Annotated in this window: 396 protein-coding genes, 6 tRNA genes, 9 pseudogenes and 1 CRISPR repeat array (2 of these 412 cut by a window edge); of the genes and pseudogenes, 205 read left to right on the plus strand and 206 right to left on the minus strand. The window is 64.6% G+C overall.

Annotated elements, in window-relative coordinates; translation table 11 throughout:
• The 5 genes from thyA to H4W01_RS03140 form a co-directional block, all read right to left on the minus strand.
• Positions 1 to 757, minus strand: the 5' portion of a protein-coding gene (thyA, locus tag H4W01_RS03120; RefSeq protein WP_209613225.1) for a thymidylate synthase. 140 nt of this gene lie to the left of the window's left edge; only the first 757 of its 897 coding nucleotides appear in the window; the start codon lies at positions 755 to 757; the stop codon falls past the left edge of the window.
• Between the two features lie 163 nt (positions 758 to 920).
• Positions 921 to 1,646: a class I SAM-dependent methyltransferase gene (locus H4W01_RS03125; protein WP_010407378.1), complete on the minus strand. Its 726-nt coding sequence runs from the start codon at positions 1,644 to 1,646 to the stop codon at positions 921 to 923.
• A complete protein-coding gene (gene prfB, locus H4W01_RS03130) occupies positions 1,646 to 2,773 on the minus strand; it encodes a peptide chain release factor 2 (protein ID WP_029622979.1) in 1,128 nt (375 codons plus the stop codon). Before prfB ends, H4W01_RS03125 begins: the two co-directional genes overlap by 1 nt.
• An 88-nt stretch (positions 2,774 to 2,861) precedes the next feature.
• On the minus strand, positions 2,862 to 5,390 hold the full coding sequence (locus H4W01_RS03135; protein ID WP_209609861.1) for a penicillin-binding protein 1A: 2,529 nt from the start codon (positions 5,388 to 5,390) through the stop codon (positions 2,862 to 2,864).
• Positions 5,391 to 5,466: 76 nt separating this feature from the next.
• Positions 5,467 to 6,672: an N-acetylmuramoyl-L-alanine amidase gene (locus tag H4W01_RS03140; RefSeq protein ID WP_209609862.1), complete on the minus strand. Its 1,206-nt coding sequence runs from the start codon at positions 6,670 to 6,672 to the stop codon at positions 5,467 to 5,469.
• A 543-nt stretch (positions 6,673 to 7,215) separates the two neighbouring features.
• Here H4W01_RS03140 and H4W01_RS03145 point away from each other — a divergent pair.
• The 6 genes from H4W01_RS03145 to H4W01_RS03170 all read left to right on the plus strand — a co-directional run bounded on the left by H4W01_RS03145 (position 7,216) and on the right by H4W01_RS03170 (position 15,291).
• Positions 7,216 to 10,014, plus strand: coding sequence for an Rne/Rng family ribonuclease (locus tag H4W01_RS03145; RefSeq protein ID WP_334685130.1), 2,799 nt, complete (start codon positions 7,216 to 7,218; stop codon positions 10,012 to 10,014).
• Between the two features lie 118 nt (positions 10,015 to 10,132).
• Complete coding sequence (locus H4W01_RS03150) at positions 10,133 to 11,488, plus strand: M48 family metalloprotease (protein WP_209609863.1); 1,356 nt, start codon at positions 10,133 to 10,135, stop codon at positions 11,486 to 11,488.
• Positions 11,488 to 12,213: a DsbA family protein gene (locus H4W01_RS03155; protein WP_209609864.1), complete on the plus strand. Its 726-nt coding sequence runs from the start codon at positions 11,488 to 11,490 to the stop codon at positions 12,211 to 12,213. Before H4W01_RS03150 ends, H4W01_RS03155 begins: the two co-directional genes overlap by 1 nt.
• A gap of 61 nt (positions 12,214 to 12,274) precedes the next feature.
• Positions 12,275 to 13,201 carry an ABC transporter ATP-binding protein gene (locus H4W01_RS03160; RefSeq protein ID WP_209609865.1) on the plus strand — a complete coding sequence of 309 codons (927 nt, stop codon included), beginning with the start codon at positions 12,275 to 12,277 and terminating at the stop codon, positions 13,199 to 13,201.
• Between the two features lie 166 nt (positions 13,202 to 13,367).
• Positions 13,368 to 14,129 carry an ABC transporter permease gene (locus H4W01_RS03165; RefSeq protein ID WP_029622981.1) on the plus strand — a complete coding sequence of 254 codons (762 nt, stop codon included), beginning with the start codon at positions 13,368 to 13,370 and terminating at the stop codon, positions 14,127 to 14,129.
• 100 nt (positions 14,130 to 14,229) lie between these two features.
• Positions 14,230 to 15,291: an SDR family oxidoreductase gene (locus H4W01_RS03170; protein WP_209609866.1), complete on the plus strand. Its 1,062-nt coding sequence runs from the start codon at positions 14,230 to 14,232 to the stop codon at positions 15,289 to 15,291.
• Between the two features lie 24 nt (positions 15,292 to 15,315).
• Here the strand turns inward: H4W01_RS03170 and H4W01_RS03175 are convergent.
• Together H4W01_RS03175 and H4W01_RS03180 are read right to left on the minus strand one after the other, a co-directional pair.
• A pseudogene (locus H4W01_RS03175) lies at positions 15,316 to 15,531 on the minus strand (NaeI family type II restriction endonuclease); the annotation flags it as partial.
• Positions 15,532 to 15,564: 33 nt separating this feature from the next.
• Complete coding sequence (locus tag H4W01_RS03180; protein WP_334685410.1) at positions 15,565 to 16,209, minus strand: HNH endonuclease; 645 nt, start codon at positions 16,207 to 16,209, stop codon at positions 15,565 to 15,567.
• Positions 16,210 to 16,212: 3 nt separating this feature from the next.
• Between H4W01_RS03180 and H4W01_RS22770 the strand changes: the two genes are divergently transcribed.
• Positions 16,213 to 16,383, plus strand: a complete 171-nt coding sequence (locus H4W01_RS22770) for a hypothetical protein (RefSeq protein ID WP_334685445.1) — start codon at positions 16,213 to 16,215, stop codon at positions 16,381 to 16,383.
• Between the two features lie 127 nt (positions 16,384 to 16,510).
• Here H4W01_RS22770 and H4W01_RS03185 read toward each other — a convergent pair whose 3' ends face one another.
• From H4W01_RS03185 to H4W01_RS03200, 4 genes are all read right to left on the minus strand, one after another.
• Positions 16,511 to 16,783, minus strand: a complete 273-nt coding sequence (locus H4W01_RS03185) for a hypothetical protein (protein WP_209609869.1) — start codon at positions 16,781 to 16,783, stop codon at positions 16,511 to 16,513.
• A gap of 109 nt (positions 16,784 to 16,892) precedes the next feature.
• Complete coding sequence (locus H4W01_RS03190) at positions 16,893 to 17,120, minus strand: hypothetical protein (protein WP_209609870.1); 228 nt, start codon at positions 17,118 to 17,120, stop codon at positions 16,893 to 16,895.
• A 170-nt stretch (positions 17,121 to 17,290) separates the two neighbouring features.
• Positions 17,291 to 18,355, minus strand: a complete 1,065-nt coding sequence (locus H4W01_RS03195; RefSeq protein WP_209609871.1) for a ribonucleotide-diphosphate reductase subunit beta — start codon at positions 18,353 to 18,355, stop codon at positions 17,291 to 17,293.
• 63 nt (positions 18,356 to 18,418) lie between these two features.
• Positions 18,419 to 18,619 (minus strand): hypothetical protein, encoded by a 201-nt coding sequence (locus tag H4W01_RS03200; protein ID WP_029622983.1) that lies wholly within the window; start codon positions 18,617 to 18,619, stop codon positions 18,419 to 18,421.
• Positions 18,620 to 18,743: 124 nt separating this feature from the next.
• Between H4W01_RS03200 and H4W01_RS03205 the strand changes: the two genes are divergently transcribed.
• Positions 18,744 to 19,004: a DUF2171 domain-containing protein gene (locus H4W01_RS03205; protein ID WP_209609872.1), complete on the plus strand. Its 261-nt coding sequence runs from the start codon at positions 18,744 to 18,746 to the stop codon at positions 19,002 to 19,004.
• A gap of 133 nt (positions 19,005 to 19,137) precedes the next feature.
• Here H4W01_RS03205 and H4W01_RS03210 read toward each other — a convergent pair whose 3' ends face one another.
• The 4 genes from H4W01_RS03210 to H4W01_RS03225 all read right to left on the minus strand — a co-directional run bounded on the left by H4W01_RS03210 (position 19,138) and on the right by H4W01_RS03225 (position 24,185).
• The gene (locus H4W01_RS03210) at positions 19,138 to 19,536 is read right to left on the minus strand and encodes an endonuclease domain-containing protein (protein ID WP_209609873.1); all 399 of its coding nucleotides are present in this window, start codon (positions 19,534 to 19,536) and stop codon (positions 19,138 to 19,140) included.
• A gap of 142 nt (positions 19,537 to 19,678) precedes the next feature.
• On the minus strand, positions 19,679 to 21,610 hold the full coding sequence (locus H4W01_RS03215; RefSeq protein WP_209609874.1) for a ribonucleoside-diphosphate reductase subunit alpha: 1,932 nt from the start codon (positions 21,608 to 21,610) through the stop codon (positions 19,679 to 19,681).
• A gap of 402 nt (positions 21,611 to 22,012) precedes the next feature.
• Positions 22,013 to 23,386: a sensor histidine kinase gene (locus tag H4W01_RS03220; RefSeq protein WP_209613227.1), complete on the minus strand. Its 1,374-nt coding sequence runs from the start codon at positions 23,384 to 23,386 to the stop codon at positions 22,013 to 22,015.
• 139 nt (positions 23,387 to 23,525) lie between these two features.
• Positions 23,526 to 24,185, minus strand: coding sequence for a response regulator (locus tag H4W01_RS03225; RefSeq protein ID WP_209609875.1), 660 nt, complete (start codon positions 24,183 to 24,185; stop codon positions 23,526 to 23,528).
• A gap of 125 nt (positions 24,186 to 24,310) precedes the next feature.
• Between H4W01_RS03225 and H4W01_RS03230 the strand changes: the two genes are divergently transcribed.
• Complete coding sequence (locus H4W01_RS03230) at positions 24,311 to 24,901, plus strand: hypothetical protein (RefSeq protein WP_209609876.1); 591 nt, start codon at positions 24,311 to 24,313, stop codon at positions 24,899 to 24,901.
• Positions 24,902 to 24,939: 38 nt separating this feature from the next.
• On the opposite strand, the gene H4W01_RS03235 is transcribed toward H4W01_RS03230, so the two are convergent.
• A complete protein-coding gene (locus tag H4W01_RS03235) occupies positions 24,940 to 27,060 on the minus strand; it encodes an EAL domain-containing protein (protein ID WP_209609877.1) in 2,121 nt (706 codons plus the stop codon).
• A 156-nt stretch (positions 27,061 to 27,216) separates the two neighbouring features.
• Between H4W01_RS03235 and H4W01_RS03240 the strand changes: the two genes are divergently transcribed.
• From H4W01_RS03240 to H4W01_RS03265, 6 genes are all read left to right on the plus strand, one after another.
• Positions 27,217 to 28,740 carry a fumarate hydratase gene (locus tag H4W01_RS03240; RefSeq protein WP_209609878.1) on the plus strand — a complete coding sequence of 508 codons (1,524 nt, stop codon included), beginning with the start codon at positions 27,217 to 27,219 and terminating at the stop codon, positions 28,738 to 28,740.
• A gap of 60 nt (positions 28,741 to 28,800) precedes the next feature.
• Positions 28,801 to 29,073 (plus strand): CopG family ribbon-helix-helix protein, encoded by a 273-nt coding sequence (locus H4W01_RS03245; RefSeq protein ID WP_209609879.1) that lies wholly within the window; start codon positions 28,801 to 28,803, stop codon positions 29,071 to 29,073.
• Positions 29,061 to 29,354: a type II toxin-antitoxin system RelE/ParE family toxin gene (locus tag H4W01_RS03250; RefSeq protein ID WP_209609880.1), complete on the plus strand. Its 294-nt coding sequence runs from the start codon at positions 29,061 to 29,063 to the stop codon at positions 29,352 to 29,354. The genes H4W01_RS03245 and H4W01_RS03250 overlap by 13 nt, the downstream gene beginning before the upstream one ends.
• Positions 29,351 to 30,520, plus strand: a complete 1,170-nt coding sequence (locus H4W01_RS03255; RefSeq protein ID WP_209609881.1) for an MBL fold metallo-hydrolase — start codon at positions 29,351 to 29,353, stop codon at positions 30,518 to 30,520. The genes H4W01_RS03250 and H4W01_RS03255 overlap by 4 nt, the downstream gene beginning before the upstream one ends.
• A gap of 101 nt (positions 30,521 to 30,621) precedes the next feature.
• The gene (locus tag H4W01_RS03260) at positions 30,622 to 31,077 is read left to right on the plus strand and encodes a hypothetical protein (RefSeq protein ID WP_209609882.1); all 456 of its coding nucleotides are present in this window, start codon (positions 30,622 to 30,624) and stop codon (positions 31,075 to 31,077) included.
• Positions 31,078 to 31,120: 43 nt separating this feature from the next.
• Positions 31,121 to 31,531, plus strand: a complete 411-nt coding sequence (locus H4W01_RS03265) for a hypothetical protein (protein WP_209609883.1) — start codon at positions 31,121 to 31,123, stop codon at positions 31,529 to 31,531.
• A 57-nt stretch (positions 31,532 to 31,588) separates the two neighbouring features.
• Here the strand turns inward: H4W01_RS03265 and H4W01_RS03270 are convergent, their stop codons facing one another.
• On the minus strand, positions 31,589 to 32,143 hold the full coding sequence (locus H4W01_RS03270; protein ID WP_209609884.1) for a DUF3617 domain-containing protein: 555 nt from the start codon (positions 32,141 to 32,143) through the stop codon (positions 31,589 to 31,591).
• Between the two features lie 82 nt (positions 32,144 to 32,225).
• Here H4W01_RS03270 and uvrB point away from each other — a divergent pair, with 82 nt between their 5' ends.
• The 3 genes from uvrB to H4W01_RS03285 all read left to right on the plus strand — a co-directional run bounded on the left by uvrB (position 32,226) and on the right by H4W01_RS03285 (position 35,143).
• Entirely contained in the window at positions 32,226 to 34,433 is a 2,208-nt protein-coding gene (gene uvrB / locus H4W01_RS03275; RefSeq protein WP_209609885.1) for an excinuclease ABC subunit UvrB, read from the plus strand.
• Between the two features lie 79 nt (positions 34,434 to 34,512).
• A complete protein-coding gene (locus H4W01_RS03280) occupies positions 34,513 to 34,878 on the plus strand; it encodes a type II toxin-antitoxin system RelE/ParE family toxin (protein WP_334685131.1) in 366 nt (121 codons plus the stop codon).
• Entirely contained in the window at positions 34,853 to 35,143 is a 291-nt protein-coding gene (locus H4W01_RS03285) for an addiction module antidote protein (protein WP_033965485.1), read from the plus strand. Before H4W01_RS03280 ends, H4W01_RS03285 begins: the two co-directional genes overlap by 26 nt.
• On the opposite strand, the gene H4W01_RS03290 is transcribed toward H4W01_RS03285, so the two are convergent.
• Positions 35,140 to 35,508, minus strand: a complete 369-nt coding sequence (locus H4W01_RS03290) for a PRC-barrel domain-containing protein (RefSeq protein ID WP_209609886.1) — start codon at positions 35,506 to 35,508, stop codon at positions 35,140 to 35,142. The two genes, H4W01_RS03285 and H4W01_RS03290, sit on opposite strands and share 4 nt — an antisense overlap.
• A gap of 52 nt (positions 35,509 to 35,560) precedes the next feature.
• Complete coding sequence (locus tag H4W01_RS03295; protein WP_209609887.1) at positions 35,561 to 36,835, minus strand: MFS transporter; 1,275 nt, start codon at positions 36,833 to 36,835, stop codon at positions 35,561 to 35,563.
• 93 nt (positions 36,836 to 36,928) lie between these two features.
• Here H4W01_RS03295 and H4W01_RS03300 point away from each other — a divergent pair, with 93 nt between their 5' ends.
• The 3 genes from H4W01_RS03300 (at position 36,929) to H4W01_RS03310 (ending at position 39,867) form a co-directional block, all read left to right on the plus strand.
• Positions 36,929 to 37,459, plus strand: coding sequence for a hypothetical protein (locus H4W01_RS03300; RefSeq protein WP_209609888.1), 531 nt, complete (start codon positions 36,929 to 36,931; stop codon positions 37,457 to 37,459).
• A 533-nt stretch (positions 37,460 to 37,992) separates the two neighbouring features.
• Positions 37,993 to 38,199 carry a hypothetical protein gene (locus H4W01_RS03305; RefSeq protein WP_209609889.1) on the plus strand — a complete coding sequence of 69 codons (207 nt, stop codon included), beginning with the start codon at positions 37,993 to 37,995 and terminating at the stop codon, positions 38,197 to 38,199.
• 72 nt (positions 38,200 to 38,271) lie between these two features.
• Positions 38,272 to 39,867, plus strand: a complete 1,596-nt coding sequence (locus H4W01_RS03310) for an amidase (RefSeq protein WP_209609890.1) — start codon at positions 38,272 to 38,274, stop codon at positions 39,865 to 39,867.
• A gap of 3 nt (positions 39,868 to 39,870) precedes the next feature.
• Here the strand turns inward: H4W01_RS03310 and H4W01_RS03315 are convergent, their stop codons facing one another.
• On the minus strand, positions 39,871 to 40,323 hold the full coding sequence (locus H4W01_RS03315; RefSeq protein ID WP_010407447.1) for a DUF2721 domain-containing protein: 453 nt from the start codon (positions 40,321 to 40,323) through the stop codon (positions 39,871 to 39,873).
• A gap of 84 nt (positions 40,324 to 40,407) precedes the next feature.
• On the opposite strand from H4W01_RS03315, the gene H4W01_RS03320 reads away from it, so the two are divergent.
• The 3 genes from H4W01_RS03320 (at position 40,408) to H4W01_RS03330 (ending at position 44,550) form a co-directional block, all read left to right on the plus strand.
• Positions 40,408 to 41,484 (plus strand): GNAT family N-acetyltransferase, encoded by a 1,077-nt coding sequence (locus H4W01_RS03320; RefSeq protein WP_334685132.1) that lies wholly within the window; start codon positions 40,408 to 40,410, stop codon positions 41,482 to 41,484.
• Between the two features lie 35 nt (positions 41,485 to 41,519).
• Positions 41,520 to 41,792, plus strand: coding sequence for a UvrB/UvrC motif-containing protein (locus H4W01_RS03325; protein WP_010407449.1), 273 nt, complete (start codon positions 41,520 to 41,522; stop codon positions 41,790 to 41,792).
• Positions 41,793 to 42,126: 334 nt separating this feature from the next.
• The gene (locus H4W01_RS03330; protein WP_209609892.1) at positions 42,127 to 44,550 is read left to right on the plus strand and encodes a PAS domain S-box protein; all 2,424 of its coding nucleotides are present in this window, start codon (positions 42,127 to 42,129) and stop codon (positions 44,548 to 44,550) included.
• Here H4W01_RS03330 and trmB read toward each other — a convergent pair.
• On the minus strand, positions 44,547 to 45,227 hold the full coding sequence (trmB, locus tag H4W01_RS03335) for a tRNA (guanine(46)-N(7))-methyltransferase TrmB (RefSeq protein WP_209609893.1): 681 nt from the start codon (positions 45,225 to 45,227) through the stop codon (positions 44,547 to 44,549). The two genes, H4W01_RS03330 and trmB, sit on opposite strands and share 4 nt — an antisense overlap.
• A gap of 68 nt (positions 45,228 to 45,295) precedes the next feature.
• Complete coding sequence (locus H4W01_RS03340; RefSeq protein WP_334685133.1) at positions 45,296 to 46,048, minus strand: EAL domain-containing protein; 753 nt, start codon at positions 46,046 to 46,048, stop codon at positions 45,296 to 45,298.
• 218 nt (positions 46,049 to 46,266) lie between these two features.
• Between H4W01_RS03340 and H4W01_RS03345 the strand changes: the two genes are divergently transcribed.
• Positions 46,267 to 46,905 (plus strand): hypothetical protein, encoded by a 639-nt coding sequence (locus tag H4W01_RS03345; protein WP_209609894.1) that lies wholly within the window; start codon positions 46,267 to 46,269, stop codon positions 46,903 to 46,905.
• A gap of 46 nt (positions 46,906 to 46,951) precedes the next feature.
• Here H4W01_RS03345 and metK read toward each other — a convergent pair whose 3' ends face one another.
• Complete coding sequence (gene metK / locus H4W01_RS03350; protein WP_209609895.1) at positions 46,952 to 48,178, minus strand: methionine adenosyltransferase; 1,227 nt, start codon at positions 48,176 to 48,178, stop codon at positions 46,952 to 46,954.
• Between the two features lie 76 nt (positions 48,179 to 48,254).
• Positions 48,255 to 49,784 (minus strand): apolipoprotein N-acyltransferase, encoded by a 1,530-nt coding sequence (lnt, locus tag H4W01_RS03355; RefSeq protein ID WP_209609896.1) that lies wholly within the window; start codon positions 49,782 to 49,784, stop codon positions 48,255 to 48,257.
• A gap of 197 nt (positions 49,785 to 49,981) precedes the next feature.
• On the opposite strand from lnt, the gene H4W01_RS03360 reads away from it, so the two are divergent.
• On the plus strand, positions 49,982 to 50,398 hold the full coding sequence (locus tag H4W01_RS03360; RefSeq protein WP_209609897.1) for a VOC family protein: 417 nt from the start codon (positions 49,982 to 49,984) through the stop codon (positions 50,396 to 50,398).
• A gap of 10 nt (positions 50,399 to 50,408) precedes the next feature.
• The gene (locus H4W01_RS03365; RefSeq protein ID WP_209609898.1) at positions 50,409 to 50,711 is read left to right on the plus strand and encodes a polyhydroxyalkanoic acid system family protein; all 303 of its coding nucleotides are present in this window, start codon (positions 50,409 to 50,411) and stop codon (positions 50,709 to 50,711) included.
• Positions 50,712 to 50,820: 109 nt separating this feature from the next.
• On the opposite strand, the gene H4W01_RS03370 is transcribed toward H4W01_RS03365, so the two are convergent.
• The 3 genes from H4W01_RS03370 to H4W01_RS03380 form a co-directional block, all read right to left on the minus strand.
• The gene (locus H4W01_RS03370) at positions 50,821 to 52,146 is read right to left on the minus strand and encodes a PQQ-dependent sugar dehydrogenase (protein WP_209609899.1); all 1,326 of its coding nucleotides are present in this window, start codon (positions 52,144 to 52,146) and stop codon (positions 50,821 to 50,823) included.
• A gap of 115 nt (positions 52,147 to 52,261) precedes the next feature.
• The gene (gene katG / locus H4W01_RS03375) at positions 52,262 to 54,463 is read right to left on the minus strand and encodes a catalase/peroxidase HPI (RefSeq protein WP_209609900.1); all 2,202 of its coding nucleotides are present in this window, start codon (positions 54,461 to 54,463) and stop codon (positions 52,262 to 52,264) included.
• Between the two features lie 124 nt (positions 54,464 to 54,587).
• A complete protein-coding gene (locus tag H4W01_RS03380) occupies positions 54,588 to 55,622 on the minus strand; it encodes a bile acid:sodium symporter family protein (RefSeq protein WP_209609901.1) in 1,035 nt (344 codons plus the stop codon).
• A gap of 91 nt (positions 55,623 to 55,713) precedes the next feature.
• Between H4W01_RS03380 and H4W01_RS03385 the strand changes: the two genes are divergently transcribed.
• Positions 55,714 to 56,574: a LysR substrate-binding domain-containing protein gene (locus tag H4W01_RS03385; protein WP_209609902.1), complete on the plus strand. Its 861-nt coding sequence runs from the start codon at positions 55,714 to 55,716 to the stop codon at positions 56,572 to 56,574.
• A gap of 108 nt (positions 56,575 to 56,682) precedes the next feature.
• Here the strand turns inward: H4W01_RS03385 and H4W01_RS03390 are convergent, their stop codons facing one another.
• The 16 genes from H4W01_RS03390 to H4W01_RS03465 all read right to left on the minus strand — a co-directional run bounded on the left by H4W01_RS03390 (position 56,683) and on the right by H4W01_RS03465 (position 66,391).
• The gene (locus H4W01_RS03390) at positions 56,683 to 56,982 is read right to left on the minus strand and encodes a type II toxin-antitoxin system RelE/ParE family toxin (RefSeq protein WP_209609903.1); all 300 of its coding nucleotides are present in this window, start codon (positions 56,980 to 56,982) and stop codon (positions 56,683 to 56,685) included.
• Positions 56,979 to 57,245 carry a CopG family ribbon-helix-helix protein gene (locus H4W01_RS03395; protein WP_209609904.1) on the minus strand — a complete coding sequence of 89 codons (267 nt, stop codon included), beginning with the start codon at positions 57,243 to 57,245 and terminating at the stop codon, positions 56,979 to 56,981. The genes H4W01_RS03390 and H4W01_RS03395 overlap by 4 nt, the downstream gene beginning before the upstream one ends.
• Positions 57,246 to 57,323: 78 nt before the next feature.
• Complete coding sequence (locus tag H4W01_RS03400) at positions 57,324 to 58,247, minus strand: hemolysin family protein (protein ID WP_209609905.1); 924 nt, start codon at positions 58,245 to 58,247, stop codon at positions 57,324 to 57,326.
• 9 nt (positions 58,248 to 58,256) lie between these two features.
• Positions 58,257 to 58,781 carry an rRNA maturation RNase YbeY gene (gene ybeY / locus H4W01_RS03405; protein ID WP_010407475.1) on the minus strand — a complete coding sequence of 175 codons (525 nt, stop codon included), beginning with the start codon at positions 58,779 to 58,781 and terminating at the stop codon, positions 58,257 to 58,259.
• Positions 58,781 to 59,179 (minus strand): type II toxin-antitoxin system VapC family toxin, encoded by a 399-nt coding sequence (locus tag H4W01_RS03410; protein WP_209609906.1) that lies wholly within the window; start codon positions 59,177 to 59,179, stop codon positions 58,781 to 58,783. The genes ybeY and H4W01_RS03410 overlap by 1 nt, the downstream gene beginning before the upstream one ends.
• A complete protein-coding gene (locus tag H4W01_RS03415) occupies positions 59,176 to 59,430 on the minus strand; it encodes a type II toxin-antitoxin system VapB family antitoxin (RefSeq protein WP_010407478.1) in 255 nt (84 codons plus the stop codon). Before H4W01_RS03415 ends, H4W01_RS03410 begins: the two co-directional genes overlap by 4 nt.
• A 51-nt stretch (positions 59,431 to 59,481) precedes the next feature.
• A complete protein-coding gene (locus tag H4W01_RS03420) occupies positions 59,482 to 60,483 on the minus strand; it encodes a PhoH family protein (protein WP_010407481.1) in 1,002 nt (333 codons plus the stop codon).
• Positions 60,484 to 60,571: 88 nt separating this feature from the next.
• The gene (locus H4W01_RS03425) at positions 60,572 to 60,718 is read right to left on the minus strand and encodes a hypothetical protein (RefSeq protein ID WP_154651352.1); all 147 of its coding nucleotides are present in this window, start codon (positions 60,716 to 60,718) and stop codon (positions 60,572 to 60,574) included.
• 157 nt (positions 60,719 to 60,875) lie between these two features.
• On the minus strand, positions 60,876 to 62,183 hold the full coding sequence (miaB, locus tag H4W01_RS03430) for a tRNA (N6-isopentenyl adenosine(37)-C2)-methylthiotransferase MiaB (protein ID WP_209609907.1): 1,308 nt from the start codon (positions 62,181 to 62,183) through the stop codon (positions 60,876 to 60,878).
• A gap of 39 nt (positions 62,184 to 62,222) precedes the next feature.
• Positions 62,223 to 63,053 (minus strand): lysophospholipid acyltransferase family protein, encoded by an 831-nt coding sequence (locus tag H4W01_RS03435; protein ID WP_209609908.1) that lies wholly within the window; start codon positions 63,051 to 63,053, stop codon positions 62,223 to 62,225.
• A 4-nt stretch (positions 63,054 to 63,057) separates the two neighbouring features.
• A complete protein-coding gene (locus tag H4W01_RS03440) occupies positions 63,058 to 63,480 on the minus strand; it encodes a Fur family transcriptional regulator (RefSeq protein ID WP_010407487.1) in 423 nt (140 codons plus the stop codon).
• Positions 63,481 to 63,579: 99 nt separating this feature from the next.
• The gene (locus tag H4W01_RS03445; protein ID WP_405131486.1) at positions 63,580 to 63,990 is read right to left on the minus strand and encodes a MucR family transcriptional regulator; all 411 of its coding nucleotides are present in this window, start codon (positions 63,988 to 63,990) and stop codon (positions 63,580 to 63,582) included.
• Positions 63,991 to 64,121: 131 nt separating this feature from the next.
• Complete coding sequence (locus H4W01_RS03450) at positions 64,122 to 64,595, minus strand: GNAT family N-acetyltransferase (protein ID WP_010407489.1); 474 nt, start codon at positions 64,593 to 64,595, stop codon at positions 64,122 to 64,124.
• Positions 64,592 to 65,221, minus strand: coding sequence for a tRNA (adenosine(37)-N6)-threonylcarbamoyltransferase complex dimerization subunit type 1 TsaB (gene tsaB / locus H4W01_RS03455; protein WP_209609909.1), 630 nt, complete (start codon positions 65,219 to 65,221; stop codon positions 64,592 to 64,594). The genes H4W01_RS03450 and tsaB overlap by 4 nt, the downstream gene beginning before the upstream one ends.
• A gap of 7 nt (positions 65,222 to 65,228) precedes the next feature.
• Entirely contained in the window at positions 65,229 to 65,822 is a 594-nt protein-coding gene (locus H4W01_RS03460) for a malonic semialdehyde reductase (protein ID WP_010407491.1), read from the minus strand.
• Positions 65,819 to 66,391, minus strand: coding sequence for a NifU family protein (locus tag H4W01_RS03465; RefSeq protein WP_209613230.1), 573 nt, complete (start codon positions 66,389 to 66,391; stop codon positions 65,819 to 65,821). The genes H4W01_RS03460 and H4W01_RS03465 overlap by 4 nt, the downstream gene beginning before the upstream one ends.
• A 43-nt stretch (positions 66,392 to 66,434) precedes the next feature.
• On the opposite strand from H4W01_RS03465, the gene H4W01_RS03470 reads away from it, so the two are divergent.
• The gene (locus H4W01_RS03470) at positions 66,435 to 69,458 is read left to right on the plus strand and encodes a M16 family metallopeptidase (protein WP_209609910.1); all 3,024 of its coding nucleotides are present in this window, start codon (positions 66,435 to 66,437) and stop codon (positions 69,456 to 69,458) included.
• 1 nt (position 69,459) lies between these two features.
• Here H4W01_RS03470 and H4W01_RS03475 read toward each other — a convergent pair whose 3' ends face one another.
• The 3 genes from H4W01_RS03475 to H4W01_RS03485 form a co-directional block, all read right to left on the minus strand.
• A complete protein-coding gene (locus tag H4W01_RS03475; protein WP_209609911.1) occupies positions 69,460 to 71,244 on the minus strand; it encodes an AMP-dependent synthetase/ligase in 1,785 nt (594 codons plus the stop codon).
• A 49-nt stretch (positions 71,245 to 71,293) separates the two neighbouring features.
• Complete coding sequence (gene ggt / locus H4W01_RS03480) at positions 71,294 to 73,042, minus strand: gamma-glutamyltransferase (RefSeq protein ID WP_209609912.1); 1,749 nt, start codon at positions 73,040 to 73,042, stop codon at positions 71,294 to 71,296.
• Positions 73,043 to 73,187: 145 nt separating this feature from the next.
• Positions 73,188 to 74,252, minus strand: coding sequence for a quinone-dependent dihydroorotate dehydrogenase (locus H4W01_RS03485; RefSeq protein WP_209609913.1), 1,065 nt, complete (start codon positions 74,250 to 74,252; stop codon positions 73,188 to 73,190).
• Between the two features lie 250 nt (positions 74,253 to 74,502).
• Between H4W01_RS03485 and H4W01_RS03490 the strand changes: the two genes are divergently transcribed.
• The 8 genes from H4W01_RS03490 (at position 74,503) to H4W01_RS03525 (ending at position 81,694) form a co-directional block, all read left to right on the plus strand.
• On the plus strand, positions 74,503 to 75,360 hold the full coding sequence (locus H4W01_RS03490) for an AraC family transcriptional regulator (protein ID WP_334685134.1): 858 nt from the start codon (positions 74,503 to 74,505) through the stop codon (positions 75,358 to 75,360).
• Between the two features lie 102 nt (positions 75,361 to 75,462).
• Positions 75,463 to 75,876 (plus strand): SUF system Fe-S cluster assembly regulator, encoded by a 414-nt coding sequence (locus tag H4W01_RS03495; RefSeq protein WP_209609915.1) that lies wholly within the window; start codon positions 75,463 to 75,465, stop codon positions 75,874 to 75,876.
• Between the two features lie 157 nt (positions 75,877 to 76,033).
• On the plus strand, positions 76,034 to 77,518 hold the full coding sequence (sufB, locus tag H4W01_RS03500; RefSeq protein WP_010407505.1) for a Fe-S cluster assembly protein SufB: 1,485 nt from the start codon (positions 76,034 to 76,036) through the stop codon (positions 77,516 to 77,518).
• Positions 77,519 to 77,728: 210 nt separating this feature from the next.
• Positions 77,729 to 78,571 (plus strand): Fe-S cluster assembly ATPase SufC, encoded by an 843-nt coding sequence (sufC, locus tag H4W01_RS03505; RefSeq protein WP_209609916.1) that lies wholly within the window; start codon positions 77,729 to 77,731, stop codon positions 78,569 to 78,571.
• 124 nt (positions 78,572 to 78,695) lie between these two features.
• Complete coding sequence (locus tag H4W01_RS03510) at positions 78,696 to 79,496, plus strand: SufD family Fe-S cluster assembly protein (RefSeq protein WP_209609917.1); 801 nt, start codon at positions 78,696 to 78,698, stop codon at positions 79,494 to 79,496.
• Complete coding sequence (locus tag H4W01_RS03515; RefSeq protein ID WP_334685135.1) at positions 79,489 to 80,748, plus strand: cysteine desulfurase; 1,260 nt, start codon at positions 79,489 to 79,491, stop codon at positions 80,746 to 80,748. The genes H4W01_RS03510 and H4W01_RS03515 overlap by 8 nt, the downstream gene beginning before the upstream one ends.
• On the plus strand, positions 80,745 to 81,215 hold the full coding sequence (locus H4W01_RS03520) for an SUF system Fe-S cluster assembly protein (protein WP_209609918.1): 471 nt from the start codon (positions 80,745 to 80,747) through the stop codon (positions 81,213 to 81,215). Before H4W01_RS03515 ends, H4W01_RS03520 begins: the two co-directional genes overlap by 4 nt.
• A gap of 125 nt (positions 81,216 to 81,340) precedes the next feature.
• A complete protein-coding gene (locus H4W01_RS03525; RefSeq protein ID WP_209609919.1) occupies positions 81,341 to 81,694 on the plus strand; it encodes a HesB/IscA family protein in 354 nt (117 codons plus the stop codon).
• Here the strand turns inward: H4W01_RS03525 and H4W01_RS03530 are convergent.
• Complete coding sequence (locus tag H4W01_RS03530) at positions 81,691 to 82,143, minus strand: MaoC family dehydratase (RefSeq protein WP_209609920.1); 453 nt, start codon at positions 82,141 to 82,143, stop codon at positions 81,691 to 81,693. The genes H4W01_RS03525 and H4W01_RS03530 overlap by 4 nt on opposite strands.
• Positions 82,144 to 82,337: 194 nt before the next feature.
• Between H4W01_RS03530 and H4W01_RS03535 the strand changes: the two genes are divergently transcribed.
• From H4W01_RS03535 to H4W01_RS03555, 5 genes are all read left to right on the plus strand, one after another.
• Positions 82,338 to 82,595: a hypothetical protein gene (locus tag H4W01_RS03535; RefSeq protein ID WP_209609921.1), complete on the plus strand. Its 258-nt coding sequence runs from the start codon at positions 82,338 to 82,340 to the stop codon at positions 82,593 to 82,595.
• 260 nt (positions 82,596 to 82,855) lie between these two features.
• Positions 82,856 to 83,422: an RNA polymerase sigma factor gene (locus H4W01_RS03540; RefSeq protein ID WP_209609922.1), complete on the plus strand. Its 567-nt coding sequence runs from the start codon at positions 82,856 to 82,858 to the stop codon at positions 83,420 to 83,422.
• A 176-nt stretch (positions 83,423 to 83,598) separates the two neighbouring features.
• Positions 83,599 to 84,501: a FecR family protein gene (locus H4W01_RS03545; protein WP_010407516.1), complete on the plus strand. Its 903-nt coding sequence runs from the start codon at positions 83,599 to 83,601 to the stop codon at positions 84,499 to 84,501.
• A gap of 175 nt (positions 84,502 to 84,676) precedes the next feature.
• Positions 84,677 to 87,088, plus strand: a complete 2,412-nt coding sequence (locus tag H4W01_RS03550; RefSeq protein ID WP_334685136.1) for a TonB-dependent receptor — start codon at positions 84,677 to 84,679, stop codon at positions 87,086 to 87,088.
• A 78-nt stretch (positions 87,089 to 87,166) separates the two neighbouring features.
• The gene (locus H4W01_RS03555; RefSeq protein ID WP_209609924.1) at positions 87,167 to 88,741 is read left to right on the plus strand and encodes an alkaline phosphatase D family protein; all 1,575 of its coding nucleotides are present in this window, start codon (positions 87,167 to 87,169) and stop codon (positions 88,739 to 88,741) included.
• Between the two features lie 33 nt (positions 88,742 to 88,774).
• Here the strand turns inward: H4W01_RS03555 and H4W01_RS03560 are convergent, their stop codons facing one another.
• Positions 88,775 to 89,917, minus strand: a complete 1,143-nt coding sequence (locus tag H4W01_RS03560; protein ID WP_334685137.1) for a YdcF family protein — start codon at positions 89,915 to 89,917, stop codon at positions 88,775 to 88,777.
• Complete coding sequence (locus H4W01_RS03565) at positions 89,911 to 92,427, minus strand: TonB-dependent receptor (protein WP_209609925.1); 2,517 nt, start codon at positions 92,425 to 92,427, stop codon at positions 89,911 to 89,913. The genes H4W01_RS03560 and H4W01_RS03565 overlap by 7 nt, the downstream gene beginning before the upstream one ends.
• Positions 92,428 to 92,631: 204 nt before the next feature.
• Between H4W01_RS03565 and H4W01_RS03570 the strand changes: the two genes are divergently transcribed.
• Positions 92,632 to 93,705 carry an ROK family protein gene (locus H4W01_RS03570; protein WP_245535587.1) on the plus strand — a complete coding sequence of 358 codons (1,074 nt, stop codon included), beginning with the start codon at positions 92,632 to 92,634 and terminating at the stop codon, positions 93,703 to 93,705.
• A gap of 59 nt (positions 93,706 to 93,764) precedes the next feature.
• Positions 93,765 to 95,159, plus strand: a complete 1,395-nt coding sequence (locus H4W01_RS03575) for an MFS transporter (RefSeq protein WP_209609926.1) — start codon at positions 93,765 to 93,767, stop codon at positions 95,157 to 95,159.
• A gap of 499 nt (positions 95,160 to 95,658) precedes the next feature.
• On the opposite strand, the gene H4W01_RS03580 is transcribed toward H4W01_RS03575, so the two are convergent.
• The 4 genes from H4W01_RS03580 to ptsP are packed head-to-tail and all read right to left on the minus strand — an operon-like array spanning position 95,659 to position 102,244.
• A complete protein-coding gene (locus H4W01_RS03580) occupies positions 95,659 to 97,029 on the minus strand; it encodes a carbohydrate porin (protein ID WP_209609927.1) in 1,371 nt (456 codons plus the stop codon).
• Positions 97,030 to 97,075: 46 nt separating this feature from the next.
• Positions 97,076 to 98,767 (minus strand): PTS fructose transporter subunit IIC, encoded by a 1,692-nt coding sequence (locus H4W01_RS03585; protein ID WP_209609928.1) that lies wholly within the window; start codon positions 98,765 to 98,767, stop codon positions 97,076 to 97,078.
• 19 nt (positions 98,768 to 98,786) lie between these two features.
• The gene (gene pfkB, locus H4W01_RS03590) at positions 98,787 to 99,728 is read right to left on the minus strand and encodes a 1-phosphofructokinase (RefSeq protein WP_209609929.1); all 942 of its coding nucleotides are present in this window, start codon (positions 99,726 to 99,728) and stop codon (positions 98,787 to 98,789) included.
• Positions 99,728 to 102,244 carry a phosphoenolpyruvate--protein phosphotransferase gene (gene ptsP / locus H4W01_RS03595; protein ID WP_209609930.1) on the minus strand — a complete coding sequence of 839 codons (2,517 nt, stop codon included), beginning with the start codon at positions 102,242 to 102,244 and terminating at the stop codon, positions 99,728 to 99,730. Before ptsP ends, pfkB begins: the two co-directional genes overlap by 1 nt.
• A gap of 144 nt (positions 102,245 to 102,388) precedes the next feature.
• Here ptsP and H4W01_RS03600 point away from each other — a divergent pair, with 144 nt between their 5' ends.
• From H4W01_RS03600 to H4W01_RS03610, 3 genes are read left to right on the plus strand one after another with little or no spacing between them, the layout of a single operon-like run.
• Entirely contained in the window at positions 102,389 to 103,372 is a 984-nt protein-coding gene (locus H4W01_RS03600) for a LacI family DNA-binding transcriptional regulator (protein ID WP_209609931.1), read from the plus strand.
• Positions 103,369 to 104,268 (plus strand): shikimate 5-dehydrogenase, encoded by a 900-nt coding sequence (locus tag H4W01_RS03605; protein ID WP_209609932.1) that lies wholly within the window; start codon positions 103,369 to 103,371, stop codon positions 104,266 to 104,268. Before H4W01_RS03600 ends, H4W01_RS03605 begins: the two co-directional genes overlap by 4 nt.
• 36 nt (positions 104,269 to 104,304) lie before the next feature.
• Positions 104,305 to 105,306 carry a class 1 fructose-bisphosphatase gene (locus H4W01_RS03610; protein ID WP_209609933.1) on the plus strand — a complete coding sequence of 334 codons (1,002 nt, stop codon included), beginning with the start codon at positions 104,305 to 104,307 and terminating at the stop codon, positions 105,304 to 105,306.
• Positions 105,307 to 105,377: 71 nt separating this feature from the next.
• On the opposite strand, the pseudogene H4W01_RS03615 reads toward H4W01_RS03610, so the two are convergent.
• A pseudogene (locus H4W01_RS03615) lies at positions 105,378 to 106,416 on the minus strand (IS3 family transposase).
• Positions 106,417 to 106,476: 60 nt separating this feature from the next.
• Between H4W01_RS03615 and H4W01_RS03620 the strand changes: the two are divergent.
• The 6 genes and pseudogenes from H4W01_RS03620 to H4W01_RS03645 all read left to right on the plus strand — a co-directional run.
• Positions 106,477 to 106,851: pseudogene (locus H4W01_RS03620) on the plus strand (integrase core domain-containing protein); the annotation flags it as partial.
• Positions 106,852 to 107,015: 164 nt separating this feature from the next.
• Complete coding sequence (locus H4W01_RS03625) at positions 107,016 to 109,175, plus strand: type I secretion system permease/ATPase (protein ID WP_209609934.1); 2,160 nt, start codon at positions 107,016 to 107,018, stop codon at positions 109,173 to 109,175.
• Positions 109,172 to 110,563: an HlyD family type I secretion periplasmic adaptor subunit gene (locus tag H4W01_RS03630; RefSeq protein ID WP_209609935.1), complete on the plus strand. Its 1,392-nt coding sequence runs from the start codon at positions 109,172 to 109,174 to the stop codon at positions 110,561 to 110,563. The genes H4W01_RS03625 and H4W01_RS03630 overlap by 4 nt, the downstream gene beginning before the upstream one ends.
• A gap of 64 nt (positions 110,564 to 110,627) precedes the next feature.
• Positions 110,628 to 111,302, plus strand: coding sequence for a hypothetical protein (locus H4W01_RS03635; protein ID WP_209609936.1), 675 nt, complete (start codon positions 110,628 to 110,630; stop codon positions 111,300 to 111,302).
• Entirely contained in the window at positions 111,299 to 116,659 is a 5,361-nt protein-coding gene (locus H4W01_RS03640) for a putative Ig domain-containing protein (protein ID WP_209609937.1), read from the plus strand. The genes H4W01_RS03635 and H4W01_RS03640 overlap by 4 nt, the downstream gene beginning before the upstream one ends.
• Positions 116,660 to 116,756: 97 nt before the next feature.
• Positions 116,757 to 117,884 carry a glycosyltransferase gene (locus H4W01_RS03645; protein ID WP_209609938.1) on the plus strand — a complete coding sequence of 376 codons (1,128 nt, stop codon included), beginning with the start codon at positions 116,757 to 116,759 and terminating at the stop codon, positions 117,882 to 117,884.
• Positions 117,885 to 118,137: 253 nt separating this feature from the next.
• Here H4W01_RS03645 and H4W01_RS03650 read toward each other — a convergent pair whose 3' ends face one another.
• The gene (locus H4W01_RS03650) at positions 118,138 to 118,344 is read right to left on the minus strand and encodes a helix-turn-helix transcriptional regulator (RefSeq protein ID WP_102672955.1); all 207 of its coding nucleotides are present in this window, start codon (positions 118,342 to 118,344) and stop codon (positions 118,138 to 118,140) included.
• Positions 118,345 to 118,876: 532 nt separating this feature from the next.
• Between H4W01_RS03650 and H4W01_RS03655 the strand changes: the two genes are divergently transcribed.
• Positions 118,877 to 120,646 carry a ParB/RepB/Spo0J family partition protein gene (locus H4W01_RS03655; protein ID WP_209609939.1) on the plus strand — a complete coding sequence of 590 codons (1,770 nt, stop codon included), beginning with the start codon at positions 118,877 to 118,879 and terminating at the stop codon, positions 120,644 to 120,646.
• 63 nt (positions 120,647 to 120,709) lie between these two features.
• Here the strand turns inward: H4W01_RS03655 and H4W01_RS03660 are convergent, their stop codons facing one another.
• Positions 120,710 to 120,913 (minus strand): helix-turn-helix domain-containing protein, encoded by a 204-nt coding sequence (locus tag H4W01_RS03660; RefSeq protein ID WP_209609940.1) that lies wholly within the window; start codon positions 120,911 to 120,913, stop codon positions 120,710 to 120,712.
• A gap of 170 nt (positions 120,914 to 121,083) precedes the next feature.
• Here H4W01_RS03660 and H4W01_RS03665 point away from each other — a divergent pair, with 170 nt between their 5' ends.
• From H4W01_RS03665 to cas2, 9 genes are all read left to right on the plus strand, one after another.
• Complete coding sequence (locus tag H4W01_RS03665; protein ID WP_209609941.1) at positions 121,084 to 121,494, plus strand: RNA polymerase sigma factor; 411 nt, start codon at positions 121,084 to 121,086, stop codon at positions 121,492 to 121,494.
• A 36-nt stretch (positions 121,495 to 121,530) separates the two neighbouring features.
• Positions 121,531 to 122,067: a hypothetical protein gene (locus H4W01_RS03670; RefSeq protein WP_209609942.1), complete on the plus strand. Its 537-nt coding sequence runs from the start codon at positions 121,531 to 121,533 to the stop codon at positions 122,065 to 122,067.
• A 101-nt stretch (positions 122,068 to 122,168) separates the two neighbouring features.
• Positions 122,169 to 124,535, plus strand: a complete 2,367-nt coding sequence (locus H4W01_RS03675) for a CRISPR-associated endonuclease Cas3'' (protein ID WP_334685138.1) — start codon at positions 122,169 to 122,171, stop codon at positions 124,533 to 124,535.
• A 58-nt stretch (positions 124,536 to 124,593) separates the two neighbouring features.
• Complete coding sequence (gene cas5c / locus H4W01_RS03680; RefSeq protein ID WP_209609944.1) at positions 124,594 to 125,259, plus strand: type I-C CRISPR-associated protein Cas5c; 666 nt, start codon at positions 124,594 to 124,596, stop codon at positions 125,257 to 125,259.
• Entirely contained in the window at positions 125,256 to 127,049 is a 1,794-nt protein-coding gene (cas8c, locus tag H4W01_RS03685) for a type I-C CRISPR-associated protein Cas8c/Csd1 (RefSeq protein ID WP_209609945.1), read from the plus strand. The genes cas5c and cas8c overlap by 4 nt, the downstream gene beginning before the upstream one ends.
• Positions 127,039 to 127,989 carry a type I-C CRISPR-associated protein Cas7/Csd2 gene (gene cas7c / locus H4W01_RS03690; protein WP_209609946.1) on the plus strand — a complete coding sequence of 317 codons (951 nt, stop codon included), beginning with the start codon at positions 127,039 to 127,041 and terminating at the stop codon, positions 127,987 to 127,989. Before cas8c ends, cas7c begins: the two co-directional genes overlap by 11 nt.
• Positions 127,990 to 127,997: 8 nt before the next feature.
• Entirely contained in the window at positions 127,998 to 128,654 is a 657-nt protein-coding gene (cas4, locus tag H4W01_RS03695; RefSeq protein WP_209609947.1) for a CRISPR-associated protein Cas4, read from the plus strand.
• A gap of 3 nt (positions 128,655 to 128,657) precedes the next feature.
• Positions 128,658 to 129,698, plus strand: coding sequence for a type I-C CRISPR-associated endonuclease Cas1c (gene cas1c / locus H4W01_RS03700; protein ID WP_209609948.1), 1,041 nt, complete (start codon positions 128,658 to 128,660; stop codon positions 129,696 to 129,698).
• 4 nt (positions 129,699 to 129,702) lie between these two features.
• A complete protein-coding gene (gene cas2 / locus H4W01_RS03705; RefSeq protein WP_209609949.1) occupies positions 129,703 to 129,993 on the plus strand; it encodes a CRISPR-associated endonuclease Cas2 in 291 nt (96 codons plus the stop codon).
• A 199-nt stretch (positions 129,994 to 130,192) separates the two neighbouring features.
• A CRISPR array of direct repeats spans positions 130,193 to 136,703; the repeat unit is 32 nt; unit sequence GTCGCTCCCCGTGCGGGGGCGTGGATCGAAAC.
• Positions 136,704 to 137,004: 301 nt separating this feature from the next.
• Here the strand turns inward: cas2 and H4W01_RS03710 are convergent.
• Together H4W01_RS03710 and H4W01_RS03715 are read right to left on the minus strand one after the other, a co-directional pair.
• The gene (locus H4W01_RS03710) at positions 137,005 to 138,225 is read right to left on the minus strand and encodes a tyrosine-type recombinase/integrase (protein ID WP_209609950.1); all 1,221 of its coding nucleotides are present in this window, start codon (positions 138,223 to 138,225) and stop codon (positions 137,005 to 137,007) included.
• Positions 138,226 to 138,387: 162 nt separating this feature from the next.
• Positions 138,388 to 138,462 (minus strand) — tRNA-Glu (locus H4W01_RS03715).
• A gap of 141 nt (positions 138,463 to 138,603) precedes the next feature.
• Here H4W01_RS03715 and H4W01_RS03720 point away from each other — a divergent pair.
• The gene (locus tag H4W01_RS03720; RefSeq protein ID WP_010407531.1) at positions 138,604 to 138,750 is read left to right on the plus strand and encodes a lmo0937 family membrane protein; all 147 of its coding nucleotides are present in this window, start codon (positions 138,604 to 138,606) and stop codon (positions 138,748 to 138,750) included.
• A 34-nt stretch (positions 138,751 to 138,784) separates the two neighbouring features.
• Here the strand turns inward: H4W01_RS03720 and H4W01_RS03725 are convergent, their stop codons facing one another.
• From H4W01_RS03725 to cysS, 5 genes are all read right to left on the minus strand, one after another.
• Positions 138,785 to 140,371, minus strand: a complete 1,587-nt coding sequence (locus H4W01_RS03725) for a class II 3-deoxy-7-phosphoheptulonate synthase (RefSeq protein ID WP_209609951.1) — start codon at positions 140,369 to 140,371, stop codon at positions 138,785 to 138,787.
• Between the two features lie 112 nt (positions 140,372 to 140,483).
• A complete protein-coding gene (locus H4W01_RS03730; protein ID WP_209609952.1) occupies positions 140,484 to 140,972 on the minus strand; it encodes a GNAT family N-acetyltransferase in 489 nt (162 codons plus the stop codon).
• Between the two features lie 71 nt (positions 140,973 to 141,043).
• On the minus strand, positions 141,044 to 141,979 hold the full coding sequence (locus tag H4W01_RS03735; RefSeq protein ID WP_209609953.1) for a D-2-hydroxyacid dehydrogenase: 936 nt from the start codon (positions 141,977 to 141,979) through the stop codon (positions 141,044 to 141,046).
• 35 nt (positions 141,980 to 142,014) lie between these two features.
• Positions 142,015 to 142,461 (minus strand): TM2 domain-containing protein, encoded by a 447-nt coding sequence (locus H4W01_RS03740; RefSeq protein ID WP_209609954.1) that lies wholly within the window; start codon positions 142,459 to 142,461, stop codon positions 142,015 to 142,017.
• A gap of 68 nt (positions 142,462 to 142,529) precedes the next feature.
• Positions 142,530 to 143,957, minus strand: a complete 1,428-nt coding sequence (gene cysS / locus H4W01_RS03745) for a cysteine--tRNA ligase (RefSeq protein WP_209609955.1) — start codon at positions 143,955 to 143,957, stop codon at positions 142,530 to 142,532.
• 153 nt (positions 143,958 to 144,110) lie between these two features.
• On the opposite strand from cysS, the gene rpsU reads away from it, so the two are divergent.
• The 4 genes from rpsU (at position 144,111) to galU (ending at position 146,519) form a co-directional block, all read left to right on the plus strand.
• A complete protein-coding gene (rpsU, locus tag H4W01_RS03750) occupies positions 144,111 to 144,317 on the plus strand; it encodes a 30S ribosomal protein S21 (RefSeq protein WP_010162663.1) in 207 nt (68 codons plus the stop codon).
• 83 nt (positions 144,318 to 144,400) lie between these two features.
• Complete coding sequence (locus H4W01_RS03755; RefSeq protein WP_209609956.1) at positions 144,401 to 144,982, plus strand: FKBP-type peptidyl-prolyl cis-trans isomerase; 582 nt, start codon at positions 144,401 to 144,403, stop codon at positions 144,980 to 144,982.
• A gap of 1 nt (position 144,983) precedes the next feature.
• Positions 144,984 to 145,538 carry an FKBP-type peptidyl-prolyl cis-trans isomerase gene (locus tag H4W01_RS03760; RefSeq protein ID WP_209609957.1) on the plus strand — a complete coding sequence of 185 codons (555 nt, stop codon included), beginning with the start codon at positions 144,984 to 144,986 and terminating at the stop codon, positions 145,536 to 145,538.
• A 111-nt stretch (positions 145,539 to 145,649) separates the two neighbouring features.
• Complete coding sequence (galU, locus tag H4W01_RS03765; protein ID WP_010407547.1) at positions 145,650 to 146,519, plus strand: UTP--glucose-1-phosphate uridylyltransferase GalU; 870 nt, start codon at positions 145,650 to 145,652, stop codon at positions 146,517 to 146,519.
• Positions 146,520 to 146,549: 30 nt separating this feature from the next.
• Here the strand turns inward: galU and H4W01_RS03770 are convergent, their stop codons facing one another.
• The 10 genes and pseudogenes from H4W01_RS03770 to H4W01_RS03815 all read right to left on the minus strand — a co-directional run bounded on the left by H4W01_RS03770 (position 146,550) and on the right by H4W01_RS03815 (position 156,480).
• Positions 146,550 to 147,560 (minus strand): NAD-dependent epimerase/dehydratase family protein, encoded by a 1,011-nt coding sequence (locus tag H4W01_RS03770; RefSeq protein WP_010407548.1) that lies wholly within the window; start codon positions 147,558 to 147,560, stop codon positions 146,550 to 146,552.
• An 18-nt stretch (positions 147,561 to 147,578) separates the two neighbouring features.
• A complete protein-coding gene (gene wecC, locus H4W01_RS03775) occupies positions 147,579 to 148,877 on the minus strand; it encodes a UDP-N-acetyl-D-mannosamine dehydrogenase (protein WP_010407550.1) in 1,299 nt (432 codons plus the stop codon).
• On the minus strand, positions 148,861 to 149,991 hold the full coding sequence (gene wecB, locus H4W01_RS03780) for a non-hydrolyzing UDP-N-acetylglucosamine 2-epimerase (protein ID WP_209609958.1): 1,131 nt from the start codon (positions 149,989 to 149,991) through the stop codon (positions 148,861 to 148,863). Before wecB ends, wecC begins: the two co-directional genes overlap by 17 nt.
• Before the next feature lie 35 nt (positions 149,992 to 150,026).
• Positions 150,027 to 150,776 carry a HesA/MoeB/ThiF family protein gene (locus tag H4W01_RS03785; protein WP_209609959.1) on the minus strand — a complete coding sequence of 250 codons (750 nt, stop codon included), beginning with the start codon at positions 150,774 to 150,776 and terminating at the stop codon, positions 150,027 to 150,029.
• 133 nt (positions 150,777 to 150,909) lie between these two features.
• Positions 150,910 to 151,287: a hypothetical protein gene (locus tag H4W01_RS03790; protein WP_010407555.1), complete on the minus strand. Its 378-nt coding sequence runs from the start codon at positions 151,285 to 151,287 to the stop codon at positions 150,910 to 150,912.
• Positions 151,284 to 151,730, minus strand: coding sequence for a dUTP diphosphatase (gene dut, locus H4W01_RS03795; RefSeq protein ID WP_209613233.1), 447 nt, complete (start codon positions 151,728 to 151,730; stop codon positions 151,284 to 151,286). Before dut ends, H4W01_RS03790 begins: the two co-directional genes overlap by 4 nt.
• A 54-nt stretch (positions 151,731 to 151,784) precedes the next feature.
• Positions 151,785 to 152,944 (minus strand): annotated as a pseudogene (coaBC, locus tag H4W01_RS03800) (bifunctional phosphopantothenoylcysteine decarboxylase/phosphopantothenate--cysteine ligase CoaBC); the annotation flags it as partial.
• Positions 152,941 to 154,074, minus strand: coding sequence for a hypothetical protein (locus H4W01_RS03805; protein ID WP_209609960.1), 1,134 nt, complete (start codon positions 154,072 to 154,074; stop codon positions 152,941 to 152,943). The pseudogene coaBC and the gene H4W01_RS03805, both read right to left, overlap by 4 nt.
• Entirely contained in the window at positions 154,056 to 155,591 is a 1,536-nt protein-coding gene (gene ubiB, locus H4W01_RS03810; protein ID WP_209609961.1) for a 2-polyprenylphenol 6-hydroxylase, read from the minus strand. The genes H4W01_RS03805 and ubiB overlap by 19 nt, the downstream gene beginning before the upstream one ends.
• A gap of 127 nt (positions 155,592 to 155,718) precedes the next feature.
• A complete protein-coding gene (locus tag H4W01_RS03815) occupies positions 155,719 to 156,480 on the minus strand; it encodes a class I SAM-dependent methyltransferase (protein ID WP_010407559.1) in 762 nt (253 codons plus the stop codon).
• A gap of 213 nt (positions 156,481 to 156,693) precedes the next feature.
• Here H4W01_RS03815 and mutM point away from each other — a divergent pair, with 213 nt between their 5' ends.
• The 3 genes from mutM (at position 156,694) to dnaA (ending at position 159,745) form a co-directional block, all read left to right on the plus strand.
• Positions 156,694 to 157,503: a bifunctional DNA-formamidopyrimidine glycosylase/DNA-(apurinic or apyrimidinic site) lyase gene (gene mutM / locus H4W01_RS03820; protein WP_209609962.1), complete on the plus strand. Its 810-nt coding sequence runs from the start codon at positions 156,694 to 156,696 to the stop codon at positions 157,501 to 157,503.
• Between the two features lie 92 nt (positions 157,504 to 157,595).
• A complete protein-coding gene (gene rpsT / locus H4W01_RS03825; protein WP_010407564.1) occupies positions 157,596 to 157,859 on the plus strand; it encodes a 30S ribosomal protein S20 in 264 nt (87 codons plus the stop codon).
• A 515-nt stretch (positions 157,860 to 158,374) separates the two neighbouring features.
• A complete protein-coding gene (gene dnaA, locus H4W01_RS03830; protein ID WP_209609963.1) occupies positions 158,375 to 159,745 on the plus strand; it encodes a chromosomal replication initiator protein DnaA in 1,371 nt (456 codons plus the stop codon).
• Between the two features lie 841 nt (positions 159,746 to 160,586).
• Here dnaA and trpS read toward each other — a convergent pair.
• The 3 genes from trpS to secB form a co-directional block, all read right to left on the minus strand.
• Positions 160,587 to 161,588: a tryptophan--tRNA ligase gene (gene trpS, locus H4W01_RS03835; RefSeq protein WP_209609964.1), complete on the minus strand. Its 1,002-nt coding sequence runs from the start codon at positions 161,586 to 161,588 to the stop codon at positions 160,587 to 160,589.
• A 4-nt stretch (positions 161,589 to 161,592) separates the two neighbouring features.
• Complete coding sequence (gene murJ, locus H4W01_RS03840) at positions 161,593 to 163,191, minus strand: murein biosynthesis integral membrane protein MurJ (RefSeq protein ID WP_209609965.1); 1,599 nt, start codon at positions 163,189 to 163,191, stop codon at positions 161,593 to 161,595.
• A 63-nt stretch (positions 163,192 to 163,254) separates the two neighbouring features.
• A complete protein-coding gene (gene secB / locus H4W01_RS03845) occupies positions 163,255 to 163,776 on the minus strand; it encodes a protein-export chaperone SecB (protein ID WP_209609966.1) in 522 nt (173 codons plus the stop codon).
• A 179-nt stretch (positions 163,777 to 163,955) separates the two neighbouring features.
• Here secB and H4W01_RS03850 point away from each other — a divergent pair, with 179 nt between their 5' ends.
• From H4W01_RS03850 to H4W01_RS03870, 5 genes are all read left to right on the plus strand, one after another.
• Positions 163,956 to 164,600, plus strand: a complete 645-nt coding sequence (locus tag H4W01_RS03850) for a Tim44/TimA family putative adaptor protein (protein ID WP_209609967.1) — start codon at positions 163,956 to 163,958, stop codon at positions 164,598 to 164,600.
• A gap of 5 nt (positions 164,601 to 164,605) precedes the next feature.
• Positions 164,606 to 165,877, plus strand: coding sequence for a murein transglycosylase A (mltA, locus tag H4W01_RS03855; RefSeq protein WP_209609968.1), 1,272 nt, complete (start codon positions 164,606 to 164,608; stop codon positions 165,875 to 165,877).
• The gene (locus H4W01_RS03860) at positions 165,852 to 166,451 is read left to right on the plus strand and encodes a Smr/MutS family protein (RefSeq protein WP_209609969.1); all 600 of its coding nucleotides are present in this window, start codon (positions 165,852 to 165,854) and stop codon (positions 166,449 to 166,451) included. Before mltA ends, H4W01_RS03860 begins: the two co-directional genes overlap by 26 nt.
• A gap of 71 nt (positions 166,452 to 166,522) precedes the next feature.
• Positions 166,523 to 168,196, plus strand: coding sequence for a putative bifunctional diguanylate cyclase/phosphodiesterase (locus H4W01_RS03865; protein ID WP_209609970.1), 1,674 nt, complete (start codon positions 166,523 to 166,525; stop codon positions 168,194 to 168,196).
• Positions 168,197 to 168,296: 100 nt separating this feature from the next.
• Positions 168,297 to 168,902 (plus strand): hypothetical protein, encoded by a 606-nt coding sequence (locus tag H4W01_RS03870; RefSeq protein ID WP_209609971.1) that lies wholly within the window; start codon positions 168,297 to 168,299, stop codon positions 168,900 to 168,902.
• A gap of 39 nt (positions 168,903 to 168,941) precedes the next feature.
• Here H4W01_RS03870 and H4W01_RS03875 read toward each other — a convergent pair.
• Positions 168,942 to 169,019 (minus strand): annotated as a pseudogene (locus tag H4W01_RS03875) (hypothetical protein); the annotation flags it as partial.
• Positions 169,020 to 169,397: 378 nt separating this feature from the next.
• Here H4W01_RS03875 and H4W01_RS03880 point away from each other — a divergent pair.
• Both H4W01_RS03880 and H4W01_RS03885 read left to right on the plus strand, forming a co-directional pair.
• The gene (locus tag H4W01_RS03880) at positions 169,398 to 172,145 is read left to right on the plus strand and encodes a TonB-dependent receptor (protein ID WP_209609973.1); all 2,748 of its coding nucleotides are present in this window, start codon (positions 169,398 to 169,400) and stop codon (positions 172,143 to 172,145) included.
• A 104-nt stretch (positions 172,146 to 172,249) separates the two neighbouring features.
• A complete protein-coding gene (locus tag H4W01_RS03885) occupies positions 172,250 to 173,224 on the plus strand; it encodes an ROK family protein (protein ID WP_209609974.1) in 975 nt (324 codons plus the stop codon).
• Here the strand turns inward: H4W01_RS03885 and H4W01_RS03890 are convergent.
• Entirely contained in the window at positions 173,171 to 174,451 is a 1,281-nt protein-coding gene (locus H4W01_RS03890; RefSeq protein ID WP_209609975.1) for an ROK family transcriptional regulator, read from the minus strand. The two genes, H4W01_RS03885 and H4W01_RS03890, sit on opposite strands and share 54 nt — an antisense overlap.
• Entirely contained in the window at positions 174,441 to 175,568 is a 1,128-nt protein-coding gene (locus H4W01_RS03895; protein ID WP_209609976.1) for an ROK family protein, read from the minus strand. Before H4W01_RS03895 ends, H4W01_RS03890 begins: the two co-directional genes overlap by 11 nt.
• 183 nt (positions 175,569 to 175,751) lie before the next feature.
• On the opposite strand from H4W01_RS03895, the gene H4W01_RS03900 reads away from it, so the two are divergent.
• From H4W01_RS03900 to H4W01_RS03950, 11 genes are all read left to right on the plus strand, one after another.
• Complete coding sequence (locus H4W01_RS03900; RefSeq protein WP_209609977.1) at positions 175,752 to 177,050, plus strand: sugar porter family MFS transporter; 1,299 nt, start codon at positions 175,752 to 175,754, stop codon at positions 177,048 to 177,050.
• Between the two features lie 11 nt (positions 177,051 to 177,061).
• Entirely contained in the window at positions 177,062 to 178,252 is a 1,191-nt protein-coding gene (locus H4W01_RS03905) for a glycoside hydrolase family 130 protein (protein WP_209609978.1), read from the plus strand.
• 625 nt (positions 178,253 to 178,877) lie between these two features.
• Positions 178,878 to 180,515, plus strand: coding sequence for a ferritin-like domain-containing protein (locus tag H4W01_RS03910; protein ID WP_209609979.1), 1,638 nt, complete (start codon positions 178,878 to 178,880; stop codon positions 180,513 to 180,515).
• Between the two features lie 22 nt (positions 180,516 to 180,537).
• Complete coding sequence (locus H4W01_RS03915) at positions 180,538 to 181,200, plus strand: hypothetical protein (protein ID WP_209609980.1); 663 nt, start codon at positions 180,538 to 180,540, stop codon at positions 181,198 to 181,200.
• Positions 181,201 to 181,207: 7 nt separating this feature from the next.
• On the plus strand, positions 181,208 to 182,134 hold the full coding sequence (gene bufB, locus H4W01_RS03920) for an MNIO family bufferin maturase (protein WP_435803951.1): 927 nt from the start codon (positions 181,208 to 181,210) through the stop codon (positions 182,132 to 182,134).
• Complete coding sequence (locus H4W01_RS03925) at positions 182,131 to 182,940, plus strand: HvfC/BufC family peptide modification chaperone (RefSeq protein WP_209609982.1); 810 nt, start codon at positions 182,131 to 182,133, stop codon at positions 182,938 to 182,940. Before bufB ends, H4W01_RS03925 begins: the two co-directional genes overlap by 4 nt.
• Before the next feature lie 129 nt (positions 182,941 to 183,069).
• Positions 183,070 to 183,390, plus strand: a complete 321-nt coding sequence (locus H4W01_RS22775) for a hypothetical protein (protein ID WP_334685139.1) — start codon at positions 183,070 to 183,072, stop codon at positions 183,388 to 183,390.
• Between the two features lie 297 nt (positions 183,391 to 183,687).
• Positions 183,688 to 184,698 (plus strand): hypothetical protein, encoded by a 1,011-nt coding sequence (locus H4W01_RS03935; protein ID WP_209609984.1) that lies wholly within the window; start codon positions 183,688 to 183,690, stop codon positions 184,696 to 184,698.
• A gap of 319 nt (positions 184,699 to 185,017) precedes the next feature.
• Entirely contained in the window at positions 185,018 to 185,446 is a 429-nt protein-coding gene (locus tag H4W01_RS03940; protein WP_209609985.1) for a DUF6884 domain-containing protein, read from the plus strand.
• Positions 185,446 to 187,071, plus strand: coding sequence for an SIR2 family NAD-dependent protein deacylase (locus H4W01_RS03945; protein ID WP_209609986.1), 1,626 nt, complete (start codon positions 185,446 to 185,448; stop codon positions 187,069 to 187,071). The genes H4W01_RS03940 and H4W01_RS03945 overlap by 1 nt, the downstream gene beginning before the upstream one ends.
• A complete protein-coding gene (locus H4W01_RS03950) occupies positions 187,068 to 187,508 on the plus strand; it encodes a nucleoside 2-deoxyribosyltransferase (protein WP_209609987.1) in 441 nt (146 codons plus the stop codon). Before H4W01_RS03945 ends, H4W01_RS03950 begins: the two co-directional genes overlap by 4 nt.
• A gap of 128 nt (positions 187,509 to 187,636) precedes the next feature.
• Here the strand turns inward: H4W01_RS03950 and H4W01_RS03955 are convergent, their stop codons facing one another.
• Both H4W01_RS03955 and lepA read right to left on the minus strand, forming a co-directional pair.
• Complete coding sequence (locus H4W01_RS03955; RefSeq protein ID WP_209609988.1) at positions 187,637 to 187,801, minus strand: hypothetical protein; 165 nt, start codon at positions 187,799 to 187,801, stop codon at positions 187,637 to 187,639.
• On the minus strand, positions 187,791 to 189,641 hold the full coding sequence (gene lepA / locus H4W01_RS03960; RefSeq protein WP_050810931.1) for a translation elongation factor 4: 1,851 nt from the start codon (positions 189,639 to 189,641) through the stop codon (positions 187,791 to 187,793). The genes H4W01_RS03955 and lepA overlap by 11 nt, the downstream gene beginning before the upstream one ends.
• A 110-nt stretch (positions 189,642 to 189,751) precedes the next feature.
• Between lepA and H4W01_RS03965 the strand changes: the two genes are divergently transcribed.
• Positions 189,752 to 190,720, plus strand: coding sequence for a CsgG/HfaB family protein (locus H4W01_RS03965; RefSeq protein WP_010407613.1), 969 nt, complete (start codon positions 189,752 to 189,754; stop codon positions 190,718 to 190,720).
• Positions 190,721 to 190,785: 65 nt separating this feature from the next.
• Complete coding sequence (locus H4W01_RS03970) at positions 190,786 to 191,325, plus strand: redoxin domain-containing protein (RefSeq protein WP_209609989.1); 540 nt, start codon at positions 190,786 to 190,788, stop codon at positions 191,323 to 191,325.
• 130 nt (positions 191,326 to 191,455) lie between these two features.
• Here H4W01_RS03970 and H4W01_RS03975 read toward each other — a convergent pair whose 3' ends face one another.
• The 5 genes from H4W01_RS03975 to H4W01_RS03995 all read right to left on the minus strand — a co-directional run bounded on the left by H4W01_RS03975 (position 191,456) and on the right by H4W01_RS03995 (position 197,801).
• Complete coding sequence (locus tag H4W01_RS03975) at positions 191,456 to 192,007, minus strand: AAA family ATPase (protein ID WP_209609990.1); 552 nt, start codon at positions 192,005 to 192,007, stop codon at positions 191,456 to 191,458.
• Entirely contained in the window at positions 192,004 to 192,573 is a 570-nt protein-coding gene (gene pnuC / locus H4W01_RS03980; protein ID WP_209609991.1) for a nicotinamide riboside transporter PnuC, read from the minus strand. The genes H4W01_RS03975 and pnuC overlap by 4 nt, the downstream gene beginning before the upstream one ends.
• 102 nt (positions 192,574 to 192,675) lie before the next feature.
• Positions 192,676 to 196,053 (minus strand): autotransporter domain-containing protein, encoded by a 3,378-nt coding sequence (locus H4W01_RS03985; protein ID WP_334685140.1) that lies wholly within the window; start codon positions 196,051 to 196,053, stop codon positions 192,676 to 192,678.
• A 285-nt stretch (positions 196,054 to 196,338) separates the two neighbouring features.
• Positions 196,339 to 196,415, minus strand: a tRNA-Pro gene (locus H4W01_RS03990).
• 90 nt (positions 196,416 to 196,505) lie between these two features.
• On the minus strand, positions 196,506 to 197,801 hold the full coding sequence (locus H4W01_RS03995) for an FAD-dependent oxidoreductase (RefSeq protein WP_209609992.1): 1,296 nt from the start codon (positions 197,799 to 197,801) through the stop codon (positions 196,506 to 196,508).
• Between the two features lie 185 nt (positions 197,802 to 197,986).
• On the opposite strand from H4W01_RS03995, the gene H4W01_RS04000 reads away from it, so the two are divergent.
• The 4 genes from H4W01_RS04000 to H4W01_RS04015 are packed head-to-tail and all read left to right on the plus strand — an operon-like array spanning position 197,987 to position 203,475.
• Positions 197,987 to 201,367: a polysaccharide deacetylase family protein gene (locus H4W01_RS04000; protein ID WP_209609993.1), complete on the plus strand. Its 3,381-nt coding sequence runs from the start codon at positions 197,987 to 197,989 to the stop codon at positions 201,365 to 201,367.
• Between the two features lie 59 nt (positions 201,368 to 201,426).
• The gene (gene modA, locus H4W01_RS04005) at positions 201,427 to 202,185 is read left to right on the plus strand and encodes a molybdate ABC transporter substrate-binding protein (RefSeq protein WP_209609994.1); all 759 of its coding nucleotides are present in this window, start codon (positions 201,427 to 201,429) and stop codon (positions 202,183 to 202,185) included.
• Entirely contained in the window at positions 202,185 to 202,874 is a 690-nt protein-coding gene (modB, locus tag H4W01_RS04010) for a molybdate ABC transporter permease subunit (protein WP_209609995.1), read from the plus strand. Before modA ends, modB begins: the two co-directional genes overlap by 1 nt.
• Positions 202,864 to 203,475, plus strand: coding sequence for an ATP-binding cassette domain-containing protein (locus H4W01_RS04015; RefSeq protein WP_209609996.1), 612 nt, complete (start codon positions 202,864 to 202,866; stop codon positions 203,473 to 203,475). Before modB ends, H4W01_RS04015 begins: the two co-directional genes overlap by 11 nt.
• Before the next feature lie 102 nt (positions 203,476 to 203,577).
• Here the strand turns inward: H4W01_RS04015 and H4W01_RS04020 are convergent, their stop codons facing one another.
• The 4 genes from H4W01_RS04020 to H4W01_RS04035 form a co-directional block, all read right to left on the minus strand.
• Complete coding sequence (locus H4W01_RS04020) at positions 203,578 to 206,355, minus strand: TonB-dependent receptor (RefSeq protein ID WP_209609997.1); 2,778 nt, start codon at positions 206,353 to 206,355, stop codon at positions 203,578 to 203,580.
• Between the two features lie 502 nt (positions 206,356 to 206,857).
• Positions 206,858 to 211,150, minus strand: a complete 4,293-nt coding sequence (rpoC, locus tag H4W01_RS04025; RefSeq protein ID WP_209609998.1) for a DNA-directed RNA polymerase subunit beta' — start codon at positions 211,148 to 211,150, stop codon at positions 206,858 to 206,860.
• A gap of 123 nt (positions 211,151 to 211,273) precedes the next feature.
• The gene (gene rpoB, locus H4W01_RS04030; RefSeq protein ID WP_209609999.1) at positions 211,274 to 215,455 is read right to left on the minus strand and encodes a DNA-directed RNA polymerase subunit beta; all 4,182 of its coding nucleotides are present in this window, start codon (positions 215,453 to 215,455) and stop codon (positions 211,274 to 211,276) included.
• A 578-nt stretch (positions 215,456 to 216,033) separates the two neighbouring features.
• Positions 216,034 to 216,345 (minus strand): hypothetical protein, encoded by a 312-nt coding sequence (locus H4W01_RS04035; protein WP_209610000.1) that lies wholly within the window; start codon positions 216,343 to 216,345, stop codon positions 216,034 to 216,036.
• A gap of 329 nt (positions 216,346 to 216,674) precedes the next feature.
• On the opposite strand from H4W01_RS04035, the gene H4W01_RS22780 reads away from it, so the two are divergent.
• Genes H4W01_RS22780 through H4W01_RS04055 form a run of 4 tightly spaced genes read left to right on the plus strand, consistent with a single transcriptional unit; the run spans position 216,675 to position 219,404 of the window.
• The gene (locus tag H4W01_RS22780) at positions 216,675 to 217,850 is read left to right on the plus strand and encodes a hypothetical protein (protein ID WP_334685141.1); all 1,176 of its coding nucleotides are present in this window, start codon (positions 216,675 to 216,677) and stop codon (positions 217,848 to 217,850) included.
• Between the two features lie 53 nt (positions 217,851 to 217,903).
• Positions 217,904 to 218,428, plus strand: a complete 525-nt coding sequence (locus H4W01_RS04045) for a DUF2975 domain-containing protein (RefSeq protein ID WP_209610001.1) — start codon at positions 217,904 to 217,906, stop codon at positions 218,426 to 218,428.
• Positions 218,428 to 218,640 carry a helix-turn-helix domain-containing protein gene (locus tag H4W01_RS04050; RefSeq protein WP_102690378.1) on the plus strand — a complete coding sequence of 71 codons (213 nt, stop codon included), beginning with the start codon at positions 218,428 to 218,430 and terminating at the stop codon, positions 218,638 to 218,640. Before H4W01_RS04045 ends, H4W01_RS04050 begins: the two co-directional genes overlap by 1 nt.
• A complete protein-coding gene (locus H4W01_RS04055; RefSeq protein ID WP_209610002.1) occupies positions 218,637 to 219,404 on the plus strand; it encodes a hypothetical protein in 768 nt (255 codons plus the stop codon). The genes H4W01_RS04050 and H4W01_RS04055 overlap by 4 nt, the downstream gene beginning before the upstream one ends.
• Before the next feature lie 299 nt (positions 219,405 to 219,703).
• On the opposite strand, the gene rplL is transcribed toward H4W01_RS04055, so the two are convergent.
• Both rplL and rplJ read right to left on the minus strand, forming a co-directional pair.
• Complete coding sequence (gene rplL / locus H4W01_RS04060) at positions 219,704 to 220,081, minus strand: 50S ribosomal protein L7/L12 (RefSeq protein ID WP_010407636.1); 378 nt, start codon at positions 220,079 to 220,081, stop codon at positions 219,704 to 219,706.
• A 50-nt stretch (positions 220,082 to 220,131) separates the two neighbouring features.
• Positions 220,132 to 220,653 (minus strand): 50S ribosomal protein L10, encoded by a 522-nt coding sequence (rplJ, locus tag H4W01_RS04065; protein ID WP_010407637.1) that lies wholly within the window; start codon positions 220,651 to 220,653, stop codon positions 220,132 to 220,134.
• A 497-nt stretch (positions 220,654 to 221,150) separates the two neighbouring features.
• Here rplJ and H4W01_RS04070 point away from each other — a divergent pair, with 497 nt between their 5' ends.
• Positions 221,151 to 222,320, plus strand: a complete 1,170-nt coding sequence (locus tag H4W01_RS04070) for a pyridoxal phosphate-dependent aminotransferase (RefSeq protein WP_209610003.1) — start codon at positions 221,151 to 221,153, stop codon at positions 222,318 to 222,320.
• Positions 222,321 to 222,455: 135 nt separating this feature from the next.
• Here H4W01_RS04070 and hemW read toward each other — a convergent pair whose 3' ends face one another.
• Complete coding sequence (hemW, locus tag H4W01_RS04075; RefSeq protein WP_209610004.1) at positions 222,456 to 223,622, minus strand: radical SAM family heme chaperone HemW; 1,167 nt, start codon at positions 223,620 to 223,622, stop codon at positions 222,456 to 222,458.
• A 39-nt stretch (positions 223,623 to 223,661) separates the two neighbouring features.
• Here hemW and H4W01_RS04080 point away from each other — a divergent pair, with 39 nt between their 5' ends.
• Positions 223,662 to 224,231: a CAP domain-containing protein gene (locus H4W01_RS04080; RefSeq protein ID WP_209610005.1), complete on the plus strand. Its 570-nt coding sequence runs from the start codon at positions 223,662 to 223,664 to the stop codon at positions 224,229 to 224,231.
• A gap of 129 nt (positions 224,232 to 224,360) precedes the next feature.
• On the opposite strand, the gene rdgB is transcribed toward H4W01_RS04080, so the two are convergent.
• Together rdgB and rph are read right to left on the minus strand one after the other, a co-directional pair.
• Positions 224,361 to 224,993 carry an RdgB/HAM1 family non-canonical purine NTP pyrophosphatase gene (rdgB, locus tag H4W01_RS04085; RefSeq protein WP_209610006.1) on the minus strand — a complete coding sequence of 211 codons (633 nt, stop codon included), beginning with the start codon at positions 224,991 to 224,993 and terminating at the stop codon, positions 224,361 to 224,363.
• Complete coding sequence (gene rph / locus H4W01_RS04090) at positions 224,990 to 225,706, minus strand: ribonuclease PH (protein ID WP_010407647.1); 717 nt, start codon at positions 225,704 to 225,706, stop codon at positions 224,990 to 224,992. Before rph ends, rdgB begins: the two co-directional genes overlap by 4 nt.
• Before the next feature lie 98 nt (positions 225,707 to 225,804).
• Here rph and H4W01_RS04095 point away from each other — a divergent pair, with 98 nt between their 5' ends.
• The gene (locus tag H4W01_RS04095) at positions 225,805 to 226,545 is read left to right on the plus strand and encodes an energy transducer TonB (protein WP_209610007.1); all 741 of its coding nucleotides are present in this window, start codon (positions 225,805 to 225,807) and stop codon (positions 226,543 to 226,545) included.
• Positions 226,546 to 226,554: 9 nt separating this feature from the next.
• Here H4W01_RS04095 and H4W01_RS04100 read toward each other — a convergent pair whose 3' ends face one another.
• The 3 genes from H4W01_RS04100 to H4W01_RS04110 are packed head-to-tail and all read right to left on the minus strand — an operon-like array spanning position 226,555 to position 229,158.
• A complete protein-coding gene (locus H4W01_RS04100; RefSeq protein WP_209610008.1) occupies positions 226,555 to 227,337 on the minus strand; it encodes an SDR family NAD(P)-dependent oxidoreductase in 783 nt (260 codons plus the stop codon).
• 55 nt (positions 227,338 to 227,392) lie between these two features.
• The gene (locus tag H4W01_RS04105; protein ID WP_209610009.1) at positions 227,393 to 228,577 is read right to left on the minus strand and encodes a zinc-dependent alcohol dehydrogenase; all 1,185 of its coding nucleotides are present in this window, start codon (positions 228,575 to 228,577) and stop codon (positions 227,393 to 227,395) included.
• Positions 228,577 to 229,158, minus strand: a complete 582-nt coding sequence (locus tag H4W01_RS04110; protein WP_209610010.1) for an SRPBCC family protein — start codon at positions 229,156 to 229,158, stop codon at positions 228,577 to 228,579. Before H4W01_RS04110 ends, H4W01_RS04105 begins: the two co-directional genes overlap by 1 nt.
• Positions 229,159 to 229,302: 144 nt before the next feature.
• On the opposite strand from H4W01_RS04110, the gene hrcA reads away from it, so the two are divergent.
• From hrcA to H4W01_RS04135, 5 genes are all read left to right on the plus strand, one after another.
• A complete protein-coding gene (gene hrcA / locus H4W01_RS04115; protein ID WP_010407654.1) occupies positions 229,303 to 230,346 on the plus strand; it encodes a heat-inducible transcriptional repressor HrcA in 1,044 nt (347 codons plus the stop codon).
• Positions 230,347 to 230,363: 17 nt separating this feature from the next.
• Complete coding sequence (gene grpE, locus H4W01_RS04120; RefSeq protein ID WP_209610011.1) at positions 230,364 to 230,909, plus strand: nucleotide exchange factor GrpE; 546 nt, start codon at positions 230,364 to 230,366, stop codon at positions 230,907 to 230,909.
• Positions 230,910 to 231,004: 95 nt separating this feature from the next.
• On the plus strand, positions 231,005 to 231,172 hold the full coding sequence (locus H4W01_RS04125; RefSeq protein WP_245535590.1) for a hypothetical protein: 168 nt from the start codon (positions 231,005 to 231,007) through the stop codon (positions 231,170 to 231,172).
• Positions 231,169 to 231,393 carry a hypothetical protein gene (locus H4W01_RS04130; RefSeq protein ID WP_209610012.1) on the plus strand — a complete coding sequence of 75 codons (225 nt, stop codon included), beginning with the start codon at positions 231,169 to 231,171 and terminating at the stop codon, positions 231,391 to 231,393. Before H4W01_RS04125 ends, H4W01_RS04130 begins: the two co-directional genes overlap by 4 nt.
• Positions 231,390 to 232,622 (plus strand): threonine synthase, encoded by a 1,233-nt coding sequence (locus tag H4W01_RS04135; protein ID WP_209610013.1) that lies wholly within the window; start codon positions 231,390 to 231,392, stop codon positions 232,620 to 232,622. Before H4W01_RS04130 ends, H4W01_RS04135 begins: the two co-directional genes overlap by 4 nt.
• A gap of 16 nt (positions 232,623 to 232,638) precedes the next feature.
• On the opposite strand, the gene H4W01_RS04140 is transcribed toward H4W01_RS04135, so the two are convergent.
• Positions 232,639 to 233,805 carry an indoleamine 2,3-dioxygenase gene (locus H4W01_RS04140; RefSeq protein WP_209610014.1) on the minus strand — a complete coding sequence of 389 codons (1,167 nt, stop codon included), beginning with the start codon at positions 233,803 to 233,805 and terminating at the stop codon, positions 232,639 to 232,641.
• Positions 233,806 to 233,977: 172 nt separating this feature from the next.
• Here H4W01_RS04140 and H4W01_RS04145 point away from each other — a divergent pair, with 172 nt between their 5' ends.
• Positions 233,978 to 236,932: a PAS domain-containing protein gene (locus H4W01_RS04145; RefSeq protein WP_209610015.1), complete on the plus strand. Its 2,955-nt coding sequence runs from the start codon at positions 233,978 to 233,980 to the stop codon at positions 236,930 to 236,932.
• On the opposite strand, the gene H4W01_RS04150 is transcribed toward H4W01_RS04145, so the two are convergent.
• A complete protein-coding gene (locus tag H4W01_RS04150) occupies positions 236,929 to 238,074 on the minus strand; it encodes an SET domain-containing protein (RefSeq protein ID WP_209610016.1) in 1,146 nt (381 codons plus the stop codon). The two genes, H4W01_RS04145 and H4W01_RS04150, sit on opposite strands and share 4 nt — an antisense overlap.
• Positions 238,075 to 238,184: 110 nt before the next feature.
• Positions 238,185 to 239,318 (minus strand): succinyl-diaminopimelate desuccinylase, encoded by a 1,134-nt coding sequence (gene dapE, locus H4W01_RS04155; protein WP_209610017.1) that lies wholly within the window; start codon positions 239,316 to 239,318, stop codon positions 238,185 to 238,187.
• A gap of 11 nt (positions 239,319 to 239,329) precedes the next feature.
• Here dapE and H4W01_RS04160 point away from each other — a divergent pair, with 11 nt between their 5' ends.
• Positions 239,330 to 239,794: a cupin domain-containing protein gene (locus tag H4W01_RS04160; RefSeq protein WP_209610018.1), complete on the plus strand. Its 465-nt coding sequence runs from the start codon at positions 239,330 to 239,332 to the stop codon at positions 239,792 to 239,794.
• Positions 239,795 to 239,798: 4 nt separating this feature from the next.
• Here H4W01_RS04160 and H4W01_RS04165 read toward each other — a convergent pair whose 3' ends face one another.
• Positions 239,799 to 240,467, minus strand: a complete 669-nt coding sequence (locus tag H4W01_RS04165) for a glutathione S-transferase family protein (protein ID WP_209610019.1) — start codon at positions 240,465 to 240,467, stop codon at positions 239,799 to 239,801.
• Positions 240,468 to 240,584: 117 nt separating this feature from the next.
• Here H4W01_RS04165 and H4W01_RS04170 point away from each other — a divergent pair, with 117 nt between their 5' ends.
• From H4W01_RS04170 to H4W01_RS04180, 3 genes are read left to right on the plus strand one after another with little or no spacing between them, the layout of a single operon-like run.
• Complete coding sequence (locus H4W01_RS04170) at positions 240,585 to 240,953, plus strand: hypothetical protein (RefSeq protein ID WP_209610020.1); 369 nt, start codon at positions 240,585 to 240,587, stop codon at positions 240,951 to 240,953.
• On the plus strand, positions 240,954 to 242,093 hold the full coding sequence (locus H4W01_RS04175) for a glutathionylspermidine synthase family protein (protein WP_209610021.1): 1,140 nt from the start codon (positions 240,954 to 240,956) through the stop codon (positions 242,091 to 242,093).
• Between the two features lies 1 nt (position 242,094).
• Complete coding sequence (locus tag H4W01_RS04180; RefSeq protein ID WP_209610022.1) at positions 242,095 to 242,562, plus strand: OsmC family protein; 468 nt, start codon at positions 242,095 to 242,097, stop codon at positions 242,560 to 242,562.
• A 46-nt stretch (positions 242,563 to 242,608) separates the two neighbouring features.
• Here H4W01_RS04180 and H4W01_RS04185 read toward each other — a convergent pair whose 3' ends face one another.
• From H4W01_RS04185 to H4W01_RS04225, 9 genes and pseudogenes are all read right to left on the minus strand, one after another.
• Positions 242,609 to 243,013 (minus strand): hypothetical protein, encoded by a 405-nt coding sequence (locus tag H4W01_RS04185; RefSeq protein ID WP_209610023.1) that lies wholly within the window; start codon positions 243,011 to 243,013, stop codon positions 242,609 to 242,611.
• Positions 243,013 to 243,327 (minus strand): hypothetical protein, encoded by a 315-nt coding sequence (locus H4W01_RS04190; RefSeq protein WP_209610024.1) that lies wholly within the window; start codon positions 243,325 to 243,327, stop codon positions 243,013 to 243,015. The genes H4W01_RS04185 and H4W01_RS04190 overlap by 1 nt, the downstream gene beginning before the upstream one ends.
• 216 nt (positions 243,328 to 243,543) lie before the next feature.
• Positions 243,544 to 243,930 carry a hypothetical protein gene (locus H4W01_RS04195; protein ID WP_334685142.1) on the minus strand — a complete coding sequence of 129 codons (387 nt, stop codon included), beginning with the start codon at positions 243,928 to 243,930 and terminating at the stop codon, positions 243,544 to 243,546.
• 53 nt (positions 243,931 to 243,983) lie between these two features.
• The gene (gene yihA, locus H4W01_RS04200) at positions 243,984 to 244,622 is read right to left on the minus strand and encodes a ribosome biogenesis GTP-binding protein YihA/YsxC (protein WP_209610025.1); all 639 of its coding nucleotides are present in this window, start codon (positions 244,620 to 244,622) and stop codon (positions 243,984 to 243,986) included.
• Positions 244,619 to 246,376: a membrane protein insertase YidC gene (gene yidC / locus H4W01_RS04205; protein ID WP_209610026.1), complete on the minus strand. Its 1,758-nt coding sequence runs from the start codon at positions 246,374 to 246,376 to the stop codon at positions 244,619 to 244,621. Before yidC ends, yihA begins: the two co-directional genes overlap by 4 nt.
• Before the next feature lie 19 nt (positions 246,377 to 246,395).
• Positions 246,396 to 246,608: a membrane protein insertion efficiency factor YidD gene (yidD, locus tag H4W01_RS04210; protein ID WP_010407690.1), complete on the minus strand. Its 213-nt coding sequence runs from the start codon at positions 246,606 to 246,608 to the stop codon at positions 246,396 to 246,398.
• 121 nt (positions 246,609 to 246,729) lie between these two features.
• Positions 246,730 to 247,041: pseudogene (gene rnpA / locus H4W01_RS04215) on the minus strand (ribonuclease P protein component); the annotation flags it as partial.
• A gap of 38 nt (positions 247,042 to 247,079) precedes the next feature.
• Complete coding sequence (gene rpmH, locus H4W01_RS04220; RefSeq protein WP_010162954.1) at positions 247,080 to 247,214, minus strand: 50S ribosomal protein L34; 135 nt, start codon at positions 247,212 to 247,214, stop codon at positions 247,080 to 247,082.
• A 101-nt stretch (positions 247,215 to 247,315) separates the two neighbouring features.
• Complete coding sequence (locus H4W01_RS04225; RefSeq protein WP_209610027.1) at positions 247,316 to 247,666, minus strand: hypothetical protein; 351 nt, start codon at positions 247,664 to 247,666, stop codon at positions 247,316 to 247,318.
• Positions 247,667 to 247,774: 108 nt separating this feature from the next.
• Here H4W01_RS04225 and H4W01_RS04230 point away from each other — a divergent pair, with 108 nt between their 5' ends.
• Positions 247,775 to 249,280 carry a YifB family Mg chelatase-like AAA ATPase gene (locus H4W01_RS04230; RefSeq protein WP_209610028.1) on the plus strand — a complete coding sequence of 502 codons (1,506 nt, stop codon included), beginning with the start codon at positions 247,775 to 247,777 and terminating at the stop codon, positions 249,278 to 249,280.
• Between the two features lie 8 nt (positions 249,281 to 249,288).
• Here the strand turns inward: H4W01_RS04230 and H4W01_RS04235 are convergent, their stop codons facing one another.
• Positions 249,289 to 249,912, minus strand: a complete 624-nt coding sequence (locus H4W01_RS04235; RefSeq protein ID WP_169313344.1) for a hypothetical protein — start codon at positions 249,910 to 249,912, stop codon at positions 249,289 to 249,291.
• A 3-nt stretch (positions 249,913 to 249,915) separates the two neighbouring features.
• On the opposite strand from H4W01_RS04235, the gene H4W01_RS04240 reads away from it, so the two are divergent.
• Together H4W01_RS04240 and H4W01_RS04245 are read left to right on the plus strand one after the other, a co-directional pair.
• Positions 249,916 to 250,845, plus strand: a complete 930-nt coding sequence (locus H4W01_RS04240; protein WP_209610029.1) for a helix-turn-helix domain-containing protein — start codon at positions 249,916 to 249,918, stop codon at positions 250,843 to 250,845.
• Positions 250,846 to 250,883: 38 nt separating this feature from the next.
• Positions 250,884 to 250,968: transfer RNA gene (locus H4W01_RS04245), tRNA-Leu, on the plus strand.
• Between the two features lie 6 nt (positions 250,969 to 250,974).
• On the opposite strand, the gene H4W01_RS04250 is transcribed toward H4W01_RS04245, so the two are convergent.
• On the minus strand, positions 250,975 to 252,834 hold the full coding sequence (locus H4W01_RS04250; protein ID WP_209610030.1) for an ABC-F family ATP-binding cassette domain-containing protein: 1,860 nt from the start codon (positions 252,832 to 252,834) through the stop codon (positions 250,975 to 250,977).
• 78 nt (positions 252,835 to 252,912) lie between these two features.
• On the opposite strand from H4W01_RS04250, the gene H4W01_RS04255 reads away from it, so the two are divergent.
• On the plus strand, positions 252,913 to 253,365 hold the full coding sequence (locus tag H4W01_RS04255; protein WP_209610031.1) for a GreA/GreB family elongation factor: 453 nt from the start codon (positions 252,913 to 252,915) through the stop codon (positions 253,363 to 253,365).
• A gap of 99 nt (positions 253,366 to 253,464) precedes the next feature.
• Positions 253,465 to 253,782 (plus strand): hypothetical protein, encoded by a 318-nt coding sequence (locus H4W01_RS04260; RefSeq protein ID WP_209610032.1) that lies wholly within the window; start codon positions 253,465 to 253,467, stop codon positions 253,780 to 253,782.
• Here H4W01_RS04260 and H4W01_RS04265 read toward each other — a convergent pair.
• The 6 genes from H4W01_RS04265 to H4W01_RS04290 form a co-directional block, all read right to left on the minus strand.
• Complete coding sequence (locus tag H4W01_RS04265) at positions 253,779 to 255,089, minus strand: sensor histidine kinase (protein WP_209613237.1); 1,311 nt, start codon at positions 255,087 to 255,089, stop codon at positions 253,779 to 253,781. The genes H4W01_RS04260 and H4W01_RS04265 overlap by 4 nt on opposite strands.
• A gap of 46 nt (positions 255,090 to 255,135) precedes the next feature.
• A complete protein-coding gene (locus H4W01_RS04270; protein ID WP_029623019.1) occupies positions 255,136 to 255,855 on the minus strand; it encodes a response regulator in 720 nt (239 codons plus the stop codon).
• An 89-nt stretch (positions 255,856 to 255,944) separates the two neighbouring features.
• On the minus strand, positions 255,945 to 256,391 hold the full coding sequence (locus tag H4W01_RS04275; protein ID WP_209610033.1) for an EF-hand domain-containing protein: 447 nt from the start codon (positions 256,389 to 256,391) through the stop codon (positions 255,945 to 255,947).
• Between the two features lie 135 nt (positions 256,392 to 256,526).
• Positions 256,527 to 257,303, minus strand: coding sequence for a thioesterase family protein (locus H4W01_RS04280; protein WP_209610034.1), 777 nt, complete (start codon positions 257,301 to 257,303; stop codon positions 256,527 to 256,529).
• Positions 257,300 to 258,826, minus strand: a complete 1,527-nt coding sequence (locus tag H4W01_RS04285) for a class I adenylate-forming enzyme family protein (RefSeq protein WP_209610035.1) — start codon at positions 258,824 to 258,826, stop codon at positions 257,300 to 257,302. Before H4W01_RS04285 ends, H4W01_RS04280 begins: the two co-directional genes overlap by 4 nt.
• 110 nt (positions 258,827 to 258,936) lie before the next feature.
• Positions 258,937 to 259,632 (minus strand): glutathione binding-like protein, encoded by a 696-nt coding sequence (locus tag H4W01_RS04290; protein ID WP_209610036.1) that lies wholly within the window; start codon positions 259,630 to 259,632, stop codon positions 258,937 to 258,939.
• 230 nt (positions 259,633 to 259,862) lie between these two features.
• Here H4W01_RS04290 and H4W01_RS04295 point away from each other — a divergent pair, with 230 nt between their 5' ends.
• From H4W01_RS04295 to H4W01_RS04320, 6 genes are all read left to right on the plus strand, one after another.
• Complete coding sequence (locus tag H4W01_RS04295; protein ID WP_209610037.1) at positions 259,863 to 261,080, plus strand: acyl-CoA dehydrogenase family protein; 1,218 nt, start codon at positions 259,863 to 259,865, stop codon at positions 261,078 to 261,080.
• Between the two features lie 106 nt (positions 261,081 to 261,186).
• Entirely contained in the window at positions 261,187 to 262,254 is a 1,068-nt protein-coding gene (locus H4W01_RS04300) for an acyl-CoA dehydrogenase family protein (protein WP_209610038.1), read from the plus strand.
• 220 nt (positions 262,255 to 262,474) lie between these two features.
• Positions 262,475 to 265,294 carry a TonB-dependent receptor gene (locus tag H4W01_RS04305; RefSeq protein WP_209610039.1) on the plus strand — a complete coding sequence of 940 codons (2,820 nt, stop codon included), beginning with the start codon at positions 262,475 to 262,477 and terminating at the stop codon, positions 265,292 to 265,294.
• 83 nt (positions 265,295 to 265,377) lie between these two features.
• Entirely contained in the window at positions 265,378 to 267,738 is a 2,361-nt protein-coding gene (locus H4W01_RS04310; protein WP_209610040.1) for a ribonuclease R family protein, read from the plus strand.
• Positions 267,739 to 267,833: 95 nt separating this feature from the next.
• Entirely contained in the window at positions 267,834 to 268,772 is a 939-nt protein-coding gene (locus tag H4W01_RS22785; protein WP_334685143.1) for a hypothetical protein, read from the plus strand.
• A gap of 116 nt (positions 268,773 to 268,888) precedes the next feature.
• Complete coding sequence (locus H4W01_RS04320; RefSeq protein WP_209610041.1) at positions 268,889 to 269,701, plus strand: MerR family transcriptional regulator; 813 nt, start codon at positions 268,889 to 268,891, stop codon at positions 269,699 to 269,701.
• Between the two features lie 116 nt (positions 269,702 to 269,817).
• On the opposite strand, the pseudogene H4W01_RS04325 reads toward H4W01_RS04320, so the two are convergent.
• Positions 269,818 to 270,969, minus strand: a pseudogene (locus H4W01_RS04325) (saccharopine dehydrogenase family protein); the annotation flags it as partial.
• A gap of 256 nt (positions 270,970 to 271,225) precedes the next feature.
• A complete protein-coding gene (locus H4W01_RS04330; protein WP_209610042.1) occupies positions 271,226 to 273,013 on the minus strand; it encodes an ABC transporter transmembrane domain-containing protein in 1,788 nt (595 codons plus the stop codon).
• 148 nt (positions 273,014 to 273,161) lie between these two features.
• Here H4W01_RS04330 and H4W01_RS04335 point away from each other — a divergent pair, with 148 nt between their 5' ends.
• Both H4W01_RS04335 and H4W01_RS04340 read left to right on the plus strand, forming a co-directional pair.
• Entirely contained in the window at positions 273,162 to 274,394 is a 1,233-nt protein-coding gene (locus H4W01_RS04335) for a polyhydroxyalkanoate depolymerase (RefSeq protein WP_209610043.1), read from the plus strand.
• Positions 274,395 to 274,413: 19 nt separating this feature from the next.
• Positions 274,414 to 275,106 carry a hypothetical protein gene (locus H4W01_RS04340; protein WP_209610044.1) on the plus strand — a complete coding sequence of 231 codons (693 nt, stop codon included), beginning with the start codon at positions 274,414 to 274,416 and terminating at the stop codon, positions 275,104 to 275,106.
• A gap of 151 nt (positions 275,107 to 275,257) precedes the next feature.
• Here H4W01_RS04340 and H4W01_RS04345 read toward each other — a convergent pair whose 3' ends face one another.
• Both H4W01_RS04345 and H4W01_RS04350 read right to left on the minus strand, forming a co-directional pair.
• On the minus strand, positions 275,258 to 276,436 hold the full coding sequence (locus H4W01_RS04345; RefSeq protein WP_209610045.1) for an acetyl-CoA C-acyltransferase: 1,179 nt from the start codon (positions 276,434 to 276,436) through the stop codon (positions 275,258 to 275,260).
• Between the two features lie 121 nt (positions 276,437 to 276,557).
• The gene (locus H4W01_RS04350) at positions 276,558 to 276,992 is read right to left on the minus strand and encodes a MaoC family dehydratase (protein ID WP_209613239.1); all 435 of its coding nucleotides are present in this window, start codon (positions 276,990 to 276,992) and stop codon (positions 276,558 to 276,560) included.
• A gap of 122 nt (positions 276,993 to 277,114) precedes the next feature.
• Between H4W01_RS04350 and putA the strand changes: the two genes are divergently transcribed.
• Entirely contained in the window at positions 277,115 to 280,108 is a 2,994-nt protein-coding gene (putA, locus tag H4W01_RS04355) for a bifunctional proline dehydrogenase/L-glutamate gamma-semialdehyde dehydrogenase PutA (RefSeq protein ID WP_209610046.1), read from the plus strand.
• Positions 280,109 to 280,372: 264 nt separating this feature from the next.
• Positions 280,373 to 281,314 (plus strand): DUF2167 domain-containing protein, encoded by a 942-nt coding sequence (locus tag H4W01_RS04360; protein WP_209610047.1) that lies wholly within the window; start codon positions 280,373 to 280,375, stop codon positions 281,312 to 281,314.
• 4 nt (positions 281,315 to 281,318) lie between these two features.
• Here the strand turns inward: H4W01_RS04360 and H4W01_RS04365 are convergent, their stop codons facing one another.
• Both H4W01_RS04365 and H4W01_RS04370 read right to left on the minus strand, forming a co-directional pair.
• Complete coding sequence (locus tag H4W01_RS04365; protein WP_209610048.1) at positions 281,319 to 282,578, minus strand: mechanosensitive ion channel family protein; 1,260 nt, start codon at positions 282,576 to 282,578, stop codon at positions 281,319 to 281,321.
• An 8-nt stretch (positions 282,579 to 282,586) separates the two neighbouring features.
• A complete protein-coding gene (locus tag H4W01_RS04370; RefSeq protein ID WP_209610049.1) occupies positions 282,587 to 283,606 on the minus strand; it encodes a DNA topoisomerase IB in 1,020 nt (339 codons plus the stop codon).
• Between the two features lie 92 nt (positions 283,607 to 283,698).
• On the opposite strand from H4W01_RS04370, the gene H4W01_RS04375 reads away from it, so the two are divergent.
• Positions 283,699 to 284,250 (plus strand): type 1 glutamine amidotransferase domain-containing protein, encoded by a 552-nt coding sequence (locus H4W01_RS04375; RefSeq protein WP_209610050.1) that lies wholly within the window; start codon positions 283,699 to 283,701, stop codon positions 284,248 to 284,250.
• On the opposite strand, the gene H4W01_RS04380 is transcribed toward H4W01_RS04375, so the two are convergent.
• Genes H4W01_RS04380 through H4W01_RS22790 form a run of 3 tightly spaced genes read right to left on the minus strand, consistent with a single transcriptional unit; the run spans position 284,226 to position 286,796 of the window.
• Positions 284,226 to 285,323, minus strand: coding sequence for an acyltransferase family protein (locus tag H4W01_RS04380; protein ID WP_209610051.1), 1,098 nt, complete (start codon positions 285,321 to 285,323; stop codon positions 284,226 to 284,228). The two genes, H4W01_RS04375 and H4W01_RS04380, sit on opposite strands and share 25 nt — an antisense overlap.
• On the minus strand, positions 285,320 to 286,675 hold the full coding sequence (locus H4W01_RS04385) for a putative O-glycosylation ligase, exosortase A system-associated (protein WP_209610052.1): 1,356 nt from the start codon (positions 286,673 to 286,675) through the stop codon (positions 285,320 to 285,322). The genes H4W01_RS04380 and H4W01_RS04385 overlap by 4 nt, the downstream gene beginning before the upstream one ends.
• Positions 286,668 to 286,796, minus strand: a complete 129-nt coding sequence (locus H4W01_RS22790) for a hypothetical protein (RefSeq protein WP_010407754.1) — start codon at positions 286,794 to 286,796, stop codon at positions 286,668 to 286,670. Before H4W01_RS22790 ends, H4W01_RS04385 begins: the two co-directional genes overlap by 8 nt.
• A gap of 82 nt (positions 286,797 to 286,878) precedes the next feature.
• Here H4W01_RS22790 and H4W01_RS04390 point away from each other — a divergent pair, with 82 nt between their 5' ends.
• From H4W01_RS04390 to H4W01_RS04400, 3 genes are all read left to right on the plus strand, one after another.
• Positions 286,879 to 288,120 carry a TIGR04063 family PEP-CTERM/XrtA system glycosyltransferase gene (locus H4W01_RS04390; protein WP_209610053.1) on the plus strand — a complete coding sequence of 414 codons (1,242 nt, stop codon included), beginning with the start codon at positions 286,879 to 286,881 and terminating at the stop codon, positions 288,118 to 288,120.
• Entirely contained in the window at positions 288,090 to 288,935 is an 846-nt protein-coding gene (locus H4W01_RS04395; RefSeq protein ID WP_209610054.1) for a hypothetical protein, read from the plus strand. The genes H4W01_RS04390 and H4W01_RS04395 overlap by 31 nt, the downstream gene beginning before the upstream one ends.
• Positions 288,936 to 289,002: 67 nt before the next feature.
• Complete coding sequence (locus tag H4W01_RS04400; protein ID WP_010407760.1) at positions 289,003 to 290,502, plus strand: replicative DNA helicase; 1,500 nt, start codon at positions 289,003 to 289,005, stop codon at positions 290,500 to 290,502.
• 108 nt (positions 290,503 to 290,610) lie between these two features.
• On the opposite strand, the gene H4W01_RS04405 is transcribed toward H4W01_RS04400, so the two are convergent.
• The 3 genes from H4W01_RS04405 to rplU all read right to left on the minus strand — a co-directional run bounded on the left by H4W01_RS04405 (position 290,611) and on the right by rplU (position 291,968).
• Positions 290,611 to 291,150 carry a GNAT family N-acetyltransferase gene (locus H4W01_RS04405; protein ID WP_334685144.1) on the minus strand — a complete coding sequence of 180 codons (540 nt, stop codon included), beginning with the start codon at positions 291,148 to 291,150 and terminating at the stop codon, positions 290,611 to 290,613.
• A gap of 166 nt (positions 291,151 to 291,316) precedes the next feature.
• Positions 291,317 to 291,586, minus strand: a complete 270-nt coding sequence (rpmA, locus tag H4W01_RS04410) for a 50S ribosomal protein L27 (RefSeq protein ID WP_010407762.1) — start codon at positions 291,584 to 291,586, stop codon at positions 291,317 to 291,319.
• Positions 291,587 to 291,599: 13 nt separating this feature from the next.
• Complete coding sequence (gene rplU, locus H4W01_RS04415; RefSeq protein WP_010407763.1) at positions 291,600 to 291,968, minus strand: 50S ribosomal protein L21; 369 nt, start codon at positions 291,966 to 291,968, stop codon at positions 291,600 to 291,602.
• 520 nt (positions 291,969 to 292,488) lie between these two features.
• Here rplU and H4W01_RS04420 point away from each other — a divergent pair.
• Positions 292,489 to 295,050, plus strand: a complete 2,562-nt coding sequence (locus tag H4W01_RS04420) for a TonB-dependent receptor plug domain-containing protein (RefSeq protein ID WP_209610055.1) — start codon at positions 292,489 to 292,491, stop codon at positions 295,048 to 295,050.
• A 73-nt stretch (positions 295,051 to 295,123) separates the two neighbouring features.
• On the opposite strand, the gene hspQ is transcribed toward H4W01_RS04420, so the two are convergent.
• Complete coding sequence (gene hspQ / locus H4W01_RS04425) at positions 295,124 to 295,504, minus strand: heat shock protein HspQ (protein ID WP_209610056.1); 381 nt, start codon at positions 295,502 to 295,504, stop codon at positions 295,124 to 295,126.
• Positions 295,505 to 295,663: 159 nt separating this feature from the next.
• On the opposite strand from hspQ, the gene H4W01_RS04430 reads away from it, so the two are divergent.
• Together H4W01_RS04430 and H4W01_RS04435 are read left to right on the plus strand one after the other, a co-directional pair.
• A tRNA-Ser gene (locus H4W01_RS04430) sits at positions 295,664 to 295,753 on the plus strand.
• Between the two features lie 35 nt (positions 295,754 to 295,788).
• The gene (locus tag H4W01_RS04435; protein ID WP_209610057.1) at positions 295,789 to 296,121 is read left to right on the plus strand and encodes a DUF6481 family protein; all 333 of its coding nucleotides are present in this window, start codon (positions 295,789 to 295,791) and stop codon (positions 296,119 to 296,121) included.
• A gap of 218 nt (positions 296,122 to 296,339) precedes the next feature.
• On the opposite strand, the gene H4W01_RS04440 is transcribed toward H4W01_RS04435, so the two are convergent.
• Entirely contained in the window at positions 296,340 to 298,397 is a 2,058-nt protein-coding gene (locus H4W01_RS04440) for an NAD(+) synthase (RefSeq protein ID WP_209613241.1), read from the minus strand.
• A 70-nt stretch (positions 298,398 to 298,467) separates the two neighbouring features.
• Between H4W01_RS04440 and H4W01_RS04445 the strand changes: the two genes are divergently transcribed.
• Positions 298,468 to 298,851: a winged helix-turn-helix domain-containing protein gene (locus H4W01_RS04445; RefSeq protein ID WP_209610058.1), complete on the plus strand. Its 384-nt coding sequence runs from the start codon at positions 298,468 to 298,470 to the stop codon at positions 298,849 to 298,851.
• Here H4W01_RS04445 and H4W01_RS04450 read toward each other — a convergent pair.
• From H4W01_RS04450 to hpnI, 7 genes are all read right to left on the minus strand, one after another.
• Entirely contained in the window at positions 298,835 to 299,335 is a 501-nt protein-coding gene (locus tag H4W01_RS04450) for a hypothetical protein (protein ID WP_334685145.1), read from the minus strand. The two genes, H4W01_RS04445 and H4W01_RS04450, sit on opposite strands and share 17 nt — an antisense overlap.
• Before the next feature lie 87 nt (positions 299,336 to 299,422).
• Positions 299,423 to 300,451: a lysylphosphatidylglycerol synthase domain-containing protein gene (locus H4W01_RS04455; RefSeq protein WP_334685146.1), complete on the minus strand. Its 1,029-nt coding sequence runs from the start codon at positions 300,449 to 300,451 to the stop codon at positions 299,423 to 299,425.
• A 160-nt stretch (positions 300,452 to 300,611) separates the two neighbouring features.
• Positions 300,612 to 301,511 carry a ferritin-like domain-containing protein gene (locus H4W01_RS04460; RefSeq protein WP_209610059.1) on the minus strand — a complete coding sequence of 300 codons (900 nt, stop codon included), beginning with the start codon at positions 301,509 to 301,511 and terminating at the stop codon, positions 300,612 to 300,614.
• 15 nt (positions 301,512 to 301,526) lie between these two features.
• On the minus strand, positions 301,527 to 302,351 hold the full coding sequence (gene hpnK, locus H4W01_RS04465; protein ID WP_209610060.1) for a hopanoid biosynthesis-associated protein HpnK: 825 nt from the start codon (positions 302,349 to 302,351) through the stop codon (positions 301,527 to 301,529).
• Positions 302,348 to 302,545: a hypothetical protein gene (locus H4W01_RS04470; RefSeq protein WP_010407788.1), complete on the minus strand. Its 198-nt coding sequence runs from the start codon at positions 302,543 to 302,545 to the stop codon at positions 302,348 to 302,350. Before H4W01_RS04470 ends, hpnK begins: the two co-directional genes overlap by 4 nt.
• A 9-nt stretch (positions 302,546 to 302,554) precedes the next feature.
• Complete coding sequence (gene hpnJ / locus H4W01_RS04475; RefSeq protein ID WP_010407791.1) at positions 302,555 to 304,000, minus strand: hopanoid biosynthesis associated radical SAM protein HpnJ; 1,446 nt, start codon at positions 303,998 to 304,000, stop codon at positions 302,555 to 302,557.
• The gene (gene hpnI / locus H4W01_RS04480; RefSeq protein ID WP_209610061.1) at positions 303,997 to 305,163 is read right to left on the minus strand and encodes a bacteriohopanetetrol glucosamine biosynthesis glycosyltransferase HpnI; all 1,167 of its coding nucleotides are present in this window, start codon (positions 305,161 to 305,163) and stop codon (positions 303,997 to 303,999) included. Before hpnI ends, hpnJ begins: the two co-directional genes overlap by 4 nt.
• 159 nt (positions 305,164 to 305,322) lie before the next feature.
• Here hpnI and hpnA point away from each other — a divergent pair, with 159 nt between their 5' ends.
• The 7 genes from hpnA to H4W01_RS04515 are packed head-to-tail and all read left to right on the plus strand — an operon-like array spanning position 305,323 to position 313,174.
• Positions 305,323 to 306,321 carry a hopanoid-associated sugar epimerase gene (gene hpnA / locus H4W01_RS04485; RefSeq protein ID WP_209610062.1) on the plus strand — a complete coding sequence of 333 codons (999 nt, stop codon included), beginning with the start codon at positions 305,323 to 305,325 and terminating at the stop codon, positions 306,319 to 306,321.
• The gene (locus tag H4W01_RS04490) at positions 306,318 to 307,547 is read left to right on the plus strand and encodes a glycosyltransferase (RefSeq protein ID WP_334685147.1); all 1,230 of its coding nucleotides are present in this window, start codon (positions 306,318 to 306,320) and stop codon (positions 307,545 to 307,547) included. Before hpnA ends, H4W01_RS04490 begins: the two co-directional genes overlap by 4 nt.
• Complete coding sequence (gene hpnC, locus H4W01_RS04495) at positions 307,544 to 308,395, plus strand: squalene synthase HpnC (RefSeq protein WP_209610064.1); 852 nt, start codon at positions 307,544 to 307,546, stop codon at positions 308,393 to 308,395. The genes H4W01_RS04490 and hpnC overlap by 4 nt, the downstream gene beginning before the upstream one ends.
• Positions 308,392 to 309,231 carry a presqualene diphosphate synthase HpnD gene (gene hpnD / locus H4W01_RS04500; RefSeq protein ID WP_209610065.1) on the plus strand — a complete coding sequence of 280 codons (840 nt, stop codon included), beginning with the start codon at positions 308,392 to 308,394 and terminating at the stop codon, positions 309,229 to 309,231. The genes hpnC and hpnD overlap by 4 nt, the downstream gene beginning before the upstream one ends.
• A gap of 44 nt (positions 309,232 to 309,275) precedes the next feature.
• Positions 309,276 to 310,496, plus strand: coding sequence for a hydroxysqualene dehydroxylase HpnE (gene hpnE, locus H4W01_RS04505; RefSeq protein WP_435804137.1), 1,221 nt, complete (start codon positions 309,276 to 309,278; stop codon positions 310,494 to 310,496).
• A 9-nt stretch (positions 310,497 to 310,505) separates the two neighbouring features.
• Positions 310,506 to 312,455 (plus strand): squalene--hopene cyclase, encoded by a 1,950-nt coding sequence (shc, locus tag H4W01_RS04510; protein ID WP_209610066.1) that lies wholly within the window; start codon positions 310,506 to 310,508, stop codon positions 312,453 to 312,455.
• Positions 312,452 to 313,174: a phosphorylase family protein gene (locus H4W01_RS04515; protein ID WP_209610067.1), complete on the plus strand. Its 723-nt coding sequence runs from the start codon at positions 312,452 to 312,454 to the stop codon at positions 313,172 to 313,174. The genes shc and H4W01_RS04515 overlap by 4 nt, the downstream gene beginning before the upstream one ends.
• On the opposite strand, the gene H4W01_RS04520 is transcribed toward H4W01_RS04515, so the two are convergent.
• From H4W01_RS04520 to ispH, 4 genes are read right to left on the minus strand one after another with little or no spacing between them, the layout of a single operon-like run.
• Entirely contained in the window at positions 313,149 to 313,427 is a 279-nt protein-coding gene (locus tag H4W01_RS04520) for a DUF6883 domain-containing protein (RefSeq protein ID WP_334685148.1), read from the minus strand. The two genes, H4W01_RS04515 and H4W01_RS04520, sit on opposite strands and share 26 nt — an antisense overlap.
• A 49-nt stretch (positions 313,428 to 313,476) precedes the next feature.
• Complete coding sequence (locus tag H4W01_RS04525; protein ID WP_209610069.1) at positions 313,477 to 313,716, minus strand: DUF4926 domain-containing protein; 240 nt, start codon at positions 313,714 to 313,716, stop codon at positions 313,477 to 313,479.
• A 10-nt stretch (positions 313,717 to 313,726) separates the two neighbouring features.
• Complete coding sequence (hpnH, locus tag H4W01_RS04530) at positions 313,727 to 314,872, minus strand: adenosyl-hopene transferase HpnH (RefSeq protein ID WP_209610070.1); 1,146 nt, start codon at positions 314,870 to 314,872, stop codon at positions 313,727 to 313,729.
• A gap of 8 nt (positions 314,873 to 314,880) precedes the next feature.
• Positions 314,881 to 315,840, minus strand: a complete 960-nt coding sequence (gene ispH, locus H4W01_RS04535) for a 4-hydroxy-3-methylbut-2-enyl diphosphate reductase (RefSeq protein ID WP_209610071.1) — start codon at positions 315,838 to 315,840, stop codon at positions 314,881 to 314,883.
• Positions 315,841 to 316,120: 280 nt separating this feature from the next.
• Here ispH and H4W01_RS04540 point away from each other — a divergent pair, with 280 nt between their 5' ends.
• Together H4W01_RS04540 and H4W01_RS04545 are read left to right on the plus strand one after the other, a co-directional pair.
• Complete coding sequence (locus H4W01_RS04540; protein ID WP_209610072.1) at positions 316,121 to 316,726, plus strand: ABC transporter substrate-binding protein; 606 nt, start codon at positions 316,121 to 316,123, stop codon at positions 316,724 to 316,726.
• 5 nt (positions 316,727 to 316,731) lie between these two features.
• Positions 316,732 to 317,718 (plus strand): MlaA family lipoprotein, encoded by a 987-nt coding sequence (locus tag H4W01_RS04545; RefSeq protein WP_209610073.1) that lies wholly within the window; start codon positions 316,732 to 316,734, stop codon positions 317,716 to 317,718.
• Here H4W01_RS04545 and H4W01_RS04550 read toward each other — a convergent pair.
• The 3 genes from H4W01_RS04550 to H4W01_RS04560 form a co-directional block, all read right to left on the minus strand.
• A complete protein-coding gene (locus H4W01_RS04550; protein ID WP_209610074.1) occupies positions 317,715 to 320,309 on the minus strand; it encodes an MMPL family transporter in 2,595 nt (864 codons plus the stop codon). The genes H4W01_RS04545 and H4W01_RS04550 overlap by 4 nt on opposite strands.
• A complete protein-coding gene (locus tag H4W01_RS04555) occupies positions 320,306 to 320,779 on the minus strand; it encodes a DUF2141 domain-containing protein (RefSeq protein WP_209610075.1) in 474 nt (157 codons plus the stop codon). The genes H4W01_RS04550 and H4W01_RS04555 overlap by 4 nt, the downstream gene beginning before the upstream one ends.
• A 93-nt stretch (positions 320,780 to 320,872) precedes the next feature.
• Positions 320,873 to 321,673: a hypothetical protein gene (locus H4W01_RS04560; RefSeq protein WP_334685149.1), complete on the minus strand. Its 801-nt coding sequence runs from the start codon at positions 321,671 to 321,673 to the stop codon at positions 320,873 to 320,875.
• A gap of 134 nt (positions 321,674 to 321,807) precedes the next feature.
• Between H4W01_RS04560 and H4W01_RS04565 the strand changes: the two genes are divergently transcribed.
• The 7 genes from H4W01_RS04565 to H4W01_RS04595 all read left to right on the plus strand — a co-directional run bounded on the left by H4W01_RS04565 (position 321,808) and on the right by H4W01_RS04595 (position 329,580).
• Positions 321,808 to 322,521 carry a DUF4129 domain-containing protein gene (locus H4W01_RS04565; protein ID WP_209610076.1) on the plus strand — a complete coding sequence of 238 codons (714 nt, stop codon included), beginning with the start codon at positions 321,808 to 321,810 and terminating at the stop codon, positions 322,519 to 322,521.
• Entirely contained in the window at positions 322,518 to 323,732 is a 1,215-nt protein-coding gene (locus H4W01_RS04570) for a hypothetical protein (protein ID WP_209610077.1), read from the plus strand. The genes H4W01_RS04565 and H4W01_RS04570 overlap by 4 nt, the downstream gene beginning before the upstream one ends.
• A complete protein-coding gene (locus H4W01_RS04575; RefSeq protein ID WP_209613246.1) occupies positions 323,714 to 324,700 on the plus strand; it encodes an AAA family ATPase in 987 nt (328 codons plus the stop codon). The genes H4W01_RS04570 and H4W01_RS04575 overlap by 19 nt, the downstream gene beginning before the upstream one ends.
• Positions 324,697 to 326,007, plus strand: coding sequence for a DUF58 domain-containing protein (locus tag H4W01_RS04580; protein WP_209610078.1), 1,311 nt, complete (start codon positions 324,697 to 324,699; stop codon positions 326,005 to 326,007). Before H4W01_RS04575 ends, H4W01_RS04580 begins: the two co-directional genes overlap by 4 nt.
• Entirely contained in the window at positions 326,004 to 327,050 is a 1,047-nt protein-coding gene (locus H4W01_RS04585) for a stage II sporulation protein M (RefSeq protein WP_209610079.1), read from the plus strand. The genes H4W01_RS04580 and H4W01_RS04585 overlap by 4 nt, the downstream gene beginning before the upstream one ends.
• Positions 327,031 to 327,897 carry an RDD family protein gene (locus tag H4W01_RS04590; protein WP_209610080.1) on the plus strand — a complete coding sequence of 289 codons (867 nt, stop codon included), beginning with the start codon at positions 327,031 to 327,033 and terminating at the stop codon, positions 327,895 to 327,897. Before H4W01_RS04585 ends, H4W01_RS04590 begins: the two co-directional genes overlap by 20 nt.
• An 84-nt stretch (positions 327,898 to 327,981) precedes the next feature.
• Positions 327,982 to 329,580, plus strand: a complete 1,599-nt coding sequence (locus H4W01_RS04595; protein WP_209610081.1) for an FAD-binding protein — start codon at positions 327,982 to 327,984, stop codon at positions 329,578 to 329,580.
• On the opposite strand, the gene H4W01_RS04600 is transcribed toward H4W01_RS04595, so the two are convergent.
• Positions 329,508 to 331,313, minus strand: a complete 1,806-nt coding sequence (locus H4W01_RS04600) for a hypothetical protein (protein WP_209610082.1) — start codon at positions 331,311 to 331,313, stop codon at positions 329,508 to 329,510. The genes H4W01_RS04595 and H4W01_RS04600 overlap by 73 nt on opposite strands.
• 137 nt (positions 331,314 to 331,450) lie before the next feature.
• On the opposite strand from H4W01_RS04600, the gene H4W01_RS04605 reads away from it, so the two are divergent.
• The 3 genes from H4W01_RS04605 to H4W01_RS04615 all read left to right on the plus strand — a co-directional run bounded on the left by H4W01_RS04605 (position 331,451) and on the right by H4W01_RS04615 (position 335,922).
• Positions 331,451 to 332,803 carry a patatin-like phospholipase family protein gene (locus tag H4W01_RS04605; RefSeq protein ID WP_209610083.1) on the plus strand — a complete coding sequence of 451 codons (1,353 nt, stop codon included), beginning with the start codon at positions 331,451 to 331,453 and terminating at the stop codon, positions 332,801 to 332,803.
• Between the two features lie 117 nt (positions 332,804 to 332,920).
• Positions 332,921 to 335,227, plus strand: coding sequence for a TonB-dependent receptor (locus H4W01_RS04610; RefSeq protein ID WP_209610084.1), 2,307 nt, complete (start codon positions 332,921 to 332,923; stop codon positions 335,225 to 335,227).
• Positions 335,227 to 335,922, plus strand: a complete 696-nt coding sequence (locus tag H4W01_RS04615; protein ID WP_209610085.1) for a phosphatase PAP2 family protein — start codon at positions 335,227 to 335,229, stop codon at positions 335,920 to 335,922. Before H4W01_RS04610 ends, H4W01_RS04615 begins: the two co-directional genes overlap by 1 nt.
• Here the strand turns inward: H4W01_RS04615 and H4W01_RS04620 are convergent.
• Both H4W01_RS04620 and H4W01_RS04625 read right to left on the minus strand, forming a co-directional pair.
• Entirely contained in the window at positions 335,919 to 337,253 is a 1,335-nt protein-coding gene (locus H4W01_RS04620; RefSeq protein WP_209610086.1) for a sensor histidine kinase, read from the minus strand. The two genes, H4W01_RS04615 and H4W01_RS04620, sit on opposite strands and share 4 nt — an antisense overlap.
• Complete coding sequence (locus H4W01_RS04625) at positions 337,246 to 337,923, minus strand: response regulator transcription factor (RefSeq protein ID WP_209610087.1); 678 nt, start codon at positions 337,921 to 337,923, stop codon at positions 337,246 to 337,248. The genes H4W01_RS04620 and H4W01_RS04625 overlap by 8 nt, the downstream gene beginning before the upstream one ends.
• Before the next feature lie 304 nt (positions 337,924 to 338,227).
• Here H4W01_RS04625 and H4W01_RS04630 point away from each other — a divergent pair, with 304 nt between their 5' ends.
• Positions 338,228 to 341,032 carry a TonB-dependent receptor gene (locus H4W01_RS04630; protein WP_209610088.1) on the plus strand — a complete coding sequence of 935 codons (2,805 nt, stop codon included), beginning with the start codon at positions 338,228 to 338,230 and terminating at the stop codon, positions 341,030 to 341,032.
• A 51-nt stretch (positions 341,033 to 341,083) separates the two neighbouring features.
• Here the strand turns inward: H4W01_RS04630 and bamA are convergent, their stop codons facing one another.
• Positions 341,084 to 343,666: an outer membrane protein assembly factor BamA gene (gene bamA / locus H4W01_RS04635; RefSeq protein ID WP_209610089.1), complete on the minus strand. Its 2,583-nt coding sequence runs from the start codon at positions 343,664 to 343,666 to the stop codon at positions 341,084 to 341,086.
• Between the two features lie 244 nt (positions 343,667 to 343,910).
• On the opposite strand from bamA, the gene H4W01_RS04640 reads away from it, so the two are divergent.
• A complete protein-coding gene (locus tag H4W01_RS04640; RefSeq protein ID WP_010407883.1) occupies positions 343,911 to 344,234 on the plus strand; it encodes a hypothetical protein in 324 nt (107 codons plus the stop codon).
• 79 nt (positions 344,235 to 344,313) lie between these two features.
• Here the strand turns inward: H4W01_RS04640 and H4W01_RS04645 are convergent, their stop codons facing one another.
• On the minus strand, positions 344,314 to 345,663 hold the full coding sequence (locus tag H4W01_RS04645; protein ID WP_209610090.1) for an ATP-binding protein: 1,350 nt from the start codon (positions 345,661 to 345,663) through the stop codon (positions 344,314 to 344,316).
• Complete coding sequence (locus tag H4W01_RS04650; protein WP_209610091.1) at positions 345,660 to 346,379, minus strand: response regulator; 720 nt, start codon at positions 346,377 to 346,379, stop codon at positions 345,660 to 345,662. The genes H4W01_RS04645 and H4W01_RS04650 overlap by 4 nt, the downstream gene beginning before the upstream one ends.
• 186 nt (positions 346,380 to 346,565) lie before the next feature.
• Here H4W01_RS04650 and H4W01_RS04655 point away from each other — a divergent pair, with 186 nt between their 5' ends.
• The gene (locus H4W01_RS04655) at positions 346,566 to 347,345 is read left to right on the plus strand and encodes a response regulator (RefSeq protein WP_209610092.1); all 780 of its coding nucleotides are present in this window, start codon (positions 346,566 to 346,568) and stop codon (positions 347,343 to 347,345) included.
• A gap of 52 nt (positions 347,346 to 347,397) precedes the next feature.
• On the opposite strand, the gene H4W01_RS04660 is transcribed toward H4W01_RS04655, so the two are convergent.
• Entirely contained in the window at positions 347,398 to 349,956 is a 2,559-nt protein-coding gene (locus H4W01_RS04660; protein WP_334685150.1) for a TonB-dependent receptor, read from the minus strand.
• A 346-nt stretch (positions 349,957 to 350,302) separates the two neighbouring features.
• On the opposite strand from H4W01_RS04660, the gene H4W01_RS04665 reads away from it, so the two are divergent.
• The gene (locus tag H4W01_RS04665; RefSeq protein WP_209610093.1) at positions 350,303 to 351,106 is read left to right on the plus strand and encodes a MerR family transcriptional regulator; all 804 of its coding nucleotides are present in this window, start codon (positions 350,303 to 350,305) and stop codon (positions 351,104 to 351,106) included.
• A gap of 122 nt (positions 351,107 to 351,228) precedes the next feature.
• Positions 351,229 to 351,690, plus strand: coding sequence for a hypothetical protein (locus tag H4W01_RS04670; protein ID WP_209610094.1), 462 nt, complete (start codon positions 351,229 to 351,231; stop codon positions 351,688 to 351,690).
• 51 nt (positions 351,691 to 351,741) lie between these two features.
• On the opposite strand, the gene H4W01_RS04675 is transcribed toward H4W01_RS04670, so the two are convergent.
• On the minus strand, positions 351,742 to 354,567 hold the full coding sequence (locus H4W01_RS04675; protein ID WP_334685151.1) for a TonB-dependent receptor: 2,826 nt from the start codon (positions 354,565 to 354,567) through the stop codon (positions 351,742 to 351,744).
• Positions 354,568 to 354,650: 83 nt separating this feature from the next.
• Positions 354,651 to 354,727, minus strand: a tRNA-Arg gene (locus H4W01_RS04680).
• Positions 354,728 to 354,809: 82 nt separating this feature from the next.
• On the opposite strand from H4W01_RS04680, the gene H4W01_RS04685 reads away from it, so the two are divergent.
• Together H4W01_RS04685 and H4W01_RS04690 are read left to right on the plus strand one after the other, a co-directional pair.
• Positions 354,810 to 355,538, plus strand: coding sequence for a queuosine precursor transporter (locus H4W01_RS04685; RefSeq protein WP_209610095.1), 729 nt, complete (start codon positions 354,810 to 354,812; stop codon positions 355,536 to 355,538).
• A 273-nt stretch (positions 355,539 to 355,811) separates the two neighbouring features.
• Positions 355,812 to 356,771, plus strand: coding sequence for an IS110 family transposase (locus H4W01_RS04690; RefSeq protein ID WP_209610096.1), 960 nt, complete (start codon positions 355,812 to 355,814; stop codon positions 356,769 to 356,771).
• Between the two features lie 61 nt (positions 356,772 to 356,832).
• On the opposite strand, the gene purQ is transcribed toward H4W01_RS04690, so the two are convergent.
• The 6 genes and pseudogenes from purQ to H4W01_RS22975 all read right to left on the minus strand — a co-directional run bounded on the left by purQ (position 356,833) and on the right by H4W01_RS22975 (position 362,454).
• The gene (gene purQ / locus H4W01_RS04695) at positions 356,833 to 357,504 is read right to left on the minus strand and encodes a phosphoribosylformylglycinamidine synthase subunit PurQ (RefSeq protein WP_209610097.1); all 672 of its coding nucleotides are present in this window, start codon (positions 357,502 to 357,504) and stop codon (positions 356,833 to 356,835) included.
• Entirely contained in the window at positions 357,501 to 357,731 is a 231-nt protein-coding gene (gene purS / locus H4W01_RS04700) for a phosphoribosylformylglycinamidine synthase subunit PurS (RefSeq protein ID WP_209610098.1), read from the minus strand. The genes purQ and purS overlap by 4 nt, the downstream gene beginning before the upstream one ends.
• An 82-nt stretch (positions 357,732 to 357,813) precedes the next feature.
• The gene (locus tag H4W01_RS04705) at positions 357,814 to 359,391 is read right to left on the minus strand and encodes a hypothetical protein (protein WP_209610099.1); all 1,578 of its coding nucleotides are present in this window, start codon (positions 359,389 to 359,391) and stop codon (positions 357,814 to 357,816) included.
• Positions 359,392 to 359,395: 4 nt separating this feature from the next.
• Positions 359,396 to 360,175, minus strand: coding sequence for a phosphoribosylaminoimidazolesuccinocarboxamide synthase (gene purC / locus H4W01_RS04710; RefSeq protein WP_209610100.1), 780 nt, complete (start codon positions 360,173 to 360,175; stop codon positions 359,396 to 359,398).
• A 163-nt stretch (positions 360,176 to 360,338) separates the two neighbouring features.
• Positions 360,339 to 361,553: a kynureninase gene (gene kynU / locus H4W01_RS04715; RefSeq protein WP_209610101.1), complete on the minus strand. Its 1,215-nt coding sequence runs from the start codon at positions 361,551 to 361,553 to the stop codon at positions 360,339 to 360,341.
• Positions 361,550 to 362,454, minus strand: a pseudogene (locus tag H4W01_RS22975) (alpha/beta hydrolase). Before H4W01_RS22975 ends, kynU begins: the two are co-directional and overlap by 4 nt.
• 64 nt (positions 362,455 to 362,518) lie before the next feature.
• Between H4W01_RS22975 and parC the strand changes: the two are divergent.
• On the plus strand, positions 362,519 to 364,765 hold the full coding sequence (gene parC / locus H4W01_RS04725; protein ID WP_209610102.1) for a DNA topoisomerase IV subunit A: 2,247 nt from the start codon (positions 362,519 to 362,521) through the stop codon (positions 364,763 to 364,765).
• Between the two features lie 93 nt (positions 364,766 to 364,858).
• Entirely contained in the window at positions 364,859 to 366,574 is a 1,716-nt protein-coding gene (locus H4W01_RS04730) for a putative bifunctional diguanylate cyclase/phosphodiesterase (RefSeq protein WP_209610103.1), read from the plus strand.
• Here H4W01_RS04730 and H4W01_RS04735 read toward each other — a convergent pair.
• From H4W01_RS04735 to H4W01_RS04750, 4 genes are read right to left on the minus strand one after another with little or no spacing between them, the layout of a single operon-like run.
• Positions 366,544 to 367,767 carry a CCA tRNA nucleotidyltransferase gene (locus H4W01_RS04735; RefSeq protein ID WP_209610104.1) on the minus strand — a complete coding sequence of 408 codons (1,224 nt, stop codon included), beginning with the start codon at positions 367,765 to 367,767 and terminating at the stop codon, positions 366,544 to 366,546. The genes H4W01_RS04730 and H4W01_RS04735 overlap by 31 nt on opposite strands.
• The gene (locus H4W01_RS04740) at positions 367,755 to 368,351 is read right to left on the minus strand and encodes a CoA pyrophosphatase (RefSeq protein ID WP_010407937.1); all 597 of its coding nucleotides are present in this window, start codon (positions 368,349 to 368,351) and stop codon (positions 367,755 to 367,757) included. Before H4W01_RS04740 ends, H4W01_RS04735 begins: the two co-directional genes overlap by 13 nt.
• Positions 368,348 to 368,914 (minus strand): DUF1285 domain-containing protein, encoded by a 567-nt coding sequence (locus tag H4W01_RS04745; protein ID WP_209610105.1) that lies wholly within the window; start codon positions 368,912 to 368,914, stop codon positions 368,348 to 368,350. Before H4W01_RS04745 ends, H4W01_RS04740 begins: the two co-directional genes overlap by 4 nt.
• Before the next feature lie 42 nt (positions 368,915 to 368,956).
• On the minus strand, positions 368,957 to 369,469 hold the full coding sequence (locus tag H4W01_RS04750; RefSeq protein WP_209610106.1) for a GNAT family N-acetyltransferase: 513 nt from the start codon (positions 369,467 to 369,469) through the stop codon (positions 368,957 to 368,959).
• 110 nt (positions 369,470 to 369,579) lie between these two features.
• On the opposite strand from H4W01_RS04750, the gene H4W01_RS04755 reads away from it, so the two are divergent.
• The 3 genes from H4W01_RS04755 to H4W01_RS04765 all read left to right on the plus strand — a co-directional run bounded on the left by H4W01_RS04755 (position 369,580) and on the right by H4W01_RS04765 (position 370,980).
• Positions 369,580 to 370,212: a glutathione S-transferase family protein gene (locus H4W01_RS04755; RefSeq protein WP_209610107.1), complete on the plus strand. Its 633-nt coding sequence runs from the start codon at positions 369,580 to 369,582 to the stop codon at positions 370,210 to 370,212.
• Between the two features lie 61 nt (positions 370,213 to 370,273).
• Positions 370,274 to 370,645, plus strand: coding sequence for a dihydroneopterin aldolase (locus H4W01_RS04760; RefSeq protein WP_010407946.1), 372 nt, complete (start codon positions 370,274 to 370,276; stop codon positions 370,643 to 370,645).
• Positions 370,642 to 370,980, plus strand: a complete 339-nt coding sequence (locus H4W01_RS04765) for a Rossmann fold domain-containing protein (RefSeq protein WP_209610108.1) — start codon at positions 370,642 to 370,644, stop codon at positions 370,978 to 370,980. The genes H4W01_RS04760 and H4W01_RS04765 overlap by 4 nt, the downstream gene beginning before the upstream one ends.
• Here H4W01_RS04765 and H4W01_RS04770 read toward each other — a convergent pair.
• The gene (locus tag H4W01_RS04770) at positions 370,977 to 371,828 is read right to left on the minus strand and encodes a hypothetical protein (RefSeq protein ID WP_209610109.1); all 852 of its coding nucleotides are present in this window, start codon (positions 371,826 to 371,828) and stop codon (positions 370,977 to 370,979) included. The two genes, H4W01_RS04765 and H4W01_RS04770, sit on opposite strands and share 4 nt — an antisense overlap.
• Before the next feature lie 222 nt (positions 371,829 to 372,050).
• Here H4W01_RS04770 and H4W01_RS04775 point away from each other — a divergent pair, with 222 nt between their 5' ends.
• The 5 genes from H4W01_RS04775 (at position 372,051) to H4W01_RS04795 (ending at position 375,820) form a co-directional block, all read left to right on the plus strand.
• The gene (locus H4W01_RS04775) at positions 372,051 to 372,719 is read left to right on the plus strand and encodes an energy transducer TonB (protein ID WP_010407952.1); all 669 of its coding nucleotides are present in this window, start codon (positions 372,051 to 372,053) and stop codon (positions 372,717 to 372,719) included.
• A 65-nt stretch (positions 372,720 to 372,784) separates the two neighbouring features.
• Complete coding sequence (locus tag H4W01_RS04780; RefSeq protein WP_010407954.1) at positions 372,785 to 373,570, plus strand: MotA/TolQ/ExbB proton channel family protein; 786 nt, start codon at positions 372,785 to 372,787, stop codon at positions 373,568 to 373,570.
• Between the two features lie 95 nt (positions 373,571 to 373,665).
• Entirely contained in the window at positions 373,666 to 374,148 is a 483-nt protein-coding gene (locus tag H4W01_RS04785) for an ExbD/TolR family protein (protein ID WP_010407956.1), read from the plus strand.
• 30 nt (positions 374,149 to 374,178) lie between these two features.
• Positions 374,179 to 374,607 carry an ExbD/TolR family protein gene (locus H4W01_RS04790; RefSeq protein WP_010407958.1) on the plus strand — a complete coding sequence of 143 codons (429 nt, stop codon included), beginning with the start codon at positions 374,179 to 374,181 and terminating at the stop codon, positions 374,605 to 374,607.
• Between the two features lie 142 nt (positions 374,608 to 374,749).
• Entirely contained in the window at positions 374,750 to 375,820 is a 1,071-nt protein-coding gene (locus H4W01_RS04795; protein WP_010407961.1) for an MBL fold metallo-hydrolase, read from the plus strand.
• Between the two features lie 19 nt (positions 375,821 to 375,839).
• Here H4W01_RS04795 and dcd read toward each other — a convergent pair whose 3' ends face one another.
• The 6 genes from dcd to H4W01_RS04825 all read right to left on the minus strand — a co-directional run bounded on the left by dcd (position 375,840) and on the right by H4W01_RS04825 (position 378,677).
• A complete protein-coding gene (gene dcd, locus H4W01_RS04800) occupies positions 375,840 to 376,394 on the minus strand; it encodes a dCTP deaminase (RefSeq protein WP_010407963.1) in 555 nt (184 codons plus the stop codon).
• 97 nt (positions 376,395 to 376,491) lie between these two features.
• On the minus strand, positions 376,492 to 376,956 hold the full coding sequence (locus tag H4W01_RS04805; protein WP_209610110.1) for a cytidine deaminase: 465 nt from the start codon (positions 376,954 to 376,956) through the stop codon (positions 376,492 to 376,494).
• Positions 376,953 to 377,636 carry a GH25 family lysozyme gene (locus H4W01_RS04810; RefSeq protein ID WP_010407966.1) on the minus strand — a complete coding sequence of 228 codons (684 nt, stop codon included), beginning with the start codon at positions 377,634 to 377,636 and terminating at the stop codon, positions 376,953 to 376,955. Before H4W01_RS04810 ends, H4W01_RS04805 begins: the two co-directional genes overlap by 4 nt.
• A gap of 10 nt (positions 377,637 to 377,646) precedes the next feature.
• Positions 377,647 to 378,129 (minus strand): UPF0262 family protein, encoded by a 483-nt coding sequence (locus H4W01_RS04815; protein WP_209610111.1) that lies wholly within the window; start codon positions 378,127 to 378,129, stop codon positions 377,647 to 377,649.
• A 57-nt stretch (positions 378,130 to 378,186) separates the two neighbouring features.
• Complete coding sequence (locus tag H4W01_RS04820; RefSeq protein ID WP_209610112.1) at positions 378,187 to 378,498, minus strand: hypothetical protein; 312 nt, start codon at positions 378,496 to 378,498, stop codon at positions 378,187 to 378,189.
• Positions 378,495 to 378,677, minus strand: coding sequence for a hypothetical protein (locus tag H4W01_RS04825; protein WP_029623047.1), 183 nt, complete (start codon positions 378,675 to 378,677; stop codon positions 378,495 to 378,497). Before H4W01_RS04825 ends, H4W01_RS04820 begins: the two co-directional genes overlap by 4 nt.
• A gap of 71 nt (positions 378,678 to 378,748) precedes the next feature.
• Here H4W01_RS04825 and H4W01_RS04830 point away from each other — a divergent pair, with 71 nt between their 5' ends.
• The gene (locus tag H4W01_RS04830; RefSeq protein WP_334685155.1) at positions 378,749 to 379,384 is read left to right on the plus strand and encodes a S24 family peptidase; all 636 of its coding nucleotides are present in this window, start codon (positions 378,749 to 378,751) and stop codon (positions 379,382 to 379,384) included.
• A gap of 3 nt (positions 379,385 to 379,387) precedes the next feature.
• On the opposite strand, the gene H4W01_RS04835 is transcribed toward H4W01_RS04830, so the two are convergent.
• A complete protein-coding gene (locus H4W01_RS04835; protein ID WP_010407976.1) occupies positions 379,388 to 379,570 on the minus strand; it encodes a hypothetical protein in 183 nt (60 codons plus the stop codon).
• 186 nt (positions 379,571 to 379,756) lie between these two features.
• On the opposite strand from H4W01_RS04835, the gene H4W01_RS04840 reads away from it, so the two are divergent.
• From H4W01_RS04840 to H4W01_RS04855, 4 genes are all read left to right on the plus strand, one after another.
• Complete coding sequence (locus H4W01_RS04840; protein WP_209610113.1) at positions 379,757 to 379,969, plus strand: hypothetical protein; 213 nt, start codon at positions 379,757 to 379,759, stop codon at positions 379,967 to 379,969.
• Positions 379,970 to 380,031: 62 nt separating this feature from the next.
• Positions 380,032 to 381,993, plus strand: coding sequence for an autotransporter assembly complex protein TamA (locus tag H4W01_RS04845; protein WP_209610114.1), 1,962 nt, complete (start codon positions 380,032 to 380,034; stop codon positions 381,991 to 381,993).
• Positions 381,990 to 386,165: a translocation/assembly module TamB domain-containing protein gene (locus H4W01_RS04850; RefSeq protein WP_209610115.1), complete on the plus strand. Its 4,176-nt coding sequence runs from the start codon at positions 381,990 to 381,992 to the stop codon at positions 386,163 to 386,165. Before H4W01_RS04845 ends, H4W01_RS04850 begins: the two co-directional genes overlap by 4 nt.
• A gap of 15 nt (positions 386,166 to 386,180) precedes the next feature.
• Complete coding sequence (locus H4W01_RS04855) at positions 386,181 to 386,858, plus strand: hypothetical protein (RefSeq protein WP_209610116.1); 678 nt, start codon at positions 386,181 to 386,183, stop codon at positions 386,856 to 386,858.
• 96 nt (positions 386,859 to 386,954) lie between these two features.
• Here the strand turns inward: H4W01_RS04855 and H4W01_RS04860 are convergent, their stop codons facing one another.
• Entirely contained in the window at positions 386,955 to 388,379 is a 1,425-nt protein-coding gene (locus tag H4W01_RS04860; RefSeq protein ID WP_209610117.1) for an aldehyde dehydrogenase family protein, read from the minus strand.
• Positions 388,380 to 388,496: 117 nt separating this feature from the next.
• Between H4W01_RS04860 and H4W01_RS04865 the strand changes: the two genes are divergently transcribed.
• Together H4W01_RS04865 and H4W01_RS04870 are read left to right on the plus strand one after the other, a co-directional pair.
• Positions 388,497 to 389,471, plus strand: a complete 975-nt coding sequence (locus tag H4W01_RS04865; RefSeq protein ID WP_209610118.1) for a quinone oxidoreductase family protein — start codon at positions 388,497 to 388,499, stop codon at positions 389,469 to 389,471.
• Positions 389,472 to 389,548: 77 nt separating this feature from the next.
• Complete coding sequence (locus H4W01_RS04870; protein ID WP_010407992.1) at positions 389,549 to 389,989, plus strand: DUF983 domain-containing protein; 441 nt, start codon at positions 389,549 to 389,551, stop codon at positions 389,987 to 389,989.
• A gap of 18 nt (positions 389,990 to 390,007) precedes the next feature.
• Here H4W01_RS04870 and H4W01_RS04875 read toward each other — a convergent pair whose 3' ends face one another.
• The 4 genes from H4W01_RS04875 to H4W01_RS04890 form a co-directional block, all read right to left on the minus strand.
• Positions 390,008 to 390,724 carry an alpha/beta hydrolase gene (locus tag H4W01_RS04875; RefSeq protein ID WP_334685156.1) on the minus strand — a complete coding sequence of 239 codons (717 nt, stop codon included), beginning with the start codon at positions 390,722 to 390,724 and terminating at the stop codon, positions 390,008 to 390,010.
• A 433-nt stretch (positions 390,725 to 391,157) separates the two neighbouring features.
• Positions 391,158 to 391,850, minus strand: a complete 693-nt coding sequence (locus H4W01_RS04880) for a DUF4336 domain-containing protein (RefSeq protein WP_209610120.1) — start codon at positions 391,848 to 391,850, stop codon at positions 391,158 to 391,160.
• A gap of 302 nt (positions 391,851 to 392,152) precedes the next feature.
• Positions 392,153 to 393,577 (minus strand): type I glutamate--ammonia ligase, encoded by a 1,425-nt coding sequence (glnA, locus tag H4W01_RS04885; protein ID WP_209610121.1) that lies wholly within the window; start codon positions 393,575 to 393,577, stop codon positions 392,153 to 392,155.
• 96 nt (positions 393,578 to 393,673) lie between these two features.
• Positions 393,674 to 394,012: a P-II family nitrogen regulator gene (locus H4W01_RS04890; protein ID WP_010407999.1), complete on the minus strand. Its 339-nt coding sequence runs from the start codon at positions 394,010 to 394,012 to the stop codon at positions 393,674 to 393,676.
• A 464-nt stretch (positions 394,013 to 394,476) separates the two neighbouring features.
• On the opposite strand from H4W01_RS04890, the gene H4W01_RS04895 reads away from it, so the two are divergent.
• Entirely contained in the window at positions 394,477 to 394,872 is a 396-nt protein-coding gene (locus H4W01_RS04895; RefSeq protein WP_209610122.1) for a DUF1842 domain-containing protein, read from the plus strand.
• A gap of 83 nt (positions 394,873 to 394,955) precedes the next feature.
• Here the strand turns inward: H4W01_RS04895 and map are convergent, their stop codons facing one another.
• Positions 394,956 to 395,780: a type I methionyl aminopeptidase gene (map, locus tag H4W01_RS04900; protein ID WP_209610123.1), complete on the minus strand. Its 825-nt coding sequence runs from the start codon at positions 395,778 to 395,780 to the stop codon at positions 394,956 to 394,958.
• Positions 395,781 to 395,843: 63 nt separating this feature from the next.
• Between map and H4W01_RS04905 the strand changes: the two genes are divergently transcribed.
• From H4W01_RS04905 to H4W01_RS04925, 5 genes are all read left to right on the plus strand, one after another.
• Positions 395,844 to 396,599 carry a competence/damage-inducible protein A gene (locus H4W01_RS04905; RefSeq protein ID WP_209610124.1) on the plus strand — a complete coding sequence of 252 codons (756 nt, stop codon included), beginning with the start codon at positions 395,844 to 395,846 and terminating at the stop codon, positions 396,597 to 396,599.
• 17 nt (positions 396,600 to 396,616) lie between these two features.
• Positions 396,617 to 396,955 carry a hypothetical protein gene (locus tag H4W01_RS04910; protein ID WP_334685157.1) on the plus strand — a complete coding sequence of 113 codons (339 nt, stop codon included), beginning with the start codon at positions 396,617 to 396,619 and terminating at the stop codon, positions 396,953 to 396,955.
• An 85-nt stretch (positions 396,956 to 397,040) separates the two neighbouring features.
• The gene (locus H4W01_RS04915; RefSeq protein WP_209613251.1) at positions 397,041 to 399,029 is read left to right on the plus strand and encodes a TonB-dependent receptor; all 1,989 of its coding nucleotides are present in this window, start codon (positions 397,041 to 397,043) and stop codon (positions 399,027 to 399,029) included.
• A gap of 151 nt (positions 399,030 to 399,180) precedes the next feature.
• Positions 399,181 to 401,736, plus strand: a complete 2,556-nt coding sequence (locus tag H4W01_RS04920) for a cation-translocating P-type ATPase (RefSeq protein ID WP_209610125.1) — start codon at positions 399,181 to 399,183, stop codon at positions 401,734 to 401,736.
• Positions 401,733 to 402,818 (plus strand): AI-2E family transporter, encoded by a 1,086-nt coding sequence (locus H4W01_RS04925; RefSeq protein WP_209610126.1) that lies wholly within the window; start codon positions 401,733 to 401,735, stop codon positions 402,816 to 402,818. The genes H4W01_RS04920 and H4W01_RS04925 overlap by 4 nt, the downstream gene beginning before the upstream one ends.
• Here the strand turns inward: H4W01_RS04925 and mgtA are convergent.
• Together mgtA and H4W01_RS04935 are read right to left on the minus strand one after the other, a co-directional pair.
• Positions 402,794 to 405,358 (minus strand): magnesium-translocating P-type ATPase, encoded by a 2,565-nt coding sequence (gene mgtA, locus H4W01_RS04930; protein ID WP_209610127.1) that lies wholly within the window; start codon positions 405,356 to 405,358, stop codon positions 402,794 to 402,796. The two genes, H4W01_RS04925 and mgtA, sit on opposite strands and share 25 nt — an antisense overlap.
• A 78-nt stretch (positions 405,359 to 405,436) precedes the next feature.
• Positions 405,437 to 406,987, minus strand: a complete 1,551-nt coding sequence (locus H4W01_RS04935; RefSeq protein WP_209610128.1) for a polysaccharide lyase family 1 protein — start codon at positions 406,985 to 406,987, stop codon at positions 405,437 to 405,439.
• A gap of 323 nt (positions 406,988 to 407,310) precedes the next feature.
• On the opposite strand from H4W01_RS04935, the gene H4W01_RS04940 reads away from it, so the two are divergent.
• A complete protein-coding gene (locus H4W01_RS04940) occupies positions 407,311 to 408,261 on the plus strand; it encodes a cation diffusion facilitator family transporter (protein ID WP_209610129.1) in 951 nt (316 codons plus the stop codon).
• Here H4W01_RS04940 and H4W01_RS04945 read toward each other — a convergent pair.
• The 3 genes from H4W01_RS04945 to H4W01_RS04955 all read right to left on the minus strand — a co-directional run bounded on the left by H4W01_RS04945 (position 408,258) and on the right by H4W01_RS04955 (position 410,987).
• Entirely contained in the window at positions 408,258 to 408,941 is a 684-nt protein-coding gene (locus tag H4W01_RS04945) for a DUF4893 domain-containing protein (protein WP_010408023.1), read from the minus strand. The genes H4W01_RS04940 and H4W01_RS04945 overlap by 4 nt on opposite strands.
• Before the next feature lie 76 nt (positions 408,942 to 409,017).
• Positions 409,018 to 409,803, minus strand: a complete 786-nt coding sequence (locus H4W01_RS04950) for a 3-hydroxybutyrate dehydrogenase (protein ID WP_209610130.1) — start codon at positions 409,801 to 409,803, stop codon at positions 409,018 to 409,020.
• 20 nt (positions 409,804 to 409,823) lie between these two features.
• On the minus strand, positions 409,824 to 410,987 hold the full coding sequence (locus tag H4W01_RS04955; RefSeq protein ID WP_010408030.1) for a patatin-like phospholipase family protein: 1,164 nt from the start codon (positions 410,985 to 410,987) through the stop codon (positions 409,824 to 409,826).
• Between the two features lie 142 nt (positions 410,988 to 411,129).
• On the opposite strand from H4W01_RS04955, the gene ypfJ reads away from it, so the two are divergent.
• Positions 411,130 to 412,044, plus strand: coding sequence for a KPN_02809 family neutral zinc metallopeptidase (gene ypfJ, locus H4W01_RS04960; protein WP_209610131.1), 915 nt, complete (start codon positions 411,130 to 411,132; stop codon positions 412,042 to 412,044).
• A 45-nt stretch (positions 412,045 to 412,089) separates the two neighbouring features.
• On the opposite strand, the gene H4W01_RS04965 is transcribed toward ypfJ, so the two are convergent.
• Complete coding sequence (locus H4W01_RS04965; RefSeq protein WP_029623058.1) at positions 412,090 to 413,091, minus strand: NADP-dependent oxidoreductase; 1,002 nt, start codon at positions 413,089 to 413,091, stop codon at positions 412,090 to 412,092.
• Positions 413,092 to 413,246: 155 nt separating this feature from the next.
• On the opposite strand from H4W01_RS04965, the gene H4W01_RS04970 reads away from it, so the two are divergent.
• Positions 413,247 to 413,322: transfer RNA gene (locus H4W01_RS04970), tRNA-Ala, on the plus strand.
• Between the two features lie 24 nt (positions 413,323 to 413,346).
• On the opposite strand, the gene H4W01_RS04975 is transcribed toward H4W01_RS04970, so the two are convergent.
• Both H4W01_RS04975 and H4W01_RS04980 read right to left on the minus strand, forming a co-directional pair.
• Positions 413,347 to 416,154: a bifunctional YncE family protein/alkaline phosphatase family protein gene (locus H4W01_RS04975; RefSeq protein ID WP_209610132.1), complete on the minus strand. Its 2,808-nt coding sequence runs from the start codon at positions 416,152 to 416,154 to the stop codon at positions 413,347 to 413,349.
• A 64-nt stretch (positions 416,155 to 416,218) separates the two neighbouring features.
• On the minus strand, positions 416,219 to 418,021 hold the full coding sequence (locus tag H4W01_RS04980) for a CocE/NonD family hydrolase (RefSeq protein ID WP_334685412.1): 1,803 nt from the start codon (positions 418,019 to 418,021) through the stop codon (positions 416,219 to 416,221).
• Positions 418,022 to 418,239: 218 nt separating this feature from the next.
• On the opposite strand from H4W01_RS04980, the gene H4W01_RS04985 reads away from it, so the two are divergent.
• The 4 genes from H4W01_RS04985 (at position 418,240) to H4W01_RS05000 (ending at position 421,858) form a co-directional block, all read left to right on the plus strand.
• Positions 418,240 to 419,088, plus strand: coding sequence for an oxygenase MpaB family protein (locus H4W01_RS04985; RefSeq protein WP_209610134.1), 849 nt, complete (start codon positions 418,240 to 418,242; stop codon positions 419,086 to 419,088).
• On the plus strand, positions 419,085 to 419,828 hold the full coding sequence (locus tag H4W01_RS04990) for an NUDIX hydrolase (RefSeq protein WP_209610135.1): 744 nt from the start codon (positions 419,085 to 419,087) through the stop codon (positions 419,826 to 419,828). The genes H4W01_RS04985 and H4W01_RS04990 overlap by 4 nt, the downstream gene beginning before the upstream one ends.
• 66 nt (positions 419,829 to 419,894) lie before the next feature.
• The gene (gene der, locus H4W01_RS04995) at positions 419,895 to 421,292 is read left to right on the plus strand and encodes a ribosome biogenesis GTPase Der (RefSeq protein ID WP_209610136.1); all 1,398 of its coding nucleotides are present in this window, start codon (positions 419,895 to 419,897) and stop codon (positions 421,290 to 421,292) included.
• A 152-nt stretch (positions 421,293 to 421,444) separates the two neighbouring features.
• A complete protein-coding gene (locus H4W01_RS05000) occupies positions 421,445 to 421,858 on the plus strand; it encodes an Hpt domain-containing protein (RefSeq protein WP_010408067.1) in 414 nt (137 codons plus the stop codon).
• 28 nt (positions 421,859 to 421,886) lie between these two features.
• On the opposite strand, the gene H4W01_RS05005 is transcribed toward H4W01_RS05000, so the two are convergent.
• Positions 421,887 to 424,196, minus strand: a complete 2,310-nt coding sequence (locus H4W01_RS05005) for a hypothetical protein (protein WP_209610137.1) — start codon at positions 424,194 to 424,196, stop codon at positions 421,887 to 421,889.
• Between the two features lie 82 nt (positions 424,197 to 424,278).
• On the opposite strand from H4W01_RS05005, the gene H4W01_RS05010 reads away from it, so the two are divergent.
• The 5 genes from H4W01_RS05010 (at position 424,279) to H4W01_RS05030 (ending at position 429,968) form a co-directional block, all read left to right on the plus strand.
• Positions 424,279 to 424,572 (plus strand): hypothetical protein, encoded by a 294-nt coding sequence (locus H4W01_RS05010; RefSeq protein ID WP_010408074.1) that lies wholly within the window; start codon positions 424,279 to 424,281, stop codon positions 424,570 to 424,572.
• A gap of 50 nt (positions 424,573 to 424,622) precedes the next feature.
• On the plus strand, positions 424,623 to 425,783 hold the full coding sequence (locus H4W01_RS05015) for a hypothetical protein (RefSeq protein WP_209610138.1): 1,161 nt from the start codon (positions 424,623 to 424,625) through the stop codon (positions 425,781 to 425,783).
• 35 nt (positions 425,784 to 425,818) lie between these two features.
• Positions 425,819 to 426,934, plus strand: coding sequence for a DUF2336 domain-containing protein (locus H4W01_RS05020; protein WP_209610139.1), 1,116 nt, complete (start codon positions 425,819 to 425,821; stop codon positions 426,932 to 426,934).
• A complete protein-coding gene (locus H4W01_RS05025; protein ID WP_209610140.1) occupies positions 426,931 to 428,328 on the plus strand; it encodes a sensor histidine kinase in 1,398 nt (465 codons plus the stop codon). Before H4W01_RS05020 ends, H4W01_RS05025 begins: the two co-directional genes overlap by 4 nt.
• 140 nt (positions 428,329 to 428,468) lie before the next feature.
• Positions 428,469 to 429,968: a protoglobin domain-containing protein gene (locus H4W01_RS05030; protein ID WP_209610141.1), complete on the plus strand. Its 1,500-nt coding sequence runs from the start codon at positions 428,469 to 428,471 to the stop codon at positions 429,966 to 429,968.
• 31 nt (positions 429,969 to 429,999) lie between these two features.
• Here the strand turns inward: H4W01_RS05030 and H4W01_RS05035 are convergent, their stop codons facing one another.
• From H4W01_RS05035 to gltX, 3 genes are read right to left on the minus strand one after another with little or no spacing between them, the layout of a single operon-like run.
• Complete coding sequence (locus tag H4W01_RS05035) at positions 430,000 to 430,194, minus strand: hypothetical protein (protein ID WP_209610142.1); 195 nt, start codon at positions 430,192 to 430,194, stop codon at positions 430,000 to 430,002.
• Entirely contained in the window at positions 430,191 to 431,477 is a 1,287-nt protein-coding gene (locus H4W01_RS05040; protein ID WP_209610143.1) for a citrate synthase, read from the minus strand. Before H4W01_RS05040 ends, H4W01_RS05035 begins: the two co-directional genes overlap by 4 nt.
• Before the next feature lie 20 nt (positions 431,478 to 431,497).
• Entirely contained in the window at positions 431,498 to 432,970 is a 1,473-nt protein-coding gene (gltX, locus tag H4W01_RS05045; RefSeq protein WP_435804113.1) for a glutamate--tRNA ligase, read from the minus strand.
• A gap of 43 nt (positions 432,971 to 433,013) precedes the next feature.
• Here gltX and H4W01_RS05050 point away from each other — a divergent pair, with 43 nt between their 5' ends.
• The gene (locus tag H4W01_RS05050) at positions 433,014 to 435,224 is read left to right on the plus strand and encodes a ComEC/Rec2 family competence protein (protein ID WP_334685158.1); all 2,211 of its coding nucleotides are present in this window, start codon (positions 433,014 to 433,016) and stop codon (positions 435,222 to 435,224) included.
• Between the two features lie 37 nt (positions 435,225 to 435,261).
• Here H4W01_RS05050 and H4W01_RS05055 read toward each other — a convergent pair whose 3' ends face one another.
• The 4 genes from H4W01_RS05055 to H4W01_RS05070 form a co-directional block, all read right to left on the minus strand.
• A complete protein-coding gene (locus tag H4W01_RS05055) occupies positions 435,262 to 436,092 on the minus strand; it encodes a hypothetical protein (protein WP_010408095.1) in 831 nt (276 codons plus the stop codon).
• 173 nt (positions 436,093 to 436,265) lie between these two features.
• Positions 436,266 to 436,937, minus strand: coding sequence for a transcriptional repressor LexA (gene lexA, locus H4W01_RS05060; protein ID WP_010408099.1), 672 nt, complete (start codon positions 436,935 to 436,937; stop codon positions 436,266 to 436,268).
• 71 nt (positions 436,938 to 437,008) lie between these two features.
• Positions 437,009 to 438,193 (minus strand): molybdopterin molybdotransferase MoeA, encoded by a 1,185-nt coding sequence (locus tag H4W01_RS05065; RefSeq protein WP_209610144.1) that lies wholly within the window; start codon positions 438,191 to 438,193, stop codon positions 437,009 to 437,011.
• A gap of 31 nt (positions 438,194 to 438,224) precedes the next feature.
• Positions 438,225 to 439,280, minus strand: a complete 1,056-nt coding sequence (locus H4W01_RS05070) for a sensor histidine kinase (RefSeq protein WP_010408105.1) — start codon at positions 439,278 to 439,280, stop codon at positions 438,225 to 438,227.
• 333 nt (positions 439,281 to 439,613) lie between these two features.
• Here H4W01_RS05070 and H4W01_RS05075 point away from each other — a divergent pair, with 333 nt between their 5' ends.
• Positions 439,614 to 441,956 carry a TonB-dependent receptor gene (locus H4W01_RS05075; RefSeq protein ID WP_435804115.1) on the plus strand — a complete coding sequence of 781 codons (2,343 nt, stop codon included), beginning with the start codon at positions 439,614 to 439,616 and terminating at the stop codon, positions 441,954 to 441,956.
• A gap of 646 nt (positions 441,957 to 442,602) precedes the next feature.
• Here H4W01_RS05075 and moaC read toward each other — a convergent pair.
• The 4 genes and pseudogenes from moaC to H4W01_RS05095 all read right to left on the minus strand — a co-directional run.
• Positions 442,603 to 443,076 carry a cyclic pyranopterin monophosphate synthase MoaC gene (gene moaC / locus H4W01_RS05080; RefSeq protein WP_209610146.1) on the minus strand — a complete coding sequence of 158 codons (474 nt, stop codon included), beginning with the start codon at positions 443,074 to 443,076 and terminating at the stop codon, positions 442,603 to 442,605.
• A gap of 139 nt (positions 443,077 to 443,215) precedes the next feature.
• Positions 443,216 to 444,001: an indole-3-glycerol phosphate synthase TrpC gene (trpC, locus tag H4W01_RS05085; RefSeq protein WP_209610147.1), complete on the minus strand. Its 786-nt coding sequence runs from the start codon at positions 443,999 to 444,001 to the stop codon at positions 443,216 to 443,218.
• The gene (trpD, locus tag H4W01_RS05090) at positions 443,998 to 444,984 is read right to left on the minus strand and encodes an anthranilate phosphoribosyltransferase (RefSeq protein ID WP_209610148.1); all 987 of its coding nucleotides are present in this window, start codon (positions 444,982 to 444,984) and stop codon (positions 443,998 to 444,000) included. The genes trpC and trpD overlap by 4 nt, the downstream gene beginning before the upstream one ends.
• A 158-nt stretch (positions 444,985 to 445,142) precedes the next feature.
• Positions 445,143 to 445,709 (minus strand): annotated as a pseudogene (locus H4W01_RS05095) (anthranilate synthase component II); the annotation flags it as partial.
• Between the two features lie 113 nt (positions 445,710 to 445,822).
• On the opposite strand from H4W01_RS05095, the gene H4W01_RS05100 reads away from it, so the two are divergent.
• Entirely contained in the window at positions 445,823 to 446,269 is a 447-nt protein-coding gene (locus H4W01_RS05100) for a hypothetical protein (protein WP_209610149.1), read from the plus strand.
• Positions 446,270 to 446,385: 116 nt separating this feature from the next.
• Here the strand turns inward: H4W01_RS05100 and trpE are convergent, their stop codons facing one another.
• Positions 446,386 to 447,900: an anthranilate synthase component I gene (trpE, locus tag H4W01_RS05105; RefSeq protein ID WP_209610150.1), complete on the minus strand. Its 1,515-nt coding sequence runs from the start codon at positions 447,898 to 447,900 to the stop codon at positions 446,386 to 446,388.
• The gene (locus H4W01_RS05110) at positions 447,881 to 449,830 is read right to left on the minus strand and encodes a peptidylprolyl isomerase (protein WP_209610151.1); all 1,950 of its coding nucleotides are present in this window, start codon (positions 449,828 to 449,830) and stop codon (positions 447,881 to 447,883) included. The genes trpE and H4W01_RS05110 overlap by 20 nt, the downstream gene beginning before the upstream one ends.
• A gap of 142 nt (positions 449,831 to 449,972) precedes the next feature.
• Here H4W01_RS05110 and tpiA point away from each other — a divergent pair, with 142 nt between their 5' ends.
• The 3 genes from tpiA (at position 449,973) to H4W01_RS05125 (ending at position 452,253) form a co-directional block, all read left to right on the plus strand.
• Positions 449,973 to 450,713 carry a triose-phosphate isomerase gene (gene tpiA / locus H4W01_RS05115; protein ID WP_209610152.1) on the plus strand — a complete coding sequence of 247 codons (741 nt, stop codon included), beginning with the start codon at positions 449,973 to 449,975 and terminating at the stop codon, positions 450,711 to 450,713.
• A gap of 250 nt (positions 450,714 to 450,963) precedes the next feature.
• Entirely contained in the window at positions 450,964 to 451,923 is a 960-nt protein-coding gene (locus H4W01_RS05120; RefSeq protein WP_209610153.1) for an IS110 family transposase, read from the plus strand.
• A 117-nt stretch (positions 451,924 to 452,040) separates the two neighbouring features.
• Entirely contained in the window at positions 452,041 to 452,253 is a 213-nt protein-coding gene (locus H4W01_RS05125) for a hypothetical protein (protein WP_209610154.1), read from the plus strand.
• A gap of 373 nt (positions 452,254 to 452,626) precedes the next feature.
• Here the strand turns inward: H4W01_RS05125 and H4W01_RS05130 are convergent, their stop codons facing one another.
• From H4W01_RS05130 to rimO, 4 genes are all read right to left on the minus strand, one after another.
• Positions 452,627 to 453,262, minus strand: a complete 636-nt coding sequence (locus H4W01_RS05130) for a hypothetical protein (protein WP_209610155.1) — start codon at positions 453,260 to 453,262, stop codon at positions 452,627 to 452,629.
• A gap of 166 nt (positions 453,263 to 453,428) precedes the next feature.
• A complete protein-coding gene (locus H4W01_RS05135) occupies positions 453,429 to 454,508 on the minus strand; it encodes a sialidase family protein (protein ID WP_334685159.1) in 1,080 nt (359 codons plus the stop codon).
• Positions 454,509 to 454,652: 144 nt separating this feature from the next.
• Positions 454,653 to 456,044: a leucyl aminopeptidase family protein gene (locus H4W01_RS05140; protein WP_209610157.1), complete on the minus strand. Its 1,392-nt coding sequence runs from the start codon at positions 456,042 to 456,044 to the stop codon at positions 454,653 to 454,655.
• 48 nt (positions 456,045 to 456,092) lie between these two features.
• A complete protein-coding gene (gene rimO / locus H4W01_RS05145) occupies positions 456,093 to 457,421 on the minus strand; it encodes a 30S ribosomal protein S12 methylthiotransferase RimO (protein WP_209610158.1) in 1,329 nt (442 codons plus the stop codon).
• 177 nt (positions 457,422 to 457,598) lie between these two features.
• Here rimO and H4W01_RS05150 point away from each other — a divergent pair, with 177 nt between their 5' ends.
• The 3 genes in view from H4W01_RS05150 to H4W01_RS05160 are tightly spaced (each overlapping or abutting the next) and all read left to right on the plus strand, a layout consistent with a single transcriptional unit that may run on beyond the window.
• Positions 457,599 to 458,093, plus strand: coding sequence for a hypothetical protein (locus H4W01_RS05150; protein WP_209610159.1), 495 nt, complete (start codon positions 457,599 to 457,601; stop codon positions 458,091 to 458,093).
• Entirely contained in the window at positions 458,066 to 458,722 is a 657-nt protein-coding gene (locus H4W01_RS05155; protein ID WP_334685160.1) for a DOMON-like domain-containing protein, read from the plus strand. Before H4W01_RS05150 ends, H4W01_RS05155 begins: the two co-directional genes overlap by 28 nt.
• Positions 458,719 to 459,159, plus strand: partial view of an exo-beta-N-acetylmuramidase NamZ family protein gene (locus H4W01_RS05160; protein WP_209610160.1) — the start only. 756 nt of this gene lie beyond the right edge of the window; 441 of the gene's 1,197 nt are visible here — the first part of the coding sequence; it begins with the start codon at positions 458,719 to 458,721; its stop codon lies beyond the right edge, outside the window. Before H4W01_RS05155 ends, H4W01_RS05160 begins: the two co-directional genes overlap by 4 nt.

Here is a 459,159-nt window from a genome sequence, read left to right on the forward strand (position 1 = left end):
GTTCGCGTGCTTGATCGAGATGGTTGAGATACAGATGGACGTCGCCCCCCATCCAGACCAGTTCGCCCGGGCGGAGATCGGCCTGTTGAGCAAGCATGAGCTGCAACGCGGCGGCCCCCGTGAAATTGAAGGCGGCCCCTAGCAGCAAGTCGCATGACCGTTGGTACAGGCCGCAATTGAGTCGTCCGTCGGAGGTCACGTGGAATTGATAGACCATGTGGCACGGCGGCAACGCCATCTGATCGAGCTCCGCCACGTTCCAGGCATGAAACAGCATTCTCCGGCTGGCGGGATTGTGCTTCAGCGTTTCGACCAGCCCGGCAATCTGGTCATGCACGCGCCCGTCCGCGCCTTGCCAGCGGCGCCATTGCTTCCCGTAAATCGGGCCGAGGTCTCCCCATTGCGCGGCAAAGGCATCGTCGGTCAGCACACGCTGCTCGAACGCGTCCTGGGAGATGTCCTGTCCGGTGGCGCGCCGATATTGCGCAAGCGGCCAATCGGTCCAGATCTTCACATTCTCGCGCAGGAGCGACTGGAGGCTGGTGTCCCCGGTCAGGAACCACAGCATCTCCTTCACCGCCGTCTTCCAATAGACGCGTTTGGTGGTGAGGATCGGCACGCTTCCGTCGGAAAGATCGAAGCGGATCATCGCGCCGAACAGCGACCGTGTCCCGACGCCGGTCCGGTCCACGCGCTGGTCACCATGATCGAGAATGCGCTGAAGCAAGTCGAGATATTGGTGTTCGGGGTGCCGCATGCTCATGCCTTCATACCCGCAATTTGGTTCATCATTTGGTTCGCTGACGGGTGGTTCGCTGACGGGGCGGCTTGTCGGTCCGGTCGAGCGGGTGTTGCATCAGGCCAGTGTAGCGCGCTGCCGGGTGATGCGGTAGCGCGAAGTCGCCTGGCATGAAGGCGGATCAGGTCATTCGGCAGGGTTTGATCGCCGCTGGCTCGGGGCGAGGCCCCTCTGCCCGGAACGCGGCGAGATAACCGCCCGCCGAGGGCATGTCATACCGCGCGACCTGGGTGTAGCCGACCGCTGCGAATTCACATTTGAGCAAGGCGGGCGGCGTGCCGTGGTTTTGCGTCAGGCGATTGGCATCGACCACGATGACCAGGCCATCGCGCCTGAGCGACGGGCGCATCCGCCACAGGAACTCATACGGTTGCGCGATCTCATGATACATATGCACCATCAGCACACGATCGAAACTCGCGTCGGGCAAGCGCGGATCGTCGGGCGCGCCGAGCCGTACGCTGACATTTTCGAGCCGCTCGCGCGACACGCGCAGCGCCAGCGTATCGCGCACCTCGGCGACGATGTCCTCGGCCAACACGCGCCCGGTCTTGCCGACGCGGTTGGCGGCGCGGATCGTGTAATAGCCCTCGCCCGCGCCGATATCGGCGACGGTCATGCCGGGCTTGATCCCGGCCTTGGTCATCACGTCGCCGGCTTCGTTCAGCCGGTCGCGATCCTCTTCGGTCGACCAGCGCGGCGAGCTGATCTTGGCGACCGGGCGGTCGGCGGCGGGGAAGGGGCCCGCCTCCTGCGTATGATCGGGCACGCGCGGCTTGCCGCCGTCGCACGCGGCGAGCAGCAGGACGGTGGCCAGGGTCAGCGCGCGGGCACCGGGGAAGTGCACTAGTCCACGTCCTCCACCTCGACCGTCTCACCCGTTACGCGCTGCGAGAGTGCGGCGGCCATGAACGCGTCGAGATCGCCATCGAGCACGTCGGACGGGCTCGATGAGGTCACGCCGGTGCGCAGGTCCTTCACCATCTGGTATGGCTGCAGCACGTACGAACGGATCTGGTGGCCCCAGCCGATATCGGTCTTGCCGGCATTCTCGGCATTGGCCGCGGCCTCGCGGATCGCGAGTTCGCGCTCGTACAGGCGCGCGCGGAGCTGGTTGTACGCTTCGGCCTTGTTCTTGTGCTGGCTGCGCTGGTTCTGACACTGCACGACGATGCCGGTCGGGATGTGCGTGATGCGCACCGCCGAATCGGTGGTGTTGATGTGCTGCCCGCCCGCGCCGCTTGCGCGGTAGGTGTCGATGCGCAGGTCGCTTTCGTTATACTCGACCTCGATATTGTCATCGACCACCGGATAGACCCACACGCTGGCGAAGGAGGTGTGGCGGCGCGCGGCGCTGTCATAGGGGCTGATGCGGACCAGGCGGTGGACGCCGCTTTCGGTCTTGGCATAGCCGTAGGCGTTCTCGCCTTTCAGCAGCAGCGTCGCCGACTTGATCCCGGCCTGTTCGCCCGAATGCTGGTCGATCAGTTCGACCTTCAGGCCGTGGCGTTCGCCCCAGCGCGAATACATGCGGCTGAGCATGCCGGCCCAATCCTGGCTTTCGGTGCCGCCCGCACCGGCATTGACTTCGATATAGGTGTCGTTGCCATCGGCTTCGCCCGCCAGCAGCGCCTTGATCTTGTCGCTTTCGGCGCGGCGCGCGAGATCGGCGAGCGCGGCGAGGCCGTCGGTCTCCATCTCGGTGTCGCCCTCGGCCTCGGCCATTTCGATCAACTCCGCCGTATCGTCGAGCTCGCTCTGGATCGCGCGCGTTGCGGTGATCGCCTCATCTAAACGGCGCCGCTCGCGCATAACCGCCTGCGCCGCCTTGGGATCGTTCCACAAAGTTTGATCCTCGACGCGCGCGTTGAGTTCATCGAGCCGACGCAGCGCGCGGTCCCAGTCGAGGAAACGGCGGAGCAGCGCGAGCGCGTCCTTGATCGAGTCGATATGAGCCTGCGCTTCAGCGCGCATGGGAGAACCTTCCAGAAAAATATCGTGCCGTGTCTCCCATGTGCGGGAGAACGATAGTGTGCCTGCCGTATATGAGGTTGGCGCGCCGCTAGTAAATACCGCCCTGTCGTTGCAGGAAATCGCTGTCGCGGCGCGTGTCCTTCGGGGCTTGCGCGTCGGCACGCGCCTTGGCCGCCGCCGCAGCTGCCGCCGGGTCGGGCACGATCACGTCGCGGTGGACGACGCGGCGCGGCTCGCTTTCGGGTTTGAAGGCTTCCCAGATGACCGACGCCTTGGGGTCATCGCTTGGCCAGGTGCCAAAGACGGGCTTGCCGCTCGCGCGGTCGATGCGGACCATGCGGATGCCGGCGGGCGCTCGGAACGGGATCTTGGGCAGCCCCTCATACGCCTTGACCGCGAACGCCTTGAAGATCGGTGCCGCGAGCGTGCCGCCCTGCGCCGCGCCGCCGAGCGAATGCGGCTGGTCATAGCCGATATACAGCCCGCCGATCATCTGCGGGGTGCCGCCAATGAACCACACGTCGGTCGGCCCGGTATTGGTGCCGGTCTTGCCGAACATCGGCCGGTCGAGATCGCGCAGCACGGTGGCGGTGCCGCGCTGGATCACGCCCTCGGCAATGTGGACCATTTGATACGCGCTCATCGCATCGACGATCTGCTTGCCGCGTGACACCGGGCGCGGCATCGGCTTGCCGTTCCAGTCGGGCGCGTTGCAGCGATCGCACGCGTGCCAGTTGTCGGGCCAGATCACCTTGCCGTGGCGGTCCTGCACGAAATCGATCAGCGTGGCCGGATGCGACCGGCCCTGATTGGCGAGGATCGCATAAGCGTTGACCATGCGCGACACCGTCGTCACGCCCGCGCCCAGCGAATAGGACAGATACGGTTCGTATTTGCCGACGCCGATCCGGTCCATCAGCGACACGATGCGCGGCATGCCGGTGGTGGCGGCGGCGCGCACGGTCATCAGGTTGCGCGACTGTTCGACACCCCAGCGCATGGTATGCGCGCCAGAGCCCCCGACATTGCCGAAATTCTTGAAGCATTTCTGCCCCAGCCGCGCGCCCTGATAGACGCAGAACGGGCCGTCGACGATGATCGAGGCGGGGGTCATCCCGCCCTCCAGCGCCGCTGCATAGACGATCGGCTTGATCGTCGATCCCGGTTGGCGCAGCGCCTGCGTGGCGCGGTTGAATTGCTGGGCGCGGAAGTCGAACCCGCCCTGCATCGCCAGCACGCGGCCGGTCTGCGGTTCCTCGACCACGAAGGCACCCGAAATCTTGGGCACCGAGCGCAAGGCATAGCTGCCGCCTTCGGGCGCGACCGCGATGATGTCGCCGACCTTGAGCGCGGCGAACGCCGTGCCGCCTTCGCCGCGCACGGGCATTTGTGCGGCGGCGCGCGGCAGAATCGCGGTGGTGCCATCGGAAAAGCCGAGGCCGGCATCGGTCTGCGCCACTGCGGTGACGATCGCGGCGCGCCAATTGTCGTAATCGAGCCCGATATTGGTGTTGAGCAAGGCCGGCAGCCATGCATCGCCGACAATGTCCTTATGGTCGATCGGCCCGGACCAGCCGCGGCCATGGTCGAAGCGCAGCAGCCCTTCGCGCAGCGCGGTCTGCGCATAATCCTGCAGCCGGTTGTCGAGCGAGGTGCGCACCCACAGGCCACCGGCATAGATGCTGTACGGCCCGTCCCTTGCGTCCTCGCCGAACTTGTCCTTCAACTGGCGGCGAACTTCCTCGACGAAATAGCCGCTGCCTGCGGTTTCGGTCTTGGGCGTCTGGCGCGGCACGGTGCCGAGCGGTTCGGCCATCGCTTCGTCATGCTGCGCCTGGGTGATGAAACCGTTCTTGAGCATTTCTCGCAGCACATAAGCGCGACGGCCCAGTGCGCGGTCGGCATGGCGGACCGGGTCGTAATTGGACGGTCCCTTGGGCAGGATCGCCAGATACGCCATTTGCGCAAGATCGAGCTGATTCAGATCCTTGCCGAAATAGGCGTAGCTCGCGGCCTCGACGCCAAAGGCGTTGCGACCGAGCGCGATCTGATTGAGATACAGTTCCAGGATCTGCTTCTTGGTCAGCGTATCCTCGATCCGGTACGCGAGGATCGCTTCCTTGATCTTGCGGCTGTAGCTGGTCTCGTTGCCGATCAGCAGGTTCTTGGCGACTTGCTGCGTGATAGTCGACGCGCCAGCCGGGCGCTTGTGGCTGCTCAGATTGTTGACCGCCGCGCTCGCGATGCCGAGATAGTCGACGCCGTGATGCTCGAAAAAGGTCTTGTCTTCGGCGGCCAGAAACGCGCGCACCAATAGCGGCGGATATTCGTCATAACTCAGCTCGACGCGGCGTTCGCGCGCATAGCTGTGGATCGGCGTGCCATCGACGCCGCGCACATTGGTCGGCAGTGGCGGCTCATAGGTGCGCAATTTGTCGACCGAGGGCAGATCGGCGGCGAACAGGAAGTAAAACACCGTATAGCCGATGACGAACAGCACGCCCATTGCGGCGAGCGCCTTGACCCACCACCGGCCCCAGGCATTTCGAAGGTATCCCCGGAAGCCGCCAATGTCGCGGCGGATGCGGAAATTCACGGTGGAATCAGAAGCGGCCATATGGGTGTCAGGCTCTAGCAACTTTCCCGCGCGTTGCCAGCCGCCTTAACTGCGCGGGGTGCGGGGCCGGGAAAGGTCAGTTCGACGCCATCCGCCGCGCAAAGTGCACCTCGACCGCCCGTTCGATGCTCTGCGCGATCTTGCGGCGGCCTTCCGCGCTGTCGATAAAGTCGGCATCGCGCGGATTGGAGATATAGCCGGTCTCGAACAGGATCGAGGGCATGTCGGGCGCTTTCAACACCATCAGCGAGGCCATGCGGTGGAAGTTGGGCTTTACCGGGATCAGCGGCTGCGCCTCGCGGCCGAGCAACCGCGCGAAATTGGCCGAGGAGTTCATCGTCTCGCGCTGCGTGAGGTCGATCAGGATCGACGAGATGTCGGCCGAGGTGGCGGCGAGATTGACGCCGGCGATGACGTCGGCCTTGTTCTCGCGCGCCGCCAGCTTGGCCGATTCCTTGTCGGAGGCGACTTCGGACAGGGTGTAGACCGACGCCCCGCTCGCGCTGCCCGAGCCGACACTGTCGCAATGGATCGAGATGAACAGGTCGCCGCGCAATTTGCGTGCAATGCCGTAGCGTTCCTGCAGCACGAGGAAGCGGTCGTCTTCCCGGGTCAGCGCGACGCGGACTCGGCCCGATTTGACCAGTTCGTCGCGGATCGCCTTGGCGATTTTCAGCGTCACGTCCTTTTCGCGGCGACCGTCGATTGGCGAAATCGCGCCGGGATCGACTCCGCCGTGCCCCGCGTCGATCACCACCAGCGGACGGCTGTCATCGTCGCCATAGATGCGCGGCAATCCGGGCGTGCGCGGTGCAGGCGGGATCGGCACCGACACGGCATAGGTGGCGGGGGCTTGGACGATCCCCATGTTGAACGGCGGCAGGAAGTGCAGTCGGCGTTCGCCCGCCGCGCGCGCAAAGGTGGCGTCATCGACGGTCTGCAACTCGAGCGTCAGTTCCCGCCCGTCGCGACCGAATACGCCTTCGGTGACGAGGGCCGGGCGCGCAAGATCGAACACGACGCGCGTGCCGTTGGGGCCGTGCGCCCCCTGCCGCACGCTCGAGACCGGCCCGCCTGCTGCGATCTTGCCACCGGGGGACGCGCCTTGCAGGTCGAGCGCGATCCGCTGCGGCGAGGCGAGCACGAAGCTCGACGCATCGGCGATCGGCTGGTCGAAGCGCAAGACGATCCGGTCATGCTGAACCTCGACACGCTCCACCGACGCCGCCCAACCGGGAGCGCCGAGGAACCAGCAGGCCAGCAAGGCGAAAACGAACGACACGCGTGCGTAATGCCGTCGCGACCGCGGCGCGGTAAAGCGAAAAGGGGCTGCCAAAGGGCGGGAGGTCGCGCTCATTCGTCTGGACTAGGCCGGAGACGACAAAACAGCCTTTCCGGGTGCGGTTAATGGGCTCGTAGGCATAGAATTGCCGGTCGGGCGGCAAAAACGTGCCGGTTGCTGCGCGCGAGCGGGGGTGCTAGGCATGAAACAGTTCCGGATCGCGGCCTAGTATCGACCGCGGCGAGGGCCATCTGGCCGCCCCTCATGTTCCTTGGGCGCGGCTCATCCAGGTTGACGTTCGCATGATGTATGTATTCCGCCCCTCGCACCGCCCGGTTTCCACCGGCGGGATCGCGAGCGCGCGGAATGCCCAAGGCCGGAAGGCGGGGCGTGCAGGGCGAACAGAGGCAGTTTTCGTAAACCACCATGTGTGCGAGCCAGGCGATCTTTTCGCCGGATCGGGCACTTTCATTGATCGCGCGCGGCCAGCGCCACGGCGCCCAGCGCCCTTTGGCTCTGTGCCGCGCGACCGGAGAATAATACATGACCACGCGTATGCTGATCGACGCACGGCACCGGGAGGAAACCCGCGTTGCTGTCGTCAAGGGAAACCGAATCGAAGAGTTTGATTTCGAATCCGCCGAGCGCAAGCAGCTCAAAGGCAATATCTATCTGGCCAAGGTGACGCGCGTCGAGCCGTCGCTGCAGGCCGCGTTCATCGATTACGGTGGCAATCGTCACGGGTTCCTCGCGTTCAGCGAAATCCACCCGGATTACTACCAGATCCCCAAGGAAGACCGCGACGCGCTGTTGCGCGAAGAGGCCGAGCATGCGGCGGAAGAAGCCGCGTTGCGCGCGCAGCAGGACGCCGAGGATGATCTGCACGATGACGAGCATGAAGATGACGGATTCGAACGCGATTCGGATGCCGATGACGCGTCGATCGAGCGTTTCGACGATGATGGCGGCGCGGAACCCGACGTAGAAGTCGTCGCCGAGGGCGAAAGCCGCGGTGGCGAAGGGCGCGGTCGTCGCCGCAAGCGCACCGCATCGGACGATGCCGCCGATGATCTGCGCGAGCGTCGCACCAATTTGCGCCATCGCTACAAGATCCAGGACGTCATCCGCCGTCGCCAGGTGCTGCTTGTTCAGGTGGTGAAGGAAGAGCGCGGCAATAAGGGTGCGGCGCTGACGACCTATCTGTCGCTCGCTGGCCGGTATTGCGTGTTGATGCCCAACACCTCGCATGGCGGCGGCATCAGCCGCAAGATTTCGAATGCTGGCGACCGCAAGCGGCTGAAGTCGATCATGGCCGACATGAAGCTGCCCCCCTCGATGGGCTGCATCGTGCGCACCGCCGGGCTGCAGCGCACCCGCGTCGAGATCAAGCGCGACTTCGATTATCTGGCGCGGCTGTGGGACGGGATCCGCGAGACGACCTTGTCCTCCTCGGCCCCTGCTCTCGTCTATGGCGACAGCGACCTGATGAAGCGCGCGATCCGCGACATCTACAATCGCGACATCGACGAAGTGATCGTCGAGGGCGAGGACGGCTATCGCCACGCCAAGGACTTCATGAAGCTCCTGATGCCGAGCCATGCGCGCAAGGTGAAGCATTACAGCGACCCCGTGCCGCTGTTCCAGCGCGCGGGCGTCGAGGAGCAATTGTCGGCAATGTACCACCCGGTGGTGCAGCTCAAGTCGGGCGGCTACCTGGTGATCAACCCGACCGAGGCGCTGGTGTCGATCGACATCAACTCCGGCCGTTCGACGCGCGAGCATTCGATCGAGCAGACAGCGACCGCGACCAACCTTGAAGCTGCGGCGGAAATCGCACGCCAGTTGCGCTTGCGCGACATGGCCGGGCTGGTCGTCATCGACTTTATCGACATGGACAACAACTCCAACGTCCGCAAAGTCGAGAAGGCGATGAAGGAAGCGCTGAAGAACGATCGCGCGCGCATCCAGATCGGCCGCATTTCGTCCTTCGGTTTGATGGAAATGAGCCGCCAGCGCTTGCGCACCGGCGTGTTGGAAGCCTCCACCCGGCCGTGCCCGCATTGCGAGGGCAGCGGCTTCGTGCGCACCGCCTCTTCGTCGGGGCTGTCGGCACTGCGTCTGCTGGAAGACGAAGCCGCGCAGGGGCGCGGGTCGCAGCTGCTGCTGCGCGCCAGCCAGGAAGCGGCCTTCTATCTGCTCAACCGCAAGCGCGCGGAACTGGCCGAGATCGAGGAACGCTATGGCGTGATGATCGAAGTCGCGCCCGACGGCGAGCAGGAAGGCGCGCGCATGTCGGTCGAGGTCTCCGGCCCGCCGCCCGCTTATACGCCGCGTTTTGAGGCTCCGATCCAGGAAATCGAGGAAGAGTTCGTCGAGGACGAGATCGAAGACGAAATCGAGGATGAGGTCGAGGAAGAGGAGCAGCCGCGCGCTGCCCGCGAACCGCGCGAACGCGGCGAACGGCCCGAGCGAGCAGCAGCGGGCGAGGATGAGGGCGGTTCGCGCCGTCGTCGTCGCCGTCGCGGTCGTCGCGGTCGCAACCGGCCTGAGGGTGAGGGTGCCGCCGAGGGCGAAACCGTCGTTGACGGCGCTGGTGACGAGGAAGCGTCGGAGCAGGATGCCGATCGCGAAGACGCCGAGGCCCCGGCCGCAGTGTCGTCCGAAGAGGGGGAAGGCAGCGAAGGCGGTCGTCGCCGTCGTGGCCGTCGCGGTCGCCGTGGCGGTCGTCGCAGCGAGGGCGAGCAGGCGGTCGTGGACGCCACGGATGGCGAGGCTCCGGTAGCCGAGGCAGCGGTGGTCGAAGCCGAGCCGGTCGCGGTCGAAGCGGACGCCGAGCCCGAGGTCGAGGCACCCAAGAAGGGCCGTCGTCGTCCGCGCGCCCGCGATGCCGCGCCAAAGGCCGCTCCGGTCGCGGAAGCCGTGGTTGACGCCGAGCCGGTTGCCGAACCCGCAAGCGAGGCCGAACCTGCCGCGAAGCCGAAGCGCGCCCGTCGCGCCAAGGCCAAGGCGGTTGAGGCAGCCGATTCGGCGGTGGAAGCGGCTCCGGTCGTGGACGCGCCGGTCGAGGACGCACCCAAGCCCAAGGCAAAGCGGACGCGCAAGCCCAAGGCGGCGGCCGTGGAAACTCCAGTGGTGGAAACGCCGCCGGTGGAAGCAGCTCCGGTGGAAGCGGCACCGGTAGCGCCGGTGGCCGCGCCTGAAGCCACCGCATCCGCTGCAACGCAGGACGGCGCTTCCGACGAAGCACCCGCAAGCGAGACAGCACGCGGCGCGATCGATCCCGATCCGGGCGAAGCCGGCAGCCCGCGCCGCGGCTGGTGGCAGCGCACCTTCGGGGCGTGAGAAAACGACCGGCTCCTCGCACAGGTGCGAGGAGCCGGTCGCTTACCTTACCGCTCCGCCGCTTCACCGCACCGCAAGCGCGGTTGCCCCGACCCAAAAACTCGGCGATAGATCAGGCATGAAGCGGCTCTTCGCGGGACTCGCGGCCTCCCTCCTGATTTGGGCGCAACCGGCTGCGGCGCAGTCGATCCTGCGCGATGCCGAAACCGAAGCGATGTTCAACGATATGTCGCGGCCGCTGATCCTGGCGGCGGGCCTGTCGCCCAACAACGTGCGGGTGGTGTTGATCAACGACGATTCGATCAACGCCTTCACCGCCGGCGGCCAGACGATTTATGTCAATTCGGGGCTGATCCAGGCGGCCGACAATGCCAACCAGGTGCAGGGCGTGATCGCGCATGAACTCGGCCATGTCGCCGACGGCCATGTCGTGTTGATCGGTGCGGGTGCCCGTCCGGCCATGGGTATCTCGATCCTCAGCATGGTGCTCGGCCTTGCAGCGATCGCGGCGGGCGCACCCGAGGCGGGGGCGGGCATTCTGTCGGCGGGTACGACGGCGGCGGAAGGAAAATTCCTGGCCTTCTCGCGCGTGCAGGAATCGACTGCGGACGCGACCGGGGCCAAGTTCCTGCGCGAATCCGGCCTCAGCGGCAAAGGCATGCTGAGCTTCTTCAAGAAGCTGGCCAATGAAGAATATGCCTATGGGTTGAAGAATATCGATCCGTTCGCGCAGAGCCATCCCTTGTCGGGCGAGCGCATCGCCAATTTGACCGCGGATGTGACGGCTTCGCCCTTTTACAACGCCAAGCCCGACCTTGCGCTGGACGATCGTTTCAAGCGCGTGAAGGCGAAGTTGCTCGGCTATGTCGCCGATCCCAAGACCACGCTCAATGTCTATCCCGAGGAAGACCAGAGCGTGTACGCGCATTATGCGCGCGCTTATGCCTGGCATAAGTCCGGCTATCCCGAAAAAGCCGATGCCGAGGCGGCGGCGCTGCTTAAAGCCGCCCCGCACGACCCGTATTTCCTCGAAATTCAGGGGCAGATTCTGCTCGAAGCGGGCAAGCCCCGGCAAGCGCTGACCCCGTTGCGCGAGGCGACCGAGCTGTCGCGCAACGCGCCGCTGATCGCGACCACCTTCGGCCATGCGCTGATCGCCACCGAGGACAAGGCCAATTATCCCGAGGCGATCAAGGTGCTGCGCCAGGCGGTGGCGCGTGACGACGACAATCCCTTCGCCTGGTATCAATTGGGCACCGCCTATGAAGCCTCGGGCGACCAGCCGCGCGCCTTGCTCGCCACGGCCGAGCAAGCGAGCCTGACCGGCGATCACCGGACCGCCGCCTATAGCGCGCGCGGCGCGATGCAGGGGTTGCCGCCCAATAGCGTCGACTGGATCCGCGCGCAGGACATTGCCCTCTCGGCGCAGAACGAGATGGACGACAACCCCAAGAAATATAAGAAGCGACGCTGATGCGCCTGAGCTGGACTGTTTTTGCGACCGCGCTGATCGCGGCGCTCCTTGGCGCGGCGGCGTTTGCCGGGATCGAACGGGTGGTCCCCGCTGCGGCCGGGGAGCGCGCGCGCGTCGAAGGCGTGGTGCATGACTATGTGCTGGCGCATCCCGAGATCATCCCGGAAGCGCTCGACCGGCTGCGCGACCGCGCCCATGCCGACACCATCGCCAGCAACCGCGACGCGATCCTCAAACCGTTCGGCAGCGCCTGGGCCGGCAATCCGGCGGGCGATGTCACCCTGGTCGAATATTTCGATTATAATTGCGGTTATTGCCGGGCGAGCCTGCCCGCGATTGCGACGTTGCTGAAGAGCGACCCCAAGATCCGCATCGTTTACCGCGAATTCCCGATCCTCGCGCAAAGCAGCGTCGATGCCGCGCGGATGAGCCTGGCGGCCGCCGACCAGGGCAAGTTCCAGCAATTCCACGATGCGCTCTATGCCGGCGGCCAAGTGTCGCCACAGAGCATCGCGGCAGCGGCAAAGGCTGCGGGTGTGGATCAGGCGCGCGCGGCGGCCTTTGCCCCCAAGGCGGACGCCGAAATCGCGCAAAATCAAACGATCGCGCGTGCGCTCGGGCTGACCGGCACGCCAAGCTGGGTGATCGGCAGCAAGGTCGTCTCGTCCGCCTTGCCGCTGGACGAGTTGCAGAAGGCCGTCGCCGAGGCGCGCGCGGGGAAATAACCGCCGACCGCTTGTTGCAGCGCAGCGGGCCCCTTACCTAGCGCGCAGGAACGGGGGCTTCATGGACGTTGTTTTATCGGTTGCCGGGGTCTCGAAGGTCTATGCCTCGGGCCAGCGCGCGCTCGAGCCAGTCAATCTCGATATTCGGCGTGGTGAAATCTTCGCGCTGCTCGGGCCCAACGGTGCGGGCAAGACGACGCTGATCTCGATCATCTGCGGCATCGTCACGCCCTCCACCGGCACTGTCACCGTGCTGGGGCATGACGCGCAGAAGGATTTCCGCAGCGCACGCCGCGCGATCGGGCTGGTGCCGCAGGAATTGTCGGTCGACATGTTCGAGACGGTGCTCGCCACCGTCAAGTTCAGTCGCCGCCTGTTCGGCCGCGCGCCCGACAATGCCTATGTCGAGCAAGTGCTGCGCGACCTGTCGCTGTGGGACAAGCGCGACGCCAAGATCCGCGAACTGTCGGGCGGCATGAAGCGGCGCGTGCTGATCGCCAAGGCGCTGAGCCACGAACCCGACATCCTGTTCCTCGACGAACCCACCGCCGGGGTCGACGTCGCGCTGCGCCGCGATATGTGGAAACTCGTCCACCGCCTGCGCGCCAAGGGCACCACCATCATCCTGACCACGCATTATATCGAAGAGGCCGAGGAAATGGCCGACCGCGTCGGCGTGATCGACAAGGGCCGCATCATCCTGGTCGAGGATAAGGCCGCGCTGATGAAGAAGCTCGGCAAGCGCCGCATGGCGATCACCTTGCAGACCCCGATGGCCGCTGTGCCGTCGGCGTTGGAGGGCTGGTCGATCGCGCTTGATGATGAGGGCAAGACGCTGGTCTACACCTTCGATTCCGAAAACGAGCATATCCCGATCCTGCTCGCCAAGCTGGGGGAACTCGGCATCGGCTATAGCGATCTCGAAACGCATAAGAGCTCGCTCGAGGACATTTTCGTTGACCTCGTCGAGCGGAAGGACGCGGCATGAGCGACCCAGTAGACGTGTTTTCCGTTCGTGCTGAGCCTGTCGAAGCACCGCTCGCCACCAGCGCGACGGTCGTTGCGGGGAATGCTTCGACAAGCTCAGCACGAACGGTTGTGGGGAGGGTAGGCGCGTGAGCAATTTGAGCGCCGCCGCAAGCAAGGCTCCCGCGATCAACCTCCACGGCATCTGGGCGATCTACCGCTTTGAGATGGCGCGCGCGCTGCGGACCTTGTGGCAGAGCCTGGTCACCCCGGTCATCACCACCTCGCTCTATTTCGTCGTGTTCGGCGGCGCGATCGGCTCCAAGATCAGCACGGTCGGCGGCGTTGGCTATGGCAGCTTCATCGTGCCCGGCCTCATCATGCTGTCGCTGCTGACGCAGAGCATCTCCAATGCCTCGATCGGCATCTATTTCCCCAAATTCACCGGCACGGTGTTCGAGTTGCTGTCGGCCCCGGTGTCGGCGATGGAGATGGTGGTCGGCTATGTCGGCGCGGCGGCGACCAAGTCGATCGTGCTCGGCCTCATCATCCTGGCGACGGCGGCCTTGTTCGTGCCGCTGCAGATCGTCCACCCCTTTGCGATGCTCGCCTTTCTGGTGCTGACCAGCGTGGCATTCAGCCTGTTCGGCTTCATCATCGGGGTGTGGGCCAAGGGGTTCGAACAGCTATCGTTCGTGCCCGCTTTGCTCATCACCCCGCTCACCTTCCTCGGCGGGGCGTTCTACTCGATCGACATGCTGCCGCAGCCGTGGCGCACCGTCAGCCTGTTCAACCCGGTCGTGTATCTGGTCAGCGGCTTTCGCTGGGCGTTCTTCGACAAGGGCGATGTGTCGGTGGGCGTGAGCCTCGGCGTGACGGCGGTGTTCCTGCTCGCCTGTCTCGGCGTGATCTCGTGGATCTTCAAGACCGGCTGGCGGATGAAGAACTGACCGCGCGAATGATCCCGGACGGAACAATGCGGCGCGCGCTGCGCTAACCCCGCACCGGGCGCGCTCGCCGTGCCTGTTTCCAAATCTTTCGGAGACAATGATGACCAAGACGGCATTGGTAGTGGGCGCGAGCGGGATTGTCGGCAGCGCGACGGCGACCTTGCTGGTCGATCATGGCTGGCGCGTATACGGCCTCGCGCGGCGTCCAACACAGCAGGACGGTGTGCTCCCGGTCGCGGCGGACTTGCAAGATGCGGCCGCGACGCAGGCGGCACTGGCCGATCTGCGCCCCGATGCGGTGTTCATCACCACCTGGCTGCGGCAGGATAGCGAGGCCGAGAACATCCGCGTCAACGCCGCGATGGTGCGCCATCTGCTGGATGCGCTGCGTGGTGCCACCGGGCCGCGCCACGTCGCCTTGGTCACCGGGCTCAAACATTATCTCGGGCCGTTCGAGGCCTATGGCAAAGGCGCGCTGCCGCAGACGCCGTTCCGCGAGGAGCAGGGGCGGCTCGACGTCGACAATTTCTATTATGCACAGGAAGACGAAGTGTTCGCCGCCGCCGCGCGCGACGGCTTCACCTGGAGCGTGCATCGCCCGCATACGGTGATCGGCAAGGCCGTCGGCAATGCCATGAACATGGGCACGACGCTGGCGGTCTATGCGACGCTGTGCCGTGAACTCGGGCGACCGTTCCGCTTTCCGGGCTCCGCTGTGCAATGGAACTCGCTGACCGACATGACCGACGCCCGCCAGCTCGCGCGGCAATTGCTGTGGGCGGCGGAGACCCCGGCGGCGGCCAATCAGGACTTCAACATCGTCAATGGCGACGTCTTCCGCTGGAGCTGGATGTGGGCGCGGATCGCGGACTGGTTCGGTCTCGAACCCGCACCGTTCGACGGCACGGTGCTGCCGCTGGAACAGCAAATGGCGGACGATGCGGCGGTATGGCGCAGCATTGCGGAGCGCGATGGGCTGGCCGAACCCGATTTGGCGCGGCTGGCCTCGCCCTGGCATACCGATGCCGATCTCGGGCGGCCGATCGAAGTCGTCACCGACATGTCGAAGAGCCGGCGAATGGGGTTTCTGGTTTATCAGCCGACCGACGACGCGTTCTTCGACCTGTTCCGCGAGTTGCGCGCGGAGCGGTTGATTCCGTGAGGGTTGGGGCGGGCAGCGCGCAAGCTAATCGATATGTCCCGCAGCTTTCAGGATGCGATGGTGGTCGTCGGATTTCGAATGAACGGACAGAAATTCTCGAAATCCGAACCGCAAGCCCAGTTGGTGCATCAGCGCGCGATCGGTCTCCGAATATAAAATTGCGATTCCTTTAGGGGCGAGCAGGTCGCGTGCACCACCATTTCGGCGGATACGCTTCATAAAGTCATCTTGCTGGGCAACTGCGGCAAAACTCGCAAGCGCACCATATGAAAGCTAATGTTTATATATATTGTCTCTATGCCATTTTAGGAAATTAGGGTGTGGCCTATGAGCTGCGACTCTCGGAGCGGTTGCACGCTGGCTTGCCTGAAGGAAGCTTCGGACGCCCTCTAGGTCATTTACGTGACGAGAGATCGTTATGGTAAGATCATCATTTAACGAGATCAAGCCGCGGTCGAACATCCAATGCGCAGTTCCTGATAATGCCAAACCATTTGCTATGGCGTCGGGGCCGCCGTGTTCGACAGGCCTGATATGAGCGGCTTCTACTTCGGCTCGGCCCCCGCCGTTAATTAGTTTAAGGCCTGAGAAAGCGCACCTGGAGTCATACGCATCAAGAACATTTCTACGAAAGGCGCGGTCGCGTATCGCGCGCGAGGTGACTATATCAATTCTTGATCGTTCTACTTCATAGATGAATGGGGTTCTATTATCTAGAACTCGGTTTGAGGTTTCGTCGATTGAAACGTCGCCAGTTCGCGGAAGTAAGCCAGTCCCATCTGATAGCCCGCGTTCGATAATACGATTGAAATCTTGATCGGAAATTGGGCGCACCGATGACTGCTTGCCACCGGATTGGGTGCCGTCAGGTTTCAACAATGCTCGTTCGAGTGGGCCTGTGCCGTCACTGAAGGGCACGTGGTGATCGAACTCAAGGAAACTTCCCGGTTCAATCAGAGCGACATGTCTGGCTGGATCGTCTGGGTCGGCGATCAACCCTTGAATCTTGGCGGCAGCAAAATAGCCTCTTTTGCCGCCACGTCGCGATTCAAGGAAAATAACCCAATCACCTACCAACTCTCTGGCTCGTGATAGGTATAGCTTCGACGGAAACTGATAACGCGACGTTGGATCGTCCGCATAGTCAGAATCGGAACGATATATGAAAACTCCTTTCGTCATATCACTTTCATATTGTAGTTCAGTATCTTATAATAAATCATGCATCTTGCGGTAAAACGCGGATGAAAATGGACTGAACGTCAATCATTGGTCCTTCTTTGTCATCTCGGGTTTCTTCTTTGAACATTCCACAGGCATTGTCCAAAATTGTCTGAGCGTTTAGTCCTCTTCCTCTTGCAAGGTGCAGCAAGTTCACGATCAGATCTGATATCGCATCGCGCGCTGTGTCGACACCCGTCTTGGCGACGAAATCGGTTACGGCAGCCAAGGCAAGCTCGGCTCGGTCTGCATTGGATATCTCATTCATCATCGCGGAGGCTCACTTTCTGCGAAAGTATTTGCCAGGAGGCGGATATTCGAAAGGTTACGGGCCAGTACCTCATGCAGAACCGACCACCTTCAACCCGGCATATCCTCGCTTAAGCGGCGTGCTTGCGGGATTTAAGCGGTATTACCAGCCGCGCGTTCTTGAACCATTCGTCGCTTAGTTCAGGTGCAGCGTCGGGATTGCCCGAGATCTGAGCGGCGATGTCCGCGTCAGTCAACGAGTCGAGTTGAGCCAAATTCTCCGGCGTCGCCCACGCTTTGGCGGCGGCGAGCGCTTCCTCATGCGATACCCGAACGGTATTTTCGGACTTCCCGGTCATTGGCTTTCCTGACGTTGATGTTTCGTCGAACAGGATAATTCAGTCAGAATGCTATTACTGGCGCTATGGCACGGGCAAAGCCCGTGCCGTCGGTCGGCGCTGTAGCGCCGCCGGCCGGTCGCGCCTCAAGGCGGGGATTAGCTTGGCGCTAATCCCACGCCCGGCGCGACTTACTCCGCCGCCACCCCAGCGCGCGAGAACATATCCCCACCCTCGCCCGCATCCTCATTCGCCACGGCAGCGCCCGCCCCGGCCTTCGCCTTCTGGCGCTTGTCGAAGCCGTCCCACACTTCGTTCCAGTTGCCGCGCGTTGCGGCCTTGGAATATTCGGTGGCGCGCTGTTCGAAGAAGTTGGCGTGCTCCACGCCGTTGAGCATCGGCGCGAGCCAGGGGAGGGGGTGTTCGTCGATCATGTAGATCGGCTTCATGCCCAATTGCCCCAGCCGCCAATCGGCGATGTAGCGGATGTACTTCTTGATCTCCTTGGGCGTCATGCCGTTGACCGGCCCCATTTCAAAGGCGAGGTCGATGAAGCTGTCCTCCAGCCGCACGGTGTGCTGGCACATGTCCATAATGTCGCTGCGCACCGATTTGGTGAGGCAGTCGCGTTCCTTGGTGAAGGTGTGGAACAGCTTGATGATGCCCTCGCAATGCAGCGATTCATCGCGGATCGACCAGGTGACGATTTGCCCCATGCCCTTCATCTTGTTGAAGCGCGGGAAGTTCATCAGCATGGCGAAGCTGGCGAAGAGCTGCAGCCCCTCGGTAAAGCCGCCGAACATGGCGAGCGTCTTGGCGATGTCCTCGTCCGAATCGACGCCGAAGGTCTGCAGATAATCGTGCTTGTCCTTCATCTCGCTATATTCGAGGAAGGCGCCATATTCGCTCTCGGGCATGCCGATCGTGTCGAGCAAATGGCTGTAGGCGGCGATGTGCACCGTCTCCATGTTGCTGAACGCCGCCAGCATCATCTTGATTTCGGTGGGCTTGAAGATGCGGCCATATTTCTCGTGATAGCAATCCTGCACCTCGACATCGGCCTGGGTGAAGAAGCGGAAGATCTGCGTCAGCAGGTTGCGCTCATGGTCGCTGAGCTTCTGCGCCCAGTCGCGGCAATCCTCGCCCAACGGCACTTCCTCGGGCATCCAGTGGATTTGCTGCTGGCGCTTCCAGAAATCGAACGCCCAGGGGTATTCGAACGGCTTGTACTGCTTGCGGGCTTCGGTGAGGGACATGGGGTACTCCGGTACGTTCGATTTTGAGGGGTTACAGCTTTGAAATTTTAGAAAGGGATGAGGTCACGCCGCCAGACTCCAGCGCCACATCGCGGTCGCCGACATGGCGAGCGCGGCGCCGAGCGCGAGGCCCATCGTGCCGATCATGCGGAAGGCATAGACGCGGCCCTCGCTCCCTGGACGCAGAAGCGCGAGCAGCAGCGCAAGGCCGATCGCGGTGAACAGCGCCGAGACGGCATACATGATGGCGATCGACGCGGTCACCGGCGAATCCGCCGCTCGACATAGACTGTGCGTGTGCGGGATGATCGGATCATACAATCCTCCTTGCATCCAAAGCGCTAGGCGTGCGTTGGAGACTCGCAACCGTAACGAAGGAGCTACCCAAATGGTCGACGCATCGCAAATCAAGGAACATGCCGAAGTCATCGGCGCCGATGGCGTCCATGTCGGCACGGTCGACCACGTCCAGGGCGGCCGCATCAAGCTGACCAAGAAGGATTCGGGCGCGCTGATCAACGAAGGGCACGGGAGCCATGAAGGGCATCACCACTTCATCTCGCTCGGCCTGGTCGCCGATGTCGAGAACGGCGTGGTCCGCCTGAGCGCGAACGCCGACGTCGCCGTGACGTTCGAAGAAGAGAAGTAAGTCAGACTCCCTCTCCCCTTGTGGGAGAGGAGTTTCGGGTCGGTCATGCCCCCGGCATGACCTGAACAGCGCGGGGCGCTGTTCCCCCGAAACTGGGCCCGCGCCGCAGGCGTGGGTAGGGTGAGGGGGCTGCTCAGGCATGAGTGGCCCCTTTCAGCGTGTGGGGCAGGTGATCCGCGATCGCCGCGATGACGCCGTCGATATTGGTCATGACGTCATTGTTCCAGAAACGCAGCACGCGGTAGCCCTCGGCTTCGATAAAGCGCGTGCGCGCCTCGTCCGAGGTCACGCTGTGCGCATGGGTGGCACCGTCAATCTCGATCACCAGCCGTGCCGCGTGCGAACAGAAATCGGCATGATACGGACCAAGCGGCACCTGGAAGCGGAACTTCGCCTCCGGGAAAGCAGAGCGAAGCGCGCGGCGCATGTGCTTTTCGGGCTCGGTTGCGTTGCGGCGAAGGTCGCGCGAACGGAACGGCGTGAGCGCGGGCAATAGCTGGCGCTTGGTCAGGCCGTCCGCATTCCCCCTCACCCTTCCCACCCGCCTTGCGGGCGGGCCCCTTCCCTCTCCCACAAGGGGAGAGGGAGTTGGACTCTCATTTCCCTCTCCCCTTGTGGGAGAGGGAGGGAGGCCCGCAGGGCCGGAAGGGTGAGGGGGATTTACGCGAGACACCTCACTGGCACGCCAGGCATTCATCGTAATCGGTCGTCGCAAATTCATATTGCGGCTTTTCGATCGTGTTGTCCGCCTCGACGCCGCCCGCGAAACCGGCGCGCTGCACCGATTTGGAGCGGAGATAGTAAAGCGACTTGATGCCCAATTCCCAAGCGCGGAAGTGCAGCATCAGCAGATCCCACTTCTCGACATCGGCCGGGATGAACAGGTTGAGGCTGGTCGACTGGTCGATGAACGGCGTGCGATCGGCCTGGAGCTCGATCAGCCAGCGCTGGTCGATCTCGAAGCTGGTCTTGAAACAGTCCTTCTCCTCCTGGTCGAGGAAGTCGAGATGCTGCACCGATCCGCCTTGCTCGAGAATCGAATTCCACACCGCATCGCTGTTCTTCGATTTCTCGTTGAGCAGCTTTTCGAGATAGGGGTTCTTGATCGAGAAGGAGCCCGACAGCGTCTTGTGGGTGTAGATATTGGCCGGGATCGGCTCGATGCACGCCGACGTACCGCCGCAAATGATGCTGATCGACGCGGTCGGCGCGATCGCCATCTTGCAGCTGAAGCGCTCCATCACGCCCATGTCGGCGGCGTCGGGGCAGGGCCCGCGCTCGGTCGCCAGATGCATTGAGGCTTCGTCGACCTGAGCCTTGATGTGCTTGAACATGCGCAGGTTCCACGATTTGGCCATCGCGCCTTCGAACGGCAGCCCGCGCGCCTGCAGGAAGGAGTGGAAGCCCATCACGCCGAGGCCGACCGAACGCTCGCGCATCGCCGAATAGGCCGCGCGCTCCATGCCCGGCTCGGCACGGTCGATGAAATCCTGCAGGACGTTGTCGAGGAAGCGCATCACGTCCTCGATAAAGCCCTTTTCGTCCTTCCACTGGTCCCAGGTTTCCAGGTTGAGCGACGACAGGCAGCACACTGCGGTGCGTTCGTGACCGAGATGATCCTTGCCCGTCGGCAGCGTGATTTCGCTGCACAGGTTCGAGGTCGAGACCTTGAGCCCGAGGTCGCGGTGATGCTTGGGCATGCCCTTGTTCACATGGTCAGCAAAGACGATGTACGGCTCGCCGGTGGCAAGCCGCGTTTCGACCAGCTTCTGGAACAGGCTGCGCGCATCGACGGTGGCGCGCGCCGAGCCATCCTTGGGGCTGGTCAGCGTCCATTCGCTGCCGCTGCGCACCGCTTCCATGAACGCGTCGGTGATCAGCACGCCGTGGTGCAGGTTGAGCGCCTTGCGGTTGAAATCGCCCGAGGGTTTGCGGATTTCGAGGAATTCCTCAATCTCGGGGTGCGACACGTCGAGATAGCAGGCCGCCGAGCCACGGCGCAGCGAGCCTTGGCTGATGGCGAGCGTCAGCGAATCCATCACGCGCACGAACGGAATGATGCCGCTGGTCTTGCCGTTGAGGCCGACCGGCTCGCCAATGCCGCGGACATTGCCCCAATAGGTACCGATGCCGCCGCCGCGCGACGCCAGCCAGACATTCTCGTTCCAGGTATCGACGATGCCGCCCAGGCTGTCGGGCACCGAATTGAGAAAGCACGAGATCGGCAGACCGCGCCCGGTGCCGCCATTGGACAGAACCGGCGTCGCCGGCATGAACCACAGCCGCGAGATATAGCCGTAGAGGCGCTGCGCATGGGCGGCGTCATCGGCATAAGCCGAGGCCACGCGCACGAACAGATCCTGGAAATTCTCGCCGGGCAGCAGATAGCGGTCGCGCAGCGTTTCCTTGCCGAAATCGGTCAGCAGCGCATCGCGCGAATGGTCGACCTCGACCGGATAGAGCTGCGCCTTCACTTCCTTGGAATCGCCGCGCGCGGAGAGCTTGCGCTGAGCCCCGCTGGTGTCTTCGACTGGAGCGCTTGCCAGTGCCTCGATTGCGTCCGTAGCCATGTCCGTACTCGCTTCCCCGGTATTCCGAAAATCCATCTGCCGCGTCCCTGCCAACTCGTTCAAAACTCTGCGATCAGGGTCAGCCGCGTTCCCGATCCGTTCGAATCGGCGGGCGAACCCCAATACTACCATGTCGCGGGCGACCTGCGAGAACAAAAGTAGACCTGTCCCATGCGTGCAACACGGGTCGGGCCGTCTCCGCAATATGGGGTTGCGGCTTGTGTTCTACCAGCTCTTGGGTTCGCCCCCGAACTCAACCCCTACAGATTGTGCCGGATCACGCGAGCACGCAATACCGTAAATGACGAATTAAAGACTCCGTTCGTCGCTATTTTGAGTCGGTTCGCAGCAGGGCCGTTCCGGTCCTACCGCGCGACGCGCGGTCAAAGCTGGCCTTGCCGAAAGGCAAGAGACCGAAGCGGGAACGTGACAATTTTTTCAGACGTTGGCGGATGGTGCCGTCGGCAGCGTAACGATCGCGGCGAGACCACCGAGCGATGCCGATTCGAGCGTCAGCGTTCCGCCATAGAGCATGGCCAGTTCGCTCGCGATCGACAGGCCAAAGCCGTGGCCGTCGCCGCGTTCGTCGAGGCGTTGGCCCGCCGCGAGCGCGGCGGCGCGGGCTTCGGGCGGGATGCCCGCGCCATCATCCTCCACGCTCAGCCGCACGAATCGACCATCGGCGGTGCGCGCGGCGGTGACGGCGATGCGGCTGGCCGCCCAGCGCCAGCCATTGTCGAGCAAATTGCCGAGCAACTCGTCCAGATCCTGCCGGTCGACCGCGACGGTCAAGGCCGGGTCGATGGCCACTCTCGCCGTGACCGGCCGATCGGCATGAATGCGCGCCAGCGCGTCGGCCAGATCGGCCAGCACCGGAGCGAGTGGGGTCGCCACCCGCATCGCCCCGCCGGGGGTCGCAGCGCGCGCGCGACCGAGATGGTGGCGGACCGCGCGATCGATGCGGGCGACTTGCGCGCTGAGTGCGCCATCGGGGTCATGCGGCGGCAGCGCGAGCGCGAGCGTGGCGAGCGGCGTTTTCAGCCCGTGCGCGAGATTGGCGACATGGCCGCGCGCATTGGCGAGCGCGGCGGCATTTTCGGCGAGCAGCGCGTTGATCTCATGGGCAAGCGGGGCGAGCTCGGTCGGCTGCGTGTCGGGCAGCGCGGTTGCGGCACCGCTGCGGATCGCGGCCAGGCTCTCGCGCATCTTGGCGAGCGGGCGCAGGCCGATGCGGAGCTGAACCAGCGTGGCGACCGCGAGCGCGCCACCGAGCAGCAGCAGCGACCCGAGCAACGGCACCATCGCCGCACGCAAGGGACGATCGACGATCGCGCGCGGGGCAGAGGCGGTGATGCGCACCGGTCCACCGGGCGTGGCCAGCGTAAGACTGCGCGCGTGGCGCGGACCGTGGCGATCGCGCCAGTCGAGCGCACGGATGTGGGCATCGCGCCACTCGGCCAAGGCGGGCGGGTCAAAGCGTGGCCCGGGGGGCGGGTGCATCGCGTCGAGATCGGGCGGAGCGGGGGAGGCGATGGTCTTGCCTTGCGCATCGATCCGCCAGCCCCAGCCGCCGTGCGGGTCGTCATAGGGCGCGGCCAGCACCAGGCGGCCACGCTCGACCGAGCCGTCCGGCCGTATCGCCTGCGCCAGCACCGCGATTTGCGCGTCGAGGCGTTGGTCAAGCCCGTGCATCACGAAGCGGTCAAGCACGGCCCCGATGGCAAAGGCGGCAAAGGCCAGCGCGGCAAGCGTGGCGAGCAGGGCGGTGACCAGCAAGCGGCCGTAGAGCGAGCGGGGGAGGAGGGTTCGCATCATGCGTCGCAGGTCCACCCCGGCGCATGCCGGGGCCCAGTCGCGAGCGGCGTTTGGCTAATGCGCCGTGTGATGCCGTGGGTCCCCACGACTGGGCCCCGGCGTTCGCCGGGGTGGAGCAAGAGGATTGATGGCAGCCTCATCCCTCCACCACCCGATATCCCCGCCCGCGCACGGTTTCGATCAGCGCGGCCCCGATCTTCTTGCGCAAGCGGCCGACGATCACTTCGAGCGAGTTGGAATCGGGATCGGCATCGCCTTCATAGACATGGTCGAGCAAGTCGAGCCGGTCGACCACCACGCCCTTGCGCAGCATCAATGTCGACAGCACGCGCCATTCGAGCGCGGTCAATCGCAAGGGCAGGCCGTCCAGCTCGACCTGTCCGGTCTGCGCATCGAAGGTGACGGGTCCGCACACGATCCGCGCGGCGGCGTGACCGGTCGCGCGGCGTACCAGCGCGCGCAGCCGCATGACGAGTTCCTCGACGCGGAACGGCTTGGTCAGATAATCATCGGCCCCGGCGCGAAAGCCGGCCACCTTTTCCGACCAGCCATCGCGCGCGGTGAGGATCAGCACGGGCAGCGCGCGTCCGGCGGCACGCCATTCCTCCAGCACGGTGATGCCCGATTTGATCGGCAAGCCGAGATCGAGCACCGCCACGTCATAGCTGCCGGTGTCGCCAAGATGCGCGCCATCCTCGCCATTGGCGGCGATGTCGACCGCGAAATGCTCCGCGCGCAGCGCCTTGGCGATGCCCTCGGCCAGTGCGGTGTCGTCTTCGACCAGCAAGATGCGCATGCCCATATCCTTCTGCCCGGCGGCTAGGCCCGGTCGCTAAACCCAGGCTGAACCGGCGGGTTCAGCGCGGTGGTGGGACGCAGCGCTAGAAAGCGCAACACCAACCCAAGCAGGAGTATCCGGAAATGACCGACCAAATCGAAGGCCCCGCCCCGCAACCTGATTTCAGCGCGCTGGAGCCGCGAGCCCCACGCCGCAAACTGCCGCTGCGCACGGCGGTGATCGCCGCCGCTTTTCTTGCCGTCGGCCTCGGCGGCGGCGCGACGGTTGCGTGCATGAATGGCCCGACGGTCGAACTCGCGCCGGTCAAGCCGGTGGCGATCAAGACGCTGAGCGACGATGGCGGTGTGATCAGCGTACGCGGCACCGTTGCCGAAATCTTCGGCCCGATGGCGGTGCTCGCCGATGGGAGCGGGCGTGCCTTGGTCGAGATCGGGCGCGAGGGCGATGGCACTGGCTTGCTCGCCCCAGGCCAGACGGTGACGGTGCAGGGCCATTATCGCCACGGCATGATCCGCGCGTCCTTCCTCGTCGGTGCCGATGGCAAGGTGACGGCGCTGCGGCCGCTGGGGCCGCCGCGTGGCGGGCCGGGCGGGCCCGAGGGCTTCCGCCACGGGCCGCGTGGCCCCGAGGGTCGCGCGCCGGGCGGTGACGATGCCCCGCCACCCCCGCCGCCCGCAGCGGCTCCGGCTGCTACGGGAAACAGCGTCGGCTGAACCGAAGCGCGCCATTCCGGCCGCGCCAGGGCAGGCGATCAGCCCGCCTTGCGCGCCGGAAGGGCGGGTGTCGCGTCGGCGAGTCGGTCAAGGTTGAAGGTTTGGGAAAATTCGAGGCCGGCCTTGCCGTTCGCCGCCCAGCGCAAGCGCGCCGGGAGCATCTGGCCTTCCAGCAACTCGATCTGGACGTCGATTTCGCCCGCGCCTTCCTCGACATCGATTCCTTCGATCATCGCGCCGCTGGCGGAAATGTTGCGGATGCGCACGTCGCCGACCACGTCGCCCGATCGAATGCGCGCCTTGCGCAGCAGCGAGGTTCGGGGCGAACGGCTGTTGCGGAAGCCGCTGGCGGTGGCGGTGTCGCCCGCCAGCGCCAGATGCGCCCGCACATCGGCGGCGCAGGCGGGCTTGCCGTAGACATAGCCTTGGATGTGGCTGCAGCCTAGGTCGACGATCAGCGCGATCTCGTCCTGCGTTTCCACGCCCTCGGCGGTGGTCTCCATGCCCAGCGTGTCGGCCAGCGTGACGATCGCCTTGATGATCGCGGCGTTGCGATTGCCCGCGATTGCCGCCCCGCGCACGAAGCTCTGGTCGATCTTGATCTTGTCGAACGGGGCCTTGCGCAAATAGCCGAGCGACGAATAGCCGGTGCCGAAATCGTCGAGCGCCAACCGCACGCCGCATCCCTTCAACGCCTTGAACATCTGCTCGGTCGCGGCGCTTTCATCGACGAACACGCCTTCGGTGATTTCGAGTTCGAGCCGGTCGGGCTTGATCCCCGATTTCGCGAGGGCCGAGGTGACGATGGTGGATAAAGCCGGATTGGCGAACTGGATCGGCGAAACGTTAACCGCGACGCGGATGCTGTCCGGCCATTCCGCCGCTTCCATACAGGCGGTGCGCAACACCCATTCCCCGATCGTTTCGATCAACCCGCATTCTTCGGCGACCGGGATGAAGTCGCTTGGGCTCACCAGCCCGCGCGTGGGGTGCTGCCAGCGCAACAGCGCCTCGAAGCCGACAATGCGCTGCGTCCTGGTGCTGACGACGGGTTGATAGGCGACGAAGAACTGGTCGGCCGCGAGCGCTTCGCGCAGATCGTCCTCAAGCTGTTTGCGGCTTTGCGCGCCGATCAGCAACTCGCTGCGGAAGAAGCGGTGGACGCCGCGCCCCTCGCCCTTGGCGGCATAGAGCGCGAGATCGGCGTTGCGCACGAGTGTTTCGGCGTCACTGCCGTCACTTGGGGCGATCGCCACGCCGATCGAGCAGCCGATGCTGATCGCTGACCCGTTGATGCTATAGGGTTGCGAGAGATCGCTGATCACGCGCCGGGCGAGGTCCGCCAGCGCCTCGCGTTCGGGCGCGAAGGGGATGATGACCTTGAATTCATCGCCGCCCAGCCGCCCGACCAGGCCGGTTTCGCCAATCGTGTGTTGCAGCCGCACGGCGACTTTCTTGAGCAACGCGTCCCCGGTCTGGTGGCCCAGCGTATCGTTGACGCTTTTGAATCGGTCGAGATCGAGCAGGAACAGTGCGGTCTGGCGCGGCACGGAGCCTGGTTGATTGAGCGTCTGTTCCAGCGAGAGCCGCAAACGCTGGCGGTTGGCCAGGCCGGTCAAGCCGTCGAACAAGGCAAGGCGGGTGATTTCCGCGTCGATGCGGCGCCGTTCGGTCAAATCACTGCCGCTCCCGACAAAACCGAGGAAACGCCCCTTATCGTCGCTGACCGGTCGCCCGGAAATCGACCACCAGCGGTCAATTGTGGCCTCGCTCGCCGGGCGGACCGAGTAATTGGAAAAGGCCGTGCGGGACGCGAGATGGAAGGCCAGCGTCCGTTCGGTCTCGGGCGACGCGCTATCCATGCGGAACAGCTTGTTCAGCACTTGCCCGATTGCAGGTGCGTCCGGCCGGTCAAGGTCGCGTGCCACTTTGTCCGACAGATAGGTCACCTGTCCCTCGGCGTCGGTTTGCCAGAACCACCCGTTGGTATGCGCTTCGAATTCCTCGACCAGCAGGTGCGCCCGCTGATTTCCCGAATCCGGAACAGCTGCGAGAAGGCCGCGACGCTGACGTTGGACAAAGGCATAAGCAGCTGCAGCGAGCCCGATCGCCATGAAGCACGCACACGCAATCAGGGTAAGGATAGTCCCGAGGTTCATGCCATTGTGGTTAGCGGGCGCTTCCTTTCCGAAACCCTTGCACCCAGCTCCTTTCAATCAAAATGAGTAGGGTCCGCAGCAGGGTCATCGGGGGCACCCTGCGCTTGGCGCGCGCGCAACATCGGCTTAAGGCGCGGCGCAAGACAGGAGCCCAACATGACCACCATCATCCGTGAAGCCGATCTGATCGAGAGCGTGGCCGACGCGCTGCAGTTCATCTCTTTCTATCACCCGATGGATTACATCCGCGCGCTGGGCGAAGCCTATGAGGCCGAGCAGGGCCCCGCCGCCAAGGATGCGATCGCGCAGATCCTGACCAACAGCCGGATGTGCGCCGAGGGGCACCGCCCGATCTGCCAGGACACCGGCATCGTCAACGTGTTCATCAAATGGGGCATGGACTGCCGCCTCGACGACACCAGCCGATCGCTGCAGGAGGTCGTCGACCAGGGCGTGCGGCTCGCGTACCTGAACCCCGACAACAAATTGCGTGCCTCGGTGCTGACCGACCCGGCTTTCACGCGCCGCAACACCAAGGACAATACGCCGTGCGTGCTGCACGTCGACATGGTGCCGGGTAGCCGCGTTTCGGTCGATGTCGCGGCCAAGGGCGGCGGCAGCGAGAATAAGTCCAAGTTCAAGATGATGAACCCGTCCGACTCGATCGTCGATTGGGTGATCGAGATGCTGCCGCAAATGGGGGCGGGCTGGTGCCCGCCGGGCATGCTCGGCATCGGCATCGGCGGCACTGCCGAACATTGCGTATTGCTCGCCAAGCAAGCGCTGATGGAGCCGATCGATATGGGGCCGCTCAAGGCGCGTGGGGCCAAGACCGATATCGAACGCTTGCGCATCGAGATTTTCGACAAGGTCAACGCGCTCGGCATCGGCGCGCAGGGGCTGGGTGGCTTGTCGACCATCCTCGACGTCAAGATTCTCGACGCGCCGTGCCATGCGGCGGGCAAGCCGGTCGCGATGATCCCCAATTGCGCCGCGACGCGCCACGCGCATTTCGTGCTCGACGGATCGGGCCCGGCCTTCCTCGAAGCGCCCAAGCTCGACGAATGGCCCAAGGTCGACTGGAAGCCCGACAGCGCCGCGATCCGCGTCGATCTCGACACGCTGACGCCGGAGCAAGTGCAGGGCTGGAAGCAGGGCGACCGGCTGCTGCTCAACGGCAAGATGCTCACCGGCCGCGATGCCGCGCACAAGCGGATCAAGGACATGCTCGACGCGGGTGAGGAGCTGCCGGTCGAATTCAAGGGCCGCGTGATCTATTATGTCGGCCCGGTCGATCCGGTCGGCGAGGAAGTGGTCGGCCCGGCTGGTCCCACCACCGCGACGCGGATGGACAAGTTCACGCGCATGATGCTGGACCAAGGCCTGTTGGCGATGGTTGGCAAGGCCGAGCGCGGCCCCGATGCGACCAAGGCTATCGCCGAGGGGAAGAGCGCCTATCTGATGGCGGTCGGCGGGGCGGCCTATCTCGTCGCACGCGCGATCAAGGGCTCGAAGGTCGTCGGCTTTGCCGATCTCGGCATGGAAGCGATTTACGAATTCGACGTGGTTGATTTCCCGGTGACGGTGGCGGTCGATTCGACCGGCGCCAACGTCCACCAGCTCGCGCCCTTGGTGTGGAAGGAAAAGATCGCGCGCGAGGGGTTGCTGGTCGGGGCCTGATTGTTTGCGGCGTCGTTCGAGGGTATATCGCCAGGTAGTACCTTTGGGTTTGGTGGTGCCATGGCGACGTCGCTCAAGATCGATGACGAAATGAAGGGGCGGATCCAGGCGCTGGCGCAGCAACGCGATCGCTCGCCGCACTGGATCATGCGCGAGGCGATCCGCCAATATGTCGATCGCGAGGAAGCGCGCGAGGGCTTCCGTCGCGAGGCGCTCGACGCGTGGACTGCCTATTGCGAGACCGGCCGCCACCTGACCGCCGATGAAACGGTTGCATGGCTTGAAGGCTGGGGGGGCGAAGCGCCGCCGGGTCGACCCGAGTGCCACGACTGATCGTAACCGAAGGGGCGGTTGTCGGGCTCGAGCGGTGCCGCGACTTTCTGGCAGAGAAGAGCCCCGAGGCGGCGCAGCGCGCGGGGCGCGCGATCGCGCGGCAGTTCCGTTTGCTGGAAGCCAATCCGGCGATCGGTCGCCCGTTCGGGATCGATCGCGATGTGCGCGAGTTGGTGATTTCCTTCGGTACGGCGGGTTATGTCGCGCTGTATCGCTATAATGCGACCGAGGATGCCGTCTATATCCTCGCTTTTCGCCACCAGAGAGAGGCAGGCTATTGAGCTTCCGACGATTTGTGAAAGGCCTGGGCATCACGATCCTGTGGCTCGTCATCGGCCTGTGCCTTGCGATCACGATCATCCCGCGCTTTCTGGATGCGCGCTATTATGCGGGCCTGCCCACGGCGCACTATACCGGCGAGCGCTTCTTCAATCCTGATGGGGCCGAGGACGACATCGCCCCGCCCAACGGCGGGCGCGGGAATTTCCTGTGGCGCTATCTCACCAATAGCGATGGGCGGCCCGCCTGGCCCGATCATGTCGCCGTCCACCCGATAGCGCCGCCCGCGCGGGTCGAGGGCGAACGGATGGTGGCGACCTGGGTCGGCCATGCCACCGTCTTGGTGCAGACGCAGGGGCTCAACATCCTGACCGATCCGGTGTGGAGCCGCACCGCCGGGCCGCTCGGCATCGGCCCCGCGCGCGTCGCAGCGCCGGGGATCGCGTTCGATGCGCTGCCCAGGATCGACGTCGTGCTGGTCAGCCATGACCATTACGACCATATGGACCTGACCACGCTCAAGCGGCTGTGGGAGCGCGATCGTCCGCTGATCGTCACCAGCCTCGGCAATGACAGCGTGATCGGCCAGGTGGGCGTGCCCTCCAAGGCGCTCGACTGGGGCGGAAAGATCGCGGTGAAGCCGGGCGTCGCGGTGGTCGTTACGCGCAACCACCATTGGGGCAGCCGCTGGTTCGCCGATCGTAACCGCGCTTTGTGGTCGAGCTTCGTCGTGCGCTTGCCCGGCGGAAACCTGTTCTTCGCAGGCGACACTGGTCCGGGGGATCTGAATTGGGCGCATCAGGCGGCGGCGTATGGTCCGGTGCGGCTCGCGCTGATCCCGATCGGCGCGTTTCGCTTCGCGCCGGGGCAAATGGTCGCGGGCAGCCATATCGGGCCGATCGATGCGGTCGAGGCGTATCGCCGCCTTGGCGCATCAAGCGGGATCGGAATCCATTGGGGCACCTTCCGTCTGTCCTTTGAAGGCTATGACACGCCGGCCCGTCTGCTTGCGGCGGTGGCAGAGGTTGCGGGCGTACACGGTTTCGGCACGGCGGCGTTGGGGCGGCCGACCGAGGTCGCGCCCTATCGCGCGCCCGCGCCCGTCGCGCCGATCGAACGCGGGGCGATGGAGCGCCTGCTCCCCAAGGCGGCCTCGGCGCTGCCATAAGGGCAAAAAGGCGCGGTTGCGCGTGCCCGGCCCCTGTTGGAATGGCGGCTTGGGAGGTCTCGCACACGATGCTAAGACCCCGCCCCGGGGAGAATCGGGACGTGGCGTCGAAGGGGAGTGTGTACCGCTACGAAGCGACGCTGGACCGTGCCGGGCTGGCGCTGGCCGCCGGCGGGCTGGTCGGTGGTGTCTTCGCAACCGTGCTGGTGGTGATCGGCAGCGGTGCCGCACCGCTTGATCTGCTGGCAGGATTTGTCGTCGGTGCGGTGATTACGGCGATGGCGGCGGTGGCGATCGGCGGCCCGGTCTGGCTGCTATGCCACGCCTTTGGCCAACGCGGACCGTGGATGGCGATTCTGGTCGGCGCGCTGGCCGGGTTCGCGCTGTTCCTCGGCGGGCAGACCTATGGCTTCGGCCTGTTCGCGATGCCGGTCACCGACACGCAGACCCTGCTGTTCCGCTGGATCAGCGCGGTGGCCACGAGCCTCATTCTGGCGCTGGTGGCAGCACTGATCGGCTGGACGATGTGGCGCGTGGCATATCGGCGGGTGGCGTGAGGGCCGCTTAACAACATTCGCGAATCGCAAAAGGGCCGATAGGATGGCGGAGAAATTCGAAAAGCTTGGTCCGATTTTCGAACACATCGGCCACGAATTGGGCCGGATTGTCGGTGGCGACCCAGATAAAACCTATCTCTACGCCGAGCTGCAGGAGGGTGTCGTAGGTGCCGGGGTCTTTAAGGACGAGGGAAGCCAGGTCCGCTATTTCGACCCAAGTCGCGCGTTGATCGATTTGCTCGTCGAGGCGTGGGAAACGGAAGAGCCGAGCAAGCGCTGTGAAGTGATCGAGTATGAGGTGCTCGGCAAAAAATTCAACGTGGTGTTCAAGTTCCCGGACGAGCTGAACCCTGATGACTATGAAGACGAGCGTCGAGACGTGGCTCTCCACGCTCGCTATGGCGACAAGCCAGTGATCTATCCGCCGATCCCATATCCCACTCGCCCGCTTTAAGGGGCGAGAAGACGCACCGGATCGCGTCGCGCCCGGGTCCGGTGCGTCCCTTCGCGTTTACGGCTTGGCCGGTGCCACTGGGGCCGGGCCGGTCGCGGAGGGCTCGGGCGGGGTGACGTCGGTCGGCTTGCATTCGCCGTTGCGCGTCGATTTGACGTGCATTTCCATCGTGCCTTCCTGCGTCCCATTGGCGGCGAAGCCTTGGGTCTTCATTGTCATGTCCTGTGCCGTCGCCGAGTTGGTGCCGGTCATCGTCATCTTTACGGTGCCGCCATTGGGCTGCTTGCAGGTCGCGTCGATCGCGATGCTGGCCCCGGTCACGTCCTTTTTGGCGAAGGTGCAATTCTGGCCGCGCGCGGACATCTGTTCCATCGCCTTGCCCATGTCTTCCTTCGCGGCCGCGCCCGGCGTCAGGCACACCGACATCGTGCTCATCGCATCGAACATCTTCTGCATCTGCGTCTTGGTTTCGGGCGTGGCACCCTTGCCTTCGAACTTCACGATCTCGATCTTCTGCGACCAGCTGCCCGGCTGGCGCTTGACCGGCGCGTCGGGGGAACAGGCGCTCGCGGCGAGCGGCAGCGCGAGCAGCGCCATGATACGGAAAGTCATGTGGAAAGAGTCCCCCGGGGATGTGCGCTGCGGCACCGGTGTGTGATTGTCTGTGGCGCATTCCTTCCCATATTGATGGGCTATGGCAATCCAGATTCGCACCACGCTCGACGAACCTGAAACCGGCGTCAGCTTCGTCCCGCATCGCCCGGCGCGCCCGCCCAAGGCGGAAGGGGGCAAGCCGTTCAAGCTCGTCTCCGACTATCAGGCAGCGGGCGACCAGCCGACCGCGATCGCTGAGTTGGTGGCGCAGACGGAAGCGGGCGAGCGCGACCAGGTGCTGCTCGGCGTCACCGGCTCGGGCAAGACCTTCACCATGGCCAAGGTGATCGAGGCGGTGCAGCGCCCCGCTTTGATCCTCGCCCCCAACAAGATCCTGGCGGCGCAGCTTTATGGCGAGATGAAGTCGTTCTTCCCGGAGAACGCCGTCGAATATTTCGTCAGCTATTACGATTATTATCAGCCCGAGGCTTATGTCGCGCGCTCGGACACCTACATCGAGAAGGAAAGCTCGACCAACGAGGCGATCGACCGGATGCGCCACGCTGCCACCCGCTCGCTGCTCGAACGCGACGACGTCATCATCGTCGCCTCGGTGTCGTGCCTGTACGGCATCGGCTCGGTCGAAACCTATTCGGCGATGATCTTCGACCTCAAAAAGGGCCAGACCGTCGACCAGCGCGAGATCGTGCGCAAGCTCGTCGCGCTGCAGTATAAGCGCAACGATGCGGCGTTCCAGCGCGGCAATTTCCGCGTGCGCGGCGATGCGCTGGAGGTGTTCCCGTCGCATTATGACGACACCGCCTGGCGCGTGTCGTTCTTCGGCGATGAGATCGAGGATATCGTCGAGTTCGATCCGCTGACCGGCAAGAAGGTGGCGAGCCTCGACACGATCCGCATCTACGCCAATTCGCATTATGTGACGCCGGGGCCGACGCTCAAGCAAGCGATGGAGGCGATCAAGTTCGAGCTGCAGGAGCGGCTCAAGGAACTGGTCCCCGAGGGCAAATTGTTAGAGGCGCAGCGGCTGGAGCAGCGCACCAATTTCGACCTGGAGATGATCGCCGCGACCGGCAGTTGTGCCGGCATCGAGAATTACTCGCGCTTCCTCACCGGCCGCATGCCGGGCGAGCCGCCGCCCACTTTGTTCGAATATCTGCCTGAAAATGCATTGCTGTTCGTCGATGAGAGCCACCAGACAATCGGCCAGATCAACGGCATGTCACGCGGCGATCACCGCCGCAAGCTGACGCTCGCCGAATATGGCTTCCGCTTGCCCAGCGCGATCGACAACCGCCCGCTGCGCTTCAACGAATGGGACGCGATGCGCCCGCAGACGACCTATGTCTCGGCGACGCCGGGTGCCTGGGAGATGGAGCGAACTGGCGGCGTGTTCGCCGAACAGGTGATCCGTCCGACTGGCCTGATCGACCCGCCGATCGAGATCAAGCCGGTCGAGGAGCAAGTCCAGGATCTGATCGTCGAAGCGAAGAAGACCGCCGAGGCGGGCTATCGCACGCTGGTGACGACGCTGACCAAGCGCATGGCCGAGGATCTGACCGAGTTCATGCACGAGGCGGGGGTCCGCGTCCGCTATATGCACAGCGATGTCGAGACGCTGGAGCGCATCGAGCTGATCCGCGATTTGCGGCTCGGCGTGTATGACGTGCTGATCGGCATCAACCTGCTGCGCGAGGGATTGGACATTCCCGAATGCGGGCTGGTCGCGATCCTCGATGCCGACAAGGAAGGCTTCCTCCGCTCGGAAACCTCGCTGATCCAGACGATCGGCCGCGCCGCGCGCAACGTCGACGGGCGCGTGATCCTCTATGCCGACCGCATCACGGGCTCGATGGAGCGCGCGATGAACGAAACCAACCGCCGCCGCGAAAAGCAGCGCGCCTATAACGAGGCGCACGGCATCACCCCGACGACGATCAAGCGCAACATCGGCGACATCATCCAGGATGTGTCACAACGCGACCAGGTGACGGTGGAGATCGACGAGGACCGCCCGCACATGGTCGGCCACAATCTGCGCGCGTATATTGAGGACCTCGAAAAGAAGATGCGCGCAGCAGCCGCGGATCTGGAATTCGAAACCGCCGGGCGCCTTCGCGACGAGATCCGCCAATTGGAGCAGGAAGAACTGGGGCTGCCGGTCGACCAGCAGAAAGCCCCGGTGATGGGGCGTTCCAACGAGGGCAAGCCGGGCACGCGCAAGACGCGCTACGGCAAGAGCCAGAAGATGCGCGCGGGAATGGCGGGGAGTTCGCGGCGGGGGCGGTGAGTCTATTCGAACGCACCCCTACTTCTTCAATGGATGTGTCAACCTTCCGGCTATGGTTGAAGAGGCGGAGGTCGCGGGCATGAACGACGATTTTGACAAACATGTATCTGTCCTATATAAAGGACAGATACATGAGGTTCGGCAAACGGTTGAATTCCACGATTGGCTGGCCTCTCTGCGGGATCTTCGAGGTCGAGCGCGCATTTTCGATCGACTGCTGCGCGTCGCCGACGGCAATTTCGGCGATGCCAAGTCGGTCGGCGAGGGCGTCGAGGAGTTGCGGATGCATTTTGGCCCAGGGTATCGGGTCTATTTCAAGCGGCAGGGTAGCGCGATCGTGCTACTGTTGGCAGGCGGTGACAAAAGCGGACAACGGCGTGACCTTGCCAAGGCTATCGAACTGGTGAAGCGAGAAGAGTATGGCGCTGAAAACGACGATCTTTGATCCGGCCGAATATCTCGATACCGAGGAGGAGGTCATTGCCTTTCTCGACGCTTCGATGGACGGTGGCGACGCCCAGCATATTGCACGCGCCCTTGGCATCGTTGCCCGTTCCAAAGGGATGACCGAAATCGCACGGAAGACAGGCGTTGGACGGCAGGCGCTGTATGCGGCGCTCTCCGAAAACGGAAATCCGACGCTGGAAACGCTGACCGCCGTGTTGGGTGCCATGGGCTTGCGATTGAGCGTTGCGCGCGACGCCGCTTAACCCAGCGACAGATCCTCGCCCGCCACATCATAATATTTCGACACCCGATCGGCATAGGCCTGGTCGAATTCGGGCGGGTTGGCGGCCCAGCTCGGGCCGCCTTCCAGCACGCGGCGGTCGATCGTCACGATATAGGTGTCGTTGACCGGGTCGAACTGCAGCAGCGAAAAGGGCAGCGGGTAATAAGCGCGCCCCATGCCGAGGAAGCCACCGATCGTCAGCACCGCATACAGGGTATGCCCGGTGCGCTTGTTGACCATCATCGCATGCACGCTGCCGATCTTGTCGCCATCGCGGCTGCGCACCTGCATCGTGTCGGTCTTGTTCGATTGCAGCAGCAATTGCGTGGGTTCGGTCTGGGACATGGTGGTTCCTTTGATGCGCAACCGAAACGGCGCAAAGGCCCCGAGAGTTCCCTCAATCCTCCACGATCAGGCTCGCCGCCCGCGTTTCGGGCAGCAGCCAGAAACACAGGCTGGTCAGCGCCAGCATCCCGCTGACATACCAATAGAAGGCACTCTCGATATGCCAGCCCTTCAGGCTCAGCGCGACATATTCGGCAGTGCCGCCAAACGCCGCATTGCCGATCGCATAAGGAAAGGCGACGCCGAGCGCGCGGATGTGCGCGGGGAACAACTCGGCCTTCACCAGCGCGCTGATCGAGGTATAGGCGGCGAGCAGCAACAGCGGCACCAGCACGATCGCAAACGCCGCGCCCGGCGTGCGCACGCTTTCCAGCGCGCTGAACACCGGCACCGATACGATTGCCCCGCCAATGCCGAACAGCAGCAGCATCGGCTTGCGCCCGACGCGATCGGCCAGCGCACCGAACAGCGGTTGGACCAGCATGAACACCACCAAGGCGGCGGTCATGATCGCGGTCGCGGTCTGCACAGAAAAGCCAACCGTGTTGGCGAGGAACTTCTGCATGTAGGTGGTGTAGGCATAGAAAGCCAAGCTGCCGCCGGCGGTGATCGCGCCGACCAGCAGGAACTCGCGCGGATGCGAACGCCACAAGGCCGCCATGCCCGAGGGCGGGCGATCCGCCGCTAGTGCCTGGAAGGACGCGGTTTCCGCCAGCCCACGCCGCAGCAAATAGACGCCCAGCGCCAGTGCCGCGCCCAGCACAAAGGCGATGCGCCAGCCGAAATTGTCCATCTGCGCCGTGGTGAAGACGGCCTGCAGCAGCAGCGTCACCGCCAGCGCGCTCAGCATCCCGCCGATCAGCGTGACATATTGGAAGCTCGACCAGAAACCGCGGTGCCGCCGCGTCGCCATTTCGGAAAGATAGGTCGCGCTCGCGCCATATTCGCCGCCGACCGACAGGCCTTGCAACAGTCGCGCGACCAGCAGCAGGATCGGTGCGGCCAGGCCGATCGTCGCATAAGTCGGCGTAAAGGCGATCATCAGCGAGCCCGCACACATCAACGCGACCGACACCGCCAACCCGGCCTTGCGCCCATGCCGATCGGCATAGCGGCCCATCACATAGGCACCGATCGGTCGCATGAAAAAGCCGACCGCGAACACTGCCGAGGTGTTCAGCAATTGCGCGGTGGCATCGCCCTTGGGGAAGAAAGAGGCCGAGAAATACAGCGACAGCGCGGAATACGCATACCAGTCATACCATTCGACCAGATTGCCGGCCGATCCGCCGATGATGGCGCGCAGTCGCTTCGCTTCAAGTGCCATGCGTCTCTCCCTGCCGGGCACCAGAGGCGAAATCACGACGGGGTGCAAGACCGGCGGTTGAGCGCAGCGGTGGCTTCGCGCATACAGCGCGGCATGCGCAAATTTTTCGTTCGCTCTGCTGTTCTTGCTATCGCGCTGGTGGTGAGTGGCTGCGTCAGCCCGCCCGCGTCGCCGCCGCCACAGCCGGTGGTGGCACCGCGCCCGGTGCCTTTGCCGCCGTCCCCGGTCGTGCCGCAATCGCTCGACTGGCGCGATTGGGCGGTGACGCCCGGCGATTGGAGCTATCGCACCGATGCCACCGGATCGGTGGCGGCCTTTGGGCGATCCGGGGGGAGTGCGTTGCTGACGCTGCGCTGTGATCGCGGGGCCAATATCGTGTCGCTGTCGCGCCCGGGCGCAAGCGCCGCACCGCTGCTGGTGCGGACCACCAGCCTTGCACGGACGCTGACCGCGCGCGCTGCCGATGCCGCGCAGGCGACGGTCGCGCTGGAACCCCGCGACCCGCTGCTCGACGCGATGGCGTTCAGCCGCGGTCGTTTCCTCGTCGAGCAAGCCGGTGCGACGACGTTGGTGGTGCCCGCCTGGGCTGAAATTGGCCGCGTCGTCGAGGATTGCCGCCGCTGAGCAGCGGTTTCGATCGCCGTTGAACGCGCATTTGGCGCGCTTCAGGCAGGCGAAAGAGAATCGTCGAAATCGCGGAACATTACAAGACTTGTTTCGCAAATTTATATGATTCAAACACGAGTCGTGACCAGTCCTGGTCACGCTGTTTTAACTAGCGAAAGGAGGTGATCCGATGTCTCATGGTTCAGCAATGGGGTCGGTTCAGTTCGTTCGGGGGACGCACCGCTAAGCTTTTCGGGGAAACCCGTTGACGGCAGGGGCGGGGGGTATTTTCCCCCAGACAACGCCATCCCCCGTCGAAGCTGATGCGGTCCGCATGGTCTCCCAAGCTGGAGCTTCCGGCCGCTGACCATGTCAGGAGGTTGCCGGGGTGCCGTGAGGCCCCCGGCAGCCTCTTTTCATTTTGGGCAATGCCGAGGGGCGTGTGTCCCGTAATGGTCTATACCACGGTCAATCTTTACGAGACCGAAACCATAATTTTCGCTAAATGCTGCGCTGCGACGTGTTGCGTGTGAGTCGGTAAAGGCGTGAATATGGCTATCGTTGTTGGTATAATCGCCTGTGTAATTGCGTTTGCGGTTTGGGAGGTGCTGCAGCTGCTCAAGCAGCGTCGCGCCGCCGTCCGGCGGGGTAAGCGCAGGCAGCGTAATCTCGCGTATCAGCAAGCCTGGGACGCCGTGTTCGGTCGTGGTGGCCAGCGCCGCCTGCCGCACCATCCCGCCGAGGCCGATAAAGAGTGAGCGCTTGCCGCATCGCCTGAACGGCGGCATGATCCAGGCGCGTTCGGTGTGATCGCGACCCTGGAGGAACTGATGCGGATCTCTATCGCTTCGTTGATGCTGTGTGCGGTGGCGGCTGTACCGGCGACCGCCCAAGTCGCGGGGCCAGCGATGCCGGCGATTGAAGAGGCGTCGATCGAACAGTTGCAGGCGATGATGGCGCACGGCACGAGCAGTGCGGCGATCACGCAGGCGTATCTGGCGCGGATTGCGGCGATGGATCGCACGGGGCCGAGCCTTCGCGCGGTGATCGCGACCAATCCCGATGCACTGGCGCAAGCGCGCGCGAGCGATGCGCGGCGTCAGGCGGGCAAGCCGCTCGGCCCGCTCGATGGCGTGCCCGTGCTGATCAAGGACAATATCGAGACCAAGGATCCGATCGCAACGACGGCGGGCAGCCTGGCGCTGAAGGACAATGTCACCCGCCGCGATGCGCCTTTGGTGGCGCGGCTGCGGGCGCAGGGCGCGGTCATCCTGGGCAAAACCAATCTCAGCGAATGGGCCAATATCCGCTCGACCCATGCGATCAGCGGCTGGAGCGCGGTGGGCGGGCTCGTGCGCAACCCCTATGCGCTCGATCGGACGGCGTGCGGGTCTTCGAGCGGATCGGGCGCGGCGGTGGCGGCGAGCTTTGCAGCTGCGGCGGTTGGCACGGAGACCGATGGATCGGTGGTGTGCCCGTCCTCGATGAATGGTCTTGTCGGGCTGAAGCCAACCCTAGGCCTGGTCAGCCGCACGCATGTCGTGCCGATCAGCCACAGCCAGGATACGCCGGGGCCGATGGCGCGCAGCGTGCGCGATGTGGCGCTCCTGCTCGACGCAATGGTCGGCTACGATCCCGCTGACGCGGCGAGCCTGAATATCGCCTATGCGATCGCGCACAGTTATGCAGGCGACCTCGCGCGCGCGTCGCTGAAGGGCGTGCGGGTGGCGGTGCTCCATCCCGAGATGCCCGATCTTCTCAAGAGCAACTATGCGGCGGCGCTTGCGGTGCTGAAGGCGCAGGGAGCGGTGCTGGTCGACGTCGATGCCCCCACGCTAAACGGAATCGGCGAAGCGGAATCCTTGGTCCTGCACACCGAGTTGAAGGCCGATCTCAACGCCTATCTCGCGACCACGCCGGCTGCGGTGAAGACGCGCACGCTCGCCGATGTGATCGCCTTCAACGCTGCCAACGCCGCGACCGAAATGCCGTTCTTCGCGCAGGAGACCTTCGAAGCGGCGGAGAAGACGCGCGGCCTCGCCGACCCCGAATATCTGGGCGCGCGCGCGAAATCGCGGCGGCTGGCGGGCAAGGAGGGGATCGACGCGATGCTCGCCAAGGCGCAGGCGACGATCCTGGTCGAACCGACCTATGGCATGCCGTGGCTGTCGGACACGGTTTATGGCGACCAGTTCAGCGGACCGAGCGCGAGCGAACTCCCCGCCATTTCGGGCTATCCGCATTTGACGGTGCCGATGGGGTTGGTGCGCGGCGTGCCGGTCGGCCTGTCGTTCATCGCGACGGCGATGGGGGATTCGACGGTGCTGCAAGCGGGCTATGTCTATGAGCAGGCGGCCAAGGCACGCGCCTTGCCGACCTATGCGGCAACCAACGATGCCGGGCCGGGGCTGGAGGGCGCGCGCTAGCGCTTAGCGCTCGAGCAGTTCCGGGCGGATGTGGATCGCGATCAGCGACATCCGCACCTCGATCAGGAACGACACCAGCGCGGAGATCAGCAACCCCATCGCCAGAATGAACGACAGCGCGACGATCGTGCCGATGTGGAGCTTGATCAGCACGGCCACGAACAGCAAGGCCACCACCAGGCACGTCATCACCGCGCTTGACACCGCCATCACCAACGCGGCGTTGATCACCGACATGCGCCGGTCGAGCAGGCGCAATTCCCAGACGTGGCGGTCATGTTCGGGCCCGACCGAGCGCGGGTGAAGGTCCTCCACCGCGCGGGCGCGATCGACGACGCGGGAGAGCCGCCCGGCCAGCACATTGAGCAAGGCCCCGATGCCGGCCAGCATGAAGACCGGCGACAGCGAAAGCTGGATCGTCTGCGCAATGGTGTTGACGGCGGGGATCGAGAACATCGCCCGACATTGGGGGGTGTCGCCGCGCGACGCAAGCGGCGCTCTGCACAGAATGGTAACCCAGTCATGCTAACGCCGTGCGCCATGACCAAGCCGATGCTGCTCGCGGAGTTCACGCGCCTGCCGTCGCCGACGCGGGCGAGCGTGCTCGATGGCCTGTCGGGCGCGATCGATACGGTGGCGGAGGCCGCCCCTGTCCCGCAGTGTTTCCTGCGCTATCAATGGTATGCAGCGGCGCTGGAGGCCTATGGCGGCGCGGCGCGCACGATTGTGGTGGAAGACGATGACGAAGCGGTGATCGCTTTGCCGTTTGTCGGTGTTGGGCCAGCGCTGGCGCGCGTGGCGATGGTGCCGGGCTGTTATTGGCCGTTCCGCAGTTTTCCAATGCACGCGCGGGTAGCTCCGCGTGCGGTCGATGCATTGCTCGACACGCTGGGGCGCTCGGTCAATGCGCTGCGGATCGGGCCGGTCTGCGACGGCGATCCATCGCTGGCGGGGGTGCTCGAGCGTGCCCGTGCGAAGGGCTGGGCGGTGCTCGATCGATTTGTCGCCGATAGCTTCGTGCTGGATGTGACGCAGGAGGACTGGCCGCGCGGATCGACGCTGCGCAAAAACCGCTTTCATGAAAAGCATTTAGCCGACCATGGTGCGCTCGACTGGCGCTTTGTCGGTGCGGGGGACTGGGACGCTGCGTTCGACGCTTTCGCGCTGGTCGAGGGGCGGAGCTGGATCGGGGCGAAGACCGATGGGCGTGATGCCAAATTCACGCGCACCGGCCACGGCGCGTTCTGGCGGGCCGCAGCGCGCGATCCGGCGCTGGCGGGGATGATGTCGGCGGCGCTGCTGACGATCAAGGGGGTGCCGAGCGCCTTCTCCTTCGATCTGGATTGCGGCGCGACGCGCTATGCCATCGCCAACAGCTACGATCCTGCCGTGGCACGGCATTCGCCCGGCAAGCTGCTGGCGTATCGCAATCTGGTGCGGGCAAAGGCGGCAGGTATTCGAACGGTGGATTGGGGCGCGGGCGACAGCGGCTACAAGCAGACGCTCGGAGCGGTGCAAGGCCCGGCGCTGCGCGATTGGCTGCTGGTGCGACCGGGCATTCCGGCGGCAGTGGCGCGGCTGTTAAAAGGGCGGTGGTCCGCCAGCGGGCAGGGGTGAGGGATCCCACGCGCCCTGCGCTGCGTTGAGGCGCGATGAACGAACTGGCCGATCTTCAGGCACGGATGGAAGCGGCGGCGGCGGCGCTTGATTTCGAGGAAGCGCGGCGGCTGCGCGATCGTATCAGCTTGCTGCGCGGCGGTGCCGATGCGGAGGCGGCACAAGCGGCCGATACCGCAGGGCTGACGCGACAACAGCCAGGCGCGATGGGGCTTGGCTCCAGCCAGCAGCGCCTTACCCCGCCGCCTGGCTGGACGCCGCCGCCCAAGCCCGATCCAATGACGCAAGGACGGTCGCGCAAGCGCTGAGGCTGCACGACTCGGCATCCTTAAAGCTGCTGCGTCCGAAAGAAGCCCGACATCCGAGCACGCCCTGAAGGGCATGGCCGTCGGCGAGTAAACTTGGCCACCCTTGCCGGGTATTTCATGAAAATGTGCTGATTTTTCCGTAGAAATTCAGCAGTATAGTTAAAAAATACTGGATACGTGTCGCTTACAAGATAAGTCGGTGGAACGGAATGGGCGTGTCGTTCAGTCTTGTGTTTATCCTGTGGACTTGTGCAGTATAAGTGATGTAGTATTTAGGTTAATATTGTGCGGTCGCAAATTTGTCGGTCCAGTGTGGCGTTGGTCAGGACTAAACATGGCATCCGCAATTTCCAGGTCTAGCTTCTCAGCGGCGGTGCCGGGTTTGTGCGTTTTTTTAGGCGTGCTCTGCGGCAGTCTGTTATGGCAAATCTGGGGCCAGGTTTCGGGCACATCTCCACCTTTATCGTTTTCGCTGGGTATTGCTGTCGCAGGGCTGATCCTCGTCGGCTTGCGATATTGGCCGATCGTGGCGATCGCCGCGATTGGGACAACGGTGCTCGCGGAACCCGCGCACCCCGTTCTGCAAAATGTTGTGCATGGTTCGGGCCTCACGCTGGGCGCTTTTACCTCGGCGTTCATCATCGAGCGGTGCCGGATCCGGCCGAGTGATCTGCTCGACCCCAAGTCGGTGTGGGGCACCTTGGCTGCGGTCGTGGCCGGGACCTTCGCGGGTGCCGTTTCGGCGACTGCGGCGGTCATGCTAGTGGGCGGGCCGACGAGCTTCGTGGCGGGGGTTGAAGACCGTGCCGCGCGGTTCGGACTGGGCTTGATCCTTGCCACACCGCTGGTTCTGGCGTGGGCGGCGCGCCCGGCCGAGCGCTGGACGCGGATCGAGTGGTGCGGCTTCGTTGCGTTGATGGCGCTTTGCGCCGCCGTGGCCGCCGCGGTCAATTTCGGGTCGGGCGCGACTTCGTTCGCCTGGGTGATGTTCCCGCTTATCATCGTTGCCTTGCGCTTCCATTTGCGTGGTGCCGCCACCTCCATGGTGATTGTCGCAGTCATCACGCTATGGGCTGCGGGGCAAAATGCGCCTCCCGCAATCGGGGAGCTCGCCAGCGGCCAAATGCGCCTGGCGCAATTTCTGGTCGCCGCAACCGCCGCGACGATGTTCGTGCTCGCCGCGACCGCCGACAAACGCCGCGAACAGGAGCGCGCGCGCGATGCCGAGCAGCGCTATCGCGCCATTTTCGAACAGGCCGGCGTCGGCGTGGCCGTGCTGTCGGCCGATGGCGAGTATCTCGCCGCGAACGAACGCTACCTCGAGATCGCGGGATATGGCCGGGAAGAGCTGTTGGGAAGCCATTATACCGCGATCCTGGACGATGCCGATGTGAGCGCCAGCCGTAACGTGCTGGCGCAACTCGCGCGCGATGACGCGCCGATCATCTCGCGCGATCTCCATATCCGGACCAGGGACGGCGATCAGCGGTGGATCCGCGCGACGTCGAGCAGGATTGTCGGGGCCGCAGGGGAGGTCGACCAAGTTGTCACCGTGGTTGAGGATATCTCCGAGCGGGTGAAGGCGGAGGTTGCGCTTGCCGAGAGTGAAAAGCGCTTCCGCCTGGCCCAGCAATATGCGGGCGTCGGCGTGTTCGACATCGACCTGACCGAAGAAAGCGCGCTGCACTCGCCCGAAAGCGCAGCGCTGTTCGGGGTGCCCTGGCATCCCGGTGCCTATCGTCTTCCCGACTTTGTCGACCGCGTCGGGCAATCGCAATTGCGCGAGATGCGCACAAAATTGTTCCGCTCCGCGGTCGACGAAGCGCCGTTCGAAATGACGCTGCGCGTTTGCATGCCCGATCGCCGGATCCGCTGGATCCGCTTGCATGGCCGGTATGATCCGTATGAGGAGCGGCCGCGGCTGCTCGGCCTGGTCCTCGATATTACGCGCGACGTTGAGGCCAAGGCGCAATTGCGCGACGCCAACGAGAAATTCCTGCGCGTTACCCGCCTGAGCGCGATGGGCGCGATGGCCTCAACGCTGGCACATGAATTGAACCAGCCCTTATCGGCCATTACCAACTATGTCGAAGCGGGACGCTACAAACTCTGTGAGGCCGACGCGGTCGATGCGACGCTGCTGTCGATCCTCGATTCCGCCCGCGATCAGGCGCTGCGCGCGGGCGACATCATCCGCAAGATGCGGGCCTTTGCGGTCAGCGGCGAAGTCGTGTTCGAGCGGGTGTCACTGGGGCCGGTGCTCGCCGCCGCGTGCGCGGGCGTGCAGCAACTCAAAATGGCGCACGATGTGACGCTGCTTTACCATCCCGTGCGACCCGACCTGCTCGTGGTCGGCGATCCGGTGCAGCTCGAGCAAGTGATGTCGAACCTGATCCGCAACGCCGTCGAGGCAACCGAGGGGTTGGCCCGCCGGGAAATCGTGGTGGCAACGCATATTCGTCAGCGCGACGTGCTGATCACGGTGTCCGACAGCGGGTGCGGGCTTTCGCAGGGCATGCTCGAAAACCTGTTCGCGCCGTTCAGGACCAGCAAGGCGAACGGCACCGGTTTGGGGCTGGGTCTGCCGATCTGCCGCACCATTGTCGAAGCGCATGGCGGGAAATTGTGGGCGGAAAACAACCCGCAAGGTGGGGCAGTGTTCAGCCTCGTGCTGCTCCTGGAGGAGGGCTGGGCGCATCTCGGCAAAGGCGAGATCGCGTCCGAGCGCTATGGGCAACGCGACGATCGGGCCGCCTAGAGCCGCAGATAGCGGAAGTACCACACCTCACGCCCCTGGCGGCGCGCCTTGCGTTCGTAGCGGGTTTCGGGCCAGTCCTCGGGGCGGGTCAGGAAGTCGGCGGCGGTGCGGGCGGTCCACGCGAAATCGCGCCGCTGGCCCATCACCATCATCGCCCAGCGGCAATAGGTCGGGTCGTCAGTGCCCAGGCGAAACTCCATGCCGGGCTTCAGCTTTGCCGCGATCAGGTCGAGCGGGCCGTGATTGATCATGCGGCGCTTGGCATGGCGCGCCTTGCGCCACGGGTCGGGGTGCAACAGATAGACGCGCGATAGCGACGCATCGGGCAGCCGTTCGAGCACGTCGAGTGCATCGCCCATATGCAGGCGGACATTGTCGAGCGCTTCGTCGCGGACATGCCCCAATGCCCCGACCACGCCATTGAGAAAGGGTTCGCAGCCGATAAAGCCGGTGTCGCGCCGCGCCATCGCCTGGCCCGCGAGATGCTCGCCCGCACCGAAGCCGATTTCGACTTCCAGCGGGCGGTCGCCGCCGAACAGGCGGGTCGCATCGAGCGGGCCATCGGCGGGCACGCTGATCTGCGGGAGCAGCGTCTCCACCAAATCGGCTTGCCCCAGGCGCAATTTATGGCCCTGGCGGCGGCCATAGAGGCGGCGGGTGGTCATCGGATCGGTCATCGGCGCAGGCTCTAGCGAGCGCGCAGGCGGCTGCAAAGCGCCGTTTCTTCCGGAGGGTGTGGGCACGGTCAGGCGGCGTGCGCGAGTTCGGGGCGAACGAGCCGCCCGACCTGTGGTCGCGCGAAATAATAGCCCTGCATGTAGCGCACACCGATGCCGCGCAATTTGTCATATTCAGCGCGCGTCTCGACGCCCTCGGCAATCACCTTCACGCCCAGTCGCGAGACCAGATGAAAGGTTTCCTCGACCACCAGCCGCCGTGCCCAGCTGCTGCACAAACCGCGGATCAAATCGGGCTGGAGCTTGACGGCATCGGGCAGGAAGCGGCTCATCAGCGTCAGCCCCCAATCGCCTGATCCGAAGTCGTCGATGATCGTGGTCATGCCCATCTTGCGATAGGCGCGCGCGACGCGCTCCAGATGCGCATCGTCGAGTCGCTTGCACTCGCTGAATTCGAAGGTCAGCCGTTCCGGCGGGAACCCCGTTTCTCGCGCGGCGCGCAAGGTGCGCTCGCTATCGGCGACGGGATCCTCAATCGCCTCGGGCAGGAAGTTGATCGACAGCAACGCCCCGGAGGCGATGATTCCCGCATCGACGGCCTGGCGAATCGCGGCCACGCGGCATTGCTGGTCAAAGGCGTAGCGCGTTTCGGGCGTCACCCGCGCCAGCATTTCCGGGGCTCCTTCGCCATTGGGTCCGCGCACCAGCGCCTCATAGGCGCAGGTGCGATTGGCCACGACGTCCATGATGGGCTGGAACGCCATGACGAGGTGAAAGTCATGCTCCTGCGCATCGGTTGGGCGTGCGTGTTGACCGGACAAGAGACGCTTCCTCTGTTGACCCTTGTCTATTGATAGACGCTACGCGGCCGTAACGGGTGCGCTGCGCGATGGTTATTTTACCGCTAAGCCAGTGTGTGGCGGTGACAGGCGGGGCGGAGCAAACTCGATATGGTTAAAGCCAACTTCATTGGGAAAGCTAAGTATTGGTAGTATAAGAGAAGTATAAGATCATCGATATTGGCAACGGGGGCGTATCGATGAAATTCACCTATCTCGGCGGGATGGTCCTCGCGTCGTGCGTCCCTGTGATGGCCGAGGCGCAATATACCGTGCAGTGGGCGGCTCCGGCTGCGGTCACCTCCACCACGGCGTATTTACCGATGGGAACGCCGCTGCAATTGACCACGCGCACCGAGCTTAACACCAAGGACAATCATGCGGGCGACCGCTTCTATCTCGAAGTGGCCGAACCGCTTGTCTATCGCGGGCAAGTGGTGGTGCCGGTCGGGTCGATCGCGGTGGGCGAAGTGATGCGCGCCGAACGCAACGGCCATTTCGGCAAGCGCGGCCAGCTCGATATCCGGCTCGATTATGTGCAGACGCCAAACGGACCGATCCGCTTGTCGGGTCGCACCGCGCGGCAAGGGACCGGGCAGGGCGCGCTGGCAATTGGCGGCGCGCTGTTCATTTCGTGGCCGATGCTGTTCATTCACGGCACCAGCGGCAGGATGCCCGCCGATACGGTGGTGACAGCCTACCTCGCCGACGATCTGCGTTTCAACGTGCAGGCAGCCTCGACGCAAGCGGTGGCAGCCATGCCGGATAGCGAGCAACAGGCGCGCCGAGCGCCGCCCGCGCGGTTTGATCCGTCGGTTTTTTCGTCAAACCGACCGTAGGGGAGCTGACCGAGCGCGGCCTAATGATGGCCGCGCTCGGTTCATATCATACGGCTAAAGCGGCCTTCAGGGCGTCGACCAGATCGGTCTTTTCCCAGGTGAAGCCATCCGCATCGGGCTCACGACCGAAATGGCCGTATGCGGCGGTGCGCTTGTAGATCGGGGCGTTGAGCTGCAGATGCTCGCGAATGCCCTTCGGCGTCAGGCGGACGAGCTGCGGCAGCACTTGCTCGATCTTGGCTTCGGTAATGCCCTCGGCACCGGTGCCATGCAGGTCGACATAGAGCGACAGCGGCTCGGCAATGCCGATCGCATAGCTGAGCTGGATCGTGCAGCGCCGCGCAAGACCGGCCGCGACGACGTTCTTCGCCATGTAGCGCGAGACGTATGCTGCCGAGCGATCGACCTTGGTCGGATCCTTGCCCGAGAAGGCGCCGCCGCCATGCGGGGCAGCACCGCCGTAGGTGTCGACGATGATCTTGCGGCCGGTGACGCCCGCATCGCCGTCCGGCCCGCCGATTTCGAAGGCACCGGTCGGGTTGATGTAGATCTTGGTCGCGTCGGTAACGAAGCCCTCGGGCAGCGTCTCGGTCAGCACGCGCGAAACATAAGCGTGCAGTTCTTCGTACAGCGCCGGATCGGCATTGTCGCCCTGCAGGCAATAGCCCGCCTTATGCTGGGTCGAGACGACCAAAGCGGTCGCACGCACCGGCACTTCATTCTCATATTCCAGCGTGACTTGGCTCTTGGCGTCGGGCTCCAGGAACGGGGCTGCGCCCGAATGGCGGTCGGCGGCCATGCGCTCGAGGATCTTGTGGCTGTAATAGAGCGTCGCGGGCATCAGGCCCGGCGTCTCGTCGGTGGCGTAACCGAACATGATGCCCTGGTCGCCAGCGCCTTCGTCCTTGTTCGCGCCTTCGTCCACGCCCATCGCGATTTCCGCCGACTGGCCGTGCAGATTGTTGTGGAAGGCGAAGGTTTCCCAGTGGAAGCCCGACTGTTCGTAGCCGATTTCCTTGACCGTGTTACGCACGGCAGCCTCGATCTCGGCCAGCGCGCCCTCGGCCCATTCGCCATTTTCATACACGCCTTTGCAGCGGATTTCGCCGGCAAGCACGACCAGGTTGGTCGTCGTCAGCGTTTCGCACGCGATGCGCGCATAGGGGTCCTTGCTCAGGAACAGGTCGACCACGGTGTCGCTGATCTGGTCGGCGACCTTGTCGGGATGGCCTTCCGAGACCGACTCGGAGGTGAAGAGAAAACTGGAACGCATGTGGTGAGATCCTCAATGGTTGAGGAGAGCTTTGGCCGTTGCCATGCCTGATATAAAGCTTTCCTTATATGACGCCCTATCGTGCGAAACGGCGCAATGCAATTGCCGACAGGAGGAATGCGGCACCAACAATTAGTGCTATCAGGTTGCCCAACCGCGCGAACAGGGTGGGCGGAGCCACAGGCGGGATCGGCCGTTCGATCGCGCCCGGCGTGTCCGCGGGGATCGACGCGAGCACGCGGCCCTGTGCATCGATGATCGCCGAGATGCCGGTCGGCGTGGCGCGGATGACCGGCAGGCCCTCCTCGATCGCGCGCATCCGCGCTTGCGCCAGATGCTCGGCCTGGCCCCAATAGCCGAACCAGCTGTCGTTGGACGGCTGGAACAAAAAGGCCGGGCGGTGGCCGGGTTCGACCACCGCGCCCGAAAAAATGATCTCGTAGCAGATCTGGAACCCAACCCGGCCGAAAGCGGGCAGATCAAGCCCGCCAACGCCTCTGCCCGCCGAAAAATCGAAGTCGCCCGGCACGAGGCGCGCCAGTCCGATCGCCGAGAGTAGCGGGCGCGCGGGCAAATATTCGCCAAATGGCACCAGATGCCCCTTATCGTACCGCCCGAGGATGCGCGCGTGCGAATCGAGCGCGAAGATCGCGTTGGTCGCGCTGGAAAGCGTGCCTGCCGTATCGAACATCAGCGCATTGCCACCGGTCAGCACCACATCCGTCGGGCCCAGCAGCGCGGCGATGCGGTGGCGCGTCTCATAGGGCGTCGCTTCCCAATAATATTGGCGGGGATAGCCATCCTCGGGCAGGAAACGCAGCGCGCCCTCGGGCCAGACGATCAGGCGCGGGGCAGGGCCGGGCTTGCCGCTCAGGCGCGCGAGCTGGCGCAAATTGGCCTCGGCATAATCATCGCGCGGGCGCTGTTCCTGGTCGAGATCGGGCTGGACGACGCGCACGCGCGGGGCGTTGGCGGCGATGCGGGTGGGGGCGGGTTGCTCCAACGCTGTTACGCCGAGGAGTATCGGCAGCGCGAGCATGGCGGCGCTCGTCCGCCATTGTCGGGTAACGGCGAGCAAAACCGCCCCTGCCGCGAGGACAGCGACCCCCGACAGGGCGTAGGTGCCGAAAGACCGGGCGCTCGCCGCGACGGGGGTCGGCAACCAAATCTCCGACAGCGGATTCCACGGATAGCCGGTGAACAGCGACCCCCGTAGATATTCGGTGGCGATCCATGCGGCGGCGAAGCTCAGGACATAGGGCGCATCCGGCCGCGCCCCGCGAAAACGCCACGCCACCCCGGCGGCGGCCATCGGGAAGACGCCGAGATACAGCGCCATCACGCCCGGCGCGATCCAGCCGAGCGCGTGCGGCATCGCATCCTGATAGGTGAAGGCCTTGGCGATCCAGTTATTGCCGATCAGGAAATGCGCAAAACCAAACAGCCACCCGCGCCACAATGCCGCGCGGATGCCGGGTGCTTCGTGCACGATCCACAGCCACGCCGCCACGCAGCCAAGCGTCACCGGCCATAGCTCCAGCGGCGCAAAGCCGACGGCGGCAATCCCGCCAAGCAGGAAGGAGAAGAGCGCGGGGCGTTCGGTCATGCCCGCGCTATCGCGTGATCGCGACGGCGACGCAACCAATCCTCCCCGGAACGGGGAGGGGGACCCTGAGCATTCAGCGAAGGGTGGAGGGGGCGTGCCACGAGCGCAGCGCCTGTTGAGAGCCCCCTCCACCCCCAGCCTGAAGAAGGCTGGCGGTCCCCCTCCCCGTGCCGGGGAGGACTTGCTACACCACCCCCATGACCCGCCCCTTCCACCTCGCCTTCCCGGTCCACGATCTCGCCGCCGCGCGTGCCTTTTACGGCGGCACGCTCGGCTGCAGCGAAGGCCGCAGCTCGGACGCATGGATCGATTTCGATCTCTACGGCCACCAGATCGTCGCGCATCTCGATCCCGCCGCGACGCCCGTCACCGTCTCCAATCCGGTCGATGGCCATGACGTGCCTGTGCCGCATTTCGGCGTGGTGCTGACCATGGCCGACTGGAAAACGCTTGCCGATCGGCTGACGGCGGCGGGCACACGCTTCGGCATCGCCCCGCATCTCCGCTTCGTCGGCCAGCCGGGCGAGCAGGCAACGATGTTCTTTTATGATCCCAGCGGCAACGCGCTCGAGTTCAAGGCGTTTGCCGATGACGCGATGCTGTTCGCGACGTAAAGGACCGGACATGAGCGAACCGATCATCGTCGAATTTCCCCACCACCTCGGGCTGGAGGCCGCGCGCGCGCGGGTCGATGGCGGCATCGGCACATTGGCCGGCATGTTCCCCGGCGGCGCGGCGGTCGATCACCGCTGGGAGGGCGATACGCTGCACTTCACCGTCGCCGCTTTAGGCCAGCGCGTCGCCAGCCGCCTGACCGTCGCCGCCGACAAGGTCCGCGCCGAAATCGACTTGCCGCCGTTCCTCGCGCTGTTCGCCGACAAGATCCGCGCGAAACTCGCCAAGGAAGCGCCAAAGCTGCTGGAGTGATCCGTCATGCCGGGCTCGTCCCGGCATCCACCGTGACGCATCTCCTGCGGGTGATGGTCTTGGTGCTCTGTGGACCCCGGCACGGGGCCGGGGTGACGCGGGTGAGACGTTACTTCGCGCTGACCCGCCAGATCGTGTTGCCCACATCATCCGCCACCAGCAGCGCGCCCGTCGCATCGGTGATAACCCCAACCGGACGCCCCTGCGCCTGGCCCTTGGCGTTGAGGAAGCCGGTCAGCACATCAACCGGCTTGGCACCCTTTTTGGGGAAGCCAAGATCGCCGAACGGCACATAGGCGACTTTATAGCCCGACACCGGCACCCGGTTCCACGAACCATGCTCGCCGACGAACGCGCCATTGGCGAAGTTCGGGCCCAATTTCGCGTCCTGCGCGAAGGTCAGGCCCAGCGCGGCCACATGCGGCCCCATCGCGAAATCGGGGCGCTTGGAATATTCCTGTAGCGCCGGATTTTCGGGCTTCACCCGCGCATCGGGATAGCCACCCCAATAATACCAGGGCCAGCCGAAATTGTCGCCCAGGCCAACGCGGGTGATGTAATCGGGCACGATGTCCGACCCCAGCATGTCGCGTTCGTTGACCGCGACCCACAGCGCGCCCGATTTCGGCTCGAACGCCATCCCCTGCGGGTTGCGCAGGCCAGCCCCGAATACGCGGAAGCTCTTGGCGACTGGATCGACCTGCAGGATGTTGGCGCGGTATTTCTCGGCATCGAGCCCGTTTTCGGCGATGTTGGTGGAGGAGCCGACGCCGACATACAGATATTTGCCTGCCGGATCAGCGAGCAGCGTGCGCGCCCAATGGTTGCCGCCACCGCTCAGCGGGATGACCTTCTCAGGCTTGGCGGTGATCTGGGTCTGCCCGGGCGTGAACGGCACGCGCAGCAGCGCATCGGTATCGGCAATGTAGAGATAGCTGCCCATCAGCGCCATGCCGGTGGGGGAATTGAGCCCGCCGATCAGCACCGTCTGCACCTCGGCCACGCCGTCCCCATCGGTATCGCGCAGCAAGCGGATGCGGTTGGGCGAGGCGACCCCGGCACCGCCCTTTTTCATCAGATACCCCATTACCACATCGGCGATGCCGGCGACCTTGCGCGGGGGCGAATTGGTCTCGGCGACCAGAATGTCGCCATTGGGCAGCCGGTAAAGCCAGCGCGGGTGGTCAAGCCCATTGGCGAAGGGCACCACCTTCAGCCCGGGTGCTGCCACTGGCCTCGCGCCATCCTTCCAGCCAACCGCATCGGCCACCGCGATGGTCGGGATGGTCTGGTCGCGCGGGGCGGAGATGGTCGGCCGTTCGCCCTCGACCTTGGCGATCGGCAGCGTCGCCACGTCGGGCTGCACCGCCCACCAGATGACGGCCCCCGCGAGGACAAGGACGATCGCGAGGATGATGAGGATGTGTTTGCGCATGGCCGCAAACTAGGGGGTGGAGCGGGGGAGGGGAAGGCGATTCTGCCCGATTAAAACGGGAAAGGGCCGCCGACCTGTGGTCGACGGCCCTTCTTGGTTCAGCGGATCGGCCGGATCACGCCACGTCGAACCGGTCGAGATTCATCACCTTGGTCCACGCCGCGACGAATTTGCGGACAAAGGCGTCGGCGGCATCGTCGGTAGCATAGGCCTCGGCCAGCGCGCGCAGTTGCGAGTTGGAGCCGAAGATCAGGTCCACGCGCGTGCCTGCCCAGTGCTCGGCCCCGGTCTTGCGGTCGCGCGCGACGAACACGCCATCCTCGCTCGCCGTCCACTTCATCGCCGTGCTGGTCTTGAGCAAATTGACGAAGAAGTCGTTGGTCAGCGTTTCGGGCCGTTCGGTGAACACGCCGTGGGTGGAACCACCGAAATTCGCGCCCAGCACGCGCAGGCCACCGACCAGCACCGTCATTTCCGGTGCCGACAGCGTCAGCAATTGCGCGCGATCGACCAGCAATTCCTCGGCCGAATACGGCAAGGGCGCACCGACATAGTTGCGGAAGCCGTCGACCTTGGGCTCGAGCGGCGCAAAGGAATGCGCGTCGGTCTGCTCCTGGCTGGCATCGGTGCGGCCGGGCGTGAACGGCACGGTCACATCATGCCCGGCTTTCTTCGCCGCCGCCTCCACCGCAGCATTGCCGCCGAGCACGATCAGATCAGCCAGCGACACTGTCTTGCCACCCGCGTTGAACGCCGCCTGGATCGCTTCCAGCTTGGCGAGCGTCTCGGCGAGTTCGACCGGCTCGTTAACCGCCCAATCCTTTTGCGGGGCAAGCCGGATGCGTGCGCCATTCGCCCCGCCGCGCTTGTCGGTGCCGCGGAAGGTGGAGGCCGAGGCCCACGCCGTCTTCACCAGCCGCGAGATCGACAGGCCCGAGCCCAGGATCTGCGCCTTCAACGCCGCCGCATCGGCCTCGTCGATCAGCGGATGCGTGGGCGCGGGCACCGGATCCTGCCAGATGCGCGGCTCGGCGGGGACTTCTGCCCCCAGCATTCGCACATGCGGCCCCATGTCGCGGTGGGTCAGCTTATACCACGCCTCGGCAAAAGCGGTCGCGAACTGGTCTGGGTTTTCATGAAAACGCTTCGAAATCGGCCCGTAAATGGGGTCGAAGCGCAACGCGAGGTCGGTCGTCAGCATCGTCGGGCGATGCTTCTTGCCGGCGATATGCGCGTCGGGCACGTCTTCCGCCGCATCCTTGGCGACCCATTGATGCGCGCCCGCCGGGCTCTTGGTCAGTTCCCACTCATGGCCGAACAGGTTGTCGAAAAACAGGTTGGTCCATTTGGTCGGCTCCTGCGTCCAGGTCACTTCCAGGCCGCTGGTGATGGTGTCGGCACCATTGCCGCTGCCATAGCTGTTGGCCCAGCCCAGACCCTGCTGCTCGATGCCCGCACCTTCGGGTTCGGGGCCGACATATTGGTCGGGCACGGCGGCACCATGCGTCTTGCCGAACGTGTGCCCGCCCGCGATCAAAGCGACGGTTTCCTCGTCATTCATCGCCATGCGGGCGAAGGTCTCGCGAATGTCGTGCGCGGCGAGCACGGGGTCGGGGTTACCGTCCGGGCCTTCGGGGTTGACGTAGATCAGCCCCATTTGCACCGCCGCCAGCGGGTTGGCGAGTTCGCGCTCGCCCGAATAGCGGCCACCCGGCTTTTCGCTGGTCTGTAGCCATTCGCGTTCGGCCCCCCAATTCACATCGGTCGCGGGTTCCCACACATCGACACGGCCTCCGGCGAAACCAGCGGTCTTGAACCCCATGGATTCCAGCGCGCAATTGCCGGTCAGGATCAGCAGATCGGCCCAGGACAAAGCCCGGCCATATTTCTGCTTGATCGGCCACAACAGGATGCGCGCCTTGTCGAGATTGGCATTGTCCGGCCAGCTGTTGAGCGGGGCGAACCGCTGCTGCCCGCTGCCCGCGCCCCCGCGCCCGTCGCCAATGCGGTACGTGCCCGCGCTATGCCACGCCATGCGGATGAAAAGCGGCCCATAATGGCCGAAATCGGCTGGCCACCAGTCCTGCGATTCGGTCATCAGCGCGAAGATGTCGGCCTTCACTGCCGCCAGATCGAGGCCCTTAAACGCCTCGGCATAATCGAAATCGGGGTCCATCGGGTCGCCGGCGGGCGGGTTCTGGTGGAGCACCGACAGGTCCAGCTGGTTCGGCCACCACAGACGGTTGGTCATTTCGAACAGGACGGCGTTGCCATCCACCTTGCCCGCACCCATCGGGCATTTCGTTTCGGCATTCATGGCAGTCTCCATTGCGGTTTCTGGTTGGCTTGCGCAGAGGATGCCATGACGGCCTTGATCGGAGAAATGGATTAATCCGCCAAGAGTGATCGGTCGGCTAATATGAACCAGGGCGCTGTGCCATTCATGCGCTTGTCGCGATGCGAACCGGCCTCGGCTGCACGGCGACCGACGGCGCGTCTTCGATCGGCCGCTTGGCATAACGGCGTGCCAGCGTCGCGCAGACGAACAATTGCGCCTGGTGGAACAGCATCAGCGGCAACACAATCAAGCTGACCGCATGCCCGGCGAACAGGATCGTCGCCATCGGAATGCCGCCCGCCATGCTCTTCTTCGATCCGCAAAACACGATCGCGATCTCGTCCTCGGTCGAAAACCCCAGGCGGCGGCTGAGCAGGGTCGTCACACCGATGATGCTCGCCAGGATCACCAGGTCGATCGCCAGCACGATCGCCAGGTCGGACACCGACAGGCTGGTCCACACGCCCGCGACGACGCCCGCGCTGAACGCGGCATAGACCACCAGCAGGATCGACCCGCGATCGACTACTGCAGTCAGCGTGCGGTGGCGCAACAGCCACGCCCCGATCCACGGCCGCACCGCTTGCCCGGCGACGAACGGCAGCAGGATCTGCAAGGCGATGCCCTCGATCGCCGTGATCGAAAAGCCGCCCCCTGCCGTGGACAGCAGCACCGCCACCAGCAGCGGGGTCAGCACGACGCCAAGCAGATTGGAGAGCGAGGCACTGCACAATGCGGCCGGCACATTGCCGCGCGCGATCGCAGTAAAGGCGATCGAGGATTGCACCGTCGAGGGCAACAGGCACAGATAGAGCAGGCCCACGCCAATGTCGGGCGGCAGCACGCCGCGCACCGCCCAGGAGGCACCCAGGCCGATGATCGGAAAGATCACGAAGGTGCTGGCGAATACCAGCGATTGCAGCCGCCAATGTGAGATCCCGGCCCACACCGCTGCGGGCGAAAGGCGTGCGCCATAGAGGAAGAACAGCAGCCCGACCGCGACTGTCACCGCGCTTTCGGCCAGCGGCTGGGCGGAGCCGCGCGCGGGCAAAAGAATGGCCAGCCCGACCGTGCCGATCAACAGCAGCAAATACGGGTCGATCGGGGAACGCGCGATCAGCGAGCGGACAGTGGGCATGGCAAAAACATCCTGAAGGAGGCCCCGCCGACTTATGCTCCAAACCACTTACGCACAATTGTGATGGCAGCGATAACAGTTATCACATAATATGATGATCATGGATGCCGCCCACCCCGATTTGCTGGTCGCCTTCGTGACCGTAACCGAGACGGGGAGCTTTACCGCAGCGGCGCGTGCGCTCGGCACCCGCCAATCGACCGTCAGTCAGCAAATCAAACGGTTGGAGACGATCTTGGGGCGTGCCTTGTTCGCGCGCGATACCCACAGGGTGGCACTGACGGTCGATGGCGAGACCCTGATCGATCCTGCGCGGCGCATTCTCGATGCCTATGGCGCGATGGAGCGGCAAGTGTCGGGCACCCCGTTGCGCGGGCGCTTGCGCTTTGGCGCGTCCGAGGATTTCGTGCTGTCGGCGCTGCCCGATGTGCTGGCCAGTTTCGCGCGGCGCCACCCGGAGGTGGATCTGGTGGTGACCGCCGGGCTCAGCCAGACTCTCTACGATGCGTTCGATGCCGGCACGCTCGATATCATCTTCGTCAAACGCCGGTCGGGCGATCCGCGCGGCGTGACGGCGTGGCGCGAAGCGGTCGAATGGGTATCGCGCCCCGGTTATCAGCCGGATGCGGAGGGTGCGCTTGCGCTGTTGCTCTATCCGCCACCCAGCGTCACCCGCGCCATGGCGATCGCCACGCTCGATCAGGCGCGTCGACCGTGGCGCGTCGCCTTCACCAGCGCGAGCCTCAGCGGACTGACCGCCGCCGTGCGCGCTGGCCTTGGCATGATGCCGCATTCGCTGCGTTTACTGCCAGCGGGCCTGGCCCGCGTTACGGCGGATGCCGCGCTGCCCGTCTTGCCCGAGATGGAATTCGTGATCGTCGGTCCGGGGCGGGGTGAGCCCGTGGCGGAGGCGCTGACCAAATCGATCCTGTCCTGGGCGGGCAGCGCATAGCGCATTCCGACTCCGGAAGTGAAAACGCGCGTGCGTTCGCCTGCCTTTCCCCTAACTTTCCGCGATCGGACAAGGTCGCTGCGGCAAGTCGGCTGCACATCGCTTCTTTCAGTCCGGCAAGCGATCGGTCGGCCATGCCCGCGCGCTGTGGATCACACGCAGGATCGTCACGGCGCGCTCGTCGTCGGTCAGGGCGTAAGCGATGATATAGGGCAGGCCGCGTACCGACTTCTCATAGGTCCCGGCGACTCGGCCAGGATGGCCGGTCGCGAAATCGCCCAGCCGCTTGCCGGTTCTCTGGATCGCATGGACGACCCGCTCGGCGGCATCGGGGTCATCTTCGGCGATGTGGCGCAGAATGCCCAGATAGTCGTCTCGGGCACTGTCGGTCCACAGTACGGGTCTCACCCGCGCGCGGCTTTCCTTTGCCGGGCGTTGGCGATGATCTGCCGGGCTTGGGCGGTCACATCGTCATGCGATGTGACGCGGCCCGCCTCGATATCGGCCAGGCCTTGTTGAACGCCTTCGATAATGCCCATTTCGCGTTCGACATAAGCGGTTACCGCGGCGGTCGCGAGATAGGAACTGCTCCGCCGCGTGCCGCGCGCAAGCCGTTCCAACTTGTCGCTGATGTCGAGCGGAACCCGGATCGTCATCGTGGTGCTGCTCATCTCAGATCTCCGTGCGGCCCCTGCGGGTAGGGTAGCACAACAGCGCTCGCCGCAATACTCTGGGCGCACCCATTTGCCTTATGCGTGCTCAGGCTCGGCCTTGGGCGGGTGCAGCCGCACGCCCAGCACGCGGCGCGTGTCGGCGGCGGTGATTTCCAGCGTCCAGCCGCTGTCATGCACCAGGCATTCGCCGACATGCGGCATGTGCCCGGCAAGCACCGCGGCGAGCCCGCCGATCGTGTCGATGTCGCCATCCACCTCGGCCAGGCGCGGGTCGATCGTCTCGCCGACATCCTCCAGCTCGGCGCGGGCATCGGCATCCCAGGCACCGCCGTCCAAGGGCACGAGCAGCGAATGCGGCGCATCGTCATGCTCGTCCTCAATGTCGCCGACGATTTCCTCGATCAGATCCTCGATCGTGACGAGGCCCTCGGTCCCGAAATATTCATCGAGCACAATCGCGAGATGCACGCGCTTCTGCCGCATATCGGCCAGCAGATCGAGCGCACCGCGCGACATCGGCACATAAAGCGGCTCGCGGATCAGCGCGGCAATGCTGGCGGGATGCTCGGCCCCGGTGGCGAGGATCGCGAACACGTCCTTGATATGGACCATGCCGATGATCGTATCGAGCTTTTCGCGATAGACCGGCAGGCGGCTATGCCCTGCCTCGGCGAACAGCTGCACGAGATCGGCGAAGCTGGTCTGCTCCTCGACCGCGACGATGTCCGCGCGCGGCACGCCGACATCGCCCGCATCACGCTCGCCGAAATGGAGCAGGTTGCGTACCATCGTGCGTTCGAGCGGAGAGAGATCGCCCTTGGCGTCGGGCGCGGGGTCATCCTCATGCGCGTCGATCGCTTCCTCGAGCGTGGCGCGGAGCGACTCGTCGCCCGAATGACCCGAAATCCAGCTGCGGAAGCTCCGCCAGATGCTGGTTTCATTAGGCGAGGCACCGCCGAGATGGCTGGCGGTGCCGGTCGTACTTTGGCCGTCGGGCATGGCGGTCGTTTAGTCCTCTTCGAGACAATAAGGGTTGGCGATCCCAAGGGCGGTGAGCGCGTCGACCTCGATCGCCTCCATCGCATCGCCCTCGCGATCGTCCAGATGATCATACCCTAGCAAATGCAGCGTGCCATGCACGATCAAATGCGACGCATGATCATCGACGCTCACGCCTTTTTCGGCGGCCTCGCGCACGCACGTCTCATAAGCGAGCACGATGTCGCCGAGCAGGATCTCGCCCCCCCAAGTGTCATTGGCGTCGCTATTCTGGTCGATCGTGTCGAGCAGATCGGCCTGCACCATCGGGAAGGACAGCACGTTGGTCGGCTTGTCCTTCTGGCGATACTGGGCGTTGAGCGTCTGCACCTCGGCATCGTCGGTCAGCCGGATCGAGATTTCGACCGTGGCGGTGACGGTGAGCAACGGCCCATGCGGCGTGCGTTCCATCGCTGCGGTCGCGGCGCGGGTGGCGAGGGCCTCCCAATCCTGCTCGGGCCAGACGTCTTCGCGCGAGAGGGCGATTTCAAGCATCAGGCCATGTCCGTGTTTGCAAAGTCGTTGCCCGTGTAGAGCAATGTGGCGTCGTTGGTTTTGGCGCAGGCATAAGCGAAGCAATCGCCCATGTTGAGCTTAGCGGGATGGCCGCTGCCTTTGCCATAGCGATTGTGCGCGTCAACGGCGGCGTGGCTTTCGAGCGCGCCAATGGGCACGAGACGGATCGCAAAATGGGCTATGAACGTCTCGATTTCGGAATAGGCAAAGGCGATCGGAAGAGTGCGCTTGCGGGCTACCGCGCGCGCTGCCTCCCACAGCGAGAGGGCCGAACACAGGACTTCGTCCGCCGCGCCGAAGCGTTCCTCGATCGCGGCTGAACCGGGTTCTCCAGTCATCATCGCGACCATCGCGGACGCATCGAGAAAGAGGATCAATCCTCCTCCTCATCGTTCAGCGAATCGTAGAATGCCTTGTCGGCTTCGAGCCCCGTCGCTTCGCCGAGCGGGTGCTCCGCTCGCCATGCCGCCAGCCGATCGTGAATGCTGCGGCTTCGCTCCGCCTCAAGGGCGCGCTTGCGATGTTCGAGAGCGTCGTGGACGGCAGCGGTCTTGCTCGTGCCAAGCAAGGCGGCAACCTCACGCGCGAGATCGGCGGTGTCGGAATTCTTGATATAGAGCGAGGCCATCGGACTCTCCGGGATATCCCCTGTATAATCCTGGGATATCCCGATCGTCAACTAACTCGTCCCCTCATACGCCTCGACGATCCGCCCGACGATCGGGTGGCGCACCACGTCGCCGCTGCCGAAGCGGCAGATCGACAGGCCTTCGACACCCTCCAGCCGACCGACGGCATCGTTCAGCCCGGAGGCATTCATTCCGCCGGGAAGATCGGTCTGCTTGGGGTCGCCGCAAATCACCATGCGGCTGTTCTCGCCGAAGCGGGTGAGGAACATCTTCATCTGCGCAGGCGTGGTGTTCTGCGCTTCGTCGAGGATGATGAAGGCGTCGGCCAAGGTGCGCCCGCGCATGAAGGCGATCGGCGCGATCTCGATTTCGCCGCTGGCGATGCGCCGTTCGACCTGCTCGGCGGGCAGGCAGTCGTTGAGCGCGTCGTACAGTGGGCGAAGATAGGGATCGACCTTCTCCTTCATGTCGCCGGGCAGGAAGCCGAGCTTTTCGCCCGCCTCCACCGCCGGGCGCGACAGGATCAGCCGTTGCACGCTGCCGGTGATGAGCTGCGCGACGGCCTGTGCGACCGCGATATAGGTCTTGCCGGTGCCTGCTGGCCCAAGCGCGAAGATGATGTCGTTATTGAGCAATTGCCGCATGTAATGCGCTTGCGCGATGGTGCGCGGCACGATCGTCTTCTTGCGCGTGCGGATCATGATCTGCGGCACCGCGCCGCCACCGGCATCGGCCTGGATGATCCCGGCGAGCGTCGGCTCGCTCGACATGGCGATGACCGCGTCGATCAGGCCGGGATCGACCACTTCGCCGCGCACGATGCGGTTGTAGAGACCGTGCAGCACATCGCGCGCTTGCGCGACGGCCTCGGCGCTGCCCTCCAGCCCCACCTTGTTGCCCCGCGCGGTGATATAGACGCCGAGCTTGTTCTCCAGTGCGAGCAGATTCTGGTCGAACTCGCCGAACAGTTGCGCCATCAGTTGCGGTCGGTCGAACACCAGTTCGGTCCGGCTGCGGTCACCGGATTGCGCGGGGACAGGCTTGCGGCTCATGCGGTTCCTTTGCTCGGTTGGGTGGGCAACAAATCAGGAAAGGGCCGCGTGGTAGCGGAAAGCGGCGTCGAGCGTGCTGACGGAGGCGTCAGCGTCGCAGCCCGACGCGTTCGAGCACGATGCGCGCGCCCGACAGCAGGATCATGCCGACGCCCGCCGCGATATAGACCCACAAGGCGACCGGATTGCGCTTCCATTGCGGCGGAACGAGATCGGTTGGCGCGGGCTTCGACATGACCCCTATTTGGGCTTTCCGACGGCTAATGTCGAGGGGTTGTGCGGCTCCCCTCCCTGGAAGGGAGGGGCTGGGGGTGGGTCGGTTTGAGGCGGGCGTCCGGGGGCGGCAACGGGCCGACCCACCCCCGTCCCCTCCCTTTCAGGGAGGGGAGAATTTAGGCTGTGCGCGTTCCCAGCATGGAATTTGCCCCGGCTTCGGCCAGCGTTACCTCGACCAGGTCCCCGATCGCCGCATCGCTGACGAGGTGGACTGATTGCAGCCACGGGCTCTTGCCGATCAACTGCCCCGGCAACTTGCCGGGCCGCTCCAGCAACAACTGGCACGTGCTGCCGACGGTGGCGGCGTTGAACGCCGCCTGATCGCGGTTGAGCGCAGCCTGGAGCCGCTGGAGCCGTTCGTCCATCACCGCTTCAGGGACCTGCTCGGCCATCGTCGCGGCGGGGGTGCCGGGGCGCGGGCTGTATTTGAAACTATAGGCCTGGGCATAGCCGACCGCGTCGACCAGGCTCAGCGTCTCCTCGAAATCGGCGTCGGTCTCGCCGGGAAAGCCGACGATGAAATCGCCCGACAGCGCAATGTCGGGGCGGCGCGCGCGGACGCGGTCGAGAATGCGCAGATAGGAATCGCGGCTGTGGCTGCGGTTCATCGCTTGCAGCACGCGGTCGCTGCCCGATTGCACGGGCAAATGCAGGAACGGCATCAGCTTCTCGATGTCGCCATGCGCGTCGATCAGCCCCTGCGTCATGTCATTGGGGTGGCTGGTGGTATAGCGGATCCGCGCCAGCGCCGGGATTTCGGCCAGCACCGCGATGAGATCATGTAAGCCGCGCGTATCGTCGCTCCAGGCGTTGACGTTCTGCCCGAGCAGCGTGATCTCGCGCGCGCCCGCATCGACCAGCGCTTTGGCTTCGTCGACGATCTGGTCCCAGCCGCGCGAGACTTCGGCGCCGCGCGTATAGGGCACCACGCAATAGGTGCAGAATTTGTCGCAGCCTTCCTGCACCGTCAGGAACGCGCTCGGCGGCACGCGGCGGCGTGCGGGCAGATGGCCGAACTTCATGTCGACCGGCATATCGGTATCGAGCGCGGATTCGCCGCGCGCCGCCCGCGCCACCAGCTCGGGTAGATTGTGATAGGCTTGCGGCCCCACCACCACATCGACCTTGGCGCGGCGCACGATCTCGGCACCTTCGGCCTGGGCGACGCAACCGGCGACGGCGATCATCGGCGCGCGGCCAAGGTCCCGCAGCGCTTCCTTGCGCAGCCGTCCGATGTCCGAATAGACCTTCTCGGTCGCGCGTTCGCGAATGTGGCAGGTGTTGAGCACGACCAGATCGGCTTCGGTCGGATCGGCCTGGGTCAGGCCCTGCGCGGCCATCAATTCGGCCATGCGATCGCCGTCATAGACGTTCATCTGGCAGCCGAAGGACTTTACGGCATAGGTTTTGGGCGCGGGTTTCATGATCAGCGGGCTATAGGCGCGCCGCGCGAGCGTGACAAATTACGGTTGCGGGTGGCCGGTAAAGGGCTGCAGCGGGCGACCGATCGCGCGGACCAGCGCTTCTTCGATGCGACGGCGGCTTTCGGCGGCGATGGCTTTACGCCCAGGAAAATCGCGCGGGTGGAACGGCTCCAGAAACGTGACGGTCATACGAAACGTGCCAGCCCGGGCGAGCAGGCGCACCGCATTGTCCTTGCCCGACTCGACGCCGATCCAGGAGATTTCCTCGCTCGCCGCGCCATAATCGAGCAACACCGGTTGCACCAGAATCCCCGGCGGAGGTGGTTCCAGCACCTTCAGCATCGGCGTCTTGAACGGAAAGAGCGAACGACCGTCAGTAGTAGTGCCCTCCGGGAAGACGGTGACCGACCAGGTTTCGGCCAGCGCATCGCGCAGGCGGTTGATCTGTTCGGCAACGCCCAGGCGATCCTCGCGCTCGACAAAAACGGTGCGGTTCAGCGTGGCGAGCCAGCCGACCACCGGTGCATCGCGAATTTCCGCCTTGGCGACGAACGCAGTGCCGCTCGCCCCGGCAATGGCGAGGATGTCGATCCAGCTGACATGGTTGGAGATGTAGAAGACATCGCGCTTCAGCGCGGCACCCTTCACCTTCACGCGCGCACCGCAAATTCGCGCGGCCGCCGCCAGGAAGAAGCGTGGCCAGGGCGAGGAAATATGTAGGATCCGCCACAAATAATGCGGGGGAATCGCGATCAGCAGGGCAAGCGCCAACAGCGTGGAGCGGATACACAAGCGCCACCAGCCGAGCCAGCCAAGCGGTGGCGGATTGCCTGCTGCCGCCGCGGCGCGGGCCTCGGGGCGAATCGGCATCGCCTCAGGCCTTGCGGTCGAGCGCTACGCCGTAGAGTTCCATGCGGTGATCGACCAGGCGGAAGCCGAGTCTTTCCGCAATGGCTTTTTGGAGCTGTTCGAGCTCGGGATCGACGAATTCGATAACCTTGCCGGTCTCGACGTCGATCAAATGGTCGTGATGCGCCTCGGGCGCGGGCTCGTAGCGCGAGCGGCCATCGCCGAAATCGTGCCGGTCGAGAATCCCGGCTTCCTCGAACAGGCGGACGGTGCGGTACACCGTTGCGATCGAAATGCCGGGGTCGATGGCGGACGCGCGCTCATACACCTTCTCGACATCGGGATGATCGTCGGCATCTGACAGCACGCGCGCGATCACGCGCCGCTGATCGGTAATGCGCAGGCCTTTTTCTGCACAGAGAGCTTCGAGATCGATGTGACGCGCCATGAGAGGCGTTTAGGCGTTTCGCGATTGTTGCGAAAGGGGATAGTGATTCGCAATAGGCAAAGGGTCAGCCCCTCCCACGCCGGGGAGGGGCTAAACGGCTTAGCGAACGACTTTGCGACGCTTGGTGCCGAGGCCAATCTTCTTGGCCAGCGTGCGGCGCTGTTCTGCGTAATTCGGTGCAACCATCGGATAATCCGCAGGAAGATTCCACTTCGCGCGATATTGCTCCGGGGTCATCTGATAGTGCGTCATCAGGTGACGCTTGAGCATCTTCAACTTCTTGCCGTCTTCCAGGCACACGATGAAGTCGGGCTTGATCGAGGAGCGGACCGACACAGCCGGCTCCTGCTTCACGATTTCAACCGGTGCCGGACCGCCGAGGTTGCTTAATGCACCGTGAACGTGAGCGATCAGCACCGGAAGATCCGAAACTGCAACGCTATTGTTGCTGACATGGGCCGCAACAATATCTGCGGTCAGCGTGATCAAAGTCTCCTGAAGCTCGTTCATGGTGTCCATTAATAATCCTTTCAACCGAACTGGACGATTGTTACGCATCGTCAGGGAGACGCCTATGGCGCCTCATCACGCTTCGCGCAAGTAGGTATTGTGCCGCATGACAGTATTGTTAGGTAGGATTGTTAGGATAGGTCCCGCCGAAATGTCAGAGCATTGAACAGGCGACCGTTAGGTCCCCGATAGTAATCTCGCCGCTCGCCGACTTTTGCAAAGCCTTCGTTGCTATAGAGCTTGATCGCTTCGTTGCCGTCGCGCACTTCCAGGTGGAGCGTCCGCGCACCTTGCGCCGACGCGTCGGACGCGACCGCGCGCAGCAAAGCAGCGGCAACGCCCCGCCGCCGCAAATGCGGCGCGGTTGCCAGCAGCAGCAACTCCGCTTCTTCCAGGACTCGGCGGCACAGCGCAAAACCGGCCGGCTCTCCACCAACTTCAGCAATCGTCAGCCACACACCGGGCATGGCCAGCAGACCCAGGACTTGATTGTGCGTCCACGCTTCTCCGAAACGGGCATCAAACGCAGCCTGCATGATTCGATCGACGATCGCGAGATCGGCGACGGCACCGCTGCGCAAATCGATCCCCAGCATCGTGCTCATGCGGCGGCTTCCGCGGTCGCCTGCGGTTTTGCGTCGGGCGCGCGCCCATAAATGGGCTTCGGCTCCAACCCGGCCAGGCCAGGTGTCAGCAGCACCGCATCCATGGCATCGGGCAGCCAGGCTTCGGCCGCCACGGTCGGGTCCAACGCGGTGAGGAAGCGCACGCCGTTACCGACCGCCCGCCGACCGCCCAAAGTCGCCAGTGCCATTTCGGGACGCAGCGAGGCAAACGGGCCGGTTTCGGCAAGTGGAGCGCTGAACCCCTGCATGAACACCTCGCCGTGGCCGCCTTCCAGCACGACGGCAATCTCGCCCGTCATGCCGCGAGAAAAAGCGGCGGCCGCCAGCAGCGGCAGCGAGGAATAGCCGCTGAGGCTTGCGCCCCAGCCGAGCGCAAGCCCGCGCGCGGCGGCGATGCCGACGCGGATTCCGGTAAAGCTGCCGGGCCCGCAATCGACCAGAATGTGGGCTGCGCGACCGCCCTCGGGCAACGCCGCGATCATCGGCACCAGCCGCTCGGCATGGCCGCGTCCCACGATTTCATGGGCGTGCGCGACGACGCGGGTGTTTTCGATCAACGCGACCGAGCAGGCCGCCGTCGCGGTTTCGATGACGAGGGTGCGCAAACCGCGATCAGGCGATGCTGTTGAACTTCTCGAACGCCGGGCGGGGCAGGCGATCAAAGATCGTCGCGGGGTCGCCATGGCCAAGCGTCGAGATGAAGTTGGTGGTGACTGACGGCGTATCGGCGAAGAAGGCCGCATCGACCTTGCCGGCATCGAAGCCCGACATCGGCCCGGTATCGAACCCCAGCGCGCGCGCCGCGATGATGAAGTAGGCGCCCTGCAGCGTCGAATTGCGGAAGGCAGAGGCGGCGCGGAGCTCGGCATTGCCATCGAACCACGCTTTGGCGTCGACGTGCGGGAACAGCTCGGGCAGATAGTTATGGAAGTCGCGGTCCATACCGATGATGACCGTCACCGGCGCGTTGAGCACCTTGGGCGCGTTCTGCGCCGAGCAGCACTCGGCCAGCTTGGCCTTGGCGGCATCGCTGGTGCACCACACGAAGCGCCCTGGAAGCTGGTTCGCCGACGTCGGGCCCCATTTCATCAGCTCCCAGATCGCGTGCAGATCGCTCTCGCTGACCGGCGCATCGGTATAGCCGTTATAGCTCCGCGCGGTGCGGAAGATCTGGTCCAGGGTCGCGTCGTTCAAAACGGTCATCATACAGCTCGCACTTCGGTGACTTCGGGGACGTAATACCGCAGCAATTGCTCGATGCCGTTCTTCAGCGTCGCGCTCGACGACGGACAACCGGCGCACGCGCCCTGCATCGCCAGATAGACCTTGCCCTTCTCAAAGCCACGATAGACGATGTCGCCACCATCATTGGCGACCGCCGGGCGGATCCGGGTTTCGATCAGGTCTTTGATCTGTGCGACGATGTCGGCATCTTCGGGATCGTCGGTAAAGGAGTCTTCGGCAGGGACGCTGATCGCGCCAGCGGTGCCGGGACGGAAGAGCGGCATGTCAGCGCTGAAATGGTCGAGCAACAGGCCAAGCACGTCGGGCTTGAGGTTGCTCCAGTCGGTGCCGGGGGCGGCCGTGACGGAAACGAAATCGCGCCCGAAGAACACGCCCGTCACGTCGCCCAAGCCGAACAAAGCCTCGGCCAGCGGCGACGCCTCGGCCTCTTCGGGGGTGACGAAATCACGGGTGCCCGCGTCCATCACCGTCCGGTTGGGAAGGAATTTGAGCGTCGCCGGGTTGGGCGTTGTTTCGGTCTCGATCAGCATGGCTGGCATGTGGCGCGCGTGCGGCGTGCGCGCAAGAGCGGATATGTCGGGAATAGGAAACGCAGCGTCGCCAAATGCGATCCTCGGCCAGGCGTACATCGGCTGCCGCTGGCGGATGCGGGTTCGCCGCGCTATCGTGACCGGTATGATCGTGTATTCGCGCACCGCGCGCCTCGCCCTTCTCGCCTTTCTGACCATCGGCGCTGCTCCTCAGCATTCGGTACGGGCTCCCGAAAGCCGCGCCGACGCGCAGCAGGCCACGCCGTCATCGAGCGCCGACGCGACCGATGGACGCCCCGGTGCTGCCATCGCCAGTCGTGCGGCCTGGCTTTATAAGGGCAGCGACATCACGCCCGATCCGGCATGGCATTTCGGGGTGTTGAAGAACGGCCTGCGCTATGCGGTGCGCAAGAATGGCGTGCCGCCGGGGCAGATTTCGGTGCGGGTGCGGATTGATGCGGGCTCGCTCTACGAAAAAGACGGCGAGCGCGGCTTTGCCCATATGATCGAGCATCTCTCCTTCCGCGGCTCGGAATATGTGCCCGATGGCGAGGCCAAGCGGATCTGGCAGCGGATGGGGACGACCTTCGGGTCGGACACCAACGCCCAGACGACCCCGACCCAGACCGTCTACAAGCTCGATTTGCCCAGCGCGACCGATGCCGGGATCGATGAGAGCCTGCACATTCTGGCGGGCATGGTGTCCAAGCCTAACATCACGCCGCAAGCGCTCAATGCCGAGCGCCCCGCCGTGCTCGCCGAGCAGCGCGAGGCACCGGGGCCGCAAGTGCGCGTGATCGATGCGCTGAACGCGACCTTCTTTGCCGGGCAACCGCTCGCCGATCGTTCGCCGATCGGCCACGTCGCCGAGCTCGAGGCGGCGACCGCCGAGACGGTGAAGGCGTTTCACGATCGCTGGTATCGCCCCGAGCGTGCCCTTGTGGTGATTGCCGGGGATTTCGACCCGGCCAAGCTCGAACTGATGGTCGCGAAGAATTTCGCGGATTGGAAGGGTACCGGCCCAAATCCCGCCGACCCCGATTTCGGCGTGCCCGATCCCAAGCAGATCACGACCAAGGCGGTGGTCGAGCCTGGTATCCCGACGCGGATCGAAATGGCGATCCTGCGGCCCTGGCGCTACAATGACGATACCGTCCTGTTCAACCAGAAGCGCCTGGCCGACTCGACCGCGCTCGCCGTGATCAACCGTCGGCTGGAGACGCGAGCGCGCTCGGGCGGCAGCTTTATCGCGGCCGCCGTCCGGCTCGATGATCCGTCGCGCTCGGCCAACGGTACCTTTGTCACGATTCTGCCGGTTGGCTCGGCGTGGGAGCCTGCGTTGAGGGACGTGCGCGCGGTGATTGCCGACGCGCAGGCCTCGCCGCCGACCAAGGCCGAGATCGAGCGCGAGCTTGCCGAGGAGCGCATCGCCTTCAAGACGCTGGTCGACACCTATCGCGCCGAGGCCGGGAGCAAGGAAGCCGACGACATGGTGCAGGCGCTCGACATTCGCGAGACCACGACAGCGCCCTCGACGATCCAGAAGGTCTTCGAAGATGCCGAGAAAAAGGGCTTCTTCGCGCCGGACAAGATCCTCGCCTCGACCCGGCGGCTGTTTCAGGGCAGCGCGACCCGCGCCCTGATCTCGACTCCGGTCGCCGAACCTGGCGTCGAGACAAAGCTCGCTGGCGCGCTCAAGGTCGATGTCAAAGGCCTTGCGGGCAAGCGCGTCAAGCAGGGCAAGGTGACGTTCGATGCCTTGCCCAAACTCGGGGCCCCGGCGACAATCGTGTCGCACACGCCGATCAAAGAATTCGACATGCAGCAATATACGCTGTCGAACGGCGTGCGCGTGCTGATCTATCCGACCACGTCGGAGGACAGCCGCGTCTATGTTCGCGTGCGCTTCGGTGGCGGGTATAATGCCTTGCCGACCGATCGCGAGACGGCGGCGTGGGCGGCCGGCCTTGCGCTGACCGCAGGCGGTATCGGCAAGTTGAACCAGGGCGATCTCGACGAACTGACCTCGGGTCGGCGGATCGGGCTCGACTTCGGCATCGATGAGGACGCCTTCACCTATAACGCGATGACCTCGCCGACCGATCTGGGCGATCAATTGCGGCTGATGGCGGCGGCGCTGTCCGCCCCAGCCTGGGATCCGGCACCGGTGCTGCGCGCGCGGGCGGTGGCGATTTCGGGATATCCGAGCTCAAACTCGTCGCCCGAAGGGGTGTTATCGCGCGATCTCGAACGGTTGCTGCACGATGGCGATCCGCGTTGGGGCAACCCCAGCCTGGCGGCGATCACCGCCACCACGCCGCAATCGTTCCGCGCGCTGTGGGAGCCCCTGCTCAAGACCGGGCCAATCGAGGTGATGGTGTTTGGCGACATCAAGGCCGATGCCGCGATCGCGGCGGTGCAAAAGACGCTGGGGGCGTTGCCGCCGCGTGCGGTGCCGGCGGGGGTGGTGGTGCCGCCGGTGCGCTTCCCGGCGCATAACCTGCAGCCGGTGGTGCGCACGCATGACGGGCCGGACAATCAGGCAGCCGCCGTGATCGCCTGGCCGACCGGTGGCGGCGTCGCGGGCGCGACCGAGTCGCGCCGTCTCGACGTGCTGGCGGCGATTTTCAGCGATCGCCTGTTCGATCGGCTGCGCTCGCAAGCGGGCGCAAGCTACAGCCCCAACGTCTCCAGTTCGTGGCCGACCGGCACGCCGAGCGGGGGGCGCATCATGGCGATCGGCCAGGTCGCGCCCGACAACATCCCGCTGTTTTTCAAGCTGTCGCGCGAGATTGCCGCCGAGCTGGTGGCCAAGCCCGTCGATGAGGACGAATTGAAGCGCACGATCGGGCCGATGCAGCAATCGATCATGCGGCAATCGACCGGCAACCAATTCTGGATGAACCAGCTCGATGGCGCGACCTATGACCCCGCCCGCATCGCTGCGCTGACCCATCTCTATTCGGACATCTCGTCCATGACGGCGGCGGACCTGCAGGCGACGGCGGCAAAGTATCTCCGTCCCGATCGCGACTGGACGATGCAGGTGGTGCCGAAGGCGAAGTGACCTACGCTTTGTACAGGGCCTCAAGGCGAGGCCCGTACACGGCCTTCAGCACATGCCGCCGGATCTTGAGCGAAGGCGTGAGCTGTTCGTTCTCGATCGCGAAGGGTTCGTCGGCAAGCACGAAGCGGCGAATGCGTTCGGTCACTGAAAGGTCGACGTTCACGCGCTCGACCGCTTGGCCAAGCGCGGTGCGATAAGCGCTGCTTTCCGCCAGCCGCTTGAAATCGCACACTGTCCCCTCGCGCGCGCACCATTCCTGCGTCCATTCGGGATCGGGCACGAGCACCGCCACCATATAGGGCCGCCGGTCGCCGAAGATCATCGCTTGCGCGATTTCGGGTTGCAGCGTCAGCATCCCCTCGACCTTTTGCGGCGCGACATTCTCGCCTTTGTCGTTGACGATAATGTCCTTCTTGCGATCGGTAATCTGGATGCGGCCCTTGGCATCGATCACGCCGATATCGCCGGTGTGCAGCCAGCCATCCTTCAGCACCCGCGCCGTTTCGGCCTCGTTGCGCCAATAGCCCTTCATGACCAGTTCGCCGCGCACCAGGATTTCGCCATCCTCGGCAATGCGCACTTCGGTTTCGACCAAGGGTGGGCCGACCGTATCCATCTTGAGCCCGACCTTGGGGCGGTTGCACGAAATGACCGGGGCGGATTCGGTCTGGCCATAGCCTTGCAGCATGGTGATGCCGATCGCCTCGAAAAAGGTGCCGACCTCGGGCGTCAGCGGTGCCCCGCCCGACACCAAAGCCTTGATCCGGCCGCCAAAGCGTTGCTGGATCTTCGGGCGCAGCGTCGCGCCGAGGAACAGGTCCATCGGCTTGTCGAGCAAGCCCGCTTTGCCCGCCGCTTTCTTGGCACCGAGCGCCTGTGCACGGCCGAGCAGATAGCTGGAGAGCTTGCCTTGCTTCTCGACCGCCTTGGAAATGCGCGTGCGCAGCACCTCGAACAGGCGCGGTACCACCACCATCAGCGTCGGGCGGACTTCCTCGATATTGGCGGCCAGCTTGTCGAGGCCCTCGCTGTAATAGATTTGCGCCCCGAGCCCGATCGGGAAATATTGCCCGCCAGTATGCTCATAAGCGTGGCTGAGCGGCAGGAACGACAGGAACACTTCGTCTTCCCAGCCGAAATCCTCCTCGATGATTGTGCAGCAGCCATGGACATTGTGCAGGATCGCGCCGTGATGCTGCATCACCCCGCGCGGCGAACCGCCGGTGCCGCTGGTGTAAATGATGCAGGCGGTGTCGTCGCGCGTTGCGGTCGCGGCGATGCTGGCCGGGTCGGTGTCGTGATCGGCCAGCAGGCGGTTCCACGGATGGAATTCGAGCGCGCCCGCTTGGTTGGCGCGCAGATCCTCGATGCAAATCACGATCTTGGCGGCGCTGGCGCGGATCGCGGCGGGGAGCAGCGTCTTGGCCAGTTTCGCGGTCGACACGATCACCGCCTTGGCACCCGAATTCTCGATGATGTGGGCGTGGTCGCGTTCGGTATTGGTGGTGTAGGTCGGCACGGTGATGCACCCCGCCGCCATGATCGCGAGATCGGCGATGCACCATTCCGGGCGGTTTTCCGATACCAGCATCACGCGGTCGCCGGGCATCAGGCCGATCGCTTTCAGGCCAGCGGCAAGGCTCGCCACCTGACGTGCGGTCTCCGCCCAGCTTCGCGAAACCCATTGCCCTTGGCTCTTGTGCCACAGAAACGGGGCATCCCCTTTTTCGGCGGCGCGGGTCAGGAACATCGCGACGAGATTGGGGAAGTGTTCGAGGGTTCGCATTCTTCTCTCCCGGGGAGCAAGCGCGCCGCGTTCGGCTGCGTGTGAGGGCTTATTCAGGCGGGCGCGGCGCGGCACCGGCGCGGACGATCTGCGTGGTCTGGCCGTCCTCGCGCACCGCGACGCCTTCGCTGCGTGGATCGGCGGCACCGATCCATTGGCCGTTCACGCGCTCGATCGCATTGGCCTTGAGGCCGAGCGGCGCGATCTGGACATGCTCGCCCAGCGCCTGGAGCGCTGGGACCATCGCATCGAGTTGCGTGCCCTTCTCGGCCACCGCGTCGAGCTTGGGCGCATAGAGCAGGCCCAGGCCGATCGCATCCTGCGCCGACATCTTCCAGTCGAGCACCGCGACCAGCGCCTTGGCGACTTGGGCGATGATCGTCGATCCGCCCGCCGCGCCGATCGCGATGCGCACCTTGCCATCGGGGCCATAGACGATCGTCGGCGACATCGAGCTGCGCGGCCGCTTGCCGCCTTCCACGCGGTTGGCGACGAGATAGCCGTCCTTGGCGGGGACGAAATCGAAATCGGTCAGCTCATTGTTCAGCATCACGCCGCCGACCGACAGGCCCGATCCGAAATAGCTTTCGATCGTGGTGGTTACCTCAGCGACATTGCCGCGCCGGTCGACCGCGACCAGGTCGCTGGTGCCGGGGATATCGGCATTGGGGGCGGGCGTGCGCGGCGGCGCGCCGGGAGGTGTGCCGGGGGCGACGCTTGTCATGCTGCGCTCCGGCGAGATCAACGCCGAGCGGGCGGCGATATAGCCGGGGTCGAGCAGGCCCTTGACCGGCACGCTGACATAATCGGGATCGCCCAGATACAGGTCGCGATCGGCATAAGCGAGCCGTTCGGATTCCGCGAAGAGGTGCCACGCGACTGGGCTGTCCTTGCCCAGCGCCGCCATGTCGAAGCGCTCAAGCTGCTTGAGGATCATCAGCACTGCGATCCCGCCGGCCGAGGGCGGCCCCATCCCGCACACCTTGTAGACACGGTAGGTTCCGCAGATCGGCGGGCGCTCCTTGGCACGGTAGCTGGCAAGATCAGCGAGCGTCATCTTGGACGGATTCTGTGCCGCCCCGTTGACCGCGGTGACGATCTTTTGCGCCAACGCCCCGGTATAAAAGGCGTCAGGCCCCTTGGCGGCAATCGCGCCGAACAGCGCGGCCTGTTCCGGGTTCTTCAGGATCGTGCCGACCGGGAGCGCTTTGCCGTCATCGCCGAGAAAATGCGCGCGCGCCCACGGATCGAGATGCCGGCCGAAATTGTTGAGCCCGTTGTGGAGGCGCGGGGTGATCACAAAACCATCGCGCGCCAGCCGGATCGCGGGGCCGAACAAGGTCGCCCAGGGCAGTTTGCCATAGCGCTGATGCGCCAGCGCCATCATCCGCAAATTGCCGGGCACGCCGACGCTGCGGCCGCCGGGGATAGCGGTAAAGATGGGCAGCGGCTTCCCATCGGCCCCATAAAACCACTTGGGATCGGCGGCAGCAGGCGCGGCCTCGCGCCCGTCGAGCCCGGTGGTGCGGTCGGTGGCGGCATCGTGATGCACCATGAAGCTGCCGCCGCCGATCCCGCTATTCTGCGGCTCGACGACGTTCAGCGCCAGCATCGTCGCGATCGCGGCATCGGTCGCGCTGCCGCCCTTGCGCAGGATCTCCGCGCCTGCCGCTGCCGCACGCGGATCGGCGGCGCTGACCATGCCGAGGCTGGTGACGGTCTTGGCGGCGGGGCGGCGTGCTTCTGCGGTGGCGGGTGCGAGCAACAGCAGGGCGAGGGCGGCGAGCGATCTGTTCATGCGGCGACCCTAACGCGCTTCACCGCACAGGCAAGCCGCCGCCCGCACTGCGGCATCCTCGCCTTCTCCTCTTTGTGGCTTTGTGGCTTCGTCCGAGACATTTGCGCGCACAAAGGCACAAAGCCACAAAGAAGCGGGCACGGATTTACGCTTCGCGGTGTCGTTCGCTGGTGCCAACCGCCTCGGCGACGGTCGCGAACCCGTCGCGCTTCAGGGCGTTCGCGAGGCCGCGGACGATCCGGCGGGCAAGGCCAGGGCCTTGATAGACCAAGGCGGTATAAAGCTGGACCAGGCTCGCGCCTGCGCGGATGCGGGCATAGGCTTCGTCGGCGCTGTCGATGCCGCCGACCGAAATCAAGGGAATCGCACCGCCCGTCGCCGCCCGGAAATCGGCAAGCCGCTGGCGGGCCAGCGGTGCCAGCGGCGCCCCCGACAGCCCGCCACTCTCCCCCGCATGGGCGGAATGCAGCGGCGGGCGCGAGATGGTGGTGTTGCTGACGATCAGCGCATCGACATGATGCGCAGCGGCGGCGCGCGCGATCGCATCGATTGCGGCGGCGTCGAGATCGGGCGCGACCTTCAGGAACAGGCGCGGTCGCGCGATCGGCCCGCGCCGCGCTTCGTCGGCTGCAGCCAGCAAATCGGTCAGTTCGGAGCCGTGCTGGAGATCGCGCAGGCCCGGCGTGTTGGGGGAACTGATGTTGACCGTGACATAATCGGCCACCTGCGCCGCCGCCGCCACGCCATGCGCGTAATCGGCGATCCGGTCGGGCGCGTCCTTGTTCGCGCCGACATTGATACCGAGCACGCCGCGCCGCTTTGCCGCCGTCGCGCGCGGCAGCGCGGCGGCAATACCGCCATTGTTGAACCCCATGCGGTTGATCACCGCGCGGTCCTCGACCAGCCGGAACAGCCGTGGTTGCGGGTTGCCCGCCTGGGGCAGCGGGGTGAGGGTGCCGATCTCGACGCTGCCAAAGCCAAGCCCGAAAAACCCGTCGATCGCGCGGCCATCCTTGTCCACCCCGGCGGCCAGACCCACCGGATTGGCAAAATCCAGACCAGCGACGGAGGTGCGCAGGCTGGCGGGTGAGCGTCCGACTAAGACCGGGGCTGCCCCGCTGGCCCCGAGCGCCAGCAGCTTGAGGGTGAGGGTGTGCGCGCGTTCGGGTTCGAGCGCGAACAAAGCGGGGCGGATCAGGGGGAACAGCATCGTGCGCCTGATGGCATCCGGGAGCGCTGGCGTCAAAGCCGGCGAAAGTGCCTTAATTGTGCATTTAGCATGAAAAGCGACGAATTTGTCCAATACACGACGCTCCGAAAACGCCATTAAAGCAATGCGACCCAAGAAGCTCCGGACCGGAGCATCTTTCCTCCGGCCCGGATGGTATACCATCCGGGCCGCTTTTATTTGTCTTGCAGAAGCATTACACTTGATCGCGACAGGTCAGGGGTGTCGCAGCGTGGGATCGATTGAACTGGACTACGCCGTGCCGTCGTCCGACTTAGCTGAGTATATCACGCTGTTTTACGATTTTTCAGCGGACGTGCTGATGCTGGAAGATGTCGAGCGCGCCGATTATGCGCAATTGCGGTTCCATCTGTCGCCTGGCCAGGCGGTCTATGCCTTTCCGGACGGGAGCACGCAGGAAGCACCGGACGCACATGTCCTTGGGCCGACCAGCGGCCCGCGCAGCGTGCGCGTGGCCGGGCCGGTGGCGGTGTTCGGCATGGGGCTGACGGCTGCGGGATGGTCGGCAATGATCGGGGCGGACGCATCGACGATGCTCAACCGTGTGATCGATGCAGCGCCGCTGTTCGGCGCGGCGCGGTTGCAAGCGGTTGCCGACGCGTTGCGCGAATCGCCCGGTGTCGGCCCACGGGTGGGGATTTGCGAAGCGCTGGTGCGGGACCTGTTGCATAATGTGGATCCCCGCTATGCCAATTTCATCCGCCACGTTGACGCGTGGCTGGCGGGCAGTCCGTCGCCGGAAATGGAATGTCTGATTGCGGCGACAGGCTTGTCGCGTCGCCAGATCGAGCGGAAATGCAATATCCTGTACGGCGCGCCGCCAAAGGTGCTCGCCCGCAAATATCGCGCGCTGCGCGCGGCGGTGGCGATGCGTGGGGGCGAGGAAGGGGTCGCCGATGCGATCGACCGCGGTTTCTACGACCAGTCGCACATGATTCGCGAGGTGAAGCATTTTACCGGCCTGACCCCGCGACAAATTCGCGCCGATCCCGGCCTGCTCTCCCAATTGACCATTTTGCACCGGAGCGCGCTGGGCGGCGTCGTCAGTCCGTTGATCAGCGATACATAGCGCACTCCATGCCTAAGTGCGGGGCAGGGGTGGAACCGGGGGTTGACCCGCGCCGCCACTGCGCCCATTTGCAATCGGACAGAATTAATCCGATTGGACCCAATGCGTCTTTCCAGCCTTGCCGACTATGCCGTCGTGATGATGTCCGCCGCCGCGCGACATTGCGGCAGTGCGGCCAAGCTGAATGCGACGACGCTGGCCGATGAGACCGGCCTGCCGCTGCCCACCGTGCAGAAATTGGTCAGCCGCCTGTCGGCGGGTGGCCTCATCGAAAGCACGCGCGGCACCGGCGGCGGCTTCCGCCTGTCGCGCCCGGCAGCGGCGATTTCGCTAGCTGAGATCATTGAGGCGGTAGAAGGGCCGATCGCTTTGACCGCCTGTGTCGAAGAAGGCCGCCACGACTGCGCGCTGGAAGGCGACTGCCGCGTCAAGCCGCACTGGAACGCCGTAAACGGCGCGGTGCGCGGCGCGCTCGACGGCGTTTCGCTGGCCAGCCTGTCGAGGATGCCAGCATGACGCCCCAGCTGCGTGCAGCGCAATCTTCCTATCTCCTTCGTGTCTTCGCGTCTTCGCGTGAGCAAAGATCTTTCACGCGAAGCCGCGAAGACACGAAGAGTTTTAAGAGCCGCTTTGCGGCCACGTTTGACAGCCGCTGCGCGGCAAGGACTGCATGATGGCCACCAAGAACGCCGAAGCCTATGAAGCCGCGAACAAGTCGTACGAATGGGGTTTCCATTCGGACATCGAGCAGGACTTCGCGCCCAAGGGGCTGAGCGAGGATACCGTTCGCTTCATTTCGGCCAAGAAGGGCGAGCCCGAATGGATGCTCGACTGGCGGCTGCAGGCGTACCGTTTGTGGCTGACGCTCGACACGCCCGATTGGGCCAAGCTGCAGATCGACCCGATCGATTATCAGGACGCCTATTATTACGCCGAGCCCAAGGCCAAGCCCAAGCTCGGCTCGCTCGACGAAGTCGATCCCGAAATCCTGCGCGTCTATGAAAAGCTCGGCATCCCGATCGAGGAGCAGAAGATGCTCGCCGGGGTCGAGGAGCTGGGCGCTGACGGCCAGCCCAAGCGCCGCGTCGCGGTGGACGCCGTGTTCGACAGCGTCTCGGTCGCCACCACCTTCCGCAAGGAGCTCGAAAGCGCGGGCGTCATCTTCCGCTCGATCAGCGAGGCGATCAAGGAATATCCCGATCTCGTCCGCAAATGGCTGGGCAAAGTGGTGCCGCAGCATGACAATTACTTCGCGGCGCTCAATTGCGCGGTCTTCAGCGACGGGACCTTTGTTTATATCCCGGAGGGCGTGCGCTGCCCGATGGAGCTGTCGACCTATTTTCGCATCAATGCCGAGAATACCGGCCAGTTCGAACGCACGCTGATCGTCGCCGACAAGGGGGCCTATGTCTCCTATCTCGAAGGCTGCACTGCGCCGATGCGCGACGAGAACCAGCTCCACGCCGCCGTGGTCGAACTGGTCGCTTTGGACGATGCCGAAATCAAATATTCGACCGTGCAGAACTGGTATCCCGGCGACGAGAACGGCAAGGGCGGGATCTACAATTTCGTCACCAAGCGCGCGCTCTGCCAGGGCCGCAATTCCAAGGTGTCGTGGACCCAGGTCGAGACCGGCAGCGCGATCACCTGGAAATACCCGTCCTGCGTGCTCAATGGCGAAAATTCGGTCGGCGAATTCTATTCGGTCGCGGTGACCAACAACCGCCAGCAGGCCGATACCGGCACCAAGATGATCCACAACGGCAAGGGCAGCCGCTCGACGATCGTGTCGAAGGGGATTTCGGCGGGCCGCTCGGACAACACCTATCGCGGGCTGGTGCGCGTTGCACCGGGCGCGGAAGGCGTGCGCAACTTCACCCAGTGTGATTCGCTGCTGCTGGGCGACCAGTGCGGCGCGCATACCGTGCCCTATATTGAGGTGCGCAACCCCTCGGCGCAGATCGAGCATGAGGCAACCACCTCCAAGATCAGTGACGACCAGCTGTTCTACGCAATGCAGCGCGGGCTGGATCAAGAGGCGGCAGTGGCGCTGATCGTCAACGGCTTCGCCAAGGAAGTGCTGCAGCAACTGCCGATGGAGTTTGCGGTCGAGGCGCAGAAGTTGCTGGGGATCAGCCTTGAGGGGAGCGTTGGGTGATCAGCGCTCGATCGATCGTGGCGGTGGCGGTATTCGTCATTTGCGGCCTTTGGGGCTCAGTCGCCTTCTATGTGATGCCGATTGCACTCGTCTTTCTCGCGCGAGATTCCGGCCCGTCGCTGGGCATCTATCTGTTTGTAGTCGGCAATGTTGTACTACCGTTCACGCTAATGGCGATCGCATTCCGTATGCGACGCCCAAGGACTCCCGATGCTTAAAATCACCAACCTCCACGCCGAAATCGACGGCAAGGAAATCCTCAAGGGCCTCTCGCTCACCGTCAATGCGGGCGAGGTTCATGCGATCATGGGGCCGAATGGCGCGGGCAAGTCGACGCTGGGCTATGTGCTCGGCGGGCGGCTGGGGTATGAGGTGACGGCGGGTTCGGTCCTGTTCCAACCCAATGCCGTTCGTGCTGAGCCTGTCGAAGCACTCCTTTCCACAGGCGCATCGCCCGTTGAGGGCAGCCCTTCGACAGGCTCAGGGCGAACGGACGGGTGGCTCGATCTGCTCGCCCTCGCCCCGCACGAGCGCGCTGCCGCTGGCCTGTTCCTCGGCTTCCAATATCCGGTCGAGATTCCCGGCGTGTCCAACGTGCAGTTCCTGCGCGAGGCGCTCAACGCTCAGCGCAAGGGCCGCGATGAAAAGCCGCTCTCGGGTGCCGAGTTCCTCAAGCTTGCGCGCGCACAGGCCGATGCGCTGAGCATGGACCAGGATATGCTGAAGCGCCCGGTCAATGTCGGTTTCTCGGGCGGCGAGAAGAAGCGCAACGAGATGGTGCAGATGGGCATCGTCGACCCCAAGCTCGCGATCCTCGACGAGACCGATAGCGGACTCGACATCGACGCGCTGCGCATCGTTGGCGAGGGCATCAACCGCATCATGCGCAAGCCCGACAAAGCGGTGATCCTGATCACCCATTACGAACGCCTGCTGAGCTATGTCGCGCCCGATTTCGTGCATGTCCTCTCGGCCGGCCGGATCATCCGCTCGGGCGGGCCGGAACTGGCGGCGGAGCTCGAACGCGAAGGCTATGCCGGGGTGGTGGCGTGAGCGCGCGCAACCTGCTCCCCTCCCTGAAAGGGAGGGGCTGGGGGTGGGTCGGCCCCTTGGTCGGACGTACCCCATTCCGCGAGCCGACCCACCCCCGACCCCTCCCTTCCAGGGAGGGGAGGCAATGACCCTCGCTCTCCCCACCCGCCGCGAGGAATCCTGGCGCTACAGCGACCTCGACGCCGTCGCCTCGGTCTGGCCGGTCCCCGCCGCCGAAGTGATCGACGTCCCCGCCGGGCAGTCGATCGCGCGCGTCATCGTGCAGGACGCCGCCACCGACGCCGTGGCGATCCGCGATTACCGCGTGATCCTGCGCGAAGGCGCGTCCGCAACCTTCCATGTGCTCAACACCGGCGGCAAGCTCGGGCGCGTGACGATCGATGTCACCTGCCATCAGGGTTCGCATTTCGAACTCGGCGGCGCGATGCTCGGCGGGGGCGAACAGACGCTCGAACTCGTCACCACGCTCAACCATATCGAGCCCAATGCCACTTCCAACCAGGTCGTGCGCTCGGTGCTCGGCGGGCGGGCGACGGGCTCGTATCTCGGCAAGGTCGCGGTCGCGCGCCATGCGCAGAAGACCGATGCGGCGCAGTCGGTCAAGGCGATGCTGCTGACGCGCACCGCCACCGCCAATGCCAAGCCCGAGCTCGAAATTTTCGCGGATGACGTGAAGTGCGCGCATGGCGCGACCGTCGGCGAACTCGATGCCAATGCGCTGTTCTACCTCGCGTCGCGCGGCATCGCTCCGGCAGAGGCCAAGGCGATGCTGCTGCGCGCGTTTATCGGATCGGTGTTCGAGGGGATCGAAGACGCCGCCGAACGCGACCGCGTCGAGGCGGCGGCGCAGGCCGCGTTGGAGCGGATGTTGGAATCCCCCTCCCGCTTGCGGGAGGGGTTAGGGGAGGGCCGTTCTCATGACTGACGTCGCCTTGGCCTCCCATGCCCTCCCCCAACCCCTCCCGCAGGCGGGAGGGGAGACTCATGCCCTCGACCACCGCGCCGATTTCCCCGCCATCCCCGCTGGCTGGGCCTATCTCGACACCGCCGCCACTGCGCAAAAACCGCAAGCGGTGATCGATGCGATCACGCGCGGTTATGACACGACCTATGCGACCGTGCATCGCGGCGTGTACCAGCGCTCGGCCGACATGACGCTCGCCTTCGAGGCGGCACGGCGGCGCGTCGCCGCCTTCCTGAACGCTGCTTCCGAAAACGAGATCGTGTTCGTGCGCGGCGCGACCGAGGGGATCAACCTCGTGGCGCAATGCTGGGCAGGCACGCAGTTGAAGGCGGGCGACCGCATCCTGCTGAGCCAGCTTGAGCACCATTCCAACATCGTGCCGTGGCAGATGGTGGCCGAGCGGCTGGGCGTGGCGATCGACGTCATCCCGCTGACGCCCGACCATCAGATCGACCTGGGTGCCATGGCGGCGATGATCACGCCTGCGCACAAGCTGGTCGCGCTGGCGCATGTCTCGAACGTGCTCGGCTCGCTGCTCGATGCCCGGCGCGCCGCCGACATCGCGCATTCGGTCGGGGCCAAGCTGCTGCTCGACGGCTGTCAGGCAGTGCCGCGCATCGCTGTCGACGTCGCCGCGCTCGATTGCGATTTCTACGTCTTCTCGGGCCACAAGCTGTACGGCCCGACCGGCATCGGCGTGCTGTGGGCGCGGCCCGAACTGCTCGAAGCGATGCCGCCGTATCAAGGTGGCGGGTCGATGATCGACAAGGTCAGCTTCGCCAGGACGACCTATGCCCCCCCGCCGGGCCGGTTCGAGGCGGGCACGCCGCACATCGTCGGCGTGCTCGGGCTGCACGCCGCGATCGATTATGTCGAGAGCATCGGGCTCGACCGTATCCACGCGCATGAAACCGCCTTGGTCACGCTGACGCGCGAGGCGTTGTCGCAGATCAATTCCCTCACGCTGTTTGGGCCCGAGGATTCCGCCGGAATCGTCAGTTTCAGCATCCAGGGGGTGCATCCGCACGACATCGGCACCATCTTGGACGAAGCGGGCGTGGCGGTGCGCGCCGGGCATCACTGCGCGCAGCCGCTGATGGAGACGCTCGGCGTCGATGCGACGGCACGCGTCAGCTTTGGCGTTTACAACACAGCAGACGATGTCGCGGCGTTGGTCCGCGGCATCGAACGAGTGACGAGGATTTTCGGATGAGCGACCGGATCGAAATCGAGGAAGTCAGCGCGGTCGAGCAGCCGCCGCGCGCGCGCGTCGAAGCGGCGGAGGAAACGCCAGGCCAGACGCTCGAGCGCAAGCGCGACTATCTCGAAGGCTTTCTCGCGCAAAAGCCAGCGGGCGATGCGGCGGGCGAGCCCGGCGGCGCGCTGTACGAGGCGGTGGTCGCGGCGCTCAAGGAAATCTATGACCCGGAAATCCCGGTCAACATCTACGATCTCGGCCTCATCTACGGCGTCGATGTCACCGAGGCTGGCCATGCCGTCGTCACCATGACGCTGACCACGCCGCATTGCCCGGTTGCCGAATCGATGCCGATGGAAGTCGAGATGCGCGTCGGCGCGGTCCCCGGCATCGGCTCGTCCGAGGTCAATCTGGTGTGGGACCCGGCGTGGGACCCGGCCAAGATGTCCGACGACGCCAAGCTCGAATTGGGCATGCTGTAAAATTCCCCTCCCGCAGGCGGGAGGGGCTAGGGGAGGGCAGTCCCGCTAAAGCCACTGCTCCCCAGATGGAAAGCCCCTCCCCCAACCCCTCCCGCAGGCGGGAGGGGAGAAGAAGGACGAAGCCGATGACCACCACCACCCGGGTACGCCCCGCGGCCCTGATCCTGACACCCTCCGCCGAGGACCGCATCGCCGCGCTGATGGCGAAGGCGCCCGAGGGCGCGATCGGCGTCAAGCTGTCGACGCCCAAGCGCGGCTGTTCGGGCCTGGCCTATTCGGTCGACTATGTGACCGAGGCCAAGCCGTTCGACGAACGTATCGATACCCCCGGCGGCACCTTGTTCGTCGATGGCGGGTCGATCCTGTACCTCGTCGGATCGACGATGAACTGGGTCGAGGACGATTTCACCGCAGGCTTCGTGTTCAACAATCCCAATGCCAAGGGCGCCTGCGGCTGCGGCGAGAGCTTTACCGTTTAACCCGGCATCCGCTGCAACAACGCCGTCCGCAGGCACTCGCACACCAATTCGCTACGCTGATTGAACATGCGGTGCTGGAACACGACCAGCCCGGCATCGGGGCGCGATTTGCTCGCGCGCAGCTCGACCACTTCGGTCTCGGCGCGCAACGTGTCGCCGACGAACACGGGCTTGGGCATCACCACCTTGTCATAGCCGAGATTGGCAACCAGCGTGCCAAGCGTGGTATCGCCGACCGACAGGCCAACCATCAGCCCGAAGGTGAAGATGCCGTTGACGACGATGCGGCCGAATTCGGTCGCGCCGGCATAGTCCGCATCGAGATGCAGCGGCTGCGGATTGTGGGTGAGGGTGGTGATCAGCAGATTGTCGGTCTCGGTCACCGTGCGGTGCAAGGCGTGCTCGATCCGGTCGCCGACCGCCCAGGCGTCGAAGTAGCGCCCGCTCATGCGGCGCGCTTTCGCGTCGCTGGAGCCAGCACGATCCTGTCTCGGCCGATCGCATCGCACCCGATCTTCGGCATTCCGCATCCTTTCCTGACGAGCGCCTGGGCCCGCTGGCTTGAGGGGGCGTTCATCGCATGTCATGGGCCGGTCGATAACCCGTCAATTGACGGCGCGATCACGTTTCCGGGGCACGGGCCATGGCGAAGAAATATTATCTGACGGCCACGCTGCCCGACGGCTATGTAAAGACGATCGGCCCGACCGCGCTGGCGTTCACACATTATTGGCGGATCGTCGCCGAGCTTGGCAATGGCAAGACCGAGGTATTCTGGGGCCACGCCAAGTCGCTCGCCGAGGCCCGCAAAAAGCACAGCGCAGCCCGCGACGCCGCCACCCAGCGCGGCTGGCGCGATTTTGCGTTCGAGGTGGTGGAGCTGGAGCGCACGCCGGGGTGACCAGGGTATCAGCGCCAGATATGGCGGCTGTCGGGAGGGCCGATCTCGCAGTCGATCTGTACCAGCGATTCCCCGTTCGACGTCACATCATGATGCGGGATCAAGCGCACCGGTTGGTCGGACATCTGGTCGCCAGCCACCGCAAGCAATAGCGGAACGCATGCCCGAAGTTGGACAGCGCTCAGGCCCATCGATCGGTCGGCAAATTGCAACAATCCTCCTCTACGGACGCGACGTGCTACCTCTTAATGTGATGTGTCGTGCCCATTATCCGCCCTATCGACCGCTGGTTCGCGGAAGAGATTTTCCCGCATGAGGCGCGCTTTCATGCGGCCGCGCGGCGCATTTGCAAGACGCGCGAGGAGGCCGAGGACTTGGTGCAGGAGGCCCTGACCCGGCTCTTCGCAATCAACGGGTGGGGTGAAATCGTCAATCCGCCCGCATATGTGCTTCAAATGCTAAGACATATCGCGATCGAGCGGATGCGGCGGCAGCGCGTTGTCGATTTCCAGCAGTTGCTGGATACCGATCACTTGGCGCTCGCCGATGAGGCACCGTCGCCTTACAGAGTTGCCGCTGGTCGCGATGCTCTGCGACGCGTCGCCGAAATGGTCGCTGCGTTGCCTGAGCGATGCCGGACCGTTCTGGTCCGCCGCCGCGTCCACGGCGAATCGGCGTCGGCGATTGCCAGGGATCTGGGAATCAGCCAGTCGACTTTCGAGAAACGGCTGGGCCGGGCAATTCAGCTTCTTGCCGCCTCCGCGCTGGTCGATGACGCGCCCTTCGAGCCCGAAGGGGCCGAGCGCAGGGGCGTAACCAAGCGCTAAAGCGGTAACGCAGCTTGTCCTGGCGACACGGTGGCGGGCGTCTCCCCGAAATCTCGATCAGCGATTTGGCGGATCGCGGATGCTGGCTCGTCTAGAGTCTTGTGGCCATAGAAAAAGCATCAAACGGGGGCAGTCCTGCATCTTCTAATCGCGACCGGCGCAAGCGCGCCGCAGCGATGGCCGCGACCTGGCTCGCGCGTTTCGAGGCTGGCGGCATGGACGAGGCGATGTTCGAACGCTGGCGCAGCGCGCATCCCGATAACGAGATTGCCTTTGCGCGCGCCCTGGCCGTCTGGAACCGGTCGGGGGGCGAAAACAGCGACCCCGTTCGCGCCGATGAAACCAACCGCCGCCAGCTGCTGCGGGGACTTGTTGCAGCAACGATGGTCGGCGTGATCGCGGTCGGCGGGTGGTCCACGCGCGCTTACGCCTGGCACTCGGCATCCTGCGCCGTCGGGGAGCGAAAACGCGTGGCGTTGCCGGATGGCAGTGTCGCGATGCTCAACACCGATAGCGAAGTCTCCTGGCGATTCTCCAAAACCGAACGTAGCCTTTGGATTAACCGTGGCGAGGTCGCTCTGGAATTGACGAGCGGACAAACCGCGCGGTTCCACGGCGCGGGTGCGGTGGCATTTCTGTCGGCCGGGCGCTTCAACATCCGCCTTCAACCCACAGCGCTCGATATCGTGGTGATGCGGGGCGAGGCGACAGCGCCGCGCTTCGCCGGGGAAACGATGACGCGCGACGCAGACACGGACGTCGTGGCAGGACGTTTTGAGCGGCTGTTGCTGATGCGGGCGACATCCGATGTCCAATCCGCCTCTCCCGAAGCCGTTTCGGCGGCAATTGCGTGGCAGCAGGGCGAAATCGTGTTCGACAACGAACCGCTGCACGCGGCGGTCGAGGAATATAACCGCTATCTAATGCGCAAGATCGTCATTGCCGACCCGGATTTGAAGAACATTCCGATCGGGGGGCGGTTCACCTCAACCGATGCAGCGCCATTTTTGTCGTCGCTCAGGCTGGGGCTGGGTTTGCGCGTCACGACGGATGAAGGCCAGATTATACTGAGTCGATAATTTATTTTTTGAAAATGTGGCGGGGATCGTTTCTTCAACCGTCCTGCATAATAGATGCGCAAAAGCGCAGTAGCGAGGAACCCCACTAATGATCGTGCGATATTCGCGCACGCCGCTTGTTGCGGCGATGCTTGTTATGCCTGTTGTTTTCAGTGCTCCGTCTTATGCAAGCGGTATGCAATATTTTGCAATTGATGCCCAACCGCTTTCCAGTGCTTTGACCAATTTCTCGCGTCAGGCCCATGTTCAGATCTTTTTCCCCGCCGCAAGCATCGTCAATCGCCGAGCCCCCGCTGTTAAGGGCCATTTCGGCAACCGCCAGGTGCTTGCCAAGTTGATCGCGGGCAGCGGGTTGGTCGTCCGCCAGGACGATGGCAAGACGATCGTCCTGGGGATGACCGAGGCACCCAAGCCCAAGTCCGAACCCGGCGCTGGCGCTGCGGTTGGAAATTCGGGTGAGTCCGGCGACATTATCGTGACGGCGCAGCATCGGCGCGAGCGTGAGCAAGACGTGCCGATCGCGCTCACGGTGATCCGTGGCGACCAGATCGAATCGCGCAACATCAACACCGCCAGCGACCTGGAAAATTCCGTTCCCAGCCTGGAAGTCGATCAGCAGTTCGGCTCGGGGCAGCCGCAATATCGGCTGCGCGGCGTCGGCGGGGAAGATTATGCGGCGAACAACACCAACACCGTCGGCATCTATGTCGATGGGGTTGCCTATCCCTACGGCGTGATGACGCAGGGTGCCATTTACGACGTCGAGCGGATCGAAGTGCTGCGCGGGCCGCAGGGCACTCTCTACGGCCGAAATTCGACGGGCGGCGCGATCAACATTATCAGTGCACGCCCGACGCGCGATTTCCACGCCGGCGTGGATGCGTCGTTCGGCCAATATAATGCCTTCAACCTGAACGGCTTCGTGTCCGGTCCGCTCAGCAGCACGGTGGCCGCGCGCGTCGCGTTCACGACCGACCAGGGCGGTGCGTGGCAATATAATCGCGACACCGGCGAGGCGCTGGGCAACAAAAACCAGGAATCTGTGCGCGTATCGCTCCAATGGCGGCCGGACTCGGTCACGACGGTCGACCTGGTGGGAGACTATATGCGCAACACGTCCGACGGCAGCGGGCTTCAGCTTCTGTCCGACTTCAAGGATGCGTCGGGTCGATCTTACCCGAATGATTTTCAGACCGGCAATCCGCGCCTTACCGGCTGGGGCCTCGACAAGCCCTTTGCGAACTTGATGGGGGTACCGGTCACCGCCAATCCGTTTCGGAACAACGAAGCCTATGGCGGTCATGTCGAGCTCAACCGGGATTTCGGTTGGGCGACACTGACGGGCATAGGTGCGTACCGACACTTTACGCGGCGTGAGTTTAACGACTTCGACGCGACGGCGTCGAACGAGGCGGGCACCTACTTCTTCAACGGCATCGATGTCGGCTCTCAGGAGCTTCGGCTCGCATCGCGTCAGAATCAACCGACGCGCTGGATGCTCGGCCTGTATCATGACGATGAATCGATCGATGGGGGGTTCCTCTCGGACTTCTCCGATTACGCCAAGATCGGGCGTATCCTGCAAACCACCTATAAGCAGCGCGTCCATACGTCTGCGGTGTTCGCCAATGCCGAGCAGAACATCACCCGGAAGCTCGTCCTGTCCGGGGGGCTCCGCTTCGAGCATGAGACGCGCGCGCTGAACGACTTCAAGACCATAACGGTCTGGCCCACCGTTATCGACAAGGCGGCAATCTCCCGCAGCCTGGAAATGAATGAATGGTCCGGCCGGGCTGCGCTCGACTGGAGCGTGACGCGCGACGTCCATGCCTATGCCAGTGTCTCGCGCGGGGTGAAGTCGGGTGGCTTCACGACCTATAACAACAGCGTTCCGGACCAGCTCAATCCGTATAAACCCGAAAAGCTGATCGCTTATGAGGGCGGTCTGAAAACGGACTGGTTGAATCACCGCCTGCGCGTGAACCTGGCCGGCTTCTATTACGACTATCGCGACTATCAGCTGCAGGGGGTGTTCTACGCCGAAGACGGCTCGCGCAACGGACGCATCGTCAATGCGGAGAAGTCGCATCTGTACGGTGCCGAGGCGGAAATCGGATTTTCGCCGGTCCACGGGCTCGAGATCAACCAATCGGTCGCCTGGAAGCGTGGCAAGTTCGACGTGTATCTGCAACCGGACAAGTCCTTCACCGACCCTGTCACGGGCGTGGTCACGACGACCTATACCAATGCCGGAGGCACGCGGATCAAGATCCCGAGCATCGATTATAAGGCGCAAGTCCATTGGTTGCTCCGTTTGCGCAACGACTGGCAGATCGACCCGGAATTCAATGTCAATTATCGCGGAGCGCGCTGGAGCACGTCGGACCTGTCGACCATCCCCGCGTTTTGGCTCGCCAATGCGAATTTCAGCATCATGCCGGCCCACAGCCAGGTGAAGGTGACGCTGTGGGTGCACAACCTGTTCGATGCCTATGTTCAGGAAACGCGTAACAGCTTCATCAGCGCGCGGACGGTATCGGTCGATCCGCCGCGCACGTACGGTGTGCGCGCTGGCATCAAGTTCTGATCCTGGTCATTGTCGGCGCGCCGTGGTCCGGCGCGCCGACGAGTTATAACCTTTCCCCGATACGGAGCACGGAAGCTCATGCGCTTGTCCCTTCCATCGACCACGCGTCGCAGCTTTCTGGTCGGGACCGCGATCGGCGTGCCCGCTTTGCTGACCCATGGTCGCGCACTTGCAGCCAGCGACCCATTCACCCAGGGCGTCGCCAGCGGCGATCCGCTCCCGAATGGGTTCGTGATCTGGACTCGCATCGCGCCCGATATCCTCGCACCCGACGGGCTCGGCGGGGCACCCGACAATATTCCGCTGCGCTGGGAAGTGGCCGCTGACCAAGCGTTTCGCCATGTGGTGCGCGCTGGCGATGCGCTGGCGCGCCACGCGATGGGCGCAACGGTGCATGTCGAGGTCGATGGCCTGCAACCGGACCGGCCTTATTGGTATCGCTTCATCGCTTATGGGGTGAACAGCCAAGTCGGCCGGGCCTGGACGGCCCCGGCCCCCGGCGCGCCGGTGCAGGCCGTGCGCTTTGCGGCGGCGACGTGCTCGCATTGGGAGCTCGGTTATTTTTCCGCCTATCGCCACATGGCGCGCGATGAGGACAGCCGGTTCACGCTGTTTCTGGGGGACTATATTTACGAAAGCGCCGGTCGTCCGTTGTCGCCTGAAAAGGGCATCGTGCGCAGCTATGGGGATCTGCCGGAGGCGGATTCGCTCGCCAACTATCGTCGTCGCTATGCGCTGCATCATAGCGATCCCGACTTGCGCGCGCTCCATGCCGCCGCACCGGCGATCGCGATCTGGGACGATCATGAAGTCCAGGACGATTATTCGGGCATTTGGTCCGAAGATCCGGCGTTAGCGCCAGCCGCGTTCGTCCGTCGACGGCAGGCAGCCTATCGCGCCTTTGTCGAGAACCTGCCGGTGCGGCTGTCGCGGGTGGTGCGCGGACAGCAGTTTCGCATCAACTGGCGGCTGCAATGGGGTACGCTTGCGCAGTTTGACATGGTCGATGGTCGCCAATTCAGGTCTCCGCAAGCCTGCGCCGCAGGCTTGCCAAGCCGGAAAGGGCATATCGCGCCTATCGACTGCGCCGATTTCGAGGATCCCTCACGCACCTATCTCGGCTTCGAGCAGGAGCGCTGGCTGTACGATGGCTGGTCGAAAAGCCACGCCCGCTGGAATGTGCTCGTCCAGAACCTGTTGGTTGCGCCGATGACGTTCGCGTCGCCGCAAGGGCCTGCGCTCTGGACCGACAGTTGGAACGGTTTCGGCGCGGCGCGGCAGCGCTTGATCGACGCGATGGTCTCCAGCAGGCTCGCGAACCCGGTGACGCTCGCGGGGGACTATCACTCGTTCTGGTGTAACAATCTGTTTCGCAATTTCGACAAGCCGGAGGAGCGGCCGGTGGCGGCGGAATTCGTCGTGTCCTCCATCACGTCGAGCGGCCCGCCGGAGGGCTATTACAAGGCAGCGATGCCGAACAATCCGCAGATCCGCTATTTCGATTCGTCGCATCGCGGCTACATGTCGTTCGATCTCACCCCGGCGCGACTGGATGCGCGGTGCATGGCCATTAGCGATCGCGCCGATCCGCGTGCGACGCTGAGCGTGCTGCACACGGCCTCTGTCGCGGCAGGGACGCCCGGGCTGGCCTGAACCGTCCAACCCACGATCGAGGCGGATCGGTCTTCACGGATCGAGCGGGTCCGACGGATCGATCCGCAGCGACGCGGCAGACGGCTGGAAGAGCACTTGCGTCGGCGAGAGACGGGCACCGATGCGGCCCGGCTGGTAGCCGAGTTCCGTCTGGTTGCGGTCAGCGAAGGTAGCGCTCGCGATGTAGCGGCTCTGGTCAGGATTGGTCGAGATCAGCGCTGCCCGATCGAGCGGAGCGCCGAGCGCGGCGAGCCGGCGCGTGGCGTTCCTGAGATTGGTAGTGGTGTGTCGCGCATAGGGTTCGACGATCATCGCATCCGCTGGCAGGCCGAAGCGTTCGAGCGCTGCGCGGGCCATTTCCACCGCCTCGGCATTGCGCGTGCCACGCGGGTGGACCGTCCCGCCCGAGAACAGGACGAACGGCGCAAGCCCGGCCTTCCACAATGTGGCCGCCATCTGGACGTTGAGCTTGCCCAGGGCGCTTAACGGTGTCGACAGGTCTTCCGGCCCGATGCCCGGTACGATGATCGCGGTGTAGCGATAGTGCGACCAGTCGATCGTCTTGGCGCGCGCCATGGCGGCATGGTTCAAGCGCGCGTCGAGCGGCTCGAACGCGGCAGCGTCGTCCCGATCGTTGACGTCGAGCAGCGCGAGCGCGAGCCCGATGCTGGGGTCGAGCGCCGTCGCCGGAGCGTCACCCGCCGCTTCTGCCAGCGCGACCGCCGCGGCGGCATTGGCGGCGGCGCGTTCGGGATCGGGTCCGTCGATCTTCGGGTATCGGGGCGCTACACCTTGGCCGTAGACACCGATGACGGCGTTGATACCGCCGATTTCGCGCAGGATGCTCGCGCGCATGCCATCGTCGGACGCGGCCCGCAGGCCCGTCTGGTCACCGGCACCGGCGATCGTCTCCCGCTCCGAGTCGGTCCAGCGCGCCGCCTGAAGCACGCAGCGGAATTCGCCAGCGCACGCCGCGATCCGCAGGTGCCGTAGTGTCAGCATCGCGGCGACCGGCTCCGGTCGCACGCCGCGTGGCCAGGCCGAAAGCACCGGGAACAGCCGCGCGGCCAGCTTGGCGATCACGCGGTCCGGTACGACGGCGGTTCCCGACGGAGCCGCCGCGACCAGCAGCACCGCACAGCCGGCAAGTATCCCGGCACGCAGAGCGCTTACCACGACTTGGTCAGCACGAAGCGGAAGTTGCGCCCGAAGAGCGGACGGCCGTAGACCGCGACTGCGGTGCCCTGACCGAAGGCGTCGCTGCGGGTATTGCCCTCCGTCAGACCATGATTGTTGGTGATGTTGTCGCCCACAACCTGGAATTGCCACGAGCCGCGCGTGTAGTTGAAGCCTACACCCAGCGTCTGATAGGCAGGCAGCTTCGTGCTGTTCAGATAGTCGACATATTCGCGGCCAACGAAGTTCAGCGTGCCATAGATGTCGAACAGATTTCGGCCGCTTTCGAAATGGAATTTCGGAATGACATGGCCGTACAGTTTGGGCTCGCGGATGATCTGCTTGCCTGCGACGGCGATCGTCTGTGACGGATTATTCGGGTTATAGAGATTGTTATATTGCGGATCGGCAAAGGTGATCGCCCCGTTCAGCGAAAACCAGCGCACCGGTTCCACATTCGCGTCGATCTCCACGCCCTTGCTCACCGCCTTGCCGATGAACGGCACGTTGGTGGTGTATTGGGTGGTCGGGTCTGGATAGGAGCCGTTCAGCGGATTGAATTGGGTGTAATAGCCGGTCGCATAGAAATAGTTGCGGCCGAGGGACGCCTTTACGCCGAACTCATATTCGTTCGCCTTGGTATAGGTCGGCGTCGGCGCGGTGCTGAAGGCGGTGCCGGCGGTGGGCGGCACCTCGACATGGCTGGCGCGGCCATAGGCCCCGAAATGGCGGGTGAAGTCGTAATTGAGGCCAACCGTCCAGTTGGTCACTTGCGGACTGAGGCGGAACTGGTTGGCCGTGCCGGTCAACGCCATCACCGTGTTGGCGAGCGTGCCGGTCAACGCCGTGTTCGTCACCGTCTTGGTGAAATCCTCAAAGCCGTTATAGTTGTACCATTCGTGCCGGATACCGCCGTCGAGCCGTAGTCCGCGCGTGATCTCCCAGGTATCGTTCGCATAGATAGCGAGCACCTTGGCATCGACCTTGCCGATCCCCAGCGCATTGGTGCCCGGCAACGCGCCGTTATTGGTCACTTTGCCCAATATTGCGCCCGATGCCGAATAGGCGATCAAGTCGAGGGTGGCGGGCTGCCCCTGCACCTGGATCAGATATTGCTGATAATATTGGTTCTGCGTGTCGCCGTAGAAGGACGTATAGGCACCGACCTTCACGTCATGCGTGCCGAAACCGGTGGCGACCTTGTGGGTGAGGCTGAGATCGCCCTGTACCGAATAGAAGCTCGAATCCGCCGCGCGATATTGCGCCGGCATCACCAGACCGGACTGCGAATAGGGGTCATAGGCCGTGTTGCTGCCGGCATAGACATAGCCGAAATGATCGACCGTGCCGAACGCCTTGGTCGCGGCCGCGCGATAGCCGGCGGCATAGGCATTCGCGTCGCTGGGGTTGGTGGTCGAATAGAGCGCGTCGAAGGTGTTCTTTCCCTTGGTCGCGCCGCCCTTGAAGCTGACCAGCCATCCGTCGAAATCGCCTTGGTACTGGAGGCCGAGATTGCCGTAGACCATGTGACGGCCGCTCGCGAGGTCGCGGTTCTGACTCCGCAGAGCGCCGTTCGCGTCCTGATAGGTGAGCGTCGTGTCGCGGAACGCCGGGGAGTTCATCGTGCCGGTGAAGTAGTTGAGCCACGGGTTCAGGGACTGCGACGGATTGGTCGGGTTGGCGATCGGGATCGGCAGGTAGAAGACGTTGTGGTCGTTCAGATAGTTGGCCGTCACTTTGACAAAGCCGTTGCTGAAGTCGTGCTTGATGTTCGCACGGATCTGGCCACCGCGATCATTCGGGAAACCGTTGTCGCGATAGCCGTCGCTGTAGCGCAGGAAGCCGCCGATGGCGTAATAGGTGTCGTGTCCAAGCGGCCCGGACTGCATCACGTCGCCGCGATAGAGACCGATATCGCCGATGGTCAGTTGCGCGGCACCGCGCGATTTGCTGGTACCGCTGACGGTGATGTTGTTGACGATGCCGGCGGCTTCGGATGCGTAGATCGGGGCGGGTCCGCCCTGCACAACCTCGACCCGCTCGGTCATCAGGTCGTAGCGGTTCATGCCATCGCCCGAGTTGAAGAAGTAGCCGTCGACCTCATGGTAGAGCGGCAGGCCGTCCTGCTGAAAAATCAACATGCCGCGATCGGTCGGGATGCCGCGCAGCCGGGTGATGTTCTGCACCTCGCCGCCGGTCGTCTCGACATGGATGCCGGGCAGGTCGCCGAGCAGGTCGGCGAAGCTCTTGGGGGCGAGCTGCTTGATGTCCGCCTGTGAGAGCGAGTTGATCTGGTACGAGACATCAAAGCGGCGCTGCGCACGCGCCGAGCCGGTGACGATGATGTCGTTGCCGGTGGTGCCCGGTGCGTCCGCCGCCTGCGGATCGTCCGATGCCGGTACGGTGGCGGGGGGCGCGGGCGTCGACGCGACCTGCGCCGAGGCTGGGGCGGTGGTGGCAAGCGCGAGTGCGGCAACAGCGCAGCCAGTGGCCAAAGTGATATTTCGCATGAGAGTCCCCTTCGGAGCACCGACCCCCGATGCTCGCCCGACGTCGCGCTAGGCGGGCATGGTGACAGTTTTATTTATTATTTGAAAAATAAATACGGAATGCCCATCCTTGTCCGAAGCAGGGGTGGGGAGAGGAGTCGTATGATCAGTCGGGCAGGGTCACGCGGGATCGCGCTTCACCTGGATGAAGACGAGAAAAGCATCATGCGGTGTCTTCGCCTGTCGGGGCCGGCGTCACGGTCGGCGCTGGTCAGCACGCTCGACTTCAGCCCGGCCAAGCTCACCAAATTGTCGCAGCGGTTGCTGGCGATCGGTCTGGTGGAGGAGATGGAGGATGCCGGACCGCAGGGACGCGGGCGTCCCGCGATGCCGCTGCGCATTGCACCCGGTGCGGGCTATGCCATCGGCACTACCGCGCACAAAGGCGTGCTGGATATCGCGCTGGTCGATTATGCCGGGAGCATCATCGCGCAATCGGCCGAGCCGTTCCACGATCACGATCCGCGTACGCTGTGCCGCGCGGTACGGACGCGCATCCTCGATATGATCGACCGGCATGATCTGGTCGGCGCGCGATTGCTGGGCCTGGGGATCGGGATGCCCGGTCTCGCCTCCTCGCCGGATGGCGAGCACTGGCGCACGGTACCCGAATTATGGGGAGCCCGCGACGTCCCGATCCGGGCGATGTTGGAGGATATGCTGGCGCTGCCGGTCTGGATCGAAAACGACGCCACGGCGACCGCGCTGGCCGAATATTATATGGCCGACCCGTCCGACAGAAGCGCAACCATGGTGGCCATATTGCTCGGTTACGGCATCGGCGCGGGGGTCGTCGTCGATGGGCGGTTGCTGCGCGGTGCGATGGGCAATGCCGGCGATATCGGTGCCTTCTATCCAATGGATCGGCCCCGCCCGTCTCCGGTCGATCTTTTGTCCGTGCTTCGGGCCGATGGGTGCGAGATCGATTCCGTTGCCGATGTCGGCGACAAGGCGTCGCAGCACCAGGCGGTGGTCGATGCCTGGGTGGTGCGGGCGGCGGATCAATTGCGGTTGGTGGTGGAAAGTGCGCTCGCCTGGTTCGATCCCGGCCGGATCGTCCTGTCCGGCCCGTTGCCGTACGCGCTGGTGGCGCGCTTGGCCGATCGCCTGAACGCCGCCGGCATTTCTCGCGGGCCCTATTCGACGTTCATGCCGGAGGTTTTGGCATCCCGGCTCGGGGGCACCGCGATCACGCTGGGGGCCGCTTTGCTGCCCATCCACGCCAGCATCGCTCTTTAACACTGCCCGATAGGTGTCACACAAGCATTGTACCAGCCTTGGGGGATCGGGCCGGAACCATGCTGCAAACAAAAACCCCTCTCGACGGCGGGCAGCCAACCCCACGGGCCAGGCTGCGGGACCAGGCGGGCGCACTGAGACTGCCTTACGTCGCCGCGCACTATGGCAAGAGCCTGCTCTGGTGCGCGAGCGAGTCGATGTTCGCATATTTGCTGACCGAACTCGCGCATCTACCGCCGATGGCGGTGGGCTGTGTGCTCGCCGTGAGCTACATCGTCAGCGGAGCGCTGGATATCGGCGTCGGTACCGCGTTCCGGCAGCAGCTATCGACGATTGCCGCCTGTTCACGGCTTCAGTTGGTCGGGGCCGTCACAGCTGCGGCCGCGCTGCTCATGCTGTTCAGTGTGCCGGTGGTTCACCCGGCGATGCCGCTGGTCGCGGCCGCCTCGGTCATCCTCCTGTTTCGGCTCGCCTACGCGTTCGTCGACTTGCCGCAGAACGCGATGCTGAGCCTGTTGGTGGAGAACGATGCGCGCATGTCGCTCGCATCCTTGCGCCTTGTCGCAAGCGGGCTGGCGGCGCTGACGGTCGGCGCATGGGCATCGACGATCGTGTACAGTTCCGCGTCGCACCGGCCGCTATTGCTGATCCCGGCCGCGTTGACGATCGCGGTCATCACCGTCGGTTCGAGCGCGTATCTACGACGGCGGGTCGGTGCCTGGCGAGGCGGCCTGCACTCGCCGATCGGGGCACCGTTCATCGTCCCGGGGCGGCTTCCCGTCTCTGTCTGGCGGCTCATTTTGGTGATGCTGGTCATCAACTTCGCTGCGCCGGTTTTTACCAGGGTGCTGCCTTATTATGCGGACTACCAGATCCACGACCCGCTGCTCGGATCGAGCGCGATCGCGTTCGTATCGCTCGGCGCGCTGGCGGGGCCGCCATTCTGGTACCGGGTATTGCGCGGGCGCTCGGCGGAGATTCATGTAGCGGCATCGTCCCTGGCATTGGCAGCGGCGGCGGCGTTGTTCGGGCTGGCGGGGTGGGCCGGAGGCTCGGTGCTGGTGGTCGCCGCCGGATTGGTGGGACTGAGCGCCGGCGGCCTCGGCATGGCGATCTGGTCCGCGTTCGGGCAGGTCGTCGCGGATGCTGGCCGCGGACGCGAAGGATTGGCCTTTGGGCTGTTCACCGCGGCCGCCAAGGCGGCACTGGCGCTGGATGCGATCGGCATGGGGTGGCTGATGTCCGATGCCCGCTTCCGGGATCCGTCGAGCCCCCATCTGCTGCTTTACATGACGCTGCCGTCGATCATCGCGGGCGTTATCGCGGCGCTGCTTGTGCTGGGCTGGCGGTGGGGGGCGGGTCAGTGCGTGCCGCCGGACGAAAAATTGCGCTACGGGCTGCCGGACCAGGTTTCGCCTTTTTCGTCAGCTAGAGCGCAACCGATGCTACACTGAAGCGCGCCGGTTCAGTTTGGTGGACGTCGCTGCGATGCGCGAACTTCACGAGTTGCCGGAGTTCCGCTTCCGGTATCGCGAGGCGGCGGACCGCTCGTCCCCCGCCTAAAACGCCGAATTTCAACGATTCTGGCGTGTCGCTGGTGACCCCTACGGGAGTGGCTAAAGGTCAATAAATAATTGTTATAAAAAGATAAATAGGTCTGTACGCTCAGTTGTACCATCACAGATACCATCAGAATGCCCGGATATTTTGACACGCACTGGTACGGTGGACGGCTGTGTTGATGGCAGGGGGGTGGCGCTTCGCCTCCATTCTATGACAGGAGTTGGGCCGACAAGCCGCGATAGATCATCGAGACGTGGCGGTGGATCGCCTCGGTCGCTTGACGGGCGCTTCTGCCGGACTGCCGTCGGTGATAAAGACATCGGCGATCGTCGAGATGCGGTTGTCGATATCGGGCACACGTTGCGAAACCCTAAAGCGGTTTAACACCTCCTATCGCAACGTGCCAAGCAGGGTTGGCGCGTCGACCGTGAATTTGAACCCGAACACCAGCGCACTAGGGATGGGTTTGGCGCGAGATGGCGCGCCGGTCTGATCGGGGTTGAGGATATATTGCACGTTGGGCGAGATGCGGATCGCCGGGTTGATCTGCGCGCCATAGGCCAACTCCATCATATATTCGTGACGCTTGATGTTGCCGTCGCCCCCGGCCGAGATCTGCGCCGCGCGCATGCGTTCCACCGCCAGGTCGCTGAACTGCTGGTCGTTGATCATGAAGCCGATCGTATCGCTGTCGCGGCCGCGGAAGGTGCCGGTCTGAAGCAGGCCGAGTTCGAGGAAGTGGCTCTCCTCGACACGCCCCGACAGATTGGCCATGGCGACGCCAAACAGGCTGAGACCGCGCGCCGAATTGGGATCGGGGCGCGTCAGCATCTGGTCGAAGCGGACATAGAGGCCCGATCGCCCGTGCAGCGTGCGCGCCTGACGGTTGGACAGGATCGCGATACCACCCTGATCGTCGCGCAGCGGATCGGCATAATCGGCACGATCGAACCAGCCACCGAGGATATAATGGCCGGGCAGGCGGGTACCCGCATCGTCGCGGGCATAGGTCAGTTCCCAGGGGATGATGACGCCCGTAGCGCTGCGGGTGCTGAAGTTGAAGCCGTTATCCTCGTTGCGCTTGCGATCGGGATTGACCTCATAGATTCCGGCATGGGCGGTGATCGTGCTGGTGAGCTTCACCTTGGCGTGCGCCATCCAGCTCGATGCCGGGAAATAGGTGAAATTGCTGTTCTTGAAGACGAAAGTGGGGTTGCCGCAGGTCGAGTTGCTCTGGAAATTGCAATAGAGCGGCGAGTTGAGGAAATGGATGTTGGCCTGGCTGCGCCCGGCCTCGACCCATAGCCGCCCGCCGAGCAGCGCCTGTTCCCAGGTGAGGATGGCGAGATGGGTGTTCTGCGTGCCCCACACCTCCTGGACCGAGGTGTTGTTGCCGAGCGCCAGCGCCGACAGACTATCGCCGTGCCGATTGGTGACCGCGAAATGGAGGGTCCCGCCACCGATGCCTGCGATCCGATCGAGATCGAAATTCGCGCCCATATAGACCTGGCCGGTATAGGCCGCGTCGCGGCGCAGGCCGCCGGTCGCATTGGCCGCCGCTTCGCCGGTATAGCTCAGATCGAGCGTGACGCCGTCGGCCGCGAGCGGCTGGAACGGCTTGACGGTCGTGGGTGCCGGATCGGGCAGGGCGGGGGGCAGCTGATCGGTGGCGGGAGCAGTGCTGTCCTGGGCAAACGCCGGAGACAAAGTGAGTGCGGCGACGCCCGCCAAGCAGGCGCCCTTGAGAAAATTACAGGCCATGACCCTCTTCCTTTGCGCCGTTAGGCTGGCGCTTCCTTGTTGATCTTTAGATGGCGAGTGCGGAGGCGACTGGCCGGCGCTTCAGCGTGCCGACGAGCACGGCCGTCACCACCGTGCCCGCGACGATCGCCAACGCGTACGCTGCGAGGTGCGTCACCGCGCCGGGGATGGGCAGGACGAAGATCCCGCCATGCGGCACCTTCAATTCGCACCCGGCCGCCATCGAGATGGCACCCGCCAGCGCCGAGCCGATCATCAGCGACGGGATCACCCGGAACGGATCGCGCGCGGCAAAGGGGATTGCGCCTTCGGTGATGAAGGCCATGCCGAGCACGGCGGCGGCACCGCCGGCTTCGCGTTCCTCGGCGGTGAAGCGGCTGCGGAACAGCCAGGTCGCCAGCGCGATGCCGAGCGGCGGGGTCATGCCCGCCGCCATGGTGGCGGCCATCGGGGTATAGACCTGGCTTGCGACCAGGCCGACAGAGAAGGCATAGCCTGCCTTGTTGACCGGACCGCCCATGTCGAACGCCGACATCGCGCCGAGGATAAGGCCCAGCAGGATCGCGCTCGACCCCTGCATCGAACGCAGCCATTCGGTGAGGAAGGCGAGCGCGGCGGCGACGGGGGTGCCGACCGCATAGATCATCAGCAGGCCCGTCCCGAGCGAGCCGAGCAGGGGCAGGATCAGCACCGGCTTCAGGCCCTGCAGGTTCTTGGGCAAGCGGATCACGCGGTTGAGCCACGCCACGCCGTACCCAGCGATAAAGCCCGCCACGATCCCGCCGAGAAAGCCCGCGCCGAGCGTGGCGGCGACCATGCCGCCGATCATGCCAGGCGCGATACCGGGCCGATCCGCGATCGAGTACGCGATATAGCCGGCAAGGGCTGGCACCATCAGGGCGAACCCGGCCTTGGCACCGATCTGGAACAGCGCATGGGCGAGTGTGCCCGCAGCTGCATCGTCATTGGCGTGGATCCCGCCAAGCGCGAAGGCGAGTGCGATCAGCAGGCCGCCCGACACCACGAAGGGCAGCATGAACGACACGCCGGTCATCAAATGCTTGTAGGGACCGGCGCGCTCGGTGGTGCTCGCGGCGGGGGCCGCGCCCGAGGTCTCGCCACCCTGAACCTTCGCTTCGGCCAGCGCGCGTTCGATGAGGGTTGCACCGCCGGTGATGGCAGGCTTGGTGTTGCTCATGAACACGCGCTTGCCGGCGAAGCGCGATCGGTCGACTTCGCGGTCTGCGGCGATGAGCACGATGTCGGCGCGGGCGATCTCGTCCGCCGTCAGCGGCGCGCCCGCACCGACCGAGCCCTGCGTCTCGACCCGTATGTCATAGCCGAGCTGCTTGGCGCCTTCGATCAGCCCTTCGGCGGCCATGAAGGTATGGGCGATGCCGGTCGGGCATGAGGTGATGGCGACGATGTGGGGCACTGCCGATGCGGGGGTAGCAGCGTCGTCCGTATCGGCGGTACCCAGCGCGCCGACCGGATCGGCCAGCACGGCTTCGAGCGTGAGGTAGCGACCATTTTGACCGGACGGCACCTGATCATCGCGCCCGACGAACAGGAACGCGCGCGTCTCGTCCGCCGCATCGTGGGTAAAGGCACCGCCGGTCCGCACTTCGACCTCGATCGGTCGGCCGTGGGTGCGCGCGGCCTTGCGCAAGGCTTCCGCCGCCAGAACGGCTTGAACATCGCTGCCCGCGCCGTCGATCACTGCAAAGAGTGTCTTCATGATCCCATCCGCTCCAGGTTCAGGCGATTGTCATCGTGTCGACCGACACGTCACCGGCGAGGGCGTGCACCACGCCCAGGCTCGGCAGATTGGGGCCAACCATGCCCAGTTTCGCGACCGCGAACGCCGTCGCCAGCCGCGCGGTGCGGTCGAGCGCGGCGTTTTCGTTCACTGCCGCGGCAATGCCGGCGACCATTGCATCGCCCGCACCGACCGTGCTCGCCACGCCGTCCAGGGCCAGACGGGCGCTGACCACGCCTTCCTCCGACAGGAACAGCGCGCCTTCTTCGCCCATCGACACCACGACCAGATCGACTCCGCGCCGCCGCAGCGCGTCCGCCGCTGCGATCAGCGCGGCGCGATCCGGAATCGGCGCGCCCAGCCAATGCGCCAGCTCTTCGCGATTGGGCTTGATAATGTTCGGCAGGACAGCGGCATCGAGTGCGCATTTGAGCGGCTCGCCACTGGTATCGAGCAGGATGGTGCAGCCCTGCGCGCGCAGCCGCGCGGTCAGCGTCGCATAGATTTCATAGGGGCAGCCCGGCGACACGCTGCCCGACAGGATCACCAGATCGCCGTCTACAGCAGCGGCGCAAATCGTGGCGACGACCATGTCGACGCGCCCGAGGTCGACCGCGATCCCGTCGAGATTGATGTCGGTGGTGCCCTCGGCATCGACGATCTTGAGGTTGACCCGCGTCGACCCCGCAATGCGGATGAAGCGGTCCTCAATCAGCTTTTCCGCGAACAGCGCGTCAAACGGCGCGGCATTGTCGCTGCCGAGCAGTCCGTGCGCGGTGACCGGAACGCCCCAGTCGGCGAGGCAACTGGCGACGTTGACGCCTTTGCCGCCCGCATTCTGGCGGACGGTATGAGCGCGGTGGACTGCGCCTGGCACCAGATGATCGAGCAGCACGGTCTGGTCGATGGCGGGATTGAAGGTGACGCTATGGATCTGCATCAGCGGTCCTTCGTATCGAGCGCGCGCACTTCGGCGGCACCTTCCATGTCCATGGCGCGCGCGGCCAGTTCGGCAAACTCGGCCCTGCTGCCGGCGCGGATCCGCGCCTTGACCGCCGGAATGTCGCGTGGCGTCATCGACAATTCGGTTACGCCCAGCCCGACCAGCAGCGCCGCGCCGAAGGGATTGCCCGCCAGCCCGCCACACACGCCGACCCAGCGGTCATGCGTGCGCGCGCCTTCCACCGTCATCGCGATCAGCCGCAATACGGCGGGATGCAGGCTGTCCGCCTCGCTTGCTAGTTCGGGGTTCTGCCGGTCGATCGCGAGCGCATATTGGGTGAGGTCGTTGGTGCCGATCGAGAAGAAGTCGGCATGGGCGGCCAGCGCCTTCGCCTGCACCGCTGCTGCCGGCACCTCGATCATGATGCCGACCGGGACGCGCGGTGCGTCGAGTTCGACGCGGATCGCCTCGCACCGCTCGCGTAGGCGTTTCAGCTCCCAGGCGGAGGTGATCATCGGGAACATGATCGACAGATCGCCGCCGTCTTTGGCCGCGCGATACAGCGCGCGCAGTTGCGGATCGAGCAGATCGGGGCGGCGCAGCAACAGCCGGGCACCGCGCACACCGAGGAAGGGATTGTCCTCGCGCGGCAGATCGAGATGCGGGACCTGCTTGTCGCCACCGATATCGAGCGCGCGCACGATCAGCGGGCGATCGCCGAGCGCGTCGATCATCGCCCGGTAAATGCCCTGCTGCTCGTCTTCGCTCGGGCTCTCGCCGCGTTCGAGGAACAGGAATTCGGTGCGCATCAGCCCCACGCCTTCGCCGCCCTGCGACAAAGCGAAGGCGACTTGATCGGGGCGATTCACGTTTGCCGCGATGGCGAGTTCGTGGCCGTCGGTGGTGATCGCCGGACGGCCGCGCTCGGCCTCATCGGCGACGCGCTTGGCTGCGATGTCGGCAATCCAGGCACGGGCCGAGGCGATGTCGTCCGCCGACGGATCGATCCAGACGCGCCCGGCGTCGCCATCGACGATCGCCGTTGCGCCAGCGGCAAGGCTGAGCAAATCCGCGCCGCCCGCGACAACAGACGGCAGCCCAAGCGTGCGCGCGAGGATCGCGCTGTGCGAGGTCGGGCCGCCGAGCGCGGTGGCGATGCCGAGCACCTTGTTCGTATCCAGCATGGCCGTGTCGGACGGGGAGAGATCGGCCGCGACGAGCACGCAGGCTTCGTCGGGAATGTCCTCAAGGCCGCCCGAGGCCAGGCCGGGATCGATCTGCGCCAGCACCCTCCGCCCGATGTCGTGCAGATCGGCGGCGCGCGCGGCGAGCACCGGATTGCCGAGCGCGGTCAATTGCTGCGCCATGCGGTCCACCGCCTGATGCCACGACCAGGCGACGCCGTGCCCTTCGACCATCAACTGGCAGGTCAGCGTGATCAGATCGGTATCCTCGAGCAGGCTCGCTTGGGCCGCGAAGATCGCGGCGTCGCCCGCGCCGAGGCGTCGTGTAGTATCGTCGACCAGCGCCTTCATTTGCGCGCGCGTGCGGGTGAGCGCGCCGTCGAGCAGCACCCCGCCCTCGACGAGATCGACCGGCAGATCCGGCACGACCAGTTCGGCCGAGGCGAGCAGATGCACCTTGCCGATCGCGAGTCCGGGGCTGGCCCCGACCCCGGCGATCATCACCGTCTGCGCGGCAGGCGTCCAGCCGCCGGTCGGCACGTTCGCCTTGGCCTTTTCGGCGGCGCGTTCGGCATCGGCCTTTTCGCGCGCGGTGATGCCCGAGATCGTGCGGATGAAGCGATCGACGGCATCGCGCGCGCCGTCGCCAGCCGCCGAGATAACGATTTCGTCGCCTGCCTTCAGCCCCAATTGCAGGAGCGAGACGAGGCTGCGGGGGTCGGCGCTGTCGGCCCCGTGGCGCACGCGCAAGGCGACGGGGAGGGCGCGCGCCGCTTCACCCCATGCGGCAGCGGGGCGGGCATGGAGACCGGTGGGATAATCAACCACCCATGTTGTCGCCTCGGCCAGATCCTGCGCCGCCGGTCGCGCGGCGGCGGGTTCGCCATCCTCATACAGCGCTGCGATGATGGCGTCGGTGTCATCGGTCGCGATCAGCCGGGCGAGGCGCGCCTCGTCCTGGAGCAGCCGCGTCAGACGGCGCAGGATCGCGAGATGGCTGTCCGAATTGGCGGCGATGCCCACCACCAGATGCGCGCGCTGGCCGGGATTCCATTCCACGCCGTCGCGCACCTGCAGCACGGCGATGCCGTCGTGCCGGACGAGCCCTTTATCCTCGCCGAGTCCATGCGGGATGGCGACGCCTTCGCCCAGGTAGGTGTTGGCGACCGCTTCGCGCCGCACCATGCTGTCTTCATAGCCGGGGCCGACACAGCCGGCACCGATTAGCAATTGGGCGACCTGGCGAATCGCGTCGGTCTTGTCGGTGACGTGCGCGTCGATCCGCACCAGTCCGTGGGGTTTGGACAAGGTCGCAAATTCGGGGGGCATTCCAGAACCTCTCCATTTCTCGTTGCGCATCAGAAAACGTTTTCTCAAAAATTTGTCAAGAGGCTTGCAATGCTTCCGCGTTCACGTGCATGTTTGTGACGGCAAAGGGCTGGAGAAAGTCCGAGCGGGAGAGATCGATTTCTCATGGCGGTTGGGATCAAGGATGTCGCGAGGACGGCTGGCGTGTCGCCAGCGACGGTTTCGCGGGTGCTTGCGGGGCGCCCGGTCGATCCGGCGATGCAGGCGCGCGTCCAGGCCGCGGTCAAATCGACCGGTTATCGCCCCAATCTCGCGGCGCGCCGACTGCGCTCGCAGCATAGCAATACGATTGGCCTGATCGTCGCCGACATCCGCAACCCGTACTTCACCGAAGTCTCGCGCACGATCGAGCGAATCGCCGCCGCGCGCGGATTGCGCGTGATCGTGTGCAATACCGATGAGGACCCGGCGAAGGAGGCGCAGTATCTCGAGCTGATGCAGCAGGAGCGGGTGACGGGGATCGTGCTCGCGCCGTCGCGCCAGCGAGTCGAAATGGCGGGCAGCCTGTCGCTCGAATGTCCGGTGGTGTTGATCGACCGCGCCCTGCCGGCGGCACAAAAGGACTGCGTGCTGCTCGACAATGAGGCGATGGCCGGTCTGCTGGTCGAGCATCTTCACGCGCAGGGCCACCGCCATCTGGCCGGGCTGTTTGGCGCGGAAAGCAGCACCGGCATCGAGCGCCGCGCCGGTTTCGAACGCGCCGCGCAGCGTTTGGGCATGACGACCGAGGCGATTGCGGTGCCGCATGCGCCAGGCGAGGCGGAGCGTGCCGTCGCGAACCTGTTGCGGGGTCCCACCCGACCGGACGCGCTGGTCGCCAGTAACGGCGTGATGCTGCTGACCATCCTGCGCGCTTTGCGCAGCCTCGATCTCACCGTGCCAGGCGACATTGCGCTCGCCGGTTTCGACAATAATGACTGGATGGAATTCGTCGGCGAGGGGCTGACCGTGATCGAGCAGCCGGTCGAGGAAATCGGGCGCACCGCCATGACCATGTTGCTGGACCGGTTCGAATTTCCCGATGCCGCGGTCCGCAAGGTGGTGCTGACCGGTCGCCTGGTCACACGCGGATCGAGTGGCAGGCCATGACGATTGCAGTGCCAAACGCCCCATCGAAGCCACCGATCGGGCGCGATACGCGGCTGTGCATGTCGCTGTCGGCGCGGCCCAGCAATACCGGGTCGCGGCTCCACAATCGGCTCTACGAGCTGCTCGGCCTCGATTATGTCTACAAGGCGTTCAGCACGACCGATTTGCCCGCCGCGATCGGCGGGATCCGCGCGCTCGGCATTCGCGGCTGCGCGATCTCGATGCCGTTCAAGGAAGCGGTCATTCCGTTGCTCGATCGCCTGGAAGACTCGGCCCGTGTGATCGATAGCGTCAACACCATCGTCAACGACGATGGTGTGCTGACCGGCTACAATACCGACTATGTAGCGGTGCGCGACCTGCTGATCGCGCGGGGGATCGATCCGGCGACACCGTTCGTGCTGCGCGGTAGCGGCGGCATGGCCAAGGCGGTGGTCGCGGCACTCCGCGACTGCGGTTTCGACCATGGCACCGTGGTGGCGCGCAATCGCGCGGCGGGGGAGGCGCTGGCCGACCGTTATCGTTATGCTTGGCGCGCTGACGTGCCCGACACCGGCGCGCCGATGCTGGTCAATGTCACGCCGCTCGGCATGGAAGGCGCAGACCGCGACGCGTTCGCTTTCCCGGCGGCGATGATCGCGTCCTGCGACATTGCGTTCGACGTCGTCGCGCTTCCGGTCGAGACGCCCTTCATCAAGGCGGCGGAGCAAGTGGGCAAGACCGTGCTGTCGGGTGCCGAAGTGATCGTCCTGCAGGCGGTCGAGCAGTTCGTGCTGTACACCGGCATCCGGCCCTCTGCGGACATCATCGTGGAAGCCGCCGCCTTTGCCCATGGGCCGGCGCTGGCCGCGCGGATGCAGCGCATTCCGCTGCCCGGCCCGCATCCAACCGCCTGACCCATTCCCGTCATCAACAGCGTGCAAGGAAACGCCATGCAGCCCATCTCTCTTTCGCGCTTCCTGATCGAGCAGCAGCGCTTGCCGGAATCGCCGTGCCCGGCCGAATTGCGCTTGCTGATCGAAACGGTCGCGCGCGCCTGCAAGGCGATCAGCCATGCGATTTCCAAGGGTGCGCTGGGTGACGTGCTCGGCAGCCTGAAGTCGGAGAACGTGCAGGGCGAGGTGCAGAAGAAGCTCGACGTGATCGCCAACGACCTGCTGCTCGATGCCAATGAATGGGGCGGCCACCTTGCCGGGATGGCCTCCGAAGAGATGGAAACCATCCACCCCATTCCAAACCGTTATCCCAAGGGCGAATATCTGCTGCTGTTCGATCCGATCGACGGGTCGAGCAATGTCGATGTTGATCTGAGCGTCGGCACCATCTTCTCTGTGCTGCGCGCGCCGGAGGCTTGCGCGGGCCGCGACGTGGTGGAAGCGGACTTTCTGCAGCCGGGTCGCGATCAGGTCGCGGCGGGCTACGCCATTTACGGCCCGCAGACGCTGCTGGTGCTGACGATCGGCACCGGCGTCTACGAATTTACGCTCGACCGCGAGATCGGGTCGTGGCGGCTGACCGACGGCCCGATGCGCATCCCCGGCGGCACGCGCGAATTCGCGATCAACATGGCGCGCCGCCCGCAATGGTCGCCTGCGGTGGCGCGCTATGTCGAGGACCGGCTGCTTGGCAGCGCGGGCCCGTGTGGGCATGATTACAATATGCGCTGGACCGCCTCGATGGTGGCGGACGTCCACCGCATCCTCAAGCGTGGCGGCGTGTTCCTCTATCCCGCCGACCATCGCACCGTGGGCAAGGCGCGGCTTCGCCTGCTGTATGAAGCCAATCCGATGAGCCTGCTCATGGAACAGGCAGGCGGTGCGTCGAGCGACGGCGTCGCGCCGATTCTCGACATCGCGCCGGTCAGCCTGCACCAGCGCGTCGGCGTGGTGATGGGCGATGCCGAGGCGGTGCACGCCTTGGATCGTTATGCCTAGAGCAACGGACTGAGGTGGTCCCGCCTTCTTGGACAGTTTTGCGGCTGAGCTAAGCTGCTCCGGGTTGTCGATCATGCCGCCATTCTGGTCATCAGATCATGGGGGGTATACCCCCATGATCTGAAGCGCCGATCCACCCATAGGCTTCCGCCGGGGTTCGCCCGGCTAGCGCCGAGTGGGGTCGCTGGTGATTGTAATAGGTGATCCACCGGCCAATGCCAGTTCGCAGCTCCGAGCCGGTCTCGAACGTGTGCAGATAGACGCACTCATATTTGAGGGAGCGCCACAGCCGCTCGATGAACACATTGTCCATCCACCGACACCGGCCGTCCATGCTGATCCGCACCTCGGCACCGCGCAGCACGCTGGTGAACGCAAAGCTGGTAAACTGGCTGCCCTAATCCGTATTGAAGATCTCAGGCCGACCGAAGCGCGCCAGCGCTTCCTCCAGCGCTGCGACGCAGAAGCCCGCGTCCATCGTGTTCGACAGCCGCCAGGCCAGCACCTTCCGCGTCGCCCAGTCCATGATCGCGACCAGATACAGGAAGCCCCGGCGCATCGGGATATATGTCACGTCCGCGCACCAGACGTGGTTCGGTCGCTCGATCGCCAGCTTCATGGCCATTGCCGCGCAGATGCCGGACCATCTGGCGGCTGCCGTACCATGGCATGTCGAGGAACGCCGCATCGATCCCCCGCATCAGCGCCAGCGTCTCTTCGGTCTCCGGCACTGGCGCGTAATAGTAGCTCGACCGGCTGATCGACAGCAGACGACATTGCGCCGCGATCGACAGGCAGTGGTGAGCAGGATTGATCCACTCCCTCCTCCGTGCCACGCTCATCGACCGGAGGCCTTCGCTAAAAAATCCCGCTCCACCAGCAACTGCCCGATCTTCGCGTGCAGCTTGTCCACCTCGGCGTCGCTGGCTGGTCGGGCCGCATCACCCGCGCCGGAGAACGTCACCGACATCCCCTCGATAGCCTGGCGTTTCCACGCCGCGATCATCGTGTGGTGGATGCCATGCTTCGCCGCGTCAAATCGCCACGGATCGCCTCCAGTGCCACTTTCGCCTTGAAATCTGCGCTGTAGCGCTTCCTCGTCGTCTTCATTCCCGTCCGTTCCTCACGTCGGGATTAGCTTAACGCCCTGTCCAGTAATCCGGCACTTCAGACGTCATCGCGGTGCTGGACCGCTTCTGCGGTGAGGTCGGCTATCCAGCGTCGATCCGGGTCGACCAAGGGATCGAGTTCGTCTCCCGCGACCTCGACCTGTGGGCGTACATGAAGGGCGTCACGCTGGATTTCTCGCTGCCTGGTACGCCGACGGACAACGCGTTCATCGAAAGCTTCAACGGAAAGTTCTGGGCGGAGTGCCTGAACCAGCACTGATTCATGAGCCTCGACGACGCGGTCGGAAAATGCGAAAGTTGGCGCAGAGACTATAGCGAGGTGCGACCACATAGCGATATCGGCAACAAGCCGCCGATATCGCTGGTGAACCGGCCCGCGGCACATGGCCCGCCCTGGCCTGCAGGAACTGGATGACGCCTCTTCCATACCTTACATTCGAATAGAGCGATTTTAGTTACCATCGGCAGACCGTCGGGCGCTCCAAAATACAAAAAGGTTTATGCTGGCCGGAATAGCCATTGATTTAACGCGCTTTTTCCATACGCTTGACTCCACTGGCGGATTATAGGGGCGACCGGATGCGAGCCGAAGGCGACGCAATACGGGGGGCGGGAAGTCGTGCCTTCGATGCGGGACTGGTTGCGCTGGCAACTGTGCTTGCGATGCATCGCATCGCTGTTGACCCCGACCAGTTGCGGCATTCGCTCGGCCATCATGATCCGGTCACCCCGGGCGATCTTTTGCGGCTCGCCAAACGCACTGACGGGGTGCGCGCCAAGCTGATCATCGCGCGCATAGACGGGTTGGCAAAGCTACCGCTGCCAGCCGTCGCCCAGAGCACCGACGGCTGGTTCGTGATTGGCAGGGTTACGGACGAGGCGGCGCTAATACAGCATCCCGGTTCAGCACCCGAAAAGATTGATCACGCGACGCTGAAACAGCTCTGGACCGGCCGACTGCTGCTATTAACGACCCGCGAGGGCGTGGGCGGCACGATCGGGCGGTTCGATATCAGCTGGTTCATTCCGCAGATCGTCCGGTATCGCAAGCTTATCGGCGAAGTGTTGCTGATCACGCTGGCGCTAAATCTGCTGGGCCTGGCTGCGCCCCTGTTCTTCCAGAACGTGATCGACAAGGTCCTAGTCCACAACACGCTTGCGACACTGCAGGTGCTGTCGGTTGGGTTTGTCGCAGTATCGGCTTGGGAAGTGGCGTTCGGGTGGCTACGCACGCGGCTCTATTCGGAGACCAGCCAGAAGATTGACGTCGAGCTAGGCGCCAAGCTGTTCCGACATCTGTTGAGTCTGCCCTTATCCTATTTCGAGGGTCGGCGGGTGGGCGATACGGTTACGCGGGTACGGCAACTTGAAGCGATCCGCGAATTCCTCACCAATGCCTCTTTGTCGGTAATCGTCGATCCGGCGTTCACAATCGTCTTTCTGATCGCGATGTGGATTTATTCGCCGACACTGTTCTGGGTCGTCGCGCTAACGATTCCCGCATATGTCGCGATATCGCTGCTCGTGACCCGCCCTCTCCGCCACCGGCTCGACGAGAAGTTCGAACGTGGGTCCGCGAACAATGCGCTGCTCGTTGAAAGCGTGTCGGGCATGCAGACCGTAAAGGCGGCAGCGGTAGAGCCTCAATGGCAGGACCGCTGGGAGCGGCAGCTGGCAGGATACAGCGCTGCCAACCAGCGCGTCCTCAACCTCGGCAATACCGGTAGCCAGGCGGTCCAGTTCATCTCTAAGCTCAGTCTCGCCGCGATCCTCTATTTTGGTGCCGAACAGGTGATCGCTGGTGCGATGACCGTTGGCGGTCTTGTCGCGTTCAACATGTTCTCACAGCGCGTGTCTGGGCCAGTCATCCGGATGGCTCAGTTGTGGCAGGACTTTCAGCAGGTCCGGCTGTCGATCGAACGGCTTGGTGATGTCTTGAACGTACCGGCCGAGCCGGGCGTCGGATCGCGGATAGTGCTTCCAAAGCTGCACGGCGATGTCCGCTTCGAAGGCGTGCGATTCCGCTATGGTCTTGAAGGGCCTTGGACGATTGAAGACATCGATCTTCACGTAGCACCAGGCGGCACGCTCGGCATTGCCGGATCGTCGGGATCGGGCAAGTCAACGCTCACTAAATTGTTGCAGCGGCTCTACACGCCGGCCGCCGGCCGGATTTTGATCGACGGCGTCGATATATCGCAGGTCGATCCGGCCTGGCTGAGGCGCCAGATCGGCGTCGTCCTGCAGGAAAACCTGCTGTTCAACCGCTCAATCCGCGAGAATATCGCGCTCGCCAATCCGGCAATGCCGCTTGAAAGCGTGATGGCGGCGGCGCAGCTATCAGGCGCGCACGACTTCATCCTTACCTTGTCGGCTGGATACGACACGCTGATTGAAGAACGCGGCGTCAATCTGTCGGGCGGCCAGCGTCAACGGATCGCGATTGCCCGCGCACTTGTCACGCAGCCGCGCATCCTGATCCTCGACGAAGCGACCTCAGCGCTCGATGCTGAGAGTGAGGAAATCATCCAGACCAATCTGAAGGCAATGGCACGCGGGCGAACAGTGTTGATCATCGCCCACCGGCTGTCGGCTATCCGCCAATGCGACCAGATCATAACGCTCGAGCGCGGGCGGATCGTCGAGGTCGGGACGCATGACGAGTTGCTACAACGCGGCGGGCGCTATGCCGGCCTCCACCGGCGCCAGATGGGCTTGGGCGAAGAGGTAGCGGCATGAATGCGATCAGCCGTCACTGGCAAATCGTGCAAGGCGCGTTGGCGGACGAGAAGGCGCGCAAGAAGTCATTGTTCAATACCGACGAGACGGCCTTCCTACCGGCGGCGCTAGAGGTCATCGCAACCCCCGTATCGCCGACCGGCCGCGCCACTACCTGGGCGCTGCTGGCGGCGCTGGCATTCACCATAGGCTGGCTGACGTTCGGCTATATCGACGTGGTTGCGTCGGCGACCGGCAAGCTTATTCCGGCAGACAGCGTCAAGCTCATCCAACCTGCCGAGGCCGGTGTAGTGCATGCCATCCTGGTGCACGACGGCCAGCAGGTAAAGGCAGGACAAGCGCTGGTCGAACTCGATCCTACAATCTCGGTCGCTGAAGCAACGCAAGCACAAAAGGCGCTGGAAACCGCACTGCTCGATGCCGCGCGCTGCCGGGCAATCCTGTCAGCGCTCGATGGCCGCGGGCTGGCCTTCAAGGTGCCGCCGGGCACTTCGGCGGATGTCGTCGCGATGCAGGTGGCGTTGGCTCAGGCGCAGCTTGACGATGTCGAAGCGACCGCACGGATGCGTCGATCCGAACAGGATGCCTCTGTCGCGGCACGTGCGGAGGCCCTCGTCCAGGCTGCGAAGTTGACCGAAACGTTGCCGTTGCTCGACGAGCAAATCGAAGCCAACGAACAATTGCTGTCCAAGGGCTATGTCTCGAAGCTCAAAGTGATCGAGATGCGTCGTCAGCGGTTGGCAACCGCGCGAGATCGCGATGCGGCAATCCAGACCGCCAACAAGGTAGCGGCGCAGATGGCAGGTGCCGGAAGCGGTATGGCGCAGTCGGCCGCCGAAGCGCGAGCGAAGGTGCTTGACGAACTCGCCAAGGCAGAAGCCGAGGCGAAGTTGCGGCGCGAGGAACTCGCCAAGGCGACGCAGAAATCGAGCCTGCAAACGCTCGCTAGCCCGGTTGATGGAAAGGTCTCTCAGCTGGCGGTCCATACGGTGGGTGGCGTCGTCGAGGCGACGAAGCCAATCATGGTGGTCGTGCCATCGGGCGGAACGCTCGTCGCAGATATCAAGATACTCAATCGCGACGTCGGGTTCGTGCGCGTAGGGCAGCCGGTTGCGATCAAGCTTGAGGCGTTTCCTTTCACCCAGTACGGCACGCTTCCGGGGCGGATCGAAAGTCTCGGCTCTGATGCGATCGAGGATGAAAAACTAGGCTTGGTCTATCCGGCCCGTGTTGCACTCGGTCGTGCACAAATGTCGCGTAGCAATACGCTAAGGGCAAATGTAGGCATGCAGGTTGTCGCCGACATACGGACAGGGCGGCGAACGATCCTGTCTTATCTGCTCAGCCCCATTGACGAAGCTGCCCAGGAAGCCGGGAGAGAGCGATGAAACGGCATTATCGCAGCCACTGGGGTGCCACCGCAAGCGAGTCTGACCAGAAACGGATCGAGGCATGATAACGCGCCGCGTCGTGCTAGGGCTGGCGAGTGCCGGGCTGGCAACGTTGCTGGTCGGCTGCATCCGTTATTACCCGACGTATCGCTATCGTTTGACGGTAGAGGTCGACACGCCGACGGGCTTGAAGACGGGGTCGAGCGTGATCGAGGTGCGGAGCTGGCACCAAGCTGGCTTTCCCGGGCCCGAGGCAGGCGGTTTCCGCAGCGAGGTGACGGGCGAGGCAGTCGCGGTCGATGTGGCACCGGGGCAGACCCTGTTCGCGCTGCTCCGCTCTGAGGGTGATGTCGACTGGGCGAGCTTTGCCACGGCGGGGATCGATCGCGGCGACCGCCGCGTGCATGCACTGCCGCGTTGGGCGAAGAGCGAGTGGCAGGACAAGAAGACGTTGCTTTATCGAAAGTCGAACTATCCAATCCTCGTTCGTTTTGCCGAAATTAACGATCCAAAGACGGTCGAACTGGTCGATCCAGACGATCTGCCCGCGACATTTGGGCCAGGGTTCAGGCTGCGGCGGATAACTGTTCAGTTGACTCGTAACACGATTACTTACGGAATAGAAAAGCGATTGCGATGGTTGGGATATTTAGATCGTTATCGCACCATCAGGGGCAATCCTTTTACTAGTACTCTGCCCAAGGAACTAGATAGCCTAAGGAGTGGTACACGATGACCATCAACTCTGACCTATTTTTGGCAATTCTTGCATTGGACTCCTATAATCGAGGATATCGACAAGGCATTGCGGGGTTGTCGTCTCAGTCTGGCACCTCCTTAGGAAATGCAATAATATATCAAGATTCTCAGAGTGCTGATGGGAGCGCTCAAGCGGCCGGCTTTTACGGGATAGCGTACACGCTGGAAGCCGACGGCGCGCTGAAGACGGTGATCAGCTACCGTGGAACGGATAATTACAATCCCTTTGCCGCCGGCAACGACATTCTGAACGGCTGGACGACAAGCGCCGGCTTTGCAAATCAATCGCAGGCGAAGCTGGCGATCGATTTCTATCAGGCCGTTACCGAGCGTGACGCCTATTCAACAGGGGCACCGCCCAATGTCATCCTCACCGGCCATTCCCTTGGCGGCGCACTGGCGGGCCTTGTAGGCGCGCTGTCGGGCGCACAGGCGGTCGGCTTCGACCATGCGCCGTTCGGCGTTGCCGCTGTTGCGCAGGCGCAAGCGGAGGCGGATCGGCGCGCAGGAAGCGCGGGGGTTGATCCAGCGTCGGTCGGGGTTCGTATTCCCGACGTGAGTCAGTTGACTGGGTATTACGTCGATGGCGAGATTAACTCAGGACTACGAAACGGCGATCTACAACACACGCTGGCTGGGTTGATAGGTTCGATCTCCCCCAAAATTCTTGCGGGGATTAAATTAAGCGGTTTGGACAATACGTCGAATACAGTTGCCTATGAAAATTTGCTGCATCCAGAAGAATTGGGTGTTTTTGGGGCCAATTTTAGTGGGTGGGACGCACTTGCCCGTCACAGCCAAGCGCTCTTGGTTACATTGCTCTACGGCCAAAAGGTTTGGACTGCTCCAGCTTCACAACCGGGCGGACTTGGCAAAAGTGACGATTGGCAGGCAGCAGCAAAATATGTGCTTGCAGACCTTTTCGATGCCGATATCGCGAAAGCCCTCGGGCGTAAGCAGTCTGTGAACGGCGGTGACGGAACCGGCTTCGCGGATGAGGGGAGCCAGCTTGCGACGATCATTGCCTATTCAGCCATAAGCGAAGGAGAAAGGCCATTTGGCGATGTTGGCATTGGAGCTCTATTCGACGATACGAGTGATTTGGGTAAGGTCGTCAAGCAAGCCGAGCAGGATCCGACATTTATTTCAAATTTTTTTGACGATGAAACCAAGACGGATATTGCTTCGATTGTAACGGAGTATGCAGGGCTTCTGGCTTCCAACAAAGCCGTAGGTTCTGATAATTCAACCCTAAGAAATGGTATTCTAAATTATAACGATACCGATGGAACGCTTTCAGTCAACCTGTCGGCTTATAACTGGCATCTAAATTCGGCGAATGAACCGCTACAGATCCTCAAAAAGTCGTCGTTGGTTGATAATATCATTAACAGAGTGGAGTCAGATACCGACATCGTTGCCGATGCAACAAACTGGTATTCGACTCACTCCGGCATCGATGCAATTAGCTTGAGCGATTTGGTAGACTCAATATCATTCGATACGCAGGGAAGTACAAACGAAGCCTCGCCTTTTTATACGTCGTTGACCGCGTTGAACGCCGTTGTTTCGCTCTCAAGCGGTGCGGGATTAGCTGCGGTCCCGGGTGAGGCAGGTGATAAATTATTGATTGGCAGCTCGAAAGGCGAGGCCCTGTTTGGTGGTGACGGCCGCGATGTAATTTTCGGCGGCGGCGGCGATGACACCCTGCGAGGTGGAAAGGGCGACGATTGGCTGGATGGCGGTGCGGGAGTCGACACAGCCGATTATTCGAACCTGTCTGCGCCGATCAAGGTCAAATTTTCCGGCCCTGCGAGCTACGCCGGTGATCAACCGCTCCCGAAACTGACTGTTGAGGACGGTACGGGCGGAACAGATACTCTCCAGTCTGTCGAGATAATCAAGGGAACTGCGGGTGAAGACAAGTTCTCGATCGATGGATTAATACCCAAAGGATACAGTTTGACGTTCGACGCCAACGGTGGTCAGTCGGGGGGCGTCAAAGATATTTTGAACGCGAAAGGCTATACCGATCAGTCGGGGCTGAAAATATCAATAAATTTAGCGAGCGGCGCCGGTTATGTTCGGGCGCGTGACGGCCAGGGTGGAGTAATCAACCTCCTCAATTTTCATACAGATATCGTCGGCTCAGATTATTCTGATATAATCACCGACGTCAGCACGGATGAACACACCGTCGATGGTGGTGCCGGTGACGATGTGATTACGGTTGCGGGGGCCAATGCCGTCGTGAACGGCGGCGCAGGAAATGATGCCATCCATGTGCAATCAGCCGCAGCTACTATTGAGTTTGGCATTGGCGGTGGAAGCGATGTTGTCGAATTCGACAATGGCGATGGTGCGTACAATTTAGTATTGCAAAATCTCAATCCTGAAGATGTGGAATTCATTGCTGGTGGTCGGGATGTTTATTGGGGAGGGGTGCCGGAAGGGAAGGATGACCCTGAAGGCTTCTGGTTTCAGTTTTTTACCATCCGCGTAACGAGTACGGGCGATCAAATTACGTTCCTGGAGAATGGTCGCAATGTCGGCCCGGACGGGAACGGTTCGGCAATTGCCTATAATAAGGGCCTCGATCAGGGCTGGGATGAGCCCGGCGGACGAAAGCCAATCGACGGGAAATTGGATTCCGTCACGTTTGCCGATGGTACAGTCTTTGATCAGGAGGCGATCTGGAATGGTTTGGTGGGCGGAGGGGATCGCTGGTCATATCCCGCAGAAACACACGGCTACGCCTATGAATATAACGACCAGTTTCATTCTCCGGCGTCGTATTTGGACTACGTCAATCGAACCTATTTGCAGGCCGATCCGATCGGCGCGCCGCCGCCGCCCCCCGACCAAGCCGTTGATGGGACACCTGGCGATGACGCACTCCAGCCAGGATATGGCAATGACACCGTCACGGGTGGCGCGGGGAACGATGCCATTCAGGAATCGCCGGGCAATGACACCTATGTTTGGAACAGCGGCGATGGCAATGATCAGATCGTCGGTTCCAGTCTTAACGATGGCGTCAACACGCTCCAGCTGGGCGTAGGCATTTCGCAGGCGGACCTTCAGTTCGCGGTTGCCTCGGACGGCTCGGGTCTCACCCTGACTTTTGCTGGCCAGACGGGTTCAGTAACGCTGGGTGACGAACTGGTCGGCGATGGCTTCGGTGTCGATCAGGTCCGCTTTGCCGATGGCACAGTGTTGACGCGGGCCCAGCTGCTTGCAGCGGCGGCGAGCGTCATTACAGCCGCCCAAACCACCATAACCGGAACCAGTGGAGCAGATTTTGCTTCGACGCCGCATGGCAACTTTGTTGTAACCGGCGGCCGCGGCGATGACTTCTATATAACTAACGGTAGTGGCTCGGGAACCTACAATTTCGCTAGCGCCGACGGCCATGACGAGATTTTAGGTTTCGGGGTCGGTACCAGCCGTAATGATATCCTCAATCTTACCGACGTGCTGCCTAGCGGGGTTCAGCTTAGCCGAAGCGGCGACGATCTCGTCGTCACTATCAATGCGACTGGAGCGAGCGTCAAAGTCGATTACCAATTTGCTGGCGACGGCGGTGATGACGCGAAGGGTCTGGGGCTGATCAAGTTTGCCGATGGCTCGAGTTGGACCAGATCAGAGATCCGTAGATTGGCGCTAGGCCTCGGGGCCGATACGCCGCCGGTCGCTGACGCGATTACCGCCAACGTGGTGGAAGGCGCGCCACTAATCCGTGGCTCACTGACGGCATCCGATCCCGACGCTGATGATGCGCTCAAGTTCGCGCTCGACACGCGCGTTGATGGCTTGGTGGTCGGGGCTGACGGTACGTGGTCGTTCGATCCCACGGCCGCAGCCTATCAATCGCTCGCAGCAGGCGAGCAACTGACGTTGACGGCTTCTTATCACGTCACAGACCTTGCTGGAGCGACCTCCGCGTCCACGCTTGCGATCACGGTAACAGGGGTCAACGACGTCCCGGCGGGCGTTCAGCAGCTGGTGAACCAACGACTCGTCGATGGCGAAGCTTTTTCTTACGATGTGGTGCCAGCATTCGCTGATCCCGATAGTCAACTAACCTTGAGCGCCGCGCTCGATGACGGATCGGCTCTTCCCGAATGGCTGCGCTTTGCTGCTGGACGATTCACAGGAACGGTGCCTGAGGGCGATTCGAGCGTCTATAACATCGTCGTCACCGCCTCCGATGGTGAGTTCCAAACCCAATCGGTTTTTCATTTGCACGTAGGAATCGCAAATCAGGCGCCCGTTGCGCAAGGCACGTTGCCGAACCTGACCGGCAATATCGGGGCACCCTTCGTTCTTCCAGTTCCGACAAACAACTTTTACGATCCCGATTATGACGTGTTGGTATTTTCGGCAACGCTTGCCGATGGGACTGCGCTTCCGGACTGGCTGGCCTTTTCCAACGGTCATCTGATCGGCACGCCGCCAGCTGATGCTGCCGATGATTATTCGATCCGTGTCACAGCCTCGGATGGCGAGGTCGGTACAGATTCATTGTTCTCGCTGTTCATCTCACCTGACGCCCTCATCAACGGTACGTCGGGTAATGATAATATTACCCTTCCTCAAACAGACTTTATCGCCAATCCGGGTGGTGGGAACGACAATATTGAAGTGTCCGGAGACGGGGCAGGAACTATTCTTTTTGCTAAACGCGATGGGTTCGATTTCCTCGACAACCCCGGTGATGGCTATAACCGAGATGACACGCTTTATCTGACGAATGTCACGCCCGATGACGTAACGCTGACACGCTATGGCGACTATCTGGACGTCACTATTTCGTCGACGGGTAACGACTTTGCGATTAATCGGCAGTTCGCGGGCGACACGCAGGATGAGAGGCTGGGCGTCAGCTACATCAAATTCGCGGACGGCACGATTTGGGGTCGCGATGCCATTCGCGCTAATGCCATTGATGGATATGGGGGGAACGCCGCTTTGTTCATGACAAGCGCTCTCGATGTCTCTGCTACTGAAAAATCCTCTGCGTCATCGTCCGATCTTAGTGAGCTGGACCCTTTTGAAATTGATAACAGCGGCGCAGGTCTGGCTGGCCGGGCCGGTTGGGGTATCTCACATGTGCTCATAGAAGGCGAAGTCGCCCAATCTTGGTTTCCACAAACGATCACCCGCTCACAATCCCCATTGTTGGCTAGTGTCGCAACCGCCGCGAGCCAGCTGGCTCAACAAAGTGCCGTTTTCGGTTCGCCCGATGGGACAGGAGCTTTGAACCAAATCCAACATGACCATTTCCTTAGCGGGCTGCATCAATGGGGTGTTGCAAAGGCCGCAATGCTCTGATGCGAGACATCGTCCCTTCTTTGCTTGCGGCGAAAGGACGATGGTCATGTCTTGCAGCGCCGCAGCTTGAATGTGGAGTTGCGCTATTCGCAAGGTATTGATCGGCTGGGAATTGGGCGACGGCCGTGGTCATCTCGAACCTTTATTGCCGGTGGTACGCTCGCTGGTCGATCAAGGTTGCCATATCGTCCTCGCAATGCGAAACCAGGGGACAGCGCGGTCGGTCTTCAGATGGTTGATAGACCACAAGATTGCGATAAATGACGTTCACCAAGCCCCGATCTTCGTGCACAAGGCGACACCGCCGCCGAGCCCGCTGCTCTCGCTTGCCGAAATCTTGGCACATGCGGGCTTTGCCAAGCCAGCGCTGCTCGGCCCTGTGGTGCGCGCTTGGTCGCGCATGCTCGACGATGTGAAACCCGATATCGTCCTCGCCGAGTTCGCCCCCAGCCTTAGAATTGCGGCATACGGTCGAACACCGACAATAATGGTTGGCAGCGGTTGGACGATCCCGCCTGATGCATCGCCTATCGCGCCATTGCCAATTCTCCACGACCAACCCGAACTCGCCGCTGAGGCCGAAGCTGCCATCTGTGATACGATCGCATCGATATCGGGCATTTCCTGGCAGCCGGAACGGTTGGCAACGATACTTAGAGGAGACGATACTTTCGTAATGTGCCCGACGCCTCTCGACCCCTATCGGGCCTATCGTGGTGAGCGAATCTGGTGCCCTCCCAATACGCCCATGCGACAGATAGGTGAGAAGCGAAGCAAGCTGTCCATCGTTGCCTATCTTCCCAAGCATCACCCGGCGCATTCAGCTTTTGCAGCGGCGGTCGCGAGGCTAGGCGTTCCGACTGACGCTTATTTTGGGGGGGAGACCTTCGAAGGGGCAGGTGTCGATGTTGCTACAACGCCGCTGAATTTACCGGAAATCCTGCCAAAAGCCTTTTGTGTCGTTCATCATGGTGGGCTTGGAATGAGCACTGCCTGTCTCGCAATCGGTGTCCCTCAGGTGATTTTGCCGACTGATTTCGAAAAACACCTGAACGCCGTGGGTGTAGCAAATCACAAAATGGGATTTGTCTTGCCGGCAAACGCGTCTTCGGATGTTCTTGCAGAAGCGATGGTGCGCGCAAAACTGCTAGCGAGCAATTTGCCCCATTGGGCAGGCAAGCCGACGGAAACCTGCGAAGCGATCGTAGGTGCCTGCCGTACCTAACCGGCAATCGCCCTTTTGAGCAGCCTCGCGATCAGGTTAAACGTGGTCCGATAATTCTCCGGCAGTGTCCGACAAGCGCCCTTTTCGTCAGCCCGCAGATCGACCTTTTTCCTCGAACCTTCATGGCGTCGCCCCAGTTGGACACCTCAAAGAACTGCGGGGTTTCGTGACCTGACCCCCGTCTTTCATCCAGCGGCAACCAGAGACCGGCCGTTGTCACTAATGGTGCGCCAAGCGCCGCAGGGATTTCCAGTCACCTTCGCTCGACGCCGTAAAACATCGGATTGCGCAGCCAGTCCATGACCGCGGATTCGCGCCATCCGACGCAGCGGGCGGCGATGCGTACCTGAGGGGGAAAGGTCCCTTGGTCGAGCTTGCGATACAGGGTGGAACGGCTGAGGCCGGTGCGGTCGAGCACGGTGTTGAGGCGGAGAATGCGGTCGGGGGTATCGATGGTCATGGCATGATCCTGGTTCGCGGGTGATCGGGTGGCGTGCTGCGATCAGGATTGAGATGGCCTGGGCGCAGGACAAGGGGGCGGGGGCCGAGGTGCACCGGGCTGCACCAGACAGGCCCGAACAGCCCCCATAAAGTCAGGGAGCAGTATGGCTTATGCCGTCCCGCGCGGTCGCGCGGACGAGCTCGATAGCGCTGTGCGCCACCGAGTCGCCTTTGGCGTTTCGGCCCCGGGTGGGTGAAGATCTTTGGCGGAGGATCGATCGCGCGTGATCGATCGGAGCCGGGCAAGTCGCCCGGCCTGCGGTCATCGCGCTTTGGGCGCGATGGCGTTTGCCTCCGGCGTCGATCTGGCGGGGGAGCGTCGCTGTCCCTTAGGCCCGTCGCGGCAGGTCGCAACTCAGGCTGTGCCTGAGTGCTCCATTGCATTGCGCCCCGTTGGGTGCAGCCTGCCCCTGCCGCCGGGCCTGCCGGTCCGCTCCTGCCGCTCCCCCGCCATTCCGGCGCCGGGTGCGGTGTTTGAAGGAGTGGTACCCATGGAACTCAAGCATATCGACATCGCCAACCTGTCCGTCTCATCCGCTAACATGCGGGTGAAGGGTAAACCCGTGGACTTGACCAGCATCCTGCCATCGGTGCGCGCACGCGGCGTGCTGGTGCCGCTGATCGTGCGGGCAAAGGCCAGCGCTGAATCCGTCGACGGGGGCAGTCCCAACACCTATGAGGTCGTGGCGGGCAAGCGGCGCTATCATGCAGCCCTTGCGGTCGCGCAGGAAAGCGGTGAAGCCGAGCCGCTGCCGTGCGCGGTGATGGCGGCGGGCGATGATGCCGCCGCGCTCGAAGCCTCGCTGATCGAGAATATCGCACGGGTCGATCCCGATGAGGTGACGCGCTGGGAGAGCTTTACCCGGCTGGTGCGCGAAGGCCGAACACCGGACGAGATCGCGCTGACCTTTGGGCTGACCGAGCTACAGGTGAAACGCACGCTGGCGCTTGGCAATTTGCTGCCCCGCATTCGGGGGCTCTACCGCAAAGGAGAGATCGATGCCGCGACCGTGCGGCATCTGACCCTTGTCTCAAAGGCACGGCAGCGGGAATGGCTGGATGTGTTCGACAACCCAGCAGCCTATTGCCCAACCGGCCATCATGTGAAGGCGTGGGCCTTTGGAGGCGCGTCGATCCCGGTACGGGCAGCGCTGTTCGACCTCGAGCGCTACACCGGGGAGATCGTGTCCGACCTGTTCGGCGAGGAGCGCTATTTCGCCGACCCGCAGGCGTTCTGGGCTTCGCAAGAAGCAGCGATAGCCGAACGCGTCGAGGCCTACACCCAGGCAGGCTGGTCCGATGTCGTCATTCTGCCGACCGGCGAGCCCTTCCACGCATGGGAGCATGAGCGCACGCCCAAGCGCAAGGGCGGCAAGGTGTTCGTGGCTGTTGGAGCACGCGGCGATGTCGCGTTCCACGAAGGCTATCTGACCACCAAGGAAGCGCGTAAGCTGGCACGCAGCGAGAACGCCACGGCGCAGACCGTTCGTCCCGAGATCGGTTCGGCGATCCAGAATTATGTCGATCTTCACCGGCATGCCGCCGTGCGGTCGGCGGTGGCGGCAAATCCATCGGTGGCGCTGCGCTTGATGGTAGCGCATGCCATTTCGGGCTCGTCACTGTGGCGCGTGTCGGTCGAGCCGCAGCGAACGGCCAATGATGCCATTGCCGAGAGTGTCGAGAATTGTGCCTCCGAAGCTACGTTCGACGTGCGACGGCGCGCGGTGCTGGCGTTGCTCGGCTTCGATCCCGACACCCCCACCGTCACCGGCGGCTATGACGGTGATCACGACCTGGCGGGCCTGTTCGCCCGGTTACTGGAACTGACCGATAGTGCGGTACGCGATGTGCTCGCGATCGTCATGGCCGAGACGCTGGAGGCGGGCAGTGCACTGATCGAACTGCTCGGTGTCCATCTTGGTGTTGAGATGCGCGGCGTGTGGGCGGCCGACGACGCGTTGCTCGACCTGATCCGCGACCGCGAAGTGCTGGGCTGCATCCTGAGCGATGTCGCGGGTGCGGGCGTTGCCACCGCCAATGAGGGGGCGACGGGCAAGGTGAAGCGGCAGATCATCCGCGATTGCCTGACCGGTGCCAATGGTCGGGCCAAGGTCGGAGGCTGGGTGCCGCGCTGGATGGCGTTTGCGCCTGCCGCCTATACCCTGCGCGGCGGGGTGCAGACGGTCAGCCGCTGCACGGCGTTGGGCGGCCTCGTTGAAGCGGTGACCCCGCACATCACGCCGATCGCGCGTGCTGCATGATCTGATCCCGGCGGTGCCTATCGGTGCCGCCGTATCGAGCAAGATGTTGTTAGACGTCGGAGTTCAATCCAGAAGCTCGCCAGCGGTTACGCCGAGGGACTTGGCAAGTTTTTCGACAATAAGAATTGTTGGGTTGCGAGCGCCGCGTTCGATGTCGCTCACATATGTCCGATGAATATTGGCTTCATGCGCGAATGCCTCCTGGCTCAGTCCGCGCGACTCCCGCAGCCTACGTAAATTTGAACCGAGGCGCTTTCGTATATCCACCGGCCCATAAAGGCACCCGTGTCGCCGATCGATCTACAGACGATGAGTGACATTTTGGTTGACTGGGCTTCCCTGTTGGCAGAGCATTGTCTCTTATCGTCTACGAAAATTCCTGAGTTCCCTCGGCGGGTACTGCGCAGCGATGGTTCCAGGGGATCGACGGAGAACCGATGTCCGGATCGTATGAAAATCGCTGGTCGAACGCTAATCGTCTGAACGGCGTGTCGGTCGAAGACCTGTACCGCGATCATGGCGAATGGCTTCGCCGCCTTGTCGCGGCGCGCTTGCGTTTGCAGCCAGCCGATGTCGACGACATCATGCAGGACACCTGGCTGAGGGCCGCTCGGCCGGTTGCCGCCGAGATCACGCACCCACGCGCCTTCCTGTTCCAGACGGCGCTCAACCTGTTCCGGGATCGCAAGCGGCGCGAGGCCGTCCGCCAACACTATCAGGAGGGTGCTACCGTCGGTCAGGGCTTCGGTGGGCGGGATGCCATGTCTGAGCAAGAAGCAACGGTCGAACTTGAGCGGATCGTGCTCGACTTGGGCGTGGCGAAGACCGCTTTACCAGCCGTGCCATGATCGAGACGGAGCGGCGGCTTGAACGCGCAACCGCCAATGTCGAATCCCACCGCCGCCATGGCGTCGGCGAGCAACATCGCAAGCTCGCATTGGTCCGTGGGCGAGCCCTATACCGACGAGCAGAAGACCGAGCTCGTCGCGAGCCGGCGATCGCTCGACACCATCCGCCCGCACGCGGTCGATGATCTTGAAACCGCGATGGCAAACGATACGCGGCTGATCGACGAAGCCGCCAAAGGGCGTACCGCAGCCACGATCCGGGCGATGCAGCTGGAAGCGGAGATGCGCGAGAACCCGACGCTTCGCGCTGACGTGTTCGTCGAGCGCTGGCAGAGCCTCGAGCGCCGGCGCCAGGCGCTTCGACGCTACAATGAGGATAGCAAGATCCGGGTGGTGGAGACGAAGATGATCGGCATGGCAAAAAGCCTGGAGCGCGATCCGCAGGTCGAGTCGATCCTGCGGATACGCAAGGGCGAACTCGGGTTAACTGCAACGCCCAATCGCAGCATCGGTCATAGCCTCGCGGACATGATCGGGCGGCGGCGGAGTAGGGGGCTTGGCGTTGGGATGTGAATTCGTTCAAGTAAGCGTTGAAACTAATCTCATGCTGACCTTGGTCCAGCGTAGCTGTCTAATGGTAGTAACGGTACCGCTTTAAAATTAGAATATGCCGGATGGAACACGCCTTGATTTTTGCACATTCTTTGCCGGGCAGATCTGAAGCGGAGTGGGAGCCGCTGTCCCATCATCTGCGGCAGGTGGGTGAGCGCGCCGGGGCATTTGCCGCCGTCTTTGGTGCAGCGCGGGTCGGGCACGTGATGGGTGTGTTGCACGATATTGGCAAGCACTCCCAAGCCTATCAGCGCTACATTCGAACGCCCCAGACCAGCGAGACCAAGGCGAGTGGCCCGGATCACAGCACGGCGGGGGCGAAGGAAGCTGTCTGCCTGTACGGCGCTCTCGGTCGTTTGATGGGGTTTGGCATTGCGGGCCATCACAGCGGCCTGATGGACGGACACACGCTGACCGCACGTGAGGGCAAGACGGTCGAGGACTATACCGGCTGGCAAGAGCACGCCCCGCCATTGCCCGACATCGCCACGCTGCTGGCGACCCTCAAAAAACCGCGTTGCAACGCCATCGAGCCGGCTTTCAGCCTGTTCTTCCTGGCCCGGATGCTCTTTTCTTGTCTGGTCGATGCCGATTTCCTGGAGACGGAGCGTTTCCATGCGGCGGCTGAGGGCCTTGCCCAGCCGGAGCGCGGGGGACGGGTAGACCAGCGCCACCGCGATGCCGTCCGCGCCTTTATGGCGAAGCATCGGCGCGACGACACGCCCGTCAACACACTGCGCTCGCAGATACTGGACCATGCCGTGGCGAAGGCCGCTCTGGAGCCTGGCCTGTTCACGCTGACCGTCCCAACGGGCGGAGGCAAGACCTTGACATCGCTGAGCTTTGCCCTGGAGCACCTGAGCGCACACGGGCTGGATCGGATCATCTACATAATTCCGTTCACCTCGATTATCGAGCAGACCGCCGATGTCTTTCGCGATGCGCTGGGAGACGGGCTGAAAGGCGATGTGCTTGAGCATCATTCCAGCTTCGACTGGGACGAGCGCCAACCCGCCGGCGAAGGCGATGCCGAAGGAGAGGGTGTCAGCGGTCTCGCCAAGCTGCGGCGGGATGCTGAAAACTGGGACGTGCCGATTGTGGTGACCACGGCGGTCCAGTTCTTCGAAAGCCTGTTTGCCGCCCGCACCAGCCGCGCGCGCAAGCTCCATAATCTCGCGAAGAGCGTGATCGTGATCGACGAGGCGCAATCGATCCCCGTCCACCTGCTGCGCCCCTGCATGGCGGCGATCGACGAGCTGGCGAAGAATTACGGGGCAAGCGTGGTGCTGTGTACCGCGACCCAACCTGCGCTGCGCGTGCAGGATGGCGCGCTGCCGCAACCGCCACGGGCGCCAGCAGACAAGGGGCCGACGAGGGATGAGGGGCTCGACATTCCGAAGGAACGCGAGTTGGCGCCCAATCCGACGGAATTGTATGAGAAACTGCGCCGCGTCGCGGTCGAATGGGTGCGTGCGCCCGTGCCGGATACAGCGATCTCGGCTCGCTTTGTCGAGCGACCGCAGATGCTGTGCATCGTCAACAGCCGTGCCCATGCGCGCGACCTGTTCGAAGCGATCCGCTTCCAGCCGGGCGCGTGCCACCTGACCACGCTCATGTGTGCGCGGCACCGGCGCGACGTGCTGGCTTCGGTCCGCGCCGATCTGGCGGCGGGCCAGCCGGTGCGGCTGGTGGCGACGAGCCTGATCGAAGCGGGGGTGGATGTGTCCTTCCCCGAAGTTTGGCGCGCCGCCGCCGGGCTTTCCAACATCGCGCAGGCGGCGGGGCGCTGCAACCGCAGCGGGGAACTGGGGCCGCTCGGCGAGGCCTATGGGCGGACGCTGGTGTTCGAGCCCGAAGCGGTGGAAGGGCGCCGCCCGATCCCGCGTGACCTGGCGCCCTTTTACGATGCCGCGCGGGAGGTGCTGAAAAACCCCGCGCTCGATCCGCTCAGCCTGGAGGGCGTGACCGAATATTATCGCTGGCTGTATTGGCGCAAGGGATATGACGCGCTCGATCGGGCGACCGGGACCGGGAGCGATTATCCCATTGTCCCCGCGATCCATGAGACGGTGGGCAGAAGCGGAATCAACTGCCCGTTTCGCACCATTTCCGATGCCTTCCAGATGATCGACCAGGCGATGGACCCGGTGCTTATCCCGTATGATGCGGAAGCGAAGCAGGCGCTCGCGGCGTTGGCCGGTGCTGATGTTCCGCCGGCGGGCACACTGCGCAAGCTCCAGCAATATGTCGTCCCGGTGCCGAAACAGGTCCGCGCCGCGATGTTGGCGAACGGCGCGGCAGAGCTGGTGCGCGCGGACTATGGCGACAGGTTCGTGCGCATTCCCGACATGCAACTGTATGATGAAGCCCTGGGGCTAAGACTAGAAGCGCTGACGTGCCGGTCGAGTGAAGATAATATATTTTCGTAATGAGCCGTTGAGTCAGAAGTGCCAGCAAATTAGGAGTAGTTTCGTCGGTGGGGGATAAATGTCGGTCAGGCTACACATCTGGGGCGATTACGCCTGTTTTACTCGCCCGGAGATGAAGGTCGAGCGCGTCAGCTATGACGTGATTACACCTTCCGCCGCGCGCGGCATCCTGGAGGCCATCCACTGGAAGCCGGCGATCCGCTGGCAGGTCGATCGAATTCATGTGCTGAACCCAATCCGGGTTCAATCGATTCGCCGCAACGAAGTGGGCGCGAAGGCGAGTGCCGCCAACGCCGCTAGCGCGATGAAGCGCGGCACCACCGATGGGCTGGGCATCGCAGTGGACGAAAATCGTCAGCAGCGCGCGGGGCTGGTGCTGGTCGACGTCGGCTATGTGATCGAGGCGCATTTCACGATGACGGAGCGGGCAGGCGCGGAGGATAGCGCCGCCAAGCATATCGCTATGTTCAATCGCCGCGCGGCGCAGGGGCAATGTTTCCATCGCCCCTGCCTGGGCACCCGCGAATTTCCCGCCGAATTCGCGCTTATCGCGGACGGCGCGCCGCTGCCCCCTTCGACGCTGGTCGAGCGGGACCGCGACCTCGGCTGGGTGCTCCACGACATCGATTTCGCGCGAGGGAATGAATCGCGCTTCTTTCGCGCGCGGATTCAGGACGGCGTGATCGACGTGCCGCCCTTCGACGCCGAAGAGGTGGTGCGGTGACGATTCTCCAGGCGCTGGCACGATATTATGACCGGCTGCCGGGTGTTGCCACGCAGGGATGGGCATCGGTCAAATTCGGCTGGTGCATCGTGCTGACCCCGGATGGGACCGCTGTGGACTTGGAAGATCTGCGGGACCTTTCAGGCAAGAAGCCTAAGGTGAAGGAATATTCGGTTCCGTGTAGCGATGCTGTCGCCGAGCGGACCTCGGGGATAGTATCCAGCCTTTTCTGGGACAAGACGGCGTATGTTCTTGGGCGCACTGCTGGTGATGGCAAGCGAACCGCGCAGGAGCATGCGGCCTTTGTGAAGCTGCATCGCGATAAGCTGGCGGGAACGCAAGACGAGGGTCTTCTTGCGCTGCTCCGTTTCGTTGAGGCGTGGCAGCCTGAAATGCTGGAATCCTTGCCTAGATACGTACCGGACATGCTTGATGCTAATATCTTGTTCCGGCTTGAGGGCGAGCGCGGCTATCTGCACGAGCGATCGGCAGCGCGTAATCTGCTGGAGTCGGATGACGCCGCCGAATCTGAAGCTCCTGCGTTTTGTTTGATTACTGGTGAACAAGGCCCAATCGTTCGGCTGCATCCGAAGATTAAGGGCGTAGAGGGGGCACAGACTGCGGGCGCCCGCTTGGTATCGTTCAATCTCGGCGCTTTCACGTCGCTTGGCAAGGAACAGGGGGCGAATGCGCCCACCAGTGAAGCCGCTGCCTTCCGGTATGGTACCGCGCTTAACAAGTTGCTGCTGCGCGACAGTCGCAATCGCCTGCCGCGCCCGATCGGCGATACGACCGTCGTGTTCTGGGCCGACGCCAGCGATGTAAAGGCGGCCGAGGCGGTCGACGCCCTTGCGGGGGACTGGCTGTTCGGCGACGGAGACGACGTGACCGACGCGCAAGAGGCCGCCAAGGTCCGCGCGCAGATGGAAAACATCGCCGCCGGTCGCCCGATCGCGGAATTGCCCAGCGATATCGATCCCGATACCCGTTTTCACATCCTGGGCCTGTCGCCCAACGCGGCGCGGCTGTCGGTGCGGTTCTGGCTGAGCCAGAGCTTCGGCGATTTCGCCCGCGCGCTGGCGCGGCATTATCAGGACATGCGCGTCGAGCCGCTGCCCCATGGTTGGGGCGCGGCGCCTGCGGTCGGGCGGATGCTGGTGAACAGCACGGCGGCGCAGCGCGATTTCAAGAACATCCCCTATGCGTTGGCGGGCGAGGTGCTGCGCGCCGTGCTTTCCGGCGGACGCTATCCGCAGACGCTGCTGGCGACCGCGCTGATGCGGCTGCGCGCGGGCGACGATGCGGGCTCCGGCTGGCACGCCGCCGTCATTCGCGGGGTGCTCGAACGTGATGCGCGATTTTATGGAAGGGATGGTGCTCCGATGGCTTTGGATGAGAAAAGTACGAGCGAGGCATATCGTCTCGGTCGTTTGTTCGCGGCGCTGGAACACCTACAAGAGCAGGCGATCGAAGGTCTCAAGGCCTCCATTCGGAGTCGCTTTCTCGCATCCGCTTCCGCGGCACCCGCATCGGTGTTCCCGACCCTGCTTCGACTGTCGCAACATCACATCACCAAGCTTTCAAGCTTGGTGAGTTCCGGCAGCGCGACGTTTCACGACAAGCTCATTCAAGAAATTCTGGACGGCATTCCCGGATCATTTCCACGATCGCTGAAGATGGCAGATCAGGGTCGATTCTACATCGGCTATTATCATCAGCGCGCAGAGCGTTTCCGTAAGCGGGACGCAGACGATAAATCGCCCGCCAAGGAGGAAAAAAATGGCGAATGAAAGCCCGGCCGTCAGCAGGCGGCACGAGTTCATCCTCTATTTCGACGTCAAGGACGGGAACCCGAATGGTGACCCCGACGCCGGCAACATGCCGAGAATTGATCCCGAGACCAATCAGGGGCTGGTTTCTGACGTTTCCCTGAAGCGGAAGGTCAGGAATTACATCGCAACGCAGGTTGCGATGGGCGAGCTGCCCGAGAGCGGAAACGCGATCTATATGTCCGAGGGCGCGGTGCTCAATCGCGAGCATCAAAAAGCATGGGCGGCTGAAAATATCGCCCCGGAAAAAGAAAAGGATTTCAGCAAGCTTCCCAAAAAGGAAGGTGCGGCACGCCGCCTGACCGCCTGGATGTGCGCGAACTTCTGGGATATCCGGACCTTTGGCGCGGTGATGACGACCGAAATCAATGCCGGCCAGGTTCGCGGGCCGGTGCAACTGGCGTTCGGTCGTTCGGTCGAACCCATATTGCCGCTCGAAATTTCGATCACGCGCTCCTCGGTGACGAATGAGAAGGACGTCGACAAAGAGCGCACCATGGGCCGCAAGCACATCGTGCCCTACGGCCTGTACCGCGTCCATGGCTTCGTCTCCGCGCCGCTCGCCAGCCACCCGAGCAAGGGCACCGGCTTCTCCGAGGCGGACCTGGAGCTGCTGTGGCAGGCGCTCTGCCAGATGTTCGACCATGACCGCTCGGCTGCGCGCGGCGAGATGGCCAAGCGCAGGCTGATCGTCTTCCGCCACCAGAGCGCGCTCGGCAATGCCCAGGCGCAGAGCCTGTTCGATCGGGTGAAGACCTGGCGGGTCCACGAAGCGTCAGTCCAGGAAATCGGCAGCACCGCCACCGACAACTGGCCGCCCGCGCGCAAATGGGAAGACTATAAGGTCACGATCGACCGCGAGGGCCTGCCGGTGGGCGTCGAGATCATCGAGCCGTGCTGAGGATATAGATGCGCGCGCCGCCCCCGGACCCTGCCGCCGAAGACGCGCTGGTGCCGGTGTCGGCGTTGCAGCATTATCTGTTCTGCCCGCGCCAGTGCGCGCTGATCCATGTCGAGCGGTTCTGGGCGGAGGACGGTGCCACCGCCGAGGGGCGCATCCTCCACGAACGGGTGGATGGCGGTCGACCGGATCGGCGCGGAGGCGTCCGGACGGTGCGGGGGCTGATCCTTCGCTCGTTCGAACATGGCCTGGCGGGCAAGGCCGACGCGGTCGAATTCGTGCGCGAGGTGCCCTATCCGGTCGAGTATAAGCGCGGCCGCCCCAAGGTGCACCGCGCCGATGAGGTGCAACTCTGCGCCCAGGCGCTGTGCCTGGAGGAGATGTTCGGCTGCGCCGTGCCCGAAGGCGCGCTTTTTTATGCCCAGACGAAGAAGCGCAGTCGTATCCCCTTCGATGCCGAATTGCGTGCGCTGACGATCACGCTTGCTGCCGAAACGCGCGCGATGCTCGCCGCCAACCATACGCCGCCGCCCCAGGCGAAGCCCGGCTGCCGTCGCTGCTCGCTGGCGGATGCATGCCAGCCCAAGCGGCTGGAGCGCCCGCCTTCCGTCCAGCGCTGGCTGCTGCGCCAACTCGCCGAACCCGATGCCCTGCCGGAGGATTGACCGATGCGGCGCCACCTCAACACTATCTACGTCACCACCGAGGATGCCTGGCTGCGCAAGGACGGCGCCAATATCGTCGTCGAGGTGGACGGCGCCGAGCGTGGGCGCGTGCCGCTACACCTGCTGGAAGGGGTGGTGTGCTTCGGCCGACCGGGTGCCTCGCCCGCGCTGATGGCGGCCTGTGCGGAGGCGGGGATCGCGCTCTCCTTCCTCACGCCAAACGGCAATTTCCTTGCGCGCGTGGAGGGTCCGCGCACCGGCAATGTGCTGCTACGCCGCACCCAGCACCGCGTCGCCGACGATCCGGTGCGCGCGGTGCCGATCGTGCGCGGCATCGTCACCGCGAAGGCCGCCAACCAACGCACCGTGCTGCGCCGCGCGCTGCGCGATCATGGCGACCGGATCGCCCCCGACGCTCATGCCGCGCTGACGGCTGCCGAGGCGCGGCTGGGCCATGTCGCGCGGCGGGCCGCCCAGGCGGAGGATGTTGACAGCCTGCGGGGGCATGAAGGGGAGGCGGCGCAAATCTATTTCGGGGTGTTCGATGCCATGCTGCAGGGGGAGCGGCCCGCCTTCACCTTTGCCGGGCGATCGCGTCGGCCGCCGCTCGATCGGGTGAATGCGCTGCTCAGCTTTCTCTACGCGATGCTCGGGCATGATTGCCGTTCGGCACTGGAGGGCGTGGGGTTCGATCCGCAGGTCGGGCTGCTCCATGCCGACCGACCCGGTCGCGCCAGCCTGGCGCTGGATCTGATGGAGGAACTGCGCCCGGTGCTGGCCGACCGGCTGGCGCTGACCTTGATCAATCGCGGGCAGTTGAAGCCGCGTGACTTCACGGTGGACGAGGGCGGGGCGGTGTCGCTGACCGACGATGGCCGCAAGGCGGTGCTGGTCGCCTGGCAGGACCGCAAGAAGCGCGAACTGCGTCATCCCTTTCTTGGGGAAAACATGCCGATGGGCCTTGTCGCGCATGTCCAGGCGCAATTGCTGGCGCGGCACTTGCGCGGGGATCTGGACGGTTACCCGCCCTTTGTGTGGAAGTGACGCGATGCTGATGCTGGTAACCTATGACGTGAGCACCGAGGACGCAGCGGGGCGACGGCGGCTTCGGCGCGTGTCCAAGGCATGTCTGGACCTTGGCCAGCGCGTGCAGAATTCGGTGTTCGAATGCGAGGTCGATCCTGCGCAATGGGCCTTGCTGCGCGCGGCGCTTTTAAGAGAAATTGATGCGGAAAAGGATTCGCTCCGCTTTTATCGGCTTGGTGCCGATGGCAAGCGGCGCGTAGAGCATGTCGGTGCCAAGCCGGTCCTTGATCTGGACGGCCCGCTGCTGTTCTGAACGTTCTGTCGCGGCAGGGTGCGCGAACCCCAATGTGTTGACATCGCACCGGGAGGTTCGCGCGGAGTAAAAACCTCTGCTTTTCATAGCGATGATTGGGAATGGGGGGTGGAAACAGCGTGGTTTATGAAAAGTGCGCGCCACCTTCGCGCTGAAGCCCGGATTTACCGCTCTTTCTCATTGTATTAAGCACCGAGCCGTCGCTCCCCGTGCGGGGGCGTGGATCGAAACCGCGATGCGCTGCTCGTCCCCAAAAAGGGCGTCGTCGCTCCCCGTGCGGGGGCGTGGATCGAAACACGCCCGCCCCTGTGGTCAAAGACGCGCCGCGCCCGTCGCTCCCCGTGCGGGGGCGTGGATCGAAACAGTTGCGTCGTGAGCCGAGCAATCCCCGAGACGAGTCGCTCCCCGTGCGGGGGCGTGGATCGAAACCTCCTTCAAGCATTTGAGTGGGTAGGTGGCAGACGTCGCTCCCCGTGCGGGGGCGTGGATCGAAACACCGGCTTCCCCGAGGGCACCGCCTTCGCGTCGTGTCGCTCCCCGTGCGGGGGCGTGGATCGAAACGCGGGCCACCCGGCGAACCGGAACCCGCAGTCACGTCGCTCCCCGTGCGGGGGCGTGGATCGAAACACGCACATCGGCCGGGTTGGCGATCGACGTCCAGGTCGCTCCCCGTGCGGGGGCGTGGATCGAAACCTGCATACAGATGGCGGCATGGTCGCCAATCTTGTCGCTCCCCGTGCGGGGGCGTGGATCGAAACTCGAGGGATTTCCAACGTTTGTCGAAATCGCTTGTCGCTCCCCGTGCGGGGGCGTGGATCGAAACATTCTCAACGGTGGTGCTGGTCACTGGCGCGGTTGTCGCTCCCCGTGCGGGGGCGTGGATCGAAACCTCGATCTGCCGACCAGCGTGGCTTTCGTGCTGGGTCGCTCCCCGTGCGGGGGCGTGGATCGAAACGCGATGGCGTCGTCGGTCCAGATGATGTCCGCTGTCGCTCCCCGTGCGGGGGCGTGGATCGAAACACGAAGGTGCGCACTTTCGTGATGTTGGGATAGCGTCGCTCCCCGTGCGGGGGCGTGGATCGAAACTGGCGCGTCAGCACGGCATTGATGACCATATTGCGTCGCTCCCCGTGCGGGGGCGTGGATCGAAACCGCGTCGTGCGCGGGAATATTGATCAGGTGGCGGCGTCGCTCCCCGTGCGGGGGCGTGGATCGAAACATCGCCATCGGGCTTGCCTTCATTGGTGAGGGCAGTCGCTCCCCGTGCGGGGGCGTGGATCGAAACTTATCGAAGCATTTGAACGTCGAGATCGGCACACGTCGCTCCCCGTGCGGGGGCGTGGATCGAAACAAATTCGTTCCGCTGCAGATGAGCGCGGCCGATGGTCGCTCCCCGTGCGGGGGCGTGGATCGAAACCAGACGACGGGGCGCGACAACTATGCCCGCCTTGTCGCTCCCCGTGCGGGGGCGTGGATCGAAACAAGGAAATGTCAGCGGCGATGGGCCCGCTCGGCGGTCGCTCCCCGTGCGGGGGCGTGGATCGAAACGCCCATGCTCTGCGGCATGAACTGCGTGCGTTGCGTCGCTCCCCGTGCGGGGGCGTGGATCGAAACACGACCAGCGTTCAACTCGAAACCGAGGGCGCGGACGTCGCTCCCCGTGCGGGGGCGTGGATCGAAACAAGTCGGCGAGCACGCAATACATGGATCACGTCGCGTCGCTCCCCGTGCGGGGGCGTGGATCGAAACCGCAAACTGTCGTGACGTGCGTCATTATGACAACGTCGCTCCCCGTGCGGGGGCGTGGATCGAAACTGATATGCGATCAGCATCCGGCTGCGCAGCGATGGTCGCTCCCCGTGCGGGGGCGTGGATCGAAACCAGTTTCGGCTTGGTCGAGATAGGCGATCGCCGAGTCGCTCCCCGTGCGGGGGCGTGGATCGAAACGTCTTCAGCGAAACGCCCATGCGCGCGAGTAGCGGTCGCTCCCCGTGCGGGGGCGTGGATCGAAACCACATCGACCAAATCACCCGAAAGCCGCAGAGCGGTCGCTCCCCGTGCGGGGGCGTGGATCGAAACATCCACGAATAGCGTGAAGAACCGGACCGGTCGGGTCGCTCCCCGTGCGGGGGCGTGGATCGAAACAACCTGTCGCTGACGATGTACGGCGGGGACGCATGGTCGCTCCCCGTGCGGGGGCGTGGATCGAAACCGGTGGTTTGCGAACGCGCTGTTCGGACTCGGTGGTCGCTCCCCGTGCGGGGGCGTGGATCGAAACGCGCGCCTGTCTGGCATCCAAACAATTGGCGATGACGTCGCTCCCCGTGCGGGGGCGTGGATCGAAACACTATGAGCCGACCGGACTTATCCAGTCTGGACCAGGTCGCTCCCCGTGCGGGGGCGTGGATCGAAACCGTTTTGGATTGCGACATTTACGGAAACGGACGCGTCGCTCCCCGTGCGGGGGCGTGGATCGAAACAATCCCCGCTACGCCGCCGACTTCCTTCGGACGCGTCGCTCCCCGTGCGGGGGCGTGGATCGAAACTTCACGCCATCGAAGCCCGTGCCGCTCGGCGAACGGTCGCTCCCCGTGCGGGGGCGTGGATCGAAACCTGTGCGTCAGCCGCACGGCGGATATCATCGATAGTCGCTCCCCGTGCGGGGGCGTGGATCGAAACAAGGGCCTCGGCGTAGGCGGCACGCTGCCGACCTGTCGCTCCCCGTGCGGGGGCGTGGATCGAAACAAGAACGCGAAGCATCGCCAGCAATGGGAAAACAGTCGCTCCCCGTGCGGGGGCGTGGATCGAAACACCGGCACCGGCGACCCCGGCTCGAGCGCGCCCGGTCGCTCCCCGTGCGGGGGCGTGGATCGAAACCTTGAGGTGCGCCATGACTTCAACCGACTAAAAACGTCGCTCCCCGTGCGGGGGCGTGGATCGAAACAGGTACGCCAGTAGCTGGACGTAGACTGTCCCGGGTCGCTCCCCGTGCGGGGGCGTGGATCGAAACAGGTACATGACCGGCGCGAAGTAAGCCGCGGAGGGTCGCTCCCCGTGCGGGGGCGTGGATCGAAACAGGATCGGACGGCTTCAGATCCGAATAGTTGCGGTCGCTCCCCGTGCGGGGGCGTGGATCGAAACCCGTCAGCGACAACTTGGTGATCGACCGCTGTTCGTCGCTCCCCGTGCGGGGGCGTGGATCGAAACTCCGCAGCCTTCAACAGGCTTTGCGAAAGGCCCGTCGCTCCCCGTGCGGGGGCGTGGATCGAAACCTCTTCCTCGACATCTGGATCGCCGTCCATCTCGGTCGCTCCCCGTGCGGGGGCGTGGATCGAAACCACGCATCGGCCAGATCCTGTGCGGCCTTTGCGGGTCGCTCCCCGTGCGGGGGCGTGGATCGAAACCACAGAATATGCGCCCTATAGCTATAAGCCGGGCGCGTCGCTCCCCGTGCGGGGGCGTGGATCGAAACATCATCCGCGCGAGGCCGAGTCCGCCATGATCGAGTCGCTCCCCGTGCGGGGGCGTGGATCGAAACGCCGAGCGTGGTGAGCACCAAGCTGCAGGTGCTGGAGTCGCTCCCCGTGCGGGGGCGTGGATCGAAACGCTGTCAACGCGGCGTTAATCACTGCTTGAACATGTCGCTCCCCGTGCGGGGGCGTGGATCGAAACCGGGTGCCTTCCAGCAGGGCTTCCAGACGGCCGGGTCGCTCCCCGTGCGGGGGCGTGGATCGAAACACGTATGGCGACGGCACGTTGCAGGGGGAGGCGCGTCGCTCCCCGTGCGGGGGCGTGGATCGAAACTGGTGGGAAAGCACGAAGGCGAAATCCAGCGCCTGTCGCTCCCCGTGCGGGGGCGTGGATCGAAACATGCGTCGCTATCGAGCGCGACCCTGAAATAGGTGTCGCTCCCCGTGCGGGGGCGTGGATCGAAACCGGCGCTGGGTGACGCAGGAAGTATTGCCGACCAGTCGCTCCCCGTGCGGGGGCGTGGATCGAAACCTTACGCATCGTCTCCCACGCGCTCCGCACCGAACGTCGCTCCCCGTGCGGGGGCGTGGATCGAAACTCGCAGCCGCCAGATGCCCTCCGCTCGCAGATTGTCGCTCCCCGTGCGGGGGCGTGGATCGAAACGATGTCGATGATGATGACGAGCAGGATGCGGAATGTCGCTCCCCGTGCGGGGGCGTGGATCGAAACACTCGCAAAAGGGCATCTGGCGTCTGCCGGAGAGTCGCTCCCCGTGCGGGGGCGTGGATCGAAACACGCTGCGAGCGCATGACGTTCTGGCCGCGCCTCGTCGCTCCCCGTGCGGGGGCGTGGATCGAAACGCGATTCTAGTGATCAGAGAGTCCACCACCTCAGGTCGCTCCCCGTGCGGGGGCGTGGATCGAAACAGCTACGCCGGGAGGCGAAATGGCGAATCCGACCGTCGCTCCCCGTGCGGGGGCGTGGATCGAAACAGTTGCGTCGTGAGCCGAGCAATCCCCGAGACGAGTCGCTCCCCGTGCGGGGGCGTGGATCGAAACCTCCTTCAAGCATTTGAGTGGGTAGGTGGCAGACGTCGCTCCCCGTGCGGGGGCGTGGATCGAAACACCGGCTTCCCCGAGGGCACCGCCTTCGCGTCGTGTCGCTCCCCGTGCGGGGGCGTGGATCGAAACGCGGGCCACCCGGCGAACCGGAACCCGCAGTCACGTCGCTCCCCGTGCGGGGGCGTGGATCGAAACACGCACATCGGCCGGGTTGGCGATCGACGTCCAGGTCGCTCCCCGTGCGGGGGCGTGGATCGAAACCTGCATACAGATGGCGGCATGGTCGCCAATCTTGTCGCTCCCCGTGCGGGGGCGTGGATCGAAACTCGAGGGATTTCCAACGTTTGTCGAAATCGCTTGTCGCTCCCCGTGCGGGGGCGTGGATCGAAACATTCTCAACGGTGGTGCTGGTCACTGGCGCGGTTGTCGCTCCCCGTGCGGGGGCGTGGATCGAAACCTCGATCTGCCGACCAGCGTGGCTTTCGTGCTGGGTCGCTCCCCGTGCGGGGGCGTGGATCGAAACGCGATGGCGTCGTCGGTCCAGATGATGTCCGCTGTCGCTCCCCGTGCGGGGGCGTGGATCGAAACACGAAGGTGCGCACTTTCGTGATGTTGGGATAGCGTCGCTCCCCGTGCGGGGGCGTGGATCGAAACTGGCGCGTCAGCACGGCATTGATGACCATATTGCGTCGCTCCCCGTGCGGGGGCGTGGATCGAAACCGCGTCGTGCGCGGGAATATTGATCAGGTGGCGGCGTCGCTCCCCGTGCGGGGGCGTGGATCGAAACATCGCCATCGGGCTTGCCTTCATTGGTGAGGGCAGTCGCTCCCCGTGCGGGGGCGTGGATCGAAACTTATCGAAGCATTTGAACGTCGAGATCGGCACACGTCGCTCCCCGTGCGGGGGCGTGGATCGAAACAAATTCGTTCCGCTGCAGATGAGCGCGGCCGATGGTCGCTCCCCGTGCGGGGGCGTGGATCGAAACCAGACGACGGGGCGCGACAACTATGCCCGCCTTGTCGCTCCCCGTGCGGGGGCGTGGATCGAAACAAGGAAATGTCAGCGGCGATGGGCCCGCTCGGCGGTCGCTCCCCGTGCGGGGGCGTGGATCGAAACGCCCATGCTCTGCGGCATGAACTGCGTGCGTTGCGTCGCTCCCCGTGCGGGGGCGTGGATCGAAACACGACCAGCGTTCAACTCGAAACCGAGGGCGCGGACGTCGCTCCCCGTGCGGGGGCGTGGATCGAAACAAGTCGGCGAGCACGCAATACATGGATCACGTCGCGTCGCTCCCCGTGCGGGGGCGTGGATCGAAACCGCAAACTGTCGTGACGTGCGTCATTATGACAACGTCGCTCCCCGTGCGGGGGCGTGGATCGAAACTGATATGCGATCAGCATCCGGCTGCGCAGCGATGGTCGCTCCCCGTGCGGGGGCGTGGATCGAAACCAGTTTCGGCTTGGTCGAGATAGGCGATCGCCGAGTCGCTCCCCGTGCGGGGGCGTGGATCGAAACGTCTTCAGCGAAACGCCCATGCGCGCGAGTAGCGGTCGCTCCCCGTGCGGGGGCGTGGATCGAAACCACATCGACCAAATCACCCGAAAGCCGCAGAGCGGTCGCTCCCCGTGCGGGGGCGTGGATCGAAACATCCACGAATAGCGTGAAGAACCGGACCGGTCGGGTCGCTCCCCGTGCGGGGGCGTGGATCGAAACAACCTGTCGCTGACGATGTACGGCGGGGACGCATGGTCGCTCCCCGTGCGGGGGCGTGGATCGAAACCGGTGGTTTGCGAACGCGCTGTTCGGACTCGGTGGTCGCTCCCCGTGCGGGGGCGTGGATCGAAACGCCGACCAGCCGCACGATCATTCCCGCCTCTCTCGTCGCTCCCCGTGCGGGGGCGTGGATCGAAACGTTCCAAGTGGTGCGGCCATTGGCGCGCATGTTCTGTCGCTCCCCGTGCGGGGGCGTGGATCGAAACACGATCCCGTCGAGCACGACGTACAAGATCGAGCGTCGCTCCCCGTGCGGGGGCGTGGATCGAAACCCGCACAAGGGGGAATTCATCGTTTGGGATCGCGGTCGCTCCCCGTGCGGGGGCGTGGATCGAAACCGTTTTGGATTGCGACATTTACGGAAACGGACGCGTCGCTCCCCGTGCGGGGGCGTGGATCGAAACAAGCAAAAGGTCGAAAGCCAGGAAGCGCGCTCGCGTCGCTCCCCGTGCGGGGCGTGGATCGAAACCGCGTGATATTCGCGCTCGCCGTTGCGGTCGCAAGTCGCTCCCCGTGCGGGGGCGTGGATCGAAACACCGGCTTCCCCGAGGGCACCGCCTTCGCGTCGTGTCGCTCCCCGTGCGGGGGCGTGGACCAAAATCCGGCCCTGCTGCTTAAGAGCATATGGCGAAAGACAGGTTTTACCCCGGGGTGCCTGAAAGCAGCTATTCCGCCGCCAACGCAGTTGCAGCCGCCGCTATGCGATCTACCCCTTCCCGAACTTGCCTTCGAGTACCTTCGCACCGTCTCGGAGGAAATCGAGATGATCTGACCAGTGCTGCATCTTGCGCACGCGCTCTTCCCAATATTCGCCGCGGGTATAGGCGCGACGCACGGCATTGCTATCGCAGTGGGCAAGTTGACGCTCGATCGCGTCGGCGTGCCATAATCCCATTTCGTTCAGTAGCGTCGCTGCTAGGGCTCGGAAGCTGTGGCCCGTCATCTGGTCCTGCGCATAGCCCATTCTACGAAGCGCTGCGTTAATGGTGTTCTCGGACATCGGTCGCTCAACCGATCGCAGTGAGGGGAAAAGATACGGACTGTGCTTGGCGTCGTGCTCGATCGATTCGATGATTCGAAGCGCCTGACGGGAGAGGGGCACCGAGTGCGCTCGCCGCATCTTGGTCTTGTGCGGCGGGATCGTCCAAACGGACTTGCCGAAATCGAAATCCGACCATTCGGCAAAGCGCAACTCCCCAGGCCGAACAAACACGTGCGGTAGGGGGCGTAGCGCCAAGCCGGTTGTAGGATGATCTTCCAGCGCCTCGATGGCGCGCAACAGTGCGCCCGCCTCTGTGGGCGTGGTGATCGCGGCGCGGTGAACGTGCTTGGGTACGATCAGCGCGCCACGCAGGTCGGCAGCGACATCGCGTTCGGCACGTGCAGTAGCGATGGCATAGCGGAAGATCTGCGAGCAGGTGCTGCGGAGGCGTTTTGCTGTCTCGTATCGCCCCTTGGTTTCCATCTTGCGCAGCATGATGAGCAATTCTTGCGCCGAGATCGAGGCGACAGGTCGTTGCCCAATCGCTGCATTGATGAAGCCGAGCAGCCAGCGCAGCTTTTTCATCGTCATCGCAGATCGGCCCTCTTTTTCGACTTTGAGCAGCCATTCGTCCGTCACGGCTTTAAAGCTGTTGGAAGCTGCCACTGTCGCAGCGATCCGGTCGAGCTTGGTTTGTTCGGCAGGATCATCGCCCCGCGCCAGCACCTTGCGCGCGGCGTCACGGGCAGCTCGAGCCTCGGCCAGTCCAGTGTCGGGCCATACGCCGAATGCCAGGGTCTTTTGTTTGCCAAGGTGACGGTAGTTCATCCGCCAATAGCGAGAGCCGGACGGTGCCACGAGCAGGTAGAGCCCGTCGCTATCGCTCAGCTTGTACGCCTTGTCGCGACTCTTGGCCGCTTTGATCGCCACGACCGACAACGCCATGATGGTATCTCCATCCAAGCGACCGGCGCTGTGCCATCAAAAATACCATCAAATTGCTGGTATGCAGTGGTGTTTCGCCGATCTGACTGAGACGGTTTACCACGAAAAACCGCAGAAAACAGCCGTTTATGGCACATTTTGGGATGCCTTGAGCAGGCATTTTGGTGACCCCTACGAGAATCGAACTCGTGCTTTCGCCGTGAGAGGGCGACGTCCTAACCGCTAGACGAAGGGGCCGTGAGGCGGAAGTGCGGCCTTACCGATCCCGCCTCGCGGCGTCAAGCGAACTGCCGTGCTGGCGGAACCGGCCCGGCGAATAGGCGTTTCTCTCGCCGATACCGCCCGCATCTGCGGGGTGGCCTAATGGGAGGATTTCCGATGCTGTGGACCATCGTCGTTGTTTTGCTGGTGCTGTGGGCGCTGGGTTTCGCCGTGCATATCGGCGGTGGGTTGATCCATCTGCTGTTGGTGATCGCCTTGATCGTCGTTGTCGTCCGCTTGCTGCAGGGCCGCAGCGCACTCTGACGGATCCGCGCGGCGCGGCGCGGCGCGGGGCGGCTCAGGCCGCCGCGCGCCGCCGTTCCGCCATTTCCACGTTCAGCATTTCCGCCAGCAAAAACGCCAGCTCGATCGACTGACCCGCATTGAGGCGCGGATCGCAATGCGTGTGATAGCGATCGGCCAGAGATTGCTCGGTCACGTCGACCGCGCCGCCGGTGCATTCGGTCACATTCTGCCCGGTCATTTCGGCATGAATGCCCCCCGCGATTGAACCTTCTGCGCGGTGAACCGCAAAGAAACCGCGCACTTCGGCCAGGATGCGATCGAACGGCCGCGTCTTATAGCCCGTTGCCGCCTTCACCGTATTGCCGTGCATCGGATCACAGCTCCACACCACCGGGTGCCCCTCCCGCAGCACCGCGCGCACCAATTTGGGCAAGCCCGCCTCGATCTTGTCATGGCCATAGCGCGTGATCAGCGTCATGCGGCCGGGCACGCGGTGCGGGTTGAGCGTGTCGAGCAAGCGCAACAGCGCGTCGGGCTCCAGGCTCGGCCCGCACTTCATGCCGATCGGATTGCCGATGCCGCGCAGATATTCGACATGCGCGCTGCCTTCGAAGCGGGTGCGGTCGCCGATCCACAGGAAGTGCGCGCTGGTGTCGTACCAGTCGCCCGTCAGCGAATCCTGCCGCGTCAGCGCCTGTTCGTAGCGCAGCAGCAGCGCCTCATGGCTGGTGTAGAAGCGCGTCTGTGCCAGTTGCGGCACCGTCTCCGGGCTGATGCCGCAGGCGGCCATGAAGTCGAGCGCTTCGCCGATGCGGTCTGCGGTCTCGGCATATTTCTTCGCCCAGGGGCTGCGGCCCATATAATCGAGCGTCCAGCGATGGACTTGCGCGAGATTGGCATAGCCGCCACCAGCGAAGGCGCGCAGCAGATTGAGCGTCGCCGCCGACTGGCTGTACGCGCGGACCATGCGTTGCGGGTCGGGCAGGCGCCCTTCGGGCGTGAACTCGATATCGTTGACGATGTCGCCGCGATACGCGGGCAATTCGACGCCATTCTGCACTTCGACATCGGACGAGCGCGGCTTGGCGAATTGTCCGGCCATGCGGCCGAGCTTCACCGTCGGCAGCTTCGACGCGAAGGTCAGCACCACCGCCATTTGCAGAATGACGCGGAAGGTGTCGCGGATGGTGTTGGCGCTGTGTTCGGCAAAGCTCTCGGCGCAATCGCCGCCTTGCAGCAGGAACGCCTTGCCCTCGGCGACACGCGCGAGATCAGCGGTGAGGTTGCGCGCTTCGCCCGCGAACACCAAAGGCGGGAAGCTGGCGAGCGTGTCGGTCGCCGCATCGAGCGCTGCCGCATCGGGATAAGTGGGCATCTGGCGGGCATCGGCGCGCGTCCAGCTATCGGGGGCCCAGCTGCTCATGTCATTCTCCGTGCGAATCGAAATGTACCAATCGGCATGGGTGGCGATGCCATTGGCCGCGATCTGATTGACGACCGGGCCGCTGGCGCGCTTGCCATCTTCTTCCCAGCCCTGAACGGTCGAGCCAGGCGCGCCATACCACGCCCCGAACGCCGCCCGGCTGAGCGTGCGCTCTTCGCGAAAGTGCTTGATCTTGAGGCCGGCCATCGTCGTCATGGGCGGCGCATTACCCAATCAGGGTAAAGGCGGCAAGCGGGAATTTTCCCAGATGGGGTAAATTGGGCGGAACCGGCGACAGGTAGTCGTACGGATTGGCGCTCTTTTTTTGCTACTCCGACAGCCTTGAGTGCGGCGTAGGAATGCTCCAGCAGATCAAATCCCCGTCTCCTTCGTCGAAGCGCTCGCCGGTGCGTGCGAAGCCGTTTTTCTCGAGAACCCGCTGTGACGGGCGGTTGTCGACGGAGGTCTCTGCCTTGACGCTTTGCACACGAGTGTCACTTCGAGCCCAGTCCACAAGAGTGCGGACTGCGGCAGAAGCGAACCCGCGCTTTCTCCGTTCAGCGGACACGCCGTATCCGATCGATATGCTGCCGTCGGGACCGACCTTAATGATCGAGCAGAGACCGACGATCTCCGCATTCTCTACCATCATCCAGCACGCGGGATCGAACCTCGGCCGGATCTTGGACGCGAGTTCGCGAAGCATTGTGAGCACTTCGGCACTTTCCACGGCCCCGCCTGCCTGCCGCAATCCACGCGGCGCGCGTCCTTCGATCAAGTCGGCGAAGTCACGGTCGGTCGTCTCGATCAACAGCATTTGACGGCCTATTGGCATAACCTGGAACGCACTGGGCGATTCCGGACGGACGCCACGACCCTGGTCACACCCTAATATCCCGCCCCCAAATCGACGACGTTCTCCATTGGCGTGCCCGCCAGGAAAGCATCGAGGTTGCGCAGGAACAAGGCGGCGGCGCGTTGGAACATCCTGGTTTGGCTGCGGCCCGACAGGTGCATGCTGTGGAGCGTGTTGGGTGCGGACCATAAGGGATGGTCCGCGGGAAGCGGTTCGGGCGTGACGGTGTCGAGGAACGCCCCCGCGATCGTCTTTTTGGTCAGCGCTGCGAGCAATGCCTCCTGATCGACCATGTCGCCGCGCGCCATGTTGATGAGCCAGGCGTCGGGCTTCATCGCAGCAAGCTCCTCCGCGCCGATCAGCGTCTTGGTGGCGTCGGTCGAGGGGGCGGCCAAGACCACCCAGTCGAAATCGCCGAGCCGGGCTTTCCACGCATCGGGCGTCAGCGTGCCGTTGCGGCCCGAGCGAGTGACTCCCGTCACCGCGACCCCGAAGGCGGCGAGCCGTTCGCCGATCAAGCGGCCGATCGCGCCATAGCCGACGATCAGCGCGGCTGTGTCGAACAGTTCGAGGCGACCCGGCGCATAATCGGGCCATTCGTGGCGGTCGGCGCTGCGCACCACCATGTCGAAACGCTTGGCGGCGGCGAGGATGCCGAGCACGGCATATTCGGCGACCGCGATGGCGTTGATGCCCGCGCCATTGGTGACCACTGTCCCGCGCGCGGCCAGCGTCGGCAAATCGAGCGATTCGACCCCGGCAATCGCGGTGAACAGCCATTTGAGCGATGTCCCCGCCGCGACCGCCTCCGGGGTCAGCCCGTGCGGATAGAGGTCAACCCAGCCGATATCGGCATCGGCCATCGCGGTCGTCGCTTCCTCGCGCGTCGTGACCCAGGTCACCTCCAGCCCCGCTGGCAGACGCGGCTCCAGCAAAGCGCGCGCTAGGGCGGGGAGGACGGCCTTCATGGAATTTTCCTCTCAAGTATCATCACTTAGGGCGATCAGAACCAGGATGCGTCGCCCTCGACATATTTGTGCTGGAACGCTTCATCCGGGGTGATGAGGTAAATGATGAATTCGACAAAGGCGACCAGCGCGTTGATGACGCCGGGCAAAATCAGAAACCAGCCGATCGTTCCGCACAGCAGCATGATGACGCCTGCGGTGGTCTTGCCCAGATAGAATTTGTGAACGCCGAGGCTGCCGAGGAAAAAGGCAAGCAGCGCAGCGACAGTGCGGTTCTTGTCGGCCACCATCGTGCTGCCCCCGCCGATGACATAGATCGCCGTCGCATGATCCTGCGCCGCTTCGAAATCGACGCGTTGCCCGGGGTGCGGCGGTACGCGCTGACGCCACTCCTCGGCGCGGAAGGGATAGCGCTGGCCATCCTCTGATGAAATGACGCCCTCGCCCAAATGGGTGTCGAAACCCAATACCCGTCCCTGCATGATCTATCCCCCCCGGTTGATGCAGGGGCAAGCTTAACGCGGGCCGGGCGGAAGAAAAGGGGGTGTGTTCAGAGCGTCAATTTCCAGTCCCAGGCCAGCGCATCACCATCCATTACCTCGACTCCGGCGGTGGCAAGCGCATCGCGAATCTCGTCGGATCGCGCGAAATTCTTTGCCGCACGGGCTTCTTTTCGCGCGGCGAGTTGGTCCTCGATGTCGGCCTCGGTCACGATCGCCGTCACCGGGCGCACGCGCAGGTCGGTGCGGGTCAGCGTGGTGAGATTGAGGCCAAGCACGGCATCGAAATCGGCGAGCGCCTGCAACCGAGTCGCGGGCGACAGGCGTTTGTCCGCCAGCAGCTCGTCGAGCACCGGCAGCGCGCGCGGGGTGCCCAGATCATCACCGACCGCTTCCTCCAGCCGCGCCAGATAGGGTTCTGCATCGCCCTTCAGCGTGCCGTCATCGCGCGCGCGCAACGCATCGCGGGCGATCACCAGCCGCTTCAGCCGCGTGAAGGCGGCGGCAAGGTTCTCCCACGTAAATTCGAGCTCGCTGCGATAATGCGCCTGCAGGCACATCATGCGGTAAGCGAGCGGATGGAAGCCCGCATCGACCAGCGTCTGCAAACGCAGGAACTGTCCCGTAGACTTGGACATCTTGCCGCCGCGATCGACCAGGAAATTGTTGTGCATCCACAGCCGCGCGCCGGTGTCGTCACACGCGCAGAACGCCTGGTTCTGTGCGATCTCATTGGGATGGTGGATCTCGCGGTGGTCGATCCCGCCGGTGTGGATGTCGAACGGGTGGCCGAGATGCTGCAGGCTCATCACCGAGCATTCGAGATGCCAGCCGGGCGCACCCTTGCCCCAGGGGGAATCCCATTCCATCTGGCGCTGCTCGCCGGGGGGCGACCGCCGCCAGATCGCGAAATCTTGCGGATGGCGCTTGCCCGAGACGGGATCGATGCGGCTTTCGCCCGCATCGGACACGGCGCGGGCGAGGCTGCCATAATCGGGCACGCGGGTGGTGTCGAAATAGAGCCCGCCGTCGATGAGATAGCAATCCTGCTCGATTCGCTGGGCGAATGCGATCATTTGCGGGATGTGGCCGGTCGCGACGGTCCATTCGGCAGGCGGATCGATGTTCAGCCGCGCAACGTCTTCCTTGAACGCGGCGGTATAATGCGCCGCGATCTCCCAGATCGACTTGGCTTGCGCGGCGGCCGCCTTTTCCATCTTGTCGTCGCCGGCATCGGCGTCCGACGTCAAATGGCCGACATCGGTGATGTTGATGACATGTTTGGTCGGATAGCCCTTCCAGCGCAGCACACGCCCCAGCGTATCGGCAAACAGAAAGGCGCGCATGTTGCCGATATGCTGATAATTATACACGGTCGGCCCGCAGGTGTAGAGGCGCACCAGGCGCGGATCGATCGGGACGAACGGCTCCAGCGAGCGCGTAAGGCTGTTATAGAAGGTGAGGGGGCTGCTGCTCATTGCGCCCGCTTACAGACCGCTCCGGGCCAAAGTCACGTAAAAGGTGCGGTATGCCTTGAAACTTCGGGCATCGCCGTGTAGGGCGCACGCCTTGCGACGCGGACCTGATGTTCGCGGCGGCGCTTTTCTATCGATTCGGAGCTGTTCGGGTTTATGCAAATCATCGTACGCGACAACAATGTCGACCAGGCGCTGCGCGCGCTCAAGAAGAAGCTGCAGCGCGAAGGCGTCTATCGCGAGATGAAGCTGCGCCGTCATTACGAGAAGCCGAGCGAAAAGCGCGCCCGTGAGCGTGCCGCTGCCGTTCGCCGCGCGCGCAAGCTCGAGCGCAAGCGCATGGAACGCGACGGCGCACGGTAAGATCATGATCGGGCGGGCGGTGATGCCCGCTGCGACCTGATTTCGCCTGCCTATCTTTCTCGACCCCCTGCCCGGGAGCCACCATGTCGATCACCGCTGTCCCGCTAAAGCCCGTGAAGCGGAGCATTTTGGTGTATCTGTGGGTTGGCATCGCCGTCGCGCTGGTCGCGGCGGTGGCGCTGGCGTTCCAGACCCCGACCGATCCCGCCACCGCCTTCCTCGCGCATAATGCGCGGGCCAAGGGTGTGGTGACGACGCCGTCGGGCCTGCAATATCAGGTGCTGACGCCTGGCACCGGGCCGAACCCGACCGACGCGGACGAAGTCCTCATCACTTATGAGGGGCGTCTGCTCGACGGCACCGTGTTCGACAAGTCCGCGCAGCCGACTCCGCTCGAAGTGGGCGGCGTCGTGCCGGGCTTCAGCGAAGCGCTCAAGCTGATGAACAAGGGCGGCAAGTACCGGATCTGGCTGAAGCCGAGCCTGGGCTATGGCGATCATGTGCCCCCTGGCGGCCCGATCCCGCCCAACGCGGCGCTGGTGTTCGATGTCGAACTGCTCGATTCGATGCCGATCCTGAAATACAAACAGATGCAGCAGCAGATGATGCAGCAACAGCAGGGCATGATGCCCCCGGGTGCCGCTGGACCGCCGACTGGCCGCTGAGATGCGATCGATCGTCTGTGCCGCCGGGCTCGCGGCGGTTGTCTTGACCAGCGGGATTGCGCAGGCGCGAGTCAAAAAACCGCTCCCGCGCCGCGCCCAGCCTGTCGCCGCAGCCCCAGTGACTGCGGACGCATTCCTTGCTGCGAACGCGCGTGTGCGCGGTGTCATCCAGACCGCGTCCGGCCTGCAATATCTGGTCGTGAAACCGGGAACCGGCGCGGAAAAGCCGGGCGACGGAGACGTCGCGTTGGTCAATTATGTCGGCAAATTGACCAATGGCAAGATTTTCGACAAGAGCGCGCAACCCACGCCGCTGCCGGTCGCAGCGGTCGTGCCGGGTTTCGCCGAAGCGTTGAAGGCGATGCCGCGCGGCGCGCACTATCGTGTATGGATCAAGCCCAGCCTGGGCTATGGCGAGGCCGGTTCCGGGCCAATCCCGCCGGGGTCGGTGCTGGTGTTCGACATCGATTTGATCGATTTCATTTCGCAGGCGACTTTCGACCAGTTGCGCCAGCAGCAGCTTGCTGATCCTAAGACGGCTCCCGCCGCTCCCTAACGGGATATCGAGAAACCGGCATCCAATTTGATGGATGCAATATCCGGCAGGATCGGTATTGAGGCGTAACGAAGTAAACCTTTCGCCAACGTATTTGTTTTCGGAGCAAAAATGACCGTTCGCCCGCTTCGTAAAGCCGTTTTCCCCGTCGGCGGCCTTGGCACCCGTTTCCTTCCGGCCACCAAGGCGATGCCCAAGGAAATGCTGCCGGTCGTCGATCGTCCGTTGATCCAATATGCGGTCGACGAGGCGTTGGAAGCAGGCATCGAGCAGATGATCTTCGTCACCGGGCGCGGCAAATCCGCGATCGAGGACCATTTCGATATCGCCTATGAGCTCGAGGCGACCATGACCGCCCGCGGCAAGTCGCTGTCGATCCTTGACGCCACCCGGCTCAAGCCCGGCGCGGTCGCCTATGTTCGCCAGCAGGAGCCGATGGGTCTCGGCCACGCGGTATGGTGCGCGCGCGACATCGTGGGGGATGAACCCTTTGCGGTTTTGCTCGCTGACGATTTCATGGTGGGCAAGCCGGGCTGCCTCAAGCAAATGGTCGATGCCTATATGCAGGTTGGTGGCAACATCATCTGCGCGCAGGAAGTGCCGGAGGATCAGACGCATATGTATGGCGTGATCACGCCAGGCGTGCGCGAGGGTGCTCTGACCGAAGTCAAAGGGCTGGTCGAGAAGCCCGCCAAGGGCACTGCGCCGTCCAACCTGTCGGTGATCGGTCGCTACATCCTCCAGCCCGAGGTGATGCGTGTGCTGGAAACGCAGGGCAAGGGTGCTGGCGGTGAAATCCAGCTGACCGACGCGATGGCGCGGATGATCGGCCAGCAGCCGTTTCACGGGCTGACCTTCGACGGGAAACGCTACGATTGCGGGGACAAAGCGGGATACATGACCGCCAATCTCGCGGTCGCGTTTGGGCGCGCCGATATCGGCGATGCCGTTCGTGCCTTTGCGGTCGACCTGCTCAAATAAGATTCGAGCGGGTCGGGGCTAATCGGGCGCTCAGCAGCGCTCGATATAGCCGCGATACCATTCCACGAACTTTGGCACGCCGACATCGATCGAGGTGGTCGGTGCGAAGCCGAGGTCGCGCTGGATCGCACTGATATCGGCGAAGGTATCGGGCATGTCGCCGGGCTGCATCGGCGCGTTGATGCGGATGGCGGGCTTGCCGCACGCGGCCTCAATCAGGTCGATCAGCCGGTCGAGCCGTTCCGAGCGGTGGTTGCCGATATTGTAGAGCCGGTGCGGGGCCGGGCTGCCGCCAGCCTTGATGCTGCCGTCGTCCGCAGGCGGGTGATCGAGGCAGGCGATGATCCCGGCGACGATATCGTCGATATAGGTGAAATCGCGCCGCATATCCCCGTGATTGAACACCTGGATCGGGCGGTCTTCCAAGATCGCGCTGGTGAACAGCCACATCGCCATGTCGGGCCGCCCCCACGGCCCGTAGACGGTGAAGAAACGCAAGCCCGTCTGCGGCAGGCGATAGAGATGGGCGTAGGTCTCGCTCATCAACTCGTCGGCGCGCTTGGTCGCGGCATAAAGCGACAGCGGCCGGTCGGCGCGGTCGTCGACCTTGAACGGTAGGGTGGCATCGCCGCCATAGATGGAGGAGGATGACGCATAGACGAGATGCGCCACGCCGCGCTGCCGCCCGAGTTCGAGCAGGTTGAGGTGCCCGGCAATGTTGGAGTGGATATAGGCGCGCGGATTGTCGATCGAATAGCGTACCCCCGCCTGCGCGCCGAGATGGACGATGCGGGTGAACGGCGCTGCCCCGAGCGCCGAATCGAGCGCGGCATGATCGGCAAAATCCACGCGGTGCAGCGTGAAGCGTCCGTCTGCCTCCGCCGCGATCGCCGCGACGCGCGCTTCTTTCAGGCTGACGGGGTAATAGTCGTTGAAGCTATCGATGCCGATGACATGCTCACCCCGCGCCAGCAGCGCGCGCGCGACATGCATGCCGATGAATCCGGCGACACCGGTGACGAGGATGGGATCGGTCGACATGGCGTTCCCTATCAGGCCTTAGCTGGCGAGGCGCAACGCTTCCGTGCGGACGGGCGCGCGCGGCTGATCGGGCCAGATGCCGCGCGTGTCATAGACGATCTTGTCGGCGCGTTCGTCGACCGGCACCGATTTGAACACATCATGGTCGACCAGCACGATCATGATGCCGCACGTCTCGATCGCGGTGTCGATGTCGGTCAGCGTCGCGCCGGTGCCATTGAACACGGCGGGCAGGGTGCGGGTATAAGGCTCGACCACATCGAGCCGATCGCCGAAGCGCGCCGCGAGCGCCGTCGCGACCTTGAGCGCGGGGCTTTCGCGGAAATCGTCGATATTGGCCTTGAAGGCCAGGCCCAGGCACGCGACGCGCACGCCCGGATGCGCCGCCACCATCGCCTCGGCGCGTTCCACGACATAGTCGATCTTGGCGTCGTTCACTTCGCGCGCGGTGCGAATGAGGGGGGTGTTGTCGCGATCGGCATGGACCAGGAACCACGGGTCGACCGCGATGCAATGCCCGCCGACACCGGGGCCGGGCGACAGGATGTTGACGCGCGGATGGCGGTTGGCGAGGCGGATCACCTCCCACACATCGACCTCCATCGTATCGGCGACGCGGCTGAGTTCATTGGCGAAGGCGATGTTGACGTCGCGAAAGGCGTTTTCGGTGAGCTTGGTCATCTCCGCCGCACGGCTCGTGGTGGTGACGCACGCGCCGCGCACGAAACGGCGATAGAATTGCAGCGCTTTCCGCGCACACCGCGGCGTGATGCCGCCGATGACGCGGTCATTGTCGATCAGTTCGACCAGGATTCGTCCCGGCAACACGCGCTCGGGGCAATAAGCGATGGCGATGTCCGCGCTTTCGCCGGTCTTGCCGGGCACCTTCAGGTCGGGGCGCAACTGCGCGAGCAAGTCGCGCACCTTCTCGGTCGTGCCCACGGGCGAGGTCGATTCGAGGATGATGACATCGCCTGCCTTCAGCACGGCGGCAATGGTCGTCGCGGCGCGCAGGACATAGCCGATATTGGGCGCATGATCGTCGGCAAAGGGCGTCGGCACCGCAATGACAAACACATCGGCGGGTTCGATCTGCGTCGCTGCCCGCAAGGTGCCGCGCGCGACCACGCCCGAGACGAGGCCGTCGAGATCGACTTCCTCGATATGGATCTTGCCCGAATTGACCGTCTCGACGACGTGTTCGGACACGTCGATGCCCAGCACCTTGGCCCCCGTGCGCGCGATCACCGCGGCGGTCGGCAGGCCGATATAGCCCAGGCCGACGACGACAACCTTCAGTTCAGCATCCGAAACCATCGGCGATTACCTTTGCGATCCTGCCGGACGCATGGCCGTCGCCGAACGGATTGTGGGCGCGTGCCATGGACTGGTAGGCACCCTTGTCGTCGAGGAGGGTTGATATTTCGGAAACGATCCGCTCGGGATCGGTGCCGATTAGCTTGGCGGTGCCCGCTGCCACGCCTTCGGGGCGCTCCGTCGTCTCGCGCATGACCAGTACGGGCTTGGCCAAAGCGGGCGCTTCTTCCTGCACGCCACCCGAATCGGTCAGCGCGATCTCGCACAGCTCCAGCGCGCGGATGAAATGCGGGTAATCGAGCGGATCGATTCGCGCGATATTGGGCCGATCGCCGAGCACGCGGTTCATTGCCTCGACGACATTGGGGTTGGGGTGCATCGGGAACAGGATGGCGACGTCGTCGCGCGCGGCGATCCGGGCGAGGGCGTTCGCGATATTGTCCATGCCGCCGCCGAAATTTTCGCGCCGGTGCGTGGTGACCAGGATGATGCGCTTGCCCGCGAAACGCTCAGCGATCCCGTCGAGCCCGCTGGCGAGTGTTGGGTCGGCGGCGAGCTTGGCGCGCGTCGCGTGCAGCGCGTCGATCACAGTGTTGCCGGTGACGTGGATCGTCTGGGCTGCGATATTCTCGCGGCGCAGCGCTTCGGCGGCGGTTTCGGTCGGCGCGAAATGCTGGTCGGCGATCGGTGCGACGATCCGGCGATTCACTTCCTCGGGCCAGGGCTGGTAAATGTCGCCCGAGCGCAAGCCCGCCTCGACATGGCTGACCGGCACCTTGCGGTAGTAAGCCACGAGCGCGCCGACCATCGCGGTGGCGGTGTCACCTTGTACGATCACCCGGTCGGGCTTTTCGGCGTCCATCACATCGCCAAGCCCGGTCAGCAACCGCGCGGTCAGGCGATCGAGCGTCTGACCCGGCTCCATCAGATCGAGATCGATATCGGGACGCAGATTGGCGATGCTGAGCACTTGATCGAGCAGCCCGCGATGCTGGGCGGTGACGCAGGTGCGCACGTCGAGCCCGCCCTGCGCCTTGAGCGCGGCAACCACCGGAAAGAGTTTGATCGCTTCGGGCCGGGTGCCGAAGATGACGAGGATGCGCGGAGAGGTCATGGCAGGCGCATAGCGCGCGCTCCCTTAAAACCCCGCTAACCGCAGGCCGGGCAGCCTGGGTCTTTCGGCAAGGCGATCGTGCGGAAACGAAAAGCGAGCGCATCAACCAGCAGCAGTTTGCCTGCGCTGTCGTCGCCGAAGCCGACCACGCTGCGCATCGCCTCCAACGCGGCGAGGCTGCCCATCACCCCGGTCATCGCGCCCAGTACGCCTTGTTCGGCGCAACTGTCGCCCGCCTGATCGACCACGTTGCCGACGAAGCAGCGATAGCAGGGCTTGTCCGCCTCCCAACCGCGAAACACGCCCAGTTGCCCCTCGAATTGCCCGACCGCCGAGGAGACGAGCGGGATGCGCAAGCCGTGCGCGGCGTCGGCGACGGCGAGGCGCGTCGCGAAACTGTCGGTGCCGTCGATCACCACGTCCGCGCCGCCCAGCAGGTGCGCGGCAGTGTCGGGGGTCAGCCGCTCCGGGCGCTGGTCGAGGACGACATGCGGGTTGATCCGGTGCGCTGCGTGCGCCGCCGCCGCCACCTTGCCCGCGCCGATATCGGCATCGCCAAACACGGTCTGGCGTTGCAGATTGGAAAGATCGACCGTGTCGTCATCGATGACGATCAGCCGCCCGATCCCGGCTGCCGCCAGATATTGGATGGCCGGGCTGCCAATGCCGCCCGCGCCGACAATCGCGACCGACGCCGCCTTCAGCCGCATTTGCCCCGCGCCACCAACCTCGCGCAGCACGATGTGGCGGGCGTAGCGGTTCAGTTCTTCGTCGGACAGCGTCACAGGCACCCTGTCAGAGGCACGGTTTTGGTGGTTCGCGCCGTTTTCCGTTCGCCCTGAGCCTGTCGAAGGGCCTTGCTCAGGACGGGCGCAGCCTGAACGGGATGGAGGTGATCCGGCCTCGCGGAGGACGGCACTAAGCGTTCCACTCGAAGACGATCGTCGCGCGATACCACGCATCGGTGGCACCCGGCCGCATCGGGAGATTACCGCGTGCGAAACCGGTGACGAGGCCCGCCGCATATTGCTCAACCGTCGGGCAGGCGATGGCGTGCGGTACCGCACGGCGCACGGTTCCATCCGGGCCGATCAGGGTCGCGACATCGACGCGCACGACATAATGGCCGTCGGTCGGCTTGGCGATGGCGCAGCGGCCTGCGGTGATTTCGGTCGCCACGAACCCGGACAGTTCGGGCGTCACCTTGGGCGGCGCGAGATAGGGGATCGGGGCCAGAGCCGACCAATCCACAGGCATGGCGGGCACCTCCGCCGCCTGAAGCAGCAGGGCGATCATCGCCCGGTCGATCCGAAACCGCCGACGCCACGCGCGGTATCGTCGAGCGTCTCCACCACCTCCAGCACCGCGCGCTGCACGGGGGCGGGGACAAGCTGCGCGATCCGGTCGCCCCGTGTGATCACGAACGGTTCCTGCCCGAGATTGGCGAGAATTACCTTCACTTCGCCGCGATAATCGCTGTCGATCGTGCCGGGGGTGTTGAGGCAAGTGATGCCGTGCTTCAGCGCCAGGCCCGAGCGTGGGCGGACCTGCACCTCATAGCCTTCGGGGATGGCAATGGCGAAGCCGGTCGCAATCGCGGCGCGTGCGCCGGGCGCGAGTACGCTGTCTTCGGCGGCGACGACATCCATTCCGGCTGCACCGTCGGTGGCATAGGTCGGCAAAGGCAGGCCCTCGCCATGGGGGAGGCGTTTCAGCGCAATGGTAATCAAGCCACTCATGGCGGTGCCATAGCAGGGCGAATCCGGCGTGTCGAAGGTCGGCGGGGCGTTCGGTGCAAGCGCCGCCAGGATGCGACCGGCAAGCCGCGCCGCGACATCGTCCTTCGGCAGGCGTTCCCAGCTTTCGACCCCATTGGCGGTAACGATGTGGACGGCATTGGCCGCGCCGCCCATTACGTCGCCCGACACGTCGTTGGCGACAATCCAGTCGGCGCGTTTGCGCGTCAGCTTGGCGGTGGCATGCTCGGTCACGCGCTCGGTTTCGGCGGCAAAGCCGATCAGCAGGCGCGGGCGCTGCGGGCTGGCGGCCAGCGTGGCGAGGATGTCGGGATTTTCGACCAGGCGCAGCATAGGCGGCCCGCTTGGGCCTTTCTTGATCTTCTGCGCGGTGCTGTCGACGCGCCAGTCGGCGACGGCGGCGACCATCACTGCGCCGTCAACCGGCAGCACCGATTCGACCGCCGCCGCCATTTCCAGCGCGGTCTCGACATCGATGCGCGTCACGCCCGGCGGCGTAGGGAGCGTAACCGGCCCCGCGACCAGCGTTACCCGCGCCCCGCGCGCGGCCAGCGCGGCGGCAATCGCAAAGCCCTGCTTGCCCGAGGAGCGATTCGCCAGATAGCGCACCGGGTCGATCGGCTCATGCGTGGGGCCAGCCGTGACGAGGATGTGGGGAGGGGTCACCCCGCCAACGCCGCCTGGATCGCCGCAAAAATCGCCGAGGGCTCGGGCAGGCGACCGGGGCCATATTCTCCGCACGCCATTGCGCCTTCATCGGGCTCCAGCACGGTCACGCCATCGCCGCGCAGGGTTGCGACGTTACGGCGTGTCGCCGGATGCTGCCACATCCGCACGTTCATCGCGGGCGCGGCGAGCACGGGCTTGTCGGTCGCGAGCAGCAAGGTGGTGGCCAGGTCATCGGCAATGCCCGCCGCCATCTTCGCCATCAGATCGGCAGTGGCGGGCGAGATCACGACCAGATCGGCCTCGCGGCTGAGCTGGATATGGCCCATCTCGACCTCGTCCTTCAGGTCCCACAGGCTGGTATGGACTTGGTTTTCGGACAAAGCGGCCAGCGTCATCGGGGTCACGAAATGCGCGCCGCCATCGGTCAGCACGCACTTCACCGCAATCCCGCCCTTGCGGCACAAGCGGATCAGCTCGCACGCCTTGTAGGCGGCGATGCCGCCGCCGACGATCAACAGAATCTTCATCGCACCACCCGCGTGACGGTAATCTTGCGGCGCGGGTCCTGCGCGCGCGCAATCAGGTCGCGCACGCCATCGGGCGCGAAGGCGAGGCCGATCAGGAGCGTGGGCGCGATCATCAGCCCCCAATAGAAGGTGTCGGCGCGCCCGAACAGAGCCAGCAGCGCGGCATAACCGCTGAACACCGCCAGCGCGCGCAAGGCGAGTGCGCTCTTCCACGTCGCCCAGCCGAACAGCGCCAGCCCGATCACCGGGGCTGCGAACCACAAGGGGGCCAGAGTGAGGACCGTCCACAACTGCATCGTCGTGATGAAAAAGCCGAAGCCGAGCGGCCCCGGCCAGCCCGCCACCGCCGGATCGGTCTCGCGCACCACCAGCGACACCGCATGCGCGTGAAGCGCGAGCACGACGGCCAACACCCCGAGCGTGGCCGCCCAGCCGATCGCTTCCTTGCGGTGGCCCTCGGCAAAAGCGAACACCGCCATGATCACAACGTAGAGCGCGGCGGTCTCGCGGATCAGCAGCGCGATCAGCCCGATCGCGACCGCCTCGATCCATTTGCCCTCGCGCCGCACGGCGAGCGACAGCGCGATCAGCAATCCCGCCCAAATCTCGTGAAAGCAGGCAAGGTCGGCCTTCACGAAGGCGATCAGCCCCCCCGCCAGCAACGCCATCGCGATCCACACCGGCGTTGGAGTGGCAAATGCGGACCGCACCTGCCGATACCAGGCGAACATCACCCCGGCGACCAGCGCATAAAGCAGCAGCATCGTGGCGGCGGGCGGCAGCGCGGCTTGCACCACCGCGAGCGTCGGCAGGCGGAAGGTGAGGAAGGGCTGCATCGCGTCATCGCCCGCGCGCAGCGCTTGCGCGGCCACCGGATAATAACCGCCACCGCCACGCACGCCCTGCACAATCGTTTCATACCGCACGACGTCGACCTGGTCCTCGCCGCGATTGGCCGGATCATGGTTGATCGGCGGTGCCCCGGGGCTCGCCAGCGCCAGCAAGGTCGCGAGCAGAAGCAGCGCCAGCAGCGCCACGCCGATACGGGCTCCGCGCAAGCTCAGACCGGCAAAGCGCGACGGCGTGGCCAGCCACAAGGGCGCGGCCTCCTTCACCCCCAGAGCATCCATCCCAGGCCCAGGCTCGCACCCGCGCTCACCAACGCGACCAGCGCGTAGCGCCAGCCAGCCCCAAAGCGCAGCACCTCAATGTGCTTCAGCGGCGGCTCGGGCGGTGCGCCGGGCGGATTGGGAAAGCGCCGTTCGATGTTGCGCACCAGATCGGGCAGGCGCGACAGCGTCCGGAACCCCTCGACCAGCCGATCGGCCACCGCCGCTTCGGGGCCGAGTTCGGTGCGGATCCATTCGCGCACGAACGGGGCGGCGGCGTCCCACAAATTGATGTCGGGATCGAGGCTGGTCGCCACGCCCTCCACCATCACCATCGTCTTTTGCAGCAGCAGCAGATGCGGCTGCGTCTGCATGTCGAAATCACGCGTGATGTTGAACAGGCCGTCGAGCATCATGCCGATCGACATGTCCTTCACCGCCATGCCGCGCATCGGCTCGCCGACCGCGCGCAGGGCGGTGGCGAATTCGGCGACATTGTGGTGCGGCGGCACATAGCCCGCCTCGAAATGGATTTCGGCGACGCGCTTATAGTTTCCGGTGATCAGCCCGTAGAGGATTTCGGCGAGCCAAACGCGGGCGCGTCGGTCGATCCGGCCCATGATGCCAAAGTCGATCGCGGCGATCTTGCCATCGGGCAATGCGAACAAATTGCCCTGGTGCATGTCGGCGTGGAAAAAGCCCTCGGCAATCGCCTGGCGCAGAAAGGCGTGGACCAAGGTGTTGGCCAGCGCCTGCATATCATAGCCCGCTTCGACCAGCGCCGCGCGGTTGGACAGCTTGATCCCGTCGATCCATTCGAGCGTCAGCACCTTGCCGGTGGTGCGCTGCCAATCGATCTTGGGCACTAGGAAATCGGGCTCCGCCATCATCGCATCGGCGAGTTCGGAAGCCGAAGCGGCTTCGCGGCGCAAATCAAGCTCGCGCGCGGTCCAGCGTTTGAACGTCTCGATCACCAGCCGTGGGCGCAGCCGCGACAGTTCGCCGCCCATCGCCTCGACTTGCGCCGTTGCCCACTCGTACGTGTCGATTGCGCGGGTGAAATCTTCCTCGACGCCGGGGCGCAGCACCTTGATCGCGACGGTGCGGCCATCGGTAGTGACCCCGCGATGAACTTGCGCGATCGAGGCAGCACCGACCGGCACCGGATCGATCGAGGCGAACAATTCCGCCGGATCGCGCTGGAAGGCGCGGGTCATCGCGGCGTGGATTGTGTCATAGGGCACGGGCGGCAGCGCGTCCTGCAGCCGCATCAGATCGTTCGACGCCGCTTCGCCGACAATGTCGGGCCGCGTCGCCAGCGTCTGGCCGAGTTTGATCGCGGCGGGGCCGATCGCCTGGAACGCATCGGCATAACGCGGCACGGCGGGTACGCGCGCGCCCAGCCGCGCGATCCGGGCGAGGCGGCGCACCGGGGCGGGCGTGTTCGGGTCACGCTCGATGCCCGAAAGCGCGCCATGCCGCGCGAGGATGCGACCCCATTTCAGCAGGCGCCAGAGGTGGATAGCGGGGGCGGTCACTTTTGCTCCCCTCCCGCTTGCGGGAGGGGGTGGGGGAGGGGCTGACGGGATTGCGGTGCCAGGCTCTTGGAAAGGCCCTCCCCCGACCCCTCCCGCAAGCGGGAGGGGAGGGTGATCGTCTCGCCCATCAAATCTTCCACCCGTGGTGGATCGCGACCAACCCACCCAGCATCGGCTCGACCCCGGTCTGCACGAAGCCGGCGTCGCGGATCATGCCTTCGAAGGTCGGCATATCGGGAAAACGACGAATCGATTCGATCAGATAGCGATAGCTGTCGGCATCCTGCGCCAGCAATTTGCCGAGCTGTGGCACCACCTTGTGCGAATAGACGTCATAGACATCGGCAAAACCCGGCCACAGCGTCGTCGAGAATTCCAGGCAATAGAACCGCCCGCCGCGCCGCAGCACGCGGTGCGCCTCGCGCAATGCCTTGGGGATGTCGGTCACGTTGCGGATGCCAAAGGCGATCGTATAGGCATCGAAAAAGCGGTCGGGGAAGACCAGCGTCTCGGCATTGGCCTCGGTCCACACCAGGCCGTCAATGCCGCGCTTGGCGGCGCGTTCCATGCCGACTTCCAGCATTTGCGGGTTGATGTCGGCGACGGTCACGCTCGCGCCCGATTCGGCCAGACGGAAGGCGATGTCGCCAGTGCCGCCCGCCATGTCGAGGATCTGCTCGCCCTCGCGCGGCTTTACGCGGCGGACGAAGCGATCCTTCCACAAACGGTGCATCCCGCCCGACATTGCGTCGTTCATGATGTCATAGCTACGCGCCACGCTCGAAAACACGCCGCCGACGCGCGCGGTCTTTTCAGTGGCGGGAATATCTTCGTAGCCGAAGGAGACGGTGCCGGGGGCGGTGTCGGAGCCGGATTGTGTGTCGGTCATGTCGCCCGCTCTAGCCGAGCGAAGCGGCGGCGCAAACCATCGCGTTGTCAGTCCGCCAAATTGCTCCGCGCGTGGCCGAGAAATCTCTTCTTCTCTGCGTCCTCTGCGCCTCTGCGCGAACAAAATTGGTTCGCGCAGAGGCGCAGAGGACGCAGAGACGCGATAGCACGGTGGGCACGTTGACCCCTGGCACCGTTCGGGCAAAAGCGGGGAATGCCCGAATTACCCGAAGTCGAAACCACCGTGCGCGGGCTGCGGCCCGTGCTCGATGGTCAGCGCATCACATTGGTCCAGCTCCGCCGCCCGGACCTGCGGCGACCCTTCCCGGTCGATCTCGGCCAGCGCCTGACCGGGGCGACGGTCACCGGGCTTTCCCGTCGCGCCAAATATGGGCTGATCGAAACCGATCGCGGCGACACCATGGTGTTCCACCTCGGCATGTCGGGACGCTGGCGCGTCGACCCCAGCGACGTGTTGCCGCATGATCATTTGATTCTCGAAACCGCGACGCAGCGCCTCGCGCTCAACGATGCGCGGCGCTTCGGCTCGGTCGATCTGCTGGCGACGACCGCGCTCGCCGATTTTCCGGCGTTCAAGGCGTTGGGGCCGGAGCCGCTCGGCCCCGATTTGACCGCTGCATATTTGCACCGGGCGCTTGCCGGGCGGGTCGCGTCGATCAAGCTGTTGTTGCTCGATCAGCGAATCGTCGCCGGGCTCGGCAACATCTATGTCTGCGAGGCACTCCATCTTGCGGGCATCTCGCCCAAGCGCGCCGGGGGCGACCTGTCGCGCGCCAAGCTCGAGCGACTCGTCGCGGCGATTCGCGCGGTGCTGCTCTCCGCGATCGAGGCCGGCGGATCGACCTTGCGGGATTATGCGCGGCCCGATGGCGAACTCGGCTATTTCTCCAAGCAATTCCTGGTCTATGGCCGCGAGGGGGAGCCCTGTGCCTGCGGGGGCACGGTGGCGCGCTATGCCGAGGGCGGGCGCTCGACATTTTGGTGCCCAAAATGCCAGCGGTGATTGACCGGCGCGCGCGTTCTCGCTAAGGCGCACGGCTTCCGGGGCCGGGAGCTTTCTCCCGCCCTTTCTTATTTGCAGAATCAGAGGGCTTCATGGCGAACACGCCACAGGCGAAAAAGCGTATCCGTCGTAACGCCGCGCGGACACTGGTAAACGGCAACCGCACCGGTCGCATCCGTACTTTCGTCAAGAAGGTCGAGAATGCCCTGGAAGCGGGCGACAAGGCCGCAGCGACCGCCGCGATGGCGATGGTTCAGCCTGAGCTGATGCGCGGCGTCGCCAAGGGCGTGCTGCACAAGAACACCGCGAGCCGCAAGTTCTCGCGCCTGACCAAGCGCCTCTCCGCGCTGGCCTAAACCGCGCTGATTGTTGGCGAAAACGCCCGCTGGATGCAAATCCGGCGGGCTTTTTGTCGTCCGCTGTGGAACCGCGTCGCTTCCATCCCATCGGCAGGCGTGGCGCGCGGAACGTTTCGAGACCCCGCTAACCCCAAATAACCGCAACCCACGGATTCACTGCGATTCGCAAAAACGACACGAAAGTGTAACGACATTAAAGTCTATAATTCAAAGACTTATAAGAAATTTGACGCGAATCCGTGGCTAGATACGAGTCAATCCAGATTATTTCAAAAATCTGACAGGGGCAGGCCTTGATCGACTCGCTGCGATCTTCATAACTGGCCCTCCAACGCGCAGACCAAGCGTCTCGCGACTCAATTCGAATGGCAACGTCAGGCAGGCGGTGATTCCGGCTGTGGGGGGCTTTGTCTGTGCAATTCCGGCGGCGCGGTGGTTCACCCGCTTGTCCAACAAAGGTTTTTGGTGTGGTCGTAACGTTGAACAGGGGGGCGAGCGCGAACGGTACGAGCGTGGACGGCGTGCAGCCGGACGGTTCGGTCGACCGCGCTTGGGCCGTCGTACGGGCGCATTTACGGGAATCGGCCGGGGCGCGGCTGTTCGATCAGTGGCTCAAGCCGATGACGCTGTTGCCCAGTCTGGACGAGGGGGCGGTGCGCCTGGCGTTGCCGTCGGCGTTCATGACCAATTGGGTCCGCAACCATTATGCCGATCGTTTGCTGCAGGAATTCCGCGCGGTTCTGCCGACGGTGCGGCGCGTTTCGATCGAGACGGGCTCGGCCACCGCGGCACCGGCGCCCGCCGTGCTCACGGTCGATTCGCTCCCGGCGGCGGTGGAAGCGCCCGTGTTGGTCGCCGATCGCCCGCCGCTCGACCCGCGCTTCACCTTCGACCGGTTCGTGGTCGATGGCTCCAACATGGTCGCCTACAATGCGGCGCGTGCACTGGCCGAGCCCGGCGTGCCGCGCTTCAGCCCGCTGTTCCTCCACAGCGGCACCGGCCAGGGCAAGACGCATCTGATGCACGCGATCGGCGCTGCCTATCTCGAAGCGGTGCCCGGCGCGCGCGTGCTGCTGATGTCGGCCGAGCGCTTCATGTTCGATTTCGTCCAGGCGCTGCGCAACCGCGACACGCATAGTTTCAAGACGCGGCTGCGCTCGGCCGATCTGCTGCTGGTCGATGATCTGCAGTTCATTGCGGGCAAGGATTCGACGCAGGAAGAGTTCTTCCACACGATCAACGAAGTGATGGGCGCGGGCAAGCGGCTGGTGATCAGCGCCGATCGCTGCCCGCAGGGGCTGGACGGCGTCGAGGCACGGATCACCTCGCGCCTGTCGTGCGGGCTGGTGGCCGACATCAAGGCACCAGACCTCGCGCTGCGCCGTGCGGTGCTGGCGCGCAAGCTGGTCGACATGCCGGGGGCGAAGGTGCCAGGCGACGTGCTCGATTTGCTGGCGTCGCGCATCACCGCCAACATTCGCGATCTGGAAGGCGCGCTCAACCGCGTGGTGGCCTATGCGCAGCTGACGGGCGTTGAGATCGACCTCGACTTCGCCGTAGCGACACTGGGTGACGTGCTGCGCGGTGCCGAACGCCGCGTGACGATCGACGAGATCCAGAAGGCGGTGTCGGCGCATTTCGAGCTGAAGCCGGTCGATCTGGTCTCGGCGCGGCGCGCGGTGGTGGTGGCACGGCCGCGCCAGATCGCCATGTACCTCGCCAAGCGGCTGACCACGCGCTCGCTGCCCGAGATCGGGCGCAAGTTCGGCGGGCGCGACCATTCGACCGTGATCCACGCGGTCCGCCGGATCGAGGAATTGCGCGACACCGACCGCGAGATCGATACCGCCGTGCGCTATTTGCTGCGCGAGCTGGAGGGGTAAGGGCTTAACCTCCCTCTCCCAGCGGGAGAGGGAAGGGGCCCGCGCCGGGGCGTGGGAAGGGTGAGGGTGATGCGCGTGCGTTCTCCCGGCTCACCCTCACCCTTCCGCGGCTTCGCCGCTCCCTCCCTCTCCCGATGGGAGAGGGATTTTGGCTTGGTCTTCGGTTAGGCTCACGTCTCACGATACGGAGAGCGACCCACCCCCAACCCCTCCCTTCCAGGGAGGGGAGACGCGCGCGGCCTTCTTCCTCCCCTCCCTGAAAGGGAGGGGCTGGGGGTGGGTCGGCCTGCGGCGGCGTTCGCGCGTGATCAGACGGGCTGTCCGAGAGGGCCTTTGGAACGAAGCAAGAGCACCGGCTTCCGCTGGGAGAGCAATGGGCGTGGTGCGCTCCGCCTATTTGTCGTCCTATAAATGCGAACGGCGGGAAGTGGTGGGTAACAGTCCGTCCGGTTCAAGGCCGGGAATACGATTAGCGGACGTTCGTGGTGGCAGCTTCACGCGCAGGTGGAGCAGGCTCCATGCGCAAGTGCTTACAATGCGCGGCGGTGACGTCATCGGCCCAACGCTGATAGTCCTCTGAGCGCTCCGGTGGCGACGTCCGGCAAATGACCGGCTCTTTGCGATCGCAGGCGCTTGCATTGGCCAGCATCGCTGTCCCTGCTATGATTATGAACGAACGTCGCATTGTGAGATCATGGCACCTGATGCTCGGAGGCGGCAAGTGGGCGTTAACCGCCCTCCGCGTTTATCCCTTGACCACGACCTACCCCTCTCCGGCAAGGAGAGGGGCTCTGTACTGGCTTCCGCTTGTGCTCCAAGCGCCCCTCAGCAAGCGTCCCAGTTACACCTGCAACCCGACCGCCGCCTGCGCCGCCGCCAGCGTGGGTGCCGCCAGCGCACTCGCCCGCGCAGCGCCATCGGCCAGCACCGCGCTCACCGCCGCACGATCCTCCAGCAACCCCGTCAGCCGCCGCCGGATCGGCGAGAGCGTTGCCACCGCCAGATCGGCCAGCGCAGGCTTGAACGCGCCGAAGCCTTGCCCCGCAAACTGCGCCAGCACCGCATCAGGCGTCACGCCCGCCAGCGCCGCATAGATCGTCACCAGATTGCGCGCCTCTGGCCGTTCGGCCAACCCGGCGACTTCGCCCGGCAAGCCATCGGCATCGCTCTTGGCCTTGCGGATCTTGCTCGCGATGGTGTCGTCGTCATCGACCAGATTGATTCGGCTGGCGTCGGACGGATCGGACTTGGACATTTTCGCGCTGGCATCGCGCAAGCTCATGATGCGCGGGGCGGCCTTGGAGATGAACGGCTCGGGCAGCGTGAAGGTGTCGCCATAATCGGTGTTGAACTTGACCGCGATGTCGCGCGCCAGCTCCAGATGCTGCTTCTGGTCCTCGCCGACGGGCACGTGCGTCGCCTGATAGAGCAGCACATCGGCGGCTTGTAGCACGGGGTAGGTGAACAGCCCGACGCTCTGGCTCTCGCCCTTCTTGCCGGCCTTGTCCTTCCACTGCGTCATGCGGCCGAGCCAGCCCATCCGCGCGGTGCCGCCCAGAATCCAGTGGAGCGCGCTGTGCGCGGGCACGCGCGCCTGGTTGAACAGGATCGCGCGTTTGGGGTCGATCCCGCAGGCGAGCAAGGTGGCGGCCATTTCGGTGGTGTGGGCGTTGAGCTCGGCCGGGATCACCGGCTGCGACAGCGCGTGGAGATCGGCCAGGAAGAACAGGCAATCGTCGCCTTCCGGCATCGCATCCTGCATCGCCACCCACTGCTTGATCGCGCCAAGATAATTGCCGAGGTGGAGATTGCCGGTTGGCTGGATGCCGGAGACGACACGCATATGCTTATTCCTGGGCGGGCTTGGGAGTGTTGGAGGCGCCGCGCCGCCGCATCAGCGCCTTCAGGTCCGCGATGCGATAAGCACCGGTGACGAAACAGGCCACGCCATAGACCGCGCTGCCCGCGCCGACCAGTACGCCAAGCGCGGCATAGCGCACGATCAGCGCACCGCCGAGATAGGGAGTGAGTAGCCGCTCGAACGCGAACACGGTGGTGCCCATCAGGAGTGCTGCGAGCAGCAGGCGCGGGACCTTGCGGCGCAAAGCGCTGTCCGCTGCGAAATGGCCGCGCTGGGTGAGCGTGCGATAGAGCATCGCGACATTGACAGTGGAGGCGAGGGCCGTCGCGAGCGGCGGGCCGACATGGCCGATCAGCGGGATCAGGATGAGGTTGCCGACGATGTTCACCGCGATCGAGAGCATCGCATAGCGCACCGGCGTCCTGGTATCGCCGCGCGCATAATAACCGGGCGTCAGCACCTTCACGAGGACATAAGACGGCAGGCCGATCGAGAAGGCGCTGAGCGCCCAGCCGCAGCGGCGCGCGTCCATCGCGGTGAAATGGCCGTATTGGAACAGCCCGCGCACGATCGGCTCGGCGGCGACCATGAAGGCGACGGTGGCAGGGAGCGTGAGGAACAGCGCCAGCTCGATCCCGCGATTCTGCGTTTCCATCGCGGCTGTGTCCTGGCCCGTGGAGAGCAGGCGCGAGATGGTCGGCAGCAGGATGGTGCCGAGGCCGATGCCGATCAGCCCGAGCGGGAGCTGGTTCAGGCGGTCGGCATAATAAATGTACGTGATCGAGCCCGAGGCGAGCAGGCTGCCGGCGAGCGAGGTCGAGATCAGCAGATTGATTTGCGAGGCACCTGCCCCGGCGGCGGCGGGGACGATCAGCCGCAGCATCTCGCGCACATCGGCATCGAGCCGCGGCAGGCGCAGCCGCATGTCGACTCCGGCGCGGTGGCACGCCCATATCAGCCACAGCAATTGCAGCACGCCGCCGACGGTGACCGAAATCGCCTGCACGCGCGCGGTCTGATAGACGTCCGCCCCGTGGAAGACCCACAGCCCGACGATCATCGCCAGATTGAGCAGGATCGGGGCGGCGGCATTGACCCAGAATTTGTCGAGCGAATTGAGGATGCCGCCCAACAGCGACGCCAGCGAAATCAGTGCGAGATAGGGAAGCGTGATGCGCGACAGCATCACCGCGAAGGCGAATTGCTCGTGCGTTGGATGCTGGCGCGCGAAACCGCCCGAGAGCAGCCAGGTGATCGGCCAGGCGGCCAGGATCAGCGCGCCGGTGAACAGGATCAGGATCGGCAGCAGCACCGCCAGCGCGCGCTCGGCAAATTGGTAACCGGCCGCGATGCCGTCTGGCCCGGCGGCTTTCTTGTTGAACATCGGGATGAAGGCGGCGGAAAACGCGCCTTCCGCGAACAGAGCGCGGAACATGTTGGGCAGGCGGAAGGCGACGCCGTTGAACGCGTCCGATGCAAACCCCGCCCCGACATAACGGGCGGCGAGCGAATCGCGCACCAGCGCCAGCACCCGGCTGGCCAGCGTGAGGCCGCCGATCGAGCCGAGTGATTTGACGAGGTTCATGGCGCTGTCTTCACAAAAACAGCCCCCGCATCCGGACCTGGGGATGGGGGGCTGAAAAGGCCCTTAGGCGGTGCCGAGCGTCTCGCCAATGCCGCCTTCGGCCGCTTCCTGCTGCTGCAGGAAGACGCTGGCGAAATCGATCGGCTCGAGCAGCAGCGGCGGGAAGCCGCCATCGCGGATCGCATCGGCCAGCACGCGGCGCGCGAACGGGAAGATCAGGCGCGGCGCTTCGGCCAGCAGGAACGGCTGGAGATGCTCGGCCGGGAAATTGCGCAGGCCGAACAGGCCGGCGTAGGAAAGGTCGACGAGGAAGGCGACGGTGCCTTCGGCCTCGGCCTTCACTTCGATGCGCAGCACGATTTCATAGACGTCCTCGCCGACTTGCGACGATGCGATGTTGAACTGCACGTCGATGGCGGGCGCGGTCGGGTTCTGGAAAATGGCCGGGGCGTTCGGATTTTCGAACGACAAGTCCTTCACATATTGTGAGATCAGGCCAGCGGCGGGCGCAGTGTCCACACCATTGCCATAGGGGTCGGTCGTCGGAACCGTGGTGGTGATGAAGCCGTCGTCCTGCTCGCTCATGGAACTCGTCCTTACCCTGATCGTATAAGCGCCACACCTCCGTGGCGTCGTCGAAAGCGCGCGCCTAGCAGGGGGGGGCACCGAGTTCAACTCGCCGGAGACGCTCGTCATATTGCACGATTTGAATCCTTGGCGTGTTAGGCCTATGTACTGCATCTGTTGAAAGCCCCGGAGGCCGCGTGTTCCTGACCGTCATTCTCGTAATGCTGACTGCGTTTCTTGCGCTGAACCTGTATCGGGTGCTGGGCAAACGCACGGGTCATGAACAGCCCTTGCCCAAGCCCGCCGAAGAACGCGCGCCGCTGACGGTGGTGCAGCGTCCGGTCGAGGCGATTGGCGAAGCGCGCGAGCCCGTCAGCCGCAATGTCGAGCCCAAGGCCGAAGCCGGTATCCGTGCGATCATCGCCGCTGATTCGAGCTTCGATGTCCCGCGCTTTCTCGCTGGCGCGCAGGGTGCCTATCGCATGATTTTGGAGGCGTTCTGGAAGGGCGACGAGGAGCAGCTTGGCTGGCTCGCCGAGGATTCGGTCCGCGATGCCTTCACCAGCGCAATCCTGGCGCGCAACACGGCCGGTCATGTGCTCGACAACCGGCTGGTGTCGATCGAGCGCGCAGTCATCGCCGACGCCTCGCTTGAGGGTAAGCTCGCGCGCATCACCGTGCGTTTTGACGCCGACATCGCCGCCGTGACGCGCGATGCCGAGGGCAATGTGATTGCGGGCTCGATGACCGATGCGGTCGAGACGCATGATGTCTGGACCTTCGCGCGTACGTTGAAGAGCAGCGACCCGAATTGGAAGCTCGCCGACACCGACGAGGCATAACGCCGATGCGGGGGGGCTTTGCCGGGCTGTCGATTGCGCTTGCCGTCTTGCTCGCCGGCTGCGGCGGCCAGGTCGAGCGGCCCCGTCCGGTCGCCAATCGTCCCGCACCGGTGCGCAGGCCCGTTGCCGCCACGCCGATTGCGCCGCAACCCGCCGCACCGGTTGCGGCGAGCACTGCAAATGCGGCTGGTGCGGGCGTGGTCGCCGGGCCGCCCGTTTACACGCTTCCCATAGACGAAGCCGCCGCCGCGCGGGCGCTTGTCGCTTTTCAGGCGTCCTGCCCGTCGCTGCTGCGCCGTAGCGATCTTTCCGGCCTCACGCGCGGCAGTGACTGGGCGGCGGCCTGCGGTGCCGCGCCAGGCGTCCGCCGCGGCGAGGCGCGCGGCTTCTTCGCCGAATATTTCGAAGCGGTGCAGGTCGGCGACGGCAAAGCCTTTGCCACGGGCTATTACGAACCCGAAATCCGCGCAGCGCGCGAGCGGCGGCGCGGCTATGACGTGCCGATCTATGCGCGGCCGACCGACTTGATCGATGTCGATCTCGGCCAGTTCAGCGACACGTTGAAGGGCAAGAAGATTCGCGGTCGCGTCGATGGGCGCAGCTTCGTCCCCTATGATGATCGCACCGCGATCGAGACCGGCTCGCTTGCCGGACGCGCGCCGATCCTTGCCTGGGCGGCGGATCCGGTCGAATTGTTCTTCCTGCAGATCCAGGGGTCGGGGCGGCTGCGCTTGCCCGACGGGTCGGTGATGCGGATCGGCTATGACAATCAGAATGGCCGCGATTACACCGGCATCGGCACGCTGATGAAAAAGCGCGGCTTGCTCGGGCCGGGGCAGACCTCGCTGCAGGGCATGTCGCAATGGCTGCATGACCATCCCGACCAGGGCCGCGACATCATGCGCGAAAACAAGAGCTATGTGTTCTTTCACGAACAATCCGGCTCGCCATTGGGCGCGCTGGGGGTGGCGGTTACTGGCGGGGTGAGTGTCGCAGCCGATCCACATTTTGTGCCCTTGGGGGCCCCGATCCTGTTGTCGATGGATCGTGTCGACGCCAGCCGCTTGTGGATTGCGCAGGATACGGGCGGCGCGATCAAGGGCGCTAACCGCGTCGATACCTTTTGGGGCGCAGGCCCCGATGCCGAGGCGATTGCGGGCGGCATGACCGCGCGCGGCACCGCCTTTCTGCTGTTGCCGACCGGCACCCTGCAGCGACTGACGGCCGCACGCGTGTCTGGTGAGAGGCCCGATGGGAACGCGTCACCTCAGTTCTGACGAGGCGGCGTTGTGGGCCCGCGTGATGGCCGGGGTGCGCCCCTTGGCCAAAGCGGCACCGACTGCGCCAGCGACAGGCTCCAAAACCGCGCGGGCAGCGGCACCGGTGTCCGTGGCCCCGCCGGTCACGGCACCGCCTGCCAAGCGCGTCGTCGGCCGCATCCCACCGCTGCCGGTCCCCAAGCCCGCGCGCGCGGCCGCTCCTGCCAACAGCGCCAACACGCTCGACGGCACGTGGGACAAGCAAATCGCGCGCGGCCTGGTTTCGCCCGATCGCACGATCGATTTGCACGGCCATACGCTGCAATCCGCCTATAATGAACTGGACGGTGCGCTCGACGCGGCGATCCGGGCCGGGGACCGCACGATCCTGCTGGTCACCGGAAAGCCGCCGCGCCCGACCAGTGAGCGTCCGCACGCGCGCGGGGCGATTCGCGCGGCGACCGGCGACTGGCTGGCCGGGTCGCGCCACGCCGACGCGATTGCGGCGGTCCGCGCGGCGCATCCGCGCCACGGTGGGAGCGGTGCGCTCTACATCGTGCTGAAACGCGCGCGGGCTTCGCGAAAGTCTTAACCTTTGCCTGTCATCTTCCTGGGCAAGCCAGTGCGTTTCGCACCACGCTGCCAGGAGCTCACGATATCGCGATGGAAGGCGTTACGCTCAAAAGCCGCGCAATCGTCTTCGCGATGTGCTCCGGGGCGGTCGCTTTCATCCTCGCGCTCGCCGCCACGTCGTCGGGTGGCGTCGATATCAGCAACATTTCGCGGGCGTTGATCCCGGCGATCGTCTGCGCGGCGATGTGCTGGGCGTCGACCGAGCGCAGCATTGCCGGGACAGCGTCGGCGATCGACGCCGCCATCGCCCGCCTGGCGCAGGCGGCACAGGGCGATCTCAGCGACCAGATCCCCCCCGAAATCGCCGCCAACGTGCCCCAACTCGCCACCGCCATGCATGCGCTGTTCGCGCAGTTGAATGCCAACCTCGACAGCGTCCAGCGGCTCGCCATGTTCGATCCGGTGACCGGCCTTGCCAACCGCACCAACTTCCGCCGTACGTGCGAACGGCTGTTGTCGACCATGCCCGCTGGCGCGGGCGGGGCGCTGTTCTTCATCGATCTCGATCGGTTCAAGGCGGTCAACGATACGATGGGCCATGCCTGTGGCGATATGCTGCTGGGAATGGTCGCCAACCGCTTGCGCGCGGTCGCCGACAGCGTAGCGCTGCCCGAGGGTGGCCCGACCCCGCTGATCGGCCGCTTGGCGGGCGACGAATTTACGATGTTCTTTGCGCAGGTCGATTCCGCGCATGCCGCGCGGGTCGGGCGCGCGGTGCTGTTCGCCTTGGCCGAGCCGTTCGATCTGGCGGGCACCGATGTTGCGATCGGCGCGTCGATCGGCATCGCGCTGCGCCCCGACCATGGCGACACGCTGACCGACCTGATGCGCGCTGCGGACGCCGCAATGTATCACGCCAAAAGCAGCGGGCGCGGTCGCGCCGAGCATTTCTCGGCCGAGCTGGCGGCGCAGATCACCGAGCGCGCGGGGCTCGAAAGCGCGCTGCGCGACGCGATCGACCGCGATGAATTCGCGCTCGTCTTTCAGCCGCAACTCCGCATCGGATCGGGCCAGATCGTTGCCGCCGAAGCGCTGTTGCGCTGGCGGCACCCGCAGGACGGCCTGCGCCTGCCCGGCACTTTCCTGCCGCGCGCCGAGGAAACCGGGCTGATCGTCGAGATCGGCGACTGGGTCGTGCACAGCGTCGCCGAGACGATCGCGCGCTGGAGCCGGTTGGGGATCGAGCACCGCCTCGCGGTCAACGTGTCGCCGCGCCAGCTCGACCATGCCAGCTTCTTCCGCCGCCTGCGCGCCGCCATGCACCGCGTCGGCGCGCCCGCGCGGCTGCTCGAACTCGAAATCACCGAGACGCTGGCGATGCATTGCAGCGACGAAGTGCTGGAGGCGATCGCGCTGCTGCGCGCCGATGGCGCGACCATTGCGATCGACGATTTCGGCACCGGCTATTCCAGCCTGCCGCGCCTGCGCGCGCTCCCGCTCGACCGGATCAAGCTCGACCGCAGCCTGATCGAACATATTGCCGAGGATGCCGGCGCGCGCATCATCGCGCAGGCGGTGATCGGGCTGATCCACGGCCTTGGCTGCCAAGCGGTCGGCGAAGGCGTCGAGACGCAGGCACAGGCCGACATTCTGCGCATCATCGGCTGCGACGTGATCCAGGGCTATGCCATCGCCCAGCCGATGGACGAAGCCGCCTTCCTCTCGTGGAGCCAAGGCGAAGTGCGCTGGGCGGCGGTCGGCTGAACCGCCTATTGGCCTCCCGAACAGAGGAATATTGTCCGACACGGGAATAAAACCCGCGCCATTCCAGTCTTACCGTCGAACCCATCAGGGAAGGACGGACATGGCAGATCATCATTGGGATAAGCGGATCGATCGGCGCGGTATGCTGGAGTGCATGGGCTGGGCGGGGACGGGCACGCTGTTTGCGCTGGCTGGCGGGATTACAGGATCGCTGACGCTGGATCAGGCCATCGCGGCAACATCGAAGGCGGGCGATGCGGCGGTATCCGCCGTCAAGCCGTTCAGCTTTCTTCAGATCAGCGACACCCATATCGGCTTCAAGAAGGCGGCCAATCCGGATGTGATCGGGACGCTGAAGGAAACCATCGCCAAGGTGCGGGCGCTGGCCGTGCAGCCCGATTTCATCGTGCATACCGGCGATGTCACGCACCTTGCGCAAGGTTTCCCGCTTGTCGGTGGGCGGCTCGACTATATCGGCGATCGGCCGGTCGCGGCGCTGGTGTATCGGCGGCGGCTGCACACCATCAACCTGTTCATCCGGCCCGCGCCCCAAAGCCCGGCCGCATCGCCGGGCGCATTGCGCCGCCATACCTACACTATCGAACGTTGGGTGGCAGGCGATCTGGAATATTGGGCTGTGTCTGACGTCGACGCGGCGGACCTGCGCGCGTTCCACCAACTCTTTGCCAAGGCGTCGGCGGGGTGATTGCTACGTCCTAGCGCGCGCCCCCTAATCCCCCATGCGTAGCTTGTGCTTGCGGCGGACGTCGCCGCCATAGCCTTTCGCAGTCACGTCCTTGCGCGCTGCGCGGATCGTTTCGCGCACGTCGCGATTCTCAACGAATGGGGCCGTCCATTCCTTTCGGTTGTCTCGAACGCGGTTCCAGGGGGACGGCGGTGGAAACGCACCGCGCTGAAAAAGCTATTGACCCGCTCGGGACGTGATTATAGAAAAACAACATCCTAAACTTTCCGCTGCCGAAGGCACCCAGAAGGTTCGAGCTAACCTGTTTGCGGTGCCGCAGGCGGCACGGTCGCAATGGAGGAGGCGCGGGCAAGGGCGCGCGGTCGCAGAATACGGCACCAGCCGAAGCTTTGAGAGAGACGTCTATCAACCCGAAGAGATTGGGTTCCGAGCGCGAAGGCATGCCGCAAGAAGCATTGCTGACCGCCCGAGATTCTAAAAAGGAGAGGAAACATCATGAATATGCGGAATCGCGCGCTTTTTGCGGCGTTGTTGACCACCACCTGCTGGGCTGCGTCAGGTGCACAGGCGCAGGAAGGTCCGAGCGGGCTAGCCGCTTCGCCGAACGCGTCGACCCAGTCGACCCCATCGAGCGCGACGAGCGAAGCGCCGTCGCAGGACATTGTGGTGACGGGCTTTCGCGCCAGTCTCAGCAAGGCGCTCGACGTCAAGCTGCGCTCGGATCACATCGTCGATTCGATCGTCGCTGAAGACATAGGCAAGCTGCCCGACCAGAACATCGCCGAAGCGATCGAGCGCATCCCCGGCGTGGCGGTCTCGACCATGACCGTCAACGGCAATAACGCGACCGCGGGCGAGCCGACCGAGATCTCGGTGCGCGGGCTCAGCCCGGAATTCACCACCGCGCTGTATAATGGGCGGGTCCTGGCCACCGACTCCAATGGCCGCGAGTTCAACTTTGACATCCTCCCGGCGGAACTGATCGCACGGGTCGACGTCTCCAAGTCGGTCACTGCCGAGCAGCCCGAGGGCGGGATCGCCGCCACGGTCGACATGATCACCGCGCGGCCGCTCGACCTCCGCCGCAATACCTTCGTCGTATCGGCGCAAGGCAATTACGATCAGCAACGCGGCCAAATCTCGCCGCAGGGCTCCGCGCTGTTCAGCACCAAGACTGCCGATGGCCGGTTCGGCGCGCTCGTGTCCTTCTCCTACATCGATCGCAAGGTGGAGAACCGGCGTATCTATTCGGACGGGTATCAGAACCCGCAAACCGTCAACACGGCGACCGTTCCGGGCGGCGTGCAAGGGTTCGGGCCAGCTTATACCGAATATGAAGCCAATGCGACCAACCGGCGGCGCATCTCGGGCGAGATCAACCTGCAATTTCGGCCGACCGACACGCTGCTGATCACCGCCGACGGGCTTTATTCAAAGCTCGATGTGAACGACAACACGCAAGCCTTCTTTACGGGCAATAACGGCCAGAGCAGTGGCGTGACGGTCAACGGCAATCACACGATCACCGGCTATTCCGGGGGCACGTCCTATTCCGCGATCGTCAACTACATCCGACCGGAACTGGCCGTAACCAAAGAAGCCGGCATCAACATCAAGTTCGACCCGTCGTCGCGCTTGTCGATGACGCTGGACGGTTCGTGGTCGACCGCCACCAACAACAACGGTGGCAATCAATCGTGGTTCGAGAGCGACTATGGTGCGTTGCCGAACGCGACCTATTCGCTCGGGCCGAACAACCTTCCGGTCTTTACCGGCCTCGGCGATCTCTCGCCCTCGGCAAACCTGAAGACCGCCTATCACGCCCTCGAAGGCCAGGACTTTAGCGACGAGATCTACCGGGGCGACTTCAAGCTGCGGTACAAGATCGGTTCGGGCATTTTCAGGAGCATCCAGGCCGGCGCGAACTATTCGGAGCGCACCAAGGGGTTGGTCACCGTCAAGACTCCGGACAATGTCATCGCGCTGTTCCAGGGGTTGACGCTGCCGTCCAACCTCTATTCCCCGGTCAGCGACGTCAGCAATCTGTTTGGCACCGGCATGTTCCAGACGCCCTTTCCGGGCTTCCGTAACGCAGCCGTAATGAACTACCTGCTGTCACCGGCGGTCGTCGCCACCTTGACGCCCGGCCAGAAGGCGGCGCTCGATGCCAATGGCGGCGGCTTCGGCGCGGTCGTGAATCAGGGCGCAAGCGGACAGGTGAAAGAACGCACGGCAGGTGGCTTCGTCGAGGCGAGCTTCGGGGGAAGTCATTGGTCGGGTAATATCGGCGTGCGCTTGACGCACACCGATACCGACGCGACCGGGGTGTTCCAGGCGATCACCGGCGTGACGTATACCGACGCCGGCTACCCGCAAGTCAGCTATGGGCCGGTCGCGCCGCACACGCAAAGCGGATCCTACACAGAGGTTCTACCCGCCGCCAACTTCAAGGACGACCTCACCAGCAATCTGATGCTGCAGGTCGCCGTCGCCAAGACGCTGACACGTCCGACGCTGTACGATCTCATGATCATGCAAAGCGTCAACGCGCGTCAGGGGGCGGGAGGACTGACCATTGCTCAGGGCAATCCCGGCCTGAAGCCGATGAAGGCGTGGAATTTCGATGCGGCGCTCACCTGGCACCGCAAATCCAATTTCCTGAGCGTGGCGCTGTTCCAGAAGTCGCTGTCCGATCTGGAATATACCGGTACGACGTCTCAACAAATCGCCGGGCAGACCTGGACGGTGACTCAGCCGCTCAACTTGAATTCATCGGATCTCATCGGCGTCGAAGTGTCGGGACAATATACGTTCACCAGCTTGCCCGCGCCCTTCGATGGCCTCGGTGTCCAGGCAAACGCGTCCTACGTCCACCCGTCCGGTGGATCGTCCAGCGTCCAGGGCTATGTCGATACCGATCCGGTGACCTACAATCTGATTGGCTTTTACGAGAAGGGCCCGATCCAGTTCCGCATGGCCTATAATTGGCGCAACGCTTATATCAGCCAGCATAACGCGGTGACCCTCAACGGCCGGCCGTATGAGAACGATCTGTTCGTGTCCGCCTATGGCGAGCTGGATGCCAGCTTGAATATTGCCGTCACCAAGAACCTGACGGTCTTTGTCCAGGCGCTCAACCTCAATAACGAGCGGGCGGTGCGCTATTGGGGCACGACCGACCGGATCGGCGACTACGAAGGCTATGGTCGCCGCTTCGGCTTCGGCGCGCGCGCCAAGTTTTAGGTTCTGTGCCGGAGCGTCCGCGAGCAGCGGCCGCTCCGGTCGACCGCGCCGGTGGACCCACCTTTCAATCGAAAGACGCCTCGCGATGCAGGCAAGGATTTAACATGAACGCTTCGTCCCGTCGCGGACCCCCGGCACCGCAGATGCGCCGATTTGCATCGATCGAAGCAGGCGGAACAAAGTTCAATGTCGGGATTGGTGGGCCTGACGGAAGCCTTTTCGATCAGGCGCAGTTCGAAACGCGGGCACCCGCGGAAACCATCGCCGCGGTGACACGCTGGCTCGACGCCGAGGTCGAGCGGAACGGTCCGTTTTCCGCGATCGGGCTCGCCTCGTTCGGACCGGTCGATACCAATTCCGGCTCTCCGCACTGGGGGCGGCTGGGTTTGACACCGAAGCTGTCGTGGCGGGGTGTCGACATGATTGCGCCGTTCAGACGGTATCGCGTTCCGGTCGCGCTCGATACCGACGTCAACGGTGCCGCCCTCGCCGAGTGGCGCTGGGGGGCGGGGCGCGGTCATGCGCGAGTCTGCTATCTCACGGTAGGCACCGGGATTGGCGGCGGGGCAGTACTCGACGGCGTGACGCTGTCCGGCCGCAGCCATCCGGAAATGGGGCATATGTTCGTGCGCCGCCATCCCGATGACCGCTTCCCTGGCGCTTGCCCGACTCATGGCGACTGTCTTGAGGGACTGGCCAGCGGCACCGCCATAAAGGCGCGCTGGGGCGATTCTCTGTCCACTCTGGGTGCCGAGCACCCCGGCCATGCGATGATCGCGGAGTATCTGGCGCAAGCCTGCGTCAACATCGTCAGCACGCTCGCCCCGGACAGGCTCGTTCTCGGCGGCGGGGTGATCGGCACTTCCGGCCTCATCAGCGATGTGCGCCGGCGGTTCGACTATCTCACCAACGGCTATCTCTCCGAATTCGATGCGGAAGACATTCTTCTTGCGCACTTCTCGCCAATCTCGGGCTTGATCGGCGGTCTTGCGATCGCAGAGCGCGCGGTGCGGCACGCGCGCGGCTCAGAACCGGCCGAGCATCTCCAGCGATGGGAACAACAGGGTCTGGAACGGTAGAATCGCCGCGCCGATCGCGGGGGCGTCGGAGGATAATTTTGCGCGGCGTATGTCGCCGCGCTCGCAGGGCTGTGCGTCTGCCTGCCTTTGCTGGCACAACACCGCCAGTCGATCGAGCAGATGCTCCGGCAGGCGTCCGCCCAGCAGGATCGAATCGGGATCGATGAATCGCTGGATCTGCGAGAAGATGCTCGTCAGATAGCCGCTCGCCTCTTCGAGCCACTGCTCGACTGCGGCGGTTCCGGCGGCATCGAGTCGCTTCAAATCCTCTGGCCCGGTGATGGCGACGCCCCGGATCTTCAACCATTCGGACAAAGCACCCAGCGACACGACATCCTGCAAGGTGCACATCGCGCCGGTTGGGGTTTTCACCCGCATAAAGCCGAACTCGCCGCTGCGGCCATTCTCGCCCCGGAAATAGGTGCGGTCGATCACGATGCCGCCGCCGAGTAGAACGCTGATGAGAACGTAGACGAAGCTCGGCGCTTCAAGTCCGTGACCGAACTGCGCTTCGCCGATCGCCGCCGCTACCGCGTCATTTTCAACAAAGGTCGGACCGGCGAAGGTGTCGCGGAACAGGTCGGCGGCATCGGTGCGCGCCCAGGCGTCATAGGTGAGCGGCTTGCCGGGAAAAGCCAGCGTACCGAGCTCGTCGGGCAACGCGATCCCAAGACCCACCACGCGATCGGGCGAAATGTGTGCCTTGGTCACCAGTTCGCGCCAGCTCTGTGCGAAGAATCGCCGCGCGTCGTCGGGCGAAGCGAAGCCGATCTCGGCCGAGACACGGCCACGGATCTGGCCGCTCAGATCGAGTACGACCAGCGTGAGGTGGTCACGGTCGATGTTCAGGCCCGCCGAAAAGGCACCGTCCGGGTTGAGTTCCAGTTCCCACGCGGGTTGGCCGCGACCGCGTGCCGGTCGCTTGGCCTCGACGATCAGCCCGGCCTGGAGGAGATGGCGCGATACGTTGACGATCGTGGGGATAGTCAGGCCGGTGATGGTCGCCAGTTCGCTGCGGGTGACGCGTTTGTGCGTTCGAATTTCCTGGAAGACGACGCGCTGGTTGTGATTGGCGTCGATATCCAGCGTCAGATAGGGCGCGGGCGAGGCGGCTGCCGCGTCGATGCCGGTCGACGCCGGCGCGCGGTCCGACCGGAAGGGAAACAGGTGCCGCGACGTCCGCGCACTCGCACCGCCGTTGCTGCTTGAGCGCCGCTCACCCGACATGATCGTGCGCCTTCAGCAATGCCTCGCCGATCGGAAACAGTCTTGCCCGCATCGGCAGGCTTGCCGCCCCGATCAGCGTCGCGTCCCTGGCCAGGCGGGCCGGTTGGATGCCGGCGTGGCTTGGTATCTCCGGCGCGCTGGCGAGCAACAGCGTATTGCATCGTTCGGCCAACCGCGTCAGCCATCCGTCCGGGAATCTGCCACCGAGCAGCACGCCGCCCGGGTTGAGCATGCAATTGATCGACGTGAGGAGCGGGATGAGGTCCGCAGCGGCGGCCGCCAGCCACGCTTCCTCGCACGCGGGGAGCGCGGCCATGCGGTCGGCGGCGACCGCCTGGCGGCACCAGGCAGGTTCGGCACCCGGGAAGAGGTAACGCTTGGTTTCCGGGTGCGCGCCTTTGAAGAGCCCCTCATGCGCGACCAGGCCGCCCACCGGTCTCGGCCCCATTAGAATATAATAATAGCTCTGGAGGGAAGCGCCCACGCCGAACAGCGACTCGCCAGCCGTCGCGGCGGCAAGCGCGGAATCGACGTAGATCGGCACGCCCGGCGAGACATCGGACAGAGCCAGCAGGTCGATCCCGATGTCGCCATCGCCCGGGTCAGCGTGCCGACCGTCCCTCGACACGCTGCCGACCATTGCAACGCCCAGGCCGATGATCCGGTCGCGGCGAATGTCTTCGGTGAGCTTCAGATATTGTGTCCGGAAGTGCGTCTTCGCACGTTCGCCGGACGATGCCGGCCGGGTGATGACGCCCCGGCTGACCGGGTTTCCCAACGCATCGATGGATACCAGGTCCAAGCGGTCGTCATCGACTTGCAAACCAACGGAATAGCACCCTTCCGGATTGACCTCGAGGTGGACGGCGGGTTGGCCGCGCGCGCCAAAGATCCGACTGGTCTCGATCACCAGTTCACTGCCGAGCAGGCGCCGGACGATGCCCGCGATCGTCGGCTTGGCGAGCCCGGTCAGTTCGATCAGCGCATTGCGGGTGATCGGCCCCCTGACGCGGACGGCCTGGTAGACCAGTCGCTGATTATAGTCGCCGGTCAGTTCGAGATTGGTGCCGGAAAGGCTGGCTTTGCGGCGACGCACCGTTTGTGGCTGACTGTCCATTGTTCCGACCGATACCACCGATCCGTCCGAGGCAAACGGATTAGATCTTCAAGAGCAGGGCAAGCCATCGATTAGCCGATTTTCCGCTTGGGGGAAGCCAAAAGGAGGATTGACAAGGCCCCTCCCAGCGCGGCATCGTTTAAAAAAACAAATCAACATACCAATGTTAGGAGGGGTACGGCGATGAAACGCCTTAACATTTTCACCGCCGTAGTGGCATCGCTGGCGGGCCTCCTTTTCGGTTTTGACACAGCCGTGATCTCGGGCGTCACCACCGCGCTGCGCAAGGTGTTCGAACTGAGCGACGCCGGGTTGGGGCTTACCGTCGCGGTCGCGCTTCTCGGTACGTGCGTCGGCGCGCTGGGTGCCGGGCTCGTCGGCAACCGGCTCGGCGGGCGCGATACGCTCAAGATGGTCGGTTTCCTCTTCGCGCTGGCGTCAATCGGTTGCGCCTTCGCGCCCGACATCTACGTCTTTGGTGTTTCGCGGCTGGCGCTCGGCGTCGCCGTCGGCGGCGCGTCGGTGCTTGCACCCGTCTATATTTCCGAAATCGTCCCCGCGCGGCACCGCGGCTTCATGGTCGGCCTGTTTCAGTTCAACATCGTTCTGGGAATTCTGCTCGCCTATCTCAGCAACTTCCTTGTGGGGCAGCTTGTAGGCGGGATCGACGTCTGGCGTTGGAAAGTCGGCGTGGCTGCGGTCCCCTCGATCTTCTTCTTCGCGATGCTGTTCGCGATCCCGCAAAGCGCGCGCTGGCTGGTGTCGAAAGGCCGTATCGCCGAGGCCGAGGCCAGCCTGCGCCGCGTCGGTGCGCATGAAACGCTCTCCGAGATCAGCGCGCCAGAGGAAGGACAGGGTCGCCTGAACTGGCGGCTGCACAAAAAGCCGATCATTCTGGCGGTGTCGCTGGCGTTCCTGAATCAGTTCACCGGTATCAACGCCATCCTCTATTATCTCAACGACATCTTTGCGAGCGCCGGCTTCGGCAACGTGTCGGGGGACCTGCAGGCGGTAGCGGTCGGCCTCGCCAACCTGCTCGCGACACTGGTTGGCATGACCTTGATCGATCGGCTTGGACGCAAGACGCTGCTGGTTACGGGCGCGTGCGTCATGGCGATCGCTTTGGCCGGCGTGGCGCTGGTAATGGGCAGCGGCCAGGGTTCGCAATATCTGCTCGCCTTGCTCGTCGTGTACATCCTCGCCTTCGCCTCTTCGCAGGGTGCGGTCATCTGGGTCTATCTGTCCGAGATCTTCCCGACCTCGGTCCGCTCGACCGGGCAAAGCATGGGCAGCGCGACTCACTGGATCGTCAATTTCGCGATCACGCTGCTATTTCCGATCATTGCGGCACATGCGCGGGGCCTGCCCTTCGCGGTGTTCGCGGTCATCACGCTGGCTGGGGCCTTCGCGGTCGCCCGCTTTTTCCCCGAAACCAAAGGTACGTCGCTGGAAACGCTGGCCGGCACCATCGGCCATCACTGAGGAAATCTGAGATGTCGCAATTCCGTCTTAACCGCGCCGAGTTTCTCCGGGGCCTGGGTGCCAGTGCGGCGCTGGCGGTCGCGCCGGGCGCATGGGCGAGCGCGCGCCCTGCAAGAACTGGCGCTATCCACACTGATCGCGCCGAGTGGCATCTCGGACCCTTCTTGCGGTCTGCAACCACGCCCGTGCTCAAGCCCGACCCGAATGCCGTCTTCGACGACCCGATGCACCAACGTCCGGACGCTTGGATGTCAGCTCACACCTTCAACCCCGCATCGGTCGTGCGCGACGGCAAGATGGTCGTCCTGTTCCGTGCGGAGGACCGCCCGGACGAAAAGATGATCGGCTTCCACACGTCGCGCCTGGGCTATGCGTCTTCCGACGACGGCCTGCACTTCACCTATCGTCCGACACCGGTGCTCTATCCCGACAAGGACGACCAGCAACACGCCGAATGGGATGGCGGGTGCGAAGATCCGCGTCTGTGCGAGGGGCCGGACGGGACCTATTACGTCACCTACACGCAGTGGAACCACGACCGCACGCGACTGGGCATCGCCTCGTCGCGCGACCTGATCCATTGGCAGAAGCATGGGTCGGCGTTCGCTGGCACCGCGTTCGAGAACCTCTCGACCAAATCGGCCGCGATCATCCAGCGGATCGACGGGGGGCGTATGAAGGCCGCGTTGATCAACGGCGCATATTGGATGGTGTTCGGCGAGGGGTTGATCCACATCGCCAGGTCGACCGATCTGATCCATTGGTCACCGGTCGTCCTGCCCAATGGCGAGCCAATGGTGCTGATGGCGGCGCGACCGTCGCTCTTCGACAGCGAGCTTCCCGAAGTCGGTCCGCCGCCGCTCGTGACCGAGCGCGGCATCGTTATGCTCTATAACGGCAAGAATTCCGAGAATGACGCGTATCGCGATCGCTCGATCGGTCCGGGCGCGTATTCCGGCGGCCAGGCCTTGCTGGATCTGCGCGACCCGACCAAGCTGCTGGCGCGCAGCACCGTCCCGTTCATCAAACCGGAATTACCTTGGGAGAAAAGCGGGCAGTATCAGGCGGGTACGACCTTCCTGGAAGGGCTGAGCTATTTCAAAGGACGCTTCTATCTCTATTACGGCACCGCCGACACCTATGTCGGCGTGGCGGTAGCGCCTGCGCCTGCCTGGGTGACCCGTGGTGCAGCGGAGCGCTGACAGGGTGACGCATCTAGCGATGGCGGCGCGCCGGCCAGCACGGCGGACGTCTTCGCGACGGAAAGCCGACTCCGACGCGCAAGATGCGGAATCGGCTTAACAGGGTTGATGGTCGCAAAGGGCGGCTGGGTCATTGCGACCGGGTGCTCGCGTATGGCCTATCTGCAGCTCCAGCCGCCCATACCGTGTTCGGCATCGATTGCAGGGTGAACCGCAATTCTCCAGCCGCCATGATTTGATCGTGCCGCACATATGCGTGAGTCACGGGCACGCCATTCAGGCTGACGGATGCGACATAAAGGCCGCGTGCATCCCACAGGATTTTCCAGCCAGTTTGTTCATTGATCCATCCCCCCGAGGAACAACGCGCGATAGTGTCAACACAGCAAACACGGGAACACAGCAAGCCACGCGCTCACTCTTTGTAAGTGTCACTGTACGGACATATTGATCAGCAATGCGAGGAAACCGATGCAAACGAAGTATTCCCGGTAGAAAACGTCTGCGGTCAGATTTTTTCATTGTCCTCCGCGAACTGGACTAATACACATAGGCCCCAGCGGGGGTTGGCGTCCGTATTCTGTGTTCCCCGGTTCCAGCATCGTTCGGACCTGAGGGGGCTCCAATGGATTTGCCTGATCCCGTGACGCCGCTTACGCCTGCTGAGCAGGCGTTCGTCGCGACGCTCAACACTACATGGACGCGCGATCAGGTGCTCACGCGCCTAAAGGCCGACCTGCAGACGGCGGTCGAGATCGAACTCGCGACGATCCCGATCTATCTTTATACTTATTACTCGCTCGTCCGGAACAATGAGAGCGGCGAGACGATCAGCGACTCCCAGCTCTATGCCAATAAGGCAGGCGGCATCATCATGAGTGTGGCGGTGGAGGAGATGCTCCATATGTCGCTCTCATCGAACATCCTGTGGTCGATGGGCGTGATGCCGCAGCTTTATGGTAAGGCACCGGGTGCCTATCCGACCGGGCTGCCCTATCATAATCCGCAGGGACCGGCGGGCCCGGACGGCAAGACCGCGGTACAAATCCCGCTCGGGAAACTGAGCTTCGAGCAGCTCTGGCACTTCCTCCAGATCGAATATCCCGAGCAGTGGAACGCCCCGCCGCAGGACAGCAATTGGGATACGATCGGGCAATTCTATTCGTACATCCGCTGTCTGCTGAGCACCCAGTTCCTCGAAGATTCGGACTTTCAGCGTGGATCGGTGACCCATGCGATCCAGCCCTATAATTACTCGCCCAACAACGTCGACACCGTCTATCCCTCGGCCGGGTTCGATCCATGGAAGCCTGCGCCGCCAGCGGCGGTGAGCTGGGCCGATCCGGTGCAGGGGGCAGCAGCGGCGGCGGTCTATCCCGACGCGGACGACAGCCATGCGGGGGCGACCCAATTGGTCGCGATTCGTTCGGTCCGGGACGCCGCGACCGCGATCGACACGATTTGCGATCAGGGCGAGGGCGTGCCGATCCAGCCTGTCGGCCCGAGCGCCTATGACGACCCGTCCAAGTCCGAGGAATCGCACTATGTGAAGTTCCTGACGCTGCAGGCACAGTTCGCCGACTATGCCGGTACTGGCGAAGTGCGCCCGGCCCAGCCGCCTGCGCCGGCGGAGGTGATCCAGCCCGCCGTCACCAGCCAGGCGCTGCTCGATGCGGGCGTACTGGTGAACATGCCCGAAAGCCCGCTCGCGGCGAGCTACCCCGAGCATTATGTCGACATTGCCAATTTCTGCAGCGCCTGCTTCCAGTATATGCTGGTGATGACCGAGACGATCTATCTCGTGCCGCCCGAGCAGCAGAAAGTCTTCTTCAACGAAGGGCTGCACCGCTCGATGATCTGGGTGCTCGACAAATATATCCGCACGATCCGCCAGATTCCGATCCCGACCGGCGACTATGCGGGCATGATGATGGGCCCTACCTTCGAGAATGTTTCTCTGGGCGACCAGAAAATCTCGTTCCAGGGGCTGACGGACTTTGGCAACAAGGCGATTGCGGCCGCCAACGCGTTGATCGCGCGGTGTGACGTCAGTGAGGTGGTCGAACATGTCCAGACGCTGTTCGCGCCCGGTGCCAACACCGCCAAGGCAGTGAAGATCGAGAAGGCCGATAATGACCTGATCGGCGTGCTGAAGAACGTCATTTATTATGTCGGCGTCGCCATCTCCAAGACCGGCACCAACAACGTACCGATGCACTTGCCCGATGTTGGCCCGTATTGGACCGCCGCCCAGAACCAATGATCGCCCGCGAGAGGAACGACCCATGGCATCCTGCTCCACCCCGACCCCGACGCCGGCCCCCGCGCCGGGCGTTCCCGTGCCGACGCCGTATCCCTATGCCGCCGAGCCCGCCTTTCCGGGCTATGGGGTGATTGGCCCGCAGCCCGAGGGGTTGCCGCTCCACGCCTGTATGGGGCTGAACGCTTGCGCCGGGTCGGATCGCTTCGGCCTGTTCGGCGCGCCGGGACGCGAACCCAATGCCTGTGCCGGGCAAGGCTATTGCTCGACCGGTGCCGATCATACCTGCCACGTCCAGAATGAGTGCAAGGGGCAGGGCGGCTGCGGCCTCTACGGCACGGGTGAGGAGATGAACAATCCCGGTGCCAATGCCTGCCGCTCGCAAGGATCGTGCGCCACGCCGATCAATGCCGAGCGGTTCAGCACCAACGGGCCCAACCAGGGGCAAAGCGTCTGGCTGCGGGCGCGTGCGGTGTTCGAGGCGAATTGGGAGGCGACGCGGCTGGAACTGCTCGCGACGCAGAAGGGTGGGGGCAGCCAGCCGCTGCCGGCGACGCTCGGGCCACCGCCGGCGGCCTTCGCAGCCACCGGGCCCAGCTATCTGTGGATTTCGGGCGATAACGATGCGCGCGGCAACATGACCGCGTGTGGATCGAGCGGGATGAGCGGTGCCGGTGGCTGCAGCTGACGGCAAGCTGGCGGACCTGCCCCGGCTTGGGCTGGGGCTGGGCCTGCGCAATGTGCATTTCGACGCGATCCTGTCGGGCGAACCGCAAGATCTGTGGTTTGAGGCGATTTCCGAGAATTTCATGGATTCGGGGGGGCGCCCGCGCGCGATCCTCCATGCGGTGGCCGAGCGCTATCCGGTCGTGCTCCACGGCGTCTCGCTGTCGATCGGCAGCACCGACCCGCTCGACCGCGCCTATCTCGCCTCGCTCAAGCGGCTGGCCCGAGACATCCGCCCGGCCTGGGTCAGCGACCATCTGTGCTGGACGGGCGTGAACGGGCACAATTCGCACGATCTGCTGCCGATGCCGCTCACCGAGGAGAGCCTGGCGCATGTCGCCGCGCGCGTCCGGCAGGTGCAGGAGCTGCTGGAGCGTCCGCTGATCCTCGAAAACCCCAGTTCCTATGTCCGCTTCGCGCAGTCGACGCTGAGCGAGCCCGATTTTCTGCGCGCGCTGGCGGAGGAAACCGGCTGCGGGCTGCTGCTCGACGTCAACAATGTCTATGTCAGCTGCTTCAACGCTGGCAGCGATCCGATCGCCTATCTCGATGCCTTTCCGTGCGAGCGCGTCGTCCAGATGCACCTCGCCGGGCATCAGGATTTCGGGACCCATGTGATCGACACGCATGACCGCCCTGTGCGGGCTGAGGTTTGGGAGTTGTTCCGCATCGCCTGGGCGCGGACCGGCGGGGCCGCCACCTTGCTCGAATGGGACGATCATATTCCCGGCTTCGACGCCTGCCTCGCGGAGCTGCGCAAGGCGGAACGGTATATGGCGGGTGACACCGTGTCGTCCGGGGCGGCCGAGTGCGTGCGCGGCGGCGACGGGGTTTCCAACCCGGTCGGCTTCCTCATCCCTCGCGCGATGGCAAGCGTGATGGAGGATGCGGCGTGAGCGCGTTGGCAGACGTGCAAAGCCGGATGCATGCCGCGCTGATCGACCCTCGGGCTGATCCGGCGGCGCAGGCGCTGTTCGCGCGCGACGGCAGGCTTGGTGCCGCGGGCGGATTGGCGATCTACCAGCGCGGCTATTTCCTGCGCATCGCTGCGTGCATGCGCGAACAGTTTCCCGCGCTGTGCCATGCGCTTGGCCGGGCGCTGTTCGACGATTTCGTCGCCGACTATATCCGCGACTGCCCGCCCGAGCGGCACACGCTCTACGATCTCGGCCGCCGCTTCGCGGACTGGATGGAGGCGCGCCGACCCGATGCCGACGCACCTGAGGCCTGGGTCGATTTCATGATCGATCTCGCCCGGTTCGAATATGCGGCGTTCACGATGTTCGACGCCGAGGGAAACGAAGGGAATGTGTTTGCGACCAGCGACACCGCCGACAGCGCGCTGCGTCTTCAGCCTGCCTTTGCACTGGGGCGCTATCGCTTCCCGGTTGCCAGCTATTATCATGCGGTGCGCCGCGGCGAGGCACCGCTGTTGCCCGCGCTGGAGCCTTGCCATGTCGCCCTGGTGCGACGCGACTACATCACCCGCACCGTTCCGCTGAGCGCGCCACATTATACCTTCCTTGCGGCGATGCTGGCCGGCAGCGATGTAGACGCGGCGTTGGCACGCATCTCGGCCAGCTTTGGAATCGATCCCATGATGGCAAGGGACATGTGGTGCGGCTCGGCGGGTAGCCGCGACCGCTGGATCGAGTGGGGGCTCTTCGTCGCCGTCGATGTGGGATCAGTCAAAGATATTTAAACCGGAGCGATGGAGCGAGGGTTGGCGCGAAATCGCAAATTGCGTCTCCAACGTCCGCCAGCCTAAGCCGTGCGCCTATCCAGCCTGGAACCTGTGCTTTGGCCGGGCTAGCATGCTACACCGCCTGCTATGTCAAAATCTCAAAGCAATCGCGGCACCGTCGAGGTCGATGGCACTATCTATGATTGGCACCTCCAGCGTGAGCCGCATCAGGCGGATGACGAAGGTTGGAAGGGAATGACGATTGCCCTTCTCCAGCGCGACGCCAAACGCGCAGCATGGGTGCAATTCCCGCCGCCCAAGCGGCTCTTGAAGGGCTTGCCGCGCGGTCGTCTCCAACTCGATGACGCAACAATTTCGCGGTGCGTGCGCGCCGCCATGGCGGCCGGGTGGGAGCCGATGTCGCGGGGCAAACCGGTGGTGTTCACCGTCGATGCCGAAGGCAATTGAAGCGGAAGGCGATATCGAGATCGCGAAGCTGCACGCGAAGATCGAGCAATTGGTGGCGGAACGGGAATTCTTGTCGAAGGGGTTCGCGCGATGCGCGTCGCGCGGCGGCGACAGATGATCGAGCGGCGACCCGAAAGGAAGCCTGCGCATCATCGGCTGCGACGGGATCCAGGGCTATGCCATCGCCCAACCAATGGACGAGGCCGCTTTCCTTTCGTGGAGCCAAGGCGAAGTACGCTGGGCGGCGGTCGGCTAGGGTACTGTCCTACACTAACCATATCGGTTAAATGCGTGGACATGCAGAACCTCGTCCCCACCGCTCGCCCGGTGCTCGCGTTCGAGCCCGTCCCCCGCAAATATCGCTATGACGGCTGGACGCCCGAGCGGCAGCGCGGCTTCATCGCCGCGCTCGCCGAAACCGGGTCGGTCACCGCCGCCGCCCGGCGCATCAACATGAGCGCGGAGGGGGCCTATTACCTCCGGCGACAACCGGGGGCCGACGGCTTCCGCGCCGCCTGGCTCGCCGCGCTCGATCACGGGGTGCAGCGCCTGGTCGATGTCGCGATCGAACGCGCGATCGAGGGCGTGCCCGTCCCGGTCTTCCACAAGGGCGAGCAGGTCGGCGAACGCCGCTGGTATAATGACCGGCTGACGATGTTCATCCTGCGCCACCATCTGACCGACCGCTATGGCGGGCCCGGCCTCGCCCCTGGCACGCGCAACCGCGCGACGATCGAGCGCGAGGCCGCCGAGAATTGCCCGGTGTGCAAGGCGCGCAACCCGGCATCCATGTCCGAGGCAGACCGCGCACGCGCCGGTGCAGAGCGCCACGACGATTTCATGCGGCACTACACCAATAAGGTTAAAGTCGAACGCCAGGCGCGCTTGCGCGGCGACATCGTCGCGGCCGATTTCGCTCTGCGCCAGTTGACCGAAATCGAGTTCATCTTCTGCGTGATCGACCGGCCCGACGCGATCGTCGCGTTTTGGAACGACATGTTCCTGCATCTCGACGATCCCGATCCGGCGGCAGGCACCGAGGATTCCTTCGAGGCGCGGCGCGCCTTGCTCCAACAAGCGCGCGAGGCGGTATGGGCGCAGGACGCCATGCTGCGTCCCGCGCCGATGACGCAGCGTGGCCTGTCGAGCGCCATGGTCGTCGGCGCGACGCTCGACGCGCGCAGAACAGCCCGAAAGGAAGCCTGCACCCAAATGGCCGCCGCCCAGGCGCAATGGGAAGCTGCGGCGACCGAGGAGGCTTGGCGGGCTTGGTGTTTGGGGGAGGGGGCGGAGGGAGTTGTGATTTGAGCTGGGCCGACTGTTGCCCGGCAGCTTTCCGGAGCGGATGATACCATAGCTGCCTTTCGTAGCCCGTCGCGGCCAGGATTTGCCGACGACCAAACTCGGACGACTGCTCCCCGACTGCGAATCGCTGTTCGAGATATATTCGGTCATTCGGTCGATAGGAAACAAGCTCCGATCGAACGCGATCCACCTGGTCCAAGTCAGGGGGATAGGATAGAGGTCTACGTCGGCATTTGTCGCATGAGTTTAGAGCACACTGCGCCAGTTCGAGCTATGAGGGTCTCAGGTGCCTCGTCGGTGCTTCGTTTTGAGGTTCGGCCCGGTGCACAGAATCGGCTTAGTGATGTGTTCGAGATTAAAGCGGCCGACGCGTTTCGCAGCGGGGGATCTCTACACCTCATCGCGTTTCCTGCGCGATCGCGCGGCCGTGGAGGCGACATGCGACGATTGGCTCATTCTGTCGGGAAAATACGGCCTCATCGATCCGGACCGCAGTATAAAACCGTATGACGTGAACTTAAACAACGCATCTCGACTTCGCCGTTTTCTTCTGAGTTTACTCATCGCCGCTCAGTTTGCGCGTCGTTTTGGTTTAATCCGCCAAGTGCGCGTCGAGCTTCGCGCCGAGGATGCCTATAAGGAGTGTGGTATCGTTGCGCTGTCCTGGCTAGGCTTCCGGCACTATCCATCGGATGGCGGCAGCGGAGTACCCGCGGTGCTGATTCGGTCAAGGCTTGAACGGGGCAAGTAGTGCGCGATATTCATGTCGAGCTGGTAAAGCGTTATGGGCGAGCGATTGCTCACATGCGCCAGTTGTCACAGCGGAAGCGCCTTGGATTGGCGCTTGGTGCTGGCGTCAGTCAGTCTGCGAAGTTGCCAAGTTGGAATGAGCTGATCACTCGAATAACACGCGAGATCGAAACGCGCGCGACTACCAAAGGACCGGACCTCGGTCGCGAGACCGCGCCGATGCAGGCGCAAATTCTCCAAACGAGGTTCCGGAAGTTTGTGGAGTCCGGCACGGCCTTTCCAGCCACCTTGGTCAACCACCGCGACGGCATGATCGCTACCGAATGGCGCAAGCTTCTTCGTGACACACTCTATGAAGGCATCACCGATCCGAACACGGTCGTGGCTTCTCATCCCTACTTCGAGGAATTGGCCGCACTCGCCTTCAACGTGCCAGTCGTCGTGACGTATAATTTCGACGACTTCCTCGAGCGCGCCCTTGCAACCTCGCCGCGCCGACCGCACGGTACGATCGGCTATTATTCCGCTTGGGGCCCGCATTTCGTTGTCCAAGAGGACCGTCCGGTTGTTTACCATCCGAATGGGTACATCCCATTCCAAGCAATTGATCGATACTCGGAGGAGGTCATCCTCACCGAGGAGGCTCTGTCAAATCAGATCATCGATACGGTTCGCGGCAGCTTCGCGCTGCTGCTGAATTATTTCTGCAAATCCTCCTGCCTGTTACTCGGTTTCTCGCTGACCGATCCTGGTTTTCGGAGCCTGCTACGGCAGGCAGCGCGATCGGCACCCGGCACAGTACATTACTATGTTCGGTACTGCGGTGCTGACGCGCCGCCTATCTCCGAGCAGGAAGAAGCAAGTCAGGCCAACTTCGACCTGTTCAACATGGTAACGCTCTATCTGGACGGAGATGAGATCAAAGCACTCCTCGAGCTTCTGGCATTAGAGGATGAGGACACGCTCAACGATGTATTCGTCCGTGCTGGGGTCTCGCAGCGCTACCTGTATTATGTCGCCGGCGCTGTCTCGGTTGGCAAGACATCTGTCATATCACGCCTCCAAGGGATCGAAATCGTCGATGAATGGCTACGTCCCCGAGACCCTCTGATCGCCAAACCCTCCGATCAGCTTGGGCCCGCTGAACGTAAGCGTGTAGATGAATGGATACTTGAACAGGTACGGCTGAAGAACGGTCGCTTCGCCCGGGCAGGCGTGGGCCTTCATGTTATGGATCGAGCGCCGCTCGACGCCTTCGCATTTACCCCGCCCGATCAATACGAGCAGAAGGCCGAGAGCATTTTCGAGACCGCATGCGCCGGAAAATCCGGTGCACCTCAGTCACTTCTGAAAGGGCATCTTATTCTCCTTAAGGGCGACCCACCCACACTTCAAACCAGGCAGGTGTGGAGGGGAAGAGGTGGTACGGAGGCGTATCTGGAGGAGCAGCAGAACGCACTGGTTGAGGTGTATGCCGACAATGCCTTCGGCAATGTGACCTTCCTCGAAACTGCTGGGCAGGACGTCGAGAACGTGACGAAGCAAGTCCTCCGGACAATCCACCTCGACGATTACGAGGAGTTCGACTTCAACAAGCGCCTCACCTTCTTTTTGTCGAAGCCATGATCGAGCCTGTACTTTATTTGGCGGCACCGCTCTTTTCGTATTCGGAAAGAGCATTCAATGATCGGCTAACGGAAATCCTGTCCGGAACTTTCGATGTATTCCTTCCGCAGCGCGACAATCACCTTATTGTCGAGCTGGTCGCCGACGGTATGTCGATCGAAGAAGCGCGTGTGAAAGTGTTCGAAGGCGACCTCACCGCTGTCGAGTCGTGTAACGTTTTCTTCATCGTGCTCGACGGACGTAGCGTCGATGAAGGCGCTTGCTTTGAGCTTGGTTACGCCCATGCTCTGGGTAAATTTTGTGTCGGACTGCAGACTGACCCGAGGCGACTGCTGCCGATCGGCAACAATCCGATGCTCCATTGCGCGCTAAAGCACGTGTTCCATTCATTGGACGAATTGAACGCTTGGGCGCGATCTCGGCCCGGACTGCTATAGACTCCTATATTTATTCGCTCGTTAGCGCGAGCGCGGCTTGTTTCGACTGCGGCTTGCGGTATGGTAGCTCATCGTAAACAGCAGTCATCTGGCCCAGCCATGTAAAATGGCAGCGAAATCCCCAAAGGTCAGCCGCTCAAGCGTTCGAACGTGTGCACCAGTCCGATGAACGAACTGCGGCTTTCGGTATCGCCGACTACCAAGCCGAACGGCAGAACGTGGGGCGCGTAGCCGCCTAGCAGGCCTACATCGCCAGTCGCTGCCGCAGCACCCCAGCTAACGCTACCCCTCATCCCCCATCCGCAGCGCCGCAATAAACGCCTCCTGCGGGATGCTCACGCTGCCGTATTCGCGCATCTTGAGCTTGCCCTTCTTCTGCTTGTCGAGCAGCTTGCGCTTGCGGCTGGCGTCGCCGCCATAGCATTTCGCGGTCACGTCCTTGCGCATTGCGCTGATCGTCTCGCGCGCGATCACCTTGCCGCCGATTGCCGCCTGGATCGGGATCTTGAACAGATGGCGCGGGATCAGTTCCTTCAAGCGCTCGACCATGCCGCGCCCGCGCACTTCGGCGGTGCCGCGGTGGACGATCATCGACAGCGCATCGACGGGTTCCTCGTTGACGAGGATGCTCATCTTGACGAGGTCGCCCTCGCGCTTGCCGATCTGGGTGTAGTCGAAGCTGGCATAGCCCTTGGAGAGCGACTTCAGGCGATCGTAGAAATCGAACACGACTTCGTTGAGCGGCAGCTCATAGGTCGCCTGGGCGCGGCCGCCGACATAAGTGAGGTCCTTCTGGATGCCGCGACGGTCCTGGCAGAGCTTCAGCACGCTGCCGAGATATTCGTCGGGGACATAGATCACCGCCTGAATCCACGGCTCGGAAATGCTCTCGATCTTGTTGGGATCGGGCATGTCGGCGGGGTTGTGCAGTTCGATCGTGCCGCCGCCATGCGTCAGCTCGAGTTCGTACACCACCGACGGTGCGGTGGTGATGAGGTCGAGGTCGTACTCGCGCGTCAGGCGCTCCTGGATGATTTCGAGGTGGAGCAGCCCGAGGAAGCCGCAGCGGAAGCCGAAACCGAGCGCGGCGCTGGTTTCCATCTCGAAGGAGAAGCTTGCGTCGTTGAGGCGCAGCTTGCTGATGCTTTCGCGCAGCTTCTCGAAATCATTGGCGTCGACCGGGAACAGGCCGCAGAACACCACCGGCTGGACTTCCTTGAAGCCCGGCAGCGCCTCGGCGGCGGGGCGCTTGGCGTCGGTGATGGTGTCGCCGACGCGGGTCTGCGCGACTTCCTTGATTTGCGCCGTAATGAAGCCGATTTCGCCGGGGCCGAGATCGGTCAATTGCTCGATCTTGGGGCGGAAACAGCCGACGCGGTCGACCAGATGCAGCGTGCCGGCCTGCATGAACTTGATTTGCTGGCCCTTCTTCAACACGCCCGCCATGACGCGCACCAGGATGACGACGCCGAGATAGGGGTCGTACCAGCTGTCGACCAGCATCGCCTTCAAGGGCGCGTCGGCATCGCCCTTGGGTGGCGGGATGCGGGTGACGATCGCTTCGAGCACTTCGGCGATGCCGATGCCGGCCTTGGCGCTGGTCAGCACGGCGTTGGAGGCGTCGAGGCCGATCACTTCCTCGATCTCGGCCTTGACCTTGTCGGGGTCGGCGGCGGGGAGATCGATCTTGTTGATGACGGGCACGATCTCATGATCATGCTCGATCGACTGATAGACGTTGGCGAGCGTCTGCGCCTCGACGCCCTGCGCGGCATCGACCACCAGCAGCGCGCCTTCGCACGCGGCGAGGCTGCGGCTGACTTCATAGGCGAAGTCGACATGACCCGGCGTGTCCATCAAATTGAGGACATATTCGATGCCGTCCTTGGCGACGTAGCGCAGGCGCACGGTCTGCGCCTTGATGGTGATCCCGCGTTCCTTCTCAATGTCCATATTATCAAGGACTTGTTCGGACATTTCGCGGTCGCTGAGGCCGCCGGTCGCCTGAATCAGGCGATCGGCAAGCGTCGACTTGCCATGATCGATATGGGCGATGATGCTGAAATTGCGGATGTTCTGAAGAGGGGTCACGAATTCGCCCGGTTGTGTGCTGGAAACAGAAGAGGGGGCCATAGCATCGCCTGCACGCCTGCACAAAGCCCGTCATCATCGCGGTCATCTCTATGCCGCCTGACGCAAATCGGATATCGAGCCAGCGTAACGACTCTAAGCGGGGGCAGGGTATGTCGAAAATCGTGACCGGGATGGCGATGGCAGCGATCATCGGGAGCATGCCGATGCAGGTCGCAGCACAGCGACTGGCCAAGCCGTCGGGCACGCAGAAGCTGCAGGAAGCCACGATGAACGACGTGCCGCACTGCGCGCGCAAACACGGCACGATCTCGATCGTCGATGGCGACGATTCGCGCGGCTGGACCCAGTACAACCTCGCGCCGCCGCAGAAGCTGCTCAAGGTGCTGGTGCAGCGCTCAGGCTGCTTCAATATCGTCGATCGCGGCAGCGGCTTGCAGGCGGCGCAACGCGAGCGCGATATCGGCGGCGATCTCGGGCTGCAGCGCGGTTCCAATGTCGGCCAGGGCCAGATCAAGGCCGCCGACTATGTCCTTCAAGCTGAAGTGCAGGGTGCCAACAGCAACGCCAGCGGCAGCGGTGTGGCAGCCGGGCTCGGCGGCCTGATTGGAGGGCCGATCGGCGGGATCGTCGGCGGCGTGCGCAGCCGCAAGATGGAAGCCAATGTGGTGCTGTCGATCACCAATGTGCGCACCACCGAAACGCTGGCGACCGAGGACGGCTATGCCGCCAAGAACAGCCTCAGCTTTGGCGGCGGCGGCGGCGTGTTTGGCGGCGTTGCGGGCGGCGGTGTGATTGGCGGCGGCTATGACAATACCGATATCGGCCGGATCGTGACGCTGGCGTTCATCCAGGCCTATTCCAAGCTGGTCAACGAGCTCGGCTATGTGACGCCGGGCGACACCGGCACCGCCGAAGCCGCGCCTGCCAAGACCTTCACCGCGCAGGGCCCGCTGGCCTTGCGCTCGGCGGCTAGTGCGACCGGCCGCGTGCTGCGCACCTTGCCTGCCGGTGCGATCGTTTACCCGACCGGCAACAAGAACGGGCTGTGGTGGGAAGTCGCCGACGAGAATGACAATGTCGGCTGGGTGCTCAACACCAAGCTCGCGCCGTCGCGCTAACGGGCGGGCTGGCGGCGGCGGGGGCGGCAGGCTAGGATGACGGATCGTTTTAGGAGACGTCGCCCATGAAGTTTGCCATCCCATTTGTCGCCGCCAGCCTCGCGCTTGGCTTTGCCACCCCCGCCATGGCCGCGCTGAAGGTAGGCGATACCGCGCCGAACTTCACCACCGAGGCCGCGCTTGGCGGCAAGACGCACAGCTTTACGCTGGCGACCGCGCTCAAGAAGGGGCCGGTGGTGCTGTATTTCTTCCCCGCCGCCTTCACCTCGGGCTGCACCGCGGAGGCGCATGCCTTTGCCGAGGCCGCAGCCGATTTCGAGAAGCAGGGCGCGACGCTGATCGGCTTGACCGCTGGCAATGCCGAGCGGATCAAGGAATTCTCGTCGGTCGAATGCCGTGACAAATTCCCGGTCGGGCTGGCCGCGCCTGCCACGATCTCGGGCTATGACGTCGCGCTGCCGCAAAAGGCCGGCTGGACCAACCGCACGTCCTATGTGATCGCCACCAATGGCAAGATTGCCTACGTCCTGTCCGAGATGAAGCCCGAGGGGCACATCACCGGCACCTTGGCGGCGGTTAAGGCGCTCAAAGCGAAGAAGGGCTGAGCGCGCGGTTCGCTTTGACCCGTTCGCCCTGAGCCTGTCGAAGGGCCCGTGTCGCAGGCGAAAGCTCGCTCGTGGACAGGGTGCTTCGACAGGCTCAGCACGAACGGATTGGGGGCTAAAGTCTGACGCTCTAGTCCGCGCAGAGCGGAGAACGCCTGATCGGCGGGTCTTCCACCCCGGCCGTCGCGAGCGCATCGAGCGCCGCCGCAAGACGGTCGGGGCCGCGCCCGCTGATCAGCACATAAGGCAGCACGCGCCGCTCCAGCTCGGCGCGCGACAGATCGAAGAAGCGCTGGCGTGCCGCGGTGCTGCCGAACAGGCGGGTGCCGTCTTCGACCCACGGCAAATCGATATCGAGCAGCAGATACAGGTCGGCGGTGCCATGCCAGGCATCGAACCACGGGTCGCGCGTGCCGAACAGCATGTCGGCCCACACCGCCGTCATCAGCGGATCGGTATCGAGGAAGAGCAGGTTCGCGCCGGTCGCGCGTGCGGCCTGGGTCATGGCGTCGTGGGTGCGCGCGATCTCGACAAGGTCGGCCATGGTGAAATCGGTGCCATGGGTTTCGGCGAAGGTGCGGCCATATTCGGGGACGAACACCGTCGCATAACGCTTGGCGAGCTGTTCGATCAGCGTCGACTTGCCGGTGCTTTCCGGGCCGTGCAGGCAAATCATCGTCATGCCGTGGCGGTCCGCCGGGCGACGCGCTGCCAGTCGAACAGCCCCCAGATCGCCAGCGCCAGGAAGATCGCGTACAGCAGCATCGTCAGCCACAGGCCCTTGGCGGCGTAGAGCCCGATCGAGCCGATATCGACCACGATCCACAGCCACCAGCTTTCGACCGCGCGGCGTGATTGCAGGATCTGCGCGGCGACGCTCATCGCAGCGAGCGTCGCATCGGCCCAGGGGAGGGAGGCGTCGGTAAAGCGGTGCATGCCATATCCCCATAGCGCCGCCGCCAACAGGCACCCGATCGCCCAGGTCAATCGTGCGCGGTTGGTCATAAGCCCGACCGGCACCTCGCCCGTTTGCGCCCGCGCCTGCGACCAGTTCCACCAGCCATAGATTTGGACGACGAAGAAAAACACCTGCAGCACCGCATCGCTGTACAGCCGCGCATGGAGAAAGATGACCGCGTAGAGCGCGACCATCGCCAGCCCGAACACATAGTTCCAGATGCTGCGCAGCACGACCAGCGTGACATTGGCCAGGCCAAGCACGAACGCGACGATTTCGAGAGCAGTCATGGCATTGAGCGGTAGCAGCGAGAGCCGCCGCGCGTCGAGCGTCGATGCACAAAGGGCCGCCCGGTCACCCGGACGGCCCCTTGGCTCAGCGCGATGCCCCGATCAGAAAGCGATCTTCACCGTCGCGCGGTAGCTTTGGTTGGAGATATCGCTTCGGCCTGCAGTGGTATCGGCTCCAACCGAGAGCGTAACGTCCTTGGCCGTGTAGGACAGACCGCCGCCGATCTCGCCCCAATCCTTGTCTTGCGGGGCCAGCGCGAAGGATGTGTTGGGCCCGACGCCGCCAACGAAATTCGCGCCAAAGGCGCTCGGCTGGTTGCGGAAGGCGTGCACATAATAAGCCGAAAGATATGGTTTGAAGGTCTTGCCGCCGCTCAGATTGACGCCGCCCAAGGCCTGAACGCTGTTGGAGGGAAGCGGGGCGATCCGCAGCGCGGTGCCGCCGCCGGTCTCATTGGTACCCGCCCAGTCGATCTGGCCTGCACGCAGCGCGGCGCGCGGCGTGATCTTAAGGCCGCCGCCGAGGCCGATATCATAGCCCAGGCCGAGCTGGGTCGAATAGGTCAGCGAACTTTCGTGCCCGCGCAGCGTGAAGGGCGTTCCGACCAGCGAAACATTGCGGCGCGTGGTCGTGTCGAGGAAGCCCAGGCTAGCCTGAACATCAAAGGTGAGCGGCCCGACCAGTGCGACCTTGCCATAAGCGCTGGTCTGGAACAGGTCGGCCCGGGCATATTGGCCGCCGGTCGTGGAGCCGCTGGCCTTGGTGTAGGCGAAGGACATGCCGACGGCGGTGCGGCTGTCGAGTTCGCCTTCGATGCCACCGACGACGTAGAACCCGTCAAAGGTGTCGCGCCCGCCGAGCGGAACCGCGGTCGGCATCGGTCGGCTATTGCCGTTGAGATAGCCCGCAGCGATGTAGCCGTTGACCGTGTCGGGCAGCTTGCCCGGGCGCAGCGCCGTATCGTTTGCGGTGAGGGCAGCACCGCTGGCGACGACATCTCCCGCCGCGCGGCTCGCCGCGAACATCAGCGGATTGCCGATGATCGCGAGTGTTCCGTCAACATCGCCATGATCGAGATTGGCCAGGCGGGCGGCGGTAAACCGCTGCATATTGTCCACTGCCAGCGTGCCGAGCGCACGCTTCAGGGTCTGCTCACGCGGCGCAAGACTGTCGAGCGTGCCTTGGATCGTGGCCGCGTTCTGCAGATCGAGCGGGCCATAAACACCGGCATAGGTGTTGTAGATGCTGCGGTTCTGGTCGAGCAATTGCGCATAAGCGCGCTGCACCGGCGAACTGCCAACGACGTTTGCATACAATCCGGCGTCGATCGCCACCTGCACCGCATTGGCGGAATAGATGAAGCGCGGGGTGAGGATCGCGCTGAGCGCGGTCGGGGCCGCATAGGTGCCGGTGATGCCGCCTTGCGCGGTCAAGATCGTATAGACATCGCCATAGCGAATCGTGTGGCCCGCGACGGGCGCGAAGCCAACGATCCCGCCAACGCTCGCAGCACCTGTGACCGCGAGCCTATCGGACGTGCCTGCCGGGCCAAGGTCGATAAACTGCACCGTTCCCGACGACAGCACCAAATTGCCGCCGAAGGTGATCGTGCCGATGGTCCCGGCGGTGCCGGGCATGATCATGCCGCTCACACTGGTGAAGAACGGCGCGTTGAAGCGCCCCGCACCGGTAATGCCGCCCGTCAGCAACAGATAGTCGCCCGCCGATGTGATCGTGCCGTTATTGGTGACGAGGCCCTGCAACTGGTTGATGTTGATCAGGCTGGTCAACGAAGCGCCGCTGTTGACCGTCAATTTGGCGGCAGAGCCATTGAGCGTCAGCCGGTCGATCGTCACCGCCGATCCGAGCGTGGTGGTGCCGGCGGCCGCCAACGTTACGTCAAAATAGCGCGCGTTGATCTGATTGACCGAGTCCGGATTGATATTGTTCGGCACGAAGTTGGTTGCACCGGGCAAGCCGTTGGCGAGCGTGGCGGCGGGGAGCGCGGTCGAGCTGGCAGTGGTCCCCGGAACGGGGTTGGTGACCGCGACGCCGTGGTCGTAATAGACGCCGGTTTTCACGTCATAGCAGACGTCATAGGCGGCATTGGGTTCCTGATCGCAGATCTGGCCGAATTTTCCCGATGTGCCCGTGGTGCCCTGACCTGCGGTGGTGGGCACGCCGTTGACCAGCGCGCCGTTGACGATGACGTTATAGGCGGGATCGAGGTTGGTCACCCAATGCGTCGGGTCAGTCCAATTGCCGTCGCCCGCAAGCGTGCTGACATAACGATATGGGTTCGCCGCGGCGATATAATCCCAATACAGATAAAGCGGCTGGTAGAAGGCGCTGGTGCCGTAGCTGCCCGAGGGCTGCGCGCTGAAATAGCGCGTCCCGCCCGAGAGCACCGCGATCACCAATTGCTTGGCATAGGTGCGGTCGAGGATCAGCGGACCACCCGAATCGCCCGGGCCGGTGATTCCTTCTCCAGGCAGGGCATTATCCTTGAAGATATTGAAGTCGAAACCGTTGGTGCGGCTGTTCGGCGCACCGCTGCTGTCAAAGTCGATTTGATAGAGGTTCTGGGGACGGCCGCGTGGTGTGATGCCGAACAGGCCGATATCAATATCGTCCAGCGATCCGAGCAAGCCCAGATAGTTCTCTGCCAAGCGCCGCCGATAATCGACGCCGACCGAACTGCCGCTGGTCGCCGTCCCGGTGTTGCCATAGCCGGCGATGGCCACGTGATAGCCAGTGCCGGTCGTGTCGCTGATCGAGGCGGGTGCGGGCAGCGCCGAGAATAGCAGCGCCCAGGTCGGCACGTTCGCGGCGGGGGTGTCCAGCGATGCGACCGCGACGTCCGCTTGCAGGAAGTTGTTTGCCAGCCCCAGATCGAGCGAGTGCGCGTTATATTGCACCTGATTGACGTTGTAGAGATAGTCGGTGATCGAGGTCAGATATTTGGCCCCGCCAGCCGTGCCGTTGAGCCAGTGCCCGAAGGCCGAATTGCCCGCCAGATTATTGTTGGCCTGAAAACCAAACGCGATCGGCAGCTGGCCGGTGCCGGTGCCATATCCCCACGGGTTCATGGCCGTGCCCGTCGGGCTTTCATTGACGCAGTGCGCCGCGAAAATGACGGTACGCGGGTTGATCAGCGTGCCGGTGCACAGGCCGATGAAGCCGGTCTTCTGGTCGATGATCATTTGCCCGATGCCGGTGACATTGGTCGGGTCGCGATCGGTCACCGACGTCCCTGGCGGCGCGATAACAATGCTCGGGTCGGAAACGGGCGCTGCCGCAACTGGGGCAGCCGCGATCGCGTTCTGCGGCTCGAGCACATAGGTCCCACCGCCAGCGGCCACCGGGGCGTCGTTAAGCGTCGCGGCGTGAGTCGCGCCAGCGGCGACAAACGACCATGTTGCAGCGGAGGCGAGGAGGACTGCCCGTGCAGCGGGCGCACGTGTGCGAAGCTTAACCATATAGAGACTCCCCGTTTTTTGGCGCGGCCCCTGCTGCGCCGTTCTGAATGGGAGGCTAAATACGGGGTTTCAGAAGCTCAAGGCGTGGAAGGTCCGCAATGGGCGCATTCTGAAATATTTCAAAATAATTGCATTTTTGTTGCATAAATGCAACATCGCCTTGCTCTAAGCGAAAGCGCACGACAAGTGGCTAAGCCCGTACCGGAGCGTTTATTGGGATGGTGGGGGGCGTTGGAAACAGCCGGAGCTACCGTGATCGGCAAACTACCCGCCGTATTTCAGCAATGGTCGGGGCGATAGGATTCGAACCTACGACCCCTGGACCCCGAGACCAGTGCGCTACCAGACTGCGCCACGCCCCGACACATTGCAGGGCGCAGCGCGTAGCCGCAGGGCGCGGCGGTAGCAAGTCAAAAAATTGCCGCGCGCAAGGATTGCCTGACCGCGACCGCCTAAAGAAGGACGGCAAGCATCTCTTCGATCGTCGCGAATTTTTCACGGGGGGCACCCTGACGCGCGCGCGCAACCTCGGCCGCTTCAATCTTCTGCCAATCGCGGAAGGTCACGATCGCAACGCCGCGCGCGGCAAGCAACGCGTCGAGGTCGGCGCGGCCGCGTTTGCCGCTGTCGGCCGGAATGTCCTCTGCGATCAGCTCCGCGATGGCGAAGCCGTCGGGGCGGTTGGTGCCGATCGTGCCGGTCGGACCGCGACGAGCCCACCCCACCGCGTACAGCCCAGGCGCGATCCGTCCGTCGACATTGGCGAAGCGCCCCAGCTTTTCGTCATAGGGCACCCCGGCGATCGGGGGTGTACGATAGCCGATGCAACTGACGACCAGGCCCGCAGGAACCGCATAGGTTTCGCCGGTGTCGTGCACGGTCCCAAGATCATCGATCGCGGTGCGTGCGACGACGACGCGCTCGGCACCATGTTCGCCCTCGATGCGAAGCGGGCGCGCGAAAAAGTCGAAGACGATGTGGATGGGCTTATCGTCGGTGCGTTCGGAAAACGCCCTCAGGTGCGCGATCGATTTTCGCAAGCCCGGTTCGAGTGCTGCATCGCTTTCGGGTGGCGGCAGGTCGGAAGCGTCGACCACAGGAAGCGCCCGCGAAAGATACGCGAGCTCGCCGAGTTCCTTCGGGGTCATCGCGATCTGCTGCGGCCCGCGGCGCGAGAGGATCGTAATGGTCGCCAGCTCGGTTGCGCGCAGTCGCCCGAGCGCATGGGCGGCGATGTCCGACCCGGTGAATTCGTCCTCGGCCTTTGCGAGCATCCGGGCAACGTCGAGCGCGACATTGCCGGCCCCGACGATTACTGCATCGCCGCGGGTGAGCGGCGGATCGAGATCGGCGAAATCGGGATGGCCATTGTACCAGCCGACAAAAGCCGCCGACCCGATCACGCCCGGCAAGTCATCGCCCGGCACGCCGAGCGGCTTGTCCAGCGGCGCTCCGGTTGCGAGGATGACGGCATCATAACGTTCCAGCAATTCGCCAATGGAAACATCGGTTCCCACCGTAACATTGCCGACAAACCGCACCGTTTCGCTCAGCGCGACGCTTTCATAACGGCGTGCGACCCCTTTGATCGACTGATGGTCTGGGGCAACGCCGCTGCGGATCAAACCATAGGGTACCGGCAAACGATCGATGATATCGACGCGCGCTGCGTCGCCGAACGTCTTTTGACAGCCTTCTGCGCTATAATAGCCTGCGGGGCCGGAGCCGATGATCGCGATGTGGCGCATTGGGGCTCTCCTGTGAGGCGTATCCTAGCGCGGGGTTCGGCGGCGGCAAGATGCGTTGGCCCTAGCGCCGGGGCTGACGATGACGATAGAGATACAAATGAAACGAATGTCATGTTGGCGTCGCGTTTAGGCCATGCGAAGGGGCCGATGCGATCATAATGATTTTACCCGAGGACAGGAATTCCATGAACAGCGCCCCCGTTTTCTACGATGCCTCGGGGCGCCGCCGTCGGCGTTTCGCGGTGGCGGTAACGGCGTTCGTGCTGTTGATCGTGGTGGCGATTGCCGCGCTTGGAGTTTCGATCGGGGCGGTGCCGCGCGCGCCGTTGCTGCCGGTCGAGGCGGAGCATGCCGCATTGACCAAGCTGCCGCCGCCGCACGAGCCGCTGTTGAAACGGGCACGGCATGACCTGAACGACTATGCCCGGCTGCTTGGTGCCCGTCCCAGGGGAGTCGGCGTGGACCAGCCCTTGGCGATTGCCTTTCATGCGCCATGGGATGAGTCATCGGCGGCATCGCTCCGTCGTAATATCAATGAACTGGACTGGCTGATTCCGGGCTGGGTCTCCGTGACGGGGCCAGATCACAAGGTCACCGTGTTTCGCGATGTTGCCGGGCGCGAGATCATCAACCGGTCGCCGCACCGCCCCTTGATCTTGCCGATGATCCAGAATGCGGTGAACGGAAATTGGGATCCGCGCGGCATGGAGGCGCTGCTGCGGGCACCGGCGCAACGCAAGGCGCTGCTCGACAAGCTCGAGCCCTGGCTGGCCGCAAACCATGCGGGCGGCGCGTTCTTCGATTTCGAGGAGCTTAGCCCCAAGGGGCAGGCCGATTTTCGCACGTTCCTCGCCGAGGCGCGGGCGCGGTTTATCAAGCACAGCTGGGTGATTGCGATCGCCGTGCCGATTGGGCAGGCCGATGGCGAGAATGGCTGGAATCTGCAGGCGTTCGCCCCCGTGGTCGATCGCATCTTCCTGATGGCATATGACGAGCACGAGCCAGGCGGGGAAGCGGGGCCGATCGCGTCGCAGGCGTGGTTTGAACAGTCGGTTGCGCGGGCGGCGCATGGCTTGCCGCGCAGCAAGGTTGTCGTTGCGATCGGCAGCTATGCCTATAATTGGCACGATCATACCGGCGAGCCGCTGGCGATTGACGAAGCGTGGGAAACCGCGCGGGAATCGAGCGCGATGCCCGTGTTCGACAAGGCCAGCGGCAATACCGGCTTTGCCTATCAGGAAAACGGCAGCCGTCACGAAGTGTGGATGCTGGATGCGGCGTCCGCCTATAACCAGCTGCGCTTCCTCGCGCGGTCGGGGCTGGACGGGGTGGCGGTCTGGCGATTGGGGTCGGAGGATCCGGGACTGTGGTCGATCTTTGGCCGCTCGCACCGCACCTTGCCGCCCGCGTCCGCCATCGAGAAGATTCCGGCTGGCACCGATGTTGACATCGATGGCAGCGGCGAAATCCTGAAAATTGCAGGCGTGCCGGTGCAAGGCGTTCGGCGCGTGCAGACCAACAAGGATGGCGCGATCGCCAATGTCACGTTCGAAACCTTGCCTTCCCCCTATATCGTCGCGCGCACGGGCTATAAGCCCGGGCTCGTCGCGCTGACCTTCGATGACGGTCCCGATCCGACCTGGACCCCCAAGGTGCTCGATATCCTGAAGGAAAAGAAGGTCCCCGGCACCTTCTTCATCGTCGGCGAAAATGCGTTGACCCAGCGGCCGCTGCTCGAGCGCATGGTCCGTGAGGGCCATGAAATCGGCAGCCACACCTATACCCATCCCAATCTGGCCGGCGCGTCGCTCGCCGAGACGACCTTTCAGCTCAACACGACGCAGCGCTTGTTCCAGGCCTTCACCGGCCATTCGCTTCGTCTGTTCCGCGCGCCGTATTTTGGGGACGCCGAGCCAACCACCGCCGACGAAATCGATCCGGCGCTGCAGGCGCAGGATCGTGGTTATATCTCGGTCGGGCTGCACGTCGATCCGGGCGATTGGAAGCGTCCGGGCACCCAGAATATTATCGATTCGACCGTGGCGCAGGTCACCGACCCGACGGCGAAGTGCGACCCGGCCAATCCCGAACCGCAATGCAGCCGCAACATCGTGCTGCTCCACGACGCGGGCGGCGATCGCTCCGAGACGGTTGAGGCGCTGCCGCAGATTATCGATCAGCTGCGCGCCAAGGGCTACACCTTTGTGCCCGTATCGACGCTGGCCGGCATCCCGCGCGACGTCGCGATGCCGAAGCTGTCGGCAAGCGATCAGGCAGCGGCGGCAACCGACCTGTTCATCTTCAGTGCGCTTGGCGCGATCGTCATCGGGCTGGGATGGATCTTCTTCTTTGCCATCACCATTGGCATCGCGCGTGCGGTGATCCTGTCGGCGCTGGCGCTGATTCAGGCGCGACGCGAGAGCCGGACGATCTTCCCCGAGATCGACCCGACGCGCTTCGTCACCGTGATGATCCCCGCCTTCAACGAGGAATTGGTGATCGAGCGCGCCGTGCGCGGCGTGCTCGCGTCGACCGATGTGCGCGTCGAAGTGATCGTGATCGATGACGGGTCGAGCGACGAGACCAGCGAGGTCGTCGCTTCGGCCTTTGCACAGGACCCGCGCGTGAAACTGCTCACGCTCGAAAATGGCGGGAAGGCGCGTGCACTCAACCACGCCCTCGCGCTGGCAACGGGCGAGATCGTGATCGCGCTCGATGCGGACACCCAGTTCGAGCCGACCACCATCGCGCGGCTGGCACGCTGGTTTGCCGATCCCACGATCGGCGCGGTGGCGGGCAACGCCAAGGTTGGCAACCGTGTGAACCTGCTGACCAAATTCCAGGCGGTTGAATATATCACGGCGCAGAATCTGGAGCGGCGGGCGCTGGCGCGACTGGATGCGATGACGGTGGTGCCAGGCGCGGTCGGTGCGTGGCGGCTCACCGCGATCCAGCAGGTTGGGGGCTATCCCGACGATACGCTGGCTGAGGATCAGGACCTCACCATCGCGATCCAGCGGGCGGGCTGGAAGGTCACCTATGATCAATATGCCATCGCTTGGACCGAATCGCCCGAGACGGTGAAGGGGCTGGCCAAGCAGCGCTTCCGCTGGGCGTTCGGCACGCTGCAATGCCTGTGGAAGCACGGCATCATCATCGCGACGGGCAAGCCGCGCGGGCTTGCCCGGGTCGGCCTGCCGCAAGCGATCCTGTTCCAGATCGTGTTCGCCGCCATTTCGCCGATCATCGATCTGGCGCTGATCGTCAGCTTCGTGACGACGTATCTGGCGGTCCAGGCGCATGGCTGGGCGCAGACCCAGCATGATGTCGAGAAGATGCTGATCTACTGGCTGGTGTTCACCGCGATCGATCTGCTCGCGGCGACCGTGGCGTTCGCGCTGGAGCGGCGGGAGAATTGGCGGCTGCTGTGGCTGCTGATCCCGCAGCGCATCGGCTATCGCCAGATCATGTATTACGTTGTGATCAAGGCGATTGCGCAGGCGTTGCGCGGCCCACGCGTCGGCTGGGGCAAATTGGTGCGCACCGGACGCGTACAGGCGGGGTGACGCGCGGGCGGGAGGGTTTTGCTATATGCGCGTCGATACAGCTATCGTATGGACGGGCCATGAAACGCCTCCTGCTTCTGTTGTTACTGTTGACCGGGATCGCCCCCGCAGCGGCGAAGCCTCAATCGCAAGGACCGCTGGTGCTGGCCGCCGCCAGCCTGCAGGAGGCGATGACCGCCGCTGGGCATGCCTGGGCGGCGCAGGGCCATGCCGAACCCGTTCTGTCCTTTGCCGCCTCCTCGGCGCTTGCGCGCCAGATCGCGGCCGGCGCACCCGCCGACCTGTTCGTTTCGGCGGACCAGGCGTGGATGGATGATGTCGCCGCCAAGGGGCTGCTCGTGCCGGGCACGCGCGCGCCGTTCCTCGGCAACCGGCTGGTGATCGTCGCTGCGGCGGGCAATCCGGTGAAGGTACCGTTGGCTCCGGCAGCGCTGGCGCGGCTGCTGGCGGCGGGGCCGCTCGCAATGGCCGATCCCGACAGCGTGCCGGCCGGGCGCTATGGCAAGGCCGCGCTGACCGCGCTTGGCGTGTGGCCGCAAGTGCAACCGCATGTCGTCGCCGGGGACAGCGTGCGTGCGGCGCTGGCGCTGGTTGAGCGCGGGGCGGCACCGCTCGGCATTGTTTATGCGACCGATGCGCGTGCCTCGTCCGCCGTCCGGATCGCAGGCGTGTTCCCACCGCGCAGCTATCCGCCGATCACCTATCCGCTGGCGCGGCTGAAAGGCTCGACCAACCGTGAGGCGGAGGGGTTCCGCCGCTTCCTGCTGTCGCATAGCGGGCGGGCGATCTTCGCGCGTTTCGGTTTCAGCGCGCGGTAATGCTCACGCCCGAGGAATGGGGCATCGTCCTGCTCTCGTTACAGGTCGGCGCGGTCGCAATGGCGGTGACGCTGCCGGTCGCCTTCGCGCTGGCCTGGGTGCTGGCGCGCGGGACATTTCCGGGCAAGGTTCTGCTCGACGCTTTGGTGCATTTGCCGCTGGTGGTACCGCCGGTGGTGACGGGCTGGGTGCTGCTGCTGGCGTTCGCGCCGCATGGGGTGATGGGCGCTCCGTTACAGGCGCTGCTCGGCGTGTCGGTGCTGTTCCGCTGGACCGGCGCGGCGATTGCGGCGGCGGTGATGGCGCTGCCGCTGACGGTGCGGGCGATGCGGCTGTCGATCGAGGCGGTCGACCAGCGGCTGGAGCGCGCGGCGCGCACGCTGGGGGCAGGGCGCGCGCGCATATTCTGGACGATCACGCTGCCGCTGAGCGTGCCCGGCATATTGGCGGGCGCAGTGCTGGGCTTTGCGCGTTCGATCGGCGAATTTGGCGCGACGATCACTTTCGTCTCCAACGTGCCGGGACAGACGCGCACGCTGCCGCTGGCGATCTACAGCGCGCTCCAGCAGCCGGGCGGCGAGGCGATGGCGTGGCGGCTTTCCGGCATTTCGGTCGCGCTGTCGCTGGCGGCGCTGGTCGCCTCGGAAGTGCTGGCACGGCGGATGGGGGCGGGGCGTCATGTCCTTTGATATCGCGCTCACCAAGCGGATCGGCACGACCGAGATCGCGCTGACACTGGAGCCGGGGCCTAAGGCGGGATCGGGCGCGACCATCCTGTTCGGTCGGTCGGGCGTGGGCAAGACCAGCGTGCTCAACATGGTGGCAGGGCTGCTGCGGCCTGATAGCGGGCATGTGCGTGTCGGCGGCGAGACGCTGTTCGGGGGCGGCGTGGACGTGCCGCCCGAACGCCGCCGCGCGGGCTATGTCTTTCAGGAACCACGGCTGTTCCCGCATCTGCGCGTGCGCGGCAATTTGCTCTACGGCGCGCCGCGTGGGGCGGAAATTGGCGATCGGCTCGATTTTCTCGGGATCGGCGACCTGCTCGACCGCTGGCCGCGCACGCTGTCGGGCGGAGAGGCGCGGCGCGTGGCGATCGGGCGGGTGTTGCTGAGCAACCCGCGCTTTCTGCTGCTCGACGAGCCCTTGTCCTCGCTCGACCGGCCCCGGCGCGAGGAGGTGATGCAGGCGATCGAACATATGCGCGACGTGCTGCGCCTACCGATCCTGATGGTGACGCACGACCCGGAAGAGGCCGAGCGGCTGGGCACGCGGGTCGTGCGGATGGGGTGAACGACGGCCTGGTATAGAGGACATAGCCGTCGTGCCCGCACCCCAAAAAGCCGCCGCCCGGGGGTCCGGGCGGCGGCGCTGCCGCATGTAGGGGGAGGGGGGTTACATGCGGAAGGAGATCGAGCCGACGAAGGTGCGACCGTTCTTGTAGAAAGCGGTCGGACGATCGGGCGTCGCATTATACTGCAGATAGGTCGAATCGAGCAGGTTCTGCGCGTTGAACGACAAGGTCACTGCCGGAATGACCTTCACGCCCAGCGAGAAATCGAGCTGGCTATACGGTGCCACCATTTCGCGCGAGCCCAGACGGCCGATCGTGCGGAAATAGGACGACCGATAGTTGTAGCTCAGTCGCGCCTGCAGCGGCCCCTTTTCGAAATAGGGGATCACGTTGACGGTGTGATGCGACAGATAGGGCAGGTTGAGCGAAGCACCAGTGGTGTCGACCGACGACGTCGAGCTGTCCTGGTACGAATAGTTCGCCTGCAGGCCGAAACCGCCCCAGATTTCCGCCTGGCCCGCCACCAGCACGCCGTTGACCTTGGCCTTGCCGCCGTTGATCGGCTGGTTGACGCTGTAGCTGGTCAACTTGCCCTGCAGCGAGTTGTAGAACACCGTGTCGGTGCGGGTGTTGATGATGTAGTTCGAGATATCGCGACGGAACAGTTCGAGCGAAACCAACGTGCCAGCGCGCGGATACCATTCCGCGGTCAGTTCGTAATTGGTCGACTCATACGGCTTCAGGTTCGGGTTGCCGCCGCCGCCGTCGAGCGTGACGTCGTTGAGCGAGGTCGCCGCTGCCAGATCCTCATAACGCGGCCGCGAAATCACGCGGGCCACCGCACCGCGCACGATCACCTGTGGGGTGACCGAATAAGCGATGTTGAGGCTTGGCAGGAACTTCAGATAATCGCTGGTGGTGCGCGTCGGGACGGGCACCGGTGCGACCGTGTTGCTCAGCGTCGTCGCATAGGTCGAGATGTCGCGGGTATAGACCAGACGACCCCCGATATTGCCGCGCACGCCGCCCTGGTCGAAATTGGCCTGGACGTAGGACGCTGCGACGGTTTCCTGCACCTTGGTCGAGGCACCGACCTTGGCGACCAGCGGGCTGTTGATCGCGTTGGCGAGGAGGTCGATCACTGCCTGCTGCGACAGGTTGATATATTTGGTGGCATTGCCCGAGCCGCCGCTGCCGTCGAAGGTGCCGTCGGGCGTCGTCGTGGTCGCCACGCCGAGTTGTGCCAGCGTCTTCGAACTCGTCATATAGGTGTTGATGCCGCGCGCATCGAGCCGGTTGACGTGGTCGGTGATCTTGCTGCCGAGCAGGATCTGCGTGAACGGACCGAAGCTGACCGGAATGGTCGCGTCATAGCCGCCGAACACGTCGCGGTCGGTGGTGACGCTGTAGTCGAGGCCACCGATCTGCGCGCCGTTCAGCTGCGTACCGTTGACGATAACCGGCTTGCCTTCGATTTGCGCCAGGTTGTTGTTCGCATTGGTGAAGTAATTGGCGGGGTTGGTCAGATCACCGACGAAGTTGACGGTCGCGCTGTTGGGGCCAAAGGCATAGCTGAACGGCAACTTGGTTTGGGTGTTGAACAGATATTCGGGGTTGCGGCCGCCGACTGCACGGCTCCACCCGCCCGCGAAGTTGACCTTGGTGCCGCCGCTGCCTTCCCAATCGGCGAAGAAATTCAGGTTGTTGGTCTTCAGGCTGGTGTGGCGGACGTTGGTATCGAGCTCTGCGCTCTGGCTGGTCGCCGCGCCGAACGAGGCGGCATTGACGACGCCATTCGAGACGTTGGCCGATTGCAGCACGTTACCGGTCCAGGCGACGGGGATGGTGTACATCGACTGGCTGTAATTGTTGTAATTGCCGTCAATGTGCAGCCCGTTGAGGGTCAGCGTCAGGTTCGGTGCCGGACGATATTGCACGGTGCCCGACACGGTCTTGCGCTCGCGCGTCTGCTGGAAATAGGCATAGTTGATGCCGAACGGTGCCACCGCCTTGATCAGGTCTTCCTTGGTACCACCGGTGATCGTCGCATTGGGGTTCTGCAGGATGCCCTGGCCCGCCGCGTCGCGCTTTACGGTGCCGTCGGCATTCTTCTGGAAGAAGTCCGCGCCGCTCTGATAGCCGAAGAATTCCACGCCCGCGCGCGTGATGGTTTGCTTGTCATAGCCACCCGCGATCAGGACGCCGAAGGTGTCGTCCTTGTTCTTCCAGCTGTACAGGCCCGAACCGCGGAAATTGCCCTTGTCCGAACGATCATTGTAGCTGTAGCCGCCCGAGGCGAAGATGGAATTTGCCGGCGTGTCGAGCGGACGGCGCGTGCGCACGATGACGGTGCCGCCAAGGCTGCCCTCTTCGATGCGCGGCTCCGGCGACTTGTACACTTCGAGGCGCTCGACCAGTTCCGGGGCGAGCAGTGAATAGTTGAAGGTGCGGCTGGACGGATCATTGTCATTCCCGCCCCAGTCGGCCGAGGCCAGCGCATGGCCGTCGAGCAGCATGCGGTTAAGCGCGGGATCGGTGCCGAGAATGGCGACCTTTTCGCCTTCGCCAAAGCGGCGGTCGATGCTGACGCCGGGGATGTGCGACAGCGATTCCGCGACGTTGCGATCCGGGAACTTGCCGATCGCCTCGGACGTGATCACGTCAACGACGGCATTGGCGTTGCGCTTCACCGAGATGGCGCTGCGCAGGCTCTCGCGGATGCCGGTAACGACGATATCGTCGCTCGACGCGGTGTCAGCCTGTGGCGTGGAGGCCGGTGCGGCCGCCGCTGCGTCCGGCGTTGCGGTCTGTGCCATCGCCGGAGCGCTGGCGAGACCGGCAAGGATGCTCGAGGTCAACAAAACGGTATGAAGTCGCATAAATCAGAACCCTCCCCAATACATCGGCCAGACAGCGCAGGCTGACCTCCGATCCGAAGCCCCGGTCCTGCCCGGGGCCACCCACTTTACCGCATCATGTGGTATCACATTGGTGTCTTATTGCACCGCTACGGTACGCCAATGTATAACCAATGCTGTCCGCAAAGGCTATGCCAAAGTTGCAATTCGATGACAGGGCACGCGTGCCCGACCGCAGAAGCAAGTCGTTGTGTTTCGGCTATTTACCGCATCGCGCGCAGAGATGTCCAAATTTTGTGGTTCGGCGGTGTATAGAACCTGAGCAGAACCTGGGACGGTAATTGGGCTTAACCAGACCAATTTTGTGCGATTCGCGGACCACGCTGAATGAGCGGTGCGCCGGGCCGGAACGGTGCCATAAGGGGCACAGTCGGCGGCCTGCGTCTCCAACCAAAAAGCCGCCGCCCGGTTGCCCGGACGGCGGCCTTTTTGTCAGGTCAGGCGGGGTGCCCGAACCGGGAGATTACTCCTGGTTCAGATACTCGCCGGCATCCGCATCGGTGCCATGGCCCGACGGCGTCACCGCCGCCAGCGCATCGTCACCGGTGCCGCCGGCATCGCGCGGCGAGCGGGCGAGTTCGGCGTCATGCTCTTCCTTGGCCGAGTTCGGTGCGATGATCGACACCTCGGCCATGCGCCGCTGCTGCACCCGCAGCGCCGCATCGCGCGACGAAGCGGTGACGCGCAGGCGGTTCATGCCCGCACCGGTGCCAGCCGGTATCAGACGACCCACGATCACGTTCTCCTTGAGACCGGTGAGCGTGTCCTTCTTGCCCTGCACCGAGGCTTCGGTGAGCACGCGCGTGGTTTCCTGGAACGACGCCGCCGAGATGAAGCTGCGGGTCTGCAGCGACGCCTTGGTGATGCCGAGCAGGACGGGCTTGCCGACCGCCGGACGATCCTTCTTGCCGATCTTCGAGTTGATCTCGTCCATCTCGTCGCGATCGACCTGTTCGCCGGCCAGCAGCGTGGTGTCGCCGCCGTCGGTGATCTCGACCTTTTGCAGCATCTGACGAACGATCGTTTCGATGTGCTTGTCGTTGATCTTCACGCCCTGGAGACGATAGACCTCCTGGATTTCCGACACGAGATATTCGGCCAAGGGCTCGATGCCGAGCACTTCGAGAATGTCGTGCGGATCGGGGCTGCCGCCGATGAGGTTATCGCCGCGCTTGACGTAATCGCCTTCCTGCACGTCGATGACCTTCGACTTGGGCACCAGATATTCCACGACCTCGCCGCCATCCTCGGGCTGGATGCCGATCTTGCGCTTCGCCTTATAGTCCTTGCCGAACACCACGCGGCCCGAGACCTTGGCGATGATCGCATTTTCCTTGGGCTTGCGCGCTTCGAACAGCTCGGCAACGCGCGGCAGACCACCGGTGATGTCACGCGTCTTGGCGCTTTCGCGGCTGACACGGGCGAGAACGTCACCGCCCTGAACCGTTGCCCCATCCTCGACCGAGAGCGTTGCGCCCGGCACCAGCATGTAGCGACCGGCCTCCTCGGCGCTTTCGCCGGTGAGGGTCAGGCGCGGACGAAGATCCTCCTTGGTCTTGCCGCTGGCGCGATACTCGATCACGACCCGCTGCGAGATGCCGGTGGCTTCGTCGGCCTGCTCGGTGAGCGTCTTGCCCTCGATCAGATCCTGATACTTCACGACGCCGGGGTTCTCGGTGATGACCGGCATGGTGAACGGATCCCACTCGGCCAGACGATCGCCCTTCGACACGATGTGCTTGTCGTCGAACAGCACATAGGCACCGTAGGGAATGCGGTGCACCGCACGCTCGCGGCCGTCCATATCGACGATCGCGATTTCACCCGAGCGGCTGAGCACAACGCGACGGCCGCGCTGGTCGGTGATGGTGCGCAGGTCACGATATTCCATCGTGCCGTCGGCCACTGCCTCCAGATTGGACTGTTCGTTGAGCTGTGCCGCACCACCGATGTGGAAGGTACGCATGGTCAGCTGCGTGCCCGGCTCACCGATCGACTGCGCCGCGATGACGCCGACGGCTTCACCGATGTTGACCGGCGTACCGCGGGCGAGATCGCGCCCGTAGCACTTGCCGCAGACGCCGATCTTGGTCTCGCACACGAGCGGCGAACGGATCTTGCACGACTGCGTGCCGATCGCCTCGATCTGGGCGACCATCGGCTCGTCGAGCAGCGTGCCCGACGGGATAACGATCTCGCCGGTCTTGCTGTCGATGATGTCTTCCGCAGTCGTGCGACCGAGGATGCGCTCGCCGAGCGACGCGATGGTCGAGCCGCCCTGCACGATCGCGCGCATTTCCAGCGCGCGGGTCGTGCCGCAATCGAGCTCCATGATCACGCAATCCTGCGAAACGTCGACCAGACGACGCGTCAGGTAGCCCGAGTTCGCCGTCTTCAACGCCGTATCCGCCAGACCCTTACGGGCACCGTGGGTGGAGTTGAAATACTCAAGGACGGTCAGACCTTCCTTGAAGTTCGAGATGATCGGCGTTTCGATGATCTCGCCCGACGGCTTGGCCATCAGGCCGCGCATACCGGCGAGCTGCTTGATCTGAGCCTGCGAACCGCGGGCACCCGAGTGGGCCATCATGTAGATCGAGTTGATCGGCTTTTCGCGACCCTTATTGGGGCCGTCGTCATAGCGCTTAACCGCCTTGATCTCTTCCATCATGGCGTTCGCCACCTGATCACCGCAACGGCTCCAGGCGTCGATCACTTTGTTGTACTTCTCCTGCTGCGTGATCAGACCGTCCTGATATTGCTGCTCGAAGTCCTTCACCAGGCCGCGCGTCTCGTCGACGAGACCGACCTTGGCGTCTGGAATGATCATGTCGTCCTTGCCGAACGAAATGCCGGCCTTGAACGCATGGCGGAAGCCGAGCGACATGATCGCGTCGGCGAACAGCACGGTCTCCTTCTGGCCGGTGTGACGATAGACCTCGTCGATCACGTCGCCGACGTCCTTCTTGGTCAGCAGGCGGTTGACGGTGTCGAACGGCACCTTGGACGATTGCGGCAGGCACTCGCCCAGCAACATGCGACCAGGGGTGGTCTCATAGCGCTTGAGATACTGGTTGCCCTGCTCATCGGTCTGCGGAACGCGGCTGATGATCTTGGTGTGCAGCGTGACCGCGCCGGCTTCGAGCGCGTGATGCACCTCCTGCATGTCGGAGATCATCATGCCTTCGCCGGGCTCGCCTTCCTTGAGCATCGACAGATAATACAGACCCAGCACCATGTCCTGCGACGGCACGATGATCGGCTTGCCGTTGGCAGGCGACAGGATGTTGTTGGTCGACATCATCAGCACGCGCGCTTCGAGCTGGGCTTCCAGCGAGAGCGGCACGTGGACCGCCATCTGGTCACCGTCGAAATCGGCGTTGAAGGCCGAGCAGACCAGCGGGTGAAGCTGGATCGCCTTGCCCTCGATCAGCACGGGCTCGAACGCCTGGATGCCGAGACGGTGAAGCGTGGGGGCGCGGTTGAGCATGACCGGGTGCTCGCGAATGACTTCGTCGAGGATGTCCCAGACTTCCTTGCGCTCCTTCTCGACCCACTTCTTCGCCTGCTTGAGGGTCATGGAGAGACCCTTGGCGTCGAGACGGGCGTAGATGAACGGCTTGAACAGCTCGAGCGCCATCTTCTTCGGCAGGCCGCACTGGTGCAGCTTCAGTTCCGGACCGGTCACGATGACCGAACGGCCCGAATAATCGACGCGCTTGCCGAGCAGGTTCTGACGGAAGCGGCCCTGCTTGCCCTTGAGCATGTCGGACAGCGACTTGAGCGGACGCTTGTTGGCACCCGTGATGGTGCGGCCGCGGCGACCGTTATCGAACAATGCGTCGACGGCTTCCTGCAACATGCGCTTTTCGTTGCGGACGATGATGTCCGGCGCGCGCAGCTCCATCAGGCGCTTCAAGCGGTTGTTGCGGTTGATCACGCGGCGATACAGATCGTTCAGATCCGAGGTCGCGAAGCGGCCACCGTCGAGCGGCACCAGCGGGCGCAGTTCGGGCGGAATGACCGGGACGACTTCGAGGATCATCCATTCCGGGCGGTTGCCGGATTCGATGAAGCTCTCGACGACCTTGAGGCGCTTGATGATCTTCTTGGGCTTCAGTTCGGACTTGGTGACCGCCAGTTCTTCCAGCAGCTCCTTGCGCTCGCCCTCAAGATCGAGGTCCTGCAGCATGATGCGCACGGCTTCTGCACCGATGCCGGCCGAGAAGGCGTCTTCGCCATATTCGTCCTGCGCGTCGAGGAGTTCGTCCTCGGTCATCAGCTGGTACTTTTCGAGCGGGGTGATGCCCGGCTCGATCACGATATACGCCTCGAAATACAGCACGCGCTCAAGCTGCTTGAGCTGCATGTCGAGCAGCAGGCCGATGCGCGACGGCAACGACTTGAGGAACCAGATGTGCGCGACGGGGGCGGCCAGCTCGATATGGCCCATACGCTCACGGCGGACCTTCGAGACGGTGACTTCAACGCCGCACTTTTCGCAGACGATGCCCTTATACTTCATGCGCTTGTACTTGCCGCACAGGCATTCGTAATCCTTGATCGGACCGAAGATGCGCGCGCAGAACAGGCCGTCACGCTCGGGCTTGAACGTGCGATAGTTGATGGTTTCCGGCTTCTTGATCTCACCGAACGACCACGAGCGGATCTTGTCCGGGGAGGCGATGCCGATCTGGATCTGGTCGAAGGTCTCGGCCTTGATGACCGGGTTCGCGAAATTGGTCAGTTCGTTCATTTGGATTCTCCAATTCCCCTCCCGCTTGCGGGAGGGGCTAGGGGAGGGGATATCGTCGGGAAGTGCCTGACCCTACAGGCCCTCCCCCAACCCCTCCCGCAAGCGGGAGGGGGGAAGGTCGCGTTACTCCGCCGCGATCGCGACGCCGTCGCTGTCGAAATGCTCGGTCGTGGTCAGTTCGATGTTCAGACCCAGCGAGCGCATTTCCTTGACGAGCACGTTGAAGCTCTCCGGAATACCGGCCTCGAACGTGTCGTCACCCTTGACGATCGCCTCATAGACCTTGGTGCGCCCGACGACGTCATCGGACTTGACCGTGAGCATTTCCTGCAAGGTGTACGCAGCACCATAGGCTTGAAGTGCCCAGACCTCCATTTCGCCGAAGCGCTGACCACCGAACTGCGCCTTACCACCCAGCGGCTGCTGCGTGACGAGCGAGTACGGCCCGATCGACCGGGCGTGGATCTTGTCGTCGACCAGATGGTGCAGCTTGAGCATGTAGATGATGCCCACGGTGACCTTGCGGTCGAACTTGTCGCCGGTGCGACCGTCGAACAGTTCCGACTGACCCGAGGTGTCGAGACCGGCCAGTTCCAGCATCGCCGAAACGTCCGCTTCCCGCGCACCGTCGAACACGGGCGTTCCCATCGGGATGCCGGTCTTCAGGTTTTCGGCCAGCTCGATGATCTGGTCGGCATCGCGGGCCTCGATGTCGGCGGCATAATGCTCGCCATACACTTCGAGCAGCCGCGCCTTGACCGCGTCGGGCATTGCGCCCGGTGCGGGTTCGGGATTGGCTTCGCGCCAGTCTTCCAGCGCACGATGGACTTGCTGCCCGAGATTGCGGGCGGCCCAGCCGAGATGCGTTTCGAAGATCTGCCCGACGTTCATGCGCGACGGCACGCCCAGCGGGTTGAGCACGAGATCGACCGGCGTCCCGTCGGCGAGGAACGGCATGTCCTCGGCCGGCAGGATGCGCGAGATGACGCCCTTATTGCCGTGACGGCCGGCCATCTTGTCGCCCGGCTGCAGCTTGCGCTTCACCGCAACGAACACCTTGACCATCTTGAGCACGCCTGGCGGCAGCTCGTCACCACGCTCGAGCTTGTCGCGACGATCGTGGAACTTGTCGAGGATCAGCTTGGCGGCATCGTCATACTGCGCCTTGACCGCTTCCAGATCGCTCTGGACCTTGTCGTCGGCAACGGCGAACTTCCACCATTCGTGACGATCGACGCTGTCGAGCACGTCCTCGTCGATGACCACGCCCTTCTTGGGGCCGTTCTTGGGAACGGCGGTCGCGGTCTGACCGAGCAGCATTTCCTTGAGGCGCGACCAGGTCGCACGGTTGAGGATGGTGCGCTCGTCGTCCGAGTCCTTCTTCAGGCGCTCGATTTCCTCGCGCTCGATCGCCATCGCGCGCTCGTCCTTGTCGATGCCGTGGCGGTTGAACACCCGGACCTCGACGACGGTACCAGCAACGCCCGGCGGCAAGCGCAGCGAGGTATCGCGCACGTCCGACGCCTTTTCACCGAAGATGGCGCGGAGCAGCTTTTCTTCCGGCGTCATCGGGCTTTCGCCCTTCGGCGTGATCTTGCCGGCGAGAATGTCGCCCGGCTCGACTTCGGCGCCGATGTACACGATGCCGGCTTCGTCGAGGTTGCGCAGCGCTTCCTCGCCGACGTTCGGGATATCGCGCGTGATGTCTTCCGGCCCGAGCTTGGTGTCGCGCGCCATGACTTCGAATTCCTCGATGTGGATCGAGGTGAAGACGTCGTCCTTCACGATACGCTCGGAAATGAGGATCGAGTCCTCATAATTGTAGCCGTTCCAGGGCATGAACGCGACGAGCGCGTTGCGGCCCAGCGCCAGCTCACCGAATTCGGTCGACGGGCCGTCGGCGATCACGTCGCCGGCGGTTATCACGTCGCCCACCTTCACCAGCGGACGCTGGTTGATGCAGGTGTTCTGGTTCGAGCGCTGGAACTTCATCAGCGTGTAGATGTCGACGCCCGACTGGCCGGCTTCGACATCACCGGTTGCGCGGATGACGATACGCGACGCATCGACCTGGTCGACGATACCGGCGCGCTTGGCCGAGATCGCCGCACCCGAATCGCGCGCAACGGTCTCTTCCATGCCGGTGCCGACGAACGGTGCCTCGGCCTGAACCAGCGGCACAGCCTGACGCTGCATGTTCGAGCCCATCAGTGCGCGGTTGGCGTCATCGTTTTCCAGGAACGGAATGAGCGATGCCGCGACCGAGACGAGCTGCTTGGGGCTGACGTCCATCAGGGTGATGTTGTTGGGGATCGCCATCAGGAATTCGCCCGCCTGACGCGACGAGACGAGTTCTTCGACAAAGCCCTTATCGGCGTTCAGCTCGGCGTTGGCCTGCGCGATCGTGTGCTTGGCCTCTTCCATCGCCGACAGATAGACGACGTCGTCGGTCACCTTATGATCGATGACCTTGCGGTACGGCGTTTCGATGAAGCCGTATTTGTTCACGCGGCTGAAGCTGGCGAGCGAGTTGATCAGACCGATGTTCGGGCCTTCCGGCGTCTCAATCGGGCAGATGCGGCCATAGTGCGTCGGGTGAACGTCGCGGACTTCGAAGCCGGCGCGCTCACGCGTCAAGCCGCCCGGTCCAAGCGCCGACACGCGGCGCTTGTGGGTGACTTCCGACAGCGGGTTGGTCTGATCCATGAACTGCGACAGCTGCGACGAGCCGAAGAATTCGCGGACCGCGGCAACCGCGGGCTTGGCGTTGATCAGGTCGTTCGGCATCACCGTCGACACGTCGACCGACGACATGCGCTCCTTCACGGCGCGTTCCATGCGGAGCAGGCCGACGCGATACTGGTTCTCGAGCAATTCGCCGACCGAGCGGACACGACGGTTACCGAGGTTGTCGATATCGTCGATTTCGCCCTTGCCGTCCTTCAGATCGACCAGCGTCTTGATGACGGCGAGGATGTCCTCGGTGCGCAGCGTGGTAACAGTGTCCTCGGCATCGAGGTCGAGGCGCATGTTGAGCTTGACGCGACCCACGGCCGACAGATCGTAGCGGTCGGGATCGAAGAACAGGCCAGAGAACAGCGACTCTGCGGTTTCGAGCGTGGGCGGCTCGCCAGGGCGCATGACGCGGTAGATGTCCGACAGCGCCTGCTCACGCTCTTCGGCCTTGTCGACCTTGAGCGTGTTGCGGATCCACGCGCCGGTGGCGACGTGATCGATGTCGAGCAGTTCGATGCGATCAATGCCCGCCTGGTCGAGCAGTTCGAGGTTCTCGGCCGACACTTCGTCGCCCGCCTCGATGTAGATCTGGCCGGTCGACTCGTTGATCAAATCATAGGCGCTGTAGCGGCCGAAGATTTCCTCGGTCGGGATCAGCAGGTCGGTCAGGCCGTCCTTGGCCGCCTTGTTGGCCGCGCGCGGGCTGATCTTCTGGCCGTTGGCGAACACGATCTCGCCGGTCTTGGCGTCGATGATGTCGTACATCGGCTTCTGGCCACGCCAGTTTTCGGCCTGGAACGGGATGATCCAGCCACCCTGGCCACGCACGAAGGTTACGCGGTTGTAGAAGTGGTTGAGGATTTCCTCACCGGTCATGCCGAGCGCGTAGAGCAGCGCCGTGACGGGCAGCTTGCGCTTGCGGTCGATGCGGACGTTGACGATGTCCTTGGCGTCGAATTCGAAATCGAGCCACGAACCGCGATACGGAATGACGCGGGCTGCAAAGAGATACTTGCCCGAGGCGTGGGTCTTGCCGCGGTCATGGTCGAACAGAACGCCCGGCGAGCGGTGCATCTGCGACACGATGACGCGTTCGGTGCCGTTGATGATGAAGGTGCCGTTGCCCGTCATCAGGGGCATGTCGCCCATGTAGACGTCTTGCTCCTTGATATCGAGGACCGAGCGCGAATCGGTGTCGGCATCCACCTCGAACACGATCAGGCGCAGCGTGACGCGCATCGGGGCCGCATAGGTGATGCCGCGCTGGCGGCATTCGTCGGTGTCGAACTTGGGCGGCTCAAGCTCGTAATTCACGAAGTCGAGCTCGGCGGTGCCGGCGAAATCGCGGATCGGGAAGACCGAGCGCAGCGTCTTTTCGAGGCCGGAGACATAGCCGATCGACGGATCGGAGCGCAGGAACTGTTCGTAGGATTCGCGCTGAACCTCGATCAGGTTCGGCATCTGCACGACTTCGTGGATGTTGCCGAAAACCTTGCGGATGCGGCGCTTGGCCGTGCCGCTTTCGGCGCGCCGCGTGGGGGTGCTGCCGTCGATTGCTTTGGTCGCCATGGAGATGTCTGCCCTCAAGCTGTATAATCTGGCCCGGAATCCACCGGGCGGGCACGCTCCAAAGACGCAAAAAGCCGCATGTCCTCCTCATCGGATGACAGCAGCTTGTAAGCGTCTCTAGATACTACAATCTCCAATACGATCGATGCGCTGCGCGACGGCACATCATTTCCCGAAAATTGCAGTGGAACGCGCCATATAGGCAGGGCAGGGGGCGCTGTCAAATACAGTGGCGTTTCTCTCCGCTGCTGCCGTTAGGCATGTGCCCCCTCGATCGATGCTAGGCGACGGCGATGGTCGCTGAAGCGCTCTCCACCCATCCGCTCGGTGCGAACGCCATTTGCCTTCCACGGCTTGCAGAGCTTGCAACCGGCGCGCCGATAGCGCGCGCGGCCTCGTTTATGATGCATCCTTGCCTCCATGCTTTGCGCCAAGCGTCTAGGGGGGGGCGGGCTGGCGGGCTGCAGGTGTGCCGATCAATCGGCCAAAACTCAACCTGCGACATTGCTGCGCGTCTCGGCGTTTCGAACAGGGGCGGGCGTGGTATCCTGCGCCATCGCCCCCGTTCGACCGGTTGATCAGACGGTGATGGCAATGGATTGGTTCCAGACCACGCCGATGCCCTGACCCACTGGGGCCTGAGGATAAACGGTGTCTTTGCCGTCTGTGGTCACTGTAACCTTGAAAGCGGCCGGTCCGCCCCAGTTGATGCCAATAAAGGTGAGTTGATAGGTACCGCCTTGAAGTATGTATTGTGGAACAAGCGAAACGTCGACCGGTGATCCGTATCCTGCTTTCACATGGAGAAGTTCGCTGCTACCTGCACCAGTGGATGCGATAATATACAATTCATTGTCAACATTTGTGACGTGTATATTTGTCGTAGACATGATTTATGACTCCTGCTGGATGGTCCGTGATTCGGCGATACAAATAAAGCAAAAGATAAAATGATCGCTCTGTGATGTTATACACAGGGAGAATGACTCTTTGTTTATTTGGAAAATATTATTGTTTGTGGCCTTTTGTATTGGTCGCTGATTTGGGAAGAGTGGCGAGTCGTTCGCCACATAGGTGGGGATGCGAGTCCATCACGAAATTGCGTGCATCGGCGCGCCTTATAGAGCGTCGCCCGCATGAATGGTGCGGTCGGGCGCGTCTTGATGGTCTCGCCCTTGGCGGTGCGCGATTTGTCGTTATGCCCGTTCGGGTGAAACCGATGTCTTTTCTTGCTGTGGCGGCGGCGCTGCTGGCTGCTGCTCCCATGGCGCGCGCGCAGAATACACCGGACGCAAAGCCCTTGCCCGGGCTCGACGATTTCAGCCTGCCATCGTCGCGCCCAACGCGGCGACCGATACCGTCCCCCGAGCCGACGATCAGTGCACTGCCGCGCCGGGAGGCACCGACGGATGCCCCCAGCGCGCAGCCGGTGGCGCCGCCGCAGGTGGTCCCGACGATCCGCGCAGTTCCGACCCCAACGCCGATCCGGCCTAGGGCGGAACCAGTGGCAAAGGCACCATCGCCCACGCTGACCGCAACGCCAGCCCGAAACTCTGCACCCACGCCAACGCCGACTCCGACACCGGTTCCCGCGATGATGCCGTCGCCGCCGGCTCGGTCACCCGTAAAGGTGCCGACGCATTCAGCGGGCCCCGCGGTGGGGCTTTTGCTCGGAGGAGCGGCGGGGGCCTTCGCATTGGCGGCGCTGGCGGGATGGTGGTGGCGACGTCGAACCACCGATCGCAGGTCGCGTCGCGACCCCGAGCCTGAACAGTTTCCGCTGGGCCTGGGAGAAGGCGCAGAGGGTGACCTGCCATCCGCCGCACCTGCACCGACCCCGGTTGCGGCTCCATCGAACGCCGTGCCCGCGATCGAACCCGTCGCCACCGCAGACGCGCGTGCGGTGCTCGATCTCGTGCTGACCGTGAAGCGCGCGGGCACCAATGTGCTGAGTGCCGCGATCGATTATGTCATTGTCGTGCGCAATGTCGGGGAAAGCGCAGCGACCGAAATTCGGCTCGACGTCCGCTTGCTGAGCGCCGGGCAGCAGCAGGATGCAGCGATTGCGGCGCTGTTTTCCACCCCGATCGCCCAGCCACTCGCCGCGCCGTTCGCGTTGCCGCCCGGCGGTGCAGTGGAGCTGAGCGGGATGGCCATGCATCCAAAGCAAACGCTGGAGGTGATGCAGGCGGCGGGCAGGGTGCTGTTCGTGCCCGTGCTGACGGTCAATCTCACCTATGACTGGGTCGGCGGTGGCGGTCAGACCGCCCGTTCCTACGTCATCGGCATCGATCGCGGGGCCACTGCAAAGCTCCAGCCATTCCGGCTCGATGCGCCGCCGCGTATGTACGACACCGTCGCCGCCTTGCCCTATCCGATCGCGGAGACGCGCTGATCACTTTACGATTATCGATAAGTATCATATCGATAATCGTAAAGGAGATGGCGATGGGTGGCCACGATCGAGTCTTGAAGGCCTCGCGCTTGGTGGTGCGGTTGTTCCTGCTGGTCAATCTTGTGTGCATCGTCAGCTTCGTCGTGGCGATCCTGCTGTCGTTCCCGATCGACGGCTGGCTCGTCGCGCGGCTGGTGCGCAAATATGGGCCGACGCTGAACGTCCAGGGCGCGATGCTCGCGCTGCGGGTGGTGATGGTGTGGGGCGTTGTCGCCGGGCTGGTGCTGCACCGCATCCTGACCCAGTTGCTGGCGATCCTCGATACGGTACGGCGCGGCGATCCGTTCACCGCCGCAAATGCCACGCGGATCCGTGCGATCGCCTGGGCGATGCTGGGGTTGCAGCTACTCGATCTCGTGCAGGGCGCGATGACGGCGTGGTTCGCCGCGCTGCATGTGCAGTTCGCCACTTGGACGCCCGCTTTTGGCGGCTGGGTCGCGGTGTTGCTGCTGTTCGTGCTGGCGCAGGTGTTCGCGCGCGGTGCCGAAATGCGCGACGAGCTTGAGGCGACGGTCTGATGCCGGTGGTGGTGAAGCTCGACGACGTGCTCCACGCGCGCCGCATGACGCTGACCGAATTGGCGGCGGCGGTCGACATCAGTGTGGTCAATCTGTCGATCCTGAAGACGGGCAAGGCGCGCGCGATCCGGTTTTCGACATTGGAGGCGATTTGCACCGTGCTGGACTGCCAGCCGGGGGACATTTTGCGGTTTGAGGGGGACGAGGCATGACGTTTTGGAAAGCATTCACAGAGACCTATCGCGGCAGCATCGCCTTTATGATCGCGTGCCCGTTGCTGACGATGGTCCCGGTGCTGTTCGAAATCCTGCAGCACATCGTCGAGGTAAAGATCGGTCTCTATGCGAGTGTCGCTGCGGCGAAAGCGCTGGAGCATGACCCGTGGCGTATGGGGTTCGGGCTGCTCAAGGTCGCGGCGCTGACCGTGCCGACCTATTGGATCGTGCGCTTCCTGGCGTGGCGCGATCCGGCACGCGCCGCCCGCCCGGAGATGCCCGCCGTGCGATTGTTCGCGGTGGTGCTGGTCGTGCAACTGGCCTCCGCGGCACTACAGTTGTTCGTTCTTCCGCGCGAGGGGTGGCTGCTGCTGGTGGAATTCATCGTGCTGCAGATCCTTGCCGTGCTGTTGCATCCGTGGTTTGTCGCGGCGGCGCTGGGCAACCCGGCAATCGGTCCGCAGCGATCGGTTGCGATCATGGCGCGCCAGACGCTGTGGAGCTTCGTCTTCATGCTCGTGGCGATCCTGCCGCTGATGATCCCGCATTATGTTTTGGGCGCGCTCGCGATCATCGGACCCAGGCCGCTCTTGTGGCCGGTGCTGGTGGTGGATTCGCTGCTGGTCGGGTGGCTGAGCGCGGTGATTGTTGCAAGCGGCTTCACCGTCGCGATGCGCGCGGCGGCGAAGCAGGGGGTTGATCTTGGGATTGGGGATGCATCCGCCATCGATGGCGCGCACTCTGCGGTGGTTGTGCGCTAACGACCTTGGTCTTCCTCCCCTCCCTGAAAGGGAGGGGTTGGGGGTGGGTTGGCCCGTTGACGAACGGAAGCTCCCAGCCATCGGCCGAGCCACCCCTCGGTGCCCTCCGGGAGGGGAGGAAGACCAAGCCAATGACGCGCACGTAAAAAAAGGGGCGGCACCGTGTGGTGCCGCCCCTTTTCTGTGTCGCGGGCCGGTCATGGGCAAAGCCCATGACGTCGGACGCGGGCTGGGCCCGCGCCGTCCGGCCTTGCGGGAGTGCGCTTTAGCCGAGGCTAAAGCGTCTCTCCCGCTGCGGCTTACTTGACTTCGACGGTTGCGCCGGCTGCTTCCAGCTGAGCCTTGATCTTGGCGGCTTCGTCCTTCGACACGCCTTCCTTGATCGCCTTCGGAGCGGATTCGACCAGCGTCTTGGCTTCGGTCAGGCCGAGCGAGGTGATCGCGCGGACTTCCTTAATGACGTTGATCTTCTTGCCGCCGTCGCCGGTGAGGATGACGTCGAATTCGGTCTGCTCTTCAGCAGCCGGAGCAGCGGCGCCGCCGCCAGCTGCCGGAGCTGCTGCAACCGCTGCTGCGGCCGAAACGCCCCACTTCTCTTCGAGAAGCTTCGAAAGGTCAGCCGCCTCGAGGACGGTCAGAGCGGAAAGCTGGTCAACCAGCGCGTTGAGGTCTGCCATGTGTAGTCTCCAGTAAAATCAGTTCAGGGTGTAATCTCGAAGGCCTGAAATCAGGCGTCCGCCTTGTCCTTCTCGGCATAGGCCATGAGAACGCGGGCGAGCTGTGCCGCAGGAGCCTGGGTGATGGTCGCGACCTTGGTTGCGGGTGCAACCAGAAGGCCAACGATCTTGGCACGCAGTTCATCCAGCGACGGCAGAGTCGCGAGCGCCTTCACGCCGTCCACGTCGAGGACGGTCGCGCCCATCGCCCCGCCGACGATCTCGAACTTGTCGGTCGTCTTGGCGAAGTCGACAACCACCTTGGCGGCTGCGACAGGGTCGATGGAGCTGGCGAGACCAACCGGCCCGGTGAGCAGAGCGCCCAGCGAGGTATAGTCGGTGCCGTCCAGCGCGATCTTGGCAAGCTTGTTCTTCGAGACCTTGTAGGTCGCCCCTGCGTCACGCATTGCGTTACGCAGCTTGGTCGACTGAGCCACCGTCATGCCCAAGTTGCGGGTGACAACCACCACGCCGACTTCGGCAAACGTCTGGTTCAGCTCGGCGACGAGCTCGGTCTTTTGAGCACGATCCATGCCATTCTCCACGTTTTGACCTTACCGCGAACGGCAAGGCCGGTTACGAACCGGGCACGCAAATGCGCATCCGGTGTTGTCCAGCGATGGGGAATGGGAGCGACGCCCCTGGTGGGAGGCGGCAGGCCGGTCGCGGAAAAACCGCCCCGGCAAAATCCTGTCCCCGTCTCGGCAGGAAATTAAGACCGGCAAATCCCGGTCACCTACTGTCTCGGACGGTCCCGCCGTGCTGACGCGCGACGAGAGAGTGCGTGCCCTTAACGGCCCGCGCGGAAAAGTCAACGCAAAGGCGTAGGCGCGTTTGCGCAGAGTGACAGGAGGCAATGATCACGCCGATCGGGTAAAATGTCGCGCAATCTCGTACATTTGAAACAATGAAGTAGTTTTTCTACGTCAGCATGTAGCTTTTGTGTCGAATTTGCGGAACACTCGCCGCCAAGGGCCGGGGAGCCTGTGCAGGAGAGACAGGAGATTTCGCAAAAACAGGGGCCGATCCGATGACGCACAGCACCTATCTCAATGAAGAATCGCAGGATGATCTGATGAGCCGCGGCTTTGCGCGGCGCGACCTGGCGCGAATCGCGGCGGTGTTCGGGGTGGGGGCGGTGGCGGCGTCGATCGGTCGCCCGGCCTGGGCCTCGGGCGGGGTGCCCGATCCCGCGCCGACCGCCAAGGTGCGGATCGGCGCCAACGAATGCTGGACCGGCCCGCTCGCGCCGGGGGCGCTCGCCGCGACTAACATGGTGGCGCAGGGCAATCGCTATTCGCCGCAGGACCAGCGCGGCGATTTCATCAAGGCGGTGATGGCGGTCGAGAACGTCCCTTATGACCATGTCGCGCCCTGGCCGGGGTCGAGCGATCCGCTCAGCCGCTCGGTCGTGACCTTCTGTTCGCCGACCAAGGGGCTGGTCACCGCCAATCCCACCTTTGAGCTGGCCGGGCGCACCGCCGCGTGGCTGGGCGCGCCGGTCAACGCGGTGCCGCTGACGGCGGACTATACGCATGACGTGAAGGGGATGCTGGCGGCCAATCCCGATGCCGGGCTCTATTATATATGCACGCCCAACAACCCCACGGGCACGATCACGCCGCTGGCCGACATCGAATGGCTGATCGCCAACAAGCCGGCCGGATCGATGGTGCTGATCGACGAGGCCTATACGCATTTCGCGGGCGTGCCGGTCGCGTCGTATCTGGCGGTGAAGCATGACGATGTGATCGTGATGCGGACCTTCTCCAAGCTGTTCGGCATGGCGGGCTTGCGCGTCGGCTATATCATCACCAACCCCAAGAACATCGCCAAGATGATGCGCTATGACGGCGGCATGCAATCGGGCGCGTTGCCCGTCACCAGCATCGCCTGTGCGACCGCGAGCCTGACCGCCGCGCCGCTGATTGCCGCACGCCGCGCCGAAATGCAGACCGCGCGCGGTCTGACGCTCGATCACCTCAAGGCCAAGGGGATCGACGTCAAGCCGACCAACGCCAACATGTTCATGATCGACTGGAAGACCAAGAAAGCGAGCGAGATGCAGGCGGCGTTCCGCAAGGAAAGCATCGAGATCGGGCGGTCCTGGCCGATCTGGCCGACGGTCAGCCGCGTCACGGTGGGGTCGAGCGCGGAGATGAAGACGTTCTGTACGGCGCTGGACAAGATTGTGGCTTGAGGGGGCTTTAGAAAACCACTTCCCCGGCGGACGCCGGGGCCCAGTTGTGAGGGCCGAAATAAGGGGGTGCTGTGCTCTCCCAAGGGTCGTCCCGCACCTGGGCCCCGGCCTTCGCCGGGGAAGTGATTTCTTGCTTTACCCCCGCACGATCAGCGGGAGGATTGCGTCGAGCAGCAGCATGCCCGCTTCGGTGACGCCCAGATGGTCGCCGTTGCGGGCGATCAGGCCTTGCTGTTCGAGGCGCTCAGCGGCGGTCTGGTCGATCAGCGCGGTGGGCGTTGTCTCGCCCAGATGCGCGATGCGTGCGAGATCGACGCCTTCGCGCAGGCGCAGGCCCATCAGCAAGGCCTCGGTCGCGCGGGCATTTGGCGCGAGCGGTTCCTCGATCTGCGCGCCGTGGCCGTTGCGGGCGACCGCGCCGATCCAGTTTTCGGGCTTCTTGTGGCGTGCGGTCGCAAGGCCGCCCCGCCTGCCATGTGCGCCGGGGCCGACCCCGGCATAATCGCGATAGCGCCAGTAAACGAGGTTGTGACGGCTCTCCGCGCCGAGCCGCGCATGGTTGGAGATTTCATAAGCCGGAAGCCCCGCCGCCGCCGTCATCGCGCGCGTCGCCTCGAACAGATCGGCGGCGGAATCGCCATCGGGAATGACGATCCGCCCCGCAGCGGCTTCGGTCGCGAAGCGCGTGCCCGGCTCGATCGTCAATTGATAGAGCGAGAGATGCTCGGTGCCGAAGGCGAGCGCGCGGGCGAGTTCGGCTTCCCAGGCGGCCAGCGTCTGGCCGGGGCGGGCGTAGATAAGGTCGAAGCTGACGCGCGCAAAGGCGGTCTGCGCGGTGTCGAGCGCGGCGAGGCCCTCGGTCACATCATGCGCGCGGCCGAGAAAGGCGAGCGCGCTATCGTCAAGCGCTTGCAGCCCGAGCGACACGCGGTTGACCCCGGCGCGCGCAATATCGGCAAAGCGCGCCGCCTCGACCGAGGAGGGATTCGCCTCCAGCGTGATTTCGATATCTGGCTCGGCGGGCCAGTGCATGGTGGCGGCGTCGATCACTGCCGCGACCGTCTCGGGCGGCATCAGCGAAGGCGTGCCGCCACCGAAGAAGATCGAGCCGAGCCGTCGCCCCGGCAGCGCTTGCGCTTCATAAGCAAGGTCGGCGAGCAGCGCGTCACGCCACGCCGCCTGATCGACGCTTTCACGGACATGGCTGTTAAAGTCGCAATAGGGACATTTCGAGACGCAGAATGGCCAATGGACATAAAGCGCCAAAGGAGGCGTTAGCAGGGGCGTTTCGGGGGCATTCATCAACGGGAGCCTATGGGCGTGTCGGGGAGATTACGAAAGATGCGCGTTCACTGGCCGGCTTTGCTGCCGCTGGCATTGCTGATGGGATGCGTCGCATCCGACCCCGATCAACCGCCGCGTGTGACCGAGCCACGATTGAGCGAAGCGCCCGCAGCGCGGGGAGAATCGCTGCTGCAGCGCGCCCTGCTCGACGGGCACAATCGCGCGCGCGCCGCAGTCGGCGCGCCGCCGCTGGCGTGGAATGCCGAACTCGCCGGGGACGCTGCGCGCTATGCCGCGGTGCTGGCCGCGACGCGCGAGTTCAAACATTCGGCCGAGCCGCGCGGGCGAATCGCCGAGGGCGAGAACCTCTTCATGGGGTCGCGCGGGGCCTATCGATACGACGAGATGGTTCAGCTCTGGGTCGATGAGGGGCGCAGCTATCGCGCCGGCGCGGTGCCCGACATCAGCACGACCGGTCGCTGGCAGGATGTTGCGCATTACACGCAGATCATCTGGCGGCGCACCAGCCAGATGGGCTGTGCGCTCGCGAGCAGTGCGCGCGACGACTATCTGGTGTGCCGCTATACCCCGCCTGGGAATGTGGTGGGGCAGCACGCGGGAGATTGATGCGTCCCTAGCCGTCCGTCACCCCGACCTGGTGCCGGGGTCCACCCAGCCGCGCGGAAGTCTCGTGACTTTAGCGTTGCGCGTCTTGCACGGTGGTCCCGGCAGAAGGCCGGGGTGACGGGTTGGGGTTTACAGCACCGCCGCAATCAGCTGCGCGAACGCCGCCGCGCGGTGGCTGATCGCGTGCTTCTGCGCCGGGTCCATTTCGGCATAAGTGACATCGCTGCCGGTCGGCACGAACACCGGATCATAGCCGAAGCCGACCGCGCCGCGTGGTGGCCAGGTAAGCGTGCCGTCGGCGCGGCCTTCGAACCATTGGACATGACCGTCGGGCCAGGCGAGTGCGAGCACGCAGACGAAATGCGCGTCGCGGCTGGCGTCTGGGCCCTTGGCGGCGAGCGCTTGCTCGACCTTGGTCATCGCCAGCGTCCAGTCGCGGCCATTGGGCGTTTCTGCCCAATTGGCGGTGTAGACGCCGGGATCGCCGCCCAGCGCATCGACGCACAGGCCGCTATCGTCGGCCAGCGCGGGGAGGCCCGACAAATCCGCCGCCTGCAATGCCTTCAATTCGGCATTGGCGACGAAGGTCGTGCCGGTCTCCTCGGGCTCGGGCAAATCGAGGTCGGCCGCCGAGATCGCTTCGATGCCATAAGGGGCAAGGAGCGCGTTGATCTCGCGCACCTTGCCGGCATTGTGGCTGGCGATGACGAGCTTGCCGGGGGCGAGCTTGCGGATCGCTTGCGGCGGCACGGCCTCGCTCATTTTGCGACGGCCTTGGCTTGCGCGGCGAAGATGTCGGCGCAACCGATGCGCGCGAGGCGGAGCAAGCGCAGCAGCGCTTCCTCATCATAGGTCGCGCCTTCGGCGGTCGCCTGCACTTCGGCGATGTTGCCATTTTCGAGCAGGACGAAATTGGCGTCGGCGTCGGCGTTCGAATCCTCGTCATAATCGAGGTCGAGCACCGGCGTGCCCTTGTAGATGCCGCACGAAATCGCCGCGACCTTCTGGGTCAGCGGGTCGGCGGTGAGCTTGCCGGTGGCGAGCAAACCGTCAATGGCGAGGCGCAGCGCGACCCATGCGCCCGAGATCGAGGCGGTGCGGGTGCCGCCATCGGCCTGGATCACGTCGCAATCGAGCACGATCTGGCGCTCGCCGAGCAGCTTCAAATCGGTGACGGCGCGCAAGCTACGGCCGATCAGGCGCTGGATTTCCTGGGTGCGGCCGGATTGCTTGCCCTTGGCGGCTTCACGGCTGCCACGCGTGTGGGTGGCGCGCGGGAGCATGCCATATTCGGCGGTGACCCAGCCTTCGCCCTTGCCGCGCAGGAACGGCGGCACCTTTTCCTCGATCGAGGCGGTGACCAGCACCTTGGTGTCACCGAAGCCGATCAGCACCGATCCTTCGGCATGGCGCGTGAAATGGGGCGTGATGGTGATCGCGCGCATTTGGTCGGGGGTACGGCCGCTGGGGCGCATCGGGAGTCTCCTGAAAATGGGTCGCGTCGCCGTACCCGTGCGTTGGGGCGGTGTCACCCCTATCTGGGGGACCTGGATATTGGAGCCACGCCGACGCGATGCATAGCTATCAGCCTTCGAGTCAGGACCGCATCAAGGGCGCGGGGGGTGCCGCCTTGCTTGTCGTCGCGATCGGCTATGGTTTGGTTAACGGGCTGTCGGTGGATTTCCGCACGAAGATGGTCGAGGATCTGAAGGCGTTCGTCGTCGCCCCCCCGGCACCGCCGCCCAAGCCGGATGTGGTGCCAGCCCCACGCCAGGCGCAGAAGCACAAGGAAGGCGCCGCCTCTCCCCCGAATTTGAAGGCCAAGGCGAGCGAGGTGGTGGCGCCGCCGATCGTCCTTCACACCCCGCCGCCGCCCGTGGTGGTCGCGCCGATCGCCGGGGTTGGCGCGGAGCGATCGGCGGGTGCCGCGCCGGTGATCGGGCCGGGTACGGGCAGCGGCGGGCAGGGCAATGGCTCTGGCAGCGGATCCGGCGGCGACGGCGATGGCGGCGGTGGCGGGGAAATCCCGCTGCGGCTGATCCACGGCGAACTGCGCTACCGCGATTTGCCGCGGCCGCTGTATGAAGCGGGGGTTTCGGGCACGGTCGAAATGGAATTTGACGTTGGCGTCAAAGGGCGCGTGACGGGGTGCCGTATCACCCGGTCGAGCGGCAATGCCGCGCTCGATGCCGCCACGTGCCAGTTGATCATCGACAAATTGCGCTATCGGCCGACCCGCAATGCCGCGGGCCAGCCGATCCCCGATACGGTGGTAGGCGAGCAAGTGTGGACGGTGCAGCGCGACCGCGACTAGCCCTGCGCTTCAGTCTTTCCCGCTGCCGGGTTCGGCCATATGGCGATGCGCCTCGGCGAGGACCGACTGTGGCACCACACCGGCTGCCGCGACCTGCAGCTTGTTGTGCAAGCCCGACACGATATGGCCCTTGCCGCTCATCAGGGCATCCCAGCCATCCTTGGCGACCTTGGCGGGATCATCCTTTTTGGCCTGGCCGACGCTGGTGTCCTCCATGCCGGCACGATCGAAGAATTCGGTCTCGGTCGCCCCGGGCATTAGAGTGGTCAGCGTCACGCCCTTCGACTCCTTGATCTCGTTGCGCAGCGCTTCGGTGAAATTGTCGATAAAGGCCTTGGTGCCGTTATAGACCGCGTTGAACGCGCCGGGGATGTAGCCGGCGATCGAGCCTGTCACGAGGATCTTGCCAGCATCGCGCGCGACCATGTCCTTCAGCACGCGCTGAACGAGATAAAGCGTGCCCGTGATGTTGGTGTCCACGGCGAAGCGCCACGCCGCTACATCCTGGTCGAGAAAAGCACCGCCCGTGCCCGTGCCGGCATTGGCGAAGAGCAAGTCGATCGTGCGACCGCCCGTGGCGGCGAGCACATCATCGACCCCGGCGATGGTCGAGAGATCGGCATTGATCGATTGGACGGTGGTGCCGAACTGTTTGAAATCGGCAGCGGCGGCGTCGATCAGCGCTTCATTGGCGACGACGAGGATGTCGTACCCATTCTGCGCGGCGAGCGAGGCGAGTTCAAAGCCGATCCCGGTCGATGCGCCGGTGATGATGGCAAATTTGTTGGGCATGTCTCTCTCCATGATGCTGCTCCCCTCCCGCCAGCGGGAGGGGAGAAAGGTGGCGTTACGCCAGGGCCAGGCCGGGCTTCAGCACGACCTTGGTCACCTCATTCTGGTTGTCGTGGAACATCTTGTAGCCCTTGGGCGCGTCTTCTAGCGCGAGGCGGTGCGAGATGAGGAAGGTGGTGTCGATCTTCTCCTCAAGGATCGCCGCCAGCAGCCCGGGCAGATAATGCTGCACATGGGTCTGGCCGGTCTTTAATGTCAGGCCCTTCTCCATGAACGCGCCGAGCGGGAACTTGTCGACGAAGCCGCCATAAACGGCGGGCATCGATACGCGGCCGCCCTTGCGACAGGCGAAGATCGCCTGGCGGATCGAATGGGTGCGATCGGTGCCGAGGAAGGTCGACTTCTTGATCTGGTCGATGACATTGTCGACGAAGAAGCCGTGTGCCTCCAGCCCGACGCTGTCGATCACCGCATCGGGACCGATCCCGCCGGTCATCTCCATCAGCGCCTCATAGACCGCCGAATCCTCGAAATTGATCGTCTCCGCGCCGAACTTGCGGGCGAGGTCGAGCCGGTGCGGGAAATGATCGATGGCGATGACGCGCTCGGCCCCCATCAGGAAGGCCGATTGCACCGCGAACAGCCCGACCGGGCCGCAGCCCCACACCGCGACGGTGTCGCCGGGTTCGATATCGGCATTTTCGGCCGCCATCCATCCGGTCGGCAGGATGTCGGACAGGAACAGCACCTTCTCGTCATCGATCCCGTCAGGAATGACGATCGGGCCGACGTCGCTGAACGGCACGCGGACATATTCCGCCTGGCCGCCGGCATAGCCGCCAGTCATGTGGCTATAGCCGAACAGGCCCGACATCGGCTGGCCGTACAGCGTTTGCGCAATGTCCTGATTGTCGGCGGGCAATCCGTTGTCGCATGCCGAATATTGGTGTTTGCCGCAATGGTAGCAGCTGCCGCAGGCGATGGTGAACGGGACGACGACCTTCTGGCCCTTCTTCAACGTTGATCCCGAGCCGGTTTCGACGACCTCGCCCATGAATTCATGGCCGAGAATGTCGCCTGCCTGCATCGTCGGGATATAGCCGTCATAGAGATGCAGGTCGGAGCCGCAGATGGCGGTGGCGGTGATCTTGATGATCGCGTCGCGCGGGTTGATGATTTCGGGGTCGTCGACGGTATCGACGCGGACGTCGTGGCGACCGTGCCAGGTGAGTGCGCGCATCAGGCCATTTCCTCTTCAAATTGCTTTCGGGTTCGCGCCGCGGTGGCGACTTCGCCGGTTTCCATCAGTTGCTTGAAGCGGCGCAGGTCGCGCCGCGCCTGGATTGCGGGTTCGCGCTGAAACAGCTTGGCGATCAGCTTGCCGACCACGCCATAAGGCGGATCGTAGAGCAGCGTGGCAGTGACCACGGTGCCGCGGGCACCCGCATCGCGAAAATCGATGCGCCCGCTATTGGCGACGTCCGCGCCCGGTTGCGACGCCCAGGCCAGATATTCGCCCTCCACTTCATCGGTAATGAGCGCATCCCATTCGACCGTGCGGCCGCCGGGTGCCTTGACCACCCAATGCGAGCGTTTGGCGTCGATCACCTCGATCCGTTCGACATTTTCCATGAAATGTGCAAGGTTCGTGAAGTCACGGAAGTAGGCGAACAGCTCAGCGCGGGGGCGATTGATGGTCACGGCGCGTCCGACCATAGTATCACCGCGCTTTTCGATGAGGGATTCGGTTGCCGTATCGATTGCGGCGGCGGTGTGCTTCGACGCAGAAAGGGGTGCGTCGTCAGTATTGACGTCGGACATTGATCTCTCCTGATGGCGTGTGCCAATAACGCGCCGGGGGCGCGATCTGGTTCCCCGAAAAAGTACTGATCTCGATCAGCCTCGACGAACCGTTCTGATTTGGGGCTAGTTGAGCGAAAGGCAGGTTGGCCCCATATAGCGGGCATGACCTCAGCCTCGATCACCGAACTCAACGACCGCGCGCGGGACGTGTTTCGCGTGGTGGTGGACAGCTATCTCGCGACCGGCGCGCCGATCGGGTCGCGCACGATCGCGCAGCTGTCAGGGCTTAATTTGTCGCCCGCGTCGATCCGCAACGTGATGCAGGATCTTGAAGAGTTGGGGCTGCTCGCGGCCCCGCACACCAGCGCCGGGCGGATGCCGACCGATAGCGGGCTGCGTTTGTTCGTGGACGGGATGATGCAGGCGCTCGAACCCTCGGCCGAAGAACGCGCCGCGATCGAGCGCCAGATCGAACAGGCCGGGCCGGTCGAACAGGCGATCGCGGCGACCACTGCGGCGCTGTCGGGCCTGTCGGCGTGCGCGGGCATGGTGATGGTGGCCAAGCGCGACCTGGTGTTGCGGCAAATGAGCTTCGTCACGCTTTCGGCGGACAAGGCGCTGGCAGTGCTGGTCGGCGATGATGGATCGGTCGAAAACCGCGTGATCGATATCCCGCTCGGGCTGCCGCCCTCCGCTTTGATCGAGGCGGGCAATTATATGAGCGCGATGCTTGGCGGTCTTACGCTGGTGGAAGCACGCGCCAAGCTCGAGCGCGAGATGGCGGACGAACGCGCCGCGCTGGACGGGGCCGCGCGCACCTTGATCGAGCGCGGTCTCGCCATCTGGAGCGAGGACGCCGATCGCCGCCCGGTGCTGATCGTGCGCGGTCAGGCGCGGCTGATCGACGATACCGCCGCTGCAGATCTGGAACGCGTGCGCGAGTTGCTCGACGATCTCGAGGGCAAGCAGGAAATCGCGCGGCTGCTCGACAGCGCGAGCGCGGGCGATGCGACGCGCATCTTCATTGGTGCCGAGAACAAGTTATTCTCGCTTTCCGGGTCGTCTGTCATCACTAAGCCGTTCCGTGGTCTTGATGGTCGCGTGGTCGGCGTTGTTGGGGTGATTGGGCCGACACGGTTGAACTATGCGCGCGTCGTGCCCATGGTGGATTATACGGCCGCGACACTCGCGCGGCTCATGGGCTAATTGGATAGTGTGACGACATGATCGAAGACGAAAAGATCAACCTAACCAGCGAATTGCGCGCCGAAACCGCGACCGATGTGGCCGAACAGGATTACGCGAAGGAGCGGGTCGCGAAGCTGGAAGCCGACCTTGCCGACGCCAAGTCGCAAGTCCTGTACGCCCATGCCGAAGCGCAGAATGTGCGCCGCCGGGCCGAGAAGGAAGCCGCCGATGCGCGCGCTTATGCCGCGACGGCGTTCGCGCGCGATTTGCTGTCGGTCGCCGATAATCTTGCGCGTGGCCTGGACGCAATTCCCGCCGAACTGCGCGAGGACGAGAAGCTGAAGGGCCTGGTCGCTGGGCTGGATGCAACGGGTCGCGAACTGGAAGCGGTGTTCCAGCGCCACGGCATCAAAAAGATGACGACGATCGGCGAGAAGCTCGACCCCAATTTCCACCAGGCGATGTTCGAAGTACCGAGCGACCAGCCGGTCGGCACCGTCGTGCAGGAAATGCAGTCGGGCTATATGATTAAGGACCGTCTGCTGCGGCCGGCTTTGGTGGGCGTGGCGAAGGCGGGGTGATCGTGTTGGGTCGAGGGATCATTGCATGATGTCCCTTCGGCCCGACTTCGAAAGAGCTTTGCGGTTTTTGGGGGAAGAAACTGGTGGCGACCTCGGTGTTGAAGACATCCCAGCCGATCCCGCTTGACGAATTCGTCGCGGAGATCGAGCGTCGTCGGATCGAAACCGGCATCACCGAAATGCCCCGCAATTCCGGCAACCGCCGCACCGCGAGCAAGCGCGCGCTGCTGAAAGCGATCGAGGAGGCTGGCGGCACGTGGTGACCGCCGCCTCGGCAGAACCGCGCGCGGTCAATCCCGCGTTTATGCTGGGGCTCGTCGCGCTGCCGATTGTTTTTGTCTGGTTCCTCTTTTTGCCTGGCTACGGGCGCAGCCTGCGCGTCGCCGCCCTTGCATACGCGTTTATGCCTTTGCTCTTTGCCGGTGTCGGCATGGCGGTCTGGCTGTTGGTTTGGGCGTTCATGAGGATAGCGAGTAGTTTATGACGATTAACGCCAACCTCACCGCCGATCGCGCGACGTTTGTCACGCATCTCGAATGTTCGATGACGGGCGAGCGCTATGAAGCCGATCAGCTTCATGGCCTGTCGCGCGTCGGGCGGCCGTTGCTGGTGCGTTATGATCTGGATGCGGTGAAGGCGGCCATCCCCAAGGCGATGATCGCCGCCCGCCCGACCGATTTGTGGCGCTGGCGCGAAGTGCTGCCGGTGCGGCATACGCGCGATATCGTCAGCCTGGGCGAGATCGAGACGCCGCTGATCGCGATCCCGCGTTCGTCGGGTAGCCCCAATGTGCTGGTCAAGGACGAGGGGCGCTTGCCGACCGGATCGTTCAAGGCGCGCGGGCTGGTGATGGCGGTGGCGATGGCCAAGGAGCTGGGCGTCACCCGCATCGCTATGCCGACCAACGGCAATGCCGGGGCGGCGCTGGCGGCGTACGCAACGCGCTGCGGGATCGAGACGATTGTGCTCTGTCCCGACGACACGCCCGAGATCAATGTGCGCGAAATCGCGCAACAGGGCGCGCGCGTCTATCGCGTCAACGGCCTGATCGACGATTGCGGTGCGATCGTTGCGCGCGGCGCAGCGGAAGGGCGCTGGTTCGATTTCTCGACGCTGAAGGAGCCCTATCGGATCGAGGGCAAGAAGACGATGGGGCTGGAGCTGGCCGCGCAGTTCGGCTGGAAGCTGCCCGATGCCATCTTCTATCCCACCGGCGGCGGGACCGGGCTCATCGGCATGTGGAAGGCGTTCGATGAGTTGGAACAGCTCGGCTGGATCGGCCCCGAGCGGCCGCGCATGTATGCGGTGCAGGCCAGCGGCTGCGCGCCGATCGTCCGGGCGTTTGAGGCGGGCGAGGAGCATGCCGAACGCTGGGAGGATGCGGCGACGGTTGCTGCGGGGATTCGTGTGCCCAAGGCGGTCGGCGATTTCCTGATCTTGCGCGCGGTGCGCGAAAGCGGCGGCAAAGCGCTGGGCGTGGGTGACCCCGCGATCCTGAAAGCGGTCGATGACTGCGCCCGGAAAGATGGCCTGTTGCTATGCCCTGAAGGCGGCGCGACACTTGCTGCCTATCGCGAGGCGCTGCGCACGGGCGAGGTCGATGAGGATGAGCGGGTCGTATTGTTCAACTGTGCGACCGGCCTGAAATATCCGATGCCGCCCGCAGACGCGGCGCTCGACCGTTTTGCAGAAATCGATCTGGGCGCGCTGTAGGCGGCCGCGCGCTCGGTCAAATCACCTGCGCGCGGTTTTCGTCGCGGTGTTTTTTCAGATATTTCATGAAGGGCGTGCCGCCAGTGCCGAGGTCGGGATCGTTGCCCGCAGCGTTGCTCGCCTGCTTGTTGATATAAGCGGCGGCATATTCGAGGTGGCGGCTGCGGAAGCGCGCGACTTGCTCGACACAGGCGTTGAACGCCGCTTTCAGCGACGGCGACTGCGTCACCGCAAAGCTGCGCAGGCGGCTTGAGGCCTGCACATCCTCGATAAAGGCGCGGTGCAGGCGCGGGCGATATTGGTGAAGCTCGAGCAGGAAATCGCGCAGTTCGTCGCCGGAATGGACGACTTGAAAGAGCGCATCCATCGTCGGCACGATCGAGCTTTGCGATCCGGTTTGCCCGCGTAGCGCCTGCGGCTTGCCCTCGAAGCGGGCAACGCCGTCATAGATCAGTCCGTCGGGCATAGCGGGATTGTTCTTCCACCCGTTGAGATAGGGGCGGATGCGATTGAAATAGATATAAGGGTCGCACTGTTCGGCCATGCGATCGAAGGTCGCGTTGATCGCGTCCCAAACGCGGTGCATTTCCGCCAACAGCGCTTCGACCGTCGCGGCATCGCCGCCATCGCTGGCGCGCACCAGTTTGACCGCCAGATCGAGCGCGCGGCCGGCCTGCGCCTCGATCACGACATGCATCAGCACAAACCCGTTTTCGTCCTGACCGCCCGCGAAATGCTGGTCCATCACCAGGTTATCGAGCGCGATCGGGCCGCTTTTGTCGAGCCTGTACCAATTGTCGAGCACATAGCCGGCATAGTTCATCACCGGCGGGAAGCCGATGCGATCCGCCAGCGCGACAAACGGCACCGCGAGAGTGGCGGGAAGCCGCGCGAGCGGCGTCGGCTCGCCCCACACATAGGCCTGAACGAGAAACGAATAGCGCACCATCGCGCGACCGATTTCGGCGTCGCTGGCGGCGGCGAGGAAGGCATCGATGTCGGGCATGGGCAGGGCATCGAGCCAGTGGCGGATACGACCGGTGGTCACCAGCCCCGACAATTTGGCGGCCGCCGCTTCGACCGGCGCGAAGCCTCCAGGCAAGACGATCTCATCAATTTCGTAAGGGGACAGGAACCCACGGTCGGCAGACAGGCCATAATGCGCGAGGTCGTGAAGCGGCATCTGAAGTTTGGCCTTAATTTGGTATCGAATGAAACTTCTTATCGTACGCCCGCGTTTCGCGCCAGTTGCGCTAAAACGGTAGTATGTTGACAGGGTTGATGCGGGTCCGCACGGTTGGGTTGGCGCCCATCGTCGCACTGTCCGGCTAAAGCCAGCGTTCGAGACCAAAGCTATGGCACCCGAGAACCCGAAAACCGACCCGGCGAGCAGCAGGGCAGGCGTGCGCTTCCTCGACGGCGGCGGCGCGGTGGGCGCGTTACTGCGGGATTTCGACTGGGCCTCGCACCCGCTCGGGCCCCCGCAGGATTGGCCGGCTGCCCTGAAGCTCAGCGTCGGGCTCTGCCTGCGTTCCAGTTTTCCCACCGCGATCTACTGGGGCCCGGACTTTCGGCTGCTCTACAACGATGCGTGGACGGTGTTGGCGGACAACCATCCGTGGGCTCTGGGCCGTCCCGCAGCGGAGGCGCGTCCCGATGTCTGGCCGGTGCTCGGGGCGCAGTTTCGCGAGACGTTGGCGGCGGCGGAGGGGATCTCGCACGTCGCCCAACGTCTGATGATGGTGCGCGGCGGTGTGCCGACCGAGACCTTCTGGAGCTATAACAGTTCGCCGATTCTGGACGAGGACGGGGTCGCCCACGGCATCCTCAACCAAGGGCTGGAGGTGACCGCCCAGGTGCTGAACGAACGCGCCTTGATCGCGGCGAAAACCGAGCGGGATTTCGTACTGGACCTGGTCGAACGGCAGCGGGTCGAACGCGATTCCGACGACGTCATGCACCTGACTGCGGAAGCGTTGGGCCGCTATCTGGGGGTCGATCGGACGGGCTTCTTCGATGTCACCCAGGATCACATCGTTCAATATCGGGCGGGTTGGGTTGGCGGAGCATTGTCGCCGCTTACTCGGCCGATTCCGGCTGCCGTTTTTGGCGCGCGCTGGGATGCTGCCATGCGGACAGGCGAGACGATCAGTTTCTGCACGCCGAATGACCGCGATGCGCCGCCTGCCGATGCGCTGGCCCTGGTCGGCAGCAAAGCCGGGGTCACGGTGCCGTTGCTGCGCGGAGGCGAATGGCAGGGGGGCTTCTACCTCAGCCATGCCGAGCCCCGCGATTGGACCCGCAACGAGATCGCGCTGATCGAGGAAGTTGCCGAACTCAGCTGGGATGCGGTCGCGCGCGTACGGGCGGTCGAGCAATTGCGGGCTTTGAACGCCAATCTGGCAGGCGAAGTCGCCGCGCGGACCGCCGAGCGCGACCGGCTGTGGGAGGTGAGCGAGGATTTGCTGGGAATCGCCACGCACGATGGGCGATGGTTGGCGGTGAACCCGGCTTGGGAACGCGCGCTGGGGTGGTCCGCCGAACACATATTGGGCCGCGATTCGCAATGGTTGCGCCATCCCGAAGACACGGGGGGCAGTGCCGCCGAGATCGCGCGGATCGCCGCAACCGGCAGAACCCACCGGCTCGAAAAGCGCCTGCGGACGCAGGCCGGCGACTATCGCACCTTTGCTTGGCAAACCACGCTGTTCGGCGACCGACTCTACTCCAACGCCCGCGACATTACCGAGGAGCGACGCCAGCATCAGGAGTTGCTCGCGGCCGAAACGCGCACGCGGATGGTGTTGCAGGCGATGGATGGGGTCGGGGTGTGGACCTATGATCTCGCGAACGATCGCTTCGAGAGCGATAGCGAGTTTGCCGCGCTTTATGGCTTCAGCGCCGAGCATGTGGCACGCGGCGTTACGCTGGCGGACGTGATGGGGCGTATCCATCCGGACGATTTGCCCAGCATGCAGGCCACGATCGCGCATGTCCGCGCGACCGGAGGCGATGGTGCCAATGAATATCGGCTGCAATTGCCCGACGGCAGTGTGCGCTGGATCATGGCGCGCAACCATGTGCTGCGCGATCCCGGCGGCAAGCCGGGCAAGGTGGTCGGGGTCGGGGTCGATGTCACACGCCAGCGCGAGCTGGAGGAGCGGCTGCGGCAATCGCAGAAGATGGAGGCGGTCGGGCAATTGACCGGCGGCCTGGCGCACGATTTCAACAATTTGCTGACCGGCATTTCGGGCGCGCTGGAACTGATGCAGCTTCGCCTGAACCAGGGGCGGATGGACGATCTGCCGCGCTATATCGGTGCGGCGCAATCCGGTGCCGCGCGCGCGGCGGCGCTGACGCACCGTTTGCTCGCTTTCTCGCGCCGCCAACCGCTCGATCCCCGCCCGACCGATGTGGCCAAGCTGATTGCGGGGATGGAAGATCTGGTGCGCGGGACGCTGGGCCCGAGCATCTCGCTCGATGTTTCGACGGGAGCCGATAGCTGGCCGATCCTGGCGGACGCGAACCAGCTTGAGAACGCTTTGCTCAACCTGTGCATCAACGCGCGCGATGCCATGCCCGATGGCGGCACGGTGACGATCACCACGCACAATGTCGTGCTGGATGCGACAGCGGCGGGCGAGCGCGACGTGCCGCCAGGCCCCTATCTCTCGCTCAGCGTCGCCGATACGGGCACGGGCATGAGCCAGGAGGTGATCGCGCGCGCCTTCGATCCGTTCTTTACGACCAAGCCGATGGGGCAGGGGACGGGGCTTGGTCTGTCGATGATCTATGGCTTCGTGCGACAATCGGGCGGGCATGTGCAGATCGATTCGGCGCGCGACCGGGGTACGACGATGACGTTGCTATTGCCGCGCCATATCGGCGAGGCTGCCGACCTGACCGCAGCCAGGGCAGGGACCGCGATCCCGGCTGGTGCGGGCGAAACGGTGCTGGTGGTGGATGATGAGCCGACCGTGCGGATGCTCGTCATGGAGTTGCTCGGCGAACTTGGGTATTTGGCGATCGAGACCGAAACCGGCGAGCAGGCACTGAAGGTGCTGGAATCGCGCGCGCGGATCGACTTGCTCATCACCGATGTCGGCTTGCCCGGCGGCATGAATGGGCGGCAGGTCGCCGATGCCGCCCGCACGCACCGCCCGGACCTGCCGGTGCTGTTCATCACGGGCTTTGCCGAAAATGCGGTGGTTGGGGATGGTCCGCTCGAACCGGGCATGGCGTTGATCGCCAAGCCGTTCGCGATGGACACGCTCGCCGCGCGGATTCGCGCGATGTTGGCGGGGGCTTAGGCGGCGCGCTCGCGCGGCAGCGCGATCTCATCCTTGCGCCGCAAATAGGGGGCGACCAGGTTGCGCGCGCGGAACCATTCCTGCCGCTCGGGCGACAATGTCGAGAAATTGCCGATCACGCGGCGGCATTCCGGGCTGCGGCACTGGCAGATCATGTGCCAGTTCGATTCCGCCAGCGTGGTCGAATAATCCCAGGCGATTTCCTCGCCCGGCGCGATGTCGCGAATGGCGACCAATACCACGCTGTTGCCGCCAAAGCGCAGACCGGCATTGGGCGAACAGCTATGGTTGATAAGATCGTCGATGCGGCCCGACGGACCCATATAATGTTCGGGCGTGACCTGGACGAAGCGGTCGCTCGATCCGCGCATCAGGCTCGGCACGCGGTCGGCGCGGAAGCGGCGACCAGTGAAGCGGATGATCTCGTCGCCCTCGGCAAACCCCTGCGCGGCATAGACCGCTTTGCCCAGATGCGTCTCGCCAACCGCGAACAGATTGGCGGTGGGGGCATACGCGTCCAGCACGTAGAAACGCCCGTTGCGGAAACCGAGCGAGCGCAGCGGGTTGATCGTCGCCAGACCGACCATGAACCACACGCTGGCGTGGCACAGCAATTCGACCAGGATATAGACATATTCGCCGGCATGTTGGTCGCCGTGGCGCGTGGCGACCAGCAAGGTCGCGAGATCGCCGATCGTCCACAGCCCCCAGGCGGGCGAGCGTTCGCGCGTGCGGTCTTCCATTACGCTCTGCCAGGTCGGCCAGAAGCTGACGGGGACGGCGGCAACCACCAGCATGTGCGCCCAAAAGGCATCGCGCGCCACGATCCACACCACCAACGCGGCGAGGCAGGCGGCGGTGCACGCCACTTCGCCGCGCGACGGCGCACTCCAGGTCGAACGCCGCCAGATGCCGATCGTTACCACCAGGCACGCAAGCGTCGAGAGCGCGAACACCCAGCCTTGCAGCGCGGCGGGGTTGACCGCGGCATAGGTGGCGGCTTCGACTGCGGTCGCCGCCGTCCAGATCAGCCAGGAGGCGCGATTGGGTTGCACCAATTGCCGCCGCAGCCCGGCGAGATACGATCCGTATCCCGCCAGGCTGCAGAGGATTGCAATGGGGAACCAGGGGTCGATCGCCATGCCTGCGTGCCGTTATGGTTAAGCCCGAGCTTACCCATTCCGCAGACTCGCGTCCACACAAACCGAGGAGTCACCACGAGTCGCGGGGAATCTTGAGTCGTTTGAATCGGTTACAGGGCAGCGACGCGCACGATAATGTCGCGGTAGATTTGGGTCAGTGCGACCAAGTCATCCAACGCCACCGCTTCGTCCAGCTTGTGCATCGTCGCGTTGAGCAGGCCGAATTCCACCGTCGGGCACAGCGCCGACAGGAAGCGCGCGTCAGACGTGCCGCCGGTGGTGGAAAGCTCGGGACGACTGCCGGTCTGCGCGGCGATCGCATCGCCGATCAGATCGGAGAAGGGGCCGGGCGCGGTGAGAAACGCCTCGCCCGAAATGCGCGCGACCATCGTGGCGGCGGGATCGTGGCGCTTGACGATTGCTTCGATTCGGTCGGCGAGATCGGCCCCGCGCTGTTCGTCGTTGAAGCGGATGCTGAGCCGGGCCTCGGCGCGGGCGGGGATGACGTTGGTGGCGGGGTTGCCAACGGTGATGTCGGTCACCTCGATATTGGACGCCTGAAACCAGGCATTGCCGTGATCGAGCACGATCGCATCGATTTCGGCCAGCATCGCGACCAGCCGCGGGATCGGATTGTCGGCAAGGTGGGGGTAGGCGACATGGCCTTGCTTGCCCGGCACCCCGATCCAGATGTTGACCGACCCGCGCCGCCCGATCTTGACGGTGTCGCCCAGCCGCGCGGCGGACGTGGGCTCGCCGACCAGACACACATCGGGCCGCACGCTTGTTTCCGCCATCCGCTCGATCAGCGCGCGGGTGCCGAAAATGGCAGGCCCTTCCTCGTCGCCGGTGATGATGAGGCTGAGCGGTATGCCGGGTTCGGGCGGGATGGCTGTGACGAAGGCGGCGATCGCGCCCTTCATGTCGACCGCGCCGCGCCCGTAGAGCAGGCCACCGCGCACCTCCGGCACGAACGCCCCGCTGGCCCAGCCCTCGCCCGGCGGGACCACATCGAGATGCCCGGCAAAAGCGACGTGCGTGCCCTCGCCGCTCCGCGTTGCCAGCAGGTTTTCGACCGGGCCATCGGGCGCGGACCCCGCGATGAAGCGGTCGACCGTGAAACCGAGCGGCAGCAGCGCGGCCTCCAGCACATCGAACACCGCTCCCTGGGCGGGCGTGATGCTTTCGCAAGCGAGCAGCGCCTTGGCGAGGTCGAGCGGATCGGGCAAAAGACTATCCTTCATGGGAGGCGACATTGCCCAAGCTCGATCTCGACACAATCCCGCAAACCAACGCGACCGGCTATCCGCCACCGTTTGATGCGCCGGTGGCGCAGCGCTGGTATCGTCGGCTGGCACCGGTGTCTGGGTTGAAAAGCTTCGGGGCGAGTCATGTTACGCTCAAACCCGGTGCCTGGTCGTCGCAGCGCCACTGGCATGATGACGAGGACGAGATGGTGGTGATGCTGTCGGGCGAGGCAGTGCTGGTCGAGGATGGCGGCGAGACGCTGCTGCGCGCCGGCGACATTGCAACCTTCCCGGCCGGGGTGCGCGACGGGCATCATTTGCAGAACCGTACAGAGCACGATTGCGTGTTTGTCGCGATCGGGGCGGGTGAGCGGCGGCTTGGCGGGGACTATCCCGATATCGACCTGCGCTTCACCGCCGAGGGCTATGAGCATAAGGACGGCACGCCCTATGCGACGACGCGCGTGCCGTGATTCGTCAGGCCCGCGTTGCGGGCTGTTCGAACTGTTCGATCACCCACTCCTCTTCCTGCGCCGAGGCGATCCAGTCCTGCATAAAGGGGTGATGCAGCACCGCGTCCATATAGGAGGTGGCAAAGCGCGCGACCGGGAGCGAATAGGTAACGATCCGGGTGACGACGGGGGCGTACATGATGTCCGCCGCGCCGAACGCGCCGAACAGGAAGTCGCCGTCGCCGCCGAAGCGCGCGCGGGCCTGCGCCCATAGCTCCATGATCCGCCCGAGATCGGCCAGAACGTCCTCATCGGGGCGTTGCGGCGGGAAGATCTGCCGGACGTTCATGCTGTGCTTGCGGCGCAAGGCGGTGAAGCTCGAGTGCATTTCCGCCGCCATCGACCGCGCCATCGCGCGTGCGGCGGCGTCCTCGGGCCAGAACAGGTCGCGGCTGGTCTTTTCGGCGAGATATTCGACGATGGCGAGGCTGTCCCACACCACCGCATCGCCGTCCCACAGGATCGGCACCTTGCCCGAGGAGGGCGCGAATTCGTCGCCCTCGCGGCGCTTGTCCCATTCGGCATCGTAGAGCGGCACGACCGCTTCCTCGAACAGCAGGCCCGACTGCTTGCACGCAAGCCAGCCGCGCAGCGACCAGGAGGAATAGGCTTTATTGCCGATGATCAGTTTCATGGAGCCCTGCCTAAGCGAGCGCCGCGCGGGGTGCAACATCGCGCGGTCATCCGGATTTGCTGTTCGTGCAACCGAACCGGCGGTAGAAGCGGCGAGGATTTGGGGAGAGAGCAGACGATGGCCAGCCGGAAGTTTGACGCACGATTGCTGCCGATCACCAGCGCGGTGGCGACGGCGTTGCTGGCGGGGGCGTGCAGCCCGTCGGCCGATGTCGCCAGGTCGGATGTTGCGGTGTGCCGCGATGCGGCGGGCCTGCGCACCGACGATGCCAATTGCGTGCGCAGTGGCGGCGGGCATGGTGGTGGTGGGGCGGCCTGGTATTTCCTGTCGCGCGGCAGCGCGGTGCCGCAGCCGGGGCAGGCGCTTTCGGGCGGCTATACCAGCCCGCGCGCGGGCGTCGGTTATGCGCGCGCTTCCTCGGCGACCGTGTCTCGCGGCGGCTTTGGAATGAGCGCGCGCGGCTTTGGCGGCGGGGCGGGCGAGTAGATGCGCCGCACCGATTGCAGCCCGCGCCGCGACTGGCAAACACGGGTCGAGGCGCTTGGGCTGGTCTGGCACAGCGTCGGCGGCCAGCCCTATTGGGACGAAAGCGCCTGCTATCGCTTCACGCTGGCCGAGATCGAGACGATCGAGCGCGCCAGTGCCGAGCTGTATGAGATGTTTCTCGCTGCCGGGCAGCATGTGCTCGACCGCGAATTGCTCGGCGATTTCGGCATTCCCGCTTTCTGCCACAATGCCATTTACGATTCCTGGAATGCCGAGCCGCCGGCGCTCAATTTCGGGCGGTTCGACCTCGGCTATGACGGCTCCGGCCCGCCCAAATTGTTCGAGTTCAATTGCGATACGCCGACTTCGCTGATCGAGGCGGCGGTGGTGCAGTGGGACTGGAAGGAAGCGGTCTTCCCAAGCCACGACCAGTATAACAGCCTGCACGAGGCGCTGATCGCCAAATGGCGCGACATCGCGCCGCCGCCGGGGAGCAGCGCGCTGTATCTGGCGCATGTCGCGGATGCGGCGGGCGAGGACAGCGTCACCACCGCTTACCTCGCCGATACCGCGCGCGCGGCGGGGATCGATACGCGGCTGATCGAGCTGAAGGATCTGGGCTGGGACAGCGCCGGGCGGCGCTTCGTCGATCTCGACAACGCACCGATCGACGCGATCTTCCATCTCTATCCGTGGGAATGGCTGGTGAACGAGCCGTTCGGACGCGATCTGCTCGAGAGCCTGAGCAGCACTTTGTGGATCGAGCCGATCTGGAAGATGCTGTGGAGCAACAAGGCGATCCTGGCGGTGTTGTGGGAGCTGTATCCGGGGCATCCCAATTTGCTGGAGACGCGGCGGGTGCCGCTGGCGGGCGATTACGTGCGCAAGCCGTTGCTGGCGCGCGAAGGGGCGAATGTCACTTTGGTCAAAGGCGGCGCGACGCTGGCCGAGACCGGCGGCGATTATGGCGAGGAAGGCTTCGTCTATCAGGCGCTGTACGATCTGCCCGGCAGCGGCGAGCAGCGCCCGGTGCTGGGGGCGTGGATCGTCGATGGCGCGCCCGCCGGACTGGGTATTCGCGAGGATGGGCCGATCACCGGCAACACCGCACGCTTCGTGCCGCATATCATCGAGGGGTAATATGGCCGAGCACCCCTACACCGCGCGGATCGCCTGGACCGGCAATCGCGGCGAGGGGACGCGGCAGTATCGGAGCTATGACCGGACGTGGCAGATCGTGACGCCGGGCAAGCCGGTGATCGACTGCTCGAACGATCCGTTATTGGGTGGCGATCCCGGCCTGCCCAACCCCGAGGACTTGCTGCTGGCGACGCTCTCGGGCTGCCACATGCTGTGGTATCTGCATCTGGCGAGCGTCGCCGGGGTGGTGGTGACGGGCTATACCGACGATCCGCTCGGCATCGGCGAAAGCGCGCCCGATGGCACGGGGCGCTTCATCAAGGCGGTGCTGCGGCCCCGGATCGAGCTGGCCCAGGGGAGCGATCTGGCGGTGGCGGATGCGATCCATGGGCGGATCCACGCGCATTGCTTCATCGCGCGATCGGTCAATTTTCCGGTGGACTATGCGGCGCGGTATATCGAGGTTTGAGGCTACACGCGATTTTCCAATGGCGGTCGAAAACTCTATTTAACATTTAATTCATTTGCACTGGAGCTGACCTGCCGTCGGCGCTTTCCCTTTGGTGGCGACGGGCTTGCAACCAATTTTTACCTGCGGAGGATAAAGCTAACCCAAACATGCCGCCAGCACTAAACCAAAAAAGGTTACTTGATAAAATAGTTGTCAAGCCCGACAGAAGTACATTTACGTCGACTTGTAGCGCGTGAGCAGCTGCTATGACATACGATACTGTAAGTAAATTGACGAAACTTGATAAGAAGGGGAATGATATTCTTTCTGCGACTTTCCATATGCTTTTTCGATTTCTTTTTAGAAAAAGGATCGTCTCGAGGGATACCCACAGAGCCATTAAGCCTACGAGCGATCCGCTCACAGCAAGAAGGGCATTTTTGGCAATATCGGAAAGAGGATCAAACATTATGTCTCCTTTCCTAGGGCCGTTGCTGTTTGTCCAATCCACCTGAACAGCGGAAATGCGACGAATACACCAAAGGTCGCTGCAAGCGAGATGATATATGCGTTAATCATGTCCGGCAAAGCAACTAGCTTCAATAACGACGTTGTCAGCCATGGTCCGCCGAACCAGCACGTCGGAATAGCGGATATTTCGGAAACCAGCGCGACCACGGAGGCTGTATTAGCAATTCTGGCTCCATGAACTGTCTTCAAAAGCACGAGAAATATCGTACCGGTCAAAATTCCAATCAAAAAACCGATTGGCATTCCGATCATGTGAGCCTGTTCCCCTGCAGGCTTCCCCGCCTCTCAAATATACCTCGCACGCAAAATCCTATTTTGCTAGCCTAGGATTGATTAGCAAGCAATTTTACTAATCAATCGCGGGCTTTTCAATACCGTTAGCCATCCGTGGCTTTGACGCCGAATTGTCTTAGGACCCAACCTCAATCACTGTTGCGCACAAGTCGGGGTACCGCCGACTGAGGCCGGTCAGCGCGTGCGGCGGGGCCAGTTATAGTGGCTGCTCTCGAAGGAAACGACGGCACCGGCATTGTCGCCGAGCGGGATCGCGGCGGTGCCATAGACGCCGCGCATGCCGTTCGATCCGATCATCGCGCCGATTTCGCCATGAATGCCGGGGCCGCCGCTGCTGGGGCCAAGGCGTTCCCCGCGCGCGGCGGCGGCGCTTTCGGCGGTGTTGCTGTTCAGGATCGCGTCGCGCTCTTTATCGGACAGGCGGATCGTGTCGTTGGAGGGCTGCGTCGTTGCGGGAGCCGGGGCGGTCGGTGCCGCCGGTTGCTGCTGGGCGAAGCCTGCCGTCGGGAAACCCGCGACGGCGGAGATGAGCAGCAAAGCGGGGCGCATCGGACGAGTCATGGCGTTGATGTAGCGCAGATGCGCGCGATCGCCAACGTGGCGCGAAACCCCGCTTAGCTGGTGACCGCCTCGATCACCGCTGCGCGCAGTTCGGGGATGCCGAGGCCGGTTTCGCTCGACGTTACCAAAATCTCGGGGTGCGCCGCCGGGCGCTTGCGCGCTTCGTCGGCGGTGGCCTGGGTGACCTCGGCCAGTTCGCTCGCCTTGATCTTGTCGGCCTTGGTGATGACCATGCGGTAGCTGACCGCCGCCTTGTCGAGCATCTCCAGAATGTCGCGGTCGACATCCTTGATGCCGTGGCGCGCGTCGATCAGCACCAGCGCCCGCTTGAGCACGTCGCGCCCGCGCAGGAAATCATTGACCATGAAGCGCCACTTCTTGACCATGTCCTTGGGCGCTTTGGCAAAGCCATAGCCGGGCATGTCGACCAAGCGGAACGCCAGCGGGTTGCCGACGTCGAAGAAGTTCAATTCCTGCGTGCGGCCTGGCGTGTTCGAGGTGCGCGCGAGCGCATTGCGCCCGGTGAGCGCGTTGAGCAGCGACGATTTGCCGACGTTGGAGCGCCCGGCAAAGGCGACTTCGGGCACCACCGCATCGGGCAGGAACTCGATCGTCGGGGCCGATTTGAGGAACGCGATCGGGCCGGCGAAGAGCTTGCGCGCGGCTTCGACGTCTTCGGGGTCGAAACTCACTTCTTCACCGCCGGTTCTTTCAGCCCGGGATGGCGGGCGTAGAGCAGGCGCTGCTGCGCGACGGTCCACAGGTTGGAGGTGATCCAGTAGACCTGCAGGCCGACCGCGAACGGGGCCATTACGAACATCAGCATCCACGGCATGATCGCGAAGACCTGCTTTTGCGCTTCGTCCATCGGGGCCGGGTTCAGCTTGAACTGGAAGAACATCGATACGCCGAGCAGCACCGGCACCACGCCGATCGCGAGGAAGGACGGCAGATGGTAAGGCAGATAGCCGAACAGGTTGAGGATCGTCGCCGGATCGGGTGCCGACAGATCGTGGATCCAGCCGACGAACGGCTGATGCCGCATTTCGATCGTCAGCAGCAGCACCTTGTACAGCGAATACATGATCGGGATCTGGATCAAGGTCGGCAGGCAGCCCGCGAGCGGGTTGACCTTCTCGGCCTTGTACAGCGCCATCACTTCCTGCTGCGCGCGGGCCTTGTCGTCTTTGTATTTCTCCTGGATCGCCTTCATCTTGGGCTGGATCGCCTTCATCGCGGCCATCGAGGCGAACTGACGCTGCGCGACGGGGAAGATCAGCGTGCGGATGGTGACGGTGAGCAGGATGATCGCGACACCGAAGTTGCCGATCATGCGGAACAACCAGTCGAGATATTTGAAGATCGGCTTTTCGACGATCTCGAACCAGCCCCAATCGATCGCCTTGCCGAAATGCTGGATGCCGAGGCGGTCCTCATAGCGGTCGAGCGTGTTGGTTTCCTTGGCACCGGCGAAGAATTTGGCGGTCGAGACGAGCGCCTTGCCGGGCGCGACGACGCGCGGGGCGAGCGTGAAATCGCCCTGGAACACGTCGCCGGTGGCGGCGTGGAAGCCCGCACGCACCGGTGCGCCGTGATCGGGGATGACGGCGGCGAGGAAATATTTGTCGCCGAAGCCGAGCCAGCCGCCGGTCGAGTTGAAGAAATTCTCACCCGCTTTGGCCGAATTGCCCCAGATCTTGCCGAGGAAGCTCGCTTCCTTGCCCTTCAGATTGTCGAAGGTGATGTCGTAGGTGGCGCCTTTGTCGAACACGCCGATCGGGCCGATATGGTTGGTCCAGGTATCGGCCTCGGTGCCGACGCCCGCGCGCGAGACCAGCGCATAGGGGCGCAGCGAAATCGGCGCGGGGCCGGCATTGGCGACGGTCTGGCGCACCGTGAACATATATTTGGCGTCGACCGCGAAGGTCAGCGCGAAGCGTTGGCCCTGCTTGTTGTCCCAGTAGAGCGTGACCGGGGTGTTGGGGGTCAGCGTTGTGCCGTTGGCGGTGAAGACGGTATCGCCATTGGGAACGGTGACGCCGTCGCCATTCCAGCCGAAGCCCGCGAAATACGCATCCTTGGTGCCGCGCGGCGAGAGCAAGCGGATCGGCGGGGAGTTCTTGTCGATCGTCTGCTTGTATTTGGTCAGCGTCAGATCATCGATCCGCGCGCCCTTCAGGTTGATCGAGCCTTGCAGATCGGCGGTCTGGATTGCCACGCGCGGGGTTTCGCGGCGGACGACCTCGAGATCGCGCAGGCGCGTCGCGTCGGTTACCGCCGGGCCACCGGTTGGGGCGGCGACAACCTCGCTCTTGCCGTCGACCATCTTGGTCGCGGGCGGATGGGCGGCATGCGGAAAGAATTTCGCCGACAGGAAATTGCCGCCGAGCAAAATGATCGCGGCCAGCACCGCGAACAGGATGAAATTCCGGGTATCTTCTTTCACGCGGGTGTCTTCCGTTCGATCAGGGCACTGGATCGGGTCCGTACCCGCCCCAGGGATGGCACCGCGCGATTCGCTTGGCTGCCAACCACCCGCCTTTCACTGCGCCATAGCGGCGAAGCGCGGTGATTGCATAGGCGGAACAGCTTGGGGTGTAGCGGCACGAAGGCGGCAATACGGCCGAGGGGCCGATTTGCCAGCCGCGTACCAGCAGGATGAGGAGGCGAGTCAGCACGGCGAAGCGCCAATATGGCCGTTCGCCCTGACCCTGTCGAAGGGCACCCGCCCCAAGGAGGGCGATCCTTGTTGCGAGGCGTGCTTCGACACGCTCAGCACGAACGGAGTGCAGTGGTCGCTCACCGCGCCGCCTTCGCCAGTGCTTTGGTGAGTTCGGCGCGTAATGCGGTGAAATCGCGCTCGATTCCGCCGTTGCGGCCGATCAGCACATGGTCCGCGCCGGGCACGCCCTTCTCGGGCAACAGTTCGCGCGCCAAGGCGCGCAACCGCCGTTTCATGCGGTTGCGGACCACGGCGTTGCCGATTTTCTTGGTAACGGTGTAGCCGACCCGCATCGCGGGATCGCCATCACCGCGGGCGCGCACTTGCAGGACGAAGCCCGGCATGGGTGCGCGCTTGCCCGCATTCGCCGCGAGAAAATCCGCGCGGCGCGTGAGCGTCCGTAGGTCGGGAGGCCCGACGGGTACGGTTACGCCGAGAGCTTCTTGCGGCCGCGGTTGCGGCGAGCGCGAATCACGTTGCGACCGCCCGGGGTCGCCATGCGCGAGCGGAACCCGTGGCGGCGTGCGCGCACCAGATTGCTCGGCTGAAAGGTCCGCTTCATCGTTCATTCCCTAAAATTCTGCACGGGGCACGTCGAAATAGAAAATGGCCGCCACGAGGACGGCCTTGAAGGTGCGCGCTTACCGAGGACGTGCCGGAAAGTCAACGTGTGCGATCGCTGGGCGGCGGGGTGAGGATCTCGGCGAGGCGGGCGCGAAAGCTGGCGGGCGGGCCATCCTCGCGCGCGTCACGGTCGCGCGCGCGGCGGCGTGCGGCGCTTTGGCGGCGCAAACCCATATCGGCATAATGGCCGAGTTTGGGCCAGCGGCGCTTGGCGGTGACGAAATGCTTTTTCGCGCGGTGCGAGTTTTGCAGCACCAGCGCGAGGCCCGCCGCGAACACGAAGATGCCGCCGGGGCCGGGAATCGCGCCGACGATCGGCGAGAGAATCACCAGGACGACGCCCCCCGAGACAAGGCCGGTGCGAACAAGCGGATTGCGGGAAGTGATCATCTTCCTGGCATGTGGGGCCGGTGTCTTGTTTGTGCAAGACGGCGATCGGCACCGGTTCCCTCCGCCGGAAAACGCGTTATGGTTCAAGTGCGTCCGGGGGGATCACAGATGGCAGCGAGCGTATCGACGGTGGCGTATCTCGGGCTCGAGGCGCGCGCGGTCGAGGTGCAGGTGCAGCTGATCCCGGGGCTGCCCGCCTTCAACGTCGTCGGGCTGGGCGACAAGGCGGTGGCGGAAAGTCGCGAGCGCGTGCGCGGGGCGATCGCGGCGATGGGGCTGGCGCTGCCGCCCAAGCGAATCGTGGTCAACCTGTCCCCGGCGGACTTGCCCAAGGAAGGGTCGCATTTCGATTTGCCGATCGCGCTGGCGCTGCTGGGCGCGATGGGCGTGGTCGATGCCGAGACGCTGAGCGAGTATGTCGTGGTGGGCGAGCTTGGGCTCGACGCGCGGATCGCGCCGTCGCCGGGGGTGCTGCTGGCGGCGCTGCATGCGTCGGAACGCGGCATGGGGCTGGTGTGTCCGGCGGCGCAGGGGTCGGAAGCGGCCTGGGCGGGGCAGGGGGTGCTGGCCGCACCCGACATCTTGTCGCTGATCAACCATTTCAAGGGGCACGGCCTGCTGAGCGCGCCGTTGCCCGGCGATGCCGAGGATGTCGGGCACGGGCCCGACCTGCGCCAGGTGAAGGGGCAGGAGACGGCCAAGCGCGCGCTCGAAATCGCGGCGGCGGGCGGGCACAATCTGCTGATGGTGGGGCCGCCGGGCGCGGGCAAATCGCTGATGGCGTCGTGCCTGCCGGGCATCCTGCCGCCGCTCGATGCGAGCGAGGCGCTGGAAGTGTCGATGGTGGCGAGCGTCGCGGGCACGCTCAGCGGCGGCCGCCTGACGCGGACGCGGCCGTACCGCGCGCCGCATCATTCGGCGTCGATGGCGGCGCTGGTCGGCGGCGGGTTGAAGGTCAAGCCGGGCGAGGTCAGCCTCGCGCATCTCGGCGTATTGTTCCTCGACGAACTACCCGAATTCCAGCGCGCGGTGCTCGATTCGCTGCGCCAGCCGCTGGAGACGGGGACGGTCAGCGTCGCGCGCGCCAATGCGCATGTGACCTTTCCGGCGCGGGTGCAGTTGATTGCGGCGATGAACCCGTGCCGCTGCGGGCATTTGGGGGATGCGGCGCTGGCCTGTTCGCGCGCACCGCGTTGCGCGGCGGATTATCAGGCCAAGGTGTCGGGGCCGCTGCTCGACCGCATCGACCTGCATATCGAGGTTCAGGCGGTCAGCGCCGCCGACCTTGTGCTGCCGCCGCCGGGAGAAGGATCGGCGGAGGTAGCGGTGCGGGTCGCGGCGGCGCGGGCGATACAAAGGGCGCGCTATGCCGATCACGCCGTGCGCACCAATGCCGAGGCGGATGGGGCCTTGCTCGACGCCGTTGCCACCCCCGATGCCGCCGGGCGCACGTTGCTGGCACAAGCATCGGAAGCGATGCGATTGTCGGCGCGGGGCTATACGCGCATCCTGCGCGTCGCGCGGACGATCGCCGACTTGGCGGGGGTCGAGACGGTCGGGCGCATCCATGTTGCCGAGGCGCTCAGCTATCGCCGCCAGGCTCCGCGCAACTGATCGAACGCTCAGTCGAAGGTCAGGAATGCCGGCTTGCCGTCGAGATAGCAGTGCGTTGGGTTGTCGAACCGAAATCCGCCGGGGCCAAGCCGCCGCAGGACATGCGCGCAGTGCGCGGTGGCGCGTTCTCCGGCCTGGACGATGACGTCGGATATCAGATACGCATCGGAGGCCAGCACGCCGTGTCCGGCACGCACCAGCTTGCCTGCGGCGACCGCGCTTTCAACCTCGCGCCGCACGGTTGAATAGCTCATCCGCAAGGTTCGGGCGAGGGCGGTGATCGCGATCGGCTCGCGCAAATCCTGGGGGGGGGCGGTGTAGGCCTCGCCGTAGCGCCGGCTCAGTTCCGGGTCGCGCGTAATCTTGTTCGCGCTAGCGGTTGCCACGCTATGCACGACCACGAGCTCAAGCCAGCTTGCATGCGAGTCCCGAATATAGTCGAACGGTGCCAGTATCAGATCGATTGCCGCGGCAATGGTCGCGTTTGGATCATAGAAACGGTCGACATGGTTTGGCGGCAAGGGAAAGCCCATGTGCGCCAGGTCTTCGATGACGCTGACCATATGGTCGTGCAAGAGGCGCAACACTGTCACGAAGGCGGGCAGCGCCAAAATCTCGCTGCGAACGCTCACGCCATGATCGACACGCTGGCAAAGCCCGTCGCTGATCAACGCGTGGACATGCCGCCGGACCGTCTCAAACGGTCGATTGAGCGACATGGCGACCGCGTTGATGCTAATGCCGTCAATGGCGGTCGGCGCGGTCGAAGCGAGGCCATTGCAGAAGGCGCGAAGGCAACTGCTGCCGCGCAAGATCATCAGCAGAAAAATGGCGCGATCGAACGGGATTTTGCGTTGAAGATGCTCCTCGACGACGCGGACCACATCGAGTCCACACGCCAATTGCATCTGGCTGACAACCCGGCCGACCATGCGGCTGCCGGGCCGCGCCGCTACCTCCCACCTCAGATGTTGCACCGATCCGATCGCCCCCCGGCTGCTATAGGAGATGCTCTCTTACCCGATTTGCTCAAACTACGCATGGGATGTTTATCAAACTGGGTAACTATAAGATGTGATATTTCATACGCTGCCGTAACGATTCCGCTGGGGTGGGGGATTTGTATGGCCGTGCTTGGTGAATCGCACGCTGAAACGGACATCGTCGCGGGGGGCGGCGCGCCAGATTTCAGGGTTGAGGCGTTTCCCGGCGCGGCCTTGCGGAGCGCGCGCGAGGCGATGGGCATTTCGATCGGCGACGTGTCGCGCCACACGCGCATCCCCGAACGCCATCTCGATGCGATCGAGCGCGCCGACTATGAGGTCTTTCGCGCACCGCTTTATGCGGTCGGCTTCGCACGCACGTATGCACGTCATGTCGGCTTGACCGAGCTGTGGATCGCTGAGGCTGTTCGCGCTCATTTGGCAGCGCGATTGCCGGAACGCGATGCGCCACCCGGGGTGGATGGCAGGCCAGGGAAAGGCGTCGTGTCGTTTACCGTCTGGAGTCTGGCAATCGGCGCTGGCGTGGTCTTGCTGGTGCTGCTTGTGCGCATGTGGGGTTGATGTCCGGCGCGGTCGCGGCTAACAGCACCGTCCACGCTGCGGGTGTGGTGAAATTGGTAGACGCGCGGGACTCAAAATCCCGTTCCGCAAGGAGTGTCGGTTCGACCCCGACCACCCGCACCATCTTTGTTACGCTGCGGCCAGCTCCAGCGTTTCACTGATCTCAAACCATACCGCTTCGGCCGCTTCGAGCTTCTTCGAAATCTGCGCGTGCTGCTTGGTCAAATCGGCCGGGGTGAGCCGCGCGAGCCAGGCCTCGGCGGTGCTCGGGTCCAGCATCGCACGGTCGATCGCGTCGCGTTGTTTGGTCAGCTTGGTGACCAACGCCTCGGCCTCATGCGCGCGCTTTTGCAGGGCGACGGCGGCGGCGCTCAATTGCGGCTTGTCGTCCTTCTTGGCGGCCTTGGTCTTGGCACCTTCGCCACCACCGTCACCCGCCAGCACGAAAGTGATATAATCCTCCATGCTGCCGGCATATTCCTTCGCCGTGCCGCCATCGACCAGCACCAGCCGGTCGGCGGTGAGTTCGACCATGTGGCGATCGTGGCTGACCAGGATGACCGCGCCGTCATAGGCGTTGAGCGCCTGGACCAGCGCCTCGCGCGCATCGACGTCCAAGTGGTTGGTCGGTTCGTCGAGGATCAGCATGTGCGGTGCGTCGCGGGTGATCAGCGCGAGCGCGAGGCGCGCGCGTTCGCCGCCCGAGAGCTTGCCGACCTTCTGCGTCGCCTTGACGACCGAGAAGCCGAAGCGCCCGAGCTGCGCGCGCACCGCACCCGGTGTCTTGCCCGACATCATGCGGGTCATATGTTCGAGCGGGGTATCGTCGCCGTCGAGTTCCTCGACCTGATACTGCGTGAAATAGCCGACGCGCATCTTGCCGCTGGCGGTCATCGCGCCGTCCATCGTCGGCAATTGCGCGGCGAGCAGGCGCGCGAGCGTGGTCTTGCCGTTGCCGTTGCGGCCCAGCAGCGCGACGCGATCATCGGGATCGAGCCGCAGGTTGAGGCGCTGCAGGATCGGCTTGTCGGCATAGCCGACCGCCGCCATGTCGAGCGTGATCAGCGGCGGGCGCAGTTCTTCAGGAGACGGGAATTCGAACGACAGCGTCGGATCTTCGGCCATCGACGCGATCGGTTGCATCTTGGCGAGCATCTTCTGGCGGCTCTGCGCCTGCTTGGCGGTCGAGGCGCGGGCGCTGTTCTTGGCGATATATTCGGTCAATTTGGCGCGTTGCGAATCCTGCGCGGCCTTGGCGGCGGCGAGCTGGGCGACGCGCTCGGCCCGCTGGCGCTCGAAACTGTCGTAGCCGCCGGTGTAGAGATGGACCTTGCCGCCTTCGAGATGGAGGATGGTGTCGACCACGTTGTTGAGCAGATCGCGCTCATGGCTGATGACGACCATCATCGCCGGATAGCTTTTCAGGAAATTCTCGAGCCACAGCGTCGCTTCGAGATCGAGATGGTTCGAGGGCTCGTCGAGCAGCAGCAGATCGGGTTCGGAAAACAGCAAGGAGGCGAGCGCGACGCGCATTTTCCAGCCGCCCGAATAGCTGTCGAGCGGGCGGCCCTGCATTTCCTCGTCAAAGCCGAGGCCGACCAGAATGCGCGCGGCGCGCGCCGGGGCGGTATAGGCGTCGATCGCGGTCAGCCGGTCATAGACGGCCCCGAGACGATCGGGGTCCTGGCAGGTTTCGGCTTCGCTCAGCAGCGCCGCACGCTCGGTATCGGCGGCGAGCACGGCTTCGATCGGGGTGGTGGTGCCGCTCGGCGCTTCCTGCGCGATATAGCCGATGCGGGTGCCGCGCGGCATCTCGATCTCGCCGAGATCGGGTTCGAGCTGGCCGATCATCACCTTCATCAGCGTGGACTTGCCCGCGCCATTGCGCCCGATCAGGCCGACCCGGCTCTTGGGGGGCAGGGCCGCGCTCGCACCGTCGAGGATCGCGCGCCCACCGAGGCGCACCGTGATACCATTGATATTCAGCATCGGCAGCGCCTAGCAGATTGTTGCGTTGCACCCAAGTGTCCGGCAGCGCGTTATACAACAAACACGAGAGGAAGCGGAATGAGCGTCGCCTTCCGTCGCGAAAGCGATGAGGAACATCTGGAACCCAAGTTCGAACGGCCGATCGCGCCCGGGCCGAATCTGGTCACGCCGCGTGGCCTCGCGCTGATCGGGGTGAAGGTGGAAGAGCTGGAAGCGGCATTGGCCGAGGCGGCGGCGGTCGATCGCGACGCGGTGCTGCGCGAGCTGCGCTATTGGCATACCCGCCAGACCACCGCCGAAGTCGTGCCCGCGCCGCCAGCTGGCGTGATCGGTATTGGCAGTCGCGTGACGTACCACCTGGCGGGTGCCGACCGCACGGTTGAAATCGTCGGTGGCGACGAGGCGGATCCGGCGGAGGGCCGCATCGGCTTCCAGGCACCGCTGGCGCGTGCGCTGATCGGCGCGGAGGTTGGCGAGCGCGTCGATTTTGCCGGCAAGGCCGAGGCGGTCGAAATTATCGGGGTGGCGTGAGCCGGGCTTTCCCGGCACCCTCACGGGTGCGCAGCGAATCCCGGTGCCAAGCGTTGGCAGAGGGAATTTCCGAATAGACCCGATCAAGGATCGCAACCGATGAGTGGTAACCGCAAGCTCGGCCCAATGGGCAATCCCTGGCTCCGGATCGGGATGGACGCCTGGACCTTGGGGCTGGAAGCCTCGGCTGTGATTGGGTTGCGTACCTGGCAGCGGGTGATGGCGGGTCCCAACGGCAATGCCGCCAGCGATGCCGAGGCGCATCGCATGGTCGATGAGAAGATGACGGCGGCGCTGCAGTTGAACATGGCGCTGCTGACCGGCCGCTTGGGAACGACGCCTGCGACGGCGACCAAGAAGATCATCCGGCATTATTCCCGCGCCGTTCGCGCAAACCGGAAGCGCCTTGCGGGTTAACGCGCCAGCGTAATCCGCGCGATCAGACCGCCACCGTCGCGATTCTCCAGGGCGATGTCGCCGCCTGCCTCACGCACGATCGCGTGTGCGAGCGCGAGGCCCAGCCCGATGCCGCCGGTCTCCTTGTTGCGCGATGTCTCCAGCCGGGTGAAGGCTTCGAACACGTCGCCCAGCCGATCGGCGGGGATGCCCGGACCGCGATCGCACACCGCGATCACCACTTCGTGCGGGGTCGCGGTGAGCGTGACCTCGGCCGACTTGCCATATTTCAGCGCATTCTCGATCAGGTTGCGCAGCGCGCGCCGCATGGGCGAAGGGCGCAGCCGCACTTGCAGGCGATCGGCCTCTTCAAAACCGACCGAATGGCCAAGATCGCGGAAATCCTCGACCACGGCATCGACCAATGCCGCCAGATCGACCTCGGTCGGCGGTTCGCTCGGGCGACCCAGCCTGGCGAGCGACAGAATGTCGTCGAGCGTGCGGTTCATCTCGGCGATGGTATCGGCCATTTTCGCGCGATCGGTGTCATCCTCGACCGACTCGATGCGTACGCGCAGCGCCGCCAGCGGGGTACGTAGATCGTGCCCGATCGCCCCGAGCATGCGATCTTTTTCATCCAGCATGGCAGTCACGCGCAGCCGCAACGCATTGAAGGCGACGATCACGTCGCGCACGTCCTGCGGGCCGCTCTCGACGATCGGTTCGGTCGCCGTGCCGGGATGGAAATCGCGAGCGGCAGCGGCAAGGCGGCGTAGCGGACGCGAAATGCGCCGCCCGGCCCACAGCAAGGGCACGAGGACGACGCCGTAGAGGATCGCGGTCTGCGCAAACAAGCGCCACAGGATCGTCGAATCGTTGCGGGTCCAGCCGATGTTGAGCACGATCCATTGCCCATCGGGGCGTTCGACCGCGACGACCAGCTCTGCCCCCGCGCGCAGCAGGCGTTCGATGCGCGATTGGCTGACATAGCGCAGGCGCGGATCATTGGGCGAGATCGGCAGCACTTGCGTCTCAATCCGGTTGGCCTTGACCCCGGCATCGGTAAGGGCGACGCGCAAGGCCCGTTCGATATCGCCCAGCCGCTCCGCCCCGGGCGGGATCGGGGAGGCTGCCAGCACGCGCGTGCGGCTCCACGATCCGCCGCCGCCAATCTTCTTGCCTGCCGCAATGCGTTCGTCGGCATCGACGATGCGCGTGACGGCCGGGCCCGTTGCCTGATCGAGCCGCGCCTGACGGCGCTCCTGCAGCAGCAAGCCAAAATTGATCGCCTGCGCCAGGAACAGCGCCACCGCGATCAGCAGCGCCATCTGGCCGGACAGGTTGCGCGGAAGAAGCCTCAAGGGCGCGCCGTCGTCACAGCCGGGTCACTTCGGCGGCCAGCGTATAGCCACCGCCCCATACGGTCTTGATCAGGTCGGGTGCCTTTGGGTCGGCTTCGATCTTGCGGCGCAAGCGGCTGACCTGATTGTCGATCGCCCGGTCGAACGCGGCGGCTTCGCGGCCTTGCGTCAAATCGAGCAATTGGTCGCGGGTCAGCACTTGGCGCGGGCGCGTGACCAGCGCGTGCAGCAAATTATATTCACCGGTCGACAGTGGCACCGAGACGCCGTCGCGATCGACCAGCGTGCGCTCGCCCGATTTCAGCACCCATCCGGCAAAGGCGAACGACCCGCTCTCGGGGGCATGTTGGCGCACGCCGCCCGCTGCGGCACGGCGCAGGATCACCTTGACCCGTGCCGCCAGTTCGCGTGGCGAAAACGGCTTCACCACATAATCGTCCGCGCCCATTTCGAGGCCGACGATACGGTCGGTCTCCTCGGTGCGGGCGGTGAGGAGGATGACGGGGATTTCACCGCTCTCGCGAATGTGCCGGGTGAGCGACAGACCGTCTTCGCCCGGCATCATGATGTCGAGAATGACGAGGTCGATGGCATAGGCGGTCATCCGCGCGCGCGCGCCCTCGGCATCGCCCGCCTGCGTCACGCGGAACCCTTGCCGCGTCAGGAACTGCGCGAGCGGTTCGCGGATCGAGCGTTCGTCGTCAACCAGCAAGAGATGCGGCGTATCCCCCATGGTGTCGGTGTTTAGCATGACGCGATCCACTTGGAAAAAAGGTGCCGGGCGAGCGGGGGGCAGGCTCGCCCGGCGGCCGGGCCTGGGGATTATTGGCCCGGATTGGGGGAAGGGGCTGGCGCGGGCGCAATCGCGTCCGCAGGGTCGCGGCGCTGCATTACGGCCTTGCGCGCGCGGTCGGTCCAGGCGGCCAATTCGTCCTTGGTGATCTGGCCATCGCCATTGGCGTCGATGCGCGCGAAACGCTTGTCGGCTTGCGCCAGATATTCGGCGCGCGAGATCTTGCCGTCGCCATCGGTATCGGCGCGCTTCAGCAGGCGTGCCGCCGGACCGGTCTGCTCGTCGGCCGAGAGGAAGCCGTCTTTGTTGGTATCCATCGCGTCGAAACGGGCATTCGCCTGCGCCGTGGCTTCGACCTTGGAGATCATGCCATCGCCATTGGTGTCGGCCTGCGCCATGCCACCGCCTTGTGCGATGGCAGCGGCGGTCGCCAGCGCGGCGACGGCGGCGGCAGTGAGAATGCGGGTGAACTTCATCGGCGGATCTCCTGATGCTGCCCCCGACGGTGGCGTGTCGGTGCCCGGGTTATGCCGGGACATCTGTCGCATCCCTATCCCGGGAAAGGGGGCAAAGTGTCGCAAAATGTCGCAAAACCGCAGCGCAGCGGCGGGTTATGCGAAAATGACGACGCTTTGCATGCCCTGCGCAATCGGAACGCCGTCGGCATTCCACAGCATCATCGTCTGGCTCGACCCGCCATTGACCGCGTGGGACGATTCGGCGGCGAGCAACCACCAGCCATCGCGGGTGGCGGGGGCGGGCGTCAGCAGGTTGATGATCCAGGTCACCGAGCTGAGCGGGACGGGCTGTTTGCCGAGCAGTTTGAGTGCGGCCGGGGGGAGCGCATCGGCCAGCGCCAGCACCTCGACCATCGGATCGATCCCCGACGCATCGCGCAACCGCGCCCAGCGTAGCCATTCGGCCTCGCCCGGTGCCTGGTCCTTCAAGTCGAGGAAATTGAAATTGCCGGTGAAGAAGTCGTCCGGCCCGGTGTAGAGCGTCGCATCGGCGGCAGGCGGGGTGACCGTGCGGTGCAGCGCGCCACTGAGCGCGATGCGCGAGGGCTGTTCGGCCATGAACACGAACGTCGCGCGATAGCCGAGCCCCGCCTCCGACACGATATCGGCCTGGATGAAGGCGGCGGTGCGGCCGCGGCGCAATTTGGTGGCAGTTACGGTGACCGCGCCCGAAAGCGGCCCGATAAACGAGACTTGGGCCGATCGCAGCGGCGGCAGATCGGGCTCGATGGTTTGCGCTGCGTGCAGCGCCAGCGCGCTCGACAAGCCGCCATAAGCGGTGCGGCCCTGCAGCCAATCGGTCGGGATCTCCGCGCGGAAACCGCCCGCGATCGGGTGCGCGGCGGACAGGATCTGGTGGATCGGCGTCACAGCGCGTGCTCCGCCAAACGGTCGCGCAGCGCGCGTTTGAGCACCTTGCCGATCGCGCTGCGCGGCAGTTCGGCGATCGCGTGGAGTGCCGACAGACGCTGCGTCTTGCCGAGGTGCGCATTGGTCCACTCGAGGATCTCGGTGATGCTGGCGTCGACCCCGCTATGCGGGACGTAGAAGCCGACCGGGCTTTCCCCCCAGGCCTCGTTCGGCACGCCGATGACGCTGCAATCGGCAACGGCGGGATGGCGCGCCAGCACCGCTTCGAGATCGGCCGGATAGATGTTGAAGCCGCCCGAGATGATCAGGTCCTTCTTGCGATCGAGCAGCGTCAGGAACCCCTCCGCATCGAAGCGCCCGATGTCGCCGTGGCGAATGAAGCGGTTACCATCGGCATCGAACCATTCGGCGGCGGCGGTGGCATCCTTGCGACCGTGATAGGCGGTCATCATCGCCGGGCTGCGGCCGACGACCTCGCCCCTTTCGCCCTGGGGCACCTCGCGACCGTCATCGTCAATCAGGCGGATGTCGTGCCCTTCGACTGGCCGACCCACGGTGTGGAGCTTGTCGGGAAAGGCGTTGGCGATCAGCAGGCAGGTGCCGCCGCCCTCGGTCATGCCATAATATTCGACCAGCAGCCCTGGCCAGCGCGCGACGACATCGGCCTTCAGCGCCGCCGGGAAGGGGGCGGAGGTGCAGGTCTTGAAGCGGAAGCTCGACAAGTCGAAGCGATCGAAATCGGGCAGCGCCATGATCCGCTGATATTGCACCGGCACCAGCATAGTGTGCGTGGCGCGGTGCCGTTCGGCGAGCGTCAGATAGCCGCGCGCGTCGAACTTCTTCATCAACACCACGGTGCCGCCCCAGCCGAGGGTGGGCAGCACGCTGACCAAAGTGGTGTTCGAATACAGCGGCGTTGCGATCATCGTCACCGCGCTCGCGAACCCGGCGGCTTCATTGCGGCTGATATGTGCCCAGCGCATAGCATGGCTCTGCACGATGCCTTTGGGCACGCCGGTGGTTCCCGAGGAATAGATGATGTTGAAGCCATCCTCGGGCACGATCGTGACCGGTGTCGGCTGTGCGCCAACCGGAGCGAGCCAGGATCCCAGCGATTTCAGATGGACGAGCTTGCCGGGAATATGGTGCCCGCTCAGCGCATTTGCCGCATCCGTATCGACAAAGGTGATGGGGGCAGCACAATCGGCGATCATCGCGACGATGCTGTCGGGGGTGCCCGACGGTGCGAGCGGGGTTGCCACGCACCCGGCGCGCAGCGCGCCGAGGAAGATCGCAACATAATCGATGCTGGCGGCGGCGACGATCGCGACCGCGTCACCCTGCTGCACGCCATCGCGCTGAAGCGCAGCGGCGATGCGGTCCACCAGCGCGTCAAGAGTGGCATAATCGAGTTCGCCGCCTGCCTCGGCCAGCGCGACCTTGTCCGGCTGTTCCGCGGCGTGCGCGCGGATCAGGTCGGGCAGGGTGGCAAAGTCGCTCGCGAGCATTTCGGCAGCGGTCATCATGTCCCTTCTCGGCAAATCCCAATATTCGATTCGCTAGAGGATGAGAGCAGGAAAGGCCATACGCGATCTTCGAACGACAGAAATCCTCCCCGGAACGGGGGGATTAGCTAGCCTAGAACCTTCGCGGTCTGCCCGAACAGGATCTTCTTGGCCTCCTCGGTCATCGGCTTGTTCTCGCTGATCGCGGCACCCTTGGCATAAGCGGTAATGGTGTGCGGGCGCGCCGCGATCGCCTCAAACCAGCGCTTCACGTTGGGGAAATCGTCGAGGTTCTGGCCCTGGCGTTGATAAGGGACGATCCACGGATAGCAGGCCATATCGGCGATCGAATATTCACCGGTGATGAAATCGCGGTCGGCCAGGCGGCGATCGAGGACGCCGTACAAACGGTTGGTTTCCTTGACGTAGCGATCGATCGCGTAGGGAATTTTCTCTGGCGCATAGCCGCTGAAATGGTGGTTTTGGCCGAGCATCGGGCCGAGGCCGCCCATTTGCCACATCAGCCACTGGATCGTCTCGGTGCGGCTGCGCAGGTCCGCGCCGATAAAGGCACCATATTTGTCGGCGAGGTACAGCAGGATCGCACCGGATTCGAAGATGGCGATCGGCTCGCCGCCATCGACCGGCTCATGATCGACGATCGCGGGCATCCGGTTGTTAGGGGCGATCTTCAGGAAATCGGGCTGGAATTGCTCGCCCGCGCCGATGTTGACCGGGATGATGCGATACTCGACCCCGGCTTCCTCCAGGAACAGCGTGATCTTGTGGCCGTTTGGCGTGGGCCAGTAATGCAGGTCGATCATGCGCCAAGCTCCTGTTGTGGATGCGGGGGAGATGGGGGAGCCGTTACGCCTGCGCAACCGCGCGCGGTAACAAGGCGTGGGCGGATTGCGACATGTCGAGGCGCTGGGTGGCGCAGGCATAGCGAGCGGATTCGCCTTGCGGCATTGCCAATACCGCTTTTCACGAGGGGCAATCTGTGGCATCGCATGCCATACCCAATCTTCAGATTCGATCGACAAGGACAGGTTTTATGGCGACTGCGCCCGAACTCGACGCTCCAGTGACGGCGCTTGACGAGTTCCGCCAGACGGCCCGTACCTGGCTTGCCGCCAACTTTCCGTCTGCGCTCAAGGGCAAAGACAATGCGCTGTCGGCGCTTGAAGGGCCGACCGACCTCTCCGCCGAGGAGATCGCGTGGAAGACGGCGATGGGGGAAAAGGGCTGGGGCGTGCCCGGCTGGCCCAAGGCGTATGGCGGTGGTGGGCTCGACAAGGCCGAAATGCGCATCCTGCAGGAAGAAATGGCGCGGATTGGCGCGTGGAACCCGATTGGCGGCATGGGCGTGATGATGTTCGGCCCGACCCTGCTCGAATATGGCAGCGAGGCGCAGAAGCACGAACATATCCCCGCGATCGCCAAGGGCGATGTGCGCTGGTGCCAGGGTTATAGCGAGCCCAATGCCGGGTCCGATCTCGCCAATGTGCAGACCTTCGCCGAGGATGCGGGCGACCATTATATCGTCAACGGGCAGAAGACCTGGACCAGTGGCGGGCAATGGGCCGACAAATGCTTCGCACTGGTCCGCACCGACAAATCGCAGAAGCATGGCGGCATCAGCTTCCTGCTGATCGACATGACCGCGCCCGGCGTCGAGGTGAAGCCGATCCGGATGATTTCGGGGCAATCGCCGTTTTGCGAGACCTTCTTCACCAATGTGAAGGTGCCCAAGGAAAACCTCGTCGGGCGTGAAGGCCAGGGCTGGGAAATCGGCACGCGCTTGCTGCAGCACGAACGCAACAGCCTGTCGGGCGGGGGCGGGGCCTCGCGGCTGTTCGCGGGCAAGCCGCTAGGCGCGCTCGCCAAGGACTATCGCGGCGCGGACGAACAGGGTCGCGTACCCGACAGCGATTTGCGGATGCGCATCGTGCGGCATGAGATGGACAGCCGCGCCTTCGCGCTGACGCTGCGCCGTGCCGCGCTGGAGGCGAAGTCGAACCAGGGGCCATCGGCAGCGACCTCGATCATGAAGAATGTCGGCGCGCGCATCACGCAGGAGCGCGCCGAATTGTCGATCGAGATCATGGGCATGGCCGGGCTCGGCTGGGAGGGCGAGGGGTTCAGCGAGGACGAGCTGACCCAGACGCGCACCTGGCTGTGGGGCAAGGCGGTGTCGATCTATGGCGGATCGACCGAGATCCAGAACAACGTGATTTCCAAGCGCATCCTCGGGATGCTCGACCACCAGTAATTTGAGATAGGCTGCCGCGACGCGCGGCGAGCCGGAGAGGGGCGGGGTGAAGGATGGCTGAAGCCATCCTCCCCCGTTTCACCCATCACAGAACGGGGACCGCGACATGGCCGTACTCAACGAAGAACAGACGATGCTCCGCGACATGGTGCGCGAATGGTCTGACAATGAATCGCCCGTAACCGCCTTCCGCAAGATGCGCGCGGCTGCCCCCGCCGAGGGGTATGATCCGGCGGCGTGGCAGGCGCTCTCGGAAATGGGCGTGGCGGGCATCGTCATTCCGGAAGCCTTTGGCGGCACCGCCTTTGGCTATCTTTCGCTCGGCCTGGTGCTGGAACAACTCGGTCGCAATCTCGCGGCATCGCCGCTGGCGGCGACGTCGGCGGCGGCGAGCGCGATCGTTTTGGGCGAATCCGAGACGGCGAAAGCTGCGTGGTTGCCACGCATCGCCAGCGGCGAAGTGGTCGCCACGCTCGCGGTCGATGAGGGGCCGGTGCACGATCCGGCCAAAATCGCGACCAAGGTGGTCGACGGTCGGCTGAGCGGCACCAAGGCGTTCGTCGCCGAAGGCGATAGCGCGGGCGTTTTCGTGGTGGCCGCCGAGGATGGGCTGTATCTGGTTGCCGGCGATGTCGGCGTGACGCGCTCCCCGCGCCATATGACCGATTCACGCAGCCATGCGCAGGTCACCTTCGTCGATGCGCCTGCGGAGCGGCTCGGCGATACCGGGCTGACCGCGCGCGTGGTCGATCGCGCGACAGCGGCGGTGTGCGCCGAAATGCTCGGCCTGGCCGAGCAAGCGTTCGCCACCACCAACGATTATCTGAAGACGCGCGTGCAATTCGGGCAAGTGCTCTCAACCTTCCAGGCGCTGCAGCATCGTATGGCCAAGATGTTCACCGAGCTTGAGCTGATGCGCTCGGTCGTTGAAGGCGCGCTCGAAGCGATCGATGTCGGACGGTCGGACGTCGACCAGGCGGTCAGCCTCGCCAAAGCGGTGGCGGGTGACACGCTGCACCTTGTCAGCCGGGAAATGATCCAGCTGCATGGCGGCATCGGCATGACCGATGAGCATGATGCGGGCTTCTACATCAAGCGCGCGCGCATTTTGGAGACGATGTGGGGCAATGCTGCATTCCATCGGGAGCGCTTTGCCCGACTGAACGGATATTGATCGGGATCGTATCGCTCTTCGCTAGTGCACCATGAACGCCCCCTTTTCGAAGGTCCGTTCTGGCCACTTCGGCCGTGTCATTTTTATCGCAAGTCCGTAAAACTCCTATAGCTGTGCCGCCATTTGCGGCGTTTCCGCGCTTGACGCGGCCCCGTTCTCGATTAAATTCGATGATAGGGTACGGAACCGATTAGCGTTCCGGCCCTTCGGGGAGAGAGATATGACGAACGCCTTGTTGTCTGCATGTGCCATGTCCGCGCTCGCGCTTGGGATCGCCATGCCAGCGTCGGCGCAGACCGCGCCTGCAGCCGGGGTGCCGTCGTCGCCGCCGGGAGCCGCAAAGGCTCCGGCGGCGGCCGAGGCGACCGACGAACCGACCCGCGATATCATCGTGACGGCGACCCGCCGCAATTCGCTGCTGTCGGACGTGCCGCTTGCAGTGTCGGCGGTATCGTCGGCGTCGCTGTCCAATTCGGGTGCCAACGACATCCGCCAGCTCAATCAGCTCGCACCATCCTTGCTGGTGTCGTCGACCGGATCGGAGGCGAACGGTTCGGCGCGCATTCGCGGCATCGGCACGGTGGGCGACAATCCCGGCCTGGAAAGCTCGGTCGCGACCTTTATCGACGGCGTCTATCGCAGCCGCACCGGGGCCGGTCTCAACGATCTCGGTGAGATCGACCGGATCGAAGTGCTGCGCGGTCCGCAGGGAACGCTGTTCGGGCGCAATGCCAGCGCGGGTTTGCTCAACATCATCACCAAGCAGCCGAGCTTTACCTTCGGGGCCAATGGCGAGCTGACCTATGGCAATTACAATGCGGTGCGCGCCTCGGGCAGCGTCACTGGCCCGATCACCGAAACGATCGCCGCGCGGCTTGATGGCGTCTATTCGAAGCGCGACGGTTTCTACACGGACGCGGTGACGGGCCAGCGGCTCAACAATCGCGATCGCTACTTCGTGCGCGGGCAGTTGCTGTATCAACCCACTGCCGACCTGTCGGTGCGGTTGATCGGCGATTATACGCACCGCGTCGAATCCTGCTGCGCCGCCGTCTATGTTTCGACGGTCGAAACCTATGATCCGACGCCGGGCGCGGCGGGGACCAATCCCGAACATGATTATGCCAGCCGCACCAACCGCATCACCGACGTGATGACCAGCATGGGCGGGGTGTTTCCGGGCGGCGTGTATCCGGCGAACATGACGCCCTATAATCGCCTGACTTCCGATACGCCGGGCCGCAGCTTCCGCGGCAAGACCACCGATGGCGGCATCTCGGGTGAAATCAACTGGAAGATCGGGGACATCGCGGTGACCTCAATCACCGCGTACCGCGAATATAAGGCGGAGGCTCCGGGCGACGTCGATTACAGCAACATCGACTTGCTGTACCGTGCTGCAGACGGCAATGCGTTCCGCCAGTTCAAGACGTTTTCGCAAGAACTGCGCCTGCAGGGATCGCTGTTCAAGGACCGGCTCGACTGGCTCGTTGGCGGCTATTTCTCCAATGAAGATCTGACGGTTCGCGACAACCTCAAATTCGGCTCGCAATATGGGGCCTTTGCCGCGTGCCGCCTGGTCGCGACGATCAACGCCGCTGCGGTGCTGCGCAATCCCAGCGCACCGGGCTGTCTCAGCCCCACCGGTATCGCCACGTTGAACGGGGCGTTTGGCGCGGCGGCACCGATCTTCATCAACGGTCTGAACACGCTCAGCACGGTCAACAATGTCGGCGACAACAACGCCAATTACTATCAGCGCAGCCGCAACTTTGCGTTCTTCACGCACAATATCGTGCACATCACCCCGACGCTCGATCTGACGCTGGGCCTGCGCTACACGCATGAAGAAAAGACGTTCCGCGCCGATTTCACCAATACAAATACCGCCTGCCCGACGCAGCAAGCGTTCTTCGCGCCCTATCTGACCGGGGGCGCGACGCCGCTGCCGGCCTCGCTGCAATCGCTGGCGGCGGGCGTCGTCAACCTGACCTGCCAGGGCAATTCCAGCTCGGCGCTCAATGCCTTGAAGCTGAGCGACAAGCGCAAGGAAGGCGAGTTCACCGGCACGGCGGTGCTCTCCTGGAAGCCGACCACGGGTGTGCTGACCTATGCCAGCTATTCGCGCGGCTATAAGGCAGGCGGCTTCAACCTCGATCGCTCGGCCTTGGGCCAGCCGATCTTCTCGCCGACCGACCCGCGCCAGTTTGGCGGGCGTGGCGCTGGCTTTGGCACCGCGAACCTCCAGTTCGATGCCGAGAAGGTCAACGCCTATGAAGTCGGCGTGAAATATACCAGCCGCCGCTTCAACCTGAACGTCGCCGCCTTCCAGCAGGACTTTAAGGACTTCCAGCTCAACACCTTCAACGGCTCGGTCTTCCTGGTGCAGAATATCGACTCCTGCTCGACCGATTTGGCGGGCGCGGACCGCGATGCATCGGCATCGACCGGGGCGTGCGATCCCAACAATGTCCGGCCCGGCGTGCGGACGCGCGGCGTGGAAGTCGAGGCGGCAATCTACCCGACGCGCAACGTCGCCTTCACCGCCGGGTATACGCTGGCCGATACCAAGTTCCGCAACAATCTGGTCGGGCGCAACACCGGCGCTCCGCTGGACCCCGCCTTGTTCCTGCTGCCGGGGCAGGCCTTGTCCAACGCGCCGCGCAATGTCGTGACCAGCAGCATCGCCTGGACGCCGCGTTTGGGCAGTTCGGGCCTGTCGGGGCTGATCTATGTCGATCAGCGCACCACCAGCGATTACAATACCGGCTCCGACCTGTTCCCGGAAAAGAAGCAGGACGGCTTCACCACGGTGAACGCGCGTGTCGGCATCCGTGGGCCCAAGGAGCAGTGGGCGATCGAACTGTGGGCGCAGAATGTGACCAATACGCAATATGAGCAGGTCGCGTTCAGCACGCCCTTCCAGGGATCGGGCAGCGTCGCCAACGTCCAGGCCTTTGGCGGCACCGCCAACCAGACGATTTCCGCCTTTCTTGCCGAACCGCGCACCTATGGCGTGACGCTGCGCGGCAAGTTCTGAGCCCCACCCCGGCGAAGGGCCCGTCACCGTGCACGGTGGCGGGCCCTTTGCCGTTTGGGCGCGCGTAGCGTATCGCTAGGCCGATGCCCAAACCGATAAAGCGCACGCCCGGCCTGCCGACCCGCGAGCAGATCCTCGATTTCATCTCCGCCTCGCCGACCCCGGCGGGCAAGCGCGAGATCGCGCGGGCCTTCGGGCTGACCGCGCAGGACAAGATCCTGCTGAAGGCGCTGCTCAAGGACATGGCCGATGAGGGGCTGATCGACAGCGCTCCCGGCCGCGCCTTCCACAAGCTTGGTGGCTTGCCCAAGGTGACCGTGCTGCGCATCGCCGATGTCGACGACAGCGGCACCGCCTGGGCCGTGCCCGAACGCTGGGAGGCGGAGACGCCCGCCCCCAAGCTGCGCGTGCGTGAGCGCAAGCAGGGCGCGCTGGGGGTGGGCGACCGCATCCTCGCGCGCACCGAGGAAGCGGGCAAGGGCTGGATCGCGCACCCGATGAAGACGCTGCCCAAGGGCGAGGAACTGGTGCTTGGCGTGCTGCGGCAGGAGGGCGCGACGCTGTGGCTGCAGGGCGTGGAGAAGAAGGAGCGCCGCGAATTCCAGGTGTCCGATGCGGGCGCGGCGCAAGTCGGCGATCTGGTGCTGGCCGAAAAAGCCGGGCGCCCGCCGCGCATCACCGTGCGCGTGACGCAAGTGCTGGGCGACCCGTTCGCGCCGCGCAGCTTCTCGCTGATCGCGATTCACAAGCTGGGGATACCGGACGTGTTTTCGGCGGAGACGCTGGAGGAAGCGGTGCGCGTGGCTGCGCAGCCTTTGGGCCCAGAAACCGGCAAAGGCGCGCGCGAAGACCTCCGCCATCTGCCGATCGTCGCGATCGATCCGGCCGATGCGCGCGACCATGACGATGCGGTGTGGGCCGCGCCCGATGACGATCCGGCCAATGACGGCGGCTGGAAGGCGATCGTCGCGATTGCCGATGTGTCCTTCTATGTCCGCCCCGGATCGAGCCTCGACCGCGAGGCGCGGCGGCGCGGCAACAGCGTCTATTTCCCCGACCGGGTGGTGCCGATGCTGCCCGAAAGCCTGTCGGCGGAGATGTGCTCGCTGAAGGAGGGCGTCGATCGCGCGGCGCTCGTCTGCCATTTGCAGGTGAGCAAAGGCGGCGCGCTGAAATCGTGGCGCTTCACCCGCGCGGTGGTGCGGATCGCGGCGAACCTCGCTTATGAGGATGCGCAGGCGATGGTGGATGCGCACGCGGCTCGCCAAGCCTCCGTTCGCCCTGAGCCTGTCGAAGGGCTGCTCTCCACGTCGACCGAGGCATCAGGAGGAGACGGGGGCTTCGACAAGCTCAGCCCGAACGGAAGTTTTGCCGTACCTCCTCCATTGCTCGAGGCCGCCCTCCTCCCGCTGTGGGGCTGCTGGAAGGCGCTGTCCAAAGCCCGCGCCGCGCGCGCGCCGCTCGACCTCGATCTGCCCGAACGCCGCGTGGTGCTCGACGAGAAGGGGCGCATCCTGTCGGTCGCCCCGCGCGAGCGGCTCGATGCGCATAAGTTGATCGAGGATTATATGATCGCCGCCAATGTCGCTGCGGCCAAGGCGCTGGAGGCGAAGAAGGCGCCGGTCATGTACCGCGTCCACGAACAGCCGAGCCGCGAGAAGCTGATCGCGCTGAAGGACTATCTCAAGACCTATGGCATCGAGTTCGCGCTCGGCCAGGTGGTGCGGCCCAAGACCTTCAACCAGATCCTCGACAAAGTGATCGACAGCGACGCGCGCCCGCAGATCATGGAGCAAGTGCTGCGCACCCAGACCCAGGCTTATTATGCACCCGCCAATATGGGGCATTTCGGGCTGGCGCTGGGCAGTTATGGCCATTTCACCTCGCCGATCCGGCGCTATGCCGATCTGATCGTGCACCGCTCGCTGGTCGCCGCGTATGACCTTGGCCCCGGCGGGCTGACCGAAGGCGAGGCCGCGACGATGGAGCGGATCGGCGAGAGCATCTCGATGCTCGAACGCCGCGCGATGGAGGCCGAGCGCGACACGATCGACCGCTATGTCGCGGCTTTCCTGAGCGAAAAGGTCGGCGAAGTGCTGGAGACGCGCATCACCGGCGTGACCAATTTCGGCTTTTTTGCGACGGTCGAGGGGATTGGCGGCGACGGGCTGATGCCGGTGCGCGACCTGGGCGGCGAGTATTTCCGCTTCGACGAGGCCAGCCGCACGCTGGTCGGCGAGCATAGCGGCACGGTCTTCGCCAGCGGGCAGAAGCTGCCGCTGCGGCTGGCCGAGGCCAACCCGGTGTCGGGGGCGCTGCGCTTCGAGATGGTCGAGGGGCGCGGGGCCGCCCCCGAGCGCGAACCGCGCGGCAAGGGACCAGCGCGCGTGATCAAGCGGCGCGGGCGACCGGCGAACATCCGGCATCAGGGGAAGAAGCGGTAGGGTGTTGAGGGCGTTTGGAATTTTTATAGATCTGCGGAAAGGTCGCTCTGCCGAATAGGATTGCGGACGTCCGGCGAGGGTGACAGGATTAGCATATGTTGAGCCTTGCCATCTTACTCGCCTCCGCATCCGTTGCCGCGCCCTCCTGTGCAACAGGGAACTGGGCGTTGCAGGCCAGCGGTCAGACGCTGTTCCGTCTGGATATCAAGGCGACGCCCGCTGGCGCGACGGCGACGTGGGAGCGTCCTGAGAATTGGGAGAGCGAGGATGGCGAGAGCTTCTCGCAGATCACCGGCCCCGTGGTTCGCCGTCAGGCGCTGGCCGTCAAATCGGTGAACGGCGAACTTGAAATCAGCTTCGATGACCCGAGACCGGGGGCAACTCCAGACAATGTCCACGTACACTGTGTCGACGCAGGCCATCTGAGTGTCACGTACCTCGGAACGGTGTTTGAGCCCTTCGATCTGGTCAAGGATGAATCAAAAGGGGCTGCATTAGGCCCGTGGGAAAGTGGGCGTAGCTATCGTCGTGTGATCAACCGCCCGACGAATGCCGAGATGACGGCAATTTTCGATGCTGATCAGGCGGACCGGCAACCAGACCGCACCGACTGGTCTGTTGTCGGTCCCGCTGACGAGAAACGTCGGGCTCGCACCGAGCAATTGCTTGATTCCGGCGCGCTTCAGAGCGGCGATGACTTCTATCGCGCTGCCTTCATTTTTCAGCATGGTGCCAAAGCAGACGACTATTTAAAGGCACATCTCCTCGCGACGATTGCCGTGGCACGAGGCAAGTCAGGAGCGGTGTGGATCGCCTCCGCTACGCTTGACCGCTATCTTCTAGCCATCGATAAGCCGCAGGTGCTTGGGACCCAATATAGGATGCCCAAAGGGGCTGCTGTCACGCAGGAACCGTATGACCGTACCTTGGTCTCGGACGCGATGCGCAAGGCACTTCAGGTTCCGTCTCTAGCCGAACAGGAGCAGCAGCGGCAGCAATTTGCGGCGAAGGCCGCAGAGGCGAAGAAGCCGTGAATAGAGCAGGTGCGCACCGCTCCCTTTCGATCGCCTTCTACGCCTCACCAAAGAATCCGCCTGCTCTCCAAAACACCCCTTGAAGTTGACCCAAGGTCAACCGGCATAAGGGCGGCATGGATGAGACGTTTGCCATTGATGAAGTGGTCCGCCGCACCGGCCTGACCGCAAGGGCGCTGCGCTTTTATGAGGCGCGCGGGTTGGTGTCGCCGCTGCGCACCCAGTCGGGCCGTCGCTGGTTCGGGCCGGCCGAGCTGGAGCGGGTGCATCGCATCGTCGCGCTCAAGAAAGCCGGGCTGAGCCTTGGCGACATCAAGCGGCTGTTCGATCGCAAACCGATCGACCTTGCCGCCTTGCTGAGCGCGCAACGCGAGCGGCTGGCGGTCCAGGCGCAGGAGATTGGCGACGCCATCATCCTGATCGATTCCGCATTGTCCCGCATCAACCGAGGCGAGCCGCTCGATGCCGCGACACTTTGCTCGCTGATCCGCGATGGAGATACAGTCATGAACGATCAGGCAAAAGCGTGGAAGGACGTGATCGACCGCTATTACACGCCCGAAGAACAGGCCGAGTGGCACGCGCAAATGGGGGCGGCTCCGCAAGTCTCGACCCCCGATTATCTGGCGCAGTGGCGGGCGCTGAGCGACCGGATCGAGGCGGCCTTGCCGCTCGACCCGGCCAGCGATGCGGCGCTGGCGTTTGTGCGGGAGTGGCTGACGCTGCTCGAACCGTTCAGCCGCGTCGCCACCCCGGCTATGTGGGAAGGCTCGGCGCGACTCTATGCCGATATGGGCGCGTGGGAGGGCACGGCCGACGCCGGGTTCAGCAAGCGGGTGTGGGACTTCATCAACCAGGCCGCCGCCGTCGCGCGCGGGGCGGGCAAGGATATCGGGCCGGTGCCTGCCTTTGTGCAGGCGCGGGGGTAAACCTTCCGTTCGGGCTGAGCTTGTCGAAGCCCCCTCTCCTCGGGAGCGTGGCTCTTTGGGGAGAGGGGCCCTTCGACAGGCTCAGGGCGAACGGTGAGCGGAGTGGACGAGCTTTTCCCGCAGCGGAAGGTCAGCCCCGCTTTCGCCTGTAGCCGGTCCGCCAGCACTGTCCCCATCAGCGCGCCGGGTGTCCAGATGCCGCCGTCTCCGCGCACGTCCTCGACCAGGCAGCGCGCGGTTTCGGCGATCATCTTGCTGGTCGATCCGTAGCCCGGATCCTTGTCGCCGGTGACGACGCAATCGATGCGTTCGCCCTTGGCACCTTCGCCGATGAACAGCAGGTCGTAGAAACCGGCGTCGCGCTCCTCCTTGGAGGGGCCTTCGCCGGGCTTGGGGCCGTGCGCGCTGGCGAGCGGGTTGATCCGCGCGATCGCTTCGGCGGCGGCCTTGCCCATGTCGCCAAGGCCGGGGGCGACCATCATCTCGTCATAGACGAAATCGGCGCCGAAGCGTTCGCCCAGCAGGAAATTGGTGCGGTGGACGTTCTTGGTGTTGATCGGCGCCATGATGAAGGGCGCGACCCATGCCTCGATCGTGCGGTCATATTCGGGGATCAGCCCGGTCGGCTGATGCGGGCCGGTAAAGCCCGGCGTGAGCGCGAACGGGTTGGTGAGCAGGCCGAGGATCGAGGGGTTCTTGGCAGCGGCGGCGAGCGTTGCCTTGAGGCTGGCGGCGGTGCCACCCGAAAAGCCGCCCTGCATTTTCCGCACGCGGCCTTTCACGCGCGGCACGGGCGCGCCGAACTTGGCGCGGGCGGCCTCCTGTAGAGTCAGCACGCCGAGATCGAACGGGATCGAATCGAAGCCGCACGAAAAGACGATGCGCGCGCCGCTGCGCTGCGCGGTGGCATGGTGCGCATCGATCATGTGGCGCATCCAGGCGGGTTCGCCGCACAGATCGACATAAGCGGTGCCGGTCTCGGCGCAGGCGGCGACGAGATCGCTGCCATAGAGCTGGTAGGGGCCGACGGTGGTGAGCACGACCTGGGTGCGTTCGCACAGCGCGCGCAGGCTGGCGGGGTTTTCGGAATCGGCGGTGAGGAGCGGGGTGTCGGCGGGCGCGCCGATCAGATCGCGCACTTCGGCCAGCTTGGTGGCAGAGCGCCCCGCCATCGCCCAGCGCGGCGCGCCGCTATGCGCGAGATATTCGGCGACCAGACGGCCGGTAAAGCCGGTCGCCCCGAAAACGATAATGTCGAAATCGCGCATGTCTCTCCCCTCCCGCCTGGCGGGAGCGGTCGGGCAGGGGCCGGTCGCTCCGTGCGGTTTGGCTGGATCATGCCCTCCCCCAGCCCCTCCCGCAAGCGGGAGGGGAGAAGGGGCCTTTTCTCCTCTTCGCGCCTTCGCGCCTTCGCGTGAACAGACCTTCTTTGATTCACGCGAAGACGCGAAGGCGCGAAGAAGGGCGCGTAGGGTTCGCCGACGCGCTGACGGGGGGAGGGGATTGGGGCGCTGCGCGGTAAGGTTACGCGGCTTCGCTGAATTGCAGGCTGGCGAGGCGGGCGTAGAGGCCGTTTTGGTCGACCAGCGTGCCGTGCGTGCCTTGTTCGACGATGCGGCCGTCGCTCATCACGATGATGCGTTCGGCGGCGCGGACGGTGGCGAGGCGGTGCGCGATGACGAGCGTGGTGCGCTCGGCCATCAGCCGTTCGAGCGCCTCCTGGACCAGGCGCTCACTCTCGGCGTCGAGCGCGCTGGTGGCTTCGTCGAGCAGCAGGATCGGGGCGTTGCGCAGCAGCGCGCGCGCAATCGCGACGCGCTGGCGCTGGCCGCCCGACAGCCGCGCGCCGCCTTCGCCGAGGAAGGTATCGAGCCCCTCGGGCAATTTGCGCAGGAATTCGGCGGCATTGGCAGCCTCGGCGGCGGCCCACAGCTCGTCGTCGCGCGCATCCCAGCGGCCATAGCGGAGGTTGTCGCGGGCCGAGGCGCCGAAGATCACCGTTTCCTGCGGCACCATCGCGATGCGCGCGCGCACTTCGGCGGGGTCGGCGGTGCGCAGGTCGACGCCATCGATCTTCACCGCGCCGGTCGAGGGATCATAGAAACGCTGGATCAGCTGGAACAAGGTGGTCTTGCCCGCGCCCGAGGGGCCGACGATCGCGACCGTCTCGCCCGGCGCGACCGACAGCGAGAAATCGTGCAGCGCCGCCACATCGGGCCGGGTGGGGTAGCGGAATTCGACATGATCGAACTCGATCGTCCCGCGCGGCGGCTGCGGCAGCGTGATGGGTTTGGCGGGCGCAGCGATTTCCGGCCGCTCGTCCAGCAATTCGGCCAGCCGCTCGGCCGCGCCCGAGGCGCGCAGCAAATCGCCATAAACTTCGCTCAGCGACCCGAACGCGCCGCTGACCAGCACCGAGGTCGCCAGAAACGCGGTGAGCGACCCCGCCGACAGCCGCCCCGCCGCGACATCGGCGACGGTGCTCCACAACAGCAAGGTGATCGCGCCGAAGATCAACGTGATGAACAAGGCCGTGAGCAGCGCGCGCAGCAGGATGCGGCGCTTGGCGGCGGCGAAGCTGCGCGTCACCGCATCGGCAAAGCGCTGCGCCTCGCGGCGTTCCTGCCCGAACGCCTGGACGATCTTCATCGCCGAAAACACCTCGACCGCCATTGCGCCAATGTCGGCGATGCGGTCCTGGCTGGTGCGCGAATGCGTCCGCAGCCGCCGCCCGAGCAGAATGATCGGCAACAGCGTGAGCGGAATACCGATCAGGATCATCCCCGCCAACTTCGGCGCAAGCACGAACAGCGAAACAATCCCGCCAATCCCGGTAATGGCATTGCGCAGCGCGACCGATACGGTGGTGCCGACCGCCATTTCGATCTGGCCGGTATCGGCGGTAAGGCGCGAAGCGATTTCGGACGGGCGGTTCTCCTCGAACCAGCGCGGCGTCAAGTTAAGCAGATTGTTCTGCACCGCGATGCGCACGTCGGCGACGGTGCGTTCGCCCAGCCACGACACGAAATAGAATCGGATCGCGGTGGCGATGCCCAGCACCAGCACGACCGCGAACAGCAAATAGAAAGTGCGGTCGACATGCGCCATATCGCTGCCGTGCGAAAAACCGCGGTCGATCACCGATTTGAACGTCCACGGAATATAGATTGTCGTGGCCGAAGTGACGAACAGCGCACACAGCGCGATCGTCAATTGCACCGGATATCGGCTGGCATAGCGCCACACCATGGCCAGACTGCTGAGCTTGCGTTGGGTCGGTTCGCTGGGGAGCGCGCTTTGGGGGTCTGCCATGGTCCATCCGCCTAGCAGGGACCGGGCTGGCCCTCAACGTGGATACTGATCACCGTCGAAACGTTCACCTTAAAGCGAGGATTGCCGAATGCGGCGGTGCGGCATAAGTTTGATGCTATGATGAGATTTCGCTGCTAGAAAGTCCGGTATGTTGTACAACGCCTATGAGATGCAAAAATCGTTGCTGGCCGGTGCCAGCGCGATGGCCGACTTCAGCGCAGGGGTGCTGAGCAACCCGGCCAATCCCTTTTCCTATTTCGGCGGGGGGCAGATCCTCAGTTCCGCGCTGGAGGTGTTCGCGCACGCCGCCGCACCGCGCGGCAAGCCGGCCTTCGGGCTGGATTTCACCACGATCGACGGCAAGACGGTCGAGATCCACGAAGAGATCGCACTGCGCAAACCCTTCGGGCAATTGCTGCATTTCAAGCGCAAGGGCGTCGAAGGCGGCCCCAAGCTGCTGATCGTCGCGCCGATGTCGGGCCATTACGCCACGCTGCTGCGCGGCACGGTGGAGCGGATGCTGCCGGTGGCGGACGTCTACATCACCGATTGGCGCGATGCGAAGCTGGTGCCGCTGTCCGAGGGCAAGTTCGACCTCGACGATTATGTCGATTATCTGATCGAATTCCTGGAAACGATCGGCAGCAATGAAGGCCAGGGCGGCACGCACATGCTGGCGGTGTGCCAGCCCTCGGTGCCGTGCTACGCCGCCGCCTGCGTGATGAGCGCCGACAACAACCCGGCGCGCCCCAAGACGCTGACCATGATGGGCGGCCCGATCGACACGCGCGAAGCGCCGACCGCGGTCAACACGCTGGCGACCGAGCGGCCGCACAGCTGGTTCAGCCAGAATGTGATCGCGACGATCCCCGGCACCTATCCGGGCGCCGGGCGGCGCGTTTATCCGGGCTTCCTGCAGCTCGCCGGTTTCATGTCGATGAACCTCGGCAACCACATGATGTCGCATTACGAGATGTTCAAACATCTGGTGCAGGGCGAGGATCTGGAAGCCGAGGCGACCAAGGATTTCTACGAGGAATATCGCTCGGTCTGCGACATGACCGCCGAATTCTACCTGCAGACGATCGACGTGGTGTTCCAGGATCATGCGCTGCCCAAGGGCACGATGACGCACCGCGGCCGCCTGGTCGACCCCGCCGCGATCACCGACATCGCGATCCTGGCGATCGAGGGCGAGCGCGACGATATTTCAGGGTTGGGCCAGACCAAGGCCGCGCTGAAGATCTCGACCAGCCTCCCCGAATACAAGAAGCGCTATTACATGGCCGAGGGCGCCGGGCATTACGGCATCTTCAACGGCTCCAAATGGCGCACCAAGGTGGCCCCGGTGGTCGAGGAATGGATGAAGGCGCACGGGTGAGGGGCTAAAGTCATTTGAGGTGATGATCAGAACTGCGATCTTCCTTGGGGTGTGCTCACTCGGCGTCGCCGTGAATGCATATGCCCAGCAGTTGCAACAACAGCAGCTGCATCCCCTCGGAAATGATATTGTAGTGGAAGGGAAGCGGGCAGTATTAAAAGGCGGCGATTGGACTCTGACCCTGTCGCGTTCTTACACCTACGGCACCGCATTCAATCCAGAAGACCTTCGCCCGACCGGTTCGGATAAAACGTGGCACATGTGCCTCGCGGACACAGACGTCGAGCCGCTGATGCGCATTCTGGTTGGTGAAGGGCAGGCTCCGTCAGCAACGGCGCATTGCTCCCGTCTTCAAGTCCGCCTTGGGAGCGGAAAACTCAGCGCTACCCAATCCTGTGTCGGTACAACGATGATGGCACCCAGCACGGATATCGGCAGGATCGCTATCGAGCAGGACGCGAATGACCACGGTCTGGGGCCACCCAAATCAAGTGATCGCAACGCATCCCAAATCCCACCCGAGGCACCGACGCGAGCCCAAAACCATCTGAATGTGACGGGGAATTATTCCAACACGAGTCTGCGCTTGGATTTTGTTGATGTCCAAGAGCCCGAAGCACCAAGGCCCGGTGGGCCGCCGGTCAGAAATGAACGCCACTGGTCTATTCAAGGGCAGCGGCATGGCGACTGCGCAAAACCCGTGTCGAAGTAATGACCGACGCTGGCCGTTTGCGGCGATTCGGTCGCGGGGGTCGCTTGGCGATTGCGACCGGCGCGAAGTGGTCGCAAGACACCCTTCACACAAAAAAGCGGCGCCGGTTGCCCGACGCCGCCTCTCCTAATCCTGCCGAAGCGCTGAGCAATCACAGCACCTCGAACAACCCAGCCGCGCCCTGGCCGCCGCCGATGCACATCGTGACGACGACGTACTTCGCGCCACGGCGCTTGCCTTCGATCAGCGCGTGGCCGGTGCCGCGGGCACCGGTCATGCCGTAGGGGTGGCCGATCGAGATCGCGCCGCCGCTGACGTTGAGCAGGTCGTTGGGGATGCCGAGCTTGTCGCGGCAATACAGCACTTGCACCGCAAACGCTTCGTTCAGCTCCCACAGGCCGATATCGTCCATCTTCAGGTTGAAGCGTTCGAGCAGCTTGGGGATGGCGAAGACCGGGCCGATGCCCATTTCGTCGGGCTCGGTGCCCGCGACCGCCATGCCGACATAGCGGCCAAGCGGTTGCAGCCCGCGCTTCTCGGCGACCTTTTCCTCCATCAGCACCGAAGCGGAGGAGCCGTCCGAAAGCTGCGAGGCGTTGCCCGCCGTCACATTCATGCCCGGGCCCATCACCGGCTGCAGCGCCTTCAGGCCCTCCAGCGTGGTCTCGGGGCGGTTGCCTTCGTCCTTGGTCAGCGTCACGTCTTTGTAGGTGACCTCTTTGGTCTCCTTGTTGGTGATCGCCATGTTGGCGGTGACCGGGATGATCTCGGCATCGTAATAGCCAGCGGCCTGCGCAGCGGCGGTGCGCTGCTGCGACTGGAGGGCGTATTCGTCGCACACGTCGCGGCTGATATTGTAGCGCTTGGCGACGGTCTCGGCGGTGCCGAGCATCGTCATATAGACATCCTTGTGCATCGCGATCAGCTCAGGGTCGGCGGCGACGCGCATTTGCGGGGTCTGGACGAGGCTGATGCTCTCCACGCCGCCGCCGATGGTGATGTCCATATTGTCGGTGATGATCTGCTTGGCGGCGGTGGCGATTGCCATCAGGCCGCTGGCGCATTGGCGATCGACCGACATGCCGGGGACGCTGACCGGCAGGCCTGCGCGCAGCAACGCGTTGCGCGCGATGTTGCCGCCCTGATGGCCCTGCTGGAGCGCCGCGCCGAACACGACGTCATCGACCAGGCCGCCCTCGATGCCGGCGCGCTCGACCGCAGCGCGGATCGAATGTGCCGCGAGCGTGGGCGCGGGGGTGTTGTTGAAGGCACCGCGATACGCGCGGCCAATCGGGGTGCGGGCGGTGGAAACGATGACGGCGGAACGCATGGAGTTTCTTCCTTCTTACTCCCCTCCCGCGTGCGGGAGGGGCTGGGGGAGGGCGTGGGGAGAGCGTCGGAATTGCCCTCCCCTAACCCCTCCCGCAGGCGGGAGGGGAAAATGGTTTACATCAAACGAAAATCTGGCTGATCCATTCGGCGATCATCGCGGGCTTGTCCTCGCCTTCGATCTCGACCGTGAATTCGTTAGTCTGCTGCCACTGGCCGGGGCGCTTTTCATCGAAGCTCAAGAGCTTGAAGCGACCGCGCACGCGCTTGCCGGAGCGGACGGGCTGGAGGAAGCGGACCTTGTTGCCCCCGTAATTGACGCCCATCTTGACGCCTTCGATCTCGACGCCGTCGATGATCTTGGACGACAGCAGCGGCATCAGCGACAGCGTGAGGAAGCCGTGCGCGATGGTGCCGCCGAACGGCGTCATCGCCGCCATCTGTGGGTTGACGTGGATGAACTGGTGGTCGCCAGTCGCATCGGCGAACTTGTCGATCATTTCCTGGCTGACCTCGACCCAGTCGGACACCTGTTCGGTGCCGATCCGGCCTGCCATTTCCTGGACTGTAACGGTCGTCACGGCATTCCCCTGAAGCTGATTTCGTCGCATAGGCGCGGCCAAGCAAATGGCATCCGCCGTGCCTGCGCGCAAGCCTCACACCGACCGGAAACCGGAACATGACCTTTGACGTAGCGTCCACCGCCCGCAAATCCATGGGCACTTTGCACAGAGCGAGCGAACCCGATGTTCTAAAGCCGCTCCTGGACCGTGCCGCGCTGACCCCCGAGTCGCGCGAACGGGTGATGGGGCACGCGCTGGGGCTGCTCGCCGACCTGCGCGCGGCGCAGGGGAAGGGCTGGGTCAACCAGTTCCTGCAGGAATATCGGCTCAATTCGTCGGAGGGCGTCGCGTTGCTGTCGCTGGCCGAGGCGTTCCTGCGCGTGCCCGACCCCGAGACCGCCGATCTGCTGATCGCCGACAAGCTCGGCGATGCCGACTGGCGCGCGCACACCGGCAAATCCAACTCGACTTTGGTCAATTCGGCGACCTGGGGTCTGGTGGTTGGCCGCGCTTTGGTGGGGGAGGGGCAGGCGCAAAGTTCGCTGCGTCGCCTGATCGCCCGCGCAGGCGAGCCGTTCGTGCGCCAGGCGGTGGGCGCTGCGATGCGGATGATGGGCGAGATTTTCGTGATGGGCCGCACCATCGACGAAGCGATGAAGCGGATGAAGAAGCCCGAGCATAAGGGCTTTACCGCGAGCTTCGACATGCTGGGCGAGGCGGCGCGGACGCATGACGATGCGCAGCGCTATTTCCGGGCCTATACCGATGCGGTGGATGCGGTTGGGCGCGATCCGGCGGCGGGGCATTCGATCTCGGTCAAGCTGTCGGCGCTGCACCCGCGCTATGAAGTGGCGCGCTGGGATGAATGCGTGCCCGCGCTGACCGAGATGCTCGAGGCGCTGGCCGTGCAGGCGGCGGGCAAGGGCATCGCGCTGACGGTCGATGCCGAGGAGAGCGAGCGGCTGGAAATGAGCCTCGACATCATTGGCAAGGTCGCCGCGCTGCCGAGCCTGAAGGGCTGGGACGGTTTCGGCATGGCGGTGCAGGCCTATGGCAAGCGCGCGCGGCCGGTGGTGGCGTGGGCGGGTGCGCTCGACCGCATCATGAACGTGCGGCTGGTGAAGGGTGCCTATTGGGACAGCGAGATCAAGCGCGCGCAAGTCGAGGGGCTGTCCGATTATCCCTTGTTCACGCGCAAGGCGGCGACCGACGTGTCGTATCTGGCGGTGGCGCGCGACATGCTCGACGCGCCCAACATCCGCCCGGCCTTTGCCAGCCACAATGCGCTGACCGTCGCGACGATCATGGAATGGGCGGGCAATTCGCGCGACTTTGAGTTCCAGCGGCTGCACGGCATGGGCGACGGGCTGTATGAGCGGCTGGTGCGCGAGCATGGCTACCACTGCCGCGTTTATGCGCCGGTCGGCGGGCATCGCGATCTGCTGGCCTATCTGGTGCGGCGTTTGCTGGAGAATGGCGCGAATTCGTCGTTCGTGCATCAATTGGCGGACGAGCGGCTGACCGAAGCGGAGATTCTGGCCGACCCGGTGGCGAAGATCGCCGCCGTCGGCGGTGCGCGGCATCCGAGCATTCCTCTGCCGGTCGACCTGTTCGGCGCGGAGCGCAGGAATTCCGCCGGGGTCGACCTCGCGGATCGTACGACCTTGGGCGAGACGGTGTCTTCTCTTCGTGGCTTTGTGTCTTTGTGCGAGCAAAAAGATGATCTCGCACAAAGCCACAAAGGCACGAAGGAAGAGGCGAAAAAGGCCGTTGGTGCTGCCGCCGCGGCCTTCCCCGCATGGGCGGGGCGGTCGATTGAGGATCGCTGCGCGATCGTGGAGCGGCTGGCCGATCTGTTGGAGGCGCATCGCGACGAATTGATGGCGATTTGCGTCTCGGAGGCGTTCAAAACGATCCCGGATGCGCTCGGAGAGGTGCGCGAGGCGGTCGATTTCTGTCGCTATTATGCGCGAGCCGCGCGCGATGGCCTGCAGCCGGTCGAACTCCCCGGACCAACGGGCGAGCGCAACGTGCTGCGCTATGCCGGGCGCGGGGTGTGGGCGACGATTGCGCCGTGGAACTTCCCGCTGGCGATTTTCCTCGGCCAGACCGTCGCCGCTTTGGTGACGGGCAATACCGTCGTCGCCAAGCCCGCGCCGCAGACGCCGCGCATCGCCGCACGCGCGGTGGCACTGGCGCATCAGGCGGGTGTGCCGAGCGATGCGCTGATCCTGCTGCCGGGCGGGCCCGAGGTGGGCGCGGCGCTGACCGCCGATCCGCGCATTGCGGGCGTCGCCTTTACCGGCTCCACCGCCACCGCGCGGAAAATCGCACGCTCGCTGCTGGAAGACGATACGCGCCCGATCGTCCCGCTGATCGCGGAGACCGGCGGGATCAACGCGATGATCGTCGATTCGACCGCTTTGCCCGAACAGGTCGTGGCGGACGTGGTCACCTCGGCCTTCCGCTCGGCCGGGCAGCGGTGCTCGGCGCTGCGGCTGTTGCTGCTGCAGGAGGAAATCGCCGAGACGACGATCGCAATGCTGAAGGGCGCGATGGACACGCTGCGCCTCGGCGATCCCGGCGATCCCGCGACCGATGTCGGCCCGGTGATCGACCAGGCGGCTTATGACAAACTCATGGCCTATCGCGCAAGGGCGACCGTGCTGAAGACGCTGGACGCGCCGGCCGAAGGGCTGTTCGTGCCGCCGACGCTGATCCGGCTGGCGCGGATCGAGGACCTCACCGCCGAATGGTTCGGACCGATCCTGCATGTCGTCACCTGGCCGTCGGGCAAGCTCGCCGAAACGATCCGTAGCGTGAATGCCAAGGGCTATGGCCTGACCATGGGGCTGCACAGCCGCATCGCGCGCGCCGCCGAGGAAACCGAAGCGCTGGCGGAGGTCGGTAATCTCTACGTCAACCGCTCGATGATCGGCGCGGTGGTCGGCTCGCAGCCGTTCGGCGGGGAAGGGCTGTCGGGCACGGGCCCCAAGGCCGGCGGCCCCAACTATCTCCACCGCTTCGTGGTCGAGCGCGCGGTGTCGGTCGACACGACCAGCGCAGGCGGCAATGCGACGCTGCTGAGCCTTGACGAGGGCGGGATTTAGACGCGCCGGAGATTGCTGGTGCCTCCCCTCCCTGGAAGGGAGGGGATTGAGGGGTGGGTGGGCCGATGGCCTGGGTTCCGCTCGACCTGTGGGCCGACCCACCCCCAGCCCCTCCCTTCCAGGGAGGGGAGGAGGAGCGCGCGTTGGACTGCTCTCGTGGCCCGAAGATGGCCAGGAATGCCACGCTGCCAAGTCTTGACGAGGGCGGGATTTAACGGCCTTGTCGGTCGGCGCGATTCTCGCGCCGACCGGGGGGGTTAGCAGATGACATTCAAGGCTGTGGCCAGCGCGTGCGCGCTCGGCCTGGGACTGGTGCTGGCCACGGCAGCGGAGGCGCAGAAGGACAGCGCGCCGCAAAAATTGTCGCCCGAGGCGATCGCCTTCGAGAAGGGGCTGCACAAGCAAAGCGGCGATGTTGCCATTCCCGCCGCGCATGCCGTGCTGCATCTGGGCGAGCGCTATTATTTCGTGCCCGCCGACGAGGCCAAGACGATCCTGACCAAGGTGTGGGGGAACCCGCCCTCCTCGGGTGACCGGGTGCTGGGTATCGTGTTTGAAAGGGGGCGAACGATCTACGACAATGTCTGGGGCGCGATCGTCACGTATGAAGATACGGGCTATGTCCCCGACAAGGACGCCAAGACCGAGGATTATGACAAGGTCGTCGAGAGCATTCGCGCGGGCGAGGCCGAAGCCAATGATGAGCGCAAGAAGGGCGGCTATCCGACGATCCACCTGGTCGGTTGGGCGCAGCAGCCATCTTATGACCCGGCGGCGCATTCGCTGATCTGGGCGCGCGACATCAAATTTTCGGATTCACCGGTCGATGCGCTGAATTACGATGTGCGGCTGCTCGGACGGAAGGGCGTGCTGAGCCTCAACATGCTGTCCGACATGCAGCATTTGCCCGACGTGCGCGCGGCGGCGACCGACTTCGGCAAGGCGGCGGCGTTTACGGCCGGGTCGACCTATGCCGATTACGACAAATCGGTCGACAAGACCGCCGAATATGGCCTGGCCGGGCTGGTCGCGGCGGGCGCGGGCGTTGTCGTGGCCAAGAAGCTGGGGCTGCTGGCGATCGTGTTCGGCTTCTGGAAAGTGATCCTGGGCGGGCTCGCGGTCGCGGGTGCGGCGATTTCGCGCTTCTTCGGGCGGATCTTCGGGCGCAAGCGCGATACGCTGGAGGGCGACGAGGGATCGCTATAGCGGCTCAGCCGGTGCCGACGTCGCCATCGACGGCGGAATCGCTCGGGGCGGCACCGGTGCCGGTGCGACCATTGGTGCCCTTTGGTGCGGGCTTAGCCGGGGCCGCCGCTGCGTTATCCGTTGGATAGGGCAGTACCAGCCGTCCATCCGGCGCGGCGGTGAAGCTGGTCTGAGTCGGATAGGCAAGCTGGATACCCGCGTCGTTCAGGCACCGGATGATCGCGAGGCCAACCGCGTGGCGCGCGTCATAGAACTCTTGGAAGGCGGCGGTCGGGGAGTCGAACTCGACATCGAAATCATAGCTTTGCGCGCCGAAGGTGATGAAGCCGGCGCGTACGAACTTCATGCCGCCTGCCTCGACCACATCCTTGATCATCGATGGCAGCGCTTCCATCGTCTCGACCGGGGTCCATTGTACGAGCCCGAGCGTGAACACCACGCGGCGATAGTCGCGCTGGGTGTTGTTGATGATTTCCTTTTCGAGCAATTGCTTGTTGGCGACGATGCGCTCTTCGCCGGTGACGCCGCGGATGCGGGTGGACTTCAACCCGATCGCCTCGACCGTGCCGGCCGATTTGTCATAGCTGATCGCGTCGCCACGCCGGAACGGGCGATCGAGCAGGATCGCCAGCGCGGCGAACAGATCGGCGAAGATGCCCTGTGCTGCCAGGCCGATGGCGATGCCGCCGACGCCGAGACCTGCGATTAGGCCAGTGACGTTGACGCCGAGATTGTCGAGCACGACGATCGCCGCGATCGCGAACACTGCGAAGCTGACGAGCAAGCGGATGATGTTCATCGCGCTGCCGATCGCCTCGCCCGCATAATGGTCGCCGCCGGTGCGGTGTTCGATCGTCCCGAGAATGATTTCCCGTGCCCAGATCGCCATCTGGAACACCGCGACGATCACCCACAGCACGTTGATCAGCGAAAGCACCTCGCGCGGCGTCCCCGCGAAAGTATCGGCGGTGACGATCTTGGCGGCCGCCATCACCATGAAGACATTGCCGGTCTGCAACGTCGCGCGTGCTGCGACGCCGAACCAGCCGCGCGGGCCGGACTCGCGCATGCAATATTTCCGCGCCAGCCGTCGCACGAAATGCAGCGCCATCACGATCACGCTCGCCACCGCCAGCACGATCAGGATCTGCAGCCAGTGGGTGTGGACCCAATGATAGAGGATGCCGATAAAGCCGCGGGCTTGATCGTCCAGGTCGCCCACCCGAATGGGCGGCAGGATCGCGGTCGTATTTTTGGTCGTCATGGGAACCTTCAGGCGGCTTGGGCGGTCGCCAATTGCGTGGCGCTTTCGAGCAGGGCGATCAAGCCGCGTTCGGCGCGCGAGAGATATTGTGTGCGGCGCGGCAGGCGCAGGCTGGCGCGAAACGCCGTCTGTCCGTCCTTGGCGAGCGCCAGCAACGCCGGGTGGACATAGGATTTGCGCGCGATTGCGGGTGTGTTGCCCAGCGTTTCGCTCACCGGCAGCAGCATTGTCTTGAGGCTGATATCGGAGCGTGCTTCGGCCAGTGCCTCAAACGCCAGCACGCTCGCCGACCAGGTGCGGAAATGCTTCGCGGTGAAATCCTGCCCCATGGCGGCGCGGATATAGGCATTGACGTCGGAAGAGGTGACGGGGTGGGTTTCCCCCGCTTGATCGACCCAGCGGAACAGATGCTGCCCCGGCAGATCCTGGCATTTGCGCACGAAACGAGTGAGCGAACCGTCGGTGATGGTCAGCACGCGCAATTTGCCCGACTTCGCCTTGAACTGCAGTTTCAAGGCTCGCCCCTTCAGCGCGGCATGGCGTTTGCGCAGCGTGGTCGCGCCGAAGCTCTTATTCGCTTTCACATAGCCTTCATTGCCGATGCGGACCTTGCCGAGATCGAGCAGCCGCACGACTGCGGCGACGGCGGTATCCTTGCCGATCCCGCGCTTGGCGAGGTCGGCCGCAACACGCGCACGCAATTTGGGGAGCGCGCGGCCGAACGGCGCGCACAGATCATATTTCGCGGCCTCCTGTGTTTCGCGGAAACCGGTGTGATAGCGATATTGCTTGCGGCCCTTCTCATCCCAGCCGACCGCCTGGATATGGCCGCCGGGCGTCGGGCAGAACCACGCGTCGCGATAAGCGGGCGGCAGGCCGATCGCGTTCAGCCGGTCGATTTCGGCGCGATCGGTAATGCGCTTGCCGTTCGCGTCGAAATAGCCCCAGCCATGGCGCATTTTCTTGCGCGCAATGCCGGGCTCGCTGTCGTCGCAATAGGTGATTTCGCAAAGTGTTTCGGCAGTCATCGCCCATTTCAATGCACGGATCGTCGCATCGTTCCGGAACGGGGAGGCGCGCTCGCGGGTTGAGCGGCGCGAACCCCCAGCGGAGATCCCCCATGACCGACCTTTCCGACACGCATGTGCTGATCCTGGCGACCGATGGTTTCGAGCAGGACGAATTGTTCAAGCCGCGCCAGGCGCTGCTCGATGCCGGCGTCAAGGTGACGCTCGCCTCGATCAAGATCGATCCGATCCAGGGTATGCAGCATGATGTGAAGGGCGACACGATCGTGCCCGATCTGTTGCTCGATGATGTCGATACCGAGGATTACACCGCGCTCTTGCTGCCCGGCGGCGTCGCCAATCCGGACACGCTGCGGATGAATGATCGTGCGATCGAAATCATCGAGGAATTTGCCGATGATGAGAAGCTGATCGCGGCGATCTGCCACGCGCCGTGGTTGTTGATCGAGGCGGATGTCGTCGATGGCCGCCGCATGACGAGCTGGCCGTCGCTGCGCACCGATCTTGCCAATGCCGGGGCCGATGTCGTCGATGAGGCCGTGGTGCGCGACGGCCAGTTCATCACCAGCCGGATGCCCGATGACATCCCCGCCTTCAACGCGGCGATCCTGGAAGCGCTTCAGGAAGCGCTGGAAGAAGCCTGAACCCGTGCCCCCGTCCGCTGCCAGCGGGCGGGGATGCGGTTCATCCAATTCTGCGCGGGGCGCTCCACCAGATGGTGGAGCGCCACCGAACTGCCGAGCACCAGCGCCAGATAGAGCGCGATCAGCAGCGGCGGGATGGCATGAGCATCCTCGACCAACGCCAGCTTGAACAGCCCGAACAGCAGGAAGTGGCCGAGATAGGTCGCGTAGCTGATTTCCCCCAAAGAGTGCAGCGCCGGGGTTTCGAGCGGGTTGCCGCGCCGGTCGGCGGTTAGCGCGAGGGCGAGCAACAGCGCGGCGAATGCGCCGGGTACGGTCAGCGTTTCGGGCGCGCCCAAGGCCGCGGCGGCCAGCCCGGCGATACCGATCAGAGTCGCCCAGACAGCGGGCAGGGCGGGGGCATCACGCCAGCGCATCCACAGCGCGCAAATTGCGGAGCCGGTGGCGAATTCGATCAGGCAGCGGCGGAGCCCAAAGGTCCAGATATCGGTGCCGAGCGTCGGTGCACCCGCCATCGCGCCGTGCAGCAACGCCAGCAGCGCCGCGATCGTGGCGAGCACCGCCCAGGTCGGTACGCGCCGCCAGTCGAGGCTCAACGCCAGCACCGGGAACAGCAGATACGCCGCCCATTCGGTGCTGATCGACCAGCTCGGGTCGTTCCACGCCAGATGATCGGTAAAGCCCCAATTTTGCAGCAGCAGGATATGCAGCGGCAGATCGGCAAAGGGCTGATGCACGGGATCGTGCTTACCCAGCACCAGCAGCAAGAGCGCCAGCGCGACCGCGCAGCCAAGCATGAACAGATGCAGCGGCCAGATCCGCGCGAGCCGTCGCCACAGGAAACCCGGCACCGCGCCGATCCCGCCGCGCCGCAAGCGTTCGCTCCAGCTCAGCCAGATCACGAAGCCCGAGAGCAGGAAGAAAAAGTCGACCGCGAGATAGCCCTTGGCGAGCACCGCCACCACGCTCTGCGGCAGCCCCGCCACCGACAGGCGGATGTGGTAGAGCACCACCAGCCACGCGGCGATGCCGCGCATGCCGGTCAGCGCGCGCAGTTCATGCCGACCGCTCATGCCGCGACCGCCGCGGGCCGGGGTGCGCGGATCGGCCGCCACGCCGCCGCGCGACGTTTGCGCGCGAGATAGGTGTCGAGCCCGATCTGCGCGCCGATCAGCATATAGACGAAGGGCTGGAATGCGATGGCGATGAACGCCGCCCCCAGCAGATAGACGATATGTGCCGATTGCAGCGCGCCGGCGAGTGGGGTCACCCAGGCGTATTCGGCCTGCTTGCGGTAGCGATGCCGCAGCACCTCCATGCGGAGGATGCCGGTCAGGTTGATCAGCACCCAGATGGCGAGCCCCGGAAAGCCCTGTTCGCCGAGCATCTCGAAATAGGCGCTGTGGAAGGCGCGTGCCTGATCGACGGTCAGCTTACGGTCGACGGTGGCGTTGCTGGCATCGCCCTCGACCTTTTCGGTGTCATAGCGAATCTTGTTCTGGCGGTACATTTCGAAGCCGCCGCCGAGCGGATGCTCCTTGGCATACTCCCATGTCCAGCCCCACACGGCGAGCCGGGTCGAGGCGGATTCATCGCCCTTATAGGTTTTGATCGTGCTCATGCGATTGGTGAAGGAGGAGGGCAGGAACGGCACCGCCAGCACGCCCATTGCGCCCAACAACCCGAGATAGAGCAATTTCCGCTTGGCATCGCGCAGCATCAGCAAGGCGACCAGGCCGATGCACAGCAGCCCGGTGCGCGTCGACGTGCCGACCGGGATCAGCAGGCACGAGAAGACCAGCGCATAGCAAAAGCCCTTCACCTTCCAGTCGGGCGGGAAGATCGTGCCGTGGCGCGTGAACCACAGGATCAGCGGGATGATCGCGACCGCCACGGTCGAGATGGTCGAGCCTTCGTACAGCCCCGAATTGTTGGAGACCATCAGGTTGAGCGTGCCATAGCCGCCCCCGCCGCTGGCGATGGTCTTGGCCCCGCCAACGATGATGATCGAGGCCGCCGACGCCACCATCACCAGCAACAGCGCCTCGATTCGCAGCTTCGTGCGCAGCGTGAAGGGCAGGAAGGCGGCGAAGGCCAGTGCCTTCCACACCCACCCCCATTTATCGAGCGCCTCGACCGGGAAATCGGCGTTCAGCGTGGTGGCATAGCAATAGGCCAGCAGCAGCACGATCAGCACCTGGCGCGGCGCGATGCGCGTTTCGGCTTTGCCGTCTGCGAGCATCCAGCCGCCGACCGACAACACCACCGCGATCAGCGAGATCGGCACCGCGTTGAGCAGATAATAGGTCAGCCGCTGCGGGCTGACGATGTCGATATAGACATAGGCCAGCACGAAAATGAACGGACGGCGAAAGCCCGCCGCGAAGAACGCGCCGAGAAAGGCGACGAAGAACAGGTCACGCACGCGGGCGGCCCTTTCTGGGCGGCGGCGTGTCTTCGCGGTCGAGATCGGGGCGACGCAGCAATCGCCACACCGCCAGCGCGATCAGGCCATGGCTGATCGCGAGCGCGAGATTGTCGATCATGAGGCGGCCTGACTTTCCACGGGAGTGGTGTAGGGCGTGCGGGTTGAGGCTCCGTTAAGCAGTGCCGCGCTATGGAGCGCGCATGCGCATCCTCCACATCCTGGACCACGGCCTGCCGCTGCAAAGCGGCTACACCTTTCGCACGCGAGCGATCCTGAAGAGCCAGATGCGGCACGGCTGGCAGGTCGCCGCCGTCACCGGCCCGCGCAATGGCGCGCGCGACTTGGCGGCGGAAACCGTCGATGGCATCGATTTTTTCCGCACCCCGCCCGTTCCCGAGACGATCAGCCCGTTTGGCGAGCTGCGCGAAATCCGCGCCTTTGCCCGCCGCATCGAGGAAGTGGTCGCGGAGTTTAAGCCCGACATTCTGCACGCGCATTCGCCGGTGCTGGATGCGGTCGCCGCGCTGCGGGTGGCGCGCAAGCGCAAGCTGCCCCTGGTGTATGAGATTCGCGCCTTTTGGGAGGATGCCGCCGTTGGCAACGGCACCGGGCGCGAAGGCTCGCTGCGCTACCGCGCCACGCGCGCGCTCGAAACCTGGGCGGTGCGGCGCGCCGACGCGGTGGCGGTGATTTGCGAGGGGCTGCGCGGCGATCTGGTCGCGCGGGGAATCGATCCGGCCAAGCTGCTGGTGTCGCCCAATGGCGTCGACATGGCGGTGTTCGGCGATCCCTTGGCCTATGATTCGGCGTTGGCCGAGTCGCTCGGGTTACGTGATGCCGAAGTGATCGGCTTTATCGGCAGCTTCTATGATTATGAGGGCCTCGATGATCTGATCGCGGCGATGCCGACGCTGGTCGCGGCGCGGCGCAAGGCGCATTTGGTGCTGGTCGGCGGCGGCCCGATGGAGAAGGCCTTGCGCGCGCAGGCCGCAGCCTCACCGGTGGCGGCGCAGATCCACTTTATCGGGCGCGTCCCGCATACCGAGGTCGATCGCTATTACAGCCTGATCGACGTGCTGGCCTATCCGCGCAAACGAATGCGGCTGACCGATCTGGTCACGCCGCTCAAGCCGCTGGAGGCGATGGCGCAGCGTCGTCTTGTCGCCGCGTCGGACGTTGGCGGGCACCGTGAGCTGATTCGCCACAACGATACCGGCACGCTGTTCCCGCCCGACGACCCGGTGGCGATGGCCAACGCGCTGGCGGCGCTGCTCGGGGATCGCGACGGCTGGGACGGGCGGCGCGAACGCGGCCGCGCCTTTGTCGAGGCGGAGCGCAACTGGGCCGTTAATGTTGCACGTTATGGGCCTGTTTACCAGAAACTTACCGGTGCGGTGGCATCGTCTGCGTCATGGCCGTGTTCTCCCGTTCCCAATCTCTGATTCTCCCGGTCGCACCGCTGGCGGCCACCGTCATCGGCGTACTGACCGCTGCCATGTTCGCGCTGGTGCCCACTGACCTGCTCGAATCGATGGTCGTGGATAGCGGGATCGCCTCGGTGCTGTCGGCCGCCGAACCGCCGCTTGGGCTGACCGCGCGGTTGGTGCTGGTGCTGCTATGTGGCGGCGGCATCGGTTTGATGGCGTGGTTCGCTTTGTTCCTGACCTTCGGCGCGCGCACGATCGTGATCCAGCGCTCGCGCGGGGAGCGGGGCAGTGCACCGGTGTTGCGCCGCGCCGATGCGCATCCCGATGCGCCGGCCCGCCGGCCGCTGTTCGCCAATACCGATCTCGGCACGCCGTTTCTCGATGTCCGCGCGCCCGCCGTCCCCGTCACGGCACCGGCGGCGGTGGAGCCGCCGGTCGAACGACCATTGCCGGTTGATCTCGAACAACCACTGGCCGCTTATGGCCGGGTCGCGGTGCCTGAAACCCCGCTGAGCGGGGCGCCGACCCCAGCGCGCGAGGGACCTGTCGTGATTCTTCCCGCTGAACGCCCGCAGACCTTTGATCCCGGGGAGCGCTTCGAAACCTTCCCGCTGACCCCGATGGTGCGATCGACCCCGCAGCCCGTGGTGGAAGCGCCGGTGCAGCCGGTTGCGCCCGCCCGGGCCGATCCATCCGATACGATTCACGCCTTGCTCGACCGGCTGGAGCGGGTGGTGGGGCAACGCCCGCCCGCAACCCCGCCGCCGCCGCAGGAGACGTTGGAGGACACGCTGGCGGTGCTGCGCCGGATGGCGACGGGCGCGCGCTGAGCGGTTATCCCTGGCTTTAATCGCGCCTGCCCCTTGAGTGGCGGCGGCTGGGGTGGGACAAGGGGGGATGGCCACCGCATTCGCATCCCCGACCGAACCCGAAACCGTAACCCTGCCGCAAAATGTCGAGGCCGAAGCCGCGATGCTCGGCGCGATGATGATCGACAACCGCCTGGCGGATGATTTGATCGACCGGCTCCAGCCCGAACATTTCTTCGAGCCGCTGCACGGGCGCATCTTTTCCGCGATTCGCACGCTGCGCGGCAATGACATGCTGGCGAGTCCGGTCACGCTGCGCCCGATGTTCGAACAGGATGCCGGGATGCGCGAGCTGGGCGGCCCCGCCTATCTCGCACAATTGACCGGTTCGGGTGCCGGCCTGCTCGGCGCGCGCGAATTTGCCAAGCAAATCTACGATCTGGCGATGTTGCGCACGCTGGTGACGGTGGGGCGGGGCCTCGTCGAGCGCGCGATGGACACCTCGGAAGAGGTCAACCCGCGTGCGCAGATCGAGGCAGCCGAGGAAGAACTGTACAAGGTCGCCGCCGATGGCGGCAGCGACAACCAGATCAAGACCTTCGTCCAGGCCTCCACCATCACGATCAAGATGGCCGAAGTCGCGCTCAATTCGGGCGGGCATATTTCGGGCATCACCACGGGCCTGGAAAGCCTGAACGCCAAGATCGGTGGTATGCACCGTTCCGACTTGATGATCCTCGCCGGGCGTCCGGGCATGGGCAAGACCTCGCTGGCCACCAACATCGCCTATAACGCCGCGCAACGCTGGATGCGCGACATGGCCGACGGGATCGACCCCGAACGCTCGCTCGGGGCCAAGGTCGCCTTTTTCAGCCTGGAAATGTCGGCCGATCAGCTTGCCGGGCGTATTCTGGCGGAGCAATCGGGCATCAATTCCGAAGTGCTGCGCTCGGGCAAGATCAAGCGTGAGGAATTCCACAAGCTGGCCGCCGCTGCGGCGAGCCTGGAGACATTGCCGCTGTTCATCGATGATAGCGCGGGTCTGTCGATCGGCGCGCTGCACACCCGCGCGCGCCGCTTGCAGCGCAAGCTCAACAACCAGCTTGGCTTCATCGTCGTCGATTACTTGCAGCTATTGTCGGGCACCGCCAAAAGCTCGGGCGACGGGCGCGTGCAGGAAATTTCCGAAATCAGCCGCGGCCTCAAAAATATCGCCAAGGATCTGAACGTGCCGGTGATGGCGCTGTCCCAGCTCAGCCGCGCGGTCGAGCAGCGCGAGGACAAACGCCCGATGCTGTCGGATCTGCGCGAATCGGGGTCGATCGAGCAGGACGCCGATATGGTGATGTTCGTCTATCGTGAAGACTATTATCTCAACATGACCCAGCCCGAAATTCCGACGGCGGGCAGCCCGGCCGACGTGCAGGACAAGCACGCCAAATGGTCCGAGCATCTGTCACGCGTCGATGGCCTGGCCGAGCTGATCGTCGCCAAGCAACGCCACGGCTCGACCGGCAAGGTGACACTGCGATTCGAGCCCAACATCACCAAATTCTCGGACTTTGGCGGTTTCGTTCCGGAGTATTGAGGGAATCGCGGTGCCGATTACATCGGCCTCCGCTCCTGGGCGCAGGCCTTCGCCGGGGTGGTCATCAGCGCCAACCTGACGCCAGAGCCCGGCACGCGCCCGCGGTCTTCAGGCCGCGAGCGGGATGGCGTGGGCCACGTCCAGGTCGAGTTCCAGCTTCACGCACGGCACATCGTGCCCGCGCGCGCGGCAATGCTGCGGCTCGACCCGACCCGTCGGGGTGAAACCGAGCTTGGTCAGCACGCGGCCCGACGCGGGGTTGTCGGCGAAATGCCCTGCGCTCAGCCGCTTTAGACCCAAGGCGTAGCGCGCGATCTGCACCATCTGCCGCCCGGCTTCGGTGGCATAGCCGCGACCCCAGGCATGGGGGGTGAGCCAATAGCCGAGTTCATAATGATCGCCCTCCGGGTGCACGCCGATGCCACCGATGATCTCCGGCGTGCCGCTTTCAAGACTGGTAATGAGCATGAGAACATCGGTTGTCGTGCGCGGGCGCGTCAGGAAATCGCGCGCGTCTTCCTCGCGATAGGGCCAGGGCGCGCGCGACAGCTTGGTGACGACGCTTTCATGCCCCATCGCCTGCGCGAGTGCAGGGGCGTCCTCCGGCCAGCCTGGCCGTAGCGTCAGTCTCGGAGTCCGAGCGAACATTCTTACTCTCCTCGTCGCCGTCGCTTGCCCGTCTCTCGTGACGATCAAGCGACAATGGGTGGGGAGGGAGCATGAAAAAAGGGAGACCGGGGCGACCCGTCTCCCTTTTTCGGTAGTCTGAACTACCCGGATCGCCCTGGTGGGCAACCCGGATGGTCACCCGATGTTATTCAGCGGCAAGCGCCAGCATTTCTACCGAGCAGAATTGGCGACCGAGCTTGCCTTTGTGGAAGGTCACGCGACCTTCGGTGAGTGCGAACAGGGTGTGATCCTTGCCGATGCCGACATTGGTGCCCGGGTAAAATTTGGTGCCGCGCTGACGCACGAGAATGTTGCCCGGAATGACGGCTTCGCCACCGAACTTCTTCACGCCAAGGCGACGACCGGCCGAATCACGACCGTTGCGCGAGGAACCGCCTGCTTTCTTATGTGCCATCTCGAATTACTCCTTACGCCTGAGCGGCCGGTGCTGCGGCTTCCGCCGGAGCTGCGGTCTTGGCCTTGGCGGCCTTCTTCTCTTCGCCACCGATCGCGGTGATGCGCAGAATCGTGTGCTGCTGACGATGGCCGTTCTTGCGGCGATAGTTGTGGCGACGACGCTTCTTGAAGACGATGACCTTGTCGGCCTTCGCCTGCGCAATGATCTCTGCCGAGACCGTGAGGCCCTCGACCGACTTCAGCTCCGAGCCTTCGCCCGCCAGCAGGATATCGCCGAGCGTAATCGACGCCCCGGCCTCGCCCTCGAGCTTCTCGACGACGATCTTGTCTCCGGCGGCAACACGATACTGTTTGCCGCCCGTGCGCACGATTGCGAACATGGGCCTCATCACTTTCAAAAATACCTGTGCCCCACGCACGGCGAGCCGAGCGCGGGAAAGAAGCGCCGACTATGCGACACAGGGCGCGCTGTCAACCGCCGAGGCGCGCCGGATGCGTCGTAAAGTTGTTGCTCAAACGCAATAGTCGGTCCGGAACCGTCCTAATTTTGGATGAACTATCCGCTCTGCGTGAACTTTATGTTGCATTGCGAAACGGTCTATGGCGTCATCCGATTCGGAACAGATGAGGCGAACTCGATTCCGGCAATAAAATGTCGCGTTAGAGCGTTCAGCATCACAAGGATTCCACATACATAGATACCGAATGCAGCGTGCTGCATTCGACTAAGTTGGTCGTGTCAAATTATCTGCAGGGTTATTTCAATGCCGTGCTGTGCGGCAGGGGGAACTGTGTCCGTCACTCAGTGGCGACGCAAATGAGGTGCGTATTCGAAAGAACATAAAGTGCTGGGGGCGGATGGACTGAAGGTCACCTGTTTTTTTGGGGGATCTCACAGCCATGTACAAATCTTCGATTTCGCTCTTCGCGCTGGCCGTCGCCAGCGTGGCCGCACCGCCCGCTTTTGCTGACACCAAACCCGATAGCAGTGTTGCGATGTCGGCGGCACCGGCTCCGGCAGATCCCGCGCCCGATACGAGCGCACCCGAGCAATCCGACATTATCGTCACGGGCACGCGGCGCACGGGCACCACGGCGGCCGAGAGCGCCACGCCGATCAAGGTGCTGAGCTCGGATGAATTGTCGCGAGTCGGCCAACCCAACCTCAACCAGGTGCTGACGCAATTGGTGCCGTCGTTCACCGCGCAGGCCTTTGGCGGCGACACCGCCAATTTGACGCTGTCGGCGCGGTTGCGCGGGCTTAGCCCCAACCACACGCTGGTGCTGATCAACGGCAAACGCCGCCACGGCACCGCCAACCTTGCCGTGCTTGGCGGCCCTTATCAGGGGGCGGCGACGGCCGATCTCGATTTGATTTCGCCCAGTTCGATTGCGCGCATCGAAGTGCTCGAAGACGGTGCCGCCGCGCAATATGGATCGGACGCGATTGCGGGCGTCATCAACATTATCCTGAAGGACGATGCTGAGGGTGGATCGGGCTATGCCACCGCAGGCAAGAATTATGACGTCGGCGGAACGACCTATGCCGGCACTGCGCATCTGGCGACCAGGATCGGCGAGGATGGCTTCATCAACGTGACGCTGTTCCATCGCTTCCACGATTTCACGCAAGTGGGCGGGCTTGATCGGCGTGTGACCGATGCGAGCGGCACATTGCTGACCACAGCAACGAGCCCGGCGCTCTCCGCAGCACAGCAGGCGCTCTACAAAAACATTCCGGGCTTCCCTTACGTCAACCGCATCAACGGCGATGCCAAGTCCTGGCTGACCAATGTCCAGTATAACACCGCTTATGATTTCGGCGACGTCACCGCCTACAGCTTCGGGTCGTTCAGCAAGCGGATCGCCAGCGCATACGAGAATCTGCGCGTTCCCGATCGCGTGATTGCCTCCCCCGTGCTCGGGGTCGGTGGCAGCCTGACCACGGCAGGCGAGCTGGTTCCCTTCCCGCAAGGCTTCAACCCGCGCGAAGGCATTCGCGAAGATGATTATGCCTTTACCGGGGGTGTGAAGGGCGCGGTCGGCGCGGTGAAGTTCGACCTCAGCACGACGTACGGCAAGGACAAGAACCTCATCTACACGCTCGATTCGGCCAACCGCTCGCTGTTTGTCGACACGCATTTCACGCCGCGCGATTTCTATGACGGATCGTTCACCTCGTCCGAATTCACCGCCAATGCCGATTTCTCGACCGAATTCGAACTCGGTATGGCGGCACCGCTGAACGTCGCGTTCGGTGGCGAATATCGCAAAAACCAATATTCGATCGGCTCGGGCGATCCGGGCTCGATCTACAAGGAAGGCGGGCAGTCCTATCCCGGCTTCCGTCCGTCCGACGCGGGCACGCATAGCCGCGAAAACGAATCGCTGTATCTGGATGTCGCCGCGTCCCCGGTCGCGGCGCTGAAGCTCGATGGTGCGGTGCGCTATGAGCATTATTCGGACTTTGGCAGCCAGGTGATCTTCAAGGGAACCGGGCGCTACGATTTCTCGCACGCCTTTGCCTTGCGCGGCACGGTGTCGACCGGCTTCCGCGCGCCGACCTTGGCCGAATCCTATTATTCGGCGACCAACGTCTCGCCGACCTCGGCCTTCGTCCAGCTCCCGGCCAATTCGGCGGCGGCCAAGCTGATCGGCTTCCAGAATCTGAAGCCCGAGAAATCGACCAATTTCAGCGCGGGCGGTGTGTTCCGCACGGGCAAGCTGACGGTTACGCTCGATGCCTATCAAGTGAAGATTCGCGACCGTATTCTCGGCACCGGATCGATTTATGGCAGCGGCGGGGCCACCAACTTCGCGATCGTGACGCAGGCGATCGTCGCCAATGGCAATGTGCTCGACCCGACGGTGACGCAAACCGGCATCAACATCTTCACCAACGGCGCGAGCACGCGCACGCGCGGGATCGAGCTGACGGCGAACGTGCCCTCGGACTTTGGAAGCTGGGGCACGGTCAGCTGGAGCCTGTCAGGCAATTATAACGAGACCAAGATCACCAAGCTTGGCGTGGCCCCGGCGTCGCTCGGCGGTATCCCGCTGTTCGACGCCAGCGCCCGCGCCAACCTCGAAACCGCGTCTCCCAAGTTCAAGGCGATCGCCTCGGCCTTGTGGACGATCGGTCCGGTCTCGGCGACGGCGCGTGGCACGCTTTATGGCGAGACATCGACCTATGCGAGCCCGGATGGCGGCACCTATTATCTGCAGAAGGTGCCGACTGCCTTCATCGCCGATCTGGAGGCGACCTATAAGCTGCCGGGGGGAATCGACCTGACATTCGGGGCGAACAACGTGTTCAATCGGCGTCCGCCGAAGGTGGCGCTGGTGCCGGGCACGGCCAATACGACGCTGGTCACGGGCGGCAACGTGATCGATGCACCGCTCAGCGCCGCTTACGGCATCAACGGCGGCTATTATTATGGGAAGGTCTCGTTCAAGTTCTGAACGAACACCCTTCGCACAGAAGGAAAGGGGGCCTGCGCGGCCCCCTTTCTATGTCATGCCGTGGCAGCGGCGATCAGTGGCGATGTTCGCGCCGCAGCGGGTATTTGCCGTCCTCATAATCCCCGAACAGCCCCGAAATGGCGGGGTGGTCGACCGGCTCGTCCGTATCGTCGGGCACCAGATTCTGCTGGCTGACATAAGCGACGTAGCTCGATTCCATGTTTTCGGCGAGCAGATGATAGAAAGGCTGGTCCTTGCGCGGGCGCAGCTTCTCCGGGATCGCGTCATACCATTCGTCGCTATTGGCGAAGATCGGATCGATGTCGAACACCACGCCACGGAAATCGAACATGCGGTGGCGCACGACATCACCGATGGCGAAGCGGGCATGCGCAATGGGGGGGAGGGTGATCGTGCTGTCGAACGGCAGGGCCGAGGTTGTGGTACGGGGCATGACTGTAATTTAGGCGCTCTGACGCGCCGCACAAGCGATTGCTGCGCTTTTGCTGGTGCGCAAACGCTTGCCTCCGCCCGATCACTGCGTTAGAGGCCCCCGCTCACCGACCGGTGCCGCTTTTTGGATTTCCCATCAGACGGCATCATATGACCTCGCGGAGAGGTGGCAGAGTGGTCGAATGTACCGCACTCGAAATGCGGCGTGGGTGCAAGCTCACCGTGGGTTCGAATCCCACCCTCTCCGCCATTTCCTTCCTGACTGACTCCCGCTAAAGGGCCCGCATGGCATCGTATAAGGAACCTTCGTTCAAGGATCGCGCAGCGCTCTCGGCTGACGCGAAACAGCGCGCGCTTGAGAAGCTGAAGGCCAAGCCGCCGATCGACCCGGCCGTCGCCGCTGCCCGCGCCGCCGCGCGCGAAGCGAAGGAAGCCGCCGAGGCCAAGAAGCGCGAAGAGAAGAAGGCTGCGATCGAACAGGCGCGGCTCGAAAAGATCGCCAAGGCCGAAGCCGCCGAACGCGCGATCGAAGAGGCCAAGCAGGCCGCGATCCAGGCCGAAATCGACAAGAAAGCGGCGCGCGACGCCCGCTACGCGGCGCGCAAGAGCCGCAAGTAAGGCGCTTCGGGCGCGTTTTTCTCAGGGGTGCCGCGCAACGGACCGGTCCGCCCGATTACGGGCCGACCCACCCCCAGCCCCTCCCTTCCAGGGAGGGGAGGAACCGCGACGCCTTCCGCCTCCCCTCCCTGGAAGGGAGGGGCTGGGGGTGGGTTGCTCTACAATTGGCAGCCGCGCGTCTCGCGGACTCCGCCCTCACTCCCGGCCTGCCAATGGCGCTACTGCGGCAGCCCGCGCGCCAGGTCTTCCAGCCACACCCGCGCCGTGCCGTCCGAGGGCGCACGCCAGTCGCCGCGCGGGCTGAGCGCCCCGCCGCTCGATACCTTAGGCCCATTGGGGATCGCCGAGCGCTTGAACTGGCTCGTCGCGAAGAAGCGCACCAGAAACTTTTCCAGCCACAGCGCAATCGTCGGCAAATCATAGGCGACTCGCGCCGATAGCGGCACGTCGCGTGGCCAGCGGCCCGCGCTTGCATCGCGCCAGGCGTGCAGCGCGAGGAACGCGATCTTCGACGGCGTCATGGCGTGGCGCACGACATAATGCAGGAAGAAATCGTTGAGCGCATACGGCCCGATTCGCGCCTCGGTGCTCTGGATCGCGCCATCGGCCCCGGCGGGCACCAGTTCGGGTGAGATTTCGGTCGCGAGAATCGCCTCGAGGATCTGGTCGGTTTCCGGGTCATATTGCCGGTCGCGGATGCACCAGCGAATCAGGAACTGGATCAGCGTCTTGGGTACGCCCGCATTGACCGCATAATGGCTCATCTGGTCGCCGACGCCGTAGGTACACCAGCCGAGCGCCAGCTCTGACAGGTCGCCGGTGCCGACCACCAGCCCGCCGCGCTGATTGGCCAGGCGGAACAGGTAATCGGTGCGCAGGCCCGCCTGCACATTCTCGAAGGTCACATCATAAGTGGGGGCGCCATCGGCGAAGGGGTGCCCCATATCGGCGAGCATCTGGCGCGCGGCGGGGCGGATGTCGATCTCGTCGCCATCGACGCCAAGCGCGCGCATCAGCGCCCAGGCGTTGCTTTTGGTGTGATCGCTGGTGGCAAAGCCCGGCATGGTGAAAGCGAGGATGCGGTCGCGCGGCAGGCCCAGCCGGTCCATCGCCTTGGCCGCGACGATCAGCGCATGCGTCGAATCGAGCCCGCCCGATACACCGATGACGAGGCGCTCGGCCTGCGCCGCCTGAAAGCGCTTGAGCAGCCCTTCGACCTGGATGTTGAACGCCTCATAGCAATCGGCATCCAGTTTCTCGGGCGTGTTGGGGACGAACGGGAAGCGGCGGGTGTCGCGCAGCAGGCCGATGTCGCCAAAGTCGGGCTTGTGCGCGAAGGCCACGCGGCGGAAGCGCTTTTCGGGGTCGTCGGCGAGGCGCGCGGCATCGTTGAAGGTGCCGACGCGCATCCGCTCCTGCTCGATTCGCTCGGCATCGACATCGGCGAGCAACAGGCCGGGCGCACGCCCGAAGCGGCTCGATTCGGCAAGCAACTCGCCCAGTTCATGCACCATCGCCTGACCGTCCCAGGCGAGATCGGTGGTGCTCTCGCCCGGTCCTGCTGCAGAAAAGACATAAGCGCACACAGCGCGCGCCGATTGCGCGGCGCATAGCAGGGCGCGCTCGCGTGCCTTGCCGACGACGATGTTGGAGGCTGACAGATTGCAGCAGATCAACGCGCCGGCCAGCGCGCCCATTGTCGAGGGCGGGGTGGGCGCCCAGAAATCCTCGCAAATCTCGGCATGGAACACGAAATGCTCAAGGTCGCTGGCGGCGAACAGCAGATCGGTGCCGAACGGCGCGGTCTGGCCCGCAACCGTGATGTGGCACGGCGCGGTGATCCCGGCACCGCTCGCGAACCAGCGCTTTTCATAATATTCGCGGTAATTGGGCAGGAACACCTTGGGCACCACGCCCAGAATGCGCCCGCGCGCGATGACCACCGCGCAATTGTACAGCCGCCCGTTGCGCGGCAGCGCTGCGCCGACCACCAGCACCGGGCGCAGCTTGGCGGTCGCCGCGGCCACCGCCGCCAGTGCCGCCTCGGTCGCGTGATGCTGCGCGGTCTGCAAATGCAGGTCGTCGATCGCGTAGGAGGTGAGGCTGAGTTCGGGGAAGACCAGCAAGTCCGCGCCCTGTTTGTGGCCGTCCTTGGCCAGCGCGATCGTCGCTTCGGCATTGGCGATCGTGTCGCCCACGCTCGCGCAGGGGGTACACGCACCGACGCGGATCAGCCCGTGGGTGTGGATCGAGTGGAACGGGTGCACCTTCGCCATGCCTGCGACGTAGCGACGTTTGCGCGGCATTGCCACCATGCTAGGGCTTGGCGCTGCAACGGAGGCGGGGATGCGGATCGGCCAGCTCAAGATCAAGGCGCAGATCTATTGCGGCGATGAGCTGGCAATGGGGCCGGGCAAGGCCGATTTGCTCGAAGCGATCGACCGCGAAGGATCGATCTCGGGCGGCGGGCGCGCGATGGGGATGAGCTATCGCCGTTCGTGGTTGCTGGTCGACAGCATGAATCGCTGCTGGACCGAGAAATTGGTCGAGACGGTGGCGGGCGGCGGACAGTCGCGTGGGGCCAGCTTGACCGCAATGGGCCGCGCGGTGCTGACGGCCTATCGGACGCTCGAGGCCAATCTCGCCGCCAGTGCCGATGCCGCACCCATGGCCGAGCTCGACGCGATGCTGCGCGCCGAACCGCTGCCGCCGGTCAGGGAAGCGCCGTAACCAGCACCGGCGTCGCGGCATCCTTGCTGCCCGAGATTTGCAGCACGTAGCGGCCTGGACGAAGTTTGAAATCAACCAGCTTGCGGATGCCGCTGCACGCAGGGCCATGCTCATGCGCGACCGAGGTGAGCGCGGTGTGCGCCCGCACCATATCGATCCACGCGCCCGCACCGAGCGCGACGCGGTAGGTTCCTGCGCGCCGCACCGTGACGCCGAGCAACCCCCCCATGCTGCCGGGCGCGGGCGGCTTCCCCGGCGCGAGCCGGTAGCGAACGGTGTCGGTCGGGGCGAGCATCACCTCCACGCGCTTGCCGATCGTCACCTTGGTATGCGCCAGCGTGGGCGCGTCGGTGGCGGCGGCAAGGCTGAGGCCGGTCTGCCAGGCCGCGAGGCTTGCAGGCAGCGGCGCGGGCGGGGTCGGGCAGGGAACCGGCGCATCGGGCGCGGCGGCAATCAGCAAGGGGAGGGCCAGCAGCAGGGTCATCGGTTGCATCATCGGATCACCTTCACTGGACTATATTCTACGCTATACGGCGGCGTACTGGCTTGGGCAATTGACGCCGCGCAAAGCTCAACTGACGGCGCGGCGATATTCTCCAATTTGCCAGACCAGCAAGGCGGGCACGGCGATAACCACGTCGCGCGCGCGCTTGAGCAGCGACAGCGCCAGCGCGGTCGCGGGTGGCAGGCCGACCAGCGGGCCGATCAGCACATAGGCGGCTTCCTGCACCCCGATCGCGCCGGGAATGGCGAAGGCGACGCTGCGCAGCGTGAAGATCAGCGCCTCGATCATCAGCACCGCCCATAACGGCACCTGGCTGCCCATGAACCATAAGGCAATCCAGGCACCGGTGGCGCTGGCCAGCCAGGCGGCGAGATTGAACAGGAACGCAGCGATGACGCGGCGCGGTTCACGGTAGATTGCATCGAGCTGCTCGCGCACCGCCGCCATTGCCGCGACCGAGCCCGGCAGCAAGCGCGCGCCGAGCGACCCCGCAAGCTTCAGCATCGGTCGCTGTGCGAACACGAACAGCAGCATCAGCGCGACCATCGCGCCCACGCCCCCCAGCGCCAGCGGGACGAGCCCCTGCTGAACCGCCGCATGCGTCAGCACCAGCAGCAACACGCCCACCCCGAACAGCGTGAAGATCAATTGCGCGGCCATCTCGGTCGTCAAATCGGCGATCATCGAGGCGTAGATCACCGGCTGCGGTACGCCGAACGCGGCCAGCGTCCGCGCCCCCACGACCAGGCCACCCAATTGCGAAAAGGGCAGGATATCGGTCGCGGCCTCGCGCGTGGTGCGCGCCCACACGAACAGCCATAAGCGGTCCGCAGTCTCACTTGGCGCGACCGCGACCCACGCCATGCCAAGCAAGGCGAGCACGCCGCCCGACCATAAGACGAAGCTCGCCATGCCGAGCCAGCCGATCGACGCCATCGCCGCGCCGACTTGGACGAGCCCGACCGTGCCGACCGCGCCCGCAGCAACGACCAGCCCGATAACGGTGGCAAGGAGCAGCCCGATCCGGGCGGAGCGGTTCATCGATTCGCGACCGCGATTGGCGCTCGGCTCCGGCGCGGTAGCGAATTTGCGCACGCGAAGGCGCAAAGGCGCAAAGAGCGTCTGCGCATCGCAAAGCGATGGCTTTCGCTGACATTGGATCTGGGGCGCTGCGCGCGGGCGTGTCCGACCATCTTCGCGCCTTCGCGCCTTCGCGTGAATCGATCAAGCCCCGATCCATCGCGAAGGCAGGCGATCAGCGCGCGGCCAGCGCCTTCTTGCCCATCAGCCGCAACGCGAGACGGATTGCACCCGGAACGAATTTCGGGCGGATCAGCCGCTGGTCATAGACGGACAGCCTTCGGTCGTTTTCGGACAGGCAGATCGCGGCGAGTTCGGGGAATTCGATTTCGACGCCCAGTTCCTTGGAGCCGTTGAGCGTGAAATTGTTTTCCTGCGCCTTGGTGTTGTTCTCACCCATGCCCTTGGCCATGTCGATCCGTTCCCAGATCAGGAACAGCCACACCACCCACACTTTCAGCTCGAAATAGGGCCGCCGCCACCACGGCATATTGCGCCGCCACCACGCCACCCAATTGACGAAGAACAGGATATGCCGTCCTTCCTCGCGCATCACGGGTTCGAACGTGTCGACCAGCTCAGGCGGAAAGAAGCCGGAATCCTTGGCGATCTTGAACAGGCCAAAGCCGAAGAAACTGTCGATGCATTCGGAAAAGCCGGTGCGCATGAACGCGAATTCGGGGTCGCGCGGGCGTTTATACGCTTCCTCCGGCTGCAACTCGATTCCGTAAAAGGTCACCATGTCGGCCAGCACGATCTTGTGGCGGCTTTCCTCAAACGCGTTCATGTCGATCGCGTCGCGCAGCAGCGGATCGGTGATCTGCTCGCCATAGGTTTTGACGTTCATGCCCGCGCGGCCTTCGGTCGCGACGGCAATGTCCCAGATCGGCAGCGACACGATCCGGTTGCGGGTCTCGTCGTCCAGCACCGGCCAGTCGATCAACGCCGGTCGATAGGGATCGTGCGTGTCGAGCACGGTGCGGCAGAACAGGATTTTGTGGGCCGTGCTGCCAAGCGGGACGGGAGCACCGGGCGCGGGGGATGCGGGGGCAATCGCTTTGGAGATGAAATTCATGGGGCCTTTCTCCCGCTAGAGATCGGCGAAGCGCGCCAATCTAATATCGTTACGCGTAACGATCGAACGGGCTTGCGGATCCAGCAACGCCGCCAATTCCGCTTCATATTGATAGCCCGGCGCGGCCAAGGGGTAGGTTCCGGTCGCGGGGTGCAGGTAAATTTCGTTCACGCCATCGGGCAGGTTTTCGAGAATGCCGCGCAACCGGGCCGCGTGCATCGCGCCCGACCAGGCGAGGCCAAAGGTGCGGTCGGGTACTTTCATCCCGGCGGCACGGCCCGAGCGCTGGATATGCCGCGCGAACGGCTTGGCGATATCCAGTCCGGTGACGGGTTCGAACGCCGCGAGCGAAGCGCGCTCTTCAACCGGTGCGCGCAGCGCCTTCATCCCGTGGCGCAGCCCGACCTTGAGCAGCGTCGCCCCGATCACCGGGTGCAAATGCATATGCTTGTGCGAATTGACATGGTCGAGCGCCAGTCCCGTCGCCGCAAACAAAGCGAACTGCGCCTCGATCTCGGCCTCCAACTGGCGGCGCACCGACGGCTTGGCCAGCAGCGCCAGCGCGACCGGCAAGGATTCGATCCGGAACTGCCCGTTCGCATCAACCAGGTCGGGAATATCCGATGGCGGCAAAGCGGGCGGGGTTTCGGCCAGCGCAACGTGCAGCCCGACGCCCAGCGTCGGCGTCGCGTGCGCGCGCTCCACCGCATCGGCGGCGGCATCGCCCGTTACCATCAGGCTGGTGACGGTTAGTACCCCCTCGCGGTTGGCTTGTTCGACCGCGCGATTGACCTCGATCGACACGCCGAAATCATCGGCGGTGATGATCGCGGTCTTCACCGCCGGGGGAACCCGTAAAACTCCGGGTCGGCCAGCACCGCATCGGCCACATTGCCCGGGCTGGCGACGGCGACGCGGCGCAACACCGCGATCATCGCGTCGCGGTCGCCTGCGCGTACCGCCGCATCCCAGGCTTCTTCGCGACCGGTCGCGGCGATCCGCTCATTGACGGTCATCTCGGCAAGCGTGGTCATGGCCGTGCCTTATGCAGCTTCCTTGCGGCGGCGCAGGAAGTCGAAGAATTCAACCCCCTCGCGCAGGCGGCGCTTCATCATGTCCCAATCGGTCAGCATCTCGCGGACAATTTCCCAGATCTTGGACGGGCGGAAGTAGAAGCGCTTGTAGAACTCCTCGACCTTATCGAAAATCACCGCCGAGGACAGATGCGGGTAGCTCAACTGCGCGATCTGATTGCCGCCATCGGTCAGCAGGTCGTGCGAGCTGTCGAACCAGCCATTTTCGGTTGCCTGCTTGTACAGGAAGGTGCCCGGATAGGGTGCGGCCAGCGACACCTGGATCGTGTGCGGGTTGATTTCCTTGGCGTAGTTGATCGTTTCCTCGATCGTCTCCAGCGTCTCGCCGGGCAGGCCGAGGATGAAGGTGCCGTGGATGGTCAGACCAAGCGCATGCGCATCCTTGGTGAACTGCCGCGCGACATCGGTGCGCAGCCCCTTCTTGATGTTGTGCAGAATCTGCTGATTGCCGCTTTCATAGCCGACGAGCAGCACGCGGCAGCCGCCTTCCTTCATCGCCTTCAGCACGGGCTGGGGCACGTTCGCCTTGGCATTGCAGCCCCAGGTGACGCGGAAGCCGGGCGTGCCGAAGCCGAGCTTGCGCAGCTCGCCCGACAACTCGACGACGAAATCATGCGCATCGGCGAGCGTATCGTCGTCGAAGAAGATCTCGTTCACCTCGGGCATTTCCTTGAGGATGTATTTCACTTCCTCAATGACCTTGGGGACGCTGCGGTGGCGATAGCGATGCCCGCTGATCGTTTGCGGCCACAGGCAGAAGGTGCAGCGGCTCTTGCAGCCGCGCCCGGTGTAGAACGAGACATACGGATGGCGCTGATAGCCGCCATAATATTTCGACGTATCGAGATCGCGCTTGTAGATCGGCGAGACCATCGGGAGGACGTCCATGTCCTCGATCTGCGCGCGGTCCTTGTTGCGCACGATCGTCCCGTCGGGCGCGCGCCACGTGATGCCGTCGATTTCGGCAAAGGGGCGGCCCTCGGCCAGTTCGACGCAGGTGAAATCATATTCCTCGCGGCAAACGAGGTCGATCGCCTCGCACGCTTCCAGGCTGGCCTTGTCCTCGATCATTACCTTGGCGCCGACAAAGGCGACGATGATCTTCGGGTTGCGCTCCTTGATCAGGCGCGCGGTGCGGATGTCCTGGTTGAAGCTCGGCGTCGAGGTGTGGAGAATGACCAGATCGCGATCGTCGAATGCGTGCGCGATGTCCTCCCACGACTGGTCGTGCGCGGGCGCGTCGATCAGCTTCGATCCCTCGATCATCGCCGCCGGCTGGGCGATCCAGGTCGGATACCAGAAGGATTTGACCTCGCGCTTCATCTGGTAGCGCGCCCCGGCACCGCCGTCATACCCGTCGAAAGAGGGTGCCTGGAGGAAAAGGGTCCGCATCATGCTTGTTGCTCCGTGGAGGCCGAGACAATGCGGCCGTCCGTCTTCATTTTAAGTGTTGCACCGCGCCAATCAACCGACCGCACGAAGAAGCTCGCGATATACACCGCAAAAGCCAGGCCATCATGCAGCAGCGCCATCCACAGCGGTGCGATCCGCCCCCCTACTGCTGCATCGACGTTTCGCACAACCACCAACCGCGCAATTGCTGCTGCAAGGGCGAGCAAAAGCCCGAACTGTGGCGCATACAGCGCAGCCAAGAGCGCGGTGGGGAAGGGCAGGCCGATAACAATGCCGACATAGGGCCAGAAGGCGACGTCCCGGACGGTCGCGCCCCAGCGGAGTTCATGCCGCCATAGTTGCGACAGGCTGGTTTCATCGCAGGCGTGCGTTACCAGAACCGGCGGCACCGCGACGCGGAGGCCAAGGGCGCGCACGCCCTCGCCAATCGCATAATCGTCGGCCAGCACATCGGCGAAGCGCTGGAAGCCGCCGATCTTGTCGAGCGTCTCGCGCTTGAGCGCGATCGTCGATCCCATGCACGGCGCGGCCAGCCGATTCGACACCCCAAAGGCCACGCCCAGCATGAATTGATAGGTCACGCCCGCTGCGACCAGGCGCGACCAGAAACCGGCATCGCCGCGCCCGGAATAAATGCAGGTCACCGCGCCCACCGCAGGGTCGTCGAGCGTGGCGAGCAGTTGCGCCAGATAATCGGGCGCGACCGCGATGTCGCTGTCGCTGAGCACCACAAAGGGATGGCGCGCGGCGCGGTCCATGTTGATGAGGTTGGAGAGTTTGCCGCTCGCGCCGTGGATCGTGGGATCGATCACCAGTTCGATATCGGCGTTCGGATAGGCGGTTTTCAGCGCCTCGACGACCGCGATCGCCGGATCGTCGGCGCGCTGCACACCGCACACGAGTTGCAGCGGCCCGGCATGGTCCTGCGTCAGGAAGGTCGCGAGATTGTCGAACAGACGCGGTTCGGCCCCATAAAGCGGCTTGAGCAGGGTAACAGCTTCGGTGCGGGCGGACGCTGGTCTGGCACCAGCGAAAAAGCGCCGGAACACGATCGCTGCGGCCACCGAATAGACGATGCCGAACACCGCCAGCACGATCGCCAGCCAGCCCAGCGCCGTACCGATACTCTGCAGAATGTGGGTCACGATGCCTCCCTCGTAACGCCGCGCGGGGGACGGGTATAGGCGCGCGGACATGAAAAAGCTGTCATGTTCGCACCGGTTCGGTCCTTTCTGCCTGTCCGCTGCCCCTTGGTATTTGCTCTTGCGCCGCGTCGCACTAAAGCCACCGCCACTGGAGGCTGCTTGACCGATCGACCCATCATCCTTGTCACCGGCGTCTCCGGTTTTGTCGGCTCGGCCGTCGCGCGGCGGCTGGCAGCGGGCGGCGCGCGCGTGCGCGGGCTGGCGCGGGCAGGCAGCGCGCGGACCAATTTGGCGGATTTTCCGGGCGAACTGGTCGAGGGTGACGCGCGCGATGCCGCTGCGATGGCGCGGGCGATGGCGGGCGTGGCGCACCTCTATCATGTCGCTGCCGACTATCGCATCTGGGCTCCCGACCCCGAGGAAATTGTCCGCAACAATCTCGCCAGCACGCGCGCCGTGATGCAGGCGGCGCTGGCCGCCGGGGTCGAGCGAATCGTCTATACCAGTAGCGTGGCGACGCTGCGGCCCGACCACGGCAAACCCTCCGACGAAACGCGCCCGGCCACGCCCGAACAGGCGGTCGGTGCCTATAAGCGCAGCAAGGTGGTGGCCGAGCGGCTGGTCGAGGCGATGGTGGCCGAGCAGGGGCTGCCCGCAGTGATCGTCAATCCCTCGACCCCGATCGGCCCGCGCGATGCGCGCCCGACGCCGACCGGGCGAATCATCGTCGAGGCGGCGTCGGGGCGGATGCCCGCCTTTGTCGAAAGCGGCTTGAACCTCGTCCATGTCGATGACGTGGCCGAGGGCCATATCGCGGCAATGGAACGCGGCCGGATTGGCGAGCGCTATGTGCTGGGCGGGCGGGATGTGTCGCTGCGCCAGATGCTGGCAGATGTCGCGGCGATCGTCGGGCGCAAGCCGCCCACCGTGCAGATCCCGCGCGCGCCGCTCTTCCCGCTGGCGTGGATCAACGAACAGGTCGCGCGGGTGACGGGCAAGGAGCCGTTCCTGACGCTGGATGCGCTGCGCATGGCCGCCCACGACATGTATTATGCGAGCACCAAGGCCGAGACCGAACTCGGCTATCGCGCACGGCCTTATCGGGCGGCGCTGGAGGATGCGGTGGCGTGGTTCCGCCAGGCGGGGATGCTGGCGTGATCGCGCTCGGAATTGCCACGCTGTCGCTGTTGATCTGGATCGTGCTGGCGCTTGGGCGCGACGGGTTCTGGCTGACGCGCGAGCGGGATGGCGCGATTGCTCCCCTCCCTGGAAGGGAGGGGCCGGGGGTGGGTCGGCCTAGTGCAGGCGTTGCGCTCTCAACGGGCCAACCCACCCCCAACCCCTCCCTTCCGGGGAGGGGAGAAGGAGGGGCATGGCCCTCCGTCGTCGCCGTGGTGCCCGCGCGCGATGAAGCCGAGGTGATCGCCGAATCGATCGCGAGCCTCGCCGCGCAGGACTATCCCGGCGACTTCCGCATCGTCCTGGTCGATGATTCGAGCAGCGACGGCACCGCCGACATCGCCCGCGCCGTGGGATCAGACCGTTTGCAGATCCTCACCGGCGCGCCGCTCGCGTCCGGCTGGACCGGCAAATTGTGGGCGGTCTCGCAAGGCATCGCTGCGGCAGGCGACGCGCCCGACTATCTGTTGCTGACCGACGCCGACATCGCGCACGCGCCCGATAGTGTGCGCAGCCTGGTCACCCGCGCGGTGGCGGATGATCGCGTGCTGGTCTCGCTCATGGCGCGGCTGCGCTGCGAGAGTCTGGCCGAGCGTGCGCTGATCCCGGCGTTCGTCTGGTTTTTCCAGATGCTCTACCCGTTTGCGACGGTGAACCGGCGCGGGCGCGGTTTGGGCGCGGCGGCCGGCGGGGTGATGCTGGTGCAGCGCCGCGCGCTGGCGGCGGCGGGCGGGATTGCGGCGGTGCGCTCCGCGTTGATCGACGATTGCGCATTCGGCGCGTTGATGAAGCGGCAAGGGGCGGTGTGGCTTGGCCTGACCGATCGCGCGCTCAGCATTCGGCGGTACGACACGTGGGGCTCGGTCGCGGCGATGATCTCGCGCTCCGCCTACGCCCAGCTTCGCTATTCGCCGTTGCTGCTGGCGGGCACCACGCTCGGCCTCGCGCTGACCTATCTCGCGCCGCCGATCTTGGCGATTTTCGCGCGCGGCGCGGCGCATTATGCAGCGCTGGCGGCCTGGGCTATCATGGCGCTGCTGTTCCAGCCGATGCTGCAATTTTACCGTCGTTCGCCACTTTGGGGACCTGCCTTGCCATTGATCGCAACCTTTTATGCAGGCTGCACGCTGCTGTCGGCGTGGCAGCATGGGCGCGGACGCGGGGGCCTGTGGAAGGGCCGCGTTCAAGCGGATCTGTCGGCATGAGCACCGCGACCACCGCCACCGCGCTTGCCTCGGGCAAGGGGCATAAGGACGAGAATTTTCCCGTCGCCTCGGTGTTGCTGAAGCGCGAGCATCGCGCGCCCGTGATGGCCTTTTACCATTTCGCGCGCGCGGCCGATGATGTGGCCGATAACGCCGCCGCCTCGGCCGACGAGAAATTGGCGCTGCTCGCTGCGATGCGCGCGTCGATCCTCGGCACGGAGGATAGCGACGCGGCTTCGGTGGCGCTGCGCGCGACGATGGAGGCGCATCGGCTAAGCCCGCAGCACGCGCTCGACCTGCTCGTCGCGTTCGAGCGCGATTGCACGGTCGATCGCTATGCCAATTGGTCCGCGTTGCTCGACTATTGCCGCTATTCGGCGATGCCGGTCGGCCGCTATGTGCTGGATGTGCATGGCGAGGATCACGCCACCTGGCCCGCGTCGGACGCATTGTGCGCGGCGCTACAGGTCATCAACCACACGCAGGATTGCGCCAAGGATTTCCGCGCGATCGGGCGGGTCTACCTCCCGGCGGATGTCATGGCGGCGCATGGCGCGACGGTCGAGGATCTAAGGCAGCCGACGGCGACCCCGGCGCTGCGCGCGGTGATCCGCGATCTGGCGGCGCGATCGGGCGTATTGCTGGCGCAGTCGGCGGGCTTTGCCGCCGCGATTCGCGATCGTCGGCTGGGGATTGAGGTGGCGATCATCCACCGCCTTGCCGCGAGCCTGACCGCGCGCCTGAAAGTGCGCGATCCGCTCTCCGAGCGCGTCCACCACCGCGCGCGCGAGGCGTTTGGGCTCGCAGCGTTGGCGGCGGCAAAGCAAGTGGTTAAGGGGCGGGCATGAACCCCAAGGCGACCCCGGCGCATCTGCAGGCACAAGTCTCGCGCAGCTCCTTCTACGCCGGGATGCGCGTGCTGCCGAAGGCGCAGCGTGAGGCGATGTACGCCGTCTATGCCTTTTGCCGCGCAGTCGATGACATCGCCGATGACGAGATCGGCGATCGTCCAGCGCGCGCGGCCGCCTTGGACGCATGGCGCGCCGACATCGAGTCGCTCTACGCCGGTCGGGATCCGGGGCAGGCGGCGCTGGTGGCGGAGGCGGTGCGCCGCTTCGCGCTCGACAAGGCCGATTTTCTGGCGGTGATCGACGGCATGGCAATGGATGTCGCCGAGGATGTTCGCTGGCCGACCATGGCCACGCTGGACCTGTATTGCGACCGCGTCGCTTCGGCGGTGGGGCGCTTGTCGGTCAAGATCTTCGGGATGGAGGAGGAGACCGGCATCGCGCTGGCGCACCATCTCGGCCTCGCCTTGCAATTCACCAATATCCTGCGCGACGTGGATGAAGACGCCGCGATCGGGCGCGTCTATCTGCCGCTGGAGCCGTTGCAGGCGGCGGGCATTCCGCTCGGCGATCCGCTGGCTGTGGTTGGCGATGCGCGCGTCGATGCCGCTGCACGCGTGCTGGCGGCGCGCGCACACGAACATTTCCGCGCGGCCGAGGCAATTTTGGCGAAGCGGCCACGCGGGCATTTGCTGGCACCGCGACTGATGGCGGCGGTGTACGCGCCCATCCTGGTGCGGATGGAGGCAATGGGCTGGGCACCGCCGCGCGAGCGGATCAAGGTCAACAAGGCCGCGTTGCTGTTCACCGTGTTGCGGCTCAGCCTGTTCCGTTGAAGCGCGCGGATTCTATCGGGCGGGTCCGGATTGTCGGGGCCGGGATGGCGGGGCTTGCCGCCGCCGTCGATCTCGCGCGCGCCGGGCATAAAGCGGAGCTGGTCGATGGTGCGGCGCAAGCCGGCGGGCGCTGCCGCAGCTATCACGATCCGCAGCTCGGGCGGACGATCGACAATGGCAACCATCTGGTGCTGTCGGGCAATCGCGCGGTGGTGGACTATCTCGCGACGATCGGCGCGAGCGACCGGCTGAGCGGGCCGCTCCATGCCGATTTCCCGTTCGTCGACCGGCGCAGCGGCGCGCGCTGGGCGGTGCGCATCAATGACGGGCCGGTGCCATGGTGGATCTTCCGCGATGGCCGCCGCGTGCCTGGCACGCGGGCGGGTGATTATCTGCGGCTGGCGGGTCTGCTGGGCGGGGCGGCTACGCAGACGGTGGGCGGCCGGATCGATGCGCGTGGGGGCGTGTGGGACAAATTGATCGAGCCGGTGTTGCTCGCGGTGCTCAATACGGCGGCGGCGTCGGGCTCGGCGCGGCTATCGGCGGCGGTGCTGCGCGAGACGCTGGGCAAAGGCGGGCGTGCGATGCGGCCGCGCATTGCCGAGCCAACGCTGGCGGCGGCATTCGTCGACCCGGCGGTTTCGTGGCTGGAGCAGCAGGGCACGACATTGACGCTCGGGCGGCGGCTTCGCGGCCTTCGCTTTGCCGAGGATCGCGTTATCGCGCTTGATTTCGGGAGCGGCGAAGAGCCGGTCGCGGCGGAGGAGGCGGTGATCCTGGCGGTGCCGCCGTGGGTCGCGGCGTCGTTGGTGCCGGGGTTGACCGTGCCCGATGATTTCCGCGCGATCGTCAACGCGCACTTTGCGTACACGCCGCCACCCGGCGTGGCGCCGATGATCGGCGTGATTGGCGGGACGGCGGAATGGATCTTCTCTTTTGCCGATCGCATCTCGGTGACGGTCAGCGCCGCTGATCATTTGGTCGACACCGACCGGGCTGAGTTGGCCGCGACCTTCTGGGCGGATATCGCCGCGATCCACGGGCTGCCGCCGACGCTGCCGCCGTGGCAGATCGTCAAGGAAAAGCGCGCCACCTTTGCCGCCACGCCCGAACAGGATGCCAAGCGGCCGCCTGCCGCCACGCGCTGGCGCAACCTGTTTCTGGCCGGGGACTGGACGCAAACGGGTCTGCCGGCGACGATCGAAGGTGCCTTGCGATCGGGCGAAACCGCTGCCCGCTTGGCGCGGGGTGCCCGGCTCGGCTAAGGCGCAGGCATGAGCATCGATACTATAGACCGCAGCGCCCTGTTGGAAGAAGCCGATGCCACCGCGCACAAGGCGGCGGCGGCGCTGGGCACCTTGCAAAATGCCGATGGGCATTGGGTGTTCGAGCTGGAAGCCGACGCCACCATCCCCGCCGAATATGTGCTGCTGCGCCATTATCTTGGCGAACCGCGCAATGCCGAGATCGAGCGCAAGATTGGCGTCTATCTGCGCCGGATCCAGTCGCCCTCGCATCACGGCTGGGGCCTGTTCCATGGCGGCGCGTTCGATGTCAGCGCCAGCGTAAAGGCCTATTTTGCGCTCAAGATGATCGGCGATTCGATCGATGCGCCGCACATGGTGCAAGCGCGCACGGCGATCCACAAAGCGGGCGGGGCGGCGGCTGCCAACGTCTTCACGCGCATCCAGTTGGCGCTGTTCGGCGCGGGGCCGTGGAGCGTGGTGCCGACGCTGCCGGTCGAACTGATCCTGCTGCCGCGCTGGTTCCCGGTGCATCTCTCCAAAATGTCCTATTGGGCGCGCACGGTGATCGTGCCGTTGCTGGTGCTGGCGGCGAAGAAGCCGGTCGCGCGCAATCCCTCGGGCGTGCTGGTCGACGAACTTTACACGACCAAGCGCGCCAAGCTGGTCAGCAAGGCGGCGGGCACCAAGCAGGCGTGGACCACCTTTTTCAACGGCCTCGACGTTGTGCTGAAGGGCGTCGAGCCGCTGTGGCCCAAGGGCACGCGCCAGCGCGCGATAGACGCCTGCGTCACCTTCGTGACCGAGCGGTTGAACGGCGTCGACGGGCTGGGCGCGATCTATCCGGCGATGGCCAACAGCGTGATGATGTTCGATTGCCTGGGCTATGCGGAGGATCACCCGGCACGGGCGATCGCGCGCGAATCGGTCGAGAAGCTGCTCGTGGTCAAGGATGACGAGGCCTATTGCCAGCCTTGCGTCTCGCCCGTGTGGGATACAGCACTCGCCTCGCACGCAATGCTGGAAGCGGGGGGCGAGGAGGCAGAGGCGCGCGCGGCGGCGGGGCTGGCGTGGCTCAAGCCGCTGCAAGTGCTCGACGTGAAGGGCGATTGGGCCGAGGAAAAGCCCGATGTCCGCCCCGGCGGCTGGGCGTTCCAATATAACAACGCGCATTACCCCGATCTCGACGATACCGCGGTGGTGGTGATGGCGATGGACCGCGCCAAGGATCGTACCCCCGCCGCTTTTGAAGAATCGATCGCGCGCGGGGTCGAATGGACCGTCGGGCTGCAAAGCAAGGATGGCGGCTGGGGCGCGTTCGATGCCGACAACAGCTATCATTATCTCAACAACATCCCCTTTGCCGATCATGGCGCGCTGCTCGATCCGCCGACCAGCGACGTCACTGCGCGCGTGGTGTCGATGCTGGCGCAACTCGGCGAGACCGATACGCCCCGGATGAAGGCGGCGCTGGCCTTCCTGGAGAAGGAACAGATGCCCGATGGCAGCTGGTTCGGGCGCTGGGGGGTGAATTACATTTACGGCACCTGGTCGGTGCTGTGCGCTTTGAACGCCGCCGGGCTCGATGCGAAGCATCCGATGGTGCGCAAGGGTGCCGACTGGCTGATCCACATCCAGAATCTCGACGGCGGCTGGGGCGAGGATTGCGAGAGCTATGCGCTCGATTACAAAGGGTACACGCCTGCACCCTCGACCGCCTCGCAGACCGGCTGGGCGCTGCTCGCGCTGATGGCGGCGGGCAAGGTCGATCATCCCGCGGTCGAGCGCGGCATCCGCCATTTGATCGCGACGCAGGCAGCGGACGGACTGTGGGGGCAGGAGAAATATACCGGCGGCGGTTTTCCACGCGTCTTCTATCTGCGCTATCATGGCTATCCGGTCTATTTCCCGCTCTGGGCGGTGGCCCGCTATCGCAATCTGAAGCGCTCGAACGATCCGCGCCCGGCGTTCGGGATGTGACGATCCTCGTCGCCTGCGGGCTGACGCGCGAGGCGGCGATTATCGCGCGACCGGGGTTTTTTGTCGTCGCTGGTGGTGGCGATGTGACCCGGCTGGAGCGCGAACTGGAGGCGGCGGCAGGCGGCGTTTCCGCGGTGCTCTCCTGCGGCGTGGCGGGCGCGCTCGATCCGGCCTTGCGGGCAGGGGATGTGGTGGTCGGAACGCTTCACACCCCGTTCGTTTCGAGCGAAGTCGAGAAACCTGCGATGGTGCCAGGTTTCTCGACTTTGCTCGAAACGAACGGTGGGTTGGTGGCGTGGCTCGCCTCCGCGCTGCCCAATGCCCACCGCGGCACCATCGTCGGCGCGGACCAGATCATCGCCTCGGTCGCCGAAAAAGCTGCCCTCCAGGCGCGCACCGGTGCGATCGCGGTCGATATGGAATCGCACATCGCCGCCCGCGTCGCCGCGCGGCACGACCTGCCCTTCGCGATTCTGCGCACGATTTCTGACAGTGCCGATCACGCGCTGCCGCCCGCCGCTTTGGTCGGCATGAAGCCTGATGGTGGCGTCGCACTCGGCGCGATCCTCGCGTCGCTGGCGCGCAACCCGGCGCAACTCCCCGCGCTGATCCGCACCGGCCGCGATGCCGGTGCGGCGTTTCAAGCCTTGCGCGACGCGCTCGCGTCCGTCGGACAGACGTTGGGGGATTGGGCTATTCGGTCGCAGGATAGGCCGTAACCAGCCGCTGAAGTTTCGAGCCCTTCTTCAGAAACCAGACCGAGCGAATGCACGGGTCACGACCATCAGGGGTTCTCAGCGTACACTGAACGATGCTTTTCGTGCCGAAATTATTTTCCTGAACCGCGATAATTTGGTTGCTGTCCGGGTGTGCCAGCAAGGCTTCCAACAGCACGACATGGGCATCGGGCGAGAAGCCGAAGCGCGTGAAATATGCCGCTTTCGACTTTCCGAACGGGTGTTCGGCGTTCAACAAATATTCGAGGACCTTCGCCTCGGTTATGAGGCGACCACCGGATAGCCTAGCCATCCAGCGCGGCGACCTCGTTTGCCCTGAGCGTCAGGAGCGCGTGAAACGGGGTCGTGAATTCGACCTCAAAGGCTTCGCCATTCTGGTGCCGGAACACCGCCGTTCCCAAGGTGCCGACCGGCAATCGGCCTTCGTCGAGCGTCACCTCGGCCAGCAGGCGCACCACATCCAGTTCCTGAATCGCACTTGCCGTATGGCCGGGACCGCCTTTCGCAACAGGTTTCCCGGCCATCACATCATCCTTACGCCGCGCGCTGGGTGCGCTTGAAGCCCTCGGGGTCGGCGGCCTTGATCTTCGCGAGTTCGCGCTCGACGTGTAGCGAGTGGACGTCCGATGCTTTGCGGGCGTTGGACAGGTCGATGTCAGGGGCCATCGGCCCTTCGGTGCGCACGCCGTTGCGGCCGATTGCGAACATCTTCAGCGGATGGCGGATCGAGTCGCTGGCAGCGGTGCCCTCGAACCCGCAATGTACCATGCAGTTCGAGCATTTCTCGTATTTGCCGACGCCGTACTGATCCCAGTCGGTGCCTTCCATCAGCTCGGCAAAGGTTTCGACATAGCCTTCGCCGACCAGATAGCATGGCTTCTGCCAGCCGAAGACGGTGCGCAGCGGCATCGACCAGGGCGTGCATTCATAGGTCTGGTTGCCTGCGAGGAAATCGAGGAACAAGGGCGAGTTGGTGAAGGTCCACGCCTTGCCGCCATCGCCCTTGCGGAACACGTCGCGGAAGAAATTCTTGGTGCGTTCGCGCGTCAGGAAATGCTCCTGGTCGGCGGCGCGCTCATAGGAATAGCCGGGCGAGATGGTGATCTCGACGCCACGCTTCTGCATTTCGTCGAAGAACGCGGCGAGGCGGGTCGGGTCAGCGCCATCGAACACGGTGCAATTGACTTGCACGCGGAAGCCCTTGGCCTTGGCCATTTCGATCGCTTCGATCGCGACTTCATAGGTGCCGGCCTGATCGACCGCATGGTCGTGCATCCCCTTGTCGCCATCCAGATGGATCGACCAGGTGAAGTAGGGCGACGGCTTATAGTCGTCGATCTTCTTCTTCATCAGCAGCGCGTTGGTGCACAGGATGACGAACTTCTTCTTGGCGATATAGCCCTGGACGATCTTGGGCATGTCGCGGTGGAGCAACGGCTCGCCGCCCGCGATCGACACGGCAGGCGCGCCGCATTCGTCGATCGCGTCCATGCACTGGTCATAGGACAGGCGCTGGTTGAGGATCGCATCGGGATAATCGATCTTGCCGCAGCCCGGGCACGCCAGATTGCAGCGCAGCAGCGGCTCGAGCATCAGCACGAGCGGATATTTGCCGCCCTTGATGTGGTTTTTCAGGGTGTAGGCGCCGATGCGCGCAAGCGGGGCTAGGGGAAGGCTCATGGGGGTTCCTATGCGCTCAAAACGCGCTGTTGGGAAGTTGCTGGCGGATCGCGCAACTCGCGCGGCAGGCCGAATTCGAGCGATTCCTCAACGCCTGCCAGCTGGGTGACCTCGACCGGGCCGAGCTTGCGCAACGCCGCGATCACGCTGTCGACCAGCTCGTCGGGTGCAGACGCGCCAGCAGTAAGGCCGACGCGCTCAATGCCTGCGAACCATGCCGGATCGATCGCGCTGCCATCGGCGACGAGATAGCTCGGCAACCCTTCATCGGCACCCAGGTCGCGCAGGCGGCTTGAGTTGGAGCTGTTTTCGGAGCCTACCACCAGCAGCAGATCGGCGACCTTGCACAGATCGCGCACCGCGCTCTGGCGGTTCTGCGTCGCGTAGCAGATTTCGGAAACGTCGGGCCCGATCAAATTGGTGAAGCGCCGGGCCAAAGCGGCGATGACGTTCTTGGTGTCGTCCACGCTCAGCGTCGTCTGGGTGATATAGGCGATTTCGGCATCTTCGGGGATGTCGAGGGCTGCCACATCGGCCTCGGTCGAGACGAGATGGACCGGCGCATCGACTTGCCCGCGCGTGCCGATCACTTCGGCATGGCCTTCATGCCCGATCATCACCAGCGTGCGCCCGGCCTTGGCATAGCGCCGACCCTGCAAATGCACCTTGGTGACCAAAGGACAGGTCGCGTCGAACACCGGCAGCTTGCGCGCCTTGGCCTCTTCCTCGACGGTTCGCGCGACGCCGTGCGCGCTGAACACCGTCATCGCGCCTTCGGGCACATCGGACAGTTCCTCGACAAACACAGCGCCCTTAGCGCGCAGCGTGTCGACGACGTGGCGGTTATGGACGATTTCGTGGCGGACGTAGACCGGCGCGCCGTAGCGGTCGATCGCGCGCTCGACGATTTCGATCGCGCGTACCACGCCTGCGCAGAAACCGCGCGGGTTGGCCAAAATTACTTGCAAAAACAGTCCTTCCGTCCGCTCAAAATGCCGAAAACCGGGCGCGGGACCGGAGGGCACGCACACGGATCCGTCATGTATGCCTCCCGGTCGCTTATTCTAGCCGCGTCGCAGCATAAAGAAAGCGGGAAAACCTCTATCGTCGTGCAGATGGCGATGGCGATGGTACCCGATCGCCCCGAAAGCGTTCATCGGCGCTACAGCGGTTTGTGCTAGGGCCGCTGCGGTGATAACGGCCAACCACTATTTGGGGCATCGCCAAATGTCCCAACAGGAGCTCTTGATGACTTTCTCCCTGCGATATGTCGTGCCGATGGTGGCATTGTGCAGCGCGGTTCCGCTTGCCGCGCAAGCGACCGATCCGGCGCGTGCCCCCATTCAGACGCTGAACGAAGGTTTGCTGACGATCATGAAGGGCGGCAGCGCGCTTGGCACCAAGGGCCGAATCGCGCGGATCGGCCCGGTGGTCGACCAGACCTTCGATATCGGCCTGATCACGCGGCTGTCGGTCGGGCCCGATTGGGTTAAGGTGGCACCGGGCGACCAGGCCACGTTGGTGTCGGCGATGCGCCGGATGACGGTTGCCCAATATGCCTCGAACTTCAGCAGCTATGACGGGGAGAGCTTCAGCATCGACCCCCGTATCGAGACGCGCGGCACCGACAAATTGGTGCGCACGACGCTGACCGCGCCGAAGGGGGACACCGTTCCGATCGGCTACCGTTTGCGCCAGAGCGGCGGCAGCTGGAAGATCGTCGATGTCTATTACAAGAATGCGATCAGCCAGTTGGCAACGCGCCGCGCCGATTTTGCGAGCGTGTTTGCCAAGGGCGGTGCCAAAGCCTTGATCGCGCACCTTGACGATCTGGCCGCCAAGGGCGGGCGCTAAGTCGAGTGACGATTCGATCGACGAGCAGCGTGCTGGCGGTGGCAATCGCGCTGCTCGCCGCCCCCGTGGCGGCGCAGCAACCGGCGGCGGCTCCGTCGGCGACGCGCGTGCAGGCGGCTCCGGTCGCTCCGCCGCTCGCCCCCGGCATGGCCGGGCAAACCCCCAGGGTGCACCGCCACCATGCCAAGGGCGATTCGCTCGAAGGCTTCAACCGGGTGATGTTCTCGATCCATCAATTTCTCGACCGGATTTTCCTGCGTCCGGTGTCGATGGCGTATAAGAAAATCGTGCCCAAGGTGGTGCGCACCGGCATCCGCCACGTTTTTTCCAATGTCGGCGAGCCGCTCGTTTTCGCCAACGATGTGCTGCAGTTGAAGCCGAAGCGCGCACTCAAGACGCTGGCGCGTTTTGGCGTCAACTCTACCATCGGGATTGGCGGATTGCTTGATGTCGCCAAGACGTCCGATTTCAACTTGCCGCATCATGACAACAGCTTTGGCAACACGCTCGGCCGCTACGGGGTGGGGCCGGGGCCGTATATCTTCCTGCCGCTGGTTGGCCCCAATACGCTGCGCGACTTCGGGGCCGGCGTGGGCGAGGGCGCGGTGCTGCCGCTGACCATCGGCACGCCGTTCGATCGCGCCGAATATCAGGCCGCCCAGGCCGGGCTCAGCGGGATCGATCTCCGCGCCGAATCCGATGGCGAGTTGAAGGCGCTGCTGGGCGGCGCGGTCGACCCCTATGCGACCTTGCGCTCCGCCTTCTTGCAGGACCGTGCGGCGACCGTTGCGGAGCTGCGCCATGGCAGCAAGCAAACGAGCAGCCCGCTTGACGATCCTTTGAGCGATCCTGCGGCGGCCGAGCCCACGCCCGCTGCGTCGCAGGGGGCGGCAAAGCCTGCGGCCGACGATCTTCCCGCCGATCCCGCTCCGCCCGCTGACCAAAAACCGGCCACCCCCAGCGCGCCCGCGCCGGTAAGCCCCGCGCCCTAAGCCTTTTTCGCGCGCGGCGGGCCGAGCAGGGCCGGTTCGAAGATCAAGGCGCAGACCAGGGTCCAGGCCAGCGAGATCATCAGGATTTTGCCCATGCTCGCCGTGCCGGGATGGCGCGACAGCCACAGACTGCCGAATGCGCTGCCCGTGGCGAGCGCGCTGAACAGCACCGCGCGCGCGAGGCTCGATTGCAGCAGATCGGTCGCGCCCCCGCGCCACGCCATCACGAAATAGATGTGGAAGGCGACGCCCACGCCAAACAGCAAGGGGAAGGCGATGATGTTGGCGAAGTTGATCGGCTGCCCGATCAGCACGCAACTGCCGAGCGTCAAGAAGCCCGAAAGGACGACGGGGGCGAGCGTAAACGCCACCTCCTTCACGTCGCGCAGCACCAAGAAGAGCAGGCCACTGACCAAGGCGAGCGCGAGCACACCCGCCTCGACGAATGCCCAGGCGACGGTTCCCGCTGCCTCCTGCGTTGCCACGGGCAATCCGCTGGCATCGGGTGCGACGGCGCGCACCGCCGTGGTGAAGCGGCGCAGCACGGCGTTGTTGTTGCTGTCGCCCTTCGGGAACACCTGCACGAGGGCGCGGCCATCCTTGGCGACCCAGTTCCCGGCAATTTCCGGCGGCAGCGTGGCGCGCGTCACCGCTTCGGCCTGCAACGTCGCGCGGATCTGGCCCAGCATCGTGTCGAGCGGGGGCACGAGCAGGGCCGTCGCGCGCGCGCGGTCCTGCGGCGTGCCGCTTGCGAGGCGCGAGAAGGCGGTGGCGAGACGGCGCGCGCTATCGGCGGCCGGGCCGGGATGACTGATCGCGGTCGCGCGCAATTCGGCGGCGGTACGCGCCAGCGCGGCGGCGGAGTCGGCATCGCTGGGCGGCGGGGTCAGGTCGAATGGATTGATCGTCGCATCGAGCAGCAGCGAGGCATCCTGCACCAAAGCGAGCTTGGTCTCCTGGTCGGCGGGGACGAAGCTGTCGACCGACACCGCCTCCGCCACTTCGGGAAGCGCGGCCAGTTTCGCGGTCAGCGCCGTGGCGGCGTCCGCATTGGGGGCGAGCAGGTTGATCGTATTGGGCGTGCGCAAAGGGTCGCGCATCAGATTGCTCAGCGCGCGCATCGCCGGGCCGTCTTTGGCGCGCAGATGGAGCGGGTTGAAGTCGAACTGGACAAACGGCAGCAAGGCAATGCTGCCCGCCATCGACAGGCCGAACGCCCACAACACCGTCTTGCGATGGCTGTGCAGCCAGCGATCGACCGGGGCCGCCTCGGCAAAGCCGACTTCGCGGTGTGGCACACCCGGCTTGAGCAGCATCAGCATTGCGGGCAGCAGCGTGACGCTGGCGACCAGCGCGACGATCATCCCGAGCCCGGCAATGATGCCGAGTTCGGCAATGCCGATATAATCGGTCGGCAGGAACGCGCCAAAGCCGAGGAACACCGCGCCGGCCGCCAGCGCCAGCGGCGCGCTGAGCGCCACCGCCGCGCGTTGCAGCGCGGAACCCGTATCGGCCCCGTCGAGCCGTTCGGCATTGAAACGCACCGCGATCTGGATGCCGAAATCGACGCCGAGCCCGACGAACAGCGGAATGAACGCAACCGAGATTAGGTTGAGCGCGCCGACCGCGAGCAGCCCGAGTGCGGTCGTCACCACCAGCCCGGCAACGATCGTCACCACAATTCCCGCGACGATCTTCGCCGAGCGGGTGGCGAACCACAAAGTGATCAACATTGCGGCGGCCATTATCAGCCCGACAAAGCCGATATTCTCCTCCAGCGTGGCGAATTCCTCGTCGGCCAGCGGCACTTCGCCGGTGGTGCGCACGGTCACCCCATGCGCCTGGTCGAGGCCGAGCTTCGCCGCTTCTGCCTGGATCGCGGCGACGGCATCCTCACCGGGCTGGAGCGCGCCATAATCGAGCTTGGGCTGCGCGAGGATCAGGCGGCGCAGCGGCGGCGCGGCTCCCGCGCCGGGTTCGGCAAAGAGCTGCTGCCACGAGAAATATGCGGGCTTGCCCGCCGCCGAAGTTTCCAGCGCGGCCGCCATCGTCCGCATCGGGCGGTCGATCCGCGAGAGCGGCACGTCGCCATTGCCGACACCGGTCAGCATCGTCGAGAACGCGCCGGCAATGCCGCGCAAGGACGGATCGCTCGCGAGCGGACCGAGCAAGGGCTGGGCGTCGATCAAGGCCTTGGTGGACGCTTTTACCGACGCGGTCGAGCCGAACAGCAGCCCCTCGCGGTCGAAGAACGCGCCGCCGTCGGGGCGCTGCACCGTGCGGAAATGGCGGGTGTCTTCGGAGAGCGCGGCGGACAGTTTCGCGGTGGCGGCTTCGGCCAGTTCGGGCGTCTTGCCATCGACGATCACCAGCAGCACGTCGGACAGTTGCGGAAATGCGGTCTCGACCGCTTTCTCATTCTGCCGCCACGCGATCTTGGGGGAGATCAGCGCGGCGGTGTCGGTCGTCATCGCGAAATGGCTGGCGGCATAGAGCGCCGCGCCTGCGACCAGCGCGAGGCACACCGCAAGCACCGCGAACGGCCGCTTGACGCCAAGCGCGACGAGTTGCTGGATGCGGTGCGCAATCACTGCTTGGGCGCGTCCGGGCCCGTGAAATAACGCAATTTCAGGCGGATCGTCTGTTCCTGCCCGTCATAGTCGAACACCGCTTCCTCCCATTTGGGTGGGGCCAGGCGGATCTTGGCATCGTTGGAGAAGCCGACGCCTTCCTTGGGAATGCCGAACAGCGCGCGGTCGATCTTGCCATTGCCATTCTGGTCGTAAAACACCTGCGCGGCATAGCGGCCGGGCTTCAGGCCGGTCAGCGTCACCGTCGTCTGCCCGATCCGGGCCGGGGCATCGGCTGAGGTCGGGCAATCCTTCAGGAACTGCGCCTGCGTGCACAGATCAACATGCACGCGCCCGGTGCGGGCGCGGACATTGTCGACCGCGACATGCAGCACGCCGCTGGGCGCGCCCGCGCCGAGCGCGAGCATGGCAAAAGGCAATAGCGCAAGCCGCGACCAAAGCGGATGCGGAACGGAGAGGAAGCGATTCATGGCGGGGCCCTTAGACCAGATCAGGGCCGGATTGGAACTACCGGCCAACGCCGCGTGCTAAGCCGATTCACGGTGAACGCGCGCTGAAGCGCCTTAGCCGAAGATATCGGTCAGCGCTTCCGCCGCCGGGCCGTCTTTCCAGTTGCGCAGTTCGACATAGAGCGAGGTCTGGATCGTCGAGATGATCGTGATCACCAGCGTGGACGATACCGCGCTGACGGCAATAAGCCCGATCGACAGGCCGCCTTGGCCCTGCGCGGCATTGGCGAAATTCTGGAACCCGATCAGCGCGAGGAAGAGCAATCCGACCACCGCCGAAATGATCCAGTAGATCACCAGCACGACCAGTTCGAGCGCGAAGATGTTCCAGCGCGCGCCCTTGGTCAGCGCGGCGCTGCGTCCGAAGGCACCGAAAATGCCGGAATTTTCCTCGACCAAGGCCGGGGTGGCGACCGACAATATCACGTAAAGGATGATGCCCGGCACGATCAGCAAGGCCAGCCCGAAGATCACGATCAGCCCGAGCAAGATTGCCAACCCGAAGAGCGGCAGGATTTTGCGCAATCCGGCAAGCGCGGATTCGGCGAAGCTGACGGGGTGCCCGTCGCTATAGGCCACCGTTGCCCGTACCAGCGCGCCTTGCGCCAGAAAGTTGAAAGCCAGTGTCAACAGCGCCACGCCCGCTGTCAGCAGAAGCGCGGTGGAACTGAACGGCAGCGTCTGTGTTGCCCGTGGGCTTTGCAGGAGAGCCTTGAGCACAACGCTCGGCAACGCTCCGAACAGGAACGAAATACCGAACATTGTCAGCGGATTGGCACCGATTGTTGCAAAGGCGCGGTTGAAAACCCGGCCAATCGACATGCGACGGTCCGATGCTGCTGCGATAGTCGCCATGTCTGCGTATCCCCCGACCCTAGACCCTTGTCAGGGTGGCGGATGCGATCCGCTTCGTCCAGCGCAATTTGGCGATTGCGCGACGGAAGAGTTGGTTTAGTTTGAGGGGGGTAGCGACCCATGCTGCCGGGGGAATGACAGTGAGCGGGGGGACATCGCAGCAGGTGGCGACCGCTACCGACCGTTTCGCTGCGGCCCATGCGGCGCTGAAGGCGGATTCGACGATTCAGTTCACGCTGCTCCCCGCGCCGCCGCCGCCCGAGCCGCCCTTATGGCTGATTCAGTTTGGCAAATGGCTGCAGCATGTGCTTGCCCCGATTGGACGTTTTTTCGCGTGGCTGGACGGGCTCTTTCCCAACTGGCCTTATACCAAGATCTTCTTATGGGCGGTGTTGGCGGTGGCCGTGGCGGCGGCGCTGTGGGCGGCCTATCAGCGCATCCGCTACGGCGAATGGCGCTTGCCGCGCTTTCGCCGCGCCCGTCCGTCGGCGATCATGCCCGAAGAGGAAGCCGGGTGGGAGCCGGAGGCGGCACCGGTGCGCGAATGGCTGCGCGAGGCCGATGCACTGGCGGCGGCGGGGCGCTATGCCGAGGCGGTGCACCATTTGCTGTTCCGCTCGATCGACGACATCGCCCGGCGTCGCCCGCAATTGGTGCGCCCGGCGCTGACCAGTCGCGAACTCAGCGCGTCCGACGCGATTCCGCCATCGGCGCGCGGCCTGTTTGCGGGGATTGCGCGCCTGGTCGAGCGTAGCCTGTTCGGGGGACGCCCGGTTGCCGCCGATGACTGGCAAAGCGCGCGCGCGGCCTATGCCGATTTCGCGCTGCCCCGGACGTGGCGCGGATGAGCGACATTGCGATCGGCACTGCAGGGGCGACCTCGGGTGGCTTCTCCGTGCGCACAGTCGGCATTATCGTGGGCGCGGGGATTGCCTTGTTCCTCGGCATGCTGGTGCTCGGGGCCTATGCGCCCGATTTGCGCTCCGGCCGCAATGGCGGGGCGCACGCGCTGTCGAATGCGGCGACGGGGTTCAGCGGCATCGTGCAACTGGCGCAGGCGACCGGGCGGGGTGCCCAGATCGTGCGCGATGTGCGCGCGCTCGATACCGAGGATCTGGTGGTGCTGACGCCCGAGACCGGACGCACCGATATGAGCAAGGTGATCGAGCAGCGCGCGCTCAAGCCGACGCTGGTGATCCTGCCCAAATGGCGCACCGTCGCCGATACCGAGCATTCGGGGTGGGTGCGCTATCGCGGGCTGCAGCCGACGTTCGAGCCCGAGGGCGTGCTCGCCCCCAAGAATGACCTGAAGATCGCGCGCCATCCGAGCGGTGGGCGGCCCCTGGTCGGCCTGTCCTGGATGCCCGCCGACCTGCACTTTGCCGCGCCACGCCCGTTGCAGACGATGGCGGGGGCGGATCTGAAGCCGTTGATTACCGATGATCAGGGCGGGATCGTGCTCGGCCAGATTGGCGAGCACCCCTTTTATGTGCTGGCGGACCCCGATTTGCTGTCGAACATCGCGATGCGTGATGCCAAACAGGCGCGCTCGGCGCTGGCGTTGCTCGACTTTCTCAACGCGACGGGCGCGAAATCGGTGCTGTTCGACGTGACGCTGAACGGCTTTGGCCGGTCGCGGACGCCGCTCAAGCTCGCGTTCGAGCCGCCCTTCCTCGCGATGACGCTGGCGGTCGCGGCGGCGGCGCTGCTCGCCGGAATCCAGGCGACGGCGCGCTTTGGCGCGCCACGGCGGCGCGAGCGCGCGATTGCGTTCGGCAAGACCGCGCTGATCGACAATGCCGCCGCTTTGGTCCGCAAGGCCGGGCGGCAGGGTGCGTTGGGCGCGCGTTATGGCGATCTGGTGCGCGAGCGCGCGGTGGGTGTGTTCGGGGTGCCCGCGCGGCTGCGCGATGGCGCGCTCGACGCGCATCTCGATGGCCTTACCGATCGCGCGCGTTTTTCGGATCTGGCGGAGCAGGTGCGCGCGGCGCGCGACCCGCGCGATATGCTTCAGGCGGCGCAGGCGCTGCATCGATGGTTATGGGAGAAGACACGGTGACGGGTGCAATCACGACAGTCGAGGACGTGGCGGCGCTGGCCCAGGCCATTCGCGGCGAGATCGGCAAGGCAGTGGTCGGGCAGGAGCAGACGGTCGAGGTCCTGCTGGTCGGGCTGTTTGCGGGCGGGCATGTCCTGCTCGAAGGACCGCCGGGTACCGCCAAGACGCTGCTCGCGCGCAGTTTTGCGCGCGTCATCGGGCTCGATTTCGGGCGCATCCAGTTCACGCCCGATCTGATGCCGGGGGACATTATCGGGGCCAATCTGTTCAACTTCCAGACCAGCACTTTCACGCTGACGCGCGGGCCGATCTTTACCGATCTGCTGCTGGCCGACGAAATCAACCGCACCCCGCCCAAGACGCAGGCGGCGCTGCTCGAGGCGATGCAGGAGCGCACGGTGACGATCGACGGCGAAAGCCTGTCGCTCGGCGAGCGCTTCATGGTGGTGGCGACGCAGAACCCGATCGAGCAGCAGGGCGTCTATCCGTTGCCCGAGGCGCAGCTCGACCGGTTCCTGTTCAAACAGACCGTGGACTATCCGAGTGCCGCCGAGGAACGCCGCATCATCGCCACGCATGGCGCGCACGGCCATGCGATGGAGCCCGCCGAATGGGGCGTTGCGGCCGTCGCCAATGCCGCCGCCATTGCCGATGCGATCGCGGTGGTCGGGCAGGTGCGGCTGGTCGACGAGGTGATCGATTATATCACCGCGCTGATCCGCGGCACGCGCGGTGTCGCCGATCTGCAAAGCGGCGCGAGCCCGCGGGCTGGCGCGATGCTGGCGGGCGCGGCGCGCGCCCGCGCGGCGATTGACGGGCGCGATTTCGTGATCCCTGACGATGTGAAGGCGCTGGCCCCGGCGCTGCTGCGCCACCGTTTGATCCTGTCGCCCGCCGCCGAAATCGATGGCCGTGCGATCGAGGATGTCGTCACCAGCATCATCGAAACGATCGAAGCGCCACGGTGATCTACCCGACGCGCACGGCGGTGCTGGCGGCGGCGGCGGGGGCACCGGTCGCCTTGCTGGTGGCGGTGGCGATGCCCGGGCGCTGGTTCGTCGGGCTCGCCTGGCCGATCGCCATATTGTTGATGACCGCCGTCGATGCGCTGGCCGGGCGGCGCGCGGGCACCGCCAAGATCAGCGTGCCGCCGAGCGCCTCGGTTGGCGCGACCGTGGAGGCGGTGGTCAGCGTCGCCCTCGACGGGGCGCGGGCACCCGGCAGTGCCGAAGTCGCCATTGCGCTAAACCCGCTGGTGACGCTGGAAAATGACGGGCGGATGTGGATCGCGCTTCGGGGCGGTCGCGGCGCGGCGGTCCTGCCGCTGGCGACGGTGCGGCGCGGGACGGCGCGGTTCGAGCAGATCTGGCTGCGCTGGCGCGGGCCGTTCGGGCTGGCGTGGCAGCAGCGGGTGATTCCGACGGCGGCGACCTTGCCCATCCTGCCCGACATCCGCCCGCTGCACGATCGCGGTGCGCAGATGTTCCAGCGGCACGCGCTGCAAGGCTTGATCGCGCAGATCGAGCGCGGCGATGGGGCCGATTTCGAGGCGCTGGTCGAGTTTCGCGCCGGCATGGACCGCCGCGCGATCGACTGGAAGCAATCGGCGCGGCAGACCAAGCTCCACGCCAAGGAATATCGTACCGAGCGCAACAACCAGATCGTGTTCGCGGTCGATGCCGGGCGGCAGATGTGCGAGCCGGTCGCGGGGCTGCCGCGCATCGATCGCGCGGTCTCGGCGATGTTGCTGACCGCCTGGATCGCGCTGAAGCTCGGCGACCGGGTTGCGCTGCACGCGTTCGATTCGCGCCCGCGCATCGCCAGCGGGGTGGTATCGGGGATGCCCGCCTTTGCCAATTTGCAGCGGCTGGCGGCGGCGATCGACTATACGGCTGAGGAAACCAATTATACCTTTGCGCTCACCACGCTGGCGGCGCGGCTGACGCGGCGCTCGATGATCGTGCTGTTCACCGAATTTACCGACCTGACCTCGGCCGATTTCATGGTGCGCGCGGCGGCGCGGATCGTCAGCACGCATTTGCTGCTGGTCGTGGTGCTGCGCGACGAGGAACTGGAGCGCATCGCCGATGCCGCACCCGCCACCGCCGACGATGTGACGCGCGCGGTGACGGCGGCGGCGCTGCTACGCGACCGCAAGCTGGTGCTCACCCGCTTGCAGCATCTGGGGGTGCATGTGATCGAAGCCGAGCATGATCGCGTCGGCGAGCGACTGGTCGCGGGTTATGTCGATTTGAAGCGGAGGAACCTGCTGTGACCGACACCGCCCCCGCGGCTGTTTCCGCATTCGCGCCGCCGCAACCGGTGCTGGTCAATGCCAGCCGCTTTCGCGCCGCCCATGCCGCCGATTGGGAGCGGCTGGAATATCTCGTCTCGCGGATCGAGCGCCGCTCGGTGCGCGCGCTGCAGGATGAGGATTTGCTGGCGCTGCCCTTGCTGTATCGCTCGGCGCTGTCGTCGCTGGCGGTGGCGCGCGAGACCTCGCTTGATCGCGCGCTGATCGTTTATCTCGAACAGCTTTGCACGCGCGCCTATTTCCAGCTTTACGGCGTGCCGAGTTCGGCGCTGAGCCAATTGGGGCGCTTTTTCCGCGCCGCCTGGCCCACTGCGGTCCGTTCGATCTGGCGCGAGACGCTCGTCGCTTTCCTGCTGACGGTCGCGGCGGCGGTGGTCGGCTATGTGCTGGTGCGCGGCGATCCGAGCTGGTTTTTCGGCATTGTCGGCGATGGCATGGCGCAGGGGCGTGACCCGTCCGCCTCTGCCGAAAGCCTGCGCCAGACGCTGTATAACACCAAGGATCAGGACGCGCTGGCGACCTTTGCCGCCTTCCTGTTCACGCACAATGCGCAAATCGCAATCTTCGCCTTTGCGCTGGGTTTTGCTTTCGGCGTGCCGACGGTGTTGCTGATTGTCTATAACGGCCTGACATTGGGTGCGTTTCTCGCGGTGTTCGCGCCCAAGGGGCTGGGCTTCGGCTTCGTTGGCTGGATCATGATCCACGGCACCACCGAAATGTTCGCGATCATCCTGTCGGGGGCGGCGGGGTTCCGCATCGGCACCGCGATCGCCTTTCCCGGCCGCCAGGCGCGGATGGATGCGGCGGTTACCGCGGGCAAGACTGGGGCAACGGTAATGGCGGGCACGGTGGTGATGCTGGCGGTGGCCGGGGTGCTCGAAGGGATCGGGCGGCAGACGGTCACCGCCGACTTGTCGCGCTACGCAATCGGTCTGGCGATGCTGGTCGGGTGGCTGCTCTATTTCTATTTGCCGAGGGGCCGCCATGGCGTTGTTCCGGCGTAATCGGTCGCGCCCAGCGACCGGGCCGCAATCGTTGCGGCGCAGCTTCGTCACGCCCGAAGGAGTCGATCTGCAGATCGAGCTGGGCGGGGCAGGGGTGCGGGCCGCCGCCTTCATGGTCGATGCTGTGTCGATGTTGGTCCTGCTGATCGTGGTGACGATCGCGATCGCGCTGCTGTTTGTCGCCAGCAAGCAAAGCGCGTTGGCGATCCTCTGGCTGCTCGGCTTCTTCGTGCTGCGCAATGGCTGGTTCGTGTTGTTCGAAATGGGCGGGCGCGGCGCGACTCCGGGCAAGCGGTTGATGGGCCTGCGCGTCGTCGCGCGCGATGGCGCGCGGCTCACCGGCGGCGCGGTGATCGCGCGCAACGCGATGCGCGAGATTGAGGTGTTCCTGCCGCTCACGTTCCTGATGTCGCAAGCGGTGCAGGGGTTGGCGGACAGTTTCGTGACGATCTTCTCGCTCGGGTGGAGCTGCATTTTCCTGTTCTTCCCACTGTTCAACCGCGATCGCTTGCGCATCGGCGATTTGCTCGCGGGCACTTGGGTGGTGCGCACGGTGCGCGGCGAGCTGGGCGCGGACCTGGCCCGCGCGACCGAACGCCCGCGCCGCATCTTCACCGAAGCCGCGCTTGATCTGTATGGGGTGTATGAGCTCCAGACGCTGGAGGATGTGCTGCGCAGCGGGCGTGACGATGCCATCGCCACCGTCGCCGCTGCGATCCGGCGCAAGGCAGGCTTGCCCGACGATCACGACGATCGCGGCTTTCTCGACGATTATTACGCCGCCTTGTGCGGGCGGCTTGAACGTGGGCTGCTGGTCGGGCGGCGGCGCGCGGATAAATTCGCGTGATCGGCGGCGGCACCCTCTGATTTTCACGCGATTCGGACAGGCGTGCGGCACGACACGCGCACCTTAGTGTTCGGAGGAAAGCGCGTGCCCTCTCTGTCTTGGTCCACCACGCCGCATTGGCGCAATTACCACCATACGCAGGATCGGCTGAAGGTCGAAACCGCCGCCTTGGTTCCGGGGCCGGGGCCAAGCGACGCGATTTCGGCGTTGCGCAAAACCGCCGAACTGTTGGGCGCGGTGCTGGCGCATGCGGCGCAGAAGCGCGCACCGGTCAATGTGCTGGGCTCGGCCTGGTCGTTCAGCGATATCACCAAGGGGCCGGGCGGCCTTGCGCAGACCACGCTGGCGCAACATGTCTGGCGCGTCGACCCGGCCGATCTGGGGGCGGCGGCGGTCAATCGCGATCGCATGGTGCTGGTGCACGCGGGCACGACGATCCACGAGCTCAATGCGTTTCTGGAGCCGTCGCTCTCGCTGGCGACGTCGGGCGCGCATGACGGGCAGACGGTGGGCGGGATGCTGGGCACCGGCGTACATGGGTCCGCGCTCACCTATGGCGGTTTTCAGAACCACGTTCGCGGCGTGCATATCGTGACCGGGCCGGGCGAATCATGGTGGATCGAACGCGGTCCGGTGCCGTGGCTGGCCGCGGCATCGGCGCGGACGCTGGCCAATCATGTCGTGCTCGAAGCCGATCTGTTCGACGCGACGCTGGTCCATCTTGGCGGGCTTGGCATCGTCAACGCCGTCCTGCTCGAGGCGGTGCCGGGCTTCGTGGTCGATCTCGTGCGGGTGAAGCACCCGCTCACGCCCGCCGCGATCGGCCAGTTACAGGCGGGCGATTATGCGGGCTTCGCGCGCGAAGTATGGCCGCCAAGCCGCGACACGCCATATTATATTGAGGTCATTCTGGACCCATTTCACCCGTATGCCGGCTATCGCGGCGATGCCCACAATGCGATGGTGACGCTGTTCTACAAACGCGAGCCGAACCGTGCGGTCGCTCGGTTGGCGACCTTGCCCGATGTGCCGCACGAACCGACGCATGAGCCGCTCAATCTGCTGGGCCGCGCGCTGGCGGCGCAACCCGAACAGGATTTGCTGCTGCCCTTGCCGCAGGCGGTGGCGTGGCTGGTCGCGCAGGAATTCAAGACCGAACCCGCGCCCGGCGTCGCCCCACGGCAATTGACCTGGGGTGGGGCCAACGGCCCGCATGTCCGCCAAAAGATCCTCGGCTGGGAAATCGAACTCTATAACGCCGCTTATGCGATCGAGCGGGCGCATTTGGCCACGACGCTCAAAACCATGCTCGACGCGTTTCACACCCATGGCGGCGGGCATCAGGTGTTCACGCTGCGCTTCGTCACCAAGGCGGCCGGGCTGATGGCGTTCACGCGCTTCGATGACACGGTGGTGATCAACATGGACGGGCTGCGCACGCTCAACAGCGCCGACGCCGCCCGCTGCGTGGCCTTGGCGTTGGAGCGCGACGGGATCCCGTTCAGCCAGCATTGGGGCAAGCAAGGCGTCATCACCAGCACGCGGGTGATGCGCGATTTCGGGATGCCGACCGATTCCCGCTCGCGCGCCGGGCGCTGGCGGGCGGCGCGTTACCGGCTGCTCTCGCCCGAAATGCGCGGGGTTTTGTGTAGCGATGCGTTGACCGCCTGGGGCTTGGCGTAACGCGCGAGCGTCGTATCGAGCAGGGCGCGCATCTTGGGATCGCGAATGGTCGCGTCGATGCTGCGGGTGCCGCCAAGCCCGCTCAGACGCGTAGCGAAGGGGGCCGCCTCCTGCTCTTCGCCATGCAGGGTAAAGGCCACAATCAGCGCCGCCAGGGTAACCGGGGCATAAGGAAGATATTGCACCGCCTCGCGCAGGGCGGCGCGTGCGCGCGCGACTTCGCCCTGCGCGAGCAGGCCAAGCCCAATCCCGGTCAGCGCTTGCGGTCGCACCGCCGAGCGCGGGTTCATCCGTAGCGCCTGTTCAAAGCGCGTGATCGCCCGCGCCGGGTTGGCCCGCGCGATGTCGACCCAGCCGCCCCAGAACAGGCTGGCCCCCGAGGCCGGGTGAATGACCAGCGCGCGGTCGATCAACTGATCGGCAATGTCGATGTCGCCGCCAATGCCGACCAGCGTTCCCGCCGCATAGCCCAGCACGAACGGATCGTCGTCGCCATATCGCAGGCAATGTTCATAATGGCCGAGTGCGGCGGCGTGTGTCGCGGCGGGGTCGTCGGTCCAGCCAAAGGCAAAGGTGACCGAATGGCAAAAGGCGGCAAGCGCGCTTGCCCAGGCGTTGTTGGGCTCCAGCGCAAGGACTTGCCCCGCCAGCGCAATCGCTTCCGCCATCGGTGCGCGCTCCCATCGGCGAAACAGCGCGTTGGCGCGCCAATAGAGATGATAGGCGTCGGCGGTGGTGACGGGTTGCGCGGCGGCGCGTGTGCGCTCGGCGATTTCGACCGAGGAGTCGATCTGTTGCGCGACCGTGGCGGCGATTTCGGCCTGCACGTCGAACAGGGCGTGGAGCGAGGTGTCGAAGTGACGCGCCCAGATCTGTTCGCGCACCACGCCGTCGGTCAGACGCACCTGGATACGGATGGTGTCGCCCTCATGCCGGACGCTGCCTTCGAGCAGATAGCGCACGCCCAATTCGCGGCAGACCGGGCCGTGGTCCAGGGGCCGCTCCACACGCGGCCCGGCAAGCACCACGAACAGCGTCGAAAACCGGGAAAGCGCGTCCCCTATCTCGTCTGTAAAGGCGGCGGCAAGCGCGATATCGTCGGGGTCGCTGGAGCGCGTGTTGAACCCGATCACACCGACCGACGGTCTACGCGACGATGGAGTAAAACCGGTAGCGGGGGCGGCCGTGGCGGGGGTTTGTTCACCCTGTGCAGGTACCCCTGCGTCGGACAAGGCAATGCGTTCCCACGCTTGCACATGCACATGCTCGATCAGCGTGCGGACTTGCTGGCGCTGTTCGCGGAGCCAATCCTCGAAACCCTCCTCGCCGGGCAAATCGAGGCCCTCCAGCAATTCCCCTGGGTCGGCGAGCGCGGGTGCGCGTACATTGGTGACGTCGGTGTGGAGTTCGCGCACATCGACATCGATCCGTTCGAGGTCCAGCCGAACCTTCACTGAGTCTGCCGAGAGGAGCGGCGGCCCGTCGGTGACATTGATCGCGATCCGCAAATTGGACAGTTCCCGGCGCAGGCTGGCGCGCGCCTGGTCGGGATCGCGGCCGCCCCACAATTGCGCTTGCAGCCAGGCGCGCGAGCGCTCGCCCGAACGGGCCAGGGCGATCAAGGCGAGCAAGGCAATGCCCTTGCGGCTGGTGATCGGCAGGCGGGTGCCGTCGGGCGCGAACAGCCCGAATGCTCCGAGCAGCCGCAAGCGATGCCGCGTCCTGTTCTCCATAGCGCCGTTCCCCACGTCGCTCCGGCCGTTCGCCCCCGCGGCGGCTTTCACGTTTTTCGGACTCCAGTAAAACATCGTGCGCGGGTCGCGTCTATTGGCAAGTGCGAATTGGGTCCGAAACGATTTGGGGGCGTGCCATGCTGGGGTTTCGCGCGGGGCTGGTGGTGATCATGGCGCTGGCGCTCGGCGGGTGCGCCACGCGCGGCGCGCTTCGCATCGATTGTCCGAATTTTGCGAATTACATCGTCAAGATGCCGAAGTCGCGCCTGGTTGAGGACATTCAGGCGGATGCCGGGACCGGATCGCCGCGTGTGCAGGCGCTGGCGAGTGATCCACGGGCGCGCTTTTCTCTGGAGGCAAGCCTCGCGGCGGGCGCGCGCAGCGCGATGCGACCGAAAATGCTGCTTGCGCCCGAGGCGGCGATCGCCACCTCACCGGGGGACGCCGTGCTGCTGCTATCGGGCGGGGGGCAATGGGGGGCGTTTGGCGTCGGCTTTCTCGATCGGTTGCGCAGCGCCCATCCCGATCAATTCCCCCGCGCCCGCACGATTACCGGGGTCAGCACGGGCGGATTGCAGGCGCTGTTCCTGGCGGTTGGCACCGATCCGGCATTTGCCGCGCTGCGCCAGGCCTATGCGCCGCAAAGCGAGAGCGATATCGTCAACCGCAACCCGCAATGGCAAGCGGTCATTACCGGGTCGATCGCGGGGCTGGCTCCGCTGAAGCGCAAGGTGCTCGCGGCCTTGTGCGTCGATGGCAATCCGACAAAGGGCTGTCCGATGATCGACGCGCTCGCCTCCGATGCCAGCGCCGACGCCTTTATCGGCTTTGTCGATGCCGAAAGCGGCGACTTTTACTATGCGCCGATCAAGATGATGGCGCGCACCTTGCCCAAGGCCGAAGCGCAGCAATGCATTGCCGGGGCGGCGATTGCTTCGGCGGCGATGCCGGTGTTTTTTCAGCAGGTGAAGGTGGGCGACCGCGTTTATTATGACGGCGGCGTGCGGCAATCGGTGTTCGAAACGATGGTCGCGGCGCAGGCTTATGCCGAGGGCCGCGCGGCGGCGCTGATGGCGCAGTCGCAGGGCATGGCAAACCCGCCATCCCCGCCGATGCTCTATGTCGTGCGCAATGGGCCGACGGTGCTGACCGATGACGCTTCGCCGCAAAAGGGCGCGGATGCGCTGACCAATGCGCTGCGTGCCGAGGCGATTGTGGTCAACCAATTGGAAGTGCAGTCGATTGCCGATTTGCGACTGGCGGACCCGACCGGGCCAATCGGGTTGGTGACGGCTGACGGGTTCGATCGGCCGCCGGGATCGTGCGTCAAGGAACCCAAGGACGCGATGTTCTCGCCCAGCTTTATGGCGTGTCTGACCCGGTTTGGCGCGGCGCGTGCCGATCGGTCCCCGCCATGGCGGGCTCTGACCCGGATTGGCCCCGGCGCGGAGCCGACTGCCGTGCGCCTCAGCCCCTTGCCCGACCGCTGACACATTTTGTTACAATTTCTCAATCTCGAAATTGACGCCAATTTGCAACGAAACTGTCACGGCTGATCCATAGCCCGATCCCACCGGGACGGACACCGAGTTGGGGAAAACAAAATCATGTCGATTCGCACCGAGGCGCGTTCGCGTCTGCTCGGCGTAAGCGCCTTTGCGCTTGTCGCTTCGTTTTGCGCCACCGCCGCTGCGGCCGAAACCGCGCCTGCCGCCGCGACCGAGCAGAAGACCGAACCCGCCGCGAAGACCGACATCGCCGAAGGCTCCGACATCGTCGTTACCGCGACCAAGGCCAACGAGCTCGCACCCGTTACGGCGTCGCTGAAGACGACGCAGCCGCAAGCGATCGTCTCGCGCTCGTTCATCGAGGATTCGCTGCCGGCGACGGTCGACTTCAACCAGATCGCGCTGATCACGCCGAGCGTTTCCAACTATGGCGGCAATAACGGTATCGGCCTGTCCGAATCCAAGGCGCAAATCCGCGGCTTTCAGGACGGCGAATATAACGTCACCTATGACGGCGTGCCGTTCGGCGACACCAACGACCCGACGCACCATTCGACCACCTTCTTCCCGTCGAACACGATCGAGACGCTCATCGTCGATCGCGGCCCCGGCAATGCCAGCAATCTTGGCCAAGCGACGTTTGGCGGTACCTTCAACCTGTTCAGCCGCGCCACGCGCGATGACTTTGGCGGCCAGATCGTCGGCAGCTATGGCAGCTTCAACACCTATCTTGCGCGGGGCCTGTTGCAGACCGGCACCTTTGCCAATGGCGCGCAGGCGGTGTTCAGCGGTCAGTACGTCCATAGTGACGGCCGCACGAGCTATTCCAAGTACCAGAATTACAATCTATTCGGCAAAGTCGTCGTCCCGGTTGGCCCGGACGTGAAGCTGACCTTCATCGCGACCTATAACAAGAACCGCTTCAACCAGGCCGACAGCGACGGTTCGACACTGTATCAGCAATCTCTGTACGGAAAATATTTCGGGCTGAACAACGACCCGAAGACTTCGCAATATTATGGGTACAACCATACCGACAAGACGACAGATTTCGAAATCATCAAACTGGAAGCGAACCTTGCGCCGGGCGCGGTGTTCGAAAACCGTGCGTATACCTATTACTATGATAACGAGACGCTCTCGGCGAACGATGTGACCACGCTGCCGGGCGCAGCGTACACGACGACGGGTGCCGATGGGAAAGCGATTCCGGGCGACATTCCGGGCTATACCAAGACCAACAAATACCGCGTGTTCGGGGATATCGCCAAGGTGCGGATCGACCTTGCATCGTTCGCGACGATCACGGCAGGCGCTTGGCTCGAATTCAGCCATACCTATCGTCAGCAGACCGATGTCGATCTGACGACGGGCGGCTTCAACTATATCGAGAAAGTCGTAAAAGCCCCGGCGACTGGGCTAAATCCCGGGGCATTGACCCCGCAATATATCAAGTTCGACCAGAAGTCGCGCGGCAACCATACCGAGGAATTCGTCGAGCTCGAGTTGCGCCCGATCGAAGGGCTGAAAATCACACCCGGCTTCAAGCACGTTGATTTCGGTCGCAAGATCGACGCGCTGTACAATCAGACGACGCGCTATGCGCAGCGTAATGCCAATAACTACAGCGCTGATCTTCCGTTCGTGACGATCAATTATCAGCCGACCAGCAATTTTTCGATCTACGGCCAATATGCCAAGGGCTTCCTCGCCCCGCCGCTGAGCCAGCTATACGTCGCCAACACGACCTTCTCGAACGCGGTGCCGCAGAAATCGACCAACTATCAGGCGGGCGCGGTGTATCACGGCAGTCATCTGTCGCTTGACGCCGATGTCTATGTCATCAACTTCACCAACAAATTCTACAGCTACACCGACACGTCCGGCCAAGGGCTCGGCACGATCTTCACCAACATCGGCGGTGCGCTGTACAAAGGTGTCGAGGGGCAGGTGACCTATGCCTTTGGCAACGGTCTGGCCGTGTTTGCCAACGCCTCGCGCAACTATGCCAAGACCAATGTCTATACCGACCCGGTGACGGGCAAGGTCGTCCCGCGCACGATCATCGGCAAGGCCCCGATGTCGACGGCGGCTGGCGGTATCCTTTACAAGAACGGGCCGATCAAATTCTCGCTGACCGACAAATGGACCGGGCCGCAATATGCGGACTTGGCCAATACCTATCGCATTTCGCCCTACAACACGGTCAATCTGGCGACGAGCTATGATTTCGGGCGGATCCGGGTCGGAATTGACGTCACCGACCTGCTCAATTCGCAAAAGGTGACGCAGATCGGGACGGGCAAGAACACCGCTGGCATCGGTGTTGTCAGCACATCCAATTTCGACCAATATTATTACCAGCCCGGTCGTGCGATCACCGGCCAGGTGACGTTGACCTTCTGATGAAGCGGGCCCTTATCGCCGCCGTGGCGCTCTGCGTTGCGGCGGCTCCCGCGCCGAAGGTGGCACCGTTGCTTGATGCGCGGGACCTCGACCCCGCACTCGTCCTGCCGCCGCCGCCAGCGGCGGGTAGCGTGCAGGCGCAGGCGGAACTCGCCGAATTGCGCGCGGCGGGCGCGGCGCGCACCGCTGCCGATGAAGCTGATGCGCGGCTGGAGGGCGAAACCAAGAACGCGACGATCTTCGCCAGCGTGCTCGGCCCCAAGTTCGATCTCGACCGGCTGCCCGCAACCGCCGCGCTGCTGGCGCAAGTGCGCGCCAGCGAAAAGGCGGCGGTCGACCGCGGCAAGGATCATTTCAAGCGCGCGCGCCCCTATATCGTCGATCCCGCGCTGAAGAGCTGCAAGCGCAATGACGATCCGCTGTCGAGCTATCCCAGTGGCCATACCTCGATGGCGTTTTCTATGGGCGAAACGCTCGCGCGGCTGGTGCCCGAAAAGGCGGACGCGCTATTGGCGCGCGCCGCGCGCTATGGCCAAAGCCGGATCGTGTGCGAACAGCATTTCCGCAGCGACGTGAGCGCGGGGCAAATGCTCGGGCTGCTCATCGCCGAACGCTTGCTGGCGAAACCAGAGTTTCGCAGCGCATTCGATGCGGCTCGGCGCGAACTGGTCGCCGCTGGGGTCGCGCAGAATTAGGCTACGTCCACGCGCGGGATGCGGAGCGTCACGCGCAGGCCGGGCCTATTGTCGTCCACCGCGATCGTGCCGCCATGCGCGGCGGTTACGGCCGCGACCAGGCTAAGGCCAAGCCCGTTGCCGGGGGTGGTGCGGCTGGCCTCGCCGCGCGCGAAACGCTGGAGGATGCGGGCATGGTCGCCCGGCGGCACGCCCGGCCCGGCATCGGCGACCGACACCGTTGCTACGGGCGCATCTGCCTCCAACGATACGGCAACCGGCGTGCCGGGCGGCGTGTGCAACAGGGCGTTATCGAGCAGGTTGATCAGCGCTTGCGCGATCAATTCGCGGTCGCCCAGCACCGTGATGCCGGGCGCGACCGACCAGCCAAGCGTGCGCCCGCTATCGGCAAAGGCCGGTGCATAGCTTTCGGCGATTTCCGTCACCACCAGCGTCAGGTCGGTGGCGACGAAGCTGCGGGCCAGCGCGCCGCCCTCGACCTCGGCGATGCGCAGCAGCGCGGCGAACAGCGCCAGCACCGCATCGCCTTGTTCGATCGCGCGTTCCGCAGCTCCCGGGACCTGGCCGACTTGCTCAAGCTGGTTGCGCAGGCGCAGCAACGGCGTGCGCAAATCGTGCGCCACGTCGCTCGAGACCTGGCGCAGATTGTCCATCAACTGCCCGATCCGATCGAGCATGGTGTTGAGCGCGGATCCTACCGCATCGAATTCGTCGCGGCGGTCGGAGAGTGGCACGCGCTGCGCCATGTCGCCCGCCATGATCGCGCGCGCGACGCCGCTAATGCCATCGAGCCGCCGCTGGAGATAGCCGCCGAGCAGCAAGGCACCGACCACGCTGAGGCCGATCACCAGCACGAACGCCCCGCCAAAGATCAGCACGATGGTCTGGTCGATTCCTTCCAAGCTCTCACTGTCACGCGCGACGACCAAACGAAGACCGCGGGTCAGATCGGTGGCATAAGCGCGCGCGTGATCGGCCCCCTCGACAGGATCGATAAACACGATGTCCTGCAGTCCGACTGGCGGCTTTCGGGTGTTCAGGCCGCCGCCGACGCGGTGCCCGGTGCGATCGAACAGTGCATAGCCATAGGCGTTGATGGTGTTGCTGCCTTCGCGCCTGGCGATGGCGTGCCGAATTTCGGGCAAGTCGCCTTCGTTATATTCATGCGCAAGGGCGCTCGCCTCGTCGACCAGGGCGGCATCCTGCTGGCGACGAAATTGCGCGTCTGCGGCAATGTAGATCGCCACGCCGAGGAGCAGGATGGCGAGGGTGAAGGCCGCCGAATAGGTGAAGGCAATGCGGTATGCCGCGCTTGCCTTCGGCTTACGCATCGGTTCGGATCCGGTAGCCGGAGCCGCGGATCGTCTCGATCGGATCGTCGCTAAACCCCTCGCGCAACTTCGTGCGCAGCCGACTGAGGTGGCTTTCGACGATGTTGGTTTGCGGGTCGAAATGAAAACCCCACACGTTCTCAAGGAACATCGTGCGCGTCACCACACGCCCGGCTTGGCGCATGAGTTGTTCGAGCAAGGCGAATTCGCGCGGTTGCAAATGGACCGGCTTGCCGCACCGCGTTACCTCGCGCCGCAGCAGATCGAGCGCGATCTCGCCAATCTCGATCCGGGTGGTTTGCTCGGGGCCGGGCACGCGCCGTGCGAGCGCGTTCAGCCGCGCGGCGAGTTCGACAAAGGCGAAGGGCTTGACCAGATAATCGTCGGCCCCGGCATCGAGCCCATCGACGCGGTCTGCAATGCCGCCCAGCGCGGTCAGCACCAAGACCGGGACCCGGTTGGGGACCGCGCGCAGGCGGCGCAGCACCTCCAGCCCGTCCAGGCCCGGCAACATCCGGTCCAGGATCACCGCATCGAAGGTGGCATCGCTCGCCGCCTGTAGCGCCAGGGGCCCGGTTGCGACGTGCGTGACCTGGTGGCCGAGGGCAGTCAGGCCTTCGGCGATGAAGCGCGCTGTCTCGGTATCGTCTTCGGCGAGCAGAATATGCATGCGGGCTCTTTAATACGAAGCTGCGGACAAAGCGCTTGCGAAATCCCAATCTTCGTTACCGCGCACGCCGCTTGCGCGGGCTTTTCCTTTGCGAAATATAAATAATACATATTGCGATGAAATGCCACGTAACAATACTAAAAGATCGACAATACATCGTAATAAAGAGTAGTTTTGGCGTGACAGAAAGATGACGGCTTGCTTTGGCTGATCCTTTTTTATTGATGTAGCAATGCGATTCAGAGGACGTTCGTGACATCCGAAGTTTCATTCGGAGTTCAACCCGAGCTTTCTGGATTTGCCCATGCGCATCACCCTCGTTGCAAGACTTCTTTCTACCACCTTGGCGGTTATCACCCCCACGTTCGCCCACGCGCAAACCACGCCTTCGGATAAGACGGCGAGTGCGGATCAGCCCGGCGCTGCCGACGCCCCGGTCGACATTGTCGTCACCGGCTCGCGCATCGGACGGCCGGAACTGCAGCAGGCATCGCCGATCTCGGTCATTTCCAGCCAGGAGATCGCACTGAGCGGGCAGATCAACGTCGAAAACATCCTGAAGGACCTGCCGCAACTTGTGCCGAGCACCACGGGTGCCTCCAACAATCCGGGCGGCGGGGTCAGCACGGCCGATTTGCGCGGGTTGGGCCCGACGCGCACGCTCGTGCTCGTCAATGGGCGACGCTATATTTCCTACGACGCCAAGCAGATCGTCGATCTCAATACCGTCCCGACGGGGCTGATCGAGCGGGTGGATCTCGTTACCGGCGGGCGCTCCGCAGTCTATGGGTCGGATGCGGTTGCGGGCGTGGTCAATTTCATCCTCAAGCAAGACTTTTCGGGCGTCCAGGCCAATGCCAATTACCGGCTTACCGGCCAGGGTGATGGCGGAACGGCTGACGTCAACCTGCTCGTCGGCCACAACTTCGATGGCGGGCGCGGCAATGTGACGCTGTATGGCGATTACACCAAGCGTAACGGAATTTTGCAGGGCGATCGCAGTTACTCCAGCCAGACGCTGGTGGACAATGGGACCAGTCTGGCGGCGGGGGGCTCCGGCTCGATCCCGGGGACGCGTTTCGCGATTGGCGGCGTCAGCCGCAAATTCGACACCGACGGCAGCTATTCGAGCTACAACTCCAAGACCGACGCCTATAATTACGCGCCGTCCAATTATCTTCAGGTGCCGCAGGAGCGGTATCTGTTCAGCGGCCAGGCGCATTATGACGTGAGCGACCACCTGACGCTCTATGCCGAGGGTCAGTACATCCACAACAAGGTAAAGAACCAGCTCGCGCCAACGCCGTTCACCGGCGCGGTGCAGATCGACAATGACTCGTCGTTCCTCTCATCCTCGTCGCAGGCGCTGCTAAAAGCGGCGGATACCGATGGCGACGGCTATACCACCGCGACGATCTATCGCCGCATGACCGAGGTCGGTGCCCGCATCTCGAGCGATGACAACACCGCCTATCGCGGCGTGTTCGGTGCCAAGGGGGAGATTACCGGCGATTGGAAATATGACGCCTATTTCAGCTATTCGCACACCCGCCAGGTGGAAACGCAGACCGGCAACGTATCGCGCAAGCGCGTGCTGCAGGCGCTGAAGACCACCTATGATTCGTCGGGCAATCTGATCTGTTCCGACACCAGCAACGGCTGCGTGCCGCTCAACATCTATGGTGCGGGCAATATCAGCAGTGCGGCCGCGGCCTTCATCTCGATCGATACGCGCAACGTCGCCGAAATCACCGAGAAGGTGGCGAGCGCGGCGATCACCAACGACAATCTGTTCGACCTTGGCGCTGGCCCGGCGGGGATCGCGATCGGCACTGAATATCGCGACGAATATGGCAGCTACAATCCCGATGCAGCGCTGGCGTCGGGGGATGTGGTCGGGTTCAACGGCAGCCAGGGGTTGTCGGGCGGATACAACGTCAAAGAGCTATACGGTGAAATCGAAGTGCCGCTGCTCGCCGACAAGCCGTTCATCCACAGCCTGGTTGCCAATGGCGCGTATCGCTATTCTTATTATTCCACCGCAGCCAAATCGGTGAGCACCTTCTCGGGCGGTCTCGTCTGGTCGCCGATCCGCGATATCAGCCTGCGCGGGCAGTTTTCGCGCGCAGTGCGGGCACCGACTGTCTCCAATCTCTATAGCGGTACCTCCCAGGATTTCCCGACCGCAACCGACCCATGCACGCTGAAGGCCGCGATCGAGAATGCCAATCTCAAGGCAAGCTGCCTGGCGTCTGGGGTTGGGGCCAGCGCGCTCGGGACGGATTTCAACAACGGATCGCAGATCGACTCGGTCACCGGCGGCAACAGCAATCTGCGCGAGGAAACGGCCAATACCTATACGGTCGGCGCGGTGCTGCAGCCACGCTTCCTCAAGCGTTTCTCGCTGACCGTCGATTATTATCGCATCAACATCGCGAACTATATCTCCACCCCTGGCACGGCGAACATCATCACGGCTTGTTACGGCAATGCGGGCAACGGCTATGTCGCGTATAACAGCTCGTATTGTTCGCTGCTGCCGCGTGATGCCAACAGCTATGCGATTACGGGTGCGGTCAACCTGCTCGCCAATACCGGCGGCGCAAAGACGCGCGGGATCGATTTCGAGGCGCGCTATTCGGTGCCGCTTAAGATCGGCGCGGAGAATAGCAGCCTGTCGTTCCGCGTGAGCGGCACGCGTCTGCTGGCGTTCGACATCAATCCGGTGGCGTCGCTGCCCGATCTCAACGTCAGCTGTGCGGGCAAATTCGGCGTCAATTGCGGCGACCCCTACGCCAAGTGGCGCCTGTCTGCCCGCACGACGCTGACCACGGGGCCGGTGACGTTCTCGATGCTCTATCGCTATCTGTCGCCGGTGGATGATGACTCGGGCGGCTACACGGTCGATCACATCAAGGCGTATCATTATGTCGATACGACGCTGTCGTTTGACGTGATGAAGAAGTTCACCTGGACGCTGGGCGTGAACAACCTGTTCGATCGCCAACCGCCGATCCTGGGCGATAATCAGCAGCAGGCCAACACCTATCCGTCGACCTATGACCCCTATGGTCGGGCGTTCTTCAGCGGCGTGTCGCTGAAGTTCTGAGGCAACGGACCGGAGCGCCTGGGACGGGCGCTCCGGTTTGGCATGGCGGCCCTAGAATTGGCCGCCGACATTGAAGGTGAGGAGCTTGGTGTCGTCGCCGCTTTGCTTGAGCAGCGCCTTGGCAAGATCGATGCGGAGCGGGCCGAACGGGGAATTCCAGTTGACGCCAATGCCGATCGAAACGCGCGGCTTGGGGCTGTTGCCGGCATAGCTCTCGCGATAGGCGCTCAGCGCATAGGTATAGGGCGTGCCGGTGTTGGTGGTGGTCGTGTTGCCGCTCGAATCGAGGTACAACAGGGCGCCGCTGCTATTGGTATATTGCCGGGTCGAGGTGGTGCAGGCGACGCCGGCGATGATCGCGGCGGCACAACTATCGGCGAGGGTCGGGGTCTTTACGCCCCCGAACACCGCGCCGATATCGGCATAGATGGACGGACGCAGGCCCATTTCCCGCATCCCCGCGCCAAGCGGCAGTTCGAGCTCCAGCCGACCGCGATAATAGGTATCGCCGCCGAGCGCTTCGGAGGTGTTGTTGCTGGCTGCGGTCAGCGTCGCCGGGACGGTCGAGGTGTCATAATATTGGCGGATCACGCGCGGGCCGACGCCGCGAACGTCGAAGCCGCGCAATTGCGGGTCGCCCAGGAAGAAGCGGTCGGTCAGCCGCACATCCTGGCCGATGCCCATGATATGCCCGCCTTCGGCTTGCGCGTTGAGCACGAAGCCCGAGCCCAGCCCCCAATATTTCGCCGCCACGATGGTCGACCGCAGATAGCGCGTATCGCCGCCCACCCCGGCAAAATCCTGGCTGATCGAGAGGCGCGAACCCTTGGTCGGGTGGAGGCGGTTGTTAAGGCTGTCGAAAATGAACGAATAGCCGATGGACGAGGTCCAGCGATTGCCGATCGCGTCGCAGAGATAAGAACCCGCCAGCGCGACGTCGCAGGTGCCGTTGGTGTAATAGGTCGCCTGGTCGAGCGACACTTGCTCATAGGTAAGGCCATAGCGAGCCGACGCCGTCCAATATTCGTTAAGCGGGAGCCCTGCGCGGATCTGAAACCCGGTCGATACCTGCTTGTACGTGGTCGTCGTGCTGTCGCCGATCGTGTTGTACGATCGGTAGTCGCGCCGGAAGATGTCGCCACCGAGCGCGATGTTGGTGTTGAACAGATACGGTTCGGTAAAGCCCAGTTCGACCGATTTGGAATAGGTCGAGTAACTGACGCTCGCGCGCAATTCCTGGCCTTTGCCGCGAAAATTGCGTTGCGTGATCGAGGCCTGGATGATGAATTTCTCAAGGCTCGAATAGCCCGCCGACAGCGACAGCTCGCCGGTGGATTTTTCCTGCAGGTCGGCGGTCAGCACGACGCGATCGGGCGCGGAGCCCTCGGTCTGTTTGATCTCGAACTTGTCCTGGAAATAGCCGAGCGAATTGATGCGATCCTGCGAGCGCTTCACCTGAAAATTGCTGAACGCGTCGCCTTCGGCCAGCCGGATTTCGCGCCGGATGATCTTGTCCTGCGTCTGGGTGTTGCCGTTGATGTCGATGCGTTCGACAAAGGTGCGCTTGGCCTCGGCGATGTGGAAATTGATCCCCATCGTCAGCGTGTCCTTGTCACGCTGGAAATCGGGATTGACGTCGGCAAAGGCGTAACCGAGCGCGCCGGCGGCGGCGCTGAGCGAGTCTACCGCGGATTCGACGCGCTTGGCGTTATACCATTCGCCTTTGTTGATGTTGAGGTTGGCGGCGACACGCTTATTGTCGAAGTCGCGAATGTCGCTGTCGACGGTGACATCCCCGAATTTGTAGCGTTTGCCCTCCTCGACGACATAGGTGATGATGAAGTCCTTCTTATCCGGCGTCAGCTCGGCAACGGCGGAGATCACCTTGAAGTCGGCATAGCCCTCGGTCAGGTAAAATTGCCGTAGCTTCTGCTGGTCATAGGCAAGCCGGTCCTGATCGTAGCTGGTGTCGGAACTCAGCATGGTTTTGAGGCGGGCCGCCTTGGTTGCCATCTGTTCGCGCAGCTTGCTGTCGGGGAAGACGGTATTGCCGAGGATGTTGATCTGGCGGACCTGCGATTTTGGCCCTTCGCTGATTTCGAAGACGAGGTCGACGCGGTTCTGGTCGAGCGACACCATCTTGGGTTCGATCACAGCGGCGAAGCGGCCCTGGCGACGGTAGAGCTCGACGATCCGCGCGACATCCTGGCGCACGGCGGTGCGGGTGAAGATCTGCCGTGGGGCGAGTTTTACCTCCTTGGAGATTTTCTCCTCTTTCAGTCGCTTATTGCCCTCGAACAGGACGCGGTTGATGATCGGGTTCTCGCGCACCCGCAGCACGATCGCGCCGGTTTCGGCACCGCTGATCGAGACGTCGGCGAACAGGTCGCTGGCGTAGAGGTCCTTGATCGCCTGATCGAGCGTTTCGTTGCTGAACGCCTGGCCGACGCGCAGCTTGGTGTAGGACAGCACGGTTTCCGCCTCGAGCCGCTGTGCCCCCTCGACCTGAAGCGAGGCGATCGTGCGCGCTATCGCAGCGGGGTGTGGCGGTGGCGGCGTTTGGAGGGGGGGCGGCGTAACAGCGACGCCGGCGGAAGCGATAACGATCGGGCCAACGCCCAACACAAACAACATCAGTGCATCTCCAACCAGCGGCGGGGCTAGGCAGGGGATGTGTCCGGTGGATGTTCGAATTTTGCCGACACGCGCGCCGATGCGTCGGGCGTAAAACATACGGTCGTGCGGGGGCGATCGGCGCGTTTTGCCGCGCGGCGTGTGTCAGGGCCGCCACGTGCGGGACATTTGATGGACATTTGGGGAGCGCACCAGACCGCTGCGCGCTGTCCCCATCCGGCGCGCATGTAGTGAAAGGCTTGCCATGTTTGTTGCCATCAAGAGTCCGCTCGTTCCCCCGCCGCAGCTCCCCGAGCAGCCCCCTTATATCGACAACCCGTTTGCGCCCGAGATTTTCGCGACCGGCTATTCGGGGCTGGCCAATCTCAACGGCGTGATCGTGCTGACGCTGGAAAGCGCGCGGTGCGACCATAGTCGTCCGCAGCCCGCGCTGGAGCGCGTCGTCGTCGGGCGCGTCGCCTTGACCACGACGGCGGCGCTGGAACTGGTCACCGGGCTCAACCAGTTCCTGGAGCAGCAAGGGTTCAGCCCGTCCAAAGTGCTGGCTGACGGGGCGACGTTCCAATGATTCTGCGCGCAATGTTGTTCGTCGCGCAGCATTGGTGGCGTTTGCTGCGCTGAACCCCGGCGTCGCGCGGGACAGGCGCTCAGACCGGCAGCGTCACCCGCGCGAGCAGCCCTCCCGTCGGTCGGTTTTCGATCTTGGCCTCGCCGCCATGCGCACGGGCCACCGCGCGCACGCTGGCGAGGCCAAGGCCGGTGCCGCCGGTGTCGCGATTGCGCGATCGTTCGGCGCGGAAGAACGGCTCGAACGCACGGACAAGGTCCGACGGCACCATGCCAGGCCCATTGTCGCTGACTTCGATGATCGCGACATCGCGCTCGCGGCGCAGCGCGATCTGTGCGCTGCCGCCATAATGCACGGCATTGGTCACGAGATTGGTGAGCAGCGCCTTGAGCGATGGGGCGTCGCCCTCCATGCTGATCGCCGGCCCCGGCAGGAGCGTAACGTCGCCGCCGCGATCGGCCGCGTCGGTCGCGACACTTTCGGCCAGCGAGCGCAAATCGAGCCGCTGGCGGCGGACGTGGCGGGTCATCTCGCGGACAAAGGCCATTGCCGCGCCGATCCGCTCGCTCATTTCGCGAATATCGTCTTCGCCTGCGAGGCGGATCGCGTCGGGGGCCTTTTCCAGGCGCAGCGACAGCCGCATCAGCGGGGTGCGCAGATCGTGCGCCACCGCAGCGATCAACGTCGTGCGATCCTCGACATAGCGGTTGAGGCGTTCCTGCATCTGGTTGAAGCTCGCCGCCGCTTCGGCGATTTCGGATGGGCCCGACAAGGTGAGCGGTGCGGCGCGGGGATCGCGACCGAGCCGATCGGCGGCCGCCGCGAACAGCGCGATCGGCTTGGCGATCCGGCGCGACATCGCCCACGCCAGCGGGGCAATGCCGACCGCCGCCAGCACGAACCACAGGACGAAGCGCATGCGCCACGGGCTCAGCATGCGGTCGGTCGGCGTGATCACATGCCAACGACCATCGGGCTGCTGAACATAAACCCTGAAATCGCCGAACAATGCGTCATCCATCGCGCGGTGGCGTCGACGCTCGTCTGCCATGCCCATCGGCGGGGGCGGGTGAAACGCACCGATGATGGTCGGCCCCATGCGTTGATCGGATTGCACGACGACTGCCGTTTCGGGAAGGTGCAGATCGGTCGCGATCAGGTGCCCCAGCGCGAGATCGCGGGCGTCGTGGCTCGGTCCGGGTGGCGTGCCGGTCTCCTCAATCGCCAGGCGCTTGGTCGGATCACGACCGGATTGCGCGACCATCGCGAGGCGGCTGGTCGTATAGATGACGGGCGCGGGCGGCGGCATCAGCAGAAACGCCCCGAAATTGAGCAACTGGACGAGGATCACCGTCCCCAGCATCAAGCTGAAGATGCGCAGGAACAGCGGCCAGGAGCGCCGCAGGTCGACGGTTCGGTCGGCGGTCATGTCCGGGTCACGCTGGGGACGAAATAATAGCCTTCGTTGCGGATGGTGCGGATGATCTCGTCGTCGCGCGCGCGCAATTTGCGGCGCAGGCGGCTGACCTGCACGTCGATCGCACGATCATAGGCCTCGCTGTCGGGGCCGCGCGCATCCTCCAGCAGCGCATCGCGCGTCAGCACCCGGCGCGGACGGCGGACGAAGGCACGCAGCACCGAAAATTCGCCGTCGGTCAAATCGACCAGCATGCCGCTGCCGTCGATCAACTCGCGCGCCGCGAAATCGACGCGCCAATCGAGGAAACGATAGTGGCGCGGTTCTTCGGCGGCGCCGTCGCGCGCACGCAGCGCCGCGCGCACGGTCGCCAGCACTTCGCGCGCACTGCACGGTTTGGTGAGGTAATGGCTGGCCCCGATTTCGAGGCCGAGGATCCGGTCCGGTTCATCGCCAAGCGCGCTGAGAAACACGATTGGCGGCCCGCCGCGCAGAGCGATGCGGCGGCAGGCGGAAATGCCGTCCTCCCCCGGCATCATGATATCGAGCAGGATGAGCGCAATCGGGTGACGGGCCAGCGCCATGTCCATTTCCTGCGCGCTGGCTGCGGTTTCCACGCGATAGCCGTGCTGGCCGAGGCTTTCGGTCAACAAGCTGCGAATGGCATGGTCGTCATCGACGATCAGCAAGGTTGGCGCGTCGGACGGAGGCGGGGTGGCCGGGCTCATCGCGCGGCGGTGCGACTGCGATGTGTCCGGGATATGTCCGTCAGGGCATGTTCGGGCGGGCGGATGCGCAGCGGCCTCGCTTTGTAACATCGGGGACATGGCCGGAAACAGGGCGGAAAAGAACGCAGCCCATGCGCGGGGCGCAGTTCGTCGCCGCAGCGTGTTCCCTTTCGGAGTTTCTCGACCATGACAGTTAGCGCCAATACTGCAATCTCCAGCACAAGCGGAGCCCGAATCGTTATCGTCGATGACGATCCCGGCGTGCGCGAGCTGCTCACCGAATTTCTCGTCGAAAACGGCTTCGGGGCCGAGGCCGTCGCCAATGGTGCCGCCCTGCGCGACCGGTTGGAGCGGCGCGAATGCGACCTGATCGTGCTCGACATCATGATGCCGGGCGAGGACGGGCTCTCGATCCTGCGCTCGCTGATGCACGATGCCGACGGGCCCGGGATCATCATGCTGTCCGCCATTTCGAGCGAGATCGACCGGATCGTTGCGCTCGAGATGGGAGCCGACGATTATGTCCTGAAACCCTCCACGCCGCGCGAGATCATGGCGCGCATTCGCTCGGTCTTGCGCCGTCGTGCGGGAACGGCGGCACGGGGCGGGGCGATCAGTGTCGGTCATGCAACCCCCGCGCCGACCGATTGTTTCGCGTTCGCCGGCTGGACGTTCGATTCGCGTCGCCGCAAACTCACGGCACCGGGCGGCGCGATCGTCGCTGTGACCGAAACCGAATATCGCATGCTCGCCATCTTTCTGCGCGATCCGCAAGTCGTCCACTCCCGCGAAAATCTCGCGGACCTGACCGGGCGGGATAATCCCCATTGCAATGACCGCACGATCGACGTCCATGTCAGCCGCTTGCGGCGCAAGCTGTCGGTCAATGGCGGTGACGAGATCATCCGCACGGTGCGCAATCGGGGGTATTTGTTTCTGCCGCGCGTGGAGGCGCGGGTGGCCTGAACCGAGGCGGAAACGGGGCGGACCGCACGGTGCGATCCGCCCCGCCGCCGCATCAGAAGCCGAAGTGGATCGAGGCCACGAAGGTGCGCGGCGACCCGAAGGTGTAGCGCGTTGTGCTCGTGGAGTCGGTGCCGGTCGTCAGATTGCTGAAATAGCGCTCGTTGAACAGGTTGGCGACGTTGAGCTGGAAATAGGTCTGCGGCAGCCCAAGCTGTTTCAGCCCGACCCGCGTGTCTAGATCGACCGTGGTGTAGCCGGGTGCGATCACGTCGTTGACGTCGGTCGCATAGCGGCGGCCGACATGCTTGACCTGCAGCCCGATCGCGATCGGATCGAAGTCGACTTGCACGCGACCGCCATATTGCCATTTCGGCGTCTCGACGACGAACTTGCCGGCGGTGTTGGCGGTGACGAGACCGGTGGTCGGGTTGATGACATCGCTTTGCAACCGCGCATCGATGAACGAGCCGAAGCCGTAGACCGATAGGTGCTGCACGGGGGCGATGCCGATGCTGGCATCCACGCCCTTGCTCTTCACCGCGCCGACGTTGCGGTCGGTGGTCAGCGTGCCGCCACCCTCGAGCTCGGTCGTGGTCGAGATGATGCGATTGTCGTAATAGGTGTACCACCCGGCCACCTGCGCCTGGATCAAGGCGGTGGTGTAGCGCAGGCCAAGGTCGACCGTGTCGGTCTTCTCGGGCTTCACCGCACCGGTCGGTTTGATCTTCACATCGTCAAAGGCATAGAGGTTGTCGGTGCGCGGTGCCGAGAAACCCTTGGAGTAGCTGGCAAAGGTGCTGAGGTGCGGGGTGATCGCATAGGTCAGGCCGACATTGGGCAGGACGGCGTTATAGGTCTTCACCCGGTTATTGTATGGCAGGCCATAGGTCGCCGTGGTCGCATTGGCGGCCACCTGTGCCGCGGTCTGTGACGTGCAATAGGCATCGCTGGTGCTGCCGGGGATGGTGTAGCAATAATTGGTCAGGTTGCGGCGGAAGAACGGCGCACGCACGCCCAGCGCGACCTTCAGCTTCTCGTTCAGGAACGATCCGCGATACTCCCCCGAAAGCTGGTGCAGGATCGCATAGGACAGGCGGTTGCGCTTCTGCAGCACGTTGCCGGCGGCATCGACCACGGCATAATCGCTCACGCCGTCGATCGCGCTGAACACATTATAGGGCTGACCGGTCGCATCGAGCAGGCTCATTTCGCCGGTCTGGCGATGGCGCGCGCGGTCCCACGTATAGGCGAAGCGCACCGTATTGTCGGCGTCGAACTCGTAGCGCAAATTGGCAATCGCGGTGAAGCGCTGCGTCCGCGTGTTCGAGGGCGAATAGACCCGCACATAATCCAGCGTGTCGCCATCGCCGTTAATGTCGACCCCGCTGGCCGTGCCCGCACCCAGGCGCTGGAACTGATAGCTGTAGACGCCCGACGCCGCCGCAGTTCCGGCAGCGTTGGTGGCATTGGCGTTGCTTTCGGCCAGCACCGAAGACCCGCCGCCATTGGCGCGCGTGAAGCTATAGGCACCGTCGAAGGTCAGCGTGAGCTTGCGGGTCAGCGTGATGCGCGAGTTGAGCCGTACGTTGCCGGTGTTGGACGGGTTGATCGCGGTCGCGGCCACGTTCGAGCAGGCCGATTTGTCGCTTTGGCTGGTGCCGTTGACGCCGCTTGCCGAGGGGAGTGAGCAACTCGCATCGTAGAGGAAGGCGGAGGAGGTGTTGTTATACAGCGCGTCATACTGGCTCTTGCTCAGCGACAGCGTGTAGGGGGTGGCTGTGCCGATCGTCGACGGCACCACCGACGTGCCCAGTACCGAACGGATATTGGCCAGCGACGGGTTGCTGTACGAGCTGTTGCGGTTCTCGTTATAATGGCCGGCGATCGAGATGAAGTCGCCATTGCTGCCGAGCGGCTGATACAGTTTCCCGTTGAACTGCTTTTTGTCGAGGCTGCCATAGCCGCGATACTGGTCGTAGCTTTCCTTGCTCGCCGAGAACCATGCCTTGGTCCCGAACGCGGTGAACACACCCGTGTTGAACAGGCCGAACACGCGGTTCATGTCATAGGTGCCGTGCGAATAGATGGCGGTCGCACCCATTGTGTCGGTGGGGGTGAGCGAGCGGTAATTGACCGTGCCGCCCGATGCGCTCGCGGTCGGCGAATCCACGTCGGTCGTGCCGAAATTGACATTGACCTGCTCGATCAGCTCGGGGTCGAGCTGCTGGTTGGAATAGATCGCATAATTGCCCGAATCGTTGAGCGGGATACCGTCGAAGGTCAGCGACACGCGCGCGCCGTCGAACCCGCGAATACGGAGCTGCCCACCCGATGCGCCATAAGGATCGCTGTTGGTGAAATTGACGCCGGGGATCTGGTTGATCGTGTCGAGGATCGACTGGCCCGGAACGCGGTGCGCGATGAACTCCTGCGTCAGCACCGCTTTGGCCTTGGGCGTGTCGGGGATTTCGATGCCATTGATCCCGGTCGCGCGCTTGCCGCTGACGACGATATCGGTTTCGGCATCGATTGAGCCGGTCGACTGCGCCGACGCGAGCGTCGGCAAGCCAAGCGCCGCCACGGCGGCACTATACATAAGAGTTTTGCGCATTGTCTTCCCTCGTTGGACCATACAGGCGGGACCTTATTTGTGTCCGCTGCCAAGAAATGGCGTGTAGGTCGCTTATGAAAGTTCGATGACAATGGCTATTGCTCTGATGAGTTGGCGCTATATTGCCGGTGTACGTTGAAATTTAGGCACGCATTATTTCAAAGTGTTTCAACTTCGATTGGATTTTGCAATGTATAGCGGATCTTTCGCGGCGACGCCGCAGGACGAGCGACCGTTTGCGAGAGGACAGGGAAATTGAAGCCGTTCGCGTCGCTGAGGCACTTTCCCCTTGCACCGGCCCCTGGGGCAGGCCCGATAGAGCGATTCGTTCGATGAAGGGCACACCGTGGCGCAAACCGAGCCGTATCTCCGTTCCGCAGACGCCGCCCGCCGCTTTGGGGTGAGCGGCAAGGCCTTGCGGGTGTATGAGCGGTACGGCCTGGTGCGGGCGGAACGCACGGCGGCGGGCTGGCGGGTCTATGGCCCCGAGCAGATCCGACGTCTGCATCAGGTTATCGCGCTCAAGAGCTTTGGCTTTTCGCTCCGTCGCATTGCCGATCTCCTGTCGGGCGACCTTGCGGATCTGGCTGCGTTCCTGGAACTGCACGAGCAGGTGTTGCGCCAGGAAGCCACGCGCGTGGCGGAGGCGCTCCGGCTGCTGTCGGCCGCGCGCGCCAAACTCGCCCACCAAGGGGGCCTTTCCTCGGACGAATTGATGGACCTCACCAAGGAAACCGCCATGACCGACCCACGCACCGACGATGTCAGCGCCGCCTATCACGCGATCGCCGCCAAGCACTTTTCTCCCGCCGATCAGGCGACATTGGACGCCAATGGCTATGGCGGCATGCACCAGCCCGATGCGGATTGGGGTGCCTTGCACGAAGAGGCCACCCGGCTGATGGCCATTGGCGACCCGCACTCCCCGCAAGCGATCGACCTCGCCCGGCGCTGGATGGGCAAGGTGTTCGAGGCGACGGGCGGCGATCCAGCGCTGACCCGCAAGATGAAAATGGTGGCGCGCGAAACGCATCAGCAACCCGCCTTCGCCGCGGCATCGCCATCAGCGAACGCCCTGATGGACTTCGTCGCACAAGCCTATGGTGCCGCCATCGCGGCGGGCGTTATGCCGAACCCTGCCGAGGGCTGATATTAGGCGCATCCGACACCCCTCTCCCCGCGGGAGAGGGGTTGGGAGGTGGGGCAGCGAGCGGCGGGAATTGGTGGGGAGCGGACGTTGACGAACGCAAAAGATCAGCCGATGCCCTGCTGATGCGTAGCATCTCGACCGCACGTTTTTCAGCGATATTGGCCGGACTCGTTTTACTATCGGGCTGCGAACAACCAATGCACGTGCGTGCCAAAACACTATCGCCTGACCGCACGAAAATTGCCTATCTTTTAGAAGAGGAACCCGCAGCGCTCGTTCCCATGGATAGTGTCGTCGTCATTGTTCCTACCAATCGCCGTTTAGATAACGACAATGATTTGGTTTTCCGTGGTGGAGATATGAACGGTCGCCATTTTGGACCGCTGAACATCCGCTGGAACCACGACGATCTATTAGTAATCGGATACTGCTCTGGAAGAACGTCTATATTCAAGAACAATTGGTGGGATAACCATGGCAAGCAGCCTGACGATACTGAAATAATTCTCGAAAGGGAGCTCTCTGGCGAATGGCCCGCAAGCGTACCGCCGGATCGGCGAGCTGGACCGCCGCCGTGTTCCTGAATGTCTCGAAATGGGCGATGATCCTCGCATCGCGCCCCGCGCCACCCCCCCCTAAAACAGCCGACGCAGCGACAGGCTCAGCGTGCGGCCAAGCGGATCGAGCAGGTCGGGCTGGTACACCAAGGGCGTCGCGCCATTCGCATCGCGCACCCGCTGGCGCGCGTCGAACACATTGCCGACCGCCAGCGTCACCCGCGTGCCGCGCGCCCAGGCCTGGCCGCGGAAGCGCTGTTCCAGATTGGCGAACACGCGCAGATCGAGCTTGGCGAGCGCGCTGAAGTGCAGCGATCCACTGCCGTCGGTCGCGGTGTCGACGGTGGTGGCGCTTTTCCACGATCCGCTGAGCCGAAACCCGATGCCATTGTCGACGATGCCGGCATCGACTTGGACCGTGTGGCGCGGCTGGCCGCCGCTGCCGGTGGAGCCGCCATTGAGCAAATCGATCGTGCCGCCGCCATCGCGCAACACCAGCCGGTCGCGGAAGAACCAGCTGTGGAACGCCGACAGTTGCAGCCGCAGACTGTTGTCGCCACCGCCAAAACCACCCGGGCCGCCAGGGCCACCGGGTCCACCGGGCCCGCCAGGGCCTCCCGGCCCGCCGGGGGGCGGTTCCATGCCATCGGGGGGAGGGCCCATGCCGTCCGGCGGCGGGCCCATGCCATCTGGCGGGGGCGGGCGGTCGCCAAAGGGCGGCGGCCCGCCGAAATCCTCACGTGGTGCGCGGTGGCCTTCGACGACGATGTCGTCGCCATCGGCCCCCGGCGCCGCCTGGTCGGGCGTGCCCCGGTCGGGGGTCGGCATGTTGCGCGGCGGGGTGGCGTGCGGAGCGGCACCCTCGGCAACGGCAGCACCTGGGTGCGGTGCCCCCCCGCCCCATGGCCGGAAATTGGCGGGCGGATGCCAGTTGGCGGGCGGCATTGGCCGCTTGGCCGCGCGCAACACGCGCGAGAAGGTGAAGCCCGAGCGAATCTCCTGCCGCTCCTCGCGCGCGAAATTGACCGCGCGGGCATCGACCGAGATCAGCGTGCCCGAGGCATCGCGGACATAGCGATCGGGAAACGCTGCCTCGACCGCCGCCGACAGCGTCGGCAAGCTGCCGATCGCATTGTCGGTGCGGCTGTTGAGATAGTTGGCGGTGAGCGTCAGCTTGGTGCGCGTGCTCGCAAGGGCGGCATAGGACAAAGCGGCCTTGAACACGTGGCGGTCGTCGGCCGACAGCGTCGAGTATCCGCCGCTGATCTGGGTGACGGAAACGGTGCGACCGCTGCGATAGTCATAGACCAGCACGTTGGTGGTGGTGATGGTCGGCGCGTTCAATTGATCGAGCGTCGGCGCGACATGGTCTTCATTGACCGAGACGATGATGCTGATGCGTTTGCGCGGGGTCCAGTTGAGGCCATAGCCGAGCGTGCCGAGCGCGCCATAATCGGACAGCCGCGTCGTACCGACGTTCACGTTGGCGGACAGCGTGCCGATCGCCTCCAGGAAGTGCGTCTTGGTGCTGGTCAGCGGCACATCCAGGCTGGCCTGCGCGTTGAATTCGGAGCGGCTGAAGGTGGTGGGGCTGGTCGCGGCGTCGCCGATCGTCTCGGAGGAGAGCGCGCTATACGCCCCGCCGATACGCAGGGTGGTGCGCAGCGGCCCGGCGGGCAAGGTCGCGAGCTTGCCCATCGCGACGATGCTGGCGCTGCCGCTATCGGTGATCGCCACCGAATGCTGGCGCTGCAGGCTGCCGAGCGTGCTGGTGGAAAAGGCGCTGCCGTTGGTCGCGATGCTCGGGTCGGCATCGATCGCGGCTTGCAACGCGCCGGTGTTGTACCCCCGGTCGGTGGTGGTGCGGACGTCATTATGGTCGTACGCGCCGATTGCCGAGAGTTGCCAGTCCTTGGCAACATCGGCGTTGACTGTAACGCCACCATGCGCACTCGCGGTTTCGCTATGCTGGCGCAAGGCGCGGTCGGTCAGCACGCGCCGGACCGTGGTCGCGTCCTCATTCTCCTGCGCGGGCACCGACAGCGTCGCGGTCGGCAGGCCGTTCAGCGAATCGCTGGTCTGGAAACTGCCGGTCGCGTTGAACGAGGCGGTGACGCTTTCCGACAGGCGATGCGCCAGCGCGCTGTTCAGCCGGTAGCTGCGCGATGTCGGTTGCAGCGTGCGGTCGGCGGTATCGTTGACGACGGTGCCGGTGGCGTCGGTCGCGGTGTTGGTGGATTTCACATTGCGCTGGCTTTGCAGCACCTGGCCGGTCGCTGTGACGCTCGCCGCGATGTTGAAGCGATCATTGTCGTGAATGCGGACATAGCCCAGCATGCCGGTGCCATTCTCGTCGCCGCCCGCAGCCGCCATGCCTGCGCTCGCATTGGCGATACGGGCGACGAAGCGGCGGCGCAGGATGATGTTCACCACCTTGCGCTGCGCGTCATAGCCATATTTCAGCGCGACTTCCTCGGGCAGGATATCGACCCGCAAAATCGCCTCGGTCGGCAAGTCGCCGACTTCGTTGACGCCCGAAATGCGCTTGCCGTTGACCAGCACGACCGGCGCACTGCTGCTGTCGCGCCCCTGGTCGCTTTGCGTCTGGCCGGCCAGCGCATCGAGCAGTTCGCTGATCGTCGACACGCCGTACGCCGCGACATCGGCGGGGTTGAGGCGGTTCTCGGGCGGGATGTCGCCAATCACCGCACCCGGCAGGGCGCGTCCGGTGACGACGATGTCGTCGGTCGTGCTCGCCTGCCGGGCGGGCGCAGCCGCCCCGCCCTTAGCGGCGGGCGCAGCGCCGGTGTCGGCATGCGCGAGCGAGGTCAGGCTGCAGCCAAGCAGCAATGTCGCCAGCGCGAGCGGGTTCTGGAGGGCGAGGCGGCGGGGTGTGGTGTGCATATGCCACGCCCGCTAGGATCGGTTTGTTTCGCATGGATTTCCGCACGGCCATGCAGGCAGAGCGCGGTGACCAATCGGCGGGATGGCGCGCCCGGAGGGAGTCGAACCCCCGACCGAGGAGGTAGAAGCTCCTTGCTCTATCCAACTGAGCTACGGGCGCGCACCGGATTCGCCTGTAGCGTGGATTGCGGCGTAGCGAAACGGCCTTCATAACTGCCGCGCGAGGGCAAAGGCGGATCCGCATGACGACACCACAGAGTATCAACGCACGCGATCTGGGTGGACGGCAGTTCCGCTATTTCGATTTCGTGATGGTGGCGTTTGTCGTCATCCTGCTGCTGTCGAACGTGATCGGTGCGGAGAAGCGCTCGGTCATCAATCTTCCGTGGATCGGGCTGTGGCCGTTCGGCGCGGGCATCCTGTTCTTCCCCGTCTCCTATGTCATCGATGACGTGTTGACCGAGGTTTACGGCTATGCCCGCGCGCGGCGTGCGCTGTGGGCGGGGTTCGGTGCCTTGCTGTTCATGGCGGTGATGGAATGGACCGTGGTGCATTTGCCGGTCGCACAGGGCTGGAACGGGCAGGCCGCTTATGAACGCGTGTTCGGCGCTGGCTGGCGCATCATCCTGGCGTCGATCACCGCTTTCTGGGTGGGCGACCTGCTCAACTCCTTCGTGCTCGCCAAGATGAAGATCGCCACCGGCGGCAAATATCTGTGGACGCGCACGATCGGTAGCACGATCGTGGGGGAGGGGGCGGACAGCCTGATCTTCTACCCGATCGCCTTTTACGGGCTGGCCGATTGGCCGGTCGAGCAGATCGGCATGGTGATGCTCAGCCAGTTCGTGCTGAAAGTGTCATGGGAAGTGCTGTTGACGCCGGCGACCTATCTGGTGGTCAACGTGCTCAAGCGCAGCGAGGGCGTGGATGTTTACGACCGTGGAACGGACTTTTCACCGTTTCAGATTTAGGATTGATGCGGCCCCAGTCCTGAGAGGGTAAAGGCTTTCCCTTGAGCCGTTCGTTTCGAGCGTAGTCGAGAAACAGCCACAAGCGCTGTGCCAGGTTTCTTGCATGTTGCGGCTGGCCTGATCTGGTGATCCAGAAGGGTTGACCTGCAGGGGTGGCCGCCCCTGCAGGTCGGACGGGCGGGACCGTGGGTTTCTGGGCTATGTGCCGCAGTCGAGCGTGGTCCGTCCGTCCTCTTTGTCTGGCCTGAACAGATGATGGGGAGCAAGACCCGAATGCAAGAAAAGGCCGAGGCAACGCCGACGATCCATGTCGGCATCGATGTGAGCAAGGCGCATCTCGATGTGCATCTGCACCCGCTGGGCGAGCGGTTGCGCGTGACCAACGATGCGCACGGCCACCGCCACCTTGTGGCGCTGCTCACCCAGCACGCGGTGGCGCTCGTGCTGATGGAGCCGACCTCGCGCTATCACCGCGCCGTCCATCGTCGGCTGCATGAAGCCGGTCTGCCGGTCGCGCTCGCCAATCCGCTGCGCGCGCGGCTGTTCGCCCAGGCGTCCGGCACGCTCGCCAAGACCGATGCGATCGATGCCGCGATGCTGGCGCGCATGGCCGAGCGGCTTGGCCCCGATCCGGTCGCCCCGCCGACACCGGCGCAGGAGGAGCTTCAGGAACTCGCCAGCGCCCGCCAGGCTGCGATCGCTGAACGCACCGCGCTCGGCAATCGTCTCGCCGCTGCCACCAGCGCCTTCCTGCGGCGCGAACTCGCCACCCGCCTGCGCGCGCTCGAGCGCCATATCGCCCGGCTCGATAGCACGATCGACGCCATGATCCGGGCCGATCACGAGCTCGACCGCAAGGCCCGCATCCTGCGTTCAATCCCCGGCGTCGGCCCCGTCACCTCGCTCGCCTTCCTCGCCCAGCTCGGCGAACTCGGCCGCATCACCGCCAAGCAGGCCGCAGCCCTTGCCGGGCTCGCTCCCTTTGCGCGGGATAGCGGGACATCCCAGCCAAAGCGCCGCATCCATGGCGGGCGTGCCCAGCTCCGCTGTGCCCTCTACATGGCGGCGCTGAGCGCCAGCCGCCGCAACGCCGATCTCAAACGATTCTACCAAGGCCTCATCGAACGCGGCAAACCCGCCAAACTGGCGCTCGCTGCCGTCGCCCGCAAAATCGTCGTCCTTGCAAACACCCTCATCACTGAAAATCGACACTGGACGCAAGTCACCCCTTGACCGCCAACACAGATGCTCGACTACGCTCGAAACGAACGGAAGCAGGGGCGTCGGTCCATCGTTACGCCCCGACCAGCTCCAGCAAGCCCTCGAACATCCGTCGTCCGTCATTGCCGCCATGCGCCGCGGTTTCGATGCGGCGCTCAGGGTGCGGCATCAGGCCGAGCACATTGCCGGTCGCATTGAGCACGCCCGCAATCTTGCGCGCGGAGCCATTGACCGGCTCGGCATAGCGGAACGCAACGCGGCCTTCGCCTTCCAAGCGGTCGAGCGTTTCGGCATCGGCCGAATAATTGCCGTCATGATGCGCGACGGGGATGATGATCTGCTCGCCCGCGCCATAGCGGCTGGTGAACACGCTTTGCGCATTATCGACGGTCAGCGCGACGTCGCGGCAGACGAAATCGAGCCCGGCATTGCGCATCAGCGCGCCCGGTAACAGTCCGGCTTCGGTCAACACCTGGAAACCATTGCAAATGCCGAGCACCGGCACGCCGCGCTCGGCCGCCGCGGTCACCGCGCGCATGATCGGCGAGCGTGCGCCGATCGCGCCCGACCGCAGATAATCGCCATAGGAAAAGCCGCCGGGCAGCGCGATCAGGCCGACGCCATCGGGCAACTCGCTATCGGCATGCCACACCATCGTCGGCGCGACGCCGCTGACCTCGTGCAGCGCGGTCGCGATGTCGCGGTCGCAATTGGAGCCGGGAAAGACGATGACCGCGGTCTTCATACGCGTTCGATCCGATAGTTTTCGATGACGGTGTTGGCGAGCAATTCGCGGCACATCGCGTCGATCCGGTCGTCGCTGGTGTCGTCGGCAACGTCGAGTTCGATCAGCTTGCCCGCGCGCACATCGTTGACGCCGGCGAAGCCGAGGCCGCCGAGTGCCTTGTGAATCGCGCGGCCCTGCGGATCGAGCACGCCGGGCTTCAGCGTGACGAAAATGCGGAGCTTCATGGGCATGTCCTGGCTGCTGGTCGTTAGCGGCGCACCCTATGGCCCTGTGCGCGCCGTGTCGCAAGCGTCGTGTAGCGCGCGATCAGTGTGGAGCTGCCACGCGCGGTTCGAACCAATGAGGCAGGCCGAAGGATGTGCGCGCGCCATAGCGGGCGATCGCCGTCTTGGGCCACGGGCCGGTGAGATAGAGCGGGGCATAGCCGCCAGTATCGCGCCCCTCCAATTGCGCGCGGACATGGTCGTCGCCGATCCAGCGTTCATCGCCCGCAAACGGCCGCCGCAAGGCAACCGTGCGCACGCGATTGCCGACCAAAATCTGATGGTAATCAAAAGAGTTGCGTTGCTCGCCGCGTGCGTCGGTCAACCATGCGGTGGCGAAATAGGTGGGTGTCCAGGCGGCACCGACCGGGGCCGGGAACACCACCATGCGCGCGGGTTGATGGGCCTCGACTGGCACGGGGTCGATCCGGATCGTCAGCGCGAGCACAATCGGCAGCAGCGCGACCAGAGTCACCGGCCGCCGCCACGCATCGAGCACGAAACGCAGTGCGAACAGCCCGAACAGCGGGAGCACCCATTTGAAATAATGCACATTGTTGAAGCGCCACAGCCCGGTCGGCAGCAAATCGACATAAGCGAGCATCAGGATGACATAGACCGCCCCCGCCGTAGCGACCGCCAGGGTCACCGGTCGTCGCGCGGGTGGGGTCCACCAGGCCGCGAGCATACCCGCGCCGCCGAGCAACAGCCACGGTGCCGCATCGAGCAACCCGACACCTTCGCCGAACCAGGCGCGTGGCTCGACCAGCAGGACATAGGCCTTCCAGCCGAGCCACGCGAAATTGAAGCCATATTGCGCCGAATAGAGCATGTAAGGGCTGGGGCGCAGGCCGTAGATCGCCACGAACAGCGTGGCCAGCACACCGAAGGACAGGATGAAGCCGACAGCGGCATAGCGGGCAGCGCGCCCGTCTCGCGCCCGGATCAACGCGGCGATGGCGAACGCCCCGATGATCGCGCCGATGATGACGTCGCCGGGGCGGGCGAACGGGATCAGGCCGAGCGCCAGGCCGAGGATGCTGGCTGGCCAGCGAGATCCGCCCGTTGGGCGTTCCTCCTTCCTACTTCCCCGGGGAAGGGAAAAGGGGGAATACGAAGCCTCTTCCCACAGCCGCGCCATCGACCCGAGCGCGAGCCACAGCAGCGCCGCCGCCGGTGTGCTCGTCCACGGCTCGATCCACACTTTGGCAATGTCGAATTGCGGGAGCGTCGTCGCGGCAAACAGCAGCACCGCACCCCATAGCGGCACGCCAAAACTGCGCGCGACGCTGCGAAAGCCGGCAAAGGCCAGCAGATAGCAGGCCAGATTGACGAAGAAAAACGGCTGGCTCGGCCACAGATGCAGGAACGGCAGGCCGAGCAACGGATAGAGCAAGGGGTAATAATGCAGGCTCGGTGCCAGATCGCCGGTCGCAAGCGCGGTCGCCGAGCGTATGTAGAGCGACTGGTCCTGCCAATCATGCCAGTAGAGTGCGGTGGGGTCGGTGAGGGCGGCCCACCCGACCACGCGCAGCACGCTCAGCACATAGGCGATCGCCAGGGCCGCATAAGGCCACACAGCCGCCGGGGCGGCGGCCCGAAGCTGCCGCCACCCCGCCATGCGCTTATTTGCCCTTGCTCAGCCGATGCTTTTCGAGATCGAGCACGGCATTGTCGGCCCCTTCGGGCAGCAGCCCGAGACGGCGAGCAACTTCCTGATACGCCTCGACTTCACCGCCGAGATCGCGACGGAAACGATCCTTGTCGAGCTTCTCGTTGGTGGTCATGTCCCACAGTCGGCAGCCATCGGGGCTGATTTCGTCGGCCAGCAGGATGCGGGGATAATCATTGTCCCACACGCGCCCGAATTCGAGCTTGAAGTCGATCAGACGGATACCGATCCCGGCGAACAGCCCGCACAGGAAATCGTTGATGCGAATCGCCAGGTCGGCAATGTCGTGCATCTCTTCCTGCCCGGCCCAGCCGAACGCGGCGATATGCTCGTCGGTGATCATCGGATCGCCGAGCGCATCGTCCTTATAATAATATTCGATGATCGTGCGGGGAAGCTGGGTGCCTTCCTCAATGCCGAGTCGAGTCGAAATCGATCCGGCGGCGACGTTGCGCACCACCACTTCGATCGGGATGATCTCGACCTGGCGGATCAGCTGCTCGCGCATGTTGAGACGGCGGATGAAGTGCGTTGGCACGCCGATCAGCCCGAGCAGGGTGAAGATATGCTCGGAAATCCGGTTATTGAGCACGCCCTTGCCGCTGATCGTGCCCTTTTTCTGGGCGTTGAAGGCGGTTGCGTCATCCTTGAAATACTGGATCAGCGTCCCTGGCTCAGGCCCCTCATAGAGGATCTTGGCCTTGCCTTCGTAGATCTGGCGGCGGCGTGCCATGTGCGCGGATACCCCTAAAAACCAAAAGCTGAAAACGATAGGCCCCGGCGACGCGGGGAACGCGGGCCGGGGCGGTAAGGATCTCGCTATATCGAAAGCGCGGCGGTGGTGCAATCAGCTTGGGGGGTGTGCGGGTTGGCGGAGTGATGCTGGCCCCAACTGATCAGGTCACCGCATTGCGCTGCGCGAAGGCGGGGTCGCGGAACGCGCCGCTTGTCAGGATGTCCGCGATGATCGATCCGGCGCACCACACATCCTCGAACCCCAGATAGAGCGGCGTCAGGCCAAAACGCAGGATATCAGGGTCGCGAAAATCGCCAATCACGCCGCGCGCGATCAGCGCCTGGCACAGCGCATAGGCCTGGGGATGGCGGAACGAAATATGGCTGCCACGCCGTTCGGGATTGGCGGGGCTGGCGCATTCGAGGTTGAGGCGCGCACCGATCGCGGCGAATTGATCGAACAGCGCGGCGCTCTTCGTCGCCACCGCCTGCTGGTCGACGGCGCGCCACAGGTCGACCCCCGCCTCCAGCCCCGCCATCGCCAGCATGGAAGGGGTGCCAGCCAGCCATCGCTTCATGCCGCTGGCCGGTTGATAGGCGTCGGCAAAATCGAACGGCGCGGCATGGCCCATCCAACCCGATAACGGGCTTGCCAAGCGCTCCTGCAAGCGTCGCGCGACGAACAGGAACGCCGGGGCACCGGGCCCGCCATTGAGATATTTATACCCGCAGCCCACCGCGAGATCGGCTCCGGCGGCATTGAGGTCGATCGGCACCGCGCCGACGCTGTGGCTGAGGTCCCACAAGGTCAGCGCCCCGGCGGCATGGGCGGCGGCGGTCCACGACGCCATGTCGAAGCGCTCGGCGGTTTTGTAATGGACATGGGTGAGCAGGACTACCGCAGTGTCGCCGTCGATCGCATTGCTGAGCGCGCCCCGCGCGACCGCGTTCAGCCGGGCACCGGCCACGCAGCCGACCGCGCCTTCGGCGATGTGCAGATCGGTCGGGAAATTGCCGGTTTCGCTGACAATGGTGTGGCGCGCCGGATCGTGGCGAAGGGCGGCGACGATCAGCTTGAACAGGTTGACCGAGGTGGAATCGGCGACGATCACTTCGTCGGGCTCGGCCCCGATCAGCGCCGCGATCTTGCCGCCAATGCGCTGCGGCGCGTCGATCCAGCCCTCGTTCCAGCTGCGGATCAGCCGCTCGCCCCATTGCCGCCCGGCCATATCAGCAAGCGCGGGCGCGGCGTCGCGCGGCAAGGGGCCAAGCGAATTGCCGTCGAGATAGAGTACGCCGTCGGGCAGCGCGAAGCGGTCGCGATAGCCGCGCAGCGGATCGGCAGCGTCGCGCGCGCGCGCTTCGTCGCGCGTCATTGGGCCAGCGCGCTGCGGATCAGCGCCTTTGCTTGCGCCCAGGCGGCCGTCTCCGGTGCGATCAGTTCGACATGGCCGGTGCGTTCGACGATGTGCAAAGCGGCGCGGTCTCCCTCGGCGCGAGCCTGGTCGACATAGCCCGTGCCAAGGCGCAACGGAATGATCGCGTCGGCACGCCCGTTGACCAGATCCTGCGCCACACCGAGCGGTAGCAGGCGGGGGACGGAGGTATCGGCATAAACATCGGCGCGGGTGCCGGGCTTGCCGACCAGCTGCGCGACGATTTCGGTGCCACACCCGTTATCGGGGCTGGCGGCGGTCGCTTCCAGATCGGGCAACCCGCCGAGGCTTATGACATGGCGGATCTTGATCGGGTGGGCGCTGTGCAAGGGGCTGTCCTTGGGCAGTCGCGACCGTCCGGCCAGCCACAGCGCCAGGTGTCCGCCGGCCGAATGGCCGACCGCGACCACATGGGTAGTGTCGAGATGAAAGCGCGCGGCGTTTCCGGTCAGCGCGTCGGCGGCGGCACCGGCGTCGAGAAAAGTTCCGGGATAGCCGCCGCCCGGACGATCCACCCGCGATATTCGATATTCCACACCGCGATCCCGCTTTTGCGCAGATCATCGGCGATCCAGTTCATCAGGCTGCGATCGGCGATGCTGGTCGTCCAGCAGCCCCCATGCACCATCAGCACGACGGGATGTCGGCCGGCCCCGGCGGGGAGCCACACATCCACCTGTTGCAGTGCATCCGCGCCATAGGCGATCGTCGCGTCGGGCTTCGGCTGCGCCCGCCCGGTCAAGTCGGGCCAGGTGAGCAAGGGCGGTTCGGGCGGGCGCGGGGTATCGGCCATGGTACCTGCGGGCAGGAGGAGAAGGGCGAGGGACAGTAAACGGATCATCTCTCGGGTGTAATCGCGACGCGACCATCTCGCCACCTGCGAATGCGGCTGCTATCGCGGACACATGCCGACCGATTTGACCGATCCCTTCCAAGCCATCGTGGACTCGCCCTTCGATAGCGCGCTCAGCGACCGCTATCTGGTCTATGCGCTGTCGACGATCACCGCACGCTCGCTGCCGGATGTGCGCGACGGGATGAAGCCGGTGCATCGCCGTTTGCTGTGGGCGATGCGCCAGCTGCGGATGGACCCGAACACCGCTTACAAGAAATCGGCGCGCGTGGTCGGCGAGGTGATCGGCAAATATCATCCGCATGGCGATTCCTCGGTCTATGACGCGATGGTCCGGCTCGCGCAGGATTTTTCGGTGCGGTATCCGCTGGTTGAGGGGCAGGGGAATTTCGGCAATATCGACGGCGATAACGCCGCTGCCTTCCGTTATACCGAGGCGCGGCTGACCCAAGTCGCCATGGATTTGATGGAAGGGCTCGACGAAGACGCTGTCGGCTTCAAACCCACCTATAATAATGAAGAGCAGGAGCCTGAGCTTTTCCCTGGAGCTTTCCCCAACCTGCTCGCAAACGGTGCGGCGGGAATCGCGGTTGGCATGGCCACCAGTATCCCGCCGCACAACGCCGCTGAACTGTTCGATGCCGCGATCCTGCTGATCGACAATCCACACGCCGAGGATGCGGCGCTGCTGGAGCATATCAAGGGGCCCGATTTCCCGACCGGTGGGTTGGTCGTCGACAGCCCGGCGTCGATCGCCGAGGCCTATGCCACCGGGCGCGGGGGTTTTCGCGTGCGGGCACGCTGGCATGTCGAGGATCAGGGACGCGGCACCTGGAACGCGATCGTCACCGAAATCCCCTACGGCATCCAGAAGGGCAAATTGATCGAGCAGATCGCGGCGATCGTCAACGACAAGAAGCTGCCGATCCTGGCCGACATCCGCGATGAATCGGATTCGGAAATCCGCATCGTCATCGAACCGCGCAGTCGCACGGTCGAGGCCGATATGCTGATGGAAAGCCTGTTCAAAATGTCGGACCTCGAAGTCCGCTTCAGCCTCAACCTCAACGTGCTCGATGCCAACCGCACGCCGCGCGTGATGAGTTTGCGCCAGGCGTTGCAGGAATGGGTGGCGCATCAGTTCATCGTGCTGCAGCGGCGCACCACGCATCGCCTGTCCAAGATCGCCGACCGGATCGAGCTGCTGCACGGCTACATCGTCGCCTATCTCAACCTCGACCGCGTGATCGAGATCATCCGCACCGAGGATGAGCCCAAGCCGGTGATGATGGCGGAGTTCGACCTGAACGAGCGCCAGGCCGAGGCGATCCTCAACATGCGGCTGCGCAGCTTGCGGCGGCTCGAGGAAATGGAGTTGCGCAAGGAGCGCGACACGCTGGAGGCGGAGCGTACCGGGCTGGAGGCGTTGCTCGGCAGCGAGGCGCGCCAGCGCACGCGGCTGAAGCGCGACTTCACCAAATTGCGCGAGCGCTATGGCCCCGAGACCAAGCTCGGCAAGCGGCGCACTACTGTCGCAGAGGCGGCCCCGGCGCGCGACATCCCGCTCGAGGCGATGATCGAGCGCGAACCGATCACCGTGATCCTGTCGCAGCGCGGCTGGATCCGCGCGATGAAGGGGCATGTCGATGCCGCAGGGGTTGCGGCGGTAAAGTTCAAGGAAGGCGATGCCGCCTTGTTCGATTTCACAGCGCACACCACCGACAAGATCATCGTCGCCGCCGAAAACGGGCGTTTCTACACGCTGGCCGCCGATAAATTACCGGGCGGGCGCGGCTTTGGCGAGCCGGTGCGGTTGATGATCGATCTTGATGGCGACATCGGCATCGTCGATATTTTCCGCGCCGGGATTGCCGAGAAATTGCTGGTCGCAGCGAGCGACGGGCGCGGCTTTATCGTCCGCACCGCCGACATCATCGCCGAGACGCGCAAGGGCAAGACCGTCGTCACGCCGCGGATCGGGGCCAAGCTCAAGGTCGTCCGCCCGGTCGCGCCGGAGGCCGATTATGTCGCGGCGATCGGCGACAATCGGCGCTTGCTGGTGTTTCCGCTGACCGAACTGGCGGAAATGGCGCGCGGGCAGGGGGTGCAGTTGATGCGCTTCCGCGATGGTGGGTTGTCCGATGCGACGACCTTCGTGTTTGCCGATGGATTGAGCTGGCCGATGGGCGGGGAGAGCGGGCGTATCCGCACCGAAACCGATCTTGCCCCATGGCGGGCCGCACGGGGCGCTGCGGGGCGAATGCCACCCAACGGATTCCCGCGCGACAACCGCTTCTAGCACGCGCCAGTACCAGCGGTGTCATTTCACCAACGTACTGAAAAACCGGAAGGTTGAGCGGGTTCTTAACGATTGCGCGCTATCGCTACGACAATGGCGTTCGTTTCGCATCCTGCTTTGAACCATTCGACTGCGGCGGATGCGCTGACGCAGGACAATGCGCATGCGCCGTCGCTGATGTTGGCATCGCGCGTTATCGAGCTGTTGCCGGTGCCGGCGGTGATGCTGGCGCTGCACGAAACGGGGGTGGTGGTGCAGGCCGCCAACCGCGCTTATGAAATTGCAGGGCTTGGCATTGGCGACCGGCGGCGCTCGCTGGTCGCGCAAATCGAGCAACGGATCGCCGACTTTATTCGCAGCGATTCGCTCCGCGCCGAATTTCCGATCGAATATGGCGACGCGGTCGATTGCCATTATTATCAGGCCACCCTGGCGCGACTGGCGATCAATCCCGATCAGCGCTGCGTCCTGATCCTGGTTGACCAAACCGCCGAATTGCGGACCGAGCACAATTTGCGTCGGGAAATGCTGACCGACAGTTTGACCGGCCTGCCCAACCGAGCGGGGTTTAGCGATCGGCTTGAAAGCTTGCTCGACGAGCCCGCGTCGCGCACGCGTTATGCCGTTCTGGTCATCGATCTCGATCGTTTCAGCCGGGTCAATGCGTGCCTGGGGTCGATGGCGGGGGATGAACTGCTCATCACCGTCGCGCGTCGATTAAAAGGGGCGTTGCGGGCGCAGGACGTATTGGCGCGAACCGGCGGTGATGAATTCGGCATTCTCCTGACGCTGGAGGATGGGCCCGGCGATGCGGATCATGTCGCCAAGCGGATCCAGGGCGCGCTGTCCACGCCGTTCCGCCTGTCGGATTTCGAAATTCGGGTGGCCTGCTCGATCGGCATCGCGTTCGGCACGGCGGCGATCGACGATGGCGAGGAATTGATCCGCCACGCGCAGTTTGCGGTCAAACGTTCGAAGGGAACCGGCAAGACCGAGGCGTATCAGACCCAGGCGTTCGACATTGCGCGCGAGCAATTCGGCATGGAGACCGCGCTGCGCCGCGCGATCGAGCGCGGGCAGATGCGGCTGACCTATCAACCGATCTGCGATCTCGCGACGGGGCGGCTGGTGTCGTTCGAATCGCTGGCGCGCTGGCGAGACGAAGCGGGAATCGAATATTCGCCCAATGATTTCATCCCCGTAGCCGAAGAATCGGGGCTGATCGTTCCGCTCGGGCGCTGGGCGATTCAGGAAGCGGCGGCGACGCTGGCGCAATGGGATGCGCGGATGGGGGGCGATTGCGGGGTCAAGCTCGCGGTCAACCTCTCCGCGATCCAGTTGCAGCGCGACGCGATCGCGCCGGTCGTGCAATCGGCGCTTGCGGCTTACGGCCTGGACGGTTCGCGCTTCACGCTGGAACTGACCGAAAGCGCGCTGGTAACCGACCCGGACCGCATGGCCGGCATCATGCACGCGCTGAAGGCGCTGGGTACCACTATCGCGATGGACGATTTCGGCACCGGCTATTCCAACCTCGCCTATCTCCAGAAACTGCCGATCGACATCCTCAAGATCGATCGCAGCTTCGTGACGGGGATGCTGGCGGACCGCGACAAAATCGCGATCGTGCGCGCGATCCTGTCGCTCGCGCAGGCGCTCGGCATGAAGACCACCGCCGAGGGAATCGAGACCAACGAATTGTCGCAAACGCTGGCGGCGTTGGGGTGTACCTATGGCCAGGGCTATCTGTACGCGCGCCCGCTGGAGGCCGAGGCCGCCTATGCGATGCTGGAGTCGCTCAGGAATTGAGCGACGGCCGCATCGGCAATGGCATTGGCGCGCTCGGCTGACGGAAAATCCTCGGCGATCCACTGATGTTCGACCAGTTTGAGCAACCGCGCGACATCGGGCCCCTTATCGACTCCGCGCGAGACCAGCGCTCCGCCATGGATCGGGAAGCTCGGCGCGACCCAATCGAGGATCTGGCGCACCGCCAGCACGCGCTCCATCGCCGCCGGGATATGCAGCAGCACGCGGTCGATCGCGCCGTCCTGGCCCAGCCGATAGGAGAGCGCCTGCGGGGCGGCGAGATCGGGGGTGAGCGCGGAGACGATCCGTTTGCGCTGCGCGTTTGACAGTTTCAGCCGCGCGGCGACATCCTCGCCGACCTTCGCATCGCGCGGCAGGATGGCGGCGAGGCGACGGATCGGATCGGGGGTCAGGCCCGCCAGCGTCTCGCTGCCCGCAACGTCGGCAAAGGCCTCGACACCTCCGGCGGTGATTTCGGGCAGGACCGGGCGGAAGATGCCGCGCTCAACCATCAGTCGCAGCGTCGCCACCGCATTGGGGGCGACCAGCAGCTTGAGCAGTTCCGCCGCGATCCGTTCGCGCGACAGCGCCATCAAATCATTGGCGCGCGCAGTGCAGGCATCCAGCCCCGCCGCATCCGGCGCATCGCCAAAGCGCGCGTGGAAGCGGAAGAAGCGCAGGATGCGCAAATGATCCTCGGCGATGCGCTGCAACGGATCCCCAATGAAGCGCACGCGCCGCGCCGCCAGATCGGCCAGGCCGTCGAAATAGTCGAAGATTTCGCCGGTCTGTGGATCGGCATAGAGCGCATTGATCGTGAAATCGCGGCGCGCGGCATCCTCGCGCCAATCGTCGGTAAAGGCGACGGTGGCATGGCGGCCGTCGGTTGCCACGTCGCTGCGCAAGGTCGTGACTTCGACTGGAGAGCCATCCGCTAGCACGGCCGTGATCGTGCCATGGGCAAGACCCGTCGGCACCGCGCGAATCCGCGCGCGCGCGAGCAGGTCGATCACATCCTCGGGCGGGTGGCGCGTCGCCAGATCGACATCGGCAACGTCCAGCCCAAGCAGCGAATCGCGCACCGCCCCGCCGACGAAGCGCGCGTCGCCACGCGCGTCTCCGAGCACCGCGCACAATTCGGCCAGCCCCGCGCGCTGCCGCCAGGGCGCATCGGGCAGCGTCAGGCGGTCCATCGCAGCCGCCGGGAGAGGTTGACGATCATCGCGGCGGTTGCGCCCCAGATGCGATGGTCCCCCCAGAAAATCTCATAATAATGCCGGTTGCGGCCCTGCCACTCGACGCTCGCCTCGATATGGTTGCCCGAATCGAGCAGGAAGCCGAGCGGAACCTCGAACACCTCCGCAACCTCGGCTGCGGCCGGGATGAACGCCAGATCGGGCGGCACCACGCCGATCACCGGTGTCACCTCGAACCCGGTGACAGTGCGATAGCGGTCCGCCTCACCGACGATGCGGACGTGGGTGCGCGGCAGGGCGATTTCCTCCTCGGCTTCGCGCAAGGCCGCCGCGACCGGCCCGGCATCGCCCGGATCTATCCGACCGCCGGGAAAGGCGATCTGCCCGGCATGGCGCGACAGCGTGTCGGTGCGCCGCGTCAGGATCACGCCCGGTTCGGCACGATCGGTGACCGGGATCAGCACCGCTGCCTGAGCGAGCGTGGTGACGATCGCATCGGGATCGACATGGTCGCCGGTCAACAGCACCGTATCGGCATGGCCCGTGGCCAGCGCCTGCTGCAAACGGGAAACGAGCGTCATGCGGAGGGCTCCAGCGGAAAGAACAGGCCAGCGCTCCATACGCCGGGCGGGACGTCGCCGCCGTCGATCGCGCGTTGCGCCAGATCGTAATAGACCGCGCGCGCCACCACCGCATCGAGCCCGGCGCGGACGTGCAGATAGGGACGCGGACCATCCTCGCGTGGCTCGAAGCGCAGCGCATGGTCCGCATCGGCGGTGACCAGATCGCCAGTGTTGAGCCGGAAGGTGAGCGTCGCCGCCTTGCCTTCGCCCGACACCTTCATCTCGACCGCGACGAACGGCGCATCCTCGACCACGATGTCGAGCTTCTCGACCGGGGTGACGAGAACATAGCTGCCATCGGCTTCGCGCCGCAGGATCGTCGAGAACAATCGCACCATCGCCTCGCGCCCGATCGGCGAGCCCTGGTGGAACCAGGTGCCATCGCGCGCGATGCGCATTTCACTGTCGCCACAATGCGTGGGGTTCCAGCGCTCGACCGGGGGCAATTTGCGCGCTTCGGCAAGGCGCGCAATGTCGGCGAGCGACAAAGCGGCGAGATCGGGGATCGGCTCCATCGGCATGGCAGCGGCGGTAGGGCAGGCGGCGCGTTGCGTAAACCCGCGTCAGGCGAGCGCGGTGATCCGCGGCGCGAGCAGGCCCGCCCCGTTCGGCACTTTGCCGCCGCGCGCGAGCAGGCGATGCCGCTCGACCGGGCCGGGCACGCGCCATTCCGCCGTGCGCGCCGCATCGAAACCGAAGAAGCGGCCATAATATTCGGGATCGCCGATCAGCGTGATCGCGTCGGCCAGACCGGCCTGTTCCGCCGCCGCCAGCGCGTGGGCGGTGAGCGCGCGCCCGATGCCGCCTTGCTGCCGCCCGGGCTCGACTGCGACCGGGCCAAGCTGCACCATCGCGACATCCTGCCCGTCATCCCCGACAAAGCGGATCGGCCAGCATTGGATGGTGCCGACCAGCGCGCCATCGTCGAGCGCGGCGAAGCTCAGCGCGGCAATCGCCTCCATCCCGGCGCGAATGCGGTAGGCGGTGCGCTCATGGCGGTCGGGTCCGAAGGCACGGTCGAGCAGTCCCTCGACAGCAGCGGGCGCGACATCGGCAATCGGCACATATTCGATCACGGCGGTTTCCTCGCCCCTTCCGTGTCCCGCTGGAACGGGCCCATAGACCGAAGGGGCCGCGCGCTTTAGCCTCCACCGCGCCGAACGCAAGGCGAATGGGGAGAGTCTTCGTGAAACTTTATGATGCCGCCTGGGCACCAAGCCCGCGCCGCGTTCGCATCTATCTGGCGGAAAAGGGAATCGAGGTCGACCGCGTGCCGGTCGACTTGCGCAGCGATGAGCATCTGGGCGCGGCGTTTCTCGCGATCAATCCGCGTGGGGTGGTGCCCGCGCTCGAACTCGATTCCGGCGAGGTGTTGTGCGAATCGTCAGCGATCTGTCGGTATTTCGAGGCGCTGCAGCCAGCCCCGTCGTTGTTCGGCGAGAGCGCGCTCGACATTGCGCGGATCGAATCGTGGACTCGGCGGATCGAGCAGGAAGGCTATGCCGCAGTCGTCTACGTCCTGCGCAACCAGCGCGAGGCGTTTCGCGATCGCGGCGTTGCGGGCAAATGGCCCGCCATCCCGCAAATTCCAGAGCTGGCCGAGCGTGGCGGCATTTTATGGGCGGCGTTTTCCACCGCGCTCGATGCGCAACTGGCGACGCGCGACTGGATTGCGACCGATGCTTACAGCTTCGCGGATATCACGGCGCTGGTGACGATCGACTTCGCCAAGGCCGCGCGGCTGGCGGTGCCGGAAGGCCTCGGCAATCTGCGGCGGTGGCACGCGGCCGCATCGGCGCGGAGCAGCGCCGCCGCGTGACGGTTCCCCTGCGCCCGCGATCTGCTATGGCGCGCGCCCATATCGACAAGAAGGGCCAGATTTGACCGACCGCCTGACGCTGAACGTCCATGATCTCGAAGTGATGGTGCTGACCGGCATCTATTCGGAGGAGACGCATCTGCCGCAACCGCTGCGCATTTCGCTGACGGTGGATTTGGCGGTGCCCGATCGTTTCGATCCCGATACGCCGCTGTCGGCCTCCAAAAACTATCTCGATCTGAAACATGCCGCGACGACGGCGCTGCCCACCGGCGTGCATTTCACGCTGGTCGAGGCGGTCGCCGAGCATATTTGCGAAACGCTGTTCCTGCAGGATGCGCGCGTGACGCGGGTCGAGGTGTCGATCGTCAAGCTCGCCATCGCCGAGGCGGGCGAATCGATCGGGATCACCCTGGTGCGGAACCGCCGGTGACGCAGGCGGTGGCGGCGGCATTGGCGGGGCAGGCGCGCGTCGTGATCGCCGCCGATGCCGCTGCGCTCGTCCACCTTCGGCATACGATATCCGATTCGCGGGGTGACGGCGGATCGGTGGTGCTCGTCATTGCCGAAACCGTCCCAAAATTGGACCGGGCATTGCTGATCGCAGGCATTGGCCCGATCGCGATCGACGCCGCACCAACTATGCGCGTGGCCGCGCTCGATCTCGCTGATGGCGCGTGTGCGGACGATGTCCTCGCCGCCGCGCTCTTTCTGGCAGCGGCGACATCTTCGACGGGCCAGGTGTTGCGCATCGGCGCGCGCGATTAGGGGCGTCCGCCGCGATCGCAGGCCCCAAGCGCAGTGATGACCAAGGCATAATCCTCGCGGGCGACCGTCGCATCGTCGCCGGACGAGTGCAGCACGGCGTCGGGCAAGGTCGCGGGCAAGCTGCACGCCAGCCGATACCATAACAGCGTATCGCGCGGCGGCGGTGGCGCGGCGGCATCCACCACTTCGCTCAAGGCGACCGACCAGCGCGGCGCTTCGCCCGCCTTGCGCTCGATCGTCAGCGAAATCGGGCGGTTGTCCGCCGTCGATAGGAAGATTTGCGTTTCCCCCGAGCCGGGCAGGTCGCCCGGTGTGTGAAAGGCGTTGGCGATACCCGTCACCGTTGGCGGAGCGTCGGGGGCGAGCGTTTCGCGAACGATTCGCCGCGTCAACGCCTCGCCAGCGACCGTCCAGCCGCGCTGCGCGTCGGGGCGAATGAGCTGAATCTGCCCGTTTTGGTCGGCCACCGCACGCGCGAACAGCAATACGCGGCTTTTGCGATATTGCGGGGCGCGGCCATGGGCGTCGAGCGGCACGTCCAGCGTGTAGCCAAGCCGCGCGGGCATGGCGTCCGTGCCGCGAATCAGTGCCGCGACGTCGGCTTCCACATAAAGGCGCGCCATAGTGGGCGGGAGGCCCGCCGAATCGGTCGGCTTGAGCCGGACGGTGCTGCGAATGGTCGCATCGACGATGACCGGAGCCGCGACGACGAGGTCCGCATAATCGGCATAAGCGGGCGCTGGCGCGGCACTTTCCGCAGCGATCGGAGCATGTTGCGCTGCAACGGCGGAGGGGGCGGAAAGTCCGACAATTGCGGCGGTCAGGGCGATTTTTGGGAACTTTGGCATTCCCAACGGGTATCCGAGGAAGCATTTTTTATACAGAAATAATTCTGCCATGCGGCGGTTGTACGTTTGTTGCGTGAGACAAAGCGTTTGCGTCGTTGTTTTCGGCGCGATAGAGGTTGGGCCTGTCCAGGATATATTAGCCCATGGCAGGCCGGAATAACGAGCGGACGTTACGGATCGGCTTGGACCGTCGTGACCGGAAAAGAGGAGTTTCGTTTCTGAATGGCTTACGCTGATCGCAATACGAGTGGCAGCCGCGTGGTTTCGATCGTGATCGTGTCGATCATTGTCGCGCTGTTCGCGTGGGGTTTCGTGAACGGTCTGACCTTCAAATACATCAAGAAGGTTACCGAAAAGCTGAACACCTTCGACGTCGTTGAACCACCGCCGCCCCCACCCGACAAACCGCCGCCCCCGCCGCCCGAGCAGCCGCAGCTTCAGACCCCGCCGGTCGTGTCGCCGCCGCCGATCGTGCGCGTCACGGCACCGCCCCCTCCTGTGGTCTCGGTTGCCGTTCCGCCGCCCGCGTTGGTGATTACGCCGCGCGCCGCAGCGCCTGCTCCCGTTCCGGTTGCTGCTCCGCCAGCGCCGACGATCAACAAGCAGGCCGGTCCCAAGGGCGACCCGTCGCAATGGGTTACGACGGATGACTATCCTTCGGACGCACTGAGCGCCGAGGCGCAGGGCACGAGCAAGATCAAGTGGGAAATCAACACCGCGGGCCGTGTCGAGAACTGCGTAGTGGTCGCATCGAGCGGTAACGCTTCGCTCGATCGCGCTGCTTGCTCGAACATTACGCGGCGCGGGCGGTATACGCCTGCCCTGGACAGTGCGGGCAATCCGATCCGCTCGTCGTCTTCGCGTAACGTCGTTTGGCGCTTGCCTCAATAAACCATCCACCCGTGCGTGCTCCGGGGTGAGGCGCACGGGCATTTTTCGAGAAGGAAGTCTTCGCAATGTCCACCACCATTCTCGCTGCCGGTGCATCGGCTGCTGACAATTTCGGCTTCATGAACGCGATGAAGCAGGGCGGCCCCGTCACCTGGACGACGGCTGCAATCCTGACCATCTTCCTGTTCTTCACGCTCTACATCCTGTTCACCAAGCTGTTCGAGCAGCAGAAGATCATCAACCAGGGCCGTCGCGTCCGTGCGACCTTCTGGAATGCGAACTCGCTGCGCGAAGGCGCTGCCAAGCTCGAGAAGAACTCGGCTTACAAGCAGATCGTCGACGACGGCATCGAAGCGCAGGAACAGCATTCGCGCCTGACCGATCCGGTTGAAGCGCATGACTGGCTGCACGGTTCGCTGCAGCGTTCGGAAGCAGCGATCAACTCGCAGCTCGGTGGCGGTCTCGCCTTCCTCGCAACGGTCGGCGCAACCGCACCGTTCGTTGGTCTGTTCGGTACGGTGCTCGGTATTTACCGCGCGCTGATCGGCATCGGCCAGGCTGGCCAGGCATCGATCGACAAGGTCGCAGGTCCGGTCGGTGAATCGCTGATCATGACCGCCTTCGGTCTGGTCGTCGCGGTTCCCGCCGTGCTCGCCTTCAACTTCCTGCAGCGCCGCAACAAGGGCATTGCCGAGCATCTCAGCGCGTTCTCGAACGACGTGCTCGGCTACCTCGCCTCGAACGGTGCGGTGCGTCCGGTCGCTCCTGGCAAGAAGGCTCCGACCGCAACTGCGCCGAAGCCTGCCACGACCACGGCTGGCCAGGCCGGCGGCGTGCAGACCCGCGTCTAAGAGTACCGAGCGGGGCCGCTCCCAGCGGCGGCCCCGTTTCTTTCGCCGCCCGGCTTTATCGGGTGGCCTGACCGATACGAATAGGATGGCCTTTCATGGCGATTAGTACAGGTGGCGGCGGCGATGACGCCCCGATGTCCGACATCAATACGACGCCGCTCGTCGACGTCATGCTGGTGTTGCTCATCATCTTCCTCATCACGGTTCCGGCGATCGTGCAGTCGGTCAAGCTGAAGCTGCCGGACGTGCGGTACGACCCGACGGTGACCAAGCCCGAGAACGTCTCGCTCTCGATCACCAAGGATAGCGACGGCAAGTGCGCCATCTATTGGGGTCTGACGCGGGTTACGCATGAAGAGCTGCTCAAGCGCGCGACCGACAAGCTCGAAGAGATTGTCAAAAAGGCTGGCGGTGCTCAGAATTTGACGACCGAAGATCTGCCCGAGGCGCATATCCGCGGTGACGTGGAAACGCCGTATCGCTGCATCGGTGGCGCGATCTACACGATGCAGTCGGCTGGTTTCGCCAAGGTCGGCTTCATTTCGGAACCGCCCCCCACGGGTGGCCCGTCGGCGTAATGCGTGCGGTAGCACCAAGGAGTATTTGACATGGCAATCAGCAGTGGCGGCGCCGAAGGCGAGCCCATGATGGACATGAACACGACGCCGCTGATTGACGTCATGCTCGTGTTGCTCATCATGTTCATCATCACCATTCCGATCCAGACGCACGCGGTGAAGGTCGATCTTCCGATCAACGATCCATCCGCGAAGAAGCCTGACGTCGACCCACAAAAGAACAAGATCGTCATCCAGCCGGATGGCGTGATCCTGTGGAACGGCGCACCGACCGACGAGGCGACGCTGCAGCAATATCTGGTGCAGACGACCCAGCTCAACCCCGAGCCCGAGCTGCATTTTCAACCGGACCCGGCGGCGAAGTATGAAAAGGTCGACAAGGTTCTGGCGATCATCAAGCGTTCGAACGTCTCGAAGCTCGGCTTCATCGGCAACGAGCAATATCGCAACGATTTCTAATCGCTTACGATCTGTCGATGCACAATCAGGGCGGTCCTTCGGGGCCGCCTTTTTTGTTTGAGACCGACGCGACTGCCGCTGCCAATATTGCGGACCAACTGGCGATCTGTCAGGCTTGTGTCGCGCGGAAAGGGAGGACGTTGTGGACCTGAATCGCCGATCCTTGCTGGCGCTGACGGGCGCCGCCTTGATGCCCGCCTTTCCGATCGGCGCGGCACCGCCGCTTCTGGTGCCTGTGGTCGATCGACTGCACCTGACGGTTCTGATCGATAGCACGACCGGTGTGTTCGGTGCCTCAGTAACGCGACCGGGAATCCGGGTGGTTCCGCCACCGATTACCGCAGATTATCACACGGCTTTTGCCGGCCAGTGGGGCTATTCGCTTTTGGCACGGTCGTCGGTGGGTGCGAGTACACATACGACCCTCATCGACTTTGGCTATACTGCGGCGGCATTGCTCAACAATATGGCGCTGCTCGGTGTCGATCCCGGTGCGATTGACGCGATGGTGCTGAGCCATGGCCATTACGATCATTTTGGCGGGCTTTACGGCTTCCTGGCCACGGGAAAGGTCCGCCGCCGCACCCCGTTATTAGTAGGAGGCGAGGAAGCCTTTTGCGCTCGCCTGCGGGGCACAGAGCCCGATGGCTCGCCCTTTGGCGCAATCGACCGAGCGTCGATAGGGCGCGCCGGGATCGATCTCATCGTCTCGGGCGATTCGCAGGTCGTGGCAGGGCACGGTTTTACCACGGGCCGTATCCCGTTCGTCTCGCCCGAGCGCCCGCGCGTGCCCACGGGCATGCTTCCCGGTCAGAATTGCGATAGAAGGTTGCTCGACCTTGCCAAGCGCGACAGACCCTTCGTCGTCGATGATGCCGAGCATGAATTGGGCACGGCATTCCATGTTGCCGGGCGCGGACTGGTGGTGATCGGGTCGTGTAGCCATCGCGGCATCATTAACACGGTACGACGCGCGCAAGCCGTCTCGGGCGTCGATAAGGTCCATGCGATCGTCGGCGGGTTTCACCTCGTTCCCCCACAGACGCGCGATCAGGCGATGGAAACGCTCGCGCTGATGCAGGCAATCAACCCGGATTATATCATTCCCGGTCACTGCTCCGGCGAAACGTTCGTCGCCGCCGCGCTGGCCGCGATGCCCGACAAGGTAATCCGCTCGATCGTGGGGACCAGTTACTTTTTCGGGGCGGCTTAAGCGTCGCGATCGAAGGGCATTACAACCGCGGCAGTGTCACCCCGCGTTGGCCCATATATTTGCCCGCACGGTCGGCATAGCTGGTCTCGCACGGCTCATTGCCTTCGAGGAACAGGAACTGGCACGCCCCTTCATTGGCATAGATCTTGGCCGGGAGCGGGGTGGTGTTGGAAAATTCCAGCGTGACATGCCCCTCCCAGCCGGGTTCCAGCGGGGTGACATTCACGATGATGCCGCAGCGTGCATAGGTCGATTTGCCGAGGCAGATGACCAGCACGTCGCGCGGGATGCGGAAATATTCGACCGTGCGCGCCAGCGCGAAGCTGTTGGGCGGGATGATGCAGACGTCGGTCTTGCGGTCGACGAAGCTGTTCGCCGCGAAATCCTTGGGGTCGACGATGACGCTGTCGATGTTGGTGAAGATCTTGAACTCGTCCGACACGCGCGCGTCATAACCATAGGAGGACAGGCCGTAGCTGATGCAGCCTTCACGCTTCTGGCCATCGACGAACGGCTCGATCATGCCGGTGGCGAGCGCTTGCTCGCGGATCCAGCGGTCGGACATGATCGACATGCGAATGATTCCCCTATGGTGTCGGCCTTCGATCCCCGCGTTTCGCCGGAAATGCCGATACGGGCAAGGGGGCCTCTGATCCGGTCATCTCGCGCGGCTACCCGGCAGCGCCCAAGCCCAGATCCTTTGGCCCGAAGGCGTGTGGCAGCAGCTCGGAAAGGGTGCGTCGCTCGACCGCATCGCCCTCGGCCGCACCGCACCAGACGATGATGTCGCGCCCCGCCATATCGGCGGCTTCGTTGATGACCTGGCGGCAACGCCCGCATGGGCCAACCGGGGTGCTGCCGGTCGGGCGGCCATCCGCGTCCATCGCCCCGCCGATCACACCAATCGCCACCACCTCACGCAGGCTTCCGCCACTGTTGACGGTGGCGAGTGCAACCGTCTCGGCGCAGAGCGACAGGCCATAACTGGCATTTTCGAAATTGGCCCCGGTCACGATGCGCCCGTCCGCCAGCAGCACCGCCGCGCCCACGGCGAAGCGCGAATAGGGCGCGTGCGCGTTGCGCGCGGCGGCGCGGGCGGCGGCGATCAGCGTGTCGCGGGTGCTGTCTTCGGTCATGGTGCCACTACGTCCCAATGGATCGGCCCGTCGACGCCGTCGATACGCCGCGTGCCGTTTGCCTGCCACATCCGCCAACGCCGTGCCGGATAATCGGGCGGAAAGAAATCCTGCACTGCCCAGACCGGGCGCGGGATCGCCAGTGTCACACCGTAAGCCGCGTCAAACGCCTTGCTGACCTTGAGCAGCACGGGCTTGCCGGTGTGCGATTCGACCATGGTGATGTAGCGGCGCAGTTCGTCGAGCACGATCTGCGGGGCCGGGCGCGTGGGGCAATCCGCCGCGAAATCGAGCTCGAGCGCGGCGGGCAGGGCGCTGTCGTCGCGTGGCACGGTGGTGTTGAACAGATTGGCCTGATCGGTGGCGAGGCGGCAGATCGAATACAAATGGCTGGCCCCGCGGCGCAGCCCCGTTTCATAGAGGGCGGCCCAATTTTCCTGAAAGCGGGCGTCGCGTCGGTCGGCACCACTGGTGACGCGGACATAAGCGAAATCGGCCCCGGCGCGCTTTACCGCCCACCAGTCGATCGCGCCGTTCGCCTCGGCGACATCGACGCCTTGAAAGGCGTATTTGTCGGACGGCCGCCAATGGTGCATCCAGGTCCAGCCTGCCGCATATGCCACACCGATGGTGATGATGGCGGCACCGGCCAGGCCGATCCGCTTTTTCCAACGCCCCATGCCGCCCGCTTTACCCTTTGATGTGCAGGACGCAAATCAGCGTGAACAGGCGGCGTGCCGTATCGAAATCGATGTCGATCTTGCCCTCCAGCCGTTCTTTCAGCAACGCGGCGGCGTCATTGTGGATGCCGCGCCGCGCCATATCGACCGTCTCGATCTGCGCAGGCGTGGCGTTGCGGATCGCCTGATAATAGCTGTCGCAAATCGCGAAATAGTCTTTGATCGGGCGGCGGAAGCGCCCCATGCCAAGGATATAGGTCTCGAGATGGGTGCCATCCTCGCGGTGGATCCCGATGCCGAGCCGCCCTTCCTCGACCGTCAGATCGATCTTATATGGCCCGGCATAGCCATCGGGATAGGCCTTTTGCGGCGCAAAATGGTTGCCCTCGATCAGGTCGAAGATCGCGATCCGCCGTTCCTGCTCGATATCGGCCGAGCGCCACAGGATGGTGCGCTCGTCAAGGGTCACGGCAATGATGCGCGGGTCGGACATAGCGCAGCCGTAGCCGGGCCGCGCGCGCGCGACAATCCACCGCGCCCGCTCGCGGCGTCAGGCTTCGACCGTGAGCACCTCGATCGTCGCCTCGGCGCGTCCGTCGCTCCGCGCGATCGCGGTAACCGTGGCATCGGCGACGAGATGACCGCGCAGCGTCAGTTCGACTTCTGGCAGCGCCCCGAGCCAGTGCGCCAGCGCGGCATCGTCGGGCGCGTCCAGCGTCAGCCGATGCTGTGCGCCGATAAAGGTCGCGCTGGCCCAGCGCGTGCTGTGCAGGGCACCGATCGTAATGGCACATCCCTGCGCGCGCGCATCGCGTTCCAGTGCGCGGCGCAGCAGCGTGGCGGCATCGGGGCCGCGGCTCATGGCTGCACCTGTTGCGCGGCGAGGAAGGCCTCGATCCGGCGCACCATGCGCGGGCCGGGCTCGCGGCCGCGCCTGAGATCGTGGACAAGCCGCGGGTCACGCACCGCGAGCCGCCCGAACTTGGTCGGTGGCATTGCCGTAGCCTTCAAATAGCGATCGATTTTCTGCAGCACCGACATGTCCAATCTCCCGTGATTCGCGCCGAAGTTCACGATCTGTTCCATTTTCCAACTTGTCTAGGAAATTTCCTATGGCTATCGTGTCGACTATGGAGCGAGGCGATCCCCGGGCGCGGCTGGCGGCGCTGATCGATGCCGATACGGCGAGCTATGCTGCGCTGTCGCGGATGCTGCGGCGTAATGATGCCTATCTGCAGCAATATGTCCGGCGCGGGACGCCGCGCGATCTGGCGGAGCGCGACCGGGCCCTGCTCGCCGCTTATTTTCGGGTGGATGCAGCCGAGCTGGGGGGCACGCCGTCAACGCCGATGGCGACGATCCGGCGGCTGGATGTCGAGGTGTCGGCGGGGCCGGGGACGGTGGCCGCCGATGATCCGGGCGTGGCGGAGATGTTGCTCGACCCGCGCTTGCTCGACGATTTGCGGCTGCGTCCCGCGCACGCGGCAATGCTGCGCGCGCGCGGCGATTCGATGCTGCCGACGATCGCCGATGGCGACCAGATCGTGATCGATGAACGCGACACGCGGGTCAGCGCCAGCCCGGCGATCTTCGTGCTGCGGCGGGACGGGGTGCTACTGGTGAAGCGCGTGTCCATAACCACAGACGGGTACAGGATCGTCAGCGACAATCCCGCTTATCCCGCGATCACGGCGGCGTCGGTCGACGTGATCGGACGCGTGGTGTGGCTGTCGCGGACCTTGCGCTAAGCCCTATTTCCGCCGGTCGATCAGCCACAGCGCCAGCGACAACACGCCGCCAAGCGTGATGCCGATCAGAAACCCCCGCGTCGGCCCGATCGGCGAGAACAGCCCGACCCCGGCACCTGCCATCGCGCCGATTGCGATCAAAAACCCGCCTGCAAGCGGCGTCCGGGGAGCGGGGGAGCGTGCCATGCGGGTGCTTTGCCATGTCCCGGTGCAGGACGCCAGCGTCCCATCGTGAGAGCGTCCGGCGGGTGGGATGGACTTGGTTAACCCTTACGGCGCGCGCGTTGCCGCGCTTTTGCGGAAACTGGCACGCCTCGTGATACCCGCGACGCTCGCACGCTTGCCGGCGAGCCAATTGAGCGTGGAGCGTTGATGACCTGCTTGCCCTATCTTGCGGACCGCGCTGCTTTCGTCGATGCGACCGATTTGATCGCGATCTTTGGCGAAGAGGCGGCACTGGAGGCGGCGGCGCGGGCCGACCGCAGTCGCGACCTTGGCAATTATCTGCACTTTTGCCGCTGGCGGCAGATCGAACGGCTGATTGTGTTGCTTTCGGCCGATCGCGCCGTCGGCACGGTTCATTGATCGGCGCGCAAATCGGCGACTAACCCCCTGTCACTGGGAGCGCAGCCGGGCTAGGACGAGCCATGTCGTTTTCGGTCGGGCGGCGGGGCGTGTCGTTGGCCGCCGCCGGGTTCCTTTGTGTGGCTTGCCCGCGAGCGATGGCGCAAGTGCGTCCGTCGACCGAGCAGGCTGACCCCAAGGTATCACCGCTCGATCCGCAATCGCCGCTCGCGCCGTTGCCGGGGTTGGGGGTCGATTGGCCCGATTTGTCCAAGGCCCCACCAGAGCCGGTTGCGGCGGATACGCCGACCGCGCTGACCGGCGACACCCGCTATGATTTCCGCGTCGACGGGATCGACGATGTCGCCAGCAGCCTGCTCAGCGACCGGTTTGCCCAGCTGTCGACGCTGAAGGCCAATGTCGGCCAGCCCGCGAACGCCGCGCAGCTCGATCGCCGGGCGCGCGAGGATGCGACCTTGCTGACAACATTGCTGCGGGCCGAAGGCTATTACGACGCACATGTGACGACGCGCGTGGAACCGGCCGCGCGACCGCTGGTCGTGCTGGATGCCGAGCCCGGGCAACTCTACACCTTTGCGGGCGTGAACGTTGCAGGCGTGGAGGCGGCGGGCGCGAAGGCCACCACACTCCGCCGCGCGTTCGGGGTCAATCCGGGCGATGCCGTCAATTCGGATGCGGTGGTCGCGGGCGCGACGAGTTTGCGCACCACAATCAACGATCGCGGTTTCCCGTTCGCGGTGGTTGGCGATCCGCAAATCGTCGTCGATCGCGCCGCGCACACCGCCACGCTGGATATGGCGGTGGTGCCGGGGGCCGAGCGCCGCTTCGGCAAGATCGTGATGACTTCGGGCGACAAGGTGTTCGGGGCCAAACATGTGCAGGACATTGCGCGCTTCGTTCCCGGCCAGACCTATGATGCCTCCGCGCTGGTCGATTTGCGGCGGGCGGTGATTCAGACCGGGCTGGTCTCCTCGACTAAGATCGAGCCTGTCGAAGGCACCGAACCCGGCACGGTGGATATTGCGGTCGGCCTGGAACCGGCACCGCCGCACACGATTGCCGGCGAGCTTGGCTATGGCACCGGCGAAGGCGCGCGCGCTGAAGTGAGCTGGACGCACCGCAACCTGTTCCCGCCCGAAGGCGCGCTGACGCTGCGCGGGGTGCTCGGCACCGAAGAGCAATTGGCGAGCGTCATCTTCCGCCGCAACAATTTCGAGGGGCGCGACCGCGTGCTGACCTTCCAGGCGGTGGCGTCCAACTTGAAGCGCACTGCCTATCAGGCACGCACCGTGTCGCTGTCGGGCAGCCTGGAGCGGCAGACCAACATCTTCTTCCAGAAGAAGTGGACCTGGTCGCTCGGCGGGGAACTGGCCGCGTCCGACGAGCGCGACGTGATCGTGACGACGGGTGCCCCGCGCCGCCGCACCTATTTCATCGCGGCGCTGCCGACGACGCTCAGCTATGACGGGTCCAACGATCTGCTCAACCCGACGCGGGGTTTCCGCCTGAGTGGACGTTTCTCGCCCGAAGCGTCGCTGGAAGGATCGATCTTCGGCTATGCCAAGATTCAGATCGACGCCAGCGCTTACCAGCCGATCACGACCGGTGCGGTGCTGGCAGGACGTATCCGCTTGGGCACGATCGCGGGCGCGCCGCGCGACGCGGTGGCACCGTCGCGGCGCTTCTATGCCGGTGGCGGTGCCTCGGTGCGCGGCTATGGCTATCAGGACATCGGCCCGCGCGACCCCAATAACGATCCGATCGGCGGGCGCAGCCTTGCCGAATTTTCGCTGGAGGCGCGGGTCAAGGCGTTCGGCCATTTCGGCGTGGTGCCGTTCTTCGATGGCGGCAACATCTATACCGGCGGCATCCCGACGCTGGGCGGGATGCGCTACGGCACCGGCATTGGCGTGCGTTATTATTCCAATTTCGGGCCGATCCGCATCGATGTCGGCACGCCTGTAAACCCCGCCAAGGGGGATCCGCGCGTGGCCGTCTATGTCTCGCTGGGGCAGGCGTTTTGACCGGGGAGTCGCTTCCCGAAACGGTCGAAGCCGCGCCTGTGCCGCCGCGTCGCCGGCGCTGGGGGCGGATCGTGTTGGGGGCAACGCTCGGTCTGCTGCTGGTGCTGCTCGCGGCGCTGGGGCTGGTCGATACCGCGATCGGGCACCGGATGATTGCCGACACGATCGCCGGTCTGCGGCCCGCCAATGGTCTGCGCTACAGCATCGGTCGGATCGAGGGATCGATCTACAGCCGCGCGACGCTGATCGATGTGCGGGTGCGCGATCCCAAGGGGCTGGTGTTTGCCGCACCGCGCGCCGAACTGCATTGGTCGCCGCTGCGCTGGCTCGACAATCGGCTGGATATCATCAGCTTGCGCATTCCGAGCGCAACGCTGTCCAAAGTGCCCGAGACGCGCCCGACCGAGACCAAGGGGCCGATCCTGCCGGGGTTCGATATCCGCATCGGCGCACTGGCGGTGGACCGGCTGATCGTCGGGCGCGCGGTGACCGGGGTGGAGCGGATCGGGCGGCTGCGCGCGCGCGCGGACATCCATAATCGGCGCGCGCTGATCGATCTGGCGGCGATGGTGGCGGGGAGTGACCGGCTGCGCGTCCATCTCGACGCCGAGCCCGATCGCAACCGGCTGGAGGTTGCGGCGCGGGCGCGCGGCAGCGCCACGGGCGTGCTCGCCAAGCTGATCGGGGTCGCGCGCCCGATCGCGCTGGATATTGGGGGCAAGGGAAGCTGGCAGGCGTGGCGGGGCAAGGCGATTGCCGATGTCGGCCCGACGCGGCTGGTCGATCTCGCGCTCACCAACCGCGCCGGGGCCTATACGCTTTCGGGTGTCTTGACGCCGGGGCCGCTGGTGCATGGCAAGCTCGAACGGCTGACCGCCCCGCGCGTGCTGGTGAATGGTGGCGCTACGCTGGTCGACCGGCAGCTCAAGGGCACGCTGTCGCTCCGTTCGGTCTCGCTCAGCCTGACTGGCGATGGCACGCTTGACCTGGCGGAAAGCGCCTATCGCAATGTGCGGCTCCACGCGATCCTGCTGCGGCCACCGGCGTTGTTCCCCAACATGACCGGGCGTGCGATCGAATTGCGCACCATCCTCGACGGTCGCTTCGCGACGGCGGCCTTCGACTACCGCCTGAGCGCAGCGCGCTTTGCCTTTGACGATACGGGTTTCGAGGACTTCCACGCCGCCGGTCGCGGGCATTTGTCCAAACAGCCGGTGTTGCTGCCGATCCACGCGGTCGCGGCGCGCGTCACCGGGGTTGGCGATGTGGCGGGCGGCATTCTGCGCAATCTCACGATCGATGGCGTGCTGCGGGTGACCTCGAAGCTGGTCATCGGCGACGACCTCAAGCTGAGCTCGGACAAGCTCAACGGGCGGATCAACCTGCTGCTCGATCTCAGCGACGGGCGCTATGATATTGGTCTGAATGGTGGCCTGGGGCGCTACCGCATCCCCGGCCTCGGCGTGGTCGATGTGCAGACGGAGCTCAAGGCGGTGCCGGGCCCTGGCGGCCACGGCACGCGCGTCGTCGGCCAGGGCACGGCGCGGATGCTGACGCTGGAGAATGCGTTCTTCCGGTCGCTGGCAGGCGGGTTGCCGCGCGTCGTCACTGGCTTGGAGCGGACCCCCGACGGGATCCTGCACCTCAACCATCTCGTGCTGACCGCGCCGCAAATCCGCATCACCGGCAATGGCTATCGCCGCCGCGACGGCACCTTCCATTTCGAAGGGGTGGGCCAGCAAGCAACCTATGGCCCGCTGACGCTGAAGCTCGATGGCAAGATCGACCATCCGACGCTCGATCTGGTGTTCAAAAGTCCCAATGACACGATGGGCCTCAGCGACGTGATCGCGCATCTCGATCCGACGGCAGAGGGGTTCACCTTCACCGCGCGCGGCGGATCGCGGCTGGGGGCGTTCAGCGGCAATGGCGCGATCCTGTTGCCCAAGGGCGGCGACGGGACGATCTCCATCGCCGATCTGGCGGTGAGCGGGACACATGCCAAGGGGCCGCTGCGGATCGTGCCGGGCGGGTTTGACGGCACGCTGGCGGTGGCCGGTGGGGGCTTGTCGGGCGCGGTGCTGTTCGCTCCGGTGGGCGAGCATCAGCGGATCGAGGCGCATCTCGATGCCACCGCAGCACGGTTGAGCGATGCGGTGGTGTTGCGGCGCGGGCGTCTCGATGCGGTGGCGCTGCTCGATCCGGCGGGGACGTCGATTGAAGCGAGCGTGACCGGCGCTGGGTTGCGGCGCGGGTCGCTGGTGATCGGGCGCTTTGCTGCGCGCGCCTCGCTGCGCGGCGGCACCGGCTCCATTACCGCCTCGATCGCCGGGTCGACCGGGCGTGCCTTCGATATTCAGTCGCTCACTCGCGTGACGCCGGACAGCTACTCTGTGACCGCGCAGGGTACGCTTGATCGTCGGCCGCTGAAGCTCGTCACCCCTGCGGTGTTCACGCGCGATGGCGATGGCTGGCGACTGGCTCCGACCGACCTCACCTTCTCGGGCGGGGACGCGAAGCTGTCGGGCCGCTTCACCGGCAAATCGAGCGCGATCGATGCGACGCTCACGCGGATGCCGCTGTCGATCCTCGACATCGGCTATCCGGGGCTTGGCCTCGGCGGCAATGCTTCGGGCACCCTGTCCTATGCGCAAGGCGGCGGCGCGGCCCCGACCGGCAAGATCGACATGACGGTGCGTGGCCTGACGCGTTCGGGCCTGATCCTGTCATCGCGTCCGGTCGATGTCGGGATTGCCGGAGTGCTGTCGCCCGACCGCATCGCCGCGCGTGCGGTCGCGGCCACCGGCGGCAAGACCGTCGGGCGCGCGCAAATGCTGCTGACCTTGCCGGCAGGCCCCGATCTGGCGACGCGCGTGTCCAATGCCGGGGCGTTTGCGCAGCTTCGCTATGACGGGCCTGCCGACACGATCTGGCGGCTGACCGGGGTCGAACTGTTCGATCTGACCGGCCCGGTCGCGATCGGTGCGGACGTTGGCGGGACGATCGCCAACCCGCAAATCACCGGTGTCGTCCAGGCCAAGGGCGCGCGTATCGAAAGCGCGACGACGGGCACGGTGCTGACCAATGTGCAGGCGGCCGGGCGTTTCGGCGGGTCGCGCCTCACCATCGATCGCTTTGCGGCGGACGCGGGCAAAGGCGGGCGTGTCAACGGAAGCGGGACGTTCGATTTTGCGGCGAAGAACGGCCTCGGGCTCGACCTGACCTTGCAGACCGACCGCGCGGTGATGATCGCGCGCGACGATATCGGCGCGACCGTCACTGGCCCGTTGCGCTTCCAGTCGGATGGGGCAGGGGGCACGATCTCGGGCGATCTGAAGCTCGACAAGGCACGCTATCGCCTGGGCCAGGCGAGTGCGGCCAGCGCGGTGCCGCAACTCGCCATTCGCGAAATCAACGTGCCCGGCGGGGGCGCGGAGGATGACGAAGCGCCGCGTACGCCGTGGCAGCTCGCCATCCATGCGCGCGCGGCCAACCAGGTGCTGGTCACCGGGCTCGGATTGCGCAGCGAATGGTCGGCCGACCTCAAGATCGGCGGCGCGCCCGACAATCCCGCGATCACCGGTCGTGCCGATCTGGTGCAGGGCAATTACGATTTCGCGGGGCGCAGCTTCGCGCTCGAACGCGGCAAGATCCTGTTTGCCGGCGAAGTGCCCGCCAATCCGGCGCTGGATATCTCGGCCAACGCCAACACCACGGGGCTGAACGCGTCGATCAACGTCACCGGCCCCGCGCTCAAGCCCGAAATCACCTTCTCCAGCGTGCCCGCTTTGCCGCAGGACGAATTGCTGTCGCGGCTGTTGTTCGGCACCTCGATCACCAATTTGTCCGCCCCCGAGGCACTGCAATTGGCCTCAGCGGTGGCGGCGTTGCAAAACGGCAAGGGTGGGCTCGATCCGATCAACGCGGTGCGCCGCGTGGCCGGGCTCGACCGCCTGCGCATCCTCCCCGCCGATCCGCAAACCGGGCAGGGCACCTCGGTCGCGGCGGGCAAATACATTACGCGGCGTTTCTACGCCGAGATCGTTTCCGACGGGGCGGGCTATTCGGCGACACAAGTCGAGTTCCAGGTGACGCGTTGGCTGTCGGTGTTGTCGAGCATCTCGACGCTGGGGCGGCAAAGCGCAAACCTGCGCGTATCGAAGGATTATTGAGGCGGGGAGCAGGCGGTGGCGGAAACCAAGACCGACGAATATCTCTCAGCGCTGTTTGCGGACTCCTATAAGCGCGAGCTGGATGCCGACGAGGCCATCTGGCGCTCACTGCCGTTTTTCGCGGCGATCCTGGGTCTTGCCGTCGCGGTCCTGCCGAGCATTTATCGCTCGGCCTTTTCGGTGCGCGAGCCGGGCTGGACGATCGCGGTGGCCGTTCTGCTGGTGGGAGCGCTCGTGTGTTTTGTCGTCGCCGGGCGCTGGTTCTGGGACGTCATCCGGCTGCGTGAGTATCGCTATCCGCCCAGCGATGTCGAAATTCTGGATTACGCCCAAACCTTGGGCACCTTCTATCAGGACATTGGCAAGAAGGCGCTTGAGCGCGACGGGTTGATTCGGGATGATCTGCGAACGCTGATGATCGCGGAACTGGCCGATGCGGCAACCTCCAACCGCCGTAACAACGTTGCCAAGGCGCGGGCGCGCAGCCAGGTGCTGTTGTTCGTGATGACGGGCTTCCTGCTCGCATTCTGCGCGGAAGCGACTATATTGCTGGCAGAGGCGTTCACCACTCCCAGCGAGCGGTGCCGCCCTGGAGGTAAAGCCAATGCCGGATCTGCCCAAAACTGCCGAAACGCAGCGGCCCCCGCAAAAGCCGCAGCCGCCCAAGCACCATATCGTGCGCGAGGGCGCTAGCTTCACGCTGAAAAGCTTTAGCCAGCCGCTACGCAAGCCGGCGTAACGCCCTAGCCGATCGTCGGCGGGCGGCGCATCCGCCGCCCGCGCTTGGGGTCAGGCAGGCTCGCCGATCACGGTTTTCACTTCCATGAAGTCGGTCAGGCCGAACTTGCCGTTTTCGCGGCCATTGCCCGATTGTTTGTAGCCGCCGAACGGGGCGTTGCCGTCCGGGCTCCACGAATTGATCGTCACCAGCCCGGCGCGCAGCCGTGGTGCGATTTTGGCGGCCTTAGCGGCATCACCCGAAATCGTCGCGGACAGGCCGTAGGGCGTGCCGTTGGCGATCTTCACCGCTTCATCTTCGCTGTCATAGGCGATGATCGTCGCGACCGGGCCGAACACCTCTTCCTGCGCGATGCGCATGTCGGGCGTGACGTCCGCAAACAGCGTCGGTTTGATGAAATAGCCGACATTGCGGCCATCGGGCCGCCCGGTGCCGCCGGTGACGAGCGTCGCGCCCTCGTCGATCGCCGACTGGATCAGCCCCTGGATCTTGTCGAACTGCGCCTTGTTGACGACCGGGCCGATATGCGCGCCCATTTCGGCCGGGTCGCCCACTTGCGTGCCCTCCATCATCGCCTTGACGATGCCGGTGGCGTCCGCGACCTGGCTTTTGTGGACCAGCAGGCGCGTCGGCGCGATGCAGCTTTGGCCCGAATTGGCGAGCACGCCTTGCACGGTCGGCGGCAGCACCGCGGCGAGATCCGCGCCTTCGATCACCAGATTGGCCGCCTTGCCGCCCAGTTCCTGATGCACGCGCTTGACCGTCGCCGCCGCTGCCTGCGCGATCGCGATGCCGGCGCGAGTCGATCCGGTGAAGCTGACCATGTCGACATCGGGGTGCGCCGACAGTGCCGAGCCGACGCCCACGCCGTCGCCATTGACCAGGTTGAACACGCCCGCCGGAACGCCTGCGGCATCGAGAATCTCGGCCAGAATCACCGCGCAGCCGGGCGATTCCTCGCTTGGCTTCAGGATCATCGTGTCGCCTGCTGCCAGGGCGGGTGCCACCTTGGCAGTGACCTGGTTGAGCGGCCAGTTCCAAGGGGTGATCATCGCGACGACGCCGAGGGGTTCATGCACCACGCGCGCGCGGCCGAGCTGTTCGTCGAACTGGAAGGCGTTGAGCGCCTTCAGCGTGGAGATGAAATGCCCGAGCCCGGCGGGCACTTGCGCCGCCGTGGCAAAACCGATCGGCGCGCCCATTTCCTGGCTGACCGCCTGCGCCAGATCGGGGATGCGCTTCTTATATTCCTCGATGATCCGTTCGAGCAGCGCGGCGCGTTCGGCGACGCTGGTTTGCGAATAGCTCTCGAACGCGGTGCGCGCGGCGGCGACGGCGGCATCGACATCGGCGGGCGTGCCGAGCGTGATTTCGCTGCAGGGCTGCTCGGTCGCGGGGTTGATCACCGCGTGGCGCGTGCCGCCGATGCTGTCGACCCAGGCACCGTTGATATACTGTTTGAGGTAGCTCTTCATCGCCGCTCTCCACCGTCTTGAATTTCTGGTACGCGACGACAAATGGAGCGGGACGAAATAGGTTGCAACCCGAAACGTACGTCGTCGGTTGGGGCGGTTCGATAAGGAGATAGGCAGATGGCACGCGTTGCGCGGATCGACCGTATTGGTGGCCCCGAAGTGATCGAATGGGTCGATGTGAATTTGCCCGATCCCGGCCCCGGCGAAGTGCGGATGCGCAATGTCGCGGTGGGGCTGAACTTCATCGATGTCTATCACCGCACCGGGCTGTACCCGATGGCGTTGCCGGGTGGGCTGGGTTCGGAGGCGGCGGGTGTGGTTACCGCCGTGGGGCCGGGCGTGACCGAGGTCGCGCCGGGCGACCGTGTCGGTACTTTCGGCCCCGCGCTCGGTGCCTATGCGACCGAACGCAATGTCCCCGCCAAGATCCTGCTCAAGCTGCCCGATGATATCAGCGACCAGACCGCCGCCGCCGTGCTGCTCAAAGGCTGCACCACCGAATTCCTGATCGAGCGTTGCGCGCGCGTGCAGGCCGGACAGACCGTGCTGGTTCATGCCGCAGCGGGCGGCACCGGGCATTTGCTGGTCGGCTGGCTGAAAGCGATCGGCGCGACCGTGATCGGCACCGTCGGCAGCCCGGAAAAGGCGGTGCAGGCCAAGGCGGCGGGGGCCGACCATGTGCTGCTCCACAAGAGCGAGGATGTGGCGCAGCGCGTGCGCGAGCTGACCGACGGCGCGGGCGTGCCGATCATTTTCGACGGGGTCGGTATGGCGACCTGGGAGGTTTCGCTGGCCAGCGCCGCGCGGCGCGGCCTGATCGTCAGCTTCGGCAATGCCGGTGGCAAGGTGACCGGGGTCGATCTCGGCATCCTGTCGGCGCGCGGGTCGCTGTTCGTCACCCGCCCGACGCTGTTCAGCTATTATGTCACGCCCGAGGAGCGCCAGGCCGGGATCGACCGCGTGTTCACGATGCTGCGCTCGGGCGCGATCACCCCCGAAATCGGCCAGACCTTCGCGCTGGAAGACGCCGCCGCCGCGCACCGCGCGCTGGAAGCCGGGGAGACGTGTGGCGCGACCGTGCTGACCGTGTAACCGCCTTGGGCATTTTGTCTCATCGCAGTCGGCGCGCGGGTTCCTATCTAGACGGCAGCGAAAAGGTTGGATCAGACATGGCGGACACACAGACTGAAGGCGAAAAATGGCGCTGGATCCTCAAATCCGGGGCCAAGGGCCTGTGCCCGCGCTGCGGCAAGGGGCATATGTTCCGCTCATGGCTGAAGGTGGTCGATCGCTGCGAAGTGTGCGGGTTGGATTACAGCTTCGCCTCGCCGGATGACGGCCCGGCCTTCTTCTCCTTGTGCATCGTCGCCTTTCCATTGCTGTTCGTGGTGGTGTGGTTCCAGGTGGCGTTCAGCCCGCCCTTCTGGGTCCATGCCGTCACCTCGCTGCCGCTGATGCTGGCGGGATGCCTGCTGCCGCTACGCCCGATCAAGGGATGGCTGGTCGCCTCGCAATATGTGAACAAGGCGCATGAGGCGGGGACGGCGCAATTGTGGGGGCAGTTGAACGGGCGGACGGTCGAGAAGGGCGGGACGGCGTTTGATGAGTGAGGGGGCGGGTGTTCGGCATTAAAGAATGCCGATGTCATGCAGCCATTGCTTGACCTGCCCCGGCCATTCTGTGGTGATCGGATCGGCAGTTGGGCGCATGCCGAAAGCGTGGCCGCCCTTCGCATAGAGACGCAGATCGACCGGTACGCCTGCGTCGTTCAGCGCCAGCGCATAGGCCATTGGTTGCCGGATATTGTCCATTGAATCGTTCATGGCGTGAAGGATGAGCGTCGGCGGGGCCTTCGGGCTGATCGTCACCCAGGGTTGCAAGTCCAGGCTGTTCCGCCCCTTGCTGGTGTCCACCATGCGCGCCGTATAGGCGATGATCGCAAAGTCGGGTCGTGGGGATTGGCGGTCGGCCGCGTCGGCTGGCGGATAGGTGCGCTCTTCCGTATTGCTCATATTCGCGGCGAGATAGGCACCGGCTGAAAACCCGATTACGCCGATCTTATGGGGATCGATGCCGTAGCTGGCGGCATCCTGTCGTAGCAAACCCATCGCGCGTTGGGCATCTTCCAACGCCAACAGCACCTTCGGCCGCCGTTGCTGTCCATTTTCCGCCGGCCAGGCTTGCGGGGTCCGGTATTTGAGCATGGCGCAGGTCATGCCCTGCTGGACCACCCAGTCGCATATTTCGGTGCCTTCCAAATCGGTGGCGACGACTTCAAATCCGCCCCCTGGCAGCACCAACATCGCGGCCCCGTTGTGCGGCCCTTTGGGGCGATAGAGCGTCATGGTTGGTCGCGTGACATAGGTTGCCCAGTGCCATTTGCGCCCTCCAACCAGACCGGTGCCATTGCCCGTTGCTTCGGGACGATCGCCGCTGTCGGGTTTGGCGAGGGCGACGTTTGCCGGCCATAGCGGCACCTGCGTAGCGTCGACGGGGGCTTGCCATACGCCTTCGCGTTCGTCCTTCGGGATCTGGACGCGGGCTGGCGCGCTATCGGATTTGGCTGCCTGGCCTGAGGCGGCTCCTGCGGTGCAGAAGGTGAGGAGCGAGCACATGACAAACCGGAACCGCGACAAGCGTCATCTCCTGATGTGAGCGAACAACCTGTGCTCCAAGGCCAGCTTGGTTGCGCGATCGGACGGTAGCCGCGCCCACCCGTCACGCCAATCGCAACTTTCTCGATCTGGAAGATTGAGCGGCGGCAGCCTTTGCTAAACGCTATCGACCGAGCAACCATTCGAAGGCGTGCGCGATGGCGTCTCGACCGTCATGCGGTATCGGTTCGGAGTGCGCTGCCAGCACTGCCTCGGTCGGCCAAGCCATAATCCGTTGCAATGCGTTTCGAGCGAGGCTGCGATCGTAAAAGGTTACCCGGAATTTTCTGGGGACGGTCGGCTGGGGCGCGGTGAGGAGATCCAATCTCGCAACCACCGCACGCCAGCCTTTGAACCATTCCGGCTCAAAGTGTTGGATCAAATCGGTAAAGATCGCGGTTTGGCTGTGACGATGGAAAAAGACGACTTCGGTCGTGATGCGATTCCCTCGAACGACCACCTGGTCGATATCCTTCGACCAGGCCGCTGCGGGCGTATCATCGAGGTCGCTGTCCCACTTCAGGTCCGGGCGCTTGGCGCGCAATTGCGGCACGGCATAGGATTTGGCATCTGGATAGGCCTTCTGCCAATCGCCAATGAAGGCGTGATGTAATGTGTTGGGCGCGACGATGTGGCGCACCGGTCCTAGCCGATCGACGGCACGTTGAAGGCCGCTGGAGAACGCCGTCGGCGACCAGAGGAAGAGTGCGCCATCGGATAAGCGGATGACAATCATGCGGGTGGGATAGTCGAAGCCCGCGACGGATACCGTCGGGCCATTGGCCGCCCATATCTCTTCACCGAAGCGTTGCAGCATCTCACCCCACCCCCCCGAGTTCGCTAAAGACACCGCCGAGCCCCTCAAGGATGCTTGCCTCGGCGTTACTGCATTCGTGCAACGGCCGGAAGGGGCGGGGAGCGCGCGGTTGGAGCGCGCTGCCCGACGGTTGTGCGGTTGTTCACGAAGAGAAAAGGCGCCCGGATCGCTCCGGACGCCCTTTCTTCGATCACGTCGTGGCAAACCACGCCGTCGGTCCTCGCTGAAGCGAGGCCGGCCGACAGCTCCTGTGCGGACTTGGGCTTTGCCCTCGTCCGCATCGGCGCGGTCGTGGCCGCGCCTCAGTAGCTGTAATACATATCAAACTCGACCGGGCTCGGCGTCATTTCCCAACGCGCCACGTCCTGCATCTTCAGTTCGATGTACGATTCGATCTGGTCCTTCGAGAACACGTCGCCCTTGAGCAGGAAGTCGTGATCGGCGGCCAGGCTGTCGAGCGCTTCGCGGAGCGAGCCGCACACGGTCGGCACTTCGGCCAATTCTGCCGGCGGCAGGTCGTACAAATTCTTGTCCATCGCCTCACCCGGGTGGATGCGGTTCTGGATGCCGTCGAGGCCGGCCATGAACAGCGCCGCGTAGCAGAGATACGGGTTGGCCATGGCGTCGGGGAAGCGCACTTCGACGCGCTTTGCTTTCGGGCCGGTACCATAGGGAATGCGGCACGAGGCCGAGCGGTTGCGCGCCGAATACGCGAGCAGCACGGGGGCTTCGTAGCCCGGCACCAGACGCTTGTAGCTGTTGGTGGTCGGGTTGGTGAACGCGTTCACGGCCTTTGCGTGCTTGATGATGCCGCCGATGAAATACAGGCAAGTGTCCGACAGACCGGCATAGCCATTGCCTGCGAACAGCGGCTGGCCCTTGTCCCAGATCGACAGATGGGTGTGCATCCCCGAGCCGTTATCTTCCTTGATCGGCTTGGGCATGAAGGTGACGGTCTTGCCGTACGCCTGGGCGACGTTGTGGCAGACGTACTTGTAGATCTGCATGCGGTCGGCGGTCAGCGTCATCGTGCCGAAGGTGAGGCCGAGCTCATGCTGGGCAGCGGCCACTTCGTGGTGATGCTTGTCGCAGGGCAGGCCCATTTCGAGCATGGTCGACACCATCTCGCCGCGAATGTCGACGGCGCTGTCGACCGGCGCGACCGGGAAGTACCCGCCCTTGGCGCGCGGACGGTGGCCGAGATTGCCGCCGTCATAGCTGGTGCCGGTGTTGGTCGGCAGCTCGATATCGTCGATCTTGTAATAGCTGGTCGAATAGCTGTTTTCGAACTGGACGTTGTCGAACATGAAGAATTCGGCTTCCGGCCCGATATAGACTGTGTCGCCAATGCCGGTGGTCTTCAGATACGCCTCGGCGCGCTTGGCGGTCGAGCGCGGATCGCGGGCGTAGAGTTCGCCGGTCGACGGCTCGACAATGTCGCACACCAGGATCAGCATCGGCGTTGCCGAGAACGGATCGGTCCACACCGCGTCCAGATCCGGCTTCAGGATCATGTCGGATTCGTTGATCGCCTTCCAGCCCTCGATCGAGGAACCGTCGAACATGAAGCCGTCGGTCAGCTCGTCTTCGCCGACGACACCGGCGACCATGGTCAGATGCTGCCATTTCCCCTTGGGATCGGTGAAGCGCAGATCGACCCACTCGATCTCCTGCTCCTTGATCATCTTCAGCACGTCGCTCGCAGTGTTTGGAGCCGAATTCGCCATGTCCCCACGCCCTTTCGTTATCAGTCAATGTCCCGCGTAGAATCGGGACTCACATTTCACCCGGATGCTCGGGTTGTCACACAATGTTGCGCTGCGTCAAATGGCATCCTCGTCACGCTCGCCGGTGCGGATGCGCAACGCGGTTTCGACCGGAATGACGAAGATCTTGCCGTCGCCGATACGCCCGGTCTGCGCGGCGGCGGCGATCGCTTCGACCACGCGCTCCGCCATCGCATCCTCGACGACGACTTCCAATTTCACCTTGGGCAGGAAATCGACGACATATTCGGCACCGCGATACAGCTCGGTATGGCCCTTTTGCCGCCCGAAACCCTTGGCCTCGGTCACGGTGATGCCGCTGACGCCGACTTCATGCAGCGCCTCCTTCACCTCATCGAGTTTGAACGGCTTGATGATCGCCTCGATCTTTTTCACGCAGTGCGCACTCCCATTATGTCGGTTCACCTTACAACAACCGTGCCAGCCGCGCGAGAGGCGCAAAAGTGCGTTGGAGCGGCTTGGGTGCCATGTCACGATGCTCAACAAATGGGCAGGAGGCGGGGGAATTGCCGGATTGAGAGGCACAACCATGCCGTCGGGGCACGCCAGGGTGGGCGATCGTGTCGACTCGATGGACCCCAAAAGATGAAATAAAAACTTCCGCGCTTACAAGAAATTTGCACACGGAGTGATGGTGGCTCAGGCGCTTACCCGAGAAAAGCGGCTTTAGACTCAAAGAGAGAAATGATACTCTTGCAAGGTCGAGTCGGGAGTCGTGCATTACCCCTTGATTTTTATGCAAGGGTGTCCGTGTAAAATTATACAGAAAATGTACGATGCGCGTAACGACTCAATCCTCGACGTGTTGTTTTATTCTCTCAAGACGCAGGAGATAAACCATGTCTGAAGCAGTAGGGCTTTATCAAGTAAAGCTGTTGGTCCAGCTCGGTATTGAGCCGATCGTCGGGGCTCCGACGTTGCATTTGTCGCTGCTGGTCAATGCGGTTTCTGGTCAAATCCATGGCACGGCGCATATTACGCAGTCGCTGCCGCCACCCTATGGATCGATCGAATTTCCCGTCAGCGGCGTGCTGCATCACACCGGTTTCGGGCACGATACGCGGCTTATCGCGCTGCATGGTGAATATGTCGTGTCGGTGCCGCCGCCCGCGATCGGCAGCTATCTCGCGCACTTCTCGGCGGCGCTGGCCGTCGATGCGGAATGGAACGGCGTCGGCACGTATACCTATGGCAACCACACCATTACGCACGGCACGGTAAGCAAAGTCAGCTGAACCTGGCGGCAGCGTGGGGACGGGTTTGCCCCGCCCACGCTGCCTTTTCCGATGTCTCGCTACGATCGATCGGGTATCAGATTTCAATAAGGCGGCTTGTCGAACCCGCCGGGGCTGAGCGTGAAGATTTCGCAGCCATCCTCGGTAATACCGATCGAATGTTCGAACTGCGCCGACAGCGAACGGTCGCGCGTCACCGCCGTCCAGCCATCGTCGAGTACCTTCACGTCGGGGCGGCCGGTGTTGATCATCGGCTCGATCGTGAAGATCATGCCGGGTTTCAACTCGGGGCCGGTGCCGGGGCGACCGGCATGGACGACTTCCGGCGCATCGTGGAACAGGCGGCCGACGCCGTGGCCGCAGAAATCGCGCACGACGCCGTAGCGATGCTTTTCGGCATGGCGCTGGATCACATCGCCAATGTCGCCGAGATGATTGCCGGGCTTGGCCATCTCGATGCCGAGCATCAGGCATTCATAGGTCACCTCGACCAGGCGCTTCGCCTTGATCGGCACGTCGCCGACCAGATACATGCGGCTGGTGTCACCGTGCCAGCCATCCAGCAATGGCGTCACGTCGACATTGACGATGTCGCCATTTTTCAGCGTCTTGTCGCTGGGGATGCCGTGGCAGACGACATGGTTGGTCGAGATGCAGCTCGAATGCGTATAGCCGCGATAGCCGAGCGTCGCGGGCACGCCGCCGCGATCGACGATGAAGCGGCGGATCATCGCGTCCAACTCGGCGGTGGCCATGCCGGGCACCATGTGCGGCACGATCATGTCGAGCGCTTCGGCGGCAAGCTGCCCGGCGGCGCGCATGCCAGCGAAGGCTTCGGGGCCATGGAGCTTGATAGCGCCGGTACGGGCGGTGGGCGCGTCGGCGGTTACGGTTACATATTCGGTCATCCCCGCGATATAGCGAAGCCGCTTGGGCTTTGCGAGGGCCCCGATGCGGGCTATGCGGGAAGCATGACGACACGCATCTGGACGGCTGCACTGGCGGTGATCGGCGACGAGATTCTGTCGGGCCGCACGCAGGACAAGAATATCGCGCAAATCGCGACCTGGCTCAACGTGCAGGGCATCCGCCTGGCCGAGGTGCGCGTCGTGCCCGACAAGACCGATGCCATTGTCGAGGCGGTCAACGTCCTGCGCGCGCGCAACGATTATCTGTTCACGACGGGCGGCATTGGCCCGACGCATGATGACATTACGGTCAATGCGATTGCCGAGGCGCTGGGCGTGCCGGTGGTCTATCACCCGCAGGCGGTGGCGGTGCTTGAGGCCTATTACACCACACGCGGCGGCCTGACCGAGGCGCGCAAGCGCATGGCGCGCGTGCCGGAGGGGGCCGATCTGATCGAGAACCGCATGTCAGGCGCGCCGGGCATTCGCGTCGGCAATATCTTTATCATGGCGGGGGTGCCGCACATTACCGCAGGGATGCTGGACGCGCTGACCGGAACGCTGGAGGGCGGGTTGCCGGTGCTGTCGCGCACGATCGGCTGCTGGGTCGGCGAAAGCGAGATTGCCGATCTGCTGCGCGATGCCGAAAAGAGCCATGAAGGCGTGGCTATTGGGAGTTATCCCTTCTTTCGCGATGGCCGAACCGGTGCCAATTTCGTGGTGCGCGCAACCGACGCCGCGCTGGCCGACCGCTGCATCGCTGACCTTACCCGTGCGTTGGAAGCGACGGGGCGGACGGTTGTGGCGGGCGGCATTTGAGGGACAAGAGCGACATGATGAACCGTATCTCTGTGGCGATGCTCCTGACGGTGGCGCTGGCATCGTGCGATGGCAGCCCGAGCGGCAGCGCCAAGCCTGTCGCCGTGGCGACGCATGATCCGATGGAGGCGAAGATCGATGCGTTGTCGCCCTCCTTGCAGGAAACGACGATGTTCCGCGCGATCCGCGATGGCGGCTACACCTGCCAGAAGATCGTGCGGATGAAAAAGCATGAGCCGATCGACGGCAAGGCGACGTGGATCGCCGAATGCGACGATCGCGGGCAATATGTCATCGCCTTGCAGCCGGGCGGTATCTTCTGGGTAAGCGGCGTTCCGCAGCCCAAGAAGCACTAGGCGCGCGCGATTGCCGGAGCGGGTTGGGGCTGCGCTGCGCTCTACAGGGAAGCGCAGGCCCGCCCGTGCGAATGCTGTGTCCGGGTTGGCGCTGGCGGCGCTGATCGCGCCCGGCGCGGCGGTTGCCCAATCGTCGCCGGTGCCGGATGCGCCCGATATTGTCGTGCTCGGCCAGCCCTTGCCACTGCCGCCTGGCGTGCCCGCTTATGGGGCGGTGGTGATTGATCGCACGCGGCTGACGGGCGATGCCTCGGGCCGCGTTGAGGATGTCCTGGCCGACGTTGCCGGCTTCCAGCAATTTCGCCGGGCGGACAGCCGTTCGGCCAACCCGTCGGCCCAGGGCGTCACGCTGCGTGCCTTGGGCGGCAATGCCTCCAGCCGGGCCCTGCTGTTGCTGGACGGGGTGCCGCTGGCCGACCCGTTCTTTGGCTACATTCCGTTCAACGCGCTGGCGGCGGATCGGCTGTCGGGCGTGCGCGTCACGCGCGGCGGCGGGGCGGGCGCGTTCGGCGCAGGCGCGGTGGCGGGCACGATCGAACTGGCGAGCGCAACGCGGCGCGATTTGCCGCCGGTTTCGGGCGAGGTCTTTTACGGCAGCAATTCGGCCGTCGAAGCGTCCGGGAGTGTCTCGCCCGATGTCGGCAGTGGCTTCGTTAGCGTGTCGGGCAAGGTCGAGCGCGGCGACGGCTTTTTTACAACGCCGTTCGCCCAGCGCACCGCCGCCAGCGCACGGGCGCGCTATCGCGACTGGTCCGGGAGCGTGCGTGCGGTGGTGCCGCTGGATCCCGAAACCGAAGTGCAGGCCAGTGGTCTGCTGTTCCGCGACAATCGTACACTGCGCTTTGCGGGTGCGGACAGCAGTTCACAAGGCGAGGACGCCAGTGTCCGGCTGATTCATCGCGGTGGCTGGGCGGTGGATGCGCTGGCCTATGTTCAGGCGCGCAATTTCACCAACCGCGTCATCAGCGCGACCACTGCCAGGCTCACGCTCGACCAGCGCAATACGCCCGCGACCGGGATTGGCGGGAAGATCGAGCTGCGCCCGCCCGTCGGGCCCGATCATCTCCTGCGGATCGGGGTGGATGCGCGCTTTGGCGAGGGGATGCTCTATGAGGATGCCTATGCCGCAAGTGGTGCCGTCACCACGCGACGCACTGCCGGCGGGCGGACCAGTACCACCGGCCTGTTCGTCGAGGATGACTGGACGATCGGTCGACTGGTCCTGACGGCAGGAGGGCGTGTTGATCGCTGGACGATCAGCAATGGCTTTTTCCGCGAGGCCAGCGCGAGCGGACGGGTGACGACCGACACGCGCTTTGCCAACCGCGAGGGGGTGGAGGGGACCGGGCGCGCGGGCGCGCTGTTCCACGCGAGCGATGCGGTGGCGGTGCGCGCGGCGGCCTATACCGGCTTTCGTCTACCGACGCTGAACGAGTTGTACCGGCCGTTCGTCGTCTTTCCCGTCACCACCCAGGCCAATGCCGCGCTCGGACTGGAGCGGTTGCGCGGGTTCGAGGGGGGCTTCGACTTGAAGCCATTCGCGGGCCTCACCTTGGGTGTCACGGCCTTCTACAATCGGCTCGCGGGCGCGATCGCCAATGTCACGATCGCGACCAACCTTCGCCAGCGGCAGAATGTCGATGCGATCGTCGCGCGTGGGGTGGAGGTGACGGCGCACGCCAAGCGTGGCGCGCTTGCGCTCTACCTGTCTTATGCCTTTAGCGACAGTACGGTGCATGCCTCGGGCGCATCGGCGCAGCTGGGCGGCTTTGCCCCTGCGCAAAGCCCCCGGCATAGCGCGAGCGCGACGCTCGGCTGGGTAGGGGCGCGCAGATGGAGCGCGTCGCTGACCGCGCGCTATGTCGGGCGGCAATATGAGGACGATCTGCAGACCGATGTGCTGCCCGCCGCGACCACGCTTGACGGGGTGGTGAAGGTGCCGGTCGGTCGCCATGTCGCCGTGGTTCTGCGGGGCGAGAACCTGTTTGATGAAACGGTGGTGACGCGCAATGCCGCCGGATCGATCGACCTGGGCACGCCGCGCACGCTATGGGTCGGGCTGCGCTTGCGGTGATCCTGCCCGCTCTGTCTGCGGCGGGGGCTAGGGGAAAGCACGCATAGCAGCCACGGGCGCGACGCGGCATTGCTGGTGCTATTCTTGCGCGCGCACCCTGCGCTGTCCGCAGGAGCGTGTCACCGGCGATACGGTGTCGGGGGAAGCCACCATGATGATGACGCCCGCACCCGCTGGTCTTTCGCCTGCCGACGCCGCCGATCGCCTCATGCGGGACGGGCCCAACGCCTTGCCCCGCGCCGGGCGGCGCTCGGCCTTCCGGATCGCGTTCGAGGTACTGCACGAGCCGATGTTCGCGTTGCTGCTGGCGGGCGGCGTCGCCTATCTGCTGCTGGGGGATTTGACCGAGGCGTTGATCCTGCTCGCCTTTGCCAGCTTCTCGGTCGTCCTGACGGTGATCCAGGAAACCCGCACCGAGCATGTGCTGGAAGCGTTGCGCGATTTGTCGGCGCCAAGCGCCCTGGTTATCCGCGGTGGCGAGCGCGTGCGCATTCCGGGCCGCGAGGTGGTGTGCGGCGATGTGCTGGTGCTGGAGCAGGGCGATCGCATTGCGGCCGATGGACGTTTGCTGAGTGCGCACGATCTTCAAGCCGATGAATCGCTGTTGACCGGCGAATCCTTGGCGGTCGGCAAGGCGGTTCGCGCCGATGCTCCTGCCACCGCGCATCGTCCGGGTGGGGAGGATCAGCCCTATGTCTATTCGGGCACGCTGGTCGCACGCGGCAGCGGCATCGCCGAGGTGACCGCGACCGGACCGCGCAGCGAGATCGGCAAGATCGGCCAGTCGCTCGCCACGCTCGATACCGAGGCACCCCGGCTCCAGCGCGAGACCACTCGCATCGTCACTTGGTGCGCGATCGGCGGGGGCGCGGTGGCGTTGGCGGTGGTGGTGCTGTTCGGCCTGCTGCGCGGCGGCTGGATCGAGGCGATCCTCGCCGGGATCGCGATCGGCATGTCGATGCTGCCCGAGGAATTTCCGGTCGTCCTCACCATCTTCCTGGCGATGGGGGCGTGGCGGATCGGCGCGGTCGGCGTGCTGACGCGGCGCGCGGCGGCGATCGAGACTTTGGGGTCGGCGACGGTGCTGTGCACCGACAAGACCGGCACGCTGACCGAAAACCGCATGTCGGTGGTCGCCTTGTGGCTGGCCTCGGGCGAGGATGCGACGCTGGGGGAGGCCCCGTGCGCCTTTGCCGATTACGGGCCGATCGTGTGCATGGCGGCGCGGGCCAGTGCGGTGGAACCGTCCGACCCGATGGAAATCGCGCTGCATCAGGCGCATGTCGAGGTTTGCGCGCCATCCGAGCCGGTCTGGACCCACGTTCATGGCTATGCGCTGCGGCCCGATCTGCTCGCCATGTCCAATGTCTGGCGCACCGATGACGACCGGCTGGTTGTCGCGACCAAGGGCGCGCCCGAGGCGATTGCTGATCTGTGCAAGCTGACGCCCAGTGACCGCGACCGCATGACGCTCGCGGTCGACCGGATGGCGGCGCGCGGCATTCGCGTGCTCGGCGTGGCGACGGCGGTCGCCGCCAATACCGATTGGCCGGAAACGCAGGCGGGCTTCGCGTTCGACCTGGTCGGTTTGGTCGGGCTCGCTGATCCGCTGCGCCCGACGGTGAAGGCGGCGGTTGCCGAATGTCGCTCGGCTGGGATCCGCGTGGCGATGATCACGGGCGATTATGCCGCCACCGCCAAGGCGATCGCGGCGCAGGCGGGCATTGCCGATGGTGATGTGCTGACCGGCGATGAACTGGCCGTGCTCGACGATACCGCATTGGCGGCGCGGTTGAAGACCGTCACCGTGTTCGCGCGCATCATGCCCGAACAGAAATTGCGCATCGTTCAGGCGTTCAAGGCCGATGGCGAAGTGGTGGCGATGACCGGCGACGGGGTCAATGACGCGCCCTCGCTCAAGGCCGCGCATATCGGCATCGCCATGGGCAAGCGCGGCACCGATGTCGCGCGCGAGGCGTCGGCGATCGTGCTGCTCGACGATGATTTCGGGGCGATCGTGCAAGCGGTCGCGCTCGGCCGACGGATCTATGACAATATTCGCAAGGCGATGGCGTTCATCTTCGCGGTGCATGTGCCGATTGCCGGGCTGGCGCTGCTGCCGCTGGTGTTCGGAATGCCGATCCTGTTCGGGCCGATCCATATCGCCTTGCTGGAAATGGTGATCGATCCGGTCTGCGCGCTTGTGTTCGAGGCCGAGCGCGGGGAAAGAGACATCATGCAACGCCCGCCACGCGACCCGAATGAACCGCTCTTCTCCGTGACGATGATCGCATGGGGCGTGTTCCAGGGCGGGCTGGCCTTTGCCATGCTGGCAACGGTGTTCCTGCTGGAAGTGCAGGGCGGGATGCCCGAGGCGGAGGTGCGTGCGCTGATCTTCTTCTCGCTGATTGCCGAAATCCTCGCGCTGATCCTCGTGAACCGATCGTTCGGCGCGTCGATCATCGAGGCGTTCGCGCGGCGCAATAGTGCGCTGCGCGCCGTGCTGGCGGCGATCGTCATCATCGCCAGCCTGATCTTCTTCCTGCCCGCCGCGCAAACCTTGCTGAAATTCGGGTCGATCGCGTGGATAGACATGGCGTTTGCGCTTGGCCTGGGGGCGGGCCTTCTGGTCCTGCTCGAACTGTGCAAGCCGGTGGTGCGCGCGATCATGGGGCGTGGCGCAATCGCGCGTCCGGCGACGGCATGATCGCACCCGATTCAAGCGGCTTTTCGCTCGAGCGCGGGTTCTTCCTGGCGTTCCTCATGATCGTGTCGCTGGTCTTCGCCTGGCTCATCGCGCCCTTTTTCGGGGCGATCGTGTGGGCGGTGGTTGCCGCGATCGTGTTCGCCCCGCTGACCGATTGGCTGACCGCCACGCTTGGCGGTCGTCGCAACCTTGCGACCGTGCTGACGCTGCTGGTCATCCTGCTCGCGGTGATCTTGCCGACGGTGCTGCTGGGCGGGGCGCTGCTGCAACAGGCGGCGGGGCTCTACGCCAAGATCAAGTCGGGCAAGATCGATTTCGATCTCGTGTTCTTCCAGATCGAGGGCCGCTTGCCGAACTGGGTCCAACAGCAATTGGCGGGCTATGGCCTCACCGATTTTGCGGCGGTGCGGGCGCGGATCGCGGACGGGGCGGTTAAGAGCTTCGATTCGCTGGCGGGCCGCGCGTTCAGCCTCGGACAAAGCGTGTTCGGGCTTTTGGCGACGCTCGGCATCATGCTGTACCTCTGCTTCTTCCTGTTGCGCGACGGGCGCACGATCGTCGCCAAGGTCGAACATGCCATCCCGCTGCTGCCCGAATATCGCCGCGCGCTGTTCGACAAATTCGCCGCCGTCGTGCGCGCGACGATCAAGGGCAGTCTGGTCGTCGCGGTGCTGCAGGGCTTGATCGGCGGGCTGATCGTGTGGGGGCTCGGCATTGGTGGCGCGTTGCTGTGGGGCGTGCTGATGGGCGCGTTCTCGCTGCTGCCGGCGATCGGTACGGGCATCGTGTGGGTGCCGATGGCGCTCTATCTGCTGGCAACGGGCGCGATCTGGCAGGGGATTGCGCTGGCGCTGTGCGGGTTCTTCATCATCAGCAGCGTCGACAATGTGGTGAAGCCGATTCTGGTCGGGCGCGACACGCAAATGCCCGATTATGTCGTGCTGATTTCAACCTTTGGTGGCCTGGAACTGTTTGGGTTTAACGGGCTGGTGGTGGGGCCGGTGATAGCCGCGATGTTCATCGCGACCTGGGAGATTTTCTCGCGATCGCGCGACGCTCACCGGGGTATCGGCACCCGTTGATGCGCGTGGCGGGTCGCGCGGCTGGGCCGTATCGCGATGCCTTTCAGCAGTTCCGCACAGACCAGATAGGCGACCACCACCGCCACGATCCCGCCCGTCATCGCCAGCGGCGGTGTCTGGAAGCCCACCCAGTGCGCCAGCGGCGTGAAGGGCAGGGCAAGCGCGACCAGTAACGCGCCGAGCGACGTCATCGTCAGGATCGGGCTCGCGCGGTTCGCCCAGGGCCTGCCATTGGTGCGGATGATGAAGATGACCAGCACTTGCGTCGCCATCGATTCCAGAAACCAGGCGGTGCGAAATTCGGGTGGTGCCGCGTGGAACAGCAGCACCAGCCCGGCAAAGGTGAGCAAGTCGAAGAGCGAGGAGAGCGGCCCCATGATCGCCGCGAATTTCACCAGGTCGCGCAGGTTCCACACTTGCGGCTTCGCAATCGCCTCGGCGCGGACGGTGTCGAACGGAATGCCGATTTCGGACACGTCGTAGAGCAGGTTGTTCAGCAGGATCTGCGTCGGCAGCATCGGCAGGAACGGCAGGAAGAACGACGCCACCGCCATCGACAGCATGTTGCCGAAGTTGGAACTGGCCCCCATGCGGATATATTTCAGGATGTTGGCAAAGGTCCGCCGCCCTTCCTCGACGCCGTCTGCGACCACCGCGAGATCGCTGTCGAGCAGGATCATGTCGGCCGCCGCCTGAGCAACTCCGGTGGCACCCGCGACCGACAGGCCAATATCGGCCCCCTTCAGCGCCGGGGCATCGTTAATGCCATCGCCGAGATAGCCGACCACCGCGCCGCGCGCCTGCAATGCCCGCACGATGCGCGATTTCTGGTCGGGCGCGAGCCGCCCATAGGCGTCGACATGCCGCACCTGCACCGCAAGCGCATCGTCGGACAAGTGCGTGATGTCCGCGCCTGACAGCACGCGGTCGGCCTTCATGCCGACCAGTCCGGCCAGCCGCTTGACCACCACTGGATCATCGCCCGACAGGATCTTCAGCCGGATTCCCGCCGCCGCCAGCCGGGCGATGGCTGCGGCGGCGGTCGCCTTGGGCGGATCGGCAAAGGCGCACAGGCCCTCGAAGACGAGGCCGGTCTCATCCGCCGCCGAAACGGTTTGCGCGGGGCCGGTCCAGGCGCGCGATGCCACCGCGATGGTCCGCAAGCCTTCCTGCCCGGCGAGCGCCGTGACCTGCGCCAGCGCAGCGGCGCGTTCCGCCGCGCCCATCGCGCCGCCGCCCTGACTCGACGTGCATAAAGCGAGGATCGCCTCTGGCGCACCCTTTGCGATCAGGATCGTGCCTTCGGGGCCGCTGGCGACGACCGATCCCAGCCGCCGCGCGAAATCAAAGGCGTGGCGTCCGACCAGCGTCCAGCCCGTATCCGCAGCGGGCGCGGCGGACAGCAGCGCCGCGTCGAGCGCGCCGCGATCCCCGCCGAGCGATGCGGCGATCGCGGCCAGTCGCGCGGTGCGCGGGTCTTCCGCCCCGGTGGGCGACAGGCTGCGCGCGAGCGTGATTTCAGCCGAGGTCAGCGTGCCGGTCTTGTCGGTGCACAGCACCGTCATCGCGCCGAGATCGTGGATCGACGCCAGCCGTTTCACGATCACCTTGCGCTTGGCCATCCGCATCGCGCCGCGCGACAGCGTGACGGTGGTGATCATCGGCAGCAATTCGGGTGTCAGCCCCACCGCCAGCGCGACCGCGAACATCAGCGATTGCAGCGCCGGTCGCCCGAAGAACACGCTGGTTGCCAGCACCACCACGACCAGCACGATCGTCAGCCGCGCGGTGAGCAGCCCGTAACTGCGCAAGTCGCGCTGGAAGGGGGAAAGTTCGGTCGCTTCGTCCAGCGCCGCCGCCGCGCCGCCAAATACGGTCGCTGCCCCGCAATGGACGACCAAGGCGATTGCTTCCCCGGTCTGGCCGACCGCGCCGCGAAACAGCGCGTTCGACGCCTCGCCCGCCGTCTCGCCAGTCACCGTGCCGGGGCGCTTTTCCACCGGATAGGGCTCGCCGGTCAGCGCCGCCTCATTGGCGGTGAACGCATCGCTATCGAGCACCAGCCCGTCGGCCGGGATGATGTCGCCCGCGCGCACGCGCATCACGTCGCCGGGCACCACGCCCTCGACCGCAATCTGCACGAACTGGCCGTCGCGCTTGACTTCGGCCTTCAGCGCCACCGTCCGCCGCAGCGCCGCCGCCGCGCCCAGGGCCTGGCGTTCCTGCACCGCCTCAAGTCCGATCGAGATCGCCAGAATGGCGACGATGATCGTGCCGCCCACGGAGTCGCCAGTAGAAATCGACACGATCGCCGCGACGAGCAGGATCAGCGACAGCGGCTCGAACAGGCGGCGGACGATTGCGCGGAACAGCCCGGTCTGGCGGACCGTCGCATCGGCATTTTGGCCATAATGCGCGAGCCGCGCATCGGCCTGCGCGGTGGTCAGCCCGTCATGGCTGCAGTCGAGCTCGGTACACAGCGCGTCAACGGAGCGCGTCCAAAACGGCGCGGTGGGGGAGCCGGGGGCGGGGGCGTGCATCCCGCCACTATCCGTCGGCGGTGGGCGCGTGGTAGCTTCGGAAACTACGCACGCGCCCGTGTTCGGCCGACCCTGGTGTCAGAGCTTGCCCGCGCCCGCATTGGCGATGACGGTGCCAATCAGACCGGTGGTCGGCTTGAGCACATAGCTGTAATTGGCGGCGGGCGACCAGGTGCTGGCGGTGACGGCAGCGTTGGAGGCGCGCAGCGGGGTGGTGACATCCACGGTAACGCCGTTCAATTGCGTGCCCGAATCGGCAAAGGTCGATGCGCAATCATCGGCGGTGTAACCCGTGGTGATGCATCCGCTCGTGCGCGCGGCGCTGACCGAAATGCTCCACAGATTGCTGACGGTCCCCGCAGTTCCCGGCGTGATGATGGCGTTGTTCTCGGCGATGATCTTGCCGCTTTGCCCGACGGTCCAGGCCACCAGGAAGGGTTCGTCGGCGGTTTGGTCGAGCGAGACCTCATAATAATTGTTGTACACATGGACCTGGCCGAAGCGCACGCGCGGCATGCGCTGGCGCAGGCCCTGGAAATAATTGTCGTGGAAGGTCACCTTCAGCACGCTCGGGTTTTCTGCTGTCTTGCTCGCAGTGTCGGTGCCGCCGATCAGGAACGATTTGTCATGGCCGAAGAAATAGCTCTTCGAAATCGTGACGAGATTGCCGAGCTTGGTCACGTCGATCAGCCCGTCATGATGCTGCACCTTGAAGTCGCTGCCGGTGTAATTCACCGCCCCGACCGTCTCGGTCCATACCGAGGGATACAACCGGTCGATCCGTGCGCCATCGCTGAAGGTGCTGTGGTCGATCCAGACATGCGTCGCATACAGGACCGAGATCAGATCATAGGCCGAGTTCCAGCGCCCGGTGGTGGAATCGGTCGGGTCCCATTGCGGGAAGAAGTCGAACGCATCTTCAAAAGTGATGTTGCGCACCACGACATTGTCGATCGGTGCGCTGCTGGTGCCGAGGATCAGGTTGCCGTGGACGAGCTTGGCATCGCTGCCCAGGCCGATGATCGAGGTGTTCGACGGCACGAAGATCTGCACGACCTTCTTTTGCAGCGCCGCCGCACAGACGCGCGCGCTCTCGGGATTGCCGATCGGCAAGCTGGCATTGCCATAAACGCTCGGGCGATAGGCGGCGAGATAGGCGGTGGTCAGCGCGGCCTCGGCGGTGAACCCATAGGTCGTGCTCGCGCAACTGCCCTTGATGTAATCGTCGGCGGTCTGTTCGGTCAGCGCCTGGTTGACGTTGAGGCTGATCCGCCCCTTCACGTAAATCAGCTTCTTCGCCGGATCGAGCGTGCCGGTATAGCTGCCATCGGCGGCGATCGTGGCGGTGTTGCCGTAGAGCGCCTGGATCAACTCGTTGCGATTGGTGACGGTATAGGTCTTGGCCGCCACCGCGCCGTCACCCCCGGTCGTGCCGGTGCCGGTCGCCGCCCAGCCATCGGCCCCCAGCGAGGACGCAGGCGTTGGCGCTGGCGTCGCCGGGCTTGGCGTCGGTGTGCTCCCGGTGGTGCCACCACTAACGACAGCAACGCCGCCGCCGTTGCTCGAATCCCCGCAGCCGACCAGCGCCAAGGCTGCTGCCGTTACCAATAACACCGCTTTGATGGTCATGATCGCTCTCCCCTGTATCAACGTTCCATACCAGACACCGGTGTCATGCAGGGGTTTCCCGCCGAACCGGTACGGTTGCACTTCTGATTTGCGGGTGATCCAGGGCGTTTCGCGTGCGCGGTCCTTGCTCCGCACGTCGCTTCGTCCCTTCCTCCCGGCATCCTCTACCGATCCGTCGCTGCGGATTCTTGTTTTCGTGGATAAGATTAACCGCGTTGATACCGGTGTCAATAAAGTGTGTGACGGTTGGGCTGTTTGGTGCCGAGCCGCCGCGCTATGCGTTGGCCATCTCCAAAGGTCGGGGTCCAAAAATAGGGAAATCCATGTCGGCATCCAAGCAAGGTGGAACCAATTTCGTCGTCATCGCGGCGCTGTTCGCCAATCTCGGCATTGCGCTGGCCAAATTCGTGGCTGCGGCGATCACCGGTTCCTCGGCGATGCTGACCGAAGGGTTCCACTCGGTCGTCGACAGCTTCAACCAGCTCCTGCTGCTGTACGGCCAGCATCGCGGGCGTCGCCCGCCGGATGAAGCCCATCCGTTCGGCTACGGGCGCGAGCTGTATTTCTGGAGCTTCGTGGTCGCCATCCTGATCTTCGGCGTGGGCGCGGGCGTGTCGATCTACGAAGGCTGGGTCCACATTCTGGAGCCAGAACCGCTGCGCGATCCGCTGGTCAATTATATCGTGCTGGGCGTTTCGTTCGCGCTGGAGGGCGGATCGTGGTTCATCGCGGTGCGTGAATTTGCCGCCGCCAATCGCGGCAAGGGCTGGTGGGCGGCGATCCGCAAGTCAAAGGACCCGGCTGGGTTCATCGTGCTGTTCGAGGATTCGGCCGCGATTGCGGGTCTGATCGTCGCCGGGGTTGGCGTATGGGCCAGCCAGATGTGGGGCGACCCGCGCATCGATGGCGCGGCGTCGATCGTGATCGGCGTCATCCTCGGCATCGTCGCGGCGCTGCTCGCGCGCGAGGCGAAGGGTCTGCTGATCGGCGAGGGGGCTGATCCGGCGGTGGTGGCCAAGGTCCGCGCGATCGTTGCGGCACGGCCCGAAATCACCGCCGTCAACCATGTCCGCACCATCCACACCGCGCCCGACAGCATCTTCGTCGCGATCAGCGCCGATTTTCGCGATCAGATCACGATGGGCGAAGCGGAGACGCTGATCGAGACGATCGAGACCGAGCTGAAGGCCGCCGAACCGATGTTGTCGTCCATCTACATCCGGCCGGAAAAGCGCGAGAATGCCGCCACGCTTCCGGCGGGGCCGCCCCGTTAGCGCTTGGGGGCGGGGACGATCTCGACCACGTCGAGCAACGATTCGAAGCGCGGATACGGGAGCACGAGCCGCCAGCGTTTTTCGCCGATCCGTTCGAGATAGCCGGCCATGTCGCGGTTGCTGTCCTGGCCGTAGCTCAGCGGCTTGGTCTCGTCGCCCAGCACCATCGTTCCCAGAAAGATCGTGCGCGCCTGCGAATCCGGGAACAGCAGCCCGACCGGGCGCTGTGCGCCGGAAACCTTGTACAGGCTCGACACCTCGCCCTCATCGTCGACCTTGCAATCGACCGGTGGGTATGTGGTGACATCGTGCATCGCGGTGCCGTTCGCACCCAATTTAATGACGCGACACAGATAGTTGCCGGGCGGCGGCATCGCCCCGCTCAGCGCCCGGTCGGGGTCGAACAGCAGTGAATCCGAGGCGACAACCGCCGCCTTGGCGCTGCCTTGCGCCTTGGCCAGGGCATCGATCCACGCCTGGCGCCAGTTGCGCAAGCGCGTCCGGTCTTCCGCAGTTGCCACGTGCCGCCAGTCAACCTCGGCGGCTGCGGTGCCGCGCAGCGATCGCGGGGGGGCAATGCTGACTTCAACCGTCTTGCTGGCTTTGCCGCCGCACCCAGCGAGCAGTGCGGCGGGCAGCGCGCATAAGACGGACCCAAGGATTCGGGCTAAAACCTTCAAAGCGACCGATCCCCTGTTGCGATAGGGCTATACCTAACCATGCCGACCGGAGGTTGCCAAGGCCATGGCTACCCGATCAGGCCGCCGTCCAGCCGCCGTCGACCGAAAGGTTCGCGCCGGTGATCGACTTCGCCTCGTCGCGGCACAGGAACAAGGCGAGCGCGGCGACCTGATCGACCGTCACGAACTCCTTGGTCGGCTGCGCTTCGAGCAGGACGTCGTTGATCACCTGATCGCGCGTGAGGCCACGCGAGGCCATCGTATCGGGGATCTGATTTTCGACCAAAGGCGTCCACACATAGCCCGGCGAAATGCAATTGACGGTGATGCCATCGGTCGCGGTTTCCAGCGCGATCGTCTTGGTCAGCCCGGCCAGGCCGTGTTTGGCCATGACATAGGCCGATTTGTTGGGGCTGGCGACGAGCGAATGCGCCGAGGCGGTAGAGATGATCCGGCCCCATTTCTTCGCCTTCATGAACGGCACCGCCGCCTGCATCATGTACCAGGCCGAATTGAGGTTGATCTTGATGATCGCCTCGAATTTGTCGGCCGGAAAATCCTCGATCTTGGCGACATGCTGGATGCCGGCATTGTTGACGATGATGTCGGGGCCACCCAGTTCATCGTGACAGCGCTTCACCATCGCGGCGATCGCTTCGGGCTTGGTCATGTCGGCGGCGTCGTACAGCGCCTTCGCTCCGCTGGTCGCTTCCAGCTTGGCGCGCTCGGTTTCGATCGCGGCGGCATCGCCAAAACCGTTGATGACGACGCTTGCACCTTCGGCGGCGAAGACCTTGGCATATTCAAGGCCGATGCCCGAGGTCGAACCGGTGATGATGGCAGTCTTGCCCTTGAGGAACATGGCGGAGTCTCCGTTGCGATTCAAAGGGTTGGTAGAGTGGGGTGCTTCACGGTCAAATCGAAGGCGGCGCTGCGGCCGGTTTCGATATTCTCGGCAACCAGTTCGGCATTGGCCATGGTCTCGGCGACCGCTGCCTGTCCTGCTTCCCAATGCTCGCGCATCGTGCGGGCGGAAAATTCGAAATCACGGCTGCCGCCCTCCCAGGCATTGGCGCGGTAGATCAGGTGGACGAGGTTGACGGGATCCTCGTTCGATTGCGCCTTGAGCGCGATAACGTCGGGGTCGTCGTGCAGTTCCGGTGGCAATTTGGCGAGCACGCGCCGTGCCAGTTCGCGGTCGCGGCGGATGCGCATGACCTGGTCGGATACTTGCCGGGTGCGGCTGGAGAAGCGGATTTCCTTTTCGCGCGCCATCACATCCATGATCGTGCGCGGCCGCTCGGTCGCCGCCGCGAACAGGTCGATCTGAAAAGCGAGCAGCGGACCCTGCTGATGGTCGAGCACGTGCGTCAGCGGGGTGTTGGACACCAGCCCGCCGTCCCACCACAGTCGCCCGTCAATCTCGATCGGGGGCAGGCCCGGCGGCAAAGCGCCCGAGGCCATGATGTGACGCGCATCGATCCGGGTTTCGGTCGTATCGAAATAGTTGAAATTGCCGCTTTCGACATCGACCGCGCCAACCGACAGCCGCACCGGGCCGTTGTTGAGCAAATCCCAGTCGATCAGGTCGTTCAGCGTCTTTTCCAAGGGCGCGCTATCGTAAAAGCTGATCGCTTCGGGTGTGCCGGGTACGGCGAACATTGGCGACAGGAAGCGGGGATTGAAGAACCCCGGCACGCCCGCCGCGAGCACGAATCCCGCCGACCATTCGTGGACGAATTCGCGGATATGGTCATTGGGGAAGAGCGGGAAGCTCGGCAGCGCCGAGGTCATCAGGTCCCAAAAGGTGTTCAGCCGCTGCACGCGCAGGGCCGGCGGGTTGCCCGCGACAATCGCGGCGTTGATCGCGCCGATCGAAATCCCCGCGACCCAATCGATCTCGATCTCGCTCGCGGCGAGCCCTTCGATCACGCCCGCCTGATAACTGCCGAGCGCGCCGCCGCCCTGCAACACCAACGCCACGCACTCGGGCAAAGGCAGCGCCTTGGAGCGGCGCTTGGGCGTGATCGTCTCGGAATCGGCCATGCGCCGGACATGCGCGCGTTGCGCTGCAGGATCAACGACAGTTTGATGAAATGGACGTCATCCAAGCGCGCCATAGCCGTTGCAACCAGCGCCGTCCCCGCGCATTCATGCGGCAGCGGCAACGACCTCAGGACCCCTTGCGATGCGCCTCGACGATTTCGACCCCAACATCAACGTCGAGGATCAACGCGGTCAGGGCGGCGGCAGCGGCTTGGGCGGCTTTGGCGGGGGTGGTGGCGGCGGGCTGATCTTCGGCTTGCTGCCGCTGGTGTTCAGCCGATTCGGCTGCGGCGGCGTCGCCGTGTTGCTGGCGGTGCTGTTCTTTTTCGGCGGAGGGCTGGGGATGCTCGGCGGCGGCGGCGGGCAACTGTCCGCGCCGACCGCGCAGGTCGGTCAGCAGCAGGCGGGCACCGACACGACATCGAGTTGCCGCCTAAACGCGCAGAGCCTCGCTGCCTGCAATGCCTTCAGTTCGGCCGACAAGACTTGGGCAAAGCTGCTCGGCGCGCGCTTTGAGCCGCCCAAGCTGGTCTTTTATGCGCGTGATGGCCGCTCGGGTTGCGGGGCTGCGCAGAGCGCGATGGGGCCGTTTTATTGCCCGCGCGACCAGGGCATCTATCTCGACACCAGCTTTTTCGATGAACTCGCCAATCGCTTCGGGGCGAAGGGCGATTTCGCGCAGGATTATGTGATTGCGCATGAATTTGGCCATCACATCCAGAATTTGCTGGGCACGTCGGACAAGGTGGCGGCGATCCAGCAACGCGGCAGTGAAGTTCAGGGTAATCAGGCTTCGGTCAAACTGGAATTGCAGGCGGATTGCTATGCTGGCGTGTGGGCCGCGCAGAACAAGGATCGGCTCGATCCGGGCGATCTCGAGGAAGGGCTGACTGCGGCGCACGCAATTGGCGACGATACGTTGCAGCAGGAATCGCAAGGGCGCGTGGTGCCCGACAGCTTCACCCACGGCACCTCGGCGCAGCGCATGGCGTGGCTGCGCAAGGGGATGGAAACGGGTGACCCCAATCAGTGCGATACCTTTTCGGGCGCGCTCTGAGCGAAGCGAAAGCCCTCTCCCGCTGGCGCGGGAGAGGGTCAAGGATCAGAGCTTTACCAGCATCTTGCCGGTGTTGCCGCCGGTGAACAGGCCGAAAAACGCGTCGGGCATTGCGTCGAGGCCTTCGAACACGGTTTCCTCATTCTTCAATTTGCCCTCGGCCAGCCAGCCGCCCATCACGCGGTAGAATTCCGCCGTCTTGCCCATATGGTCGCTGACCAGCAGCCCGGTCATGCGGATGCGCATCCCGATCAGCCGCGCGAGATAGCGCAACTCGGTCGGCTTGGACGTATTGTAGATGTCGATCATGCCGCAAATCGCGAAGCGTGCGTGCAGATTGCCCGTCGCCAGCGCGGCATCGAGATGCTCGCCACCGACATTGTCGAAATAGACGTCAATGCCGTCCTTGCCGAGCCCCTGCAGCGCCGCCAGCAGCTTCTTGAGCAACGGCCCCTCGCTCTTGTAATCGATCACCGCATCGGCACCGAGCCCCTTTACCAGCGCGCATTTGTCGGCACCGCCAGCGGAGCCGATCACCGTCATGCCGCTCGCCTTGGCGACTTGCACCACGGTCGATCCGACCGCGCCTGCCGCCGCCGAGACGAACACCACGTCGCCTGCCTTAGCCTCGGCGACATGCAGCAGGCCGAAATAGCCGGTCATCCCCGGCATCCCCAGCAAACCCAGAAATTGTTGTGGCGGTACGCCGAGCGCGGGCAGTTTCTGGACCTGTGTCGCAGGCAGCACCGCCTCATCGCGCCAGCCCAGAAAATGCTGCACCACATCGCCAACCGCAAACCCCTCGGCACGGCTCTCGATCACTTCGCCGATCGCGCCGCCCTGCATCGGTTCGCCGAGCGCGAACGGCGGAACGTAGGATTTCACGTCGTTCATGCGCCCGCGCATATACGGGTCGACCGACAGCCAGCGATTGGCAATGCGCATTTCGCCGTCGTTCAACGCGGTCGTGGGCAAATCGATCAGTTCGAAATCGCTTGCCACGGGCATACCATTGGGACGGGATTTCAGGCTCCAGGCGCGGGACATCGGCATTCCTCCATCGTGTTTTCGAAGGTGGGGTATGTCGCGGCGCGCGCTTTGGCAACGAAAAAGGGCGCAGGTGCGGTTGCGGCATGTTGCATCGGCGGAAAAGCCCCGTTAAGGCGGCATTCCCGCCTGAAAAGAGGGCCGGGGCGTGGTGCGGGGCTGTAGCTCAGATGGGAGAGCGCTGCAATCGCACTGCAGAGGTCAGGGGTTCGATTCCCCTCAGCTCCACCACGCCATCCTCTTGGTTTCTCTGCCTTATGAGCAGCCTGCGGCGGTCGTGGTCGCCGTGCGGCCTTGCCGCAGATCGGCCCCGCTGCGCACCACCGGCTCCGGCCCGCTACCAAGCCCGCGCCACAAAGCGGTGTTGAACGCGGCGGTATCGAGCCGGTCCTCCTGCGCGAAATTCTGCCCGCGCATCGCGTCCGCCCAATATTGCGCGGTGTGCGTGGGGCAGACGCGCGCGGCGACGGCATAGCGGTCGTCGGGGATCGGCAAGGCCGTGGTCTTCAATACCGAAGCCGCCGTCGCACGGTAGCTCCACGGCGTCGCAGTCAGGTCGAACACGTCCGCCATCGGTAGTGCCAGCGCATCGTTCAGGCCAAGCGGCTTCAGCCCCAGCAGCGCCTCGATCGTCCGCAACAGGCTGACGGTGGTGTAGCGCGTCGATACCAGCGCCTGCTGCTTGACATGCGCGCCGACGACGAAGGCGATGCTGCGCCGTGCGTCGACATGGTCGGCCCCATTCTGCGCGTCATCCTCGATGATGAACACGACGGTCGAATCGGCGACCTTGCTGGCGGCGATCCGCTCGATCACGCGGCCGACGGCGTAATCATTGTCGGCCATCTCGGTCTCGACCGTGTTCACCCCGTCGATCGCGTCCTTGAAGTCGCCGAAATGGTCATGGCTGAGGCGCAACAGCGTGAGCGCCGGCACCGTGCCGGCGGCATCGGCGGCGTCGAACTCGCGCTGCCATTCGAGCATCCGCCAGTAATCGGGCATCTTCTGGTCGAAGCCGCGGAAATACGGGTCGCTGCGGCTGGCGAGCAGGCGGTCGCCCGGGGTGTAGATGCGCGTGCCGGTCTTGGCGGGTTCGCGCTCCAGCGGCTTCGCGCCGGGCTCGCCTTTGTCGTAGATCGACGCATCCGAGAACCCGTAATTGCGCACGCTCAGCCCGGCGCGGATTGCCGCATTCCACAAGAAGCCCTGGCCAGCGCTGGCATCATCATCGCCATCGGGCGCGGTCAGCAAGGCGGGGCCGGGCAGCACATCGGGGTCGGTCGGTGCCTTGGGGGTGACCGCGCGGCGCTCGGCTGGGGTCAGGGCGGTATAGATCGAGCGATCGGCTTCCTCGGCTTCATAGGCAAGGCCGCGCTGCGCATAGTTTACCGGCGCGTTCTTTTCGAGCAGATCGGGCACCCGCGCCGCCGTGGTCCAGGTCCAGCCGGTGCTCGATTGCTCGCCACTGTCATAGAAATTGTCGAGCGTGACGAACTGGCGCGCAAGCTGATGATGGTTGGGCGACAGCGCCTGCCCCAGGATCGCCAATTTGGGGTCGCCATTGCCCTTTTCGAGATCGCCCAACACCTGATCGTAGGTGCGGTTTTCCTTCACGATGAACACGACATGTTTGATGTGCGCGCGCAGCGCCGCCAGTTTAGCTTCGGCGGCGGCGCGCGCCGGGGCGGCATCGAGCCCGATGTTCCGCGCGACTTGCAGCGTCGTCGCGACCAGCGCCTTGGGGGCGGGCAGCGGGAAATCGAGCAGCCCGGCCTTTTCGAGCTGGAAGATATATTGGTTGGCGGCCCCGCACGCGGTCGGTTGCGCCTTTTGCACCGCCAGCTTGGGCGCGCAGCCGAGCGGGTTGGGGCCGGGCGGGCTCTTGCGGTTGACGACGAAGACGTGATTGCCCTGCGCGCTGATCGCGACGGCGCTGGGATACCAGCCAGTCGGGATCAATCCTTGGACTTGCATCCCCTGATCGACCGGGGCCACCACCGCCAATGCGTTGATCCCACCAAAGGTCACCAGCAACCGCCCGTCGGCAAGCCGCGCCAGAGCGTTGGGGTTTACGCCCTTGCCCGGCGTCGCGCCCAACGCATCGGGCAAGCCGAGGCGTGGTTCCATCACCAATCGGTCCTGCGCGGTGTCGATCACGGCGAGCCGGTCGGCATTGTCCTCGGTCGCATAGAGCCGCCGTGCCTTTGTATCGAGCAGCAGTGCCGTTGGCGGCCCCAGCGTCGCGATGCGCGTGGCAACCTTGATCGCGTCGCCGGTCACCTCCAGCGCGACGATTTGCCGGTCGCGCGGGGCGGAGACATAGGCATGGGTGGCGTCGCGCCACACGATCGCAAACGGGTTTTCGCCGCCTGCAACCCCAGCTTGCGCGGCGTCGATCTTGCCCGGGCGCAGATCCTGTTCGACCAGCACGGTGCCGCGCTTCAGATCGATCAGGCTGACCGAATCATTGTAATAATTGGCGACCAGCGCGCGCGTGCCATCGGGGCTGATCGCGACGCCTGCCGCCTGCGGCAACACCTCAGACCCATTGCCGGTCTTGTTATGGCCGAGCGGGATCGGCTTGCCGACGCTGGCGAAGGTGCCGCTGGCGCTCTTTTCGAAGACATGGACGACATCATCGACCCCGCCGCCCACCAGAATGCGCGTGCCATCGGGCGACCAGGCGACACCCGAATAGCTGTTGGGCATGGTCAGCGTCTGGAGCCAGGTCGGCCCCTTGGCGTCGATGCGGTAGCGGAACAGATATTGGCCGGATTGGGCCAGGACGAGCTTGCCGTCGGGGCCGTTATAGCGGTTGAAACCGCTGGTAAGCACCAGCATCTCGCGTCCATTCGGGCTTACCGCGATCGCCGCCGCGCCATCCGCGATGTATGCCGGGTTGGGGCCGGTGCGCGCCACCAGCGGTGCGAAGCGCGCACCGGGCGCTGCGAGCGGGGTGAGCGCTTGCCCGGTCGGTAGCGCCGTGCCCTGATCCTGCGCCGTGGCAACCCCGGCACCCCACAGAGCGAGGGCGGTCGAGGCGAGGATCAGGGCGCGGCGCATTGCAGGGTCTCCTAGTGAGCGTGGCCTAGCGACATGATGCTACGGTAAAAAGACGCGGTGCCGTTCACTCCACCACCGGCAGCCACACCGCACTTGCCGCGCCCGGCGCATGGACGATCGTCTGCGTTGCCGCACGATAGTCGCCGGGCTTGGCGTTGAAGATGTTGGGCACAAAGGTCTGCGGGTTGCGATCATAGAGCGGGAACAGGCTCGATTGCACCTGCACCATGATGCGGTGGCCGGGCAGGAACACGTGGTTCACATTGGGCAGGCCGAATTTGTAATTCTCGACCTTGCCCGGCTTCAGCGCGGCGGGGGTGGCGCGGCCATGGACATAGCGCCCACGATAGATTTCGATGCCGATCGGCAATTGATAGCCCGCCAGCGCCGGGTGCGCGCTGTTTTCCTCCGGATAGACGTCGATCAGCTTGACGACGAAATCGCTGTCGGTGCCGCTGGTGGCGGCAAACAGATCGACTTGCGGCGCGCCCGCAATATGCAGCGGCTTGTCGAGCACCGCCGTCTGATAGCTCAGCACGTCGGAGCGGCTGGAGACGAAGCGCTGATCGGCGACCAGCCACGTCGTCCATACCGCGCGATCCTTCATATGCACCGGCTGCGTGACGAACGGCACGGGCTTGGCCGGGTCGGAGATATAGCGTTCCTGGCCAGCCGTGGCGGGGGCGGTGAAGCTGAGGCTGTTATCCGCCTGGAGATAGAGCGGCGTCGCCTTGCCCGCTGGCCAATGGGCGAAGGACTGCCACTGGTTGATCCCGCTGGCATAGGTGATCGCCGCCGGGGTCGGCTCGGTGTCGGCGGGGGTGTCCTTCAGATAGCGATCGAGAAAGGGCTTCATCGTGTTGCGGCGGAATTGCAGCCCGGTGTCGCCCTCGAACTGCAATGCGCCCAGGCTGCTGCCATCATAATTGACGCCGCTATGCCGCCACGGCCCGATCACCAGCGAAATCGGCGCGTTCGGATCCTTGTCCTTCAGCGCCTTGAACACAGCGGGCGCGCCATAGCTGTCTTCCTGGTCCCATTCGCCGACCACGACCATCGTCGGCACGGTCAGCTTGCGCTTGGCGAGCTGCACGTCGACCGCCTGTTCCTGCCAGAACGGGTCGTAAGCGGGATGTTCCATCAGCTTGCGGATCGCCGGGAAGATGTCGATGCCATATGCACGCGCGAAGTCGCCTGCCGACCCGGCCTTCAGATAGGCGTCATAATCCTCACCGGTGCCGTCAGCGATCGCACCGCCCTTCTTGGCGGTCTGGCCGACGATGTAATCGAAATTTGGCTGACGGAACGCGCCATTGTGGAACCAGTCATCGCCGACCCAGCCATCGACCATCGGGCTTTGCGGCACCGCCGCCTTGAGCGCGGGGTGCGGGTCGATCAGCGCCATCAGCGAGGTGAAACCGAGATAGGAGGAGCCGGTAATGCCGACCTTGCCGTTGCTCTCGGGCACGTTCTTCACCAGCCAGTCGATCGTGTCATAGGCATCGGTGGCGTGGTCGACATTGGTCGGGTTGAGCGGTCCGCGCAACGGGCGCGTCGTGATATAGTCGCCTTCGGATTTGCCCAGCCCGCGCACGTCCTGATACACGCGGATATAGCCGTCATTGACGAATTCGGCATCGGCGATCGGCAGGATTTCCTCGATCTTCTGGCTCGGATTGCGCCACGTCGCCTTGCCCGCATCATAGGGCGTGCGGCTGAGCAGGATCGGGCCGCCATGCGTGCCCTTGCGCATCACGATAACGGTGAACAGCTTGGTCCCGTCGCGCATCGGCACCATCACTTCGCGGCGGATGTAATCGGCTTGCGGGCGGACCTGTTGGTACACCGCGACGGTGTCGGGCGTCATCGGCGCGGTTTGCGCCGATAGCAAAGCGGGCGTGGCAAGCAGGGCAAGCGTGAGCGGAAGAATGCGCAATGGAGCCTCGCGAAATGACGGATGATGGCACGGTATAGCCACGCGCCGGGAAAGCGGGGAAGCAATTTTGCGGGACGAGGGCGGGCAGGGTGATTGTGGATCGACACGGACCCTATCGCCGTCCCAACCATTCAGGCACGATGCCGCTTATGTCGCCAACCGATCGCCTGACCCGTCCGCTGAAAGGGCTCATCGTCGGGCAAGTGCGCGCGCTGTTCAACGACAAGGCGCGCGGCGAAACGCCGGTCGAGCGCAGCCCGGACGCACTGTTCCCGCCGGATTCGGTCGCGTGGCGCGTGCATGGCGACGTCACCTCGATGCTGGTCGGCGGGATTGCCGCGCTGCTGCTGCAGATGCTGCACCCCAAGGTGCTGGCGGGGGTATGGGACCATTCGGGGTTTCGCGAGGACATGCAGGGGCGCTTGCGCCGCACCGCGCGCTTCATCGCCGTCACCACCTTCGGCGCGCCGGACGACGCACGGGCAATGCTCGCCAAGGTGCGGCGAATCCATGACAATATCGGCGGTACTTTGCCCGACGGGACGCCCTACACCGCGAGCGATCCCGATCTGCTCGCCTGGGTGCATGTGTGCGAGGTGCTGTGCTTTCTGGACGGCTGGATCCGCTATGGCGAGCCCACGATGAGCCGCGCCGATCAGGACCGTTATGTCACCGAAATGGCCCGCATTGCCGAGCCGCTGGGCGTGTCGCCCGTGCCGCATAGCCGCGCCGAGGCCGAAGCGATCATGACCGCGATGCGGCCGCAACTGCGCGTTGATGCCCGAACGCGCGACGTGGCGCATGTTCTGCTCGATCAGCCTGCGCCGTCGCTCGCGGCGGGGCCGTTTCAGGCGATGACCTTGCAGGCGGGGGTGGATTTGCTGCCGGGCTGGGCGCGCACCATGCACGGGCTCGCCCAGCCGCAGCTTGGTCGGCCATTGCTCCGCGCTGGCACCTTTGGCATCGCCAGCACCCTGCGCTGGGCGTTCCGCGCATGACCGAAGCGATCCCCGCCGCGACGCTGGTGCTGTTCCGGGACAGTGGGGCGGTGCCCGAACTCCTCTTTGTCGAACGCTCCAAGGCGATGGTGTTTGCAGGGGGCGCGTTGGTCTTTCCGGGCGGGCGGATCGACCCTGGCGACCGCGCACTTGCGCTGGAATTGGGTGGCGAGCCCGAGGATATGGCCGCCCGCATCGGCGCGATCCGCGAGACGATCGAGGAGGTCGGCCTGCCCATCGGCCTGCCGCCGATGCCTGATGCGACCTTCGCTGAATTGCGCGCGGCGCTCCACCGCGGCGAGGCGATCGGGGCAGCGCTGCGCGATCTCGATCTTGCGCTCGACCCCGCGCAGCTCGTGCCGTTCGCGCGCTGGCTGCCGTCGCACGCACCTGCGCGCATTTTCGATACGCGCTTTTATCTGGCGCAGGCGTCGCTCGGTGGCCCCGAGGCGGTGGTCGACGATACCGAGAATGTCCGCGTTTTCTGGTCGAGCGCGCAAGGCGTGCTGGACGATGCCGATGCGGGGCGGGTGCGCATCATTTTCCCGACTCGCCGCAATCTGGAGCGGCTGGCGCAATTCGAGAGCTTTGCCGCCGCCGCCGCCCATGCCGCCGCGCACGAAATCCGCGCCGTGACCCCGTGGGTGGAACAGCGCGACGGGGAGGAGCATCTCTGCATTCCCGACGACCTCGGCTATCCGATAACCTCCGAGCCGATTGGCGACGTGATGCGCGGCTAGGACCCCGTTTCCGTCCCCGAATCGCGCGGGGGTGACGAAAGCGCCCGTCTGGCGTATGGAGCGCGCATGCCCAATCTTCCCGTGGTCGCGATTATCGGCCGGCCCAATGTCGGCAAATCGACCCTGTTCAACCGTCTCGTCGGCAAAAAGCTGGCGCTTGTCGACGATCGCCCCGGCGTGACGCGCGACCGGCGCGAAGGCGATGCCACGCTGGTCGGCCTCGATTTCCGCATCATCGATACCGCCGGTTATGAGGATCAGGACGCCGCCTCGCTGCCCGGCCGGATGCGCGCGCAGACCGAGGCCGCGGTCGCGCAGGCCGATGTCGCCTTGTTCCTGTTCGATTCGCGCGCTGGCATCGTCCCGCTCGACGAGGAAATCGCGCGCTGGCTGCGCGGGTCGACCACGCCCGTCATCCTTGTCGCCAACAAGGCCGAGGGCAAGGCAGGGGCCGACGGCATCCTCGAATCGCTGTCGCTTGGCTTTGGCGATCCCGTTGAATTGTCGGCCGAACATGGCGAGGGGCTGGTCGAACTGTTCGATGCGCTGCTGCCCTATATCGAGCCCGACAAGGACGAATATGGTGCCGATATCCCCAATGCGGATGACGAGGGCGAATACAGCCCCGAAGCGCCGCTGAAGCTCGCCATCATCGGCCGCCCCAATGCCGGCAAATCGACGCTGATCAACCGCATCCTCGGCGAGGACCGCCTGATCACCGGCCCCGAAGCCGGGATCACGCGCGATTCGATCGCGGTCGACTGGGTGTGGCACGATCCTGAACGCGAGCCTGGCGAAAATGCCCGCAAGGTCCGCCTGATCGACACGGCGGGTATGCGCAAGCGCGCCAATGTGCAGGACAAATTGGAAAAGCTGTCGGTCGCCGACGCGCTGCACGCGATCGATTTTGCCGAAGTCGTCGTGCTGCTGCTCGATGCCACGCGCGGGCTCGAATCGCAGGATCTGCGCATCGCCGATGCCGCGCTGCAGGAAGGTCGCGCGCTGATCGTCGCGATCAACAAATGGGATATCGCCGAAAACGGCTCCAGCCTGTTCAACGGCATTCGCGGCGCGCTGGAAGAAGGGCTGAGCCAGATCAAGGGGATGCCCGTGCTCACCGTGTCGGGCGCGACCGGCAAGGGCATCGACGTGTTGTTGAAAGTGGCGTTCGAGACGCGCGACGCCTGGTCGCGCCGTGTTGGCACCGGCGAACTCAACCGCTGGTTTGAAAAGGCGGTCGAGGCCAATCCGCCGCCCGCACCGGGCGGCAAGCGCATCAAGCTGCGGTATCTTACGCAAGCCAAGACGCGCCCGCCCGGCTTCGTGCTGTTCGGCACGCGGGTGGACCAACTGCCGACCAGCTATCAGCGCTATCTCATCAACGGCATTCGTCGTGATCTGGGCTTTGGCGCGGTGCCGGTGCGGCTGACCTTGCGGGCACCGAAGAACCCGTTCGACCGCTAAGTCCGGTCGGCGCGCTGCGTCGGAGTTATCGCGTCACACCAGCAACTTGATAGTCACGCACCCGAAATGATTCGTGTCTGCGTCAACCGCTCGTTTACTTCGCGCAGGTAGAAGCAAGCTGTACTTTCGGGTGAGAGTGCGGGTTGGAGGAAATGACGGTGACGCTCGACGAGAACAGCCTGATCGACTGGAACGTTTTTACGCGTGCCCGTGCCGAACTCGGGGCGGGCTTCGTCCGCATTCTGGGCTATTTCCGGGAGGACGGCGTCAAATCGGTCGCCGCGATCGAAACGGCGATGCGCGCGCGCAATGCGGCGGCAATGGTGATCCCGGCGCATACCCTGAAAGGCGAAGCGCGTCAGTTCGGTGCCGAGCCGCTGGGCGAGATCGCGGAGCGGATCGAATCGATCGCGCGCGACTGTGTCGAAAACCGCGATACCCCCGATGAGGCGTTGAGCGATATCGTTGCGCTGCGGCCGCTGTTCGAAAAGACGCTGGCGATGCTGGAGCGCGAATCCAACCCGCTGGTGGAGCGGCGTCCGGCTTTCGGTCGCCGGACGATCTAACCAACCCGGCGGCCCCGCGCGGCGTAGATCAGGCGCGCAGGCGTTCGATCGCCTGCGCCAGCGCGACATAGAGCTTGCCCATGTCGGAGGACAGGATGGTCACCCCAAGCGGAGAGCCGTCGCGCTGCGACAGGATCGTGCGGAGCATCGCTTCGAAATCATGAATGTAGCGATTGACCTGCTCCCGGAAGGCGGGGTCCTCTTCGTGCAGGCGCGCAATCTCGCGCGCCTCGGCGCTGTCGAGCAAGCGTACTGCCCGCCGGGTGAACACCCCGCGATCGCCCTTGAGATAGGCTGACCAGGCGCTGTCCGACACGTCGGTGGAGAAGGTCTTGGCGATGTCGATCGAGGCGGAGTTGAGCGATTCGATCAGCAACGAGACACGCCGTGCCAGCGTTTCCTGATCGGCATTTTCGCGCTCGGCGCGCGCGTCCTGCAGGCGGCTTTCGACCAAAGCGGTTGAATCGGCGATGGCGAGCATCTGCTGGGTCAGCCGTTCGGACGCGCGCGCGGCGGCATCGGCGGCAGCTTCGCCCGCTTGCCCGATGCTGGCGAGCTGCCGTTCGACCGCGACGCGCGTCGCGCGCTCCATCGCGGCGGCGCTTTGCTGTTCCAGGGCGTGCGCTGCCTCGGGGATGACCGTCGCCAGGGTTTCGCGCGCCCGGTCGGCGGCGGCACTGGCGGTGTCGCGCACGCGCAGCAGCGCCTCGACCAGCCGGGGAGCGGCATCTTCGGCGAAGCGATGCGTGCGCCCGATCGTATCGTCGACCATTTCGCCCAGCGCATCAGCCTTGATCTTGCCGTCGGACAGCGTCTCGAGCAGCGTGCTCGCCAGTTCGTTGACGGTGTCGCGCTGGATCGCGATGACATGGGCGATCGATTCGATCGCATCGTGCGTGCTTTCCGCCGCCGTCACCAGCGACAGCAATTCGGGCTTGGCCTGCCCAACGATCTTGCGGCTGACGCCGAGCCGATCATCGAGGCGGCTCAGCGCCTCGGGCAGGGTCTCGTCAATCTCGCGCGCGGCGGAATCGAGCGCCATCAGCAAATGTTCGGTCGAGGCGATGGCATGCGTCGCCATTTCGTCGCCGGTCTTCAGCGCCTCGGTCATCGCATCGGCGGATCCGCCGAGCGCACTGATCGACGCGGCCAGCGCCTGGGTGCGTTGCACGCCCTGGTTATGCAGCGTTTCGAACGTGTCGGAAACGCGCGCAAGCCCCTGGTCGATTTCTTCGACGATCGTGTCGCTGGCCGCGCGTTGATCGGCAAGGCGGGCGGCGACGCGGTCGATCAGGGTTTCGATCTCGGCGATGCGCGCGGCCAGGCCTTCGGCGCTGTCGCGCGCGGCGCGCTCGAGCGCTGCCTGGTTGGTGCCGAGCATCGCCAGCATTGCCTCGCCCTGCGCGGCGATGCCCTTGCGCGCTTCGTCGACGGCGTCGGCGGTGCGGCCGAGCAAGCCATCGACCGCCTGCGACATGTCGCCCGTGACCTGTTCCAGCCGCGCGCCCGCTGTCTCGCTGGTCACTTCCATGCGGGTGATGTGCGCGGCGAGCTTCTGCGCGGCACCGTTGGCGACCGCATCGGCTTCGCGCCCACGCTCGGCCAGCGCGGTGAGTTGCGCATCGAGCGCCGCGGCATGTTCGCTCGCGGTAACGCCGGTTGCCTTGAGCAACTGCGCCAGCCCGTCGGTCTCGTTATGCGCGCGCGGCAACAGCGCCAGCAGCACTTCCAGCCGAGTATGCGCCTGGTCCGCTGCCGTCGCCAGGGTCGCCGCATGGGCATCGGCGGTCGTGATTTGCGTGGTCAGGCCCGACCCGATCGAGGCCATTCGCGCAACCGCGCCATCGCCCAGCGCCATCAAGGCATTGGTCTGCTCGGCCAGGTTGGCGCGATTGCTTTCGATACTGTGGGCGAGGGCCGCGACGGTGCGTTCAAGGCTGGCAGCCTCGGCGCGCATCGCCTGTGCCGTCTGCCCGAAGCGACGCGCCTCCGCCGTGCTGGTGCGCAGCGCCAACACCAGCAAAATCGCGATCAAGGCTGGCGGCACGCACAGCCCGGCGACGAAATTGACCAGCGCAGGCGGCGTCAGCGAGGCCAAGCTGTCCCGCGACAGCCACAGCATCGCACCGATCCACCCCAGCGATGCGAGCATCCCCAGGATGGAGAGCCACGGCACCGGCCGCGACGGCGGTCGATCGTCAATTACCTCGGTCAGTTCGATGGGATCCTCCGGCACGGGCGCAAACTCCGCCATCGCCACACCCTCTTCCGCGTCGGCTTGGGCGGGTGGCGCGGCGCTGTGCGGCCGCAGGTCTATGATGCGAGAACCCCCGTTCATCATGCTTGTTTATCACGAAAGTCGTCAGTTCAAAGCGAATAGCGAAACCTTGTCTTAACGGATGAGGCGCTAGACGGGCGCAATGGCCTATGATCCCGGTGCAATTGACGCGACCTTGGCGGCAGCAGTGGGCGATGAGCCCGCCCTGATCGCGGAACTGCGCGGCGCATTTCTCGAGAGCGTGGAGCGGGGCTTGAGCGCGCTCGAGACGGCGCAAGGCGATGAGGCATGGCGTGCGGCCGCATGGCGGATGCGCGGTCTCGCTGCCAGTTTCGGGGCAATCCGCCTGATGGCCATCGCCACCGAAGCGGCCGAGGCGATGGCGCATGACCCCGCGCTGATGCGGCGCTTGCGCCGCGCGGTGGAACGGCTCTGATCGTTTTGCGGGCTTTGCCTTAATCGAGCCGAGCCCCTAACAGCTAGGCGATGCTGGCTGGATTGATTTTTGCGACCGAAGATGCCGATGACCGCGTAGGCGTGCTCGCGGCGACCTTGCCGTTTGGCGGGTTGACGCTGATCGAGTTTCAGGCGCGCTTGCTGGTGGCGGCGGGCGCGACCCACATCATCCTGGTCGTCGCACGCATGACCCCGGAATTGCTTGGCGCGATCAGCCGCATCGGGCGACGCGGCGTGTCGGTCGATGCGGTGCGCAGCGCAGGCGAAGTGCTGGAAAAACTCCATCCGCTCGCGCGCGTGTTGGTCGTTGCGGACGGCGTGGTGACCACAAGCGAGGTCGTTCAGGCAATCGCCGCCGCGCCGCATGACACGCTGCTGGTGACCGATCAGATGGACTCGCACTATGAACGTGTTGGCGCAAACGTCGCATGGGCTGGCCTTGCCTTGCTGGACTGCAAGCGCATTGCCGAAGTCGCCGCCTTGCCGCGCGATTATGATTTTCAGTCGACCTTGTTGCGGGTGGCCGCACAGGCCGCGGCCGATCAGGTCCGGCTCGACGCGCATATGGCCCCCGGCCACACGATCGAGCGGAGCACCCAGGCACTGGCCGCGCGCGGCAATGGCACGGTTGCGGCGCTGGTCGCCAGACCGGCGCGCTGGGCCGAGCGCTATCTGCTTTCGCCGCTCATTCGGCTGATCTTGCCACCGCTGATGACGCGCGGGGTCGGGACGATCACGGTGCTGGCGGGGGGCGTTGCGGTCGCGCTTGGCGCATGGCTGACGATTTTTATCGGGCACCCGGCCGTTGGCATGGCGGTAACCTATCTTGCCGTCGGGGCCACCGGGGTCGCGGCGGCGCTGGCCTGGGTGCGCGACGAAGGATCGGTCGCGCGCATTGCCGAGCATCTGACCCCGGCGATCGTGGCGGGGGCGGCGCTGCTGGTCGGCTATGGCGCGGATCGGCCGGCCGGATTGATCCTCGCGACCACTTTGATCATCATCGCGGCCTTGCTCGAACGGGTTGTGGGATCGGCGCACGCCCGGCGTTTATGGGCCAGCCCCGTAGCCTATCCGCTGCTTATGCTGCCACTGCTGGCGCTGGGCCAGCCGCTGTTCGCGCTTGGCTTGGCCGCGCTCTATGCGGTCGTCACGCTTGCGGTCGCCATTGAGGGCTTTCTCGAAAAGCCTTAGTCTCGCTTTAACGACAACCCCTTATTGCCGAGATCATGTCGAATGAATGTGGCGACAAGGATGCTGGGGCCAATGGGGCCGTTACCGCACTGCTCAACCGGGCAGCGGCGGCGGACGCGCGCGCCGACGATCGGCTGCGCATCGCCATCGCCGACTTTTTCCTGGCTGAGGCTGCACGGCTCGACGACCGCACGCGAATCGCCATGGCGGCGACGCTCGGCGATTTGGTCCAGTCGGTAGAAGCGGCGTTGCGCCATCACGCTGCCCGATTGCTGCTGGCGCGCGATGCCGCTTTGCTCTCTGCCGCCGTCGAGGCGGAGGGAGCCTCGATTTTTGACCGGCTGGCGCAAGCGGGCGTGCTGCGCGATGCCGAACTGATGCGGGAACTGCTCGGCCGCGTCCAACAGGATCTGCTGACCGATGCGCTGCCGGGAGAATCGCCCGATGATCCCGATCGTCCAAGCCTGTTGCCGCGCCTCGCCAGTGCGACCGATCGTGTCATCTCAGCGAGCGCGGTGGCGTTGATGACGGCGGAGAGCCGTCGCCGCGGGTCTCCGGCCCCCGGCCAGCCTGCCGTCACCGATCTTCCCGCCGAGTTGCACCACCGCGTGATTTGGTGGGTTGCCGCCGCAATCCGCGAAGGTCTGGAGGCGCAGGACGGCGAATCCCGCATGCTGCTCGACCGCGCGCTGGTCGACGCGGCGCTGCGCAGTATCGCCGCGCATGATGAGGGCGACCGGTTGGAAGCGACGGCGCTGCGCCTCGCCAGCGCGCTCGACCCGCAAGCGAGCGAATTGGCGATCCTCCTGGTCGAGGCACTGGCCGACCGGCGGCTGGCACTGTTCATCGCGTTGCTCGCGCGTGCGCTGGGGCTGGATTATGCCGATGCGCGCGAAATCGTTCTCGACCGTGACGGCAGCCGCTTGTGGCTGGTGCTGCGCGCGCTTGAACTGGATCGTGCCGCAATCGCGCGGATCGGACTTGCGCTGTGCGAAGCCGAGCCGGTACGAAACCTCGATCGTTTCGCGGACGGAATTAACGACATTCTGGCAATATCCCCCTCGACCGCGCGTCACGCCCTTGCCCCATTGCTGCTGCATCGCGATTATCGCGCGGCCTTGGTGGCACTGGGGCGGGGGACGCACCAATGAATGTGAGCGAGCCAATGTTGCCGCCGGTGCGCGGCATGGTCGACCAAGACGGGCGTCTGGTCGAGGCGGATCAGCGACTCCATGACCTCAACGCCCGCGCCGGTGGCGATATCGGGCAGCCGCTCGCCGTGCCGCAAATCGCCGCGCTCGCACGCCTGGCGCAGCGGCTTGGTATTCTGGTGTCCCGCGCCGTGGTTGCTGCGGATGGGCCGGACGACCTGGAATTGTGGGTGCGCGCTGAGCCCGATTCGGTTGCAGGCTCGGGCAATGTCCGGCTGCACATTACCGGCTGGCGCAGCCGTGCGGCGTGGCATCCGGCGGCGGCGGCAGAGGAGCGCGCGACCGACTTTCTGCGCAGCGAGAGCGACTGGCTGTGGGAAACCGACAGCGCACTGCGGCTGACCTTCCTCTCGCTCTCCGCCGGGGCACGCTATGGTTTCGATGGTGCGGCCATGCTGGGCCAGCCGCTGACGCGTTTGTTCGTGTTGGGGGAGGGCGATGGCGGGGTCTTCCCGATTTTGGGCGGGTTGGCGCTGCAACAGCGCTTCGACGATCAAGTCGCGACGATCCGCGCCAGCGGGCACCGCGTGCGCCTTGCCGCCACGCCGCGGACCGACGCCAATGGCGCTTTTTCGGGCTTTGTCGGCGCGGCCTATGCGCTGGACGGCGACCCGGCGACAACAATAACCGCGCCCGCGCCGCCTGTTGCTCCGGATGCGGTGACCACCGCCTTTGCGATGCGGCTGGATCAGGCGCTGCGTGGGCCGCTCGACCGTATCATCGCCAATGCCGACAGCATTCATGCCCAGTCGGAAGGCCCGTTGCGGCAGGATTACGCCGATTACGCCGCCGACATTGCCAGCGCCGGGCGGCATTTGATGGGGCTGGTCGACGATCTGGTGGATCTCCAGGCGATCGAACGACCCGATTTCGTGGTGGCCAAGGAAGCCATCGATCTCGCGGATGTCGCGCGCCGCGCGGCGGGGTTGCTCCAGGTCCGGGCATCCGAGGCGAAGGTGCGGATCGACCGCCCGTCGCTGGGCGAGACGCTGGCGGCAACCGGCGAATTCCGCCGTGCGCTACAAGTGCTGGTCAATCTGATCGGCAATGCGGTCCGCTATTCGCCGCCCGATGGCATGGTCTGGGTGCGCGCCGAACGGGAAGGAACGGTCGCGGCGGTGATCGTCGCCGATCAGGGGAAGGGCATCGCGCTGGAGGATCAGGCGCGCATTTTCGAAAAGTTCGAGCGGGTCGATCCACGCGAGGTTGGCGGCAGCGGGCTGGGGCTCTACATCGCGCGGCGGCTGGCGCGCGCGATGGGTGGCGACGTGACCGTGGATTCCGCCCCCGGGCAAGGCGCGCGGTTTGTGTTTACATTGCCCGAGCGCATCTAAGACTTCGGCTGCTGTCCAAGCGCCACGATCGTAGGCGCATAAGATCGTCAAAAAATGCCCGTGGCGGGAGCCGCTGCAGCAACCTCACAGTCTATAAAGCGATGGGGGGCGGACGCTCCAAGACATCGGGACAGTGACGTATGATCGACAAGGAAGTTCAAACGCGCCTGGATTTCATGGCGATCGATGAAACCCAACGTGCTGTTCTGGCGGAGCTTCAGCCATTAGTTCGGACTTTACTCAGCCCTGCACTGGACCGCTTCTATCACAGCGCGCGCAGAACCCCGGAAACCGCCGCCTTCTTCCGCGACGATCAGCATATGGCGCATGCCAAGCGTGCGCAGGAAAGCCACTGGCTTCGTATTGCGACGGGTGCGTTCGATCAGGAATTTCATGCCAGCGTTCGCCGGATTGGCGCGATCCACGCCCATATCGGCCTCGAACCGCGCTGGTATATCGGCGCTTACGGGTTGGTCCTCGAAAATTTGCTCCGTGGCATTGCGCGGCATCTGTCGCCGTGGCGGCGCCTGTTGTCGTTCTTCCGCGGGCCGAGCGCCGCCGATGCGAGCAGCGCGATCGTCAAAGCGGCCTTGCTCGACATGGAATTGTCGGTCTCGATCTATTTCGAAGAGGCACAAGTCGAACGCAACAAGGCGATCGAAAGCCTGTCGCAGGCCCTGGCCGCGCTGGCCGATGGCGATTTGAGCCGCGACGTTGCGAACATGCCGCCTGCCTTTGCTGCAATTGAAACCAGCTTTAATCAAGCACTTACCTCGCTGCGCGGTTTGATCGGCAGCGTGATGGCGAGCAGCGCCGGCATCCGGACCGGTTCCTCGGAAATTGCCCACGCTTCGGAAGATCTGGCGCGCCGGACCGAGGGCACCGCCGCCAGCCTCGAGGAAACGTCGGCATCGCTGGTGCAGATCGATTCCAGGCTGAAGGCAACCGCCGCCGCGACCGCCGAGACGGTCAACCGCGCGCAACAGGCGACCGACACCGTGGCCAATGGCCGCGCGACCGCGGACCAGGCCGTCCAAGCCATGATCCGCGTCGGTGAGAGTGCCAAGGGCATCGATTCGGTGATCGAAGGCCTCGACAAGATCGCGTTCCAAACGCGCGTTCTCGCGATGAACGCCGCCGTCGAAGCGGGACGCGCCGGCGATTCGGGGCGTGGCTTCGCGGTTGTGGCTGATCTGGTGTCCGCGCTGGCGATGCGTGCCGAGGAAGAGGCGAAGCGCGCGCGCGATCAGTTGACCGTGACGCAGGCCGACATTGGCACCGCCGTCAATGCCGTGAAAAACGTCGACACGTCGCTGACCGACATCTCCGGCGATGTGGCAAAGGTCCATGATCTGTTGGGCTCGATGGCCGACGATGCCGTGGCGCAATCTTCGGCTCTGAGCGAAATCTCGGCGGCGATCAGTTCGATGGACCGTACTACGCAGCAGAACGCCGCGATGGTCGAGCAAACGTCGGCCGCCGCGCGCAATCTTACCAGCGAAGTTGGATCGCTGGCGCAGCAGACCGAGCGGTTCAAGACGGGAAGCGCCGCTGCTCCGGCTGGGTCCGCCGCGCCTCGGCGGTCGGCGCGCGCCAATGGCCGTGCGGTCAATGCTGCCGGTAGCGCGTCGGTTCAGTAACCACCGCAGCGGTCTGCGGGTGGTCGGGCGCTCAGCGCCGCGACCACCACAGCAGCGCGCCACCCGCCAGCGCGATCAGCGCGCCGTAGACCGCCCATTCGCCCTTGGCGAGCATGGGGCTCGATGCGGGCCACATGATAAGGCCAAGGCCCTGGCCCGCGAACAGCACCCCGAAGGCCAGTAGGATGACGCCCGCCACAAGGGCGAGCGCCTTCACCGGGTTCACGAACGGGCGTCGAGCGCGACGTAATCGCGCTGCGTCGGGCCGGTGTAGAGCTGACGCGGACGGCCGATCTTCTGCTCCGGATCGGCGATCATTTCATTCCACTGCGCGACCCAGCCGACGGTGCGCGCCAGCGCGAACAGGGCGGTGAACATCGTCGTCGGGAAACCAATCGCCGAGAGGATGACGCCCGAGTAGAAGTCAACGTTCGGGAACAGCTTCTTGTCGATGAAATACGGGTCGCTCAGCGCCATTTCCTCGAGCTTCAGCGCGACGTCGAACACGGGGTCCGACACCTTCATCGCGGCGAACACTTCGCGCACAGTCTGCTGCATCACGGTCGCGCGCGGATCGTAATTCTTGTACACGCGGTGGCCAAAGCCCATCAGGCGGAACGGATCGTTCTTGTCCTTGGCGCGCGCGATATATTCGGGGATGCGGTCGACCGTGCCGATTTCGCGCAGCATGTTGAGCGCGGCTTCGTTGGCACCGCCATGCGCCGGGCCCCACAGGCAGGCGATGCCCGCCGCGATGCACGCGAACGGATTGGCACCCGACGAGCCGGCAAGGCGCACGGTCGAGGTCGAGGCGTTCTGCTCATGGTCGGCGTGGAGGATGAAGATGCGGTCCATCGCCTTTTCGATCACCGGATCGACGACATATTCCTCGGCCGGAACGCCGAAGGTCATGCGCAGGAAGTTGCCGGTGTAGCTCAGCTCGTTCTTGGGGTGCATGAACGGCTGGCCGATCGAATATTTATACGCCATCGCGGCGATCGTCGGCATCTTGGCAATCAGGCGATGGCTCGCGATCATGCGCTGCTGCGGATCGGTGATGTCGGCCGAATCCTGATAGAAGGCCGACAGCGCGCCGACGACACCGCACATGATCGCCATCGGATGCGCATCGCGCCGGAAGCCGCGATAGAAGGTTGCGAGCTGTTCGTGCAGCATCGTGTGGCGGCTGATCGTGTAGGTGAACTTGTCGAGCTCGTCCTTGGTCGGCAACTCGCCGTTCAGCAGGAGATGGCACACCTCCATGAAGCTCGACTGTTCGGCCAATTGCCCGATCGGGTAACCGCGGTGCAGCAGCACGCCTTCGTCGCCGTCGATGTAGGTGATCGCCGAATCGCAGCTTGCGGTCGAGGTGAAGCCCGGATCGTATGTGAACATCCCGGTCTGGGCATACAGCTTTCGAATATCGATCACGTCTGGACCCACGCTACCGTGCAGGACCTTCAAATCGAGATCCTTGTCTGCGGCGTTCAGCTTGACAGTGTCAGTCATCGGTCGTCCTTTCGTGACGTCTATGCGGCCATCTGGTCGGCGATACGCCCCAGGCTCTCTTCGCGCCCGAGCAAGTCGAGCACGTCGAAGATCCCAGGCGAGGTCTTGCGTCCGGTCAGTGCGGCGCGCAGCGGTTGCGCGACTTGACCGAGCTTGACCCCTGCATCGTCGGCGACCTGCCGAACCGCAGCTTCGAGCGCCTCCGTATCCCAGTCTTCGACCGCGTCAAGCGCCGCGTGCACCTGCGCGAGCAATGCTGGGGCAGAACCCGACAGCAGCGCTGTCGCATCATGGTCCATCGCAAGCGGGCGCGTGCGAAAAAGAAAGGCAGCACCGCTGGCCAATTCATTGAGATTGGCTGCGCGCGGTTTCAGCGAGGCCATGCTGCGACGCAGAAGATCGAGCTGTTCGGCGTTCGGCGTGATCTCGAGTCGCGGTGCCACCAACTCGGCCAGGCGCGCATCGTCGGCCTGTCGAATATACTGACCGTTCAAATTTTCGAGTTTCTTCAAATCGAACCGCGCGGGCGATTTGCCAACGCCGTCGAGATCGAACCATGCGATCGCCTGGTCGCGGCTGATGACTTCATCATCGCCATGCCCCCAGCCGAGCCGCAGCAGATAATTTTCCAGCGCCTCGGGCAGAATGCCCAGTTCGTCGCGATAGAATTCCACGCCGACCGCGCCGTGGCGCTTGGACATTTTCGCGCCGTCCGACCCGTGGATCAGCGGGATGTGCGCATAGACCGGGTCGGGCCAGCCGCCCTCGATCGCGTTCATCGCGCGCATGATGGGAAGCTGACGGAAGGCGTTGTTGAGATGGTCGTCGCCGCGGATGATGTGCGTCACGCCCATGTCGTGATCGTCGACCACCACCGCCAGCATATAGGTCGGCGTGCCGTCCGAACGCAGCAGCACGAAATCGTCGAGCTCGGCATTCTGCACGGTAACGCTGCCCTGGACGCGGTCCTCGATCGTGGTGGCACCCTCGCGCGGGGCCTTCAGCCGCACGACGAACGGCGCGCCCTCGGGCGCTTCCTCAGGCGACCGGTCGCGCCAGCGGCCGTCATAGCGCATCGGCTTGCCCGCCGCCTTCTGCGCCTCGCGCATCTCGGTCAGTTCTTCGGCGGTGGCGAAGCATTTATATGCCTGGCCGGCCGCCAGCAATTGATAGGCGACCTCGGCATGGCGTGCGGCGCGCGAAAATTGGAAGACTTCCTCGCCGTCCCAGTCGAGCCCGAGCCAGCGCATCGATGTCAGAATCGCGTCGATCGCGGGCTGGGTCGAGCGCGCACGATCGGTATCTTCGATGCGCAGCAGGAACTTGCCGCCATGGTGACGCGCGTAGAGCCAGTTGAACAAGGCGGTACGCGCCCCGCCAATGTGCAGGAAGCCGGTCGGCGACGGTGCGAACCGGGTGACGACCGTGGCGTCATTGGGGGTGGTGGTGGCGCCGACGGCGGGGGCCGTGGCGGGATCAGATATTGCGCTCAATCGCGCATACTCCCAGACTTAAGGATGGATGGCCGGTTCAGCCTTGAGCGCCCCTAGCACGCACCTTCCCGCGCTTCAAATCGGCGTGCTTCGGGGGTTTGCCGCCGTCAATGCCCGACTCGAGCGGTGGCTGGAGGCGGAGCGCGACCAACTGGCCTTGTGGGTGCCGGTCGCCTTGGGCGCAGGGATCGCTTTGTGGTTCGTGCTGCCCGACCCGGCGGCGTGGCGGGCGGCGGCATGTCTTGCACTGGCGGTGGCGCTTGGCGGCGTGGCGTTTGCGCGACATGGGCGGGCGGCGCGGGTGGTCGCGGTGGGCGGGTTTTGCGTCTTGCTTGGGCTGGCAATGATCTGGAGCCGCTCGGAGCGAGTCGCGGCGGGTGTGCTTGCCCGCCCGACGATCGCGACCTTCACCGCGCGGGTCGAACGAGTCGAGCCGCTGGTGGCGCGGGGTCTTGTGCGCGTGCGGCTCGCGCCGATCCGGGTGCTGGCGGTGCCCGAGCGGCGCGGGCCGCCCCAGCCATTGCCGACGCTGCCTGCACATCTTCGGGTCAATCTGACCGAGGCCGATGTTCCAGTCGGGCTGGTGCCGGGGGCGACGTTGTTGCTGTCGGCGCGGTTGATGCCGCCGCCCGAACCTGCCGTGCCCGGTGCCTATGATTACGCCCGCACTGCCTGGTTCGATGGCATCGGCGCGACCGGGCGCGGCTTCGCGCCGATCCGCATCATCGCTGGCGGCGGCACGGCGGCGGAAGCGGGGCTGCGCGTACGATTGTCGCAGCATATTCAAGCGCAAGCGGGCGGGGGCGGGGCTGGAGGCATTGCCGCCGCGCTGGCAACAGGTGACCAGGGCAGCATCCCGATGGCCGACAATGACGCGATGCGTCGTTCGGGCCTTGCGCATCTGCTCTCGGTCAGCGGCTTGCACATTACGGCGGCGGTCGGCGCGGTGATGGTGCTGGTCATGCGGCTGCTCGCGCTCAGCCCGTGGCTGGCCTTGCGCTGGCGCTTGCCGCTGATCGCAGCGGGGGCGGGGGCGCTCGCGGCGATCGGCTACACGCTGCTGACCGGGGCCGAGGTGCCGACGATCCGCTCCTGCGTCGCTGCGCTGTTCGTGCTCGTCGCGCTGGCGCTGGGGCGCGAGGCGTTGACGCTGCGGCTGGTCGCGGCGGGCGCGGTGGTCGTGTTGCTGCTCTATCCCGAGGCGCTGGCGGGGCCGAGCTTCCAATTGTCCTTCGCCGCCGTCGCTTCGATTATCGCGCTTAACGAACATCCGACGGTGCGCGGCTGGTTCGGCCCGCGCGAGCAATCGCGGCTGGCGAAGCTCGCGCGCGAACTGGCGTCCTTATTGTTGACGGGCCTTGTCGTGGAACTGGCGCTGCTGCCGATTTCGCTATTCCACTTTCAGAAAGCCGGGGTGTACGGCGCGGTCGCCAATATCGTGGCGATCCCGCTGACCACCTTCGTGACGATGCCGCTGGAAGCGCTGGCATTGCTGTTCGATTGCATCGGCGCGGGAGCACCGTTCTGGTGGGCGACGGCGCGGTCGCTCGATCTGTTGCTGTGGATCGCGCACACCACCGCCGCCGTTCCGGGATCGGTCGCGCCGCTACCCGCCATGCCGGGCGCGGCTTACGCCCTGATGGTGGTGGGTGGTCTGTGGCTGGCTTTATGGCGCACGCGCTGGCGGCGGTTGGGGCTCTTGCCGCTGGCGGCGGGCGCGCTGTGGGCGCTGCTGACGCCCGCGCCCGATGTGCTGGTGACGGGCGATGGTCGCCACGTCGCGATCCGCACCGGGCACGGCGATCTGGCGCTGCTGCGCGACCGTACCGGGGATTACACCGCCGATATGCTGGCCGAGAATGGCGGGATCGAGGATTTGCCGGTGCTGATGTCGGAGCAACCCGAGGCGCGCTGCAGCCGCGACCTGTGCCTGATGACGCGCCGCGCGGGCGACCGCGACTGGCGCATCCTCGCGACGCGCAGCGCCTACCTCGTCCCCGCGCCCGCGTTGGTTGCGGCGTGCGCCAGCGCTGACATCGTCATCAGCGAACGCCGCCTGCCGCGCCGCTGCGCACCGCGCTGGCTGCGGCTTGATCGCGCGACGCTGGCGCGCAGCGGCGGCGTGGCGATCGCGCTGGGCACGGCCTCGGTGCGGACCGTCCGTCATGCGGGCGACCGGCATCCGTGGGTGACGATTCCGGTATCATCGAAGCTGTCGCGGTTCCGCAAAGGGAATGAGGCTCGCCACCGCTGAGGGCGTTCGTTAGCTGGTGGCGCGGCGCTGCGGCCTTCTATTTGATTGGCGCCAGCGTGATGGAGCTACCTTTCACCACCCAGACCGTTTTGGGCGCAGTCCCCACGAACAGCGGCATATGCAGATTGTAGGAGGTAAAAACATGGATCTCGGTCGGAACTGGGTCCAGCAAATGCGTGGTCATGAAGCCTTCTGCTGTTGCACCCGGTGGCAGTTTGGGGGGCTTCATCGCGAGACAACTGACATTAAACGGACGGGAAGACAGCACGTGTCCGTCCGGCGCAACGACGACGCGATAGTTGCCTCCCATCACGTAGGTGGCGGCATCCTGCTGGGCCGTCAGCAAGTAGACCGCGACTGGCCCCCCATTGGGCGACGGTAGCACGACCGTATTGAACGGTGCTGGCGTGCACGGTTCGTACTTTTGCGCCTTCGCGCGTTCGACCGCTATCTCGCGTGCGTGCGCGAGGAAGGCTTGCGACGGGGTGAGCGCTACCGGTTGGGGCAATTGTTCCTGACGCACCACCTTTCCGCCACGAACATCGGCGACGAAAAAGGCCTGGGCGGTTGCATTGCTCCCGCGGTAGTAGGTCACGTGCAAGGTTTGCTCGTCGGACACTTCGACGACATATCCGCCCACGCCGGTCAGTTGATCTTTCGGGACTGCGGCCATCAGCGCATCGGTGCTGACCCAGGCCGCACGATCGAAACCGTAAATTAGCCTCCCGGTGTTGGACGCGTGCGCGATGCGCTGCTCGTTGGAAGGCGCGGTTGGGGAAGGCGCGGTTGATCCCGGAACGGCAGATGGAGGCCTGCCCGCATCCTGACCGGGGACCGCCGAGATTAAAGCGATCAAAGGCAATAGCATCGGCTGTCTCCCGCAAAGACAGATACCTGACCTATGGTCTGTGGTTAGACAATGCCGGCACGAACAAAAAGCGTTCGCACCGTTTAAGATTGCTGGCCATCGCCAGAATCGACGTCAAACTTTTCTACATAGCGCTGTGTTTCGGTAGCGCTCGGCGACTGTCTACTTCTCCCTCAGTCGTACCGCCGCAAAATCCCGGCCAGCTTGCCCTGCACGCGCACTTGCGCGGGCGCATAACGCTGCGGGTCATACGCCCGGTTCGCCGGGTCGAGCCGGATCATCGCGCCTTCGCGGCGGAAGAATTTGAGCGTCGCTTCGCTGTCTTCGATCAGCGCCACGACGATCTCGCCGTCGCGCGCCACTTCCTGGCGCTTGATCAGCGCATAATCGCCATCCAAAATCCCGGCTTCGACCATCGAATCCCCGGCGACCTCCAGCGCATAATGCTCGCCACTGCCGAGCAAAGCGGCGGGGACGGCGAGCATCGAAGCACCTTCGAATGCCTCGATCGGCACACCGGCGGCGATGCGGCCGTGCAGCGGGATTTCGATCACGTCATTGGCAGGCTCGGGCATTGCGCGAACGTTGGCGGCGGGCGCAGCGGTGGTCTTGGTCGGCGTGTTGCTGCCGCGCTCGGGCATTTTAAGCACTTCGAGCGCGCGTGCGCGATTGGGCAGGCGGCGGATAAACTGGCGTTCCTCGAGCGCGCTGATCAGGCGGTGGACGCCCGATTTGGATTTGAGGTCGAGCGCTTCCTTCATTTCCTCGAACGAGGGCGACACGCCGGTTTCATCAAGCCGGTCGTTGATGAAGCAGATCAGCTCATGCTGCTTGCGCGTTAGCATCGCTCGGGCCCTTTCGTCGGAACAGACTGCGAACCTATACGGAACGAAAAATCGCGCGTCAAGCGTGGGCTTTAGGGGAGCGCGAGGATTTCCACCGAGTCGCCCGCTCCGGCCGCTGGCGCATGCGGCGCGCGCGCGATCAGGCAATCCGCCTCGGCAAGGGTCCGCAGCAACGAGGAGTCCTGGCGCTGTGCCACATACACGCGCCCATCGCGGGTTTGCGCCCGGAGATAATCCTGCCGCCGGTCATTGGCGGGCAGGGCCGCGCCCAGTATGGCGGTGCGTAAGACCGGCACGGCCGCGCGCGCGCCGCTCAGATGCGCGATCAGCGGGCGCAGGAACACCGTCGCCGTGACGAAGGCCGACACCGGGTTGCCGGGCAGGCCCAGTACCGTCATCCCGCGCAAGCGCCCCGCCAGCATCGGCTTGCCGGGCCGCAGCGCGATCCGCCAGAAATCGATCGTCCCGCCCGCCGCCTCCAGCGCCGGGCGGATCAGGTCATGGTCGCCGACCGAAGCGCCCCCGGTGGTGACGAGAATGTCGGCGTCCACCGCAGCAAAGGCGGCGGCGATGGCATCGAGTCGATCGGGCAGGATACCGAGCGGGAGGATGTCGACCGGTAAGTCGGCCAGCAACGCCGCCAGCATCACGCTGTTGGATTCGGGCAAGGCCTCGGGGGCACCGCTCGCCCCCGGGGCGACCAGTTCGTCACCGCTCGCGACCACCGCGACGCGCAACCGCCGCGCGACCGTCAGCGCGCCGTGCCCGGCGATCGCCGCCAGCGAGAGACGCGCTGCCGTCAGCCGCTCGCCCTTGGCGATGAGCAACTCGCCGCTGGTGAAATCGAGCCCCTTGCGACGGATATTGCCGCCGCGCACCGGTCCGTCGCCGGACAGGGTAAGGCTGTCGCCGTCGCGGGCCGCCTCTTCCTGGACCAGCACGCTATCGGCTCCGGACGGGAGCGCCGCACCGGTGAAGATGCGCACGGCCTCCCGCGCGCCGCACGTCCCGTCAAAGGGTCGCCCGGCGGCGCTCTCGCCAATCACGCGCAGCGGGCCCGGCAAATCGTCGAACCGTACCGCATAGCCATCCATCGCCGACAGGTCGGCATAAGGCTGCGTGCGCAGCGCACAGACGTCGCTCGCCAGCCAGCGACCCGCCGCCGCCGCCAAAGGCACCGTTTCCGTCGCCACTGCGGTGCCCAGCGCGAACAGGCGCTCTTGCGCTTCGGACACGGACATCAGGGGAGCGGGCATAAGGCAGCTTTCAAAGGTGTAAGCGGGGGAATCAGCGCGCCGCCAGGCGGGGCGTCGCGCTTGCCATCGTCAAACGCGTGATCGTGCCGCCCGCATCGCCGCGCTGCACGTCGAACGTGCCGCCAAGCTGCCGGGCCAGTGTCGTCGCGATCGTCAGCCCGAGACTGGTCGGAAGCGTGATGTCAAAGTCGGTCGGCAAGCCCACGCCATTGTCGGTGACGGAGAGGTTCAACAGGCCGTCGGCGCTTTTAACACGGATGTCGATCTGCCCGGTTTCGCGGTCGGCAAAGCCGTGTTCGAACGCATTCGCCACCGCTTCCGCCAGGATCAAGGCGAGCGGGATCAGCGCATTGGGATCGAGCACCATGTCCGCTTGCGCATCGACCCGGCACGCAATGCCGGGCTTGCCGCCGGCTTCGGCGAGATCGGCGACCAAATCGGTTACGAACCGATCCAGCGCGACCTGGCCACCGCTCACATCATAGAGCTGGCGCTGGATCCGGCCGATCAGCTGGACGCGGTGGACGGCGTTGTCGAGAATCTGCCGCGCGCCCGCATCGGTAAGGGCGCGACGCTGGACGCTGAGCAAGGCCGCAACCATCATCAGATTGTTCGACACACGATGTTGCAATTCGTTGAACAGCACATCGCTGCGCTCGACCAGATCGAGCCGCTGGGCCGCCAATTCGCGCGTGCGCTCGCGTTCTTCGCGCAGCCGGGCATTGGCCTTTTGCATCATATCGACCAGCGCAATATCGACCGCGACGACGCCGATATAAAAGAGCAAGGCCGTCGCGGTGGGCGCTCCGATCTGAAAACTGAACAGCGGCGCGATGAAAAAGTACCAGGCGATGAGCCCGCACAGAATGGCCGACAGCACGCCGGGCCCGCGACCCCAGAGAAAGGCGGAGATAATGACCGCCGGAAAGAAGGTGAGAAACGGAAATCCCGGCGGGAAATACGGGTTCAGCGCACTACGCAAGAGCCCGGCCAGAACAGCCGACAGCGCCGCGAAAACATAGGCAAGGATCGGGCGATCGGTCAGGAGCGGCAAACGTTCCAGCAGGTTCGGTCGTAGGTCATTCATTCGGTCAGATACCAATTCCCTCAGGGCCGCGCAGTATTCTCGATCAAGATTCGGATACTCCGCCCGCTACCGTCGCGCATCCTACGCCATCGTATGACCGTGTCGCAAATGCGCGAACGGCGCGCGCGCGCGCCGGGGTAGTTGCACGGAAACCACAGTCGTGTGGCAATCCCGGGCTTCTGCCCAAACTGTCACAATCGCGACATAATCTCGGCCTAGCCGCGCCTCAGCAACCAGACTGTACCAGTCGAAGACCGCTCAGAGCGCATCGCGCAGACACCCGCAAAGGGCGCTGCGCGCGTGTTGTCATGTCCGCAGTACGCTAAACTCAAAATGGGGAACATCGTGTCCAAATCACTCGTCGCAAAGTCCGCACTCCTGTTCGGCACCGCGTTTGTCGCGCTTGCCGGTGCCAGCGCTGCCAGCGCGCAGGATGCTCCTGCTGCTGCCGCAGCGGCGCAGACGCCCGCCGCAGAAGATAATCTCGGCGATATCGTCGTCACCGCGCAACGCCGCAGCGAGAACCTGCAGAAGGTGCCGGTTTCGGTCGGCGTGCTGCAGGGTGCCGATCTGCGCAACTTCACGGCGGGCGGCGGCGATACGCTGCTCGAACTCGCCAACCGCGTCCCCGGCCTTTACGCCGAGACGACCACCGGCAAGATCTTCCCGCGCTTCTACATTCGCGGCCTCGGCAATATCGATTTCTACCTCGGCGCCTCGCAGCCCGTGTCGATCATCCAGGACGATGTCGTGCTCGAGCATGTCGTGCTGAAGTCCAACCCGGTGTTCGACGTGAACCAGATCGAAGTGCTGCGCGGGCCGCAGGGCACGCTGTTCGGCCGCAACACCACGGCCGGCATCATCAAGTTCGACACGAACAAGCCGACCAACGATTATGAAGGCCGCGCGACGGCGTCCTATGGCAGTTACAACACCGTGTCGGTCGACGCCGGCGTCGGCGGGCCGATCGTCAAGGACGTGCTCTCGTTCCGCGTGTCGGGTCTGTATCAGCGTCGCGATAACTGGATCGACAACAGCTATACCGGCCCGAGCGATGACGGCACCGTCGGCGGCAAGAACAAGCTCGGCGGCTTCGAGGAGAAGGACGTCCGCCTCCAGTTGATGCTGACCCCGCCCGAAACCGGCTTCACCGGCATCGTTTCGGCGCATGCGCGCAATTACTCGGGCACTTCGACGATCTTCCATCGCGGCGCGATCAAGCTCGGCACCAACGATGTCAGCGCCGAACCGCGCGACAGCATCGCGCTCGATGAGGGCCATAACAATCCGCAGGCGTACCGGACCTATGGCGGCTCGTTCAACGCGAAGAACGATTTCGGCGCGGTCACGCTGACCTCGATCACTGCGTATGAATCGACGTCGGGCTATAGCCGCGGCGACACCGATGGCGGTGCCGCAGTCAATTTCGCGGGCGGCAAATTCTATGGCGAGAGCCAGGGCCGCGTTCGCGATCTCGACCAGCTGAGCCAGGAACTGCGTCTGGCCAGCAATGGCACCGGGCGTTTCAAGTGGCAGATCGGCGGCATCTACTTTGAATCGCGCGATACGACCGAATTCGACCAGCGCGGTTTCTTCCTGCTCGACAATTCGTTCGGGACCAACCCGAACCCGAACAACTTCGTCGTCCTGCGCAACATCAACACGTCCTATGCCGGTTTTGGCCAGGCGAGCTACGAACTGCTCCCCAAGCTGACGCTGACCGGCGGCGTACGCGTGACCTATGACGAAAAGACCACGCGCCTCGTCACGCCGCCGCGCAACGCAGCGGGCGTATCGACCTTCCCGGCTGCGGCCGCGAGCTATGTGCGCCTCGCCGATACCCAGCCGAGCTGGGAAGGCAGCCTCAACTATGCGGTCGAGCCGAATGTGAACGTGTTCGCGCGCGTTTCGCACGGTTTCCGCGGGCCGACGATCCAGGGTCGTAACGCCGTGTTCAGCTCGGCCTTCGTCACCGCGACGTCGGAGACGATCACGTCGTATGAAGCCGGCATCAAGTCGAACCTGTTCGGCAACACGCTGCGCTTCAACGCGACGGGCTTCTACTACAAGGTCCACAACATCCAGTTGAACGGCAACGACGCCAACAATAACGGCCTGCTGTTCAACGCCAACCAGGCGCAGGCGTGGGGCGGCGAAGCGGAGCTGACCTGGCGTCCGGTGCCCGAGTTCACGCTCGGCCTGGGTGGCAGCGTGCTGCACACCGAGATCAACGACACGCGCGTGTATGCACCGGTCTGCAAGCTCAACGGCGTCGTCACCTGCACCGTGCTCAACCCGACGATCAATGTCGGCGCGGCGACGCTCGCGCAGATCAACGGCAACGTGCTGCCCGACGCGCCGAAATATCAGCTCGATGCCAATGCCCGGTATGACTATCCGCTGGGCAATGGCGGCAAGCTGTTCCTCGCGGGCGACGTCACGCTGCAGGGCTATACCAGCTTCGTGCCGTACAAGACGATCGAGTACACCTCGGACGGCACCTTCGAGGCTGGCCTGAAGGGCGGTTACGCCGCGCCGGACAACAAGTACGAACTGGCCGTATTCGTGCGCAACCTGACCAATGAGAAGAACCTGAAGGGCGTGCTCGATAACTACAACGCCGCCGTGTTCAATGACCCGCGCATCATCGGCGTGTCGCTGAGCGGCAAGTTCTAAGGATGGGGGCGCGGCCTGCTTCGGCGGGCCGCGTTCACCGTTGGGGGCCAAACCGAATATGCGCGCCGCCAGAGCGCAAGGATCCGGTTTGGCCCACGTCAGCGATCAGTTGCCGGTTTGCGGCTTGTGGAACGCCGCCGTTAGACAAGTGGCCTTTGCGTTTCTTATGGTGGTGCCAACAACTCGAATGATTTGATAGTCGGTGAGGGTCGCGGTTTTACGATCGAAGGTGATTAAGCGATCCTGCTCAGGCGTCTGCGTGTCAGCCAGCTTTATTGGATAAGATGCCCGATCCTTAATGGGATATGTCTGCTGGGGGCTACACTCTGCGTAACAATAATATCCTGCTGCCAGGTCCGCACTGAATGTTATGGTGTAAGGAACGACCATAGGCGCGTTCGTGTCAAATTGGACGGTTTCTGTTCCGGTGCAACTCTCAGCAAATTGATCTTGCGCTGACGCAGAGGTAGATCCGAGGGCCGCGAGGGCAAAAGCACAAACCGCGTATCGCATCTTGTTGTCTCCACGGCATGATTAGCATGCTAGCATAACCCTCTGGCTCAACCTTCGCTAATGACAATCGTGTCACCGAGGCGATGTTATTGTTAAGCATCGGATGCTAACGCTGATCTTCGAGGCAGGTGATTCAGCCCGCCCGCGACCAATCGCCCGATTTGCCGCCGGTCTTGGTCAGCAATTGCACGCCGCCGATCGTCATGCCTTTGTCGATCGCCTTGGCCATATCGTAGATCGTCAACAGCGTGATCGTAACGGCGGTCAGCGCTTCCATCTCGACCCCGGTCTTGCCTTCGGTCGCCACCGTCGCGGTTGCGGTGACGCCGCTTTCGTCCACCACCAGATCGATCGCCACGCGCGTCAGCGGCAACGGGTGGCATAAGGGGATCAACTCGCTGGTGCGCTTGGCCGCCATGATGCCCGCGACGCGCGCGACGGCGAGGACGTCACCCTTGAGGGCGGTGCCGTCTCGGATCGCGCGGGCGGCTTCGGCGCTCATGTCGATGCGACCGGTGGCGACGGCCTCGCGGCGGGTGTCGGGCTTGGCACCGACATCGACCATGTGCGCGGCACCTGTGGCGTCGAGGTGGGTTAGGTCGGTCACGTCTTTCTCCCCTCCCTGAAAGGGAGGGGTTGGGGGTGGGTTGGCTCGTTATCGAACGCCGTCCCCATCTCCACACCAACCCACCCCCGGCCCCTCCCTTCCAGGGAGGGGAGATCGAAGAAGAAGGGCGTAACGCTGCTCACCCCACCAGCGCCCGCGTTGCCGCTTCGACGTCGGCCTGGCGCATCAGCGATTCGCCGATCAGGAAGCAGCGAATGCCATGTTCGGCCATCGCATCGAGATCGGCGCGGGTGGTGAGGCCGCTTTCGGCGACGAAGGTGCAATCCTTCGGCGCCTTGGACACGAGTTCATAGGTGCGCGCGAAATCCACCGTGAAATCGCGCAGATTGCGGTTGTTGACGCCGATCAGCCGCGACTTGAGCTTCAGGGCGCGCTCCATTTCGCTGTGCGAATGCACCTCGACCAGCACGTCCATCCCGCATTCCAGCGCACTCGCCTCGATCTCGGCGAGCAGCCCGTCGTCGAGCGCCGACATGATCAGCAGGATCGCGTCCGCACCAAGCCCACGCGATTCGGGCACCTGCCACGGATCGACCATGAAATCCTTGCGCAGCACCGGCAGCGCACAGGCATTGCGCGCGGCGGTCAGATAGCTGTCGGCCCCCTGGAACCATGCTTCGTCGGTCAGCACCGACAAGCAGGTCGCCCCACCCGCCTGATAAGCAGCGGCATGGGCGGGGGGATCGAAATCCTCGCGGATCAGGCCCTTGGATGGGCTGGCCTTTTTGATCTCGGCGACCAGCGCAAAGCCGGTCTTGGCGCGCGCATCCAAGGCGGCGCGAAAGCCGCGCGGCGCGGTCTGCGCGGCGATGCGGTCGTCGAGTTCGGCGAGCGCGGTGGTTGCTTTCCGCGCGGCGACTTCGGCGCGCTTGGTTTCCAGGATGCGGGTGAGAACGTCGGTCATGAATAGGCAATCCATCGATCGAGCAAGCCGTTCGCCGCGCCGCTGTCGATCGCGTCGCGTGCAATCTCCACGCCTTCGGCAAGCGTCTGGCTCGTGCCCGCCACGATCAGCGCGGCGGCGGCATTGAGGAGAACAGCATCGCGATATGGGCCCGCTTCGCCCTGAAGCAAGCGGCGCAGCGCGGCGGCGTTATAGGCGGCATCGCCACCGCGGATCGCGGTGACAGGGTGGCGCGGCAATCCCGCGTCTTCGGGCACGATGATGTCGGGCAGGTCAACCTGGCCGACGCTGACCGCGACGCTTCTGCCGGCACTCGACAATTCGTCCAGCCCTTCCTCGCCCGACACCACCAACGCCGCCTCGGTGCCAAGCTGTTCGAGCGCGGCGGCATAGGTTGCGGCATAATCGGGCCGCGCGATGCCGATCAACTGGCGCGTTACCCCGGCGGGGTTGGCGAGCGGCCCCATCAGGTTGAAAATCGTGCGCCGTCCCAGCCGCTGGCGGATCGGCGTGATCCGCTTCATCGCCGGGTGATGGTTGGCGGCGAACAGGAAGGCGATGCCGATATCGCGTAAGCTTCCCTCGGCGCATAATCCGGCGCGGTGCATGTCGAGCCCCAGCACTTCCAGCGTATCCGCCGCGCCCGCCTTGGAGGAGGCCGCGCGATTGCCATGCTTGGCGACGGGAACGCCGGTGCTGGCGACGACGATCGACACGGCGGTGGAGACGTTGAGCGTATGATGCCCGTCGCCCCCGGTGCCGCAGACATCGACCGTGCCCGGCGGTGCATCGATCGGCAGCAGGCGCGCGCGCATCGCGCGGGCGGCCTCGGCGATTTCGATACTGGTTTCGCCGCGCTCGGTTAGCCCGATCAGGAAAGCCTCGATCTCCGACTCGGACGTTCGCGCGTCGAGCAGGTCGGCAAAGGCCTGCGCCGCGGTTTCGCGACTAAGCGGCGATGCCGTGTCGGGGAGGAGGTTCAATTTCCCCTCCCGCTTGCGAGTTCCGGGTCGGCCATGCCCCCGGCATGGCCTGGACGACGTGGGGCGTCGTCCACCCGGTACTGGGTTAGGGGAGGGGGGGCAGAGAGCTGTGCGTCTTGGACAGGCCCTCCCCCAGCCCCTCCCGCAAGCGGGAGGGGAGATATGCCCGCATCCGCCAGAAAATTCGCCAGCATCGCATGGCCATGTTCGGTGGCGATGCTTTCGGGGTGGAACTGCACGCCGTGGATCGGCAGCGTGGCATGGCGCACGCCCATCACCGATCCGTCATCGGCGCGCGCGTTGACCACCAGCGTGTCCGGCAGATCCTCGACGATCAGCGAATGATAGCGCGTCGCGGTGAAAGGCGAGGGCAGGCCCGCGAACACGCCCGTTCCGTCATGCGTGACGGGCGAGGTCTTGCCGTGCATCAACCCGCCGCGCACCACGCGGCCGCCGAAATGCTGGCCGATTGCCTGATGCCCCAGGCACACGCCCAGCAACGGACGCCCAGCTGCGGCGCAGGCCGCCACCAGATCGAGCGAGATGCCGGCCTCGGTCGGGGTTTTGGGGCCGGGCGAGATCAGGAACCCCTGCGCATTGCTGGCCAGCGCCTCGGCGGCGGTCAGCGCGTCGTTGCGCACCACCTTTACCTCCGCGCCCAACTCCATCAGGTAGTGGACCAGGTTCCAGGTGAAGCTGTCGTAATTGTCGATGACGAGGATCATGGCGCGCCGCTAACCTGTTTGTGCTGATACGACAATCGCGGTGATAAAGACGCCGTTCAGGTTGGATCTAACCAAACGTGCTACACGTTACCGTGTCCCAAGGAGAAATTCCCATGCTGCGCCCCTTCGCCGTCGCCCTTTTGCTGGCTACAGTCCCCACCGCGACGGTCGCGCAGAGCGCGCCGCAGGCTTCGACGACCGAAGCCAAACAGGCCGAGTCGGGCAAGCCGCCGCTCCGGATTCGCTCGGTCACGCTGACGGGTAACGAGACCTGCCCGCAGGCGAGCAATCCCGATCAAGAGATCGTGGTGTGCGCGCGTGTCGGCGAACCCTATCGCATTCCCAAGGCGCTGCGCGACCAAAAGCCGATCCCGGCGCAGAACCAGAGCTGGGTCAATCGCGTGGCGGTGATGGACGAGGTCGGTCGCCGCGCCGGTGGCTTGCCCGACACCTGTTCGCCGACCGGCTCGGGTGGCCAGACCGGCTGCGCCAAGCTGCGCGCCGAACAATATGCCGCCGAAAAGGCCGATGCCAAGCGTCAGGCAAGCCAGGTTCCGTAAGAGGCCATTACCCCGTTCGGGCTGAGCTTGTCGAAGCCCCGCTCTCCTATCGCCGACCGCGTGCCTGTGGGGGGCTGCCCTTCGACAAGCTCAGGGCGAACGGGGGGGCTAGCCGGTTACTGCCCGAACCCGCTCTCCGCCGCCCGCGCGATCGCCTCGCGCGCGGCGGCGAGCAGCGCGCCCGCTTTCGCCTCGCACTCGCGCTGCTCATACGCCGCTTCGCTGTCGGCGACGATCCCGGCCCCCGCCTGCACATTCATGATGCCGTCTTTCACGATCGCGGTGCGCAGCACGATGCACGAATCCATCGATCCGTCGGGCGAGAAATAGCCGACGCCGCCCGCATAGGGCCCACGCACAGCCCCCTCCAGTTCGGCAATGATCTCGCACGCGCGCACCTTGGGCGCACCGCTGACCGTGCCCGCCGGGAAACCCGCGAACAGCGCGTCGAGCGCGTCATGCTCGGGCGCTAGCTGGCCGATCACGTTCGAGACGATGTGCATGACATGGCTGTAGAATTCGGTGGTGTAGCTCGCCGTTACCTGCACGCTGCCCGCCGTCGCCACGCGCCCGACATCGTTGCGGCCAAGATCGAGCAGCATGAGGTGCTCGGCGCGCTCCTTGGGGTCGGCGAGCAGGCTCTGGCGGTTGGCTTCGTCCTCGGCGGCGGTCTTGCCGCGTGGGCGCGTGCCGGCGATCGGGCGGATCGTCACCTCGCCGTCGCGCACCCGCACCAGAATTTCCGGGCTCGATCCGGTCAGCGCAAAGCCGGGCAGATCGAGATGATAGAGGAACGGCGACGGATTGATCCGCCGCAGCGCGCGATAGAGTTCGAACGCAGGCAGCGGGAAGGGCGCGGTGAAGCGCTGTGACAGCACCACCTGAAAGATGTCGCCCGCGACGATATAGTCCTTCGCCCGCGCCACCATCTCGGCATAGCGGCCGGGGGCAAGCGTTGGCGTCAGCGCGATGTCGCTCGCCTCGCCGCGCACCGGCGCGGGCAAAGGCGCGGTGGCGAGGCGCGCGGCGGTCGCCTCGATCCGCTCGAGTCCCTCGGTCACGATCGCCTCGGGGGTACGCGTCGCGTCGGGCCAGACCGGCGCGACCAGGAACAGCGCATCGGCCAGCCGGTCGAAGATCAGCACCACCGTCGGCCGCACGAACATCATGTCGGGCAAGCCCAGCGTATCGGTCACCGGGCGTGGCAGCCGCTCGACCAGGCCGATCGTCTCATAGCCGAAATAGCCCACCAGACAGGCGAGTGCGCGCGGCAGTTCGGCAGGCACGTCCATCCGGCACGACGCCACCAGCGCGCGCAAAGCCTCCAGCGTCGGTTCGGTGCAGGGGGCGAAGGCCTCGCGATCGGTCAGCCAATGCGGGTTGATCGCGGCGGCATTGCCCTGCGCGCGGAACACCAGATCGGGCGCGAGCCCGATCAGGCTGTGCCGCCCGCGCGTTTCCCCGCCCTCGACCGATTCGAGCAGGAAGTCGCCTCGCCCCGGCTCGATCAGCTTTAGGGCTGCAGCGACCGGGGTCTCTGTATCGGCGACCTGACGCTGCCACAGCAGCGCCGGACGACCGGCGGCGAGGGCGGCGTGTGCTGCCGCCGTATCAGGGCTGATCGGTCGCACTCACGCCACCCAGCATGTTGAGCTTGAGCTTGGCGATCGCAGCGGTGTTGCGCGTGGTGCCAACCGCCTTTTGCACGGCCTTGCCGAAGGCACCGGCATATTCACGGCCGATCACCTTGCCGATATCGGAGCGCGTACCGGAGATGACCTTGTCGTTGCCGCGCGCATCGCCCGCTTCGATCGAGTCGAGATGAACGATGACCCAGCCGGCCCTGTCCGGCGCTTCGATCAGCTTGGTGGTCTTGGCGGCCATGCTGAACAGCAGCGACAGCGGGGCTGGCACCTGGCGCGGGTTCGCCATCAGCGCGGCGCGCGGCGCGTTGATCGGGCGCAGCGGCGGCAGCTTCAGCTTGGTCGCGGCCATCGCCTCGGCCAAGGGCGTGCCCTTATTGGCGCTGGCGACGACGGCGGCGGCGATCTTGCGCGCCTCGCGCTGGCCACGGTCGAGCGTGAAGTCGCGCACCACTACGTCGCGGATCTGCGCCAGCGGGCGCGGCGCGGCCGGCACGATCTTTTCGACCGCGACCAACGCAAAGCTGCCATCGGGGCCCAACGGCACGGTTTGCGGCGCATCACCCGCTTGCGCTGCAAAGGCGGCGGCGAGGATCGGCGCAATCGCAGGATCGGGCTTGGCGGTGGGGTTGTCGATGTCCTGACCGGTCGGCAGCAGCGCGGGGGTGCGCAGCGGCGTCAGCTTCTGCTGCGTGACCAGCGTCTCGAAATTGCTCTTCGACAGTGCGTCCTCCATCGCGTTGCGCTTGTCGGTCAGCGCGGCGGTGGTCTTCTGCTTGGACAGCGTCTCGCGCAGCGCTGGTGTTGCCTCGGCCAGCGTTTTTGCGGGCTGGATATGCTGCTTGACGATCTTGGCGACGATGAAGCCAAGCGGCGCGCGCAGCGGTCCGACGACATCGCCCGCTTTGGCGGCAAAGGCCGCATCGGCGACGGCGGCGGACGTCTGCCCGGCATAGCCCGCTTTCTGCTGGTCGGTCAGCGTCGCGGCTTCGAGCCCGGCGGCGCGGGCCGCCTGCTCGATCGGCGTGCCTGCGCGCACCTTGGCGGCGAGCGCCGTCGCGGCGGTCTGATCGGCGACCACGACTTGCGCGATCGTGCGTACATCGGCGGCGGCGAAGCTTGCCGCCTGCGCCTTATAGGCAGCGGCGATCTCGGCATCGGTCGGCGCGGCGGCGACGGTGGCCGCATTGATCAGCGCATAGCGCACGATCCGCCGCTCCGGCACGCGGTAGCGCGACAGGTTGCGGGTGTAGAAGGTGTTAAGCTCGGCATCGGTCGGCGCGGGGCCTGCGGCGACCGCCTGGCTCGGGATGAAGCCGACCGTACCGTTGCGCTTCTCCAGCAGCAGGCTCGCATAAGGCAGCGCCATTTGCACCGGCACCTGAATCGCGCCGATCGTCGGCAGGATCAGGTGGCGCATCAGCGTCTGGTCGGCAATGTCGGTGCGGACCTGTGTATCGGTGGCACCGTTCTGCTTCAGCACGGCTTCATAGCGCGCTTGGTCGAACTTGCCGTCGAGCCCGATCAGCCCCGGCTGGCTGGCGATCACCGCATCGACCGCTTTCTTACTGATGACGATGCCCTGCTTCTGCGCGAACTGGCGGAAGGCGTTCGAATCGATCAGCCGCTCCAGGCTCGCATCGAATCCGCCGCCCGCAACGAACTGCGCCATCGTCAGCGACGGCTGCTCCTGCCGATATTGGTTGAAGTCGCGCTGCACCGCTGCCTGCAAGTCACCGATCACGATCGTCTGGCTGCCAACGGTGGCGACGGTGTCGCCCTTGGCGGCGGGCGTGCCGCTGCCCGACAGGCCCGATTTGTCCGAAAGCACGAACGCCAGGCCAAGCAACGCGACGAATCCAAGCGCAACGGCGGCCCCCAGCGGATGGCGGATCATTCGGCGGAAAAAACTGAGCATGAGCGGGAGCGGCCAATCTGTCTGGAGCGTAATCTTTGCCGCTTTAGGGGGGTGGCGGGGCGGCTTCAAGCCGGGGCTTGGACTTGTGCGTTGCGGCAGGGGCGTTATCGCAGGGCAAAAGGTAAGAAAAAAGAGGATGGGCATGACACGTCGCAAGCTGGTCGCCGGCAATTGGAAGATGAATGGCAGTCTCGCCGCTTTGGCGGAACTCGACACGATCGCGGCGGTCGCGCGCGCGCATCCGGCGGTCGATGTGGCGATTGCGTTGCCCGCGACGCTGATCGCCCCTGCTGTCCAGCGCGTGCCCGGCCTCGCCATTGGCGGGCAGGACGTCCATGCTGCGGAAAGCGGTGCGCACACCGGCTGCCTGTCCGCCGCGATGCTCGCCGAAGCGGGGGCGAGCTTCACCATCGTCGGCCATAGCGAACGCCGCGCCGATCAGGGCGAAACCAGTCAGGATGCCTGGGCGAAGGCCAGCGCCGCGCACCGTCACGGTCTCGGCGTCATCCTGTGCGTCGGCGAAACGGATGCCGAGCGCGACGCCGGCCGCGCCGCACGCGTGGTGCAGGCGCAGATCGAAAAATCGGTGCCCGATCTCGCCACCGGCGCGTGGCTGACGCTGGCGTATGAACCGCGCTGGGCGATCGGCACCGGCCGCACCCCGACGCTCGATGAAATCGCCGAAGTCCATTCGATCGCTCGCGCCAAGCTGCGCACGCTGGTCGGCGATGCCGCCGACACGATCCGCATACTCTATGGCGGATCGGTAACGGGCGCGAATGCGGCGGCGATCCTGGAAACCGAGGATGTCGACGGCGCGCTGGTCGGCGGTGCTAGCCTGACGGCGGCGAAATTCGTGCCGATCATCGAAGCGGCGGGGTAGGGCGCGCGTCGGCTCCCCTTTCTCCGTTCGTTTCGAGCGTAGTCGAGAAACAGCTACAAGCGCTGTGCCTGGTTTCTTGCATGTTGCGGCTGGCCTGATCTGGTGATCCAGAAGGGTTGACCTGCAGGGGTGGCCGCCCCTGCAGGTCGGACGGGCGGGACCGTGGGTTTCTGGGCTATGCGCCGCAGTCGAGCGTGGTCCGTCCGTCTTCTTTGTCTGGCCTGAACAGATGATGGGGAGCAAGACCCGAATGCAAGAAAAGGCCGAGGCAACGCCGACGATCCATGTCGGCATCGATGTGAGCAAGGCGCATCTCGATGTGCATCTGCACCCGCTGGGCGAGCGGTTGCGCGTGACCAACGATGCGCACGGCCACCGCCACCTTGTGGCGCTGCTCACCCAGCACGCGGTGGCGCTCGTGCTGATGGAGCCGACCTCGCGCTATCACCGCGCCGTCCATCGTCGGCTGCATGAAGCCGGTCTGCCGGTCGCGCTCGCCAATCCGCTGCGCGCGCGGCTGTTCGCCCAGGCGTCCGGCACGCTCGCCAAGACCGATGCGATCGATGCCGCGATGCTGGCGCGCATGGCCGAGCGGCTTGGCCCCGATCCGGTCGCCCCGCCGACACCGGCGCAAGAGGAGCTTCAGGAACTCGCCAGCGCCCGCCAGGCCGCGATCGCTGAACGCACCGCGCTCGGCAATCGTCTCGCCGCTGCCACCAGCGCCTTCCTGCGGCGCGAACTCGCCACCCGCCTGCGCGCGCTCGAGCGCCATATCGCCCGGCTCGATAGCACGATCGACACCATGATCCGGGCCGATCACGAGCTCGACCGCAAGGCCCGTATCCTGCGTTCAATCCCCGGCGTCGGCCCCGTCACCTCGCTCGCCTTCCTCGCCCAGCTCGGCGAACTCGGCCGCATCACCGCCAAGCAGGCCGCAGCCCTTGCCGGGCTCGCTCCCTTTGCGCGGGATAGCGGGACATCCCAGCCAAAGCGCCGCATCCATGGCGGGCGTGCCCAGCTCCGCTGCGCTCTCTACATGGCGGCGCTGAGCGCCAGCCGCCGCAACGCCGATCTCAAACGATTCTACCAAGGCCTCATCGAACGCGGCAAACCCGCCAAACTGGCGCTCGCTGCCGTCGCCCGCAAAATCGTCGTCCTTGCAAACACCCTCATCACTGAAAATCGACACTGGACGCAAGTCACCCCTTGACCGACAACACAGATGCTCGACTTCGCTCGAAACGAACGGGGGGGGGGCGGGGTACCACCCCGGCGCATCGCCAATCCCCACTGGACACGCAAACCGCCGCCCGCTTATCGGGGCGCGATGAGTGTTATTGCCACGATCATGAACACGGCCACCGGCCAGCCCATCCAGAAAATGACCTTCGGGCGGATGCCCAAGCCCTGGATTTCCTTCAACCTCGCCACCGGCGAACTGGTCACCGCCGACCGCGTCGAAGTCGGCAAACCCGCGCCCGGCAAATTCGTCGTGCCGGTGTCGGTCTGGGTCACGCCCAAGACCGATAAAAGCGCGTAAAGGCCGCGAACCATCGCCCTCATCTCCCTCTCCCACCGGGAGAGGGAAGGGGCCCGCCGCGCCAGCGGTGGGAAGGGTGAGGGCGACCCGCGCCACATCCCCCACTCACCCTCACCCTTCCGCGGCTTCGCCGCTCCCTCCCTCTCCCGATGGGAGAGGGATTTGCTGTTCAGCGTCGCCATTGCTTACCCTCGGCGTTCGTGCAGACTGCCGTTTCCCGATACGGAGGGCGACCCACCCCCAGCCCCTCCCTTTCAGGGAGGGGAGGCGCGACCGTGCCCTTCTTGCTCCCCTCCCTGGGAGGGGCTGGGGGTGGGTTGGCCTGCGACGGTGCGGGGTCGGGGTTGAACGCAAAATTAGAAATAAAGCATCTCTATCCGTCAAACAGAAGGCCATTCTGAGATGCCGGCTCGAAGCTCACCAAATCGCCACTGTATCTCACATGAAATACCAGTTCGTACCGGCTTGGCCCAATCAGCCATAGTATCGGAGCTGGGAATTTACGCAGTGACAGTATCTTTTTGAAAGCATTACGTGTTTTACCCAATGAGGGCGCAGGGGTGGCGGGGTTTGCGCCGAATTGCACCATGAGTGCGAATAGATCGTCAACCTCGGCGCGAGTCTTCTTCACCTCCCCAACAATGGCGGTCGGTCCGCCATTACCCAGCGCTATGATATCATATGCCCAATCTGGCGATTGGGCAGCAAGGCGCGAAATTGGCCAGCGATAATCCAAATGCAAGCGCGCGATCGCTCCCATAGAGATGATCGGCTCCATCCAAAGCGTAAAAGTGCGGAGTTCAGCCGTTTTGCTCCCGGTCCAAAAGAATTGCTCATGTACCTTTGCATTGCCAATGATATACTGGCCTCGACCTTTGTAAGAAAGCAACCCTGCTTGCCACGCCCGTAAAAAGTCCTCTGCATCTTCCTCCGATAGTCGATTTGATTTTTCGACAAAGCCAAAAATGTTGAGCCGCCGATCCGGATCGGAGCAGAATTCTGGGATCAATCTACTCTTCAATAGGTTGTTGAATTCAGCTCGCGCACTCATTCAATTTCCAATTCAGTTTTGATCGCGGCAGCAAGCAGAGCATAAAGGTCGATTACAATCGATCGAACGAAGTGTCGCCGGTATATATTAATACAACGATGCTGACTTATCGAATCTGCCCCCCTTAACCCCCAAGCCGCGCCGGATCGACCACCACATGCCGGATATGCGTCCGGTTATACGTATACGTAATGTGCACCAGCCCATCCCGGGTCTGGATCACCGCCGGATAAGCATAGCCATCGGGCAGCGGTTTGTCCTCCAGGGTCAGCACGTTGCGCCAGTCCACCCCATCGCGCGACAGGCCGATGTTGAGCGGCCAGCGCGGGCCGTCGCCGGGGCGGTCGGGCCAGTGCGCGCTGTGATTGTAGACGATCAACTGCCGCCCATCGGCCAGCGTCACCGCGTCGGTGCCGGCATTGGGGTTGGGCAGGTCGATCGCCACCAGCGGCGACCAGCTCTTGCCCGTATCGCGCGACCAGCTCATCGCCAGCGCGCCCTGCCGCGTGCGCGCCACCACCGCCAGGCGACCATCGGCAAAGTGCAGCACGCTCGGCTGGATCGCCTCGATCCCGATGGGGGATGCGATCGGCGGCTCGACCGTCCAGCTTCGCCCCTGATCGGTCGAACGCTCCATCCGGATACACCAGCGGTTGTGTTCGGGCGTGCCCTCCTCGCGGCTGGAGGGTGACAGCCAGCTTCCGTCCGCCAGCACCACCGGCTTGTTCTTGATCGGCCCCAGCACGCCCTCGGGCAGGCGCTGCGCCGCGCTCCAATTGCGGCCGCCATCGCTGGAGGTCTTGACCATCCCCCACCAGCCACGCGGATTGGGGCCGACCTTGTAGAACAAAGTGAGCGGCCCGCCTGGCGGCTGGAACAGCACCGGGTTCCAGGTCGGGTAGCGCGTGCCGTCCGCACTTTGCCCATCGGCGACCGCGGCCGGCTTGTCCCACCCGCCTGGCCCCCGGCGGGCGAACCAGATCGTCACATCGGGGCGGCTCTCGCCGGTGCCGCCAAACCACGCGGCGGCGAGCGTGCCGTCGGGCAACTCGACGATGGTCGAGGCATGGGCCTGCGGGTAAGGCGGGGCGGGATCGATGAATTCGGAGAGCAGGATCGGCGAGGGCGCGGCAATCGCCGCCATCGGCAGCGCCGCCAGTGCGACCAGTCCCACCAGCATCGCCTTGAAATATCGCAAGATCATCGCTGCCTTATCACCCAACCACTGCCTCCGCTCCTCCGTCATGCCGGGCTCGTCCCGGCATCCACCGTGCCGCACGCTCTGCGACCGAAGGTCTCGGATCCCGGTGGACCCCGGCACAGGGCCGGGGTGACGACTGCACCCCGCTCAACCCGGATAGCGCGCCTTCAGCATCGCCCAGGCCGCGCGCAGGCCCAGCGCCTCGCCACCCTTGGGCCGCCCCGGCTTGGCCGAAGGCCGCCAGGCAAAGGTGTCGAAATGCGCCCAGGGCGTCCCCTCGGGCACGAAGCGCCGCAGGAACAGCGCCGCCGTCACCGCGCCGGCAAGGCCGCCATCGGGCGCGTTGACCATGTCGGCAATGTCGGAGGACAGCATTTCGTCATAGCCATCCCACAGCGGCATCCGCCACAGCGGATCGTACACCGTCGTGCCCGCCGCCAGCAGCGCTTCGGCCAGCGGCTCGTCATTGGCGAAGGTCGCGGGCAGATCGGGGCCCAGCGCCACGCGCGCCGCGCCGGTCAGCGTCGCGAAATCGAGGATCAGCGCGGGCGTCTCTTCGGCGGCGCGGGTGATCGCATCGCCCAGCACCAGCCGCCCTTCGGCATCGGTATTGGTGTTCTCGACCGTCAGCCCCTTGCGCGTACGCAGCACGTCGCCGGGGCGGAAGGCGTTGCCCGCTATGCTGTTCTCCACCGCCGGGATCAGCAGGTGCAGCCGCACCGGCAGCCGCGCCGCCATCACCAGCCCGGCCAGCGCCAGCGCATGCGCCGCGCCGCCCATGTCCTTCTTCATCAGCCGCATGCCAGAGGAGGGCTTGATGTCGAGCCCGCCCGAATCAAAGCACACGCCCTTGCCGATGATCGCGATGCGTGGATGCGCCGGATTGCCCCATTCGAGCTCGATCAGGCGCGGCTCGCGCCCCTTGGCGGCGGCCTGGCCGACCGCGTGGATCATCGGATAGCCCTTGATGAGCGCATCCCCCTTGGTGACGGTCACGCTCGCGCCGTGGGTCTTGGCCAGCGCCTCAGCCTCGCCCTCCAGCTCGGCGGGCCCGAGATCGGCGGCAGCGGTGTTGACCAGATCGCGCACGCTGGCGACCGCCTGCGCCAGGCGCACCGTCTCCTCGATCCGCGCGGGCTCGCCGGTCAGCAGCACGCGCGCGCCGGTCACCACCTCGTCGCTGCGATAGCGGTCGAACTTGTGCTGCGCGAGCGCCCAGCCGAGCATCGCCGCGCCGGGTTCGCCCTCGGCCAGGCGATAGGTGCCTTCGGGCAATTGCTCCCCCAGCGAGGCGATCCGCCACGGCGAATCGAGGCTTTCGTTGCACACCAGCAGCATCGCCCAATCGTCGGGCCCATCGCCCGGCAGCACCGCGCGGTTGCCGGCCTTGCCGGTCAGCCGATGCGCCGCCACCGTGGTGCGGATGCGCGGCGGCTGTGCCTTCAGCCAGCTCTCCCATTGGTCGGGATGTACGACATGGATCAGGCGCGCGGGCTGGCCGCGATCGGGCTGCAGCAGGGCTGCGGGGTTGAAGATCATGCGCCCTTTATCGGAAGCGCGGGGCCGCTGCGCAAGCCGCGATGGCGCTCAGGCGAGCGGCACCCCGTACAGATCATGCTCGTCGGCATCCTCGATCTCGACGCGGACGATGTCACCCTGTGTCAAATGCCCGGCATCGCGCAGGAACACCTCGCCGTCGATCTCGGGCGCATCGGCCTTGGATCGCCCGGTCGCGCCATCCTCGCCGACCTCGTCGATGATCACGTCGAGCGTGCGGCCGACCTTGGCCTGCAGTTTCTCGGCGGAGATGCGCGCGGTCAGCTCCATCAACCGGGCGTAGCGCTCTTCCTTGATTTCCTCGGGCACCGGATCGGGCAGGGCATTGGCCGCCGCCCCCTCGACCGGCTCGAACCGGAACGCGCCGACGCGATCGAGCTGCGCTTCCTGCAGCCAGTCCATCAGATAGGCGAAATCATCCTCGGTCTCGCCGGGGAAGCCGACGACGAAGGTCGAGCGGATCGCAATATCCGGCGCGATCGTCCGCCAATGCTTGATGCGCTCGAGCACCTTGGTCTCGTTCGCCGGGCGCTTCATCAGCTTCAGCACGTTGCGGCTGGCATGTTGGAACGGAATGTCGAGATAGGGGAGGATCAGCCCCTCGGCCATCAGCGGGATGACCTGGTCGACATGCGGATAGGGGTAGACATAATGCAACCGCACCCATGCGCCCAATTTGCCCAGCTCGCGCGACAGATCGGTCATATGCGCGCGGACTTCTTCGCCATGCCACAGGCGCGGCTGGTGGCGGATGTCGACGCCGTAGGCGGAGGTATCCTGGCTGATCACCAGCAATTCCTTGGTGCCCGCTTCGATCAGCTTCTCCGCCTCGCGCAGGATCGCATCGGGGCGGCGGCTGACCAGATCGCCGCGCAGGCTCGGGATGATGCAGAAGGCGCAGCGGTGGTTGCAGCCTTCTGAAATCTTGAGATAGCTGTAATGGCGCGGGGTCAGCTTCAGCCCGCTTTCGGGCACCAGATTGAGGAACGCGCTCGGCGGCATCGGGGCCGCATCATGCACCGCGCCGACCACTTCCTCATATTGATGCGCACCGGTAACGGCCAGCACATTGGGGAAGCGCGCGCGGATCGTCTCGGCTTCCTTGCCCATGCAGCCGGTAACGATAACGCGGCCATTCTCGGCAATCGCCTCGCCAATGGCTTCGAGGCTTTCCTCCTTGGCCGAATCGAGAAACCCGCAGGTGTTGACCAGCACGACATCGGCCCCGGCATAATCGGGCGACATCTGATAGCCATCGCTGCGCAGCTTGGTCAGGATCCGTTCGCTATCGACCAGATTCTTCGGGCAGCCGAGCGAGACCATGCCGATCTTCGGCGGGGAGGGGAGTGTTGTTGCCATGGGAATGGCGGCACATAAGCGCAGTCGCGGGATTTTTCCAGCGATTGCCGCTTGGGCGCTACCTGGCACCTTTCCTCCGCCTGGTGATTCATGGCTATGCCATCGCGACGGTCGCTTTTATCGTCTTGGTTTCGCCTCTCGTTTAACCGGTACACCCTACCGCCAAGGTTCCCGTTCATGGCACGATCCGCACCCTGCCTGGCGTTCCTGCTGCTAGCGGGATGCGGCGCGCAAAGCTCCAAACCGCCACCGCCGCGCGTGATGTTCGCCGGGCTCCCGGTCAGCGGTAGCGTCGCCGATGCCCGCCGCGCGGGCTTCACCGATTGCGTCGCACCCGATTGGGGCAGCCTGCGCTGTCGCCGCCACGGCGTGATGATCGAGGGGACGGGCCCCTATGAGGGTGCGGTGGACCTGACCGGCAACGACGGCAGCGGCGGCTTCGACCAAGTCACGGTGTGGCACGATCAGGACCAATATGCCGTCTACAAGATCACTGACGTGCTGGAGAAGCAGGGGTGGAAGAACTGCAGTACGGGCAGCGGCGACCGTGGCGACCAGATCATCTACACCCACACCGGCATGCCGGTCAGGGTCTCGATGGATTTGAGCTATTGGGGCAAACGCCGACTGCGGGTGATCCCGGCATGGAACAAGAAGGAGCGGCGGTGTTGAAGGATCGGCGGGCAAGATCAGATCGCGCAGCCATTACCGACATCGCGACTGGACCCCGGCCTTCGCCGGGGAAGGAATATCGTTTGGTGCCGCATCCCGATTTTCCGCCGCGGGCAGCTTTGGTCGTTAAGGCTAGTGTTAGCCGACGGTCAGACGGATGCTTCTTCCTCGTGAACTTCCGTGTGCATGGCGGACTTGATAGCATAAGGTGGCCAGACGCTTCGGCTGAAGGACGTTTCGACAGACTCTGGGAGCATAGCTGTTTCGAGGTCTTCTTGGCTCCCGGCGCGACACCTTCCTATATCGAAATGAATTTTGCGCCTGGACGTCAATGGGCGGCTTACAGGTTCGACGATTATCGACATGGTATGAAAGATGCGCTCGGCATTACGATCCATCGGATGGACTGGTTCGTAAGAGACCTATCTGTGCCACGGGCCGAGATGCAGGTTTTGCTTGAGGGCCCGCCCGAACTCGAGACCTTGGATTGGAAACTAGGTCTGACCACGGTCATCGAGGAAACCGACGGCACCAAATCCTATTGGGCGCTTGCCCATGCGGCCGGTCCGCCCGATTTCCACAATCGAGATTGCTTTATCGCGACCCTCCCGGCACCTGAGCACGCATGAACTTCGGTATCGATCGCCTCCTCGCCGACCCCGCGCTCCGCAAGCCGCTGGAGGGCAAGCGCATCGCTTTGCTCGCCCACCCGGCCTCGGTCACGCGCGACCTGACGCATTCGGTCGACGCGCTGATCGCGGTGGGGCTGAACGTCACCGCGATGTTCGGCCCGCAGCATGGCGTGCGTGGCGATCTGCAGGACAATATGGAGGAGTCGCCCGACTTTACCGATCCGACCTACGGCATGCCCGTGTTCAGCCTTTACGGCGAAGTCCGCAAACCCACCGGGCAATCGATGGGCACATTCGACGTGCTGCTGGTCGATCTGCAGGATCTCGGCACGCGCATCTACACCTTCATCACCACGCTGCGCTACGTGCTGGAGGCCGCCGCTGAGCACAACAAGGCGGTGTGGGTGCTTGATCGCCCCAACCCCGTTGGCCGC

Origin of the sequence: Sphingomonas sp. PL20 (assembly GCF_017875905.1) — a bacterium.
GTDB lineage: Bacteria > Pseudomonadota > Alphaproteobacteria > Sphingomonadales > Sphingomonadaceae > Sphingomonas > Sphingomonas echinoides.

Coding starts and splice junctions, on each gene's coding strand:
- H4W01_RS03315 (WP_010407447.1), bottom strand. CDS start 40,323: ATGTTCTCGATCCCCGCCGTCAACACCATTGCGCAGACGATCCAGCTT.
- H4W01_RS03890 (WP_209609975.1), bottom strand. CDS start 174,451: ATGTCGGGTGAGCGGCGCTCAAGCAGCAACGGCGGTGCGAGTGCGCGG.
- H4W01_RS04555 (WP_209610075.1), bottom strand. CDS start 320,779: ATGAATCGCTTCCTCTCCGTTCCGCATCCGCTTTGGTCGCGGCTTGCG.
- H4W01_RS03950 (WP_209609987.1), top strand. CDS start 187,068: ATGATCGAGCCTGTACTTTATTTGGCGGCACCGCTCTTTTCGTATTCG.
- dcd (WP_010407963.1), bottom strand. CDS start 376,394: ATGTCGATCATGTCCGACCGCTGGATCCGCGAGCAAGCGCTCGCCACC.
- H4W01_RS04705 (WP_209610099.1), bottom strand. CDS start 359,391: ATGGCGGGGTGGCGGCAGCTTCGGGCCGCCGCCCCGGCGGCTGTGTGG.
- H4W01_RS04810 (WP_010407966.1), bottom strand. CDS start 377,636: ATGGGGCGTTGGAAAAAGCGGATCGGCCTGGCCGGTGCCGCCATCATC.
- H4W01_RS04600 (WP_209610082.1), bottom strand. CDS start 331,313: ATGGAGAACAGGACGCGGCATCGCTTGCGGCTGCTCGGAGCATTCGGG.
- H4W01_RS04380 (WP_209610051.1), bottom strand. CDS start 285,323: ATGAGCGGTCGGCATGAACTGCGCGCGCTGACCGGCATGCGCGGCATC.
- rpmA (WP_010407762.1), bottom strand. CDS start 291,586: ATGGCACATAAGAAAGCAGGCGGTTCCTCGCGCAACGGTCGTGATTCG.
- H4W01_RS04950 (WP_209610130.1), bottom strand. CDS start 409,803: ATGTTCCTCAAGGGCAAGACTGCCATCATCACCGGTTCGACCTCGGGC.
- H4W01_RS03230 (WP_209609876.1), top strand. CDS start 24,311: ATGACCGACCAAATCGAAGGCCCCGCCCCGCAACCTGATTTCAGCGCG.
- H4W01_RS03630 (WP_209609935.1), top strand. CDS start 109,172: ATGAATGCGATCAGCCGTCACTGGCAAATCGTGCAAGGCGCGTTGGCG.
- H4W01_RS03870 (WP_209609971.1), top strand. CDS start 168,297: ATGGCAGATCATCATTGGGATAAGCGGATCGATCGGCGCGGTATGCTG.
- H4W01_RS03880 (WP_209609973.1), top strand. CDS start 169,398: ATGAATATGCGGAATCGCGCGCTTTTTGCGGCGTTGTTGACCACCACC.
- H4W01_RS03305 (WP_209609889.1), top strand. CDS start 37,993: ATGGCTATCGTTGTTGGTATAATCGCCTGTGTAATTGCGTTTGCGGTT.
- H4W01_RS04185 (WP_209610023.1), bottom strand. CDS start 243,013: ATGTTTGATCCTCTTTCCGATATTGCCAAAAATGCCCTTCTTGCTGTG.
- sufC (WP_209609916.1), top strand. CDS start 77,729: ATGCTTAAAATCACCAACCTCCACGCCGAAATCGACGGCAAGGAAATC.
- H4W01_RS03675 (WP_334685138.1), top strand. CDS start 122,169: ATGGAACACGCCTTGATTTTTGCACATTCTTTGCCGGGCAGATCTGAA.
- H4W01_RS03900 (WP_209609977.1), top strand. CDS start 175,752: ATGAAACGCCTTAACATTTTCACCGCCGTAGTGGCATCGCTGGCGGGC.
- H4W01_RS04640 (WP_010407883.1), top strand. CDS start 343,911: ATGTTTGTTGCCATCAAGAGTCCGCTCGTTCCCCCGCCGCAGCTCCCC.
- H4W01_RS04400 (WP_010407760.1), top strand. CDS start 289,003: ATGGCCACCGCATTCGCATCCCCGACCGAACCCGAAACCGTAACCCTG.
- H4W01_RS03330 (WP_209609892.1), top strand. CDS start 42,127: ATGGCATCCGCAATTTCCAGGTCTAGCTTCTCAGCGGCGGTGCCGGGT.
- H4W01_RS03155 (WP_209609864.1), top strand. CDS start 11,488: ATGCGCCTGAGCTGGACTGTTTTTGCGACCGCGCTGATCGCGGCGCTC.
- H4W01_RS03220 (WP_209613227.1), bottom strand. CDS start 23,386: ATGCGAACCCTCCTCCCCCGCTCGCTCTACGGCCGCTTGCTGGTCACC.
- modA (WP_209609994.1), top strand. CDS start 201,427: ATGAAACGCCTCCTGCTTCTGTTGTTACTGTTGACCGGGATCGCCCCC.
- H4W01_RS04000 (WP_209609993.1), top strand. CDS start 197,987: ATGAACAGCGCCCCCGTTTTCTACGATGCCTCGGGGCGCCGCCGTCGG.
- H4W01_RS03730 (WP_209609952.1), bottom strand. CDS start 140,972: ATGCTGTTGATCGAGACGACCGACCGTGACTTCGCCGACTTGATCGAA.
- H4W01_RS05150 (WP_209610159.1), top strand. CDS start 457,599: ATGGCACGATCCGCACCCTGCCTGGCGTTCCTGCTGCTAGCGGGATGC.
- rpsT (WP_010407564.1), top strand. CDS start 157,596: ATGGCGAACACGCCACAGGCGAAAAAGCGTATCCGTCGTAACGCCGCG.
- H4W01_RS04035 (WP_209610000.1), bottom strand. CDS start 216,345: ATGTCTACGACAAATATACACGTCACAAATGTTGACAATGAATTGTAT.
- H4W01_RS04570 (WP_209610077.1), top strand. CDS start 322,518: ATGAGCGACATTGCGATCGGCACTGCAGGGGCGACCTCGGGTGGCTTC.
- hpnC (WP_209610064.1), top strand. CDS start 307,544: ATGAGCACCGCGACCACCGCCACCGCGCTTGCCTCGGGCAAGGGGCAT.
- H4W01_RS05020 (WP_209610139.1), top strand. CDS start 425,819: ATGTCGAATGAATGTGGCGACAAGGATGCTGGGGCCAATGGGGCCGTT.
- H4W01_RS05070 (WP_010408105.1), bottom strand. CDS start 439,280: ATGAATGACCTACGACCGAACCTGCTGGAACGTTTGCCGCTCCTGACC.
- H4W01_RS04935 (WP_209610128.1), bottom strand. CDS start 406,987: ATGACCATCAAAGCGGTGTTATTGGTAACGGCAGCAGCCTTGGCGCTG.
- H4W01_RS03235 (WP_209609877.1), bottom strand. CDS start 27,060: ATGAACCTCGGGACTATCCTTACCCTGATTGCGTGTGCGTGCTTCATG.
- H4W01_RS04805 (WP_209610110.1), bottom strand. CDS start 376,956: ATGACCGAAGACAGCACCCGCGACACGCTGATCGCCGCCGCCCGCGCC.
- H4W01_RS03295 (WP_209609887.1), bottom strand. CDS start 36,835: ATGGCACTTGAAGCGAAGCGACTGCGCGCCATCATCGGCGGATCGGCC.
- H4W01_RS03170 (WP_209609866.1), top strand. CDS start 14,230: ATGACCAAGACGGCATTGGTAGTGGGCGCGAGCGGGATTGTCGGCAGC.
- rpsU (WP_010162663.1), top strand. CDS start 144,111: ATGCAAATCATCGTACGCGACAACAATGTCGACCAGGCGCTGCGCGCG.
- H4W01_RS04100 (WP_209610008.1), bottom strand. CDS start 227,337: ATGCCCAACAAATTTGCCATCATCACCGGCGCATCGACCGGGATCGGC.
- H4W01_RS03650 (WP_102672955.1), bottom strand. CDS start 118,344: ATGACCATCGATACCCCCGACCGCATTCTCCGCCTCAACACCGTGCTC.
- H4W01_RS03605 (WP_209609932.1), top strand. CDS start 103,369: ATGACGATTGCAGTGCCAAACGCCCCATCGAAGCCACCGATCGGGCGC.
- H4W01_RS03910 (WP_209609979.1), top strand. CDS start 178,878: ATGGATTTGCCTGATCCCGTGACGCCGCTTACGCCTGCTGAGCAGGCG.
- H4W01_RS04165 (WP_209610019.1), bottom strand. CDS start 240,467: ATGAAACTGATCATCGGCAATAAAGCCTATTCCTCCTGGTCGCTGCGC.
- H4W01_RS04905 (WP_209610124.1), top strand. CDS start 395,844: ATGACGACACGCATCTGGACGGCTGCACTGGCGGTGATCGGCGACGAG.
- lexA (WP_010408099.1), bottom strand. CDS start 436,937: ATGCTAACGCGCAAGCAGCATGAGCTGATCTGCTTCATCAACGACCGG.
- H4W01_RS03240 (WP_209609878.1), top strand. CDS start 27,217: ATGACCACCATCATCCGTGAAGCCGATCTGATCGAGAGCGTGGCCGAC.
- H4W01_RS05015 (WP_209610138.1), top strand. CDS start 424,623: ATGCTGGCTGGATTGATTTTTGCGACCGAAGATGCCGATGACCGCGTA.
- ptsP (WP_209609930.1), bottom strand. CDS start 102,244: ATGCCCCCCGAATTTGCGACCTTGTCCAAACCCCACGGACTGGTGCGG.
- H4W01_RS05030 (WP_209610141.1), top strand. CDS start 428,469: ATGATCGACAAGGAAGTTCAAACGCGCCTGGATTTCATGGCGATCGAT.
- H4W01_RS04685 (WP_209610095.1), top strand. CDS start 354,810: ATGACGACACCACAGAGTATCAACGCACGCGATCTGGGTGGACGGCAG.
- H4W01_RS03570 (WP_245535587.1), top strand. CDS start 92,632: ATGCGGTGTCTTCGCCTGTCGGGGCCGGCGTCACGGTCGGCGCTGGTC.
- H4W01_RS03905 (WP_209609978.1), top strand. CDS start 177,062: ATGTCGCAATTCCGTCTTAACCGCGCCGAGTTTCTCCGGGGCCTGGGT.
- H4W01_RS03270 (WP_209609884.1), bottom strand. CDS start 32,143: ATGACTTTCCGTATCATGGCGCTGCTCGCGCTGCCGCTCGCCGCGAGC.
- H4W01_RS03325 (WP_010407449.1), top strand. CDS start 41,520: ATGAACGAACTGGCCGATCTTCAGGCACGGATGGAAGCGGCGGCGGCG.
- H4W01_RS03610 (WP_209609933.1), top strand. CDS start 104,305: ATGCAGCCCATCTCTCTTTCGCGCTTCCTGATCGAGCAGCAGCGCTTG.
- H4W01_RS03970 (WP_209609989.1), top strand. CDS start 190,786: ATGAAGTTTGCCATCCCATTTGTCGCCGCCAGCCTCGCGCTTGGCTTT.
- cas5c (WP_209609944.1), top strand. CDS start 124,594: ATGTCGGTCAGGCTACACATCTGGGGCGATTACGCCTGTTTTACTCGC.
- H4W01_RS04730 (WP_209610103.1), top strand. CDS start 364,859: ATGGCGTTCGTTTCGCATCCTGCTTTGAACCATTCGACTGCGGCGGAT.
- H4W01_RS22790 (WP_010407754.1), bottom strand. CDS start 286,796: ATGATCGACAATCTCGCGCTCGCGATCAGCCATGGCCTGATCGCGCTG.
- H4W01_RS03515 (WP_334685135.1), top strand. CDS start 79,489: ATGACTGACGTCGCCTTGGCCTCCCATGCCCTCCCCCAACCCCTCCCG.
- rph (WP_010407647.1), bottom strand. CDS start 225,706: ATGCGCCCCAGCGGCCGTACCCCCGACCAAATGCGCGCGATCACCATC.
- hpnH (WP_209610070.1), bottom strand. CDS start 314,872: ATGAGCCTTCCCCTAGCCCCGCTTGCGCGCATCGGCGCCTACACCCTG.
- trpS (WP_209609964.1), bottom strand. CDS start 161,588: ATGCGTGTCGTCTCCGGCATCCAGCCAACCGGCAATCTCCACCTCGGC.
- H4W01_RS03475 (WP_209609911.1), bottom strand. CDS start 71,244: ATGCGAACCCTCGAACACTTCCCCAATCTCGTCGCGATGTTCCTGACC.
- H4W01_RS04845 (WP_209610114.1), top strand. CDS start 380,032: ATGTCGTTTTCGGTCGGGCGGCGGGGCGTGTCGTTGGCCGCCGCCGGG.
- kynU (WP_209610101.1), bottom strand. CDS start 361,553: ATGACGCGCGACGAAGCGCGCGCGCGCGACGCTGCCGATCCGCTGCGC.
- H4W01_RS05075 (WP_435804115.1), top strand. CDS start 439,614: ATGGGGAACATCGTGTCCAAATCACTCGTCGCAAAGTCCGCACTCCTG.
- H4W01_RS04690 (WP_209610096.1), top strand. CDS start 355,812: ATGCAAGAAAAGGCCGAGGCAACGCCGACGATCCATGTCGGCATCGAT.
- H4W01_RS03640 (WP_209609937.1), top strand. CDS start 111,299: ATGACCATCAACTCTGACCTATTTTTGGCAATTCTTGCATTGGACTCC.
- H4W01_RS03280 (WP_334685131.1), top strand. CDS start 34,513: ATGAACGACGATTTTGACAAACATGTATCTGTCCTATATAAAGGACAG.
- H4W01_RS03195 (WP_209609871.1), bottom strand. CDS start 18,355: ATGTCCCTCACCGAAGCCCGCAAGCAGTACAAGCCGTTCGAATACCCC.
- H4W01_RS04575 (WP_209613246.1), top strand. CDS start 323,714: ATGGGAGAAGACACGGTGACGGGTGCAATCACGACAGTCGAGGACGTG.
- rplJ (WP_010407637.1), bottom strand. CDS start 220,653: ATGGATCGTGCTCAAAAGACCGAGCTCGTCGCCGAGCTGAACCAGACG.
- H4W01_RS03670 (WP_209609942.1), top strand. CDS start 121,531: ATGTCGAATCCCACCGCCGCCATGGCGTCGGCGAGCAACATCGCAAGC.
- H4W01_RS03720 (WP_010407531.1), top strand. CDS start 138,604: ATGCTGTGGACCATCGTCGTTGTTTTGCTGGTGCTGTGGGCGCTGGGT.
- H4W01_RS03655 (WP_209609939.1), top strand. CDS start 118,877: ATGGAACTCAAGCATATCGACATCGCCAACCTGTCCGTCTCATCCGCT.
- mgtA (WP_209610127.1), bottom strand. CDS start 405,358: ATGCACGCCCCCGCCCCCGGCTCCCCCACCGCGCCGTTTTGGACGCGC.
- map (WP_209610123.1), bottom strand. CDS start 395,780: ATGACCGAATATGTAACCGTAACCGCCGACGCGCCCACCGCCCGTACC.
- H4W01_RS03365 (WP_209609898.1), top strand. CDS start 50,409: ATGAGCGAACCGATCATCGTCGAATTTCCCCACCACCTCGGGCTGGAG.
- H4W01_RS03580 (WP_209609927.1), bottom strand. CDS start 97,029: ATGGCCTGTAATTTTCTCAAGGGCGCCTGCTTGGCGGGCGTCGCCGCA.
- H4W01_RS03145 (WP_334685130.1), top strand. CDS start 7,216: ATGACCACGCGTATGCTGATCGACGCACGGCACCGGGAGGAAACCCGC.
- H4W01_RS04880 (WP_209610120.1), bottom strand. CDS start 391,850: ATGCTGCAACGCTTCGGTGAAGAGATATGGGCGGCCAATGGCCCGACG.
- ybeY (WP_010407475.1), bottom strand. CDS start 58,781: ATGCTTGAAATCGCCCTCTCGCGCGAAGACGTCTGGCCCGAGCAGGAT.
- H4W01_RS04625 (WP_209610087.1), bottom strand. CDS start 337,923: ATGCATATTCTGCTCGCCGAAGACGATACCGAGACAGCGCGCTTCATC.
- H4W01_RS03755 (WP_209609956.1), top strand. CDS start 144,401: ATGTCGATCACCGCTGTCCCGCTAAAGCCCGTGAAGCGGAGCATTTTG.
- H4W01_RS04135 (WP_209610013.1), top strand. CDS start 231,390: ATGACGATTAACGCCAACCTCACCGCCGATCGCGCGACGTTTGTCACG.
- H4W01_RS03470 (WP_209609910.1), top strand. CDS start 66,435: ATGTCGGGAATAGGAAACGCAGCGTCGCCAAATGCGATCCTCGGCCAG.
- H4W01_RS03205 (WP_209609872.1), top strand. CDS start 18,744: ATGGTCGACGCATCGCAAATCAAGGAACATGCCGAAGTCATCGGCGCC.
- H4W01_RS03520 (WP_209609918.1), top strand. CDS start 80,745: ATGAGCGACCGGATCGAAATCGAGGAAGTCAGCGCGGTCGAGCAGCCG.
- H4W01_RS04250 (WP_209610030.1), bottom strand. CDS start 252,834: ATGCTGAATATCAATGGTATCACGGTGCGCCTCGGTGGGCGCGCGATC.
- H4W01_RS04735 (WP_209610104.1), bottom strand. CDS start 367,767: ATGGACCGCCTGACGCTGCCCGATGCGCCCTGGCGGCAGCGCGCGGGG.
- H4W01_RS22775 (WP_334685139.1), top strand. CDS start 183,070: ATGTCAAAATCTCAAAGCAATCGCGGCACCGTCGAGGTCGATGGCACT.
- H4W01_RS04645 (WP_209610090.1), bottom strand. CDS start 345,663: ATGACCGCCGACCGAACCGTCGACCTGCGGCGCTCCTGGCCGCTGTTC.
- H4W01_RS03135 (WP_209609861.1), bottom strand. CDS start 5,390: ATGGCCGCTTCTGATTCCACCGTGAATTTCCGCATCCGCCGCGACATT.
- H4W01_RS05000 (WP_010408067.1), top strand. CDS start 421,445: ATGACGGTGACGCTCGACGAGAACAGCCTGATCGACTGGAACGTTTTT.
- trpC (WP_209610147.1), bottom strand. CDS start 444,001: ATGACCGACGTTCTCACCCGCATCCTGGAAACCAAGCGCGCCGAAGTC.
- H4W01_RS03265 (WP_209609883.1), top strand. CDS start 31,121: ATGGCGGAGAAATTCGAAAAGCTTGGTCCGATTTTCGAACACATCGGC.
- H4W01_RS04270 (WP_029623019.1), bottom strand. CDS start 255,855: ATGGGGGATACGCCGCATCTCTTGCTGGTTGACGACGAACGCTCGATC.
- H4W01_RS03550 (WP_334685136.1), top strand. CDS start 84,677: ATGCAATATTTTGCAATTGATGCCCAACCGCTTTCCAGTGCTTTGACC.
- H4W01_RS04660 (WP_334685150.1), bottom strand. CDS start 349,956: ATGCGCAAAACTCTTATGTATAGTGCCGCCGTGGCGGCGCTTGGCTTG.
- H4W01_RS04605 (WP_209610083.1), top strand. CDS start 331,451: ATGCTGGGGTTTCGCGCGGGGCTGGTGGTGATCATGGCGCTGGCGCTC.
- H4W01_RS03735 (WP_209609953.1), bottom strand. CDS start 141,979: ATGAAGGCCGTCCTCCCCGCCCTAGCGCGCGCTTTGCTGGAGCCGCGT.
- H4W01_RS05140 (WP_209610157.1), bottom strand. CDS start 456,044: ATGATCTTCAACCCCGCAGCCCTGCTGCAGCCCGATCGCGGCCAGCCC.
- galU (WP_010407547.1), top strand. CDS start 145,650: ATGACCGTTCGCCCGCTTCGTAAAGCCGTTTTCCCCGTCGGCGGCCTT.
- shc (WP_209610066.1), top strand. CDS start 310,506: ATGAGCATCGATACTATAGACCGCAGCGCCCTGTTGGAAGAAGCCGAT.
- ggt (WP_209609912.1), bottom strand. CDS start 73,042: ATGAACAGATCGCTCGCCGCCCTCGCCCTGCTGTTGCTCGCACCCGCC.
- rimO (WP_209610158.1), bottom strand. CDS start 457,421: ATGGCAACAACACTCCCCTCCCCGCCGAAGATCGGCATGGTCTCGCTC.
- hpnE (WP_435804137.1), top strand. CDS start 309,276: ATGGCGGGGCTTGCCGCCGCCGTCGATCTCGCGCGCGCCGGGCATAAA.
- H4W01_RS04175 (WP_209610021.1), top strand. CDS start 240,954: ATGCGCCGCACCGATTGCAGCCCGCGCCGCGACTGGCAAACACGGGTC.
- H4W01_RS05100 (WP_209610149.1), top strand. CDS start 445,823: ATGCTGCGCCCCTTCGCCGTCGCCCTTTTGCTGGCTACAGTCCCCACC.
- H4W01_RS04145 (WP_209610015.1), top strand. CDS start 233,978: ATGGCACCCGAGAACCCGAAAACCGACCCGGCGAGCAGCAGGGCAGGC.
- H4W01_RS05010 (WP_010408074.1), top strand. CDS start 424,279: ATGGCCTATGATCCCGGTGCAATTGACGCGACCTTGGCGGCAGCAGTG.
- H4W01_RS04195 (WP_334685142.1), bottom strand. CDS start 243,930: ATGACTCGTCCGATGCGCCCCGCTTTGCTGCTCATCTCCGCCGTCGCG.
- putA (WP_209610046.1), top strand. CDS start 277,115: ATGACCTTTGACGTAGCGTCCACCGCCCGCAAATCCATGGGCACTTTG.
- H4W01_RS04305 (WP_209610039.1), top strand. CDS start 262,475: ATGACGAACGCCTTGTTGTCTGCATGTGCCATGTCCGCGCTCGCGCTT.
- H4W01_RS03635 (WP_209609936.1), top strand. CDS start 110,628: ATGATAACGCGCCGCGTCGTGCTAGGGCTGGCGAGTGCCGGGCTGGCA.
- H4W01_RS04920 (WP_209610125.1), top strand. CDS start 399,181: ATGATGATGACGCCCGCACCCGCTGGTCTTTCGCCTGCCGACGCCGCC.
- H4W01_RS03495 (WP_209609915.1), top strand. CDS start 75,463: ATGCGTCTTTCCAGCCTTGCCGACTATGCCGTCGTGATGATGTCCGCC.
- H4W01_RS04240 (WP_209610029.1), top strand. CDS start 249,916: ATGATCGACACGCTGGCAAAGCCCGTCGCTGATCAACGCGTGGACATG.
- purS (WP_209610098.1), bottom strand. CDS start 357,731: ATGAAGCTCCGCATTTTCGTCACGCTGAAGCCCGGCGTGCTCGATCCG.
- H4W01_RS04925 (WP_209610126.1), top strand. CDS start 401,733: ATGATCGCACCCGATTCAAGCGGCTTTTCGCTCGAGCGCGGGTTCTTC.
- H4W01_RS04860 (WP_209610117.1), bottom strand. CDS start 388,379: ATGAAGAGCTACCTCAAACAGTATATCAACGGTGCCTGGGTCGACAGC.
- H4W01_RS04980 (WP_334685412.1), bottom strand. CDS start 418,021: ATGACGCCCGACACCGTCGCGGTGTACCAACAGGTCCGCCCGCAAGCC.
- hspQ (WP_209610056.1), bottom strand. CDS start 295,504: ATGCCCCGTACCACAACCTCGGCCCTGCCGTTCGACAGCACGATCACC.
- sufB (WP_010407505.1), top strand. CDS start 76,034: ATGGCCACCAAGAACGCCGAAGCCTATGAAGCCGCGAACAAGTCGTAC.
- bamA (WP_209610089.1), bottom strand. CDS start 343,666: ATGTTGTTTGTGTTGGGCGTTGGCCCGATCGTTATCGCTTCCGCCGGC.
- prfB (WP_029622979.1), bottom strand. CDS start 2,773: ATGCGCGCTGAAGCGCAGGCTCATATCGACTCGATCAAGGACGCGCTC.
- der (WP_209610136.1), top strand. CDS start 419,895: ATGCCCAATCTTCCCGTGGTCGCGATTATCGGCCGGCCCAATGTCGGC.
- H4W01_RS05040 (WP_209610143.1), bottom strand. CDS start 431,477: ATGACTGACACTGTCAAGCTGAACGCCGCAGACAAGGATCTCGATTTG.
- H4W01_RS03555 (WP_209609924.1), top strand. CDS start 87,167: ATGCGCTTGTCCCTTCCATCGACCACGCGTCGCAGCTTTCTGGTCGGG.
- H4W01_RS03815 (WP_010407559.1), bottom strand. CDS start 156,480: ATGACCGACACACAATCCGGCTCCGACACCGCCCCCGGCACCGTCTCC.
- H4W01_RS03300 (WP_209609888.1), top strand. CDS start 36,929: ATGCGCAAATTTTTCGTTCGCTCTGCTGTTCTTGCTATCGCGCTGGTG.
- H4W01_RS04050 (WP_102690378.1), top strand. CDS start 218,428: ATGCCGGTGGTGGTGAAGCTCGACGACGTGCTCCACGCGCGCCGCATG.
- H4W01_RS05025 (WP_209610140.1), top strand. CDS start 426,931: ATGAATGTGAGCGAGCCAATGTTGCCGCCGGTGCGCGGCATGGTCGAC.
- trmB (WP_209609893.1), bottom strand. CDS start 45,227: ATGACCGATCCGATGACCACCCGCCGCCTCTATGGCCGCCGCCAGGGC.
- H4W01_RS22785 (WP_334685143.1), top strand. CDS start 267,834: ATGTTGAGCCTTGCCATCTTACTCGCCTCCGCATCCGTTGCCGCGCCC.
- pnuC (WP_209609991.1), bottom strand. CDS start 192,573: ATGACTGCTCTCGAAATCGTCGCGTTCGTGCTTGGCCTGGCCAATGTC.
- H4W01_RS03995 (WP_209609992.1), bottom strand. CDS start 197,801: ATGCGCCACATCGCGATCATCGGCTCCGGCCCCGCAGGCTATTATAGC.
- H4W01_RS03460 (WP_010407491.1), bottom strand. CDS start 65,822: ATGATGACCGTTTTGAACGACGCGACCCTGGACCAGATCTTCCGCACC.
- H4W01_RS04295 (WP_209610037.1), top strand. CDS start 259,863: ATGGCGACTGCGCCCGAACTCGACGCTCCAGTGACGGCGCTTGACGAG.
- H4W01_RS04170 (WP_209610020.1), top strand. CDS start 240,585: ATGGCCAGCCGGAAGTTTGACGCACGATTGCTGCCGATCACCAGCGCG.
- hpnD (WP_209610065.1), top strand. CDS start 308,392: ATGAACCCCAAGGCGACCCCGGCGCATCTGCAGGCACAAGTCTCGCGC.
- H4W01_RS03860 (WP_209609969.1), top strand. CDS start 165,852: ATGGGAACGCGTCACCTCAGTTCTGACGAGGCGGCGTTGTGGGCCCGC.
- H4W01_RS22780 (WP_334685141.1), top strand. CDS start 216,675: ATGTCTTTTCTTGCTGTGGCGGCGGCGCTGCTGGCTGCTGCTCCCATG.
- H4W01_RS03565 (WP_209609925.1), bottom strand. CDS start 92,427: ATGCGAAATATCACTTTGGCCACTGGCTGCGCTGTTGCCGCACTCGCG.
- H4W01_RS03510 (WP_209609917.1), top strand. CDS start 78,696: ATGACCCTCGCTCTCCCCACCCGCCGCGAGGAATCCTGGCGCTACAGC.
- ypfJ (WP_209610131.1), top strand. CDS start 411,130: ATGCGCCTCGACGATTTCGACCCCAACATCAACGTCGAGGATCAACGC.
- H4W01_RS04955 (WP_010408030.1), bottom strand. CDS start 410,987: ATGGCCGATTCCGAGACGATCACGCCCAAGCGCCGCTCCAAGGCGCTG.
- purC (WP_209610100.1), bottom strand. CDS start 360,175: ATGGCACGCCGCCGCCAGATCTACGAAGGCAAGGCCAAGATCCTCTAT.
- H4W01_RS04740 (WP_010407937.1), bottom strand. CDS start 368,351: ATGACGCTCGTTTCCCGTTTGCAGCAGGCGCTGGCCACGGGCCATGCC.
- H4W01_RS03245 (WP_209609879.1), top strand. CDS start 28,801: ATGGCGACGTCGCTCAAGATCGATGACGAAATGAAGGGGCGGATCCAG.
- H4W01_RS04390 (WP_209610053.1), top strand. CDS start 286,879: ATGCGCATCCTCCACATCCTGGACCACGGCCTGCCGCTGCAAAGCGGC.
- H4W01_RS04225 (WP_209610027.1), bottom strand. CDS start 247,666: ATGATCACTTCCCGCAATCCGCTTGTTCGCACCGGCCTTGTCTCGGGG.
- mltA (WP_209609968.1), top strand. CDS start 164,606: ATGCGGGGGGGCTTTGCCGGGCTGTCGATTGCGCTTGCCGTCTTGCTC.
- H4W01_RS03385 (WP_209609902.1), top strand. CDS start 55,714: ATGATGATCATGGATGCCGCCCACCCCGATTTGCTGGTCGCCTTCGTG.
- H4W01_RS04620 (WP_209610086.1), bottom strand. CDS start 337,253: ATGCGTAAGCCGAAGGCAAGCGCGGCATACCGCATTGCCTTCACCTAT.
- H4W01_RS05155 (WP_334685160.1), top strand. CDS start 458,066: ATGGAACAAGAAGGAGCGGCGGTGTTGAAGGATCGGCGGGCAAGATCA.
- modB (WP_209609995.1), top strand. CDS start 202,185: ATGCTCACGCCCGAGGAATGGGGCATCGTCCTGCTCTCGTTACAGGTC.
- H4W01_RS03525 (WP_209609919.1), top strand. CDS start 81,341: ATGACCACCACCACCCGGGTACGCCCCGCGGCCCTGATCCTGACACCC.
- H4W01_RS03585 (WP_209609928.1), bottom strand. CDS start 98,767: ATGAAGACACTCTTTGCAGTGATCGACGGCGCGGGCAGCGATGTTCAA.
- H4W01_RS04365 (WP_209610048.1), bottom strand. CDS start 282,578: ATGACGACCAAAAATACGACCGCGATCCTGCCGCCCATTCGGGTGGGC.
- H4W01_RS04985 (WP_209610134.1), top strand. CDS start 418,240: ATGTCGCCAACCGATCGCCTGACCCGTCCGCTGAAAGGGCTCATCGTC.
- H4W01_RS04875 (WP_334685156.1), bottom strand. CDS start 390,724: ATGACGCTCTATCGCCCCAAAGGGCCGCACAACGGGGCCGCGATGTTG.
- cas2 (WP_209609949.1), top strand. CDS start 129,703: ATGCTGATGCTGGTAACCTATGACGTGAGCACCGAGGACGCAGCGGGG.
- H4W01_RS04460 (WP_209610059.1), bottom strand. CDS start 301,511: ATGAATTTCATCTCCAAAGCGATTGCCCCCGCATCCCCCGCGCCCGGT.
- H4W01_RS04095 (WP_209610007.1), top strand. CDS start 225,805: ATGCATAGCTATCAGCCTTCGAGTCAGGACCGCATCAAGGGCGCGGGG.
- H4W01_RS04910 (WP_334685157.1), top strand. CDS start 396,617: ATGAACCGTATCTCTGTGGCGATGCTCCTGACGGTGGCGCTGGCATCG.
- H4W01_RS04975 (WP_209610132.1), bottom strand. CDS start 416,154: ATGCGCCGCGCCCTGATCCTCGCCTCGACCGCCCTCGCTCTGTGGGGT.
- H4W01_RS03665 (WP_209609941.1), top strand. CDS start 121,084: ATGTCCGGATCGTATGAAAATCGCTGGTCGAACGCTAATCGTCTGAAC.
- H4W01_RS04470 (WP_010407788.1), bottom strand. CDS start 302,545: ATGACCACGCTTGCCGAGATGACCGTCAATGAGCGGATCGCCGCGACC.
- H4W01_RS03465 (WP_209613230.1), bottom strand. CDS start 66,391: ATGCTGATCGAGACCGAAACAACGCCCAACCCGGCGACGCTCAAATTC.
- H4W01_RS04320 (WP_209610041.1), top strand. CDS start 268,889: ATGGATGAGACGTTTGCCATTGATGAAGTGGTCCGCCGCACCGGCCTG.
- H4W01_RS04870 (WP_010407992.1), top strand. CDS start 389,549: ATGGCGGACACACAGACTGAAGGCGAAAAATGGCGCTGGATCCTCAAA.
- H4W01_RS04650 (WP_209610091.1), bottom strand. CDS start 346,379: ATGAGCCCGGCCACCCCGCCTCCGTCCGACGCGCCAACCTTGCTGATC.
- H4W01_RS04745 (WP_209610105.1), bottom strand. CDS start 368,914: ATGCCGATGGAGCCGATCCCCGATCTCGCCGCTTTGTCGCTCGCCGAC.
- H4W01_RS05120 (WP_209610153.1), top strand. CDS start 450,964: ATGCAAGAAAAGGCCGAGGCAACGCCGACGATCCATGTCGGCATCGAT.
- H4W01_RS04370 (WP_209610049.1), bottom strand. CDS start 283,606: ATGACTGCCGAAACACTTTGCGAAATCACCTATTGCGACGACAGCGAG.
- lepA (WP_050810931.1), bottom strand. CDS start 189,641: ATGGCCCCCTCTTCTGTTTCCAGCACACAACCGGGCGAATTCGTGACC.
- H4W01_RS03965 (WP_010407613.1), top strand. CDS start 189,752: ATGTCGAAAATCGTGACCGGGATGGCGATGGCAGCGATCATCGGGAGC.
- H4W01_RS05005 (WP_209610137.1), bottom strand. CDS start 424,196: ATGAACGGGGGTTCTCGCATCATAGACCTGCGGCCGCACAGCGCCGCG.
- mutM (WP_209609962.1), top strand. CDS start 156,694: ATGCCCGAATTACCCGAAGTCGAAACCACCGTGCGCGGGCTGCGGCCC.
- H4W01_RS05110 (WP_209610151.1), bottom strand. CDS start 449,830: ATGCTCAGTTTTTTCCGCCGAATGATCCGCCATCCGCTGGGGGCCGCC.
- H4W01_RS03420 (WP_010407481.1), bottom strand. CDS start 60,483: ATGAGCCGCAAGCCTGTCCCCGCGCAATCCGGTGACCGCAGCCGGACC.
- H4W01_RS04525 (WP_209610069.1), bottom strand. CDS start 313,716: ATGGCCGGGAAACCTGTTGCGAAAGGCGGTCCCGGCCATACGGCAAGT.
- H4W01_RS03395 (WP_209609904.1), bottom strand. CDS start 57,245: ATGAGCAGCACCACGATGACGATCCGGGTTCCGCTCGACATCAGCGAC.
- H4W01_RS03530 (WP_209609920.1), bottom strand. CDS start 82,143: ATGAGCGGGCGCTACTTCGACGCCTGGGCGGTCGGCGACCGGATCGAG.
- secB (WP_209609966.1), bottom strand. CDS start 163,776: ATGAGCGAGCAGGACGACGGCTTCATCACCACCACGGTTCCGACGACC.
- rplL (WP_010407636.1), bottom strand. CDS start 220,081: ATGGCAGACCTCAACGCGCTGGTTGACCAGCTTTCCGCTCTGACCGTC.
- rplU (WP_010407763.1), bottom strand. CDS start 291,968: ATGTTCGCAATCGTGCGCACGGGCGGCAAACAGTATCGTGTTGCCGCC.
- H4W01_RS03955 (WP_209609988.1), bottom strand. CDS start 187,801: ATGAGGGGTAGCGTTAGCTGGGGTGCTGCGGCAGCGACTGGCGATGTA.
- H4W01_RS04350 (WP_209613239.1), bottom strand. CDS start 276,992: ATGGCAGGCCGGATCGGCACCGAACAGGTGTCCGACTGGGTCGAGGTC.
- H4W01_RS03485 (WP_209609913.1), bottom strand. CDS start 74,252: ATGCTGTTCCCCCTGATCCGCCCCGCTTTGTTCGCGCTCGAACCCGAA.
- H4W01_RS04045 (WP_209610001.1), top strand. CDS start 217,904: ATGGGTGGCCACGATCGAGTCTTGAAGGCCTCGCGCTTGGTGGTGCGG.
- H4W01_RS05065 (WP_209610144.1), bottom strand. CDS start 438,193: ATGCCCGCTCCCCTGATGTCCGTGTCCGAAGCGCAAGAGCGCCTGTTC.
- H4W01_RS04790 (WP_010407958.1), top strand. CDS start 374,179: ATGGCAATCAGCAGTGGCGGCGCCGAAGGCGAGCCCATGATGGACATG.
- H4W01_RS04335 (WP_209610043.1), top strand. CDS start 273,162: ATGTTGTACAACGCCTATGAGATGCAAAAATCGTTGCTGGCCGGTGCC.
- pfkB (WP_209609929.1), bottom strand. CDS start 99,728: ATGCAGATCCATAGCGTCACCTTCAATCCCGCCATCGACCAGACCGTG.
- H4W01_RS03740 (WP_209609954.1), bottom strand. CDS start 142,461: ATGCAGGGACGGGTATTGGGTTTCGACACCCATTTGGGCGAGGGCGTC.
- H4W01_RS04990 (WP_209610135.1), top strand. CDS start 419,085: ATGACCGAAGCGATCCCCGCCGCGACGCTGGTGCTGTTCCGGGACAGT.
- H4W01_RS04015 (WP_209609996.1), top strand. CDS start 202,864: ATGTCCTTTGATATCGCGCTCACCAAGCGGATCGGCACGACCGAGATC.
- H4W01_RS04110 (WP_209610010.1), bottom strand. CDS start 229,158: ATGTCCGACGTCAATACTGACGACGCACCCCTTTCTGCGTCGAAGCAC.
- H4W01_RS05125 (WP_209610154.1), top strand. CDS start 452,041: ATGAGTGTTATTGCCACGATCATGAACACGGCCACCGGCCAGCCCATC.
- metK (WP_209609895.1), bottom strand. CDS start 48,178: ATGCGTTCCAGTTTTCTCTTCACCTCCGAGTCGGTCTCGGAAGGCCAT.
- H4W01_RS03190 (WP_209609870.1), bottom strand. CDS start 17,120: ATGACCGGGAAGTCCGAAAATACCGTTCGGGTATCGCATGAGGAAGCG.
- parC (WP_209610102.1), top strand. CDS start 362,519: ATGCCGACCGATTTGACCGATCCCTTCCAAGCCATCGTGGACTCGCCC.
- H4W01_RS03790 (WP_010407555.1), bottom strand. CDS start 151,287: ATGATCGCCCTGCTGCTTCAGGCGGCGGAGGTGCCCGCCATGCCTGTG.
- H4W01_RS03400 (WP_209609905.1), bottom strand. CDS start 58,247: ATGCCCGACGGCCAAAGTACGACCGGCACCGCCAGCCATCTCGGCGGT.
- lnt (WP_209609896.1), bottom strand. CDS start 49,784: ATGACCGAACGCCCCGCGCTCTTCTCCTTCCTGCTTGGCGGGATTGCC.
- H4W01_RS04150 (WP_209610016.1), bottom strand. CDS start 238,074: ATGGCGATCGACCCCTGGTTCCCCATTGCAATCCTCTGCAGCCTGGCG.
- H4W01_RS03380 (WP_209609901.1), bottom strand. CDS start 55,622: ATGCCCACTGTCCGCTCGCTGATCGCGCGTTCCCCGATCGACCCGTAT.
- H4W01_RS04300 (WP_209610038.1), top strand. CDS start 261,187: ATGGCCGTACTCAACGAAGAACAGACGATGCTCCGCGACATGGTGCGC.
- H4W01_RS04395 (WP_209610054.1), top strand. CDS start 288,090: ATGGCCGTGTTCTCCCGTTCCCAATCTCTGATTCTCCCGGTCGCACCG.
- cas4 (WP_209609947.1), top strand. CDS start 127,998: ATGCGCGCGCCGCCCCCGGACCCTGCCGCCGAAGACGCGCTGGTGCCG.
- H4W01_RS03290 (WP_209609886.1), bottom strand. CDS start 35,508: ATGTCCCAGACCGAACCCACGCAATTGCTGCTGCAATCGAACAAGACC.
- H4W01_RS03865 (WP_209609970.1), top strand. CDS start 166,523: ATGGAAGGCGTTACGCTCAAAAGCCGCGCAATCGTCTTCGCGATGTGC.
- H4W01_RS04835 (WP_010407976.1), bottom strand. CDS start 379,570: ATGGCACGCTCCCCCGCTCCCCGGACGCCGCTTGCAGGCGGGTTTTTG.
- H4W01_RS04330 (WP_209610042.1), bottom strand. CDS start 273,013: ATGGCAGACCCCCAAAGCGCGCTCCCCAGCGAACCGACCCAACGCAAG.
- H4W01_RS03445 (WP_405131486.1), bottom strand. CDS start 63,990: ATGAACGAGCTTCAGGAGACTTTGATCACGCTGACCGCAGATATTGTT.
- H4W01_RS03625 (WP_209609934.1), top strand. CDS start 107,016: ATGCGAGCCGAAGGCGACGCAATACGGGGGGCGGGAAGTCGTGCCTTC.
- H4W01_RS04655 (WP_209610092.1), top strand. CDS start 346,566: ATGACAGTTAGCGCCAATACTGCAATCTCCAGCACAAGCGGAGCCCGA.
- H4W01_RS04275 (WP_209610033.1), bottom strand. CDS start 256,391: ATGAAGTTCACCCGCATTCTCACTGCCGCCGCCGTCGCCGCGCTGGCG.
- H4W01_RS04440 (WP_209613241.1), bottom strand. CDS start 298,397: ATGGCGAAGGTGCACCCGTTCCACTCGATCCACACCCACGGGCTGATC.
- H4W01_RS04840 (WP_209610113.1), top strand. CDS start 379,757: ATGACCTGCTTGCCCTATCTTGCGGACCGCGCTGCTTTCGTCGATGCG.
- wecB (WP_209609958.1), bottom strand. CDS start 149,991: ATGACCTCTCCGCGCATCCTCGTCATCTTCGGCACCCGGCCCGAAGCG.
- H4W01_RS03895 (WP_209609976.1), bottom strand. CDS start 175,568: ATGGACAGTCAGCCACAAACGGTGCGTCGCCGCAAAGCCAGCCTTTCC.
- purQ (WP_209610097.1), bottom strand. CDS start 357,504: ATGAAGACCGCGGTCATCGTCTTTCCCGGCTCCAATTGCGACCGCGAC.
- H4W01_RS03915 (WP_209609980.1), top strand. CDS start 180,538: ATGGCATCCTGCTCCACCCCGACCCCGACGCCGGCCCCCGCGCCGGGC.
- H4W01_RS03320 (WP_334685132.1), top strand. CDS start 40,408: ATGACCAAGCCGATGCTGCTCGCGGAGTTCACGCGCCTGCCGTCGCCG.
- H4W01_RS04895 (WP_209610122.1), top strand. CDS start 394,477: ATGTCTGAAGCAGTAGGGCTTTATCAAGTAAAGCTGTTGGTCCAGCTC.
- H4W01_RS04020 (WP_209609997.1), bottom strand. CDS start 206,355: ATGCGACTTCATACCGTTTTGTTGACCTCGAGCATCCTTGCCGGTCTC.
- H4W01_RS04815 (WP_209610111.1), bottom strand. CDS start 378,129: ATGTCCGACCCGCGCATCATTGCCGTGACCCTTGACGAGCGCACCATC.
- hpnJ (WP_010407791.1), bottom strand. CDS start 304,000: ATGATGCGGACCCTTTTCCTCCAGGCACCCTCTTTCGACGGGTATGAC.
- katG (WP_209609900.1), bottom strand. CDS start 54,463: ATGAATGCCGAAACGAAATGCCCGATGGGTGCGGGCAAGGTGGATGGC.
- H4W01_RS04615 (WP_209610085.1), top strand. CDS start 335,227: ATGAAGCGGGCCCTTATCGCCGCCGTGGCGCTCTGCGTTGCGGCGGCT.
- hrcA (WP_010407654.1), top strand. CDS start 229,303: ATGACCTCAGCCTCGATCACCGAACTCAACGACCGCGCGCGGGACGTG.
- H4W01_RS04105 (WP_209610009.1), bottom strand. CDS start 228,577: ATGCGCGCACTCACCTGGCACGGTCGCCACGACGTCCGCGTCGATACC.
- H4W01_RS04770 (WP_209610109.1), bottom strand. CDS start 371,828: ATGCCAAAGTTCCCAAAAATCGCCCTGACCGCCGCAATTGTCGGACTT.
- H4W01_RS03425 (WP_154651352.1), bottom strand. CDS start 60,718: ATGTCGAAGCCCGCGCCAACCGATCTCGTTCCGCCGCAATGGAAGCGC.
- H4W01_RS04675 (WP_334685151.1), bottom strand. CDS start 354,567: ATGCACACCACACCCCGCCGCCTCGCCCTCCAGAACCCGCTCGCGCTG.
- H4W01_RS04965 (WP_029623058.1), bottom strand. CDS start 413,091: ATGTCCCGCGCCTGGAGCCTGAAATCCCGTCCCAATGGTATGCCCGTG.
- H4W01_RS03725 (WP_209609951.1), bottom strand. CDS start 140,371: ATGACGACGATGGCCGGCCTCAAGATCAAGCACTTTCGCGAAGAGCGC.
- H4W01_RS04780 (WP_010407954.1), top strand. CDS start 372,785: ATGTCCACCACCATTCTCGCTGCCGGTGCATCGGCTGCTGACAATTTC.
- H4W01_RS04290 (WP_209610036.1), bottom strand. CDS start 259,632: ATGATCGACCTGCATTACTGGCCCACGCCAAACGGCCACAAGATCACG.
- H4W01_RS03770 (WP_010407548.1), bottom strand. CDS start 147,560: ATGTCGACCGATCCCATCCTCGTCACCGGTGTCGCCGGATTCATCGGC.
- H4W01_RS03370 (WP_209609899.1), bottom strand. CDS start 52,146: ATGCGCAAACACATCCTCATCATCCTCGCGATCGTCCTTGTCCTCGCG.
- H4W01_RS04080 (WP_209610005.1), top strand. CDS start 223,662: ATGCGCGTTCACTGGCCGGCTTTGCTGCCGCTGGCATTGCTGATGGGA.
- H4W01_RS04865 (WP_209610118.1), top strand. CDS start 388,497: ATGGCACGCGTTGCGCGGATCGACCGTATTGGTGGCCCCGAAGTGATC.
- rdgB (WP_209610006.1), bottom strand. CDS start 224,993: ATGAGCGAGGCCGTGCCGCCGCAAGCGATCCGCAAGCTCGCCCCCGGC.
- H4W01_RS04825 (WP_029623047.1), bottom strand. CDS start 378,677: ATGTCGGTGCTGCAGAAAATCGATCGCTATTTGAAGGCTACGGCAATG.
- H4W01_RS04775 (WP_010407952.1), top strand. CDS start 372,051: ATGGCTTACGCTGATCGCAATACGAGTGGCAGCCGCGTGGTTTCGATC.
- grpE (WP_209610011.1), top strand. CDS start 230,364: ATGATCGAAGACGAAAAGATCAACCTAACCAGCGAATTGCGCGCCGAA.
- H4W01_RS03360 (WP_209609897.1), top strand. CDS start 49,982: ATGACCCGCCCCTTCCACCTCGCCTTCCCGGTCCACGATCTCGCCGCC.
- H4W01_RS03415 (WP_010407478.1), bottom strand. CDS start 59,430: ATGGCCTCGCTCTATATCAAGAATTCCGACACCGCCGATCTCGCGCGT.
- H4W01_RS04180 (WP_209610022.1), top strand. CDS start 242,095: ATGGCCGAGCACCCCTACACCGCGCGGATCGCCTGGACCGGCAATCGC.
- tpiA (WP_209610152.1), top strand. CDS start 449,973: ATGACACGTCGCAAGCTGGTCGCCGGCAATTGGAAGATGAATGGCAGT.
- H4W01_RS03600 (WP_209609931.1), top strand. CDS start 102,389: ATGGCGGTTGGGATCAAGGATGTCGCGAGGACGGCTGGCGTGTCGCCA.
- H4W01_RS04260 (WP_209610032.1), top strand. CDS start 253,465: ATGAGTGGTAACCGCAAGCTCGGCCCAATGGGCAATCCCTGGCTCCGG.
- H4W01_RS04285 (WP_209610035.1), bottom strand. CDS start 258,826: ATGACCGCTGCCGAAATGCTCGCGAGCGACTTTGCCACCCTGCCCGAC.
- H4W01_RS04445 (WP_209610058.1), top strand. CDS start 298,468: ATGCGGATCGGCCAGCTCAAGATCAAGGCGCAGATCTATTGCGGCGAT.
- H4W01_RS03185 (WP_209609869.1), bottom strand. CDS start 16,783: ATGATGAATGAGATATCCAATGCAGACCGAGCCGAGCTTGCCTTGGCT.
- H4W01_RS03975 (WP_209609990.1), bottom strand. CDS start 192,007: ATGACGATGATTTGCCTGCACGGCCCGGAAAGCACCGGCAAGTCGACG.
- wecC (WP_010407550.1), bottom strand. CDS start 148,877: ATGGTTTCGGATGCTGAACTGAAGGTTGTCGTCGTCGGCCTGGGCTAT.
- H4W01_RS03160 (WP_209609865.1), top strand. CDS start 12,275: ATGGACGTTGTTTTATCGGTTGCCGGGGTCTCGAAGGTCTATGCCTCG.
- uvrB (WP_209609885.1), top strand. CDS start 32,226: ATGGCAATCCAGATTCGCACCACGCTCGACGAACCTGAAACCGGCGTC.
- H4W01_RS04630 (WP_209610088.1), top strand. CDS start 338,228: ATGCGCATCACCCTCGTTGCAAGACTTCTTTCTACCACCTTGGCGGTT.
- H4W01_RS04190 (WP_209610024.1), bottom strand. CDS start 243,327: ATGATCGGAATGCCAATCGGTTTTTTGATTGGAATTTTGACCGGTACG.
- H4W01_RS04140 (WP_209610014.1), bottom strand. CDS start 233,805: ATGCCGCTTCACGACCTCGCGCATTATGGCCTGTCTGCCGACCGTGGG.
- H4W01_RS04265 (WP_209613237.1), bottom strand. CDS start 255,089: ATGGCGCTGCTGATCGCGGTGGCGCTGTTCCTGGCGCAGGCGATCAAT.
- H4W01_RS03435 (WP_209609908.1), bottom strand. CDS start 63,053: ATGCCGATTCGCCCCGAGGCCCGCGCCGCGGCGGCAGCAGGCAATCCG.
- H4W01_RS04670 (WP_209610094.1), top strand. CDS start 351,229: ATGCGTAGCATCTCGACCGCACGTTTTTCAGCGATATTGGCCGGACTC.
- dapE (WP_209610017.1), bottom strand. CDS start 239,318: ATGAAGGATAGTCTTTTGCCCGATCCGCTCGACCTCGCCAAGGCGCTG.
- H4W01_RS04830 (WP_334685155.1), top strand. CDS start 378,749: ATGGCTATCGTGTCGACTATGGAGCGAGGCGATCCCCGGGCGCGGCTG.
- H4W01_RS03805 (WP_209609960.1), bottom strand. CDS start 154,074: ATGGATGCTCTGGGGGTGAAGGAGGCCGCGCCCTTGTGGCTGGCCACG.
- H4W01_RS04940 (WP_209610129.1), top strand. CDS start 407,311: ATGTCGGCATCCAAGCAAGGTGGAACCAATTTCGTCGTCATCGCGGCG.
- H4W01_RS03150 (WP_209609863.1), top strand. CDS start 10,133: ATGAAGCGGCTCTTCGCGGGACTCGCGGCCTCCCTCCTGATTTGGGCG.
- hemW (WP_209610004.1), bottom strand. CDS start 223,622: ATGAATGCCCCCGAAACGCCCCTGCTAACGCCTCCTTTGGCGCTTTAT.
- H4W01_RS03885 (WP_209609974.1), top strand. CDS start 172,250: ATGAACGCTTCGTCCCGTCGCGGACCCCCGGCACCGCAGATGCGCCGA.
- H4W01_RS04590 (WP_209610080.1), top strand. CDS start 327,031: ATGGCGTTGTTCCGGCGTAATCGGTCGCGCCCAGCGACCGGGCCGCAA.
- H4W01_RS03225 (WP_209609875.1), bottom strand. CDS start 24,185: ATGCGCATCTTGCTGGTCGAAGACGACACCGCACTGGCCGAGGGCATC.
- H4W01_RS04070 (WP_209610003.1), top strand. CDS start 221,151: ATGACGCACAGCACCTATCTCAATGAAGAATCGCAGGATGATCTGATG.
- H4W01_RS03545 (WP_010407516.1), top strand. CDS start 83,599: ATGGCCGCGACCTGGCTCGCGCGTTTCGAGGCTGGCGGCATGGACGAG.
- H4W01_RS03935 (WP_209609984.1), top strand. CDS start 183,688: ATGCAGAACCTCGTCCCCACCGCTCGCCCGGTGCTCGCGTTCGAGCCC.
- H4W01_RS04405 (WP_334685144.1), bottom strand. CDS start 291,150: ATGTTCGCTCGGACTCCGAGACTGACGCTACGGCCAGGCTGGCCGGAG.
- H4W01_RS03440 (WP_010407487.1), bottom strand. CDS start 63,480: ATGGCGCGTCACATCGATCTCGAAGCTCTCTGTGCAGAAAAAGGCCTG.
- H4W01_RS04785 (WP_010407956.1), top strand. CDS start 373,666: ATGGCGATTAGTACAGGTGGCGGCGGCGATGACGCCCCGATGTCCGAC.
- H4W01_RS03575 (WP_209609926.1), top strand. CDS start 93,765: ATGCTGCAAACAAAAACCCCTCTCGACGGCGGGCAGCCAACCCCACGG.
- miaB (WP_209609907.1), bottom strand. CDS start 62,183: ATGAAACCCGCGCCCAAAACCTATGCCGTAAAGTCCTTCGGCTGCCAG.
- H4W01_RS04560 (WP_334685149.1), bottom strand. CDS start 321,673: ATGGCGACTATCGCAGCAGCATCGGACCGTCGCATGTCGATTGGCCGG.
- H4W01_RS03710 (WP_209609950.1), bottom strand. CDS start 138,225: ATGGCGTTGTCGGTCGTGGCGATCAAAGCGGCCAAGAGTCGCGACAAG.
- cas7c (WP_209609946.1), top strand. CDS start 127,039: ATGGCGAATGAAAGCCCGGCCGTCAGCAGGCGGCACGAGTTCATCCTC.
- H4W01_RS03760 (WP_209609957.1), top strand. CDS start 144,984: ATGCGATCGATCGTCTGTGCCGCCGGGCTCGCGGCGGTTGTCTTGACC.
- H4W01_RS05055 (WP_010408095.1), bottom strand. CDS start 436,092: ATGCTATTGCCTTTGATCGCTTTAATCTCGGCGGTCCCCGGTCAGGAT.
- H4W01_RS04610 (WP_209610084.1), top strand. CDS start 332,921: ATGTCGATTCGCACCGAGGCGCGTTCGCGTCTGCTCGGCGTAAGCGCC.
- H4W01_RS03215 (WP_209609874.1), bottom strand. CDS start 21,610: ATGGATTTTCGGAATACCGGGGAAGCGAGTACGGACATGGCTACGGAC.
- H4W01_RS04540 (WP_209610072.1), top strand. CDS start 316,121: ATGACTTTCTCCCTGCGATATGTCGTGCCGATGGTGGCATTGTGCAGC.
- H4W01_RS03345 (WP_209609894.1), top strand. CDS start 46,267: ATGAAATTCACCTATCTCGGCGGGATGGTCCTCGCGTCGTGCGTCCCT.
- H4W01_RS04820 (WP_209610112.1), bottom strand. CDS start 378,498: ATGAGCCGCGGCCCCGATGCCGCCACGCTGCTGCGCCGCGCACTGGAA.
- H4W01_RS04420 (WP_209610055.1), top strand. CDS start 292,489: ATGTACAAATCTTCGATTTCGCTCTTCGCGCTGGCCGTCGCCAGCGTG.
- H4W01_RS04375 (WP_209610050.1), top strand. CDS start 283,699: ATGACCGACCTTTCCGACACGCATGTGCTGATCCTGGCGACCGATGGT.
- H4W01_RS04450 (WP_334685145.1), bottom strand. CDS start 299,335: ATGACCCTGCTGCTGGCCCTCCCCTTGCTGATTGCCGCCGCGCCCGAT.
- H4W01_RS04310 (WP_209610040.1), top strand. CDS start 265,378: ATGCCCAAACCGATAAAGCGCACGCCCGGCCTGCCGACCCGCGAGCAG.
- H4W01_RS04255 (WP_209610031.1), top strand. CDS start 252,913: ATGAGCGTCGCCTTCCGTCGCGAAAGCGATGAGGAACATCTGGAACCC.
- H4W01_RS04565 (WP_209610076.1), top strand. CDS start 321,808: ATGACAGTGAGCGGGGGGACATCGCAGCAGGTGGCGACCGCTACCGAC.
- cysS (WP_209609955.1), bottom strand. CDS start 143,957: ATGAGCAGCAGCCCCCTCACCTTCTATAACAGCCTTACGCGCTCGCTG.
- H4W01_RS04360 (WP_209610047.1), top strand. CDS start 280,373: ATGACATTCAAGGCTGTGGCCAGCGCGTGCGCGCTCGGCCTGGGACTG.
- H4W01_RS03310 (WP_209609890.1), top strand. CDS start 38,272: ATGCGGATCTCTATCGCTTCGTTGATGCTGTGTGCGGTGGCGGCTGTA.
- dut (WP_209613233.1), bottom strand. CDS start 151,730: ATGAGTGGCTTGATTACCATTGCGCTGAAACGCCTCCCCCATGGCGAG.
- rpmH (WP_010162954.1), bottom strand. CDS start 247,214: ATGAAGCGGACCTTTCAGCCGAGCAATCTGGTGCGCGCACGCCGCCAC.
- rpoB (WP_209609999.1), bottom strand. CDS start 215,455: ATGGCGACCAAAGCAATCGACGGCAGCACCCCCACGCGGCGCGCCGAA.
- H4W01_RS04345 (WP_209610045.1), bottom strand. CDS start 276,436: ATGCGTTCCGCCGTCATCGTTTCCACCGCCCGCACCCCGATTGGCCGC.
- H4W01_RS03985 (WP_334685140.1), bottom strand. CDS start 196,053: ATGGTTAAGCTTCGCACACGTGCGCCCGCTGCACGGGCAGTCCTCCTC.
- H4W01_RS04230 (WP_209610028.1), top strand. CDS start 247,775: ATGGCAGCGAGCGTATCGACGGTGGCGTATCTCGGGCTCGAGGCGCGC.
- H4W01_RS04435 (WP_209610057.1), top strand. CDS start 295,789: ATGGCATCGTATAAGGAACCTTCGTTCAAGGATCGCGCAGCGCTCTCG.
- murJ (WP_209609965.1), bottom strand. CDS start 163,191: ATGAACCTCGTCAAATCACTCGGCTCGATCGGCGGCCTCACGCTGGCC.
- H4W01_RS03285 (WP_033965485.1), top strand. CDS start 34,853: ATGGCGCTGAAAACGACGATCTTTGATCCGGCCGAATATCTCGATACC.
- H4W01_RS04055 (WP_209610002.1), top strand. CDS start 218,637: ATGACGTTTTGGAAAGCATTCACAGAGACCTATCGCGGCAGCATCGCC.
- glnA (WP_209610121.1), bottom strand. CDS start 393,577: ATGGCGAATTCGGCTCCAAACACTGCGAGCGACGTGCTGAAGATGATC.
- H4W01_RS03535 (WP_209609921.1), top strand. CDS start 82,338: ATGGCGAAGAAATATTATCTGACGGCCACGCTGCCCGACGGCTATGTA.
- H4W01_RS03450 (WP_010407489.1), bottom strand. CDS start 64,595: ATGAGCACGATGCTGGGGATCGATTTGCGCAGCGGTGCCGTCGCCGAT.
- rpoC (WP_209609998.1), bottom strand. CDS start 211,150: ATGAACGAACTGACCAATTTCGCGAACCCGGTCATCAAGGCCGAGACC.
- cas1c (WP_209609948.1), top strand. CDS start 128,658: ATGCGGCGCCACCTCAACACTATCTACGTCACCACCGAGGATGCCTGG.
- H4W01_RS05135 (WP_334685159.1), bottom strand. CDS start 454,508: ATGATCTTGCGATATTTCAAGGCGATGCTGGTGGGACTGGTCGCACTG.